The organism is Brevibacillus sp. FSL K6-2834, from assembly GCF_038592925.1.
GTDB lineage: Bacteria > Bacillota > Bacilli > Brevibacillales > Brevibacillaceae > Brevibacillus > Brevibacillus borstelensis.
On record NZ_CP151945.1, the window covers coordinates 5142844 to 5604216 of the forward strand.

General features: G+C 52.0%; 398 protein-coding genes, 2 pseudogenes and 5 riboswitches (2 of these 405 cut by a window edge). Of the genes and pseudogenes, 111 read left to right on the forward strand and 289 right to left on the reverse strand.

Going from position 1 to position 461373, the window contains the following annotated elements:
* A protein-coding gene (locus NST96_RS24960) for an MFS transporter (RefSeq protein ID WP_342404956.1) crosses the window boundary here: on the forward strand, positions 1-13 show its 3' portion. It extends 1289 nt beyond the left edge of the window; the window shows 13 of its 1302 coding nt (coding positions 1290-1302); the start codon falls outside the window, past its left edge; the stop codon is at positions 11-13.
* A gap of 112 nt (positions 14-125) precedes the next feature.
* Positions 126-1115, forward strand: coding sequence for an ornithine cyclodeaminase (locus NST96_RS24965; protein ID WP_024984143.1), 990 nt, complete (start codon positions 126-128; stop codon positions 1113-1115).
* 99 nt (positions 1116-1214) lie between these two features.
* Here NST96_RS24965 and NST96_RS24970 read toward each other — a convergent pair whose 3' ends face one another.
* Together NST96_RS24970 and NST96_RS24975 are read right to left on the reverse strand one after the other, a co-directional pair.
* On the reverse strand, positions 1215-1655 hold the full coding sequence (locus tag NST96_RS24970) for a hypothetical protein (protein ID WP_003388360.1): 441 nt from the start codon (positions 1653-1655) through the stop codon (positions 1215-1217).
* A 381-nt stretch (positions 1656-2036) separates the two neighbouring features.
* Positions 2037-2600 carry an AbrB/MazE/SpoVT family DNA-binding domain-containing protein gene (locus NST96_RS24975; protein WP_003388361.1) on the reverse strand — a complete coding sequence of 188 codons (564 nt, stop codon included), beginning with the start codon at positions 2598-2600 and terminating at the stop codon, positions 2037-2039.
* 484 nt (positions 2601-3084) lie between these two features.
* Here NST96_RS24975 and NST96_RS24980 point away from each other — a divergent pair, with 484 nt between their 5' ends.
* From NST96_RS24980 to NST96_RS24990, 3 genes are all read left to right on the forward strand, one after another.
* Positions 3085-5964, forward strand: a complete 2880-nt coding sequence (locus tag NST96_RS24980; protein WP_342404957.1) for a toxin Cry1Ac domain D-VI-related protein — start codon at positions 3085-3087, stop codon at positions 5962-5964.
* Between the two features lie 402 nt (positions 5965-6366).
* Positions 6367-7242, forward strand: a complete 876-nt coding sequence (locus NST96_RS24985) for a tyrosine-type recombinase/integrase (RefSeq protein WP_342404958.1) — start codon at positions 6367-6369, stop codon at positions 7240-7242.
* A 15-nt stretch (positions 7243-7257) separates the two neighbouring features.
* Positions 7258-7533, forward strand: a complete 276-nt coding sequence (locus tag NST96_RS24990; RefSeq protein WP_327986162.1) for a hypothetical protein — start codon at positions 7258-7260, stop codon at positions 7531-7533.
* A gap of 10 nt (positions 7534-7543) precedes the next feature.
* Here NST96_RS24990 and NST96_RS24995 read toward each other — a convergent pair whose 3' ends face one another.
* On the reverse strand, positions 7544-7897 hold the full coding sequence (locus tag NST96_RS24995; RefSeq protein ID WP_342404959.1) for a helix-turn-helix transcriptional regulator: 354 nt from the start codon (positions 7895-7897) through the stop codon (positions 7544-7546).
* 186 nt (positions 7898-8083) lie between these two features.
* Here NST96_RS24995 and NST96_RS25000 point away from each other — a divergent pair, with 186 nt between their 5' ends.
* The 4 genes and pseudogenes from NST96_RS25000 to NST96_RS25015 all read left to right on the forward strand — a co-directional run bounded on the left by NST96_RS25000 (position 8084) and on the right by NST96_RS25015 (position 10150).
* Positions 8084-8548, forward strand: a complete 465-nt coding sequence (locus tag NST96_RS25000) for a hypothetical protein (protein WP_172920584.1) — start codon at positions 8084-8086, stop codon at positions 8546-8548.
* Positions 8549-8619: 71 nt separating this feature from the next.
* Complete coding sequence (locus NST96_RS25005; protein ID WP_172920583.1) at positions 8620-9180, forward strand: hypothetical protein; 561 nt, start codon at positions 8620-8622, stop codon at positions 9178-9180.
* 111 nt (positions 9181-9291) lie between these two features.
* On the forward strand, positions 9292-9693 hold the full coding sequence (locus NST96_RS25010) for a hypothetical protein (RefSeq protein WP_172920582.1): 402 nt from the start codon (positions 9292-9294) through the stop codon (positions 9691-9693).
* Positions 9690-10150: pseudogene (locus NST96_RS25015) on the forward strand (JAB domain-containing protein). Before NST96_RS25010 ends, NST96_RS25015 begins: the two are co-directional and overlap by 4 nt.
* A gap of 98 nt (positions 10151-10248) precedes the next feature.
* Here NST96_RS25015 and istB (NST96_RS25020) read toward each other — a convergent pair.
* The gene (istB, locus tag NST96_RS25020; RefSeq protein ID WP_003386482.1) at positions 10249-11028 is read right to left on the reverse strand and encodes an IS21-like element helper ATPase IstB; all 780 of its coding nucleotides are present in this window, start codon (positions 11026-11028) and stop codon (positions 10249-10251) included.
* Positions 11025-12266 carry an IS21 family transposase gene (istA, locus tag NST96_RS25025; protein WP_311067719.1) on the reverse strand — a complete coding sequence of 414 codons (1242 nt, stop codon included), beginning with the start codon at positions 12264-12266 and terminating at the stop codon, positions 11025-11027. Before istA (NST96_RS25025) ends, istB (NST96_RS25020) begins: the two co-directional genes overlap by 4 nt.
* A gap of 89 nt (positions 12267-12355) precedes the next feature.
* Here istA (NST96_RS25025) and NST96_RS25030 point away from each other — a divergent pair, with 89 nt between their 5' ends.
* The 11 genes from NST96_RS25030 (at position 12356) to NST96_RS25080 (ending at position 24811) form a co-directional block, all read left to right on the forward strand.
* Positions 12356-12646, forward strand: coding sequence for a DUF960 family protein (locus tag NST96_RS25030; RefSeq protein WP_342406552.1), 291 nt, complete (start codon positions 12356-12358; stop codon positions 12644-12646).
* 460 nt (positions 12647-13106) lie between these two features.
* Positions 13107-13706 carry a hypothetical protein gene (locus tag NST96_RS25035; RefSeq protein ID WP_342404960.1) on the forward strand — a complete coding sequence of 200 codons (600 nt, stop codon included), beginning with the start codon at positions 13107-13109 and terminating at the stop codon, positions 13704-13706.
* 238 nt (positions 13707-13944) lie between these two features.
* Positions 13945-15432, forward strand: a complete 1488-nt coding sequence (istA, locus tag NST96_RS25040) for an IS21 family transposase (protein ID WP_227278712.1) — start codon at positions 13945-13947, stop codon at positions 15430-15432.
* Position 15433: 1 nt separating this feature from the next.
* A complete protein-coding gene (gene istB / locus NST96_RS25045; protein ID WP_171506466.1) occupies positions 15434-16159 on the forward strand; it encodes an IS21-like element helper ATPase IstB in 726 nt (241 codons plus the stop codon).
* An 83-nt stretch (positions 16160-16242) separates the two neighbouring features.
* The gene (locus NST96_RS25050) at positions 16243-16884 is read left to right on the forward strand and encodes a hypothetical protein (protein ID WP_172920166.1); all 642 of its coding nucleotides are present in this window, start codon (positions 16243-16245) and stop codon (positions 16882-16884) included.
* Between the two features lie 81 nt (positions 16885-16965).
* On the forward strand, positions 16966-17829 hold the full coding sequence (locus NST96_RS25055; protein ID WP_172920165.1) for a tyrosine-type recombinase/integrase: 864 nt from the start codon (positions 16966-16968) through the stop codon (positions 17827-17829).
* Between the two features lie 16 nt (positions 17830-17845).
* Complete coding sequence (locus NST96_RS25060; RefSeq protein ID WP_172920164.1) at positions 17846-18631, forward strand: hypothetical protein; 786 nt, start codon at positions 17846-17848, stop codon at positions 18629-18631.
* A 161-nt stretch (positions 18632-18792) separates the two neighbouring features.
* Positions 18793-20592: a DUF927 domain-containing protein gene (locus tag NST96_RS25065; protein WP_172920163.1), complete on the forward strand. Its 1800-nt coding sequence runs from the start codon at positions 18793-18795 to the stop codon at positions 20590-20592.
* 1328 nt (positions 20593-21920) lie between these two features.
* Complete coding sequence (locus tag NST96_RS25070; RefSeq protein WP_342404961.1) at positions 21921-22718, forward strand: Ig-like domain-containing protein; 798 nt, start codon at positions 21921-21923, stop codon at positions 22716-22718.
* A 345-nt stretch (positions 22719-23063) separates the two neighbouring features.
* Positions 23064-23927 carry a tyrosine-type recombinase/integrase gene (locus NST96_RS25075; RefSeq protein ID WP_251246992.1) on the forward strand — a complete coding sequence of 288 codons (864 nt, stop codon included), beginning with the start codon at positions 23064-23066 and terminating at the stop codon, positions 23925-23927.
* 71 nt (positions 23928-23998) lie between these two features.
* The gene (locus tag NST96_RS25080) at positions 23999-24811 is read left to right on the forward strand and encodes a hypothetical protein (protein WP_338463162.1); all 813 of its coding nucleotides are present in this window, start codon (positions 23999-24001) and stop codon (positions 24809-24811) included.
* Between the two features lie 103 nt (positions 24812-24914).
* On the opposite strand, the gene NST96_RS25085 is transcribed toward NST96_RS25080, so the two are convergent.
* Together NST96_RS25085 and NST96_RS25090 are read right to left on the reverse strand one after the other, a co-directional pair.
* On the reverse strand, positions 24915-26030 hold the full coding sequence (locus NST96_RS25085) for a GLUG motif-containing protein (protein ID WP_172920243.1): 1116 nt from the start codon (positions 26028-26030) through the stop codon (positions 24915-24917).
* Positions 26031-27403: 1373 nt separating this feature from the next.
* A complete protein-coding gene (locus NST96_RS25090; protein WP_342404962.1) occupies positions 27404-30253 on the reverse strand; it encodes an immunoglobulin-like domain-containing protein in 2850 nt (949 codons plus the stop codon).
* Between the two features lie 820 nt (positions 30254-31073).
* Here NST96_RS25090 and NST96_RS25095 point away from each other — a divergent pair.
* Positions 31074-31997 (forward strand): hypothetical protein, encoded by a 924-nt coding sequence (locus NST96_RS25095; protein WP_340701067.1) that lies wholly within the window; start codon positions 31074-31076, stop codon positions 31995-31997.
* Between the two features lie 492 nt (positions 31998-32489).
* On the opposite strand, the gene NST96_RS25100 is transcribed toward NST96_RS25095, so the two are convergent.
* From NST96_RS25100 to NST96_RS25150, 11 genes are all read right to left on the reverse strand, one after another.
* A complete protein-coding gene (locus NST96_RS25100) occupies positions 32490-34397 on the reverse strand; it encodes a DUF927 domain-containing protein (protein WP_340701066.1) in 1908 nt (635 codons plus the stop codon).
* A gap of 73 nt (positions 34398-34470) precedes the next feature.
* Positions 34471-34923, reverse strand: coding sequence for a hypothetical protein (locus NST96_RS25105; RefSeq protein ID WP_342404963.1), 453 nt, complete (start codon positions 34921-34923; stop codon positions 34471-34473).
* A gap of 106 nt (positions 34924-35029) precedes the next feature.
* A complete protein-coding gene (locus NST96_RS25110; RefSeq protein WP_342404964.1) occupies positions 35030-35818 on the reverse strand; it encodes a hypothetical protein in 789 nt (262 codons plus the stop codon).
* Positions 35819-35846: 28 nt separating this feature from the next.
* Positions 35847-36335 (reverse strand): hypothetical protein, encoded by a 489-nt coding sequence (locus NST96_RS25115; protein WP_342404965.1) that lies wholly within the window; start codon positions 36333-36335, stop codon positions 35847-35849.
* 33 nt (positions 36336-36368) lie between these two features.
* Positions 36369-37229, reverse strand: a complete 861-nt coding sequence (locus NST96_RS25120) for a tyrosine-type recombinase/integrase (RefSeq protein WP_342404966.1) — start codon at positions 37227-37229, stop codon at positions 36369-36371.
* 559 nt (positions 37230-37788) lie between these two features.
* Complete coding sequence (locus NST96_RS25125; protein ID WP_342404967.1) at positions 37789-38112, reverse strand: DUF960 family protein; 324 nt, start codon at positions 38110-38112, stop codon at positions 37789-37791.
* A gap of 1 nt (position 38113) precedes the next feature.
* Entirely contained in the window at positions 38114-38575 is a 462-nt protein-coding gene (locus NST96_RS25130; protein ID WP_342404968.1) for a JAB domain-containing protein, read from the reverse strand.
* Positions 38572-38976: a hypothetical protein gene (locus tag NST96_RS25135; protein WP_340701059.1), complete on the reverse strand. Its 405-nt coding sequence runs from the start codon at positions 38974-38976 to the stop codon at positions 38572-38574. Before NST96_RS25135 ends, NST96_RS25130 begins: the two co-directional genes overlap by 4 nt.
* A gap of 1 nt (position 38977) precedes the next feature.
* Positions 38978-39238 (reverse strand): hypothetical protein, encoded by a 261-nt coding sequence (locus tag NST96_RS25140; RefSeq protein ID WP_221842858.1) that lies wholly within the window; start codon positions 39236-39238, stop codon positions 38978-38980.
* 75 nt (positions 39239-39313) lie between these two features.
* Positions 39314-39472: a hypothetical protein gene (locus NST96_RS25145; RefSeq protein WP_170163341.1), complete on the reverse strand. Its 159-nt coding sequence runs from the start codon at positions 39470-39472 to the stop codon at positions 39314-39316.
* Between the two features lie 66 nt (positions 39473-39538).
* The gene (locus tag NST96_RS25150; protein WP_122902776.1) at positions 39539-39790 is read right to left on the reverse strand and encodes a hypothetical protein; all 252 of its coding nucleotides are present in this window, start codon (positions 39788-39790) and stop codon (positions 39539-39541) included.
* A gap of 162 nt (positions 39791-39952) precedes the next feature.
* Here NST96_RS25150 and NST96_RS25155 point away from each other — a divergent pair, with 162 nt between their 5' ends.
* Positions 39953-40294 carry a helix-turn-helix domain-containing protein gene (locus NST96_RS25155; RefSeq protein ID WP_340701058.1) on the forward strand — a complete coding sequence of 114 codons (342 nt, stop codon included), beginning with the start codon at positions 39953-39955 and terminating at the stop codon, positions 40292-40294.
* A 6-nt stretch (positions 40295-40300) separates the two neighbouring features.
* On the opposite strand, the gene NST96_RS25160 is transcribed toward NST96_RS25155, so the two are convergent.
* From NST96_RS25160 to NST96_RS25175, 4 genes are all read right to left on the reverse strand, one after another.
* Entirely contained in the window at positions 40301-41176 is an 876-nt protein-coding gene (locus NST96_RS25160; protein WP_122952868.1) for a tyrosine-type recombinase/integrase, read from the reverse strand.
* Positions 41177-41301: 125 nt separating this feature from the next.
* Positions 41302-41787, reverse strand: a complete 486-nt coding sequence (locus tag NST96_RS25165) for a hypothetical protein (RefSeq protein WP_340701057.1) — start codon at positions 41785-41787, stop codon at positions 41302-41304.
* Positions 41784-41936 carry a hypothetical protein gene (locus NST96_RS25170; RefSeq protein WP_340701056.1) on the reverse strand — a complete coding sequence of 51 codons (153 nt, stop codon included), beginning with the start codon at positions 41934-41936 and terminating at the stop codon, positions 41784-41786. Before NST96_RS25170 ends, NST96_RS25165 begins: the two co-directional genes overlap by 4 nt.
* A gap of 48 nt (positions 41937-41984) precedes the next feature.
* Positions 41985-42887 carry an Rpn family recombination-promoting nuclease/putative transposase gene (locus tag NST96_RS25175; RefSeq protein ID WP_238500665.1) on the reverse strand — a complete coding sequence of 301 codons (903 nt, stop codon included), beginning with the start codon at positions 42885-42887 and terminating at the stop codon, positions 41985-41987.
* A 400-nt stretch (positions 42888-43287) separates the two neighbouring features.
* Between NST96_RS25175 and istA (NST96_RS25180) the strand changes: the two genes are divergently transcribed.
* The 4 genes from istA (NST96_RS25180) to istB (NST96_RS25195) all read left to right on the forward strand — a co-directional run bounded on the left by istA (NST96_RS25180) (position 43288) and on the right by istB (NST96_RS25195) (position 47626).
* A complete protein-coding gene (gene istA, locus NST96_RS25180; protein ID WP_024982953.1) occupies positions 43288-44511 on the forward strand; it encodes an IS21 family transposase in 1224 nt (407 codons plus the stop codon).
* On the forward strand, positions 44508-45311 hold the full coding sequence (gene istB, locus NST96_RS25185; RefSeq protein WP_024982952.1) for an IS21-like element helper ATPase IstB: 804 nt from the start codon (positions 44508-44510) through the stop codon (positions 45309-45311). The genes istA (NST96_RS25180) and istB (NST96_RS25185) overlap by 4 nt, the downstream gene beginning before the upstream one ends.
* A 297-nt stretch (positions 45312-45608) precedes the next feature.
* Positions 45609-46850, forward strand: coding sequence for an IS21 family transposase (gene istA, locus NST96_RS25190; RefSeq protein WP_024985200.1), 1242 nt, complete (start codon positions 45609-45611; stop codon positions 46848-46850).
* Positions 46847-47626 carry an IS21-like element helper ATPase IstB gene (gene istB / locus NST96_RS25195; RefSeq protein ID WP_024985201.1) on the forward strand — a complete coding sequence of 260 codons (780 nt, stop codon included), beginning with the start codon at positions 46847-46849 and terminating at the stop codon, positions 47624-47626. Before istA (NST96_RS25190) ends, istB (NST96_RS25195) begins: the two co-directional genes overlap by 4 nt.
* Positions 47627-47680: 54 nt before the next feature.
* On the opposite strand, the gene NST96_RS25200 is transcribed toward istB (NST96_RS25195), so the two are convergent.
* The 4 genes from NST96_RS25200 to NST96_RS25215 form a co-directional block, all read right to left on the reverse strand.
* On the reverse strand, positions 47681-48286 hold the full coding sequence (locus tag NST96_RS25200) for a hypothetical protein (protein ID WP_342404969.1): 606 nt from the start codon (positions 48284-48286) through the stop codon (positions 47681-47683).
* Positions 48287-49161: 875 nt separating this feature from the next.
* Complete coding sequence (locus tag NST96_RS25205) at positions 49162-53604, reverse strand: sugar-binding domain protein (RefSeq protein WP_342404970.1); 4443 nt, start codon at positions 53602-53604, stop codon at positions 49162-49164.
* Between the two features lie 214 nt (positions 53605-53818).
* Positions 53819-57121, reverse strand: coding sequence for an S-layer homology domain-containing protein (locus NST96_RS25210; RefSeq protein ID WP_342404971.1), 3303 nt, complete (start codon positions 57119-57121; stop codon positions 53819-53821).
* Positions 57122-57466: 345 nt separating this feature from the next.
* A complete protein-coding gene (locus NST96_RS25215; RefSeq protein WP_340701053.1) occupies positions 57467-58816 on the reverse strand; it encodes a TolC family protein in 1350 nt (449 codons plus the stop codon).
* A 304-nt stretch (positions 58817-59120) separates the two neighbouring features.
* Here NST96_RS25215 and NST96_RS25220 point away from each other — a divergent pair, with 304 nt between their 5' ends.
* Entirely contained in the window at positions 59121-59777 is a 657-nt protein-coding gene (locus tag NST96_RS25220; protein ID WP_024983776.1) for a YigZ family protein, read from the forward strand.
* A 237-nt stretch (positions 59778-60014) separates the two neighbouring features.
* Positions 60015-60731 carry a hypothetical protein gene (locus tag NST96_RS25225; RefSeq protein ID WP_227278241.1) on the forward strand — a complete coding sequence of 239 codons (717 nt, stop codon included), beginning with the start codon at positions 60015-60017 and terminating at the stop codon, positions 60729-60731.
* Positions 60732-60780: 49 nt separating this feature from the next.
* Here NST96_RS25225 and NST96_RS25230 read toward each other — a convergent pair whose 3' ends face one another.
* From NST96_RS25230 to NST96_RS25420, 39 genes are all read right to left on the reverse strand, one after another.
* Positions 60781-64719 carry an S-layer homology domain-containing protein gene (locus tag NST96_RS25230; RefSeq protein WP_243015071.1) on the reverse strand — a complete coding sequence of 1313 codons (3939 nt, stop codon included), beginning with the start codon at positions 64717-64719 and terminating at the stop codon, positions 60781-60783.
* A gap of 189 nt (positions 64720-64908) precedes the next feature.
* Positions 64909-66027 carry an MraY family glycosyltransferase gene (locus tag NST96_RS25235; protein WP_003388375.1) on the reverse strand — a complete coding sequence of 373 codons (1119 nt, stop codon included), beginning with the start codon at positions 66025-66027 and terminating at the stop codon, positions 64909-64911.
* Between the two features lie 27 nt (positions 66028-66054).
* On the reverse strand, positions 66055-66792 hold the full coding sequence (locus NST96_RS25240) for a WecB/TagA/CpsF family glycosyltransferase (protein ID WP_227278239.1): 738 nt from the start codon (positions 66790-66792) through the stop codon (positions 66055-66057).
* 105 nt (positions 66793-66897) lie between these two features.
* Positions 66898-67350 (reverse strand): 3-hydroxyacyl-ACP dehydratase FabZ, encoded by a 453-nt coding sequence (gene fabZ / locus NST96_RS25245; protein ID WP_003388377.1) that lies wholly within the window; start codon positions 67348-67350, stop codon positions 66898-66900.
* A gap of 170 nt (positions 67351-67520) precedes the next feature.
* On the reverse strand, positions 67521-68045 hold the full coding sequence (locus NST96_RS25250; RefSeq protein ID WP_031932667.1) for a CDP-alcohol phosphatidyltransferase family protein: 525 nt from the start codon (positions 68043-68045) through the stop codon (positions 67521-67523).
* A gap of 150 nt (positions 68046-68195) precedes the next feature.
* Positions 68196-68444, reverse strand: coding sequence for a DNA-directed RNA polymerase subunit beta (locus NST96_RS25255; protein ID WP_003388379.1), 249 nt, complete (start codon positions 68442-68444; stop codon positions 68196-68198).
* 28 nt (positions 68445-68472) lie between these two features.
* Positions 68473-69288, reverse strand: coding sequence for a flagellar hook-basal body protein (locus NST96_RS25260; RefSeq protein WP_340701050.1), 816 nt, complete (start codon positions 69286-69288; stop codon positions 68473-68475).
* A gap of 17 nt (positions 69289-69305) precedes the next feature.
* Positions 69306-70229 carry a flagellar hook-basal body protein gene (locus NST96_RS25265; RefSeq protein WP_003388381.1) on the reverse strand — a complete coding sequence of 308 codons (924 nt, stop codon included), beginning with the start codon at positions 70227-70229 and terminating at the stop codon, positions 69306-69308.
* A gap of 6 nt (positions 70230-70235) precedes the next feature.
* Complete coding sequence (locus tag NST96_RS25270) at positions 70236-71252, reverse strand: rod shape-determining protein (RefSeq protein ID WP_003388382.1); 1017 nt, start codon at positions 71250-71252, stop codon at positions 70236-70238.
* A gap of 116 nt (positions 71253-71368) precedes the next feature.
* A complete protein-coding gene (spoIIID, locus tag NST96_RS25275) occupies positions 71369-71653 on the reverse strand; it encodes a sporulation transcriptional regulator SpoIIID (RefSeq protein ID WP_003388385.1) in 285 nt (94 codons plus the stop codon).
* Between the two features lie 270 nt (positions 71654-71923).
* Positions 71924-73222, reverse strand: a complete 1299-nt coding sequence (gene ltrA / locus NST96_RS25280) for a group II intron reverse transcriptase/maturase (protein WP_024985477.1) — start codon at positions 73220-73222, stop codon at positions 71924-71926.
* Between the two features lie 586 nt (positions 73223-73808).
* Entirely contained in the window at positions 73809-74540 is a 732-nt protein-coding gene (locus tag NST96_RS25285) for a M23 family metallopeptidase (protein WP_003388386.1), read from the reverse strand.
* Between the two features lie 108 nt (positions 74541-74648).
* Positions 74649-75653, reverse strand: a complete 1005-nt coding sequence (gene spoIID / locus NST96_RS25290) for a stage II sporulation protein D (RefSeq protein WP_024983773.1) — start codon at positions 75651-75653, stop codon at positions 74649-74651.
* Positions 75654-75794: 141 nt separating this feature from the next.
* On the reverse strand, positions 75795-77132 hold the full coding sequence (gene murA / locus NST96_RS25295; protein ID WP_003388389.1) for a UDP-N-acetylglucosamine 1-carboxyvinyltransferase: 1338 nt from the start codon (positions 77130-77132) through the stop codon (positions 75795-75797).
* A gap of 18 nt (positions 77133-77150) precedes the next feature.
* Positions 77151-77924 carry a YwmB family TATA-box binding protein gene (locus tag NST96_RS25300; protein WP_024983772.1) on the reverse strand — a complete coding sequence of 258 codons (774 nt, stop codon included), beginning with the start codon at positions 77922-77924 and terminating at the stop codon, positions 77151-77153.
* 98 nt (positions 77925-78022) lie between these two features.
* Complete coding sequence (locus tag NST96_RS25305) at positions 78023-78253, reverse strand: DUF1146 family protein (RefSeq protein ID WP_003388393.1); 231 nt, start codon at positions 78251-78253, stop codon at positions 78023-78025.
* Between the two features lie 377 nt (positions 78254-78630).
* A complete protein-coding gene (gene nuoN / locus NST96_RS25310) occupies positions 78631-80154 on the reverse strand; it encodes an NADH-quinone oxidoreductase subunit NuoN (protein WP_024983771.1) in 1524 nt (507 codons plus the stop codon).
* A 3-nt stretch (positions 80155-80157) separates the two neighbouring features.
* A complete protein-coding gene (locus NST96_RS25315) occupies positions 80158-81693 on the reverse strand; it encodes an NADH-quinone oxidoreductase subunit M (RefSeq protein ID WP_024983770.1) in 1536 nt (511 codons plus the stop codon).
* A complete protein-coding gene (gene nuoL, locus NST96_RS25320) occupies positions 81683-83605 on the reverse strand; it encodes an NADH-quinone oxidoreductase subunit L (protein WP_003388397.1) in 1923 nt (640 codons plus the stop codon). Before nuoL ends, NST96_RS25315 begins: the two co-directional genes overlap by 11 nt.
* Positions 83606-83632: 27 nt before the next feature.
* The gene (nuoK, locus tag NST96_RS25325) at positions 83633-83944 is read right to left on the reverse strand and encodes an NADH-quinone oxidoreductase subunit NuoK (RefSeq protein WP_003388398.1); all 312 of its coding nucleotides are present in this window, start codon (positions 83942-83944) and stop codon (positions 83633-83635) included.
* Positions 83941-84450 (reverse strand): NADH-quinone oxidoreductase subunit J, encoded by a 510-nt coding sequence (locus NST96_RS25330; RefSeq protein ID WP_003388399.1) that lies wholly within the window; start codon positions 84448-84450, stop codon positions 83941-83943. Before NST96_RS25330 ends, nuoK begins: the two co-directional genes overlap by 4 nt.
* Before the next feature lie 2 nt (positions 84451-84452).
* Entirely contained in the window at positions 84453-84866 is a 414-nt protein-coding gene (gene nuoI / locus NST96_RS25335) for an NADH-quinone oxidoreductase subunit NuoI (protein WP_003388400.1), read from the reverse strand.
* A gap of 45 nt (positions 84867-84911) precedes the next feature.
* Entirely contained in the window at positions 84912-85922 is a 1011-nt protein-coding gene (nuoH, locus tag NST96_RS25340) for an NADH-quinone oxidoreductase subunit NuoH (RefSeq protein WP_171506720.1), read from the reverse strand.
* Positions 85919-87067, reverse strand: a complete 1149-nt coding sequence (locus NST96_RS25345; RefSeq protein ID WP_003388402.1) for an NADH-quinone oxidoreductase subunit D — start codon at positions 87065-87067, stop codon at positions 85919-85921. Before NST96_RS25345 ends, nuoH begins: the two co-directional genes overlap by 4 nt.
* A gap of 3 nt (positions 87068-87070) precedes the next feature.
* Complete coding sequence (locus tag NST96_RS25350) at positions 87071-88177, reverse strand: NADH-quinone oxidoreductase subunit C (protein WP_122957951.1); 1107 nt, start codon at positions 88175-88177, stop codon at positions 87071-87073.
* Positions 88174-88692: an NADH-quinone oxidoreductase subunit B gene (locus tag NST96_RS25355; protein WP_003388404.1), complete on the reverse strand. Its 519-nt coding sequence runs from the start codon at positions 88690-88692 to the stop codon at positions 88174-88176. Before NST96_RS25355 ends, NST96_RS25350 begins: the two co-directional genes overlap by 4 nt.
* Entirely contained in the window at positions 88683-89054 is a 372-nt protein-coding gene (locus tag NST96_RS25360; RefSeq protein WP_003388405.1) for an NADH-quinone oxidoreductase subunit A, read from the reverse strand. The genes NST96_RS25355 and NST96_RS25360 overlap by 10 nt, the downstream gene beginning before the upstream one ends.
* Before the next feature lie 157 nt (positions 89055-89211).
* Entirely contained in the window at positions 89212-89955 is a 744-nt protein-coding gene (locus NST96_RS25365; RefSeq protein ID WP_003388406.1) for a DUF6042 family protein, read from the reverse strand.
* A gap of 238 nt (positions 89956-90193) precedes the next feature.
* Positions 90194-90595, reverse strand: a complete 402-nt coding sequence (locus NST96_RS25370) for a F0F1 ATP synthase subunit epsilon (RefSeq protein ID WP_024983766.1) — start codon at positions 90593-90595, stop codon at positions 90194-90196.
* A gap of 25 nt (positions 90596-90620) precedes the next feature.
* Positions 90621-92030: a F0F1 ATP synthase subunit beta gene (atpD, locus tag NST96_RS25375; protein WP_003388408.1), complete on the reverse strand. Its 1410-nt coding sequence runs from the start codon at positions 92028-92030 to the stop codon at positions 90621-90623.
* Positions 92031-92078: 48 nt separating this feature from the next.
* Complete coding sequence (gene atpG / locus NST96_RS25380; RefSeq protein WP_003388410.1) at positions 92079-92939, reverse strand: ATP synthase F1 subunit gamma; 861 nt, start codon at positions 92937-92939, stop codon at positions 92079-92081.
* Positions 92940-93013: 74 nt separating this feature from the next.
* Positions 93014-94525, reverse strand: a complete 1512-nt coding sequence (gene atpA, locus NST96_RS25385; protein WP_003388411.1) for a F0F1 ATP synthase subunit alpha — start codon at positions 94523-94525, stop codon at positions 93014-93016.
* Between the two features lie 105 nt (positions 94526-94630).
* A complete protein-coding gene (locus NST96_RS25390) occupies positions 94631-95158 on the reverse strand; it encodes a F0F1 ATP synthase subunit delta (RefSeq protein WP_003388412.1) in 528 nt (175 codons plus the stop codon).
* Entirely contained in the window at positions 95155-95658 is a 504-nt protein-coding gene (gene atpF / locus NST96_RS25395) for a F0F1 ATP synthase subunit B (protein WP_003388413.1), read from the reverse strand. Before atpF ends, NST96_RS25390 begins: the two co-directional genes overlap by 4 nt.
* A 185-nt stretch (positions 95659-95843) precedes the next feature.
* Complete coding sequence (gene atpE / locus NST96_RS25400; RefSeq protein WP_003388414.1) at positions 95844-96065, reverse strand: F0F1 ATP synthase subunit C; 222 nt, start codon at positions 96063-96065, stop codon at positions 95844-95846.
* Between the two features lie 49 nt (positions 96066-96114).
* Positions 96115-96936 carry a F0F1 ATP synthase subunit A gene (gene atpB, locus NST96_RS25405; protein WP_003388415.1) on the reverse strand — a complete coding sequence of 274 codons (822 nt, stop codon included), beginning with the start codon at positions 96934-96936 and terminating at the stop codon, positions 96115-96117.
* Positions 96937-97006: 70 nt separating this feature from the next.
* A complete protein-coding gene (locus NST96_RS25410; protein WP_003388416.1) occupies positions 97007-97375 on the reverse strand; it encodes an ATP synthase subunit I in 369 nt (122 codons plus the stop codon).
* Positions 97376-97386: 11 nt separating this feature from the next.
* Positions 97387-97596, reverse strand: a complete 210-nt coding sequence (locus NST96_RS25415; protein WP_003388417.1) for an AtpZ/AtpI family protein — start codon at positions 97594-97596, stop codon at positions 97387-97389.
* Positions 97597-97796: 200 nt separating this feature from the next.
* Positions 97797-98993: an acetyl-CoA C-acetyltransferase gene (locus tag NST96_RS25420; protein ID WP_243014426.1), complete on the reverse strand. Its 1197-nt coding sequence runs from the start codon at positions 98991-98993 to the stop codon at positions 97797-97799.
* A 270-nt stretch (positions 98994-99263) separates the two neighbouring features.
* On the opposite strand from NST96_RS25420, the gene NST96_RS25425 reads away from it, so the two are divergent.
* Positions 99264-99749: a PPC domain-containing protein gene (locus NST96_RS25425; protein WP_024983763.1), complete on the forward strand. Its 486-nt coding sequence runs from the start codon at positions 99264-99266 to the stop codon at positions 99747-99749.
* Between the two features lie 253 nt (positions 99750-100002).
* Here the strand turns inward: NST96_RS25425 and bioC are convergent, their stop codons facing one another.
* The 16 genes from bioC to NST96_RS25505 form a co-directional block, all read right to left on the reverse strand.
* The gene (gene bioC, locus NST96_RS25430; protein ID WP_031932674.1) at positions 100003-100812 is read right to left on the reverse strand and encodes a malonyl-ACP O-methyltransferase BioC; all 810 of its coding nucleotides are present in this window, start codon (positions 100810-100812) and stop codon (positions 100003-100005) included.
* On the reverse strand, positions 100802-101548 hold the full coding sequence (locus NST96_RS25435; RefSeq protein WP_031932675.1) for an alpha/beta hydrolase: 747 nt from the start codon (positions 101546-101548) through the stop codon (positions 100802-100804). The genes bioC and NST96_RS25435 overlap by 11 nt, the downstream gene beginning before the upstream one ends.
* The gene (gene bioF, locus NST96_RS25440; protein WP_003388424.1) at positions 101545-102831 is read right to left on the reverse strand and encodes an 8-amino-7-oxononanoate synthase; all 1287 of its coding nucleotides are present in this window, start codon (positions 102829-102831) and stop codon (positions 101545-101547) included. Before bioF ends, NST96_RS25435 begins: the two co-directional genes overlap by 4 nt.
* A gap of 13 nt (positions 102832-102844) precedes the next feature.
* Positions 102845-103843, reverse strand: coding sequence for a biotin synthase BioB (bioB, locus tag NST96_RS25445; protein ID WP_122957952.1), 999 nt, complete (start codon positions 103841-103843; stop codon positions 102845-102847).
* Between the two features lie 18 nt (positions 103844-103861).
* A complete protein-coding gene (gene bioD / locus NST96_RS25450; protein WP_342404974.1) occupies positions 103862-104602 on the reverse strand; it encodes a dethiobiotin synthase in 741 nt (246 codons plus the stop codon).
* Entirely contained in the window at positions 104599-105954 is a 1356-nt protein-coding gene (bioA, locus tag NST96_RS25455) for an adenosylmethionine--8-amino-7-oxononanoate transaminase (protein ID WP_342404975.1), read from the reverse strand. Before bioA ends, bioD begins: the two co-directional genes overlap by 4 nt.
* Before the next feature lie 180 nt (positions 105955-106134).
* Positions 106135-107400 (reverse strand): group II intron reverse transcriptase/maturase, encoded by a 1266-nt coding sequence (gene ltrA / locus NST96_RS25460; RefSeq protein WP_024985202.1) that lies wholly within the window; start codon positions 107398-107400, stop codon positions 106135-106137.
* A 602-nt stretch (positions 107401-108002) separates the two neighbouring features.
* Complete coding sequence (locus NST96_RS25465; RefSeq protein ID WP_338463154.1) at positions 108003-111164, reverse strand: phosphodiester glycosidase family protein; 3162 nt, start codon at positions 111162-111164, stop codon at positions 108003-108005.
* 218 nt (positions 111165-111382) lie between these two features.
* Positions 111383-112531, reverse strand: a complete 1149-nt coding sequence (gene wecB, locus NST96_RS25470) for a UDP-N-acetylglucosamine 2-epimerase (non-hydrolyzing) (RefSeq protein WP_003388429.1) — start codon at positions 112529-112531, stop codon at positions 111383-111385.
* 13 nt (positions 112532-112544) lie between these two features.
* Positions 112545-113174, reverse strand: coding sequence for a uracil phosphoribosyltransferase (upp, locus tag NST96_RS25475; protein WP_039070276.1), 630 nt, complete (start codon positions 113172-113174; stop codon positions 112545-112547).
* Between the two features lie 630 nt (positions 113175-113804).
* Positions 113805-115055 (reverse strand): serine hydroxymethyltransferase, encoded by a 1251-nt coding sequence (glyA, locus tag NST96_RS25480; RefSeq protein WP_003388432.1) that lies wholly within the window; start codon positions 115053-115055, stop codon positions 113805-113807.
* A gap of 87 nt (positions 115056-115142) precedes the next feature.
* Positions 115143-115712: a TIGR01440 family protein gene (locus NST96_RS25485; RefSeq protein WP_003388433.1), complete on the reverse strand. Its 570-nt coding sequence runs from the start codon at positions 115710-115712 to the stop codon at positions 115143-115145.
* 1 nt (position 115713) lies between these two features.
* The gene (rpiB, locus tag NST96_RS25490; protein ID WP_003388434.1) at positions 115714-116169 is read right to left on the reverse strand and encodes a ribose 5-phosphate isomerase B; all 456 of its coding nucleotides are present in this window, start codon (positions 116167-116169) and stop codon (positions 115714-115716) included.
* Between the two features lie 187 nt (positions 116170-116356).
* The gene (locus tag NST96_RS25495; protein ID WP_003388435.1) at positions 116357-116806 is read right to left on the reverse strand and encodes a low molecular weight protein arginine phosphatase; all 450 of its coding nucleotides are present in this window, start codon (positions 116804-116806) and stop codon (positions 116357-116359) included.
* A 108-nt stretch (positions 116807-116914) separates the two neighbouring features.
* Entirely contained in the window at positions 116915-117475 is a 561-nt protein-coding gene (locus NST96_RS25500; protein WP_003388436.1) for a manganese efflux pump MntP family protein, read from the reverse strand.
* A gap of 75 nt (positions 117476-117550) precedes the next feature.
* Positions 117551-118630 carry an L-threonylcarbamoyladenylate synthase gene (locus NST96_RS25505; RefSeq protein WP_327926444.1) on the reverse strand — a complete coding sequence of 360 codons (1080 nt, stop codon included), beginning with the start codon at positions 118628-118630 and terminating at the stop codon, positions 117551-117553.
* Positions 118631-118855: 225 nt separating this feature from the next.
* On the opposite strand from NST96_RS25505, the gene NST96_RS25510 reads away from it, so the two are divergent.
* Entirely contained in the window at positions 118856-119653 is a 798-nt protein-coding gene (locus NST96_RS25510) for a DUF3298 and DUF4163 domain-containing protein (protein WP_031932678.1), read from the forward strand.
* Positions 119654-119754: 101 nt separating this feature from the next.
* Here the strand turns inward: NST96_RS25510 and spoIIR are convergent, their stop codons facing one another.
* The 14 genes from spoIIR to NST96_RS25580 all read right to left on the reverse strand — a co-directional run bounded on the left by spoIIR (position 119755) and on the right by NST96_RS25580 (position 132757).
* Positions 119755-120624: a stage II sporulation protein R gene (gene spoIIR, locus NST96_RS25515; protein ID WP_340701046.1), complete on the reverse strand. Its 870-nt coding sequence runs from the start codon at positions 120622-120624 to the stop codon at positions 119755-119757.
* 259 nt (positions 120625-120883) lie between these two features.
* Positions 120884-121786, reverse strand: coding sequence for a peptide chain release factor N(5)-glutamine methyltransferase (gene prmC, locus NST96_RS25520; protein WP_031932680.1), 903 nt, complete (start codon positions 121784-121786; stop codon positions 120884-120886).
* Positions 121770-122846, reverse strand: a complete 1077-nt coding sequence (gene prfA / locus NST96_RS25525) for a peptide chain release factor 1 (RefSeq protein ID WP_003388441.1) — start codon at positions 122844-122846, stop codon at positions 121770-121772. Before prfA ends, prmC begins: the two co-directional genes overlap by 17 nt.
* Before the next feature lie 237 nt (positions 122847-123083).
* Positions 123084-123581: a YhcN/YlaJ family sporulation lipoprotein gene (locus tag NST96_RS25530; protein ID WP_003388443.1), complete on the reverse strand. Its 498-nt coding sequence runs from the start codon at positions 123579-123581 to the stop codon at positions 123084-123086.
* A gap of 85 nt (positions 123582-123666) precedes the next feature.
* Positions 123667-124239: a thymidine kinase gene (locus NST96_RS25535; RefSeq protein WP_024983749.1), complete on the reverse strand. Its 573-nt coding sequence runs from the start codon at positions 124237-124239 to the stop codon at positions 123667-123669.
* 178 nt (positions 124240-124417) lie between these two features.
* Entirely contained in the window at positions 124418-124618 is a 201-nt protein-coding gene (rpmE, locus tag NST96_RS25540) for a 50S ribosomal protein L31 (protein ID WP_003388445.1), read from the reverse strand.
* 105 nt (positions 124619-124723) lie between these two features.
* Positions 124724-125995, reverse strand: coding sequence for a radical SAM protein (locus NST96_RS25545; RefSeq protein ID WP_172920729.1), 1272 nt, complete (start codon positions 125993-125995; stop codon positions 124724-124726).
* Between the two features lie 70 nt (positions 125996-126065).
* A complete protein-coding gene (locus NST96_RS25550) occupies positions 126066-126962 on the reverse strand; it encodes a M23 family metallopeptidase (protein WP_003388447.1) in 897 nt (298 codons plus the stop codon).
* A 106-nt stretch (positions 126963-127068) separates the two neighbouring features.
* Positions 127069-128346 carry a transcription termination factor Rho gene (gene rho / locus NST96_RS25555; protein ID WP_024983748.1) on the reverse strand — a complete coding sequence of 426 codons (1278 nt, stop codon included), beginning with the start codon at positions 128344-128346 and terminating at the stop codon, positions 127069-127071.
* Between the two features lie 51 nt (positions 128347-128397).
* Complete coding sequence (gene glpX / locus NST96_RS25560) at positions 128398-129360, reverse strand: class II fructose-bisphosphatase (RefSeq protein ID WP_003388449.1); 963 nt, start codon at positions 129358-129360, stop codon at positions 128398-128400.
* 28 nt (positions 129361-129388) lie between these two features.
* Positions 129389-130672: a UDP-N-acetylglucosamine 1-carboxyvinyltransferase gene (locus tag NST96_RS25565; RefSeq protein ID WP_003388450.1), complete on the reverse strand. Its 1284-nt coding sequence runs from the start codon at positions 130670-130672 to the stop codon at positions 129389-129391.
* 94 nt (positions 130673-130766) lie between these two features.
* Positions 130767-131411: a fructose-6-phosphate aldolase gene (gene fsa / locus NST96_RS25570; protein ID WP_003388452.1), complete on the reverse strand. Its 645-nt coding sequence runs from the start codon at positions 131409-131411 to the stop codon at positions 130767-130769.
* 15 nt (positions 131412-131426) lie between these two features.
* Positions 131427-132281: a class II fructose-1,6-bisphosphate aldolase gene (gene fba, locus NST96_RS25575; protein ID WP_003388453.1), complete on the reverse strand. Its 855-nt coding sequence runs from the start codon at positions 132279-132281 to the stop codon at positions 131427-131429.
* A 101-nt stretch (positions 132282-132382) separates the two neighbouring features.
* Positions 132383-132757, reverse strand: a complete 375-nt coding sequence (locus NST96_RS25580) for a response regulator (protein ID WP_003388454.1) — start codon at positions 132755-132757, stop codon at positions 132383-132385.
* Positions 132758-132915: 158 nt separating this feature from the next.
* On the opposite strand from NST96_RS25580, the gene NST96_RS25585 reads away from it, so the two are divergent.
* On the forward strand, positions 132916-133713 hold the full coding sequence (locus tag NST96_RS25585) for a lipid II flippase Amj family protein (protein ID WP_031932681.1): 798 nt from the start codon (positions 132916-132918) through the stop codon (positions 133711-133713).
* A 140-nt stretch (positions 133714-133853) separates the two neighbouring features.
* On the opposite strand, the gene NST96_RS25590 is transcribed toward NST96_RS25585, so the two are convergent.
* The 17 genes from NST96_RS25590 to NST96_RS25670 form a co-directional block, all read right to left on the reverse strand.
* The gene (locus NST96_RS25590) at positions 133854-135455 is read right to left on the reverse strand and encodes a CTP synthase (RefSeq protein WP_031932682.1); all 1602 of its coding nucleotides are present in this window, start codon (positions 135453-135455) and stop codon (positions 133854-133856) included.
* A 214-nt stretch (positions 135456-135669) separates the two neighbouring features.
* Positions 135670-136224: a DNA-directed RNA polymerase subunit delta gene (gene rpoE, locus NST96_RS25595; protein WP_003388457.1), complete on the reverse strand. Its 555-nt coding sequence runs from the start codon at positions 136222-136224 to the stop codon at positions 135670-135672.
* Positions 136225-136554: 330 nt separating this feature from the next.
* Positions 136555-139806, reverse strand: coding sequence for a fused isobutyryl-CoA mutase/GTPase IcmF (gene icmF / locus NST96_RS25600; RefSeq protein WP_003388458.1), 3252 nt, complete (start codon positions 139804-139806; stop codon positions 136555-136557).
* A 56-nt stretch (positions 139807-139862) separates the two neighbouring features.
* Positions 139863-140492 carry a TetR/AcrR family transcriptional regulator gene (locus NST96_RS25605; RefSeq protein WP_003388459.1) on the reverse strand — a complete coding sequence of 210 codons (630 nt, stop codon included), beginning with the start codon at positions 140490-140492 and terminating at the stop codon, positions 139863-139865.
* A 158-nt stretch (positions 140493-140650) separates the two neighbouring features.
* The gene (gene meaB / locus NST96_RS25610) at positions 140651-141598 is read right to left on the reverse strand and encodes a methylmalonyl Co-A mutase-associated GTPase MeaB (protein WP_024983746.1); all 948 of its coding nucleotides are present in this window, start codon (positions 141596-141598) and stop codon (positions 140651-140653) included.
* Between the two features lie 33 nt (positions 141599-141631).
* Entirely contained in the window at positions 141632-142774 is a 1143-nt protein-coding gene (locus NST96_RS25615; RefSeq protein WP_003388464.1) for an acyl-CoA dehydrogenase, read from the reverse strand.
* 27 nt (positions 142775-142801) lie between these two features.
* Positions 142802-143944, reverse strand: coding sequence for an acyl-CoA dehydrogenase (locus tag NST96_RS25620; protein WP_172920732.1), 1143 nt, complete (start codon positions 143942-143944; stop codon positions 142802-142804).
* Between the two features lie 31 nt (positions 143945-143975).
* On the reverse strand, positions 143976-144827 hold the full coding sequence (locus tag NST96_RS25625) for a 3-hydroxybutyryl-CoA dehydrogenase (protein WP_243014412.1): 852 nt from the start codon (positions 144825-144827) through the stop codon (positions 143976-143978).
* A gap of 19 nt (positions 144828-144846) precedes the next feature.
* Complete coding sequence (locus tag NST96_RS25630; RefSeq protein WP_031932684.1) at positions 144847-146025, reverse strand: acetyl-CoA C-acetyltransferase; 1179 nt, start codon at positions 146023-146025, stop codon at positions 144847-144849.
* A 325-nt stretch (positions 146026-146350) separates the two neighbouring features.
* Positions 146351-147580 carry a hypothetical protein gene (locus NST96_RS25635; RefSeq protein WP_024983743.1) on the reverse strand — a complete coding sequence of 410 codons (1230 nt, stop codon included), beginning with the start codon at positions 147578-147580 and terminating at the stop codon, positions 146351-146353.
* Positions 147571-148116, reverse strand: a complete 546-nt coding sequence (locus NST96_RS25640) for a sigma-70 family RNA polymerase sigma factor (RefSeq protein WP_003388473.1) — start codon at positions 148114-148116, stop codon at positions 147571-147573. The genes NST96_RS25635 and NST96_RS25640 overlap by 10 nt, the downstream gene beginning before the upstream one ends.
* A gap of 122 nt (positions 148117-148238) precedes the next feature.
* Positions 148239-150311 carry a heterodisulfide reductase-related iron-sulfur binding cluster gene (locus NST96_RS25645; protein ID WP_342404991.1) on the reverse strand — a complete coding sequence of 691 codons (2073 nt, stop codon included), beginning with the start codon at positions 150309-150311 and terminating at the stop codon, positions 148239-148241.
* Positions 150312-150806: 495 nt separating this feature from the next.
* Positions 150807-152159 carry a lysine 2,3-aminomutase gene (gene ablA / locus NST96_RS25650; RefSeq protein ID WP_081924368.1) on the reverse strand — a complete coding sequence of 451 codons (1353 nt, stop codon included), beginning with the start codon at positions 152157-152159 and terminating at the stop codon, positions 150807-150809.
* Positions 152160-152429: 270 nt separating this feature from the next.
* Positions 152430-153875, reverse strand: a complete 1446-nt coding sequence (locus tag NST96_RS25655; protein ID WP_122957959.1) for a sigma 54-interacting transcriptional regulator — start codon at positions 153873-153875, stop codon at positions 152430-152432.
* A gap of 65 nt (positions 153876-153940) precedes the next feature.
* Positions 153941-154333, reverse strand: coding sequence for a hypothetical protein (locus NST96_RS25660; protein WP_003388477.1), 393 nt, complete (start codon positions 154331-154333; stop codon positions 153941-153943).
* A 105-nt stretch (positions 154334-154438) separates the two neighbouring features.
* Positions 154439-154855, reverse strand: coding sequence for a DUF1934 domain-containing protein (locus tag NST96_RS25665; protein WP_039071515.1), 417 nt, complete (start codon positions 154853-154855; stop codon positions 154439-154441).
* 45 nt (positions 154856-154900) lie between these two features.
* Complete coding sequence (locus NST96_RS25670) at positions 154901-156151, reverse strand: MFS transporter (protein WP_003388479.1); 1251 nt, start codon at positions 156149-156151, stop codon at positions 154901-154903.
* A gap of 372 nt (positions 156152-156523) precedes the next feature.
* Between NST96_RS25670 and NST96_RS25675 the strand changes: the two genes are divergently transcribed.
* Positions 156524-156667 carry a hypothetical protein gene (locus NST96_RS25675; RefSeq protein WP_279041660.1) on the forward strand — a complete coding sequence of 48 codons (144 nt, stop codon included), beginning with the start codon at positions 156524-156526 and terminating at the stop codon, positions 156665-156667.
* A 14-nt stretch (positions 156668-156681) separates the two neighbouring features.
* On the opposite strand, the gene speB is transcribed toward NST96_RS25675, so the two are convergent.
* Both speB and speE read right to left on the reverse strand, forming a co-directional pair.
* A complete protein-coding gene (gene speB, locus NST96_RS25680; RefSeq protein WP_039071513.1) occupies positions 156682-157554 on the reverse strand; it encodes an agmatinase in 873 nt (290 codons plus the stop codon).
* A gap of 18 nt (positions 157555-157572) precedes the next feature.
* On the reverse strand, positions 157573-158406 hold the full coding sequence (gene speE, locus NST96_RS25685; protein WP_003388481.1) for a polyamine aminopropyltransferase: 834 nt from the start codon (positions 158404-158406) through the stop codon (positions 157573-157575).
* A 303-nt stretch (positions 158407-158709) separates the two neighbouring features.
* On the opposite strand from speE, the gene NST96_RS25690 reads away from it, so the two are divergent.
* A complete protein-coding gene (locus tag NST96_RS25690) occupies positions 158710-160761 on the forward strand; it encodes a penicillin-binding protein 1A (RefSeq protein ID WP_003388482.1) in 2052 nt (683 codons plus the stop codon).
* A 76-nt stretch (positions 160762-160837) separates the two neighbouring features.
* On the opposite strand, the gene NST96_RS25695 is transcribed toward NST96_RS25690, so the two are convergent.
* Together NST96_RS25695 and NST96_RS25700 are read right to left on the reverse strand one after the other, a co-directional pair.
* Positions 160838-161116, reverse strand: coding sequence for a hypothetical protein (locus NST96_RS25695; RefSeq protein WP_003388483.1), 279 nt, complete (start codon positions 161114-161116; stop codon positions 160838-160840).
* Positions 161117-161364: 248 nt separating this feature from the next.
* Positions 161365-161862 carry a YwhD family protein gene (locus NST96_RS25700; RefSeq protein WP_003388484.1) on the reverse strand — a complete coding sequence of 166 codons (498 nt, stop codon included), beginning with the start codon at positions 161860-161862 and terminating at the stop codon, positions 161365-161367.
* A gap of 182 nt (positions 161863-162044) precedes the next feature.
* Between NST96_RS25700 and NST96_RS25705 the strand changes: the two genes are divergently transcribed.
* A complete protein-coding gene (locus tag NST96_RS25705; RefSeq protein WP_003388486.1) occupies positions 162045-162344 on the forward strand; it encodes a hypothetical protein in 300 nt (99 codons plus the stop codon).
* A 233-nt stretch (positions 162345-162577) separates the two neighbouring features.
* On the opposite strand, the gene NST96_RS25710 is transcribed toward NST96_RS25705, so the two are convergent.
* The 14 genes from NST96_RS25710 to mnmH form a co-directional block, all read right to left on the reverse strand.
* Positions 162578-162892, reverse strand: a complete 315-nt coding sequence (locus NST96_RS25710) for a hypothetical protein (RefSeq protein ID WP_031932691.1) — start codon at positions 162890-162892, stop codon at positions 162578-162580.
* Between the two features lie 33 nt (positions 162893-162925).
* Positions 162926-165568, reverse strand: coding sequence for a pre-peptidase C-terminal domain-containing protein (locus NST96_RS25715; RefSeq protein ID WP_251237536.1), 2643 nt, complete (start codon positions 165566-165568; stop codon positions 162926-162928).
* A 69-nt stretch (positions 165569-165637) separates the two neighbouring features.
* Complete coding sequence (locus NST96_RS25720; protein WP_342405005.1) at positions 165638-169651, reverse strand: ABC transporter permease; 4014 nt, start codon at positions 169649-169651, stop codon at positions 165638-165640.
* A gap of 4 nt (positions 169652-169655) precedes the next feature.
* Complete coding sequence (locus NST96_RS25725; RefSeq protein ID WP_003388493.1) at positions 169656-170549, reverse strand: S-layer homology domain-containing protein; 894 nt, start codon at positions 170547-170549, stop codon at positions 169656-169658.
* A 76-nt stretch (positions 170550-170625) separates the two neighbouring features.
* Positions 170626-171024, reverse strand: coding sequence for a thioredoxin family protein (locus NST96_RS25730; protein ID WP_003388494.1), 399 nt, complete (start codon positions 171022-171024; stop codon positions 170626-170628).
* Between the two features lie 238 nt (positions 171025-171262).
* Complete coding sequence (locus NST96_RS25735) at positions 171263-171787, reverse strand: hypothetical protein (protein WP_003388495.1); 525 nt, start codon at positions 171785-171787, stop codon at positions 171263-171265.
* Positions 171780-173075 carry an HD domain-containing protein gene (locus tag NST96_RS25740; RefSeq protein WP_003388496.1) on the reverse strand — a complete coding sequence of 432 codons (1296 nt, stop codon included), beginning with the start codon at positions 173073-173075 and terminating at the stop codon, positions 171780-171782. The genes NST96_RS25735 and NST96_RS25740 overlap by 8 nt, the downstream gene beginning before the upstream one ends.
* Before the next feature lie 583 nt (positions 173076-173658).
* Entirely contained in the window at positions 173659-176772 is a 3114-nt protein-coding gene (locus NST96_RS25745; RefSeq protein WP_342405010.1) for an efflux RND transporter permease subunit, read from the reverse strand.
* Positions 176769-178001, reverse strand: a complete 1233-nt coding sequence (locus NST96_RS25750; protein ID WP_251237532.1) for an efflux RND transporter periplasmic adaptor subunit — start codon at positions 177999-178001, stop codon at positions 176769-176771. Before NST96_RS25750 ends, NST96_RS25745 begins: the two co-directional genes overlap by 4 nt.
* A 78-nt stretch (positions 178002-178079) precedes the next feature.
* A complete protein-coding gene (locus NST96_RS25755) occupies positions 178080-178706 on the reverse strand; it encodes a TetR/AcrR family transcriptional regulator (RefSeq protein WP_003388499.1) in 627 nt (208 codons plus the stop codon).
* 239 nt (positions 178707-178945) lie between these two features.
* Positions 178946-179902 carry an RluA family pseudouridine synthase gene (locus NST96_RS25760; protein WP_243014085.1) on the reverse strand — a complete coding sequence of 319 codons (957 nt, stop codon included), beginning with the start codon at positions 179900-179902 and terminating at the stop codon, positions 178946-178948.
* A gap of 71 nt (positions 179903-179973) precedes the next feature.
* Complete coding sequence (locus NST96_RS25765) at positions 179974-180144, reverse strand: hypothetical protein (RefSeq protein WP_170208343.1); 171 nt, start codon at positions 180142-180144, stop codon at positions 179974-179976.
* Positions 180145-180449: 305 nt separating this feature from the next.
* Positions 180450-181562: an aminopeptidase gene (locus NST96_RS25770; protein ID WP_003388501.1), complete on the reverse strand. Its 1113-nt coding sequence runs from the start codon at positions 181560-181562 to the stop codon at positions 180450-180452.
* A gap of 38 nt (positions 181563-181600) precedes the next feature.
* Positions 181601-182668: a tRNA 2-selenouridine(34) synthase MnmH gene (gene mnmH, locus NST96_RS25775; protein WP_051567358.1), complete on the reverse strand. Its 1068-nt coding sequence runs from the start codon at positions 182666-182668 to the stop codon at positions 181601-181603.
* A gap of 88 nt (positions 182669-182756) precedes the next feature.
* On the opposite strand from mnmH, the gene selD reads away from it, so the two are divergent.
* The 4 genes from selD (at position 182757) to NST96_RS25795 (ending at position 187286) form a co-directional block, all read left to right on the forward strand.
* Positions 182757-183809 (forward strand): selenide, water dikinase SelD, encoded by a 1053-nt coding sequence (selD, locus tag NST96_RS25780; RefSeq protein WP_003388503.1) that lies wholly within the window; start codon positions 182757-182759, stop codon positions 183807-183809.
* 488 nt (positions 183810-184297) lie between these two features.
* On the forward strand, positions 184298-185566 hold the full coding sequence (locus tag NST96_RS25785; RefSeq protein ID WP_122957966.1) for an MFS transporter: 1269 nt from the start codon (positions 184298-184300) through the stop codon (positions 185564-185566).
* A 464-nt stretch (positions 185567-186030) separates the two neighbouring features.
* Entirely contained in the window at positions 186031-186672 is a 642-nt protein-coding gene (locus NST96_RS25790) for a hypothetical protein (protein ID WP_342405020.1), read from the forward strand.
* Positions 186673-186716: 44 nt separating this feature from the next.
* Entirely contained in the window at positions 186717-187286 is a 570-nt protein-coding gene (locus tag NST96_RS25795) for a hypothetical protein (RefSeq protein WP_024983728.1), read from the forward strand.
* A 57-nt stretch (positions 187287-187343) separates the two neighbouring features.
* Here NST96_RS25795 and NST96_RS25800 read toward each other — a convergent pair whose 3' ends face one another.
* The 4 genes from NST96_RS25800 to NST96_RS25815 all read right to left on the reverse strand — a co-directional run bounded on the left by NST96_RS25800 (position 187344) and on the right by NST96_RS25815 (position 194519).
* On the reverse strand, positions 187344-190352 hold the full coding sequence (locus NST96_RS25800) for a DUF4855 domain-containing protein (protein ID WP_327927113.1): 3009 nt from the start codon (positions 190350-190352) through the stop codon (positions 187344-187346).
* Positions 190353-190443: 91 nt separating this feature from the next.
* Complete coding sequence (locus tag NST96_RS25805; RefSeq protein WP_031932561.1) at positions 190444-191604, reverse strand: class I SAM-dependent RNA methyltransferase; 1161 nt, start codon at positions 191602-191604, stop codon at positions 190444-190446.
* Between the two features lie 210 nt (positions 191605-191814).
* Positions 191815-193110, reverse strand: a complete 1296-nt coding sequence (locus NST96_RS25810) for a (Fe-S)-binding protein (RefSeq protein WP_031932560.1) — start codon at positions 193108-193110, stop codon at positions 191815-191817.
* Positions 193107-194519, reverse strand: coding sequence for an FAD-linked oxidase C-terminal domain-containing protein (locus NST96_RS25815; protein ID WP_327927115.1), 1413 nt, complete (start codon positions 194517-194519; stop codon positions 193107-193109). Before NST96_RS25815 ends, NST96_RS25810 begins: the two co-directional genes overlap by 4 nt.
* A 463-nt stretch (positions 194520-194982) precedes the next feature.
* Here NST96_RS25815 and NST96_RS25820 point away from each other — a divergent pair, with 463 nt between their 5' ends.
* Complete coding sequence (locus tag NST96_RS25820; RefSeq protein ID WP_338463147.1) at positions 194983-195705, forward strand: FadR/GntR family transcriptional regulator; 723 nt, start codon at positions 194983-194985, stop codon at positions 195703-195705.
* Positions 195706-195787: 82 nt separating this feature from the next.
* Positions 195788-196597 (forward strand): bifunctional DNA-formamidopyrimidine glycosylase/DNA-(apurinic or apyrimidinic site) lyase, encoded by an 810-nt coding sequence (mutM, locus tag NST96_RS25825; RefSeq protein ID WP_035989650.1) that lies wholly within the window; start codon positions 195788-195790, stop codon positions 196595-196597.
* 9 nt (positions 196598-196606) lie between these two features.
* On the opposite strand, the gene NST96_RS25830 is transcribed toward mutM, so the two are convergent.
* Entirely contained in the window at positions 196607-197512 is a 906-nt protein-coding gene (locus NST96_RS25830) for a GNAT family N-acetyltransferase (protein WP_003388517.1), read from the reverse strand.
* 238 nt (positions 197513-197750) lie between these two features.
* Positions 197751-198146 (reverse strand): DUF1232 domain-containing protein, encoded by a 396-nt coding sequence (locus NST96_RS25835; protein WP_003388518.1) that lies wholly within the window; start codon positions 198144-198146, stop codon positions 197751-197753.
* 344 nt (positions 198147-198490) lie between these two features.
* Here NST96_RS25835 and NST96_RS25840 point away from each other — a divergent pair, with 344 nt between their 5' ends.
* Entirely contained in the window at positions 198491-199135 is a 645-nt protein-coding gene (locus NST96_RS25840) for a thiamine diphosphokinase (RefSeq protein WP_003388519.1), read from the forward strand.
* A gap of 938 nt (positions 199136-200073) precedes the next feature.
* Here NST96_RS25840 and NST96_RS25845 read toward each other — a convergent pair.
* Positions 200074-200781: a uracil-DNA glycosylase gene (locus NST96_RS25845; protein WP_342405026.1), complete on the reverse strand. Its 708-nt coding sequence runs from the start codon at positions 200779-200781 to the stop codon at positions 200074-200076.
* Between the two features lie 289 nt (positions 200782-201070).
* On the opposite strand from NST96_RS25845, the gene NST96_RS25850 reads away from it, so the two are divergent.
* The gene (locus NST96_RS25850) at positions 201071-201589 is read left to right on the forward strand and encodes a stalk domain-containing protein (RefSeq protein WP_003388522.1); all 519 of its coding nucleotides are present in this window, start codon (positions 201071-201073) and stop codon (positions 201587-201589) included.
* A 255-nt stretch (positions 201590-201844) separates the two neighbouring features.
* On the opposite strand, the gene NST96_RS25855 is transcribed toward NST96_RS25850, so the two are convergent.
* The 4 genes from NST96_RS25855 to NST96_RS25870 form a co-directional block, all read right to left on the reverse strand.
* Entirely contained in the window at positions 201845-203311 is a 1467-nt protein-coding gene (locus NST96_RS25855; RefSeq protein ID WP_003388523.1) for a sigma 54-interacting transcriptional regulator, read from the reverse strand.
* 33 nt (positions 203312-203344) lie between these two features.
* Positions 203345-204553: an aminotransferase class I/II-fold pyridoxal phosphate-dependent enzyme gene (locus tag NST96_RS25860; protein WP_031932553.1), complete on the reverse strand. Its 1209-nt coding sequence runs from the start codon at positions 204551-204553 to the stop codon at positions 203345-203347.
* Between the two features lie 687 nt (positions 204554-205240).
* A complete protein-coding gene (locus NST96_RS25865) occupies positions 205241-206959 on the reverse strand; it encodes a GMC family oxidoreductase (RefSeq protein WP_031932551.1) in 1719 nt (572 codons plus the stop codon).
* 14 nt (positions 206960-206973) lie between these two features.
* Positions 206974-207723: a gluconate 2-dehydrogenase subunit 3 family protein gene (locus NST96_RS25870; protein WP_341464307.1), complete on the reverse strand. Its 750-nt coding sequence runs from the start codon at positions 207721-207723 to the stop codon at positions 206974-206976.
* 149 nt (positions 207724-207872) lie between these two features.
* Between NST96_RS25870 and NST96_RS25875 the strand changes: the two genes are divergently transcribed.
* Complete coding sequence (locus tag NST96_RS25875; protein WP_024983719.1) at positions 207873-208580, forward strand: hypothetical protein; 708 nt, start codon at positions 207873-207875, stop codon at positions 208578-208580.
* A 175-nt stretch (positions 208581-208755) separates the two neighbouring features.
* Here the strand turns inward: NST96_RS25875 and NST96_RS25880 are convergent, their stop codons facing one another.
* From NST96_RS25880 to NST96_RS25905, 6 genes are all read right to left on the reverse strand, one after another.
* Positions 208756-209595, reverse strand: coding sequence for an alpha/beta hydrolase (locus tag NST96_RS25880; protein WP_243014095.1), 840 nt, complete (start codon positions 209593-209595; stop codon positions 208756-208758).
* Between the two features lie 56 nt (positions 209596-209651).
* Positions 209652-210440: an energy-coupling factor transporter transmembrane component T gene (locus NST96_RS25885; RefSeq protein WP_243014096.1), complete on the reverse strand. Its 789-nt coding sequence runs from the start codon at positions 210438-210440 to the stop codon at positions 209652-209654.
* Positions 210421-211257 carry an energy-coupling factor ABC transporter ATP-binding protein gene (locus NST96_RS25890; RefSeq protein ID WP_003388531.1) on the reverse strand — a complete coding sequence of 279 codons (837 nt, stop codon included), beginning with the start codon at positions 211255-211257 and terminating at the stop codon, positions 210421-210423. The genes NST96_RS25885 and NST96_RS25890 overlap by 20 nt, the downstream gene beginning before the upstream one ends.
* The gene (locus NST96_RS25895) at positions 211254-212099 is read right to left on the reverse strand and encodes an ABC transporter ATP-binding protein (protein ID WP_243014097.1); all 846 of its coding nucleotides are present in this window, start codon (positions 212097-212099) and stop codon (positions 211254-211256) included. The genes NST96_RS25890 and NST96_RS25895 overlap by 4 nt, the downstream gene beginning before the upstream one ends.
* A complete protein-coding gene (locus tag NST96_RS25900; RefSeq protein ID WP_024983717.1) occupies positions 212096-212701 on the reverse strand; it encodes a QueT transporter family protein in 606 nt (201 codons plus the stop codon). The genes NST96_RS25895 and NST96_RS25900 overlap by 4 nt, the downstream gene beginning before the upstream one ends.
* Before the next feature lie 776 nt (positions 212702-213477).
* Positions 213478-215145, reverse strand: coding sequence for a glutamine--tRNA ligase/YqeY domain fusion protein (locus NST96_RS25905; protein ID WP_342405039.1), 1668 nt, complete (start codon positions 215143-215145; stop codon positions 213478-213480).
* 317 nt (positions 215146-215462) lie between these two features.
* Here NST96_RS25905 and NST96_RS25910 point away from each other — a divergent pair, with 317 nt between their 5' ends.
* The 3 genes from NST96_RS25910 (at position 215463) to NST96_RS25920 (ending at position 220703) form a co-directional block, all read left to right on the forward strand.
* Positions 215463-216422 (forward strand): MBL fold metallo-hydrolase, encoded by a 960-nt coding sequence (locus tag NST96_RS25910; RefSeq protein ID WP_024983716.1) that lies wholly within the window; start codon positions 215463-215465, stop codon positions 216420-216422.
* Positions 216423-216636: 214 nt separating this feature from the next.
* A riboswitch (cyclic di-GMP riboswitch) is annotated at positions 216637-216724 on the forward strand.
* Between the two features lie 250 nt (positions 216725-216974).
* Positions 216975-218600 (forward strand): gamma-glutamyltransferase, encoded by a 1626-nt coding sequence (ggt, locus tag NST96_RS25915; protein ID WP_227277540.1) that lies wholly within the window; start codon positions 216975-216977, stop codon positions 218598-218600.
* Between the two features lie 108 nt (positions 218601-218708).
* Positions 218709-220703, forward strand: a complete 1995-nt coding sequence (locus tag NST96_RS25920; protein WP_003388538.1) for a methyl-accepting chemotaxis protein — start codon at positions 218709-218711, stop codon at positions 220701-220703.
* A 142-nt stretch (positions 220704-220845) separates the two neighbouring features.
* On the opposite strand, the gene NST96_RS25925 is transcribed toward NST96_RS25920, so the two are convergent.
* From NST96_RS25925 to NST96_RS26025, 21 genes are all read right to left on the reverse strand, one after another.
* On the reverse strand, positions 220846-222003 hold the full coding sequence (locus NST96_RS25925; RefSeq protein ID WP_342405042.1) for a GNAT family N-acetyltransferase: 1158 nt from the start codon (positions 222001-222003) through the stop codon (positions 220846-220848).
* Entirely contained in the window at positions 221993-223345 is a 1353-nt protein-coding gene (locus tag NST96_RS25930; protein ID WP_039071050.1) for a F390 synthetase-related protein, read from the reverse strand. The genes NST96_RS25925 and NST96_RS25930 overlap by 11 nt, the downstream gene beginning before the upstream one ends.
* On the reverse strand, positions 223336-224184 hold the full coding sequence (locus tag NST96_RS25935) for an MBL fold metallo-hydrolase (RefSeq protein ID WP_003388542.1): 849 nt from the start codon (positions 224182-224184) through the stop codon (positions 223336-223338). Before NST96_RS25935 ends, NST96_RS25930 begins: the two co-directional genes overlap by 10 nt.
* The gene (locus NST96_RS25940) at positions 224159-225178 is read right to left on the reverse strand and encodes an SDR family NAD(P)-dependent oxidoreductase (protein WP_342405045.1); all 1020 of its coding nucleotides are present in this window, start codon (positions 225176-225178) and stop codon (positions 224159-224161) included. Before NST96_RS25940 ends, NST96_RS25935 begins: the two co-directional genes overlap by 26 nt.
* Complete coding sequence (locus tag NST96_RS25945) at positions 225175-226452, reverse strand: hypothetical protein (RefSeq protein WP_003388545.1); 1278 nt, start codon at positions 226450-226452, stop codon at positions 225175-225177. The genes NST96_RS25940 and NST96_RS25945 overlap by 4 nt, the downstream gene beginning before the upstream one ends.
* A complete protein-coding gene (locus NST96_RS25950; RefSeq protein WP_003388546.1) occupies positions 226442-227437 on the reverse strand; it encodes a beta-ketoacyl-ACP synthase III in 996 nt (331 codons plus the stop codon). The genes NST96_RS25945 and NST96_RS25950 overlap by 11 nt, the downstream gene beginning before the upstream one ends.
* Before the next feature lie 310 nt (positions 227438-227747).
* Positions 227748-228467, reverse strand: a complete 720-nt coding sequence (locus NST96_RS25955; protein WP_003388548.1) for a glycerophosphodiester phosphodiesterase family protein — start codon at positions 228465-228467, stop codon at positions 227748-227750.
* Between the two features lie 76 nt (positions 228468-228543).
* Complete coding sequence (locus tag NST96_RS25960) at positions 228544-229845, reverse strand: ABC transporter substrate-binding protein (RefSeq protein ID WP_051567360.1); 1302 nt, start codon at positions 229843-229845, stop codon at positions 228544-228546.
* Between the two features lie 195 nt (positions 229846-230040).
* Positions 230041-230868, reverse strand: a complete 828-nt coding sequence (locus NST96_RS25965; RefSeq protein ID WP_003388550.1) for a carbohydrate ABC transporter permease — start codon at positions 230866-230868, stop codon at positions 230041-230043.
* 60 nt (positions 230869-230928) lie between these two features.
* The gene (locus NST96_RS25970) at positions 230929-231882 is read right to left on the reverse strand and encodes a sugar ABC transporter permease (protein WP_031932545.1); all 954 of its coding nucleotides are present in this window, start codon (positions 231880-231882) and stop codon (positions 230929-230931) included.
* Positions 231882-232949 (reverse strand): ABC transporter ATP-binding protein, encoded by a 1068-nt coding sequence (locus NST96_RS25975; RefSeq protein WP_003388553.1) that lies wholly within the window; start codon positions 232947-232949, stop codon positions 231882-231884. Before NST96_RS25975 ends, NST96_RS25970 begins: the two co-directional genes overlap by 1 nt.
* A gap of 3 nt (positions 232950-232952) precedes the next feature.
* A complete protein-coding gene (locus tag NST96_RS25980; protein ID WP_035979427.1) occupies positions 232953-233609 on the reverse strand; it encodes an HAD-IA family hydrolase in 657 nt (218 codons plus the stop codon).
* Positions 233587-234189: a glycerol-3-phosphate responsive antiterminator gene (locus tag NST96_RS25985; RefSeq protein WP_003388555.1), complete on the reverse strand. Its 603-nt coding sequence runs from the start codon at positions 234187-234189 to the stop codon at positions 233587-233589. Before NST96_RS25985 ends, NST96_RS25980 begins: the two co-directional genes overlap by 23 nt.
* 841 nt (positions 234190-235030) lie before the next feature.
* The gene (locus NST96_RS25990; protein ID WP_122957975.1) at positions 235031-235753 is read right to left on the reverse strand and encodes a nucleoside phosphorylase; all 723 of its coding nucleotides are present in this window, start codon (positions 235751-235753) and stop codon (positions 235031-235033) included.
* Position 235754: 1 nt separating this feature from the next.
* On the reverse strand, positions 235755-236417 hold the full coding sequence (locus NST96_RS25995; RefSeq protein ID WP_341074264.1) for a sulfite oxidase-like oxidoreductase: 663 nt from the start codon (positions 236415-236417) through the stop codon (positions 235755-235757).
* A gap of 58 nt (positions 236418-236475) precedes the next feature.
* The gene (locus NST96_RS26000) at positions 236476-237393 is read right to left on the reverse strand and encodes an ABC transporter permease (protein ID WP_003388558.1); all 918 of its coding nucleotides are present in this window, start codon (positions 237391-237393) and stop codon (positions 236476-236478) included.
* The gene (locus NST96_RS26005; protein ID WP_003388559.1) at positions 237380-238450 is read right to left on the reverse strand and encodes an ABC transporter permease; all 1071 of its coding nucleotides are present in this window, start codon (positions 238448-238450) and stop codon (positions 237380-237382) included. The genes NST96_RS26000 and NST96_RS26005 overlap by 14 nt, the downstream gene beginning before the upstream one ends.
* Positions 238425-239954: an ABC transporter ATP-binding protein gene (locus NST96_RS26010; protein WP_341074265.1), complete on the reverse strand. Its 1530-nt coding sequence runs from the start codon at positions 239952-239954 to the stop codon at positions 238425-238427. The genes NST96_RS26005 and NST96_RS26010 overlap by 26 nt, the downstream gene beginning before the upstream one ends.
* An 84-nt stretch (positions 239955-240038) precedes the next feature.
* Positions 240039-241070, reverse strand: coding sequence for a BMP family protein (locus NST96_RS26015; protein WP_003388561.1), 1032 nt, complete (start codon positions 241068-241070; stop codon positions 240039-240041).
* A gap of 205 nt (positions 241071-241275) precedes the next feature.
* Positions 241276-241390: riboswitch (SAM riboswitch) on the reverse strand.
* 89 nt (positions 241391-241479) lie between these two features.
* Entirely contained in the window at positions 241480-242952 is a 1473-nt protein-coding gene (locus NST96_RS26020; protein WP_003388562.1) for a methyl-accepting chemotaxis protein, read from the reverse strand.
* A gap of 289 nt (positions 242953-243241) precedes the next feature.
* Positions 243242-244690: an NAD(P)/FAD-dependent oxidoreductase gene (locus NST96_RS26025; protein ID WP_003388564.1), complete on the reverse strand. Its 1449-nt coding sequence runs from the start codon at positions 244688-244690 to the stop codon at positions 243242-243244.
* A 44-nt stretch (positions 244691-244734) separates the two neighbouring features.
* Positions 244735-244834, reverse strand: a riboswitch (purine riboswitch).
* A gap of 739 nt (positions 244835-245573) precedes the next feature.
* On the opposite strand from NST96_RS26025, the gene NST96_RS26030 reads away from it, so the two are divergent.
* The gene (locus NST96_RS26030; RefSeq protein WP_342406553.1) at positions 245574-246395 is read left to right on the forward strand and encodes a DUF6492 family protein; all 822 of its coding nucleotides are present in this window, start codon (positions 245574-245576) and stop codon (positions 246393-246395) included.
* Between the two features lie 75 nt (positions 246396-246470).
* Here NST96_RS26030 and NST96_RS26035 read toward each other — a convergent pair whose 3' ends face one another.
* The gene (locus tag NST96_RS26035; protein WP_003388566.1) at positions 246471-247898 is read right to left on the reverse strand and encodes an alanine/glycine:cation symporter family protein; all 1428 of its coding nucleotides are present in this window, start codon (positions 247896-247898) and stop codon (positions 246471-246473) included.
* Positions 247899-248093: 195 nt separating this feature from the next.
* Between NST96_RS26035 and NST96_RS26040 the strand changes: the two genes are divergently transcribed.
* From NST96_RS26040 to NST96_RS26050, 3 genes are all read left to right on the forward strand, one after another.
* Complete coding sequence (locus NST96_RS26040) at positions 248094-249281, forward strand: amino acid deaminase/aldolase (RefSeq protein ID WP_342405056.1); 1188 nt, start codon at positions 248094-248096, stop codon at positions 249279-249281.
* The gene (locus NST96_RS26045) at positions 249269-250597 is read left to right on the forward strand and encodes a D-arabinono-1,4-lactone oxidase (RefSeq protein WP_122957981.1); all 1329 of its coding nucleotides are present in this window, start codon (positions 249269-249271) and stop codon (positions 250595-250597) included. The genes NST96_RS26040 and NST96_RS26045 overlap by 13 nt, the downstream gene beginning before the upstream one ends.
* Positions 250598-250771: 174 nt before the next feature.
* Positions 250772-251155, forward strand: coding sequence for an OsmC family protein (locus NST96_RS26050; RefSeq protein ID WP_227277535.1), 384 nt, complete (start codon positions 250772-250774; stop codon positions 251153-251155).
* A 526-nt stretch (positions 251156-251681) separates the two neighbouring features.
* On the opposite strand, the gene NST96_RS26055 is transcribed toward NST96_RS26050, so the two are convergent.
* Complete coding sequence (locus NST96_RS26055; protein ID WP_024984483.1) at positions 251682-253028, reverse strand: nucleobase:cation symporter-2 family protein; 1347 nt, start codon at positions 253026-253028, stop codon at positions 251682-251684.
* A 220-nt stretch (positions 253029-253248) separates the two neighbouring features.
* Here NST96_RS26055 and NST96_RS26060 point away from each other — a divergent pair, with 220 nt between their 5' ends.
* Positions 253249-254223 carry an aromatic ring-hydroxylating dioxygenase subunit alpha gene (locus NST96_RS26060; protein ID WP_003388572.1) on the forward strand — a complete coding sequence of 325 codons (975 nt, stop codon included), beginning with the start codon at positions 253249-253251 and terminating at the stop codon, positions 254221-254223.
* A 174-nt stretch (positions 254224-254397) separates the two neighbouring features.
* Here NST96_RS26060 and NST96_RS26065 read toward each other — a convergent pair whose 3' ends face one another.
* From NST96_RS26065 to NST96_RS26100, 8 genes are all read right to left on the reverse strand, one after another.
* The gene (locus NST96_RS26065; protein ID WP_003388573.1) at positions 254398-254826 is read right to left on the reverse strand and encodes a hypothetical protein; all 429 of its coding nucleotides are present in this window, start codon (positions 254824-254826) and stop codon (positions 254398-254400) included.
* Between the two features lie 643 nt (positions 254827-255469).
* Positions 255470-256411 (reverse strand): aminopeptidase, encoded by a 942-nt coding sequence (locus NST96_RS26070; RefSeq protein WP_251247056.1) that lies wholly within the window; start codon positions 256409-256411, stop codon positions 255470-255472.
* A gap of 16 nt (positions 256412-256427) precedes the next feature.
* Positions 256428-257105 (reverse strand): AroM family protein, encoded by a 678-nt coding sequence (locus tag NST96_RS26075; RefSeq protein WP_342405062.1) that lies wholly within the window; start codon positions 257103-257105, stop codon positions 256428-256430.
* 56 nt (positions 257106-257161) lie between these two features.
* Positions 257162-258094 (reverse strand): DUF1177 domain-containing protein, encoded by a 933-nt coding sequence (locus NST96_RS26080; RefSeq protein WP_003388576.1) that lies wholly within the window; start codon positions 258092-258094, stop codon positions 257162-257164.
* A gap of 39 nt (positions 258095-258133) precedes the next feature.
* Positions 258134-259189 carry a DUF917 family protein gene (locus tag NST96_RS26085; protein ID WP_024984486.1) on the reverse strand — a complete coding sequence of 352 codons (1056 nt, stop codon included), beginning with the start codon at positions 259187-259189 and terminating at the stop codon, positions 258134-258136.
* A gap of 11 nt (positions 259190-259200) precedes the next feature.
* Positions 259201-260814, reverse strand: coding sequence for an OPT/YSL family transporter (locus NST96_RS26090; protein ID WP_031932534.1), 1614 nt, complete (start codon positions 260812-260814; stop codon positions 259201-259203).
* A 19-nt stretch (positions 260815-260833) separates the two neighbouring features.
* Positions 260834-261583 (reverse strand): IclR family transcriptional regulator, encoded by a 750-nt coding sequence (locus NST96_RS26095; protein ID WP_031932533.1) that lies wholly within the window; start codon positions 261581-261583, stop codon positions 260834-260836.
* A gap of 304 nt (positions 261584-261887) precedes the next feature.
* Complete coding sequence (locus NST96_RS26100; RefSeq protein ID WP_003388581.1) at positions 261888-263441, reverse strand: PucR family transcriptional regulator; 1554 nt, start codon at positions 263439-263441, stop codon at positions 261888-261890.
* 279 nt (positions 263442-263720) lie between these two features.
* On the opposite strand from NST96_RS26100, the gene NST96_RS26105 reads away from it, so the two are divergent.
* Positions 263721-265016, forward strand: coding sequence for a haloacid dehalogenase-like hydrolase (locus tag NST96_RS26105; protein ID WP_003388582.1), 1296 nt, complete (start codon positions 263721-263723; stop codon positions 265014-265016).
* Between the two features lie 479 nt (positions 265017-265495).
* Here the strand turns inward: NST96_RS26105 and mdh are convergent, their stop codons facing one another.
* The 16 genes from mdh to NST96_RS26185 all read right to left on the reverse strand — a co-directional run bounded on the left by mdh (position 265496) and on the right by NST96_RS26185 (position 279680).
* On the reverse strand, positions 265496-266434 hold the full coding sequence (gene mdh, locus NST96_RS26110; protein WP_003388584.1) for a malate dehydrogenase: 939 nt from the start codon (positions 266432-266434) through the stop codon (positions 265496-265498).
* A gap of 136 nt (positions 266435-266570) precedes the next feature.
* Entirely contained in the window at positions 266571-267584 is a 1014-nt protein-coding gene (gene eutC / locus NST96_RS26115) for an ethanolamine ammonia-lyase subunit EutC (protein WP_311067950.1), read from the reverse strand.
* Positions 267585-267603: 19 nt separating this feature from the next.
* Positions 267604-268965: an ethanolamine ammonia-lyase subunit EutB gene (locus tag NST96_RS26120; protein ID WP_003388586.1), complete on the reverse strand. Its 1362-nt coding sequence runs from the start codon at positions 268963-268965 to the stop codon at positions 267604-267606.
* Between the two features lie 2 nt (positions 268966-268967).
* Positions 268968-270440: an ethanolamine ammonia-lyase reactivating factor EutA gene (locus NST96_RS26125; protein ID WP_327955656.1), complete on the reverse strand. Its 1473-nt coding sequence runs from the start codon at positions 270438-270440 to the stop codon at positions 268968-268970.
* Positions 270441-270616: 176 nt separating this feature from the next.
* Positions 270617-271207 (reverse strand): response regulator, encoded by a 591-nt coding sequence (locus NST96_RS26130; RefSeq protein ID WP_024984491.1) that lies wholly within the window; start codon positions 271205-271207, stop codon positions 270617-270619.
* Positions 271179-272642 (reverse strand): sensor histidine kinase, encoded by a 1464-nt coding sequence (locus NST96_RS26135; protein WP_003388590.1) that lies wholly within the window; start codon positions 272640-272642, stop codon positions 271179-271181. Before NST96_RS26135 ends, NST96_RS26130 begins: the two co-directional genes overlap by 29 nt.
* An 87-nt stretch (positions 272643-272729) precedes the next feature.
* Positions 272730-273173: a EutP/PduV family microcompartment system protein gene (locus NST96_RS26140; protein WP_003388592.1), complete on the reverse strand. Its 444-nt coding sequence runs from the start codon at positions 273171-273173 to the stop codon at positions 272730-272732.
* Positions 273170-273511, reverse strand: coding sequence for a BMC domain-containing protein (locus tag NST96_RS26145; RefSeq protein WP_003388593.1), 342 nt, complete (start codon positions 273509-273511; stop codon positions 273170-273172). The genes NST96_RS26140 and NST96_RS26145 overlap by 4 nt, the downstream gene beginning before the upstream one ends.
* A gap of 3 nt (positions 273512-273514) precedes the next feature.
* Entirely contained in the window at positions 273515-273802 is a 288-nt protein-coding gene (locus tag NST96_RS26150; protein ID WP_003388594.1) for a EutN/CcmL family microcompartment protein, read from the reverse strand.
* A gap of 4 nt (positions 273803-273806) precedes the next feature.
* The gene (locus tag NST96_RS26155) at positions 273807-274625 is read right to left on the reverse strand and encodes a hypothetical protein (protein ID WP_031932529.1); all 819 of its coding nucleotides are present in this window, start codon (positions 274623-274625) and stop codon (positions 273807-273809) included.
* Positions 274626-274631: 6 nt separating this feature from the next.
* Entirely contained in the window at positions 274632-275411 is a 780-nt protein-coding gene (gene pduL, locus NST96_RS26160) for a phosphate propanoyltransferase (RefSeq protein WP_003388596.1), read from the reverse strand.
* A gap of 6 nt (positions 275412-275417) precedes the next feature.
* Positions 275418-275705 (reverse strand): ethanolamine utilization microcompartment protein EutM, encoded by a 288-nt coding sequence (gene eutM, locus NST96_RS26165; protein ID WP_003388597.1) that lies wholly within the window; start codon positions 275703-275705, stop codon positions 275418-275420.
* Between the two features lie 62 nt (positions 275706-275767).
* On the reverse strand, positions 275768-277261 hold the full coding sequence (locus tag NST96_RS26170; RefSeq protein ID WP_024984492.1) for an acetaldehyde dehydrogenase (acetylating): 1494 nt from the start codon (positions 277259-277261) through the stop codon (positions 275768-275770).
* Positions 277258-277776, reverse strand: coding sequence for a BMC domain-containing protein (locus NST96_RS26175; protein ID WP_003388599.1), 519 nt, complete (start codon positions 277774-277776; stop codon positions 277258-277260). Before NST96_RS26175 ends, NST96_RS26170 begins: the two co-directional genes overlap by 4 nt.
* A 16-nt stretch (positions 277777-277792) precedes the next feature.
* The gene (gene eutL / locus NST96_RS26180; protein ID WP_003388600.1) at positions 277793-278443 is read right to left on the reverse strand and encodes an ethanolamine utilization microcompartment protein EutL; all 651 of its coding nucleotides are present in this window, start codon (positions 278441-278443) and stop codon (positions 277793-277795) included.
* 331 nt (positions 278444-278774) lie between these two features.
* Positions 278775-279680, reverse strand: a complete 906-nt coding sequence (locus NST96_RS26185) for a LysR family transcriptional regulator (RefSeq protein WP_227278008.1) — start codon at positions 279678-279680, stop codon at positions 278775-278777.
* Between the two features lie 206 nt (positions 279681-279886).
* Here NST96_RS26185 and NST96_RS26190 point away from each other — a divergent pair, with 206 nt between their 5' ends.
* Positions 279887-280954: a putative sulfate exporter family transporter gene (locus NST96_RS26190; protein ID WP_039071561.1), complete on the forward strand. Its 1068-nt coding sequence runs from the start codon at positions 279887-279889 to the stop codon at positions 280952-280954.
* Between the two features lie 127 nt (positions 280955-281081).
* On the opposite strand, the gene NST96_RS26195 is transcribed toward NST96_RS26190, so the two are convergent.
* Complete coding sequence (locus tag NST96_RS26195; protein WP_341074287.1) at positions 281082-281414, reverse strand: PepSY domain-containing protein; 333 nt, start codon at positions 281412-281414, stop codon at positions 281082-281084.
* 97 nt (positions 281415-281511) lie between these two features.
* Complete coding sequence (locus NST96_RS26200; protein ID WP_341074290.1) at positions 281512-282558, reverse strand: Gfo/Idh/MocA family oxidoreductase; 1047 nt, start codon at positions 282556-282558, stop codon at positions 281512-281514.
* 111 nt (positions 282559-282669) lie between these two features.
* On the opposite strand from NST96_RS26200, the gene NST96_RS26205 reads away from it, so the two are divergent.
* Positions 282670-283368: an ABC transporter ATP-binding protein gene (locus NST96_RS26205; protein ID WP_003388609.1), complete on the forward strand. Its 699-nt coding sequence runs from the start codon at positions 282670-282672 to the stop codon at positions 283366-283368.
* A gap of 6 nt (positions 283369-283374) precedes the next feature.
* The gene (locus NST96_RS26210; RefSeq protein ID WP_342405076.1) at positions 283375-284601 is read left to right on the forward strand and encodes an ABC transporter permease; all 1227 of its coding nucleotides are present in this window, start codon (positions 283375-283377) and stop codon (positions 284599-284601) included.
* Here NST96_RS26210 and NST96_RS26215 read toward each other — a convergent pair.
* Positions 284573-285478, reverse strand: a complete 906-nt coding sequence (locus NST96_RS26215) for a LysR family transcriptional regulator (RefSeq protein ID WP_003388614.1) — start codon at positions 285476-285478, stop codon at positions 284573-284575. The two genes, NST96_RS26210 and NST96_RS26215, sit on opposite strands and share 29 nt — an antisense overlap.
* Positions 285479-285667: 189 nt before the next feature.
* Here NST96_RS26215 and NST96_RS26220 point away from each other — a divergent pair, with 189 nt between their 5' ends.
* Positions 285668-286945 carry a Glu/Leu/Phe/Val dehydrogenase gene (locus NST96_RS26220; protein WP_003388616.1) on the forward strand — a complete coding sequence of 426 codons (1278 nt, stop codon included), beginning with the start codon at positions 285668-285670 and terminating at the stop codon, positions 286943-286945.
* 104 nt (positions 286946-287049) lie between these two features.
* Here NST96_RS26220 and NST96_RS26225 read toward each other — a convergent pair whose 3' ends face one another.
* From NST96_RS26225 to NST96_RS26240, 4 genes are all read right to left on the reverse strand, one after another.
* A complete protein-coding gene (locus NST96_RS26225; RefSeq protein WP_342406554.1) occupies positions 287050-288495 on the reverse strand; it encodes a DEAD/DEAH box helicase in 1446 nt (481 codons plus the stop codon).
* Between the two features lie 174 nt (positions 288496-288669).
* Positions 288670-288870, reverse strand: coding sequence for a cold-shock protein CspD (cspD, locus tag NST96_RS26230; RefSeq protein ID WP_171505950.1), 201 nt, complete (start codon positions 288868-288870; stop codon positions 288670-288672).
* Positions 288871-289073: 203 nt separating this feature from the next.
* Positions 289074-289943 (reverse strand): transporter substrate-binding domain-containing protein, encoded by an 870-nt coding sequence (locus NST96_RS26235; RefSeq protein WP_024984496.1) that lies wholly within the window; start codon positions 289941-289943, stop codon positions 289074-289076.
* Between the two features lie 140 nt (positions 289944-290083).
* Entirely contained in the window at positions 290084-292057 is a 1974-nt protein-coding gene (locus NST96_RS26240; protein WP_003388623.1) for a methyl-accepting chemotaxis protein, read from the reverse strand.
* 99 nt (positions 292058-292156) lie between these two features.
* A riboswitch (cyclic di-GMP riboswitch) is annotated at positions 292157-292249 on the reverse strand.
* 211 nt (positions 292250-292460) lie between these two features.
* Between NST96_RS26240 and NST96_RS26245 the strand changes: the two genes are divergently transcribed.
* The 4 genes from NST96_RS26245 to NST96_RS26260 all read left to right on the forward strand — a co-directional run bounded on the left by NST96_RS26245 (position 292461) and on the right by NST96_RS26260 (position 296318).
* The gene (locus NST96_RS26245; protein WP_003388625.1) at positions 292461-292895 is read left to right on the forward strand and encodes a hypothetical protein; all 435 of its coding nucleotides are present in this window, start codon (positions 292461-292463) and stop codon (positions 292893-292895) included.
* On the forward strand, positions 292883-293179 hold the full coding sequence (locus tag NST96_RS26250) for a YxcD family protein (protein ID WP_003388627.1): 297 nt from the start codon (positions 292883-292885) through the stop codon (positions 293177-293179). The genes NST96_RS26245 and NST96_RS26250 overlap by 13 nt, the downstream gene beginning before the upstream one ends.
* 288 nt (positions 293180-293467) lie before the next feature.
* The gene (locus NST96_RS26255) at positions 293468-294160 is read left to right on the forward strand and encodes a response regulator transcription factor (RefSeq protein WP_122957994.1); all 693 of its coding nucleotides are present in this window, start codon (positions 293468-293470) and stop codon (positions 294158-294160) included.
* Complete coding sequence (locus tag NST96_RS26260; protein ID WP_327926043.1) at positions 294138-296318, forward strand: sensor histidine kinase; 2181 nt, start codon at positions 294138-294140, stop codon at positions 296316-296318. Before NST96_RS26255 ends, NST96_RS26260 begins: the two co-directional genes overlap by 23 nt.
* Positions 296319-296581: 263 nt before the next feature.
* Here the strand turns inward: NST96_RS26260 and NST96_RS26265 are convergent, their stop codons facing one another.
* From NST96_RS26265 to proV, 3 genes are read right to left on the reverse strand one after another with little or no spacing between them, the layout of a single operon-like run.
* Entirely contained in the window at positions 296582-297520 is a 939-nt protein-coding gene (locus NST96_RS26265) for a glycine betaine ABC transporter substrate-binding protein (protein ID WP_003388631.1), read from the reverse strand.
* 11 nt (positions 297521-297531) lie between these two features.
* Positions 297532-298371, reverse strand: a complete 840-nt coding sequence (locus NST96_RS26270; RefSeq protein WP_024984499.1) for a proline/glycine betaine ABC transporter permease — start codon at positions 298369-298371, stop codon at positions 297532-297534.
* A 1-nt stretch (position 298372) separates the two neighbouring features.
* Positions 298373-299773, reverse strand: a complete 1401-nt coding sequence (gene proV, locus NST96_RS26275) for a glycine betaine/L-proline ABC transporter ATP-binding protein ProV (RefSeq protein WP_003388633.1) — start codon at positions 299771-299773, stop codon at positions 298373-298375.
* Between the two features lie 251 nt (positions 299774-300024).
* Here proV and NST96_RS26280 point away from each other — a divergent pair, with 251 nt between their 5' ends.
* The 5 genes from NST96_RS26280 to lplT all read left to right on the forward strand — a co-directional run bounded on the left by NST96_RS26280 (position 300025) and on the right by lplT (position 306327).
* Entirely contained in the window at positions 300025-300573 is a 549-nt protein-coding gene (locus tag NST96_RS26280) for a hypothetical protein (protein ID WP_003388634.1), read from the forward strand.
* Positions 300574-300828: 255 nt separating this feature from the next.
* Positions 300829-302202: a HAMP domain-containing sensor histidine kinase gene (locus NST96_RS26285; RefSeq protein WP_024984501.1), complete on the forward strand. Its 1374-nt coding sequence runs from the start codon at positions 300829-300831 to the stop codon at positions 302200-302202.
* A gap of 30 nt (positions 302203-302232) precedes the next feature.
* Positions 302233-302874, forward strand: a complete 642-nt coding sequence (locus NST96_RS26290; RefSeq protein WP_341074298.1) for a response regulator transcription factor — start codon at positions 302233-302235, stop codon at positions 302872-302874.
* A 142-nt stretch (positions 302875-303016) separates the two neighbouring features.
* On the forward strand, positions 303017-305128 hold the full coding sequence (locus NST96_RS26295) for an AMP-binding protein (protein ID WP_003388637.1): 2112 nt from the start codon (positions 303017-303019) through the stop codon (positions 305126-305128).
* Positions 305128-306327: a lysophospholipid transporter LplT gene (gene lplT / locus NST96_RS26300; protein ID WP_122957995.1), complete on the forward strand. Its 1200-nt coding sequence runs from the start codon at positions 305128-305130 to the stop codon at positions 306325-306327. Before NST96_RS26295 ends, lplT begins: the two co-directional genes overlap by 1 nt.
* Before the next feature lie 259 nt (positions 306328-306586).
* Here lplT and NST96_RS26305 read toward each other — a convergent pair whose 3' ends face one another.
* The 7 genes from NST96_RS26305 to NST96_RS26335 are packed head-to-tail and all read right to left on the reverse strand — an operon-like array spanning position 306587 to position 320125.
* A complete protein-coding gene (locus NST96_RS26305) occupies positions 306587-309346 on the reverse strand; it encodes a hypothetical protein (RefSeq protein ID WP_342405085.1) in 2760 nt (919 codons plus the stop codon).
* A 2-nt stretch (positions 309347-309348) separates the two neighbouring features.
* Positions 309349-310611 (reverse strand): hypothetical protein, encoded by a 1263-nt coding sequence (locus tag NST96_RS26310; protein WP_122958304.1) that lies wholly within the window; start codon positions 310609-310611, stop codon positions 309349-309351.
* Between the two features lie 12 nt (positions 310612-310623).
* On the reverse strand, positions 310624-311259 hold the full coding sequence (locus NST96_RS26315) for a hypothetical protein (RefSeq protein WP_003388644.1): 636 nt from the start codon (positions 311257-311259) through the stop codon (positions 310624-310626).
* 22 nt (positions 311260-311281) lie between these two features.
* A complete protein-coding gene (locus NST96_RS26320) occupies positions 311282-312565 on the reverse strand; it encodes a vWA domain-containing protein (protein ID WP_003388645.1) in 1284 nt (427 codons plus the stop codon).
* Positions 312562-314919, reverse strand: a complete 2358-nt coding sequence (locus NST96_RS26325) for a hypothetical protein (RefSeq protein WP_342405089.1) — start codon at positions 314917-314919, stop codon at positions 312562-312564. The genes NST96_RS26320 and NST96_RS26325 overlap by 4 nt, the downstream gene beginning before the upstream one ends.
* Positions 314920-314938: 19 nt before the next feature.
* Positions 314939-318328, reverse strand: coding sequence for a tubulin-like doman-containing protein (locus tag NST96_RS26330; RefSeq protein ID WP_003388647.1), 3390 nt, complete (start codon positions 318326-318328; stop codon positions 314939-314941).
* A 12-nt stretch (positions 318329-318340) separates the two neighbouring features.
* Positions 318341-320125 carry a vWA domain-containing protein gene (locus NST96_RS26335; protein WP_342405091.1) on the reverse strand — a complete coding sequence of 595 codons (1785 nt, stop codon included), beginning with the start codon at positions 320123-320125 and terminating at the stop codon, positions 318341-318343.
* A 210-nt stretch (positions 320126-320335) separates the two neighbouring features.
* Between NST96_RS26335 and NST96_RS26340 the strand changes: the two genes are divergently transcribed.
* From NST96_RS26340 to NST96_RS26350, 3 genes are read left to right on the forward strand one after another with little or no spacing between them, the layout of a single operon-like run.
* The gene (locus NST96_RS26340) at positions 320336-320539 is read left to right on the forward strand and encodes a hypothetical protein (protein WP_003388649.1); all 204 of its coding nucleotides are present in this window, start codon (positions 320336-320338) and stop codon (positions 320537-320539) included.
* Positions 320481-321422: a hypothetical protein gene (locus NST96_RS26345; protein ID WP_039070746.1), complete on the forward strand. Its 942-nt coding sequence runs from the start codon at positions 320481-320483 to the stop codon at positions 321420-321422. Before NST96_RS26340 ends, NST96_RS26345 begins: the two co-directional genes overlap by 59 nt.
* 14 nt (positions 321423-321436) lie before the next feature.
* Positions 321437-323296 (forward strand): SH3 domain-containing protein, encoded by a 1860-nt coding sequence (locus NST96_RS26350; RefSeq protein ID WP_342405096.1) that lies wholly within the window; start codon positions 321437-321439, stop codon positions 323294-323296.
* A 430-nt stretch (positions 323297-323726) separates the two neighbouring features.
* Here the strand turns inward: NST96_RS26350 and recQ are convergent, their stop codons facing one another.
* The 4 genes from recQ to NST96_RS26370 form a co-directional block, all read right to left on the reverse strand.
* Entirely contained in the window at positions 323727-325517 is a 1791-nt protein-coding gene (gene recQ / locus NST96_RS26355) for a DNA helicase RecQ (protein WP_024983003.1), read from the reverse strand.
* 207 nt (positions 325518-325724) lie between these two features.
* Complete coding sequence (locus tag NST96_RS26360) at positions 325725-326405, reverse strand: MgtC/SapB family protein (protein WP_003388655.1); 681 nt, start codon at positions 326403-326405, stop codon at positions 325725-325727.
* Positions 326406-326610: 205 nt separating this feature from the next.
* A complete protein-coding gene (locus NST96_RS26365) occupies positions 326611-327963 on the reverse strand; it encodes an MATE family efflux transporter (protein ID WP_024983004.1) in 1353 nt (450 codons plus the stop codon).
* Between the two features lie 156 nt (positions 327964-328119).
* Complete coding sequence (locus NST96_RS26370) at positions 328120-329811, reverse strand: methyl-accepting chemotaxis protein (protein WP_243015016.1); 1692 nt, start codon at positions 329809-329811, stop codon at positions 328120-328122.
* A 454-nt stretch (positions 329812-330265) separates the two neighbouring features.
* On the opposite strand from NST96_RS26370, the gene NST96_RS26375 reads away from it, so the two are divergent.
* The gene (locus NST96_RS26375; RefSeq protein WP_003388658.1) at positions 330266-331636 is read left to right on the forward strand and encodes a helix-turn-helix transcriptional regulator; all 1371 of its coding nucleotides are present in this window, start codon (positions 330266-330268) and stop codon (positions 331634-331636) included.
* Positions 331637-331837: 201 nt separating this feature from the next.
* Here the strand turns inward: NST96_RS26375 and NST96_RS26380 are convergent, their stop codons facing one another.
* Together NST96_RS26380 and NST96_RS26385 are read right to left on the reverse strand one after the other, a co-directional pair.
* Positions 331838-333406, reverse strand: a complete 1569-nt coding sequence (locus NST96_RS26380) for an IS1182 family transposase (protein WP_172920515.1) — start codon at positions 333404-333406, stop codon at positions 331838-331840.
* A 129-nt stretch (positions 333407-333535) separates the two neighbouring features.
* Positions 333536-334981, reverse strand: a complete 1446-nt coding sequence (locus tag NST96_RS26385; RefSeq protein ID WP_024985259.1) for an IS1182 family transposase — start codon at positions 334979-334981, stop codon at positions 333536-333538.
* 352 nt (positions 334982-335333) lie between these two features.
* Here NST96_RS26385 and NST96_RS26390 point away from each other — a divergent pair, with 352 nt between their 5' ends.
* Positions 335334-335471: an aspartyl-phosphate phosphatase Spo0E family protein gene (locus NST96_RS26390; RefSeq protein ID WP_122958019.1), complete on the forward strand. Its 138-nt coding sequence runs from the start codon at positions 335334-335336 to the stop codon at positions 335469-335471.
* A gap of 212 nt (positions 335472-335683) precedes the next feature.
* Here NST96_RS26390 and NST96_RS26395 read toward each other — a convergent pair whose 3' ends face one another.
* The 7 genes from NST96_RS26395 to NST96_RS26425 all read right to left on the reverse strand — a co-directional run bounded on the left by NST96_RS26395 (position 335684) and on the right by NST96_RS26425 (position 343025).
* Complete coding sequence (locus NST96_RS26395; RefSeq protein ID WP_003388660.1) at positions 335684-337399, reverse strand: adenine deaminase C-terminal domain-containing protein; 1716 nt, start codon at positions 337397-337399, stop codon at positions 335684-335686.
* A 25-nt stretch (positions 337400-337424) separates the two neighbouring features.
* Complete coding sequence (locus tag NST96_RS26400; RefSeq protein ID WP_024983008.1) at positions 337425-338486, reverse strand: ABC transporter ATP-binding protein; 1062 nt, start codon at positions 338484-338486, stop codon at positions 337425-337427.
* A 15-nt stretch (positions 338487-338501) separates the two neighbouring features.
* Positions 338502-339290 (reverse strand): ABC transporter permease, encoded by a 789-nt coding sequence (locus NST96_RS26405; protein ID WP_003388662.1) that lies wholly within the window; start codon positions 339288-339290, stop codon positions 338502-338504.
* Positions 339291-339295: 5 nt separating this feature from the next.
* On the reverse strand, positions 339296-340117 hold the full coding sequence (locus NST96_RS26410) for an ABC transporter permease (RefSeq protein WP_122958016.1): 822 nt from the start codon (positions 340115-340117) through the stop codon (positions 339296-339298).
* A gap of 26 nt (positions 340118-340143) precedes the next feature.
* On the reverse strand, positions 340144-341076 hold the full coding sequence (locus tag NST96_RS26415) for a nucleoside hydrolase (protein ID WP_024983009.1): 933 nt from the start codon (positions 341074-341076) through the stop codon (positions 340144-340146).
* Positions 341077-341182: 106 nt separating this feature from the next.
* On the reverse strand, positions 341183-342265 hold the full coding sequence (locus NST96_RS26420) for an ABC transporter substrate-binding protein (protein WP_003388667.1): 1083 nt from the start codon (positions 342263-342265) through the stop codon (positions 341183-341185).
* A gap of 412 nt (positions 342266-342677) precedes the next feature.
* Positions 342678-343025 (reverse strand): hypothetical protein, encoded by a 348-nt coding sequence (locus NST96_RS26425; RefSeq protein WP_003388668.1) that lies wholly within the window; start codon positions 343023-343025, stop codon positions 342678-342680.
* A gap of 1400 nt (positions 343026-344425) precedes the next feature.
* On the opposite strand from NST96_RS26425, the gene NST96_RS26430 reads away from it, so the two are divergent.
* Positions 344426-345370 carry a YafY family protein gene (locus NST96_RS26430; protein ID WP_171506139.1) on the forward strand — a complete coding sequence of 315 codons (945 nt, stop codon included), beginning with the start codon at positions 344426-344428 and terminating at the stop codon, positions 345368-345370.
* A 76-nt stretch (positions 345371-345446) separates the two neighbouring features.
* Positions 345447-346025: a DinB family protein gene (locus tag NST96_RS26435; RefSeq protein WP_171506143.1), complete on the forward strand. Its 579-nt coding sequence runs from the start codon at positions 345447-345449 to the stop codon at positions 346023-346025.
* A 210-nt stretch (positions 346026-346235) separates the two neighbouring features.
* On the opposite strand, the gene NST96_RS26440 is transcribed toward NST96_RS26435, so the two are convergent.
* From NST96_RS26440 to NST96_RS26450, 3 genes are all read right to left on the reverse strand, one after another.
* Positions 346236-347222: a lipoate--protein ligase gene (locus NST96_RS26440; protein ID WP_003388672.1), complete on the reverse strand. Its 987-nt coding sequence runs from the start codon at positions 347220-347222 to the stop codon at positions 346236-346238.
* A gap of 216 nt (positions 347223-347438) precedes the next feature.
* Entirely contained in the window at positions 347439-347645 is a 207-nt protein-coding gene (locus NST96_RS26445) for a YwbE family protein (protein WP_024983014.1), read from the reverse strand.
* A 125-nt stretch (positions 347646-347770) separates the two neighbouring features.
* Entirely contained in the window at positions 347771-348382 is a 612-nt protein-coding gene (locus NST96_RS26450; RefSeq protein WP_024983015.1) for a class I SAM-dependent methyltransferase, read from the reverse strand.
* Positions 348383-348570: 188 nt separating this feature from the next.
* Between NST96_RS26450 and NST96_RS26455 the strand changes: the two genes are divergently transcribed.
* Positions 348571-349050: a CarD family transcriptional regulator gene (locus NST96_RS26455; RefSeq protein ID WP_003388675.1), complete on the forward strand. Its 480-nt coding sequence runs from the start codon at positions 348571-348573 to the stop codon at positions 349048-349050.
* A gap of 229 nt (positions 349051-349279) precedes the next feature.
* Here NST96_RS26455 and NST96_RS26460 read toward each other — a convergent pair whose 3' ends face one another.
* Together NST96_RS26460 and NST96_RS26465 are read right to left on the reverse strand one after the other, a co-directional pair.
* Positions 349280-350197 (reverse strand): hypothetical protein, encoded by a 918-nt coding sequence (locus NST96_RS26460; protein WP_003388676.1) that lies wholly within the window; start codon positions 350195-350197, stop codon positions 349280-349282.
* The gene (locus tag NST96_RS26465) at positions 350172-350756 is read right to left on the reverse strand and encodes an RNA polymerase sigma factor (protein WP_122958014.1); all 585 of its coding nucleotides are present in this window, start codon (positions 350754-350756) and stop codon (positions 350172-350174) included. The genes NST96_RS26460 and NST96_RS26465 overlap by 26 nt, the downstream gene beginning before the upstream one ends.
* Positions 350757-350934: 178 nt before the next feature.
* On the opposite strand from NST96_RS26465, the gene NST96_RS26470 reads away from it, so the two are divergent.
* The 5 genes from NST96_RS26470 to NST96_RS26490 all read left to right on the forward strand — a co-directional run bounded on the left by NST96_RS26470 (position 350935) and on the right by NST96_RS26490 (position 356597).
* A complete protein-coding gene (locus NST96_RS26470) occupies positions 350935-352560 on the forward strand; it encodes an AraC family transcriptional regulator (protein ID WP_342405102.1) in 1626 nt (541 codons plus the stop codon).
* 85 nt (positions 352561-352645) lie between these two features.
* A complete protein-coding gene (locus NST96_RS26475) occupies positions 352646-353665 on the forward strand; it encodes an ABC transporter substrate-binding protein (RefSeq protein WP_003388680.1) in 1020 nt (339 codons plus the stop codon).
* A 10-nt stretch (positions 353666-353675) separates the two neighbouring features.
* Positions 353676-354683 (forward strand): iron ABC transporter permease, encoded by a 1008-nt coding sequence (locus NST96_RS26480; protein ID WP_342405103.1) that lies wholly within the window; start codon positions 353676-353678, stop codon positions 354681-354683.
* The gene (locus NST96_RS26485) at positions 354676-355701 is read left to right on the forward strand and encodes an iron ABC transporter permease (RefSeq protein WP_342405104.1); all 1026 of its coding nucleotides are present in this window, start codon (positions 354676-354678) and stop codon (positions 355699-355701) included. Before NST96_RS26480 ends, NST96_RS26485 begins: the two co-directional genes overlap by 8 nt.
* 65 nt (positions 355702-355766) lie before the next feature.
* On the forward strand, positions 355767-356597 hold the full coding sequence (locus NST96_RS26490) for an alpha/beta hydrolase (RefSeq protein ID WP_031932497.1): 831 nt from the start codon (positions 355767-355769) through the stop codon (positions 356595-356597).
* A gap of 277 nt (positions 356598-356874) precedes the next feature.
* Here NST96_RS26490 and NST96_RS26495 read toward each other — a convergent pair whose 3' ends face one another.
* The 5 genes from NST96_RS26495 to NST96_RS26515 all read right to left on the reverse strand — a co-directional run bounded on the left by NST96_RS26495 (position 356875) and on the right by NST96_RS26515 (position 362884).
* Complete coding sequence (locus NST96_RS26495) at positions 356875-357666, reverse strand: ABC transporter permease (RefSeq protein WP_342405105.1); 792 nt, start codon at positions 357664-357666, stop codon at positions 356875-356877.
* A 5-nt stretch (positions 357667-357671) separates the two neighbouring features.
* Positions 357672-358445, reverse strand: a complete 774-nt coding sequence (locus NST96_RS26500) for an ABC transporter ATP-binding protein (protein ID WP_024983022.1) — start codon at positions 358443-358445, stop codon at positions 357672-357674.
* 4 nt (positions 358446-358449) lie between these two features.
* The gene (locus NST96_RS26505; RefSeq protein ID WP_003388687.1) at positions 358450-359511 is read right to left on the reverse strand and encodes an ABC transporter substrate-binding protein; all 1062 of its coding nucleotides are present in this window, start codon (positions 359509-359511) and stop codon (positions 358450-358452) included.
* 84 nt (positions 359512-359595) lie between these two features.
* Positions 359596-360183, reverse strand: coding sequence for a DinB family protein (locus NST96_RS26510; protein ID WP_327926726.1), 588 nt, complete (start codon positions 360181-360183; stop codon positions 359596-359598).
* Between the two features lie 133 nt (positions 360184-360316).
* Positions 360317-362884 carry a TPM domain-containing protein gene (locus NST96_RS26515; protein ID WP_342405106.1) on the reverse strand — a complete coding sequence of 856 codons (2568 nt, stop codon included), beginning with the start codon at positions 362882-362884 and terminating at the stop codon, positions 360317-360319.
* 198 nt (positions 362885-363082) lie between these two features.
* Here NST96_RS26515 and NST96_RS26520 point away from each other — a divergent pair, with 198 nt between their 5' ends.
* Positions 363083-363853, forward strand: coding sequence for an SDR family NAD(P)-dependent oxidoreductase (locus NST96_RS26520; RefSeq protein ID WP_003388690.1), 771 nt, complete (start codon positions 363083-363085; stop codon positions 363851-363853).
* 15 nt (positions 363854-363868) lie between these two features.
* Positions 363869-364858, forward strand: a complete 990-nt coding sequence (locus NST96_RS26525; protein ID WP_024983026.1) for a bile acid:sodium symporter family protein — start codon at positions 363869-363871, stop codon at positions 364856-364858.
* Positions 364859-364982: 124 nt separating this feature from the next.
* Here NST96_RS26525 and lpdA read toward each other — a convergent pair whose 3' ends face one another.
* The 8 genes from lpdA to NST96_RS26565 all read right to left on the reverse strand — a co-directional run bounded on the left by lpdA (position 364983) and on the right by NST96_RS26565 (position 374146).
* Positions 364983-366353: a dihydrolipoyl dehydrogenase gene (gene lpdA, locus NST96_RS26530; RefSeq protein ID WP_327969833.1), complete on the reverse strand. Its 1371-nt coding sequence runs from the start codon at positions 366351-366353 to the stop codon at positions 364983-364985.
* Between the two features lies 1 nt (position 366354).
* A complete protein-coding gene (locus NST96_RS26535) occupies positions 366355-367722 on the reverse strand; it encodes a dihydrolipoamide acetyltransferase family protein (protein WP_003388693.1) in 1368 nt (455 codons plus the stop codon).
* Between the two features lie 26 nt (positions 367723-367748).
* Positions 367749-368726 carry an alpha-ketoacid dehydrogenase subunit beta gene (locus NST96_RS26540; RefSeq protein WP_024983028.1) on the reverse strand — a complete coding sequence of 326 codons (978 nt, stop codon included), beginning with the start codon at positions 368724-368726 and terminating at the stop codon, positions 367749-367751.
* Entirely contained in the window at positions 368719-369714 is a 996-nt protein-coding gene (locus tag NST96_RS26545) for a thiamine pyrophosphate-dependent dehydrogenase E1 component subunit alpha (RefSeq protein WP_227277652.1), read from the reverse strand. Before NST96_RS26545 ends, NST96_RS26540 begins: the two co-directional genes overlap by 8 nt.
* A gap of 90 nt (positions 369715-369804) precedes the next feature.
* A complete protein-coding gene (locus NST96_RS26550) occupies positions 369805-371262 on the reverse strand; it encodes a PLP-dependent aminotransferase family protein (RefSeq protein WP_279041639.1) in 1458 nt (485 codons plus the stop codon).
* A 13-nt stretch (positions 371263-371275) separates the two neighbouring features.
* Entirely contained in the window at positions 371276-372562 is a 1287-nt protein-coding gene (locus NST96_RS26555; protein ID WP_003388699.1) for a TRAP transporter large permease, read from the reverse strand.
* Positions 372559-373038, reverse strand: coding sequence for a TRAP transporter small permease (locus NST96_RS26560; RefSeq protein WP_003388700.1), 480 nt, complete (start codon positions 373036-373038; stop codon positions 372559-372561). Before NST96_RS26560 ends, NST96_RS26555 begins: the two co-directional genes overlap by 4 nt.
* An 82-nt stretch (positions 373039-373120) precedes the next feature.
* A complete protein-coding gene (locus NST96_RS26565) occupies positions 373121-374146 on the reverse strand; it encodes a DctP family TRAP transporter solute-binding subunit (RefSeq protein WP_024983030.1) in 1026 nt (341 codons plus the stop codon).
* 324 nt (positions 374147-374470) lie between these two features.
* Between NST96_RS26565 and NST96_RS26570 the strand changes: the two genes are divergently transcribed.
* From NST96_RS26570 to NST96_RS26585, 4 genes are read left to right on the forward strand one after another with little or no spacing between them, the layout of a single operon-like run.
* The gene (locus NST96_RS26570) at positions 374471-375385 is read left to right on the forward strand and encodes a decaprenyl-phosphate phosphoribosyltransferase (protein WP_024983031.1); all 915 of its coding nucleotides are present in this window, start codon (positions 374471-374473) and stop codon (positions 375383-375385) included.
* 25 nt (positions 375386-375410) lie between these two features.
* Positions 375411-375767 (forward strand): SMR family transporter, encoded by a 357-nt coding sequence (locus NST96_RS26575; protein WP_024983032.1) that lies wholly within the window; start codon positions 375411-375413, stop codon positions 375765-375767.
* A 43-nt stretch (positions 375768-375810) separates the two neighbouring features.
* The gene (locus NST96_RS26580; protein WP_003388704.1) at positions 375811-376290 is read left to right on the forward strand and encodes a divergent PAP2 family protein; all 480 of its coding nucleotides are present in this window, start codon (positions 375811-375813) and stop codon (positions 376288-376290) included.
* Between the two features lie 22 nt (positions 376291-376312).
* The gene (locus NST96_RS26585; protein ID WP_081924353.1) at positions 376313-378004 is read left to right on the forward strand and encodes a hypothetical protein; all 1692 of its coding nucleotides are present in this window, start codon (positions 376313-376315) and stop codon (positions 378002-378004) included.
* Between the two features lie 142 nt (positions 378005-378146).
* Here NST96_RS26585 and NST96_RS26590 read toward each other — a convergent pair whose 3' ends face one another.
* The 9 genes from NST96_RS26590 to NST96_RS26630 all read right to left on the reverse strand — a co-directional run bounded on the left by NST96_RS26590 (position 378147) and on the right by NST96_RS26630 (position 388420).
* On the reverse strand, positions 378147-378890 hold the full coding sequence (locus NST96_RS26590) for an MBL fold metallo-hydrolase (protein ID WP_342405108.1): 744 nt from the start codon (positions 378888-378890) through the stop codon (positions 378147-378149).
* Between the two features lie 239 nt (positions 378891-379129).
* Entirely contained in the window at positions 379130-379684 is a 555-nt protein-coding gene (locus tag NST96_RS26595; RefSeq protein ID WP_024983034.1) for a glycerol-3-phosphate responsive antiterminator, read from the reverse strand.
* 43 nt (positions 379685-379727) lie between these two features.
* A complete protein-coding gene (locus NST96_RS26600) occupies positions 379728-380537 on the reverse strand; it encodes a sugar phosphate isomerase/epimerase family protein (RefSeq protein ID WP_251255364.1) in 810 nt (269 codons plus the stop codon).
* A 15-nt stretch (positions 380538-380552) separates the two neighbouring features.
* A complete protein-coding gene (locus NST96_RS26605; RefSeq protein ID WP_024983035.1) occupies positions 380553-381356 on the reverse strand; it encodes a carbohydrate ABC transporter permease in 804 nt (267 codons plus the stop codon).
* Positions 381357-381367: 11 nt separating this feature from the next.
* Positions 381368-382258 carry a sugar ABC transporter permease gene (locus tag NST96_RS26610; RefSeq protein WP_024983036.1) on the reverse strand — a complete coding sequence of 297 codons (891 nt, stop codon included), beginning with the start codon at positions 382256-382258 and terminating at the stop codon, positions 381368-381370.
* Between the two features lie 28 nt (positions 382259-382286).
* Complete coding sequence (locus NST96_RS26615) at positions 382287-383642, reverse strand: ABC transporter substrate-binding protein (RefSeq protein ID WP_003388712.1); 1356 nt, start codon at positions 383640-383642, stop codon at positions 382287-382289.
* Positions 383643-383669: 27 nt separating this feature from the next.
* On the reverse strand, positions 383670-384953 hold the full coding sequence (locus NST96_RS26620; protein ID WP_122958004.1) for an ABC transporter ATP-binding protein: 1284 nt from the start codon (positions 384951-384953) through the stop codon (positions 383670-383672).
* A 114-nt stretch (positions 384954-385067) separates the two neighbouring features.
* On the reverse strand, positions 385068-385880 hold the full coding sequence (locus NST96_RS26625; RefSeq protein WP_024983038.1) for an HAD-IIA family hydrolase: 813 nt from the start codon (positions 385878-385880) through the stop codon (positions 385068-385070).
* 341 nt (positions 385881-386221) lie between these two features.
* The gene (locus tag NST96_RS26630) at positions 386222-388420 is read right to left on the reverse strand and encodes a DNA topoisomerase III (protein ID WP_327956220.1); all 2199 of its coding nucleotides are present in this window, start codon (positions 388418-388420) and stop codon (positions 386222-386224) included.
* Positions 388421-388630: 210 nt separating this feature from the next.
* Between NST96_RS26630 and NST96_RS26635 the strand changes: the two genes are divergently transcribed.
* Positions 388631-389041, forward strand: coding sequence for a hypothetical protein (locus NST96_RS26635; protein WP_228006833.1), 411 nt, complete (start codon positions 388631-388633; stop codon positions 389039-389041).
* 109 nt (positions 389042-389150) lie between these two features.
* Here NST96_RS26635 and kduD read toward each other — a convergent pair whose 3' ends face one another.
* The 8 genes from kduD to NST96_RS26675 form a co-directional block, all read right to left on the reverse strand.
* Positions 389151-389915, reverse strand: coding sequence for a 2-dehydro-3-deoxy-D-gluconate 5-dehydrogenase KduD (kduD, locus tag NST96_RS26640; protein WP_243014930.1), 765 nt, complete (start codon positions 389913-389915; stop codon positions 389151-389153).
* A 31-nt stretch (positions 389916-389946) separates the two neighbouring features.
* Positions 389947-390654 (reverse strand): sulfite exporter TauE/SafE family protein, encoded by a 708-nt coding sequence (locus tag NST96_RS26645; protein WP_024983684.1) that lies wholly within the window; start codon positions 390652-390654, stop codon positions 389947-389949.
* A gap of 48 nt (positions 390655-390702) precedes the next feature.
* Entirely contained in the window at positions 390703-391221 is a 519-nt protein-coding gene (gene def / locus NST96_RS26650; protein ID WP_039070767.1) for a peptide deformylase, read from the reverse strand.
* Positions 391222-391223: 2 nt separating this feature from the next.
* Positions 391224-391466: a helix-turn-helix transcriptional regulator gene (locus NST96_RS26655; RefSeq protein ID WP_003388733.1), complete on the reverse strand. Its 243-nt coding sequence runs from the start codon at positions 391464-391466 to the stop codon at positions 391224-391226.
* Positions 391467-391664: 198 nt separating this feature from the next.
* Positions 391665-392492, reverse strand: a complete 828-nt coding sequence (locus NST96_RS26660) for an undecaprenyl-diphosphate phosphatase (protein WP_342405109.1) — start codon at positions 392490-392492, stop codon at positions 391665-391667.
* 249 nt (positions 392493-392741) lie between these two features.
* Positions 392742-393131 (reverse strand): BlaI/MecI/CopY family transcriptional regulator, encoded by a 390-nt coding sequence (locus tag NST96_RS26665; protein ID WP_003388735.1) that lies wholly within the window; start codon positions 393129-393131, stop codon positions 392742-392744.
* A 97-nt stretch (positions 393132-393228) separates the two neighbouring features.
* Positions 393229-395550 carry a M56 family metallopeptidase gene (locus NST96_RS26670; RefSeq protein ID WP_031932472.1) on the reverse strand — a complete coding sequence of 774 codons (2322 nt, stop codon included), beginning with the start codon at positions 395548-395550 and terminating at the stop codon, positions 393229-393231.
* A 207-nt stretch (positions 395551-395757) separates the two neighbouring features.
* A complete protein-coding gene (locus tag NST96_RS26675; RefSeq protein ID WP_039070768.1) occupies positions 395758-396762 on the reverse strand; it encodes an iron-siderophore ABC transporter substrate-binding protein in 1005 nt (334 codons plus the stop codon).
* Between the two features lie 178 nt (positions 396763-396940).
* Between NST96_RS26675 and NST96_RS26680 the strand changes: the two genes are divergently transcribed.
* The 8 genes from NST96_RS26680 (at position 396941) to NST96_RS26715 (ending at position 407182) form a co-directional block, all read left to right on the forward strand.
* On the forward strand, positions 396941-397903 hold the full coding sequence (locus NST96_RS26680; protein WP_081607767.1) for an iron ABC transporter permease: 963 nt from the start codon (positions 396941-396943) through the stop codon (positions 397901-397903).
* Positions 397900-398931, forward strand: a complete 1032-nt coding sequence (locus NST96_RS26685; protein ID WP_342405110.1) for an iron ABC transporter permease — start codon at positions 397900-397902, stop codon at positions 398929-398931. The genes NST96_RS26680 and NST96_RS26685 overlap by 4 nt, the downstream gene beginning before the upstream one ends.
* Before the next feature lie 329 nt (positions 398932-399260).
* A complete protein-coding gene (gene sbnA, locus NST96_RS26690) occupies positions 399261-400235 on the forward strand; it encodes a 2,3-diaminopropionate biosynthesis protein SbnA (RefSeq protein WP_003388741.1) in 975 nt (324 codons plus the stop codon).
* A 93-nt stretch (positions 400236-400328) separates the two neighbouring features.
* Complete coding sequence (sbnB, locus tag NST96_RS26695) at positions 400329-401327, forward strand: 2,3-diaminopropionate biosynthesis protein SbnB (RefSeq protein WP_031932471.1); 999 nt, start codon at positions 400329-400331, stop codon at positions 401325-401327.
* Positions 401328-401388: 61 nt separating this feature from the next.
* Complete coding sequence (locus tag NST96_RS26700; RefSeq protein WP_024983677.1) at positions 401389-403245, forward strand: IucA/IucC family protein; 1857 nt, start codon at positions 401389-401391, stop codon at positions 403243-403245.
* Between the two features lie 61 nt (positions 403246-403306).
* Entirely contained in the window at positions 403307-405145 is a 1839-nt protein-coding gene (locus tag NST96_RS26705; protein WP_342405111.1) for an IucA/IucC family protein, read from the forward strand.
* On the forward strand, positions 405142-406383 hold the full coding sequence (locus tag NST96_RS26710) for a type III PLP-dependent enzyme (RefSeq protein WP_342405112.1): 1242 nt from the start codon (positions 405142-405144) through the stop codon (positions 406381-406383). Before NST96_RS26705 ends, NST96_RS26710 begins: the two co-directional genes overlap by 4 nt.
* A gap of 34 nt (positions 406384-406417) precedes the next feature.
* Positions 406418-407182, forward strand: a complete 765-nt coding sequence (locus tag NST96_RS26715; protein WP_024983674.1) for a ParB N-terminal domain-containing protein — start codon at positions 406418-406420, stop codon at positions 407180-407182.
* 186 nt (positions 407183-407368) lie between these two features.
* On the opposite strand, the gene NST96_RS26720 is transcribed toward NST96_RS26715, so the two are convergent.
* From NST96_RS26720 to NST96_RS26745, 6 genes are all read right to left on the reverse strand, one after another.
* The gene (locus NST96_RS26720; RefSeq protein ID WP_024983673.1) at positions 407369-408673 is read right to left on the reverse strand and encodes a (Fe-S)-binding protein; all 1305 of its coding nucleotides are present in this window, start codon (positions 408671-408673) and stop codon (positions 407369-407371) included.
* Positions 408670-410064 (reverse strand): FAD-linked oxidase C-terminal domain-containing protein, encoded by a 1395-nt coding sequence (locus tag NST96_RS26725; protein WP_035979411.1) that lies wholly within the window; start codon positions 410062-410064, stop codon positions 408670-408672. The genes NST96_RS26720 and NST96_RS26725 overlap by 4 nt, the downstream gene beginning before the upstream one ends.
* Before the next feature lie 38 nt (positions 410065-410102).
* Complete coding sequence (locus tag NST96_RS26730) at positions 410103-410792, reverse strand: FadR/GntR family transcriptional regulator (RefSeq protein ID WP_003388750.1); 690 nt, start codon at positions 410790-410792, stop codon at positions 410103-410105.
* A gap of 259 nt (positions 410793-411051) precedes the next feature.
* Entirely contained in the window at positions 411052-412311 is a 1260-nt protein-coding gene (locus tag NST96_RS26735) for an MFS transporter (protein WP_003388751.1), read from the reverse strand.
* 26 nt (positions 412312-412337) lie between these two features.
* Positions 412338-413207 carry a DUF6282 family protein gene (locus NST96_RS26740; protein WP_003388752.1) on the reverse strand — a complete coding sequence of 290 codons (870 nt, stop codon included), beginning with the start codon at positions 413205-413207 and terminating at the stop codon, positions 412338-412340.
* A 20-nt stretch (positions 413208-413227) separates the two neighbouring features.
* A complete protein-coding gene (locus NST96_RS26745) occupies positions 413228-413878 on the reverse strand; it encodes an MBL fold metallo-hydrolase (RefSeq protein ID WP_170208390.1) in 651 nt (216 codons plus the stop codon).
* A 488-nt stretch (positions 413879-414366) separates the two neighbouring features.
* Here NST96_RS26745 and lhgO point away from each other — a divergent pair, with 488 nt between their 5' ends.
* On the forward strand, positions 414367-415563 hold the full coding sequence (gene lhgO, locus NST96_RS26750; RefSeq protein ID WP_031932465.1) for an L-2-hydroxyglutarate oxidase: 1197 nt from the start codon (positions 414367-414369) through the stop codon (positions 415561-415563).
* 147 nt (positions 415564-415710) lie between these two features.
* On the opposite strand, the gene NST96_RS26755 is transcribed toward lhgO, so the two are convergent.
* Positions 415711-418152 carry an EAL domain-containing protein gene (locus tag NST96_RS26755; RefSeq protein WP_339166890.1) on the reverse strand — a complete coding sequence of 814 codons (2442 nt, stop codon included), beginning with the start codon at positions 418150-418152 and terminating at the stop codon, positions 415711-415713.
* A gap of 519 nt (positions 418153-418671) precedes the next feature.
* A complete protein-coding gene (locus tag NST96_RS26760) occupies positions 418672-419592 on the reverse strand; it encodes a LysR family transcriptional regulator (RefSeq protein WP_003388756.1) in 921 nt (306 codons plus the stop codon).
* A gap of 110 nt (positions 419593-419702) precedes the next feature.
* On the opposite strand from NST96_RS26760, the gene NST96_RS26765 reads away from it, so the two are divergent.
* The 5 genes from NST96_RS26765 to glpT all read left to right on the forward strand — a co-directional run bounded on the left by NST96_RS26765 (position 419703) and on the right by glpT (position 425878).
* Positions 419703-420077 carry a CidA/LrgA family holin-like protein gene (locus NST96_RS26765; protein WP_024983668.1) on the forward strand — a complete coding sequence of 125 codons (375 nt, stop codon included), beginning with the start codon at positions 419703-419705 and terminating at the stop codon, positions 420075-420077.
* Positions 420074-420760, forward strand: a complete 687-nt coding sequence (locus NST96_RS26770; RefSeq protein WP_171506841.1) for a CidB/LrgB family autolysis modulator — start codon at positions 420074-420076, stop codon at positions 420758-420760. The genes NST96_RS26765 and NST96_RS26770 overlap by 4 nt, the downstream gene beginning before the upstream one ends.
* A gap of 592 nt (positions 420761-421352) precedes the next feature.
* Complete coding sequence (locus NST96_RS26775) at positions 421353-421547, forward strand: hypothetical protein (protein ID WP_307723565.1); 195 nt, start codon at positions 421353-421355, stop codon at positions 421545-421547.
* Positions 421548-421660: 113 nt separating this feature from the next.
* Entirely contained in the window at positions 421661-424222 is a 2562-nt protein-coding gene (locus NST96_RS26780) for an ATP-binding protein (protein WP_342405113.1), read from the forward strand.
* A gap of 291 nt (positions 424223-424513) precedes the next feature.
* A complete protein-coding gene (glpT, locus tag NST96_RS26785; RefSeq protein ID WP_003388760.1) occupies positions 424514-425878 on the forward strand; it encodes a glycerol-3-phosphate transporter in 1365 nt (454 codons plus the stop codon).
* Between the two features lie 196 nt (positions 425879-426074).
* Here glpT and NST96_RS26790 read toward each other — a convergent pair whose 3' ends face one another.
* On the reverse strand, positions 426075-427127 hold the full coding sequence (locus NST96_RS26790) for an NAD(P)/FAD-dependent oxidoreductase (RefSeq protein ID WP_003388762.1): 1053 nt from the start codon (positions 427125-427127) through the stop codon (positions 426075-426077).
* 190 nt (positions 427128-427317) lie between these two features.
* On the opposite strand from NST96_RS26790, the gene NST96_RS26795 reads away from it, so the two are divergent.
* The 4 genes from NST96_RS26795 to NST96_RS26810 all read left to right on the forward strand — a co-directional run bounded on the left by NST96_RS26795 (position 427318) and on the right by NST96_RS26810 (position 431158).
* Positions 427318-428109, forward strand: coding sequence for an ABC transporter ATP-binding protein (locus NST96_RS26795; protein ID WP_003388764.1), 792 nt, complete (start codon positions 427318-427320; stop codon positions 428107-428109).
* Between the two features lie 4 nt (positions 428110-428113).
* Complete coding sequence (locus tag NST96_RS26800) at positions 428114-429037, forward strand: iron-hydroxamate ABC transporter substrate-binding protein (protein ID WP_003388765.1); 924 nt, start codon at positions 428114-428116, stop codon at positions 429035-429037.
* Between the two features lie 106 nt (positions 429038-429143).
* On the forward strand, positions 429144-430154 hold the full coding sequence (locus NST96_RS26805) for an iron ABC transporter permease (protein WP_003388766.1): 1011 nt from the start codon (positions 429144-429146) through the stop codon (positions 430152-430154).
* Positions 430151-431158, forward strand: coding sequence for an iron ABC transporter permease (locus tag NST96_RS26810; RefSeq protein WP_251247329.1), 1008 nt, complete (start codon positions 430151-430153; stop codon positions 431156-431158). The genes NST96_RS26805 and NST96_RS26810 overlap by 4 nt, the downstream gene beginning before the upstream one ends.
* A gap of 162 nt (positions 431159-431320) precedes the next feature.
* Here the strand turns inward: NST96_RS26810 and NST96_RS26815 are convergent, their stop codons facing one another.
* From NST96_RS26815 to NST96_RS26825, 3 genes are read right to left on the reverse strand one after another with little or no spacing between them, the layout of a single operon-like run.
* On the reverse strand, positions 431321-431962 hold the full coding sequence (locus NST96_RS26815; RefSeq protein ID WP_251247328.1) for an SDR family oxidoreductase: 642 nt from the start codon (positions 431960-431962) through the stop codon (positions 431321-431323).
* Positions 431963-432010: 48 nt separating this feature from the next.
* Positions 432011-433660, reverse strand: a complete 1650-nt coding sequence (locus NST96_RS26820) for a DUF4179 domain-containing protein (protein ID WP_122958811.1) — start codon at positions 433658-433660, stop codon at positions 432011-432013.
* A complete protein-coding gene (locus NST96_RS26825; protein ID WP_024983663.1) occupies positions 433657-434214 on the reverse strand; it encodes a sigma-70 family RNA polymerase sigma factor in 558 nt (185 codons plus the stop codon). Before NST96_RS26825 ends, NST96_RS26820 begins: the two co-directional genes overlap by 4 nt.
* Before the next feature lie 182 nt (positions 434215-434396).
* On the opposite strand from NST96_RS26825, the gene NST96_RS26830 reads away from it, so the two are divergent.
* Positions 434397-435392 (forward strand): DUF4367 domain-containing protein, encoded by a 996-nt coding sequence (locus tag NST96_RS26830; RefSeq protein WP_227277640.1) that lies wholly within the window; start codon positions 434397-434399, stop codon positions 435390-435392.
* Between the two features lie 254 nt (positions 435393-435646).
* Here NST96_RS26830 and NST96_RS26835 read toward each other — a convergent pair whose 3' ends face one another.
* The 4 genes from NST96_RS26835 to NST96_RS26850 form a co-directional block, all read right to left on the reverse strand.
* Complete coding sequence (locus NST96_RS26835) at positions 435647-436387, reverse strand: amino acid ABC transporter ATP-binding protein (RefSeq protein ID WP_024983661.1); 741 nt, start codon at positions 436385-436387, stop codon at positions 435647-435649.
* 20 nt (positions 436388-436407) lie between these two features.
* On the reverse strand, positions 436408-437148 hold the full coding sequence (locus NST96_RS26840) for an amino acid ABC transporter permease (protein WP_171506847.1): 741 nt from the start codon (positions 437146-437148) through the stop codon (positions 436408-436410).
* An 85-nt stretch (positions 437149-437233) separates the two neighbouring features.
* Entirely contained in the window at positions 437234-438070 is an 837-nt protein-coding gene (locus tag NST96_RS26845) for a transporter substrate-binding domain-containing protein (protein ID WP_003388774.1), read from the reverse strand.
* Between the two features lie 113 nt (positions 438071-438183).
* Positions 438184-438369: riboswitch (Lysine riboswitch) on the reverse strand.
* A gap of 140 nt (positions 438370-438509) precedes the next feature.
* Positions 438510-438788, reverse strand: a complete 279-nt coding sequence (locus tag NST96_RS26850) for a hypothetical protein (RefSeq protein WP_152562218.1) — start codon at positions 438786-438788, stop codon at positions 438510-438512.
* A 471-nt stretch (positions 438789-439259) separates the two neighbouring features.
* Between NST96_RS26850 and NST96_RS26855 the strand changes: the two genes are divergently transcribed.
* Genes NST96_RS26855 through NST96_RS26865 form a run of 3 tightly spaced genes read left to right on the forward strand, consistent with a single transcriptional unit; the run spans position 439260 to position 442135 of the window.
* The gene (locus NST96_RS26855; protein WP_003388777.1) at positions 439260-440393 is read left to right on the forward strand and encodes a DUF418 domain-containing protein; all 1134 of its coding nucleotides are present in this window, start codon (positions 439260-439262) and stop codon (positions 440391-440393) included.
* A gap of 18 nt (positions 440394-440411) precedes the next feature.
* A complete protein-coding gene (locus NST96_RS26860; protein ID WP_003388778.1) occupies positions 440412-441533 on the forward strand; it encodes a sensor histidine kinase in 1122 nt (373 codons plus the stop codon).
* Complete coding sequence (locus NST96_RS26865) at positions 441530-442135, forward strand: response regulator transcription factor (protein WP_003388779.1); 606 nt, start codon at positions 441530-441532, stop codon at positions 442133-442135. Before NST96_RS26860 ends, NST96_RS26865 begins: the two co-directional genes overlap by 4 nt.
* 81 nt (positions 442136-442216) lie before the next feature.
* Here the strand turns inward: NST96_RS26865 and NST96_RS26870 are convergent.
* The 5 genes and pseudogenes from NST96_RS26870 to NST96_RS26890 form a co-directional block, all read right to left on the reverse strand.
* A pseudogene (locus NST96_RS26870) lies at positions 442217-442333 on the reverse strand (HTH domain-containing protein); the annotation flags it as partial.
* 192 nt (positions 442334-442525) lie between these two features.
* Positions 442526-443914 carry an amino acid permease gene (locus NST96_RS26875; RefSeq protein WP_039070591.1) on the reverse strand — a complete coding sequence of 463 codons (1389 nt, stop codon included), beginning with the start codon at positions 443912-443914 and terminating at the stop codon, positions 442526-442528.
* A 469-nt stretch (positions 443915-444383) separates the two neighbouring features.
* Positions 444384-446492, reverse strand: a complete 2109-nt coding sequence (locus NST96_RS26880) for a TerD family protein (protein ID WP_342405114.1) — start codon at positions 446490-446492, stop codon at positions 444384-444386.
* Between the two features lie 620 nt (positions 446493-447112).
* Complete coding sequence (locus tag NST96_RS26885) at positions 447113-447415, reverse strand: VOC family protein (RefSeq protein ID WP_243014807.1); 303 nt, start codon at positions 447413-447415, stop codon at positions 447113-447115.
* Positions 447412-447939, reverse strand: a complete 528-nt coding sequence (locus NST96_RS26890; protein WP_122958817.1) for a MarR family transcriptional regulator — start codon at positions 447937-447939, stop codon at positions 447412-447414. Before NST96_RS26890 ends, NST96_RS26885 begins: the two co-directional genes overlap by 4 nt.
* 159 nt (positions 447940-448098) lie before the next feature.
* Between NST96_RS26890 and NST96_RS26895 the strand changes: the two genes are divergently transcribed.
* The gene (locus NST96_RS26895) at positions 448099-448860 is read left to right on the forward strand and encodes an NADPH-dependent oxidoreductase (RefSeq protein ID WP_039070594.1); all 762 of its coding nucleotides are present in this window, start codon (positions 448099-448101) and stop codon (positions 448858-448860) included.
* Positions 448861-449186: 326 nt separating this feature from the next.
* A complete protein-coding gene (locus NST96_RS26900; protein ID WP_003388788.1) occupies positions 449187-449564 on the forward strand; it encodes a hypothetical protein in 378 nt (125 codons plus the stop codon).
* Positions 449565-450220: 656 nt separating this feature from the next.
* On the opposite strand, the gene NST96_RS26905 is transcribed toward NST96_RS26900, so the two are convergent.
* The 5 genes from NST96_RS26905 to NST96_RS26925 all read right to left on the reverse strand — a co-directional run bounded on the left by NST96_RS26905 (position 450221) and on the right by NST96_RS26925 (position 454850).
* Positions 450221-450616 (reverse strand): hypothetical protein, encoded by a 396-nt coding sequence (locus tag NST96_RS26905; protein WP_003388789.1) that lies wholly within the window; start codon positions 450614-450616, stop codon positions 450221-450223.
* A gap of 156 nt (positions 450617-450772) precedes the next feature.
* Positions 450773-451072 (reverse strand): aspartyl-phosphate phosphatase Spo0E family protein, encoded by a 300-nt coding sequence (locus tag NST96_RS26910; protein WP_003388790.1) that lies wholly within the window; start codon positions 451070-451072, stop codon positions 450773-450775.
* A 389-nt stretch (positions 451073-451461) separates the two neighbouring features.
* Positions 451462-452730, reverse strand: a complete 1269-nt coding sequence (locus tag NST96_RS26915; protein ID WP_342405115.1) for a helix-turn-helix transcriptional regulator — start codon at positions 452728-452730, stop codon at positions 451462-451464.
* Positions 452731-453034: 304 nt separating this feature from the next.
* Positions 453035-454480, reverse strand: a complete 1446-nt coding sequence (locus NST96_RS26920; RefSeq protein WP_024985259.1) for an IS1182 family transposase — start codon at positions 454478-454480, stop codon at positions 453035-453037.
* 151 nt (positions 454481-454631) lie between these two features.
* On the reverse strand, positions 454632-454850 hold the full coding sequence (locus NST96_RS26925; RefSeq protein ID WP_081787888.1) for a GNAT family N-acetyltransferase: 219 nt from the start codon (positions 454848-454850) through the stop codon (positions 454632-454634).
* A 237-nt stretch (positions 454851-455087) separates the two neighbouring features.
* Here NST96_RS26925 and istA (NST96_RS26930) point away from each other — a divergent pair, with 237 nt between their 5' ends.
* Together istA (NST96_RS26930) and istB (NST96_RS26935) are read left to right on the forward strand one after the other, a co-directional pair.
* The gene (gene istA, locus NST96_RS26930) at positions 455088-456311 is read left to right on the forward strand and encodes an IS21 family transposase (RefSeq protein ID WP_024982953.1); all 1224 of its coding nucleotides are present in this window, start codon (positions 455088-455090) and stop codon (positions 456309-456311) included.
* Complete coding sequence (gene istB / locus NST96_RS26935; protein WP_342405116.1) at positions 456308-457186, forward strand: IS21-like element helper ATPase IstB; 879 nt, start codon at positions 456308-456310, stop codon at positions 457184-457186. The genes istA (NST96_RS26930) and istB (NST96_RS26935) overlap by 4 nt, the downstream gene beginning before the upstream one ends.
* On the opposite strand, the gene istB (NST96_RS26940) is transcribed toward istB (NST96_RS26935), so the two are convergent.
* The 4 genes from istB (NST96_RS26940) to NST96_RS26955 form a co-directional block, all read right to left on the reverse strand.
* A complete protein-coding gene (istB, locus tag NST96_RS26940; protein WP_023555238.1) occupies positions 457131-457859 on the reverse strand; it encodes an IS21-like element helper ATPase IstB in 729 nt (242 codons plus the stop codon). The two genes, istB (NST96_RS26935) and istB (NST96_RS26940), sit on opposite strands and share 56 nt — an antisense overlap.
* Positions 457856-459361 carry an IS21 family transposase gene (gene istA / locus NST96_RS26945; RefSeq protein ID WP_023555239.1) on the reverse strand — a complete coding sequence of 502 codons (1506 nt, stop codon included), beginning with the start codon at positions 459359-459361 and terminating at the stop codon, positions 457856-457858. The genes istB (NST96_RS26940) and istA (NST96_RS26945) overlap by 4 nt, the downstream gene beginning before the upstream one ends.
* Positions 459362-459639: 278 nt before the next feature.
* Entirely contained in the window at positions 459640-461016 is a 1377-nt protein-coding gene (locus tag NST96_RS26950) for a TIGR02679 domain-containing protein (protein WP_024985532.1), read from the reverse strand.
* Positions 460997-461373, reverse strand: the 3' end of a protein-coding gene (locus NST96_RS26955) for a TIGR02680 family protein (protein WP_171506849.1). It continues 3889 nt past the right edge of the window; the window shows 377 of its 4266 coding nt (coding positions 3890-4266); its start codon lies off the right edge, out of view; it ends in the stop codon at positions 460997-460999. The genes NST96_RS26950 and NST96_RS26955 overlap by 20 nt, the downstream gene beginning before the upstream one ends.

Below are 461373 nucleotides of genomic sequence, written 5' to 3' on the forward strand. Positions count from 1 at the left end.
GGATAATCCGTAGAAAAATATAGCTGAAAAGCCACTGATTCGTGAGGACCGCACCGACACTTCTGAGCCCCGCTCTGCAGCCTCCCGGAGGTCCTCCCCTATTTCGCCAGGAAAGGATGATCCACATGCTCGTTTTGACCCAGAAGGATATTCGCCAGCTCTACACGATGCAGGATTGCTTGCGGGATGTCGAACAAGTATTCCGGGACAATGCCGCCGGCCTCGTCCACACCCCGGTGCGTACTGCCATTGACCATCCAAAGTACGGGGCGACCAGCCTGTACATGCCCTCCTACCTGGAAGCGGCTGATTACGTTGCGGTAAAGGTGATCAGTATTTTTCCGGAAAACCATGCGGCCGGGATCAAGGCGCTGCAGAGCGTCATCCTGTTGACCGAAGCCAAGACCGGCCAGCATGTCGCGATGATGGATGCCAGCTATTTGACCGTTCTGCGGACAGGCGCGAGCAGCGGCGTGGCAACCAAGTATCTGGCACGCGAGCAGGCAAAAAGCTGTGCTGTTCTCGGATGTGGTGCACAAGCTGTGGGGCAGATTCAGGCGGTCATGGAGGTGCGAGCTTTGGAGGAGGTCGTGCTGTACAACCGCACGATAGCACGAGCAGAAGAAATGGAAAAAATACTCCGGACCCTGTATCCGGACTGGACCGGGGAGATCCGCATCGTCGAAAATGCCGATCAAGCAGTGAAGAACGCGGACATCGTCATCTGCAGCACCAAGTCGGAGTCGCCCCTGTTCGACGGGGCCAGCCTGAAGCCAGGCGCCCACATCAATGCCATCGGCGCTTTTTTGCCGCATATGCGGGAAGTAGACCTCACCACCTTGCAAAGATGCAGCAAGATCGTCGTCGATACAATAGAAGGATCACATCATGAAGCAGGCGATTTGCTCATCCCCGTCAGCCGAGGCGAATGGAGCTTTGACCAGCTTCACGCCGAGCTGGGGGAAATCCTTTTGGGTCATAAGAAGGGGCGCGAGAATGAGGAAGAGATCACGTTGTACAAGTCGGTCGGCATCGCCTATCTGGATACGGCTGTGGCCAAGTCTGTGTACGAGCTGGCGAAGGATAAGGGAATGGGGACAGAGATTGTGTTGTAATTTTATTTTTGCTTGCAAAAAGGAAAGCGGAGTGAGCTGCTGCGTGCTCAACTCCGCTTTTACTTGTTGATTGGTAAATTTGCACTTAAAAAACCTGTGCTATGGAGTGTTTACCGTTATAGTGCCTGAAACCTTTCCTTGTCTACCATCTATTGTAATCAGGTAGGTCCCTACCGGGCATACATTCTCACTTGAAAAACTAAATGTTCCGTTACCTGTGAAAGTTCCGCTTCCCATTCTCGTTTGATAACCGTCTGGTTCCAGCTTTGCCAAACGGTAGTATACTTTGGCTTCTCTCGCCGAAGACGACTGCTGATTTACTGTAACATTGACGTAGCCTGGAGTGTTGACATATATGTAACCAGTCTCATCATATTCACCCGCTGCCACAGCAAATCGAAAGGTTTGTGTTGCCATTGCCTGCTGTTCTGTTTCAGTACTTGAAACCCCGGAAGTCTTTGTTGGTTCATTGTTGGCTAACGCATTTGAAGGCAAAAGCAAGGCAGCGGACAAAAGAGTAAACAAAGCCCATTTTTTCATAGTCACCAACTCCCAAATTTTGTATTTTTTCATTATATTATCATTACCTTATCTTTATGTAAATATTTGTATTTTTTACATTTTGAGACTACTATTCGCTTATATTCTTGAAAGCGAATCAAGCCTTACTTACCCAGACCGGCTTTTATATCTTAGTACAGTGTATAAATACCTTACGAGTCAGGTGAGCTGCTGTTTTTTACCCAACGATTCATAATTACGATGAGAGAGCCTTGAACAGCTTCGCTCCGAGCCTGGAAGACATTCTCTCCGGCCAGAAAGGAAAACACCTCGCCGGTCCCCTAAAAGTAAGTAAAAAATTGAAAGGCCCTTCTCTTCTCCACAGCGATGCGAAGAAAAGAAGGGCCTTGCTTACATTTATCAATAATCAAAGTCTACCGGAGAACTCTCTGTGGCACTCTCCCCGACGCAAGTCTTGCAAACGAGCTTGCCTTTGAAATAGAAGGTATCATTCATCAAGGTTCCGCAGAATACACAGCCCGGAGCATATTTCCGGAGAATGATCGTGTCGTTGTCCACAAAAATTTCCAAAGAGTCCATTACTTCGATATTCAGCACTCTCCTGAGTTCAATCGGCAAAACAATTCTCCCCAGGGAATCCAGCTCACGAACCACACCTGAGACCTTCCCGACCAATGGCTTTCCGCTTTCCTGCGTGACGCTTATCTCATGTCTTGCCGCCGTTTTCACCGACTGCAGCCTGTTTCTTTGGTAGTGTGTAGCGCACAACCCTTTGGCCACCTGCTTTTTGTCACAACCAGGCTCCTGGCAAATCCGTTCTTTTACAGTCTGTCTCTCCATACCCGGCTGTGCACTCATCACTGTTTTTTGCAGCAGCCTGTTTTTTTGGTAGTGCTTCATGCAAAAGCCTTTTGCGTAATAGTTATTGGTGCAGCCCTCGATCTGGCAGCGTCGATTGTTCATGATTTCGCCCCTCGCTTATACGTAATCGCATATTGTACAAAACCTGCTATTTATAATGGAACGGTTGAGTAGAAACCTGCGTGGCGTACAGTTTTTGAATGGAACCCATCACTTTTCCCTGATGACAACGGCTCTGCGAAAAACTTTTTCTCCGAACCATTCATCGGCAATCCCTCTCAAGATATGGTAACAGTTTCAGTTTATCACAGACAGGAAAGGATACAATCTGAATTTTGTAGAGAAAGGCAATGATTTATTGTTTGGCGCTGCGGTAAAAAAGTTCAACAATAAAAGCCTCCGCGATAGCAGCGGACTTAGAGCGTTCATGACTCCGCAAATGTATAGGGAATGAAGCTCTTACTTAGCAATCCAACACTTCCATATTGTAGGGATTTCCATTGCTTAGGTAAAAGATACAGCCATATTCCTTTTTTCTACAAATGGAAAGTCAGCGAGTAGCTGGAAACCACATGGAAAATAAAGGGTGGACCTAATTTCCAGACGATTCCAAATACTAGTAAAGGTTTGTGCTATTAACGCTAAGACTCTGGTTGTAGATTTTAACAAAGAGCTTACTGAAGAAGAAAAAGCAGCAGTCACCTATGAAGTTAAAAAAGGTGGAGCTGTTCAACTTTTCAAGCTCGATAGCTACGATGCTGACAAAGCTAAGCTCGTTAGAACTAGCGGTGCTGCCCTGGAAGCAGGCACTTACGAAATCACTGTAAAAGGCCTTAAAGATGGTGTTACTAACTCCGGTACCGTAACTGTTGAAGCTCAAAAGGCTACTACACTCGAAGTTACCGGTGAAGCTCTGACAGATGCTACTGCAAAAGCAAAAGTTGCGGTTGAGCTTAAAGACCAATATGGTGAAAAGCTTGCTCTTAGTGGTACTGACTTTACAGTAACTGCGTTCAACAAAACACAGAACGCCACTGTAAAAGTAGAATTTGATCCAACGGATAAATATTTCTACATTAACACTAAAACCAGTGCAGATGCTTTCAAAATGAACGACGAGGTTAACGTTGTTATCATGCACAACAAATCTGGTTTGAAAGCAACTAAGACACTGAAAGTTTCTGCTGCTGCTAACGTGTCTACCATTACGTTCGGTAACATCGAACTGCCAACTGGAAAATCCCTGTTGACTGAAGATCTTACCAACGTAAAAGTTCCATACACTGCTAAAGACCAGTACGGTAATGACATTCCGTTGAGCAAAGGTGATAATGGAAACGTTGAAGTAATTTCTTCTGATGCAACTGTAATTGCAGCTGCTGATGTAGACTTTATCTCAGAAAACAACGTTAAGAAGGTACAAGTAGCGAAGTTCCTTAAGGCTGGCAAAGCAACTATTACTCTTTTCAACAAGGTCACAGGTGATACTTCCTCTATTACATTTGATGTTCAGGAGAAAGCCGGTAGCATCTATGATGTTGAATTGGAAAAACCAGCAATTGACCTTCCTGAAACTGGTTCTGCAGTTGCTGTTGGTTTGAACGTAACAGACAAATATGGCACAAAAATTGAGCCGAAAAATTATGTGAATAATGTAGAGGAAGCATTTACTGTAAACTCCTCTAACACTTCCGTAGTTGTTCCTACCATCAATACAAATGCGAAAGATAAGAACTACGGTAAACTGATGCTCGAGCCTAAGGGTAAGAAGGGTCAAACTGCTACAATTACTGTAACTGTCAACGGTACAGGGGAAACTGCATCGCTTAGCGTAACAATCGGTGAGAAAGCTGTTCTTTCTATCATGGATGTATCTGCTGATAGCAAGCACAAAACCTCTCTCGTTAAAGGTGCTAAAACAACTGTTGTCTTTGCTGTTAAAGATCAATACGGTAATGTAACAGAAAAAGACAATGACGAATACACTATTGAGTACAAAGTGAAAGATTCCTCCACAAACATCACTTTGAGCGGCGCTAAAGTTGGAGAGTCCGCACCATCTGTTGATGTAACCGCTGCTAAAGTTGGTTCTGCTACACTTGTTGCTACCTTGAAAAAAGGTGAAGAAGTAGTTGCAACCAAAGAAGTAGCATTCACTGTTGTAGCTAACGACTCCACTAACCTGACTTATGAAGTTGCAGATGTTCCAAAACTCTACAAGGGCGGTGCCGCTAATAACGTATATGCAGAAAAGCTTTCTATTTCTGCTAAGGATGCTAGCGGAACAGTCTTTGCCATCCCAACAGAAGAAATCATTAATGTGACATCTTCCGATAAGGCAGTTGCGGATGTTGCTAAAACAGCTAATGGATGGGTTGTATTCGGTAATAAAGTGAAAGAGGAAGGTAAGGATTCTACAGTAACTTTGACTATCGTTTTGAATAGCGATAACGAAGTTAAGACAATTACTAAAGATGTTGTAGTTTCCTCAGAAGATTTGGCTGCAGCTACAGTTCGTTTCATGGATAAAGATCCTGATGGTAAGACTGACGAAGCTGTGACAGTAACCGAATTGCCAAAGGATGCTAAGGATGTTACGGCCTTCCCAGCTGAAAATCCATCTGATTTGGATGAGGTAGACCTTTTCGTAGTAGTACAAGATCAATTTGGTCGTTATGTCGAAGCAATTTCTGCCGATGAAGTATTAAAGGATGGCCCTGACTACCATGTAATTACCTTCACATCTAAAAACTCGGTAGGTATTGAAGATGTAAACAGTGATGATGATATCACAATTGCGAAAGGTGAAGTTGACTTTAAGACACTTGCTGACAACCTGATTATTGAAGAGGGAGCTTCTTTCCGTCTGGTTGGGACCACAGCAAATGGTAAAGTGGACTATGTAACTGTTCAACTCACTGGAAAAAAAGCATCTGATGATACATTAGCTTTGACTGATGCTACAAAAGCAGTAAAAGCACTGTTCGTTGATTACTCTAAGCAAGATGCACTTGCTAAAGATGTAGATCAGGCGAAAATTGACGCTGCCAAAGCTAAAGTTACAGCATTGAAGAATTCTGCCGATAAAGCTACATTGCTAAATGATATTAAAGCAGCACAAGATCTGCTGGACACTGCAGATGTAACTGCTGAGGTAGCTAAGTATGAAACTGCTGCAACCATTGCAAAAGCAGTTAAAGTTGGCGACGACGTAACAGCTACAGTTGTTGCTTTGAAAAAAGATGCAATTGCTAATGACGATGTAAAAGTAGAAGTAACTGCTGTTGCTGGTCAAAACGCCGCTGGTGAAGATCTCCTGAATTTGAAGGATGGTAAAGTCACTTTGGCTAAACAAGCAGCAAAAGGCGAAACTGACAAAGAAGCAACTGTAACTATTACCCTTACTAAAGGGAATGCTACCGAAGAAGTTACTGTAATTGTTACACTTGAAGAGCAAGATGTTTAGGATTCAGCGGGATTAGTGCTTGTCACTACCTGAAGAATGTCGAAAGGGTCTACCTCAAAAAGAGGTAGGCTCTTTCCTTTTGTAGGGAACTGACTACAAAACTTTCTGCTAGATCACTGCTTTTCCTTTCCTCTTACATTCTCACCAGCGACTTTCCCGCAACGCCAAGAAAACTATTCATTCTTCATTCACTGTAAACTATAAAAACTGTAGTCAGCCATTCCCTCACCACTCCCCCTTCGTCCCCCCTCTCATCAAAAATCGATTCAAACGCAAGTTCAGATATTTAATATTATTGTGACGGTATAAAGGAAGGAGGTTTGAACGAAGGCAATTCATAAAACATCCCTGTGTCCAATCGACGGATGCAGGGCCGTTTTTGTGTTTCAGGAGGTGTTTCAAATGGACGTGATTCAGCAGTTCGAAGAGTATCTTGTGGAGAATGGGATCGCGCCGAAAACGATCGAATCCTACGTGGGCGACGTCAGGGCGTTTTGTGCGTTCCTGAGTGAAATGGGAGTGGATCAGCCTACCGATCTCAAGCGCTTCTACGTCTCCAGCTACAAGAATCATCTAATGGAGCAAAAGTACGCGGTGGCAACCATCAACAAGAAGATCAACTCCCTGCAGGCGTTCAACCTGTTCCTGATCGATCGCAAGTTGACCACGGAGCAGGTCGTCACGCTGCGTAAAGACAGGATCAAGGTGGCAGCCGGAAGCGAGGGAGAAGTCGAGGTGTTCAGCGAGCAGGAAGTCAATCAGCTTCTGTTTTTCGTCCAGGACAGGACGAAGGTCACCTTGCGGAACCATCTCATCGTTTGGCTGCTTTTGTACACGGGCGTTCGGGTGAGCGAACTGTGCGGCATCCGGCTCGGTGACATCGACTACCTAACCAATACCCTGAGAGTGACGGGCAAAGGAGGGAGGTACCGAGAGATTCCGCTACGCCCCGATCTGGTTGATCTCATCAAGGAGTACGTCAGGACGGAACGGCAGCGGAGCAAGCATCGGGAGAGCCCGTTTCTTCTCGTCAGCCAGCGAGCGGAGAAGATGCACAAAGACGCGGTGAACACGATGCTGGAGGGCTTGGAAAAGCGCCTTGGCTTCCGCATCTACCCTCACAAGTTCCGGCACACGTTCTGCACGCGGCTGCTCCAGAAAAACGTGCCGCTGACGACGGTGAGCAAGCTGGCCGGACACGCGCACATACAGACGACCGCTCACTTCTACATCAATACCAGCAAAGAAGAAAAGGAGCGTGCGGTGAATCTACTGTAGAAAGGAGATACAAACGTGAATTCAGTACGGGAAGAATACGAAGCGTTGATTTTGCGGGAAGACGGCGTGGTTCGGAGCGTCCAAACATGCGAACGAGCCCTGTTCCTGCTGGTGGACGAATTGGTCTACAGGGAGAGCGAAAGCTCCTGCCTGGAGACAGCGGAGGCGATCTGCGAGGCGATCCGGCAGAAAGAAGAAGAATTGCGCAAGCAATGGCACCGGATCAGATGGGAAAAGGCGCGTCTGGCCAGCCAGTTCTCGGACAGACAAGCGAAAGCGGAGGTGAGATGACATTCATCGCTCACTTCCGCTTTTCTTCTTCCCAGCTAAAGACGGTTTTCATGAGTGCCAGCACCAGCGAATGGTCGGCAACGGGACGTTCAGACAGCAGCATGACGATCTTTCCGAGCTCCGTTTCGGGGCCGAGCGGATCGACGGAGTGGAACAGCTGCTCCAAAGGAATGCCGAGACTGCGGGCGATCTTGGAGAGACTTTCAATCGTCAGGTTCTTCTCTCCCCGCTCGATCTGGCCGACGTAGTTAGTGTGCAGGCCGGAAAGCTCGCCGAGCTGTTCCTGGCTCAGGCCCTTGTCCATACGAAGAGTGCGAATCCGTTCGCCCAATCTCTTCGCCAGTTGTTTGGTGTTCGCTTCCATTCAACCCCACCTCACCACAAGCGTACAGGAGGTAGTTTGGTAGTAACACACACTATAGATGTTAGTTGACTATCAGATAACACCCGTAAGATAATGTAGGAAGAATTTGCTTATTCCGACGATATCTTCTATGATTCGACAGTCATAAACGGAGTGTTGACCTAGTAGGAAAGGATGAAACAGACAATGAAATTTGGAAAGGCCATAACAAGTGGATTTAATAAGCTCCACGCCGTCTTGTCTGGAGTAGGATTGTTCATCGTTGCACTTTGGATGATATCTTACTGGTTGGGTTTTGATATTGAAAGTGCCATCGACAAAAAACTTAGGCCAGAAAACGTCTACATTGAATCGGTCAAAGGTGGCTCACTTCAGCAATACTCGCAAGAGCCATTAGGGAAAGTGCTCGATACCGTATTTACAGATACCAAATGGTCGTACTACGAGGCAGACGGAAAGCACTTTGTTCAATTTGACGGGTTGCACTACACGGCAGAGGGAAATAACGTGGCAAAAATTAAATTCGAGGTCAAAGAGGGTGACATCTTTGAGGTGTCTTCCATAGCAGTAGACGGTAGAGAATTCTTTGAATTTGAATACGTCCCATTCATGAATATCGTCTTCAATGAGTATCAGAGTATAGGCATATAGTACAGTCATTCAAAAACGCTACCTAGCGAAGATACTGATCAAAATATCAACTTATAAAAAAGGAGTGTACTATGCAAAAGATATTCAACGGTTTGTTGGGTTTGCTCGTTCTGTTAGCGTTTGGAATATACCAATTTGGAATCGTGGGAGTCGCCCAGCACTCCTACGAGGAAAAAGCCTTGTATGTCGCCAAATACAATAGTGAAACTCCCAACCCTGAGGATGAAGTCGATACCGCGTTTTGGTTAGCAGAACGTGACATCCGCTATCATCTGAGGGTAAACAAGGATACGTTTTTGGCGGAAGAGCTAAGCGCAACAGCTAATCTATCGTACAATTTGTCCTACATTTTGAATCTTCCAGCGAAACTGATTCACAATATTCGCTTTGACGTTCAACTCGCGAATGAAATAAATCGATCCACGCTGGGTACAATCACAATGGCTACGGCAATTCTGTTTGACGTTGTGTATGCCATTGTCGGCTTTGTCGGAGCATGGCTCATGCTGCTAGTAGGAACAGTAGTCGGACTAGTCCTCCATCCCATCAATACGTTTCTGGACATACCCGCTTGCATTTGGGGACTCCTGAAGACGGTTTTCTATGCCATCTATCATCTTTTTGCGTGGTAGTCATTTTTCGTTTTATTAGTTGTTGTCAATCATTACAAACCAATAAAATTCATGAAGGCATCTTTCCTGAACAGCTCAGGGAAGGTGCCTTTTGTTATGGAGGAGATAAACATGCGGACAATTAAGACGATACAGGACATACACATCCTGCGGGAAGCAAGTGTATTTTCAAACGGCTTTATGAACTTCCTGGAAGAAGAATTTCTTGGGCTGAAGGAAGCGTTTGACTTTGACGGTCTGGATGAAGCTTTCACTCTAGAGTACGGCTATTTGGTGATTTTGCAACGTGGAGACAACCTGCGAGACTTGAGTGTGGTCGGACTGAAATGGGCACAGAATGGATTGCTAGGCTGCATGCCAGAGTATATCGAAAGAAATGAAAGAGCAGGAGAGGTTTGGTACAAAGTAGTGGTCGTATTCTCCAATGATGACGGGATGATCTTCTATGTTCCTGAGGAAACCGTTGCGAATGACGATGAAATAAAGACGTGGTTAGAGGAGAATGTGGAATGAAAACAGCCAAAGAAGCAGCGAAACGGGTCAACATTGTCCGACTTCAAATGGTGCGGAGTCCAGTCTCCTTTACCCGCAACGGCGAATCAGAATGGCAAACGATGCTGTAGGACTGTTCCTGAAGTTTCTTCAAGAAACGGATCGGGAGCAGTTCCTTTTGCTTTGCCTCAACGCCAAGAACGAGCCAACAGCCATTCACACCGTTTCAGTAGGTTCTCTGGATGCAAGTATTGTCCACCCAAGGGACGTGTACAAAACTGCCATTCTTGCGAACAGTGCAGCAGTGATTGTTGCTCATAACCATCCCAGCGGTGATCCCACACCCAGCAATCAAGACCTGGAAGTAACAAAGAGGCTCCAAGAGGCTGGGGAGCTGCTGGGGATCGCTGTGCTGGATCACATCATCGTAGGTACGGAGGGTGCCTATGTTAGCTTGAGAGAAGGAGGGTACATGTAGGGATGGAAACACGGAAACCGTTTTGCTCAGATCGATACGTGTCAATATCGATTTAATTTTCCCCAAAACTATCGGTTGAAAATTCCCCATTTTTGTCGCTACTGGTTGTTTACTTCAGCAGGCTCCGGTCGAAAGAAACCTGCTTTTTTCTTTTCCTTAATGCGATAACTTTCCCCTTTGATATTGATCGTACTGGAATGGTGAAGCAGTCGGTCCAAAATCGCAGTGGCCAAAATGGTATCTCCGAAAATCTCTCCCCAGGCTCCGTACGATTTGTTTGAAGTCAAGATCAATGAACCTTTTTCATATCGTTCAGATACAATCTGAAAAAAGAAGTGAGCAGCAGTTTCGTCCATTTTGCGGTAACCAATTTCATCGATGATCAACAAGTCTGGTTTGGTGAGCGCCCGCATTTTTTGGGCAATCGTGCGATTGCCATGGGCCGTCTGAAGCGACTGTACCAGATCGTGGGCAGTGATAAAATAAACCGTATAGCGTTGCTTGATTGCTTCCAAACCAAGCGCTACGGCCAAATGAGTTTTACCGACACCGGGTGGCCCCAAGAAGATGAGGTTTTCCTGATGCTCAATAAAACCTAGAGTCGCCAAATCACGGATACGTCTTTCATCAATGGAAGGTTGGAAAGAGAAATCAAATTCGTCTAGTGTTTTTTTGAACGGAAGCCGTGCTAATCGAGTTCTTGTATGCAAAAATCGTTCGTATTTAGCCGCTAATTCCTCCTGCAGAAGCTTGTCCAAAAACTCCAAATACGATATGTTGTGTTTGGATGCTTCTTCGGCGTGATCGTGGAGGATCTCGGGGATGCGTATCCATCCAAAATGACGGGACGCTTCCAACAGGCGTTCTTGCAAGATCATTGCAGCGTCACCTCTTCTTCCGCCAGTTCTTCATACGCCGTAAGAGAGCGTTCCAACACTTCGGGTGTTGAATTCGCCATATAACGAGGTGTAGGTTGGGGAACCGGTTTGCTCGTAGATGTGCGAATTCCTTCGAAGTGTTTTTTTATGCTTACGGTCTGATGACGCCCCCACTGTTTGGAGTGTTCAGCGATTAGATGGCCATTGCAATAAAATCGCAAGACTCCATTTTTCTCATCTTGAATTTCTACTACTCGACCGATGTGCTCCCATGGAACAGAGTAACGATTGGCTTCAAAAGAAACATAAGCATCACTCATCACCTTCCGGTAATGCCGGTCCACAACAGCAAAAGGCACGTGGTTCAAAGGTTGGAGGTCTTCTACTTTCCATCGTTCATTCGGCATTTGATGGGTGGTTCCGTGAAGGCGACAATTTGCAACGGTGTCCAGCCAATAGCGTACTTGTTGATTGAGATCTTGTAGCCCGGTAAAAGTGCCGATGCGAGGCCAAAAGTTCTTTCTGAGATAACCCACCCCATTCTCCACTTTTCCCTTCGTTCGAGCCCGATAGGGCTTGCAGCTCAGCAGCTTGCACCCATAGTGGCTGGCAAAGCGGGCGAAACGCTCGTTCCAGATCACCCTACCATTGTCATCTCGACCAGAAACAACTGTTTTCATGTTGTCGTACAAACAACTTTGAGGGACACCCCCAAAGTACTGCCAAGCCCGAAGATGACATCCGATGAGAGTTTCCAGCTTTTCGTCCTCGGTAAATTCTACATACATCATGCGTGAATAACCCAGCACCATGACGAAAGCGTAAAGACGCTTTTGTTTTCCGTTGACATTTGCTCGAAAATGTCCCCAGTCTACTTGCGCTTGTTGTCCAGGTTTCGTTTCGTATCGTACGGTTACTTTTGAACGAAAGTGGGGACGCAGCGGCTTCATGAAGTCTCGTAAGATGGTGTCCTTTCCGGTATAGCCACGGGCTTTTATTTCTTCGAAGATGATGCGGGCATTTTGACAGCCCTCCGCCATACGAGTACGGATGAAATCCTTAAAAGGATCCAACTTGCTGGGACGTGGTTTGCGAGTAGGAAAGCTCTCTGGCGTATCTTTCAGGAGCCATTTTCGAATCGTTTTTCGATCCCGTCCCATCTCTTCAGCAATTTGGGTAATACTCATACCTTTCAGACGCATTTCTTTGATCACAAAAAACTCCCCATTTTTCACCATATTTACTCTCCTCCCGGAGAGTATGTCGGCTTTTTCTGGGGAATTTTAAACCGCTGATATTGGGGATTTTACAACCGATTTTGACATACGTGACACGTGGAGTCAATGAAGCTGTACCGTTTGAACTGCAGCTTCTCCTGTGGGGCATCCTTGAGAAAAGGCAGGAACGTGGAGAGCAGTTGGACTACCTACAAGTGTTCGAGCTTTCAGCAGAGTGGGTGGACGAAGAGCCAGTGCAGAAGATATTGAATCGGCAGGAGCAGCCATTCCATCAGGAAGTGTTTTACGTCAACCACATCGAGAATTTGGCCATTGGAGTAACCGTTTGGGGCATCGATTCGGGGGAGTACGCAACCATGCTCCTGCCGGAAGAATATTGAGAGGAGAGACAGAATGGGCCGATTAGTCATAGAGATTGCCATTGTCGTTTTGGCTGTTGTACTGAAATACAAGAAGTAAAAGAAAAGAGGAAAAGGCCAATGAATGCTTCACTAACGGACATAATATGGTTGATAGCCAGACTGTGGTTAGATGGAATGAGCAAAGAAGAGGCCATTGCCTACATTGCGGAAGAACAAGGGATAGATCATGAAGAGGTGCTTAGAATTCTGCTGTAAAAAGAAAGGATTAAAATTAGTTATGGAAATTGCGAAATAACGAGGAAACGAGAGAAAAAGGCTCGATTTTTGTTGGCGCTCGGGCGAATCGGCAGGGGTCGCTGCCGAATCCAAAAATGCTCCTCCAGAGACGGACTTTGATGGCTTCTAACTATTACTTTATACTAAATTCATCGGGGCCCTGAAATAACAAAAGTACTTAGTATAAAGGAGGAACAAGAAGATGTCATTCCAACTTATCAAAGGCTATCCAATTCACCCACAAGGACTTATCGTAGCTGAAGTAGCTAAGATTTGGATGGAGAAAAATTGCGAGGTGAAGATAAAGGAAAAAAAGAGAATTTCCGACCTTATATGGATTGAGTTTGCCACGGAGTTTAGTAAGATCACACAACGATACTTCCCCATTATGGAAGAGGACACAGAACTGGGGAAAGTAGTGAAAGCTATCACCGGAGGGTACATACCGGATCGTATTGACGATCCCGAAGAGTTTTTCGTCGGCAAAGAGGTTAAGATCGAAGTGAAACATAACAAGTCTCGGGACACGGGTCGTAAATTTGCCAATGTCGCTAGTGTCTACCCACTGGAAGAAGAGGATGACGAAAGCGATGATGATGACGACTTCTCTGATAAAAACACTGAATATTCCGATAAATATAGTGATGACGATGATCTTGATGTAGACGATCTTGAATTTAATGATCCTGATAGATTCGGCGATTCCGAGGAAGACGATGACTCAAATGACTACGATAATGACGACGATGACGTGGAGCCGGATGATGATGTAAACGATGAAGACCTTGACCTTGAGGATTAAGGAATACAGCATTGCTAGTTAGCGTGTAAATCACCAAACCTTGGAGATTCATGCTAGAACTAAGTCCAGTCAACCACTACTACTAGTAGATCATAGGGAGGTTGTTTATTGCACAATAGAAATGCCTAATATTGCAGCGTAAAAATGCTCAAAACAAATACAAAAAAGGCACTTGTCAGCATCAATAATTCCTCCTACCGTTAGGTTTGGGACAACTTAGCGAAGGAGAATGGAAAGGATGCTGAAAATGCCTCAACAACACTATATCAGGTTTTTACGCGAAGTAGAAGGATGCTCGGTAAACGAGATTGCAGGACGCGTAGGTGTTCACTGGCGGACTGCCAAAAAATATGCCGATAAAACCGATTGGAATGCCTCGATGACAAAACGAAAGGGCAGAAGTCCTGTCATGGGTCCATTTATGGAGATCGTCGATACCTGGTTAGAGGAGGACCGTTTGGTCCCCCGTAAGCAGCGACACACAGGTGTGCGCATTTTCCAACGTTTGCGCGATGAGCATCAGTTTACAGGTGGACAACGTACAGTATTGGCCTATGTGCAGAGACGAAAAAGTGAAATGGAACTGGACCGTGCCAAAACGTACGAACGGCTTGAACATCCACCGGGTGAGGCACAAGTGGACTTTACAACCATTGAGGTATGCCGAGATCATCGATTGGTCACATACAAACTGCTGGTAATGTCTTTTCCGTACAGCAATGCCGCTTTCGTCTATCCGACACCAGCGGAGAATCAGGAATGCTTTTTGGAGGCGATGAAGCTGTGCTTTGAACAAATGGGAGGTGTTCCTCAGCGAATCTGGTTTGACAATCTCTCCGCTGCCGTCGTTCATATCGAGAAGCAGGGCGAACGGCAATTAACGGATGGCTTCCAGCGATTCTGCGCTCACTACCGGTTTGAAGCTGTCTTTTGCAACCCATACAGTGGTCATGAGAAGGGGCACGTGGAGAACAAATGCGGGTACTCCAAGCGCAATTGGGCAGTGCCGATTCCCATCTATGAAAGCCATGAACAGTTAGTTGCCTACTTCGCCGAGCAAGCTAGCCGTGATCGTGGTCGTCAGCATTATGCCCTAAATCGTTGCATCGCAGATCTATGGGAGGATGATCGCCGTAAATTGCTTACCTTGCCGGAGCATGGATTTGAGGCTTTTCGCTTGGGTGCTGCAGTGGTGAATAAGTATGGAGAGATTCGGAAGGATGAATTGACGGTTCCGTTGCTGGGGATGGCAACGCCAGGCAGTGAGGTACTGATCCAAACGTTTTGGGATCGCCTTGTCATTCTAAACGGCCAACACCAGCTAATTCGGGAAGTACCCAGACCTTATACGGGACGAAATGTAGACATTCCGTGGTCACAAGTATGCGCTGGATGGCTGAAAAAACCACGTAGTGTAACGCACTCGCAGTTTCTCCGTATGCTACCGGAGATCTTGCAAGGGTATGTAACCGTGAAGGATCTAACAGAGCGAAAAGATCGTCTTCAGGCAATGTCGCACTGGTGTGATATTTACACCATCGAACAGATTCAAGAGGTAATTGCTCTACTAGGCCAAGACACACCGATTACGCGCATCACGGCCGTGCTAGGCGTAAAATATGGCAGTCGTGACCTCCCTGTCACGTGGGAGGAGACGTTGTCCCCTCCGGGAACTCGCGTAGAAGGTTCTCTCCAACGCTATGATCAACTTGTGGGGGTGAGCTGAGATGCCGACGGCATTGGGAGATTTGTGCCGACAACTCCGATTGGCGCATGTCGTGGACTACGTATCCGTTCAACAGAATGAGCAGATTCGTAGCATTGTGGAGCAAATCCTTGTTGCGGAACTGGACGGCCGCCGCCGTGCCAAGTTAGGTAAGCTTGTTCAGCAGGCGGGGTTCCCGCATATTAAGACTTTCGAGGGGTATGTGTATGACCATATCTCTTTCCCTAGTGGCAGTAGTCCGGAGCTGCTCCAGGAATTGGATTGGCTCGAACGCAAAGAAAATTTACTCTTAATGGGTGCCGTCGGCACAGGGAAAACCCATATGGCAACGGCACTGGGCGTGGAGGCTTGCCGCCGGGGCAAGGCGGTACAGTTCTACCGGGCTTCCGATTTTGTTTCTGTACTTCAGGAAAAATTTGTGGCGGGAACACTCAGCCGATTTCGCGAGAAATTGAAAAAGATAGATTTACTTATTCTCGATGAAGTCGGCTACGTGCCGTTCAGCCAAACCGGTTCTGAGTTATTGTTTAACGTGATTGCGGATTGCTATGAGCAACAGAGTGTGATCGTTACATCTAACCTGGAGTTTGGCCAATGGACATCGGTGTTTGGAGACACGAAGCTCACGTCGGCGCTCGTTGATCGTCTGGTACACCACGCTCATATCCTCTCATTCACAGGTGAGAGTTTCCGCTTCAAACAGGCAATGGATAGGATTCCTTTGTAGTTTCAAACGGCTGGCAAGTGCTTAGGCAATTTTGGCTGCAAAGCTGAGCATTTTCTACTTGCAAAACACAGGAGGTAAGTTCAATGTCACAATCTAACCAACCAATTGCGATTCATATTCACGTTCAGCAACAATCTGGAAAGGAAATGCCGGAGGTATTTGTTAGTCAAAATGTGTACGAGGATGTCGACATCATAAGTAACGGCAGTGAGTGGTATAACAAAAGCAATTGTTATACGGATGAGATGAGGAAGGAGGCGCTAGAATTCTTTAAGAATCATTTCTTTGCTCACGGAATGGAAGCTTGTTTCTCCGATTATAAAGGAATTGAGTTAGCTACACTTCCTAAGGATATGGCAGCACAATATATAAAGCAGATCGCAAGTGCATTAAACCAACTTCCGGTTCCACCGAATCATGTCCTAGAGTGTGAAGATATTGTCTTTGCAACATGGGATGTCCCCGCTGAAAGGAAATTCATTCCGTTTAGCATAGAAGAGTTTCGGCAAATGTGGAACAACTTCTTTGTTACACTTAGTGCCATTGAAATTAGTACTCCACGACATTGTGAAGAGCCGGAGTTATATGAGCTGGATATGTCTGAAGAAGAACAAGTTTTTTACTATTATCAAAATATCAAACCGATTCTTGTTTTTGACCGGATGTGCGGCCTACAACTTGGTGTGAACGAAAAAGGGAAATATAAAGAAAAATTAATCGGGTAAAGGATTTAGATAAAGGAATTATTCAGCCGGACTACATTCAATATTTGTGTAGTCCGGTACAAAAGTAAGGGAGGTTCCTTCATGCGATTTGTTGAAGCAACTGAACAGTTCATCAATCACTTATTAGCATCCGAACGTAGCCAGCAGACTATAAGCGGGTACGGGAAGGACCTGCGTATGTTTAATCAGTTCCTGACCCAAAAGTACAACTGCCAGCCGTATCTGGATGAAATCACGTCAGTAGACATAGAGAACTACTTGGTTTGGCTAAAGGAAGTGCGGAACAACGCTCCTGCAAGCCGTTCCAGGCATTTTCACACGTTGCGCTCGTTCTATGCTTATGCCTACCGAAAGGAGTGGGTGCAGCGTGACGTATCGCTTTCAGTGGAGGGAGTAAAAGTACCACAAAAGGAGCGAACCTTCCTGTCCGAGATTGAAATTAAACAGTTGTTGAAGGCGATCGACCATCCCTTGATTCGCCTAGTAGTAGAAACTATGTATCGAACGGGATTACGTATTTCCGAATGCTTGAATCTTACGATGGAGACAGTTGATATGGATAACAAGGTCATCCATGTCGTTGCTGGGAAAGGAAACAAAGACAGACTTGTTCCGATTTCATCCACCCTCCTGCCAATTCTTCAGAGATATGTCAGAGAGGAACGGGTCATCACTTCTTCTCCCTACTTCTTTGCCACAAAGAAGACAGGCAAAGTATCTCCAGCCTATGTCAATCATCATATCCACAAAGCGACGAAAGAACTCGGTTGGAAGAAGCATATATCGGCGCACATCTTACGTCATAGTTTTGCTAGCCAGTTGGTAAAAAAAGACGTCAATTTAGTACAGATTCAAAAGCTATTGGGCCACAGTTCATTAAAAGTCACCAGTGTCTACACCCACAGCAATCTCGAACAGCTAAGCGAAGCCGTAAACGAGTTATAAGGGAGGGGAAACATACATGGCTATTGTACAGGAGAACATGCCCATCTACGATGAGCGGGTCAAGGAAATCTTACAAGGGCTGACGGAAGGAAAAACTCGGGAGCAACTAGCTGAACAGTACGAATACAGCGACTATCGCTCATTAGACATGTACATGCGGCGACGTAACTTCACATGGGATCGGCAACGGCAGACATACGTCCCGTCCCATTCCCGATTAGACGGGCAAGATCTGGATTCGCTCGTCAGTACATCTTCTAAAGCAGCTCATGTCATCTCCCTCTTCAAGAAAGAGGGAGCGGATGCCAAAACTATCGCTAAACGGATGGGATTCGGGGATCACCGGGAGTTAGCAGGGTACATGAAAGGGAAAGGGTACGTTTGGTCGGCTGAAAAAAGTAACTACGTCAAGCAGATGGGCATCCAGCACGATTCGGAAGCATCGAGTGAAGGAAGCGACGAGGCCCATGAAAATCCTTTTCCATCCCCGAATGTCCCGATGATAGACCTTCCGGGAACGACTCGCTTTCTTCCGATCTTAGAAATACTAGAGCGAAATCGGGACAGGCTGATTGATATTCTTACACCAGCCTCTGTAACCGGAAACATTCCCCGCTACGTAATTCCAGGCGTGTTCGTCACCAAGTCAGTTCATATGACTAATACACTGGATCAACTTGTACGGGACTTTAGCAGGGAGAAGAACATGAGCCAGCGTGATATTTTCGTTGTGGCACTCGTAGAGTTTTTTCGTCGATACGGGTACGAGCGGGAAGTGGAAACACTCTTGGGTCAGCGGTAAGGCGATTGTCTTTGTGGCGAAACAGACGGTGCGGTCGGTGCAAAAAACCTTGAACCAAGTGGTGCCAAGGGTTGCTACCGCCCCGCTCACCGTCTCGCAGCCAAGGGTCAATTGTTGGGAGGGTCATTTTTTTTCAAGCAATGCAAAGGGGGAGAATTCAGGTGGCGAAAGAAGAGGGCAAGATTGGGAGAAAGAACGGGAGGTTGGTGTGCGTCAGCAATGGAAAAATGGTAGACCTGGGAGCAGCGATTGACGTAGACCAATACGTGACTAATTTGGATACAGGAGAAGTGACGCTTCAGCTATCATTTCTGGATAATGAAAAGCGCGTCCGTAGATCACTGAAACGAAACGAACTTACTAAAAGTGGGATGAACCAATTAACGCGATACGGTGCAGACTGTTGGCAAGAAGTGGCTGACGCATATGTGTCCAATTTACGGAAGCAGATCACCAAAAAGAAGCGGAGTTATGAGCATAGCAACGTCGGATGGGGAACATACGAGGATCAACCTATATTCAAGTTGCACAAGGGGATTGGCTTTCCATCTACATACGATGGGGTAAAGTATGATCTAAAACCGAAAGGCTCACTCGATGCGTGGTGCCAGATGGTGCGAGAAGAAGTGCTAGGGAATCCTTGGCTGGAGTTTGCACTTGCTGCTGGGTTCACAGCTCCACTACTTTCTATTCTCAAAGAGGAAGCACATATGGATTCCTTGTTTTTCAACTTTTTTGGTATAACCAGTACTGGAAAAACGCTCACCACCCGATTGGCCGTCAGTATTTTTGGCTTACCCGATACAGGGAGAAAAGGATTGCTGGTTACTTGGTACGGAACCGATCAAGGGATTTTGTATAATCTACATGGGAATTACGGTGTTCCCATTGTGATTGACGATACGTCCATGATGGAAGAAGGAAAAGATCTAACGCAATTCGCCTATACTGTCGTAGCAGGACTTGCGAAAATGGCACTCACGTCCCAGGGAACGAAGCGGGAGCAGGGTGACTGGATGACCACCATTTTCTCAAGTTCCGAGAAGTCTATATTTGGGGAGACCGATCAACGATCTGGGATTCGTGTTCGTTTTTTTGAAATCAATGAACCCTATCTGACACGATCAGCGGAAAACGCAGAGCGTATCGAGCAAGTGATCCTCAAAAACTATGGTCAAGCGGGACCGATTTATGCGGAACATTTGCTGAAGATTGGGAATGAAGAGATTCAGCGTCGCTGGAGAAAAAGTCGTCAGGACTTGTTGGCTCGATTGGAGGAGAAGGATAGCTTTTCAAAACGAATTGCCGGTAAACTAGCGATTGTGAAACTCGCAGGTGAGTTAGCAAATGAAGCCCTTGATTTGGGCCTAGACCTAAATGAGTTGACGGAAAGTTTGTTGCACATTGAACGAAAGTCGATGAGTGAGCGCAATAAGGGAGACGAAGCCTACCAGTTCATCATGGAGTACTTTGTCCGTAATCGGCACAAATTCTTTCGGGACAAAAGTGACTGGGATAAGGACAAGCCCATTGTCGGAAAATACGTAGAGAAAAATGGGCTCGTGACGCAAATCCAGATTCCTAAAGAAGAATTTGAAAAGCTGATGAAACAGGGAAAGTTTAATGTTGAGCAGGTCGTTTCCAAGTGGAAAGAGTCTGGTCGACTGATCCACGAAGCTGGAAAGAACACCCTGTCGCGTGTGTTCCAGCCAGGTGTCCCAAAGATGCCGCAGTACGTCTTCAAAGTAGAGACAAGCAAGAGAGATGAAATGCAAACCAATGCACCGGAGAAGTCTGCTGTCCGTAAGCAACCATCTGATAAAGGGGTACGATCGATAAAAAGCAAGGCTCCTCAAAGACAGGTGAAGCGTACCTCTACTCATAGCGGGTTTTCACTCCAAAAGGGGGCGATCCCCGAATGGATGATGGATACGGAACAAATTCTACTGGAAAGTGAGTAAATGGAGAAGGTCTACCGATGAGGTAGGCTTTTTTGTTTTAGAGGGGTGCCTAAAGCATAGTGAAGGTCATCCGATCCTTTCTTTGGGATCGAACCGGACAAATCAATCGGCGGTGCGATAAGCGGATCGGTAAGAATCGTTGAACCACATGGGATGGGGTCCAATCGCACCGACCGATCCGCCAATCAGGGAAGCGAACGCGCCCAATGCTCGCTGGTTCACAATGAAGCTACGCTAGCGGTTCGATAAGCGGGTCGGTGATAACCCTTGGGTCGCATAGGATGGGGTGAAATCGCACCGACCGCCCCGCTAATCAGGGAAAACGAACGCGCTCAATGTCTCGCAGAGAAACGGAACAGTGACTCCCCTTGTAGGTGCAGTGAGCGGGACAGAGCCAATCGATGAGGCACATGGTCTTTCGTGAAAATGCACCGATTGTACCAATAGCGCAGACGGGAAAGGGAGGGCAATCCTCTAACGCGATGGCTTACAACGCATAAAGAAGGATTCGATGACAATCATGGAGGAATCAAAGCTAACTGAAAGCAGGATGAGAAATCGTAATCTAACCATATCTCCCTTATAATCATAGGAGGAACGAAAGACGAAAGGTGGCTACTTGAGCCACCCAGACAAAAAAGAACAAAAACGAGGGGTGGAGAAAGAAGCTGCCTTTCGGAAAGAGTGGAATAAGGTTGTATAGTATTATTATGAATATATTTTATTATATTATGATTGTTATTATATTTATATATTATTTAATATACTTATAAATAAGATAATAACTAAAATATAAGAACAAACTCGTCTCCGCTCTCGTTCTTGTCCCTGAAAACGGCGGTGCGATCGGTGCGTTTTTGCGAAATCTTATGGGAGACATGGGTTCTCAGCGACCCGATTATTGCACCGGATTGGGAAATTCTGCGTTTTGAAAGGAAGTTTACCAAAACCCTTAGAAAACCAAAATAAAGATGTCCTACTTTCCAAAACATGTATACTTCCATTCTTTTGAGTTGAGTTTCTTCCATTATATATAGTTCAACAAATGATGTGACATGAGGGTTATAGAATTCAATGGGAGGCAAGGAGTTTGAAAATATGGCAGCGATAAAGCGGATGTCATTGACCTTGCAAATGCTAAGCTGGCTGTAGATAACAGCACTTTCGCACTTAAAGTTACCGACCTGGCATTTAAAGCAGGTACTGATACGCTTGTAATCAAGAACAAAGGCAATGCAGTAGTTGGCACTGTTTCTGTTCAAGTAGTAGATGTTGCTGGACAAGAGCCAGACAATTACAAACTGGTTCCAGCATCTTCTACCGAAGATTTGAAACTGGATATTTACCCAACGAAAGAAACAGTGGATCTTTCCATCGAGAAATATGTTGGCGATGTTAAAGTAGGAACCGTTGTTGAGGCAGAAGAAGGTTTCACCTTTGTTTCCGATAACGAAAAAGTTGCTACTGTAAATGCCAAAGGTGAGGTAACTGCAGTCGCTGCCGGTAAAGCAGTGATCTCCTACAAACAAGGCGGTATCACGGTAGCAACCGTTGAAGTAGAAGTAACAAACTCTACTCCACAAATCACTGATATCAAACTGAAAGAAGGCAAAACTCAGGTTGAGGTTGCAGGCGGAGTAGAAACAGCTGACGCTGCTACATTTACCGATCTGATTGATGAACTGCAATTTATCGGTGCAGACGGTAAAGAAATCGCTCTGTCTGTGAATAATTCCGATGAACTGACCGGTATTGAGTTTAAAACTATCGTTGATTCTGATGACTTGGTAGCAGTTTCCGACCTTGGTACTGTAGCGAAAGCTGCAACTAAAGCTGTTACTAAAGACACCAAAGCAACATTGGTTATTACTCTCGATGCGGCTTACGGCGGCAAAGAAGTAGTGCTTCCGATTCTGGTTACTGCAGCTGTTGAAGGCGGCACAGACACTGGCGCAGGTACTGACACTGGTGCAGGCACAGACACTGGCGCAGGCACAGACACTGGCGCAGGCACAGACACTGGCGCAGGCACAGACACTGGCGCAGGCACAGACACTGGCGCAGGCACAGACACTGGCGCAGGCACAGACACTGGTGCAGGCACAGACACTGGCGCAGGCGCGTAAATTATTAGTCAGGACGTCTGTCCATAAGAATTTTCAACTAAGAGTCTAACATCGAAAGGTGTTAGACTCTTTCTTTTTGTTTTCATTGAACAGAAATGATGACACAACTCTGGAATCATTCGTTACCGAGTTCAGACAGAAAATCACTATATGAAGAAAACCAGCAGCACAAACCATATGTTGAAAATACCCAAAGATGTAATCTTGTCTACACTGACTTCCCAATAATATTTGAACTGCAACCGTTTCCAAGTTATACGACCTATAAAACTGGTTAGAATGTTTGATATGACAATATGTCCATAAGATGAAGCATGTTTCGTTACTAAAGGTGGGCAGATAGCCATGCTACTCATAAATGCGATTCAATTGTTTATGCAATACTTGTCCTCTATAGATCGAAGCCATGAGACGATTACCGGCTACCGCAAGGACCTGATTTTTTTCACTCGCTTCCTTGAAGCCAAGTATAACGTCGAGCCCTACATTGATGAAATTACAGCAAACGATATAGAAGATTACCTCACCTACCTCAAAGAAAAACGAAATTATGCACCCGCCAGCAGGGGGCGCAACCTTCATACGCTGCGTTCTTTTTTTGCATACGCTTACAACAAAGAGCTGGTGAGCCGCAATGTAGCGCTTTCTGTGGAAAAAATTAAGGTGCAGCAAAAAGAAAGAACCTATCTGACGGAAGAAGAAGTCGAGCAACTAATTACAAAGATCGACCACCGTTTGATTCGCTTGGTGGTGATCGTCTTATACATGACGGGAATGCGAATATCCGAATGCCTGAATCTGACGGTCGACAACGTAGACTTGAAACATCGGGTAATCCATGTCGTCGCCGGGAAAGGGAACAAGGACCGACTCATACCCATTTCCAATAGACTGCTTCCCTTACTTGAGGATTACATTCGCAACCAACGCCCTGAAACCGAATCTCCGTTGTTTTTCTGCACCAAGAAAACGGGAAAGCTGTCCCCTGTCTACGTCAATCGAATCATATCGCAGGCAGTCAATGAGCTGGGCTGGAAAAAGAAGGTGACAGCTCACATCCTGCGCCACAGCTTCGCCAGTCGGCTGGTCAAAAAGGATGTGAATCTCGTGCAAATACAAAAGCTGCTGGGACACTCGTCTTTGAATGTGACGAGTATCTATACACATACCGATTTGGAGCAACTGAGCGAGGCAATCAATACCCTGTAAACAAGATAGAGAAACGATAAAGAAATGGGCATGGAAACATGCAAGGGAGTTTAATAGGGGTGTATAAAACAATGGATGTACAAGCAGATCAAAAGCCCATCTACGATGAACGTGCAAATGCCATACTCCGCGGTCTCGTGGAGGGGAAGACTAGGAATGAACTCGCAAAAGAACTAGGCTATAAAAACTACAAAACCCTCGATATTTACATGCGGCGCAAGAATTTCAAATGGGACCGGGATAAGCAAAACTACGTGCCGGCCTACAGTCGCGTGGACAAACAGGATATGGATCTGGCACTGCTTCGTTCGTCAAAAGTAGCCACGGTCATTTCCCTGTTCCAAAAAGAAGGAGCCGACGCCAAGACGATTGCCAAACGCCTAGGCTTCGCCGATCACCGTGAACTGGCCAATTACATGAGAGCGAAGGGCTACAGATGGTCGTCCGAGCAGGGGAATTACACGAGAGTATACGGACAGCTCCAGGAGGAGGCTGAGGGCCGTCCAGAGGCCGTAGAAGAGCTGCAGGATAGTCATGGAGGGGATGAGGCTGTAAACACATCTACGGCCCCCAGATTGAGCCGTGCGGACACAGTCCAATTGGAGCGCTATTTGCCCCTTCTGGAGATGCTGGAGCGAAACAAGGACCGGCTGATCGATCTGATCGTGCCGGGGGCAGAAAGCGGAAAGGTGCCGCGCTACGCAGTTCCAGGGATTTTCGTGACCAAATCCGTACACATGACCAATACGCTCGATTCACTTGTCCGGGAATACAGCAAGGAAAAGAACATCAGCCAGAGAGACATCTTCGCTGTAGCGCTGATCGAGTTCTTTCGCAGGTATGGATATGAGCGTGAAATAGAAACTTTGCTGGGAAGGACATAGCTTGGGGCTATGTCTTTTTGCTGTCTTGACGAGGGAAAAGAAAAAGGGCCAACGCTTGTAGCGGTCGACCCACTTTTATCGATTCATGGCAGTTTTCTGGTGTTTACTCCCATTGGAAAGACGGATACTCACCCATCTGCCACACGTCCGTAAAATCCCAGTCTGTAAACGATTCCTGCTCCTTCATTTGTTCAGATGCAAGCGGCGTTCCCTTGCCCGTGTCATTTTGTCCAGTCTGATCCTGATCGTAAAAAGAGTTGGTCACTGTGCCGCCGCTGTCCAGCTTGCCGACCAAGCCGCCAACTTCTTTGGCGTTGCTGTCTATGGTTCCGGCAGCATACGTTCTGGTAACCTCTTTATGATTGATTCCCACCAACCCTCCGATGACAACATCCTCTCTATACTTTCCTGCAGTGATATCGGAGCTAGCATACGCATCCGCTATCACTCCCTGATTTTCTCCCACCAATCCGCCTACAGCCATGGACTCAGTATCAATCGTTGCTTTTGCATAAGACTGTTCGATGGTTCCTTTGCTTCCATTTAGTCCGGCAAGGCCCCCAACATTATTCGATCCGCCCGTGACGTCCGTCAGTGCATACGACTGCCAAATCTCCCCGTAGTTTTCCCCGACCAGTCCGCCAAGGTGGGAAGCGTTACTTTCTACGCTGCCCTTGGCAAAGGATTGCTCAATGGTACCGGCGTTTGCACCCACAAGTCCTCCCGTTGAAACGAAGCCGTTAGTCGTTGTGTCTGCGGATGATCGGCTCAGGGTAGCCCCTGGCTCCATTCTTCCCACAAGCCCGCCTGTATACCAAGAGAAATGGTTGTCAATTCTTCCCGAACCGGAGCTGTCCGCAATCGAGCCGCGTTCCATATACCCAACCAATGTCCCGACGTTGTGGCTATCGGCTTTGATAGTTCCGGAAACGTGAGTATTTGTTATGGTTCCTCCAAGCATTTGTCCGACCAGGATGGCAACTCCGCTCTTAGTCGTACGAATGTCCGCATCTTTGAGGGTGAGGTCGCTGATTTCCGCTTTGCCCTCAATGGTTCCGAAGAGACCGAGGTTTTTCCCTTCAAAGATATACAAACCGCGGATGGTGTGCCCGTTTCCGTGAAACGTTCCGGTAAAAGGGGTCGTTTCGGTGCCGATCGGCGTCCAACCATTGCCTGTGTTGTAAGGAGCCTTGCTCAGATCGATGTCTGCATCCAACACGAAAGCGGAGTCAAGGTATTCTCTCACATGGTTCAAGTGATCGGCGGTTTTGACGACATAGGGGTCGTGGATTGTCCCCTCGCCGCTTGCAAACTTGGGATCGCTATGCTCGCCTTATATCCCCGTCGGATTGTTCTCCCCAAGGAAATTTCGAGTCGAGCCTACACCGTGCGGGCACCTTTCAGCGCACACGGCGTGCCATCAGCAGAGAGAAAAGAGGAATCACCAAAAAGGACTGTAAATACGGTTTGTATTTACAGTCCTCACGGGTACTGCGAGAAACTACAACGCCCATTGTACGTTCTCATATCCTCTTATCCGCTGACTGGGTCCCTTCGCTCCGGCCCATTTTCCCCTCCCCGCCTGTGTTGCCACTACGGGTACAGACGGCAAGCCATCATCACTACTACGAACCCGCCGCCATCTTATCAGCCTCGCCGGCGCTAACCCGCCTCTTCTGATAAGACTTCAAACGTTCCGCCTTGTCTATCCCTTCTTTTGCTGACCGTAGGTCTCCACTATACAATACGAGAAAAACAGGTTTAACAGCCCGAATTGTTCCTGTTTCGCCTGTGCGATCCCGCGCACACCGACTGTTGCCAAAACCCTAGCGCTTTTTACCTGACAACAGCTACCTCGTATTGGGTCCACATGGATTCGTCGCCTGACCATAGCCAGCTTTTAAGGAGCCCCGCAGTACTTGGCAATGAACAATGAAGAATGAAAAATGAAGAGTGAAAGGGATATGTTTCATTGTTCCTTATTCTTTATTCATTGTCTTTTTTACTTTGTACCATATTTGCTTCACGGATGTTTGCGTCGATACTGGTTCCTGATCGAATGATTTGCTTGGAAATTACGTATTCTTTTCGTTCATCCGCTAGGTATCGGTAGAGTTTTACGATCCGTATTGCAAACGCAAATGCTTTTTCGTCGACAACGCTTTTTTCAATGAATAGTTAACAAGGAATGATGAATAATTGCGGCTCTTCAAACCGTGATATTCTTCCCTGTTTCCCTTTCTTGAAATCTTACGATTTCATTTTTCATTTCATTATTCATTGTTCATTGCCTTTCCTTACGACTTCACCTGACTTCACGCCGTTGGTTGATTAGGGCCGCTGGCGTGCAGGAGGATTAGGCACGCGATAATGCAATGAATAAGGATTAGTGTATAATTGTTCATCATTCATTTTTCCTTGTTCATTGTCATTTTCCGGCTGTTATCGCGGATTGGGGTTGCACCAATCTATTTGACAAGACAGTTAGAGAAAAGCCCCCTGGACGTAGCAGGGTTGCTTTGTCTGGGGGCTTTCTCCACTTCTTTCACTCATCACTTAGGTGAGTTTATGAAGTAACGTTTCGTGATTTTATTAAGGGGTTTGTTCTTTTACAACAACAGTAAATTCTTTAGTTTCAGTTGCGGTACCCTTTTTAAGAGTAGCTGTCAATTTTACAGTTGCATCACCAGAGCCGTTAGCTGGACGAGTTACTTTACCTTCTGTACTTACAACGTCTTCTTTATCGGACGCCCAAGAAATAGTTACACCGTTTTCTCCTGTTGTTGGCAGTGTCAGATCGGAAGTAACAGCGCTTGTGTCTCCGAGATCCAGCGCATCTTTTGCAGCAGCTACTGCATCTGCGTCTGTAATTTCTCCTGGTGTTTTATCACCATTTACCAATTTATCAATCTCTGGAATTACATAGAGTGATCCTGTTCCATCCAGATCATAAGTCAATTCAACTTCAGATGGAGAGATGAGACGGTTGCCTGCTGCATCTTCCAAACGCTTATTAACGTTCAAGATATGCGGTTCACTAAATTTACCAATTATCTCATCGCTAGTATCTCCAAGGAATGTCTTCGGCAGAGTTATAGTAACTCGTGTTCCTTTCAAGCCACTATTTGTGTACTCAGCCTCTGTCGCAGTGATATTCACACCTTCTGGTAATGGCTTACCATTAATAGTGTAAATGGAAGAGCGATATGCATCGAGAGACATTTCTGTACCAAACTGGATTACAACAACATCTTCAGGTTTGATTACACCGTCTTTAAGAGCATCAATGTTGTCGATTGCTTCAGCCCAGATGATTTGAGCTTTACCTTTTTCTTGCTCCGTTGGGAGAATTGTAAGATCTTGCTTCAGTGTATCCGATGTATTTCCGATATCGTCGGAGATAGAACGGATGTATACTGTCCAATCACCTGCAGTCAGTTTATCAGGTTCAATTGGTTCAATTTCAAACTGGGTATCATCTTCAGACAAGCTGCCTTCAACTAATTTACCCAAAATGGTTGTTTTCTTGTCTTTGCTTACAAACTCAAACGTTGGTGTAGGTACCTTTTCCTGAGTTTGAGATTTTGTTGTGCCCTCAGTATTGGCTGCATCCCCATTAGCTAAAGCCATTTGGATAGGCTCACTCATAGTAATTGCAACTCTCTTTTGAGGAACATTTTTCTCAACTACTTGTTTAGCAGTGAATGTTGGCGCCGTATCATCCAGTTCCATTTCAATGACTTTTACTACATCCTGATCATATTTGGCACCAGTTCTCTTGCTCTCAATTTGATCCTTTTTGAGAGTCAGTCGTACTTTGTTATATCCAGGAGTGTAGTAGTTAATGTTGTTCTTTTCGGTATCGAGAATTACAGTCCAGTCATCTTGCAATTCGAAGTAGTAAACAGAGCCGTTCTTTTTATCCTTAGTCAGCATAACTGGGAACTGAAGGTTAACAACGTCGGTATTGTAAGCCACCCAAACAGGGTTTCCGTCTTTATCAAAACCATGTTGACGCTCAAAATTAAAGTTAGCCAGACTCAAGTCTCCGCCGCCAACTTTTTGTACTGGCTCGTCAAACTTAATCTTGAACTGCTCAGGAGATTGGAGAACGAAGTCAACGGAACCAGCTTCAGGTACAACAGGAGTGATAAATTCGAATTCCTGAGTAGTTGCAGTGTTTTGACCTGTTGTATCGGTTTTGCCCGCATAGTCGTGAATGTTATAAGCTTGAAGCAGGTTTTTTGCACCTTGCTGCTTATAGTAGTTCACGCCATTACCTTTTGTTTCTGTCAGTTTGATGGTTACAAAATGACGATTGTCAATTGCTTCTGTTGTAGCTGTAGGACGTACATAGGACTCAACATTACCGTCCTCATCCACAATGTTACCAACCTTAATAGAAACGATGTCTGCATCGGTCAAACGGTGTCCATTCAGCACCCAGTTCGATGGTTTTTCAGCAACAGCCGCACTCACTGGCTCGTTAAACTCTGCAACAAGAGTTTTATAATCTGGAGCGGTTACTTTTACAGCTTTAGGGGCATCGGAATCAACAAGGTTGAATGGATACTCACTCTTTTGCAGAAGACCTTTAATTCTCTCATCGTTAACCAAGATTGTAACTGCGGAGTTATCTTTTAGAGCTTCTTCCTCAGCTAGAACCAGTTTAATAGTCCTATCGTCAACTTTTACAATGTCCAAGACTTCTCTATCGACATCAGCATTACTAGTCAGGCCTTTGCCTCTTACGATAATTTTTGCTTCACCTTTACCGTAATCCCAGTCGGCATAAAGCTTGTTAAAATCAATTTTATCATTGAACTTCACATATACGTCGCTTGCACGATCAGACTCAGCGGAGGTGATAAATACCTTTTTATCAATATCACCGTTGCCATCTGCTGGTACATATTGGAGATTTACCGCGATGCGTTCCCCGATAAAGTCAGGATCTTCAGCCTGTGAAACGGTAGCAATAATTGTGTCGTTAACAACTATAGGTGAAGAGATAGAAGTAACTTGGACTTGCGCTACCCCTTTGTCAAAAGCCACTGCTTCTTTTGCAAACTTAGCACCTTTCAAGGATTGGAATTTAACTTCACCTTTAAAGTTTTCATCAACTACACCATCGCGCTTAACTGTAATTTTAATGATAGTATTGTCAGCGCCGTCAGCAATCAGTCTGTAATCTTCATCAGCTACATCTACAGACAGTTTCAATCCAGCAATTGTTGTATCAAAATCTTTGGTCGCTTGAGACTCTCCATGTTTAACTGTGAGAGTACCTTTTCCTTCAACTGCAGTTCCCAGTGTCAGCTTGTACTCACCTGGTACTGTGGTAGCGGCGATATTAGTTACAGCATATACTTTGCCGTTGCTGTCTGAAACAGCGAACGTACTTGGCAACGGAAGAGTTGCTGGAACATTAGCCAGTTTCACAATAACTTCAGTACCGTTAATAGCACAACCTTAAGCTGAATTATCTTATTTTTTACTATCACTAAACTCCATGTGTTTCAAGGAGTTTCAAAACCATGTAATACTATCTACAGGTAACCTATATATAATGGAAGAAACTCATTTCAACAAATAGGCTTTCTCTCTCTAATGGTAAAATGGAGGTCTACCCCTAGAAGTCCAGTAGAGCCCCTACAGTCGCACCCACAGGAGCGGTAGCCGGTGCAGTAAAACTCCATGTCGTACATGGATTCTCATGGAATCGCACCAATCGCACCGCCAATTGTACGGAAAAGATAATAACATCAAGCAAACTTGTTTATAATTTAATAATAATTTTAAATAATATTATAATTTATATTATTTTTTATGATTTTATTAAATAACGATAAATGAAAAATATATATAAGGGGCTTTGGATCTCTGAAAAGAAAGGTTCGTGAATGCCCGTTGTTTTTGTCTTGGGATATTCCTTTTTTCTCCTTGTGCCTGTCCTCTTTATTGTTCACTGGAAGGGCCTTTTTCGGGATTCCCGAACCTTTCTTTCCCTCGTTCCAATGCCTCCTAATATGAGCCTATCATTTGCAGATTTTGGTCCATGATGGGATGAGATGGTTTACGACTACTGTTGCGAACAGTGGAGTATCACCGATCCATCAAGAATTAATGAAAGCCAACGTACCCCTTACTCTTGCTGTGTATTTAATAATGTTTCCTCATTCAATACGCACTAGAAAGAATAGCTTGGTTGTGGAATAATATTCCTGGGGATAAAACCACCATCTCTACTCTGGAGGTAATTATGTATACGGTTGGATTCGTTTTTGCGATTGCTATACTTTTTCTTATGGCAAATTGGTTGAATAATGAGAGGAAAATCACAAAATTTGTTGAAAAGTGCTACCCTCCAGATATTTTTAGCAGAAAAGATATCAAACATAAAAGAACCCTCTTAAAAAGAATGAACAGAACTTTTACACTGCACTTCAATTTCATAAAACGCAAAGGAAAGGATTTCCTCCGCTGGAGTTCACCTTTCTTCACTCGCGCAGAAGGTTTCGAAGTCTACAAAGATCAAAATATTCATGATGCAGCATTGGCCAAAATCAAACAGCTTCTCCATATAAAATACAGTTTGAAAAAGGGAGTAAGTTTTTATAGTGATCGAATATCTAAATTAAGTTTTACACTAGCTTTGTTAGAAAGAGAGTCCGAATTATACGGCTACGAAGAATATTTTCCTTACATTTATCAGAAACGAATACATCACCTCCAGACATTATTAAAAATTGCTATTTCTGCAAAGAAGAACCTGGAGGATAAGATCGCCAAATGTGATGAATTTATACATACCCTTAGCTTAGAGAGAAAACCCACCTTTGTGGACTATATCATCGACTTTATTACAGCACCTATCTCGCGTGTGTTTAATATGATTGAGGGTTTCATTACAGGCGATATTAACAAGGTCTTAAAAAGTGGATCACTCCTTACGATAAGTTTAACTGGAGCGGGCCTTGTTGCAGATGCCCTCGATGTCCTTGATGCAATTGACCCATTTAACTCCTTAGACAGCATAGACTTCGTTCACGTTGATCCTCATGAAGTGAGTGGTTATTTTAGAGACGATGGGACTTACGTAGATCCGTATTGGCGTGATGGTGACCATAATCCGCTCACTACGTTAACAAAAGAAGAGGGAGGAGGATATTATAGACGAGTATAAGAATTCGTTTGTCGATTTGAACTCAACCTTCCCTTCGATGAAAGTGTTGCCACTGTCCGTATACTTCAAAAATGACGGTGCGTTTGGTGCAGTTCCACCCAACCCTTTGCCACCCAAGGGATTTTACCGCACCTCTCACCGCACCGACCAGAGCGTAGCAGGGACGCTTCGAGTCATTAAACTACCTAAGCTGGGGCCGTTTTGCACCTGTTACACCGTTTCGTTCCCATTATACCCTCAAACTGCGGTGCGTTCGGTGCAGTATCAGTTGAATGCTTACCACACAAGAGTTTTCACCGCACCAGCTAACGTACCAACAGGAGCGCTCACAGGGACGCTCGTATCCCTTCTGTCCCTTATGCTGAGACGACACTGCACCTATTGTACCTCTGCTTTTTTTGAACAAAAAAGAAAGCGATCAAAAGGGCTGTCACTCTTGCCTGGCTTCGGCACAGGATCAGCCCTATTGATCGCTTTCGTTCAATCGGTTTCCTACGCAATGTTTTCGTAGTCTTCTAGTTCTTCCTCCTCGAATTCAACGTCATCGTCAGGGTCGACCTCGTACTCCATCTCATCGTCGTACGTTTCCTCGTACAGTCCCTCTTCGCCAGCCACATCGTACAAGGCGTCCTCTTCGGAAACATCCTCTTCCGCTACCTCATCTTCGTACTCTGCCTCTTCACCGCCAGTCCCTGTATACTCCACATCCTCGTCTGCAAGGAAGGCGAGCATTTCGTCACCAAAGACTACCTCAAACGACTCGGGGGTATCTTCGTCTAGTTCCCTCACTTTGATGGCGTACAGGGGAACACGAGGCATCCCTTTTTCAAACACGCGGTTCACGTAGTTTTTTCCAACGTCGCAAACCAGGAGATCTTTTTGCTTCCAGCTTTCAATGATGGACTCCAGGTCGGTAAACTTGCCATCCGCCATGACCTTCGCAAAGTTCCCTTCCTTCGGGATGCGAATCTCCGTGACGGTATCCCCGTTCGTCAGGTACTTTCCGAGGCACTCCCCGCGCTGTACGATCCCTTTTTGGGCCCTGTCCTCGAAGAACTTGCTTTTATTCCGCATGAAGAATTCCATCAGGTAGCGGTAGGCCGTATCACCAACATCCCTGGATTCAACTGACTTCTTCTCGATGTGCAGGAGAGTTTTGGCCAGCTGTTCCAGGTCAAGTGCAAGACCTAACGCCGTTCGCACCAGCTTCCCTGTCAGCAGAACAATGGCAAATTTCCCCGCAATGCGTGCAGACAACCGATCCTTTTCCATGTATTTGAGCAGCAAGTCCTTTGCCAGCTGCCACTCTGCCACCAACTGGTCGACAGAATAATTTTCCATCAGGTACTCCACAAACTTGGGACCAGCATGGCCGTAGTTTTCCAGGACGCCACGTTCGATTCGTTCTGCATTCTCCGCCGAACTTGTCCAGTACGGTGCCACGACTTCAGTCAATCTTACACGCAGACCGGCTCGCTGATCGGTTCCATCAAACATGGACAGCTCTGAACTGGAGATGATGGTGGTATTCCACTCCCCGCGCTGACGGAGCGTTCCGTCCGCGTTGAGCGCTTGCTTTTCTTTTCCCACTACCAAGCGGTAGATGAGCGCCGTGTAGTCTTTATCTTTTTCCTGGAGCGAGGTGTCGTCGATCCCAATCGGAATCCCGAAGTTTCCTGTCAGGTTGGAAAGAATCCCCTGATCCGTTCCAAACCAAAGCTTGAGTAATCCATTATCACGTGAATCCGGCAACCCCCACGGACTTAGTCCGAGGCGTGTGGAAGTTGTTTTACCGGATGTAGTCTTCCCGACGAAGTTGAAGAACAGGGAATCGATGTGAACCTTCTTCCCGATGAGACTCACCAGTGGTGCAGTGAAGCCTACTACGAGGGCAAACTCCAACCACGGATTTCCCAGCACCTCGGCTTCAACAAGAGCAAACCACTTATCGTAGGAGCCTTTTGGCTCGATGTCGTGCTGGGAACCGACGTAGCTAGAATGCAAGCCGACTGCTTTATAATGTTTGAAGAACAGTTGGCCCTCGAACTCATCCCATCCTACCATCGAATGAACGTAGGTGCGCGGCATTGTTTCTACTTGCTCCCGCAGGTATTCGACGTAGTGTTCGACCACCTCTCCCCACGTATCGGCTCCGTAGCGGGTGAGCTTGACGAGCCCTGACTTGGTGAGATCACTGCGAAAAATCCGTCTTCTGATCGTTTTTCCGTTATCCTCAAATTCAAGGAAAATGGCGACTTCGTTGGTGTCGAGATTGGTTTGAAACGCCACCACACGAATGTCCCTGCCGATGGGCTGATCTCCTACGTACACCATGCCATCTCGTACGACAAATTTTGACTCTTGCGGCTCTTGCTTGCTTGTCATGCTTTGGTTGTTCATGTTCGTTCCTCCTCGTTTTTGGTTTGGGGAAAGGTCGCTACCCCTTTTCACACATGAGGTAGCGAGCCTCCTGTTATTCCGCAAAAAGCTGATCAATTTCCGCTTGACGTTGTTCTGCCTGCTCCAGTGCAGCTTGCTCTCGCACCTTCTGTTCGTCATCAATCGGATATACATCGGTTACGTTGACCCAGACTTTACCGTCGGGGGTGCGGTTATGCTCGATCTTCACCCGACAACGCATCCCTTTCAGCTGCTCCAGATCGACATCGTGTCCAACGTTCCCCAAAAGATTGATGACCACTTGCCCCAGTTTGCTGGTTTCGCTCAGGTACCAAATGTACTTCTGTTTCACGATATGACCATTGTCAAGTTCGTACGTGTTCTCAATGCGGTCAACGGTACGGCCCTGAGTGTACACGTTATACTCCGCAGTCACTTCTGTAATGGTGCCGTTGTAAATTCCCTCTGGGGTCAGCTGACGGAGATTTCCTCCATGTGCGGTATTCCATTTAGCAATGAGTGGCATTGTACATCTTCCTTTCTTTATTCATAGGTATTTCGGTTTCCAGGTACCGAGTTTTTGCCAAAAAAATTGGGTAGTGGGGAAGCCCCTCCCCCGTTCGGGGAAGGGATTATCTTCCCAGCAGTTGTTCCACTTCCCTCTCGTAGCCGTACCGACGGAAAAATTCGATTAACGCACACTCGAATATCTCCCGCTGGCTGATGTTCTTCTCCCGGCTGAAATCCCGCACCATCTGATCCAACAGGTTGGTCATGTGGACGGTCTTGGTGGTGAAGATGCCGGGAACGGCATACCGTGGGATTTGGCCCGTAGTGGAAGCCGGGACGAGCAGGTCAATGAGCCGATCCCGGTTTCGCTCCAGCATGTCAAGAAGCGGAAGGTATCGCTCCAGCCCTTCCCCTGTCAAACGTGGGGAAACAGGGCTCGCTCGTATCTCGTCTTCCTCGGTTGGCTTCTCGGGTAGCTCCTGTTTGCGGTCTGACTCTTCCGACAACTCGCCAGTGTACTTCACGTAGTTCTGCTTTTCGTTATCCCACACGTACCCTTTGCCTTTAATGTAGCTGGCCATCTCCCTGTGATCCGCAAAGCCGAGTCGTTTGGCTATCTCTTTGGCATCCGCTCCCTCTTTTGCAAACAGGGACAAAATCTGCCCCATCTTGGAGGAGGATGGAATAGCCTGATTCACCGCATCGTGGTACTGGGAATATGCGGGGACGTAGTTCTTTTTGCGCTCATCCCAGACAAAGTTTTTGCGGTTCATGACGGTGTGCATGGAGCGAGTATTGCTATACCCTAGCTTGGCAGCCACTTCGTCCCGGCTCATACCTTCGGTCAGCATTCGCAAGATTTCGTTGCTTCGTTCATCGTAGACCGGTTTCTTGTCAACGGGCATTGCCATTTCGTTCGCCTTCTTTCATCCTGATTTCTCAACCATGCCAGTCCCTTGAATTTTCGACGCTGATCCAGGTATACCAGTCGCTGGATTCAAGTTGCAGCAACAGACTCCGGAAAGATGTCGCTTGATGCAACCACTGCGGGTTGTCTTCTATGTCTCGAGAAAAGAACAGGATGTCACCTGCCTCGCAACTGAGCATCGCATCTGTTTTTTCTTCCAGGAACTCCTTCAGTTTTTGTTGGACGACAACCAACTGATTCCACGAAAATGGTTCATTTACACAAACCGGAAACGTGACCTCCACTTGAATGACGCCATCATCTACTTCTCTGGATACCACGCCTGGTATCGAGTGGAGCATCCCTGCAATTTCCCATCGAGCCCCCTCGTAAAATTCACCCCCGTCTTCCTCGTTCATGTCCTGAAATAGGACTTGGTGGTACCCATAAACATAGTACCGGAACCCGACATACTGTACTTTTTTAGATGGTGCGAGAACACGCTTGTTTGTTTGATTCATTGGAATTTCCTACCTTTCATTTGATGTTTTTCGCTACAACACACTGACCGCTTCTTTTAACTGGTTGGTGTTGGCGTGCGTGTACACACTGGTCACTTTGATCGAACTATGCCCGAGGAGCTTGGAAATGTTGACGATGTTCACATCCTTTTTCACCAGCTGACTGGCGAAACTGTGACGCAAAATGTGTGCAGTGACTGTCTTTTTCCAACCCAGTTTTGTGGTAGCGTCTGCCAGCACACTGTTGACATATACCGCTGAGAGCTTCCCGGTCTTCTCGGTCGCAAAAAACCGATCCGTGCCCTGTGGACGTTTCTTTTCGAGGTACGCCCGAAGTGGTGGAACAATCTTTTCTGAGAGGGGAACCACTCGGTCTTTGTTCCCTTTGCCGCCACGAACGTGAACCATCTGGCGCTCCAGGTCGACATCGTCTACCGTCAGGTTCAGGCACTCGGAGATGCGAAGTCCCGTGAAGTACAGGAACTTGACCACCAATCGAATGAGGTCGTGGTCAATGGCCTGCACTAGCTCATTGACTTCCTCTTCAGACAGGTACTGACGCTCTTTGTGCGGGAGTTTGATGTTCTCCAGCGACAGCGCGATGTTTCGAACGACCAGTTCCTTCTTGTAGCAGTAGTTGTAGAAGGAGCGCAGCGTGTACAGGTTTCGGCTGCGGCTGGCCGGAGCGTACCCCTTCTCTTCTTTCAGCCAGCTGAGGTACGCTTCCAGATCGGCCAACTGGATGTCCTCCAGGTACGGTGGGCAGTTGTAGCGCTCTTCCAGAAAGCGGTGAAGTTGTGTCAGGTCTTTCTGGTACCCTGATCTCGTTTCCTCGCTCCGGTCGATCGCCGAGAGGTACTGGTCGAACTGTTGGATGGCTTGTGACAGCAGCATCCGTTTTCACTCCTTTCATGTGAAGTTGTCAAAGAGCAGAGATGGCTTCTCCATAAAACAAAGTAAACCAATGTTTTTACTTTGTTTTATGGAGGTGTCGGGTACTCCCTTGCCTGTTTGGTGTCACAAGCAAGGGATGGAGGAGTACCTGACTTTCACCCGAATGACATTCTGCATTAACTTTTTATTCATCGTTTATGCATCGTGTCATCCGGTGTGTTTCGAATATATCCCATTAAAATCAATAGGTCAACACTAGAAAAATCACCATGATATGCACGAGTTGCATTTTTATGCATTTCAATCGGTTTTATATACGATGTTTTTGGTTTCACACCCAATCTCGAGTTTAAAACCTATGCATCCCTTTTTCCCTTGGAAAACGAGCATGAAAGGTTTATTTTCTCAATTAGACAAGATGATTCTCAATTAGATGTGAATGTTTGAACAATTTGTGACAAATCAAATTTTCATTTTTTGCTCTTCCCCAAAAGCAGAATTACTTCCGCAATCAAGACAACAATTTGAGCTATGGTTGCTGGCTTCACCTCATCACCTCCTAGTACTCGTTCGGGAACAACATGGTGCAGTACTCACCGGAGTCGATGACCCAAAGCGTGATTCCGTCTATCGGTTTGGAAACGTCCAGGTAGAACGTTTCCTCATGTGGTGGCTGCTCCTGACAGTTCCGTACAACCTGCAAGGGCTCTCCATCTACGTGTTCGACGGTTAACTCAAACAACTGGAGGAAGTCGAGGGTGTCCCCCCTTTGTTTTCGCTTGTCCAGGATGCTCCACAGGGCCAGTTGAATGTCCAGCGGCACTCGCTCGCTGACTCCTCTTGTCGCGTACTTGTCGGACGAAAATCTTTCGTTTGTTGTCATGTTACATCAGTCCCCCTTCTTTGAGGCTGGTGTAGGCTCCCTCGGTACCCACAATGACGTGATCCAGCAGAGTGATGCCTAGCAACTCTCCGGCCTCTTGCAGTTTCCTCGTCACCTGTATGTCCTCCTGGCTTGCTGTGGGATCTCCACTGGGATGGTTGTGTGCGACAATGACCGACGCGGCGTTGGAGAGGATGGCGACCTTGAACACTTCTCTTGGATGGACAATGCTTGCGTCCAGGGAGCCGATCGACACAGTGTGCAGCGCAGTCGGCTCGTTTTTGGTGTTCAGACAAAGCAAAAAGAACTGCTCCCGATCCGTTTCTTGCAGAAACGTCTGGAACAGTTCTACGACATCCCTTGCCATCCTAATGCGGCGCTGCGGGTACAGGAGGCTTGCTTCCCGTACCATTTTGACTCGGACGATGTTGACTCGTTTGGCGACTTCTTTGGATTGACTCATTCTACATGCTCCTCCAACCGGTTTTGGATTTCGTTGTCGTCAGAGATTGCTTTTGCCGGGACGTAGAAGGCCATCCCGTACTCGTTGGTGTAGATCACGACCACCTTGTACCAGCACTCACCGTTTCGTTCCACTTTCTCGACAAACTCCGGCAGGCTGCCGAGAAGTCCCCCGTCCTCTCTGCTTAGGCCGACCACGCTCAGATCCCGCAGGTTGTCTCCCTTCTCCAGCACAACCATGAAGCCGTAGTGATCCAGCGCAAACTCTTCGTCCAGACCGTCGAAGTCGAACGCTTCTTTCAGTCCCAAAAACTCTTCCTCCAGGTACGACAGAAAAGTTGGAGAAAACACTTTGGCTTCCTTTAAGCAGCGTACATCTGCCAAGGTTTTGATCGTTCTCATGCTACACGTCCCCTTTCCGTTTCATCTGGTGTGCGAGCAGTGCCTTTTGGATTTTGATGGTGAGCCATTCTCCCCTCAGTCGCTGTTCGACTTCGTGAATGATCTTGAGAATCTCGGTGTAGGTGTCTTGATTCTGTGCCTCTCCGGTGTGGTAGAGATTGTCCAGCAGCAGCGTGACACAATGTTCGCATGTCTGGATGCCGAACACGACTCTGTCTTCTTCCCCTACCAACTGCTCGTACTGTTCCGCTGGTGTCTGCATGTGTGCCCTCCTCGTTTACTGGCTACAAAATGAGAAAAGGCATCCCACCGTCCCTGTTACGGGCGGCAGAATGCCTTACTGACGCAAAAGATGGTTATTCTTTTCCTGTACCGTTGCAGGCCGGGCAGGTATGTACACCTGAGCCGCCGCACGCGTAACAATCGTCATCGGCGGCGTGTTTTCCAACTCCGCCGGTGCAATCGCAAAGAACTTTCTTCTTGCCTCCGCATTCACTGCAAAGCGCCATCTTTTTCACCCCCTTTCCGGTACGATCTTCTATCTCATCACCTGCAGGGGTACCTAAATTGAGGTGACATCCTGTTCCCTTGATTCGCGCGGCTTTCTTCGGAACAGGCGAAAGATTGCTCCAATCAAACGAAACGGCAATGTTACGACCCAGAACGCCACTTTGATGATGTTCCACAGAAGTTTGAACACCCCGAGCAGGAAGGAAAAGATGAGCTCCAGCCATCCCCTTACAATGAGCCAGGCAAAAGAGAGAAAGCCGAGTGCCAGTAGAATGATGATGCCGTAGAAAAGAATTGCGTCCATGTTTCTTGCCTCCGTTTTTGCTAGATTGGGTTACCACTACACACTATTGATTGGAAAACTTCATTAATTATTATCTTTTGGTGTTATCTTTCTGTCAATTCACATTTATAGCTTGTGTTCCCTTTTCTTTTCCTCCCGTAAGCTTGTCTTGAGGTGGTTTCCATGACCGAGTTGGTCAAGCGATTAGGCAATCGAATCCGCTTTCTCCGAAAAGAGAAGGGGATGAGCCAGGAGCAATTAGGCGAATTGTCCGGTTTACATACGAACTACGTGGGGCAAGTAGAGCGAGGGGAAAAGAACGTCACGGTGGAGAGCCTGGAGAAGATCTGCCGAGGTCTTAGCGTTTCGATGGAAGATCTGTTCCGTCACATTGACCCTTCCCCACAACCAGACGAGCTACGTCAACTAGTTGATCTCTTGACGGAGCGCTCCAAGCACGATCGCGCTTTGGCCCTGAAACTTTTGAAGGCCGTGTTCGAGTGGGAGCACGAGAAGTACCAGTAGCCAACATTAGAGGAGGTTGACCGCTAGCTCTTTTTCCTGCTTGCTGGTGTTGATGTAAAAAGATGCGGTTGTTTGGATGTGGGCATGGCCTGCGAGTTTGGAAACCGTTGTCAGCGGGACTCCCTTCTTTAGCAATCGGGAGCAGAACGTGTGCCGGAACTTATGCGGGTACATCTTGAAGCCGAGTTGCTTCTCTAGTCCTTCCAGCATGGTGTTGACCGCGTCCTTGTGCAGTTTGGGCGCACGCTGGCTGAGTAGCAGGTAGGGACTGTCCTTGTACTTGTTCTCCTGCCGTTCTGTCCGGACATACTCCCGGATGAGTTCCGCTAGGTCAGGCCGAAGCGGAATCTCACGGTACTTCCCTCCCTTGCCTGTGACCCTGAGCGTGTTGGTCAGGTAGTCGATGTCTGCCAACTGAATTCCGCACAGCTCGCTGACCCGTACTCCCGTGTAGAGCAGCATCCAAACAATGAGGTGGTTTCGCAGGCTGACCTTGCTCCTGTCCTGGACAAAGAAGAGGAGTTGGTTTACTTCCTGCTCGGTGAACACGTCCACTTCCCCTTCACTGCCAGTGGCCACCTTGACCCGATCCCGCTGCAGGGTGACGACCTGTTCCGTCAAGATGCCTTTTTCGATTAGGTAGAGGTTGTACGCCTGAAGTGAGTTGATCTTCTTGTTGATCGTCGCAACGGCGTACTTGTTTTCGACGAGATGGTTTTTGTAGCTGACCACGTAGAAGCGTTTCAGGTCAGTCTCGCTTTCCACGCCCATCTGCCGCAGGTACTCGCAGAATCCTCTCACGTCCCCCACGTAGGACTCTATCGTTTTCGGCGCAATGCCGTTTTCCAGAAGGTACTGCTCAAACTGCGTGATCTCGTCCACGTTTCCTTCCTCCCTTCCAAACACAACACAAAAAGGCCCTACATCCGCTCAGGGACGTAGGGCTGTGGGTTGCATCACTTTTTCGTTTTTGCTCGCGTACAAAGCGTTCTGCGCGGGATTTCGGGCTACTCTTTGCTGCCGTACCCGTAGTGTTTCATCAAGTACAGCCTGACCGCCGTGTTAACCAAGTTGCTGATCCGGTCGATCTCTCCCGACTCGTACAGCTGCTGTACCTTGTCGTACACGCCATTCTCCAGGTACGTTGTGACCCTTCTGTACCGTTTCTCGAACGGGGCTTGTCTTTTCGGGATTTTCATCGAAGACAGCTGCTGTGACGGTGGCTGTACAGTTTCCGCTTTGAAAGCTTTGTCTGTGCCTTCTGCCTTGTTTGTTTGCCGTGGTTTTACTCTCAACGGCTTGGCCTGTTGACCTTCCAGCGGTTTCGGTGCATGGTTCCCCCTTTCCTGGATTTTTTGTTCCGCTGCCTTGAGAGGTACTACATTTCCTCTCTCTGTGGAAGCTCCCTGCTGTTGGTTTTCGGCTGCTTGTGCGGCTTTTTTCGCTTCCTGCTGGGCAAGTACTCTAGCAAGGATTGATTTCGTGTCGTTCATCTCGTCCACTCCTGCTCTGATGTTTTGGTTTCGTCAACGCCTACGTATACGTGTGCGTTGATGTTGACGTCTATGTAATTGTTTTGAAAATGGTGGAGCGGACGGTAGTCGGATTTTCTGCCTCCTTTCGGACTGAGGACTCGTTTCATACAAAAGAGAAAACCCCTCGTCAGATCAGGACAAGGGGCAAGGTACGTTTAGTGAAGTTGCTTTTTCAGTTGTTCGATTTCTTCTGCCGACAATCCCGTTGCTTTTGCAATCACTTCCACAGACATGTCCATCGCTAACAGGTTTTTCGCTACTTCCATTGCTTTTTGACGTTCTCCTTCAGCCAAGCCTTCTTCTCTGGCCTTCTGCTGCCGAATCTCCGCTTCCCTTACAGCCGCCATCTCGTCCAGAATCGCCTTCCGACGAGACTCGTACTCGACCCACTTCTTCTCGTCACGGCTCAGGTCTTCCCATTCGTCAAACGCCCGTTTCATCACCGGATCTCGCATCGCTATCGCCTCCAATTCCTTGCGAATTTCTTCGTGATCGTCCGCCTCCAGCAGCAGCAACCATCTCTCCAGCTCATTGTCATGCGGATTGACCGCACGCTGTTCCCACTTGTCCATCAGCTTCGGGATCTCCATGAAGTGAATCTCCATCACATCTGTCAGCGGAAACTGCTCCTGATCCTCGTACAGGTGGAATGTGGTGTGGAACCGCTCAGTTTCCCGCAGAAAGCGAAAATTGAGGATGTTGATCGTGATCGTCTTCGCCAGTTCCGTGTACGGCATTCCTTTTTGCATTTGGGCCGAGTAGATGCGTGACCAGTAGTACAGGGTACGCTTCTCCATGTCGAACTTGTTCGCCAGCTGAATCTCGATGTTGACGTGCTCCCCCTGCTCTGTCTTGGCGTGGATATCCAGCACGGATGCCTTATCCTCGATATGTTCCCGATTGATTTCCGGATTGAGGATTTCCACCGAAGAGAGCCGCTTTTCCTTCGGCAATTGGAGCGCGGCATTCAGAAAGGCAAGGAGAATCGGTTCGTTTCCCTCTTTGCCAAACACCTGCTTGAACGCGAAGTCGATCTTCAAGTCCATTAGTTTGGTCACGTCATCACTCTCCCTTCTCCGTCCGTTGTCTGTACTACCATTATACCACTGGAATGCGTGTTCGACACTCCTACTGGAACCTCCTTTCTATCCGAGATCAAGGGAATAATATATGTTTGATTTTACGGTCATTACGGCTGGGATGGCGTGAAGAAAAAAGTGAGGGGAAAGGGAAAACGTGGGCGGGGAAGAGGGCTTCTGACTGCAGTTTTTATATTATGCAGGATGTTCAGTTATTTATATTGATATGATGTTATTTGAAAGTACGTAGTGGCAATCCCTCAGGAAGTGTCACCGCCGGGTTAAAATTGACCCAGGTTCGCCGGAATGAAAATGACCCACCCCTGTAGAATACCTCTCTCTGAAATTACCGACCAAAGTAGCTTCAGAGGGGAGACATATGCTAAGGAGTGGGACTGTGATCAGATTACACGAACTTCAAGTGAGCGGCAAGAGTATCCGCGAAATCACAAGGGAAACGGGTCATTCCCGTAATACCATACGAAAATACCTCCGCGCAGAAGGAATTCCGGAACCTCGTCCGCGTAAGAAGAGAGTCTCAAAACTCGATCCGTTCAAAGCCTTGCTGGATCTATACCTCGAAAAGGGAATTTTCAATTGTGAAGTGCTGCTGCGTCTCTTGAAAGAGCGAGGTTACACGGGGGGCATTACGATCATCAAGGACTATGTGAAGCCCCGTCGACCTCCAAAACAGGCACCTGCGGTGCAACGCTATGAGACAAAAGCCGGACACCAAGCCCAAGTGGACTGGAAGATTTGCGAGTACATCGATTTAAACGGTGAAGTGCGTAAAATCCCCGTTTTTACGATGGTGTTGGGTTACTCCCGAGCGATGTACATCGAATTTACAAAGCGCTGTGACATCCACAGTTTCTTACGCTGCTTGATGAACGGTTTGGAATACTTCGGCGGTGTTCCAAAGACCATGCTAACCGACCAAATGAAGACCGTTATTCTTGGCATGGGCGATGATCGAAAGCCGAGATGGCATCCGTTGTTTGAAGATTTTGCTGCGGCTATCGGCTTGATCCCCAAAGTTTGCCGCGTACGACGTCCCCAAACGAAAGGAAAGGTCGAGAGAAGCGTTCAGTTCATCGAGCAGAACTTCATGCCAGGGCGATCATTCACCGATCTTGGTGACCTAAATCGCCAAGCCAGACACTGGTGCGATGAGCAAAACCGTCGTATCCACGGTACAACTGGGGAAAGACCGATCGATCGCTTGGCACAAGAGAAGCTCGGTATGCTTCCGTCTCCGGAACGATGGGCAAAGTACCGGTTTGAACCGAGGAAAGTAAGCCGTGACGGATTTGTGAGCTACGACGGCGTTCGTTATGGCGTTCCATGGCGGTATAGCGGACGTGAAGTAAAGGTACGAGAGGTAAACAGATTCGTCGAAATATACTGCGAGAAGCAGCTCATCGCCCGGCACGAGAAGCAGTACCAATCCCGAAGGCTAGTGATGTGTGAGGACCAATACACGAATTTGAGTACAGCTCAGGGATATGCTTATCCAAAGCCGCAAGGCGTTCAGATTCCTGTACAAGACGTGGAAGTGCGTCCGTTGGACGTGTATGAACGTCTTGTGGAGGTGGGCGCATGATTGAGCTCGAACAAGCCCGCCAGCGTCTGGAGGAACTTGGTTTGGGTCAAGCCGCCCAATCGCTTGATGCCAAGCTGGAAGCTGCCAGCCGGAGCCAAAGCACGTATCTCTCTTTCCTCAATGATCTACTGGACGCTGAGATTCAGGATCGCCAGCGCCGAAATGTAGAGGTCCGCATGAAGCTGTCTCACCTCCCTTATCGGCGTACGCTCAACGAATTCGACTTCTCGTTTCAACCGGGGATTGATGAACGACTGATTCGTGAACTGGCTGCGCTGACGTTCGTTGGGAGGCAAGAAAACGTGTTGTTTCTCGGGCCTCCCGGCGTGGGGAAAACGCATTTAGCCGTTGCTATCGCTATGGAGGCCATTGGACAAGGATTGCCTGTGTATTTCGTCTCTCTCGCGCAGCTCGTGGGCGATTTACGAAAAGCTTATGAAGAGAATCGCCTGGACAAACGAATGAGGGTATATCTCAGGCCACGCATCCTCATCGTGGACGAGGTGGGCTACCTCCCCCTCGATCCGCTCGCTGCAAACCTGTTTTTTCAGTTGGTTTGTGCACGCTACGAGAAAGGAAGCATGATTCTGACTAGCAACAAGAGCTTTGGCGAATGGGGCGAACTCATGGGCGATCCCGTTCTTGCTACAGCTGTTCTCGACCGCTTATTGCATCACTCCCACGTCGTGAACATCCGGGGGAACAGCTACCGGCTCAAAGAAAAACTAAAAACCGGAATCTATTCGACACCAGGCGCACAGGTGGGTCAAAATTATACCGGCGCTCGTGGGTCAAATTAATTCCGGCGTTGACAGGAAGAGTTATGCAGCGAGTTTTCTTAGTGTTTTGCAGCTAGTCCAGGCAAAAGAAAGAGCCTGCCTCCTTTTCGAGGCAAGCTCTTTTTCTAACATCTTTGAACACAGCAGAAGTGTTTGCCCTATTAATGAACAACACCTGTCGCTTTGCTGGTTACATCACCAGACAAATCCTTCACTTGATTCGAAACAAAATGTGAACGGCACTGTTAAAATCCTCAATAACGGCACTTGAAAATTCCCCACTTTCGGCAGAAAATCTCTCCCTGGAGGAGAGAAAATATGCTTAAGAATGGGGAGTTTTACTTGATCAAAGACATGAGACAAAGAGGAATGAATATCACACAAATTGCTGATTCATTAGGGAGGGATCGAAAAACAATTCGTAAGTGGCTGAAAAAGGATGAGCCTTCGAAATACCAACGATCTGTTAAAAAAACAAGCATTCTCGATCCATTTAAACCCTATATCAAAGCGAGAATGGAAGAAGGCTGCTTCAATGCTGTCGTTTTGTTTGATGAGATCAAAGCCCAAGGTTATCCAGGGCAAATTCGGCTCCTTCGCTCATTCATGGAACCATTGCGCCCGGTTGTTAAGACCAAGGCAACGCTCCGTTATGAAACGGCACCCGGAAAGCAAGCGCAAGTAGACTGGGGACATTTTAAGGTAGAGTGGAATGGTGGATATAAACGGCTGTACGCCTTTGTCATGGTTTTGGGATACTCGAGAATGTTGTATGTGGAATTTACAGAGAATGAACGGCTTGATACCCTCATCGGCTGCCACTTGCGTGCCATGCAATACTTTGGCGGCAGACCGGAAACATGCTTGTATGACAATATGAAAACCGTCATTGTCGGTTACGACGATCAAGGGCATGTATTGTGGAATGAACGATTTTCCCAGTTTGCAAGCCATCACGGTCTTACGCTGCGACGCTGCGCTCCCTACCGTGCACGAACAAAAGGGAAAGTGGAAAATGGAGTAGGATATGTTCGCAAGAACTTTTGGCCTCGGGTGCAGACGTTTACCAGCCTTCGTGACTTGAATCAGCAAGTACGTCATTGGTTGGATACGGTGGCTAATGTACGGGTACACGGCACCACGCATGAAAAACCAGTAGATCGATGGAAACACGAACAGTTGAAGCCACTTAACCCGATCCCATTCGAAGAGGTAGAACGCCATACTCGAAGAGTATCGAATGATTCACTCGTTTCTTACGGAGGAAGCCGGTATTCAGTCCCCTATGTTTATGTAGGTCATACGGTAGAAGTACAAGATCTCCAGAATGGCCATATCCGGATCTATCAGGGCAACATGATCATCGCTGAACATCCTAAAGCTACTCGTACCAAGCAAGTCATAACCAATAAAAAACACTTCGAGGGGATTCAAAACCAAATTGGCGCGAAGGCTCCCCAACCTATGCCGCGTTTGGTTCCCAATCCAAGCCCCGAAGTGGTGGAACGTGATTTGTCTGTCTATGAGCAGTTTGCTGACGAGGAGGTAATCGTACAATGATACTCCAGGCCCGTTTAGAAGAAGCCTTTGTACAGATGGGATGGGTACGAATCCCGGAAATTATTCACCACCACGCAGAAGAAGCTGCTGCTCAGAATATATCGTATTTGGAGTTCTTGGACAAGCTTTTGCAAGAAGAAATCATGGCCAAGAGGGATCGGTTTATCCGCATGAAAACGCGATTGGCTCATTTACCCTACCATAAAACGTTGGAGCAATTCGATTTCAGTTTCCAGCCCTCCATTGATGAAAGACGGATTCGTGATTTGGCAACCCTCCGGTTTGTACAACAACAAGAGAATCTCATTTTACTTGGTCCGCCAGGGGTCGGCAAGACTCACTTGTCTGTTGCTTTGGCTCTCGAAGCTATCAAACAAGGGTTGACGGTTTACTTTACAACTGCTCATGATTTGGTTCAGACGCTCCAGATTGCTCATCAAAACAATAGCATCAAACAAAAAATGCGAGCATTTATAAAACCGAATGTACTCATCATTGATGAAATTGGATATCGCAAAATGGATGAAACCGCAGCTCACTTTTTCTTTCAAATTGTATCAGAACGTTATGAATCCGGCTCAATTATCCTTACTTCGAACAAATCCTATGGTTCGTGGGGAGAGATATTTGGGGATACAGTACTTGCTACAGCCATCCTTGATCGATTATTGCATCACTCCCACACGATCAACATTAAAGGGGAAAGTTATCGCATAAAGGAGAAGAAAAAAGCAGGTTTCTTTCGACCCGAGTCAACCGAAGATAAAACAGAATAAACGGAATTTTGGTCGCCACCCGCCCCCCTCAGAGGGGGCATCATTCAGACAAACCTATTGCCTATAATGGGGAAAATTCGAGTGCAGATAATGGGGAATTTTCATTTGCAGTTGACAAAAAGTCATTTCCAATTCGAAATAGCCTTGACCAAGAGCTCTCGGTTCAGTCTCAAGATATAATATTGGACGATTACGATTGGAGAGATCCCATCTTATGGACTTAACCTTGATCGTGTCTGTCGTATCATTTACAGGATAGTAAAAATCTACACGTGAATTTACAATCAGATCCACAATGTTGTTTATAGCTGTGGTCTCATCATCTAAAGGCTCGTCAAACGTAACTTCTAACTCTGTAAACCATTCATGCCCAGGATCGGTTATTGTTGCCTTAGCAGGTGTTGAGTTCGTAACTGTAACGATAAACGTCTGAGAAACGGTACCGCCCTTTTGATCATCTGCCGTCAGCGTTATATTTACGATCCCAGCAGCTACCGGTGTTATGGCCAGGTCTGTTCCCTGGATGTATACTGTTACGACAGATGAATCACCCGAAGCAGCTGTCAACTTAAGCTGATCAGCGTCATCATCACGAAAAGCGTGACTGGCGTCTATGGTGAATACTCCATTAACTACTGACGCAAGCTGAGCTGGGATCAAATCTTGAACGGTTGGTGCATGGTTGCTATTCTCGACTTATAACCTTCTATTTTAGAGGGCTTTCGATTCGAGCCTACACCGTGCAAGCGACTTTCATCGCACACGGCGTTCCATCAACGAATTAAGAAGGAACCATATAAAGAAAAAACAAAGAGGATTGCAGAAACAATCGCTCTGCAATCCTACTTTGTTGTTCTTCATTTGTAGACTTGAGAAACTACAATGCCCATTGTAAGTTCTCTTATCCTTCTTATCCGCTGACTGGGTTCCTTCGCTCCGGCCAGTTTTCTCCTCCCCGCCTGTGTTGCCACTACGGGTACAAACGGCAAGCCATCTACACTATTACGAACCCGCTGCCATCTTATCAGCCTCACTGGTGCTATCCCACCTCTTCTGATAAGACTTCAAACGTTCCACCTTGTCTATCCCTATTTTTGCTGACCGTAGGTCCCCACTATACAATCCGAGAAAAACAAGTTTAACAGCCTGAATTGTTCCTGCTTCGTCTGTACGATCTCGCGTACATCGACTGTTGCCAAACCCCTAGCGCTTATTTACCTGGCAACAGCTATCTCGTATTGGGTCACCATGGATTCGTCTCCTGACCATAGCCAGCTTTTAAGGAGCCCCGCCTTGCTTCTGGCAAGTACGACTTCACCTGACTTCACGAGAGCAGCTGGTATAGGACTGCTTCCGTGCAGGAGGATTAGGCACATGAGCTTATAGGCTGTTCTCATGGATTGGAATTTCGCCAATCTAATTCGACATGGTAGTTAGAGAGAAACCTCTTAGATTTTGAGCTGTTGCCTAGTCTAAGAGGTTTTCTCCACTTCTTTCACTCAGATGAGTTTATGAAGTAACGTTTCGTGATTTTTTTAAGGGGTTGCTTTCAGCTCAGCGATTTTGTCTTCAGCTGCTTTCAGATCCTCCAGCTTTGTTACCAAAGCTTTTTGAGCGTCTGTCAGAGCTTCGTATGCCGCACGAGCTGCTTTCACAGCATCTTCGTCAGTGAGTTTCAGATCAGCAACTGCTGGCAGTTCTGCAATTTTAGTGTCTACAGCTTTAGCTGCTTCTACGTCAGCTGCATTGCCTTTCAGCTCAGCGATTTTGTCTTCAGCTGCTTTCAGATCCTCCAGCTTTGTTACCAAAGCTTTTTGAGCGTCTGTCAGAGCTTCGTATGCCGCACGAGCTGCTTTCACAGCATCTTCGTCAGTGAGTTTCAGATCAGCAACTGCTGGCAGTTCTGCAATTTTAGTGTCTACAGCTTTAGCTGCTTCTACGTCAGCTGCATTGCCTTTCAGCTCAGCGATTTTGTCTTCAGCTGCTTTCAGATCCTCCAGCTTTGTTACCAAAGCTTTTTGAGCGTCTGTCAGAGCTTCGTATGCCGCACGAGCTGCTTTCACAGCATCTTCGTCAGTGAGTTTCAGATCAGCAACTGCTGGCAGTTCTGCAATTTTAGTGTCGACCGCTTGCGCTGCTTTGAGATCTTCAGCTGCATTGCCTTTCAGCTCAGCGATTTTGTCTTCAGCTGCTTTCAGATCCTCCAGCTTTGTTACCAAAGCTTTTTGAGCGTCTGTCAGAGCTTCGTATGCCGCACGAGCTGCTTTCACAGCATCTTCGTCAGTGAGTTTCAGATCAGCAACTGCTGGCAGTTCTGCAATTTTAGTGTCGACCGCTTGCGCTGCTTTGAGATCTTCAGCTGCATTGCCTTTCAGCTCAGCAATTTTATTCTCTGCTGCTGTCAGAACATCCAAATTTTTAACCAGTTTTTGTTGAGCTCCTGTCAAAGCGTTGTATGCATCACGTGCTGCTTTTACAGCTGCTTCGTCATCTACAGTAAGCTTATCAACTGCTGGCAATGCTTCAATCTTAGTGTCTACAGCTTGAGCTGCTTTGAGATCTTCAGCTGCTTGTTTATCATAAGCAGCACGAGCTTCCTTAACTGTCTGCTCTGCAAGTGTTACTTTTGCATCAAGAAGCTTCTTCTCGTTTGCATCAGCTACCAACAGCACTTTAGCTTTTGCAGTTTTCAGAGCATCTTCTGCAGCTGTTACTGTATCTTCAGTTGGATTATCTTTAGCAGTGTTAGCGGCTTGTTCAAGAGTATCAACTGCAGCTATAGCCTCTTTAAGTGCTTTTTCTGCATCAACTTGACCTTGCTTCAACTGGTCAATTTTCTCTTTAGCGGCTTTCAAAACGTGATAGTTGCTAACGAGTTTCTGTTCTTCAGTAGACAATTTATCATATTCGGTCAGTGCTTTGGTAACATCTGCTTCATCAGCCAAAGTCAGTTTGCTCAAAGCTGGAAGATTGTCGATCAATGCTACCACTTCAGTTGCTGCCAAGCCGGAGCCTTTTCCAACAGCTTTAAAGCTAATTTCGTACTCGCCAGATAGTTTAACCCCATTTACAGATTCAAGGCTCTTACCAAGCGTAATTACATGGCTAGCTGTTGAAGAAAGGGTGCCGTTAGGCAATTTGATAGTGACAATGTCAGGAAGTGTACCAACATCATCAGAGTCACTAGCCGTAATTACTGTGTCATCTGGAAGTTTCTTGCCATCAAGTAGGTAGTTCGACGGGTTAACTGCGTTCTTGGTTGTACCAGTTACTTGAACGTCAGAGGTGAAGTCGAGAATAATATAGTCTGCATCGCTTCCGTTCAGATAGCCGTAAGCTTTATCGTTGTTGTTATATACATCGCCGTTAGGCAACTTACCTTTTACCATAAAGACTTCTTGTGCTTGTTTAACTTCCACTTTGAAGTCATAGGTCAAGGATGCAGCTGTGTTGCCAACATCATCGGAAATCGAACGAACTACCAGAGTCCAGTTTTTATCGCCGCCGTCTTTAACAATTTGCTCCAGCTTAGGTTGATCGTCGTCCACATTAACAATTACTTTATTGTCGGACTTGTCTTTACCAGCATAGCCTTCAACTTTCCCTTTGATGGTTAATGCATTGCCATCCTTGTCTTTTCCTAAGAACTCAATGATAGGCATTGGAACAGTGTCACCTTGGATTTGAGAAGGCGTGTTTCCAGCATTATCATGGGATTTGTTAGAATCAGGTATTGGCAATTTAACAGGTTCACTCATGCTGACAATGAAGTGTTTAATGCTATCCAGTTCTCTTACTACTTCAAAGCCAGAGATTTCAGGGCTAGAAGTATCGGCATAGTTCATCTTGGAACCACTGTAATTTAAAGGAAGAGTAATGTCAGCATTCTTTTTGCCATTTGCAGGGTTCGTTACAGTTTCTTTGGCAATGACTAAACGATATTGGTCATTGTAGTAATTCTTTTTGGTTTTTGAAGTATCGTAAATCTTAGTCCAGTCTTGGTTAAGTTCAACAACAAATTGAGAAGCCAATCCAGCAGCTGCATCCTTAGCAGTGTCATAGACAGGGTCTATTGACAGCGTCGGTGTTTCACCATCCCAAACCAGTTCATCTACTGGTTTCCATTCATCAGCAGCCCCACCAGTACCTTTAACCAGCTTTTGGAGAGTCACTTTGGAAGCAGCATCCAAACCGGTCACTTTTTTGTTGAAAGTAACACGGTATTGCTCTGGAGATTCAACAGTTACAGTTGCCGTTGGAACGGAAGGATCAGCTTCTACTTTGAAATCCAAAGTTTGGTTAGTCGAGATATTCTTCTTATCGCTCAAACCTGCAAAATCCTTAATGCCATATAGCTGTACTGAGTGAACACCTGCTGACATGAAATCTTGGGTTGTAATGGTGATCAGATCTCTAGTGTCTTCAAGTGTTTCTTGGTTGAATTCACCATACTCAACAGGCTCTTCGATCTTGGTGAGACCACCATCGAGTTGTACACCCGAATAAATAACAGGCTCAGAGAATTTAACAACTACAGTTTTCAAGCCTTGAGCAATTGCGGAAGTCGCCTCTGGCTCACGTGCATCAGTCAAGATGAAATCATCTTGAGTCTTTTTCTCACCGTTGCTGCTAGGTTGAGTAAATTCAACAAAGACGGGCTTGTTGTCTTCAAGGATGTTTACATAAGTTTCTCCAACCTGTTCTTTTTTATCAAGAACCAATTCAAGAGCCTTGGAGTTGCCTTCTACAGGTTTGAATCCACGAACCTTTTTAGCAATAGGTTTGCCGTCGTTGTCTTTATCTTGATAAACAAGTACCTTAACGCCTTCTACTAGCACAGCATTACCTTCATCATCTACAACAAACTTTTGTGTTGTCTCATCAAACTTTACAAAATCAGCTACTGTTACATCTTTGTTGAAGTACATAGTAATACGGTCAGCCTGGTTGGATTCTGCATTTTCGAATACAGGCTTGTTATCACTCGGGTTATCTCCTATTTTTAACTTAAAGTATACATTTTTGGTTCCGACTACTTTACCAATCAAATCCTTGTAGTCACCGGACGCCTCAATAATTTGAGCATCGATTTTAGAAACAAGGTCTTTTTGGCTGAACTCGGAAGTCAGAGTTACAGTTGCAACCCCATCTTGAACAACTACACGATTGTTTGCCAAGCTACCATAAGTAGAGCTAAATGAAACAACGATGTTATCTGCATTCGTGTCCACTTCGCCTGTAATCTTGTCTTTCAATTTGGCTGTGATAACCATGTTGTCAGCACCATTAGCCCGGATTTCATCATTCGGTGCATCAGTAGTCAATTCAAGGTTATAAACATCAGTTACAGCAGGAGTTTTAAATTTCTTGCCTTCTAGAGTAACTGGTTTGCCATCAACGAGTACGTTAGAGGCTACAACTGTATACTCAGTTTCATATGCCATTCCAGAGACATCCAGAGTAACAGATTTTTTGTCTTCACTCAGTACTGCAGCATTAACTGTTGCACCAGCAATAGAGAAGTTTTCTTTGGATACGGAATCGACTGATTTGTTAAATTGAATTTTAACTGTTGTTTTCGTAATAGCACTTACGCTTTCAACAGTCAGATCTCCAGGAACTTCTGGCCATTCTTCTTTCTTCGGATCCCATTTTTCACCAGTTGCTACATTCACATATTCGTTATCTTCGAACATGCTCTTTGTAGCAGGCTTCAGGAGCTCCTTGTAGTTCTTATCGGAAAGCATAGCTTCCATGAAGTTTACCGCTTTACCGTCTTCATCAACAAAGACAGTTTTACTTGGGTTTTTCATAATATCTTTGGAAGCTTCTTTAAAGTTCTTAATAAGGAAATCTGTGCTGTAGATTTTGTCAACGTTACCACCGACGTAATAACCACTCGGTGCAGCCATGGCGGAAGCGGCCATGCTAGTCAACACAGCTGTTGAAAGAACAGAAAGTACCAGCTTTTTATTCACGTACTACCCCTCCAGATATTGATAGGTTTTTGTGTATTGAGAAACACTCATGTTGTATGTCTGGATGAGTGTGTTCCTCCATATCTAGATATGCAAGTGTGATATTCAGTGAATGACAGGGCAGAGGGACCTCCCTCTGCCCCAGGCCATTCCATGACAAACATTATGTTTGTACTTAGAAACCTGTTTGAACCTTTAAAATCAACAAGGTTTCTTATTCAATAGTACCAGTGTAAGTTGTATCTTCGTTGCCAGATTTGGAAGCTACGATTTTGTATTTCTTAGCGCCTTTTGGTCCTACCACATTTACGGTGAATTTGCCATTTTCAACTACTACTGGCTCTTCATTTGTATAGGTGTCATCTTCAGTTTCAATAGTTACTGTCACTTTTGCACCATTTACACCTTCACCGGAGATAGTGTACAGGTAGAATCCAGGCATTTTCTCTTCAGATTTAACCTTCAGAGAGTCTTTATCGAACAGTTTTTCAGCTGGTTCTCCACCATCGTCTGGTGTTTTTGCATCTTTCGCTTGTTTCAAGAACTCAGCGATGATCTTCTCAGAGTCTTCTTTACCGTGTTGACGTTTCAGATCATCTTTGTTACCTACGACGAATACGTAGTCATACGCAGTACCTTTGTCTTCTTCAGAGTCAATCAAGATGATCAGATCGCCATCGTTTACACTGTCGGTGACTTTAACGTCTGTAGCATCCACGTAAGCTGTTTTGGACTTAACAGTAAAGTGGTCTGTTTCGCCTTTTTTGTTAATATATTCGATTCTGTTGCTGGTCGCTTTTTTAACAACCGCTACATCCAGCTTGGTGATTTCAGCTTCTTCCAGCTGCTCATCGGTTGGCAGTCTGTAATCTTTATTGTTGAAGAGTCTTGCACCAGTAACGGTGTTGCCGTCAATGTCAAGATCGTCTGCCGCTTGGACTACTTTGATAACATCGTCGATAACAACTTCTCCGTCGCTGTTAAAACGATAAGCGATGACGTCACCATTAGAGATGCCTGCGTCGCGGAGATCGCGAGCGTCATCGTCCAGTTTGTAGGTTTTTTCAACTGCACCGGTGCCGTCCTCTTCTTTTGTGATGAGCTCGATAGTATCCTCGGTGCCTCTGCTCAATTGTTTAACCTGACCATAGAACATTTTGCTGGCCAGACCTTTACCTTTGACAACAAAGATTGCTTCTACTTCATCATCTTCAATAGAGTAGAATACCTTCAGATCTTTCTTCTCGGCAATATCTTTAAATTTAGCAACGCCCGGTTTTTTCAGCTCATATGGTTTTTCATCAAGATCAAGTTCACCAGTCATGTCAAAAATCGCGGTATCGCTGGTTACTTCGTACTTGTCAACCATTTCATCTTCTTTATCGGCAACGTTGAGCCAGCTAGTGCCTTCTTTTTCAATAAGCTTGGAATCCAGGACTTTTACCTTTTCTACCTCGCCCTTAGAGTCGAGAGACACTTCAAGCAGAGCAAGTTTGTCCTTCTCTTTGCTTGGTTGAAGGATATTTGAAACTTCTGCATTGGATTTGTCTTTCTTCTCAAAAGACTTACCGTCTGCATCGTAAATATCCTTTTTAGTCAGCTCAATATTATATGTCTTACCTTTTTGAGACATTACACTGAAGGTAATCTTGCTGCCTCTGGTTTCTGCTCCTGTAGTCACAATCGCTTTGAAACGACGGCTATCGAGACCATCCGTAGTCTCAATGTGACGAATACGTCCGGATGCATCCAGGTACAACTTTACAGTTTCACCAGTAAGACCGTCAATTTTATCCCAGTTGCTGGAGTCCAGCTCAGTAATATCTTTGTTTTGGTTGTCGGAGAAGGTTGCGCCGGTACGGAAACGGTACGTTTTGTCACCGATTACGATACGGTTGTCAGTCTCGCTACGCATAGTGATCTTGTCAACTTTACCTTCAACTACAGTGCTAGTAGCGAATACCAGCATTTTTTCTTTCTTACCGTCAGCATAGTAAACGCTGTATACGTCCATAGGCTTCAGGTCAGCCAGTTTGGCAGGCTTGTTGTCGCGGAATACGAGGAAATCCTTGCCTTCATCCAGATCTTCGAGCTTAGCGAAGGATCCGCCACCCAGGTTGGTGATTTTCTTCTTGTCTACATCGACTTTCTCGATTACTTTGGAACCGTATTTCTCGCCTTCTTTGGATTTGTTCAAAGTTTGGTCATCAATTACGTGGATGTAGCTGATGTCACCTTTGTCATCCAGTACCACTTTGGCGGAGAAAGAGTAGCCATCATTTGCTGCAATAATTTCCTTCAAACCTTTGGTAGCATCGCTGAAAGGCTTGAAGTTGTAAGTTACTTGGGTGTCTTTTGTAAAACGATAAGTTTTTCCGTTTCCATCAAGCTCGACTTCCACATCTTCGAGATCACTGTCTTTCTTGATGTTATCTGTTTTACCGTTTTTGATTTCAGTATCGTTGAAGTAGAAAGTGCTCAGACGATCCATGATTACTTCTTCGTCTTCGGAACCTTCCATCCATACGATGGTGTTTTCTTTATCGTCTTTGATCCACACTTGTACGTGTTGACCAGCGAACTCGTTCGGGTTGATGCTTTCGGCTACTTTGTAAGTAGTAGTTCCCAGTCCGGCGTTTTTACCGTTCAGGGTAACTTCGTTAGCTTTCAGAGTGCCCAGACCGATAACTGGTACGTTGGTTACCAGCGGCAGATCTTCGGAACCGTTCTTCTCGTCTTTCGCCCACTCCATGTCGCGAACTTTCACTTTCATGTAGCGAGTCAGAAGAGTTTCGTTGGTGATTTGGAAGTTGAAGTTAACTCCGTAATCTTGTTGCTCCATCAGTTTTACGCGGAGAGCGTTGTCGATCATTTTGAAGATGTCGCCGCGAGTTGCTGCGTTGTTAGGAGCAGTGATGCTTTTCGCGATGTTCAGCTCGGAAGCTTTCGCGATCATGTTGTTTGGCCATACGCCTTTAACAGATGGCTCATAGCCCAGAGCGCGGATCAGCATAGTTACTGCTTCTGCGTAAGTTACATCGTTTTTAGGTTTGAAGGATTTGTCCGGGAAACCTTTGATGATCTCTTGGCCGGATGCTACGTTTACGAAACCAGCAAACCAGTCAGAAGAGTTTACGTCAGTGAAAGTGGATTGGTATTGAGCAAATTTTGCACCTTGCTCCAGTCCACGGATACGAGTGATCAGGGTAGCGAACTCAGCGCGGTTGATTGTTTGATCAACTTTGAAATCGCCATCGCCATAACCTTGTACAACACCCAGTGCATTCAGTCGGTTTACAACCTTCTGAAGTTCAGCATCCATCTTAGGAGCTTCTGTTTGAGCTGCTTCTTCTGCGCCCACTACCATAGGAGCAACAGTCAGTGCGAGTGCACTAGCCAGTACGCTGTTAACAACCTTTTTCATAACCTTGGGTTCTCCTCCTCTAGTACAAACAAATTGTTCTTGGGGAATATTATTTAGTAATCTATCTTTCTTTTTTGAGCCCGAATCCTGCAAGCGCGTTTCACCTCCTTTCGCAGGATTGCTCCGCTTTTTTCAGTGTGAAAGTTCTAGTATATTCAGTATTGTGTAAATGCAACAATCCCTAGTGTATCACAGGTGCTAGAATTCGTGAATCTTTTTTACACAATTCCCCGTATTTCGTGTGACATCCTATTAAACGCCTCAGCTCGCAAAAAGTTGCGGTGCCTTCGAAAAAAAGTTTTAAAAAATTTTGTGGTCGTTTCTTCACTTCATTATGTATATGGTGACATCCGCCACAATTCGTATTATAGAGCAGGTTGGGCGGGCTGTCACCAATGAACCTTTTTCCAGTTCTTCGGTCAAGTTTACAGCTGCTGGCTATTTATTTACACCCAGCGCATTTTCGAAGTTTACTACCGCCAAATTGTAGTTGCGGATCGCCTCCAAATGCTGGTTTTCCTTTTCCGCCAGCTCTTCTTCGGCCTGGATTACTTCCAGCGTGGTAGCAAGACCGTTTTCAAAGCGGAGGTTCGTCAGACGGTAGCTTTCCGCTGCAGCCTCCATCGCTTTTTTCCTGAAATCGATCGCTACCCTGGCGGCATTCAGATTCAGGTAGGCTTCCGCTACCTCCGTCTTGATTTGTCGATTTTGTTCTTCGATAGCCAGCTTGGCTTTTTCCACATTGTTTTTAGCAATACGCCCATTATAGGTGGCTTGCATCGACCAATCCTCCAGAACGTTTACGGTTGTATTGGCCAGTTCCAGCTCACCTTCTTTTTGGACGATCTCATGCCGCTGTTTAAGCGCCTGCTCTTGAGCTTGCTGCAGGTTCATTGCAGGAGCCGCGATCTGTTTGTTTTCGGGTGTCAGTTTCCATTTTTTATTTACATCCACACCGATGATCTCGTTAAACTTCATGCCGTTGATTTCCAATGTGTTCTCTGCAGCCGCCAGAGCTGCCTGCGCACCTGCTACACCCATTTCGGCCTGAAGAATATCCGTCTTGGCCTTGGTCCCTACGTCGAATGCCGCCTTTGCTACTTTGAGCTGGGTTTGGGCACGATTCAGGCTTTGCTTTTTCAGTTCAAGATCTGCCTGCGCATGCAACAGATTGTAATAGGCCTGCTGAACACCCAATTTCACCTGATTCTCTGTCACCTTTACGGCCAACTGGTTCAATTTCTTTGTCAAATCTGCCTGTTTCGTTCCGATATACTTTTGTTTCGAAGCTTCCAGCGATCTGTCAAGAAGCCCTCTCATGTCTGCGGCAGAGTCATAGGCCAGGCTCTGGTTAATATCGGCTGTTTTGGCTTCGAGGCGAGCTGTCTGAATCTTGGAGTTCGTCTGCATCGCTTGTTCGATCGCTTTAGCCAGTGTCATTTGCTCTGTAGCAGGCGTTGAATCGGATGCATTTGTAGTACCTGTAGTGCCCGAAGGCGATGTATTTTTGGCGTCTGTTGCCTTTGCGTCTGCCGTACCGTTCGCAGCCGCTTTGTCTTCCGTTGCGGCGGTATCCGCTTTTGTTGCGTCTGTCTTGTTCGCATCTGCCTTGCTGTTGTCCGCAGTTGCTGCAGTCGTCGCTTTGTCATTCTGCTGACTTCCTTGTGTTTGCGAAGCAGGAGCTGCTGTTCCGCTTTCAGAAGCGACTGCACCTACACCGATCGAGGTCGCCATGACGGCCGCTATGGAAAGCGTCAGCCATTTCTTCGATGAATATGGAAAGTTCATTCTTTTCCACTCCTTTTTGCCTGGATTCATAATGTTTTCACTAGCAGGAAGCTTACAGTTTGTCCCACCAACACTATATCACACCGAATAATGTTTCGTACACGAAGAATCGCCAGTTTCCAAATCTTTCACCTTATCATTGCACCTTGCCATCTATATGCACCCCTCCCCCCGTTTATCACACCTGCCATCTCGTGTTACTACGTTTAAGTCGCCGAAAAATTTCATCTATATAGCGTGTTTGCCATCCACTATTCGAAAACCTTTGGCGGACATGCTATTCTTATCCTTGAGGTGAAAGAGCATGCTACAACAGTACAAAACGATTGCGGGATACGGGGAAGACGAGATTGTCATCGAGCGCTCCCGTTTTATCGGATATGCGCAGCGCGTCACCAGCGAAGAAGAAGCTGCGGCATTTATCGCTATGATTAAAAAGAAGCATTGGGATGCGACCCATAACTGTTCGGCTTTTGTCATCGGGGAGAACGATCAGATCCAGCGCTCCAGCGACGATGGAGAGCCGAGCGGAACGGCTGGCAAGCCTATTTTGGAATGCATCAAGAAAAATGGGGTAAAGGATACCGCCGTCGTCGTGACTCGTTATTTCGGCGGGATCAAGCTGGGTGCCGGCGGTCTGGTCCGCGCCTATACGGCAGGCACGGTGATCGCGCTGAAAGCGGCCGGAATCGTCGTCCATACGCTTCATCAGAAAATCTCCGTCAGTGTCGACTACACCTGGTGGGGCAAGGTCGAAAACGAGCTGCGGATCGGCCAGCAGCGAGTCGTCGGGACGGACTATACGGACAAGGTCACCGTGCATGTGTTGATTCCGGACGGTGAGCAGGACGATTTTGTAGCGCACTTGACGGATGTGACGAATGGCCAGGCGCATATTGTTCTCGGCGAAAAAGAGTATGTGGAAGTCCCTGTGGAGGCTGTCGGGTCGGAAGATGTTTAAGGTGCGGTTGGATTGGTTTGTTGCGGGTCAATCAGCTTGTCCGGGTTAACCGCTTAGATGTAAACCATCTGGATAGAAAGACTACAGACAGAGCTTTGACGTCATTTCACTTGATGGGCTGGGGCTGATTACAGTTTTGCTAAACTCATTTTACCTTGTTGCCCTCCTCTTTCTTCTATTAATATAGAGAGACAAGTGCAGGAACCCATACTATCCAAACAATCGGGGGGAATGACGGTGGGCAGGTCATTGGATGAGCTGTTTGACAAGCTGGAAGCACTCGGCGAGAGGATGGAGCATGGTTTTCAAGCGATTGATAGGCGATTTGAAGAAGTAGACAAGCGGTTTGAGCAGATCGATAGGCGATTTGAAGAAGTAGACAAGCGGTTTGAGCAGATCGATAGGCGGTTTGAAGAAGTAGACAAGCGGTTTGAGCAGATCGATAGGCGCTTTGATGACGTAGACAAGCGGTTTGAGCAGATCGATAGGCGGTTTGAAGAAGTAGACAAGCGGTTTGAGCAGATCGACAGGCGGTTTGATGATGTAGACAAGCGGTTTGAGCAGATCGACAGACGGTTTGATGATGTAGACAAGCGGTTTGAGCAGATCGACAGACGGTTTGATGATGTAGACAAGCGGTTTGAGCAGATCGACAGACGTTTTGAGCAGATGGACTTGCGGTTTGCGAATGTCGAGAAACGATTGGACCGACATGATGGCATGCTGGGAAGCCTTGAAGAGATGTATGCATCTCTGGTCCAAATGGTGGGACACAGCAACGCCCGGATGGACGAGATTCAGTCCGATCTGCTTGAGCTGAAGCGATTGTGGGAACAGACGGACAAATCGACCGCTTTTTTGGAACATAAGGTCTTTGAACATGAAAAACAGCTGTTTCTCCTGCGGGAGAGATTCGAATCATACATTCAGGAAAGACGAGATAAAGAAAGCTGAAGAGGATTTCGCCTCTTCAGCTTTTTGTGTTTGTTGCCGCTTTTATACGTTACTGCTTAGGCAGCTTCTTCAATTGCGTCATTACACGAACGGTGATAACGGCCATCTCTGCACGAGTCAGGTTGTTGGCCGGTTTAAAGCTGTATGTTGGTCTTTTGGCGGTCGGATCATCGGCCTCGCCATTCATCAGTTTTGCTTTTGCTACTGCCAGGACGGAAGCCGTGGCGTAGTGTCCGACGTCTTTTCCATCCGTAAACATTTTATTCAGAGCTTGCTTCGAAGCCTCCGGTGTACCGGTTTTCAGATTCAGCGCACGGGCAATCATCACCGCAGCTTCTTCACGGGTCAGCGGATCATCCGGTCTGAAGTATCCGGGCACCTTCCCGCGAATAATTCCTGCACGAGCTGCAGTTTCCACGTACTTATACTCGTAATCCCAGTGAACAGGTCGCGGACGGACATCGAGGAATGTCGGGTTTACCGGGTCGGTTTCATCACTGTCATAGTAAGGTCCGGCCTTGATCGGCAAATCCATCGCTTTTACGAGCATGGTCGCAAACTCTCCGCGAGTGATATCGCGATTTGCTCCAAAGGTGCTGTAGCTGTATGCCGGCATGATTCCTTTTGAGTAGAGTGTTTCCATCGCGTCACGGGCATATTCATGGAACACCACGTCGTCGAAGGACTCGCGGTTTTTCATGACCATGTAATAACCAAAGCCTCTAAACGGAACCGTAACGGTCTTCTTGCCGGTATTTACAACGCCCCCGATATTTTTCCACTCAAAGCCGTTGTGATAATAAACGGTGAGAATGTTGTTTGCCGCATTCACGATGGAAGAGTCGTATTGAATCGACAGCGTCCCTTCCCGGCTCGGGATGAGATTGTCATCATAGCGTCCTCTGAATTCTTCCCCATCGTCTTCATCATAGTACGGGTCTCGTCCACCTGGATTTTTCACGTCGCCAGCGTCAATGTAGTAAAGCGGGCTTGCGTAATTGAACTTCTCATCCAATTCCAGTCGGCTCTTCATCGAGCTGCCAGACAAGTTCACCTGGCCCGTGGTACGGTCGGCAATACCAAAATACAATGGTACATCGACAAAAATGTCTTCGGTTGGATTCTTGACTTCTTCTCCTGCACGGTGATTGCTTGGCGAAAGAAGTACGGTTCCTGCAGGGAACTTCAATTCCAGCCCCTTGTTAAATACCGAGAATGACACTTTCTTGCCGAGGACTTCGCGGTATTCTGCACCATCTACCGTCGAATTCGCATTAAAGATTTGAATCTGGTCGTTGTAGGTGGTATCTCCTACCTGAACCGTGAATTTGATCGTGTTCAACCCGTTTTTCAGCGGGACAGTCGCCGTAAAGACGTAATAAGTCTCCGGTATCGCTTTTGCGAAATCAGGGTCGAATCTAAAGTCGGGTTCAGTCCTGTTGCTCGTTTTCGCTTCGATTTTGCCAAACATGACCTTGTCCGCTTTTTCAGCGAAAACCTTGATCACGGCACTGTTGCTGTTTACAGTAATGTACTGGTCTGTCGACCTGGCTTTGACCGGACTCAAAACCTCCCAGTTGCTTGTTCTCTGGTTGATCTTGATGTTGTATCGTACGACTGTACCGCTTTCATCCTCTGCAACGATCGTGTATACCGTCGAGTTGTTTTTCCGCAGAGTCAGCGGCAACAACGCCAGGTACTTTTCCTGCTCTTCGAGTTTTTGATCGCCTGTTCCCTTTACCGCCTGCTGCACTTTATCGAGCATGCGATTGTACTTGGAGGAAGATAGCGACCCTTCGAAGCTCGTGCTGGATTTGTCGTCAATGTTGTAGCTGGAATCAAAGAAGTTTTGCAAACTGCTCGGAAGCTCGCCAATCGCATCATTGTATTCCTTGCTGGCAGGGTCTGGCGTCTTCCAGCTTCCGGAATCCTTTTCAAATTCCACAATCCGCTTGCCGTTTTTCTCCACATAGAGCTTGGAGGCATCTTTTACCTTAAAGGAGAATTTGCTCAAGAAAGCAGCACCGGTTTCGTATGTTCCGCCGGTAGAACCAGTCAGCTCATTTTCCTTCCCATTGAAGATTCCCCACAGCTTTACCTCTTCGATGGAGGGAGCCTTGGCCGTAATGTACAGGATATTGTAGGTAAATACGACAGGAGTAGCTCCCGGTTTTGCCGTTGGATTCAGTGTAATTTTCAGGGTGTTTGTACCCTTTTTCAATATGGAAGAACCGTTGACCGACTTCTTCAACTCTGAACTTGAAATGCTGAACTTGCCATTCGCGGCGTCGACACTCGAAAGGGCTAAGTCCTGTTCGTTCAGCTTCACAGTGAGATTATCCAGCTTGGAAGAATCGCTCGGGTTTGCTTTCAGATCAAAGTTGTACACGCGTCCGTGCAAAGTCGGTACATCGCTGTCGCTATTGATCTGGAAGCCATCATAGAAGCTGTTGTCTTGCGAACCGGTTTTGTAGGTAAGCTGTACGTAAGGGGCAATTTGCCACTTGATCGGATACATTACAGACGTGCCAGCTCCGCCTGTATAAACAATTTTTAGATTTCCCGTACCTGCGTCGGGATTTTTCAAGCTGATCGTTGCCACATATTTGTTTGCAACCGTGTTTCCTGATGCATCTTTAAAGGGATCTACCTTCAGGGCATAGTTGCTGCTGTCCAGTGCATTCTCGTTTAGGTAGAGTTGATACTTGCTGGAATCGCCAACAAATTCACCGGTTACGAGAAGCTCTGCAGGCACTCCCAGCAGAGTATTCGTCCTGGAAGTAGAGAGCGGCGCTCCCAAATAGCTGCCGGAGATAAACTGCGGCGCATCCTGCTCTACGGTCTTGATGGTGTACAGATACCGTTTTACCTCAAAGGAGCTCGGTGTTGTAGACGGATCTGTGTCTTCTTTGTACTTGTAAACAAGCCATACAGTGTATTTCTTTCCAGATGCCAATGCCGATTGGGGCACATTACCGCTGAGTTCGTATTGCGTAAAACCGTCATTGGACGCTTTTTTGTCTGTAATGGTAGCCGTATAGGAGGTTTCCGCCGAAGCCCCGTCTTCTTTGATGACAAAAGACATTGAATCAAATGGCTTGTTCGGATTCGCCGTATCGTATTGCAGCAAGGCGGAAGATTTCAGACTCAGGTTCGCTGAGCTTGCCGGATCGACTCTCACAATGTTGTTTCCGACCTCATCCTCTGTGTCCGGAGTCAGCCGTTCATTGTTGATGCTGAGATTATAGAGCAAATCGGCTTCACCGATCGACGTCGTGACAATCAGAAGCTTTCTCTCGATGGCGCCAACCGTTTTGTTTTGGTTCAACGCCGTGAAGCGAAGCGTGTTTTCACCAAACATGACAGGAATTTTCAGGCTGAAGAAGCCTGTGTTTTTGCTGACCGAACCGCGAACTTCCTCGCCCTTGGAGATATTCTCCACGACAACGGTATCCGCATTCAACGCCTTGCCGTTGAGATTGACAACCATCCGGTTCGAGGCAGGCAAAGAATAATAGGTGACTCCACTCGGATTGAGCTCGGTATCCTCAACAGATATTTCCTCAATGATCGGGGTGTCGTTATAGTTCACGTAAAACTGCAAATGATCCTTTTCCACACTGCCCACATTTTCGTAAAAGCTGATCTTGTTCAGACCTGGCTGCAACGAAATGTCATAGAACGTAAACTGGCTCCCCGACACGGTCGGTGTTATTTTTTCCATCCCGGGGACTTCGGTTCCATTCCCCAAAGTGATTTTGACCCGCAAATTCCGGCCGGATACGCCAGCTCCCACGGTACCACTGATGGTAATCTTTGAACTTCCATACGTATAAGCGTCCACAGGGCTTGTGCCCTTGCCGTTATACGCATCTTCCAGAATGACAGGTTTCTCAGTAGCAGCAGCAGCCATGGACGGGAGCACTCCACTGACTACAAGTAACAGTGCCAAACTTACAGCCAACCACTGCCGCATCGTAGCGAACATCTTCTGCAAAAGGTTTCACCTCTCCATATAGTCTGTATTTGGCCCTGCCAATTTTTGTGCAGGGGATGCCTTACTCGTCTTTACTGTTATCGGCAAAATCTTCTATCTGGTTAAGGATAAACTGCAAAAATGTGGAGAAAAAAAGCCCCTGCTGTCCACCAGCAGAGGCTTTGCGTACGTTATTCATTTCTAGTGACTGCGGCGCTGATCGGCGTTCTTCACCTTCAGCTTGCGATACGTATTGATCAGCGGACGGTGGCGGCGGCCGACGAGGCCGACGATCTCTGTCGCCATGTGGGTAGCGAAGAGCAGCAGCACCATCACGATGATGGTTGTCCATTTTGTCGTTTTTGTCAAAACGATCGCCATCGTCCCGAAGAAGATGCTGATCATGTAGATCGTCAGTACTGTCGCGCGGTGCGACAGTCCCATGTTCAACAGACAGTGGTGCAGATGGCCTTTATCCGGGCTGGAAATCGGCTTTTTGTTGACGATCCGCCGGACGATGGCGAAAAACGTGTCCCAAAGCGGAACGCCGAGCACCACGATGGGGATGATAAAGGAGACGAACAGCGCCTCTTTGAAGCCCATGATGGAGAGCGCCGCCAGGTTGAAGCCCAAAAACAGCGAGCCGGTGTCTCCCATGAAAATACGGGCCGGATGGAAATTGAAATAGAGAAAGCCGAGTATGGCTCCCAGCAGAACGAAGCAGTAAATCGCGATCGTGTCATAGTGAGCCGCCGCGCCGCTGCCGGACATAACCAGTGCCACGATGGCCATCGTAGCTGTCGCGATCGCCGATACCCCTGCGGACAGGCCGTCCAGGCCGTCGATCAGGTTGACGGCGTTGGTGACACCGACAATCCAGAAGATCGTGATCGGTACGCCGAGCCAGAGCAGCCAGCCGCTGGAGAAATCGATGCTGCCTTCATAAGGCAGGTTGACGACGCCTATTTTGAGGCCAAACGGAATGACGACGACTGCCGCTGCAAGCAGTTGGCCCATCAGCTTCCACTTGGGAGAGAGCTGGTATTTGTCATCCAGCATTCCTGTCGCCATCACGATCGTACCGCCGATGAAGATGCCGAGCATTTCTTTCATCGTAGTAAATGGAACAAATATGAAAAATGCAACAAAATATCCGAGATAAATCGCCAGACCACCCAGTCGCGGCATGATCCGCTTGTGAACCTTGCGCTGGTCCGGCGTGTCTGTCGCTCCGATGGATTCCGCCAGTTTTTTCACGTATGGTGTGGCTATAAATGATACTATCAGCGAAGTCAGTAATCCGAGGATTAGTGTAGACATCGACTGTTCTCCTCTCTACGGGTACGTTCAGGAGCGGCTTCCCCTTTTTTCCTTCAAGACTGTCCAGACAAACAGCGGAATAGCCAACTGTCTTCTCCAGCGCGACGGCTGGGCCAACAGTCGATACAGCCACTCCAGATGCAAGCGCTGCCACAGCTTTGGCGCTCTCTTTACTTTCCCGGCAATGACGTCAAGGCTGCCTCCGACTCCCATCGCGAGCGTAGCCTGAAGCTGATCGCGGTAGGCGGCGATCCATTCGTCCTGCCTGGGCGCTCCCATCGCCACGAACAGGAGATGGGGCTGTTTTTCGGCTATGTCTTGCACGACTCTTTGTTCTTCGTCTCGTTGAAAATAACCGTCTCGATACCCGACGACGCGCGCCCCCGGAAACCGCTCGGACAGCTTTTCCGCTGCCAGCCGGTTTACCTCCGGTGACGCTCCCAAAAGATATACTTTCCACTTTTCTCTGTCTGCCGCTGCCATCAATGCTTCCAGCAGCTCCACGCCCGTAACGCGCTCGCGAATCGGCTCTCCCGTCCACTTGGCCGCATAGACAATGCCGATCCCGTCCGGAACGACATAGGCTTGGTCCAATAGATTCAGAAAGGAGCGATTTTCCTTCGCCAGCATGACAATTTCCGGGTTGGCCGTGACGACGTGCGTCTGTTTTCCTTCCCGGATCCGGTCGACAAGATGTGCCACCGTCTCGTCAAAACCGCGTGTAGAAAACGACACACCCAATATGTTTGCGACCTGTTTGGTCAACGTTTTCACCTTCATTACGTGATAGACGCAGAGCGCCTAAGAAATGTTGCACATACATTAGCCATTCTACCCCAAATAGGCCTTACATACAAGATGGGCGATTTTCTAGTCCTTTTGTGCTGCCGACAGGGCAAAAAGAAGTCCGCCCTCAGCCACGACCTTGCCGTTTACCTTGGCTGTTCCGTGTCCCTTGCCGATCGAGCCGCGCACTCGCGTCAATTCGACCTCAAGTGTCAGGGTATCGCCCGGCTTGACCTGATCCTTGAAGCGAAATTCGTCGATTCCGGCAAAAAAGGCGATTTTGCCTCTGTTTTCCTCCATGCTCAGTACCGCGACGGCTCCTACCTGGGCCAGCGCTTCGACGATCAGCACACCTGGCATGACCGGGTAGCCCGGGAAATGACCTTGGAAAAACGGCTCGTTTACCGTAACGTTTTTTAACCCGACTGCCCGCTTCCCCGACTCCAGCTCGGTAACCTTGTCCACCAATAAAAAAGGATAGCGATGGGGGATAATCGATTGAATGTCTGTTACGTCCAAAGGCAATTGAAATTCCATAAACAACGCTCCATTTCCATTCTTTATATCACTCATGCCATGCATGAAGAACATACTCGAAACTGAGAATAAAGACAACCCCCTATCTTCCACATGGGGAGATCGGGGTTAAGATAGAGGGGCACTTCCTGCACATGCGGCGGAAGTGCTCTTTTCATCCCTGGTTTGTATTAGTACACGCGATTCATCAGACGAAACTTGACCAGGTAAATGGCGGCGGTCACAAACGAGAACAGGATAGCCGTCCATAAGATAAGCTCGCCGTACTGAAACCTGTACATGACCATCGGGAACGCGATGTAAAACAAGACCGTCGTTATTTTGCCAAACGCATTGGCTGGCACTGTCTTTTTCCCACGGAAGTGGAAAAAGGCCGATGCCACGATCATTCCGGCGTCGCGAGCAAAGAAAAACAGGGCGGCCCATACACTGATCCGCTCTGTTAAAAACAATGAAGCGATCACTGCCATCATCATCAGCTTGTCTGCAAGCGGGTCCATCATCGTTCCAAACGTCGTTACAAGCTTGTGCTTTCGCGCGATGTATCCATCTGCAATGTCAGTCACTCCCGCGAGAATCAAGATGCCGAGGGCAACCTCAATATGAAACGGGAACTCCCGAAAAAACACGTACAAATACAAAGGGATGAGAACGATGCGAAAAACGGTCAGCGCATTTGGAAGATTCACGGATATCCCTCCGGATCAAATCGTCACTCCCTTTTTACCACTGTTCCATTATACTCTTTGGACAAAGGGCACAACAAGTCCCCGGAAGAGAGCCGGGAAGGCTTGCAAGCGATCAAAAAAATACCCCACACCTCCTGCGGCTGGGGTCTGTATTTTCTACGTGCCAGAGAACATCAGATCATACATATGCTTATACGTGTTGATATCAAACACTTCTGACGCCGGCTTGTGTCCGACCATGCTGTAACCGATGACCAGGCCGATGATCAGCGAGAAAAACAGCAGAAATGGGACGATCAGCCACTTGGCCAGCTTTATTTGCCAAGCGCTGCCGACACGCTTCCTTTCTCTCTGTTCGGCTCCCTGGCCATCACGCGGGGAACGTTTCCCCTTTCCTTGATCCATTCGCGTATCCTCCGACATGCCAAGTGTATTAACGGGACCTGAGCGAATTGGCGATCCCCATCATTTGGTCGGTGATTCCAATCGCGCGGGAATTCAATTGATAGGCTCGCTGCACATTGATTAATTGGGACATTTCTTCCTGAACATTGACATTGGATGTTTCCAGTGCGCCTTGCTTGATCCGGCCGTCGGCAAACTGCATAAAGTCAGGTGCCTTCTGGTCGTCCAGCACAGGGGCCAGCAGCTGGTTGTCTCCTACCTGCTGCAGCTGGTCAGGGTTGTCCACTTTGTAAAGACGCATCTGCGCCACTTCATTTCCATCCAAAAACACGATGCCCTCAGGCGTAATGGTCAGCTCTCCGGGATTCTCAAAGCTGATGGGAAGCCCCGCTTCATCCACCAGGTACTCGCCTGTAGGAGTAGCCAGAGCATACCCGGGCAGCCCGGCCATTTGAGCAAATTGAAAAGCTCCGCTCCGAGTCAGACGGTATTCATCGTCCAGCTCCCCGTCTGCGTTGCGAAACGGACGAGAGACCAGAAAATAGCCGTCCCCTTCGATCATCAGATCGGTCGGTACATCCGTTTGCTTCATGTTCCCCGGGGACACGTCCATTTTTGTCAAGCCCAGCCTGGAACCGCTGCCGATGCGCAGACCGGGCGGAGAATTGCGCTGCCTGCTGTCGACTGCGGCCTGCTCGTTCATGGAGTCTGACAAAAGCTCGGAAAATGACGCAGTCCGCCGTTTGTATCCGACTGTATCGGCGTTGGCCAAATTGTTGGCAGTGTTATCCAATGCCTGCTGAACGCCGCGCAGAGCTGCCGTGGAGATGTTTAGTGATTGCATGCGCTCTTCCTCCTATCTTACCCGTTAACCCGTCCGATTTCATTGGCTGCTTTTTCCATCGTGCCATCCACTGTCGTAATGATGCGCTGGTTCGCCTCGTATGCCCGAAGAACCGTCATCATATCCGTCATCGTCTGGGCAGGATCGACATTGGAGCGTTCCAGCCAGCCTTGCTTCACGCCGTAAAAGCCCGTATTTTCCGGGTCATCGCCCACATTTGCCGGTTGTCCCTCGCCTGTGTAGCGGTAGACGTTGGTTCCTTCCCTCACCATTTGCTGTGGATTGGTCAGCACTTTTATGCCCAGGCTTTGATCGTTCAACGGCACCTGTTCGCCAGCATCATTTCGATAAAAGAGGGCTCCGTTGGCGGTAATCTCCAGCGTATGGCCCGCACTCTGATCAGGAAAGTCCGGATCGTTGACACGGATCGCCTGATTCTCATTATTCAGCACATAATAGCCGTCTGGCGTCACCAGATAGCCGTCTGCATTGACGCTCCAGTTGCCGTTGCGGGTGTATCGCAGCTGCTCAGGCTCTGCTGTATCCGTAGCGGGATCAGCCAGTCTCGCTACGCTGAAGAACAGGCGGCGCTCGTTGCCTTCTTCATCCGGCTGGATGTTGTCCATGAGCGCGACATCGTACGGATCGCGCGTCTCGGCGATATCCCCCTGGCGAAACACAGGAAGCGCCTCCGACATGTACACACCCGTATGCAGACGACCGATCGGGACTGCTTGTCCACCCATTTGCGGCATCCCCTGAATATCAGGTCCTTCCTGATCGCGGATGCGAGACAGGAGCTGCTCGGGGAAAGCGCGCATGACGCCCACGTCCTGCTTGTAGCCAGGCGTATTGATGTTAGCCAGATTGTTGGCCAGCGAATCCTGTTTTCTCTGCAAAGACAACATGCCCGATGCGGCTGTATACAAGCCTCTGATCACACGGCATTACCTCCCGAAAAACTTTTTCTTCCGATATGCCGGCACTTTGTCCAGATAGTCCAGCATCATGCCGGTTCCTTTGGCGACGCACATCATCGGATCTTCCGCTACGAGCACCGGTACTTTCAACTCGTCCGCCAGCAGCTGGTCGAATCCATGCAGAAGCGCGCCTCCTCCAGTCAGGAAAACTCCCTTATCAATAATATCGGCAGAAAGCTCCGGAGGTGTTCGTTCCAAAACAGATTTGGATGCTTGTACAATTGCGCTAACCGACTCAGCCAGGGCTTCCTGGACTTCGTGCGAGCGAATGGTAATGGTTTGAGGCAACCCGCTTACCATATCCCTGCCGCGAATATCCATTTCGTCCTGGCGTCCGCCGGAAACCGTACCGATTTGCATTTTGATATCTTCAGACGTACGTTCCCCGATCAGCAGCTTGTATTTCGTTTTTATGTATCTCATGATGGCCATGTCAAATTTGTCGCCCGCAACCTTAATGGAGGAAGATGTGACGATATCGCCCATGGACAGTACCGCTACATCCGTTGTACCTCCGCCGATATCCACTACCATGTTGCCGGATGGCTGGAAAATTTCCATGCCGGCTCCTACAGCGGCTACCTTCGGTTCTTCTTCGATAAATACCTCGCGTGCACCGCCGCTGCGCTCAGCCGCTTCACGAATGGCTTTTTGCTCTACCGATGTGATGTTCGTCGGACAGCAAATCAAGATGCGCGGACGGGCAAACATTTGCTTCCCGCCAATCTTAGCCAAAAAGTGCTTCAACATCGCTTCCGTGATATCAAAATCGGCAATAACCCCGTCACGCAACGGCCGGATCGCCACGATATTTCCTGGAGTACGTCCCACCATGCGGTGAGCCTCATTTCCTACGGCTAGCACTTTTTTCGTATGATTATCAATTGCCACGACAGAAGGTTCATCCAGGACGATGCCTTTGCCCTTTACAAAAACCAGGACATTGGCCGTACCCAGGTCGATTCCGATATCTTTGCCAAACATGAAAAGGTCCTCCCTGTACCAGTTACATATCTACCCCTTATCATAGGCTGTTAGACGTGAGAGGACAAGGAAATTCTTATGGACTTAGGAAATAATTGTTTATGAATTGCATATTTTTATACGCTTTCCTCCTGTTCTACCCGGACTTTCTTGCTCCTTCTCTTGTACTTGATCTTGGTTGCCTCTCCTCCACGCAGATGACGGATCGCCTTGTGGTACTCCAATATTTCCTTTACCTGGTTCGCCAACTCCGGATTTATCTCAGGCAGCCGCTCTGTCAGATCCTTGTGTACCGTGCTCTTGGAAACACCGAACTCTTTGGCGATCATGCGAACCGTATTTCGCGTTTCTACAATATACCGGCCGATCTTTATGGTTCGCTCCTTGATGTAATCGTGCACGCTACTCGCCTCCCTGTTTCAACATTGTCTGTTACAATATATGGGTGGGTGCGGACACATATTCTACGTTTCCAAGCCTGACAAGCCAGCACGACCACATCTTTTTTGGAGGGCGTGTACACATCGGCCTGTTTGTAGAGTAGAGAACTGAAACTTTCGGGCGACCGTATGGTCGCCTTGCTCATTTCAGCTCCCCCTCATCAAACCGTACGTGAGGTTTTCCCTCATACGGCTTTCCGATGTTCTTCTTTCTTTGGCATTCGGCTTACTTTATCCGGCTAATTTCAATAAACTACCCTGCGTGTTTTGTATGACCTTCAGCTTTCCGGCATGTTTATTCCGCTTGCTTCTTTTCTTGTTGCAGAAGATTGTAAGGCGTTCAATCACATACCAGTCTATCCGTCTTGCCCATCGTTTGGCGATGGGCGAGATGAAGTAGTAGTTCTTGAACCCCCTTAGCTTGCGATTTAGCCCTTTCACTAGCTCTTCTAGAGACAGAAACAGTTTGTTCCTTGGTGCAGTGTATTCCTTAATTTTACGTCTCATTTCCTTCATTGCTTTCTTAGCTGGTACATGAGACATAGCAAATACCTTGCTCCCCCCTTTGTTGAACACGGGGAATTTGCGATGGTGCAGCCCAAGAAAGTCAAACCCAGTGGAATTGTCCCAAATATTAACGAGTCTAGATTTCTCTTTACTGAGACTAAGCTCCAGCTTGTTTAGAATAGCCATCAGCACTTGAATGCTTTCCAATGCTTCTTGTTTGGTTCTGCACATGATAACGAAGTCATCCGCATAGCGGATAAGTGTGCCAAGATGGGAGAATTGATTTTCCCAAATGGTGTCCATGTAGTTTAGATAGATGTTTGAAAGAAGAGGCGAGATTACCCCTCCTTGCGGAGTTCCCAGTTCTGTTTCATGGAATTGATCATTTTCCATGACCCCAGCCTGCAGCCATTGTCGGATAAGTTTCAGAACACGTCTGTCGCTGATTCTCATTTCGACCAGTTTCATCAACTTCTCATGGTTGATGTTGTCGAAATACCCTTTAATGTCAACATCTACGACCCAATAACACCTCTTGCTTGCTTTGCGTATCTGTGCAATTGCCTGGTGAGCATTTCTTCCTGGCCGAAAGCCATAAGAACAGTCCCGAAAATCAGCTTCAAAGATCGGTTCAATGACTAGCTTAGTAGCCATTTGGACCACCCGATCCTTGATCGTCGGGATGCCGAGTGGACGTTTCTTGCCATCCGGTTTAGGGATGTAAGTTCGACGAACCGGATGTGGACGATACCGCTTTTCTTTTAAATCTAGATAGATCTCGTTAAGAAAACGGCTCTCCCCATACTCCTCCACAATCTGTGCGATGGATTGTCCGTCGATTCCTCCGCTCCCTTTATTTGCTTTTACTCTCCTCCAAGCTGTCGCTAGAATATCCGGGCGGTAGATTTTGTCATACAAGGCATGAAATCGCCGTTTTGAGTTTGCCTTGGCACAAAGATATAGGGTTGTCCAAAGTTGTCGAGCTTTTACATCGGTGTAGTTAGCAAGTTTACTTGCATTCACTCACTCTTACCTCCTTCGACCCGTGAACAAAGCAGGGCTCCTTCCCTCCATAAGGTTGTGTTGTCCTTATGTTCATCGGTACTATGAACCCCTCCGACTCCCTCTCTGCCATCCACCACTTCCCTTACGGTTATAGGTTTCCGTTTTACGCTCCTGACGGGGCGTGCAGAGTAGGGTCTCCCCAGTTCCGTTAACTACTTTCTCAACATACCGCTCCCCATACCCCGAGGGATTCATAGGTGCTGTATTCCAAGTTCTCCACACCGTCCTTGGCCTTCGCCCATATGAAACAAGCTCGGCTTCCCTTTGTCCACCTCTCGGTGGTCTTTCTTAACGAGGCTGCAGGATTCACTTTATGTTACGGCCTGCTGATTTGCTCGCACTCTTTCGAGTTACTTTGTCACAGGGCTTCAACCTTAGGATTTCTCCACCAGTTGCCTGTCAGCTACGAGGTGACTTGGCTCCTGCCTCGGTTGGACTTTCACCAACTAGCAATTAACAGCTTGCTGGGCACGCTTCATAAAAAAAAGCCTGCAGAGCGAACCTCTCTACAGGCTTGTCGGCATTTCTGAAATTCCTGGAATCGTTATTGATCCTGCATTTCCGATTGGAGCAGGTATTGCTCCGGATCGACAGACGCACCGTCAACGCGAACTTCGAAGTGAAGGTGAATACCGGCATCCTTTTCATACACGCTGCGCCCCGCTGTACCCAGCACCTGGCCTTGGGTTACTTCATCGCCAGGCTTGACATTCACTTTGTCCAGGCTTTGATACACGGTGACCATCTTGTCGGCATGCTCGATTTCCACCACGCGACCGACGAGCGGATCGTTTTCCACCTTGCTCACCTTGCCAGGCAGAGCGGCGGTTACATCAAAGCTCTTGCCGTCAGTCGACTTCAGGTCGATACCGGTGTGCGGCATAAACGTGTTGTCATACTTGACGAGAGCTTTTTGCTGTACATCCTTGGACGCTTGCTCGTCGAAGAAATTCATTCCCTTTTCGTACTGAACTCCTTTGGCTACAGGCCAAGCAAGCTGTTGAACGGTTCCAGATACCGGAACAGCGCTGTTTTCGTCAGCTTCAGACGGATCTTTGGCGCCTTCCTGCGGTGTCGTGATCGCAATGCCGCCCTCGGCTTGGCCGGGGAGATTGTCGGTCACGCCGCCGCTCTGATACCACATCACAAAAGCGAGAATAATTGCTGCGGTGCCGATGTAGATCGCCGGAAACGCCCATTTTTTGCCCAAAACGTTTTTCCAGGAGCTTGCCTTTTTGAATGGAATCGGTTGATTTTGATTTTTTTGATCTTCCATTGTATTCATCACCTCATCCCTCAGTATCGCCAGATTTTCGGCGGATAAACCTGAGAGAGAGGGGAAACTTGTAAATTTGCTGAAAACAGCCTTTTTTCTCTTTTGCCTTTATCCTTTCAGGATGAGGTCGCAATTTTCCAAGGCGATTCCCTGGTAAAAGTATTTGACGATCTGCTCGGCACTCTTCCCTGCCTTCGCCATTCCGTTGGCCCCCCACTGGCTCATCCCGACACCGTGGCCGTATCCTTTGGTCGTAATATGGACTTCATTGCCTCGCAGCTCCAGCGTAAAGGCGGAAGATTGGAGTCCGAGCTTCTCGCGGAATTCCCTGCCGCTGAACTCTTTTCCGCCAATGCTGATTTTGCCCACGCGATTGCCCGTCGTCCGCTCCACGATGCGATACCAGCTGCCATTGCCGGAGGCTTCCTTTGTCAGTTTGATTCCGAGACGCTGCTCCAGGTCCGCTGCGGCGATTTTGACGGTTTTTTCAAAGCTGGGCGATTGAATGTCCCAGGGGCTTGCCACGCTTTTCAAATAGGGGACCGGCTCTTCAAAATACTCGTTGGCATTTTCCGTAAACCCATTGCTGGTGGAGAAAAAGGTCGCGTCGATCGGCTTGCCTCCGTAGGTCAGAACGACCCCGGCCGTCGCCTGCACAGCCTGGCGGATGCGCGCGTTTTTCCACTCGAATTGGTCCCCCCAGTTCTGCTTGCGCTGCGCCTCGTCGAGAAAGACCTGATGCTTCACCGTATCGGTGACCTGTGCTCCCTTGGGAACGTCATCAAATTTCTTCGCATCGAGCCTGCGGATGATGTAGGTACGGGCTGCCATCGCCTGGGCCTTGAGCGCCTCCAGCTCGAACTCTGCCGGCATCTCCGCCGCCACTACGCCCTCGATGTACGTTTCCAACGGCATCGTTTCCACAGCCTGTTTGGCGGTCCGATATACCTTCACCTCAATCGCCGACTGATGAACAGCCGGGTTGTTCGGGGCAGAGACTTGCGGAAGCCCCTCGCTTCCGGGTGGAGAGGAAAAAAAGTAGACCAGCGCGGCAGGCAGCATCACGAGCAGTATCGGCAATCCGATGAACCACGCCACCAGGTAACGTTTCATGCGTCATATCCCCCCTCTTGTGCTGGACTATTTCAGTCTATGTCCAAGCCTCGGGAGGTAGAACGAGAGAATAAGAGAGATGGAAGAGTTTGCTGAAAATGAAAAAGACTTCCCCGCTTACAGGGAAGTCTCGGTATGTGTTTACGCAAAATTGGGAGAAAACTGGACTTTGATCGGTTCGGTTTTTACCTGTTCAACCGCTTCTGTCTCGACTTCTTTCGCTGGCGAAACACGCTCTACAAGAGCGCCCAGGCCGCGAAGCTTTTCCGTGAACTGGACATAGCCCCGGTCGATATGGTGAAGGCTGCTCACTTCTGTTTCGCCCTCGGCCACCAGGCCCGCCAATACGAGCGCAGCTCCTGCTCGCAAATCCGTCGCCGCCACTTTGCTTCCGGTCAGCTTGGCGCCGCCTTCCACGATCGCGCTGCGTCCCTCAATCTTGATATTGGCATTCATCCGGCGGAATTCTTCCACGTGCATAAAGCGATTTTCAAAAACGGTCTCGGTAACGATGCTGGTGCCTTCCGATGCCAATAGCAGCGCCATCATTTGCGACTGCATGTCCGTCGGGAAGCCGGGATACGGCAAGGTCTTGACGTCGACAGCCTTGAGACGGCCATTGCTTCTCACGCGAATGCCGTTCTCCTGCTCGTCCACTTCCACGCCCATTTCTCTCAGCTTGGCAGTAACGGACTTCAAATGATCACAGATTGCACCTTCGACAAAAACGTCCCCGCCTGTAATCGCGGCAGCTACCATGAAGGTACCCGCTTCGATCCGGTCCGGAATCACGCAGTGCGTGCAGCCTTTCAATCTCTCCACGCCTTCGATCCGAATGGAACCGGTACCCGCTCCGCGAACCTTGGCTCCCATCCCGTTGAGGAAGTTGGCCAAATCCACGATTTCCGGTTCTTCGGCTGCGTTTTCAATAACGGTGGTTCCCTCAGCCAAAGCAGCAGCCATCATAATGTTTTCGGTAGCGCCTACGCTGGCGATATCCAGGTAGATTTTCGCTCCCTGCAAACGTCCCTCGACACTGGCTTCGATAAACCCTTGTCCGATCTCAATCTTGGCTCCCATCGCTTCAAAGCCTTTGAGATGCTGATCGATCGGGCGGGTACCAATGGCGCACCCTCCCGGAAGTGCTACACGCGCCTTGCCTTCTCTGGCCAGGAGCGGTCCCATTACCAAAAAGGACGCTCGCATTTTACGAACCAGTTCGTAAGATGCTTCCACACTCGTCACACGAGAGGCGTTGATGGTCAGCACTTCTTTATCGTATGTAAGGGTGATACCCAATGTTTTCAGGAGATCGCATATGATCCTGACGTCTTCCAGAGCGGGTACGTCGTGAATGACGTTGGTTCCCTCTTCGGCCAGGATAGCTGCTGCAATAATAGGGAGTACGGCATTTTTGGCGCCGGAAACTTTCACATTCCCCGCCAAAGCCTTCCCACCGCGGACAATAATTTTATCCAATGTGTACCCCTCCGCGTGCTAATATTCCGCTGTGATAATCGGTGTACCTGCTGTAATCCACGTACCGTTCAAACTGTCCCGGTGAGTGGCGACCTGCAGATTCATCCGAGCTTGTCCGTTTAGTGATAAGAACGAATTCCACTCAGAAGTGTAACCAGATATGCTGACAACCGTCTCATCTTGTAAACGTTCCAATTCTTTTGCATGGAGGGCGTCAAATATCGACAAAATTTTCCCCTCCTGTTGATCAACACTCAGTTTAACATTGTACAATCCGCGAATACAAGTGCTAAATTGCGGAATGAAGCCGGCTTGCTTCAGGGCTTGTTCGTGCTTGTTCTGTATCAAATCAACATATGGTAGAGAATCGCGATTTCCTTTTATGGACAGTACTAGATATGTGTCGATACCATCTTTGTGAGGTACCCCGGTAACCTGATAATCGAGCTGAACCCCGTACAGATTGGCCGGGACCTGATAGGTAAACAGATGGGATGATTGCGTCCATTTTGCTTCGGATAGCGGCATGTCAAGCCGATCCGCCCATTTCGCAGCCAAATCCTTCATTTCTTCGGTGCCGGACAGTTTCCCCAAGGAAATGCGCGTACGCACCTCCACGCTTGCCACCCTGGCTCCCGAGCCTTCCAATACGTCGAACAATCGGGCAGATGCCCGCGTTTCCTGCTGCTCCTGATGTAGCTGCCTTTCGTTCTGCGCTTCTGCCGGCATCCACCACGCCGTACCCAGTGCAGCCAATCCTATCAAAACAAGCCAAACGTTCCGTTTCCCCATTTTTATCCCTCTCCCTTTTTACGCGCTTCTCTTTGTACTTCTCAGTTTGCACGTAAAACTGGTGGGATATACCAATCAATTCCTGTCGAATCCTGCGGTCAGGAAAAGATTTGCCCGAAGATCAAGGACCAGCCGAGATATTCCATGAGAAAGCTCGCCATCTGGTATCCGAGAAAGATGGACATGATGATTTGCAAGAGCTTTGCTTGCGGCCCTTGCGGATTTTTCAGAAAGAGGTCAAATCGAAAAGCCTGCAGGGCCCACCAGCTGACGCCGATCAGGGCGACTGAGACGATAATGCTTACAAAACCGTACATACCTTGCGACACGTTTGTTTCCTCCTTGCCTTTCCGTTCATCGATTTTTCACTGGGATCAAACCAAAGACCGCTTTATACGTGGCTGTAGCGAGAAGAAGCACGGTGCCGTTCCTAACCGAAACTGAGTAAGTCGGAACTGAGTAAACCGGAACCGAGTAGCCGTACCGAGTAACCGGAACAGAGTAGCCGGAACCGAGTAGCCGTACCGAGTAGCCGTACCGAGTAGCCGTACCGAGTAGCCGTACCGAGTAGCCGTACCGAGTAGCCGGAACCGAGCAAACCAGAACCGACCGCACCACTTGCCTCTGCTCGCCACGGCAACTGATATGTAAAAAGGGGGCGGCTCGCAAGCCGTCCCCTCTATTGTACCTGATCCCTGACCGCAATTCATTGAAAGTTCGGTGGCAGCATGTCGCCAAAATTAAACCCGTGATTGAGGTGCGTTTGGACATAATCAGTCACAAGCCCCGGGAATGCGCCGAACACCACTGTGGCCAGCGCCAAAATCAGGACCAGCGCCCCAATCGTTTTCGGTACGGACAAAGGAGCCTCTGTCGCTCCCGGGCGCATGTACATCTGCCGAATGATGCCAAAGTAGTAGTAATACGACACGACACTGGTCGCGATCATAATCGCTGCAAGAACATAGCTCTGCTGCGCGATCGCCCCCATAAAGATGTAGAACTTCCCGAAGAATCCGGCGGATACCGGAATGCCGGCAAGCGACAGCAGGAAGATGCTCATCGACACTGCCATCAGCGGCGAGCGGTGATAAAGTCCTGCAAAGCCCTTCAGATCATCGGTTTGTTGATCGCGAGCAACCACCATGATGACCGCAAAGGCACCAAAGCTGGCCAGCAGGTAGGCGAACAGGAAGAATGTCACTTCGCCGAAAAACAGGATGGTCGGCGGCGCAAACGCCACCAGCATATAGCCCGCCTGCGCAATTCCGGAGTAGGCCATCATCCGTTTTACATTGGTCTGACGCAGAGCCATCGTGTTCCCGATAATCATCGAAGCCCCCGCTATGATCGCCAGGTAAAGCGCTCCCTGATCGAAAAAGAAACGCGTATCGGTCTGGATGTTGAAGAAGCCGATCAGCAGCAAGCGGAAGACGAGAGCAAAGCCGGCAGCTTTGGAGACGACCGCCAGGAAGGCCGTGACCGGAGTCGCCGCCCCTTGGTACACGTCCGGTGCCCACATGTGGTTGGGTGCAGCAGAGATTTTGAAGGCAAGCCCTACAGCCAAAAAGGCGAATCCCGCATACACCATAAACTCATAGCCGGACATCGCCGCTTCGGACAGCCGTACGGAAATTTCATAAATGTTTGTCGTTCCGGTTAATCCGTATACATAGGACATCCCGAAGAGCGTCACCGCCGTGGAGATCGATCCCGAGACGATGTATTTAAACGCCGATTCATTGGACTGCAAGGAATGCTTGCGCAAGCCCACCAGAACGTACGAGGACATGGACAACAACTCCAAACCGACGAACATGGTGATCAGATCGGCAGAAGAAGCCATCACCATTGCGCCCAGAAGACCGGTCAGCAGCAAGTAGTAATACTCGCCGCCATGCCTGATTTCGTCCTGCTTCATATAAGAGAGAGAAAGCAGCACGGTAAAGGCGACTCCTCCGAGGAACAGCAGCTTGAACGCATTTCCGTAATCATCGATGCGAATCGTATCCGCCATGTATGCGTACGGTTCATCCAGTTTCCCTATGTTTACAAAGACGAAAACGGCAGCCAGCACCACTCCCGCCAGCGTCAGCCACCCGATGACGGATTTGCCCAAACGCTTTCCGGCAAACAGATCGAGCAGCGACAGGGCGGTCGCGAATCCTAGAATGATGAATTCGGGCAGAAGGTAGCTCCAGTCATACGAGAAAATATCTTTTACGTCCATGGATTACCCTCCTATTCCCGTAACGATTGGGACGATCGTTTTCAACGTTTGCTGCAGAGGATTTGCCAAAACGGCCGGATAGACGCCGATCAGGATAATAAATCCGAGCAGGACGACCAGCGGCACAACCTCCATAGGCTGGGCATCTGCCACACCTGCAAACCGCCCCGGAGTCGGTCCAAACGTCGTTTTCAAAACAGCCCTCAGCAGATAGACGGCTGTGAGTACGATGCCAAGCGTACCGATAGCCGCCAGGATCGGCATTTGCCCAAACAAGCCGAGGAAGGCGAAAAATTCGCTAATAAAGCCGGACATCCCCGGCAGTCCCAGAGAAGCCATCGCTCCCGCCAGCATGATTCCGCTGGCGAACGGCATGGATTTCGCAAGTCCGCCCAGCTCGTCGATCATCGAGGTCTTGGTTCTCTCCCAAATCATGCCGATCAGGAAGAACAGCAGCGCGGAAATAAAGCCGTGCGAGATCACCTGGAACATCGCCCCCTGGAAGCCGATCGTATTCATCGCGGCAAATCCAAGCAGGACAATTCCCATGTGGCTGATACTGGAGTATGCCATCACCATCTTCAGATCCTTTTGGACAAAGGCCAGCACGGCACCGTATAGAATGTTAATTATTCCGAGCACAGCCATCCACGTCGCGAACTGGTAGGCTTGTTCAGGGAAAAAGCCGATACCCATGCGCAAAAGTCCGTACGCACCCATTTTCAGCAAGATGCCGGAGTGGATCATGACGATCGCCGGCGGAGCCTGCACGTGGACCTTCAGCATCCAGGTATGGAACGGAAAGACCGGCAGCTTGATCGCAAAGGCGATAAAGATCGCCAAAAACAGGCCGAAGCGGAACTCCGGCGACATGGCCGCTGATGCCGGATTGCCTGATGAGGCGAGAATCTCGGCGATTTTATCCATGTTCATCGTGTTCAGATACATAAACAGCACGATAAAGGCGATCAGCATGACTGCCGAACCGATACCATTGTACAGCAAAAACTTGTTCGCAGCCTTTTCCCTCTCTCCGTAGCCCCAGATGCCGATCAGGAAGTACGTCGGTACCAGTGTCAGCTCGAAGAAGATGAAGAACAAAAACAGGTTTTGCGAAGCAAACACGCCAAACATTCCGATCAGCAGGAGATGGAACAGGATGAAGTACTCCTTCAGCCGCTTCTTTTGATTCCATGAGGCTACAGCGGCCAGAGTCGCTATGATCGCGGTGAGCACGATCAAAGGCATCGAAATTCCGTCCACGCCCAGCTCGTAGCCAAGGTCAAACGAGAAGATCGCGCCCGACTGCTGCAGTCCGACCGGAATCGAGATCCATTTCGCCGTCTCGGTGAATTGCAAGCCTGAAGATTCGTAGTTGAATGACGCAAACAGCATGAGTGACAAGGCCAGCGGCAAAAGTGTGCCCAGCACGCCAATTTTCTTGATCACGCCTCCTTGATGCCGGGGAACGAACGCCAGTATCAAGACAGCCAAAAGCGGTGAGAAGACGATCAATGTAAGCAGTATACTATTGGCCAATCCCAAGGACTCCACCTCCCTGCGCCGTCAAAGTGATGGCGACAATCAACAACAGCAAGCCAAACAGCACCATGGCCCCGTACGATTGCACCTGACCGTTTTGAGCACGTCCATGCAGTGCGCCGATGCCTCGGGCAATTTTCGCTATCAAAGAAACCAGGCCATCAACGATATACTTGTCGAACAGATTGAGCAGGTAGCCGAGCCAGCCGAGCGGAACAACCACTACATAATGATAGAACTCGTCTACGAAATACTTGCGATAGGACAGTTGGTACAGCCACGGCATCGCTTCCGGTATGGCATCGGAAGGAATAGCCCGCTTTCCGTACATCAGCCAGGCCAAGAGGATTCCCAGGATCGACACCCCGAGCGCCGCGATTTGCAGCCAGGCTGCCGCGTGGCCTTCTCCTGCGCCAAACACGTCCTCAATGATCGTGCCTACTTCTCCGCTCAAGAGCCAGTCGCCAAAGACCGGCGCATACGGCGTATTGATGAAGCCCGCAACAATGGCCAGAAGCGCCAGAATCAACAGCGGTCCGGTCATGACTCCCGGCGACTCATGCGCTTCATGCTTGCCCCGCGCTTCTCCGGCAAACGTCAGGAAGAACAGACGGAACATGTAGAACGCCGTAAAGAACGCAGCCAGTATCGCGATAAACAACAGATCGTAGCGATGCGCTTCGTAAACCGCGCCGAGTATCGCTTCTTTTGACCAGAATCCGGCAAACGGGAAAATTCCCGCAATCGCCAGACAACCAATCAAGAAGGTCAAGGCCGTGATCGGCATTTTCTTCCATAAGCCGCCCATTTCAAAGACATTCTGGGTATGTACGGCATGGATCACGCTGCCTGCCCCCAAAAAGAGCAGCGCTTTGAAAAAGGCATGTGTCATCAGATGGAATGTACCTGCCACGTAACCGGCTGCCCCGGCTACCCCCAGCGCCAGCATCATGTAGCCGAGCTGACTCACAGTGGAATAGGCAAGCACGCGCTTGATATCTTTTTGTGTCAAGCCGATGGATGCCGCAAAAATGGCGGTGAATCCACCGATATAGGCAACGACGTTCAACGCCGCATCCGAAGCGATAAACAGCGGGTACGTCGCTGCTACCAGATATACCCCGGCCGCTACCATTGTCGCCGCGTGGATCAACGCAGACACAGGTGTCGGACCTTCCATCGCGTCCGGAAGCCACGTGTGCAGCGGAAACTGACCCGATTTCCCGATCGCGCCGACAAAAATCAGGATAGCCGCCAACGTGATCATCCACGGCTCCAGTTTTCCGAGCGCAATGCTGTCAAAGATTTGTGACAGTTCAAAGCTGCCGGTCCACCAGAACAGCAGACAGATCCCGATGAAAAGACCCAAATCGCCGATGCGGGTGACGATGAACGCTTTTTTCGCCGCAGCTTTCGCTTCCGGCTTGAAATAGTAGTAACCGACAAGCAGGAACGAACATACTCCAACCAATTCCCAGAAAATGTATATTTGCAGAAGGTTGGGGGCAATCACCAGACCGAGCATGGAGAATGTAAAGAGCGCCAGGTACTGGTAGAACACCGGAAAACGCTCATCCCCGTGCATATAGCCTTTGGAGTAGATTTGTACGAGCAAGCTGACGAGGGTGACAATCAACAGCATCAACGCATTCAACTGGTTGATTTCAAACCCCATGGTAATGACAATATCCCCAACCTTCAGCCAATCGATCGAGAACTTGTAGTCAGTCGCTCCCTCCTGAAACCTCTGCCAGAAGGTCAGTACCGCCAATCCGAATGAAACGGCAGTAAAGAGAATTCCGACAGCAGCTGCTCCTTCTTTCAACTGACGGCCAAACGAGACGATCACGATGAAAGCAAGAAGCGGAAACAGAGGAATCAACCAAGCGTATTGCATAAGGGTATCCATCTTTGTCCTCCTTTTCGAATCCCTGTCCTAGCGTTTCATCGAATCCATCTCATCGACATTGACTGTTTCCTTGTTGCGGTACAAAGCTATCAGGATTGCCAGCGCGACCGCTACCTCAGCCGCGGCCACCGTCATGGTGAACAGACTGAAGATATGTCCCGTAACCGCCGGATACAGCCCGTATTTGGAAAAGGCAACCAGGTTGATATTGACCGCATTGAGCATCAATTCAATCGAAATCAGGACGACGACGGCATTCCTTTTGGTCAATGCACCGTACAAGCCTACGCAAAAAAGGATCAAGGCCACTAACAAATAGGAGGTAATGCTTACGCTCATTCCTTGTTCCCCTCCTTCTTCGCCATGATGATTGCGCCTACCAAAGCCACTAACAGAAGTACGGAAATCAGCTCGAACGGGATCACGTACCTTTTAAATACGTCTAAACCGATCTGCTTTACGTTGCTGACATCTGAAGCAGCCGTTTCCGGTGGTGCCGGCCATACGGAGCTCTGGATGCCCCAGAACATCAATCCGAACAACGCCGCCACAAAAATGAGGCTCAGCCAGTTTTTCCACGTGTTTCCCGTGCCCTCATCAGAAGCGTCGTGCTTGGTCAGCATGATCCCGAACAGCATGAGGATCGAGATCGCCCCGGAGTACACGAGAACCTGTGCCACCCCGACGAACTCTGCCCCCAGCAGGACGTACAATCCGGCGATGCTGATAAACGTAATCCCGAGCGAGATGACCATGTGCACGACGCGCGTAAAGCTGATCATGAACACGGCTCCGCCAATCGTCAGGAGGGACAGGACAAAAAAGGCAATAAACTCGCCAGTCATCGCTAGTTCTCCTCCCTGACATTGGTATTGTTGTCGTCGAGCCAGGTCAGGTTCTTGTACAATTCATCCCGGCTGTACGTTGCCAACTCGAAATTGTTCGTCATCACGATCGCTTCTGTCGGACAAACCTCTGTACACAGGTCGCACAAGATGCATATTTCAAAGTTGATATCGTAGGTGTCGATAATTTTCCCCTTTTTCTCCGGATCAGGATGGGGCTTGCCCGTCAATTGAATGCACTCTGTCGGGCAAATGCGCGCACACTGGTTGCAAACGATGCACTTCTCCGGCGAAAAATGCTGGATGCCGCGAAAGCGGGGCGGCATGGGAAAGGGCACATCCGGATAAAAGTGAGTCACCTTTTTCGCGGTCATTCTCTTAAATGTATACCCTAGGCCTTTGGCCAGTCCTAGCATGTGTGTCACCCCTCTTGGTCAAAATAGCAGTCATACCTGGCTTTTTTAGATCATGCCGCTTTGGTAGGAGATCACTACCGCGGTGATGAGAATATTCAACAGCGCCACCGGCAGGAGCACCTTCCAGGCAAACGACATCAGCTGGTCGACGCGGGGACGCGGCATCGTCGCACGCAGCCAGAACTGCAGGAAGACGTAGAGCAACAGCTTGACGGCAAACCAGACGATACCCGGAATAAAGCTGAGCGCCGGATGAATCGGCAGCCAGCCGCCGAAGAACAAGATCGTGACCATCGCACCCATACCGAACATATAGACGTACTCAGCCAGCATGAACATGGCGAAACGGAAACCGGAATACTCTACGTGGTAGCCCCCGACCAGCTCGGATTCGGCCTCCGGCAGGTCGAAAGGCGTACGGTTCAGCTCAGCCTGGGCCGCTACGAGGAATACGGCGAAGCCGAGAAACTGCGGAATGAAGTTCCACATATCCTGCTGGGCCAGAACGATCTCCCGCAGGTTCATGCTGCCCGTCATCAGGACAACCCCGACCACCGACATAACCAGCGGCACTTCATAGCTGATCATTTGCGCCGCGGAACGAAGTCCCCCGATCAAGGAATACTTGTTGTTGGAAGCCCAGCCCGCCGTAATCACGCCTAAAACGGTAATGCCCGACAGCGCGATGTAGTACAGGATCCCGATGCCGAGATCGGCAAACTGCAGGGTCTCTGTAAACGGCAAAACCGCCAGGACGGCAAAGGCAGGCGCGTACGCCAGTATCGGAGCAAGCGCATAAAGAGCCTTGTCAGCATGCTTGGGCCGCGTATCTTCCTTGATCAGCAGCTTCGCAACGTCTGCCACCGTCTGCAAGAGTCCCAAGGGCCCTACACGGTTCGGGCCGATCCTCGCCTGCATCCACCCGATTACTTTCCGTTCAAAATAGATCGCATATGTTACAAATCCCAACAAAATCACAAGCAACACTACAGCAGCGAGGAAAAACCAAAGTGCATTTCCCAGTGAAGGCGTCTGTTGCAACAGGTCTCGCATCAACAATCTACCTCCCCAAGCACGATGTCGATGCTGCCAAGGATTGCCACCATGTCGGAAATATTCTCTCCCTCAAGCAATTTCGGCAAAATTTGCAGATTGGTAAAGGAAGGGCGGCGGAATTTCAAGCGCCACGGCTTATCCTTTCCTTGGCTGGCAATGTAGCAGCCGATCTCGCCCCTTGGCGATTCGATCCGCACATACGTTTCCCCTGCAGGCGGACGAATGACGCGAGGGACTTTGCCCATTACTTCGCCTTCGCTTGGGAATTGGTCGAGTGCCTGCTCAAGAATACGCAAAGACTGCTCGATTTCGGCAAGCCTCAGATGATAACGGCTCATGCAATCCCCATCGGTCGAGACCGGTACGTCGAAATCAAACCGGTCGTAAATGCAGTACGGCTCATCCTTGCGTAGATCCCATTTGATTCCGGTCGAGCGGAGCATAACGCCGGAAAGCGAATAGTCAAGGGCTGTCTTTTGATCAAATTTGCCGATGCCCTTCAGGCGGTTAATAAAAATTTCGTTGCCTGTAACGAGTGCATGGTAATTGTTCAGTTCCTTCTTCATGTAGGCGACGAATTCCCGCACCTTGTCGATCCACCCTGGAGGAGCGTCCCATTTTACGCCGCCGATGCGCATGTAGTTAAAGGTCATCCGGGCGCCGCACAGCTCGTTGAACAGGTCAAGGATGGTTTCCCGATCCCGAAATGCATACAAGAACGGCGACATGGCACCAAGGTCGAGAAGATAAGTACCCCACCAGACCATGTGGCTTGCCACACGATTCAGCTCCATTGCGATCAGGCGCAAATACTGGGCTCTCTCCGGTATTTCCAGTCCCATCATCGTCTCCACAGCATGACAAATGACATAGTTGTTGGTCATGGCTGCGAGATAGTCCATTCGGTCTGTATAAGGAATAATTTGCGTATACGTAAGGTTTTCGGCCAGCTTCTCCGTACCCCTGTGCAGGTAACCCATCACCGGAATCGCTTCCTTGATGGTTTCCCCATCGATCTTGACTACCAGACGAAATACTCCGTGCGTACTCGGGTGCTGCGGGCCAATGTTGAGAAGCATCTCCTCTGTCCGAATACCGGTATCAGAAGAGATGGTTGAATTCGTAGTAAGAATGCCTTGGTTCATCTTCTACACCTCCTCGTCGTACTGCACGTAGTCCTTTCGAAGCGGATAACCGACCCAGTCATCCGGGAGCAAAATTCGACGCAAATCGGTATGTCCCGGGAAATGAATTCCCAAAAGGTCATAAGTTTCCCGTTCGTTCCAATCGGCGCCCTTCCATATGTCCACTACAGAAGCAACGGTTGGCTGCTCCCGATCGGTTTTTACCTTTACGGCAACGCTTTGTCTATTTTTGTAGGAATAAAAGTGATAGTACACTTCCATCCTGTCTTCGTAGTCCACACCGTGTAGATTGGACAGGTACTCAAAGCCCAATTCTTCGTCATCCCTCAGAAATTGAGCCACCTCGTGCCAGCGCTGGTTCTTGACGACCAGTGTCGGCACTTCTTTTGCCAATTCATTAATATAGGAGGATTCCAGTACCTCTGCACCAAACCTTTCGGAAATACGGGCCACGTATTTATCCAGAAAAGGCTGATTTTTCGACGGCTCTTTGGGAGCCACGGGGGCTGTCTCTGTATCTGCATCACCAGCTTTGGCAGCCTTGGCTTTCGCTGCCGCCGCAGCCGCTGCTTTTGCCTTGGCTGCTGCTGCTGCCTTCGCTTTGGCATCGTCTCCGCCAGCTTCGGCGGACTCACCACTCTGGCCAGCAGCTTCTCGCGCCGCTTTCGCTTTGGCTGCTGCTGCGGCTGCTGCCGCGGCCTTTGCCTTGGCTGCCGCTGCTGCTTTTGCCTTCGCATCCGCATCATCACCGCCGGCTCCGCTCTCAGCAGAACCTTCACGAGCCGCTTTTGCCTTCGCCGCTGCTGCTGCCGCTGCCGCCGCTTTGGCTGCTGCTTTTTCCTCCGGTGTCATTTCAGACACGGGCTTGCTCGGCGCTGCGGACTGGTCGAACGCTTTCGACTCGACCGCGGCTTGAGTGGGGTTATCTGGCTTAGCTCCAGCTTGGGAATCTCCAATCGGCTCCGCTCCAGCTTGGGCAGGTTCGGCTCCAGCTTGCTCGGCTGCCTGCTGTTCTTCTTTTGCTTTCCGCAAAGCTTCCGCCTTGGCTCTGGCTTCTGCTGCAGCCTTTGCTTTTTCTTCCGGCGTCGGTTTGCGTTTTTCTTCTGTCATTGATTCGTCACCTGCTTTCCAGTCTTAGCTTCGTAACGAATTTTTTCTTGAAGTTTGTTTATTCCGTAAATAAGAGCGGCGGGATTAGGTGGGCATCCAGGGATGTAGACATCTACGGGAACGATCTGATCAACACCTTTTACTACACTGTACGACTTGACGTAAGGTCCGCCGGCTGTAGCACAAGAACCCATCGCGATTACCCACTTCGGTTCTGGCATTTGATCGTAAAGTCTGCGGAGTAGGGGGGCCATTTTTTTCGTGACTGTTCCGGCAACGATCATGACATCGGATTGCCTGGGAGAGGCACGGAAAATGACGCCAAAACGGTCGAGGTCATAACGTGCGCCGCCTGTACCCATCATTTCAATGGCGCAACAGGCAAGACCAAACGTAAGCGGCCAAAGCGAATTGCTTCGTACCCACCCCTTTATCGTTTCCAGCGTCGTAAACATGACGTTGCGATTCAACTCTTCTTGCAATTCAGGCGCAATGCTCGTCAGATCTAGTTCCATTCCAGCACCTTCTTTCTCCATGCGTAAATCAGTCCAACCACCAGCAAGCAGATAAAGATCACCATCTCTACCAGGGCAAACAGTCCCAATTCCTTGTAGGCTACAGCCCATGGATAGAGAAAGAGTGTTTCCACATCAAAAATGACGAAGAGCAAGGCAAAGATATAATACTTGACGTTAAACCGTACCCAGCTGTCTCCGACTGGAATGTTACCGCTTTCATAGGTTGTCTGTTTTTCCGCTGTCGGCTTTTTCGGGCGCAGCATGGGTCCGATGATGCTGACTGTCGCCACAGGCAGCAACACCCCGAGGAACAAGAAAATCGCCACAATGACATAATTGTTGGTATAGATTTCACCCACTGACGTTCCCTCCGCTCTGTGAACATTAGAAAAAAATACCTTTATCATTATAGCAAATCGCCTACATGGTGTCTAACGAACTCATTCCATATGTACCAATAAAAGGAAAAACTTAGAGAATTTCTCCCTAAGTTTTCCATTCTGTGCATATTTTATTTTATTGAACGTTCGGAGAAAACTGCTGGCCGAGGAAGTCTTCATAGACGCGCTCCCAGACGATTGAGAACGTCATCGGCTCATCTTCCGGGATTTCCAGCATGTTCTCGATCGCCTCTTCCATGTAAGGAGTCAGCTTGATCAATACTTCTGCCAGCATCGAATCGTTGGTATTCAGCATTTCTTTCAGTTCCGCCTTGGTAAAGGTAAAGGACTCATCGTCACGCTCATGGAGCGTCATCACCAGACGGGCAAAGAACGGATGCACCAATGCTTCAAATCTTACATATCTCAATGCATACTGTTCTGCTTCAGTCAATTCGAATGTGTCCAGAGCGTCCGGGAATGGGTTGATCGGAATATCCCACACATCTCCTTTATCGATGAGCAGTCCCCATCTTTCAAAGAGAGCAATCGCTTCCTCGCGAGATTTCGGATACTCGTAGCCGGAGCGGACGATTACTTTTTTATGTCTTTCCAGCAGGCTCTTGTAGTTTTCAAAATCCTCTTTGGAGTTGAACATGTCTTCGGTCGGTTCGGCAAACAAGCCTTCCAAACCTTCAAAGCCATCTACGATCTCACGCATCTCTGCTTTGCTTTCTCCTTTGGTGACTGCATAGCACAGCGCTTGGAACAGCACATTCATTTCATGCGGAAGCACGTTGCTCCAGCCATGGCCCGCATACGCGCCAGGAATAGCAACGCCTTCGCTGCTGCTATCACGAACGTCTCTAACTGTTTGCATATGTTACACTCTCCTTTATCCCGATAGCCAATTCGCAATCCCAGTACCTAGTATCCCGCCGTCTTTGCTGCCGAGGCCGGGCATTAGGTTTATTATACACGGAATCAATAGGCGATTACCAACTCGAAAAAAAAATTGGGGGAAACTACCCCTGTTCCCTGAAAATGCTGGGGCCGCTCACTGTCCGTTCGATATACAACAAAGCCCCCGTCGCCAGAAGCGCGGGGACTTTTGTCATCTACTTATTTGTAACCTGAAGACGAGTGATTGCGCGTTGCAGTGCACGCTCAGCCCGACGCAAATCCAGGTCCGGATGTTTTTCGTTCAAACGCTGCTCGGCACGCTCTTTTGCTGCCTTGGCGCGGCTTGGATCGATATCCTCCGGTCTTTCTGCTGTCTCGGCCAAAATCGTCACCTTGTCGCCGCGTACTTCCATGAAGCCGCCGCTGACAGCCATCACGAGCTCCTTGTCGCCTTCGGTCTTGATCCGAACAGGTGCGATTTTCAGTGGAGTCACCATGGGCATGTGATTCGGCAAAATACCGAGATCCCCTTGTACGCCACGGGCAATGACCATGCTGGCTTCACCGCTGAACAAAACCCGTTCAGGAGTTACGACTTCTACTGTCATCTTACTCACTTACTGGTCTCCCCTTTCCAGGGTGTTACGCCATGGTCTTTGCACGTTCTACAACGTCTTCGATCGTACCAGCGTACAGGAATGCACCCTCAGGCAGGTGGTCGTGCTTGCCTTCGAGGATTTCCTTGAAGCTGCGAACGGTTTCCTTCAGCGGCACGTATTGGCCCGGGTTACCGGTAAACTGTTCGGCAACGTGGAACGATTGAGACAGGAAACGTTGGATGCGGCGAGCGCGTGCTACGATTTGCTTGTCTTCATCGCTCAGCTCGTCCATACCCAGGATCGCGATAATGTCTTGCAGTTCTTTGTAGCGTTGCAGGATTTTTTGAACGCCACGAGCCACATCGTAGTGCTCTTGACCAACGATGTCAGGAGACAGAGCGCGGGATGTGGAAGCGAGCGGGTCAACCGCAGGGAAGATACCCAGCTCGGCGATGGAACGCTCCAGGTTCGTCGTAGCGTCCAAGTGAGCAAACGTCGTAGCCGGTGCCGGGTCAGTGTAGTCGTCCGCCGGTACGTAGATCGCTTGAATGGATGTAACGGAACCTTTTTTCGTAGAGGTAATGCGCTCTTGCAGCTGACCCATCTCGGTAGCCAGGGTCGGCTGGTAACCTACCGCAGACGGCATACGTCCGAGCAAAGCGGATACCTCGGAACCTGCTTGGGTAAAGCGGAAGATGTTGTCGATGAACAGAAGCACGTCGCGGCCTTCTTCATCACGGAAGTATTCCGCCATGGTCAGACCTGTCAACGCTACGCGCAGACGCGCGCCAGGCGGTTCGTTCATTTGTCCGAATACCATCGCGGTTTTCGGCAGAACGCCAGCGTCTTTCATCTCATGGTACAAGTCGTTACCTTCGCGGGTACGCTCGCCAACGCCGGCGAATACGGAGATACCGCCGTGCTCTTGCGCGATGTTGTTGATCAGCTCTTGGATCGTAACGGTTTTACCTACACCGGCACCACCGAAGAGACCGATCTTACCACCCTTGATGTAAGGAGCGAGAAGGTCAATAACCTTGATACCTGTTTCCAGAATTTCAACTTCAGTCGCTTGCTCCACGAACTCGGGAGCTTTGCGGTGAATCGGGTCGCGGCGCTCTACTTGACCCAGTTCTTTCAAGTCGATCGGCTCGCCGAGTACGTTAAATACGCGGCCCAGAGTAACCTCACCGACTGGAACGGAGATAGGCGCTCCTGTGTCTACAGCTTCCATGCCGCGCACCAGACCATCTGTAGTGGACATCGCAACGGCACGAACCAGGTTGTCACCCAGGTGTGTAGCAACCTCGACAGTCAAATCGATGTCGCGCTCACCGGCGCTTTGTGCTTTATGTTGAATTTTGATCGCATTGTAAATGGCAGGCAAATGTCCGCGGTCGAACTCGATGTCAACGACCGGACCCATTACCTGAACCACGCGTCCTTTCGCCATCTTACTTCTTCCCTCCTGTGAAACTGAATTGGGAGTCAACTTTCGTCTTTACGCCTGTGCGTTGGCACCGGAGACGATCTCGGAGATCTCCTGCGTAATCGCTGCCTGACGGGCACGGTTGTAGATCAACGTGTAACGTCCAATCATGTCCGTCGCGTTATCTGTCGCATTGCCCATCGCTGTCATGCGGGAGCCTTCTTCGGAAGCCTTCGCCTCGAGCATGGCGCTGTAAACAAGCGTTTCAGCATATTTCGGTAACAGATCAGCCAGGACTTCTTCTGCATTCGGTTCGTACTCGTAATTCGTCGTACGCCCGTTGCTGCTCTCGGGAGCCTCAAGCGGCAAAACACGCTTGATCGTAGGCACCTGAGAGATCGCGCTCTGGAACTTGTTGTAGCACAAGTAGAGCTCGTCGATCTGCTCGTCCGCGAACAGCTGCACGGCTGCACTGGCGATCTTCTTGATATCAGCAAAGGCAGGGTTTTCTATGCCGGTTGCCTCGTCAATGACGGGGTAATTGCGCTTCGTGAAAAAATCACGGCCTTTACGTCCGATTACGAAAATGCCGTATTCGTCCTTGGACTTGTGCTTCTCGTTAATGGTCTGGATCACGGTACGGATCATGTTACCATTGTAACCGCCTGCGAGACCGCGGTCAGAGGTGATGACAATATAGCCGGTCTTTTTCACAGGGCGGGATTGCAGCATCGGATGCTTGGAACCGGTGGTGCCACCTGCGATGCTCGCAATCACTTCCTGAATCTTGTCGGCGTACGGACGGGCCGCTTCCGCCTTCTCCTGGTTGCGGCGAAGCTTTGCAGCCGCCACCATCTTCATCGCCTTTGTGATCTGACGGGTATTTTTCACGCTTTTAATACGGCGTCGAATCTCACGTATTCCTTTAGCCAATCGTTTTCACCACCTTGGGGACACATGCCGAACTTTTCGGCCCGGCATGCATCAGTTGTCTATTGGATTAACGTTTAGCGAGTTACCGAAAAGCCTTTTTTGAACTCTTCGATCGCTGCGTTGAATTCTTTTTCATCCGGAAGCTCTTTCGTCGTACGGATGTGCTCCAACAGCTCAGGCTTGTTGGACTCAAGATACGACATCAGTTCCTTCTCGAAGCGGCCTACAGCCTCTACCGGAATATCATCGAGGTAGCCTTTGGTTGCGGTGTAGATGATCGCAACCTGCTTCTCAACCGGAATCGGCTCGAATTGGCCTTGCTTCATTACTTCCATCAAACGCTCACCGCGAATCAGACGGGCTTGCGTCGCTTTGTCAAGGTCGGAACCGAACTGGGCAAACGCAGCCAGCTCGCGGTATTGAGCCAGCTCAAGCTTGAGCGGACCGGCAACCTTTTTCATCGCCTTGATTTGCGCCGAACCACCTACGCGGGATACGGACAGACCGGTGTTTACCGCTGGGCGTTGGCCGGCGTTGAACAAGTCTGTTTCAAGGAAGATCTGACCGTCAGTGATGGAAATCACGTTGGTCGGAATATATGCGGAAATGTCGCCCGCTTGGGTTTCGATAAACGGCAGGGCAGTCAGTGAACCTGCGCCCAGTTCATCGGACAATTTCGCTGCGCGCTCCAGCAGACGGGAGTGCAGGTAGAATACGTCACCAGGATACGCTTCGCGGCCTGGAGGACGACGGAGCAGGAGGGACATTTCGCGGTATGCAGCAGCCTGTTTGGACAGGTCATCGTATACGCACAGAACGTGTCCGCCTTTGTACATGAAGTACTCACCCAGCGTAACCCCAGCATAAGGAGCCAGGAACAGCATCGGAGCCGGATCGGACGCAGTCGCGGAAACGACGATTGTGTAGTCCAGAGCGCCGTGCTTGCGCAGGGTTTCTACGATGTTTGCAACGGTCGATTGCTTCTGACCGATCGCCACGTAGATACAAATCATGCCATTGCCTTTTTGGTTGATGATCGTGTCGAGCGCCACAGATGTTTTACCTGTTTGGCGGTCACCGATGATCAGCTCGCGCTGTCCGCGGCCGATTGGAATCATCGCGTCAATCGCTTTGATACCGGTTTGCAGCGGTTCATGAACAGATTTACGCGCCATAACGCCCGGAGCCGGACTTTCGATCGGGCGGAATTCGGTCGTATGGATTGGGCCGAGGCCGTCAATCGGCTGACCGAGCGGGTTTACTACGCGGCCCACCATTGCTTCACCTACAGGCACCTCCATGATGCGGCCTGTACGTTTTACTGTATCGCCTTCTTTAATGTCACGGAACGGACCAAGAATAACGACACCCACGTTATCTTCTTCCAAGTTGAGTACCATACCCATTACGCCGTTTTGGAACTCGAGGAGCTCCCCGGCCATTGCTTTTTCCAAACCGTGAACGCGTGCGATACCGTCACCAACCTGGATGACCGTTCCTACGTCCACAACTTCAATTTCAGATGTAAAATTAGCGATCCGCTCTTTAATGAGGGAGCTAATCTCTTCTGGTCTGATTGCACTCACTTAACATTCACCCCATTCGTCCAACATCTTAATAGAGGGTGTTTAAAGCTTATATGAATGCCTGGCCTTTCGGAAGTTGACCAGGATTCCCGCTTTAAACGGCATTTATGCTTGATGCGCGAAAAGTTCCAACTTCGTCTTAATGCTTCCGTCATACAAACGGTCGCCGATCTTGATCACAATTCCACCGAGGATGGACGGATCCACAACGGTTTGCACGCGCAGCTTCTTGTTCAGTCTTTGACCGAACTTCTCGGCCAGCTCCGCTTGCTCTTCGGCGCTCAATGGCTTGGCGCTGGTGACGATGGCGTCGGCAATGCCGCGCGCTTCGTTTGCCAGCTTCACGAAAGCCTGCTGGATCTGTGCCAGCTGCGCTTCCCGTCCGCTTTCAATCAGGACGGTCAGGAAATTGTGAGTCTCTTCGCTGATGTGACTTTTGAACAGGTCATCCACCAGCGTTTTCTTCGCTCCCGCCGCGATATGCGGGTGTAGCAGGATTTTGCTCAAATCGGCGTTTTGCTCAACCGCTTGCACGACTGCGCCAAGGTCAGCTTCCACCTGATCGATTTTCCCACGCTCGCTGGCCACTTCAAAAAGGGCGCGGGCGTAGCGCTTTCCTACTGCGCTGCTCATAGGCGATCTCCCACTTGAGCGAGGAATTTGTCAACGGTTGCTTTTTGCGCTGCTTCGTCCAGTTCTTTTTCAATGATCTTGGAAGCCAAGAGAACGGACAGACCTGTCATTTGATCGCGCAGCTCCGCTTTCGCTTTTTCTACTTCGCGAGCCAGTTCCTTGCTGGCATCAGCCTTCATGCGCTCAGTTGCAGCTTGCGCATCGGCAACCAGCTTCGCGCTTTCGTCCGCAGCTTGTTTCGTAGCGCGGTCGATAATTGCTTTTGCTTCTACACGAGCCTCGTCGAGGACGCGGCGTTGTTCGGCGAGAAGAGCTTCCGCTTCTTGGCGGCTCTTTTCAGCCGAGGAAATTTGGGATTCGATATGCTGACGGCGCTTTTCCATGATTCCTACGATAGGGCCCATGGCCAGTTTTCGAACAACCAGCAGCAACACCAAGAATACGATTACTTGGGTAAGCAAGTCTCCAAGGTTAAGGGAGACGGCACCAAAGTCGAGCATTTGTTTCACTCCTTCCTTACAAACAGGAGAATGTATATCTACGGATTAAAGCCGCTTCTTTCCTAGATAACCCGGCTGCGCCAGCTAAAAAGGCGGACGGAGCCACAAGCCACCAGGGCAAAAATAAGTTCTGATGACTAAAATAGAGGCGAAGGTCAAGCCCCCGCCCATCAAACCTATGCTTTTTACAGACGACCGAAGAGGATGAAACCGATCGCAACTGCGATAATCGGAACCGCCTCGACGAGACCGAGACCCAGGAACATGAGACCCATCAGGTTGCCGCGCGCTTCAGGCTGGCGAGCTACGCCGTCAATTGTACGGGAAATAACGAGAGAGTTACCAATTGCTGCACCAAGAGCAGCCAGACCAAATATGATACCGATTGCAAGAGCCAAACCTTCCATTGTAAAAAAACCTCCTTAGTGTGTGTAAAAGATAGAAATCTACAGTGAATTAATGTTGGTCATTCACTTGTTGTGAAATGTATACCATCGCCAACGTGGTGAAGATAAAGGCTTGGACAGAGCCGACAAAGACGGAGTAGCCCAGCCACAGGAACAACGGAATGCTTCCGAAGATTCCTACGCTCAACAGGAAGGCGATCAAAACCTCACCGGCAAAGATGTTACCGAATAGACGCAGAGGAAGCGTCAACGGCTTAATAATGAACTCTTCCAGAATGTGAATCGGGTTCAGGAATGTATGCTTGAGCCATCCGCCGAAACTCTTCTTCATCCCCAGGTAGTGCGCGTAGAGCAGCACCACAAACGCCAGCGCAAAGGTTACGCTCGGGGTAGCAGTCGGCGATTTCCACCAACCGATGACTACGCCGTGGCTGTGAGGATCGGTAGCGTTCAACTCTTCATTCAGCTTTTCCAGCTTCTGCTTCTTGGCTTCATCGTCGCTCGCCAGCGTCAGCGCATCGACTACCGTCTGGCTCATTTGTTGACCCGTATTCGGATCGTTGTGATGAGACGTATTCACGTTAAACACAAGGCCCAGCTGGTTGCTGATAAAGATGTAGAGGAACAGGGTCAAGGCTAGCGTAACAAAATGCGCTGCCTTTTTCGGCTCGATATAGCTTTTGGTGATGCCTGTGACGAAATCGACAATCCACTCCATCACGTTTTGCCCGCCTCTTGGAGCAGCGGTGGTCAGGTTGCGGGTCAGACCCACACACAGAAGCAGAACCACCAGGGAGCTTACCAAAATCGCAATGATGGTCGAGACATCAAAAACCATGCCCAACCACTCAAATCGCAGAGAATAATGCATGTATTTCACCCCTTTCTTCCGCGCGAGTCTATTACCAAGTCATGTACAGAGTAAAAAAATGCTGCAAAATCTATTTTAAGGAGCGGTAAACGAAAAAGAAGCCTAACACTTGAAAGAGGAAAAGGCCGATCAGCACGCCCGACAAAACAAACAGATGGGGGAAGCGGATCGTCAGAAATACGGCGAATCCAGCCAAGAGGAGGCGTTGCAGCATGCCTGTTCCTTTTGGACGGACGCTCGGGTCGACAGCCATCTGGCCGATGCGCCAAGTCTTGCTTACGAGCACGGTGCCGCCCAGTAGGCTGCACCCCATTCCAAGCAGGAGGCTCTGCAAAAACAGCCGATATGGAGGCAAAACGGCCCAGAGTATAGCAACCAGGGCCACACAGAAAAAAGCATAGCGAAAGGTTGCTCGCATAGCCGAAGTAAACGTTTGCATGTTCTATCTCCCTACAAATACCCGCGAACTATGCGGTAGACGCTATACACGCCAATTCCCAATCCGAGAAGGAGCCCAACCATCAAGAACCAAGGTTTGGTAGACAGAAGACTGTCAACGTATCTGCCCAGATAGACGCCGCCAATGACACAAACGGCCATGTCCGCACCTATCAGGCTCACTAGCGTGACGGCTCGCCACGGATTATCGATTTTCGGCACATAACCGTCCCCTTTCATACACAAGGAGAGGGCAGGTTGTCAAGTGCCCCTATGCCCTCATTCATATTAACGAAGATTTATTCCATTTGTCAACGTGCGATAGGTTCTGTACACAAAGCGTTCACATTTGAAAATGACGCGGTTTTTTTGCAAAAACAGCCCTTTCTCTCCGGCCGTCAAAACTGGAAAAACTATCTCTTCTACTGATTGATTTTTTCAACAACCGTGGCTACTCCTTGGCCGCCGCCGATGCACAGAGTCGCTAACCCATATTTTGCCCCTGAACGCTTGTTCAATTCATGTACAAGCGTCACCAGTATTCGGGCTCCGCTCGCGCCGATTGGATGGCCGAGAGCGATCGCTCCGCCGTTCACATTCAGCTTCTCACGCGGAATCCCGAGTTCTTTTCCGACTGCCAGCGATTGCACGGCAAACGCCTCATTGGCTTCGATCAAGTCCATTTGCGCAAGCGTCAGACCCGCTTTTTCCAGTACGCGGCGCGTCGCCGGAACCGGTCCGATGCCCATGATGCTCGGGTCGACACCTGCACTAGCATTGGCGACAATCCTGGCCAGCGGTATTACACCGAGCTCGCGTGCCTTTTCTCCCGACATGATCAAGAGAGCAGCCGCTCCGTCGTTGATGCCGGAAGCATTCCCTGCTGTAACCGTACCGTCCTTTTTAAACGCGGGGCGGAGCTTTCCGAGTGCTTCCGCTGTTACACCAGCCCGCGGGAATTCGTCGACGCTGAACATGATCGGTTCGCCTTTTTTCTGCGGAATCGGCACGGGAACAATTTCATCTTGAAAACGTCCTTCGCTTAGCGCACGCTGCGCTTTTTCCTGGCTCCAGGCGGCAAACTCGTCCTGTTCTTCTCTCGTCAGCCCATACTGCGTGCACAGATTTTCCGCTGTAATCCCCATGTGATAGTCATTGAACGCACACCAGAGACCGTCGCGGATCATGCTGTCGACCACCTTTTGATCGCCCATCCGGTAGCCGCCCCGCGCCCCTTCCAGCAGATATGGCGCCTGACTCATATTTTCCATGCCCCCGGCAAGCACGACCTCGGCATCCCCGGAGAGAATCGATTGCACCGCCAAGTGGACCGCTTTCAGCCCGGATCCGCACACCTTGTTGATTGTCATGGAAGGTACCTGCTGAGGCAGCCCAGCCCGGATCGCCGCCTGTCGGGCAGGATTTTGCCCAAGACCGGCCTGAAGCACATTGCCAAGTATCACTTCATCGACAGCTTCTTTGGCGACGCCAGCGCGTTCGAGTGCCGCTTCCAGCACAACGGCTCCCAACTGTGTAGTGCTTACCCCTGCCAGCGCTCCCTGAAAATTGCCGATAGCCGTCCGAACGGCGCTTGCAATTACGATTTCTCTTTGACTCACGAAAAATCACTCCTCGCAAAACTGGATGAAAGCATCTTCATACCATTCCATTTCTGATCGAAATATTCCTGCATTTTTGAACAATCTGCCTGGAAAGCTGTCCCCGCTCAAACTCCGAAGCTGCAAGAACCCGACAAGAATCTCTTGCTTGTGCTAGAGGTCTTAATGATTTTGAGAGACAACGGTCCATATTTTCAGTTTACAAATAAATTTAAATTTTGTATATTTTATCCATGGAATCGAATACCAATTTATGGAGGTACTCTATTTATGAAAAAATACTTGAACCTCTTCCTTGGACTTGCTCTCGTATTTACGTTTTCCAGCTCCGTTTCTGCAGCAGGAAAGCAGCAATCACCGCAGGTACATAAGCTTTCAGCAGCTCCTGCGGCAACGTATCCTTTTGAAAGCGAACCGAATAATACAAGACGCGAAGCAAACCCGATACTTGAAGATGGCATCAGAGGCACCATCAGTTCGGCCACAGATGAAGATTGGTTCTCGTTTGTCGCTCCGATCAACAACGAGGAACGGCTGCTGCTGTTGATTCCATACGGAAGCTACGACTATGATTTGTACGTTTATGAATTGGTAGGAAAAAATCTCGATCAAATCGCTTCGTCTACCCGCGCCGGAAATTCGGACGAGTCTCTCCGTTTCGATGCGGAAGAAGGAAAGACGTATTACATTCTCGTAAAATCGTACTCGGGCTATACGGATACCGATCCATATACGCTCTACTTCGACTTGAAATAAACGAGAGAGTTTTGCGAGACTTCGCGCTTGATCCGTTAGCAAAACCCGTCCTGATCCATTGCCAGGACGGGTTTTTTGTCGTCGTGATCGGCTCCCTGTGCAACATCGAATCCGAACAGGAAAATCAGCCGGATGCCGCATTTTGGTGCAGGAAACACTTGAATTCGGATCTGTCTTGGTTTTCACTTTATCTTGGATTCCGCTCTATGTTTAAACAAACGGTGAAGGCTGTTTCTTTCCAACAACGCAAGGGCTATGCCTTTTTGGCCCGTATAAAGACAAGCTCGTACGTAACCGGTACGCCTCTTTCATCCCCGTACAAGCGTTGGTACTCTGCCATCATCGCGGTCAATAATCGCCGCTGCCCCAATCCAGCGCCGCTGCTCTTTCCTCCCGCATTTGCCCCGATCGCTTTGACAGCCTGCAAAAAGCTGCGGACGTCGGGGTAGTAGAGCGTTCGCCTGGTCCGCTCAGACTCCACGGACGCAAACCCTGCCCCCAGACAAATATCCCGCCATTGTTCCGGGGTCAGATAGGAAAGACCATGCCGCTCTGGAGGCCGATCAAGCAGGCGGTAGGCGGAGTCAAAGGAGCGATGCAGCTCCTGAAAGGTTCCCGGCCCAAACGTAGAGAAGAACAGCTGCCCCCCGGGTCTTAAAAGCTTGTATAATCCCGCTGCCGTTCGGGCTGGCTGCTGGAGCCATTGGAAACAGGCGCTGGAGGCGGCCAAATCGTATGTCTCGGATCGCTCCTCCCATACCCATCGTTCCACATCAGCCAGCTCAAACCGTATGCGCGTATCTTCCCTGAAACGCTCGCGTGCCTGCTTTACCATCCCCGGCGCGATATCAAGCGCCACATACTCGCATAGGGGAAACTGCGCTCGCAAAAGCCGGGTCAGCCCGCCGGTGCCGCTCCCGATCTCGAGCAGGCTCTGCACCTGCCGGGTCCCGGAGAAAATTGACTTGGCCAGAATGGAAGCCATCTCCTGCTGGACGACGGCGTACTGATCATAAGTGGCTGCCTTTGCGCTGAAACGTTTGCTGACAAGTTCATTTGCCATACCTGCCCACCATCCTTTTGGCTTCTTCTATGATGATTTCCGGATACAGGAGCGGGATGGCGTGGCCGCCGCCCGGAACAGACACCAGCCGGGCAGAGGAAAGAGCGGATGCGGAAAGGGCGGATGCAGATAGGCCGGATGCGAGCTCCACTCCTGCCCGGTAGGGACAGATCCCATCCTCTGTTCCGTGAATCACCGTGACGGGACAGGCAATCTCCGGCAGCAGCGGACTGCAATCCTCCTTTTGCAGGTAGGATAGACCGGCAAGCAGTGTCGGCTGCGGCCATTTGTCAGCCAGTCTGACCCCGACATCCGCAATCCTCTCCCTTTCTGCCTGCGTGAACATCGAGTAGTGAAAGTCGCCGATTACCTGTTCCCGGTTTCGGGTCAGCTTTCGACTCATGAGCCGCAGATGGGTGTCCTGCCATCCGCTGCTCCCATCGCCACGGCTGCCGACAAACCTCGCTGCGGTGCCAATCGCAATCAAACCGTCCACCGCGGATTCTTGGGCAAGGCGAAGCCCAAGCATGCCGCCCATCGACCATCCGATCACGATGAGCGGCATGGAGCGCAACGGTGAAAGCTGCTCGCGGACAGCCGTGTAAAACTGCTCGGGGTGAACAATCCGCGAGTAATCCGGTCTTCTATGCTCACAATCATCCAAGGCGTCAACAATCGGCTCCCAAACCTCATCGGGCATGGCCCAGCCATTTATCCACAGCATGACGGCTTTCATCTGTACGCCTCCTGTTCCGCATAAGCCACCTCACGTATCTGTTCCAGCACTCCAGCAAGTTCGGTTTTGGCATGGGTGGCCATGAGCGAAAACCGAATCCGCGCTTCGCCCTCGGGGACAGTGGGAGGACGGATCGCAACCGCCGATATGCCCCTTTCCGCCAGAGCACGGCTGATGCGAAGCGCACGGTCGTTGCTGCCGATCAACCAGGGGACTATCGGCGAATCTCCCTCCATCACGGATAATCCCGCCTGGCGCAGCTGATCCCGAAACCACCTGCCAAGTCTCCGCAGCCTCTCTCTTCGCCAGCCTTCCTCCTGCACGATCTGCAGGGACGCCTGAACGGAAGCGACGACCATCGGCGGCAAGCCCGTCGAGTAAATCAGCGGCCTGGCCGTATTGACCAGATAGCGGATCAGCACTTCATCCGCACAAACGTACGCGCCGTAAACGCCAAACGCTTTGCTGAACGTCCCCATGATCACGTCTACCCGCCCGTGCAAGCCGTATTCATGGCAAAGACCTTCTCCGCGCTCTCCACGAACACCGCCGGAATGGGCTTCATCAACCAGCAGCAAGGCGTGATAGCGGTCCCGGAGCTCCACCAGCTCGCGCAGAGGAGCGCTGTCACCATCCATCGAAAAGACAGCGTCGGCGACGATCAGCATGCGCCTTTTGCTTCCGCTGTGCTTCTTTAGCAGGGATTCCAGATGATCCATGTCGTTGTGCCGGTACCTGTAATGGTCTGCTCTGCTGAGAATGATGCCATCCACGATGCTGGCATGGTTGAGCCGGTCGCTGAACACAGCATCGCCTCGTCCCACCAATGCTGAAATCACACCGAGATTGGCCATGTAGCCGTTGGCAAACACCAACGCGGCTTCCCGCCCCTTCCACCTCGCCAGCTCTTCCTCCAGCTCGCTGTAGCAGACGTGATTGCCGCTGACGAGACGGGAAGCAGTCGCTCCCGCTCCAAGCCGCATGGCAGCGTCGGCAGCTGCCTGAACAAGCCTCAGATCCCCTGACAGTCCCAAATAGTTGTTGGACGAAAGGTTGAACAGCTTCTCTCCCCTGATCGACAGCCACTTGTCTGCGTCGTTTTCAGCCAGGTCGAAAACAAAATCCTCGCGCTGATCAAACTCGTCACGCAGGCAAGGCATGCCGGAAGGTGCAAGCGGCGAACAATCGATCTTATCGTGTTTTTGCAGCTCTCTGTACAAGAAGCTTTCCTTTCGTTTCGTCAACTCCGCTTCCATCCACGAATATCCGCTGTCTGCCGTCAACTGGGTCACACTCCTACAGCGCACACTGCTCAATCTCAAAGCCAAGGTCCTCAATCATTTGATGATCAAGCGTTACCTCTTGCCCGGGCGTCGTCAAGTAATCCCCTACAAAAATGGAGTTGGCGGCATAAAGGGCCAGCGGCTGAAGCGTACGCAGATTTTTCTCCCTGCCTCCCGCGACGCGGATCTCCTTTGAAGGGCAAATGAAGCGGAACAGGGCCAGCACCTTCAAGGCCTTCATTGCCGGTGTCCGTCCGCGATTTTCCAACGGAGTGCCTGGGATGGCGTTGAGAAAATTAACGGGGATCGAATCTGCATCGATGCTCCTCAGGGCGACAGCCATTTCCACAATTTCTTCGTCCGTCTCTCCCATCCCGATGATCACTCCGGAACAAGGCGACAGCCCTGCCTGCTTGGCCGCCTCTACGGTTTCTACCCTCTGGTCGTAGGTGTGAGTGGACGTGATCTGACCGTAATTGGACCGGCTGGTGTTTACATTGTGGTTGTAGCGGTGGACGCCTGCCTCTTTCAGGCGGGCCGCTTGCTCCGGCTTGAGGATGCCCAGGCAGGCACATATTTTCAGCGGCATCGTCTCGCGGATCTCCCGTACTGCTTCGATCACCTGTTCCAGCTCGCGTTCCGTCGGTCCGCGGCCGGATGCCACGATGCAGTATGTGCCCGCTTGCCTGTTCTGCGCCTCACGAGCACCGGCTATCAGTGTTTCCTTGTCTAAAAAGGCGTACTTTTCAATCGGAGCATTGGACACGATGGACTGGGAGCAGTAACCGCAATCCTCCGGGCAAAGACCGCTTTTGGCATTGATGATCATGTTCAGCTTTACTTTTTTTCCATAGAAATGCTTGCGGACCTGAAAAGCCGCCTGCAGGATCGGCAGCGCCTCTTCATCGTCTGCTTGCAGAACGGAAAGCGCCTCCTCTTGTGTCAACAAATCTCCCTGCAGCGCTTTTTTGGCCAGTCGGCTCCAGTGCACCGTGTTCAGACTCACGCTCATGCTCTTTCTCTCCTCTTCTTATCGTGTGGAAATGGAAAACAGCTCTCGAATCTTTTCTGTATCGGCGTAAGCTCGTATCGCTTCTGTGACGGAGGTCTGCGAGATTTCCCCCTCCATCCAGGGGATTTGTCCCAGCACTTGCACTCCGGCGTACTCTTCGATCAAAGCGGCATTGCTCTCCATGCTTTTATCGCTGTCATTCGGGCGATAACCGTTCAGGATGACGCCTGCTACCCTGAGACCATGCTGACGGGCATAGGCCACAGAAAGAATCGTATGGTTAATCGTCCCTAGACCGGCCCTTGCCACAAGCAGTACCGGCATTCCCAGATAAGCCGCAAAATCGACGATCAGCTCTGTCTTTGTCAGCGGCACGGCGAGTCCGCCCGCCCCCTCCACAAGAAGAGCCTTGTATTTCTGTTTCAGCGGTTCTCCTGCTGCTGCGACCCGGGGCAATGAAAGCGCAACTCCCTCAGCCTCCGCAGCGAGCAGAGGAGCAAGCGGAGCGGAAAAAGAAAAGGGAGCAATCTCTTCTGGTGCATCACTGACACCCGAAATGGCGCGGAGCAGATAGGAGTCCCGCATTTCCTCGGTTTCTCCTCCTGACTGAACCGGCTTGTAAACCCCTATTTCAAGTCCGTCCGCTCGCAGGACGGCTGCCAGACCGGCGGTGATTATCGTTTTTCCGACACCCGTATCCGTTCCGGAAACAAAAAGTCCTGTCCATTTCACCGGCTTATCGGCTGCGACATCCCTCATCCTTCCGTCACCTCCCGGACCGAGGCCGCCAAAATGTCGACCATCGCGGCCAGGTCATCCTCTGTGCTGACCAGCGGCGGTATGAGCACGATCACGTTCCCGAGCGGTCTTGTCAGCAGCCCTCGTTCGCGGGCCGATTTCGTCACCCGCACACCGATGCGCTCATTCCAGTGGTAGCTTTCCTTTGTGTGTTTGTCGCGTACAAGCTCGATCCCGACCATGAATCCTTTTTGCCGGACCTCGCCTACGTGCGGGAATGCCGCCAGCGGCCTTAGCATTTCCCCCAGCTTCTCCGATTTTTGGGCTACCTCATCGACAAGCCTCCGCTGTTCCATCAGTCGCAAATTGGCCAGGGCGACTGCGCAGCCGAGCGGGTTCCCCGTGTAGGAATGCCCGTGGAAAAAGGTTTTCTGTTCTTCGTAATCCGCGTAAAAGGCTTGGTACACCCGCTCTGTGGTCATTGTGGCAGCGACAGGCAAATAACCGCCGGTAATGCCCTTGGCGATCGTCATAATATCCGGTACGATCCCTTCATGCTCGCAGGCGAACATTTTCCCCGTACGGCCAAATCCGGTCGCCACCTCGTCCGCGATGAGCAGCACATCGTACTTCTTCGCCAGTTCCGCCATTTTTTGAAGGCAGCCATCCGGCATCAAAATCATCCCGCTCGCTCCCTGGACGACCGGCTCGACGATCAGCGCTGCGATCTCGTCCGCTTTTTCTTCCAGGAGCTGCTCGAGACAGGCTATTGTCGTATCTGCTGCCGATTTTTCGCCCTCGTGGCGATACGGGTACGGATACGGAATCGTGTACGGGGAAAACAACAACGGTCGGTATACCTCGTGGTACAGCGGGATTGCCCCTACGCTGACTGCACCGATGGTATCCCCGTGATAAGCGTTTTTCATGGTGATAAAGGAGCGCTTGCCGGTTTTGCCGAGATTTTGCCAGTATTGAAACGCCATCTTGATCGCGATCTCCACTGCCGTAGCGCCGCTGTCGGAGTAAAACACCTTGGTCAAACCTGGAGGCGCGATCCGAACGAGCTGCTCAGCCAGCAGGATCGACGGGATGTTCGCCATCCCCAGCAAAGTGGAATGCGCGACCTGGTTCAGTTGGTCGACAATGGCCTGATTCAACTCCGGCACATTGTGTCCGTGGACGTTGAGCCAGACGGATGAAAACCCGTCGTAGTAGGCCTTTCCCTGGACATCGATCAGTTTGATGCCTTCTCCTCTGGCAATGATCACCGGGTCATCCGCTATGTAATCTTTCATTTGGGTGAACGGATTCCAGAGGTACTCCTTGTTTTTCCGCGCGAGCTCTTCGTAGCTGTACGGTGAAATAGACATGGAACAGCCCTCCTCCAAATTTATTTGTTAACCATTTAGTAAAATTAGTTAACAAATAAAGTATACCTGCCTCCTTTGTTTTCCTCAATAGACTGTTAGGAGCAGAAACAATCGAGTAGGAGGGGGCGACTAACCCCCGTCCTCTCACACCACCGTACGTACCGTTCGGTATACGGCGGTTCACCAAGCTTGACGAATTTGAGAATATCGTTGCACTAAGCTTTTCAGCCCTTGTTGTTGCCAGTAGGCAATGCCGAGGGCTTTGTGTATATGCGGAGACTTTGTGGTACGCCATGCACCCTTGCGGGTATTTGCAATTTCAATGGCTTTTACGTGAGATATGCCAAGAGAACGAAGTTCTCGATATCTGGTTCTCACGCGTTTCCACTGCATCCACAAACAAAGACGGAGCCTGCGCCTTGTCCATTCCTCAATGGATTGTAGAATGCCCTTCGCGTCTGCAAGGGCGAAATATCCAATCCAGCCCATGAGGTACTGATTTATTCTTTCAATCCGCTTCTCCATCGAGATGCTCCACACCGGATTCGTGATCGTGCGGATTTTCTCTTTTAGCTTGAGGAGGGATTTGGGGTGGATGCGAATCCTTGTCTGTTTTGCAAAGGTAAAACTAAAGCCCAAGAATTTTCGTTTCCATGGTCGGTCTATCGCGCTTTTCTCCTCATTTACTTTTAGCCTTAGTACCTTCTCCAAGTGGTTTTGAATACTCTTCTTTACTCGTTCCCCTGCCCGTTTTGTTTTCACGTAGATATTACAATCGTCTGCGTAGCGGCAGAAACGGTGGCCTCTCTTTTCGAGTTCCTTGTCCAAATCATCAAGTAGGATATTTGCCAAAAGTGGGCTTAACGGCCCACCTTGCGGTGTTCCTTCACTTGATGTTGTACAGACGCCATTTATCATGATCCCCGCATTCAAGTAGGAACGAATCAGTCTTAAAATTCTCTTGTCCTGAACTTTTCGAGCCACACGGCTCATTAGAATATCATGATTTACGCGATCAAAGAATTTCTCTAGATCGATGTCCACCACGAAACGATATCCTTCGGAGATATACGCTTGCGCTTTCCTTACTGCCATGTGAGCGCTACGTTTTGGACGGAACCCATAGCTAGATTCCGAGAAGGTGGGGTCGAAGATCGGCGTTAACACTTGGAGGATGGCCTGCTGAATAAAGCGGTCTACCACGGTGGGAATGCCTAATAACCTTACACCACCGTCAGGTTTCGGGATTTCGACTCTGCGAACAGGTGAAGGTCTATAGGTTCCCCTTTCCATCTTCTCGCGGATGGCTTGCCAGTGTTCACGTAGATAATCGCGTAGTTGTTCGGTTGAAACACCATCGACTCCACCGACACCTTTGTTTTCCTCCACTCGTTGGAGTGCCATCCGTAAGTTTTCCCGTGATAAGACTTTTTCCAGCAAATCCATAATGATGTTCCTTCCTTCGCACATGCGGACTCCGTGCTTGCTGTACGATACTCAGCCCTCTTTTGTACCCTCGGGGCTTCACCCCTGCTCTTCAAAAGTAGTTCCTTGACAGAATTCTGCTTCGACGTACCGTATCAAAAGACATGGATCGCATGCTGACTTGATGTTCGGCCCTTCCCCATTCAAGCGTCCTCTACTCGGGTACTATGGCCTCTGCTGACTTCTGCATGTTCAGCGTCTCCTTACGGAGACGGTTACCAACAGTTGAAGGCGTTTCATGCAGACCTCCCCAGGTAAGAACGATAACTTTCATCCCATGTACCTGCCCAAGTTTACTACTGTATCCCTTGGCTGTATGGGGCTTTGTCTTGTTTGGCAGACTCGCCCGGATACAACAGCCTCAAATTGGGTTCGTGTACCTCAGGTCGGGATTTTGCCGCCGGCTTCCTTCAGATTCGACCTCGCGGTCGACACCCTTGCCTTGAGCTAACGGTTGGTACAGCCAACCCCCGTTCGGGACTTTCACCCTATAGCTATCGCCCATGCTGGGCGCACCAAAAAACCGGCCTCTTCACTTTAAGAAGAAGCCGGTTTTACAGGTGCTACGATTTGTTCAATATCCGATACAGCGCGACGACAGTAACTGCCCGGGTCGCCGGTTTATTCGGTTCAAATTTGCTGCCCAGCGGGTCTATCAGTCCCTGGCCTACCGTGTTGTTGATCGACTGGGTCGCCCAGGATGGCCACGACTTTTTGTCCGACATCGCTTTGGCAGGAGTCGCCTTTTTCTTCAGTACACGGTCCAGAATAACGGCTGCCTCTGCCCGGGTCACAGGCTGATCCGGACGGAAGGTGTTGTCCGGGTAGCCTTTTACTAGCCCTTTGGCAATCGCTACTTGGACTGCTCCCTGGGCATAGGCCGGAACTTTGTCCTTGAAGCTCAGCTTGGGCGACGCTGGCAGCTCCCAGTTAAAGGTACGGGCCAAAAGCGTGACGTACTGGGCCCTGGTGAGGGCGACCTCGGGACCAAACGTCGTTTCCGTCAGCCCCTTTACGTACCCTTTTTCAGCCATCCAGGTGATTTCCTTCTTGGCTGCGTGTTTGGAAATGTCCGTAAAGGCTGCACTGCCGCCCGCACCATCCAGATAGTACGGAATGTAGGTACCGTAGTCATTTACCTCGTAGACCCACTGTCCCTGCGCATTTCTCGTACCGAGCAGCGGGTCAAACGTCTTGTTGATTTCGTTTACGTACAGGAGACCTACTCCTTTGCCGGCGATCCAGTTCTTCGGCGTCAAGGTCAATGTCAGCGGAGATGTGGTGATTCTGTCATCCTGACCGTCTTTGTACGTCTCCGGCTTGATCGTAAAGGAGTAGTCAGCCGGGACATAGCCTGGAAGCGGCTGCGGCACGATCGAATTTACTTTGATCGAAGCCATGTCCAGGAAAGGCGCTGTACGCTCAAACGAGTAGCCCAGATCGAGCTCTGCTCCCAGCGAGAGCGTTCCCGGCACCTCTGGAACGACGTTGGTTCCTTTCGGCGCTGTCCCTGCGGAGCCTGGCATAATGAGCGAGACTTCGTCAAAGTACAGCGTGCCTTTGTCTTGCTGGTGGCCGTCTTCCGGACGATCCACAACGTAGATGCTCTTCAACTGCAGCGGATAGGCCACGTTTGCCGGGAAGTAGCCTTTTACCTGCTTCCATCCGGTCCAGTCAATCTCTTGGGCCAGATCGACGTAGACAGGCTTGCCGTGGGCGTCAATTACTTCGGCCCGCAGCCAATGCTTGCTGTTGTCGCCGTTTACCCACAGGCCCAGACCGATCGGCTTGCCCGGGATCTGCTGCGGCTGGGCGGCGATCCGGCCGTAGGCAAAGCGCAACTGGCCTTGAGGCGCTCCGGTGAAGTTGTACGCCAGCTTGGCTGACTTGTGCGTCCGGAATACAGGATCGGATACTGCCGTAAACGAACCATGCGAACTCAGCGACTCAGGGATGGATGCGTGGTGCATGCCTGCCTGATTGTCAAAGGTGATCCACGGCTGTTCCAGCTGACCTACGGTAAACGGAACATTGGTCGCTACGCCATCGTATACGACGGTCAAGGTGCCGTTGCCCGTCTCTTCGCCTGCGATCAGCTGCAGCTGGTCGTTTACAGACGCTACCTGGGAATCCACGCTGGTCTGGACGCTGAGCGGCGTCGCCTGCACCAATTGACCTTTTTTCGTCTTGATTTTCACGTCGAGTGTGAGCGTTTGGCCCGGTGCGACAGAAATCGGGTTAGGCGACACGACTATCTGCTGCACTTCGCTTCCGGAGATTACGTGAACCTCTTTTTGCTGCGCGACGCTTCCCGATCTCGCCGTAAAGGCAATCTGCCCGGATTTCATCGGCGTGAACTTGTTGCCGGTAAACGAACCGGCATCTGGTTGGTTTGCCTGCCAGGAGATCATCGAAGGATCAATGGCGTATGGCTGGTAGTGAGTATCGTACGCTTTGGTTGTAAATTCTGCCGTTTGGCCAATCAGCATCTCGGCCGGGCCATTGATGACAAAGCCCTTCAATTCTCCCGGAGGAGCTGTATTGTAGACCGCCAGTCCCGTAGGCACTCGCCGCTCGGAACCTCCTGTCGTCTTGATTGCCAGGTTGGCTTGCGTATCGCCAAGCATCCGTACAGACATCGTGGTGGAGCCTCCACCGTCGAAGTTGACGGCCCGATATGAGCCAAGCTCGGCCATGATTTTGGCCAGCTCGTCCAAATAAACGCCATTGGTGCCGTCAATTGTCACCATCAACAACGTTTTTCCATCCTGTGTGATGCCGACAGCCGTCCGCGCATTCAGAGACACGATCGATTTGTCCGCCTGAAACGACGTAAGCGCCCTGCCCTGGTCAACCAGCAGGACGTTCCCGCCAACCGCCTGCGCCCAATCGTGGCTGTTCGGAGTAGTCTGATACTCGACATGAGCCGTCGATCCGACCGGGAAGTTCTGTTTCAGGAAATTGGCTGCTGTTCCATGCCCCCACAGCACATAGCCGTTGTAAGGGATGTAGAAGCCCGGTTGATTGATGCGTACTTCCTTCGCCACGTTGTCCACAAACAAGACCTCGACGACATCCTTGTAGCCGGGAATCGTACCCAGGCTTGTCTGGCCGAACGAAGGCGTGTACATGTTCAATTGGTTCATATGGCTCTTGCGATTGTCGCTGGGATTGTACTCTTCCTTGTTCACCCCTTGCAGCGGGAACGCATTGCCGTTTGGCGCCGTTACTTTGCCGGTAAACCCAAACTTTTCGATCAGAGCCGTTTTGTCACTGGTAATCCCGAGGCCGTACCAGTAAGACACCAGCCCCATTGACGACACCAGTTCTTTGTCTTTCATGACGATTCCGAATGGTGCGCCACGTTTGGACATGTTGAAAAAGTCTGCATTAATCGCGGCAACCGCTCCTGTTTCCCGGGCCATCTGGGTAACGGTTTGACGATCTGTCAGCTTTCCTTTCGTGCCATAGACCGGCTTTACCTCGACATAGGGGTTGGTCAAATCAACCTTGGTCACCATGACATTGATTTGTTTATCTGCAAAGGACTTCGTATATTTATGTAAGGTAGTACCTTCCCCAATGGTCGTTTGCCACATCAATTGCAGCATACTCGTCTCCGCCCGCGCCTGAGCCACATTGCTTGCCAGCGGCGCAAACGGAGCAAAAGCTCCCCAGGCCACAGCGGCAGCCGTGAGCAGCGACAAAACCTTCCGCGCTCTCATGTTGATAACTCCTCTCCCATTTCCTTCTCTGTGTCTGCTTATGTACACAACTATATAATAGACGCTGTGACAGGGGGGATAGTTTCGGTCTTCCATGCAGATTCCGCATTGGAAAAACGAACCAATGTAAACATTTTACATTGACATCGAAAAAGAGGCGCTGAAACCACGCGCCTCTTTGTTGTCCGTTCTCGTTGGGGTATGGAATTGGAATAGCGTTAGCGGCCGGGCGTAAACGGCTCGGGACGCTCCTGTCTCATGCCAAAGTGGTGAAGAATCGCCTCGACAATGCGGCGTGACGCTTCTCCGTCTCCATACGGGTTGGCTGCCTGCGCCATCTCATGGTAGGCGGCGGCATCGCGCAGCAGGTGATCAGCCATCCGGTACACCTGATCTTCGTCCGTTCCTGCCAGCTTCAGCGTTCCAGCAGCGATTCCTTCCGGCCGCTCCGTCGTGTCGCGCAGCACCAGCACTGGAACACCGAGAGATGGAGCTTCTTCCTGGACTCCCCCCGAATCCGTCAGGATCAGATGGGCACGGCGGGCGAAGTTGTGAAAATCAAAAGCATCCAGCGGCTCGATCAGATGAATGCGATCGTGACCGCCCAGCACCTCCTGCGCCACATCCTGGACAGCTGGGTTCAAGTGAACCGGATAGACGACAGCGATATCCTCATGCTCGTCGATCAGGCGTCTGACCGCACGGAAAATGCGGCGCATCGGCTCGCCCAGATTCTCGCGGCGGTGAGCGGTCATCAGCACCATCTTTTTCCCCTGCACCCGATCCAGTACCGGATGGGTGTAATCGTCCCGGACTGTCGTTTTCAGTGCGTCGATCGCCGTGTTTCCGGTAATGTAGATGGACTCCTCCGGCTTGTTTTCCCGGCGCAGGTTGTCTGCGGAGCCTTCCGTCGGCGAAAAATGGAGATCTGCCATGACGCCAGTCAGTTGGCGGTTCATCTCCTCAGGGAACGGGGAATACTTGTCCCACGTGCGAAGCCCCGCCTCCACATGTCCGATCGCCACCTGGTTGTAGAAGGCTGCCAGGCTGGCTACAAAGGTCGTGGTCGTATCGCCGTGAACGAGGACAATGTCTGGTTTTGTTTCCTTGATCACTTGGTCGAGCGCTTCAAGTGCCCGGGTCGTGATCTGCACAAGCGTCTGCCGGTCCTTCATGATGTTCAGGTCGATATCAGGCTGAATATGGAAAATCTCCAGCACCTGATCCAGCATTTGACGGTGCTGCGCTGTCACGCAAACAATCGGTTCGATGTGCTCTTCATGCTTGCTGAGCTCATGGACGAGCGGCGCCATTTTGATCGCTTCCGGCCGCGTCCCGAAGACAGTCATCACTTTTAGCTTCTTCATCGGATTCCCTCTCCTACTTTGTCCCAAACAGTCGGTCGCCGGCGTCGCCAAGACCCGGGATGATGTAGCCGTGATCGTTCAGGTACTCGTCAATAGCCGCTACGTAGATATCGACGTCAGGATGCTCGTCCTGGACCAGCTTGATGCCTTCCGGAGCAGCGATGAGGCACATCAGCTTCATGCTTTTCGCTCCGCGCTTTTTCAGGGCATCAATGGCCGCGGCAGCAGATCCGCCGGTCGCCAGCATCGGGTCGATTACGATCAGTTCACGCTCCGCGATATCGGTCGGCAGTTTTACATAGTACTCTACGGGCTGCAGTGTTTCCGGATCGCGGTAAAGACCCACGTGGCCTACCTTCGCAGCCGGGATCAGCTGCAGAATCCCGTCCACCATTCCCAGGCCTGCGCGGAGAATCGGGATCAGCCCCACTTTTTTTCCGGCAATTACGCGCGCTTGGCAGGTTGCCACCGGCGTTTCGATGGTTGTCTCCTCCAGAGGCATATCTCGGGTGATCTCGTAAGCCATCAGTGTGGCTACCTCGTCCACCAGCTCGCGGAACTCTTTGGTTCCCGTGTTTTTGTCGCGGATGAATGTTACCTTATGCTGGATCAGCGGATGATCTAACACGTATACGCGGCTCATGTATGTTCCTCCGTTTCCACTTGTCAATATATCCTTTCCATAATAGCGGAGGGAGGGGCGGACGTCAATTTGCGTAATCTTTCGTCATTAGGTGCTTTGGTTCGACACCATTTGGGAAAAGCAAAAAGTGAAAAGACCTTTGTTCGTGGCTTTGGTGGAGGAGATGAAAGCGGAGAAAACGCTCAGGGTTCGGTGGGACACTGCTTGGGGGTATGCGCTGTCCGGCCCTGCTCCAAAAGCGGAACGCGGCCAAAAGTCGTTGATTCTGGGGGTGTCTCAGAGGTTGGCCGCTAAAAGCGTGTTCCGCTTTTGGACCATGGCCTGGGAGGTGTCCCAAAGACCCTTCGCTTTTTTCTCCGCTTTCATCTCTACATCCGTTGGGGTGGATCGGTCTTTGGGCTTTTCGTTGGCAAGATCGAAGAGGTGGAGGATAGATCGGACGGATGTACCTTGGCCGTTGCTTCTGTGTGGGCCTCGTAGCTTTTGGATGATTGGAAGGTTTCTATAGACGAAAAAAGGCCCCGCTTATGCTTGCGAGGCCATTTTACTATGTTTGCTATTTGTAATTTGCTAATGATGTCGCTTGATGTACTTGCAGGTGTACCGACCTTATCTTTCCAGCCTTCCCGCTTATACAGTCAGACCTTCGTACATCGGGAAGCGTTGGCAGAGGGCGGAGACGCGTTGTCTTGCTTCTTCGTGCTTCGCCGCATCTTCCGGGTTTTTCAGGGTGAGTGCGATGATCGCTGCTACTTCCTTCATCGCTGCTTCGTCGAATCCGCGGCTGGTCACTGCCGGGGTACCCATGCGGACACCGCTGGTGACAAACGGGCTTTCCGGATCGTAAGGAATCGTATTTTTGTTGGTCGTGATATTGACTTCGTCAAGCAGATGCTCTGCGACTTTTCCAGTCAGACCGAGGTTGCGCACGTCTACGAGGACGAGGTGGTTGTCCGTTCCGCCGGAGACGAGCGTCAGTCCCTCTGCTTGCAGGGCTTCGGCAAAGGCGCGGGCGTTGTTTACGATTTGCTGGGCGTACGCTTTGAATTCAGGCTGGAGGGCTTCGCCAAATGAAACAGCCTTGGCCGCGATGACGTGCATCAACGGCCCGCCTTGCACGCCCGGGAATACGGACTTGTCGATAGCCTTGGCAAATTCCTCCTTGCACAGAATCAGACCGCCGCGAGGACCGCGCAGGGTCTTGTGCGTGGTCGAGGTAACGAAGTGCGCATGCGGCACCGGATTCGGATGCAGTCCAGCCGCCACAAGTCCGGCGATATGGGCCATATCCACCATGAAGTACGCACCGACCTCGTCGGCGATTTCACGGAATTTGGCAAAGTCAATCGTGCGCGGATACGCGCTGGCTCCTGCCACGATCAGCTTCGGCTTGTGCTCAAGCGCTTTGGCGCGCACATCATCGTAATTGATCAGATGGGATTGCTCGTCCACTCCGTATTCGACGAAATTGTAGAGAGACCCGGAGAAGTTGACCGGGCTGCCATGCGTCAAGTGCCCGCCGTGAGACAGGTTCATCCCCAGCACGGTATCGCCCGGCTTCAATATGGTGAAGTAGACAGCCATATTGGCTTGGGCGCCGGAGTGAGGCTGTACATTGGCGTGTTCGGCACCAAACAGTTCCTTGATGCGGTCGCGCGCGATGTTTTCCACGATGTCTACATATTCACAGCCACCGTAGTAACGACGGCCTGGATAGCCTTCAGCGTACTTGTTGGTCAATACCGTTCCCATCGCTTCCATGACGGCACGGCTGACGAAGTTTTCAGATGCGATCAGCTCGATTTTGTCCCGCTGTCTGCCCAGTTCCAGACCGACCGCTTCCGCTACTTGTGGGTCCTGTTTGCGCAAAAACTCTAGCATGGTTTTTTCTCCTCCTGGATCTTTGTTTTAGTTATGAAAAGGGGTTCCCGCAAAGGGGAACAGCCATAACTGGCGAAAATGCCACAGTCACATGCAGCTTTGATTGGACGAGGTGCGCTCATAGACGGCACGGGAACCGCCGATCAGCTTCGGACGGGTGCGCGCTGCCGTTACATGCGCCTCTCCGATCTGGCGAATGGTCGGCCGGACCGGTACCGCTACATGCTTCAGATGCATTCCGATCAGGGTATCTCCGATGTCGATGCCCGCGTGAGCCTTTATGTGCTCGACAACAACGGGAGCTGCCATCTGTTCAAAGGCGCAAGCTGCCATTGAGCCGCCCGCGCTGGGAACAGGCACGACAGAGACCTCCTCAAGCCCGCATTTCTCCATCGTCTCCCGCTCGACGACGAGAGCTCTGTTCAAATGTTCGCAACATTGGAAAGCCAGCGAAAATCCCCGTTCTTGCGCCGCAGCGGAAATTCCCCGGAACAGGGCCTCCGCCACCTCCCGGCTGCCCGCTTTGCCAATGTGTTTGCCGGCCACCTCGCTGGTGCTGCAGCCGATAACAAGCAGCATGCCCGGCCGAAGCTCGGCCAAGCCCGCTACCTCGGAAACGACTTCCCTGGCTTGCTGTTCGATGCGAAGCAGGTCCACCTTACTTCACTCCCGCATGTTTGGCTTCGATCTCGGTGATCTTCTCCACGCGGCGCTCGTGGCGGCCTCCTTGGAAATCGGTCTCCAGCCAAATCTTGACGATGTCAAGGGCAAGGCCGGGGCCGATAACCCGCTCACCCATTGCCAGCACGTTGGTGTTGTTGTGCTCCCTCGTCGCTCTCGCCGAAAATGTGTCATGGACAAGTGCGCAGCGGATGCCGGGAACCTTGTTGGCTGCGATCGACATCCCGATCCCTGTCCCGCACACCAAAATGCCTCGGTCAAATTCTCCTGCCGCTACCTTTTCCGCAACAGGAAGAGCATAGTCCGGGTAGTCGACCGAGTCTTCGCAAGAGCAGCCGAAATCGGCCACTTCCACGTTCATCGTCGCCAGCAGCTTCTTGATTTCCTCTTTTAATTTATATCCACCGTGGTCGGCACCAATCGCCACTTTCATCAGTATCCCTCGCTTACGCTTTTGCTATTTTTATTATAACTCAGATAACGCCCGGTAAAAAGTGAACATTTTTACTAAAAACAAAGATAATGTTCGTCCATTAGCAAGGTTTAGGTAAAAGTCTACCAAAAACTTGCGACAATTGCTATCGGATTGGATCCGGGCATCTTTTGTCTGGTCCAGCAATCTACTGCTGCCGGGACAAGTGAGCCCAAAGCTTGTCCAACAGGACCTGGATTTCACGGGCACATTTGCGGTATTCCTCGACCGTACCGCCGAACGGATCGGCAATATCGCCCCCGTCATTGGCGCCGACGTATTCTTTCAAAGTAAACACTTTTTGCTGCGCCTCAGGAAAGTAGCTGACAATCAGCGACTTGTGACTGTGGGCCATCGTCAGAATCAGGTCAGCCCAAAGGATCAGGTCACCGTTTATCCGCGTAGCCTGATGGTTGTGATCGATTCCGCACTCCGCCAATACTTGAACAGCCTGCTGAGAAGCCGGCTGCCCTTCGTATGCAGCCACGCCCGCAGACCTCACTTCCCAATCGCTGCCTGCCGCAAGTGTCCGAAACAACGCCTCTGCCATCGGACTGCGGCATGTATTTCCCGTGCATACAAACAAAATCCGTTTCATGCTTTCAACTCCTTCCTTGTGCGCTGCCTTTCGCCTCCCGGAATGGACAAAAGGGCAAAGCCGATCCGGGCTGCCCGCTTCAGGAGAAGCTGCCGGGCCATAGTCGCTTCACAGGATAAATTTCAACCCAAAACCAAGCAGGATAAGTCCTCCTAATACTTCGCTGTATTCCCCCAGCCATCCTCCCATACTCCGCCCGATCAGCAGTCCACAATAAGACATCGTTCCTCCCATTATGCCAAACAATGTGACTGCCAGAAACCGGTTGATCTCCATCAGTCCGAACGAAAACCCTACCGTCAATGCGTCCAGGCTGACGCTGAAGGCAAACAGAAGCAGCCCGAAGCCCTTCGTCCGCAGCATGCTTTTTTCGTCACCGTTGGCAAACCCGTTCCAAATCATATGTACGCCGATGCCCATCAGGACAGTTCCCCCGACGAAAACCGCTATATCCCCGATCATATCGGATAAGTAGCCGCCCACTGCGATCCCGACCAATGGCATAGCGATGTGGAACAAGCCGATCGTAACGCTCACTTTCAGTATCTCTCTCAGCCGAATGCCAATCATGCCCACGCCTACTCCGAGTGAAAAGGCATCCATACTCAAAGCAAGAGCAATCATGAGCAGAGTCAGAAACTGACCCCAGTGAAATAAGGCAAGGTCCACGTCGCTCCCCTCCTGTCTTCACTTTTATGCGGACAAGAGGGAGTTTAGACATGCTGATAAAAGCCAAACCTTTCGTTACACAGCCAAAATGCGTCCTCCCGCAGCTTTTTCCAGCCTGTTCATGACAGCCATGCCGATGCCTGAGCGCGGAAATGTCTCGCCGACGATAAATTGCACCTGTTCGTCGTCAAACTGCCGGAGAACACCGTACAAGTGCTGGGCTACCTGTTCAAGCTCCGAGCGCGAACCGACAGAAATGACCACATCTGCTACCTGCTGCTGCCGCCAGTAGGGGAGCGATTCCATTGTTGCCATCACGCCCGTCTTGCGCCCGTGCCGTTTTGCCTCGGCGAGCATGGCTCGCATCTGCTCGTACACCCGGGACTCCTCGCCATCGACGAGCCACATTTCCCCTTCTGGAGCGTAGTGCGTGTACTTCATCCCCGGCGAGCGCGGAGCTTCTGCCGCATCCGGCAGGAAGGCCGGATCGATCGCCACCTCTCCGATGACTTCCTCCAGTTGCTCGCGCGTAATTCCGCCCGGTCTGCAAATAAGCGGAGGCTCTACCGTTACATCAAGCACGGTCGACTCTACACCCACGCCAGTCGCTCCGCCGTCTACTACGCCGACGATCCTGCCTGCAAGGTCTGCCATGACATGCTCAGCTGTCGTAGGACTGGGTCTGCCCGAGCGATTGGCACTGGGAGCCGCCACAGGGACCCCCGCCTGTTTAATCAGCGCCAATGCCACGGGATGATCCGGCATACGCACGCCCACCGTATCAAGACCCGCCGTCACCAGCGAAGCCACTCTCTCTGTTTTTGGCAGGATCAAAGTCAATGGTCCCGGCCAAAACGCCTCAATCAGGGCAGCGCCTTTCTCCGGAAGAGACGATGCAATATCGTTAACCTGCTCTTTATCTGCAATGTGAACAATCAGTGGATTGTCGCTCGGTCTTCCTTTTGCCATGAATATTTTTTCCACAGCCTCGTCAGACAATGCATCGGCCCCCAAACCATATACGGTTTCCGTAGGAAAAGCCACGGTTTCTCCAACACGCAAAAATTGGGCTGCATCCACAATCTGTGTACAAGCTTGGAGATTTTCCACATTTTTATCCACAATCCATACCTTTGTTTTCCGTTTCAAAGCCATCTGTCAAATTCCTTTCCAATACGCATCTTCGTATACGATTTGTGCCTTAAGTATAGTGTTGGAAGCAAAAGTTTTCAACAGCCTGTGAATAACTTGTGAATAACTTGTGGCAGTCGGTGGAAAACAATCCTGTTACTTTTTTTTAACCTTCGCCCTTGTTTCCTTGTAGTATCATTTATCTATCAAATAACATCCATTGTTTTTCCGCGAAAGGATTGAGGAAGCATGAAAACCCCGTCCAAGTCCATTGTCACCAGCCTTGTTGGCGCAGCGTTCTTGCTCGCCGCTGTCAACGCCCCCGCTATGGCTGCCGCCACATCGGCAACAACGCCAGCCATAGCGGCGCCATCGGCTGCACCTGCACAAAAAGCTCAGGTACAGGGAGTCGTTTTCACTCCGAAAACGATTCAGGCCAAAACGGCCGAGTATGAAGCGAAGATTTCTATTCCTGTCATCAGCGGACTCAAAGACAAGGCGTTTGAAACCAAGCTCAATGCTGAACTGCAAAAACTTGCCCAGGACTCGCTCAAAGAAACGCAAGACATGGCCAAGGAAGATGCCGCCACCGCCAAAAAATACGGATACGAGCTTCGGCCCCATGCTCTGGACATCTCCTATGAAGTGCACATGAACGGCAAGCTCGTATCGTTCGCCGTTCAAACGTACCGCTACACAGGGGGCGCCCACGGGATAACAGATGTTGTCTATTACAACCTCGCCAATGTGGAAAAAGCGAAGAACCTCCAGCTTTCCGATCTTTTCCGCCCTGGATATGACTATCGCTATGTCCTGAGCCATTTGATTGCCCAACAAATCAAAGCAGACCCGGATTTGAGCGGGATCGCGGACGGATTCCCCGGCGTTTCCGAAAACCAGTCGTTTGCTTTCGAGAATGGCAAGCTTGTCATTCATTTCGGCCAATACGAAATCGGTCCCTATGCCATTGGAATGCCTGCTTTCACCATTCCTACCGGGAACGTCTTTAACCTGTATAATCCGGAGGTTGCCCAATTGTTGAAGTAAGGCTTGTTTGTATCGTGCAAACGGGATGAGTTATAAGCAAGGAAGAGCCCAGCCATTAAAAAAAGCCTGCTCCATAAGGAACAGGCAGGAGAGGGGCTTGGTTAGAAGAGGGAAGCCAGCTTGTCCCAGAGGTAAAAACGGACTTCCACTTTTGGCTGTACAGGGGCAGTCTCCTCGCTTTGGCCTGCGTCTTCCCGAGACTGCTCTTGTACAGAGACACTTCCTGAAAAGGCTTGTACAGATATGTCACCAGCATCCTGATGATCGTTGGTTTCGGCTGTGGCTCCCATCCAGCTTTCTTCCATGCGAGACAGGCGCCACTGCTGATGGGACGCGCGCTCTTCTTCCAGATCGTTCAGAGGAGCGTTTTCCCCGGTATTTTTCGATATAGGTTCCAAGTCGGCAGTCGGTGCTTTGGCATCGGCTGCTGTTTTCGTTGGGAGTGATTCACTTTCATTTTCAACTTGAGCGGACGCGATCGCGTCGCCGTTGGACATGTCGATAAAGCAGAGCGGCGGAAACAGTACGCACCACCAATTTTGTCCCTGTGCGTCGCCGATGCGGACGCGGAGCGCTTCGTAATCACCTGCGGGATAGACGTAGGAGCCGTACAGCTTCGTTGGAAACGGCACCCGTCCAAAATCAACTTCTGCTTTATACGAGAAGCCCCGTTCGCGCATGGTCTTATCGACAAGTGCCTGCAGCTCCGGCAATTTGCTGGCGACGACCGCCTTCGCTTCATCGTAGGAACGGATGTCTTTTACCCAGACGTTCATTTGATCGACAATGGCATCGCGGACTTCCCGCTTCAGCCACTGGTCTTGTATGGAATCGCTGTTGGCGATAATTCGCAGTCGGATAGACTCCTGAGGGATCGGTCCATTGTCGAGCACGTTGGCGGATGTAAGCTGTCCCTCCCAGCTCATCATCAGTGTCACAAAGCTAAACGCTACGAAAAAGAACCGTTTCATAGATACCCTTCTCCCTCTCATAACTGATTTCTCTTCTGTCTCTCTTTAGAAATCAGTATGGACAGGGAGGCTTGGGAATATACCTATCGATTTGAAAGATTCAGACGAAGATCTGCAGCTGCCTATTTTTGCATAGTTGTTCACGCCATCAACCAACCATATAATACCATATTTTGCAATTATAACAAAACAAAAAAACGGCTGCTTGAGCCGCTTTCTTTGATTTATCTTCGATTTCTTCTACCCCTCTGTTTCCTCTCTATTCCTTCCGACCCGTTCTGATCCCGATTACGACGCGGTCGATTCCAGCCAAATCAGCGACGATCTCTACCTGGTCAATCACCCCTGAAGCCTTCATCAGACTGGCGACATCACGGGCTTGATGTATTCCAACCTCAAACCCGACCAGAGCTGTCTGCTTCAAAAGGCTTGGCAGGGCATCGCAGAGACGGCGATAACAGTCCAGACCGTCGTCTCCCCCGTCAAGCGCGAGCCGAGGCTCATATGCCTTTACTTCATCATCCAGCTCATCTACATCGCGGCTTGGTATATAAGGCGGATTGGACACGAGAATGTCTACGCGCTCATGGGCCTCCAAAAGCGGCTGTACCAGGTCCCCTTGCAAAAAGCGGACCCTGGCTCCGAGCTGCTCTGCATTTTCACGGGCAATGGCCGTAGCATCGGGAGAAAGATCCACTGTGCTGACCTGCCAGTGAGGCCGTTCACAAGCAATGGTGACACAGATGGCTCCGCTGCCTGTGCCGATATCGACGACCTGCAGCGATTGATCGGCCGGCCATAGCTTCTCCGCCCGGCAAAGCAGCTGCTCCACGAGTATTTCCGTCTCGGGACGCGGAATCAAAACACCGGGACGGACGTGAAAGGGACGTCCGTAAAACTCCTGGGTTCCAAACATGTACTGAAGCGGCTCGCGGCGGCTCCGCCGTTCGCACAGGGCCGCAAGCTGGTCGCGCGCTGCCACCGGAATCGGTTCGCCCATCGAAATCAAAAATCTCGTCCGGTCCCAGCCCAGACAGTGCCGTACCAGCAGTTCCGCTTCAAACATAGGATCGGCTACTCCCTGTTTGCGCAAAAAGGAAGAAGCCCGCGAAAGGGCTTCTCGTATCGTCACGACATCGGACCAATCAAGCTGTGTGTGCATGGCTTTTCAACTGCTCCGTCTGTTCGTGCAGCATCAGGTTTTCAATCACTTCGTCGATCTCGCCCTCCAGGATCGCCTCGAGACGATGCAGAGTAAGGCCGATTCGGTGATCAGTCACGCGGCTTTGCGGAAAGTTGTACGTGCGAATCCGCTCACTCCGGTCACCCGTTCCCACAAGGCTTTTGCGTGTAGCATCCTGCTCCGCCATCTGCTGCTGCATGTGGTAATCGTACAGGCGGGCGCGCAGTACGCGCAGGGCTTTATCCTTGTTGGAATGCTGCGATTTTTCGTCCTGACAGGACACCACGATGCCTGTCGGGATATGCGTAACACGAACAGCGGACTTGGTCGTATTGACGCTCTGTCCACCCGCACCGCTGGAACAGAAAGTATCGATGCGTATATCTTTTTCGTTGATTTCCACTTCGACGTCTTCGGCTTCCGGCAGTACCAGCACCGTAGACGTAGACGTGTGAATCCGGCCGCCCGACTCGGTTGCCGGAATACGCTGCACGCGATGTGCACCGCTTTCAAATTTCAGCTTGCTATAGGCCCCACGGCCGCTGACAGAAAAGACAATTTCCTTGTAACCGCCGATGTCAGTCGGATTGGCTTCCAGAACTTCCACCTTGAAACCGTGCCGCTCTGCATAACGCGTGTACATGCGGAACAGATCGGACGCGAACAGCGCCGCTTCATCACCACCGGCAGCTCCGCGAATCTCCACGATAACGTTTTTATCGTCATTCGGATCTTTTGGCAGCAGCAGGATTTTCAACCGATCTTCCAGTTGTTCCTTGCGTTTGGCGAGTTCCGCGATTTCCATTTTCACCATTTCGCGCATCTCGTCATCCAGCTTTTCTTCCTGCATCGCCTTTGCGTCCTCATACTGAGATACTACCGATTTGTATTCACGATAAACGGTCACAGTCTCCTCCAGAGAAGACTGCTCCTTGGACAGTTCCCGCAGCCGTTTGGTGTCACTGATGACATCGGGGTCGCATAGTAGATTGGTTACCTCTTCATAACGCTCTTCAACCGCAGACAAGCGCTCGAACACTGTCATTCACCCCATTACGAAAAATTAAGTACTTGCTTTCACTAAAAATCCTATGAAGAAAGCTTCCTGTTTTGCACTGCAGTGCCATCGCCAGGAAGCGAAGCCTGCCAGTAAAAAAATATTGAAAGTAACAGAATAATTATAGGGGGAAACCCCGAAAAAGTCAAAGAAATACATGATCTGGCGGTGTTTTCCTGCTCATGAAAAACAGCCCGGACAAGCCGAGCCGTCAGATGGTTATCGGTGATACGCGTCGTTTGACGTGACGTGGAAATCATAGCGGGGTATTTTTTGCCGCAAGGCCGCGATGACTTCTTGTTCGATGGTGCGAGCCTGATTGGCCGTTACATTCGGGATCAAGTCCAACGTAACGTATGCGTTCCCGCCCACAAGGGTAACCCTTGCATCCTCCACACCGGATACCGATCTAGCCATCCTCTCCATGTTGTCCATGTCAACCTGGGTATTGCGAACGTTGGCGTGGCCGATGATCAGATTCGGGTTCTGGTTTCGTCCCATCAAGGGATCGCGATCCTCCATCGGCGGAGCCCCTCTGTCGATGATATCTCCGCTTCGGTCACTCTTGATCGTAGCGTGCTGTTGCGGGTCGTAGCTGTTGGCGCCATAGCTTTTTTCCTGCGGCATCGTCCGGCCGCAGCCGACCGCAGCCACAAGCAACAAAGCTGCAGCACCGAATGCAGCTGCCGCGCTTTTTCCATAGGGCAGGCGTCGCATAAAAAAGCCACCTCCTGTTTGTCATAGTGTGCGCAGCAGATGAAATCTCCATGCACAGACAACAGGAAAGCGGCCATACGCCAGCCTATTCCACCGGCGGGTGGTAGTAATGGCGACGGCAGACGCTGCTGTAGGTGTCGTTTCCGCCGATCTCGATCGTTTCGCCGGTATATACCGGTTTGCCGTTTTTGTATTTCAGAATGTGCGTCGCTTTTTTATTGCAGTAGACACAAACCGTTTTGATTTCCTCGATCTTGTCCGCTTCGCTCAATAATCCGGCGCTGCCTGGGAATAATTCGTTTTTAAAGTTCTTCAATAAGCCGTACACGATCACCGGTATATCCAGCTCATCGACGATCCGTACCAGCTGTTGAACGTGTTCCGCATGCAAGAACTGTCCTTCGTCCACAAGAACGCAATCAGGATAAGGCTCCTCGGCAGACACAACCGCATATATATCGGTGTCATCCCCGATCGAAATGGCTTCGCGGCTAATCCCCACCCGGGAGGCTACCTTCCCGACGCCGTAGCGGTCATCGATGGCGGGTGTGAAAACCAGAACTTTTTTTCCTGACTGTTCGTAATTATGGGCCACGGTCAATAACTGAATGGATTTGGAAGCGTTCATTGCTCCATAGCGAAAATATAGTTGCGCCACGTCTATTGTCTCCCTTTGCTTTTGTTAAACGTATTTATCTCGGGCACGGTCTGGGTCTCCCACAGCCTATACATCTATTGTATGGGTTCATTCCGGCAGACGGGAAGAGCATTTTTGGTGATCGGGGTAAAAAAACAAAACCAGGCAGATTGCTCTACCTGGTCGCTCCAATCTCCGATTAGGAAAGATTGTATTTGCGTTTGAAACGGTCCACACGGCCGCCAGCATCGACGAATTTTTGTTTACCAGTGAAGAACGGGTGGCAGTTGGAGCAGATCTCCACGCGCAGCGCTTGCTTCACGGAACCGGATTCGAATTCGTTACCGCATGCACATGTTACTTTCACTACATTGTAGTTAGGATGAATTCCTGGTTTCATCTCACATACACCTCTTTTCCGCCCTGAATCGTTTGCCGAAACAGAGTTATATAGAAAATACACATAGAAAATAGTAGCATGGCCAGCATCGAAAAGCAACTGAATTTACTTCTTATCCAGCCTTTTCCTCCGCTGCAAATCCTCCGGCGGAACATGTGTAAATGAACCGATGACGACGTCAGGCAATTCCTCCTGGTAAATTTCGATTGCCTGCTTCATGCCGAACACCTCTCCCTTGGCTGGCGGGATCATTGCCAGATAGCTCTCGGGATCGATATTCAGGTTGCGAAGCTGGATCAGCTTGATGCCTGTCCGGCGGATAAACTCGATCATCGCTTCCATTTCCTCTTCGCGGTCGAACACGCCTGGGAAGCACAAGTAGTTGATGGACGTGTACACACCTTTGGAAGCGGCGTACTCCGCCGAGCGGGCCACATTTTCCAGCGTGTAGTTGCGCGGACGATAATACGCGTTGTAATGCTCGTCAATCGCGCTGATGATGCTCACCCGCATCAGGTCAAGACCGGCATCGACGATCCCCTTGATGTGATCGGTCAGGCCCGCATTCGTGTTGATGTTGATAAAGCCCACATCTGTCTGTTCCCGCACCCGGCGCATCGCCGGAACGATGATGGACGCCATCGTGGAAGGCTCCCCTTCACAGCCTTGTCCAAAGCTGATAATGCTCTCCGGTGTCTGCAAATGATGCAGCATCACCTCGACCAGCTCGTCCTCTGTCGGCTTGAAGTTCATCCGCGTCTGCGGAGACGGAAAACCGCTGTCCTCAGGCTGCTCGGAGATACAGCCATAGCAGCCGGCATTGCACGTATACGAGACAGGCAGGCTTCCTTCCCAACGATGGAAGAAGTTGTTGGAAGCTGTCAGGCATTCGTATTCCAATGCACAGTGTGACAGGTGGTGGAGAATCCGGTTTTGCGGGAACATCTCCAACGTCTTCTCTACGCGCTGACGAAGCTCGTCCATCGGGAAATGCAGCGGGTTCCACTGGTGCGGATCATCGCTCTGACGGCCTGCTACCCAGAAACGATCGTCTTTCCATACAACTGCTGTATATCCAAACAGCGGAAACTTGCTATTTTTGTCGGTCTTCACGTAACCAGGCAGCAGCAGCCGTGTAAAGCCTTGAGGGATCAAGGCTCCTACCGACGTATAGCCGTCGAGCTTTACCATCTCGCCTGTGTCCGGGTCCATCCCGACCGGAACGGTATCGGGCAGGCTGACGAGTGTAGCTCCCTCTGGCAGCGGAATCAATTCTTCTTCCAATACTTCCGTCAATATATCTCCATTGCGAGCCACCGCGAGCAGCTCGGGGTGGTCGTATACATTGCCTTTTTCATCTGCGTACACTAAAAACATGGTACAATCGCCTCGCTTTTTTCGCTCAGCCCATTGTAACGCAACGATCAGACAATGTAAATGTGAACGGTTACCTGCTGAGGTAACGAAGCGGATTCATGGGGACGTTATCCTCTCTGACCTCAAAATGGAGATGGTAACCCGTCGAATCGCCGGTACGTCCCATGTAGCCGAGCATTTCTCCCCGCTCCACGTGCTGTCCCGGCTGCACGATGATTTTGCGCATATGGGCATAATACGTCTGCAAGCCTTCCCCGTGATCCAGAATGACGATGAAGCCGTAACCGCCCCGATTTCCACCCGCTTCCACCACAACGCCTTCTTTCGCAGCGTAGATCGGGGTCTGCCCTTCGCTCTGGTTCCACATGTCCAATCCTTTGTGCATCCTTCCCCACCGCGTACCAAAGCCGCTTGTCACAGTCGCTTCCTTCACCGGCCAATCCATAGCCCGCGAACGGTTGGCTTGGCGGCTGGCCGTCGTAACCGCATTACGCTTTCGCTGCCACTCTTTGGCAGTCAGCGAATTCATGTCAGAGATGGGGATATGAATGGTTTGACCTATGTAGAGGTTGTCCTCCATCAGCCGGAGCAGCGGGTTTCGCTCCAGCAGCATTTCTTTGCTTACACTGTAGCGTCTGGCGATGCTGTCCACCGTTTCCCCTCTCCTGACGGAGTGGGTAATCTCTTCTTTATTCAAAACCAGCTTCATGCCGATTCCCATCAGATTCGGCTTTACCATCCTGTTTAACTCCAACAGTTGTTTTAACGTCAATCCGTAGCGTTCGGCTATTTCCGACATCGTGTCCCCGTATTTTACGGTGTAGGTCATCACTTCACTTCTATTCGTCGAAGTCGGTTTGTCCAGGGAAGCAAAAGGGTTAAATGCTTCAAACAGGACCTGTTCGACTACGGCCTGTTTCACTTCGTCGCGACTCCCCCACCCTGCCGGCAGCTGCTCGTAATCCACTGACATTCCTCCTTCACGCCTGCGTTTCTGGCAGATTTGCCCTCAGTATCTGCACGAGCACTCTTTTATACGATATGCCTCGTCCGCATAAAAAATGACGGCGAGTCTAAGAACCCGCCGTCACTGTGCTTTGTTTTCCACGTGTCTGTTTCGTTTCGATGCTTTGCAAAAATTCTTCGTTTGTTTTGGAGTCTGCCAGTTTCCTCAAAAAGGACTCTACGTATTCCGAGGTTTCGTTCATGCTTTTGCGAATCGCCCACAGCTTTTCCAATTCTTCCTTGGAAAGGAGCAGCTCTTCGCGCCGGGTACCGGAGCGGCGAATATCGATCGCCGGGAAAATGCGGCGTTCGGACAGCTTTCGGTCCAGATGCAATTCCATATTGCCGGTTCCTTTGAATTCCTCGTAAATGACATCGTCCATGCGCGAACCCGTCTCTACCAGTGCAGTCGCCAAAATCGTCAGGCTGCCGCCTTCCTCGATGTTGCGGGCCGAGCCGAAGAACCGCTTCGGACGGTGGAACGCGGCGGGATCAATACCTCCCGAAAGCGTACGTCCGCTGGGCGGGATAACCAGGTTGTAGGCCCGTGCCAGACGGGTAATCGAATCGAGCAGGATGACGACATCTTTCTTATGCTCGACCAGCCGCTTGGCTCTTTCCAGCACGAGCTCCGCTACCTTGATATGGTTTTCGGGAACTTCGTCAAATGTGGAAGCGATTACTTCTCCCTGTACAGAACGCTGCATGTCGGTTACTTCCTCCGGGCGTTCATCGATCAAGAGAACAAACAGGTGGATGTCCGGCCGATTAGCAGTGATGCTGTTCGCGATTTCCTTGAGAAGTATGGTTTTGCCGGCCTTGGGGGGCGCTACAATCAAACCGCGCTGGCCGAGACCAACAGGGGCGATGAGATCCATCAGGCGGGCGGAAACGCGTTCTGGCGACGTTTCCAATACGAGTTTGTTTTGAGGATATAACGGTGTCAAGGCGGGGAAATGAAGTCGTTCGGCTGCCAATTCGGGGTCTTCTCCGTTTACAGCCTCTACTTGCAATAATCCGAAATAACGTTCATTTTCCTTGGGAGGTCGCACCTTACCAGATACCAAGTCTCCCATCCTCAGATCAAATCGGCGAATCTGCGACTGGGAGATGTAAATGTCCTCCGAGCTCGGGAGGTAGTTGATAGGGCGCAGGAATCCGTAGCCTTCCGGCAGGATTTCCAGCACCCCTTCCATAAACATCAGACCGTCTCTTTCGGCTCTGGCTCGAAGGATGGCGAAGATCAGCTCCTTCTTCTTCAGCTGGGAGTAATAAGGGATTTGATACTCCTTCGCGAGCTTGTAGAGATCGGTCAACTTCTTTTCTTCTAGTTCTGAAAGTAACATAATTCCACCACTCTTTATTTACTCTTCATCTATCTTCGTCTATTTGCTGCATTACAATACCAGACGAGGCTTGCGTTCCAAGCGGTGGGTTCCTTCGATGAAACGGATTGTTCCTGTCTTGGCTCGCATCACGACGGAATGAGTCGTAGCGCGCGTGCCCTGAATCCGAACGCCTTGCAGCAATTCACCGTCGGTAACGCCTGTGGCGGCAAAGATAGCATCGTCTCCTTTGACCAGATCATCCATGTGCAGCACTTGATAAGGATTGACCAATCCCATGCGTTTGCAGCGTTCCACTTCCTCTGCATTTTGCGGCAGCAGCTTGCCCTGGATCTCACCGCCCATACACTTGAGCGCTACAGCAGCCAGAACACCCTCAGGAGCTCCTCCAGAACCGAACAGGATGTCTACACCCGTATCCTCAAAAGCCGTGTTGATCGCTGCGGCTACGTCTCCGTCGGAAATCAGCCGGATGCGAGCACCTGCTTCGCGGATTTCATGAATAATCTTCTGGTGACGGTCCCGATCCAGCACGATCGCGACCAGGTCGCTGATGTCTTTGCCTTGCGCCTGGGCTACCGCCTTCAGGTTATCCTTGATGGGCGCGTTGATGTCGATCTTGCCCACCGCTTTCGGGCCAACGGCGATTTTCTCCATGTACATGTCAGGGGCGTGCAGCAGGTTGCCTTTGTCTGCAACGGCGATAACCGAGATAGCGCCCCACGTTCCCTTGGCAACGATATTGGTGCCCTCAAGCGGGTCTACGGCTACATCGACTGCCGGGGCGACTCCCTGGCCCAGCTTTTCACCGATATACAGCATCGGGGCTTCATCCATTTCGCCCTCGCCGATGACGACTGTCCCATCCATCGGTACGTTTTCAAATTCTTTGCGCATTGCGGTCGTGGCCGCATCGTCAGCCTCATCCTTTTTGCCGAGACCCATCCAACGCGCAGAGGCAAGTGCGGCTGCCTCCGTAACACGTACCAGTTCAAGCGTTAAACTACGTTCCATTCTGGAAGACTCCTCTCCTGGCAATGAGTTACTGCTGTTGACGTTCCTTTTCTCCCAAGCTAACCCGCCGAACATTCGCTCCCAGGCTTTGCAGCTTGCTGACAAGGTTTTCATACCCGCGGTCGATATGCTCTAAACCTTCCACCTCTGTCACGCCGTTCGTAGCCAAACCGGCGATGACTAAAGCCGCGCCTGCCCGCAGGTCGGAAGCAACTACCTTGGCGCCGTTCAATTGGCTGCCTCCCTCGATAATTGCCGAACGGCCCTCGATCTTCAGGTTGGCACCCATACGGCGCAGCTCGTCTACATGGCGGAAACGGGCGCTGTAAATGTTGTCGGTCACAATGCTGGACCCCGAAGCCAGAGTGAGCAGCGTCGTGATCGGCTGCTGCAAGTCCGTCGGAAAGCCTGGGTACGGACTCGTCTTTACATCAATGGATCGGTACTGCCCATTGCCGTTCACCTGAATACAGTCGTCCATTTCCAGCACGTCCACGCCGATCTCCCGCAGTTTGGCTGTGACAGACTCGAGATGCTTGGGAATCACATTTTCAAGCGTGACGCTGCCATTGGTCGCTGCTGCCGCTATCATATACGTTCCGGCTTCGATCCGGTCGGGAATGATCGTGTGGCGACAGCCGCGCAGGCGGTCTACCCCTTGGATCCGGATGAGATCGGTCCCGGCTCCCTTGATGTTGGCCCCCATATTGTTGAGCAGGGTAGCTACATCGACGATTTCCGGCTCGCGAGCCGCATTTTCGATAATCGTGACACCCTCTGCCTTGGAGGCTGCCAACATAATGTTGATAGTCGCCCCCACACTGACCAGGTCGAGGTAAATACGGGCGCCCTTCAATCTGCCATTCGGGGCTTGAATCGTCATTACACCATTTTTGTTCGTCACTTTGGCGCCGAGTGCTTCAAACCCTTTAATGTGCAGGTCGACTGGACGCGGCCCCAAGTCGCACCCTCCCGGCAAGCCGACGCGCGCTTCCCCGAACTTGGCCAGAAGCGCCCCCCACAAATAATAAGAAGCGCGCAATTTTTTTACGCGTCCATTGGGCATCAGCATCGACTTCATCGGGCGGCCGTCCACTTCCATCCAATCATCTTCGAACAACACATCGGCTCCCATTTCTCGCAGGAGTTCGTGATAGATTTCCACATCTTGAATATGCGGCAAATTCTCAATCACAACCGGCCCGTCTGCCAGCAGCGCAGCAGGAACCAGGGCAACGGCACTGTTTTTTGCCCCGCTGATGGTAACCGAGCCCTGAAGCGGGGTTCCCCCGTTGATGATCAGCTTTTCCATGTTTTGCTCTCCTCAGGCTTAATCGGGAAATGAGCACCTTCCCCAGCGGAAAAGGTGCTCTTATATTTATACGTACAATACGATCAGTTGGGACTTACTTTTGCATTTTTGCCCAGTCGGACAAGAACTTCTCCAAACCGCTGTCAGTCAACGGATGCGCAATCAACTGATGAAAGACCTTGTGGGGAATCGTCGCAAAATGGGCTCCGCGACGAGCGGCTTCCGTCACATGGACTGGATGGCGTACCGAAGCGGCGATAATTTCTGTCTCGATACCGTGAACAGAGAAAATTTCCGCAATATCTTCGATCAACTGCATGCCGTCATGGCCGATGTCATCCAGACGTCCCAGGAACGGAGATACATACGTCGCTCCGGCACGTGCTGCGAGCAGCGCTTGATTGGCCGAAAAGACCAATGTCACATTGGTGCGAATCTTCCGCTTGGCAAAATACTTGACTGCTTTCAGGCCTTCTGCCGTCATCGGAACCTTGACGACAATGTTTTTGGACAAAGAAGCAAGCTTTTCGCCTTCTTCGATCATGCCCTTGGCATCAGTGCTGATGACCTCTGCACTGATCGGACCGTCTACGATGTCGATAATCTCTTTTAAGGTCTCGATAAAATCGCGGCCTTCCTTGGCTACCAGAGAAGGGTTGGTCGTGACCCCCGCCACTACGCCCCACTCGTGAATCTCGCGGATTTCATCGACGTTTGCCGTATCAATCAAAAAGCGCATGATGGACCTCCTTGGTTACGCACGATTGCTGCTGCCGAACAGGCGCATTTTGCCTTTGACAACTTCCTTGATCGCCTCGCGAGCCGGACCGAGATATTTGCGCGGGTCGATCTCGTTCGGCTTGGCTGCCAGCACCTTGCGTACTGTTTCCGTGCATGCGACTTGACTTTCTGTATTTACGTTGATTTTTCCGACACCGAGAGAAATCGACTTGACGATCGCTTCGTCCGGAACACCGGAACCGCCGTGAAGAACGATCGGGGAACCGATGCTGTTTGCAACCTTCTCGATAATGTCGAAACGGATTTTCGGCTCGCCTTTGTACATGCCATGCGCTGTACCGACAGCAATAGCCAGGTAGTCTACTTTGGTTTCTTCCCAGAAACGGATCGCTTCTTCAGGATTTGCAAGAGTAGCGTCTTCTTCGTCAACAGACAGATCATCTTCTACTCCGCCAATGGTACCGAGCTCGCCTTCAACAGAGACGCCAACTGCGTGGGCAGCCTCCACAACCTGTTTCGTCAGGCGAATGTTGTCCTCGAACGAATGGTGAGATCCGTCGAACATCACGGAAGAAAAGCCGGCACGGATACATTTCATGACGATGTCAAAGTTGCTGCCGTGATCGAGGTGCAGCGCAACAGGAACGCCGGAGCGCTCTGCCGCTACCTTGGCAATCGCGACCGTGTAATCCAGGCCCATGTACTTGAGTGCGCCTTCAGACACGCCGAAAATGACCGGGGATTTCTCTTCCATAGCAGCTTCCGTAATCGCTTGCGTAAACTCCAGGTTATTGAGGTTGAACTGTCCGACAGCATATTTATGCTTCTTGACGTCTTCGGTAAAAGCGGTCATAGGTACTAGTGGCATATGATAATCCTCCTTAGCAGACTCTGTAACGTGGCTTATTATACCACAGACATCTGCTTGTTAACAGGTACGCTTGTCTTGATAGATATATCCAGGATTGCTCAACAGGCCAACTGCTGATGAACAGCGAGGCGAAGCTCGTCAATATCAAACGGCTTGGTGAAGTGTGTCAACGCCCCCAGCTGTGTCGCTTCTTTAATCATGTCCAGTTCGCCGTAGGCCGTCATCATGATAACCTTGATATCCTGATTGATTTTTTTGATGTGCTTCAAAATCTCGATGCCATCCATCCCGGGGATTTTCATATCCAGAATGACCAGATCCGGAGACTCTTTTTCGACGATTTCCAGAGCCATCTTCCCATTCGCAGCCTGGAATGTTTTATAGCCTTCCTTGCCAAGAACCTCGTACAGCAGGATTCGTATGCCGTACTGATCATCGACAACCAACACTTTTTTATCCCGTTTATCCTGCATGTTTCGTCCATCCCCCTGCTTATAAGGCCGTAAACTTTATAACCTTGATTCGCCTAAATTCAGGAAAATCCTGCTCCTGTCCTTGAAATTTTCCCGCATCCCCGTCTTCGAGTATAATAATTGGCAACCATTCGTATATGTGAGGAGACCCCACTGCCATGAACATGGTTTGGATTATTTGCCTGTTTACCTTCGTTATCCATACATCGGAGACGCTCTCCTACGCGCTGCGGTACGCTGGCATACAGACCGGGAGGCTCGCCGTAGCGCTCTCCCTGACCGGAATTATCGTCCTCGTCTCCCGCACCTCCAACATGATACAGGCTCCGTTCACCGGGGGACTGATCGACCATGCGTCTGCTGAAAATACGGATGTCCTTCCCTTTCTGCACATGATCATCGGTATGGCGTCACTGGGGACATTGGCGGCTATTCTGCTGTTTCCGACACTCGTGCAGCTCTCAAAACGGCTGATTGCCCACCTGGAGCTGACAGGCTCGCTTCCCCAGATGCTAAAGACGACTGTTTCCATCCATAGTATCCGTCAGGTCAAGCATCACATCCGCTTGCCGCGCCTGCCTGACCTCGCCCGCTTTCGGATCAAGGGCATCCCGTACAGGCTGCTGCTTTTAAATTGTATGGTTACCGGAATCTACACGACCGGCGTGCTAGCCACCCTTTACGCTTCGCTGCTTGTGCCCGAGTTCAAGGCGACAGTCTTGTCGGCATCCGGGACCATCAACGGCATCGCCACGATCATCCTGACCATTTTCATCGATCCGCAAGTGGGACTCTTGACAGACAAGGCGATGCAAGGGCAGAGCGAGATGACACATATCCGCGACATCTATTTGGGACTGATGATCTCGCGCTTTTTCGGCACGTTGCTGGCACAGCTTTTGCTCGTGCCCGCCGCATACTGGGTCGCCTGGATCGCTCCTCTGTTTCAGACGTAGAGGGAGGGCGAAAAGGTTCCACGCGCACTGTTTTTTGGAAAATTAATCCAGCTCCTGCACCTATCCGGGCAGACTGGTTTGGAGCATGCAAAAACGCACCAGCGGAGGCTAAATCCGCTCGTGCGTTTTTCTTTGGCTTACTATCGTTTATTGGTCAGAGATGCGTGTACAAAATCGCGGAACAACGGCTGTGGACGGTTCGGACGGGACGTGAACTCCGGATGGAATTGGGTCGCCAGGAACCATGGGTGGTCTTCCACTTCCACGATTTCTACCAGACGTCCGTCTGGAGTCGTACCGGAGAAGCGCATGCCCAGCTTAGCGAGCTGCTCGCGGTAGTCGTTGTTTACTTCATAGCGGTGGCGATGGCGCTCGTACACCATGGTGCTGTTGTAAGCACGCTCTGCCAGGCTTCCTTCGAGAACTTTTGTCGGTCCGCGGCCCAGACGCATGGTACCGCCTTTGTCCTCGATATTCTTTTGCTCAGGCAGCAGGTCGATGACGGGGTATTTCGTATCGGGGTTGATCTCGGAGCTGTTGGCTCCGTCCATGCCAGCTACATGGCGGGCAAATTCGATCACCGAGATTTGCATCCCCAGACAGATTCCCAGGAATGGGACCTTGTTCTCACGAGCGTAACGGGTAGCTGTAATTTTGCCTTCGATACCGCGATCCCCGAAACCGCCCGGTACGAGAATGCCGTCTACATCGCCCAGCAATTCGTGCACGTTTTCCGGAGTAACTTCTTCTGCGCTTACCCACTTGATCTTGATCGCCGAGTCATTGGCAAAACCGGCATGATGCAGAGCCTCGGCTACAGACAGGTAAGCATCCGGCAATTCGACGTATTTGCCGACAATGGCAATACGGGTTGTCTTGGACAGGTTTTTGATCTTGGCCACGAGTGCTTTCCACTCTGTCATGTCCGCTTCCTGGCAGGTGAGTCCGAGATGACGGCAGACATAGTCGTCAAGTCCCTGCGCTTGCAGCTGGAGCGGCACGTCATACAACGTTTCCGCATCTACGCACTCGATCACAGCGTTTTTGTCGATGTCGCAGAACAGTGCCAGCTTGTCCTTCATGTCCTGGGACAGAGGCTGTTCTGTACGGGTCACGATGACGTTTGGCTGAATGCCCAGGCTGCGCAGCTCTTTCACGCTGTGCTGGGTCGGTTTTGTTTTCATTTCGCCAGCGGCTTTGATATACGGGACCAGTGTCACGTGAATGTACATCACGTTTTCGCGTCCAATATCGCTCTTGATCTGGCGGATCGCTTCAAGGAACGGGAGACTCTCGATATCGCCGACGGTTCCGCCGATTTCGGTAATCACGACGTCAGCTCCGGTCTCTTGTCCCGAACGGAAAATGCGGTCCTTGATTTCGTTGGTAATGTGCGGAATAACCTGCACGGTTCCGCCCAAATAATCGCCCCGGCGCTCCTTCGCGATTACGGTCGAGTAAATTTTTCCGGTCGTTACGTTGGAGTTGGCGCTCAGGTTGATGTCGATAAAGCGCTCGTAGTGGCCCAAGTCCAGGTCCGTCTCTGCCCCGTCATCGGTCACAAATACCTCGCCGTGCTGATACGGGCTCATCGTACCCGGATCGACGTTGATGTATGGGTCACATTTTTGAATCGAAACCTTTAACCCTCTGTTTTTCAGGAGTCTGCCCAGAGAAGCCGCAGTAATCCCTTTTCCTAACGAGGATACGACCCCGCCTGTCACAAAAATGTACTTCGTCATCGTTTTACGTCCCCTCTTTCCCCTGTTTCCTGGATCAGTTGATATTGATGAATGCACGAATGAAGACGGCTCCCAAAAAAGAAAAAACAAAAGCGAGTCCTATCCCGAACGAATCGGGTAGGGGCACTTTTGTTTTGTAGTTTCCCATATAATATCCTTCTTCATGTGAAGCCCAAGGAGTATTTTATCTTGTCTTCCAAGCGTAAGTCAAGAATTATAAATCTTCATTTTCATCGTCGAATTCATCGACAGGATCTTCGTCTGCCAAATCGTCGTCTTCCTCTTCAAAAAGCTCTTCTTCCTCAAGCTCTTCATCTTCGTCGAGGTCGGGATCAAGCTCTTCTTCGAGATCGTCTCCATCTTCTTCCGTGAACTCGTCGTCTTCGAAGATCGCGATCTCGTCCTCTTCGTATTCCTCGACAAGCTCTTCCTCTGCCTCGTAATCGTCGAAGTCGTCGTCGAGGATAACCTTTTTCTTTTTGCCGCCTTCTTGTGTCTCTTCGACGGTATCCGTCGGGTACCAGCGCTTCAGTCCCCAGTTGTTGTCGCCCAGGCAGACAAAACGGCCGTCAATGTTCACTTCGGTATATACTTGAGCGATGATAGCCATTTTTTCTTCTTCGTTCATTCCGCGCAGCTCGGCCAATTGATCCATCAAATCGCGAAAATTGTGGGTTTGATTGGTTTCACGCAAAATTTCGTATGCGATATCGACCAAAGCCATTTCGTTTAGTTTTTCACGTTCCAGATGTGCAAGTATTTGACTCACCCAAGGCACGTCCTTTCATTTAGAAAACTTGGGCCACTGTCAAGCTTTCGTGAAGCCGACCGAGCCTTCATGATAACCGATGCTAACTGATAACCCACGGCCACAGTTAACCAACAATAAATTGGCTATGATACAGTATTCCTTATTTTAGACGAAAATGCAAGGGATTCAAACGCCGGTTTTGGGCAAATCTCCCGTTACGCTTCAAATCGTTGGGAAATGCCGGCAAAACCTGTTGGGGAATCCCGGAATAACCAGACGGAAAAGACGGGAAGCGGCTGCCGCCTCGGGAGGGACAACCGCTTCCGCTATGTGCGAGATCCTTTGTTTTTACATGTTGCGGCGGTACTGCCCGCCCACTTCGTACAAAGCGGCGCTGATCTGTCCGAGCGACGCCACCTTCACGGTCTCCATCAGCTCGGCGAAAATATTACCACCGTTCATCGCCACTTCCTGCAATTTTTTCAAGGCGGCGGGAGCGGCGTCGCGGTTGCGCTCCTGGAAGGCCCGCAGGTTTTGAATCTGCTGCTCCTTTTCTTCTTCTGTCGCACGGGCCAGCTCAATCTCGTAGTCTTCCTCGGAGGCATTCGGATTGAGGAAGGTATTGACCCCGATAATCGGCAGCTCCCCGCTGTGCTTTTTCATCTCGTAGTACATCGACTCATCCTGGATCTTGCCGCGCTGATATTGCGTTTCCATCGCGCCGAGCACGCCCCCGCGCGAATTCAGCCGCTCAAACTCCTGCAGCACTGCTTCTTCGACCAGGTCGGTCAGCTCTTCGATGATGAACGAGCCTTGCAGCGGATTCTCGTTTTTCGCCAGCCCCATTTCCTTGTTGATGATCATCTGGATCGCCATCGCGCGGCGGACGGAATTTTCCGTCGGCGTCGTGATCGCTTCGTCGTAGGCGTTTGTATGCAAGGAATTGCAGTTGTCGTAAATGGCGATCAAAGCCTGCAGGGTCGTGCGAATGTCGTTGAAGTCCATCTCCTGGGCGTGCAGGGAGCGGCCCGATGTCTGAATGTGGTACTTCAGCTTTTGGCTGCGCTCGTTGCCGCCGTAGCGGTTTTTCATCACCGTCGCCCAGATGCGGCGGGCAACCCGTCCGATCACCGTATATTCGGGATCGAGACCGTTCGAGAAGAAAAACGACAGGTTCGGCGCAAAATCGTCAATGTGCATGCCGCGGCTGAGGTAGTACTCCACATAGGTAAAGCCGTTCGCCAGGGTAAAGGCAAGCTGTGTGATCGGGTTGGCACCCGCTTCCGCGATATGGTAGCCGGAAATGGAGACCGAGTAGTAATTGCGCACCTTGTGGTCGATAAAGTACTGCTGGATATCGCCCATCATCCGCAGGGCGAACTCCGTGGAAAAGATGCACGTGTTCTGCCCTTGATCCTCTTTCAAAATGTCCGCCTGGACCGTCCCGCGCACAGTAGAGAGGGTGTATGCCTTGATCTGTTCATACTCCTCCGGCGTGGGCTGCCGCCCCTCGCGCTGGGCAAACTTCTCCACCTGCTGGTCGATCGCCGTGTTCATGAATTTGGCCAAAATCATCGGAGCCGGTCCGTTGATCGTCATCGACACAGACGTCGTCGGAGCACACAAGTCAAAGCCGGCATACAGCTTCTTCATGTCGTCCAGCGTACAGACGCTGACGCCGCTTGTGCCGATTTTCCCGTAAATGTCCGGCCGGTAATCGGGGTCTTCCCCGTACAGCGTCACCGAATCAAATGCCGTGCTGAGCCGTTTGGCCTCGTCGTTTTGCGAAAGGAAGTGGAAGCGGCGATTGGTCCGCTCCGGTGTTCCCTCGCCGGCAAACTGGCGCTTGGGATCCTCTCCTTCCCGTTTGAACGGAAACACGCCTGCCGTATACGGATACTCGCCGGGAACATTTTCCTTGAGCGACCATTTCAAAATTTCGCCCCAATCCTGAAAATCCGGCAGGCTCACTTTCGGTATGCGGGTGCCTGACAGCGATTCCGTAAACAGCTTGGTCACGATCTCCTTGTCACGCACTTTGGTGACGAACTGATCCTGTTTGTACATTTCCTTCAGCTTCGGCCATTTGTCGAGAATTTGCTTGCATTCGGGATGAAGCTTGCTTTCAAAATGGGCGATCTGTCTGTCCAGAACCTCAGACACCTGCCGCGCATCCTCGTCTCCCGAGGCGAGCAGCGTCTCCTTGGCCCCGTGGAGCTGATACAGCTTGCGGGCGATGGCCGACTGCTCCTCGGTGAACTTCCGATGGCCGCGCACCGTGTTGGCAATTTCCTGCAAGTAGTTGTTCCGATCTGCTGGAATCAGCGACGGCTTGTGGGTTTTGACCGGAGTCGGATCGAGCTCGGACACCTGCCAATCTGCGCCCGTCTTTTCCACGATCTTGTGCATCAGGGCCGCAAACAGCACATTGGTTCCCGGATCGTTGAACTGGCTGGCGATGGTCCCGTACACCGGGATTTTTTCATCCGGCAGTTCAAATAGCTGGTGGTTGCGGCGATATTGCTTCCGCACCTCCCGCAACGCATCCTCCGAGCCTTTCCGCTCAAATTTGTTGATCGCGATCAGATCGGCAAAGTCGAGCATGTCGATTTTCTCCAGCTGAGACGGCGCACCAAACTCGCTGGTCATGACGTACATGGAGACATCGCACACGTCGGTTACCTGTGCATCCCCTTGGCCGATCCCGCTCGTTTCCACGATGACGAGATCGAACCCTGCGCTGCGGACTACACGGATTGCGTCCTTTACTGCAGCAGAGAGCTCGGAGCCGGATTGCCTGGTCGCCAGGCTGCGCATGTAGACGCGCGGCGTGTTGTTGGCGTTCATGCGGATGCGGTCGCCGAGCAAGGCACCCCCTGTCTTTTGCTTGGAGGGGTCGACAGAGAGGATCGCTACCGTTTTGTCTGCGTACGTCCGCAGAAAACGGCGAACCAGCTCATCGGTCAGAGAGCTTTTGCCGGCGCCGCCCGTACCGGTTATCCCAAGGACCGGCACTACTCGCTCCGGCTCGGCGAGACGCTCCTCGACAGGCGCGAACAGCTCTGGGTCTTGCACAGCGTACTCCGCCAGCGAGATAAGGCGGGCGACAGCCTGATGATTTTGCCGCTGAAGCTCTTCCACTTCATTGGTAAGCTGTTTGACCGTCGGGAAATCGCATTCGCGGATCATCATATTGATCATTCCCTGAAGACCGAGTCTCCGCCCGTCGTCCGGAGAAAAAATCTTGCACACGCCGTACTCTTCCAGCTCCCGTATCTCGCGAGGGACGATAACGCCGCCCCCGCCGCCAAAGAGCCGGATGTGCCCGGCGCCGCGTTCTTTTAAAGAATCGACGATATATTTAAAAAATTCAACGTGGCCGCCTTGATAGGAGCTGATGGCAATTCCCTGCACATCCTCCTGGATCGCGGCGGTCACAATGTCATTCACGGATCGGTTATGTCCGAGGTGGATTACTTCCACCCCGGACGACTGCAAAATACGGCGCATGATATTGATCGATGCGTCGTGACCGTCATACAGGCTGGCTGCGGTGACAAAACGAACCTTGTTTTGCGGGCGATACACTTCCGTTTCCATCGATTTCACTCTCCCCGAAAAATCAAGTGACGCGCTCACCGAGCAGCTGCATAAGACTACTCGGAAACGCTGATCTCGCGCAGAAGCAATGCCGTCTGTTTGTCTGTGTACTCCTCCAGCGTATAGTGGCGCTTTAGCGCCCAGCGGCGGAATACCCACATCTCCCCGAGCACCATGATGTTGTCTGCCATCAGTTTGACGTGCTTTTCATCGATGCCGATGGAGCCGTCTGCAATGCCTTTGCGCAATATCTCTTCAAAAATTTGCGTGATTTCTTCCTCGCGCCTCAGCACATAGCGAAGCGTTTCTTTCGGCAATGACTTGGATTCTTGATAGATCAGCAGGACGCGGTCGCTCATCTGGTCCATTACGCGGAAAAAGCTGCGCAAGGCAAGCTTCAGGTTTTTCAGGCCCGTTCCGTTAAAGGTGATGGCTTCACGCAAGCGGCTCTCCACTTCACCGTGAATCGCGTCACATACCAGATACAGGACGTCTTCCTTTGATTCGATATATTCATACAGGGTGCCGATGCTAAATCCTGACGCCCGGGCAATTTCACGCGTCGTTGTTTTGTGGAACCCCTTGTTGATAAACAGATCGACGGCAGCCTCGATAATCTGTTCGCGCCGTTTCTCGATCAGCTTGGGGTCCTTCACTAGCGACGGTATGTTTTTCTTCTTCTCCACGACATATCCACCTTTCCAACCGACTGAGCGTTTGGTCAGACAACATTTGGAAAAAGAAAGACCAAACGCGCTCTCTATGTTGATATCCACGTTATTATACGCCTGGAGAGCGCGGAAAGCCAATCTTTCTTTTTCCTGTCCGCAAGGTCCTTGTCTTTTCAGGATTTTTGCCCCCACCATTGCAGGATGATGCGTTCGGCGGCGCTGTAAGGGTCCTCCGCGCGGGAAGCCACCCGCTCCAGCGCTTCTGCGTGCCGACCGCTCTGAATTCCGGCTTGCAGCCGTTGAAAGAGACGGTCCCGGACGATATCCAATACTTCTTCTTGCAGATGGCGGGAACGGCGGGCATCCGCCTCGCCGGACTCGTGCAGAAACTGCTGGTGGCGGTCTATTTGCTGCCACAAATCAGCCATCCCCTGCCCGCTGGTGGAAACCGTTTTGACGATCGGCGGACGCCAAGGGGCGTCGTGCTTGGCAAGGTCGAGCATCTGCTCCACTTCGATCTGCAGCTTTTCCGTCCCCGGCAAATCTGCCTTGTTAATGACAAACAAGTCTGCGATCTCCATGATGCCTGCTTTGAACGCCTGCACCGAGTCTCCTCCGCCGGGATTGAGCACCACCGCTGTCGTATCGGCGATGCTCATCACGTCCAGCTCGGATTGGCCTACGCCGACCGTTTCGATCAGGACCACATCACAGCCGTAGGCGTCCAGTACCCGGACAGCGTCCCGCGTATTGGCGGAAAGGCCGCCGAGACTGCCGCGTGTTCCCATGCTGCGGATGAACACCCCTTTGTCCAACGCGTGATTTTGCATCCGCACACGGTCGCCGAGCAGCGCCCCGCCGGTGAACGGACTGGTCGGATCGACCGCGACCACCCCGATCTTCATCTCCAGCGAACGCAAATAGCCGATCAGACAGTCAACCAGAGAGCTTTTGCCGGCCCCAGGCGAACCCGTAATGCCGATCAGCCTGGCCCTGCCCGTATGGGGAAAAAGCTCTTTTAAAATCTGGTTCCGCTCCGGATAGTCGTTTTCGATACAGGTAATGGCCCGGGCCGCCCCGCGCACATCTCCTGCGAGAATGCGTCTAGTGATTTCGTGCATGAAACGCCCTCATCTCACCCTATACTGTTCGCTCTACTCCTTCAGCAGATAGTTGCTGATCACGACGCGCTGAATTTCGTTGGTTCCCTCGTAGATTTGCGTGATTTTCGCATCGCGCATGAAGCGTTCCACCGGGTACTCGCGAGTGTAGCCGTAGCCGCCGAATACTTGAACAGCCTCGGTTGTCACTTCCATCGCGATATCGCCGGCGAATACCTTGGACATGGCCGATGCTTTTCCGTAAGGCAGACCTTGATCCTCCAGCCAGGCAGCCTGATAAGTCAGGAGGCGGGCCGCTTCGATCTTGGTCGCCATATCCGCCAGCTTGAACTGTATCGCCTGCAGCGCCGCGATCGGCTTGCCGAACTGGTTGCGCTCCTTGGCGTAGTCGCGGGCGTGGTCAAAGGCACCCTGCGCGATTCCAAGCGCCTGGGCAGCGATGCCATTGCGTCCCCCGTCCAGCGTCATCATCGCGATCTTGAAGCCTTGCCCCTCTTCACCCAGCCTGTTTTCCAGCGGTACACGCACATCTTCGAAATTGACCGCAAGCGTCGGCGAGGAACGAATTCCCAGCTTTTTCTCCTTCTTGCCCATCGTGAAGCCTTCCATACCTTTTTCGACGATAAAAGCGGTAATCCCTTTATGCTTGAGCTCCGGCTGGGTGACGGCAAAGACGATGTAGATTTCCGCTTCCCCGGCATTGGTGATAAAAATTTTGCTGCCGTTCAGCACGTAGTGATCGCCGTCGCGAACGGCAGTAGTCTTCATCCCTGCCGAGTCAGAGCCGGACCCAGGCTCAGTCAGACAGTACGCCCCCATCTTTTTGCCTTCGGCGAGCGGGCGCAAAAATCGCTGCTTTTGCTCCTCTGTGCCGAATTTATAGATGGGCCAGCTTGCCAGCGAGACATGTGCCGACAGCGTAACGCCGATAGAAGCGTCTACCCGAGACAGCTCTTCTACCGCAATCACATAGCTGAGGTAATCGGCACCTGCGCCTCCGTACTGCTCCGGCCACGGAATGCCTGTCAGTCCCAGCTCGGCCATTTGCTCGAATATCGCTCTGTCAAACCGCTCTTCCTCATCCCGCTCTGCTGCAGTGGGAGCTACCTGGGTCTCGGCAAAATCGCGGATCATCTTGCGCAGCATCTCTTGTTCTTCGGTCAATTGAAAATTCATCGCTTCCACTCCCTGCGTCTCATTGTCCTAATCGCACAGCAAATGCTTGCCGATCACGATGCGCTGAATCTCGTTGGTTCCCTCGTAAATTTGCGTTACCTTGGCGTCCCGGAACAGCCTTTCAACCGGGTACTCGCGCGTGTAGCCGTACCCGCCGAAAACCTGCACAGCCTCGGTCGCCAGCTTCACGGCAGTATCGGAGGCGAATTTTTTTGCCATCGACGCCTCCATGCCGCACGGAAGTCCTTTGCTTCGCAGATCGGCTGCCCGATAAACAAGCAGTCTCGCCGCTTCCGCCATCGTCGCCATATCGGCCAGCTTGAAGGCGATCGCCTGCTGTTCGATGATCGGCCGTCCGAACTGCTTCCGTTCCTTGGCGTACTGCGTTGCGTACGCAAAGGCGGCCTCCGCGATCCCCAAAGCTTGGGCGGCAATCCCGATCCGGCCGACATCCAGATTCGCCATCGCGATGGTGAAGCCGTCTCCTTCTTCGCCCAGCAAATTTTCTGCAGGCACCCGGGCGTTGTCAAAAATCAGCTCCGTTGTGCTGGAGCCGTGCAGCCCCATTTTCTTTTCTTTTTTCCCTACTGAAAAACCGGGTGTGTCCTTGTCGACGATAAAGGCGGAGATTCCTCGCGTCCCCATCGACGGGTCTGTAACGGCAAAGGCGATGTAGACATCGGCTTCCCCGCCGTTGGTGATAAACACCTTGTTTCCATTCAAAACGAATGCGTCTCCATCCCGGACAGCCGAGGTGCGAATGCGCCCGGCGTCCGACCCGGCATTCGGCTCAGTCAGGGCAAAAGCCCCGAGCATTTTGCCCGCTGCCAGTTGCGGCACGTATTTGCGTTTTTGTTCGTCGGTGCCAAAGTACAAGATCGGGTTGGTACAAACCGACGTATGCACGGACAGGATCACCCCGACTGTCGCGCTCACTTTGGAAATCTCATGAATCGCCAGAATATACGACTGAAAATCAGCACCTGCACCGCCCCATTCTTCCGGAATGGGAATGCCCATCAAGCCGATCTCCCCCATCTTTTTCACGATCTCGCGGGGGAACTGTTCTGTCTCTTCCATGACCGGGATGAACGGAGCGATTTGCCTCTGGGCAAAATCACGGACCATGCGACGCATCATGTCCTGCTCTTCATTGAGTCGAAAATCCATGTCAGTCCTACCTTTCCCTATATGAATCCTCTCAGTTGTACACGTAAAACCCCCGACCGGATTTTTTGCCCAGCCAGCCTGCTTTTACGTACTTGCGTAGCAGCGGGCAGGGGCGGTATTTCGAGTCGCCGAAGCCTTCGTACAGCACCTCCATGATGTAGAGGCAGGTGTCCAGCCCGATAAAATCAGCGAGGGTAAGCGGCCCCATCGGGTGGTTCATGCCCAGCTTCATCACTTCATCGACAGCCTCCGGCGTAGCCACACCCTCGTATACGCAATAGATCGCTTCATTGATCATCGGCATCAGTACGCGGTTGGAAACGAAGCCGGGAAAGTCGTTGACGCTGACAGGCACCTTGCCCATCTGTTTGGACAAATCCTCGGTAAGCTGGTACACCTCGTCCGCTGTCTGAAGTCCGCGAATAATCTCCACCAGCTTCATGACCGGTACCGGATTCATAAAGTGCATTCCAATCACTTTCTCGGGACGGCTGGTCACGGCCGCAAGTTCTGTGATCGGCAGCGAGGAGGTGTTGGAGGCGAGAACTGCATGTGCCGGGCATACCGCATCCAGCTTTTTGAAGATTTCCGCCTTCACAGCCATGTTTTCGGTTACCGCTTCTACCACGAAATCGGCCTTCTCGCCATCGGCCAGATCGGTAGAAAGGGTGATGCGGCTGAGAATGTCCGCTTTTTCTTGCTCGCTCATCCGTCCCTTTTCCACATTGCGGGACAGGTTTTTATGGATCGTCCCAAGGCCGCGGTCCACAAACTCCTGTTTTACGTCGCTCAGGATCACTTGAAAGCCGGCCTGCGCCGATACTTGCGCAATCCCGCTGCCCATCTGCCCTGCTCCCACGACCATGATCGTTTGTACGTTCATATCCGCTCCTCCGTTTCGGCTATTCTACTTTGATCAAAATGGCGTCACCCTGGGCTGCCCCGCTGCAGATCGCTGCGACGCCAAGTCCGCCGCCCCGCCGCTTCAGCTCGTGAGCCAGATGGAGAACAATCCTCGCGCCGCTGGCTCCGATCGGATGGCCAAGCGCGATGGCTCCCCCGTTCACGTTTACCCTTTCTTCATCCCAGCCGACGATTTTTCCGCTGGTCAACGTGACAGCGGCAAAAGCTTCATTTACTTCAAACAATTCAATCTCTTCCAGGCGGGTGCCCGTCTTCTCCAGCAGCTTCTGGATTGCCAGCCCCGGCGTGGTGGCAATGTAGGGGGCTTCTGCTCCTGCCTGCGCGTGTCCCAGAATCGTGGCAAGCGGCTTGACCCCCGCTTCCGCGGCTCTCTCCTCTGACATCAGCACCATCGCTGCCGCGCCGTCGTTGATTCCTGGCGCATTGCCCGCAGTGATGGTTCCGTCCTTTTTGTAAACAGGAGGCAGCTTCGCAAGGCCTTCCAAAGTCGTGTCGGGCCTCGGTGCCTCGTCACGGGTGACCAGGAGCGGCTCTCCCCTTCGCTGGGGAACAGCTACCGGCACGATTTCTTCGTCAAACAAGCCGGCATTCATCGCCTGCACAGCACGCTGCTGGCTGCGATATGCCCAGCGATCCTGCTCCTCGCGCGTAATGCCGTACTCTTCGGCAACATTGCTGCCGTGTATCGCCATCGGGACCTGATCGAACGGACAGGTAAGGCCGTCGTGCATCATCAGATCCTGCAGCGCGGCGTCGCCCATCCGCAGTCCGTATCTCGCTCCAGCCAGCGCGTAAGGGGCGTTGCTCATGCTTTCCATGCCGCCCGCCACGATAATCTGTCCGTCGCCTGCGCGGATAATCTGGTCGCCCATCGTAACGGCCCGCATGCCGGATGCGCACACCTTGTTGATCGTCTGGCTGGCTACGCTCCACGGTACACCCGCTTTGCGCGCCGCCTGCCGGGAAGGGATTTGCCCTGCGCCAGCCTGCACGACCATGCCCATGATCACTTCATCGACCTGCTCTGCGGATACGCCTGATCGCTGCAGCGCTTCCCTGATCACGATCGCACCCAGATCTACTGCCGATACATCCTTCAATGAACCGCCAAGCTTTCCAAACGGAGTACGGGCTCCACCTGCAATCACCGTTTTCATCATCCGGTTCCTCCCTGTATGGTGACATCCAGAAAACCAAACTGAACGAGCGGTCGCTCATTTCTCTTCTCTCTTCATTTTGCCCCCTTCTTTCCGAATAGTCAATGAATATACAGCAGAAAACCTCGATTTTCGTCGAGTCCAATTTGCGCCAAGCCGGAACGGACTGGAAAAGGCTGGCCAACGCTCAAAAAACAGGCCTGACCGTAAAGCTGGGCAGGCCTGTTGTCTGTATGGTCTGTATGGTCTGTCTAGTCGGTATGTTGCTATGTCGGCTTATTGCTAAATTGCTATGTCGCTTTTGTCAGTTTTGTCTATATAGCTGTTACTGAATCGGCATCCAGCTTACCTTCCAGACGCCTTCTTGATTTTTGACCAAGCGGAAAGGGAGTGCTTCCCTGCCGTCTGAAAACTGCATGTAGACGATCGCTTCTGCCAGATACTTGGACTTTTGTCCGGAAGGGCTTTCCGGTTTTTGCTCCTTTGTCTCGAAGCCGATCACATGCGCTCTCAGATCTGCCAGCCGTTTTTGCGTGTTCTCCGCTCCTGCCGGGTCGTTTTTGACATCCTCCAGAAACGCCTCCAAAGAAGGCTTTGCGGAGTCGTCGCCGCCATCAGCGTAGAACGCGTATTGTGTGAGGAGGTCCCCTTCTTCTTCCGCATGGAGGTACAGCTTGAGGATGTCTGCCGGCTTCAGCCCGTACAAGACCCCATCCTTCTTTGTCTCCACAAACCCGAAATACGCGTTTTTTAATGAATCGCCAAGGTCAAGGACAGAGGGGGATGGACGCTCATTCAAAATCTCCATGCCGACGGTTCCGTTTGGCCGCATCATGTAAAAATAAATGTCGTTTTTCTCTCCCTGTACGTACTGAATCGAGTACATATACAGTTTTTTCTCTTTCCACCCGATGAAAAGATTGAGTCCGACCTTTCTGGCTTTTAGTCCTGTTTCATCGACTACGTATTCCGGCTCTTCGGGAACATATCCCTCCTGCTTGAAGAAGCTGATGTTCCAAAATTCATCAGCGCCATTTTCCAAATCCCCATTGTCATCAACGACATTGTAGGGCGCCTGGATTCGCTTTTTTACCTCTTCCTGCGTCAGTCCAATGCGCAAAGCCTCTTTGATCTCCTGCACCTTGTTTTGAATCTCCTCGTCGCTGGGGCCGCTTAGCTGGTCAGTGCCCGGCGGCTGTCCAATTCCCGGGGAAGTACCCGGTGCAGGTGGTGTTGGCGCCGTTCCTGCGGGGAGAGAAGGTGGATCGGCAGGAACCGGATCCACTGGACCAGGCCCAGTCGTCACATGCCCGCCGGGAGCCGGGTTGGATGGTCCAAAGAGTGGGCCAGAAAATAGCAGGAGCGATGCTGCTGCCACTGCCGCAGCCCCAACCTTATACAGGGAGCGATGCCCGAACTTTCGCTCGGCCGTTTTCTGTCCGCCCCGCGCCTTGCCCAAAATACGCTCCTCCAGCTCGGCGGTATCGTCCATTTCTCGCAGAATCGCCTGGTCAGCCGTCTGTTTAAATTCCCGCAGACGTTTTTCTAGATCCATTCCAGTCCCTCCTTTTCCAACTGTTCTCTCAGCTTTTGGCGCGCCCGATGCAAACGGGTATGGATCGCTCCCGCAGAAATATCCAGGATGTCGGCCATTTCCTCAATCGACAGCTCTTCATAGTAGTGGAGCACAATGATTTGCCGATGGGTGGGCGGCAGGCTCATCACCAGTCTGGCAAAGCGAATGCGGCTGTCGCTTTGCAGCACGGCGGACTCCGTATCCCCGACCACCTCTACATCCACCTCTGCGCGGAAAAACAGATGGCGAAAAGACCAGGAGCGCAAATATTTTTTCGATTCATTGACAGCAATTTTGTATACCCACGTCTGCATCGAGCTTTCCTCGCGAAAGGAAGAGAGATTCTTGTACGCTTTGAGAAAGACCTCCTGGGTAATGTCTTCCGCCAGATTTCGGTCTTTGACGATTAAGTAAACCAGCCGCAATATCTTTTTTACATAGCCGCGAACCAAACTTTCAAAGACAGCTTCCTTTGTTTTTTCCAACCGAATGTTGGCCTGTTCCAGCTTTCTCACTCCCCTCTCCTTTATTGATCCGGCTGGCGATGATTTCTTACATCGAACATACAGGTTTTTGAAAAAAAATCTCCTTGGCCCCCGTTTGAAGGGACAAGGAGATTGCAGGCCTCGCCGATCCGCTAGATGGCATCCGCGAGAATTTCCGCGATGTCGCGTGTCTTTACTTGCTCTTCCAGCTCTTTCATTTTTACGCCGTCGTTCATCATCGTCAGGCAGTACGGACAAGCGCTGGCGATGGCTGTCGGTTTGACCTCGAGGGCCTGCTCGGTGCGGGCGACGTTTACCCGCGTTCCTTCGTGCTCCTCCATCCACATCAGGCCTCCGCCTGCTCCGCAGCACATGCTGTCGCAGCCGCTTCGCTTCATCTCTGCGATTTCGACGCCCGGGATGGCCTCCAGTATTTGGCGGGGCCTGTCGTAAATCTCGTTGTAGCGGCCCAGATAGCAGGAGTCGTGGTAGGTGATCCGCTCTTTCACTTCTTTTGTCGGCTTGAGGCGGCCTTCGCGCACCCATTCGGCGAGAAGCTCGGAATGGTGGTACACCTCGGCCTCCAGGCCAAATTCCGGGTATTCGTTTTTAAACGTATTGAACGCATGCGGGTCGCAGGTGACGACCTTTTTCACGCCGTACGCCTGGAACAGCGCGATGTTTTCCTGCGCCAGCTGCTGGAACAAAAATTCGTTTCCGATGCGGCGGGCCGTATCGCCGGAGTTTTTCTCCTCATTGCCGAGAATGGCAAATTTGACGCCTGCCTCATGCATCAGCTTGACGAACGCCTGGGAAATCTTTTGGCTGCGAATGTCAAAGGAGCCCATCGAGCCTACCCAGAACAGGTATTCAAATTCTTCCGTGTTTTGTACGGTAGGAACTTCATATTGCCCGTTCAAGCCTTCGATCCATTTCATCCGGTCCTTGCGGTTGATCCCCCATGGGTTGCCCTGCCGCTCGATGTTGTTCAAGGCGCGCTGGGCTTCCTGCGGCATGCTGCCCTCGGTCATGACCAGATAGCGCCGCATATCGATGATTTTATCTACGTGCTCGTTCATCACCGGGCACTGGTCCTCGCAGTTGCGGCAGGTGGTACAAGCCCACAGCTCCTGCTCGGTAATGACGTCGCCGATCAGGTTTTTGTCGTAGATCGAAGCTGCTGCCCCCTCCGAGGCTGCTGCCGCTTCGCCAGCCTGAAACGCCAGCTGGTTTGCTGTCGCATTGGCGAACGCGAAGCTCGGCATCCACGGTGTGCGGGAGGTTACAACTGCTCCTTTTTCCGTCAGGTGGTCGCGCATCTTGGTGATCAGATCCATCGGGGAGAGCATTTTACCCGTGCCGGAAGCGGGACACATATTGGTGCAGCGGCCGCACTCCACACAAGCGTACAAATCGATCAGCTGCGTCTGGGTAAAGTCTTCGATTTTGCCTACCCCGAATACTTCTTGCGTTTCGTCCTCAAAATCGATGCTCGACAGCTTGCCTGCCGGCCCCAGCTTTTTAAACCAGACGTTGACCGGAGCAAAAATCAAGTGGGCGTGCTTGGATTGCGGCACGTAAACGGCAAAGGCAAGCAGGATCAGCAGGTGCAGCCACCAGAATACGTAAAACAGTGCGGCAGCCGCTGTCTCCGAGATTCCCGCGAATATTGCCGCGATGGCGGACGAGATCGGAGCAAAGCCGGATGCTTCGTGACCGAGCCAAAGCTGCTCAAAGGCCAGCGACAGCAAAACGGTAGCCATCAAGGTAGAGATGAACAAAAGCACCAGGCCGGACTTGAAGCCGCGTTTCAAGCGCTTCAGTTTTTCGACGTAGCGGCGGTAGAAGGCGTAGCCGACTGCTGCCAGAATCAAAAACGCCGTGATCTCCTGCATCAGGCTGAAGTACTTGTGAGCGCTGCCAAACGGCAGCTCGAAGCCTTTGACCAGCCCCTTGACGATCAGCTCGATCGCCCCGAACTGCAGGATAATAAAGCCGTAAAACATGACGACATGCATTACGCCGCTCTTCTTGTCCTTGAGCAGCTTTTTGTGAAAGACGACGTTTTCCAGCATCAGGTTGATGCGTGCGCCAAAGTCGTCCTTTACATCCGGCTTTTTCCCCAGTTTGATGAAGAGATACCGGCTGTACACCACATGGCATGCGAGGTACAAACCGTATGCGAGCACCAGAAAAAACGCGATGAGATTGATTAGAGCCAGCACGGTTCTCAGCTCCCCCTTTTTCGTGTTCGACTGTTGTTTTCTATCTTATCAGAACTGACAGAAAAAATGAATGACCATTCACTCATTATTTTTTCTTTCCTGAAGCTTGTCCAGACTGAGCGTTCGTTCAGGATAGCGTATGCACTGATCTTAACACATATGCTGCTCTCTCGTCATCTCCCTTTCTCCGGACGAACCGTTCCAGATGATGGTCGTGGCAAAGAAAAATCGCCTTGGAGCAAGCGAGCTGGACGGCTTCGCTTTTCCAAGGCGGTCTTTTGTACAAGAGCGGGTCGGGATGCTTTTTTCCGCTCGGAGCTATGTTTCATCAGTGTCCTGCTTCCGTTTGCCGATACTGGTTTTATGATCGGAGCCTGTTTTAATCCTCCGACGCTTGCCTCTCAGCCCACGGGCTACTGCAATCTCTCGTAGTTTGTTTCTCTGTCACGGCCCGCTTGCAAACTCCCGACGTTTGTTTGGCCGTAGCGGCCCGCTTCAGTCCCCAGACGCCTGTTTCTCCGTCGTGGCCTGCTTTTTCTCGCGCTGCTCCTGCCGCACATCGGCCAACGACTTGACCTTGGTCGCCTTGATCCGCTTGTTGCGGGCGAGACCTGTCGGCTCCAGATTGTCGGCTTCGTCTTTCATCAGCGCTGCAATGCCGACCGCTTTTCCTTTGGCCGCCTTGCAGTATTCGCAGTTCTCCTCGTCGTGGGCGTGATACTTCTTCGGCTCCGGATAGGACGTGATCACACCCTCAAAGTTGCGCAGCACGACTTTGTCGGCCGACTGTGAAACGATGTAGTTCGGCATGACCGGAATTTTGCCGCCGCCGTGCGGAGCGTCCACGACAAAGGTCGGGACGGCATAACCGGATGTATGGCCGCGCAGATGCTCGATGATTTCGATCCCTTTGCTGACCGGCGCGCGGAAGTGGCCGATCCCCTCGGAGAGGTCGCACTGATAGATGTAGTACGGACGGACACGAATTTTCACCAGATCGTGCACGAGTTTTTTCATCGTGTTCGGACAGTCGTTGATTCCGGCCAGGATAACCGCCTGGTTGCCCAGCGGCACGCCTGCGTTCGCCAGCATTTCACAGGCCTGCTTGGCTTCCGGAGTAATCTCCTTGGGATGGTTGAAGTGCGTATTCAGCCAAACCGGATGGTATTTTTTCAGGATGTTGCACAGGTTTTCCGTGATGCGCTGCGGGAAAACGACCGGAGCCCGCGTACCGATGCGGATGATTTCCACATGCGGGATTGCCCGCAAATTGCTGATGATATATTCCAGAATGCGGTCATTGATCAGAAGGCCGTCTCCGCCGGAGAGCAGCACGTCCCGCACTTCTGGCGTATTGCGGATATAGTCGATACAGGCGTCGAGCTGCTTCTTGGGAACACCCATGCCGATCTGGCCGGAGAACCGGCGGCGTGTACAGTAGCGGCAGTACATGGAGCACTGGTTGGTTACGAGAAACAGCACCCGATCAGGGTAGCGGTGAGTCAGCCCCGGCACCGGCGAGTCGGTATCCTCGTGGAGCGGGTCTTCCATATCGTATTTCGTCCGGACCATCTCGGAGGACAGCGGAACGGACTGCATCCGTACCGGGTCCTTCGGATCGTCTGGGTCCATCAGCATGGCGTAATAAGGGGTGATGTTGAGCGGAATGGTCTGGTTGGAGATGCGAACCCCTTCTTCTTCCTCCGGTGTCAGGTTGATCACTTGCTTCAATTCGTCCACGGTGCGAATGGTGTGGGTCAACTGCCACATCCAGTCGTTCCATTGTTCTTCCGTAACATCCTTCCACAATTCAATCTGGCGCCAGTCGCGCTTGGTGGCTACCGTCATGTCTGTCATCCCCTCTCATCGCGTGTCGATAACACGTGTTTCGCTCGACAAGTACGAGATGCAACACTCGTGCCAACCAAATCAAAAGATTCGGAAAATATGAAATACGCCTTAGTTATTGAACCAGCGATCCCTTACAAAACCGGGCTTTGCTGGCAATGCAATGAGTCTTTTCTTTTTGTTCTCCCAAGAGCCTGGACGGGTCTGCCCTCGTCTTTTCAGTCAATCTTGATGATCTCAACTGCCGAAAATTCGGCGCTGGGACGTTTGCTATCGATTCGCCCCGGATCGTTGCGACAGTTTGTACTGCAGCGTTTGGCGCGGAATCCCGAGCAATTTTGCTGCCCTCAGAATGTTCCCCTCCGTCTCTCGCATCGCCTGCTCGATCATCTGCTCTTCCACATCGCGGAGCACCTCCGGCAGGGAAAGCTGGCCGGTTTTCGGGACTAAACCCATACCTCGGGAGCTTTTTTCTGCGGGGAATAGAGCGATCCCGGACATCCTGTCGAGCAGATGGAGCGGCAAGTGCTCCGCTTCGATCAGATCGCCCTCCACCATGTTCATCGCCGCTTCGATCACGTGCTCCAGCTCGCGTACATTCCCGGGCCAGTCATATCTGGAAAACAGCGCGGATACTTCATCGCTTATCCCCTGCACCCGCATCTGGAATTTCTGATTGTACTTTTCGAGAAAATGACGTACCAGAAGGAAAACGTCCTCTCTGCGGTCACGGAGCGGCGGCAGCTCAAATGAAACGACATTGATCCGGTAGTACAGGTCTGTCCGCATCGCTCCCTTGCTGACCAGCGCCAGTGGCGGCTCATTGACGGCGGCAATTACCCTCACATCCACCCGGGTCGAATGGCTGCTGCCGATCCTGCGTATTTCCCCGTCCTGCAGTACGCGCAACAGCTTCGCCTGCAAATCGAGCGGCATGCTGTTCAGCTCATCGAGAAACAAAGTTCCTCCATCTGCCAGCTCGAACAATCCGGGCCTGTCATCTGCTCCGGTAAAGCTGCCTTTCACAGTCCCAAAAAGAAGACTCTCCAGCAGGGTAGCCGGGAGCGCCGCACAGTTTTGGGCAATAAACGGCTGGCTGCTTCGCGCAGATGCCTGATGAATCGACTGGACAAACAGTTCCTTGCCTGTCCCTGTCTCGCCATAGATCAACACAGGAGACGAGGTTCTCGCTGCCCGCCTTGCCCGATCGATCAGCTGCATCATCCGATCATTGTCGGTCAAAATATCGGCAAAGTGAAAGGAGAGTCCGTCTCCGACGGCTTTCTGCCCCCGCTTTGCCTTTTTCGGCTTGCTGATTTTTGCCTGGAGATCCAGCAGCTTTTCCGAAAGCTCCTTGAGCTTCCCGATATCCTTGGCTACCTCCACCGCACCCACGAGCCGTTTGCCGACCCGGACCGGGAGCGTCGTATTGATCGTCTCCACTCTCACGCCCCGCCAGTTGGTGTACGCCTGAGGCTTGTTGAAAATCGGCTCGCCGTTTGCAATCACTGTCAGCAGTGTGCTGGAGTGCCGATCAAGCGACGGGAAAACCTCAAGCAGCGGCTTGCCCAATACCTCTTCTGGTGTAAGCCCGTCCAGCTTTGCGGCGACGTGGTTGTAAAAAATCGAGATGCCATTGGCATCGACGACGTGAATTCCTTCATCAATAGCTCCCAAAATGGCCTGCAGCATTTCCACCGTTTCCGACATTGGCATCCGCCCGCATACCTCCTTTTACACAAGCTGCCAAAAAATCATCACTATGCCGAATATTCAGCACTTTATCGTTGGCGTTCAATCTGAGCCGCGACGACAATCGTATAGAGAACATGCCCGACGATCCAGATGAGAAACGCGACAAATGACATCGGTGTGCCGCTAAGCAGACTGAAGGGCAGGTAGGCCACCGTAAAAGCTAGTGCCCAATACAGCAGAAATCGAACTGTTGCACGGCGATCGCGGGGGTAGAAATACGCCATGAAAAACACGACGACCACGCTGATCAGCAGGTGAATCAATAATTCGATGACGGATGGAAGCCCGGCCATTCCCGGCACATAGCTGACATCGATCAAGACGGCAAACGTGGATGTTCCAAACAGCCCATCGCACAAAGCCAGAAATGCTGCAAGAATCAGACCGGCGATCAAGCCGTTGACCAAGACAAAGGTCATTTTCTGTTCCCTCCTCTGCCGCAAGCTACCCCTATTGTACAGGAAGAAAGACCGCTCATGAAAGGGCGGTCTTCGTCATCAGCACGTGTCCGTCCGGTTTCTTGTTCATTGCCAGCTTATCTGCAGGGAAATTTCGTGGTCTCCCGCATATTGCTCGTTCAACCAGAGCTGGTAAGAGATTTGGATCACGGACGGTCGTTCATTTTCATCATTTCTTTTCATCTTGTACACATTGATTTCCATAGAGAAAATCCCGTGGGGACTGTGGTACGTCGTGCGGTCCGTTTCTCCCTTTTGAAACCGTTGCTTCGTCTGTATTGCCCCCTGCCGCAGGAGGGAGATGCTCTGCTGCGAAAATTTCCAGACGGTGTTGACCTCTCCGGCGCCCTCCATCTGTTCTTTATAGGTAAGATACCAGTCGCTTCCTTTTTGCGTGCAGCGACCAAGGTATTGATGGGTATCTTCTTGCCATTCATCGTACATTTTATGCCTGGATGTCAATTCAACATTTACTTCTTGCATGTTCAGACGGTCCTCGCTTTCCGGACAGCTATTTCCTCGTCCATTCTACGCCCCGCGCTCTTTTGTTGCAACCATCGATTCCTCCTGCGGCAGTCTGAGCAGGTAGGGCATGGATACGCCAACTCCAACTGCTGCCAGCAGCAATAGCCCAGCCAGGACGAGATAGCCGACGCCCGCTCCCGTACTGTCGACCATAAAGGTGAACAGCCCGATCAGGAGCAGACGCATCGCCATCCCGGCAGAGTTGAAAAAGCTCATCACTCTGCCCATCACCTGTTTCGGCACTACGTTCATATAAAGCGTCTGGCGGACCAGCCGCACCGAAGCATTGCACCAGCCGAAAAATACGGAAGCAGCTACAAACCCCCACCCCTGCGCGATTGCTACCATCGCTATCGTCGCTATCGCAAACAGCAGCGTGTTGCCCACCATGGCAGACAGCTGACCCGTTTTTTTGACGATGACGGAGACGAGGAAGCCTGCTCCTACAGCGCCTATCGCATACGTGACTTCACCCATCGAGAAAATATCCACTTCCGCCCTCAAGGACTGATTGACGTAGACAGGAGCCAGCAGGTTGCTGGCCATGACCGCTATGAACGGCATCATGGCAGAGAGTCCGAAGATGAGAAAGCCGCGCTTGGAGCGGATGTACTCCCAGCTTTGATACAGCTGGCCGGTCCAGGAGACGCTGCTGTTCTTTTTCGCCTCTGCTTCCAGAGTAAAAGTATAGGACATCGTCGACATCAGCAGGTAGGCGATCAAATATGTAAGTGCATTGATTAAAAGGACGATGTGAAGGCCGAACAGGTTTAGCAAAAACCCCGCAAAGGCGCCAGCCAGTACGGTCGCAGTCTGTCCTTCTACCTCCAGCAGGCTGTTGATGTCGTTGTAGTGCCTGGGGGAAAAGCTTTCCTGCACCAATGCGGCCTGTGCGGGATAGTGAATTTGATACATCAGGGTGGTCACCAGATAGACGGTGATCAGCATCCATTCCGCATAGGAACCGTAAAATCCCCAGATGGCGAGAATTCCCAGGACGGTAAAGCCGATGGCATGCTCTGCCAGCATCATCCTCTTTCGGGACAACCGGTCGATCAACGTGCCGATATACGGTCCGATAAAGAACATCAGCACAGCGGAAGTGAACATGGTCGTTCCTAACAGCTCGGCTGAGCCGGTGGACTCGACCAGGTACCAGGCGATACCGATCATGGTCATTCCTTGGCCGAATCCGGAAAACAGATTGGAGAAAAACAGCTTTTTGAATTCGCGGTTGCTGAATACCTCTTTCATGGCTGACAGCCCCTTTTTTCTTCGATCCTCTTTTTATCATAATAGCTAGAATATTCTATTTTGTAAATAAAAATGTTTATTATGTGCGCTGGTCTTGCTTAAAAACCCCTTTATTCCGGCTTTGGGGGAGGAGATGAAAGAGGAGAAAAACGCTACAGGTTCGGTGGGACACCTGCTGGGGGTTTGACTGGCCGACTCCATTCCAAAAGTGGAACCGCGTCCAAAAGCAGCTCTTTCAGGGAGCGTCTCAGAGTTGGACGCTAAAGGCGTGTTCCACTTTTGGAATGAAGTCTTGGATGGTGTCCCAAAGACCTTCGCGTTTTTCTCCTCTTTCATCTCTAGAGCTGCTTTCGTTTATAGGGGCTGGTTTTCATGAAGCCACAGGAGAAGGACCTTGGTTCCTTACGTTTTTATAATCAAATTAATATAATCGAAAACGCCTCCGGCAAAAAACCGAAGGCGTTTCTGGTTGACATCATGGATGAATCGCATCCATATGTTATCGCTTTGCTGTGATTCGCAGCAAAACTTTATTTGACGAAGCCCAAAATCAATTCGCGCAGGATTTTGGACGCGACGATTTGGGTCATTTCGCTGTGGTCGTAGACCGGTGCTACTTCGACCAGGTCGCAGCCGATGACGTTGGCTCCGTTTTTGGACATAAAGTGGATGGTGTCGAGCAGCTCGCGGGACGTAATGCCGCCCGCTTCTGTCGTTCCCGTTCCTGGCGCATGGGCAGGGTCCAGCACGTCGATGTCGATGGTCAGGTAGATCGGGCGGTTGCCGATGGTCGGCAGCACTTGCTTCACCGGTTCCAGGACATCGTATTTGTACAGGTGCATGTTTTCCTTGGCCCATTCGAATTCTTCCTTCATGCCGCTGCGGATGCCGAAGGAGTAGACGTTTTTCCCGCCGATGAGATCGCACGCCTTTTTGATCGGCGTAGAGTGGGAATACGGATAGCCCTCGTAGTGATCACGCAGGTCGGTATGGGCATCGAAGTGGAAAATGACCAGATCGGACTTGTACTTTTCGTAAACGGCTTGAAACACTGGCCAGGAGACCAGATGCTCGCCGCCGAGCCCGATCGGCATTTTGCCGTCTGCCAGCACTCTGCGGACAAACTCGCGAATCGCGTCGAGGCTTCCCTCGACATTGCCGAATGGCAGCGGAATATCGCCCGCATCAAAGTATTTTACGTCTTCCAGCAGCCTGTCCAGGTACGGGCTGTACTCTTCAAGGCCGATGGAGACCTCGCGAATGCGGCCTGGGCCAAAACGGGAGCCCGGACGGAAGCTCACTGTCCAGTCCATCGGCATGCCGTAGATGACTGCCTGGCTTTCCTCGTAGTTGGCGTGGCTGCGGATAAACACGTTGCCCGAGTATGCTTCGTCAAAACGCATGAATTCAGCCCTCCGTCCTTAGTCGCGAGTCAGCTCAGCCACGAAGTTAGGCAGCTTGAAAACAGCGTGGTGAATCTCCGCATTGTAGTATTTGGTGCCCAGATCCTTGATCTTGCTTGCGTCCACTTCCAGAGGATCATGCTGTTTGGAGCCGATCGTAAAGCTCCACAGACCGGATGGATAGGTCGGGATGCTGCACGTATACAGACGGGTCACAGGGAAAATGGAGCTGATATCTTTAAATACGCGCTTGATCAGGTCACGGTTGAACCATGGGGATTCTGTCTGAGCCACCATGATGCCGTCCGGTTTCAACGCGTCGTAAATGCCTTGATAAAAGCCTTTTTCAAACAAGCCTACTGCAGGGCCAACCGGTTCGGTCGAGTCGACCATGATGACGTCATATTCACCCTTGTGGTCGTGGATGTGCTTGATGCCGTCAATCACTTGCACGTCGACGCGCGGATTTCCGCTCAGTTCGCTTGCGATCTGCGGGAAGTACTTTTTGCTTGATTCAATAACACCGCCGTCGATTTCAGCCAACACGGCTTTTTCCACGGAAGGATGCTTGACGATTTCACGGATAGCTCCGCCGTCTCCTCCGCCTACGACCAGAACCTTCTTCGGGTTCGGGTGAGTATTGAGGGCCACGTGAGAGATCATCTCATGATAGACGAACTCATCCACGTCAGTAGTCATGACCATGCCGTCGAGCACCAGCATACGTCCGAATTGCTTGGTGTTAATAATGTCCAGCTGTTGAAAATCCGTTTTTTCGCTGTATAAGGTCTCGGTAATTTTTGTTGTAATACCGTGATTTTCCGTTTGTTTTTCGGTGTACCACAGTTCCATGTTCATGATTATGTACCCTCCTTTTAATAACCGCATTGGTTGAAAAAAGCGACCAAATCCGGGCCAGAGGCCGTTCTTGCCGTAATGGTCTACGACAGAAGCGAATGTTTCATAATTCGTATCTGCCAAGAAAATTATAGTAGCTGGCCCCCAAAATGCAAGATTTTTTTCAAAAACAATCATCCCCGGCAGGAAGCCAAGTTTATCCAGGTCCGTTTTTTCCCATACTAGATAGGAAAAACGATTCGTTTGTTTAGTATGCCCCGAAGAGCAAAATATTTTGGGAGGAAAGGACGAGATGTCATGGAAGTGATGCGGGAAGCTCCGCTGATCCGATACCTTCGCTTGGCAAAGAAATTCGTAAAATTTCTCATACTCAGCCTATTGTGCTGTTCGTTTGCTGCCCTGATGCTCATTCTGTACCTCCGCTCGCAGCCGCTGCCCGAGGTGTTCATCAATCAGACCACCACGATTTATGCGGAAAACGGCGAAGTCCTCGATACGCTGCATCGCGGGCAGAACCGGATCGTCGTACCGCTCAAGGAGATGGCGCCCTCGCTCGTCCAAGCGACAGTAGCCATCGAGGACCGCTCTTTTCACGATCATTACGGAATCGACTGGAAACGGTTGGCGCGCGCTGCCTATGTGGATGTCATCCATATGGAAAAGGTGCAGGGAGCCAGCACCATTACCCAGCAGCTGGCGCGAAATCTGTACCTGACGCTGGACAAGACCTGGGAGCGAAAAATCAAGGAAGCGCTCCTCGCCATCCAGCTTGAGCTCAATTACAGCAAGGACGAGATTCTGGAAATGTACATGAACCAGATATACTACGGCCATTCGGCTTACGGCGCCCAGGCGGCAGCCCAGACGTATTTTGGCAAAAACGCCAAGGACCTGACATTGGCCGAAAGCTCCATGCTGGCCGGAATTCCGAAAGGTCCATCCTACTACTCCCCTTATGTAGATTTTGAAAAGGCCAAATCCCGCCAAAAGTTGATTCTGCAAGCGATGCAGCGCTCTGGATACATTACGGCGGAGCAGGCAGAGAAAGCCTTTGCCGAACCGATCAAGCTGAAGGACCGGGCTCAGGAAAAAGCGGTTGAACAAGCCCCCTATTTTCTTGACTACCTGGCAAGTCTGGTCAAAAACAGATACGGGATTGATGAGGAAACCTTTATTCACGGGGGCTTGAAGATTTACACGACACTTGATCCGGCGATGCAAAAGAAAGCCGAGGAAATCATCGCCGCCACCTTGCCCAAGGACAACCCGGACTTGCAGGTCGCCCTGGTAGCCATGGACCCCAAAACCGGACACGTCAAAGCGATGGTCGGCGGGAGAGATTATCAAAAAAGCCAGTACAACCGGGTTCTTGGAAAACGTCAGCCAGGCTCTTCCTTCAAACCGATTCTGTATCTGGCTGCCCTGCAAAACGGGTATACGCCGCTGACGATGATGAAAAGCGAGCCGACCGTCTTTACGTACGACAAGGTCAAGCAGTATATCCCGCGCAACTTCGGAGAGCGCTACGCTCACGACTTTATCAGCATGAGGGAAGCGATCAAAACCTCTGACAATATTTACGCTGTCAAGACGATCGACCATTTGACGCCGCAAAAGGTGGTCGAGCAAGCGAAAAGCCTCGGAATATCCAGTCCGCTTCAAGCGGTTCCTTCCCTGGCACTGGGCACGTCACTGGTTTCGCCTTTTGAGCTGAATGCAGCATACGCTGCGTTTGCCAACAAGGGCGAGTATGTAAAGCCGATCGCGATCACGCGCATTGAGGACAGCCAAGGGAACATTCTCGTGGAAGAAAAAACGGAAAGAACCCGGGTCGCTGATCCTGTCGCATCCGCGCTGCTCACCAACATGATGCAAAGCGTGTTTGAACGGGGCGGCACCGGTTACCGCGTCGCCAACATACTCAACCGCCCGGTGGCGGGCAAGACCGGCTCGACCGATTATGACGCGTGGTTGAGCGGCTTTACCCCTCAGCTCGTCAGCACGGTCTGGGTAGGCTATGACCAAAATCGCAAGGTAGATGACGTAAAGGAAGGCTATCTTTCCAAAAAGATCTGGGCCGAATTCATGGAAAAAGCACTGCAGGATCAACCGCCTGCCTTGTTTGAAATGCCCGCTGGGGTCGTTTCGGTCTATATTGATTCCAAATCGGGGAAACTGGCCACGGAACACTGTCCCGACCCACAGCTTTATTACTTTGCCAAAGGGACGGAGCCGCAGGAGTTCTGTACAGATCACCTTCCGCCAAACGAATCCCCGACTCCGCTCTCGCCTCCCGATTCGCCTTCCTTCTGGCAGCGAATGGGCAGTTGGTGGAGCCCGTCACAGTGATAGGGGAAGCTGCCGGTTTTTCAAAAAAAAGGGCCACACCTCATGCAGAACATCTGCAAGGGTTTGGCCCTTTTTGCTACTGTAACGTTGGCCGGGCAGCTTCGCCCTCTCCGGCCGTCTGTTCGCCGCCACCGACCACGCCATTTCCGTCCGTAAACAGGTGGTCGTTGTAAATGGTGATCATTCCGGCTTTTTCTAATTGATCCAGCACCTCAAACAGACTCTCCCGTTTACCGGCTGGCAATCGACCGATAAAGGTATTGATCTGCTGCGGAGAAACATGCGAGCGAAAGTGGACGCCGCCATGTCGTACAAAGTGATCGTGTTCACCTTGTGTTCGGGTATGATCGGTCAACCGAAACGCCCCCTTGCTTCGACAATTTGGCCGTGCACAGTTAGTTTGTTTCGTATCCCTCGGGCGGATGCCCTGAAAATATTGTGTGAGCGCCTTCAAAAAAAGACAAACAGGGAAAGAGTGACGGCTCTCTCCCTGTTTGCTAACCTAGTGTAAATGTATACAGCTATGGAATTAAGTTTACCTGACTTCAATATTACTAACAATTGATTTCCTCATTTGTTCACATACCGTTCAAGATTTCCAACTCAGGCCAATCCTTCCTTTAACTCTGCGGAAGAATTGTTCCACATTTCTTCATTGTGCTCGATCAGCATCTTTTTCAATGCTGCTTTTTCTTTTTCGTTCAATTCAGAGACCATGATCCGCCGCTTCATGGAGTAGTCCATCCGATTGACGTGGTCCGCCAAAATCTTGTAGCCACGGCGCGCTTCCCGATCAATTTCCATATAGCATGCCGTTACGCCTGCATAATACGGACCTGCTTCATTGCGGTCTACCGTTACCCATACGACCCAGTAAGGCTTTCCGTTCGGAACCTCTTCCTTGTTCGTCGTCCATTTGATGCCTTTTTCAACGGAGCTTTTGGCATGAAGCGCTCCCATATCAATATAGGCTTCGTCCCCGTCGATAATCACAGACGATACGGCAGACAAGTCAAGGACGCCCTGACCATAACCGCCATGCACGTCAGTTTTGCCGCTGACGATCGTAAATCCGCCCTTTTTGCTATCAAAAATATCCATGCGTAACACCTCTTTGCTCACAGACTCTTGAGGATATTCTACCCCGAAACCACGCTGCACGCAATTTGTCCGCTTGCCCTGCTTTGACGGGCAGCACATTGCCAAAGATCATTTGCGTTCATACATCGGGCTCAGGAGGGGCACATTATGCTTATGCAACTGCATTGAAGGAGAATTACGCGATGACCGAAATGAACAATACGCAATCCCATGATCATCCAAGAGAACGCGATATCGAATTGAATAGACAACGCCAGCTGCAGGAGCCTTATCCTGCCGCAGCCAGAGCGGTAGACCAAATCGTTGCGGAAAAACGCGCTGAATCCCCACCTGGAGCCGGGCTCTCGAATGCTCCGGAAGAATTGGCGGGAATGGGCGACGGACTGGAAACGGATATCCCCTCCAATTACCAGGCCAGCTTTGGCCGATTGCCGAAGAGTCAATCCAGTTTCTCTGTAAAAAGAGACCCCGGGAGATTGTAGATTCAGCTTTGGAAAAGTCTCAAAATGAAACAGTCAGAAAGCGGAAGAGTACGAAAGCAGATTCGTACGAAAGTGGAACAGTACGAAAGTGGAACAGTACGAAAGTGGAACAGTACGAAAGCAAATCAGTACACGAAATCAATTCAGTACGAAAACAGTGGGCCGCCGTTTTACAGTAGGCGGCCATGCTACTTTTTAACAGGATCAATTGATCCCTTCCTGGATAATTCCTTTTACCCGCCTGTTTCTTTTTGGTTTTGGAAGGCTTTGACTGCTTTCTGGATTAGCCAAATAAGCAGTTGTACATTCCACGCGGTGTTGATGGCCAGAACAAGACTAAATTCCCAATCCAAAACAATCCACCCTTCCTTTGGACGGGCAAGCTCGTAGAACAAGAATGAAAGAGGCAAAGCTACGAAAATATTGATTAACGCTCTTGTTTTGAAAATGATCGTCGAAAAACCGCATATGGTTAATACTAATAACGGAATTCCGGTTGACCAGCCATAAATGATCGGACCTAAGACAAGGATAAAAAAGTAATCCAAATTTGCCCTCTCCTCCATTTTTAACGATTACTTTTATGTTTCACGCTTTAAAGCGTCTTCCTCATTTTTATCATCTTCTTCGTATTCCGCTTCCTCATTCACTTCTTCATCGTCAGAATTTTCATTCCCCTTTGATGAGTATGTGTCTATTAAAAAGGGAGAGACTTCCATGCCATTGCGCAATTGCAAACGGTCTTCGAACACCAACGGTTCCAAATCCAACACATGGATGACAACGATATTTCCGTGATACTCTACCTGAAGATTCTCCCAGTGTTCCTTTTTATCTGCTAAGATCGTCATTGTTTGTCCCGACTTTGTAAATGTAATCTCAGGAAACTCGCCATCCTCCCGCGAGATAATATAGTACAGATAATCCGGCTTCTGCGGTTTCTTTCTAAGGCCTGCCTGTATTTTTTCTACGCCTTTCAACAACTGGACAACTTGTTCAATTACCAGCGGGTCCTTGGGCAAAGCTGCATGGGCTGCCACTGCGTAAAACTTTTTAGCAATATCGCTTTGACCGTATTCGGCGCTTATATAGGGCACTGTTCCATCTCCTTCTCCACTATCATAAAAGGGCTTTAGAATATTTCTGCTTGTATTGTATTCGTAGCCAAGCAAAGTTTTTTGTCCGGTTCCAATAATGGAGTATTGCTGGACCCTCAATGTCCTCTTGTCCCATTTATTGTGTAGTGCCTCGGCCTGACGAACCAATGGGGTATAAGCAATCTTGACACGGCTGTCAGTCACCATGTCTTCATAGGTAAAGCTGTAAATCGGGTCTCTTTTTAAAACGATCGCCTTGTCAAAGTAAGTCGGTGATGGCAGCAGCTCGTAGACAGCGGGGGCATATTCTGCAATCACCCTCCCTGTTTCTTCGTGTAAAAAAGGCACTCCGAAGTTATACCCGAATTGGATGGCCTGATAAGCTCGAGGTGAGCCTAAAAAGGGGGTGCCCATATAAATGATTCGTTTTACCTTCGGCTGATAGGAAGCGTTTGATAGCAAGGTTTCTCTTGCCAACAGACCACCCATGCTATGGGCAACCAATTGAACCTGGCTTGCGCCTGACGCCTTTAGGGCCTCATCGATTTTTTCCTTCAGATATTTGGCATTGTCCTTGTTGCTGTAACGCCAATCATAGGGCATCGCAAACATGGTAATGTTTTTTCTGTATCCTTCTGATTCCAGACGTTTAACCATGCTGGCGTACTGCTCCGTCTCTTCCTTCACTTTATCAACTGGAAAGTAAGACAAATATTCAATCGCACGAAATCCCCCGTCTTCTTTCTCCGGGTAAACGGTAAATCCTTTGTTGAGGGACTCTACCTCGACACTGTTTTTCGCCACTGGCTTCAAGGGAAGATACATGCGATGGCGTGGATCGCGAATTCCAAAAACGATGTTATCCAGTGAAAGCCATGCTTCTAAGGTCAGCCTTTTTTCCTTTGCTTCCAGCCTTGATCCGCCAATCCCCGGAATCAAAATGACGGGGATCGTATTGCTGGTCACCTTCAAATGGTAGGAGTGATTCTTGAAGCCGGAGGTGCGGCTGGCAGCAACTTTCAGGTAGTATGTGCCGGGGTCTGCGTTAAACAAAATCTCCTCGTCCTTATTCTTCGGCCTGTCCGAAAACGCGATCTGCTTGTTGTTGCTGTCGAACAGGTACAGGTCCAAATCCATGCCCTCGGGAATATCCCAAAGCTTCGCTTCAATTGTTGAAGCCAGGTCTAAAGTAAGCTTGTAATAGTCAACATCACTTCGGTCATGGAGATTTGCAATGATTTCGCCATTATCAAGGGGATGTGCGTCTTTTATCGTGTTATTCGGCTCATACTCGTCCGGCTTGCCTTCCTCGCCAGTGTAAAAATCGCCCCGCAACAAGTAATAGCTCGAACGGTCAAACGTTCCATTATTCCCCATTATTTGAACATAGTACAATCGGTTTTTCTCAACTGCAATCTCCTCGACCTTTTGATCGGCCTGCCCTGGTTTGGTGGATCTCCCAATTTCCCTTTTCTCATCATCGAATACAAACAAGTGATAGTTCGCATTGGATGGCACCTGAGTCAATGAAAATGTTAGCGTCCCGTCTTTGGCAGGCTTGATCTTCCACGTATCAATATCGTCGCCAGTCGAAATTCTCCCGTGGGCATTTTTCCCCGCAAACATCCAGTCCGCTTTGGCAAACGTATCGTTCCGTTCCACCTCAAAGGTAGCTGGCACCCTGCGCAACGCGGATTCACTCGGTTTTTTCTTTCCTGCAAATCGGCGTTGGAAATCTTCATCCGCCTCCTCCAACTCTGCCTGTTCCAGCAGCTCCTCTCCGTCCGCATTTTCCCCGTCTAGGTTCGGCGGCGCTTCAGGCATATCAGCGGTCTCATCTACATCTGTCTCGTCTCTTACATCTGTCTCATTGCTTACATCCGTATCTCCCGGTACATCAGGTATTTGGGGCACCTCAGAGCCATCCTGATCCGGCTCCGATTCAACGCCATCCCCTGCTGTCTCCTGCGGCGGATGGTCCGCCTCGGCTTCTGCGACAGTCCCAGTGTCTTCATTCCAGCCAACGGGTTGACCCATCCTTTCTTTGGCTATACCGGCTGGAACAATACTGGAAAGCAAAACTGCAACCATGACCAACATGCTCGCGATCCTGATTCGCTTATTCACATAAAACCCCCCTAGCTTGTTCTTCTTCCACCGTAGGAAAAGACAGATAGGGGGTGCAAATATATTTGCCTATCGAGTTGTGTGATTGCGGATTCCCTGACGCTCCCAAGCATTTGCTGTCACGGCAAATGGCACACGATAATCGGTCAGTTCATGACCTTGGCCATTCTGTTTGTTCGGAAACGCGAATCCCTTTACGACACCAAAGCGGAACTGCACAGAGAAATGAACAGCGTAAGTGGAATCCTTTTTAAACCCTTTTTGCTTGTCTCCCATCAAGGGAGTATCGACCCCCATTTCCCGCACTCCCAATTTGGGAACGGCATAAGACGGCCCCTGCCACCAAATCGGTGTTGTCTTTTTCAGCGAAAGGGTCGATTGGAGCGTCGTGTTCCGGAGCCCCGTTTCGGAGATCCAGGATTGCGCCGCTGCAATGTCGGGATAGAGTGCGCTGACTGGGTGGCGATGGCGAGGTTCCAGCACGACATGGGTCAAAATTCGTTCGCCAGCGTAAAAGTCATCCGGCTTATTCGCCGGATAGCGGTCCCGCGCGGTGTACTCCTGCCACTCGCTTGTATGGCGGAGTACCCCTTTGGCATTTGGCTCAAATACCCCAAATTGACGCTCACTGCCTTTTACCGTTATGGTGTAGCGCCCCGACATGCTTTGATGCACGGTATTGGACTGGCAGGTCTCCTCTCCTTCTTCTCCGTCCTCCCCTGCGCTTTTGGCACAACGGTCGTACGAGAGGGCAAATTGCACATTGTAGTCCATCGTGATGACAAATCCGTTGATTTCGGCTTTGTATTTCATCGGGTTCAGAACCTGTCTCCAAGTCGTTTCTGTCGGCACAGTCGTACCGGTGTACAAGTAATCGCCGCCCATTGAGGAGCTGCTCACCTTCCATTCCTGAGGCGTCCCTGGACCCGATACTTTCAGATCGAGCTGCGCCGGGCTATACACCGCCAGGCTCTTTGCATCAGCAATGTACCCAGGGCTGACTGTTACACTTGCATTCTTGATTCCTTCCCCGCTGGCTGATTGCAGCAGCTGCGACTTGTATGTCTCGATATTCTGATTGATTTCCCGTTTTACTTGATCAAAGCCTTGATTAATCCTGGTTTGGTCAATGACGACGCGAATCTTCGCCGGCTCTCTCTCCCAGACCCCATCCACATTGACCTGCAGTCTCTGCAGTTGGCGGCCATCACTGTCATAGATGTCGAGTCCAATTTCACCGCCATCGAAGTCTCCTCCTCCAACCGGCGGATTCGGTATCTCCGGTTCTTTCGGCCCGTTGCCCCCGCCTTCATCACCTGTTACCTTTACGGGCCAAACTGCGCGGTTATCCGGCCAAATGGTCTCGTTATCAGGTTTGTCTTTATCCGGGTTGATATGGGCGATAAAATCCTCCGATTTTTGCGGATATTTGGTTGGAACGGTAATCTTCCGCACCTCTCCGGGTTTAAACTTGGCCACTTCCAGCATTGTTGCTTTGTCTGAGCTTTCCCAGCGGACGGCCAGCTTGGTATCGTGTTCCTGCTTGCCGTCATTCTTCACATCAAAGGTTATCGTCGCATCTGATCCGGCTGCTTGCGGATCAGCAGGGGTTATCTTGAAGCTGCTTTTTACGATGAGCAGGTTTTCTCCCTCGGGTTTTGGCGGCCCTTCCCCGATCTGTACAAAGAAAAAGCCATCACAATCCGCTGCTGTGCGATCCTCTGCATAAAATTCAACCTTGTACAATCCGGAAAGAGGAAAATAACCATCTGTGGCCGGGTCCATCGGAAAGATGATTTTTTGCTGGTATCTTGCATTCGTTGAATCGGAAAGCCATTTCCCATCGCGTTTTCGCTCCCAGGAACGTTTGTCTGGATCGAAATAATAGGTAACAAAGTCTATCTTTTCATCAGCAAAGAGTGTAAAGGAATGCCAGGGATCGGTCCATTGCTCCGGACTCATTTCCAGCGTCTCGCCGCGTTTAACCGGCTTGCTCCAAACAACGTCATCATCGCCGTATTTGCCGCCCGCTATCTTTGCTGTAAGAATGTAGCATCTTCTATCAGACAGAATCGGGAAGGTCATTTCTACGACACAATCTCTGTCACTTATGAAGACTAGTGTTACATCATCCCCGGCGTCAATCGTTTTCGGTAAGATCAACCGGAACCTTTCATTTGCTGCAAGCTTGCCAGACAGCGGTTTGTTCCTGTCCCCCTCTTTTATAAACCAAGAACCAGCGACATCGGCAGAAATATCCGTATGGGTATCGTACCCGTCCCCTGTAGCGGTCAGATTGGAGAAATAGAGATACTTCAAACCATTGTAGAGATTCTCTCCTGCCGGTGGATAATAGCTCGGAGGCTCACCATAAGCTTTAAATCCTATGCGTTTTTGTTCGTCGATCGTACAACTTGTATCCTTTACTTTGATTGTAATCGTCCACTCACATTCTGGGCGCTTTTCAAAGTCTGTTCGCTTTAGTTCCAAGGACAGCTTGTACGTTTTCCCGCGTTCCAGGGGAATGTCATAGCTTCTATCCGGACCTCGGTAAGGCAAGGAAACATGATCGGAGACATACGGACGCACGCGGCCATTGTCTCCCTCATCCAACGGGATTACCCTTTCTCGGCCATCAGGCATCGTAACATTCCACGTAGTATGAAACGGTTGCGCTTCACCGCCGCTATCTTTGTATGAAGCTACAAATTTCAGACTTTCTCCGGGCATAACTTCAATGACTCCACCCCTTGGAATGGCGTCTCCATTCACTTTGACGATGGGACAGCTATCGTACTTGTCGTTTGGAGAACCAGCATAAAACTGCTTGTCCCAGCATAGCGTACCGTCGTCGCTTACGTATTTCACTGTAAAGGAGCCTGATGAGGGAACGTACATGATCCCCACCTTCCTGTTGTTCCCGGAGCCTATTTGCATCGGGGTGCCGTTGTAGGAAAAGGTGCCGGGCTTTGATGCGGTGAAGACGACCCTTGCATCTCTTTCAATGCGTTCCGTATCTCCTCCGCTCGGTACACCCTGCCGTTCCGTATCGTTTTTCTCTCCTTCGATTCGTATTTCCATGGTCGTTTTTTTGCAACCGGTTGGTGGTGGATCGGGGTCTTTGCCCCCGCCATTGTCCTCACCGGGAGGCGGTGGTACCTCGCCAACAACAAAAGGTGCTGCATAAGCAACACCTTGTCCGTCTACCGCGGGAGCATTTTTTGTATTTCTTGCATGGGTATCTGTGAATAGGATTCGTGCTTCATAGTTTCCAGCTTTAGTGGGTACCCATGTTTTCTGTGGAAAGTTTACAGATTGGCCGCTGCCGTTTCCTTCCCCACTAATCGGATACTCTGTAATCGCCTCAGAGAATGCCTTTTCGGTCTGCCCTGTATCTAGATTGTAGATGTAATAGTTTAAGACTTTTAATCCGCGATTGTAGATACTGTAGTCTTTTCCTTGGGCAGTTATCGTAACAGTTTGTCCGACTTCATATTTTGTCTTGTCGGTTTTGATACTTCCATCGGGGCGCTGGGTTGTGGTGAAGCTGGTTACCCCGACGTAGACTCCTTTCTCATGGCTCTGGGCTGCACGGTAACTATAAGGATTTCCCCTTCCACCGGACATTTCTGCTACTTTAGAAAGGAGGTATCCAGTATACTCTCGTCCTCCCCCTTCAGTAATACTTCCACCATAAAGTCCATTGTTGCTAGTCATGAAGGAGGGATTGCCGTTAAAGAGTCTCGCCCAGTCTCGCGCTTCGTCTAAATCGACAATTGGATAGCCATTGTCCGCTTTTGTTGATGCTTTTGAATAGTTGGCTACTTTACCGTTTCCGCTTGTAGCTCCTGAAAATTGTACGTCAGCTATAGTAAGAGACATCTTTTCACGAAACCCGAAACCATCAATGTAGCTTTCCTCGGACCCTTTTATAGCATAATGCTTATCGATCCATCCAGGTATTCTATCATAAACATTTGGATTAAAAGTGGTTGCATCTACTACAGGTGTGAAAGGAAAAATGTTTAAAGCACATGCAAAGACTGTAAGAATTGCAATTGTCCTATCAACATTTTTTCTCATTTAATCACCTACTATTTTCACGCTCAAGAGTAGGTAACTTTCCATAAAGATAATTTGCTAAAGATTCTGCCTCTCCTTTAAACTTAACCAAGAACCTAACGTATTCCACTTGACTAGTGCTAAATGAAAATTTCCCGGAGTCTATAGTATCGGTCTTCCCATTCTTAAACCGTACGTAAAGACGAGTATCATAACCTTTGACTGTTGGTAAAGCGCCACGAATAGTTTCACCGGATATTTTTAACGAATTATGAAATTGTGTAGCTATTTTTTCTGCTTCCTGTATACCTTGGTATTCCCTATGTAAGGATTGGAGTGCGAATGCCTGCTCACCACGGCTTACAGTTCCAAAAGAATCATAAAGAGTTGTTGAAACACCGTTGGGAAATTTTCCAGGCTTCCCAGCGATCCAATTGGAGCCTACAGAATAAATAATGTTGTACTGCTGCTTCCACGGATACCTAGGAAACAAACTCTTCCAGGCATTAACCATCAATCTGCTAGCTTCCTCTCGATTCATAACTTTATTTGGATTGATCTCAACACCATCAAGAATTCCATCACGCTTTGCACGTTCATAGTAAACTTTCGCCCAATGATTTTCAGGTAATTCTTGTACAGGCTCACCCGAAGTCAACCCTTTAACATTTACCAGACCTGCAACCAAATCCGCCTGAGTAATTGGTTTGTCAGGCTGAAAACTCCCATCCGGAAAAAGCCACATCAATTTATTTTTCACAACATAATCAATCGCATCGCGATGTGGATGATTCTGATAATCACTTAACTTGGCCGGTACTTGGGCTGCATTGGTTACCGGCACAAGAGCGGATAATCCTGCACCAATTGTCAGGACCAAAACAATTACGCTTGAAAAAAGTTTATAGAATCGCTTCAAGACACATCCTCCTTTTTCGCCATCTTCCCACACCTTTCTACCTTCCAATTATGGTATAAGTTACCTGTATAAGCAATCAAGAAGAATATGCGTCCATCTGCTTCTGAATAAACCGGTCAAGCACTTCCCCGGAAACATCCCCCTCCAGCTTATCCACTACCTTCCCATCCTTCACAATAAACACCGTAGGCGTAACCTCCGCACCCAGCTTTTCCGCCTCATCCAGCTCTTTTGGATTATGGATGTCGAGCCTTTCTACCCGCCAGCCAGAAGAAATATCCTGCACAGCTTCATCGAATTTAGGGGCGAATGTGGTGCAATATCCGCAACTGTCGCTGTACACGTACACGACCCTCCCTTGCTCCGCTCCCATCGTGACAGACATGAGAGCTGCGGCGAACATGCACCCGAGCACAAAGGTTATCCCCCAAATCCAGCGCCAGTTCTTTCCTCGCTGCTTGTATCCTGTCTTCATGAGGGTTCCCTCCCGAACAAGCTTTATAGTGTGTGTTGCTAACACTGTAATGGCGATATGCGTTTGTCAAAGAACGGTGAGTCCATTATGCCGTTTTCTCCTGGGACAAAAAAAAAGCCGGTCATCTGACCGGCTGGTTGGCGAAAGGTACCGCAGCAGGCGCTAAAAACCCCGCTGCGCAAAACGTATTCATCATGGAAACAAGAAAGATGATTGCATTTTTTCCAACACAAAAAAACTATATCAACGGGGTATGACCAGCTTTCGTCAGCTCGCGGAGCTCTTCGATAAAAGCCAACCCCTTTTGAATCTCCTCTTCGGTATAGCGCTGTTTGCTCTTAAAGGTAAAAATCTTCGCTTTCATTTCTTCATAGGGAAGATGATTGAAGTAAAGGATGGTCGAGACCAGCTCAAGAAAACGGGAGTTCTCCTCGTTCATCCGCCGGATTGCTTGCTCGCCCAGTCCGAAATCGACTTCGTGAAAACGCAAAAAATCACGCCCGGTGTCATTCAGCGTATACCGGTACATGTGAATGGCCCCTTTGGTCTCCACCTGCTCGTCCAGAAGTCCCATGTTGCACAGCTCGTCCACGCGCAAGGTCAGCTCCTCCGAGTAAGGACCGTACATATGAAACTCGAACCGCTCATCGAAGTCCATATCCAGATGTTTCGCTATGTACACCATCTTTTGCAGCTTTTTGCGACCGCTCACTTCGCCCACGGTCTCGATTAAACGTATGATTTTGGCGTGACGCCTAAGCATCCTCCATCACTCCCAGACGATCTCGTATCTTTCCGGAGAGCTCCTCCGGCAATGCCATAACCTTGTCCATAGGAAAATACAGCTTGTAGTCAAACCGGCGTTTGCCGCTGATCGCCTGCACGATCTCCGACTTCTCCGACAGCTCGGTCAGCTCGCCTGAAGGCATTACCAGCATGATCGGAATCCGCTCTTCATCTTCGCCAGCACGGTAAAAATCATACGGAAGATCGGAGGTCGTGTCCACTTCCAAATAATAGGCCGGATCAATATCCGCAGACTGGAACAGCTCTTTCAAGTCTGCCAGCAAGCGGAAATCTCTTGGGTTATATTCGACGTATTTAAAGAGATTCCTGTCGAGAAAACGGGCGCATAAATCTTTCAGAACGGCATCATTTTCATTGCGCCAGAGCTGCATGTAAAAGAGAATGACCGACTCATCGAGGGACAAATAATCGGCAAGCTCTACTTGTTCATTTAGAAACGGCAGCAGGAGAGTCGGCTCCTGACGGAAGGGAAAGCCTTGCAGAAACAGCTCTTTCGCACGCTGAAAAATTTTGCGCAGAACCACTTCCGCACTGCGCGTCACCGGATGAAAATAAACCTGCCAGTACATCTGATAGCGGGACATGATGTAGTCTTCGACGGCGTGCATGCCGCTGTACTTAAAGACAATTCCGTCTTCGCCCGGACGCATGACGCGAAGAATCCGCTCGATCTCGAAATTGCCGTAATTCACGCCCGTGTAATACGCGTCGCGCAGCAAATAATCCATCCGGTCAGCGTCGATCTGGCTGGAAATCAGACTGACGATCAGCTTGTTGTCGTAAGTCTTGGCGATAACCTCAGCCACCCGTTTCGGAAAATCTTCACCCATGCGCTTCAGTATCCGGTTGATCTGGGTATCACCCTGCAGGATCGCCCTTGTCCAATCCTCATGATGATAGCGGAATACTTTTTCAAACGAATGGGAAAACGGCCCGTGCCCCACGTCGTGAAGCAGAGCAGCACAGAGACAAAGCAGCTTTTCTTCATAGGAAAGATGAATTCTCCCCTCGAACGTCTCCAGGATGCGGCGCATGATCTCATAGACGCCAAGCGAATGATTGAAGCGGCTGTGCTCACCGCCATGAAAGGTAAAAAAGCTCGTACCAAGCTGCCGGATGCGACGCAGACGCTGGAATTCCGCCGAATTGATCAAATCCCAGATCAGCTTGTCCCGTACATGTACATAGCTGTGCACCGGGTCTTTAAACACTTTTTCTTCGTCTAAAAGCTGGGGCTGTTTCAATCTGGTCACTCTCCCTTCCGGCTCGAAAAAATTCCTGGTTAAGTGGGCCAGTTCAAAAAGTCCGGGAAAACCAGGCCGTTTCAGTTCAAGGCACGGCAGACCCCAGCAGCGGAGCACAGGTGCGGCTGTGTATGCTGAGCCTGTATGTGCGGAGCGCAGGTGAAGCTGTATATGCAGATGCTATGTATACGCGGATGGGTGGACAACAGCTTTTTCGGACGTGCGCCTCTCCCGCATACGTCGCGGCATTACATGACAGTAGTCGGACCACATCATAAATTCGCAGCTTGCTTTTCCCGGACTTTTTGAACATCCTCTATCGGGATTATATCATATGCCTTGGGATGAAAATAACAGGCTTTGCCATTGCTATTTTCCCTTCGACATCCAGCGAGCTATGTACTTGTGTGCCTTCATTCGGGGAGGCTCGCGTTTGAAAGAGAAACGGACTTCTGTCCCTTAGGAGCAGAAGCCCGCCGCAAAGTGATAAAAGCATCTTTGCTGTATTCGGTACTTGTTTGTTTACGGTACTAGTGTATTCGGTGCCTGTTTGTATTCGATGCTTTTACGTATCGACACTTCGTTACCCTTCCAGCTCCGCCTCCGGCCCGTACAGATCAGGCCGCTTGGCTGCCAGTCTGGCTTTCCGCTTGGCCTTCCGTTCCGCCAGCACTGTGTAGAAAGACGGAACGACGATCAGCGTCAGCAGCGTGGAAAAGATCAATCCGAAGATGATGGTGACCGCCAGCGGACGGAACAGTACGTCCCCAAACAGCGCGAGCGGCGTCAGGCCCGCCACAGCCGTAAGCGAGGTCAGCAAAATCGGACGCAGACGCGCCTCTCCGGCCTGGATCACGGCCTGCTTCAGTTCCGCGCCTGCATGCCGCGCTTCTTCGATAAACTCGATCAGCACAATGCCGTTTCGCACCACGATCCCCGATAGCGAGATCGCCCCCATCATCGTCATGAAGCCGAGCGGCGTCTGCGTGACGAACAGCCCGATCAAGCTTCCGGCAAAGGCCAGGTACACCGTACTGAGAACCAGCACGGGAATGCTGAGCGAATAAAACTGCATCGCAATCAAAATCAGGATGAGGAAAAGGACGATGACCGACAGTTTCCCCATGTCGATAAAGATATCCGTCTGCTCCGAAGTCTCGCCGCCGATTTCCCAGCGATACCCCTCAGGGAATGAAATGGATTCGAGCAGCGGCTTGATTTCAGCCATGACCTCTGTCGCCGTACGGCCTCGCAGGTCGCTCGTAATCGTCACGGCACGCGAGAGATTCCGGTGCGGGATTTTTTGCGTGCTGAAAGTGGGCTTGACCTCTGCTAGCTGGGACAGCGGAATTTGCTCGCCTGCCGCATTGGTTACGGTCAGTCGCTGGAATAGGACGGTCGGATCGGCCGCTCCCTTTTGCATAAACAGCTTGATGTCAAGCAAATCCGTCCCCGTATCGAACTGGCTGACGGTGATGCCTTCGCTGGCGAGGCGGAGCGTCTGCGACAGTTCGTTGTAATTGACCAGCTTTTCCTTCATCAGCTCCCGGTTCACCACAAACTCCAGGGTGTACCGCTCGATTCCGAAATCGTCCTGAATGTCGTACGTGCCTTCCAGCTTGGCGATCCGGTCCTTGATATCCCCTGCTAACGAACGTAGCGTAGGAATGTCTTCCCCATATACCCGGATCACAACAGGCTTGCCGACCGGGGGACCTGCTTCCAGCTGCTTCGGCAAAATGCTCGCTTCCGGATAGAGCTTTTTAAACTCCTCGCGCCAAGGCTCCAGCATATCCTCAATCTTTGCCTTTGACTTGTCAAAGCGGACGACCAGTTGCCCAAGCGTGATGCCCTCGCCGATTTCGGTATCGCCGCTGAACATTTTGGGGGCGCTGCCGCCCGCGTAAGCGGCGACCGACTCGATCCCCGGCTGCTTTTGGATCCAGTCCGACACTCCCCGTACGACCCGGTCCGTCTCCTCCACACTGGTCCCGACCGGCAGACGGACGTTGACGAGAAATTGCGGCCGCTCGTCGTTGGGGAAAAGCTGGATCGGTGTCAGCGGGATCAATCCGTAGGCGCTGGTGCCGATCAAAACGCCGACCATGCCCGCGAGCACGGGCCGTTTTAAAATCCGCGGCATCAGCTTGCCCGCGTACCAGTTCGTCAATTGGAAAATTTGCTTGCCGAGCAGCCCCGGCGGCTTCCGGTACCCTTCGACTCCGCCTCTGCGGCGATGTTCGTACCACTGCCGGAATATCGGGATAATCGTCAGCGACATGAGCATCGAAGCGAGCATCGTCAAGGAAATAATCACAGGCACGGGCCGGATAAACTGTCCGACGTTTCCGCTCATGAACATCAGCGGACCGAAGGAAGCGATTGTCGCAAGCGTTGCCGTGACGATGGAGATGGACACCTCTTTTGCGCCTTTGACTGCTGCCGGGAGCGGTTTTTCGCCCAGCGTGGACAGCCTCCGCTCGATGTTGTCATTGACGACCACGGCATCATCCACGAGAATCCCCAGCACGATGATCAGCGAGACAATCGAAATCATATTCAGCGTGATGCCCATGGAAGGCAGGAACAACAACCCCGATGCAAGCGAGATCGGGATCGCCAGCGCTACCACAAAAGAAGTGATCAGGTTCAATCCCAGTGTACATACCAACAGTACAGCCAAAACGGCGATCAGCATCTCGCGTGAAAGATCCCCGAACAGCTCATCGACGCGTTCCTTTTGCGAGTAAATGGAATGCTTCTGCGCCCATGCGGGAAGCGACTTCTCCAGCGTTTTCACCATCTCGTCGACGCGCTTTTGCAGGGACGGTACGTCGCTGCCTGTCTCGGCGTTGATGCTGATCGATACAGACGGCTTGCCATTGAAGTAGGAATACGACTCGATCTGCTCTGTGGTGAGCATGGCGCTACCGACATCCTTCAGATAGATCGGGAAGCCCTGCTGCGTCCGCGAGACGATGACGTCGTTTAAAGCCTCCACATCCTGGCTTTCCGCCAGCTTGAGCTGGTACGTGCGGCTATCGGCCGTCAAGTCTCCAAGCGGAATCCGTTCGTTTTCCTTTTTGACCGCCATCAGCACCTGGCCCCAGGTCAGCCCGTACTGGCTCAGCCTTTGCGTATCCACCTGAATCTGGATCTCCTCGTCCGGCAAGCCTTTGATGGTCACGTCTGCCACATTGGGAATCGTGCGGAGCTGTTCTTTCCACGACTTCAGGGTGGACCTGAGGCTGTACAGCTCTTCGCGGGTGTCAGCGGTGATCGCGAGCGTCTGGACGAAGGTGCGGTTCAAGTCGTCATTGATGATCGGCTGTTTGGCATCCTCCGGCAAATCAGCCTCGGCATCCTTTACCTTTTTCCGTAATTCGTCCCACTTTTGCTTGGGATCGACATCACCGTCTGTTTCCACGATAATGCTCGACACGCCCAGACCGGAGACAGACGAGACGTATTTCAGGCCTTGAAGCTCGTTGATTTTTTCCTCCAGCTTCTTGGTGACCGTCTGCTCCACTTTCTCCGGCGAAGCACCCGGATAGATCGTGGTGACGGTGGCAAGATTGACAATGATGTCGGGCTGCTCCTGCTTGGGCAGTTGAAAAAAGCTGAGAGAACCGATCAGGACGACCATCGTAAAGAACAAAAGCGTGATTTTTCGTTTGCGGACGATGTATTCAATCACTGTGGTTGTCCTCCTGCCGCCTCGATCGGGTCGCCGTCAAACAACTGGTCTACTCCTTTGACGACGAGTCGATCCCCTTCCTTCAACCCGCTTGTGATCTCCAGTCTGTTGCTGTTGATCTCGCCGATCGTCACCGGGGTTTTCACCGCCCTCCCAGCGTTTTCGACAAAGACGTGAGCCTCGCCCTGCCCGCGGCTGATCACCGCTTCGACCGGCACGTACAGGCCTGCTTTTCCTTGCACCGTTTTGGTCGCCTTCACGACCTGACCGGCGAACCAGTCGTGCTTCTCGTTTTTCACTTGTACCTCGACACCGATGGTCCCCGTGCTTTGGTTCGCGGCCGGGTGAATTTTCACCACCTTGCCCTCCCGCTTTTGCCCGTAAAGCTCAAGCGTAATGGTCTCACCTTCCGTCCAGGCAAAAATCTCCCGGTCTGGAACCGGCAGCACGACCTTCAACGTATCGATCTGTCCGATCCGGTAGACGGGGCTTCCGACACCGACCAAGGAGCCCGCCGATCCGAGCTTGGCGATAATCGTGCCGTCGATCGGAGCGCGCAGCTGGGTTTTGGCCAGCGTGCTGGCAGCCAGTTCTTTGCCGATCACGGCCTGATGGTAGCTCGCCTGGCTCAGCGTCTTGTCCTCGGCGCGAGCGCCCTGCGTAACCAGCGACAAGGCTTGCTGGGCGTTTTGCAAATCCGTCAGGGCAACATTTACGCGATTTTGCGCAGTCTCGTACTCGCTCTGGGAGATGGCCTTTTCCCGGTACAGCGCCTCAATCCGTTTGAAGTCGTCCTCCGCCTGTTGATGGGCGATCGTCGCCTTTTCCACAACGAGTCGCGCCTGCTCGATCTCCTGCTCGCGCGCTCCCTTCGTTACCTTTTCCAGCGTGGCTCCCGTTTGCTGAACGGTGGCACTGGCGGAAGCGACCTGAAGCGAATAATCGCTGCCGTCCAGACGAGCCAGGATGTCACCCCTTTTGACAGTGTCACCTTCGTTTTTGGCAAGCTCGGTGATCCGTCCCGCCACCTCGAACGAGACGAGCGCTTCCTCCAGCGGCTGCAATGTGCCGGAAAGCTCGGTTACCTTCACCGCCTGCTCCTGTTTGACCACGGCAAGCTCTACTTGCTTGACTTCGGACACAGCTTCCGCTGCAGGCTCCTGACTGCTGCAGGCCGTCGTCGCCAATAGCCCGGCGATTGCGAGAAAAGACAGCCATTGTTTTCTCATGTGACCCTCCACTCCATTCCCCTATATGTCCGCTCATCTACGTGCTTTCATCATATACAACTGAAAACTGGCAAAATTTCATCGGCTGCCGATGCCGCGCAGCAGAATGTCTGCACTGCTTTCCGTCATTGTCGGTATATCGATCAAGCTGTCGCAGTCTACCTTCACCCAATGCCTTGCCAAAAAAGAGTGGAAGAATGCCGAGACAAACATGTGGGCTGCGGTCGCAAAGTCTCCTTTGGGAAGAAGTCCCGCCTCATGCATCTCCTGCAGCTTTTCGCTCAGCATCTCATCGGCGATCTGCGGCATGCGGCTGAGCAGGTTGAAAACCTCTGGGTGATTCTGCGATTCGATCAGACAGATGATGAGAACTTCCTTTCGCTCCACAAGCGCGTTGTAGTAGGCTTCGCCGTAGTGCATGAGCATCGCTTTGACGTCGTGGCCGCAGGCGTGAATCGCTTTTTCCAGCGCAGGGCGAATCTCGGTCATCTCCTCCAAAAGCTCGATGAGAATCCGCTCCTTGTTTTTGAAATGGCGGAAAATCGTCACTTCATTCACGCCGGCCAGCTCGGAGATTTTGCGAGTGGTTGCGCCCTTGTAGCCTTTCTGGGACATGAGCTGGCGGGCAGCAGCCAAAATCCGTTCCCTCGTTTCCTGTTCATCTCCTTTCCCGCTCTGGATTTTTTCGTGATCCGGCTTATCCATTTTGTTACCTCCGTATCATGCAAGCACTTGCTTTCACATGGCAATAATTAGCAAACCCATTATAACGGAGCTTTGCATGCATGTAAATACTTGCATGCGTTCCAAATGGGTTTTTGGACCCGGGCTTTTTTAGCGGAGCTGTAAGCCATACGTGAAACGTATAAATGCAGGGTCTCTTTCATTTCCTGTCAACATCAATGAAAAAAGCTGCTGACCGTATGGGTCAACAGCTCCAAAAACTAACGATTTGCCAGATTGTACTCCCTTTTTATCAATTCGTTCATGTCATCTGGTAGCGGCGCCTCGCAAGCGATCTCCTGCCCGGTAATCGGATGCGGAAAGGAAAGCTTGCTGGCATGGAGGGCCTGACGCCTGAGCAAGTCCCTTCTGCCGCCATACATGCCGTCTCCTGCAAGCGGATGCCCGATGTGGCGAAAATGAACGCGGATTTGATGCGTTCGCCCGGTCTCCAGCCATACCCGGACAAGACTGGTATCCGCAGAAGAGGCCTCCAGCTCGTAATGGGTGACAGCCTCCTCCCCCCGTTCCGTTACCTTGCGGCGGGTAGGATGGCGGGGGTCTCGCCCGATAGGAGCGCTAATTGTACCGTTCGCCTCCTCCAGACGCCCGCAGACGACAGCGAGGTATTCCCGATGCAAGCTCCCGTCGCGCAGCAATCGATCAGCGAGCTGATGCCCGTAGCTGGTCTTTCCCACCAAAATAGCTCCCGAGGTCTCCTTGTCAAGCCTATGTACCGGATGGACGCGGTCCGGCTCGCCCTTTTCCCGCAAATACTCGGCAAGGGCATGAACCAGTGTGCCTTGTTGATCTTGCTTGACGGGATGGACCATCATGCCTGCCGGCTTGTTTGCGACCAGCAGATGCTCATCCTCGTACAAAATCTCTACAGGTAAAGCCGCTTCAACCCTCTTCCCCTGCTTTCGCTGGGCTGCTTGCTGCGGTGAAGCATCCTGCCCGGGCTGATCTTGAACCCTGACCGCTACCTTGTCCCCTGCTTTTACCACCCTTTTTAGAAAAGGGGGCTTCCGGTTCAGGAGCACTCCCTTGCTCCTCGTTAGCCGTTGCAGCATTCTCCCCGAGACATGGAGTTTTTCCCGGACGATGCTCTCGACAGTAAGCCCTGCGTCCGCTTCTGCCACCTCATATTCCAGCCAGCCTTTTTTGCTCAAGCCCATCTCCTGCTTTCGTTCTCATTTCCTCCTATTGTATCGGAAGATGATGAGCAAGCGCCAGTTGACCGCTTTGTTCAAAAGCGGAGTACAACATCGCTTATGCACCGGTCAAAGTCGACGGCTGCTTTTGCCTGCCCCATTTCCAGGCATTGCGTGACATATCCTTCTTCTGCGTGGTACTCCCGACCAATGAGGTTTCCGTCAAAAAACATATGCAAACGATGTTTCCAAAGCAAGCGGGTCATGGTAAACACCTCTTTTTTAAACTTATTTGTATATTAAGTATATTTTAGAGGTGTTATTTTGTAAACATTTTTGTTTATAAAGTTACAAAAAGACTTTGCCGGGTCGTGACAGCCATTGGCCACTGCTTGAACCTGTAGAATCGATGCCCCATATGCAAAAAACAGAAAACCCCTTGCTTTCACAAGAGGTTTTAACCAAGCTTCTCGCCGAACAGCCACTTGGATGGCAGCATCCGGGAGGTTCCGTATTTGGCTTTGAAATTCATCAGAGAAATGGCCATGCGTTCATTTCTGCACCTGCCCGCTTACCCTTTCAAATTCTCCGGGTTTAATCCTTGCAGTTCAGGCAGTACAAACAATCCGTCTTTGCGAATCAGCACGTCATCAAACCAGATTTCACCGCCGCCGTACTCAGGGCGCTGAATGTTGACCATATCCCAATGCACCTGGCTGCGGTTGCCGTTGTCCGCGTTTTCATAGGCGCGGCCGGGAGTAAAGTGAAAGCTGCCAGCGATCTTTTCGTCAAACAGAATATCGTTCATCGGGTGGAGGATATATGGGTTTACCCCGATGGCAAACTCGCCGATATAACGCGCTCCCTCGTCACTGTCCAGGATTTCACCCAGCCGCTTGGTGTTATTGGCGGTTGCCTCTATGATTTTCCCGTTTTCAAAGGTCAGCTTGACGTTTTCAAAGCGGGTGCCCATATACGATGTCGCTGCGTTAAAGGAAATCGTTCCATTGACCGAATCACGCACAGGCGCCGTATATATCTCCCCGTCCGGGATATTGAACTCCCCTGCACAGATGATGCTTGGAATTCCCTTGATGGAAAACGTCAAATCTGTCCCCGGTCCGGTCAATCTCACCTTGTCTGTTCTCTCCATCCGCTCTTTGAGCGGCAGGAAAGCTTCGTGCATCTTTTGATAATTCACCGAACAGACGTCAAAGTAAAAGTCCTCAAATGCTTCCGTCGACATATTGGCGCTTTGGGCCATGGACGGGGTCGGGTAGTTGAGCAGTGTCCAGCGCACGTTGGAAACGATGTAATCATTGAGCGGCTGCACCACTTTATGATGGGCGCGGCGGCGATCTACGGGAACATCAGCGGACTCGCTGTCATTCGTCGGACCGTTGATCACAATGTAGGCCTGGATGTCTTTGAATTTGGGCTCATTCCATTTGAGCATGTACGACGCTCGTTCCTCATCCGTCCCCATCATCAGCTCCCGCTCGATAGACGGATCGATGATCTGGACAAACGGATACGCTCCCTTGGCATACGCCTGTTTAACCAATTCCTTTGCCAGCGGGTGCCCTTCTCCTCGAATTTCTATCAACAAGCATTCCTTCTCCTGCAAACGAACAGAGTGATTCAGCAGGTTTTCCGCCAGCTTGACTATGCGTGGGTCCAGCATCCCATCTCCTCCTGCACCATAGTTTGATAAAAATAACTTTACCGAACTGGCAGATATTTTTCAATTAGTGCCTGGATGCTTTTTCCTGCTGCTTCCAGATCGGCGGCATCTACGCACTCGTGGATTTCTGTTACGTAATCCCTTTGCTTGTTTTGGTACCTAGGATCGTAGTAATGGACCAGCAGCGACGCGATCGCCTGGCGATAATCACCGGCTTGCAGAGCCTCCGTCAACAGCTTTGCCTGCGCGGTAGGAATGCGGCGGGCGATTTTTAGATAGGCGTCTTTTATTTTTTCCGCAAAATCCGGTCTCCAGGAAAAGGGAGTCACGTATTCATCATAAAGACGCTGAACCCGCACCTCCAGAGGAGCCGTCAACAAAATGTGGACAGCTTGCTCCTTGGCTTGGAGCAAAAACGGCGGGAGCAGCGCATTGCCGATCCGCCGGCTTTCCGCTTCCATGACAAAGTACGGCGCATCCTTCAGCCTTCGCAGCGTTTCAAACAAACGCGCGTCAAACATCTTCTGATTCGCCGGCTTTCCTTTGCCGATGTGCCCAAATACCGATCCGCGATGGCCTGCCATTCGCTCCAGGTCGAGGACAGGCAAGCCGGATGCCTCCAAATGGCGCAGCAGCTCTGTTTTCCCGACTCCTGTCATGCCGTGCAAAAGGAAGACCGGCCGATTCAGCTCATACGGCTCTATGGTGCCAACCACATGCTTGCGGTACGCACGATAGCCTCCGATCAGTCGGCGGACCGGGACACCGGCAAACGTGGAGAAGGTCGCCATCGCCCTGCTGCGCATCCCGCCCCGCCAGCAAAAAATCACCGGCGGTTCCCCCGTCTCCTCTCCCCTTTGCCGGATGGCTTCCATCAGCGTCTCCATTTTGGGAGAGACAATTTGCATGCCGAGCCACTGAGCCGCTGCTTGTCCCTCACGCTTATAGGCAGTTCCGACCTGTGCGCGTTCACTATCACTAAACAATGGAATATTGACCGCTCCCGGGATCGTGTCGCGGGCAAATTCCCCGGGGGAACGGACATCGATCAGATTGGCGTATCCCCGATGCAGCATCTCTTCTACGGTTATATCTTGCAATGTCATGTCACCCTTGCTTCTGGTATCCTGAATGTATCAGCTTGTTTGTTTTTTCTATCTTATCATTATTCCTCGCTGGTCAGGAGGTCATAACATGTCTGGAACCATCAAGCTTACTGCTCTTACCCAAAAGGGAGGCTGCGGCTGCAAGATCAGCCCTGACGCCCTTTCGTCTGTACTCAAAAATCTGCCCAAGCCTGCAGAGCGCGATCCGCGTCTCTTGGTCGGCGTGGAGACTTCGGACGATGCCGGCGTCTACCAACTGACTGACGATTTGGCTATCGTACAGACGCTCGATTTTTTCACCCCGATCGTGGATGATCCGTACTGGTTCGGCCAGATCGCTGCTGCCAATGCGATCAGCGATGTTTTTGCCATGGGCGGAAAACCGTTGACGGTCATGAACATCGTCGGCTTTCCCATTCACAAGCTGGACCCTTCGATTCTGACGGACATCCTGCGCGGCGCCGCTGAAAAGGTCGCAGAGGCGGGTGCCGTGCTCGTCGGCGGCCACTCCATCGACGATCAGGAGCCAAAATTCGGTCTTGCGGTTACCGGTACCATCCACCCTTCCCGCGTGCTGACCAACGCCGGGGCCAAGCCGGGTGACGTGCTGATCCTGACCAAGCCGATCGGTGTGGGTATCCAAACGACCGCGATCAAGCGCGAAGCTCTTTCTCCGGAGAAGACAGAGCTGGTCATGGAAATCATGGCTAGGCTGAACAAGCGGGCCGCTGAATGCATGCACGATTTTCCCGTGCACGCCTGCACGGATGTGACCGGCTTTGGCCTCATGGGGCATGCGCTGGAAATGGCGGAAGGCAGCAAGGTCGGCATCCGCATCCGCCAGTCACAAGTGCCCGTCTTGCCTGGTACCCGCGAGCTGGCTGAACAGGGCATCGTCCCGGGCGGCAGCAAATCCAATTTCCGCTGGGTATCGGACCGCGTCCGTTTCCCGGAAGCATTGGACGAAACAGACCGGCTGATCCTCTGCGACGCCGTCACCTCCGGGGGATTGCTGATCAGCCTGCCTGCTGCTGATGGCGAGCGGCTGCTGCAAACCCTGCATGCAAATGGAGTAGAGTGGGCCCGGATCATCGCGGACGTCGTAGAGGACCATCCAGGTATGATCGAGGTTCACCCGTAGAACAAAAAAATTTTCTTGCATTTTTTCCCGACAGTGGAGTATTCTAGTCAACAAGAGTCAATCTGGCAAAAAATTTTTGAAAGACGGGAGTGTTGGTTCATGTTGCTTTCTGTAGTTTCTACGATTTAGATTGGGGACCTTGTCCAGGGGTCCTCACCCCTGACAAAACCCTATCTGAATGCAAGAAGCTGCAGGATGCCTGAACCCGCTTCCGTCTTTTCTGATATGGGACTTTCGGTTGTAGAATCGAGACCTTTCATTTGTCGATTCTGCGTACGGGATACGTGCCTCTGTTTTCGCGTACCCCAAGACCCCGTCCCAGTATCCCGACCCAGACGCAAAAAGCGCAAGCGGAAGAGGTTTTCACACTCCTCCGTTTGCGCTTTTTTTCATAATCCAAGCCGAACCAGGAGAGAATCAGCCCCTCACAAAGGCGGGGCACCTGCAGATGCGAAACGAGCTTCTTTGAGAGATTGGAGGAAATTTTCATGTATTGGCGTTCTTGGGACCTCAACCTGAAGGTCCGCCTGTTCGGCGAGTTGATTACGCATACGTTTTTCTGGATGTACTTTCCCTTTATGGCCCTATATTTCAGCGATGTTTTCGGCAAGGATGTAGCCGGACTGCTGCTGATGGTTCCTCCGCTGCTCGGCATCGTCGCCAATCTGGCCGGCGGGTATCTGGCAGACCGGATCGGCCGTAGAAAGACCATGCTGATCGCCATTTTTTCATCATCCGTCATGTTTGCACTGTTTGCATTTTCGTCATCTCCATGGATGACTTACGTGGCCTTTATCGGCATTGGGATGGCCGGCTCGATGTATTGGCCCGCCAGCTCTGCCATGGTGGCCGATCTGACAACGGAAGACGAGCGCCGCGTAGTCTTCGCCACCTTTTACACAGCAATGAACATCGGGGTTGTCGCCGGTCCCGTGCTCGGTTCCATCTTCTTTGTCCACTACCGCTTTGAACTGCTGCTCGCCTGTACCATCGTGGAATTTGTCTACGGGGTCTTGCTCTTCTTTTTGATCCGGGAGACGCTTCCTTCTCTCATCGGCAAGGCAGAGGCCGCGCCGGCCAAGCGTTTTTCGCTGAAAGAACAGTTCCGGAGCTATGCGGTCATTTTTACAGACAAACCGTTTGCCATCTACATTCTGGCCGGCATTCTGGTAGCCATCGCCTTCATGCAGCTGGACCTGTACATGGCGCTGTACGTAAAAGAGCACGTGCCCAGTCAGCCGCTGGTCTGGTGGGGAGATTGGTCCTTTTCTATCGGGGGGACATCCGCATTTGGCTGGCTGATGGGATTGAACGGTCTTTTGGTCGTGCTGTTTACCCTGCCTGTCACCCGCTGGTTTCAGCACTGGAGCGACCGGAACAGCCTGATCCTCTCCTCCGTCCTGTACGGCTTTGGCCTGTTCCTGATGGCTTTTACGAACAACATTTGGCTGTTGTTCGGCTGTATGTTCGTACTGACTCTGGGCGAATTGATCCGCACGCCGGTCGTGCAGAGCTTTATCAGCAAATATGCGCCTGAGGACGCCCGGGGTCAGTACATGGGAGCATCATCGCTGCAATTTTCCATCGGCCGGTTTATCGCGCCGCTCGCCATCGGTCTGTCCGAGTGGCTGTCGCCGCTCGGCGTCTTCTCGATTATCTTGGGTATTTCGCTGTTGAGTGCTTTGCTGTATGTGTATATGTTCCGGTTGATACCGGAGGGTGGTGGTATTGAAAGAACATCGGGGTATGGAGGGTAAAAGACGAGCAAAGCAAAGTAGGAATATAATAAGAGATGCCAGGCGTGTCCTGTAAGATGAGGCTACTAGATTAAAACAAGAGGGTTTGTCTTCCGAGGGAGTTAGTCCCTCTTGTTTCTACTTAACTATCTTACCTTGTAAATGGTATCCTTTCTACTTGTCCGAGACAAAGTTAACGACTTGTAATAAACAAATCAAGTAACAAAATGCTAATTGAAAATTATACAATAAATGGTTTATATTGTTGTTTATTACCAATATTATACAATTATAAAATATTTTTTGGAAAGGGTGTTTAGTTCTCTCTTGATGAATATAGTGAATCTGAAAATAAATATAATTTAAGCGATGTTACTTAAGAATATGTTAATTCTCATCCCCGTGAGTACAAAGAAAGAATTCGCAATCTAGACAAAGCAGTATGGAAAAAGGAATTAGTTGCTTTAGCAAAACAAGCAGATAGAATGGAAGAGGCCCAGAAAATAATTGATAGGGATAGAAAAAAAGGAAAACTTAAAGATCAATATGAAATAAAATTTGCTGATGGTACCATTTTTAGAGCTAGTTTTAACACATCTGAAACAGACCCTCAAAGATATAAAGAACTAACAAAAGATCTAGCAGCAGCTCAATTACTACCTCACATTGCTGGTCCGTGGAATTATTCGACATATATTGACACACATACAACTCCTGATAAGTCGGGAAACTATGTCACAGGTCCATCGTGGGAGTTTCAACAAGGTATTAGTTACTCTAGAGTAGCGATAGTCCATCACTTTTATTTAAACAATAACAATACCCCCGGAAATATATTAGATGATGCTGTAAGCACGAATACATCAGCAACTAGTGGTGCCGCAGCAGGTTACGGAGTTGTAGAAATTACAGAAGAGTCTGTAAAAAACCCTTTTACTTATGCCAAAGGGATCTCAAGTTACATTCAATCCTACCAACCAGCGACAGCAAGAGTATCTAAGGCATTTTCTGCTAGTTTTCTGGGATTATCCATTAACGCTGGAGCCTCGGCAAGCTGGAAGCAATACGCAATTAGTGAGGTTGAAGGACCCGGTATTATTTACATGTTTGCCGCTATGTATAAATAAAAGTAGGGGAAACCCCACTTTTATTTAAGGAGGAAACCAATTTAATGAAAACTAAATTATTTTATACTGTACTGTTATTTCTGCTTTTATTAGGATGTCAACCTAAAGAAATAAACACCAGTCCAGAAACGATTAGTTTTACAGATGAAGACCAAGCGCTAATTTCATTTGTTCATCAAAAGACAGACGAAAAAATAGGTTCGAAAGTTGAAGATTTCAAAGTTGTGAAGGTTTCATATATCGAACAATCTGGATTTGGACAATTTATTTTTAATAAGAATGAGGAACGATTTGAAGGTTCATTCTATGCTGAACATAACAAAAACAACTGGGAGATTGTTCATCTGGAAATAGCAAAGATGGATGTTAACTCGCCGTTTACAAAACTGCAAGTAGTAGGAGGCTTGCGAAATAAAGACACTAATTTCCAAATCATTTGCGGAGTAATTAATGACAGCAGGATCAAATCGGTTCAAATTACATACCCAAATAATGAATCTTCCATAATAATGATCGATAATTATAAATACTACTTTGATGTTAGACTCGGTGTTAAAACGTTTTCCACAATCGTAGCGTACGACGAAAACTACAATGAAATCAGCTCTTATTAAAACTTGCTAAAAGGTCTGCTTCCCTTCGGAGGCAGACCTTTTTCAGCGTTCACAAATCTACTTGTTCACCGGAATTTCTTCCGGCAGATAATACTCATCCTGCTCAAACTTTCCTCGCATCCACTTATACGTGTCATCATAGATAGCGCGGATCACAGGATCATCGCTGTTCGCGGCGATCAGCAGCGTTTTCGATCCAAAGTAATAGGCGTGAATATTATTTTTGTCCATTCCGGCTTTGCGCGCCGCAATCAACTGATTGTAGTACAGCTGGTAGAACTTCGGATCGCGGTACATCCGGTCGTCTCCTTCAATCTCAACGTCCATGCTGTACTTTTGCATCACTTCCACCGTTCCCTGGATGCGCTCCAGTGGAACCGGCTTGTCGGTGTAGTAGGTCGGCTGCAGGAACGCATTGTCAAAATACAGGGACTTCCACTCGCTGAGCCCTGGCGCCCCGAAATAAGGAATCCAGTAATATCGCAGCGAATCGTTGTGGACCATGCTGCCCATGTGGCGGATCAGGTCTCGTTCCTTTGGAGCGCCGTCTTCCACCAGCTCGTGGAACCAGTAGATGCCGTCGAGTCGCAGGTACTGGAAGCCAGCCTGATCCCAGCGCTTCTTCAGCTCTCCATAGTACCATTCCAATGCCTGCTTGCGGTTTTGGTACGCTTGCTCCTCGCCCACCTGCTTGGCGTTGAAGGAAAGCGACCCTTTTTTCGGATCGATCACGCCGAAGTCCGTTTGCGCCGAATTGGGGTACGGCAGCGCCAATACGACATTTTCTATCGTCGGCGATGCATACAGCGTTCCCCGCAAGCGGTTGAACTCCCGCATCGCGCTGTTCAGCGCGTCGAGCTGCTGGTTGGAGCGGTACAAATCATCCAAATACTGCTTCCACCTGTCCTTGGTGGCCGGCATGGTCTGGTACGGCAGGAAGAGGATCGTATCAAACATCTGATCCCGCATGTACCCGTCTGTGGTTCGGTAGCCGACCATCGGGAGGAATTCTTCCTTTGTCCAGGTTCCCCGTTCGCCGTGTTCACCGGTATAGGCGAGAAGCATGTTCTCGACTCGGCGAGGCAACGGTTTTACCGCCTGGGGATCGGTCTGGTTGGCAAATGGCAGCAGCACCGGCGGCGCTGCGCTTCCCTTGCCATCCCTGCCCCATACTTCGAGCTGTCTGGCGAAGGCAAACACCTTTACCGGGAAGGATACCCGTACATAGCGGGTCTCCACCTGCGGCAGCGTAACGGCCAGCGTCCGCTCAACTACAGCGTCCTCCGCCTGAGATACATCATGCTTTGCTTTTCCGGCAAAATACCATGCTTTCCCGTCAGGGGACACTTCCACGTCCATCCACTCCGGAATGGTGATTCCTGAGGTTCTTTGATGCTTGAGCGTGAGCGTTACTCTCTCCAGCTGTTTGGCTTCCGGCAGCACAACCGTCACCTTTCGGCCAAATTGGCGATTGTAGCCCGTCCATGTCTCGGAAGGCGTGACCAAGCCGCCGACTGGGCCGGGATATTGTTTTTCGACTTCCTGGAAGAATGCATCTGCCATTCCAAACGTTTTTACGGATGTGAAGCTCCCCGGGGCGAGATTGACCAGCTCGTCCTCCTCGGAAGGCTGATCGACATCGCTGTCGGTGTTTTCGCTATCATTATCGTTGTTTTCGGCATTTTTGCTTTCGGTATCTTTATTTCCAGTATCCATGCTGTCGGTTTCTTTGCTGCCTGTTTCTTTGCTTCCAGTATCCTCGCTTCCGGCAGCTTTGCTGTCGCTACCCTTGCTGCTGGCTTCCTGGCCGCTGCCCGGCTGCGAACCAACCGCTTCATTTTTTTTGCCGTTCTCCGCCTTTTGGGACTGGCTGTCTCCCGCAAGCTCGGATGCTGCCGTGTCGGTTGTACTAGCTTGTTCTTTCTTTTCCGAATCAGGCGTTCCCGTTTTCTCGGATGCCTGTCCATTTTTGGATTCCGCCTGCTTTTCATCCGCATCCGCTTTTTTCGCGGCGTTGCCAGATTCCTTGGCGTCAGCGGCTTGCTTTCCTTCCGCCGTTCCCTTTGCATCCTGTCCTTTTGCCTCGTCTTTCTTCGGCTCGACAGGCGCATTCGTTATTTCCACGGGAATCGTCACTTGTTTGAAACCGACGTTTACCGTCAGTGTGCCTTTCCCGGCAGAGGGACCGGCGACGAAGGTGCCGTCCGGCAAGATCGTACCGAGCTCCGGGTGGTCAAACGCGAAGACCGGGGTAAACGGCAGGGCTCCTCCGCTCGGGCGTGTGACCTCTACGCGCTCGCTGGTGCCAGCCATCACCGTCAGCTTTGTCTTGCTGACGGCAAAATCGACTTTCTCCGCCAGCTGATAACGGGCATTCCAGACGCGCTCCGCGATGACAGCAGCGTCTCCTCTCGTCACCTGTCCCTGTGGACGGAATGCGCCATTGGCTCCCTTCATCCAGCCTTGGGCGGTGACGGATGCTACCGCTTCCCTGGCATAGTCGGCGATTTCATCCTCGTCGTCGTACGCTTCCTTCCCCAGTATTTGCTTCGGACCGCTGCCCGCCTTCCAAAGCCTGTCTAAAATGACGGCCATCTCCTGCCGGGTCAGGGGATCTGCAGCCCCCAGCGTGCCATCGCTGCGTCCGTTCAGCACGCCAAGTTCCGTCAGGCCGTAAATGTACGGCGCATAAGGACTGTTCATCGACACATCCTCGTATTTCTCTTCTCTCGGCAGCTTGGGCTGTACCCCCATCACCTTTGCCAGCAAAACGAACACGTCTTGTCTGGAAATAGCCTCCTGCGGCAGGAACAGATTGTCCTTTTTCCCGCTGATCAGTTGAAGCGACGCCAAATGATTGACCGACTCGCGGGCATAGCTGTTCGTCAGATCGCTAAAGACAATCGCCTGTTCACCAGGCAAGCGCTCCGCCTCTGTCTTTTTGTCCGGCTCAGGGGCGGTGCCGGTCGGAACAGTCGGTCCCGTGGCGGCGGCTGCCGAGGTGGCCATCAATGAAAATGCCAGGAAAGCAGCCATTACCCTCCCTGCAGATCGTCTTACACCCATGTTTTCTCCTCCATTGCGCTTCTTTCTGCTTTGTGTTTGATTTGCTTACGTTACCCCACAAGAGACGTCCCGGTTCCTTTGAACAAACGAATCAATCCGCCGGGGTTTCTGATTTGTTCGGACGGGGCGGCCGCGGTCCAAAGAACTGGTAGTAGTCGACCTTGATATTTCCGTTGTACAGCTTCCGCTTCTTGCTCGCCTTGCGTCCAAAATGCTCCTCAAACTGCTCGTCCGAGGTCAGCATGTAGATGGACCATGTATCCAAGGTCCGCAGAGCCTCCGCCATCTCCCGATACAGGCGGGCGGCTTGCTTCCAGTCTCCGAGCCGTTCGCCGTACGGCGGGTTGCAGATCAGGTAGCCGTACTTTCGCTTGGTGCGGACATTGCGGACGTCCATCTGTTGAAAATGGATGTGCTCATCTACGGCTGCTTCGGCTGCATTCCGTCTCGCGACCCGCAAAATATCCTCGTCAATATCGGTTCCGATAATCTCCAGCGGCTGGTCGTATCTGGCCAGATCATGCGTCTCGGCCCGCGCTTCCCGCCATGCCGTCTTCGGTATCGTCGGCCAGCTTTCCGAAACGAATTCCCGGTTCATACCCGGCGCGATGTTTTGCCCGATCAAAGCCGCTTCGATCGGAATTGTCCCCGAGCCGCACATCGGGTCCATCAACGTCCGGTCCGGCTTCCAGCGTGACAGCAGAATCATCGCCGCCGCCATCGTCTCCTTCAAGGGAGCTGCGCCGATCAGGCTCCGGTAGCCGCGCTTGTGGAGCCCCGGCCCCGTCGTGTCAATCGTCAAGGTCGCGATGTCCTTCAAAAGTGCTACCTCGATTTTGTACAACGGCCCCTTTTCTTCAAACCAATCCTGCTTGTACGTCTTTTTCAGACTTTCCACGACTGCCTTTTTGACGATCGCCTGGCAGTCCGGTACGCTGAACAGCGTTGATTTTACCGATTTTCCTTCGACGGGGAATGTCGCATCTGCCGGTATCCAATCCGACCACGGAAGCGCTTTTGTCTGCTCAAACAGCTCGTCAAACGTCGTCGCCCGAAACTCCCCTATCTTTAGACGCACGCGATCCGCCGTTCGTAACCATAAATTTGTCCGGGGAATCGCGGAAATATCTGCCGTAAACTCAACTTTTCCATTTTCTACTCTGACATCCTGATAGCCCAGTGCCCTAACTTCATCGGCTACCACTGACTCCAGGCCAAATGTCGCCGTTGCGATCAATTCCACTTTTTGCATTCCATAATCTCCTGTCCGTGCGTAAATGGGAGGGTCTTTCCCCCTATACTATATTACCCGATTCTGCTGGTGTATTGGTAATCTTCTACAGGGGCAAACCAAAAAGTCCCGTCCAAACGGAAACGGGACTATGATCGTACGGTATGAAACGGCTCGCATTTGTCTGTTTCTTGGCAATTGGCGGCCTGCGGAGGAACCAATTGATCAGCCTTACAATGCCCGGGCCAGCAAATCCATGATGTGGACCGCTTCCATCTGCCCCTCCAGCCCTGCGCGCATGATGCCTTTTTTCATTTGCAGGAGACAGCCGGGATTGGATGTGACGATTACGCGGGCCTTTGTTTCCTTTACATGCTCCATCTTGCCGTCGAGAATTTGCATCGACATGTCGAAGTTGGTGATGTTGTAAATTCCCGCGGAGCCGCAGCAGCTGTCCGCACCGGTCATTTCAATCAGCTCGACGCCGGGGATGCTCCTCAGTAGCTGGCGCGGCTGGTTGCGAACGCCCTGTCCGTGAGCCAGGTGACAGGAATCCTGATAGGTGACACGGACGTTGAGCGGCTTGGAAAAGGTCAGCGGCGGCAGCTCGGCCAAAAGCTCGTTTGCGTCTCTCACCTTGGAGACAAACGCCATGGCCCGCTCCTTCCACTCGGGATCGTCGTGGAACCAGTGGTGGTACTCCTTCAACGCCGCGCCGCAGCCGCCTGCGTTGTTGACGACGAAGTCCACTCCGGCCCGCTCGAACGCTTCCATGTTGCGCTTGGCAAGCTCGACTGCCCCTTCCTTTTCTCCCGCATGAGCGTGCAGCGCCCCGCAGCATACCTGGTTTTCCACGAAAACGACCTCACAGCCCGCTTTTGTCAAAAGCCTTGCCGTCGCCTGATTCGTCTCGAAAAACATCACGTCCATGATGCAGCCCGTAAACATCCCGATCTTCAGGGCGGCCTTTCCTTCCGCTTTCATTACTTTTTCCCGCTGCTTGCGCTCCCTCGGGGAAGCGATTTTGTCGACCGCTTGCTGCATCTCTGCAAGCTCCCGCGGCAGAATGTTGATCAGCCCGGTCTTGTTGGCCATTGTTTGGAGTCCTGCGCTTTGAGCTGCCCATAGAGCCGTACCCAAGGCTTGCATCCGCTCCGGATAAGGAAATACCTTGTCGAACACGAGCTGGCGAAGAAAAGGCGGTGTGGCTTCGCTTTTTTTGTTGTCCTCGACTACTTCCCGCGCCGTTTCCACGAGACTGCCGTAAGGGACCCCCGCCGGACAAGCCGTCTCGCACGCACGGCAGCCAAGACAGGCGTACATGTTTTTCTCGAATTCCGGGTCTACGGAAAGCTGGCTGGTGGCAACGCCTTTCATGAGAGCGATGCGCCCGCGGGGGCTGTGCGATTCAAGGCCCGTTTCCCGGTAGGTCGGACAGGCCGGCAAGCAAAAACCGCAGTGCATGCAGTTCATGATCTCGTCCATGTTGAATTTCGACAGCAGCTCCTGACTGGTCGTCTTGCTCATCGTTTCACCACCACTCTGCGCCGGCCGCTGCTTGCGAACATTTTGCCGGGATTCATGATGTTGTTCGGGTCAAAAGCGGCTTTGATCCGCTTCATCAGCTCGATGCCGCCCGCACCTACTTTCAGGTCGAGGTAGTTCCTCTTGGCCATCCCTACGCCGTGCTCCCCGGTTATTGTTCCGCCCAGGCGAATCGCGGCGTGAAAAATTTCTTCAAACGCCTGCTCTACCCGGTGGATCTCTTCCTTGTCCCGCTCATCGGTCATGCAGGTGGGGTGCAAATTCCCGTCCCCTGCGTGACCGAACGTACAAATCTGCACCTGGTACTTTTCAGCGATTCGCTCCACTTCTTCGACCATCTCGGCCAAACGGGAGCGGGGCACTGTCGCGTCTTCGAGAATCGTGGTAGGACGCAGCCGGGAAAGCGCCGCCAAAGCTGAACGTCGGGCCGCCAGAAGCTTGGCTCCCTCCTCGGCTGTTTGCGCCAATTTGACTTCGGCCGCCCCCTGCTGCCTGGCGATCTCCGCGATCTGTTCCATATCCCGGACGACCAGCTCCTCCGGCCCGTCCTGCTCGATCAAGAGCATCGACTTCATCTCCAAAGGCAGGCCCAGCTTGGCAAAGTCATCGACGACCTTCATCGTGGACTGATCCAAAAACTCGATCGTCGCCGGAATAATCTTGGAGGCAATCACTGTTTCCACTGTCTTGGCTGCGTCGACGAGGTTGGTATAGTAGGCGACCAGCGTCCGCTTCGTCTCCGGCAGGGGAAGCAGCTTTACCGTAATCTCGGTAATGACGCCGAGTGTACCTTCGGAGCCGACCATCAGTCTCGTCATATCATAGCCGGCCACGTCCTTCATGTTTTTTCCGCCGCAGCGAAGCACTTCTCCGGACGGCAGGACGTATTCCAACCCCAGTATGTAGTCCTTGGTGACCCCGTATTTCAGTCCTCTCATCCCGCCTGCGCACTGGGCCATGTTTCCGCCGACAGTGGATATCCGCATACTCCCCGGATCGGGCGGATAAAACAGGCCCTCCGCTTCGACTGCCTGATGCAGGTCGGCAGTCACGACACCGGGTCCCAGCGTTGCCGTCAGGTTTTGCTTGTCGATTTCGTAAATGCGGTTGAACCGGTTCATATTCATGACGATGCCGCCCTCGACAGGGATTGTCCCCCCTGCAAGGTTCGTCCCCGAGCCGCGTGGTATGATCGGTATGCCGTGAACGTTTGCCAGCCTAAGCACAGCCGACACCTCTTCTACGCTGCCCGGCATCACCACCGCATCCGGCATGGCTTGGTGGATGGGCGTCGCGTCATAGGAATACGCGTACAGTTCATTCGGCGTGTCGAGCAAATATTTTTCTCCTACAATCGCTGACAGCTTTTTGCGAATTTCTGTATCCAGCATGTCTAATCCCCCGTTTTAGTGATCAGGTCATCTGATGACTTTTGTCAAATAGTAACGCTTGGCAAGTAGAAACACCAAGTCTCCAGCCGTTGTCCATCAGGCAGCGAACGCCGATACTGCCTGGCTTGCTTCTGAAAAACCCTTGCTACATACCAGTTTATCATATATACCTAAATATTGAATCTATTTTAAAGAATCACAAAGTCAATTTTTGATACTTTGCTCTCGTCTTCACTCATCTGATGACTATACGACTGAATATTCCCAAAATATAGTTTCGAGACAGCTTCCAGCATCCAGCCATGCTCTCCTCGAAAAAAGATGTGACGGAAGCAAACCAACTATACGCGGCTGTGATCTTTTTCCGCATCGACACTGTTTTACTAGACAAACCTGAGGCAGATGCTTCGGGGGTTCCCGTATAGTAAAATGATTTCAGCACAAGGTAAAGGGTGGAAGCACATTGCCAATTCAGCAAATATCCAACAAAAAGATATATGAAGCCGTCACCGACGAGCTAAAGCAAATGATAATGGAGGGGCAGGTAAAGCCCGGGGATAAACTGGATTCCGTGCAGGCTTTGGCGGAAAAATTCCAGGTCGGACGATCTGCGGTCAGAGAAGCATTGAGCGCCCTGCAGGCGATGGGCCTGGTGGATATAAAGCAAGGCGAGGGCACCTTTATCCGCAAGTTTGAAACGTCCAGCCTGACCGCTCCCCTCTCTACCATCCTGATGGGTTCCGAAGACATTCTGGAGCTATTGGAAGTCCGCAAAATCCTGGAGGTCGGGAGTGCCGGTCTGGCTGCGCGAAAATGGGAAGAAGACGACCTGGCTGCGCTCAAACAGGCATTGGATGACATGAGGGCAGGCACCGATTCGGAAGAGGCGAGCGAACAGGCCGACATCGACTTTCACCAGGCGATCGCGCGGGCCAGTCACAACCGGCTGTTGATCGACATGATGAAGACGATCTCCGGAGCCATGACGAAGAGCATGCGGAACACCCGCAAAATGTGGCTGTTTGGCGAGAGGGCGAGCACGGAAAGACTGTACGAGGAACACGTCTTGATCTACATGGCAATCCGCGAACGCGACGCCTTGATGGCGCAGCAGAGAATGCTCCACCATTTGCTGAAAGTCGAGGATGTGCTGCTAAACCGCCTGGAGCTTGGCAACGACGAGTAGCACGCAGACGCTCTGAGGCAGGACGCAGAAGACAGACGCTTTGAAACAGAACGGGGAAAACAGACTGGAGGGATATACGAAAATGCCGGAGCTGCCGGAAATGGAGACCTATCGCAGACTGCTGCAGGAGCGTTTAACCGGACAGGCGATTACAGATGTCAGCGTGCAGCGGGAGAAAACGATCAATATACCCGCAGCGGCCTTTGAAGAGCATGTGAAAGGCACTGCTTTTTCCACGGTCGAACGCAGAGGAAAGCACATCTTGTTCCGGCTGCAATCGGGCCGTGTTTTGTTGCTGCATCTCATGCTCGGCGGTTTTCTGTACTGGGGGACCGCGGAGGACAAGCTCGACCGGACTGCCCAGATGACGATCTCAGTGGGACGGCACGTTCTCTACTTTCACGGGCTGCGCCTCGGGTACTTGCATCTGCTGACGCAGGAAGAAGCGGAAAACCGGTTGGCGAAGCTCGGTCCCGAGCCGCTCGACCCCCTGTTTACCGCAGAGCAGTTTACCCGCTTGATACAGAAAAAGCGCGGCGTTCTGAAAGCCGCGCTGGTCGATCAGCATGTGCTTGCCGGCATTGGCAACTGTTATGCCGACGAGCTTTGTCATCACGCAGGGATCTTGCCGCTCCGCCGCATCCCTTCCCTCCAGCCGGAAGAGGAAAAACGGCTGTTTCACTCGCTGCAGGCTGTCCTCCACGATGCCTTGGAGCACGGCGGCTACATGGAAACGCCGTTTTTCCGCGGAGACGGTCTGACGGGCGGCTACAATGAACACTGCCGCGTCTATGATCGCGGAGGCGAGCCGTGCCCCCGTTGCGCTCATCCGATTACACAGGACGTATGGTCATCCCGCAAAGTGTTCTACTGCACAGGCTGTCAGCAATGAAAAAGCCAGTCAGCCTTTTCTCTCCATCTGACGGGTCATGAATACCTGCTCATTGCCTGATGGGGCAAATCCCGCTTCCTCCAGTACCCGAAGAACCGTTTCCTGTGAGGCCGGGAAATTAAAGGTTCCCCTACGGCACGTATAGTCAAGCGGCCCGTAGGCATGGGCGAGCGCAAAACGAACGATGTCCTCCGCATCCGCTCGGTCAGGGTGATAAGCACACTGACGCAAGGTGATCGCAGCCAGCTTTCCTTCCTCGTCGAAGGTCCGTTTGTACAAGGCGTAGCCAAGCGTCTCGCCCAGGGCATCCTCCACAAATACAGCCTCACCGTCGCGGAGGCTTTGCCACTGATTCTGCCAGGGAATGCTCGCCGGGGAAAAGGAAAGCGAAGCGGACTCCTGCGGAATTCCCCTGCGAATCCGGTACGGAAGCGAGGCCGGATCGCCGAACGGATGCGCGCTGGCAAACGCTTCATTATGCTGCCAGAACAAGAGCTTGTCAACCACTTCATAGCCGAGCTGCCGGTACAGCGAGATCGCCTTGTCGTTTTGACTGACTGCCTCCAAAGTGGCCACCTCCACCTCCGCTTCCCGGTACAGGGCAAGTGTGGCTTCCATCAAGCTTTTGCCCAAGCCCTGACGCCGGTACTCTGTCGCTACTCCGGTGCCGCCGTTCCAGGCCACCTTTTTTCCGCCAATCGTTCTCACACCGCTCGCCACAACCCCCACCGGCGCTCCGTCTGCAAAGGCAACGACGGAAAGGGAAGCAGCATACCCTTCGGTTCCCAGCCTTTGAATCATGTTTTCCACCGTCATATTGACAGGGAAAAAGTACCCCTCAAATCCTCTGTTCCAGGCCTCGGTAATTTCAGACAACGTACACTCCGGAAAACGCTTGATGGAAATCGTGGACACGGGTAATCACTCTCCGTCTTTTTTATAAAAAGCTCGACTTCACCCATCCTTCGGCGAGATTTGCATGGATGCAGGAAGCAAGGAGTGGAATGGTCTTGGTTCGACAAAAAAATTTTAATCAATAAATTCGCAAGATTCAATCGTTTTGTTTTGGTTTCGATCATCCTGGCCATATCGCTTCACTCGAAAAGAAAACCTCTTGTTTACGTGGCTGAAGAAGGAAGAAAGCTGTGTCAGCCTACTCTTCCTTCTTGCTGTTCAGCTTCTCATCGATCTCGGAAAGTTCGTCCAGCACTTCCGTCCCGAACCAATCCGTCAGCTTGCCGCGGGCCTTTCCTTTGACATCGTCGTCAATATAGACAGCGACCATGAGCAAGGCTCCGATCAGCGTTGTCAGGTCATCTCCATATCCCACGACCGGCGTAATATCCGGCACCACATCCAACGGAGTGATGAAGTAGCCCAACGCCCCTAATATGACCGTTTTCGCCCACGCAGGCGTTTTGGGATTTTGCAGGGCGTAATAGAGCAGCAGCGCTACGTAAACTACTTTTCCTCCCGCTTTTTTGGCGAACTTCTTCACTTTGTCCCAAAAGGATTCTTCCGTGTACACCTTCGTATAATTATCGGACATGCTCTCGCCTCCAATAGTCATCTATCTTGGATAGTAAAAGTATCGTAGTACGTTTCCGGCATAGAAAGCAAGCGGGAGGTAGTACCTGTATTGCTTGAGTGCTTGCAGTGTTTGCAGTGTTTGCAGTGTTTGCAGTGTTTGCATTGCCTGCATTGCCTGCATTGCCTGTATTGCCTGTATTGCCTGTATTGCCTGTATTGCTTACAGTAACTGCAATGTCTGCCCCTCCTGTCTCTTAACCGCACCTGCATGGTAAGATAAAGAAAGATGCTGTCAGGCTTGGCCGCTCAACAAATCAGCCTTTTCCTTTGACAGCCGCGAATCCACGTAAATGAGGGAACATCATGGAGAAATCGTCCAAAATCATACTGTTTGCAGGAGGAAATCTGGGCAGTTGGGCTTTGGAAGAAATAGACGAGGATGCCTTTTTGGTCGGAGTCGACCGAGGAGCGTTATTTTTGATACAAAACGAGAGACGTCCCCATCTGTCCATCGGGGACTTCGACTCGGTCACACCCGATGAGCGGGAGATCATCTGCCAAAACAGCGAGGAAATGCGTTCCTGCGACCCGGTCATGAAGGACTTGACTGATACGGAGATGGGCCTTCTCTGGGCGCTGGAGCAGCAGCCGGCTGAGATCGTTCTCGTCGGAGCGTTGGGCTCCCGGTTCGACCATACGCTTGCCAATGTTCACTTGCTGTCAAAAGGGCTGAAGGCTGGCGTGCCCTGCCGGATCGTGGACGAAAAAAACGAGATCATGCTCGTCACCGACCGAATCACCCTGCGGAAAAGCCGGTATTCCCACGTCTCCCTGCTGCCGCTCACAGAGACGGTCAGCGGAATCACCCTATCCGGCTTTCAGTACCCGCTGGACAAGGCGACTCTGCGGATGGGCGACACGCTGGGCATAAGCAACGTACTGGTTTCGGAAACCGGAACGGTTTCGATCGAGGCCGGTTGCCTGATTGTGATTCAGAGCATGGATTAGACAGTGAATCTCTCTGGCTGCGGGGAGAAGCTTTTTTTCTACTTTCAAAAAGCGGCTGCGGTGGAGAGAAGCCTGTTTCCACTCTCCGCTCCGGTCTTCGTCCCGCAAAGAAGCTGGGACTGTCCGCTCCGCAATGCTCCCGAGGGAATCGCAAAACGACGCGCAGCTGCGAAGTGTATTCATAGGTTGCGATTCTGCTTCCTCGGGATCATTGCGGAGCTGGGCCGGACTTCGCTAGTCGCTCCGACTGGAAACAGGCTTCTCTGGCGAGCGGGATTTGCTTCTCCCAGCTTTAAAGAGCATGTGGGATCGTTCAAAGGTGTCTAAGGTTCACCTGTCAGTAGGTTGGCTTCTAATTGACTACGGATTTCGAGCAAAAAGTCATGACCACAACTCTGGCTAAAAACCTCCGCAAGCATTTATCAGCAACTGACTTCATGTTGTTTAAGGCCCACGACAAGCCTGATCTCAGCAATCTGACGGATGTTCATTTATACGAGCTTCCTTGCAAACCAGCCTCTCTAAAAACAGTTCGGGCGTATGTCCGAACGGTTTTTTACGAGAAAACCAACAGATGTAGAGATGAAAAAGGAGAAAACCGCGAAGGTCTTTGGGACACCTCCCAGGCGGAATGGAAAAAGCAAAACACGCTTTTAGCGTCCAACTCTGAAACGCTCCATCGAGCAGTCTGCTTTTGGACGCGGTTTTGCTTTTGGAATGGAGCCGGCCAGTCCAGCCCCTTCGCAGTGTCCCACCGAACCTTGAGCTGTTTTCTCCTTTTTCATCTCCTCCACTAGAGCCGGTCCAACCACAAAAAAGAAAAGCGACTGCGTTTGAAGAGAAGCCTGTTACCGCTCCCCGCTCCGGCCTACGTCCTCCAGAGGAACGGTGCCTACCTGCATACTCACATCATTCATGGCTCGCTCATTTTCTAAAGCTTACGACCGAGCCGCAGTCGCCTCTTCCAGCTCCGCCTGCAAAGGAAGCTGCCAATCGATCTCCTGCATTCCCTGCGAACGCAAAAACTGGTTGGTCCGCGAAAAGGGGCGGCTGCCAAAGAATCCGCGATTGGACGAAAACGGGCTTGGATGCGGAGACGCAATGATGAAATGCTTGTTCGTATCAATAAATGACGCCTTTTCCTGCGCATGCCGTCCCCACAGAATAAACACCAGCGGCGTTTCCCGGTCGTTCAAAGCGGCGATCACCCGGTCCGTAAAAATTTCCCAGCCTTTGCCTTTATGAGAGTTGGGATTTCCTCCCCGTACCGTCAACACCGTGTTGAGCAGCAGCACGCCCTGCTTGGCCCAATTGACCAAATACCCGTGCTGCGGGATCGTACAGCCCAAGTCGCTTTGAAGCTCCTTGTAAATATTTTGCAAGGACGGCGGCGTCGCTACCCCCGGCTTGACAGAAAAACTGAGTCCATGTGCCTGACCAGGACCGTGATACGGGTCCTGGCCGAGGATGACGACCTTGGCTTCCCGATATGGTGTGAGGTGAAGCGCATTGAATATATCGTACATGTCAGGATAGATTGCCTGGCTCTGGTATTCTGTTTTCAAAAATTCACGAAGCTGGATGTAGTATGGCTTTTCAAACTCGTCCGCCAATATCTCAGCCCAATCGTTCCGCAAAATAGACATGCTAGACACCTGCCTTTTCTCAGTAAAGCTTTCCCTCTATCATACCTTCTTCTCATTTGCTAGAAAAGAGACCGGGAAATCATCCCGCCATCAGACGGGCCTTCTTTCCTTGCCTGCCCGGGAAAACCATCCCCCTGCTAGGACCAACGCAGAGGGAACAGAATGCCTTTTTCCCGGTTTCTGGGCGTTCGCTCCTATGACCCTTGCTTGATAGCTTGGTCCTATGTTTTTTGTCATAATATCCCTTGGAATTCATTCATAGAAATAGAGATGGGAAAGAGGGTTTTTCATGAAGTGGGATGTGAAGTCATTTGTTGGGGGAATTGTCGTGGGATCAGCACTGTTCTCCGGACTGGCCTTGGCGGCACCAGCGTACCCGGATTCAAGCGAGATCAACAAGACACCGTTCACCTATTATTTTGACGGAGTGCCAAAATCACCAGCGATGGACGTACAAGGAATATTGTACAAAAATTCAGTCTATGTACCCATCCGTTTTGTCGCGGAAAATCTCGGCAAGTCAGTCATTTACGACGGAAAAACCAAATCGATCTATCTCGGCAAGCTTCCTGCCGGGAAAATGTATTCCAAAATGGAAGCCGTCGAGCTGGTCAAAAAGAAATTCGCGGGCAGCCTGACACCGCAGCATATCGTCGAATACGATCATGACGACGAAAAAGGGCACTACGTCATCCAGATATACCAGACCGTAGTGAACAACTTCCAATCCGGCGACAGCTACACGAGCACGTATGGATGGTTTGTCGTCAATCCGAATACGGGTGAAATTCGTTCATTGCTTCAATAGCGACAGCATTCATTTTTACGTTTGGCCAAAGTCGCCTTCTGTCCGTTTATTTGGCGCTTGGCAGGCAAACCATGCAATGTCGCAGGAGTTTGTACCGGTCTTTTATTGACATAATCGACCATTCATGCAGAAAGCAGCGGCCCCAAAAGGGACGCTGCTTTTTTGCGACCCCAAGGCTGCTTTTCCCGGGGCTGGCGCTCGTAGAATAGGCCAAGACTGAGGTGACTGACAAGCATACACTCCGCCGAACCACAGTCAAATCAGCCTGTGCTTCTCCAGCTTTCGGTAAAGCGTGGACAGGCTGATTTGCAGCTCCTCCGCAATCCTCGTCTTGTCGCCCCCCCATTTGGGCGAGCGAAAATACTGCTGCAAAATATCTCGCTCATACATGGCTACCATATCCTCCAGGCTTCCGCTGGCCGCCTCGCCTCCCGTCTGTTCAGATACTGCCGGCAGCTCAAGCTGCGCCAGGTATTCCGGCAAGTCGCCAGCTCCGATCACCGTATCCTCGGCCATATTGACCATGTATTCGATCGCGTTCTCCAGTTGTCTGATGTTTCCCGGCCAATCATAGCCTTTCAACCGTTCCATCACGTCCAGATCGACCTCTATTCGACCTTTTTGCAGGAGGGCTCCATACTTGTTCAAAAAATGGTGAATGTAGAGCGGAATGTCCGCCCGCCGCTCCCGAAGAGGCTGCAGCCGAAGCGGAATGACGTTTAGCCGGTAGTACAAATCCTCCCGAAACGCACCTTCCCTCACCATGCTTTCCAAATCCCGATGTGTCGCCGCGATGACCCGCACGTCCACAGCGACAGGCTTGACGCTGCCTACGCGGTCCACCGTCCGCTCTTGCAGCACGCGAAGCAGCTTGGGCTGGAGCGAAAGCGGAATATCTCCGACCTCGTCAAGAAAAATCGTGCCCTTGTGCGCCAGCTCGAATTTCCCCGGCTTTCCCTCTCGTCTCGAACCGGTAAAAGCTCCTCCCTCGTAGCCAAACAGCTCGCTCTCCAGGAGGGTTTCCGGAATCGCCGCGCAGTTTACAGCTATAAATGGATGCGCAGCGCGGTTGCCTTCGCTGTGAATCGCACGCGCCAACAGCTCCTTGCCCGTCCCGCTTTCACCGCGAATCAGCACTGTAGAGAGGCTGTCTTTCACCTTTTTCGCTTTGCGGATGACCTCCTGCAAGCCGGTTTCCGCTCCGATCAGCTGGGCGAAATAGACGGCCTGGGCAGGGTCATAGGGCAATTCCTCCTGGATATTGCAGCCTTGTCTGCGCTCTTCCTCCAGCTCCAGCAGCTTGTGCACGATCAGAGCACTGGTATGGTGCAAAAACGTCATCAGCTTTTCCGAATGCTGCAGCATCTTCTCTTTTTGCTCGGGCAAAAAACCGATGAGGCCGATCACACCAACGGTCTTTTCCCGTTTGTGAACCGGAAACCCGATCGTCGCGAGCTCCCTGCACTGCAGCAGAAACTTGCAGTTCATGCACTGGGATTCGTTCTTCTTCATGTCGTAAATGATACCCGGCTGCCCGGTCTGCAAAATCATCCGAAAAAACGAACCTTCCGGGGCTGGCAAACCGATCAGGTCCCGGTAATCTCCGGTTCCGCTGACCCGGATGCCCTGTTCATCCAGAATAGTGACATCAAGCCCCAGCACCTCCGCAATATTATCCGCGTACCCCTGAATAAATGTGCGGATGCGAGAAAATTCCGTCATGCCCCGACCTCCCTGCCATTTCCCGGTCAAACGTTACACGCCGGCAGACACGTGATTCGCAAGCGGCCGAAGCGCCTGCTCCAGATCTTCGATAATGTCCGACACATCCTCCAGGCCCGTAGACAGCCGGATCAACCCTTCCGTAATATGAAAGGCTTCCCTCTCCTCTGGCGGTATGGAAAAATGCGTCATGGACGCTGGATGCTGAACCAGTGTTTCCGGATCTCCCAAGCTAAACGATATCATAGCCAGGCGCAGTCCGTTAATGAAAGATTTTGCTGCTTCGTATCCGCCCCTTACTTCAAACGAAACAATTCCGCCCATCCCGCTCATCTGCCTTTTCGCCAGCTCGTGCTGCGGATGCGAGGCAAGACCCGGATAATACACCCGTTCGATCGCCGGATGCGCCTCCAGATACCGGGCAATCGCCTCCGCGCTCTGGCAGTGCTGGCGAATCCGCAAGCCCAGCGTCTTGAGCCCGCGCAAAATCAAAAAGGCATCCCAGGCGTTCAAATTTTGGCCCAGATCACCCATGATATTTTTCCGAATAAACCGGATCACATCCTGTTTGCCAACGATGAAGCCAGCGATCACATCGCCATGGCCGTTTAGATACTTGGTCGCGCTGTGTACGACCACATCGGCCCCCAGTTCCAGAGGCTTTTGCAGGTACGGCGTCATGAACGTATTGTCGACAATGACCGTAAGTCCGTGCTCGTGGGCCAGTCGGGAAAGCTCCCGGAGATCCAGGACTGTCAGACATGGATTGGAAGGCGTCTCCAGATAAAGCACCCGCGTGTTCGGCTTGATCGCCTGTTTCACAGCAGCGAGCTTGGTACAATCGACAAAATCGACCTCAATCCCGTAGCGTGGAGCAAGCGAAGTCAAAAATTTATGGCTGCCGCCGTACACATCCTTGGTACATACGACGTGGTCACCCTGCTTCAAAAAAGCGAGCAAAGCCCCGGAGATCGCCGCCATGCCGCTGCTGACGCCCAAAGCCGCCTCGCCATTCTCCAACGCGGCGATCTTCATCTCCAAAGAAGCAATCGTAGGGTTGCCGTAGCGTCCATAGTACGTTCCCTCCCTCTCCCCGGATACAACCGCAGCCGCGGCATCCGCATCGGAAAACGCATAAGCCACCGCCGGTACAACTGCCGGAGCTACCGCCCCCGTCTTATCGCAAGGCTGATGCCCGGCATGAATCAACGCTGTATCCATCTTCCATTTTTTTGCGTCCATGATGCTTCTTCCTCTCACTGTTCGTTTGCCTTTTACTTTTGCAAGGATTGTGCCAATTCTGCAATTAACTTAAATACCGAAACTAAGCGTTCCAAAACCGCCTTATTTTCCTTACCAACACGGTGTTTTTCCCTATTGGAGAAAAAGGCCGGAAACCGACCCGCAAATTTCCCTAACAAATCTACACCCGTTTTTTCGCATTTTCGCTAAACGTTTTAGCAAAACTGACAATTAGTGTGGAGAATGGACTTTGAAAGTGAAGAATGAAGGCTCGGGTGTCTGACTGACTACTGCGTACTCGAGCGTTTGAGTGGGCGCTGCGACCAACCGATAAAACCTAAAAGCTGTAGAGATGAAAACGGAGAAAAACGCGAAGGTCTTTGGGACACCAACCCAGGCTCCATTCCAAAAGCGAAACACGCTTTCAGCGTCCAACCTCTGAGATACCCCCTGAAACCGCTGCTTTTGGACGCGGTTTCGCTTTTGGAATGGAGCCGGACAGTCAATCCCGAGCAAGTGTCCCACCGAACCTGTAGCGTTTTTCTCCGTTTTCATCTCCTTCACGAAAGTCCGGCCCAGGTACGCTAGAGTCCGCCCCAGATGCGTATCATCAAGAAAAAAGAAGGAAGCGCCCAAGACGCCCCCTTCTTCAAACAGCCAGGTCCCTCCATCGAAAGACCAAACCACCTACACAAGCAGCCCTCCGTTGCCTTTCGCGTACTTCGCAATCCCCTCTGCCGCCCGGTAAGCAAGCGCCCCCACAGTATCTGTCGGGTTGTAACCACTGTTGTGGGGGAAAGCCGACGCACCGACTACAAACAAATTCTCCACATCCCACATCTGCAAGTAGTTATTCACGGCAGAAGTGTCAGGCGAGGCACCCATGATAACTCCACCCGTATTGTGAGTGGACTGATACGGGGTAATGTCGTATGGGCCAAGCTCGCGCCTCACATCGATATGGGTCGCTCCCATTTCCTTTAAAATTTGTCCACACTTGTCCGCCGTGAAGGCAGCCAATTGACGGTCCTGCTCTTCAAAGTCAAAGGTAATGCGCATCAACGGATCGCCAAAGACGTCCCGATATGTCGGGTCAAGATCGAGGAAGTGGTGCCTGAAGGGCATGGACGCCCCCTGGGCTCCGACTCCGAGGGCCCTGTTGAAATACTTGAGCGAAGCTGCCTTATATTCCTTGCCCCAGTTCGGCGTACCTGAAGGAACCGGGTTGTTGGCGATCGGACGCTGTCCGGTCTGCGAAAGGCTGATGCTCGCTCCGTGCAGGAACTTCAGATCGGAGTGATCAAAGTTGTCCCCGTTGTAATCGTCCAGCGTCATGCCGAGAGAGCCTGCTCCTGCGTACAGGTTAAACTCCTTCTCTTCAAAGAAGCCTGTCGCTCCCCCGCGGATTACCTGATACGCATAGTTCTTCCCGATTACTCCTCTTCCGGTAGCCGGATCGTACGGACGGCCCAGCTTGGACAAGAGCAAAAGACGGGCGTTGTTGAACACGTAGCTGGTCAACACGACAATGTCCGCCGGCTGTTCGAATTCCTCTCCGGTCGTCACGTCTGTGTAGAGAACACCTGTCGCCTTGTTGCCGGTATGTAAAATTCTCCGTACATGGGAATGCGTCCGGATCTCAAACTTGCCCGTCTTTTTCGCCACAGGAATCACGGTTACGACCGGGTCGGCTTTGGCTCCGTACTCACAGCCAAACCGCTCGCAATATCCGCAATATTGGCAGGCGGCCCGCGATACTCCATCCGGGTTCGTATACTGCTGCGACAAGTTGGCCGAAGGCATCATGTAGGGGTGAAGCTTCAGCTTTTTAGCCGCTTCGGCAAACATTTTCATGGCCGGTGTCTGCTTCATCGGCGGTGTGGGGTATGGACTTGATCGTTTTCCGGCCAGCGGATTTTCCTCACCGGAGATCCCGCAGAGTTTTTCAAAACGGTCGTAGTACGGCTCCAACTGATCATAGGTGATGCCCCAATCCTGGATGGTCATGCCTTCGGGAATTTTCTTCTCGCCGTACCGCTCAATCGTCTTGCTGCGAATCTCGAAATCATACGGCAAAAAGCGGAAGGTCTGTCCATTCCAGTGGACACCGGCACCGCCCAATCCCGTCCCCAGCAAGAAGGAACCGTAGCTCCGCATCGGCAGCGCTCTGATCCTCGTATTGCTTCGGAAAGTAATCGTTTCCTTGGATAAATCCTGCATCAGCTCGTAGCGGAGAGCGTAGCGCAGCTCGTCGTGGACCATGAAATAGTCCTCCGTTTTTCGCTCTTTCCCTCGCTCCAAACCTACTACAGTCATGCCTTGCTTCGTCAATTCCGAGGCGATGATTCCTCCGCCCCAACCAACTCCGACAATCACGACATCTACCTTGGGCAGTCTTCTGGGCATGTCCGATCCCCCTCTTATCCGTGCTGATGGTCACGCAAGCTTTTTGGTTCCATTTTGACAAATTGGTCTTGCTCGATTACCTGGGTATAAGCCATCTGGTTCCCCGGGTAATTTTTCAGCCTCCAGCCGTCCATGTTTTTGTTGCCGCCGTAAAGCGGATCAGCGTAGACGCCCTCCATCGTGCTGGCACGCAGCATCTTGAAGAAGCCGCTGGCAGAGATGGTGGTCAACTTCACTTCGTCCGCTTCAAAGGCTTTTAATACAGCATCTTGCTGATCTGCCTCCAATTCGTAGAAACGCTTCCCGTATTTCGTTGTACTGTAGTTGTTCATTTCCTGAATCCCGATATCAAAAATTTCCCGCCTTCTGAGCCGGCCTTGATATCCTTGGGTAGCTTCACCGGGATAAAAAGGGCCTTGCATATAATCGCGGGCATTGAATCCCCAATCCCCTGCCAGTTGGTGGTCGATAAAATAAGCTGCACCAAGGGTTCTGGCTCCGGGGCCGTTCTCATCCTCAGGGAAAATCCTCTCTGTCGCCGCATCAACCACCCGGAATTGCTCCGGTGAAAAATACATCAGAGCCTGATTGAAGTCGGCCGGTGCAGGAGCTGCCGCAGGTGGGGGCGGGGCCTGTGTCCTGAGCAAGCTGCCCGCAACGCCGCCTACTACCAGACCGCCCAGAACCAAACCGGAGTTTTTCAAGAATTTCCTTCTTGAAACGGCTTGCTCTTGTCCTTCGTTTGTCTGTGCCAAAGCTACCACCTCCTGAATGTATATCTTTTATGTGTGCAATTCTTCGGCAAAATAACCATTTTCTCCAAAAAAATTTCCAACTGCGGACATCAATAAATAGGCAATAATCGGCAAATCATATCGGGTAGCTGGCAAACACTAATCTGGAGGGATTTTGGATGCGGATACGAAAAATGATCAGCGGGATCGGTGTCATTTGCCTTTTGACTGCGTGTACAAACCAGGCGACACCGAATCAAGGAGGGCAAAACCAAGGAGCAGCGAACCAGGGAGCGCAAACCCAGTCCATGCACCAGCAGGCAGCTCCCGGACACGACCACACGACTGTCATTCCCAGTGTTGACCGCGACAAGAAGCTGACCACCAATCAGTACGGAGCAACAAACAGCGGCATGGGGACAGCCACCTACAGCATGATGGGCAGCTCCGGCTTAAACGACGGCGGACCTTCGTCGAATCTGGAGGCTCGTCTGGCCGCTGCGGGAGTCAACGGAGTCAATGTTCTGGTCGTTCATGACTGCGTCTTCCTCGCTCCGGCAGACGGAAAAACCCTTTCCACCAACTCTATGGACGAGACACAAAACCACCTGCTAAGCCCCTATGAAGGAAGCTCCTACCGCGGACCTTCGCGGCCGACGGACAAAATCGGCACGATGGGCGCAAGCGCTCAAGCACAAACGCTGTCCAAAGCCAAGGATCAAATCGAACGCATTTACGGCGGGGGCGTAGAGATCCGGACTGTCACCAACCCGCAAGCGATAGCCGCCATGGATCGGATCAAGCAAGCGACAAGGCCGGGAAAAGAAAGCGCCAATATCGGGGATGACCTGGCTCTCCTGTTCCGCTCCGGTTCCAAACAGCCGTAAGGGCGGCTTGTGAAAGAAGCTCGGCTTCGTCAAGCTATCGGGGACGGCATCGCGCCCCAAGAACTCCAGCTTCGCTATGTGCTCCGGCGCGATCAGCCTTTATTGCTATGCGTTCCGGTCGTACACATGCAAAAGGGACAGGCTGATCTGGCAACCCAGTCAGCCTGTCCCTTTTCTAGTGGACAAACGATATGATTCTCTCCACCGTCTCTCGCGGGTGGGTAAGCATGAGCAAATGCTGTGCATGGGGAATTTTTTCGCATACAGCACGCGGAACCTTTTGTCTGTATTCGGCTGCTGCCCTCTGAAAAAAACGCTGCTGCTCCCCGTCGGACAGCGTCATCTCGTCTGCGAGCAGCAGCAATACCGGGCATTTCAGCGAGGCAAACAAGGCTTCCTTGTCAAATGCGGCATATGCCCGAAAGTAGCCGTCAAACGCTTCCCGCGGCAGCCTGTAGCCATAAGCGCCGTCTTCCTTTTGCTCCAGCTCGCTCTCCGGCAAGGACGACGGAATGCCGCCCTTTCCATAACGGGCGATATAGGACTCCCTCGCTGCAGCTATCGAAGGAAAGCGGGTTTCTGCCAGTCTGTCTACTGTGGACGCTCTGTCAAAGCCGGGCATCTCTCGCAGGCTATAGAAGCCGCCGTCCAGCAAAATCAAGTGTGTGACTCGTTCCGGGAAGGCTGCCGCAAACATTTGTGCCGGGACTGCCGAGAAAGAGGCGGCAACGATGGCCGCGTGTTCCACTTCCTCCGTATCCAGCAGGGTACGGATATCCTCAGCCAGCTGTTCAAATGTATAGGGCCCCTCTTTGACCGACTCTCCGTGTCCGCGCAGATCAACCGCAATCACCCGGCAACGCTTCGCCAGCTCCGGAAGGATGTGGTCAAATAATCGACTGGTGTTGCGAATCGCATGAAGCAGCAGAAGAGCAGGAGCCTCTGGTCTCCCTGCGACCGTATACGCCAGAACAAGTCCGTTTTTCACCAGCTGCTTTCTTTGTTGTCCGGCCATGATTCCCCCTACCTTCCGCAATGATTCAAACCCGGCACATCCGCATTTTGTGCAAATCAAATCCTCCCGGGTATCAACACGCCCAAATGTTCAGGATGAATGCGGGCGAAGTAAAGCAATACGGCAACGACAACAAAACCGCAAGCCAGTACGACGAGCTCTTTGGATTTCCATTTGGGCATTCGGTAAAAGCGATGCTGGCGATTTCTCATCCGGAACCCTTTCGCGTCCAGCGCATTGGCGATCAACTGCACGCGCTTGAGCGAGCTGAAAATGAGCGGAACCAGAACGAAGCCATACTTTCGCATCCTCTCCGGAATGCTTCCTTCACTGAGCTGCAGGCCCCGCACCATCTGGGCTTCCCGGATCGTGACAAGGTCATGCTTGACGAGAGGGATAAAACGAAAAATCAGCGAGAGCAAATAACTGACGGAAAATGGAACACCGATCCCCTTCAGTCCCATCGCCATTTCCCGGGGACTGGTTGAAAACAGGTAATACATCGACAGCAGAGCCACGTTTGCCAGCCTTAGTCCCATGCCTAATGCCCACAGGACACCTACGTCCGTCACTTGGATCGGATAATTGACCAAAGGGATCCTGCTGCTCCAATACGGATGGCCGATGCTGGTAAACGGCAGCCACGTGATCGCCGCAAACACGGCCCCGATTCCCCCGATCAACAGGTAGCCCTTCAACATCGATCGGCTCCACCCCAGCTTGGCGATCAACAAGGCATTGATCAACAAAACGACTGCGAGAAATCGCGGGTCTTGAAACAGAAACGGCAACGTCCCCAGCAAGATAAACGACAGCAGTACAAAACTAGGATGAGCGTGTTTCATGCAGCATTCTCTCCTCTGTCACCCGCACCTTAGCCTGCTCCAGTGTGAGCGGTACAGGCTCGCTCCAGCCTGCGGCAACGCCGAAACGATAAACTGCAGGGGCCTCCACCTGGGCTTTCATCAGCACTTCCTGTCGGGCAAAAACCTCTTGTGGCGTCCCGTCGCACAGCAGCCTCCCCTGATGCATGACCAGCACGCGCAAGGCGTATTCTGCCACCAGCTTCATGTCATGGGTCACGACGATGATCGTATGGCCGGCCTGGTGCAGCTTTCGCAACAGCGCCATGATATCCCGCACGCCGCGGTAGTCCAGCCCTGTCGTCGGCTCATCCAGCACGATCGCCTCCGGCTTCATCGCCAAAATAGAGGCCACCGCAATCTTTTGCCGGGTCCCTTTGCTCGAAAAATACGGCTCGGCTGAGCGCATCTGCTCAAGTCCCACAGCAGCCAGAGCTTCTGTGACGCGCTGTTCTATCTCAGTCTGCGGCAGCCCCAGGTTTTTCGGCCCGAAAGCGACTTCTTCGAAAATGGTTGATTGAAAAATCTGATGATCAGGATTTTGGTAGCAGTACGTCACGGTGCGAGACAGCTCAGCAACCGATTGTTCACGCGTATCTCTTCCTTTTACTGTGACTGTCCCGCTCGTCGGTTTGTACAGACCGTTGCAATGCTTGGCCAGCGTCGTTTTCCCGGAGCCATTTCCGCCGATAATGGCGATGAGTTCGCCTCGATCCACGTTCAGGGAAACATCCTTGAGCACCTGCTTGTCAGCTTCATAGCCAAATGAGACGTTCTCAAAACGGATCAAGCTGCTCATGTCTCATCCCTCCTGCCGCTTATGCGAGCTTCGCGGTACCACTCGGCCAACTCATCCACATGGAGCGGCACCCCGTCTTTGTTCGCGGTGATGACGCCTGTCCGGCACATCTGCAAATACAACTGTATGACATCGGGGACGAGAATTCCGTGCTTCTCAAGCTCCTCCACCTTGCCAAAAAACGGACGTACGGGCAAATCGAGTTCAATCCGCCCGTCCGCCAAGAGCAAAATGCGATCGCAAAATTGAGCCAATTCCTCTGTCGCGTGGGAAGAGACGACTATCGTGATTTCCTGCTCCCGCTTTAGCTGTGAAAGCAGTTGAAACACTTCCCTAGCTCCTTTTGGGTCCAGCTCGGAGGTAGGCTCATCCAAAAGCAAGATTCGGGGTTGATGGGCCAATGCCGAAGCGATGGCCACCCGTTGCTTCTCTCCTCCGGATAATTCAAAGGGAGAGCGGAGAGCAAAGCCTTCCAGACCGACCAGCTTGAGGACTTCACCAATCCGCTGCTCGATTTCCTCATCCGCTTGCCCGCTGTTTTCCAAACTAAAGGCGATCTCTTCCTCTACCGTAAGGCCGATAAACTGTGTCTCCGGGTCTTGAAAGACGATGCCCAACTCCCCGCTGACCCGGCGTTCGCCGGAAAACTGCCCGGAATAATTGCGCGGTACCAGCCCGGCCAAAGCCAAAAGAAGCGTTGTTTTGCCCGCGGCAGAGGGGCCGACGATTCCCACCACTTCGCCCGGATAGAGGGAAAGATTGATGTCGGATAGCGCATGCTTGGCGCTATCCTCGTACTGCCAACGAACGTTTTCCAAACGGAGCAGCGGCTGACCGGTCACGGACGAAGCCCGCCTTCTTCAATGGAAAGCAGTCCATTGCCGTGTGCTCGTCCCCGGTACAAGCCTGCCCGCTTCACAAACGGATACAGCAGCTTTAGCAGAACTGGCCCCAGTATTGCCGTCGATACTGCCTGATTCAAAAAGACGGTCGGAATAAACAAGGTTGCGATGGCCATCGGCGTAAAGCCAAGCGCCACATTGATCAAAATCGAGCAGGCCACCACTGCAGAGGCAATCAATACAACAAATATGTAATATTGCAAGATGCTGCGCCCTGTTTTCAAGGCCGGATGACTGACAGCCAAATAACCGATCAATCCTCCTAAAAAGTTGCCGATGAAGCCGACGATGACTGCATGCGGCGGTGTGCCTCCCGTCAGCAGATCGCTGGCCACGTTTCCAAATGCTAGACCCAGGCAGCCGGGAATGCCAAACAAAATGCCGAAAACAGGCTGCAGCGCATTCGCCGGTCGAAGCGGTACGGATGGAGCTAATTTGATGTTAGCGAGCATAATCAAGGCGACCGCGTACAAGGCCGCCGTGACGACGATCAGGACAAAGTCGACAGTCGTCCACTTTCGCCGAAAGAGAGACGTTCCCATCTCTAGTAACCTCCTTTATCTATGAAAACGGTTTACATGATCATGATGCTAGTTTACCCCTCCGCGCTGACTCTCGCAATGGCTTGAACAGGTTTATAGATGGACTTGGGTACAGCAAATCTTCTTTAATCTGCTAGGGCCATTTTGATAAGAACGTCAGATGGATACCGAGGGTAGCGATAGTAGTTTTTTAGAATGAGCGTTGTTCGGGCTTTGGGGGGAGGAGATGAAACAGGAGAAAAACGCTCCAGGTTCGGTGGGACACTTGCCGGGGGTAATCCTGGCCGGCTTCGTTCCAAAAGTGGAACCGCGTCCAAAAGCAGCCCGTTCGCAGAAGCCTCTCAGAGGTTGGACGCTAAAAGCGTGTTCCACTTTTGGAACGAAGCCTGGGTATGTGTCCCAAAGACCTTCGCGTTTTTCTCCTGTTTCATCTCTACAGCTTTTGTTTTCTCCCCGAGATACCCGAAAGAACCCGCGACGACAGAGAAGCATATTTCCAGGCGGAGCGACTAGCGGAGTCCAGCCCAGCGGAACAACGAAATCGCGGGAATCAGGAGCGTAACTCTGATTGGGCTTCGGAACGGCTGCTGCTTTTACGCTCCCCCGCGAATCGTTGTAGAGCGGACAGTCTCGGCTCCCTTGCGGACGCAGACCGGAGCGCAGCCTGGAAATATGCTTCTCTCACTGCAGCCACGTTCCTAATCCTATGTAGCCAATAAAAAAAGCTGTTGAACGCCTCAATGAGACTTCAACAGCTTTCTGCTTTGCATTCTCTGTTATCCCTGCTGCTTCGGCAGTTCAAACGAGCTCTTCAAGGAAACAATCCGGTTGAACACCAGCTTGTCTTCTGTCGTATATTTCGGGTCGACATTAAAGTATCCGTGACGGAAGAATTGGTATTTGTCGTGGGGCTTGGTCTCTTTCATGTTAGGCTCCACGTATCCGTTCACGATCTCCAAAGAGTTTGGATTGATATTGTCAAGGAACGTGGTTCCTTCCTCCTGATCATCCAAAATCAGCGGTTCATACAGGCGGAACTCCGCAGGGAGCGCATGCTTGGCGTCTACCCAGTGGATCGTTCCTTTTACTTTGCGACCGGTAAAGCCGCTGCCGCTCTTCGTTTCAGGGTCATACGTACAGTGGATTTCGACGACATTGCCTTGCTCATCCTTGATCACGTCCGTGCACTTGATGAAGTACGCGTGCTTGAGCCGTACTTCATTTCCCGGGAACAGGCGGAAATACTTGCTCGGCGGGTTCTCCATGAAGTCGTCCTGCTCAATGTAGATTTCGCGGGAGAATGGAATTTGTCTGGTTCCCATTTCCGGATTTTCCGGGTTGATCTCCGCATCCAGCAGCTCGACCTGGTCTTCCGGATAATTGGTGATGACCACTTTCAGCGGGCGCAGTACAGCCATCGTCCGCGGCGCTTTCAGCTTCAGGTCCTCGCGGATGAAGTGCTCCAGCATTTTTTCATCCACGGTGCTGTTGCTTCTGGCCACACCGATTTCCCGGGCAAATGTACGGATGGACTCAGGAGTAAAGCCGCGGCGGCGAAGTCCCGAAATGGTAGGCATGCGCGGATCATCCCATCCGTCTACTACCTGTTCGTCGACCAACTGTTTCAGCTTCCGTTTGCTCATTACCGTATTGGTCAGGTTCAACCGGGCAAATTCGTATTGTCTCGGCACGTTTTCCATTTCACATTCGCGGACAACCCAGTCGTACAGCGGGCGATGATCCTCGAACTCAAGCGAACAGAGAGAGTGGGTTACGCCCTCGATAGCGTCCTCCAGCGGGTGTGCATAATCATACATCGGGTAGATGCACCATTTGTCTCCCGTGTTGTGGTGGGTAGCATGCGAAATCCGGTACAAAATCGGGTCACGCAGGTTGATATTGGGGGAGCTCATGTCGATTTTGGCGCGCAACACCTTTTCGCCGTCCTTAAACTCGCCGTTGCGCATCCGCTGGAACAAATCCAGGTTTTCTTCCACCGACCGGTCGCGGTAAGGGCTGTTTGTACCCGGCTCCGTCAAGGTCCCTCTGGTTTGGCGGATTTCTTCCGGGGACAGATCACATACGTAAGCCAGTCCTTTTTTGATCAACAGAACGGCGCGATTGTACATTTCCTCAAAATAATCCGATGCAAAGAACAGTCCGTCCCACTCAAAGCCAAGCCATTGTACGTCTTCCTTGATCGCTTCTACGTACTCCGCGTCTTCTTTCACCGGGTTGGTGTCGTCAAAACGAAGATTGGCTCTGCCATTGAATTCCTTTGCCAGTTCAAAATTAAGGCAAATCGCTTTGGCATGTCCGATGTGCAAATACCCGTTTGGCTCCGGAGGAAAGCGGGTAACGATTTCCCCGACTCGGCCCTCTCGCAGGTCTTCCAGGACAATGTTGCGGATAAAGTTGGATGATGATGCCGATTTATTTTCCACAGAAATTCAACCTTTCCCTTCACCTTTACATTCCATAATACTGATTCCCCGGCGATAGTTCAACAAATTCGCCCGGCTTCTGATGTTGGGCCGATGCATCATCGTTATCAGTCACCCCTTGGCCAACCGGCTTGTAGCAAGAATCACCTTCTCTGGACCAGGCGCTTTTACAAACCGCCCTTCAGAGGGTTTTTACTATCATAAGCAGGAGAGCCCCCGTGGGTGTTCACACGATGTATATAAATTGAAGTTGTTTCCAAAAGATTCCCATTTTATCCTACAGGCAGAAACATATTTTATGATTGGGGTGATCTGTTGTGAGTGTGCTTGAAAAAATCAATACACAATCCTCCTTTTTTACATTGGCAGAAATTGCGGAAGGTGTTTTTGCCGCCGTTATCAAAGCAGGCACAGGAGCCATGGGCAATGCCGCCATCGTCGATCTGGGCGATCGGACGGTCGTTTTTGACACCATGTACACGCCCAAGGCAGGGCTTGCACTGCGAGAAGCAGCCGAGCAATTGCTTGGACGCCCTGTATCGTTGGTTATCAATTCCCATTTCCACTTTGACCATGTGGGCGGCAACCAAGTCTTTTCCGATGCCATTATCCTCTCCACAGAAACCACCAAAAATCTCATGCTCGAGCGTTGTACAAGCCTCGTCCAATTCGCAAAGCAGCACCCCGAATACCCTGACAAGGTTCGCCAATCTTTGGAAGCCGAATCAGATCCGGAAAAGCAAAAGGAGCTTCGCACCGACCTCGGAGACATTCTCGCCCTTGACGCTGCACTGCCTACGTTCTCCGCGACCCCTGCCTCCCTGACATTTTCTGATTCTGTCACGCTCCACGGCTCGAAGCGAACTGCCGTACTGACCGCCAAAGGAAACGGACACAGCACATGCGACTCTGTCCTGTACCTGCCCGAAGACCGCGTTCTTCTGGCCGGCGACCTGCTTTTTGTGCAAAATCATCCCAGTATGCAGACAGGAAATCTTTCCCACTGGGTCTCCGTTTTGAAGGCTTGGAAAGACCTGCCCATTTCGGCAGCAGTCGGCGGCCACGGCCCGGTCGGAGACCATCAAACTGTGGATAGCTGTCTTCACTATTTGGAAGCTTTGTGGGACCAAGCCAAGCATCTGGCCGAGAACGGCTCCACACCCGAAGCCATCGAAGCAATCCCCATACCCGAACCATATGCCTCCTGGAGCTATCCCAGCCTCTTTGCTCGCAACCTTCAACAGCTTAGCCAGCAGATCTTAGCCGTTTCGGAGTAAGAAAGAGAAACGGAAGACGGATATGCATCTGTTTGAAAAAAATAAATAAATTTTTCACTAAAGTACTAGTCCAATATTACCGAATATAGGTAATGGATAGATATTTTTTGCATCTATGGAATCAGATTCAATCTTACGAATCTTTTCCCATATGTACAATTTTTCATATGTACTAAGTTTCACAAATTGCGTTCACTATCTTATTTCACATTGATATCGATAATGGCAAACCCGGGGAAATCCGGCGACGCAAAGCTACAGGGGCTACCTCCAGCAAATGGACAAGCCAGCCAGCTGCCGAAGTATTGATGTAGGACCAAAGACCAATGATCCTATGTCATTGGTCTTTTTGTGTTGTTATGCAAAGGAGGTGATGCCAATCGATTTTGACCCGAACCGTTCAACCTTTCATGCTTCGACCGTACACAACAAGGAGGATGGAAAGTGAAAAAGTCAATCTGGAAGAAACTCTCTGTTTTAGCGCTGACCGCGACGATCGGTCTGTCCAGCTTCACAACTGCCGCAGTGGAGGCGGCAAATCGCCCCACAACAATGTCGCCAAACGGCATGGTTACGGCTCCTCACTACCTGGCTACAGCCGCAGCTCTCAAAACACTCGAGGAGGGCGGAAACGCAGTCGATGCCGCGATTGCCGCCGCGTCTACGCTCGCCGTTGTTTACCCGCACTACACGTCGATTGGCGGCGACAACTTCTGGCTGATCTACAATGCAAAGACGAAAGAAGTAAGAGCGCTGAACGGAAGCGGTCGAGCTGGTGAAAAGGCAACGATCGAATATTACAAAAAGAAAGGCTACGAAAAAATTCCTTCCCGCGGGTACGAGTCCGCCAACACGGTCCCTGGTGTCGTTTCCGGTTGGTGGGAAGCGTACAACTACGCACACAAGGAATTGGCTGGAGATAGCAAGCTGAAATGGGACAGACTGTTGGAGCCGGCGATTGGATATGCGGAAAAAGGCTATCCGGTCTCTCCCAACCAAGTGTACTGGACCAAATACGCGATCGATCCGACAGACAACGATCTGAAAAATCTGCAGCGCTTTGAAGGGTTCCGCAAGACCTACCTGAAAGCGAACGGCGAGCCGTACCAGGCCGGCGAAATCCTCAAGCAGGAGGATCTGGCGAAAACGTTGAAAGTGATCGCCAAAAAAGGCGCAGACGGTTTTTACAAAGGCGAGATCGCCGAAAAAATCGTAAAAGACATGCAGGCAAACGGCGGTTTGCTGACTCTGAAAGACTTTGAAAAGCACACGTCCACCTGGGCTGATCCGATCACCGTCGACTATCGCGGATACCAAGCCTACAACGTACCGCCCAACTCTCAAGGCATGGCCTCATTGTCGATTCTGAACATATTGAACAACATTGACCTGAAGAGCATGGGCGAAGGCACGCCGGATTACTACCACGCTATCGTGGAAGCGACGAAGCAAGCGTTTGCCGACCGCGACAAATGGCTGACAGACCCTGAGTTTGTTGACATTCCGGTAGACGAGCTGCTGTCCAAGCAGCACGGCAAAGACCTTGCTGCCCGGATTGACATGAAGCAGGCTGCCAAAACCGTAGAACCGCTCGATCCCAAGGGCGACACTACCTGGCTCGGTGTAGTCGACAAGTACGGCAATGCCGTTTCCATGATCCAGAGCCACTACTTCGATTGGGGCTCGGGCGTCGTCGCGAAGGACACTGGTGTTCTCTTGCAAAACCGTGGAAGCTACTTCTCTCTGGACCCGAATCATATCAACCACCTGGAGCCAGGCAAGCGCACCTTCCACACGATCAACCCGGCTATGCTCTTGAAAGACAACAAGCCTTACCTGCTGTACGGTACACAGGGCGGTGAGGGGCAGCCGCAGACACAAGCCGCTCTCGTCACGCGCATTATCGACTTCGGATTCACGGTTCAAGACGCGATTGAAGCACCGAGATGGCTGCATGGCCGCAACTGGGGCTCCTCCTCCAACAATCTGAAGGTAGAGAGCCGCATTCCGCAGGAAGTCCTCGACGAGCTGGTAAAACGCGGTCATCCGGTTGAGAAGCTGGAAGCCGCTTATACCGATGCGATGGGTCAATCCGGTGCCATTCTGATCGATCCGAAAAGCAACATCAAGTTTGGCGGTGCAGACCCGCGCGGCGAAGGGGCTGCCATGGGCTATTGATTTATAATACGTGCAGACTGCTGGGATTATCTCAGCAGTCTGCATTTCCAGCTTTATACTCTGTCCCTTCCGGATTCCCAGCATGAATTATGAAAGGATGCTGCAACGATGCGTCTGTTCAGCAAGCTTCGGAATAAAATCATTATCTGGTTTTTGCTTGTGGCCGTACTCCCCTTGATCGCCTGCTCTTATCTGGTACTGACCGAAAGCACCAGAATTTTGATCGACAAGCAAAAGGATTCCTTTGTTCATTTGACGGAGTCGACTGCAAACGCCATGGACCAATGGCTGGACAGGAGACTGTCGGAAGTAATGATTCTGGCACGATCCTCGGACATCCAATCCTTTGACAATGAAGCAAAGAACAAGTTCATTCGCAAATTTACGAACGAAATCAAAATCTTTGACGGAAATACATTTATTTCCCCGGACGGGAAGGTAACAGCGGACACGTTTGAAGGCAGCGTAGGGATCAACCTGGCGGAGCGTCCGTTCTTCAAACTCGGCATGGAGGGAAAAACCAGCTACTCTGACATGCTGATCGCAAAAACGACCGGAAATCGGTCGATTGTAGTCGCTTCTCCCGTTGTGAGCAATGCCGGAGAAAAACTCGGCGTACTGACCGGGCTTGTAAACGTGGATTCGTTCACCTCGACCTTTTTGGACAATGTACAACTGGGTGAAGGCGGTTACCCGATTTTGGTCGATAACCAAGGACTGATCCAGGTACACCCCAACCCCGACCTGATCGGCAAAACCATTGAGGAAGCAGCTCTCCCTGAAGGCTTGAGCAGCATTCTCAAAAATAACGCACCCGAATCGGGCTCCTTTACGTATCTGGACGGCGGTACCGAATACGTCGTTACGTACGCTTCTATCCCCAAGACTCATTACAGCCTGTTTTTCCACATCCCGATCGAGTCCATCACCTCTGAGGTAACAGCGCTGACACTGAATGTGATGTTGATTGTAGGTATCGTAGCAGCCATCGTCATTGCAGCCGCCTACTTTGTGTCTCGTCAAATCAGCCGTCCCATCGTTGAGGTTGCCGCCGTGGCCAGCCGAATTTCCGATGGCGATCTGGCGGTAGATCCGCTGGCCATCAGAAGCCGGGATGAAGTAGGGCAGCTCTCCGAGTCAGTCAACCATATGGTAGGCAATCTGAGGTCAATCATCGAACAGGTAAACACAGCAGCCGAAGAGCTCGCTTCCTCTGCAGAGGAGCTGTCGGCCAATGCCGAGGAGACCAGCAAGGCAACGGAACAGATCGCCTCTTCGATTCAGGAGGTGGCATACGGAGCGGAACAGCAGGTACAAAGCGTGGCGGAAAGTGTAGGAGCCATCAATGAAGTCTCAACGGGCATTCAGCAGATAGCCGTTAACGCACAAAATGCAGCTGACTCTGCCGTGACTGCTTCGGAAATTGCTGTCGGCGGCAACAAGGCGATCGACACGGTCATGAGCCAGATGCAGTTGATTCACAGCACAGTAAACGAGATCGCTGGCATCGTCAAACGCCTCGGAGACAGCTCACAGGAAATCGGACAGATCGTCCAGGTGATTACCGACATCGCCCAACAGACAAACCTGTTGTCGCTCAATGCTGCAATCGAGGCAGCAAGAGCGGGAGAGCAGGGAAGAGGCTTTGCCGTGGTCGCTGACGAGGTGCGGAAGCTGGCCGAGGAATCGGCGAAATCAGCCCAGCAGATTGAACAACTGATCACAACGATTCAGACCGAATCCCATACCGCCGTGCTTTCCATGGAAAAAGGAACGAAGGAAGTGGCACTCGGTATTGAAGTGGTTAACGAGGCTGGCAGCTCATTCGTTCAGATCAGCGAATCCGTCGCTCAGGTCGCCAGCAAGATTCAGGAAGTGCAGGCCTATTCCCAGCAAATGACGGCAAGCACGGAACAAGCCGTCTATTTGATCGAGCAAATATCCAAGGTGGCAGAAAACTCGGCAGACGGTACACAAAACGTTTCCGCCGCAACCGAAGAACAACTGGCTGCTGTCGAGCAGGTCTCTTCTTCTGCCGAATCACTCGCGAGGGTTGCCGAGAAGCTGCAGGACCAAGTCCGGAAGTTTACCCTGTATCGGTAACGCGGAACATCCGATTGTCCGGCATGCACGCTGTTCGTTTGTCTTTGGCAAATCCCTTGCCCGCAAAAAAAGAGCACGGTATCGATAGACATAAACCGATACCGTGCTGACTTGAATGGTTTCCAAGCTGTCTTTTTGTCCGTTACCACTTGTACTTTTTCGCCATGCCGATGACAGCGCGATCGAGGATCGCAGCCAAGGCTCTCCAGATCATCTGTCGCCGGTAAGGAAGATGCTTTATATACACTGCCGTATACTCCGCAGTACCCTCTGCCCCGCGATCCGCTTTGAACGCCCCGACTCCGGCGCTTTGATGAAGCAAGAGGCCCTTTTGTTCCGCCTCCGACACCAAAAGGCTGGAGAGCATCCGGTACAGCCCCAGTTTTTTGGGAAGATCGGTATCGTACCCGAACAGGGGAGTGGTCATCATGCCGTTTCGCTGAAAATAACCGAGAATCCCGTCCAATCTGCCTTCCTTTTCCAGACCAATCAAGGTCAGTATCTGCCTGTGCAGCGCCAGTCGGACAAAGGCCGGCGTCAATTGCGGATTCAGTTGGGAGTATTTGTCCAGGTAAAGCGCTTGGTAAAGTGCGGCGATCCTCTCTGCATGCTCCTCCCCAAGCTCCTCGTGCCGAAGGATGCGATAACCGCTTTTCTTCAGCATATCCCGGTCCCGCTTTAACGTATTGCGAACGCGCCAGCCCTTTTCATTAGCCTGTTTGGGGTCAAACAGGTACACATACCGACTCGGCACCATCACATATCCGCTCCGCTCCAGGCCGGTCCATGCCCCCGGACAGACGATTGGACTTACGGATCGAAAAGCCACGGCGTGGTCCGGAAACCTCCTGGTCAGGAAGCTGGTGATTTCCCGGACCTGTTCAGCCGTCAACGGGTGATACAGATTGGTGGACAGAAGCCAATTGTTCACGAACACAATCCGATTCACACGGCTAAGCTTCATCAGGGCACCTGCCCCGGACAACAACGGCCCGCCGAGAGAAGCTATCATGGAAGACGTGACCAGCTTCATTTCCTCGCGGGCATAGCTGATGTAGTGTGTATAGGGCGAGCATACGTATGAGTTGTCGTACTCCTCGTCATTGACAGTTACAGGCAGTACGAGATCATCGATGACAAGCGCCCCCATCCGCGTGCGGACATTAGACATGTACGCCGGGACAGAATCGAGAATCAGCGGCTCCAGATAGGCGCGGGCATACTCTCCGTCCTTCATCCTCTCCCAGGCAAGCTCTGCCAAATCCGTTTTCTCATACAGGCGGACGCGTTCAGCGTTCATCAGGTTGGAACATCCTTTCCACGCGCCGGAGCTTCCTTCCCCGCTCCGGTGGTTGATAAGGAGAAAAAACGATTTCGGGCCCTGCGTACCCCTGCCTCTCTATTTCCCGCTGCAGCTTCCGACGGACGTCCTCTTCCACATCCTCCCGCCGATATCCCGGCGAAATGACAAGCGAGACTTCTACGTGCTCGGGACTTTTTTGACGGACGATGTACTCCTCAATTCCCTGTGACGCAGTCATCACTGCCCGGCGGACAAAATCAGGGAAAAAGGGGCGGAGCCCCTCGCCTCTTTCAGCAGAACCATCAGCGCCTTTGGCAGATGGAAAATAGAAAATGTCATCTGCCCGTCCCTCGATCTGTTCGAGAGCCAAAAACACGGAGCCGCAGGGACAAGGGTCCTTCCGTTCCGTCAAGATGTCGTTCAAACGGTATCGGATCATCGGCTGCGTGTACCGGGAAAAGTCGGTAATAATCGGATGGAACCGGGTTTTTTCCTCGTCCAGATACTCCTTTTCCATTACCAGGATGTCCTCGTTTACATGCAGAGTGCCATGCGAGCAGGTCGCCGCCAGGAAGCCTTCCGTACATTGGTAGATCTGGTGGACGGGCCCGCCGAATGCCTCGCGGATCACCTCTTCATCGATCGGGTCCAGCACCTCCGCTACGGAGATAACCTTGCCTGGCCGGATATCAAGGGAGCCTTCCTGCTTGGCGACGGCCAGCAACCGAAGCATGGAGGGAGGCGCTACCAGTATCGTCGGCTGGTATTGCTGCAGATGGGCAATATGCGCTTCCAGCGAAAGAAGCAGGTCGAAAAAGGCGAATTGCAGCCGTTTCCGTTTTACCGATGTATACAAATTGCTGTTGGCCCGCAGAAAAAAGGCGACCCGCTGCTTCTCCCAGAGCGGCCCCGGCAATGCCTTCGCCAGTATGGCACCGGCCCATCTGACCCGCTCATCCGGCCCGACCAGGAAAATACCGCGGCTGCCGCTGGTTCCTGACGATAGCCCAACCGTAACCTCTCCGATTTTCGGGGTAAAATCCCGTGTCTCCTCGGCCTCCTCCGCAATCCGAAGCGCTTCGTCACGCTTGATTCCAGCCGTGTTCAGAAGATCAAAATGCTCCATCATCTCCCGCTTTTCAATCGGAGAGATCGTTTTCCAACCGTGCAAAGGATCGCTCCCGATTCGCTCGCGGTAAAAAGGCGAACGGGGCAAAACGTAGCGGAGCAGCTTCTGGACCTGCTTCTCCTGCCAGCAGGCAAGCTCCTGGCGGGTGTGAAACCGCTTGGCCAGCCGCCTGGTCTGGATGTACTGCCAGAGGGTACCGATCAGCTCCATGCAAATTCCCCCTTGCTCAGCTCATGTACTTCTGGACAATGCGTAGGCAGGATGTACAGCTCCGGCCAGCTCCGGTGAAGCTCATGGAGGCGCCTCAGATTCCGCAAATAGGAAGCAGCGTCCGCCTTGATCAGGTGTGCAACAGGATGTGGTGGCCGATGCTTCCGGTACGCCTCGCTGGACCAGGCCGCATCCGCGCAAAGAAAGATGTCGCGGTCCTGCGTGTCGCGCAGGAAAAGGCCGAACTGTCCTTTGGCGTGTCCGCTCAAATCGACTGCCAGCAGGCTTTTGTCTGCAAACGGATCGTACGCTTCCTCAAACGGATGGTACTCCCCGGACAAGCGTATCTTTGGACCATCGTCAATGAAAATGGCACGCTCCTCAAAGTCTTCCGGCATCAGCTCCGGCAAAAATCCCCTTCTGACGGCGGCGATTCCTTTAAGTCCCTTGACCTCCTCATAAGCCGAACGGAAACAGTACAGCCGGGCCCCCGGAAAATCGTGCAAGCCGGCAATATGATCCGCATGGAAATGCGAAATGAAGATGCCAGTGACCTGTTCCGGTCCAATCCCTTTGCTTGCCAGCTGTTCCTTCACACACTGGCTCCGCTCAGTAAAGACCGGAGTCGCTTTGGCGTAAAGAGAATAGGGAAAACGTGCGGCTGCTGTAAAAAAATGAGGGGCGTACCCGGTGTCAAACAACAGCAAGCCGTGGTCCGGATGATGCATGCACCCTGCCACAGCGTGAAACCGGATCGATTGGAATCGCCCTCCGCCAAGCGAGATGGCCTCCAACTGCCGGCAAAAGCCCGTATCAAGCAGGGTCAGTGTTACGTTCATGCTCTTGTCGCCACCAATTCGCAAAGATTTCGATTCCTTCTTGCAAGCCGACCCGCGGCTCGTACCCCAGCTCTTCCCGGGCTCGGGTAATATCCAGCGTCTGACTTTTCGCCAAGACACCCACCGTGTAACGAGTCAGCATCGGCTCTCTGTAGGCGAGCAGCGTGCGGGACAGCAGCTCCAGTACGGACGCAATGCCGTACGCTTGCCTATAGGAGACCTCCTTGCTATTAAGCGGCATGTCCAGCTTGGCAAAGACCGACTTCAGGACATCGATGAGCATGACCGGCTCTCCATTCGTGATGTTGTACACCTTTCCCAGCGTTTTTTCGGAAGAATCCATGCACAAAAGAAGCGCATCCACCACGTTGTCCACATACGTCAGGTCGATGACGGCCCGGCCTCCCTCAATAATGGGCACAAACCGATTTTTGTTGGCCCGGATCAGTCTGGGCAGGATTGCATTGTCCCCGGGTCCAAACAATGCCCTCGGGCGGATCGTAATCGTCGCCAGGCCATTTTCAAAGGCGTTGTCGACTTCCCGCTCGGCGAGGAACTTCGTCTCGGCATACTCATTGGCAAAGCGCTGCGGCAGCGGATCCGATTCCTTAATGCCCAGCCTGTCTTCAAAAGCGAAATACAAGCTCGGAGTCGAAACGTGTATCAATCGCTCTACATTGTGCTGCCGGCAGCCTTCGATCACATGGCGTGTGCCTTCCACATTGGCGGCGTACATATCGCGGTACCTTCCCCACGGTGAAGAAAACGCCGCCGCATGGATCACAATCTGCTTCCCGTAGCAGACGTCCCGAATGGCCTTTTGATCCGTGATGTCGGTGCAGACAAAGCGGATTCCTTCCTTTTGCAATGCCTCGCCCACCCGTTTGTTCCGGCCCAGCACCGTTACCTCTGCGCCCTGCTCATGAAGCCTTCGCGCCAGCTTCTGTCCCAAAAAACCGGTGCCGCCCGTCACCAGTACACGTCTGTTTTTCATTCGTCACCATTCCATTCAATATCGCTTGTGGAGCACTCGATCATGCTCATCCCGGTCTTTCTTTTCATATCTGCCAATATCCACAGTAAACGCAGCTGCTCAAAGGCGGGGAGGGGGTCGCTCCAGCGAAACACAACATCCCGCGACTTCAGGAACTCCCCCAGCCAGCGCCTTCCTTCTCTCCAACTGCGAAGGGAAGGCAGTCCGTAGAAGAGCATAGCCATCGACAACGCTGCCGATGCATTCGCGGAAGGCACAACTACAGGCTGTTTCTCCGCGTGCACCGGGAGAGTCGCTCGTTCCGGCTTTTCCAAAGCCTCGTTATTGTCGTTTCCGTCATGTTCCCCGCCAGCTCCGCGACCACCAAAAAACGCCTCTGCCGCCTCCCTTTTTCCCCTGAAGAGGTGGATACCGCTGGTCAGGCGCGGGTTGCATTCGATTGGGTACAGCTCCCCTGTGCGTGTCTCGATAAAATCAAAGGCGATCTGCCCGGTAAAACGGCGGAGCCCGACCATCTTTTCGACAAACGTTCGCACTCCGGGATGGTCCGCAAAGCTGAAAGAAATAGACGCCCCCTGCCCGGCCGTGAACGTCGTGGCATAATCGGCGTACAAGGCAAGGCGGCCTTCCCTGGCTACCGCATAGCTGCACAGCTGCCTGCCCGCGATGAACTCCTGCACGAGCCATGTTTCTCCCTCTCTTATAGCAGGGAGTTCGCTCGCTGTATACCAATCCTTTCTTGGCGAAGAGCGGCGCAAGATATGGACACGGGAAGAAAACCGGGAAAAAGCAGGCTTCAACACGACGCTTTTTCCCGGTTCGACATCTTGGAGAGCTTCCAGCAGCCCGGCAGCCGATATAACCGATCTCGTCTGCGGGACGGAAAAACCGGCTTGCTCCGCCAGCCTGACAAACGCTGCTTTATCATGCCAGATGCGCAGTTCTTCAAGGCTTTCCACAAACGGTTCCACATAATGACGGAGACGCTCTCTGCCCTTTGCGACGAAAAAAACTTCCTCGCATGTCGGGACGAGCAGGTCTGCTTTTTCCCTTTCTGCAATGCGGCAAAGCTCTTCGATATATTCTTTTTCCTGCTGTCGGGGAGGGGGCACGAGGTAAGAACGGGCAACCGCTCGGGATACCCGGCACAGGTGAGCGGGCAAGCTCTCCGCCACCACAACGCAGTGTCCCGCCTCGTCAAACAGCCGAGCCAGCTCCAAGGTAGCCGGTGCTCTTCCCCCTGTCAGCAGGATCGTCTTCCTCTCAGTATTCAAGCAAAACCCCTCCCAGGGACAGTCCTGCTGATGTTCCTAGCAGAAGCAGTAAGTCCCCGCGGGCCACTTTTTTCTCTTGGATGGCTTCGTGCAATGCCATAGGAATAGAGGCAGCGATCACATTTCCGTGATTTTCAATAATATTGATCATCTGGCCCGGCGCAAGCCCCAGCTTTTGTGCCATGATGCGCATCGCCATACCGCTGGCCTGATGAGGGACGACCGCCTTGATTTCGGAAAGGGAGATAGTCGTGTTGGACAACAACCTCTCGATAAAGCCCTCAAGAAGCTGGGAGGTCATCCGAAACAGCTTGCGTCCATCCATGTCAAACATAAAGTCGCTCTCATTTCCCTTCCCGTACTCGCTTGGATGGATCAAGGTCCCGCCGCCGCGAATCTCGGAGTAATGCGCTCCTTTGCTGTACGTCTCCATCCGGGAGCAGAGAATCCGGGAAGAAGAACCGTCCGGCGCAAGTCCGATGACAGCCGCCGCTGCCCCGTCTCCAAACAGGATACTGCTCTCCTTTTGCTCCCAGTTCAACCCTACTGAAGAAATTTCAGTAGAGACTATCAAAACCCGCTTATACACGCCAGCAGCCATCGCAGCCGACATCACATCCAGCGCTGTGACAAAACTGAGGCATGTGGAATTGATATCAAAGCACGGGACGCCGGAGTCCGACTCCCCCAGTTCCTCCTGGAGCAGCGCTGCCGTACAAGGAATTTCCTGCTGAGCCGTCCCGCTGGCGCAAACCAGACAGTCGATGTCAGCAAACGTAAGGCCTGCATTCTGAAGCGCTTGTGTAGCTGCCGCGGCCCCCATTTGCGTAGAAGTTTCATCTGTCACAAAATGCCGAACCCGCACTCCCGATTTCTTTTCCACCCATCCAGCCGGCAATCCCAGCTTTTGGTCCAACTGCTCTGCCGTCACTTGCCGCTTGGGCAAATATTTGCCTGTCCCCAGTATTCTAACCGGTCTCTCCATCATTCGTTTGTCTCCCCTTGATGCTGCCTCTTTTTTCATTCGCATCATCATTTTACCAGATGATTGCAAACCCTCCGAACAAAATTACACCGCCAAACGGCAAAGAAAGGGATGATGCGGCCTCGCTTTGCCTCTTGGAGCTTCCAGATGTATCCTTCTATGTATTTACGTTTCCGGGCAGCTTTTGTTTCATTCCCCCCAGACATACAGACGATTGCCCCAAACATGAAAACCGGAAGGGGCTCTCCCTTCCGGTCCATCCATATAGCCGCAGCCTTTTATAAGGTTCTTCTGAACTTTTTGCCTGTCCTTAGCAAACAGCCAACATTCGATCCGGGTGGTTGGTACAAATCTGCACACGTGGATAGTTCTTTACAATATGGCGAATTGTTTGGGGATCATCGACTGTCCAGGCGATTACCTCATAGCCCTGCTCAATCGCAGCCGCAGCGAGCTCTGGCGTCAGGTACGGATAGGCCATCGACAAAATATGGACTCCTGCTTCGCGAAGCTGCTCCAGCATCAGTACGGGATTTCCGAGGACGATCAGGCCGGTCTTCACTTCGGCATCGAGCTGGCGGACATGGCGGATCTCTTCATGGTCAAACGACGTCACGTACACGTCCCGCTTCATGTCATGCTTCTCCAGCAAAGCCAGTACACTTTCCGCCAAACCGGGGTACATGCCGGGCGCTGTCTTCAATTCAATATTCAGCGTGCATCGCCCCTTTACTGCTTGCAAAACCTCATCCAGCGACGGGATTCTCTCACCCGCGAACCGCGCGTCAAACCATCTGCCCGCATCGAGTGTCCGCAACTCCTCAAAGGTGTGGTCCCGAACGAGTCCGCTTCCGTTCGTCGTGCGCTCCAGCGTAAAGTCGTGGCAAAGTACAGGTACGCCATCCTTGGACAGTTGCACGTCAATCTCCATCGCCTTGATTGCCGGTTCTGCCAGCGCCAGGCGGATCGCTGTCATCGTGTTTTCCGGCGCTTTTCCGGACCAGCCGCGGTGTGCCATACAGACGTTCATCATGTTCCCTCCGTTTTTCCCGGTCGCTGCTTGCTCTCAGCCCAGGCCAAATTCCTTTTTCACGAAAATGCTGCGGTTACTTTTTCAACAGCTTCTGCCCTTTTTCCATCGCTTTGCCGATCGCCTCGTCCACGGACGCCTGCCCCAATACCGCACGCTGGATTTCGGTCATGATCACTTCCTGCAGCTCCTTGTAGCCTGGCACCATCGGGCGCGGCTTTGCGTACTCCAACTGCTTCACTGCCACCTGGAAGTTCGGCTCCTTCTCGTACGCTTTTTTCATTTCTTCCGACTCGACTGCTTCTTTTGTCACTGGCATGTACCCGGTTTCCAGCGACCACGGAATCGTTTGCTTCGTATCGGTCATCCACTCGATGAACTCCCAAGCGGCCTTTTTCTCCTCTTCGGAGGACTTCGCCAGCATCACCAGATTGGCTCCGCCCGTAGGAGCGCCGTAGCTCTTGTTGGCCGGCAGGAACGCGGCGCCCAGGTCGAATTTGGCTGCTTCCTTCAGTCCGCGCAAATCCCCGGTAGAGGTAAAGATCATGCCCACCTGCTGGTTGAGGAAGTCTTGCTTGGCTACATCCCATGCATTGTATTTTTCACCCGGAGGCGCCTTCATCACGCCTTCTTTCAACATGCTCGTCCAGAATTCGAGTGGTGCCACTCCGGCTTCTTCATTGATCAGCAGGCTTTTGCCGTCTTCACTCAAGATGTTGCCTCCGCTCTGGAACACCAGCGCTTCGTAGAACCAGATGTCGATCGGGGTGGAGAAGCCGTATGTTTTGGTCTTGTCACCCTCTTTTTTGGTCAGAGCCTTGGAGAATTCACGCAGCTCCTCCCAGCTTTTCGGACCGTTCGGATCGAGTCCGGCCGCCTTCAGCATGTCGCGGTTGAGGTACAACAGCGGAGTGGAGCGGTTGAATGGGATCGCGTACAGCTTGTCTTTCCAGTACGAGTTGCCCATCAGTCCGGGAATGTACTTCTCTTCGGCTCCGTTCGTGTAAGGCGTCAATTCCTGCAGCACTTTCGCGTCCGCAAACGCCCCGATGGAGCCTACCTCGACCATCGTCACGTCAGGCTGGTTTCCGGCAGACACAGAGGCCAGCACCTTGGCGTGGTTCTCATAGTAGCTGCCCTGGTAGGACGGCTTCACCACAATGTGCTTGTGGGATTCGTTGAATTGTTTTACCATGCTTTCGATCATTTCCCCGTTGCGGCCGCCGAGCGCGTACCAGAAGTCGATCTCGATTGGCTTGCCCGCATCTGCCGTCTGCTGCTGCGCTCCGGATGCCGCACCGCTCGTCCCGCTTGTCTGCTCTGTGGCCGCCTGCTGATTGCCGCCGCCACAGCCTGCCAGGATAGCCGTTATGCTCATTGCGCATGCCAGTAAAGATACACGAACTTTTTTCACCACAATTGCCTCCTTTAAAGTAAGGGGTTTTCCCCCTGTTTCCCGGATAGGTAGGGTTCCATGAAATGCTGTCCTGCCCTTTTGCCGAAATGGGCAAAGCTTCTGTCAAAGCAGGTTTTTTCTGGTCAAGGTTCCTTGTTCCCTTTTCATTGTCCCTTGTTACTTGGACTGATAGACAAACGCGCTGATGATGTGCCGCTGGGCGAAGAAGAAGATCGCCAGAATCGGGAGGACGAGAATCATATTTCCGGCCATAATCACATTCCACAGCTTGCCGCCCTCCGCCGCCTTCAGCATGGAGATCCCGATGGGAAGCGTCCGGACTTCATTGCTGTTGGTCATGATCAGCGGCCAGAAATAGTCGTTCCAGTGGTAAATGAAGCTGAACAGGCCAAAGGTAACGAGTACCGGCTTTGCCATCGGCACCATGATCGTCCACATGATTTTCCACTCGGATGCGTTGTCGAGCCGCGCCGCTTCGATCACTTCATCCGGCACCTGCATGAAGGACTGGCGCAGCAGGAAGATGCCGAAAGCGCTCGCCCCGTAGGGAAGGATCAACGCCCACAAAGTGTTCACCAATCCCCAGTGGCTCATCTCCACATAGACCGGCAGGAAAATGACCTGCGCCGGAATCATCAGCGCGATCAGCGTCAGCCCGAACAAGGCTTCTCTCCCGCGAAAGCGATAACGGGCAAACGCGTATGCGGCCGGTACCCCTGTCAAAAGCTGCAGCACCAGAATCCCGGCTGCCACGAGAAAGCTGTTCCAGACGTAGGTCAGGAATGGCCCGGAGCTCCAGGCAATTTCAAAGTTTTGAAACTGCCACGATTCCGGCCACCAGGTCGGCGGAAATTGGTATACCTCCGGCATCGTCTTGAAAGCCGTCAAGAACATCCAGAGAAACGGAAACACGAAGATCAGGCCCACAGCCGCAAGCAGCAGCCACTCCACCGTTTTCCACGCCGTCAAACCGGCTTGTCGCATGTTGTCTCCTCCTCTCTTCCACTATCTTCTCTGCTTTTCTTCGTTCATCACTTGCATTTTTTAGCGGTAGTGAACACGCTTTTCCATCACCCGGAAGTGCAGCAGCGTCAGCAGTCCAACGATACCAAGCAGGATGACAGAGGCTGCCGAGGCGATGCCGCCGTTGTAAAAGTCCATGCCTTGCTCGTAGATGTAGAAGACGAGCATATTGGTGCTGTTGACCGGTCCGCCCTGCGTCATGATGTAGATCGTATCAAACACCTGGAACGAGGAGATCGTATTGATCACCAGCAAAAAGAACAGCGTGGGCGAAAGCATCGGGATCGTGATGCGGGTCAGTGTCCGCCACCACGGCGAACGATCCAGGGAAGCCGCCTCGTATATGTCCCGGGGAATGCTTTGCAGCCCGGCGATAAAGACGAGCGTATTGTAGCCGACTCCTTTCCAGACGCTGACGATGATCAGTGAAAGCAAGGCGCTTTTTGTATCAGACAGCCAGGTGTAGCCGGGCAAGCCGATAAATTCCAGCAGCGCATTGAGCAGGCCGTATTGCGGGTCCATCAGCCACATCCAGAGCATCGCCACCGACACCAGCGAGATGATATGCGGGCTGAAGACCGCCGCTTGCACGAGCCCAAAAATCTTGGCTTTGCGGTTTAGCCAGAGCGCCAGGAAAAAGGCGATCCCGATTCCCAGTGCAACGGTACTAAGTGTATAGATGAGAGTCGTCCCCAGCACCTGGCGAAAATCCGCGTCCTCGAAAAGCGCAGTAAAGTTGGCCAGTCCCACCCACTCGATCTCGTCCAAATTCAGCAGAGACCAGTCGTGAAACGAGAGGTAGATCACATAGGCGATCGGAAAGAAGAAAAAGACGCCGAAGAAGGCCAATGCCGGTGTGACATACAAATAAGGACGGATCGTCTCAAACAGATTCAGCCTGGCTTTTGTCGCCTCCGTTCTCCCAAGAGCATGACCGGAAGCCGTCATTTCGTGTGCGGCCGCTGCCTTTCGCATCAGACCACCCCACCTGCCAGGATTTGCTGCCTGACACCGTTTTCTGCCCGTGCTATCCGCTTCCCGGTCGCGCGGTCAAACACGTAGATGCTCGAAAGCGGCACCGTTACGTGTACGGCCGATCCTGCATCCAGAAGAGATTCGGTGTCCGTCTTGACCACGACCCGTCCTTTGTCCGTCTCGACGTGATACAGCGTGTCCGATCCGAGAATCTCCCTGGAGACGATATGTCCGTGCATATCCATTGCGTCAGCGTGACCGACAGAGGAGACTCCTGCGTGGCGGAGCAGCGCTTTTTCCGGGCGAAACCCCCAGACCTGATCCTCGCGCTCTGCCGCCGGGACGATGTTCATAGCAGGAGAGCCGATAAACTGGGCAACGAACAGATTGTCCGGCTCCTGATACAGATCCATCGGCGCCGCCACCTGCATGATCTGCCCTTCGTTCATCACGACGATCTGGTCGCCCATCGTCATCGCTTCCACCTGATCGTGCGTTACGTAAATGAAGGTGCTGCCAAGCTGCTTGTGAAGGCTTGTCAGCTCTACCCGCATCTGGTTGCGCAGCTTGGCGTCGAGATTGGATAGCGGTTCGTCCATCAGGAAGACCTGCGGTTTTTTGACCATGGCCCTGGCCAGTGCGACCCGCTGACGCTGGCCGCCGGAGAGCTGCGAAGGCTTCCGCTTCAAATAAGGAGCCAGTCCCACGACCTCGGCGATTTCCTCTACCAGCACCTGGCATTCCTTCTTGGAATAGCCGCGGTTTCGCAGACCATACGAGATGTTGTCATAGACGCTCATCGTCGGATAGAGTGCGTAGTTTTGGAACACCATGGCGACGTCCCGTTTTCCCGGCGGCAGATCATTGACCGGCTGTTCCCCGATCAAAATCTCTCCGCCCGTCGCCTGCTCCAAGCCGGCGATCATCCGCAGCGTCGTCGACTTTCCGCATCCTGACGGCCCGACCAGTACGGTAAAGGAGCCATCCGGGATCACCAGATCAAGGCCCTTGACCACTTGCTGGCCGTTGAACTCCTTCGTCACCTGTTTCAACACCACTTTTGCCACCTGTCATTCCCCTCCCTGTGCCTTCACAGCCAGCATTTCCTCGGCAAAGCTGCGAAAATCCGCATATCGAAAGTCCGGAGAAACGTAGTTCCATTCCTCCGCACCGTACCATTCCAGCACCACTGATTTGACGCCCGCCCCTACAGCAGCCAGGACATCATACCGGCTGTCGCCAATCATCAGCGCCTGCTCCGGCTCCATTCCCAGCAAGGACAGCGCTTTTTCAATCGGCTCGGCGGACGGCTTGCCACGCGAAACATCGTCCACGCTGACAACAGCCTCGAACAGCTCGGATAAGCCCGCCAGCTCCAGCCCGGCAACCGCAAACTCGCGCTGTTTATTCGTCACGACAGCGAGACGGAAGCCCGCTTGTTTCAACCGTTCCAAATCTTCGCGAACATGGGGAAACAGCCGGACATGCTCTGCATGGTGAGCGCGGACATACGAGAAGTAGCTGTCCATCACTGCTTTGCGGTCGTACTCCTCCCCAACTGCGGCGGCCAGAAAATCATCAAAGGACTCTCCGAACCGCCCCACCAGATCTTTCCTCGTAAAAACGCCCGGGGCGAAGCGTTCCGCCGTGTGAGCTACCGCGTCAATGACCGCTTCTCTGCTGTCCAGCAAGGTACCGTCCAGATCAAACAACAGGCATGGATACATCGGCAAGACACTCCTTCCATAGTGAATAGCTGCCCACAGAAACGGCTGCGGCCCCGTATTGCAAGGCGGTCTCCATTTGTTCACGTTTACGGATCAGCCCACCCGCTATAATCGGCGTGCCCTTCAGCTCCTGCGCGTACTCCGCGATGAATTCCGGGAGCAGCGCCGGCATGAGCTCTACGGCATCAGGCTGTGTTTCCTTGACCGATAAAAGGCCGGACTTGAGCGCGTCGCTGTCTACCAGAAAAAGCCGCTGGATGGTCAAAAGCTTCTCTTTTTTCGCCAGCTTGATCAGCGTATTGCGCGTGGTCACGATCCCGTCCGGCTTGACGTAATGAGCGACAAACGCGACTCCTTCCCGGTCGTAGCTGATTCCCCCGATCCGCTCCAGATGGAGAAAGACCGGAACATCGTGACTTTTGAAAAAGTCGACATAGCGCTTGATGACACCGATGTTTCCCGTAGACAGGACCACCGCGCCTACCTTGGCTTCAGCCGCTTTTTCCAGATATTTGGGTTCTTTGACTGACGCGATCATTTTCTGCCGGGTCAGCCGCTCGAAAAATTCCGCCTGGTTCATCTCGGTTCTCCTCCTTTTGCAAAACAAAAAACCCCGCGACAAGACAATTGCCAAAGACTTTATGTGAAAGTGCTTGGTAATGAATGTCGGGGGTTTCTCCAGGGCTCCAACCGAACGATCTATTCACTTGTTAGTTAGAATGATACCGGGGTTTCGTTAAGAGAACGTGAATGCAGGGTTAATGTTGTGAAAGGAGTCTGTTAAGAAAAGTGGTAGGTCTGGCTTTGGGGGAGGAGATGAAACAGAAGAAAAAAGCTCCAGGCTCGGTGGGACACTGCGTGGGGGATTCACTGTCCGGCTCCATTTCAAAAGCGGGACCGCGTCCAAAAGCAGACTATACAAGGGGGGATCTCAGAGGTTGGACGCTAAATGCGTGTCCCGCTTTTGAAATGGAGCCTGGGATGTGTCCCAAAGGCCTTCGCTTTTTTCTTCTGTTTCATCTCTCAAGCTTTTGTTTTTTACGTTCTTTTTTGAGTGAATCTGAGAATAGATTCTCAGATTTTCACCTAAGACCAATAAAAAACATATAAATGAACCCCTCCTGCTAGAACAAACGATGGTACTACGCTATTTACACTCCAGGTGACTTCCAACAACGGCCGTTGATCCTTCAAGCTGTCAATAAAAAAGTGCATCCACATCGGATGCACGGGTGTTAAGGGTGGTCGGCTTATTAATCGTAGCCGTACTGTCCTTCCACAAAAAGAAGTAGATCACCCCTGAGTTTGGCAACCTGGTGATCTACTTCCCGCAGGTTTGAGCCGCTCCTGAAAAGAGGACGACTAATGTACTGCCGTCGGTATTGCAGCACCGACGGTCTTTTATTTCATTACCTAACTGCCTACTCGACCGCCACAATCGCATCCAGCGCGATCCGGGCCTCGGCTTCGATGGCTTTCCGGGTAAAGTCTGTGTGCGGGTCGTACGTCTCCAGCAGGTTGGCGTCAGCGTACCCGTCGATCGCCAGGATCGAGCCGGCCTTCATGCCGCGCAGCGAAGAGATGACAAACAGCGCGGTGTTCTCCATTTCGACGGCTAGCACGCCCGCCTTTTGATAGAGCTTGTGCGGGAAATCCACCACGCCGCTGTAAAACACATCAAGCGTCAGCGTGATGCCTTCGGCGACATGAAGACCGGTATTTTGCTTTTCTGCGGCTGTGACCAGGGCGTCTACCACACGACGATTGGCTACCGCAGGAAAGCCGGGAGGAACGAGCTGACTGGTCAGTCCGTCCTGGCGTACGGCTGCCGAGCTGATCACCAGACTGCCCGGCTCGACCTCCTTTTGATAAGAGCCGGCGGTGCCGACGCGGATGATCGTTTTCACCCCGCCCTTGGCCAGCTCCTCAAAGCAGACCGCCGCTCCCGGCGAGCCTACGCCGTGGCTGACGACCGCTACTTCTGTTCCGTTCCACTTCCCTTTGTAGCTGTGGTACTCGCGGTTTTCCGCGATCAGAGTGCTCTCTTCCAGCAGCTCGGCGATGCGGGCAGCCCGCTTCGGGTCTCCGCACACAATCGCTCGCTTTGGCAGTTGCTCCGGATCAATTTTCAGATTGGGCAGCATCTCAATCAAACTCCTTTTTCTCCCACTCGTCTTCCGGGATCGGCAGCACTTCGCCGGAGAACCGCTCTTCGCGGAACGGGTCTCCGTTCAGATGAAAGCCGTTCTGCTCCCAAAAGCCGGGCTTGTTTTCGTTGGTAAATTCGATTCCCCGCAGCCATTTCACGCTTTTCCAAAAATAGAGGTGAGGCACGATCATGCGCAGCGGCCATCCGTGCTTGTCCGTCAGCGGCTCCCCGTCGAAGGAATGGGCCAGCAGAACGTCATCCCGGTCCAGATCGGACAGAGCCAAATTGGCCGTATACCCGTGGTCGCCGTGCAGCATGACGTAATCGCTCTTCGGCACGATGCCCGCTGCTTTTAGAAAGTCGCGGAACCGGACTCCTTCAAAGCGGTTGTCAAACCGGGACCACCGGGTCACGCAATGAATGTCGCACGTCAGTACACTCTGCGGCATGGCCCGGATTTCCTCGTAGCCAAGCGTCACTTCCCGCTCCACTTCTCCAAACACCCGAAGCGTCCATGTTTGCAAATCGTAGACCGGGACCTCTCCCTCGTGCAGGATCGGAAATCTCTCCGTCAGCACCTGGCCCGGCGGCAGCCTTTTTGCCAGAGCAGGGTCTACAGCCGGCACCTTCATCCGTTTGATACGATCAGCCTTGTTCATCCGAACCTCTCCCCTTTATGTCGTAAATGAAAATGTTCATACTCCGCTTTATTATCAGCTATCGCGTGCTTTGCTGGCTGGAGCCGGCTGACGAAGCGCCCTTGTCCTTTAAAAAGAACATCGCCGCGATCGTCAGCACATACGGCAGCATGGCGGTAAACTGCGTCGGCAGCGAAAAGCCTTGCAGACGAATGCTCAGCGCGTCCATCAAGCCAAACAGGAAGCTGGACGCGAGGATGCCGAGCGGATGGGCTTGCCCCAGCATCATCGCCACCAGTGCGATAAAGCCGCGTCCGGCTGTCATGCCTTCCGTAAACATCGTCACCTGGCCGAGCGATAGCTGGGCTCCGGCCATCCCGCACAGCACGCCGCACATGACGATCGCCAGCACCTGCAGGCGAGTCGCTTTCAACCCAAGGCTGCGGGCCGCAGTCGCGTTCATGCCGACAGCCAGCACGCGAAAGCCGGTAACGGTCCTGGTAAAGAAAAAATGCAGCAGAACTGCGGCCAAAAAGGCGAAGTACACGAGCGGCGAATGCCCGGAAACGATGTCTACCAGCACTGGAATGTCTTTGATTAGCGGGATTTGCCACTGCGGCAGTCCGGCCATGTCCTTGTCGTAAAACGCGCCCTTTACGTCAAAAACGGCACGCAGGGCAAACGTGGTCAGCCCCAGCCCGAGAAAGTTGATCGCGACGCCGACGACGATCTCATTGGCCCGTAGACCGATCGTCATGTAGGCAAACAGCAGCGAGAACAGAACGGTTACGAGAGCTGCAAACAGCAGCGCCAGCAGCAGGCTCCCGGTAAAGTGATTGCCGACGATGGCGGAAAAGGCGCCAACCAGGATCAACCCCTCCAGACCGACGTTGAAAATGCCGACGCGCGAACAGAGCGCACCGCCCAGGGCTGCGAGCAAAATAGGCGTCACCATGCGGATGGTGGAACTGACGAGGGACCAATCAAACAGCTCCATGAGATTCCCTCCTCTTGTTGTTGCGATTTTTCCACCAGTCGTAACTGAATTTAGCTGATATAAACAAAATTAAAACAGCTTGAATCACACTGGCCAGTTCAAGCGGCACATCCGTATTCCGCTCCACTCCCATGGCACCTGTCTGCAGAGCCGCGAGCAGCAAGGAAGTAAACACAACGCCAATCGGGTGAGAGTTGGCCAGCAGGGTCGCCATCAGCCCGGTCCAGGCGAAATTCGGAAGCGTCAGGGCGCCTTCCACATACCGATAATGCGAGCCCAATACCTCGACAGTCCCGGCCAATCCGGCCAGTCCGCCGCTGAAAAACATGCCGGTCAGCATCACCCGAACTCTGTTCACTCCGCCATAGCGGGAAAAGAACGGGTTTTGCCCGAGCATTTTCACTTCGTACCCGAACGGAGTATAGCGAATGACGAAAAAGATCAGAAGAGCAGCAGCCAAGGCAAACAAAAAGCCTGCATGGACGCTCATCCCGGCGAACAGCTTTGGCAGCCAGACGCTTTTTTCCAGCATCGGGGTCTGGGCCATGGCAGCGGACCCGGTTTTGTCCTGGAACGGCTCGCTGACGAGATACCCTGCGAACAAAACGGCGACATAATTGAGCAGCAGCGAGGAAATCAGCAATTGAATCCGAAAGCGCGCCTCCAAATACCCGGCAAAAAGCGACCACAACCCTCCGGCAAGCACGCCCGTTACCAGAGCGGCCACCATTTTGACGAAGCCGGGCGCGGGCAGATAAAGGGCCACCAACGTCGCACTGATCGCTCCCGTTACCATCTGTCCCTCGGCCCCCAGATTGAATACCCCGGCGCGAAAAGCGAGCGACAGTCCCAGTCCGATCAGCATGATCGGCGTGGCCCGGGCCAGCGTGGAGGTCAGGAAGTAGAAGCTGCCAAAGGCTCCCTTCCACATCTCTTGATACGTACCGATAATCGATTCGCCCACGGCGGCAATGACCAGCGCACCTGTCAACAGGCCGATGATCACTGCCAGCAGCGGCTGAACCAATGACTTACATAGCTGCTTGACTGCTGCCATACACGCTTCCTCCCGCCATCAATACGCTGATTTTCTCCTCTGTCGCTTCCGAGCGTGTCAGCTCCCCGGCGATCCTCCCTTTGTACATCACCAAAATCCGGTCGGACAGCGCCAGTATTTCTGTCAATTCAGACGAGACGAGCAAAATGCCGTCTCCATTGTTCCGCTTTTCCAGCAGAGCCTGATGGATGTATTCCATCGCGCCGATGTCAACGCCGCGAGTAGGCTCGGCCGCGATCAACAGTGGTGTATTCTGTCCCAGCTCGCGGGCGACAATCAGCTTTTGCAGATTGCCTCCGGAGAGGTTTCCCGCCTGCTCTTTCAAATGAAGAGAGCCTGTCTTGATCGCAAACCGCTCGACCCACTCTTCCACGACACGGCGGAATTTGCTGCGCAAAACGACACCGCGACGCATGTACTCCGGCTTGCGCTGATAGCCCATCAGCGCGTTTTCCTCGACGCTTTCCAGCTTTGCTGTCCCCCACAGGTAGCGGTCTTCGGGAATGTGGGCCAATCCTGCCTCGCGAATCGCTGCCACCGACTGGCCAGTCACATCCTTTTCTCCGAGATAGACTTTCCCTTCCGAAACAGCCCGCAGGCCGGTCAATGCCTCCAAAAGCTCGGATTGCCCGTTGCCGGAAACCCCGGCGATCCCGACGATCTCCCCGTGGTGTACGGAAAACGTCACGTCGTCTACGAGCGTTTGTTTTTCCCGGACGCTCAGGCCCTGCACCCGCAAAAGCGGCTTTCCTTCCAGGCGGACCCGGTCACTGAGCTGCTGAAGCTCGCGGCCTACCATCATACGGGCGAGGTCGTCCGCATTGGTTTCGCTTCGGGAAACGGTTCCGGTCACGCGCCCCCCGCGCAGGACAGTGACCCGGTCTGCCACCTCCATGACCTCCTGAAGCTTGTGCGTAATCAAAATGACGCTTTTGCCGCTTTCGGCCAAATGGCGGATCGTCTGCAGCAGCTCCCTTACCTCCAGCGGCGTGAGCACCGCAGTCGGCTCGTCCAGCACGATAATATCTGCACCCTGGTAGAGCACCTTCAGGATTTCTACCCGCTGCTGCTCCCCTACGGAGCAGCTGGATACCTTGGCGTTCTCGTTGATCGGTATCCGGTATCGCTCACTGAGCGAGCGGACTGCACTCGCCGCTTCTTTTCGCTGAAACAGCCCTTTGCGCTGCGGTTCGTAGCCGATCACGATATTTTCCGCAACGGTAAAGTCGGGAAACAGCATGAAGTGCTGGTGAACCATGCCAATCCCGTGGCGGATCGCATCCTCCGGGCCGCGAAAGACGACGGGCTTGCCATTTACTGCGATCTCTCCGGCAGTGGGCTGCTCCATACCGTACAGCATGCGCATCAGCGTGGTTTTGCCCGCTCCGTTCTCGCCGACGATCGCATGGACCTCCCCCTCTTTCAACGTAAACGAAACGTTGTCATTGGCGGTAAAATCGCCGTAGCGCTTGGTCATGCCTCGCATTTCCAGTCGGTTCGCCACCTTTTTCCCCTCCCTCTTTTGTCTTCCCGGTAGAGCAGGAAACCGACTACGCTCATGTAGCCGGTTTCCGAATCAGCGCTCTTGCTATTGTTTCAGCGGGTCTGTCACGGTTCTCGTCCCCGCGACGATCTCATCCTTGATCGCCTTTACCTTGCTGACGACTTCTTCTCCAATGAACGGGTTCAACGGAGTCGGGCTGTCATGCGTAACATAGGTCACGCCGACGCCGTTCTCCTTCAGTCCGTAGGCGACGACACCCGGCTTCAAGCTGCCGTCCACAAATGCCTTCACCGTTTCATACACAGCGGAGTCCGTTCCTTTCAACTGGGACAGGACGATATGCTCAGGGTCGATGCTGGTCCGGTCAACGTCTTGTCCGGAGGTGTAGAAGCCTTTTTCCTTGGCTGCTTCAAACACGCCAAGATCTCCTACAGCCGCTGCGCCGTAAATAAAGTCCGCTCCTTTGGAAGCCTGCAGCAGCGCCAGCTCCTTCGCTTTTGCCGGGTCGCTGAAGCTGCCGACGTAGTTGATCTGCACTTCCGCGTTCGGGTTGGTCGCCTTGAGCCCTTCCTGAAACCCGACTGTCCATTTTTTCAGGATCGGAATGTCCATTGCTGCGACGATCCCTACCTTGTTGCTTTTGGTTGCCAAACCGGCAGCCGCTCCGACCAGGTATGCAGCCTCTTGCTCGCGGAACATGACACTGCGGACGTTGGGCAAATCGACTTGCGTATCGATGATGGCGAAGGTGCGGTCAGGATTTTCTGTCGCTACCTTTTTCAGCGCATCCTCGGCTTCAAAGGAAGACGTGATGATCAAATCGTATTGCTCGGCCACTGCCACGCGGATATTTTCCTCGATAGCCCCGTGGTCTGTGGATTCAATCGTCTTGACATCCACCCCGAATTCCTGGGCGGCTTTCTTCGCTCCATCGTCCATCTGCTGGAAGAACGGGTTAACCCCGATTTTCTCGGGCAGCACCAGCGCGATCCGCTTTTTCGCTGTTTCTTGTCCGCCTGTCTGGGCTTGTCCCTTGTCTTCGGGGGCGCTGCTGTTTGTCGAGCATCCGGCTGCCAGTACAGCGAATGTCGTTAAAGCCAGAAGCAATTTTTTCATGATGTCCTCTCTCCTATCAATATCCCGAACGATATTATTCGTTTTTATAACAAAATATCGTTGGTTTATGGCGTGTATAAAAAATCAATTTGAATAAAATACGAATATTATTATATTTAATTAAATTAACGTTCGTCAATAACCTCCTTTGTACAAAGAAAAAACTCTTCCCGGAGGAAGAGTTTGCGGTATATCGCCAACCTCTTCCTCATCTCTCAAAATCCAAATGGATTTTGTAGGAATTGGCACCTTTCTGTGCACGTGTGCACAGTGGTTGCCGGGCTTCATCGGGCCAGTCCCTCCGCCGCTCTTGATAAGGTAAGGTGAAACTATTTAATTGATATTGAATTCATTCTAGCAGATCAATTGAAAAATGCAATTCTTTTTTCTGCAATTTCAAACATTACGATTATCGCTGAAATGATTGCTGCAGCTTTGTCGACAAGGCGTTCAGCTCGCCGAGCTCCTCGGTAATCTCCCGCACCTTTTGATGCTGGTTCTCCGCCGTCGCAAACAATTCCTCCAGGTTGGCAACAGACTCCTCGGTGACCGCTGTAATCGTAGACATCTCGGCCGCCACTTCCCCGGAGCGCATTTTCACGCGATCCATGCTCGTCCGCACATGCTCTACGGCCTCGAGGAACGCTTCCATGCCTGCACGAACCGTCTCGATAGACGCCACTGTCTCTACCGCCAGCTCCTGCCCCTTTGCTACCGACACTTCGCCCGTGCTCATATGCTTCACCGCATTTTCACTTTCTTGATGCAGCGACTGCAAAATTCCGGCGATCTCCTGCGTAGCCGTCGCGCTTTGCTCAGCCAGCTTGCGCACCTCGTCCGCCACGACGGCGAAGCCCCGGCCGTGCTCACCCGCACGAGCCGATTCGATCGCGGCATTGAGCGCGAGCAGGTTCGTCTGTGTCGCGATCTGGTTGATCGTCTGGACGATTTCCTCGACCTTGTTGGCTTGCTTGTTCAGCTCGCGGATCGTCGAAGACGCCACATTGACCGCCTGAACGATTTGCTCCATTTGCTCGGAAAGCTCGCTCATCATGCTGATGCTTCCTGCCAAGCGGCGGCTGTTCTGATCCGCTTCCGCCTTCATGACGGCCGCTTGCTCGTTGACAGTCACAATTTCCTGGTCGATCGATTGCACTTCTTCCTCGATTTTGACAGTGGAATTGGCTTGGGATTCCATTCCGGTCGCCACTTCCTTGAAGGCGACCATCATCTCGTCCGTGTTGCGCCTTGTCGTCTCGGCATGCTCATGGACATGCACGGATGTGCGCTCCACCTGCTCTGTTACCATCTTGATATTCCGCAGCAGCTCTTCCAGGCGCTGCTCTTTGTCTTCGGCTTCCCGTCTCGCGCTGTCCGCTTTTGCAAGCGACGCTTGTCCAGCCAGACAGAGATAGGTGAGCCCCGCGATCATCAGCACGAAAGCGACAATGCGAAGCAGCAAATTGACTTCCGAAAAATGGCCGTCAAACAACTGGTAAGAACCGGTGTAAAATCCGATTAATGTCGCCGCAACCTGCATCGCCCCCGCCGATACAATCAGCTTCCAGTCCAGATAGGCTGCCAAAAAGCCCAGGACGATGAACGCGAGAAACGAGATTTCCTGAAACGGTGTATAGTGGTCAAATGCAATCGAGTAATAGAGAAGACCAATTCCGACCAGATACCGGATCAAGTAGCTGTCCTTGCGAATGAAGTACAACGGAGAAACGATCAGTGTTGCCAGCAAGCCTGCGGAGGTGACCTTCCAGAAGTTCACATCCATCTGATACGCGATCCAGCCTGCAACCCAGAGATGATTCCATAAAATAAAGATCATAAAGCCTTCTTTGTTCGTCAAGGTGTTGCGGACCAACTGAAACATATGTACCCCCTCTTGCCTGTCGTACTTGCGAAATGCTCTTGATGCCATTATAGACTGAGAAAAGTCCCAGCGACTACGAATAATGTAAGAATGTGTGAAAAAAGTTCCATCATTCGACTGGTTCTGAAGATGCACAACTGGTCGTTTTCGGCCTCGCATGCTGGCCAAACAATCTGCTGTCGAATTTCGTACCCATGCCCGCCACTCCCCTATATGCAATGCAAAAGCAGGTGCCCCGCTGTCTGCTTGAGACTTTGGAGCACCTGCTTTTTCCGATTTATAGACTATGCTACTGCAACGATTTTTTGATGATATTACGGGCGATCCATACGCCTGCAGCCCCGGCCTGTGCCAGTCCGCGCGTAATGCCCGCACCGTCGCCGCCGCAGTACAGCCCTTTGATTTCCGTCTCGAACTCCTCGGTCAGCTTTGGACGGGCAGAGTAAAATTTGGCCTCTACGCCATAGAACAGTGTGTGCTCGGAAGCGATTCCCGGTGTCACCTTGTCCAGCGCCTCGACCATTTCGATCAAGCTTTTCATCGTATTGTACGGCAGAACCAGGCCCAAATCGCCGGGAACGGCTTCCTTGAGCGTCGGCTCCAAAAACCCTTCGCGGATGCGGGACTCGGTAGAGCGGCGTCCGCGCAAAATGTCTCCGTATTTCTGGACGATGACGCCGCCATTGGAAAGATCGTTGGCGCGTTTGCAAATTTCGCGAGCGTATTCGTTCGGCTTGTCAAACGGCTCGGTAAATTTGTGCGAAACGAGCAGAGCAAAGTTTGTATTCTGGGAGCCCAGCGCAGGGTCCTTGTAAGAGTGGCCGTTTGCCGCCATGACGCCGCTGTGGTTTTCCACGACGACGTGACCGGACGGGTTGCTGCAGAAGGTGCGCACCCTCGTCCCGACCGATGTGTTGAAGATGAATTTTCCTTCGTACAGATGCTCATTGATCTCGCGCATCACCACGTCGGACGTCTCGACCCGCACGCCTACGTCTACCTGGTTGTTGTACATTTTCAGACGGCGCTTTTTCAAAATCCCCGTCAGCCAGGCGGAACCGTCACGGCCGGGCCCGATCATCACGTTGTCGCTCAAATATTCCTCGCCGTTTTTCAGCACCACGCCTCGAACGCGGTGACCGTCCGCTTCCTTGACCGTCAGGATATCTTCGACCTCGGTCTTGAACATCATGTCGATGCGCGTTTTCAAGTATTCATAAATCGACTTGAGAATCTCCAGGTTTTGCTCCGTGCCCAGGTGGCGCACCTCAGCTCTCAGGAGCTTCAGCCCTGCTGCATATCCGCGCTGCTCGATGCTTTTGATCGTTTCGGTCGTCGGATCGGTAATTGCTGTCGTCGCACCGTGCTCCAGGTTGATGGAGTCGACGTATTTAATCAGATCCAGCACCTGGGATGGAGCCAAATAATCGGTCATCCAGCCGCCGAATTCGGTGGTAATGTTGAATTTCCCGTCGCTGTACGCGCCGGCTCCGCCAAATCCGGCTGTGATCGAACAGGCCGGCAGACAGCCTGCGAAATCCTTCTTTCCTGCCGGGGGCGGGCAAAGCTTGATTTTCTCCTCCAAAATCGGGCAGCGGCGCGAGTAAATGTCATGGCCTTTATCAATCAACAGGACTTTTGCCTTCGGCGCTTTCAGTGTCAATTCATAGGCAGCGAAGATTCCTGCCGGTCCGGCACCTACCACAATCACGTCATATTTGTTGTTTATATTACTCATGTTCATATCCTCCTCGCAATAAAAAAACCCAACAAGCGAACGGGTATAGCGATACACCCATTCGTAGTTAGGAATTTACGGTTCCTTGTAGAGACCCTCAAACCTTATTTCTGAGGATATACGAATCTGTCGGATTTTTCGTTTTTGAAACTCGCAACAATTTGCATGATAACGCAGATAATGAATTATGTCAATCAATTGGATAATTTTTATTCGCCTTTTTATTGGTTTGGGCATAAAACCATCGAAAGATCAGTCGTCTGACAACCTAAATCCGAACATTAAAACCGAACATTCGTGATTTAACTGTGGGATTTTCGTACATCAGCAGCTTATTTCCTTCACCGGACAGCGTGCCAAGAATTCTCCAAAATAGGACCGGCTGCTCCGGACGCCTCGTACACGATCAACAGTCCTCGTGAAAGCCCTGCATGTTCTGGTATGTTAAATATCTTTTTTGTCCTTTTGATTTGCCTGAAGCAATTCAATAATCTGTTTGTTTTGTTTTACGAGTTCTTTTGAGTTCATTGCGATAGAGAGTAAACAAGCAAAACTCAGCATACTGAGGATAAATATACCTAAAATCACATGATCACCTTCCCCTTTTTCCCACAATTATACAAGACCACGCATCATTCATTACAATTTCTCTGATTTCGACGAGACAAAGTGAGGAGGGTTTCAGGGTTTTACATAATTTGAACAATACATACTTAACTCATTGACTCAAGAAGGCAGACAGACCCCCATTTTGCAGGTTTTCCATATCTGTCGTATTCACCCTAAGGAAAAAAATCATATCCTATCTGGAACGTTCGGACACACTAGCCGACCTGTTCAGACACATATGCTTGAAAGTGCTAAGCGAAAAGGAGTTGAGAAGTTGACACATTCAGCAAACAGGACCTTCAACAGCTCTATCAAAATTGATGTCCTGATCCCGGCTATCGAGAAAGACCTTGGCACTCTTCCCTATGTCATTGACAGTATCCGTACACAAGTAAAGCATCCGATCGGCAAGATCATGGTTGTATCGCCACCAAGCAAGCGAATCCAAGCCCTTTGCCGGCGTAAAAACTGCACCTTCATCAATGAAAAACGCGTCCTTCCGATTACAAAAAAAGACATTCGCTACCAAACCAAACGCACCAATCGCTCAGGCTGGCTGCTTCAACAATTGTTGAAGCTGGCGGGAGGAAACCTGTCCAAGCGAAGGTATTATCTTGTGATCGACGCCGACACCATTCTCATCCGCCCTCATGTCTTTCTCGTCAACGGGAAAACCGTTTTTTACTGCCGTAACTGGAGTCGTCCCGAGTATTTTCGCACCTATAAGAAATTGCTGGGGACCAAGCCAACCGCCTCGCGCTCTTTCGTTGCCCACTATATGCTGTTCGACAAATCGAAGCTCTCCCGACTGAAGTGGAAAATTGAGGCCAGGCATAAGACTAGGTGGTACTGGGCGATTATCAAGAAGACCAACAAACAAAGTTATGCCGGCTTCTCCGAGTTCGAAACCTACGGTAACTTCGTGAAAGCTCACTACCCCGGTCATCTGGTTGCAAGAAGTGCCCTTAACAAAAGCTGCTCCTCAACACCAGCATCACTTACTCGTGAGCAACTCTTCAGAATGGCCCAGAAATACAGGTCTATCTCCTTTCATAAACGCCGCTGGTATATCCGGAAGACCGGCTTGAGAAAATGAAGAGCCCGGTTTTTTATCAACAAAAAAAGAGCGGTCCCCTGTTTAAGGACCACTCTTCCATATCCGTTGCCAACGTTATGATACTGCTTTTTTCTCGCTCGCTTCCTCTGACCAGCACTCGACCTTCGGGAGGCCTGGGATGGAGCTTGCGTGAAATACCGGATTCTTGCCGGCTTTCTTTTGCTTTGTATAATCCTTCAGAGCGGCAAATGCGACTTTCCCCAGCACGGCGATTGCAAACAGGTTGAGGAGCGCCATCAAAGCCATGAAGAGATCGGCGAGATCCCAGACAATGCTGATTTTGGCTACCGATCCGAACATGACCATGCCCACTACCAGCAGGCGGTAAATCGTCAGCCACTTCTTGTCCGACTTGATAAACTCGATGTTGGTTTCCCCGTAGTAGTAGTTGCCTACCACCGAGCTGAAGGCAAACAAGAGGACGATCAAAGCGACAAACGAGCTTGCCCAGCCGCCTACATGCGAGCTGAGCGCGGCCTGGGTGAGGGCGATTCCGTCCAGTCCTTCTGTCGTATACATGCCGGAAAGCAGCACGATAAATGCAGTAGCACTGCAGACAAGCAGGGTATCGACGAAGACACCAAGCGCCTGAATGAGCCCTTGCTTCACAGGGTGCGTCACATCAGCTGTAGCTGCAGCGTTGGCTGCGCTCCCCATACCCGCTTCGTTGGAAAACAGTCCTCGCTTGATGCCCTGCATGATCGCAGCACCAAGACCGCCGCCGACCACCTGCTCCATGCCGAACGCCGACTTGACGATCAGGGCCAGCACGCCCGGAAGCTGTCCGATGTTGGTCACGACGACGAAGAGCGCAACGAGTACGTAGGCCCCAGCCATGAACGGCACGAGGAATTCAGCTACCTTCGCAACCCGTTTGACACCACCAAAAATGATAATACCAGTTACAACCGAAAGAATTACTCCCATCAGAGTACGGTTGACGCCATAGGCAGTCTGAAACGCCTGGGTGATCGTATTCGCCTGTACGGCGTTGAACACAAACCCGAAACAGAGCGTAATCAGGATGGCGAACAGCACACCCATCCAACGCTTTTTCAGCCCTTGCTCCATGTAGTAGGCAGGGCCGCCGCGAAAGCCGCTCGCATCCTTCACCTTATAGATCTGCGCCAGTGTGCTTTCCACGAACGCAGAAGCGGAACCGATCAGGGCGATCAGCCACATCCAGAAGACAGCCCCGGGTCCTCCCACAGAGATCGCCATGGCTACACCGGCCAAATTCCCTGTTCCGACCCGTGACGCGGTACTGATGCAAAAAGCCTGGAAGGAGGAAATGCTCTCTTTCTTCTTTCCTGCCCCTTTTGCTCCTTCGCCCAGGAGGCGGAACATTTCTCCTGCCATTCGAAATTGCACGAATTTTGTTTGAAAAGTAAAATAAATACCTAAAATAATGAGCACTGCAATGAGGATTTTCGACCACAGGAAATCATTGAAAATCCCAACAAGATTCTCTAAAAACGCCATCAATGCACGAGCACCCCCAGTTGTCTATATATCAACAAATTATACGTCAGTTAGTTTATCACAAAACGTTCAAAAAGAAGTGTGCCAAATTTTCTATTTTGTGCTTCCCTGGCAAAACACAAATATTTCATGAATAAACGGAATATTTGTACTATGATGAGTGTTAGCAGTGCATTGCGGGAAGGTGGCTGTTCCGTGCGCGATTACCGCTACTATCAAACGATATTTGCTGGAATCCCCAAGCCTTTTGCCTTTGTCGATCTGGATCTACTCGGGATCAATGCCCAGCAGATCCGCCTCCGCAGCCAGGGAAAAATGATTCGCATTGCCAGTAAATCGATTCGCAGCGTCGAGCTTTTGAAGCATTTGCTGGAGATGGATGACTGCTTTCGGGGAATCATGTGTTATTCGGCCCCGGAAGCTCTTCATCTGGCTAACCACGGTCTGGATGACCTGTTGCTGGGATACCCGATATGGGAGCCGGTTTGGCTGGAGAAGCTGGCTATAGCCGTCAGGGACGGACACGCCATCACATTCATGGTCGACTCGGTCGAGCATGCAGAACACCTGGAAAAGTTCGCTCGTCAGTTCAAGGTAAGACTGCCTGTATGTCTGGATGCCGACATGTCCACCGACTTTTTCGGACTCCACTTCGGTGTCTGGCGTTCTTCTGTGCGGTCCATCGAACAAGCCCTCTATGTCCTGCGCCGCATTGTCGCGTCCAATCACCTGGAGGCAGCAGGCTTGATGGGGTACGAAGCGCAGATAGCCGGGGTAGGCGACCGCGCGCCAGGAAGCATTTTCAAAAATATCGCCGTCCGTATGCTCAAGCATGTGTCTCGACGTGAAATTCGCGACCGCCGCGCCTTGCTCCTGGAAACCGTCCGACAGATGGGAATTTCCCTCCGCTTTTTTAACGGCGGCGGCACCGGAAGCCTTCATTGGACGGGAAAAGAAGACGCAATTACTGAAGTGACAGCCGGTTCCGGATTCTTTGCTCCCGGCCTTTTTGACCACTATATCGATTTTCGCTGCCAGCCGGCGGCCGGTTATGCAGTCGAGATCGTTCGCAAGCCTGCTGCTGGTATTTTTACCTGCGCTGGAGGTGGCTTCATCGCTTCGGGCTCAGCCGGGAGAGACAAACTCCCCAAGCCTTACCTGCCGAAAGGTGCTTCTCTGCTTCCAAACGAAGGGGCTGGCGAGGTACAGACACCGGTTCGCTACCGCGGAGGGGAGACTTTGCAGTTCGGCGATCCGATCTTTTTCCGCCACGCCAAAGCGGGCGAGCTGTGCGAACACTTCACCCGGCTCTACTGTGTGTCAGATGGACGTATCGTCAAAGAAGTGACGACTTACAGGGGGGATGGCTTATGCCAATCGTGAGCAAGTCCGGAAAGCTGTGGAGAAACTGGGCCGGCAATGTGCAGAGCCGGCCTGACCAGATCGTTTTTCCGGGAAGCATTGCCGATGTCGTCGCCATCGTGAAGCAATGTGCCGGGCAGGGGCTGCGCATCCGTGTAGTCGGTTCCGGCCACTCGTTTACAGGTCTGGTCCAGACCGATGAATGCCTGTTGTCTCTTGACCGTCTGCAAGGTCTGGCAAGCGTAGATGCCGAAAAAGGAGTCGCCGAGGTATGGGCAGGGACCAAGCTGAAAGCGCTCGGCGAACTGCTTCACTCCCACGGCCTCTCTCAAGAAAATCTGGGGGATATCAATGCCCAATCCATCGCTGGAGCAGTCAGTACAGGAACACACGGCACGGGCATCCGGTTTGGCAGCCTGTCCACGCAGGTTGTCGGCCTGACCATCGTAACTGCAGCAGGTGAGGTGGTGGATTGCTCGGCTGAGAGCCATCCTTCCTTGTTTCCCGCCCTGCAGGTATCGCTCGGTCTGCTCGGAGTGATCGTCAAGGTACGCCTTCGCGTCATCCCGAAGCTGCAGCTCCGATACGAGAGCATGCGGCTTCCCGTGGAAACATGTCTGGACCAACTGGACAAATGGACCGCAGAAAACCGTCATTTTGAATTTTTCCTGTTCCCCTACTCACAGCTCGTCCAGGCCAAACGCATGAATGAAACGGCTGACCCCCCTAGTCCATATCTGCGCTGGAATCATTTCAAACAACTCATTTTGGAAAACGGCTTTTTCTGGCTCCTCTCCGAGAGCTGCCGCCTATTCCCGCCCCTGTGCCCGTCCGCAAGTCAGCTATCCGCCAAAGCTGTGCCTTCCGTCTCGGGAACGGGTTTGAGCCACCGTCTCTTTGCCACCCCTCGTCTGGTGCGCTTCCACGAGATGGAGTACAGTGTACCCGCCGACCGGATGAAGGAAGTAATTGAGGAGATCCAGACAGCGATCGAGCGGCACCGTTTCGCCGTCCATTTTCCCATCGAGTGCCGTTATGTAAAAAAGGACGACATCTGGCTCAGTCCCGCCTACGAACGAGATTCAGCCTACATTGCCGTCCACATGTACAAAGGCATGCCTTACCAAGCCTACTTTTCTTGCGTCGAAGAAATTTTTTGGAAATACGGAGGCCGTCCTCACTGGGGAAAAATGCACAGGATGGACACCGCAGGATTGCACAAGGCTTTCCCTCGCTTGAAGGACTTTCTGGCTGTCAGAGAAGAGTGGGATCCGCAGGCCCGATTTGCCAATGACTATCTGTCGCATCTCCTGGGCATAGCATCCGGCTCTCCGTGACCGTCTATTACGCATGTTTCGGCCTATTGCTTTATTGCTTCTTTGTCCGCCATTGGGGCAAGGCCCCCGGTTCCATCAGTGACCTTTACTCCATTTGTACTTCTTCTGTTCATCCCGGACAGCTCTTTCTTTATAATGGGAGCAGACAAATCAAAGCGAGGAGGCTTCCCTTTCATGGAATTCACGGCCAAGGAACACGGTTTTGTAGCACATCTGTCTTATGGAGATCTTCACGTTTCCGGTGACGAACAGTACGGGTTTCGCCCGTTTCAATTGCTCGTTTCCTCCATTGCGGTCTGCAGCGCGGGCGTATTGCGGAAGGTGCTGGAAAAAATGAGGATGCCCTGCAGCGACATGAAAGTGACTGCGGACGTGGAGCGCAACGAGGACAAGGCAAACCGGGTGGAAAAAATCCATCTTCATTATGTCATCACGGGGGAGCAGCTTCAGGCGGACAAGGTGAAGAAAGCGATTGATCTGGCTAGGAAAAACTGCCCGATGGCGCAATCGGTCGAAGGCAGCATTGTGATTACGGAGACGTTTGAACTGGTTTCATGAGGTAAATCTCGAAGCTTCTTAATGAGGAGGTAGGACGGGCTTTAGTGGAGGAGATGAAACAGAAGAAAAAGGCTCAAGGCTCGGTGGGACACTGCGTGGGGGATTGACTGGCCGGCTCCATTCCAAAAGCGGGACCGCGTCCAAAAGTAGATTTTTCAGGAAGCATCTCAGAGTTGGACGCTAGAGGCGTGTCCCGCTTTTTCCACTCCGCCTGGGAGGTGTCCCAAAGGCCTTCGCCTTTTTCTTCTGTTTCATCTCTACAGCTTTGTCCTTTACTGTCTTTTGGCAGGTCAATCAGAGAAGAAGGCTTAAAAGAGTTCCTTCTTTGTTTCGTCCCCTTTCTTAGTTTCTTTGTTGTTCTTTGTTCGTTGTTCTCTGTACTCCTATCTTCACCCCTCGTTTTTCAAAACTTGTATCAAATTGAATTTCTGCTAATCAAATTTTCCTCCGCTACAAAATTAGGGTGCCCGCGTTTTTGGGGGCACCCTTTCACATATTTGCCTTTCTTTAAAGGCAAAGCGTTTTTTTATGATCTGCTCTCAGCCGGGACTCCTTGCTTGGCCCAGCTTTTTTTGTCCGGGATGACTTGGTTTAGGATCAAGGTTGCCAATGCGCCTACGGTAATGTTGGAGGACAGGATGTAATTGACGAAGTCAGGGGCGCCCTGGAGTGCGTCCTTTGGCAGCACTGTGACAGCGATGGTCAGCAAAATGGGCAGGCCGATGACCATCATGTTGCGCTCGTCGATGGTGATATGCTGAATGACTTTTAATCCGTTGGTCACAATCGCTACGCAGACGATGCCGAAAATGCCGTTGATTACGGGCTCGGGGATGCAGGTAATCGCTGCGGACAGCTTTGGCACCAGGCCCAGCGCGATGAGGATGATGCCTCCGGCCATGATTGCCATTCGGCTGGCTACTCCGGTTACCGCGAGCAGCCCGGCATTGGAGGAATACCCGGTCATCGGCGTTCCGCCAAACAACGCGCCTACAAAGCAGCCGAGACCTTCGCCCAAAGAAGCGCGGTTCAGCCTCTCTTCCGTCAGCTCCTTGCCCGTGACAGAGGAAACGACAAACCATGTACCCGTCGTTTCGATCATGATGATCAAATAAACGAACACCATGGTGAGAATCGCGCTGATGTCGAACACGGGGGCACCGTACGGGAAAAACTTGGGCAAAGAAAGCCAGGCGGCGCTTTTGACCGAGCTGAAGTCAACTCCTCCAAAGAACGCTGCCGTCACCGTTCCGACGAAGATCGCGATCAACACGGATACGAGGCGGAAAAACGTTCCTGCTTTCCCTGCCTTTTGTCCCAGCAGCATACAAGCGACCAATACTGCCGCCGAAACGGCTGCAATCAGGCTGTTTGTCCCGATGCTTCCCGGCGAATTGTAAATATTGGCCATCGCCGTAGGCATCAGTGCAATCCCGACGATGACAATGACCGTCCCGCCTACCAACGGGGGAATGAACCTGCGTACGGCTTTCGCAAACCACTTCAGCGGATAGCCGACAAAAGCCATCAGCAATGCGCCGGGGATGATGCTTCCGATCATCGCTGCCATACCCAGTTTGCTGCCGATCGCTGCCAAAGCGCCAATCGGAACGTAAGAGGGGCCCTGCACAACCGGCAGTCGAATTCCGAAGCCAGTCTGGATCAATGTGCCGATACCGGTAGCCAAAAAGCACATTTGAATAAAGAAGGACGTACTGGAAGTATCCAATGTCAAAAGTCCTGCAATGATAATCGGGGCAATGTACAAGTCCATGGCCAATACATGCTGCAAACCGAGCAAAAAAGCCTTTCCCACACTAATCTTGTCATCGACGCCCACGACAAGGCGAACGTCATCCCGCTGTTGTTCCACCCTTATGCCTCCCTATGTTTTCTCAGCTATTAACGAATGTTATACGCCAGATTATAGGATAATCGAATTGTTTTGTACACAAAAATCGAATGACTTTCTCCTAACTAAAAATATTGTTCGTGTTTTTGTTGACTCTCTTTATCTACAGGGGCTAAAATATGAAGAAAATGTCCGCAAATAAACGTTGCACGGAAGTTGAGAAGGAAGGGTGTCCCTGACAATGGTTCAAGATACTGTACTGAAAAATGACTGGATCGTCGCTTGCCGCTCCACCGATTTGCAGGATCAGCCGAAGCAGATCGTGATCATGGGCGAGCGAATCGTCCTATTTCGAAACGATGAAGGTGTTCATGCCTTCAAGGATTTGTGCATCCACCGCGGTGCGGCCCTTTCCCTCGGCTGTGTCCGGGACGGCAAGCTCGTCTGTCCTTATCACGGCTGGGAGTACGAGTCCACAGGGGCCTGCGTCAAGATTCCTCAGCTTCCCGAGGATCAAGCCATCCCCGGAAAAGCGCGTGCCCTGTCCTACGGCTGTACGGAGCGCTACGGCTTTATTTGGGTCAACCTGGGGAACAATCAGCCCGAGATGTTCCCGCTCCCGGAGTTTGGCGAGCCCGGTTTTCGCAACGTCATCTGGGGCCCCCAGAGCGTCCATGCAAAACCGCCGCGCGTCGTAGAGAATTTCCTCGATGTCGGGCATTTGGCTGTCGTTCATGAAGGCTACCTGGGCGTGGCCGAGCACAGGGAGATCGGCGATTACCGCGTTCACCGGACGGAAACATCCATCTACTCGGACGAGATCGCTGTCTTTCAGCCTGACCCGGACGGGAGCGGACAAGCCAAGCACGTCTACTACACATATGAAATTCTGCGTCCGCTGTCTGTAAAGTTTACGAAACGCGACCGGGAAACGGGTCATCTGATGTCCATTCTCCTGACAGTCGCACCGACGGAGGAAGGGAAAACAGTCGCCTACGGTGTCCTTTCTTTTAACTACGAGACTGGTACCACCGACGAGGAAATCGTCGAATTCCAAAACATGATTTTTGCCCAGGACAAGCCGATTGTGGAAAATCAAAAGCCGGAGGATTTGCCGCTCGATTTGCAGATGGAGCTGTCCCTGAAATGCGACCGGGTCAGTATCGCGTATCGGCAGTATTTGCAGGAGTTGGGCGTGACATTGGGGACTGCGTAGAAGCATACGCTCGAGATAGCTATAGAGGTTTGTGAGGTCGGCTAGATGGGGATCTGGCCGATCTTTTGTTTGCTGAAGTTCGGGCTTTAATGGCGGAGATGAAAAAAGGGGACTCTTCACGAAGTCCCATTTTATTTTGCAAAAAGTCATAATAAAAGCGTATCCCCATGGCCTTTAGTTCGTTTTATCAGTTGGCTTTTTTGCAACTGCACTTTCCTCTGTAACCTTGACGAATACACCCTCGCTTTTTTCAAATGCAATATGATCACTCGGATCAACGTTCTTGATCGTGAAAAGCTTAGTCCCTTTCTCCAGGTAATTAGAGGCAATAGTTGCTTGCGATGTTTGTTCGTCCCCTTCAAAATCGTATTTCTCTTCTACTGTTCCAATTTGTTCTCCGATATTTTCTTTCTCTACAAGTTCGACTTTGTTTTCATCGCTCTCAATTACATAAACACGGTTTTCAACTTTCACATAAGGGTATGGCCAGCTTGCGATTTCATTTGTTGTTTTTTGTGTATCTGTGGATAGGGAGTTGTTAGCACATGATGAAAGCAGTAAAACGGAAAGGATCAACTTGACTGTGAGCAGAATTCTTCTCATTCTGAGCCCTCCTTACTTCGTACGCTAAATGACTCAAACCATTGAAAATCATAGGTTCGGCGATCGCTAAGACATGACCACATACACGTTTGATGACCGCTAATGTAGCTGAGATGGGCTGAAAATCATCTCCTCTAATGCTAAGCGTACGTTTTTGTCAAAATGTTGGCGGTACCACTTACCTGTAAAAAAGTAGAATGCGGGTGATTTTATGATATCACCCACACCGCAATTGGTAAATATTTACTATTTAGTCCTCCAGGCTCGGTGGGACACTGCTTGGGGGCTTTACTGTCCAGCTGCCATTCCAAAAGCGGGACCCCGTCTAAAAATCGATGACTCGTGGAAAGCATCTCAGAGGTTGGACGCTAAAAGCGTGTCCCGCTTTTACCATTCCGCCTGGGAGGTGTCCAAAAGGCCTTCGCATTTTACTTCTGTTTCATCTCTACAGCTTTTGTGTTTGTCGAACTTTCTTAAGGTTTTTTAAAGAAGAAAGGTTGTTGCTGCCGAAAATCTTCCGTACAGAAGCGCTAACCCTCATTCGCAAAAAAGGATCGAGCAGCATTGCAACGCTGTTCGATCCTTTTTCCTCTCCACTACTGTTATCGTAATTTGACATACTGAAAATCGCTTCGATAGCCGCTTATACCAAAAGCTTGCCGTCCTTCATGATCAACTCATCGTCAGCGTACACATCCGGCGCTTTGACGACCAAATCGATATGAACCCCCGCTGCAATGGTTCCGCCGAAGGTGTTGTTGCTGCCAAAGGCGACGTGGATCGTGCCGTACACTTTTTCGTCCTCCAGCACCACGCCAGTGATCCGCGCTTTGTCATTCGTGCCGATCCCGAATTCGCCCAGCAAGCGACCGTCTCCGTCGCCAAGCGTTTTCAACAGCCGGTCAGCCTCGGCCCCCTCTGCCTCGACAATGCGCCCGTCTTTTACAGTCAGGAGCAGCGGACTGTCGATCTTGCCGATTCCGGCGATCGAGCCGTCTACGACGATCTGGCCCTCGGCTGTTCCTTCCACTGGGGCGATATATGCTTCGCCGGATGGCAGGTTGCCCGATTCACCCGGATTGACGTAAACGCCTGTGCTCGGTACGCCGTTGCGTCCGTTGATCGAGAAGGTCAACGCTTTTCCTTCCTTTTCGATGCGGATCGTGTTTGCCCTGGTCAACAGCTCGGTCACCTTTTCAGTCAATGCTTTTACCTGGGAGTAGTCGGCAGTGATCGCTCCCTCCAGGAACATGTCCTCGGTGATGGCAGGCATGGTGGCAAGCCGTGTGCCGTTTGCGGCTGCTTCCTTGCGCGCTTTGGTATGCGTCAGCGAATGCTGGGTCACGCAGACGACCACATGGGAGCGTTTCATCGCTTCGCTGATGGCTGCCGGCGGCTCCTGGCCGGATTTTTCGCGTTGATTCATGACGACGAACATCGCTTCGGCGCCGAGTTGACGGCCTGCTTCCCACAGCGCTTCGCCCAGCTCCCGCTTGGCGTCGTCGGCTACCACCAAAAAGGACTCCCCGGCTTTCAGTGCCATGCAATTGGTCAAAATTCCTTTACTGATTTCGATCAGCTTCATCTTTGTTCAACCCTTCCTAAATCATTTCAGACACCAGTTTCGCCATCATCGCATTGGACAGGATGACCGGCAATCCAGTCAAGTCGGAGACCAGCTCGCGGGCTTCCTCTGTGTATCCCATACAGTCCAGCAGTACGATGTCCGCCTTTTCCTTTAATTCCGCGCAAGCCTCCCGGAAGCTTACCACATCATTTTTATACGGCGATGCCGCGGCAAAGACGGGGAACAATCCGTGCGGATGATATTTGTCCTTCAGTGCTTCCTTTTGCTCCACGAGCGGTACGAGCACCCCGAGACGGCTTCCCTTGACCATCGCGGCCACCGTCGGAGGAATGACGTAATCCGGTTCGATCAGGAACGCTTTTTTGGCGGACAACCCCGGGAAAACACCTGTACACAGGAGTAGGATCGTCTGGATGCCGCTATTCTCCATATCCTCGATCTTCCGCTGCAGGATCGGCTGGATTTTCTCACGCGACATGACCGCCGCATCTCCGTTAACCATCCGGGACGTCAGCACGTATTCGCCCGGTCCGGGAGACAGGCGTTCTTCCACTTCTTGCTTCGTCATTCCGTCCAATACTCCTGCCTGGACGAGCTCGGCTCTTCCTGCGAGATACTTCTCTACGATTGGCGCGACATCCGGCCGTGGCGCTTGCCCGATCGTAATCATCCCAATGCGTTTCACGGTCATCCTCTCCTTCTTTTCGCGTGTGAAAAAAAGCAAGGGGAAAGCTCCCCTCGCCTTGCTTATTTGCCCAATGTTTGCAGCACTTTCATGGAGCCGTACAGCGATGTGATTCGGGCAAATTCATCGGTGTCGTAAAAACGGCAAGTACCATTGGTGTATTCTTTTGCCACCTCGACAGCGTATTTCACTGCGAGTGCGATGTCCACCTCGTGGCTGGCGCCGGTTCCGCAGCCTGGGACAGCGGACTGAGCCGTCACCGCCACCCCGACTACAGGGGCATCGGTCGCTACGCATGGCTGCAGGATGCTGTTGATATGGTAGAGATCGTTTCCGTATGGAGTAATGTCTTGCATCGTGATCGGGAAGGTAACCGGAAGCTGCCCGGTCGTCATTTCCATAATCCGCAGCAGGTCGTCGCTGATGCGCAGGATGTAGCCTTCTTTTACGGTTGCCGAGATCGCAATCCCTCTGTGATTGATCACTTTGTTTCCTTTGGTCGTGTCAATGGACAGGATCGCTTCCATCTCAGGTGTAACCTCATACTTGTTCATGGTCAAAATGTCGACTGGCGAATCCATGAAATCGACCGGCTCATGCGGACGGGTAGGTGCATTTGGGCAAATATGAGTGGTGATCACCACGTCGCCTTTCAGCACATCACCTTGTTTTTGCATTTCCGCCAGCTTTAGCGCACTCGCTACGGCTGCAATGGCACCATCGGCATCGGATACGAGACCGATACGGCTCGGGCGCGCGCCGATACCGCCAAGTCGTCCGATGATTCCAAAGGTTGGCGCCATCCCGCCCTTGGATTTCCCTTCCTTGCCGGGAATGACGATCTTCACGAAGTCCGTGCTGCCCTTTTGCCCGGTAACGGTCTCAACGGTTACTTGCACATCGGAATAATCGGCAAACAGGTTTTTGATCGTTTCTCCACTTACATAGGCACTGTCCATAGCTTCAAATACAGTAATGGTTTGTTTCAACGACATGAAAGATCCCTCCGTCTTGGTTGTTGGTGAGCGTTTTGTTTACAGGTAGGACACGATTTCTTTGCCGATCACGCCTTCAATCGGCTTGAGCAGCCCCTCATTGCGCATTGTAGTGCTCAGGATCAACTTTTCGGCAGGCACGTGAATCACCGCTACATGCTGCCCTTTTTCCATCGCCGCCGTGACAATCGGGCGTGCAGTCCGGGCATCCAAGGTCATGATCAGGTCGGGGAACGTCGCCAGGCGCTTGCCGTCTTGCTCCAGCGTCATGTACTCATTCCAGAACGTCATCTCCGTACTGCCAACGGTGACCCGGCCAACGTCAAAGCCGCCTGTTGTCTCCAGCGAGAACTCGCTCACTTCCCCTTCGATGACGACACGGCCGCCAAGTGCGGCGCATACCGCTTCAATCGCCGCTTCTCCTTTGCTCCCGAGAAGCGCCTCGCCTACCTTGATCGCCTGGGAGATGCCGCCGGGCGCGCCGTTTGCTCTGGCATACGCAACGGTTACCGGATTCCGGGCAACAGCCACCAGGCCGCCTGCTTCCACGGACACCTTTCTGATCATGGACGCCGCTTTTTCAATGGAAGAGGAAATGCTCATTTCCACATAACGGTCTCCCTTTCCGCCAGCAGCAGCCTGATGGGAAACGTAATCCGGCAGCTCATGCAGATTCAGCGACCCCATCGTTCCTGTCGGATGCGCCCGACCGTTGCAAGGCAAATCGACGATCGGAAGACCGGTGACTGCCGCCTGGAACCAGCCGTTTACGCTTGTCCCTGCTCCGTTTTCGTTCGTATGAATCCCTCTGAGCGGTGTTTTTACCTTCTCCGACAAAAGCTCCAGTGCCCGAACATAGTGGATCGGCTTGAGGAATTTATCCTTTGCTGCCGGAGCTCCGACCAGCGAAACGGTGACGAGCAAATCGTCGTCCGCCATTTCGTCGTCGGAAACCAGCACCGGTTGGCCTACCTCCAGAGCAAGCCGCCCGATTTGCAGCCCCTCCTCGATCCAGCCTCCACCACCTCCGCCGAGTACGGCTCCACCGTACACGGCTGCTTCCATCATGCGTTCGTTGAGCAGGATCTTCGTCATTGTACACCCTCCTATTTTTGACTGAATTTGAAAATGGAGCTAAAGAAGCTGTAGATCGCGTCACCGGCGATAAAGCCGGCTGCAAGAATGCTCATCGAGCTTTCTGCCTCTTTGCCTTTCAGCTTGAGCACGATGACACGGATCAGAATCCCGACCAGAACCGCCCAACCGGCACCCGGATTCAGGATAAGCAAACCTGTTGCAAACAAGACGCCAAGCTGACGGCTCGGACCGCCTATAAACTGCAGGATGGCGCCCGGAATGGCCCAGAGAAGCAGTTGTTTCGCGACTTCAGCGGACGCTCCCGCTTCGATCGTCTTCACATAGACGGCGTCCACTGGCGGGACAAGCCCACTGGCAAAGAAGCCTTTATAGGTGAACATGACCGTGATCAAAGCAACGCCGAATGCAATCATGCCCGTGATGTACTGCTGCTTGCGGCCGTGAAGTTCAAATTCCTTGTCCTGTCCGTTGCCGCGAAGAATATAGCCTGTCTTGAGGTCGTACCCCATATCGGCAAAGGCAGGACCGGTCGCTGCACTAAAGCCGACCAGCAGGGCAAGCGCTACCGGCGGAAACCCTGCCAGCAGCCCGATGATCAAGGTGATCAACGCCACCGCAAACGCCGGGAACCAACCGGAGTGCATCGCGGCAATCCCTACAATCAGCTCGTGCAAATAAGCGGCAAAAGCGGCGAAGATCAGAAAGCCGATAAACATGCCTGTCGACATTTCTGTCATCAGTCCACCCAAAATCGCGAGGACCAGAGAAATGATCAAATAGGCCACAAATCCGATTCCGAGTACACGTGTCGTCTGCTTGTCGCTGCGCGTGTACGTTTCCGCAGCTACTTCACTGCCATTTCCACTATCTGTCTTCTTGCGCTTCAAAATAATCATCGTGACCTGGATCAGCGCCACAACACCGGCACCGATCATGAAGCCGTGCGGGATGAACATCTGGTTTACATCCATTCCAAACATCGGTATCGAATACTGGCGAAGCAAGAGCCCGATCCCGAACATGGACAGCGCCCAAATGTTTCCGATGAAAGCAACACCAAACGCCGACATCGAAATGCCGAGCCAGGAGCCGAGCAAACCGCCCGCCGCACCGACACCGAGCAGAGCGGCACGTTTGCCCCCTTTGTCCCCGGCGATAATGGCTTCCGCAGTAGCTACACCTGCCGGCCATGTACCGGACGCAGGGAAGACGCGAGAGTCAAACAATTTATAAAGAAGAGCAGCATCGACAAACATCGCCAGAGCCGCACCGATCAGCATCGGCATGATCAATTCTGGTTTTCCCATCACAAACGGAATGCCGATCGGAATCAGCAAGCTGTTGGCCGCCCCGAATGTCGCGGAAGAAATCGAGGTTTGCACCAGATTTTGGCGATGGACCGACTTGTACTTGGAAAAGATGGTGATCGGCAGACGCGCGATCAGCATGGCGATAAGCGCACCGATAATGGCCGTATTTGGAGTAATTCCGAGCGAGGCCACCAGCTGCATCCCGATGACCGCCCCGATAACAGCGGTAACAATATTCAGAATCAACGCAAAAGGTTCAAAAATGGAAGGGTGTTTTTCCTTTTCACTCTTTCCGTTGTTTATGTTGTTCATGCAAGTCCCCTCCTTTGTGCTAGAAAATGCGTTGCAGTATGGCCTGTACTTCTTGCTGTGCAGTCCGCAGCTCCCTCAAGGCTTCCGGTACTTTTTGCTCCGGCATGCGATAGTCCGGCCCGGCAATGGTCAGCGATGCCACGACCTGCCTGTCCCCGGAAAACAGCGGCACCGCGATGCCAAACACCGTATCGGTGTATTCACCTACGGAGTAAGCCCATCCGTCTTCTCTGATCCGTGCCAGGTCCTGCAACAGCTTCTCCTTGTCATGAATCGTATGTTCTGTTCTTGGCCGCAGCCCCTTTTCGATGATGGCTGATTGGGTGCTGGCCGGCAAGTAAGCCATAATCACTTTGTTGGAGGCCCCAGCGTACAAAAGCGTCCTGCTGCCGATAGACATCGCGTACTTCACTTGCTGCCTGCTTTCGGCGATCTCCAGACAAATGCCCTCCAAGCCATCCAGCCAAGTCAAGAAAACGGATTCATTTGTTGCTTCGGCAACCCGTTTCATGACCGGGTAAATCAGCTCGGTTATGTCCAGATTGTCCTTGACAGTGGATGCGTACTCCAAAAAGCTAAACCCCAGTTCGTACTTCTTTGTTTTAGGTTCCTGTTTGACAAATCCGTATCGTTCAAACGTAGCCAGCATCCGATACACAACAGTGTGGCTAATATTCATTTCCTTGGCCAGTTCACGAACTCCCCATTGCGTTTTTTCCCGGGTAAAGTGTTTGAGTAAATCCAGAGCGTTATCCAGTGTTTTTAGCATGCTTGGCCACCTATCGTCTCAAGGTTTTCATAAAATGGAATGCAACCGTTTGCGGTCAGCACTTTGTTTTCCCAAGAGGAGAAAACGGTGACGACCTTTTTGTTTCTAATAGCGAACCACTGGTTCTCTCATAGTCCGAAAAAAAACGCAGGGAGCAAGATTGCTGACGTTCCGATCACTGAAGATTTTCCACCCCCGTTGTCAAACAATTTTTTATTATTGCGTTAATTGCAACTATAACAAAAATGGGTCTTTTCCCCCTATGGGAAACGACCCAAAAGAATGCGTTTATTTTTTGGCAGCCTCACAAATCCTCAGGATTCGCTGGCAAATCTCTCATTTTCCAAACCCTCATTACCAGATCGAGACGGAACCGCGTTTCCGCATCGTGCAAATCCACCCCCAAAATTTCCTGTATTCTCTCTAATCGATACAAGACAGAATTCCGGTGGATAAACATCTCTTCTCCTACCTTTTTCGTTTGTCCGCCTGTTCGCAAAAAGGAATCGAGCGTAGACAGCAGCTCGGTCCCGTATTCGGCGTCGTATTTGGCAAGCGGCTCGATAAACATGCCCGACAGAGCAGTCAGCGACGGATGGCCCGCTGCATCTTTGAGCAGGTCCTCGACCAAAATGTCCTCGAAGTGGATCACCGATTGTCCCGGACGGACAAGGCGGCCGATTCGCATGGCCCGTTTTGCTTCGCGGTAGCTGTAGCGAAGATCCTTCATGTGCTCGCGGATACAGCCGATGCCGCAAATCCAGCCGCCTCGCTCCTCCTTCCCGGCTCCCCAGCCGGCCAATTCCTGGAGATAGTGTACCGCTTCCTCTCGCTGTTTGGAAATCTCCTGCTTGTCGGTATAACAAATCACTGCAATTTGATCATTGATCAGGACGCCTTTTCTGGCATGTGGGTCGCCTTGATTCATTTCCTGCAAAAGCCGGAGCAAAGCTTCTTCCTTCCTGGGGTTCGCTTTCCCTGTTTCACTCGGCTTGAGAACCATCACGTACAGATGACCGCTATGCGATATTCCTACCTGCTTGGCCCGGTGGCGCAGCAATTCTTCCTCACCGGCTGTACCTGACAACAGCTCTATCAGAAACGACTCCTGTTCCCGCTCCCGCTGAATCTGCAGAGACTGCCGGATCGTAAATTCGATCGCCAGAACGGTAACGGCCTGATCCAGACACTGCTGCCCAAAGCGATCGTCTTCCTCGATTTTTTTTGTAATCGCCAGGTAGCCGACGACTCTGTTGCTGACCAGGATGCTCCGCTTTTCCGCGATAAGCTCTTTCGTAAAATGGACGGTGCTGCTTTCAACCTCTCCCTGCTGGTTCAGCACAGCTACGTCGCAATGAAGCAATTGCCCGACCATCACCACCAGCTCGGGCGTCCGCCTGTTCAGCACCAACTGCGTGAACTGCTGATTGACCTCCTGCATTCCTCTCATGACGACGACTTGGCGGTTTAAAATATTCTCCATGACCGAGTGCGTCAGGTCTATATAAGGAGTTTCCGCCGGGACATCAATCAAAGGGATGCGATACAAATCACTTTTTCGCAATGCTTCTTCCGGAATTTCCTGCAAAAACCGTTTGGTCTTGATCGCGACAGCCGCGCCTCCCACCCGGTGCATCTCTTCCAGCAGACGGCTCAGCCGGTACGGTTCGTTCCGCAGGGCATAACCGGTTGAAATAATCAGCTCGTTTGGCCGCAGCCAGCCGGTCAGATCGGGAATTTCCATGCTGTCCACATAATAGATTTCATTTTTCAGGCCTTCTATGCCCGCCATGATTTTTGCCCCTTGAAAAGCAGGCAGCTGCATCAACTGTTCTACGGTAAACGGATCTTTTGCCACACGCTTTTGCTCCCTTTTTACGCTCTTGCTATCATGATACCCTTTTTGGAGCACGATGAAAAAAGTCAAATGAGAATAAAGAATGCCATTGAAATCAAACAAATAATTATGTATTCTTTATAAAAGTCAATATTTTCAGACGATGATAGTCGTTTACCTGTGGAAGAATCCGTCCACGGGTAGGCGGCTTATTTTTTTGAGGAGGTGGAGAGACAAGGGAAACTGCCGTATTGCATTTCGTGACATTTGAGAACGTGAGCAGAGAGAGGATGAGGACGAATGTCGATCAAACACACAAAAAGCATGAAATGGGGCTTCTTTGCGCTGTTTCTCTGTTTGGCCCTGGTGAGCGTACAAGCCCCGGCGTGGGCCGCAAAGGAACCGCTCCAACAGCTGCAGGTGCTCGACAAGGGGAAATGGGCGCCGGGAACGTACCAGGCTGTGCAAGATTTAATTGATAAGCACGGGGTGAAAAGCCCTTCCTATAATCCGGCAAAAAAGCCTTACGCCGTGTTTGACTGGGACAACACCAGCATCATGCACGATACCGAAGAGGCTTTGTTTGTCTATCAAATCAATCATCTCGCATTTAAAATGACCCCGGAGGAGTTTGCCGGCGTCATCCGTACCGGTGTACCCGCAGGTCCTTTCTCCGACGATTACAAAAACGACGACGGCCAGCCGGTTACACTCGATGACATCGCCGCCGATCTGGCAGCGGACTATACCTTCCTCTACAATCAGTATAAAGGCATGAAGGGAACCAAATCCCTCGATGAGGTCAAAGCGACCGAGCAGTTTGCCGATTTTCGCGCCAAGCTCTATTTCCTCTATGAAGCGATCAATGGCACGCACGGCAGCAGTATCGGCTATCCGTGGGTCCTCTACCTGTTTGCCAACATGACAATCGACGAAGTGCATGCATTGGCCGAAGCGTCGAACGATGCCAGCCTTGGGATGGCGATCGAGAAAGTTTCGTGGACAAGTCCGAAAGCGCTTTCAGGAAAAGCGGGAGTGATCACGGTGTCGCATACGACCGGACTGCGTTTGACTTCTGAGGTCGCCAATTTGATGAACACCTTCCGCTCCAACGGAATCGATGTGTACGTCGTCTCCGCTTCTCTGGAAGAGGTCGTGCGGGTATTTGCCACCCTGCCCAAATACGGATACAACCTGCCTGCCGAAAACGTCATTGGCATGCGTCTGCAGGTAGAGAACGGGAAGATCAAGCCCGTGTACGAGAAAAACTATCCTTTCACCGTTCATCATGGGAAAACAGAAGTGATCGAATCGGTGCTGGTCAAAAAATACGGTCATGGTCCGATCTTTATCGCGGGTGACAGCATCGGGGACTATGAAATGATGACGGAGCTTGACAGCGTGAAGCTGGTGCTGGTCGTGAACCGGGTCAAGGGGGGAACGATTGGACAAGCTGCCGCCAAGGCTGCGTCGCAAATGGGCAAGAACAATCCGGCATTTGTTCTGCAGGGGCGGGATGAAAATACAGGCATGTGGATTCCTTCGGAGTCTACGGTCAAGCTGGGGAAAAAGGAAGCGCAACTGCTGGCGGATTAAGGCATTTCTGGAATGCGGGGCTATGCATGCATGCTATTGGCTGCATGCATGGTTCCCGCTTTTTTGTTTGTCTCGTTCGGAAGAACGTTATTTTGTTTGTTTCGGTTGGACGGGCTTTGGTGGAGGAGATGAAAAAGGAGAAAACGGCTGCAGGTTCGGTGGGACACTGCTTTTCAAAGCCCGTCGAAGCCGTTCTGCTCGCCAGAGAAGCCTGTTTCCATTCGGAGCGACTAGCGGAGTCCGGCCCAGCGGAGCGATGATCCCGAGGAAACAGAATCGCAACCTATGATTACGCTTCGGAGCTGCGCGCCGTTTTGCGATTCCCTCGGGATCATTGCGGAGCGGACAGTCCACTCTCCCTTGCAGGACGCAGACCGGAGCGCAGAATGGAAACAGGCTTCTCTCCACTGCAGCCGCTTTACGGGCAGACCGACTAACCATGCAGTCGCTTTAGAATCTCCAAGTCCAAGCCCTTCGCTTTAATTCAGCGCAGCCATCACATTGCGGACGGAAGCAACCGACTTGTCCAGTGCCGCTTTTTCATCGGCTGTCAGGTCAAGCTCGATGACTTTTTCAATGCCGTTGCCGCCGAGCAGGGTAGGCACGCCGAGATACAGGTCATGGTAGCCGTATTCGCCCTCTAGATATGCAATCGACGGGAGAATGCGCTTCTTGTCTTTCAAAATCGCCTCCGCCATTTGGACGATAGATGCAGCCGGAGCGTAGTAGGCCGAACCGTTGCCGAGCAGAGCGACGATCTCGCCGCCGCCTTTGCGGGTTCTTTCCACGATAGCTTCCAGACGGTCGGCCGGGATCAGCTTGTCGAGTGGAATGCCGCCAGCGTAGGAATAACGGAGCAGCGGAACCATATCGTCTCCGTGTCCGCCAAGCACGAATCCGCTGACGTCTTCTACGGACACGTTCAGCTCCATCGCCACGAAGGTGCGGAAGCGGGCGGTATCAAGGACGCCAGACTGGCCGATAACGCGGTTTTTCGGGAAACCGGATGTTTTGTAGAAGGTATAGGTCATCGCATCTACCGGGTTGGACAAAATGATCACGGTCGAATGCGGCGCGTGCTGCTTTACTTGTTCCGCTACAGAGCGCATGATGGCCGCATTGGTGTTGACCAGATCGTCACGGGACATGCCCGGTTTGCGGGCGATACCCGCTGTGACGATGACCAGATCCGCTCCGGCGATATCCTTGTAGTCGGAGGTTCCGGTAATCGCGGCATCAAAGCCTAGCACAGGGGAAGATTCCATCATATCCAGCGCTTTTCCCTTTGTCGGGTTTTCCAACTGAGGGATGTCGACCAATACGATATCACCGAGTTCCTTTTGCGCCAAAATAAACGCGGTCGTGGCCCCGGTAAAACCGCTGCCGATCACAGCGATTTTTTTCCTTTTGAATGTCATGTTGAATCCTCCTCCAATCCTGTTCATAGTTTAGAGTTGATCGTTAACGCCTTATAGTTTGTAGTTTGTTCGTTTATAGTTCACTGTTCTTTGTTCTTTGTTCTTTGTTCTTTGCTCGCTGTTCATCGTCCTTCGACTACAAGACCAGCTTCACGCCGCTCGCCTTCTGCTCCAGCATCTTGCTCAAAATCGTTCCGATATGAGCCCCCGCCTCTACAGGAGACGTACCCTGACGATGAATGTTGGAGATCACGGTGCGCTCGGACTCGACCATCCCTTTGCGCGGGCGATAGCACATGTAGGCGCTCATGGAGTTGGCCGTGACCAGTCCCGGACGTTCCCCGATCAGCATCACCAATACCTCTGGCTGCAAAATCTCCCCGATGTGGTCCATGCTGGCCACACGTCCCCCCTTTACAAAGAAAGGGGTTCCCCAGCTAAGGCCGTAGCTTTGCAGGGAATCGTAGAGGGACGGCAGCACATCTCGCAGGTTGGCGTCGACAGCGCTGGCGCTCAGGCCGTCAGAGACGACGATTTGCACCTGCGGCTTCTTCTGGCAGCGCTCCTCCAGCAGCCGTACGCCTTCGTCATTGATGATCCGCCCCATGTCGGGACGCTTCAAGTAGTTTTCCGTATTGTCGTATTTCGTCTCCACCGTAAACAAGGAAAACTCCTTGAGTGTCTCCTCGCTTACCTCTCCGTATACGGCATCCACCGCAGCGGCATGGTCGCGGCGCAGCTGGAGCATCGTCTTGGTCAACGGCCTGACGCCTGCTCTCCATACCCCGATCCGGGCCGGTGTGCTGGCCAGAAGCTCCTGCATGCCTTCCCTGTATTTCGGATTGGGCACATGAGAGACTCGTTCTGGCTCTGCTGACGCTTGGGGAGCAGCGCTTTCGCCGGAATTCGCTTGGGAAAAGCCTGTGGAAATTGCTGCTGAAGCGGACGCAGATCCCCCTGTTGCTGCTGGCTGATCTGCCGTTTGCAAGCTGCCTGCTTCCTGAGCCGCCGTTTGCTCTCCTGCCGCCGCAATCCCTGCATGACTTGCCCCCGAAGCTTGCGACTTCGCGCTGCCCGATCCCATCTCGCCCAGCTTCTTTTCCAATTGCTCAAGAACCTTGTCGACTAAAAAGTCTAGCTGTCGTTCCATCCGTCCTCACCTCCATTCCTTACATAAAAATCGTCGGATCGCCCGCAATCGGGGTCAGCTTGCCATTTTCCATGATGCCCATTTTTTCCAGCCACTTTTCAAATTCCGGGGCTGGCCGCAGACCGAGCACCTCGCGGAAAGCCGCGATATCGTGAAAGCTGGTCGACTGGTAGTTGAGCATGACGTCGTCGGCCATGGCCACGCCGATCACGAAGTTGACGCCGGCTGCCGCGAGCAGAATGCCGAGATTGTCCATGTCGTTCTGGTCTACCTTCATATGGTTCGTATAGCAGACGTCGCAGCCCATCGGCAAGCCGTGCAGTTTGCCCATGTAGTGGTCTTCCAGACCGGCGCGGATCACCTGCTTGCTGTCGTAGAGGTATTCCGGTCCGATGAAGCCAACGACCGTATTTACGATAAACGGATTGTACTTCCGGGCCAAACCGTAGCAGCGGGCCTCCATCGTCACCTGGTCGATGTCAAAATGCGCCTCCGAGGAGAGCTCCGAGCCCTGCCCGGTCTCGAAATACCAGAAGTTTGGACCTGTAGACGTGCCTTCTTTTCGCATCAGATCATCTGCTTCATCGAGCAAAGCGACGTCGATCCCGAAAGCCCGGTTGCCCTTTTCCGATCCGGCCAGGCTCTGGAACATCAGGTCGGCCGGAGCCCCCTGGCGGATCGCCCGCATTTGCGTCGTGACGTGAGCCAATACGCAGTTTTGTGTCGGGATGCTCCATTTGGTCATGACATCCTTGGTCATCTCCAGGATGTCCTTCACGCTGTCGGACGTATCGATAACCGGATTGATGCCGATCACTGCATCGCCGATCCCGTAGCTGAGACCCTCATACAAAGCGGCCTTGATTCCCTGCACGTTGTCGGAGGGATGGTTCGGCTGGACCCGGGCAGCAAGTACGCCTGGTTGACCAATGGCGATATTGCAGTGCGTGATATTTTTGATCTTGGCCGCAGCCGTGATCAGGTCCAGATTGGACATCAGCTTGGCGGTCGCGGCGATCATTTCGCTCGTCAGTCCGCGGCTGATCCGCTTGATTTCGCTGTCCCCCGTCTGATGGCTCAGGATATATTCGCGCAGTTCGGCAACGCTCCAGTTTTTAATTTCACTATAAATTTTTTCATTGATGCCTTCCTCAATCACCCGGGATACTTCGTCTTCCTCGGGCGGCAGCATCGGATTGTTGCGTATATCGGCCAACGTGAGATCAGCCAGCACCTGCTTGGCCGCCACCCGCTCCCGGGAGTCCTGGGCGGCGATTCCCGCCAGCTGGTCGCCCGATTTTTCCTCGTTTGCTTTTGCGAAAATCTCTTTTAAATTGCGAAACTGGTAGGTTTGCCCCAGAACAGTCGTCTTCGTATTCATTGTTACACCCCTTTTTGCGGCGCTTCATCAAATGCCAGCGTTTTGACGATGACCGGGATGATGCTTCCCGAGATCGGCTCTCCCAAGTCGATGTAATCCCCGTACTCGACCCGCACCTGATCGATGCAGATGATTTCCGGCTGGCCCTTGCACCTGAGCGCCAGCGCCTGGCCCAAGGCCTTGGCCATATCCGTCTCGCACACCACGATCATGGTCCGGCTCTCCGCGAATTTCTGCCTGTATTGCTGCGAAAGCTCTTCTGCGATCGTCTGCAGCAGGGAGTACGAGCAATACGTGATGCCGGAAATGGCAAGAGCAAACGGGCTTCCCGTCGTCTTTTCAAACAGGCGCAGAGCCAGGTCGTACACATCCGAAACTTCCCGGCGAAGCTGCTGCGGGTCGCCCAGATGCCCCTCGGTCAATTCCAGCTTGACGATCGGCACATTCCGGATCGGCAGCAGCTCCGCCTTGATATGCACCGTCGAACCGCTGATCTCCGTGCTTTGCATGCCTGCCCCGATGACCGTAGCCCGAACTGTTTGTTCCGGGTCGATCCACTGCATCGGATACGTCCCCGCTTCCCTCTCCTGCCGCAAGGCCCAGGCAAGCATCGGGCCGAAATCGCCGTATCGGCTGACATCGGAAATCGTCTCCGGTGTGGGGGCCGACATCAGCTGTCCGACTCCGCCAGAGATCGAGATCTCGTCGACTGACACGTTTTCCTTCAAAGGCTGGCCCAGCACAAGCAGACCGGAAACTTGTCGTTCCCGCCCGCTCAAATAGTCGAGCATGCCTCTGGCCATCTGTATGGAAAAGTCCTTGATCCGCTCGTACGTCAGCACTTCTCCGACGGTAATTGACAGGCCCTTGGCATTCAGCCACGCCTGGATGTTTGGAGAGACGTATTGCACCTCTCCTTGCGGGCCGAGACGCAGCAAGCGTCCGCCTACGTGAAACGTCACCGTCGCGATCGCCTTCCCCCGGTGAAAGCAAGCGGCATTCGCCGTGCCTCCCCCGATGTCGACGTTGACAATCGTTCCCTGGATGGCGACCGAACGCCTTTCCGCGCCCGAGCCTTTCCCCGCGAGCACGCCTTCCAGATCGGCCCCTGCCGTCGCCACCACGAAATCACCCGATCTTTCCGCGAGCAAGTGCAAGATATGCTGCGCGTTTTTCTTGCTGGCCGTTTCTCCGGTGATGATGACGGCACCCGACTTGATGTCGCCGAGGCTGATTTGTGCCTGCTCGTATTCCTTTTGCAAAATCGCTCCAATCGCGTCCGCGTCGATCTCGTCAAAGCCGTGCAGGGGAGTCGTGTGAACCTTGCTCGCATACAGCAACTGGCGTTCCACGATTTGATAACGCGGAAGGGAGAATGTACTCGACATCCTCCCGAGCCGCAGCCGGCTGACGATCATCTTCGTCGTGCTCGTCCCCACATCTATACCCACGCTTTGGATCCATTGTTCATCCATCATGAACCTCCTTGAAGCAGTGGCATTCCAAACAAAAACAAAAAGGCGCCTGAAAACCGCCGGATCGAATATGGAACCGGCCGATTGTCAAAGCGCCATTGCTTTTCTATTCATTTGCGGATATTTCTGGTGCAGAAGTTCGGAGATCGTACCGTCTCCATCCATCCCTGTTTCTTCTACACGGAAGCAGAATACACCTGTTCTCCTGCGAGAATTTCTTCCGCCAGCTTCACCAGGGGCATGCGCCGTTGCATGCTGACTTTCTGCATCCATTTGTAGGCGACATCCTCTTCCAAGGCGTGTTGGGTCATGATCAGCCCTTTTGCCTTCTCGATCTTCTTGCGGTCCTCCATCTTTTGCTGAATATCCTTGATGTCCTTTTTCAGAGAGACTACCTTTTCTTTCTGGCTCAAAGCGATCTCGACGGCAGGGATCAGGTCATCCTCTGACACCGGCTTTACCAAATAGGCGGTTACGCCAGCCTTGCGGGCATCCTGCACCAGCTCCCTCTGGCTGTACGCAGTAAGAAGAAGAATGGAACAATCAGAAAAGGAACGAATGATGTTGCTAGCCTTGATGCCGTTCATGACCGGCATTTTCACGTCCATAATGATCAAATCCGGCTTGTGGCGGTGAGCCTGGGCTACGGCCTCTTCGCCGTTTTTCGCTTCGGCCACCACAAGGTACCCTTCCGCCTCCAGCATCTCGCGCAAGTCCATGCGGATAATCGGTTCGTCATCAACCACCATAATTTTCGGCTGTGTCATCCTGTTCATCTCCCTTATGCAGCGGATAGAGGATCGTTACCTCTGTTCCATTGCCCGTGTTCCTGAAATGAATCGTTCCCTCCAGGTCTTCCTTGACCAGAGTGTCCACGATCTTCAACCCCAGATGCCCTTTTTTCAACAGTTGTTCTGTATCGCCCATGCCGACACCGTCATCGGTTACGGACAGGCTGACAAAATCGTCCTTGGGAACAAGCGAGACAGTGATGGTTCCTTCCTGCCGATCCCGAAAGCCGTGGATCATGCAGTTCTGTATCAGCTCCGTCACGATCAGGGCGAAGGAGGTCGCCTTGCTGGACGGCAAACATACGGATTCACCCGTAATCGTTACTTGTATACTCTGCTCTGAACGCCTCATGGAAGAGACGATTATTTTCGATATTTTGGTCAAAATGTCTTTGAAATCGATTTGCTCCAGCCCATCCTGGGCCAGATATTCATGAATGATGGCAATGCTGTTGATCCGGTTGATGCTCTCCCGGTATACTTTTTCAATTTCTTGCGATTGCGAGCGGCGCATTTGCAGCCGCAGCAGACTGGATATCGTCTGCAGGTTGTTTTTCACCCGATGGTGAATTTCTTTGATCACAGCCGATTTGATCATCAACTGCTTTTCTTTTTCGCGGATGTCGGATATGTCTCGCAGGAGTACAATCCCTCCCCTGTCGTCTGGCTTGCGGGCAACCGAAACCGCTTTCAGCAACAGAAAGGTTTTTCCTCGCGACAGCTCTTTCTGGATAAAGCCGCCGCTCCTGACGAAGCTTTCCGGAGAAAGCAGCCAGGAAAAGATGCGCTCGACGCTCTCCCCTTTTTCCGGCTGGGGATACCCGATGGAAGCCAGCAGCTCATGCGCCCGCCGGTTCGCGTAGGAAATATTTCCCTGGTAATCAAACAGGATCATCCCCTCGTGCAAAAGCGAGGAGATCGGCATCTCCGGTTCAGCAAACTGCATCAGCGTTTCGCTGAGATGCTCCGTAGTCTCTCTCAAAAGCTCGACGCTCCGCTCCTGCTCCACTTGCTCAGAGATATCCTGTTCGGTAATGAGCGTCCCGATCGTCTCTCCCTGGGCATTGCAGATCGGGGTGACGCTCTGTCTCATCACGACCTGCTCCTGGGAAACTCCTCGCGAGCCGATGACCGGTTTGCCAGTAGTCAGGCAGTACATCACAGCCGGCTCATTGATTGCGGTGGCCAATTGTCCGACGACCGATCCTTTGTACAGCGATTTGGCCGTACGGGGAGATGCTTCGGCCACTACCAGCGCGGAACTTCGATCTGCCGTCAAACAGTCGATAAACATGTCCGCTTGGTACAAGTCCGAGAAAATTTGCAGCTTGTCAGCCAAATCCTCCAAAACCCGAATATCCTCTTCGCGCAGCGTTGTTTGTGATTGGCAAAGCTCTCGTAAGGTTTGCATCTGATCCCTCTTTACCGTCCGATAATACCCATAATTCGATGAAATCAATTAAATTTTCTCACATAACAACTCGGACGAAAAGGAAAACTAGCGAGTTTCCAAGCTTTTCAAATGCTCCATCAGCTCGGGAATGCCTTCCTTCGTATAGGCGGAAGTGGGAAAAATGACGGCATTTCCGATGGATTGACGGAGAAACGCTTCCGCCCGGGCCACGTTGGCAGCGGGATGGTCGATTTTCGTGATGACGCCGATGCACGGCTGAGGAAAACCGGATGAAAAACCCGGCGGAAAGTAGTTTCGCTCACGCGTCGCGTCCTGTACCATCAGGATTGCTCCCGCTTCCAGAGACGTCGCCATCAGCGTCCGGTAGTACATCGGATTTTCGCTGTACTCACCAGGCGTGTCGATCAGCCAGTCGCGAAACTCCAATGCTTGCGTTTTCCTGGCAGGCTGCTCGTCGTTGAACAGCGCTTTGACCAGAGAAGACTTGCCCGCCTCGATCGCACCGATGATCATGACCCGCTTTTTCATGACTTCGTCACCAGCGCAGGGGTAAAGCGCAGTTTTTCGCTCAGTACGCGATTGACGGCGTCTACCGCCATTTCCACCGCAGAGACGTCGCCGACGACGATCAGCGAGCCGGTAAAGCGGTCGAGAAAGCCGAGCTCCACATTGGCTGCCTTGGTGGCGATGTCGGCCGCGATGATCGCGGTCTCCGTCGGAGTGAGGGTCAAAATGCCGATGGCACCCGCTTCGTTGATACCGAGCTTGGTGTACAGCATTTTGTCTGGATTGGCGATCACGTGGGCCAGCGTTACCTGTTTCCCCGGCACAAATTCCTGTATGACGCGCGAACGTTCCTGTTCCATACCCTATCCCTCCCCTTCGGTCGCTCCCGGCACCTCAAACGAATCGACGATGCCCACGATTGCGGCATCGATCGGTACGCTGTTGGAGCCAAACAGGATGCGGGCAGGCGTGCCTCTGGAGACAATCACCTGCTCGCCGATTCCTGCTCCGATCCGGTCTGCGGCAATCACGGTTTGGCCGTTTTCCCGCCCGTTCCAATCAACAGGCTGAACGACCATCAGCTTCAGATTTTCCATCCCGCTTTCTTTTTGGGTGGCCCATACGCTGCCGATCACTTTTCCCAAAAACATGCGATCACCCTTTTCCCAGATAGGAGACTGTTACCCCGCGTTCTCTCAGACTGTCGTAAGCCAGGGGAGAAACAATCGATCCCTGCTTGACGTACAGCGTGGTATTGCGGAGCTGCGGCTGCGAGCGAATCCAGTCAGCCGTCAGCAAGCGTCCCGAAAATACCGCTTCGGTCTCGTCCAACGCTGTCAGTACTGGCTGCCCCGGGGCCGCTTCCTCTTTTTTCTTTCCTGCGTTCAGCTTGGCGATGACTCTGTCGGCCAGCCGCTTTTGTTCGGCAAACTCCACACCGAGCTCCTTCATCTCCTGCACGTGGCGGTGAAACAGCTTTTCGTACGCAGGCGGCAATGTGAGCGTAGCCAGCGTACGGCGGTCCGCCCGCTTGATACCGGGAACATCGGAGCCGACCAGCACGAACTTGCCCGTCACCAGCGCCGAGAAAACCAGCTCGGCCTTGATCGTTCCCTTCAGACCGTTCGCCACGCGGGCGGCGTTGTCCAAATCAATTTCCGGAATGACAATCCCCGCGTATTCCTTGGGGACTTCAAGCGGGATCGGCGCGTATTCATCCGCCGTCAAAATCTTTCCGGCTCCGCCGCACTCGATCTTGTGCATGCCCAGCCAGCTTGACGTCTCGCCGTCCAGGAAGAGAATATCGTGGCAAATGCCGTGATTTTTCAACTGAATAAAATGATCCGCAAACGCTTCGTGCGCCTGGCTGTCGCAAAAGACGTACAGGACGCGCGGAGCTGGCGGCTTCTTCTCTTGGTTCATCGATTGCAGGATTTCCTTGGTGATGGATGCCACCATTTCCCTGATATCCATGGTGTATTACCTCCCTTGACGGGTGTAGAGCTGGCCGTTCTTGCCGATGACCTTGACCCGGTCGCCCGTTTTCAGGTTGGCTGCGTTGCCTTCGTCCAGATCGACGTGAAAATCAAGCGCAAAGCGCGGATTCACGCGAACCACCACATCCGGATAGATGATGGGACGCTCGCCGGTCGTCTCCAGAATCAGCGTGTCGCCATCCTGTACCTGATACTCCTGCGCCTCGGCTTCGGACATGTGCACATGCCGCTTGGCTACGATCACGCCTTTTTCCAGAATCCGCGAGCCCTTGGCCGTCACCAGCACCAGGCCGGGTGTCCCTTCGATGTCGCCTGACATCCTTACAGGTGCGTGAACGCCCAATTGAAAGCCATCCGTGCGGGAGATTTCCACCTGGGTCGCGCCACGGGCCGGTCCCAGGATGCGGACGCCGTGAATGGAGCCTTTGGGGCCGACGATCGTGACCGTTTCCTGGCAGGCAAACTGGCCAGGCTGCGACAGTTCGCGAAGAGGGGTCAGCTGATAACCGGGACCAAAGAGTGCCTCCACATCTTCCGGCGACAAATGCACGTGCCGGTTGGATACACCGACCGGGATATATCGTTCCGGCTGACTTTGGACGGCAGGCTGCAGATGTTCTTCAGACGATTTCACTTCAATCCCTCTTCCCTTTAAAAAATCGGCCGCTGCCGGGGTTAATTTGTCCCCTTTCTCCAGGAGAAAGGGGTTGGGAATACCGCTTTTATGCATAGCTCGCAAGGATGTTTCTGTAATGACCGCCATACGGCATTACCCTTCGAGCTTCGGCAGAATCAGTTCAATGTCGCCGTGCGGACGCGGGATGACGTGAACGGATACGAGTTCGCCTACTTTTTCTGCTGCTGCTGCGCCTGCGTCAGTGGATGCCTTTACTGCGCCTACATCGCCGCGGACCATAACGGTTACCAGACCGCCGCCGACATGCACCTTGCCGATGAGCTTCACGTTCGCTGCTTTTACCATTGCGTCTGCAGCTTCCACTGCACCTACCAGACCTTTTGTTTCCACCATGCCCAATGCTGCCATTTCTCCTGCCATTTTCTATTCCTCCTTGGATATTGTCTTTGGATTTATATGGATATTGATTTTGTTAACTTCGCTTATGCCTTTGCGGTCATTTCCGCCAGCACCGACTTGATGATGTCTTTGATCTCATCCCGGCTGAGGCCGACGTTGAGAGACGATACCGCCTCAAGAGCCGCTGCTTCCGTCGCGGCAGTTGCCGCTACTGGCTGGGACGGGGGCATCTCGCGGATGCCAAAGGCGACGCGCTTGACGTTGAGCAAATGCTGCGGCCCGATGTTGTCGGACGTGATGTTGTTCCCAAACGAACCGCATCCGAGCGTCAGCGACGGCTGGATTCCGGTCGTCGCGCCGATGCCGCCAAAGGTGGTGCCGGTATTGACCGCGATCCGCGATGCCGGCTGGGCGAGGCCAAATGCCGTGATGACGGCTTCATCTTGGGCGTGAATCCCCAGCGTATGGCCGAGTCCGCCCAAATCCAGCAGCTCCCGGCAGCGCTTCGCCCCTTCTTTCCAGTCCTGGACCGTATAAAATCCGAGGATCGGAGAGAGCTTTTCCACCGACAGCGGGAACGCCTTGCCCACCTGTGTTTCTTCTCCGATCAGCACGCGGGTGCCCGTCGGAATGGAGATTCCCGCCAGCTCTGCGATGGCTTGCGGGGAGCGGCCCACGACCTTGGCGTTGAGCGAGCCGTTGATCATAATGACAGCGGCCACTCTTTCTTTTTCCTGTTCATTGAGGAAATAGGCGCCTTCCCGCTGCAGTGCGGCAATGACCTGCCGCTTGATCGACTCGTCTACGACCAGTGCCTGCTCGGAGGCGCAGATCGTGCCGTAGTCAAACGTTTTGCTTTGTACGATATGCTTCGCTGCTGCAGCCACGTCTGCCGTGTGGTGAATGTAGACCGGCACGTTTCCCGGTCCGACGCCAAAGGCGGGCTTGCCCGAGCTGTAAGCCGCTTTTACCATCGCCGTTCCGCCTGTAGCCAGAATGACGTCAGTCAGCTTGTGCTTGATCAATTCATTCGTCGCCTGCAGAGTCGGTTTGGTAATGCAGTGGATCAGCCCTTCTGGGGCCCCTGCGCGTACAGCTGCCTCGGCCATCAGCCTTGCCGCTTCCAGCGTGCATTTTGCCGCAGACGGATGCGGGCTGAAGATGATCGCATTGCGCGCTTTGAGCGCGATCATCGACTTGAAGATCACCGTCGAGGTCGGGTTTGTGGAAGGAACGATTCCCGCTACAATCCCTACGGGCTGCGCTACCTCCCAGACCTTGTTCTCCTCGTCCTTGCGAATGATCCCTACCGTTTTGCGGTCCTTGATCGCTTCGTAGACGCGCTGTGCGGCAAACAGGTTTTTCATCCGTTTGTCCGGCACATTCCCAAAGCCGGTCTCCTCCACAGCCATCGCAGCCAATCGCTCAGCAGCTTCCTCGCCCGCCTTGGACATCGCCGCAACGATGGCATCCACCTGTTCCTGGCTGAAGCTCTCCAGCTTGGCCTGCGCTTCTTTGGCTTTGGCGAGGAAAGTCCTTACTTCCTGCACCGAGTACAAATCAGCATCCAGCATCATTTGTCTTCACCTCCATCTTTCCGCTTGGCTTCCAGATGGCGAATCAGGTCTTCTTTTTTCGCCGTGTTGATCTCTTGCTGGGAAAGCGGGAATTCCGCATACGAGCGGGCCAGCTTTCTCAGATCGTTGATCGACATGGCGTCAAGCTCTGCAGCTTCGGTATTGTCGACCGCCGCCTTTTCTGCAGCCGATTGCTCCTGGGCAGCAGCCTGCGGAGCGGATTCCTTTTGACTAAACATCTTTTTGATCATCTGGGGCACAGACTCGTCCGGGCGCGGTATGACGTGGGAATGCAGCAGGCGTCCAACCCGCTTTGCTGCGTCCGAACCCGCGTCGACTGCGGCCTGCACCGACGAGACATCGCCGATGACGTAGACGGTGACGATTCCGGCATCTGCTCCTTCATAAGTTACTACCTGGACATCTGCCGCTTTGGCCGCGGCATCTGCGGCAGCGACTAGTGCCGGAAAGCCCAGCGTCTCGATCATGCCGAGCGCATATGCATGAGCACGCATTTACGTTTCCTCCCGCTTATCGTTTTACTGGCGTTGCAGCGACACTTCGCACCGCTTCGGCAAATGCCTCTGCCGCAGCGCTGCACGCCGACTGGCTGCCGGTCAGGAGCGCTCCCCCGAAGTTGGTTTCTGTAGGCGGGCCAAAGAATTGCTTGAGCTCCACATCCGCCGCCTTGAGTGCGGCGTCGATGCCGTACATGGCTTCGAGGGGAGGGGCGATCAGATAGGCCAGCGGTTCGCCCTCGGGAATACCCGCCACCTGGGACAGATAGCTTCCTGTCCGCGATACGACGTGAGCGTAGTATGCGTGCGTTCCTTCCTCATTGAGCGAATAAAAGCAAGCCCCGTTCGCCATGAAAGCAATCGCCGCATCGAGGCCGCTTTCCACTTCGGAGGGAGTAGCGCCTCCGATCACTCCGATAAACTCACCCGACAACGGACCCGAGGCGTGGGCCGAACCCGCGTAAAACGAACGGGCATAGACCACTTCCACTGCCGCTTTCTTTGTCGCTTCATCAATGGCTGTGTAGCCTACATCATCGATCGTTGAGGTAAGCAGCCCCAAGCTTCGGATGTGGGGAGCCACATTCAGCTTCTCGGCCAGCCGGGGATCCACATTGGGGATCATCCGTACGGCCAGTGGCGTTGCTCTGATCGGTTTTTCCAATGCCAGTCACGCTCCTTTCCGGTAAAGGCACCAACCCTTTGCCAAAAAACGCAAAAAAGGTGCCGAAACACATGGGTGTAACCCTCGTGTTCTTGGCACCTTTGCCTTTGATTGTTCACTTGTCATAAAAAAGAAAGAAGTGGGGAAATTCTGTTTACTCCCCGTGTTTTCACTTTATTATAGCCCACCCGAAAATGCAAGCGTTTTCTTCCGTTTTTCCTGTGATTTCCGTACGTAACGGCTTTACAGACCGTTTGCCTTTTCAGAGAGCAGCGGTCTTTTTTTGCCCCAAAATAACGCCTTACTCATACCGCAGGAGAAGGAACACTGATCACTTCCGCTCCAGAGAATCGGGGAGCACATCATTTTTCCGCAGCAAATCGAGAAAAATATCGAGTGCTTTCGTCCGAAACGGATTCGCTTGCGTCACCAGGGAAAATTTCCGCATGATCGGCGTTTCAGATAGCTTTACGGTGCTCAGCGACCCCAAGGTAAGCTCTTTACGAATCGCCCAGGAGGAAAGCAAGCTGACGCCCATTCCCGCCTCTACCGATTCCTTGATGATCTGCGTGCTGCCAAATTCCATCAGGTTTGCCGGAGACAGACCGAGTCTGGCAAACATTTTTTCGGCGGCTTCCCTCGTCCCTGAGCCCTCTTCCCGCACGATCCACGTTTCTTCCTCCAGCTCCTCTACCGTCACCTTTACTTTTTTGGCCAGCCTGTGGCTGGACGAGACGATGATCTGCATTTCGTCGTCGGCAAACGGCTCAATGCTCAGCTTTTCATGCCGGCACTCTCCTTCCACGATGCCCGCATCGAGCTGTCGTCTGGCAATAAGATCGACAATCTCTTTTGTATTGTGGATTGTGATTGTCGGCTTGATTTTGGGATAGCGGTCGCGAAGACGGGCAACCACGTGGGGAAGCACATACTCGCCAAACGTATAGCTCGCACCGATGATCAAATTGCCGCTTGGCGTATTCATCAGATCGTCCACCAGATCGCGCATGCGCGTGTGAAGTCCGAGAATCTCCTTGGCATGGTGATACACGATCTCTCCCGCTTTGTTCAGGCGTACATATTTGTTGCTTCGCTCCAGCAAGCGAGTGCCGAATTCGCGTTCCAGCGCTTGAATATGCTGGCTGACTGCCGGCTGTGTCATGTGAAGCTGCTCGGCCGCGCGGGAAAAGCTTTCTTTTTCCGCCACTGTTACAAAAACAAGCAACTGCTGATCCATTCTGCCCCCATCCGTTTTCGTGTGTCTTGGCCCCATTATACTATTTTGCTTATCATCATTATCATAATGATTTATTTTTCTTATTCACCGGTTTGCCGTATGCTGGAGTTGGTTGTAAAACAGTTCGGAGGAAGCCTCTCTTTTGGAGAGTGCGGCACGAGGGTCATTGTCTTTTCCTTCTGCAAAAAAGTAACGGAGATGATGCAATGTCTACTCAATTGAAAAACAGCATGCCCACGGATGACGAAGCCGCTTTGGCAAAAGGCAGGCCCGGCGCGGCAAAAAAAGCGCCGGCAGCCTGGCTGTGGCTGGCGGGGGTGGGGTTTACCTTTATCGTGGCCCTGCTCGGATACGGCCTTGCACAGGTTCCCGGCTTTGACCGCGTGGGCCAACTGGCATGCGCGATCCTGATTGCGGTGGCTTACCGCCAAATCTGGGGATACCCCGAAGCGATCCGGCCCGGTATTCAATTTTCCGCCAAACGGCTGCTGCGTCTCGCCATCATTTTGTACGGACTGAAGCTGAATATCGATGTCGTCATGTCGGATGGCTTGGGGTTGCTCGTATACGATGCGGGCGTTATCGCATTTTCCATCTTCCTGACCCTGCTGATCGCCAAATGGCTGAAAGCGGACACCTCGTTGTCGCTCATGCTCGGAGTGGGTACCGGTGTATGCGGAGCGGCAGCCATTGCAGCGGTGTCCCCCATCATCAAGGCAAAGGACGAGGATACGGCGATCGGTGTAGGAATTATCGCACTCGTCGGTACCATTTTCGCTATCACCTACACCATCCTGAGGCCGATTCTGCCTTTGTCGCCAATCGAATACGGCACCTGGTCAGGGGTCAGCCTGCATGAAATCGCACACGTCGCACTCGCAGCGGCTCCAGCCGGACAGGACGGTCTGGCGATCGGGCTTTTGGCGAAGTTGGGCCGCGTTCTCCTGCTCGTTCCGCTCTGTTTCATCCTCATGTACTGGATGAAGCGGACAGGCAAAGCAGATGGAAACGCCAAGATCGAGTTTCCCTGGTTCCTGATTGGCTTTATCGCCATGAGTATCTTTGGCAGCTATGTACTGGGCAAGCAGATTCCCGTTTCCGACGGTTTCAGCAGCGGAATCGCCAGCCTCACTACTTTTGTTTTGACGATGGCCATGGTCGGCCTCGGCCTCAATGTCAACCTGCGCGATCTGCGGACCAAAGCATCCCGCCCGCTCATCGCCATGGCGATTACGTCCGTTTTGCTTTCCGTGTTGACGTTTGTACTCGTGTAGATGTGGATGTCGCCTAAAGGAGCATGGTGACTTGATGGCAATCAGCGGGCACGTCCTGGCGCAGCTTTAGAGCAAAAACGGAAAAGACGGCTTGCTGCGAACCCCTCGCCTAAGCCGTCTTTTTCGATCACACGTCTTCTCTTTCGACCTTGCGCACTTTCCCTGTCACCGCATCGATTTCCACTTCATACGGCTGATTTTGCTCGTTGATCACGATGACCTCATAGACGGGCACGCCATCTTCCGTTTCCAGCTCTACATGGACGACTCGTCCCTTTATCTGCTGCAATGCGATTGTCTTGGCCTGCTCTACGGTGATAAGCTGCCGCGCCGGAGACAGGTTGGCAGGCTGGTCCACACGACCGGAGTCATTCGCCGCGAAAGCTGGTTGGCCTGCCAAAGCAATCATGCAGCACAACCCCAACACGCCCAACATCCTTCTGGTCGTCGTCTTCTTCATGTTTCCTACCCCCTTTCCACGGCTTGTTACGCACATAGTTTGTCTCCGGCCCGCGCCTTTATTCCTCCAAATCCCTTTTCTTGCTTATCGTCCCAAATCACCGCATCCAGTCTATCCGCTGCACTTCCCCCGTCTCCAGCGACCGCTGGATCGCCGTCATGACCCGGAGAACCTGAACACTCTCCTCGGGAGTGACAACCTGGGGTCTTTCCCCGGTTTTGACACAGTCCACGAAGTACTGCAGCTGATTGACAAAGGGGTCACCCGGCTCGATTGCAACAGGCTGTCTGCTCCCCTCGCCATACCAGAAAAAATGGCTCTGTTTTTTCCCGGAAGCTCTGTCAGACGTATAGGAAAAGTCGAGCGTTCCCACTGGTCCATTCACCCTCATCGCGACGGAAAACGGGAAGTCCTTCCCCATCAGGTGCGAGCCTTCGACGACTGCCTTGCTTCCGCTTGCAAACACGAGATTGGTCACCACGTGATTCCAGGCTCCATTTTCGCTTTGCTTGCCGACAGCGTATACCGAAGCGACCGGCCCCAGCAGGTGGATCAAAAAGTCGATATCGTGCAGATGCAGGTCAAATAAAGCCCCGCCGCTCTTCGCCGGGTCCTGAAACCACGAACTCCAGTCAGGCGGCTGCGAAAGCCGCTGGGCATAGATCATCTCTGGCCGACCGAGCCGCCCCGCATCGATCCACTGCTTGATCGCGACGTACTCCGGCCAAAAGCGCAATACCTGCGCGACCATAAAGAGTACATTTGCCTGCCGGACCTCCTCCAGCATCCGTTCAGCCGCAGCGGGCGTGAGAGCGATCGGCTTTTCACACAGGACATGCTTGCCGGCCCGGGCAGCCTGTACGACATGCTGTTCATGCAAATCCGTAGGCAGGCAAATGTCGATGATGTCGATCTCCTCCTGCTCCAGCATAGCCTCCAGAGCAGGATAATACCGGCAGGCGTATTCTTCAGCCATCTGCTCCCCTCTTTCCCGATTGCGCCCCGCGATTGCCACCACCCGGGCGCTCCTGACTTGCCGGTAGGCGTTCAAATGCGTCTGGCCGATATTTCCGGCTCCGACCAGTCCTATCTTTACGATTCTGTCTTCCTTGTCCGAAATCTGTTCGGATTCAGAGGCTGCCATATGCAATCCCCTCCTTCTTTTGGCATTCTGCTTGTCCCCCGCATTCGTGATATGATAAAGAGGGCCTTATCCGTATATTGGAAAAAAGCACGGCCTTTGAGGTGAAACCAAATGCTTACATTGGAGAGAGTCACAGGGGGCTACTCGACGGGAAAGCCCGCCATTCACGATATTTCCTTTTCCGTCCAATCCGGTGAAATCGTCGGACTGATCGGCTTGAACGGAGCAGGGAAAAGCACCATTTTGAAGCACGTCCTCGGGTTTTTGCAGCCGTCTTCCGGGACGATCGCCTTCTCCACAGATCAGCCGCTGCTCGCCTATGTACCGGAAATGCCGGAATTGTACGAAGAGCTGACTCTGTGGGAGCATCTGCAGTTCATGGCAAAAGCGTACGGGCTAGAGGAACAGCAGTTTCAGGAACGGGCCAAACGGCTGCTGGAGCTATTCAGACTGGACAAAAGGGCGCATCATTTTCCCGGCTCCTTTTCCAAAGGCATGCGGCAAAAGGTGATGATCCTCTGCGCCTTTCTCGTAAAGCCGGATGTCCTTGTCGTGGATGAGCCGTTCGTCGGCCTGGACCCGCTTGCAACCGAGACACTGCTGAACCAGCTTACAGAAATCAAGCAGGAAGGGACGGCGATCTTGCTGTCGACACATGTGCTGAGCCTTGCGGAGACGTATGTGGACCGCTTCGTCATCGTCCACGGCGGGAATATGTCGCTTCACGGCACGCTTGAGCAGATGCGCCAGCAGGCGGGGCTGCCGGATGCTACGCTTGAACAGTTGTTTTTGGCTGCGGTGCGGGGGTGATGTGCCATGGCGTTTGATCCACTCTACGCGACAAGGCTGCAGGCCGCCTGGCAAACAGGGCAGAGGTACGCCAAGAGAGCAGTAGCCGGAAGCAACTCGCTCGGCCTGGTGGTGCTTTATTTTCTGGCCGCTTTCCTGTACATGAGGGTTGCCGAGTCCCTGACCGGCACCTTCTGGACCCAGTTGGCCGCCTGCCTGTTGACCGCTGTGTTTGTGGCTCCGTCCTCCGTTCGCACTTTTTTGCGAAAAGCCGATCTGGCCATGCTGGCGCCTTCTCCTTACCCGATGAAACACTATTTGCGGTCTGCGTTTGTCTACAGTCTGCTGGTGCAAGCTGCCGGCATGCTGCTTTTGGCCGCGATCGTCTATCCGGTGTATAAAAGGACAGCCTTGTCTCCGGGCTCATGGGCGCTGCTCGCCGGCAGCCTCATCCTGCTGAAAATGTGGTGCAGCGACCTGTACTGGCGGCACGTGCGACTGGAGCGCGATTCTTTTCTGCTCCTTGTCGCCAGATGGGGGATTGCCGCCCTGTTTCTGTACGGCTTCTGGACAAGCAATAGGGTGTACGCGGCCGCTGCGCTTGTGCTCATGGTGATCCTGACCGCCATGGCGATGAGCAAGGCCGCTCGATACCACCTGCCGTGGCTTTTCCTGATCGAAAAGGAAAACAAGCGTATCGACCTGTACTACACCATCCTGAATATGTTTATCGATGTCCCCCACAAGCAGAAAAAGGTGCGCCCCAGAACGTGGGCCATCCGCCTTTTTGATCGGTTGACCGGAGACAAGGGCGATGCGTATCTCTATGTGCTCGTCCGCCACGTCATTCGGACCGGAGAGACATTTGCGATTTATCTGCGTTTGGCATTCTTGACGCTCGCCCTGATCGCATGGGCAAAAGCGCCTCTTTTGCTGTACGCGCTTTGCCTGCTTGGCCTCGCTGCTGCCGGAAAACAGGTAACACAGCATATCCGCACCATCGTGCATCCTCCGTCCATCCGGCTTTTGCCGATCGCATCGGAAGAGCGGCAGCGGGCAGCTTTCCGGCTTTGCCTGGCCATGCTCGGGCTGATGACCGCCGGAATGACCGTCGTTATTTTGAGCAAGACGGCGCCGCTTTTGGACAAGCTCGCGCTGATTGCGATCTGCTGGATATGGACGTATTTGCTGACGGCGTATTTTTTCCGTCGCAAGAAAACGGCGGCTAACTATCAAATCCCTCTAAAACGCTGAAGAACTGCTTGAGAAAGTCACAGAACAATTTCTCCGTGGGCGGCAGCTCCCGGTCAGCCGGGATAATGACGCCCACGGTGCGGGTAACGGTCGGCTCCGTCACCGGGATCATGACGGTGCTGCGGGGCCGATTGTCTGTCAGCGTGATTTCAGGCAGCAGCGTGACCCCCAGTCCGGCCGCCACCAGCCCTTTGATCGCGTCAATGTCCTCCCCTTCAAACGAGATGGTCGGCCGAAAGCCGAGCTGACCGCACGCCTGTACGACCAGCTCTCGCAAAATGAACCCCTCCGGGAACAAGACGAACCCTTCCTCGCGAAGCTGACTGAGCTGCAGCCTAGCCTCCCCTGCCAATCGATGGTGGGAAGGAAGCAGCGCCACGATCTTCTCCAAAAACAGCGTATGGCCAATCACCTGCTTTTCATCCTTGGGAACCGGTCCAAGGAGAGCCAGATCGATTTCTCCCTTGATCACCGCATCGATCAATTGCCGGTACGATCCCTGGCGCAGGTGAAACTGCACATGCGGATGCTGTTCGCGAAAAGCGGAAATGACGGTGGGCAATGTGTAGGCCGCCAAGCTGCTGGGAAATCCGATGCGGATCGTCCCGCGCTCCGGGTCCAAAAATTCCTCGATCTCCCGTTTGGCTTTGTCAATCACCTTCATCGCCTGCTCCATATGCTCCAGAAACACTTTTCCGATCGGGGTCAGCCGTACGTTGCGTCCATCGCGGATAAACAGATTGACGCCCAATTCTGCCTCCAGATTGACGATCTGCCTGCTGACCGCCGATTGCGCGATATGGAGGGCATGGGAAGCTTCCGTCACATGCTCCCGTTTGGCTACCTCGATAAAATACTGAATCTGCCTCAGTTCCACCGTTCTCCCCCTCTCTATTTTTATTCATCTCATTTCGGCATTAATCTCATCTATATTCTATATTGTTTCGATTAATCCTTACAGATAAAATACTTTTGTATTCCGTTCATCTTTTTTTGAATTGTTCTGATTACTATTACTGCTCTATTTAAAATTATTTAAAAATAAAGAAAAAAGAGGGAGAGAACTATGGCGATTTTCCAGGAGGTTCAACAATCGGCGGGTGAAGTCCTCAATCCGTATGAAATTGTGCAGACCCAAATTGAAACTGCAGCATCCCTGCTCGGATTGGAGCGCGGCGTGGTAGAAATACTGAAAAAACCGAAACGGGTATTGTACGTTTCTTTCCCGGTCAAGCTCGACGACGGCAGTATCCGCGTATTCGAAGGCTTTCGCTCCCAACACAATGATGCGATCGGACCGACAAAAGGGGGCATCCGCTTTCACCCGGATGTGACCCTGGATGAGGTAAAGGCGCTGTCGATGTGGATGACGTTCAAATGCGGCGTCGTCAGCCTGCCCTACGGCGGCGGCAAAGGCGGTGTTATTTGCGATCCCCACGAGTTCAGCAAAGCGGAAATCGAACGGATCAGCCGCGGCTTTATGGAAGCGATCGCGGACATCGTCGGTCCGGAAAAAGACATCCCGGCCCCGGACGTTTATACGAACCCGCAAATTATGGGGTGGATGATGGATACGTACAGCCGGATCAAAGGTTCTTACAGCCCCGGCGTCATTACCGGCAAGCCCCTGATCATCGGCGGATCGAAAGGACGCAGTGAGGCCACCGCACGCGGCTGTGTATACACCATCGAAGAAGCGATGAAGGATATGGGCAAATCGCTGCAGGGAGCGACCGTCGCCATCCAGGGCTTTGGCAATGCAGGGCGCATCGCGGCTGACCTGCTGTCCGGGCTCGGCTGCAAGATCGTAGCTGTCAGCGACTCCAAAGGCGCTCTCTACGACCCGGCCGGGCTGGATCTGGCCCAGGTGGAGAAATTGAAGGATTCGTCCACCATTTTGGATTACGACGCCCGTTTCCACCTCCAGCAGCCAGAGGAGCTGTTGGAGCTGGATGTAGACATTTTGGTCCCCGCTGCGCTGGAAAACGTGATCACATTGAAAAATGCCCATAAAGTCAAAGCGCGCATCATCGCCGAAGCGGCCAACGGCCCGACTACGCCCGAAGCAGACAAAGTGCTGCACCAAAACGGCGTCTTGGTCATCCCCGACATTCTCGCCAATGCAGGCGGCGTGACCGTCTCGTACTTTGAGTGGGTGCAAAACCTGATGAATTACTACTGGAGCGAAGCCGAAGTAAACCAGAAGCTGCGCGACGTCATGACCCAGTCTTACTGGGCCGTTCGTTCAATCGCGCAGGAGTACAAAACGGATTTCCGCACAGCCGCTTACATGATCTCTCTCAAACGCATCGCAGAGGCGATGAGAGCAAGAGGCTGGGTGTAGAGCTCCTGCACATTCCGGATCAAATAATCAAAGCCGCCCGGCATCAGCGCTTGGCGGCTCTTTTTGTGGCCTAGAGTCGGCGCAGAGGTTGCTCTGGCGCTGCTCTAGTCTCTATTGCGGTCACGGTCGCGATCCCGATCCCAGTCTCTTCTGTTCCTGTTGTGTTGGGCCGGTCTTCCTTTTCCATGCCCCGCTCGCGAGAAGCCGCCTCCGCCTCCGCCGCTCCGCTTGGCTCCGGTACGAGGGCCTCTGCCTCTGGACTGATCCATCATTTTTCTCTTGCCTACGCGCAGAGGGGCTTCCTCTGTCAAACGGACAGGAGTGGTGTCGGGTTCCTTGGTAAGCAGCTTCAATGCAGCGGCTACCAACGTTACGGAATCGACCTCATCCAAAAGCTGCTCAGCCAGCGACTTGTACATGCTCAGCTCGCCGCTGCCTGTCGTCTCCATCAGTTTGTCCACTGTCAGACGCTGTTGTCCCTCGATCGCTTCGGCAAGCGTCGGAACAGGCTTTCTTTCCATCTTGCGGTTGGTAGCCTTCTCGATATAACGCAGGTGGTCTGTTTCTCTCGGAGTGACCAGCGTAATCGCCAAGCCTGTTTTACCCGCACGCCCGGTTCTGCCGATGCGGTGGACATAGCTCTCTGAATCCTGCGGAATGTCAAAGTTGTACACGTGGGTAACCCCGCTGATATCCAATCCGCGAGCGGCCACATCGGTAGCGACCAGCACTTCGATCGTGCCTTCCTTGAACTTGCGAAGCACGCTGTCGCGTTTTGCCTGATTCAAGTCGCCGTGGATGCCTTCCGCACCGTATCCGCGCTTGTTCAGAGCCTCTGCCAGCTCGTCTACGCGGCGTTTGGTCCGTCCGAAGATAATCGCCAGCTCAGGCGAATGGATGTCCAGGAGACGGCACAGAACATCAAATTTCTGCTTCTCCGGCACTTCCATATACTGCTGCTGGATATTGGGAACGGTCAATTCCTTCGCCTTGATCGAAATGGTAACAGGGTTTTTCATGAAATTGCGGGCAATTTCATGGATCGGGCGCGGCATCGTCGCCGAGAACAGCAAGGTTTGCCGCTCTTCCGGCATCTCTTGCAGAATCGCCTTGATGTCGTCGACAAAGCCCATGTTGAGCATTTCATCCGCTTCATCCAGTACGACCATTTCCACACCGTGCAGACGAATCGTCTTGCGGTTCATATGGTCCATGAACCGGCCCGGAGTAGCAACGATAATTTCAGGGCGCTTTTTCAATGCCCTGATCTGGCGCTGGATATCCTGTCCGCCGTAGATCGGCAGAGCAGTCACTTTTTTGTGCTGGGCAATCTTGTTCAGTTCTTCAGCTACCTGAACAGCCAGTTCCCGGGTGGGAGTGAGGACTACCGCCTGGATCTGTTCCTTTTCGCTATCCACTCTTTCCACGAGCGGGATGCCGAAAGCAGCGGTTTTCCCTGTACCGGTTTGTGCCTGCCCGATTAAATCCTGTCCCTGCAGGACGGTGGGGATCGTCTCCGCCTGAATCGGTGTCGCCTCTTCAAACCCCATGTCACTCAGGGCGCGGGCTACCAGATGATGGAGCCCAAAATCATAAAATGTTGCCAATGCGCGTCAATCTCCTTTGCTTAAATCTAAATGTCCTACCACTTAAAATGACCGAAAAAGAGGGCTGTATTCCTGTTGATGGAATAAGCCCTCTTTTCGCGTCTATATCAGAAGGATTTACAGTTTGTTTACGTTTGCAGCTTGTGGACCGCGATTGCCTTCCACGATGTCAAATTCAACATTTTGTCCTTCTTCCAGGCTTTTGAAACCATTTCCTTGGATCGCGGAGAAGTGAACGAATACGTCGTCACCATCTTCACGCTCAATGAAACCAAAGCCCTTTTCAGCATTAAACCATTTTACTTTTCCGATCACGATTGTGGCCTCCTCATGTAAACAATTGATAAAAAGCAAGAAAACCTCAAAACCGTTTCCGCTTGAAACCTCATGAGAGGCCGCAAAATCGTTCCCGGGTATTCATGTCTTTTTAACATAGATAATATCATACCATCATTTTCGTCAATTAGCAAACATCGCTGCGTGCCTACACGCAGCGATATTTCCACTATAGCAATATTTGGCTATTGGAGCCACTTTTTGTACAGCTCATCAAATTTGCCTTGCAGCTTCATTTCATCCATCCATACATCCAGATAGCTGGCAAAGATAAAATCTCCGCGGTGGATCATGTACGCTTTTTCGCTTTTGGTGAAAGGATTGTCAGTCAAAGCCGCATACAAGCGCGGGTCTGCCTTTTGGTAAACCATGGCTTCCAGCGTGTCCGTAATCATCACATCATAAGTGCCGTTGGCTACGAGGCCCGGAATGTCGAGGTTGTTTTCCACTACTGTCACCTTCGCGTTTGTCAGGTGCTCGCGAACAAATTTTTCGTTGGTTCCGCCTGGATTCACGCCAATGCGGACAGTCGGCTTGTTGATGTCTTCAACGGTTTTGTACTTGTCTTTATCCTCTTTGCGGATCAGCGGAGCCTTTCCGAATTGGATGTAGCCTTCGCTCATGTGGGCCTTTTTCTGTCTTTCGGTATTGCGAGTAACGCCGCCAACAGCGATATCGAATTTGTCAGCCAAAAGGTCATCCATCAATGTCGGCCAGGAGGTTTGGACGAAGCGGGCTTCTACGCCCAGACTTTTCGCAAACTCTTTCATGGCGTCGATATCGTAACCTTCAAACTCGCCAGTCTTCGGATTCAAATATGTGAAAGGTTTGTAGTCACCCGGTGTGCCGATGAGGATGTACCCCCGCTTAATGATCGCATCGAGGCGGGACTCAAACTTTTTATTTTCCTGTTTCAGATCGGTATTTTTCGCGTATACAGCATTTTGATTGGCCGCCGCGACAGAGCTCATCGCCGAAGCATTGCCGACTGTGCCTGTCGCAAGCAAAGCAGCGGCTACAGTACTTGCCATCATGAGTTTTTTCCAGTTTTTCATCTTCTTCTCCTCCAGATCCAATGCTTTTGTCTTTGTTTCTGCCTCAACACTTTCCAGATGTTTCCTGCTATCTCCCAGAGGCATCCCCCCTTTCGCAGGAGGCTTTTCCTACTGATATCCAAAATGGCCACAGCGTATGGCTACAGCGTAAATTTCCCAAGCCTCTTCTGCATTTCATCCACCACATCTTGCAGCTTGCCGACGGATTCGGCAATATCTTCAATCGTACGCAGTTGTTGATGTGTCGCTTCCGCCACATTTTTTGCATCCTCGGATGCATGGTTGGCGATGGCGTGCATTTCTGCCACCGATGCGCTTACCTCTTCCGAACCGGCCGACATTTCTTCCGAAGCGGCGGAGACTTCGAGGATGTGGTCTGCTACATTGCGCGATGCGCTCATGATGCGATCAAAAATGGCTCGCACTTCCTCGATCAGCTCAACACCGTCTTTCACGTTTTTATTCCCGGCATCCATCGCCTCGACTGCTTCCGCGGTATCCTGCTGGATTTCCTGGATCAGCTGAGCGATTTTCGCCGCCGATTCTTCAGACTGATGCGCCAGACTCTTCACTTCACCCGCTACAACCGCGAAGCCGCGGCCATGCTCGCCTGCCCGTGCCGCTTCAATCGATGCGTTCAAGGCGAGGAGATTGATCTGTGAGGTCAGCCCGCTGATCGTGTCAAGAATGCTTTCGATTTCCTGGGACCGCGCATGCAGTTTTTCGATGGCTGTCGACACCTTGGCAGTGCCCTCTCCGATACTCGTCATTTGCTGCACGGCGTGATCTACCACCGTAGCGCCCTGCTCCGCCTGTTTGGCCGCCTCCTGCGCAGATTCCGATACCCGCGAGGATGTCTCCGCAATCTTCACGATGCCGACGGCCATATCATTCATCGAAAGCGCGACTTCCTGCGCACTGCCAGCCTGCGCTGCGGCGCCGTCAGCAATTTGTTGAACAGAGCTGCTGATCCGGTTTACTGCCTGGGTCGCTTGATCTATCCCGGCAGATACTTCCTTCGTGAAGGAGAGCACCTCATCCGAAGACAGGGAGACACCCTGGATCAAGTCCTTCAAATGATTCACCGTTTGGTTGAAATCGCGGGACAACACGGCGATCTCGTCTTTTCCTTGCACGGTCACGCTATTGGTCAAGTCGCCCTTCGCCACCACCTGCACCACCTGGTTCAGACGCTGAATAGGCCGGACCATGCTGACTGCCACGGCATAAACGACGGCGATAGCGAGAACGATAGCGACGCCGGAGATGATCAACAGCTTCACCATCAATTCAGCGATAGGGGCATGCAGCTCTTCAGATGGAGCGGCAATAAATACCCCCCAGTGTTGGTCAGTAGACGCGTAGGATGCGAACATTTCCTTGCCATCCGCCTCGTACTGAACCGTTCCCTCTCCGCCGCTCTGGATCGCTTGGAAAGCCTCCTGCAGCTGCGGAATATCGGTAGTAGCCAGAGACTCCTTCAGGATCAACTCTTCATTTGGATTCCAGACATAGGTTCCTTTTTGACTGACGAGGAAAGCGTAGCCTGTCTGCCCAAAGGTTTCCTCGGAAACGGTTGTCTGAATTTCGTTGATCGGGATGGTAGACCCCATGTACCCGTACTGCTTGTTGTTTTTCATCAGCGGTACGATGATCGTCACGATATTGTTGCCGGTACGCTTGGAGACGACCGGCTCCGAGATGATCACTTTCCCTTCGCCTTTTCCCGCAGCCTGAAAGTGCTCCCTGTCGGAAACCTGTGTCACTTCGCCTTTGAAGTTGATGACACGGTTTCCGGTCAGGTCGTAGGAAAAGAAGAAGGTTTCAAACTCCGGGTGTTGCTTCTGGGCGTCCTGAATCAGCTTCAGGTCCTTTGCCTGATCGTTGTCTTCCGAGATCATTTTGGAAATCGTTTCGAGAATGATAATTTTGCTGTTAAAAAACGTTTCAATCTGTTCAGACAGATTTTTTGCGCTCAGCTCGGCTTCCTTGTCAAGGCTCGTTTCCAGAATACTCGAGGAGCTCCAGTAACTCGCAACAGATACAGAAATCAAACTGATAATTAGCAGGATGCTCATCACCACAATCAGTTTTTGCTTGAGACTGTTTCCCATGGATATGATCCCTCCCTATCCCCCTACACGCGACGACCTGCCTTCTTTTTTGGGCACAAAAAAAAGAAGACTGCCATTCCGACAGCTTCTTTGCTTCGGTCTGGCAACCCGGCTGTCGTAGCCGCATTTTTATGCAGCCTTAGACCCGTGGCTTTGCGTCCCCGCCTTTCAGTGGGTTTGCCTTTTTCAGAATTTTTAATTAGGTTAAAAATACTATAGCAAAATTATAATAACATACTCGCAGCCTATCGAGCGTAGTAAATGAGGACTATTTTACGAACGATAGAAAATCATACAATCTGTGACAAATCGCAATTTACTATCGATACCGGTTGAATAAGCCGACAAATAATCATAGACTTATATATAGACGGAAAATAAAAAGGAGATGACTTTTCCTATAATGAAAAAATTACTGATGTTGGTCATTGCGTTTGTCCTTGTACTGGCTCCAACTGGCTTTGTAACCGATCACGCCGATGCCAAAGGCTACAAATCCGGCAAAAAGTCTATCGCTCCTACAAAAACGACGCCGAACAAAGCGGATTCCAATGTAAATGCGACGACGAACAACAACACCACGAATTCCACAACACCGGTAAAAAATACATCTACTGCTGCACCGAGCAAAGGCGGTTTCATGAAAGGCCTGCTCGTCGGCGGTCTGGCAGGATTGCTGTTTGGCAGCCTGTTCAGCGATTTGGGCGTACTCGGCTCCATCCTCGGATTTATGATCAACATCCTCGCGGTCATCGTGTTGATCGCTGTGATCCGGAAGGTTTACTTGCTCTTTAAAAACCAGCGTAAAAAGCAGGAATGGGATACATGGAAACGATAAAAATTCTTGAGCAGGACATTATAAACGCCATTTGCATGCATGTGGCGAGCAAAAAGCAGATTCAGCCGCAAGAGGTTGCCGTCGAGCTGATGTGGGACGAGGACTACGGTTTTTCCGCTGAAGTGTACGCCAACGACCGCAAGCAGATCTTTATCAAAATCAACATTATTGAAGCGATCCGTTATTGGCTGCAGACGTACATGCACCGCGATCCTTATTCGGCCAGACTGGAACTCGTTCTAGACGAAGAAGAAGGCATTATCGCCTATGCGAGCTACGGCTGATAAAAACGCAGCACAATTCTGCACGATCATTGTTTGCCATAAAAAAGCATCATCGGAAAATTGCTGAGCTATGATCCGAATGCTGAGCTTTGACCCGCAAGCCGGACACTTTACCAGGTGCCCTGTCTTGCGGGTCATTGTTTTCTTTTTCGCCTATCATTTCTTTTCGTAAGAATTTTGTAAGGATTTTCAAAGCCCTTTTGTAAAAAGTACCCGGTATGATAGAAATATCTCCTCGGTTCGGGAAATGAACAGACACAAGAAAGATTCGTAAGGTGGGAAGCTGGCGTGTCCAAGTATAATGTGCTTGTCGTGGACGATGAAGCAGAAATCCGCGACGCGATCGAAATTTATCTCAAGAACGAAAACATCAAGGTATTCAAAGCGGAGAACGGACTTCAAGCTTTGGAAGTGTTAAACAGCGAGGATTTGCACCTCATTATCATGGATATTATGATGCCGCAGATGGACGGGATCAAAGCGACCTTTGCCATCCGGGAAAGCCGAAACATTCCGATCATCATGCTGTCGGCAAAATCGGAGGATACGGACAAAATCCTCGGGCTTAACGTCGGAGCGGACGACTATGTAACGAAGCCGTTTAACCCGATGGAGCTGGTAGCGCGGGTCAAATCGCAGCTGCGGCGCTATACCCATCTGGGGACGTATGTTGCGGGCGAAGACGAAATTCACGTCAGGGGGCTAGTCCTCAACACGACCTCCAAGACGGTTTTTGTCGATGACGAGGAGGTTCGCCTGACCCCTACGGAGTACAAAATCCTCGAGCTGCTGATGAAAAACAAGGGCCGTGTCTTCTCCATTGAAGAAATATACGAGCTGGTCTGGAAGGAACCGTACATGAACGCCGAAAATACGGTGGCTGTACATGTGAGAAGAATCAGGGAAAAGATCGAGATCAACCCGAAGGAACCGAAATATTTAAAGGTGGTATGGGGAATTGGATACAAAATCGAAAAATAAGCTGGGGCTGATTCTGGTTTCCCTGCTGTTCCTGTGTATGACCTCTCTTTCTTTCCTGGCGTCGGCGGACATCGCTTTGCGGACCGATTACCTTCAACAGGACCGCTACTACAAGACAAATGGCTTCCAGGAGGAGCTCAGCCAGTTTATCGACATGGTCAAAAGGCTTCATTTCAACTACCGGGGGTATCCCGACAAAACAGATATGGAGAAGCTCGGAGAAGATCAATACGAGCAGCTCAAGAGCGATTTCGCGAGCAGCTCTGCGGGGCAAATGGAAGAAATCAACCAGCATTACGCTTCACTGATCGCGGAAGCCGAGGCTTCCGGAAAAGCGGCGAATGTCCCCAAGCTGGAACAGGCAAGAGACCAGGAACTGCAAAAGATACGCCAGTCTCAGGAAGAATCGTTCCGGCAAGCGGTGAAGCAAGCCGTTGCCGCAAAGGACCAGGAATACAGGGATCTGGAGGACAGCATCGCTTTGCGGAGCGGGTCATTCCGCTACTACATCGTGAACAAGAACAGGGACGAGGTGTACACCAATGTACCGACCCCTCCTTCGGTGGAAGAACTGAAATCCAACTCTGTCTATTCCATCCGCTTTCCTAACAGCGACAACGAAACGGATAACAGCTTCCGTTGGATCAATCACTTTTTTCAAACCAATCACTGGGAAGGGATCATCTACGTCCCGAAAAATGTGGAAGGATACAGCCTGATCCACTCCAACGCGCAGTATTATGCGGCGATCCGCGAAAGGCTGTTCAAGGAATGCGCCCTGCTCGTCATCACCGCTGTAGCTGCGGTCGGACTGTTCCTGTATTTGCGCAAGCGCGCAGCCGAGCTCTCCTTTGTCGAAGGCTCGCTCTTCTTGCTGCGGCGCATTCCCGTTGACCTGCGAATCTTCGTGCTGTTCTTTGCCGTCTTCTGCGCGGTTGTGCTGGCCATCTCCGTCTCGTTTTTTTCGCTGCCTCTTCGTCCCGAGCAGCTCATTATCCTCGGGCTGGAATCGTTCGCCGCAGCCTACGTTACGCTCTGCTTGATAGAGGCCGCTCGGATGCTACGGGACCGAGAGCTGTGGCAGCGGCAATGGCAGAAAAGCTGGTTTGTCAAATACCGTGAACTGCTCACGGATGTATTGGCCAATCGAAACATCTTGGTCAAGCTCATCCTGATGGTTGGCCTGTCGCTTGCCTTTCCCGTGAGCGCATTGGTCGCTCTCATTTCCCTTGATCGTCGCGAAGAGCTCTTCCTGTTGGTTTCAGGAGCTTACTGCCTGTTTTACGTCACTATCGTGCTTCCGTACATTCTCAGGAGAATCAGCCTGATGAACAAAATCTTCCGCGGTGCCGAAGAGATGGCAGCCGGAAATCTGGACCACCAGATCATCGCGACAGGCAAAGGAAAAGGAAACCTGTCCCGCCTGGCCGACAACCTGAACAATATCAAGCAAGGCTTCAAGGAATCCGTCGAAGGCCAGATAAAAAGCGAACGGCTCAAGTCGGAGCTGATCACCAACGTCTCCCACGACTTGAAAACGCCGCTCACCTCTATCGTCAACTATGTCAATCTCTTAAAAGGGGAAAATCTGAAGCCTGAAGAGGTCGCAAGCTATATCGAGGTGCTGGACAGAAAGACCCAGCGGCTTAAGGTGCTGATCGACGATCTGTTCGAGGCGTCCAAGATGGCCAGCGGAGCGGTAGAGCTGCAGGTGGAGAACGTCAACGTGGCTTCGCTTTTGAATCAGGCCCTGGCGGAGTTCAGTGACAAGATCGAGGAGTCCTCGCTCACCTTCCGCGTGCAGGTCGAGCAGCAGCAGATGTTTGCCAAGCTGGATGGCAACAAAACGTGGAGAGTGCTGGAAAACCTGATCGTCAATGCGCTGAAGTATTCCATGCCGAATACGCGCGTGTACGTCTCCCTGTCCGAGCAAAACGCAGAAGTCATCCTCACCATGAAAAACGTCTCCGCCTACGAGATCGACTTCGATGCCGAAGAACTCTTCGAGAGGTTCAAACGGGGTGACAAATCACGGCATACCGAAGGCTCCGGCCTCGGTCTGGCGATTGCCAAAAGCATCGTAGAGCTCCAGAGAGGACGTCTCGAGATTGAGATCGACGGAGACTACTTCAAGGTCACGGTCGCGTTTCCGAAGTAACCCGGGTAGGTCGTGTTCCGTGTTCCTTAGCTTCCTCACCTCTGCAGCTTCCAGGTCTATAAATACAAAAAAGTACAGCCCTGCACCCGAATGAATCGGGAACAGGGCTGTCTTTCTTTTAGATACCTTGCTTGCATCTTTGTTTGCTTACTTACTCACTTACTTGCTCACTCTTACTTGCTTACCCGCTAACTTATTTGCTTTTTTGCTTATCCGCTTCCCTACTTGCTCGCTTACCTAGCCTTTTCTCACCGGATTTGTCCTTACTTCTTCAAATCCTCAATCGAGTCGATGTCCATATAAGCAGGAACGACGAGTCCAACCTTGGTTCCTTCCAGATTCGCGCCCAGGTCTTCGACGTCTTTACCCAGCTTTTCATAGTAATCGGCGTGAGTGGTCGGCAGCCATGCCGCTACCATTCCGTCCACATCGCCATTGGCTACGCCAGCCCACATCGGACCTGCTTCCACCTGGCTCAGCTCGACCTGGTACTTCAGCTTTTGTTCCAGAACGGTCTTGACGACATTCGTGCTGGCAATTTCCGAATCCCACGCTACATACGCCAGGGAAATCTTCTTGCCGTCCGCAGGCTGAATGCCCTCAACCCACTTGTTTACCTTTTCTTCGTTGTTTTTCACCCATTCGGCTGCTGCTTCCTCGGGCTTTTTCCCGTCTGCAATGTCCAGCATCACTTTTTCCATGTCCTCGGTCGTCCAATGGAAATTGTCGAGGAAAGCATACGCGCTTGGCTGATCCTCCTTCAACCCTTTACGCACAACCGTATGAATCTCTTCACCTGCTCCGAACACGCCTTTCGGGTCCTTCAAGTATTTCAGCTCATACTTGGAGAACTTCCAGTGCGGTGTCCAGCCTGTGATGATGATTGGCTTTTTGTCCTTGTACGCCTGTGTCAAAGCGGCGGTCATCGCGGCACCGGAGCCCTCGACCAGCTCCCAATCCTTCAGGTCGTATTCCTCGATGGCTTTTTCTGCCGCTTTCATAATGCCAGCACCCGGATCGATCCCGATGATTTTGTAGTCGACCTGGGCTCCGACACCGCCGGAACCGCCGGTTGAACCTTCTGCGGACTGGCCGCCCTGGCTATCTTTTGGCAGCTCCGCGGATGGCGCTCCCGAGCAGCCTGCCATCAGCAAGCTAATTCCCAATACGGCTGCGATTCCTGTGCTCCATCTCTTTTTCATGAAGACCCCTCCTAGGCGTTTTTCTTTTTCCCCATGCTTTGGGTGATCCTATCCAATAAAATGGCCATGATGACGATTGCCAGACCGGCTTCGAAGCCTGCACCGATCTTGATCTGGGTAACGGCGCGGTACACGTCCGCCCCGAGTCCTTTGGCACCAATCATCGACGCGATCACGACCATGGACAGCGCGAGCATGATGCTTTGGTTGATACCTGCCATAACGGTTGGTCTGGCAAGCGGCATCTGTACTTTCACCAGCTTTTGCCACGCCGTGGAGCCGAATGCATCCGAAGCCTCGATCAGCTCGGCTGGCACTTGTCTGATCCCCAGATTGGTCAGCCGGATCGTCGGCGGCATCGCAAAAATAACGGAGGCGATGACCCCGGGCACTTTGCCCAGACCAAAGAAGAAGATCGCCGGAATCAGGTAGACAAACGCCGGCATCGTTTGCATGAAATCCAGAACAGGCGTCACAACATTGCGGACGCTATCCGTTCGCGCACACCAAATCCCGACAGGAATACCGATAATGACAGAGATAAGACCAGCAGTCATAACCAATGCCAGGGTATCCATGGCGTGCTCCCAATACCCCAGATTTTCGATCAGAAGAAGTCCGATAAACGAGAACAGGGCGATTGGCCATTTTCCTGCACGATAAGCGAGCAGCACCAGGACGATGATCAAAAGCCACGACGGCAACCCCGAAAACAACAGGGCAAACAAATCGACAAGACCGCCGATCACTGTCGTAATCATGTCAAAGACGATGCCCAGATGATCATCCAAAAAATCAACCACATTTTCTATCCAACGGTCTACCGGCAACTTAGGAAAAAGCTCTCCCATCCTACTTCACCTGCCTTTCTTCCGCGAAAGCATGATCCTCATCCGTTTTCACGTCCGCGGCAGCCTGCTTGTTTTCGCTTTTGTTCACACCGATATTCACACGCGTATTCGCGCTTGCATTCAAGCTTGCAGGATTCATCGCATTCGTCCCTGCATTCTCACCGCTATTCGCACCTTCCATCGCAGCGGCAGTCTGATCGGCATGGGGAGTGCTGCCCACTTCCGGATTTACCTTCCCTGCCAGACCTCCCAACACGCTGCCCTTCACGACAACACCGAGCAGGCGGTTTTGTTCCCCGACTACTGCTACCGGAATGTCTGAAAAAGCGACCAGGTCAAACAGCTCGTGAAGCAATGTCTTTGGCGAGACCGTCGGAATCTCTTTTCGCATCACAGACTCCAACGTCAAGGACTCCTGCTTGGCCGTATTCACCGCATCGGCCGTCACTACGCCAAGCAGCGTTTTTTTGCGGTCCACCACATATAGGCTGGAGACGCCGCTGTCTCTCATAAGCTGCAGGGCGACCCGCGGCCCCTTGTCTAGCGTAATCGTTTGGGCCCGCTTCATCACGTGCTCGGCAGAAAGAACCTTGGAGCGGTCCACGTCTTCCACGAATTTCTCCACGTACTCATTGGCCGGATTGGTCAAAATTTCTTCCGGCGTTCCGATCTGAACGATCGCCCCGTCCTTCATCAGCGCGATCCGGTCCCCGATCTTCAGCGCCTCATCCAGATCGTGCGTAATAAAGATAATCGTCTTTTGCATCGTCGCCTGCAATTCCAGAAGCTCATCCTGCATGTCTTTGCGAATGAGCGGATCAAGCGCACTGAACGCTTCGTCCATCAACAGCACATCCGGATCGTTTGCCAGCGCTCTGGCGAGTCCCACCCGCTGCTGCATCCCGCCGCTCAACTGATCCGGGTAGCTGTCTTCCCAGCCGGCCAGCCCGACAAGCGACAGAGCTTCACGCGCTTTCGGCTCGCGCTCAGATTTTGGAATATTCTGTATTTCCAAACCGAACTCTACGTTCTCCAATACGGTCCGGTGGGGGAAAAGGGCAAACTTTTGAAAGACCATACCCAGTTTTTTTCTTCTGACCTCTTGCAGCTGCTGTTCGTTCATCTGCACGATATCCGCATGGTCAATCAGAACTTTTCCCTCTGTAGGCTCAATCAGCCGGTTCAACAGCCGCACCAGCGTCGACTTCCCGCTCCCGGACAATCCCATAATGACAAAGATTTCGCCCGCCTCTACTTCAAAGCTGGCCTGGTTGACCCCGACGGTCAGACCGGTTTCCTTCAAAATCTCCTGCTTGGTTTTACCCTGCTTTACAAGAGGAAGGGCGCGCTGCGGCTGACGCCCGAATACTTTCGTCAACTGCTCTACCTTGATTTTTGGCATAACGTCACCTCCGAATAAATTGTTCGCACGAATCTGACCCTCTTATTGTATCGGTCGGCCCTTTGTTTCCACAAATTTGGTAAGGGGCCATATTCGAGCGTAATCTTTGTTCAGAAAAAACTTTACGTACTTTTTGTTCCGTATTCTCAGTATATCTAGCATATACGGTAAGATTCGTTTATTTACTTTCGCAAACTTCATTAGTACAATCGTTAACAGGTAAATTGACCAGAGGAGCTGCTCTTTTCAAAATGGAAGACAAACATGAAGAAAAATTGAATAAGGCCCAGGAACGGGTCATCGAGACACTAGCCAAGAACATGGAGCTGTATGGGATTACGATGTCTACTGGTCTGTTGTATGGCACAATGCTGTTTCAGGATAAAGCCATGACCTTGGACGAGATGGGCGAAGCGCTCGGCATGAGCAAAACGAGCATGAGCACAGGTGTCCGCACCTTGATGGATTTGCAGATGGTGGACAAAATCTGGAAAAAAGGCACACGGAAGGATCACTACGAGGTCAATCTGGATTGGCACCAGACCTTTATTGATTTCTTCTCCTTGAAATGGAGAGCTGCTTCCGAGCAAAATGTGCATGCGATGAAAAAGTCCCGGCTGGAGCTCCAATCCCTGCTCCAGAACGAAGAGCTTTCCGAAGATTTAAAGGCGCGCGTGGAGAGAAGCATCACCCGCATAGACAACGCACTGGCTTACTACGACTGGCTTTCCCGGTTCATCGACACGATGGAGTCGCATGAGATTTTTGAGCTTGTTCCGAAAGATCCGGTAAAAAAATAGAGAAGCACGAAGCAAAGGAAAAGGCTCCTTTCTCTACTTATCATGTAGAAAAAGGGGCCTGTTTTTATTTGTCCATCAGAAAGCTTGAAGCGTTTTGCCGGCGCTTTTCCTTTTCTCTGTCAGCCATGCTTGTTTCCGCTTGATTTTGGACGGGGCGAAGCAAAAGTTTCCGCAAAAGAGAACCTTGCCAATAAGGCGCCTGCCGCTCCGGTACGGTATAATGGAATCTATACAAATGACAGGAGAAAAGCCGCCATGATGGTTCTCATCTTATTGGCCATATGGGCCTTCGGGGCCTTTGTCTTGTACACGGATCCGAAAAACACGTCTACACGCTGGGCCAGCGCCACCGCATTCGTCGGAGGATGCGGGTTCTTGTCCGCCGTATTCGACGAGACGCTCCTGCCGCTCGTAAAGGACTCGTTTCCGCTTTCCGCTGCCCTGTCCGCCGCGCTGCTCATGGCCAGCAGGGTCTCGTCCTTTATCTGTCAGGTGGGCTTGCCTTACGCGTTTCTCATGTTCGCCGTACACTCCGGAGATTTTCTGCGGCAAAAGACCAAGACCATTCTCCAGTATGCGGCTCTGCTCCCGCCCCTGATCATGCTGCTCATCACACCGATCTACCCGGTGCTGCAGTTTGACTACTGGCTGATGGTGGCATGGGTGATTCCGTATTTTATCGCCGCCAGTCTGATCCTCATCTTGCTGTACAAAAAGGAAAAAGACCCGCTCGTGAAACAGAGCAGGTTGTTTACCAATATTCTCGTCATTTTCCCGGTGCTTCTGGTGTTTATTACCATTTACGTGATGCGGACGCAAAACCACTATGAAGCCTGGAGGTACAACAGTCTGATCGTCGGAATTCAGTTTCTTCTGATTTTGGTGATCAGTGTCAAGTACGGCTTTCTCGGAGTCAAATGGCGCGTGGAAAAACGTCGTCTGGACAGCACACTCCGGGCGATGACGTCAGGGGCGCAAATCATTAACCACACCATCAAAAACGAAGTGGGAAAAATCTCGCTCTACACGGAACGGATGCAGGATTATGCGGAGAAAACCAACCAGCCTGCCCTGCAGGAAGATATACAAGTGATCAAGCAGTCCACTTCCCACCTGCTTGATATGGTCAATCGCATCCAAGGGCAGCTTCGGGACATTGCCCTGCGCGAGGAAACGATTCAGCCCGCCGCCTTGATCGAGCACGTCCTGCAAAATTTGCGCCCCCTCGCGGAACAACAGCAGGTGGATATCCGGACAGAGCTGGACGACCAGTGGCTGCTTCGCTGCGATCCTGTGCAGGTCCGCGAGATTTTGATCAACCTGACCATGAACGCCCTGGAGGCGATGAAGCAGGGCGGCACGCTAACGCTGCACCTGTTTTTATCCAAGAAACACCTCGTCATCGCCGTAGCCGACACCGGCGTAGGGATCGCCAAGGAAAACCTTCCGCATGTACTCGATCCCTTCTTCTCGACCAAGAAGACGGGGACAAACTTCGGGCTCGGGCTTTCCTACTGCTACAACGTGATGCAAAAACACCAGGGCACCCTGGAAATTTACAGCGTCAAGGACGAGGGAACAAATGTCTTCTTGTACTTCCCGCACCAGCGGGTGGAGTCAGTCGAATAAAGAAAGCACCTGTGAAAAGGAGGGAGACCCATGGAACAAATCCGCGTCTATATCGTGGAGGACGACCCTGTGTGGCGAAAGGGATTGATTGATTTCATCAGCAAGGAGGCCGATCTCTCCATCGTCGGCGAGGCCGCCGCCAAGAACGATGCGCTCGCCTGGTTTCAGGACGGCGAAGCCGACGTCGTGCTGATGGACATCAACCTGACCGAGAACAATCTCGACGGGATCGAAACCGCGCTGGCGCTGACGGAGATGGGCCGCGAGCTGGCCATCATCATGCTCACCTCGCTGACGGCAGAGGAGGTCATCGTCGAATCCTTCTCCGCCGCGGCGGTCGTCAATTACATCAGCAAGTCCAATTTCAAGGAAATACCCGGTGCGATCCGCGCCGCCTATCAGCGCCAGTCCGCCATCCATCCCACCGCCGCCGCCGCGCTTCGAAACGAATTCATGCGGCTGAAAAGCGGCGAGGACCAGAAGCTGCTGTCCCCGGCGGAAAAGGACATCCTGCAGCTCATCCACCAGGGCCAGACGCAATCCCAGATTGAGCAGACCCTGCACATCACCAAGCGCACGATCAAAAACCACATCAACCGCATCCTGAAAAAAATGGGCGTCAAAACGAGCAAGGAAGCGGCGGCCAAGGCCAAACAAAAAAAGCTGTTTTGAGCGGCTTTCCAGCTCCTCACAGCCTTATCCGGTAGTCTTATGACCAGGTACCAATGAAAGTTGGTACTTTTTTTACTTCTGGCGCCGCGTAGAATGAGAACTAACAAGACCGGTCCTTATCACAAGAAAAGGTGTGGTTCAGATGGTTCTCATTTATACCTTTATCAAATGGCTTCTGATGCTCTGGTTTCGCCCGCGTGTCCATGGCCTCGGCAAGCTGGATCTCTCCCAGCCGGGCATCATCATTCCCAATCACGTCTCTTTGTTGGATGCGGTGCTCCTGTCCTTCTGCCTTCCATCCAACACGACCTTTGTAGCCAATACAGAGATCGCAAAAAAGTTTTCACTTTTCCTGCGTTTCCGAAAACATATCACCGTTGACCCGATGAATCCTTATTCCATTCGCCATATGATCCGCGTCGTCAAAAACGGCGATTCGCTGGTCATCTTCCCGGAAGGCCGCATCACGACAACCGGCGGCTTGATGAAGATCTACAGCGGCGTAGGCTATCTGGCGATGCGAACCGGCGCTACCGTTTACCCGGTCATCATCCAGGGCCTCGAGCGCTCCGTATTCTCGTATCTGAAAGGCAAGCTGCGCATCGTCTGGTTCCCGAAGGTAGACATCACGGTCGGCACTCCATTTACGATGCATAAAAAGGAAAACGTCTCGATGCGGGAGCAAAAGGCAGCCGGAAGCGACCTGATCCTGCGCACGATGCAGCGCGAGCTGTTCCAGGCTCGGATGAAACAGAATGTAAACATGTTCAACGAAGCGCTGGAGGCTTCCAGGATTCACGGCAAAAAGCTCGTCATCGCCAAAGACATGACATCGTCCATCAACTACCGGACGCTTTTCATCGGCAGCTATCTGCTCGGCGACAAAATGCAGAACCTGTTGAAAGGCGAGCGGACGGTAGGTGTGCTCCTGCCGACATCCGTCGGGCATCTGGTTACACTGTTTGCCCTGTTCCGGATCGGCGTGACCCCGGCGATCCTGAATTTCTCGCTCGGCATCCGCTCGCTTCTGGATTGCTGCGAAACGGCCGGGATCAAAACAGTATTGACCTCCCGCGTGTTTATTGAAAAAGGAAAGCTGCAGCATCTGATTGACGGACTGGAAGGGCGCGTACACATCGTTTACCTGGAGGATGTCAAGGCGTCCGCTACGACAGGCAACAAGCTTTCCGCCCTGGTCTCCTACCTGACCGGCAAGCGGTCAAAGGCTGAGACAAACGAGCTGATCCTGTTTACCTCCGGCAGCGAAAGCAAGCCGAAGGGCGTCGTCCTGACGCATACCAACCTGTACGCCAACATCATGCAGGTAAAAAGCGTGATCGATCTGACGAACCAGGACAAGATTTTAAACGCGCTGCCGATGTTCCACAGCTTTGGCCTGACGGCGGGTTCGATGCTGCCAGTCATCGCGGGCATTCCGGCCTATCTGTATCCGAGTCCGCTTCATTACAAGGTCATCTCTGAGCTGTGCTACGACCAGAACATCACGCTCATGTTCGGGACATCGACATTCCTCGCCGGCTACGGCAAATATGCTCATCCGTACAACTTCTACTCGCTCCGCTATATTTTCGCCGGAGCGGAAAAGCTGAAGCCCGATGTACGGCAGATGTGGATGGACAAATTCGGGGTACGCATTTTCGAAGGCTACGGTGCGACAGAGACATCCCCGATCCTCTCGCTGAACACGCCGCTGGCCAACAAGCCGGGTACGGTCGGGCGTCTCTTGCCCGGCATGGAATACCAGCTAGAGCAGGTAGAAGGCATCACCCAAGGCGGCGAGCTGCTCGTCAAAGGCCCGAACGTCATGAAGGGCTACCTGATTCACGGCAAAGGGTTTATTCCCTGCGAGGAATGGTACCACACAGGCGACCTCGTGGAAGCCGATGCCGACGGATATTTGACCATTCAGTCGCGTCTGAAGCGCTTCGCCAAAATCGGCGGAGAGATGGTTTCGCTCAATCTCGTGGAGGAGCTGGCTGCCCAGTGCTTTGGCCATTCCGATTTTGCCACCGTCACGATCAGCGACGCTCGCAAAGGAGAGCGCATTCTCCTCTACACGACAGATGAAACGGCAAAGCTGGATCGGCTTCGGGCTTACCTGGCGGAGAAGCAATTCTCTCCCCTGCTGCTCCCGTCCTCCATCCGCTGGACCAAAGCGCTGCCCTTGCTTGGCAGCGGAAAAACGGACTACGTTACGCTGAAACAAATGGCTGAAAAAGGAGAACCCGCATGATGAAAAATCGAATGCGACCGCTGCAGGCCCTCTACTTTACCCAGTTCCTGTCTGCCTTTGCCGACAACATGATCCTGTTTGTCATCGCCAATTTGCTGCAGGACAACGGCTTTTCACCCGTGATGCTGGCGCTTGTTTCGATGGCCTTCTTTCTTCCTTATATCGCTTTGGCCCCGCTCGTGGGGCCTTTCGCCGACAAGCATCCGAAGTCGCTCGTGCTGGTGGTTGGCAATCTGATCAAGGTGCTGGGTGTCCTGATTCTTCTGGTTATTGACCAAAGCAGTATCCTGATGCTGATGCTCGCTTACTTTACCGTCGGGGTGGGGGCGGTCGTCTACTCTCCCGCCAAGTACGGCATCCTGCCGGAGCTGACGCAAAATGAAGACCAGCTCTTCCATGCCAACGCCCGCATCGAAGCGTATACGATCATCGCCATTTTGACCGGGATCGGGGGCGGCGGCGCGATTGCCGCCATGACCCCCACCCTCGTATCGTCCGCCATTTGTCTGGTTCTGTACGGCTTGTCCGTGTTGATGACGTTCAACATCCCGAGGATCAACGGAAACGCGATGATTCGCTACGGCACGGAAACCCGTTTGTTCTTTGCACACTTCCGGCAGCTGCTCAGAAAGCCGGAGACCGGATTCGCCATTGTCGGAACAGGCGCCTTTTGGATGAGCTCCTCGGTCCTTCGCGTAGCGGTTATCGCCTGGATTCCGATCGCGCTCGGGATCGATCCGAAAAGCTCTGCGGTCTCGCTGATTTTGGCAACGACATCCATCGGGATTATCGCCGGTGCGTTTCTCGCTCCCAAGCTGATTCCGCTGCAGCGGTTTTACCGCTCGATCATGTACGGCTTTCTGATGTTTGTGCTGATCCTGCTGTTCCCGCTGTTTCATATCACGGCGGTTGCCATCCTGTTTTTGCTCCTGGTTGGCTTTATGGGCGGCGTGTTTATCGTCCCGATGAACACCGTCCTGCAGGAGGAAGGAAAGAAGATGGTCGGTACGGGAAAAACGATTGCCATTCAGAACTTTGTCGAGAACGCGCTCATGCTGGTTGGATCGGGTATCTACTACGTCATCATCTATCTCGGCACAACCGTCAGCGGCGCGATCATTGCCCAGGGTCTTGTTCTGCTGGTGTTCCTGCTGTATCTGGCCGGGCAGACCAAACGGCTGGCGGCAACGCGGATGTAGGGCCGCCAGCGTGCATCCCTGTTTTACAAAAAAAAGAAAGCCGTGACTGTTCTGGTCACGGCTTTTGGCTTGCTGTTTATTTGGTTTTGCGATGACGTAGTGCTGCTTCCATTCGAGCTTGCACGTCAAAATGGGCAGCTTTGGTTTGTGTACGGTATGTTTGCTGGTGCGTCTTTTTGCGTATAATTTGCTGTACCGGCGGTTCGTGACGGATTGTTCGTACGTTTGTTTACCGCTATCCGGAGCCTGTAGGCAGTGCCTAAGGGGTCGACGGCGAGGACTGCCCGTCGCCTGTTTTTGGCGTCGAGCTTTTATTTGTACCGTTTTCCCCGGTGCCGGAGCTTCCGGCATTTGACTCATCCTTGGTAGTACCGGCACTTCCGGTTTTGCCAGTATCCCCGGGACTGTTCGTATTTTCGGTATTACCGGTATTTCCCGTGTTTTCAGCGTTTCCGCTATTTCCAGAATTTCCGGTACTTCCAGAATTTCCGGTGGTACTTCCACCATTTCCGGCATCCCCGGTATTTCCAGCATTCCCGGCATCTCCCGCTGGGGTACCATTTCCAGCAGGCAGCATCGGTCCGTAGATCCGAACAGGCGGATTTGCCTCACCGCTGCCCGGCACGGACACGCCTGTACCGGGGTTGCCGGTCCCGCTTCCAGATGCAGGGTGGCCTGCTTCTCCGGTGGCTGGCGTCGTTTGTTTTGACGTATAGAGCATAACACCGCCGACAGAGCCTCCGGCTACAAGCAGGGCCGTGCCGATGACCATGATGCCTGTATGCCGCCGGAAGAGGCGCACCAATCCATTCGAGCTCTCGTTTCGCACCTCGTCCAGCACCCTCCGAAAGTCGGCGTTTCGAACGGCGTACCATTTCTTCCGCCAAGCCTTGTCGCGCAGCCTTTGTCCCTTGTCTTCGAGGAAATACCGCTTTAGCGCCGCTCGGTAACCGGGCGCGAGGGCTTTCCCGTGGAAGAAGCTGCGTTCCGTAATCGTCCACTGGACAAACGGATACACGCTTTCTTCCCCGCCCTTTTCATGGACAAAGGAAAGCATTCTGTCATACGGCGTATCGTGGATCGACTGGGAGTCTGCCTGATAAAACGCAAGCCATACCATCGGAAAGCTCCGTTGGTCCAGCTTTTCCCCCAGGAGCCTTCTCAAGAGGCGCTGCTGTTTGTCGATCTCGTCCGGGTCAAAGGAGCGGAAAAACTCCTCGGGGGGCGGAATCACCTCGGCCTGCTCCAGCGCAGCCAGATTCATCAGCAGATCGTACGTTTCCCTGCTTTCCAGATCGAGCTCTCTGGCAAACGTTTGCGGCTTATCCTCCAACAGTTCGACGATCCCCTCAAAGTCTTCGCGGGACAGCGTCTCCAGGTTGACGTATTTCAACAGGCAGCGGTCGATCTCGTCCAGCGTTTCCCGGGCGTAGTCGCTGCTCTCCCGCGACTTCCGGAAAAATCGGTGGATCTGGGATGCTGCATCAGTTTTTTGCCCGCTTCCGCGAAACTGCGCGAGCAGCTTGTTGCGCGTCGCCTCCTTGAAGAACGGGTTTCGCAATGCCTCCGGCGCATGTTCAGCCCAGAAGCCGATTTCCTTCAATACGTCCTCGATGCGGAGCGCAGCCTCCAGCCGTTTGGCCAGATACTCCTCAAACAGCGGCTTCACGAATTGCTCATGCCGCAACGCCGTACTCATGACCAGCGAAAACATCTCCGGTTCGGCGGCCAGATGCTTGTACACCTCGCCTAAGTACTTCCCGGGCTGCATCAGCCTGCCTTTCAGCAGCACGTCCATGAGGTACAATACCATCTCTTTTTGCTTGCTGCGGGGCTCGACGACGCGGCCGGATTGGATGATCAGCCGCACGAGCTCGCCAGCAGGCAGCACGCGGGCCGCGACAGCCGCTTTTTCTTCGCGAAACAGGCCGACGAGCAGCTCTTGCAGCCGCTTTTTGTTTTTCAGTTGGCCATTCTCCACATAATTCAGGATGACCTGCCATACAGCTGCGCGGTTCTTTTCGTATACGGCCATTCTGCCCTTTTCGATCAGAAACAGCGGGCACAGCTCGTAATACGTAGCCAGCCGCAAGCCAGCTCCGCTCTCGTCGCCAGCCAGCACTTCTTCCGCGAACTGATAAAAATCCGCCAGCACACGCGGCTCATTCAGATACATCCAGGCAAAATCGAGATATTCGTGTTCCCCTTCCTGCAAATCGGCATTCCAGATGCGCTTGTTTGGCAGATCGAACAGAAATTCCTTGTCGATGTGGCCGGCTCCGGGGCGGATACTGCCTTTTTGCACAAACATGACATTGATGTGCTTCTTGCTTTGCGGCTCGTTGCTGTAGGTCAGAAAGCCGATGTGCCGGCGCATCTCGTAAGGCAGGCAGCCGTAGAGGATTTCCATCAGCTCCCTCGCGGATGCGGCTGCTGTTCCAACCTCGCCGTCCAGGCTGACAAACACCTTTTTCTTCGCCGAGAGCGACATCATGACGGCGTACAGCAATTGCTTGAAGGTCCGTTCATCTACGCCGAGCCGAGCCAGTGCCCGTTTCCTGTCTCCCGGATCGCCCTCCCGGTACGGGATGTCCTCAAGCGATGGCAAGTCCTTCCCCGCTGTCTCGTCATGCTTGCGGTCAAAGCCTTCGATTCCGAAGATTTTGCGGGGGCGCAGGCAAAATTCGTCCCGGCGAAGGGCCGGGATCACGTAGTTGTGGGAAAAAAACGTATTGCGCTGTCCGGTAAAATCGGCGCCGGCATACACGCTTTGACCGATCACCAGCTCCCCCGTCTCGGCCCGGAAGCAGATCAGCGCATCTGGGTACTCCCGCGGGTCCGCTTCTCTCTCCTGGAGCTCCCGCGGGGCGTCGTATACGCAGAACGGGTGGAGCGTCTTCTTGATAAACGAATTGTCCAGCCTCGGGGATTTGGCGACGGTATCGTACCCCTCGTTGGAGCGGAAAATGCCTTGGCGCCCGCGCGTGTAGTATTGCTGCTCGATCAAATGCCGCGTCACAATCACTCTCTCCCCTCGATGTAGTCCAGTTGGTGCAGGAGCCAGATAAACGGCTCATCTACCCGGACAGGCGTGACGACTCCGCTCACCTTCTGATTGACTGGATTGCTTCCCAGTGCGGATACGGCAAAAAAGGCGGTATTGGTGAAGTAGACATCCAGCGCGTCCTTGAACGGCCGATCCACTTTTTCGATGAACCGGCGAATCTCCCCGTTGATATTTTCAAACTCGGTCAGATTCAAATGCTTCTCATGAACATAGTTGCGGAACACATTGCTGTTGGATTTGATGTACTCCCCGTCCTCTTCCTTCAGGAGGTGCAGCATGTCGCTTTTGGTCAGCACGACTGCCGTCGGGATGTGCGTCTTGCTTTCCTGCTCGTACCCGATGAAGTTTTCAAACATGGTGATGACAACCTCGCGCGGCTCGTCGTACTTGGCGGTAAACTCTCCGGGCTCATCCCCTGCATTCAACTGGATTTTGTCGCGAATCTTCCGGATCTGCAGCGGGTCTACGAGGAACAGGATGCCCGAGGAATTTTTCACGTGGGCCGCATAAATCTCCAGATACTCCCGGTCGACCATGCCCTCGCCTGCGACGTCAAAAAAGACGAGAATCAGCGGTGCGCGCTCATTGTCCTTGAAGATGAACTGGAATATAAACGGCTCCTGCCGCTTCTCTTTTTGCGTTGAGTCAAGAAGCTGCCCGCGTTCGAACAACGGTGCCTCGTAGTTTTCCCGGAACTTCCGGCTGATTTGGGCATTCAGCGGCATGCAGGCGGCGTTAAAGTGATTGGCCGTCGTGTTTTGCAAGGTATGGATCAATGACGTCATGTAGACGGATTTGCCCACCTGGGAGGCACCCACGATGGAGATGATGTTGCTGGGGGCTTTGCCGGCCGTGATCGGCAGCTCGTTGTGGCATTTGGGGCAAAGCCTCCGCTTGGTGACGACACCGTACTTGTCCGTCAGGCCGACCAGCACGTTGTCGACGACGATCCGGTTTTCCTCGGGAATTGTCTCGGGGTGGATCACGGCCTCGATCTCCTCGATGTCGTCCAGGCCGAACTTGTTTCGATACTGGTTGAGGATCACGTCCTCCTGCAGGGCGTAGTCCTCGTCGTCCTCGCGGTGGTGAGCCGCGCGAAAGACCACCTCTTCCGGAGAATACTTGGAAAAGCAGTACGGGCAGACGATATCGTAAAACGGAAGCCTTTCCTTCTGGGGCGGCTTTTTGTCAAACATGTTTTTGAGAAACGTAAGCATCTCCGTTCCCTCCTATTCGGGAATCAGTTCGTAGAGTTCCCCGTATTTTTTTCCGTCGGTAAAAAACAGCCGGATGTAGTCGTTTTTTCCGATTTCGATCTCCGGCATCAGGTTCTCTCCGGGCTCCAGGTCGGAAATGAACGCGTACTGCGTCCCGTCTTCCTTGTTTGCCGGGTAGGAGCCTTCTTTTTTGACGTAGCAAAGCACGTCCCTGGAGATCGGCAGCTCGGAAAAAATCCGGATCTGAATCGATTGATACGGGCGAAACCAGCTCTTCCTGCGCTTTACGGAATAATAGATTTTCGCCTTTCCCGTGCTGACGCGGCCGATATGATCCTCCCCTGCGGGAATGAGCATGACCGGCTTGCCATCTCTCAGCTCGCAGGGGAAAATCCGATAGGCGTAGCGTCCGATTCCTTCGACTGGCTCCCGGTAGCCCCTGTTTGCCTTGTATTCCTCCCGGGTGTACAGCTTTACATCCCGTTGCGTGAGCAAAAAGGGATCGAACGGTTCATCCAGCCGCGATTTATGCACGTAGACACAGGGAACCGACTCTGGCCAATGCCAGTTGATGACGCATTCGCTCCCCTGCACCTGGCAGGAGACGGACTTGATCAGCCGGTTATCCGTTTCTTCCATTTGTATCATCAGGCATCATGCTCCCACTCTACTAGTCAAACCGCTTCAGGCCTGGCGTTTTCGCATCGAGGCTGCTATTTGGCGAATACCTCCGCCTCGAAAAGCTTCCCGCGTCAGAAAGCTGGCCGCTTACGGGCGCCGGAATGTTTATGGTGAACAGCGTCAATACGAGCGCCAGCAAAATATCCGCAACCAACCGCAGCACCGGACCAGGCAGGCCGGTGGAGGCAAAGCCCATTTCCAGCACCAGACCGGCCAAAAGTCCGGCGACCGCGCCGCCGATGGAAAAGCTTTTGGCGATGTGCTTGTTATCGAATATGAGTCCAAGTGCGAGCCCGAGCAGCGCGCCAGTCGCGGTCAACAGCAGAACCCGTTCTACCGCGTACAGGAGACGGCCGCTGTCGCTTCCGTTCCGCTCACCCATCAGGTTGCGGTCCTGCCTGTTCAGCTCGTAAATCTGGCCGAAAGCCGAAGTCAGCTGCTCGGCGTTTTGCACATCGGTATACGTACCGCCGGTCTCTGTCGCAATCTGTTTCAAAAGCCCGGTTCCGTCAGCGCTGACCGCACTCATCCCTACCGTATGGATGGGAATGTGCTGGTCGCGGAACGGAGGAAGCGTTTTGTCCGTATCTACTCTGCTAAACCCGTCCGACATCAGTACAACGGTGCTGTTGCCCGCTCCCGAAGCAGGGTCCCGGATCAAATTCAGCGCCGTTTCCAGAGCCGCGTCAATGTTGGTGCCGCCGCCTGGTCCATCGTGATTTTCAAGCTTGTCGATCACGCCTTGCCTAACCTTGCTGTCTCCGAGCGAAACCATCGGCTGCAGGACGCTGGCCTCGTCGTTAAAGCCGATGATGGCGACCTGCATATCGTTGTCCATCCGGTTTACGACATCGGCTGCCGCCTTGAAAAGCTGGCCGTCGGGGTCGGTCTCCCGCATGCTTCCCGAGGTGTCCAGCACCATGACGATGCTGTCCGCGCCGCTGGAGCGCTGGATGTTGGAGCCGTACAGCAGTTGGAACAGCAGACCGGCCACGCCCAGCATGATAAATGTTGCCGGTACGAGCATTTTCCAGGAAAAACCGGCATAGCGCTGCCTCCAGCCCGTACCGTTCACTCTGGGTGAAATCATTTCAGCAATCAGACAAAACAGTCCGACGAAGAATGCGAACTGTCCGATATACAGGCCCATCAGCAGCCATTGCGGCATCTCGCCGGACAGCTGGTGCAGAATGATTTCCCCCACACCAAACCCGATGAGACCGCCAATCGTACTGAGCAAGACCATCAGCATGCTGATTCTTTTTTGACTCATATGGATACCCCCTTTTCCCGGCGGTGAAAAACAAAGCCGTTCGCCACATAGGAGTCGTAATATTTCTTGTTGTTGCGGTAGTACATCAGGTCACCCAGTCCGAAGCCGCCCATCAGGTTCAGCTTTTCGATGCCGCTTGTGCCCGCTTCGTGTATACACCCCTGCTTGCAGGTCCGCAGTCCCTGACCCTTCTGCATCACGTATTGGATAAAGTCGCTGTCGATGTCCGCGAAAAAGTACTTTTCTTCGTAGCGGTGCTTTTGCGAAAAGTGGAAGACCTCTACATGCACCGATGCTCTCTCCTCCAGCGCGCGGTCGAGATCCTCGAACAGCTCTTCCTTGGTCAGAACGTCTCTGTTCTCGTAGGCAACCGCCACATTGGCCCGGGCCAACAGCTCGTCTTCGAACGCCAGGGCAAACAGCGGGCTGCTTAAAATCTCCTGGCGGCACAGCGCGGAGAGCCGTTCGATCAGAGCCGACGATTCCGTTTGTCCGCCGTTTAAGATGCTCGCCTTTTGTCCAAGATAGCGATCCTCCCAGTAAAACAAGGGCCCTTTCTTTGCTTCGAGAGAGCGGATCGCCTCCCGGACAAGTGTGCCGTAATACTGGTCGATGTTTTTCCCGAGGTAGTCGGTCGCTTCCTTGACGCTTTTTTGCGCGAGCTCGCGGAGCTGCTTCTGCAGTCTTTCGAGCTGTCCCCATTCCTCCGCAAGCTGGCGGTGCAGCTCTTCTGCCTGCTGCTCGCAGTCCCGCAGCAGCCGAAGCTCCATTTCCAGTCCGAGCATTTCGTACCGTTTTCCGTAGACGAGCGGCAGCAGGTGGCGGATGAAATTTCTGACCCGGTCTTTTTCCCTTGTGAAAAACCCGCCCTTTTTAAAATCCTGCTCCTCGACTCGCTGCCGGTACAAATCCTCCCATTCGGCTCTCGTTTCTTCCAGCAGGCGGGCCGTCTCCCTGATTCTTGCCAAAAGCTCGCCGCGAATGGTGGGGAGCATCTCGTTTCCCGAAGTGAGCTGACAGGCCGCATACGGGCCGCAGCGCGGATCTTCCGCGACGTTTTCCCAAAACAGTCTGGCGAATTTCTCCTTGATTTGCAGGCTCTCCAGCTGTTTGCGGGCACGCTGCTCAAAATGCGTCTCGAAAAACGCTTGGCTGCTCCCTTGAAACAAGGCATGCTCCGCTTCTCTGAGCGTCATGCTCCTAAGCTCGGCGTAGCTGACTCCCGTCGCCATCAGGCCCGTCATTTCGTCAAGCTTGCCGCCGTCCGGCAAAATCGACTGAACGCTGCGAAGGATGTGGCGGGGTGCCAGCTCCAGCCGTTCCATCAGCCCGGCCGGATCGGGCAGGGGAGACGTCTTCATTCTTTCCAGAAGGTCGTCGTACACGTGCGACAGCACCGTCAAGGCGATCGCATCCTTTGGCTGCTTGACCTTGGAAAAACCGGCCGTGGCAAAGGCTGTCTGCACGTTGTCCACGGTGATGCTGCGGGTAAACTGGTGCTTGTTGTAGCTCTCGTTGCCTTCGCCCAGCTCCGGCTCTGCTGGTTTGTTGTTCAAAAGCACGAGACGGCTGATGATTTCGTAGTTGTCCTTTTGGCCGTTCTCGGCAAACAGGCCCCGCTCATTTTTGTCGCTGAGCAAATAAATCAGCGAAAACAGCGGGCTTCCAGCGTGAGCCACCTCAAGGGTCACGTGATCCTCCGTCACCTGCAGCGATTCTTTGAACCGGTAATCGCTCCGCTGATAATTCGTCAGCTCCTCCAGAAAGCTGACCGAAAGCGATGCGGAAAATCCGAAATCGTCGCCGCTGCTCTTCTCCTGGATCAAGGCGTAGAGATCGATAGAGACGTATTTGAACACCTCGGACAAATAGCTTTTCATCAGCAGGACAAGCTCCGGCACCAGCACGTTGGCCGGGTCATCGGCCCGCGTCACGACCGCAATGTTTACGTGCTGGACGGATGGGCAATGCCCTCCCGCCTCGGCGAGATGAATGCTGACTTTCTTCATGACCTTGTTGATCTCGACGCGCAGCGGCTCCTGCTGGTAAAACTGGCTGTATATGTCGCTTCGCAAGGTTTGCCTGCCTGCGAGCGGCTCGGGCAGCCGGCAACCGTACACACGGGGTTCGGACAGCGTTTTGCCTGAGCTCGCGTGTAAATAGAGCGCCCCTGCGTGGTTTTTCCACTGCCGTTCATTCAAGGAATAAACAGCCTGGAGCGCTTCCAGGCTGTTATCCCCGATGAAGAGGAACAGCACGGGGTTTTGTATGCTTCGCTGTCCGTTTCCGCTATCCAGTTGTGTGTCGAGGTCCGAGGCGTACTGCGTTGCGAGCTGTTCGATCAAATCCCTCATGCTACCTCCTCATGTCCGGCTATTGCAGTGTTTTGCGCATGTCGTTTACTTTTGCCCACACTTTTTTGTAAAAATCGTAGAGCTCCTCGCCATTGACGTACTCATCCCGGTCGTATTCCAGATCGTTCTTCACTTCCTGGAAGGTGGCGGCGATCTCATCCAGCTTGCCGATCAGGGCCTGCGTATCCTCGGAGAGCGTCATGGCGTCGCTTCGCTTGCTCGCCTTCCGCTGCAGGCTGGTCAGGCGTTTCGGCTCCAGACTGCGGAGCTGCTCGTAGATCGCGTACTCCACGTGCTTGTTCACCTTCATCAGATTGACGAAAGGCTCCCACGCCTCTTCTTCCTCGTCCTTGTCGTAGACGTACAAGGCTCCCTTTTTGCAGATCGTGCTGGTGTACATCGCTTCGATGAACAGGTTGAGCAGCTCTTCTTCGCCCTGCATCGCGCTGACGATGCTCTCCAGCTCGCCGATTTTCCCCTCGATCTCTTCGTATTTGCGGACTTCCTCCTGCATCAGGCGGATCAATTCCGGGTAGCGGATGAAGTTTTCCTTCGCCATCTCTTCATTGGTGCTGCCGAAGATGTCTTTGGTGTACTCTTTCTCCAGTCCGTCCTTCATAAAGCCTTTCAGCTCGGCCAGGCAGCGCTTGATCTCGCCCGGGCTTGCCTTTTTGGCTTCCCCGTCCATTCCGCAGCCGGCGAGGAATGCTTTCAGCTCAAACGGCTTCGTGATGACGCACTCGTATCGGCTGCTTGTTTGGCTGCCCGTTCCCTTTTCGCGGATGCAGCCGTAGCGCACTGCATGGTCGAACAACTGCCGCACTCGCGCGTTGTACTCCCGCACGCGATTGTTGACGTAGACGTCTCCCCAGGATTTTTCCGGAATCGGGGACGGGAGGTAGGTCCAGTTGTTTTTCTCCGTCTGCACGAGGTGGCGGCCGATGCCCTCTTTTTCCAGAATGGTGCGCTCGTAGCTTTCCTCGTACACCTTCAGCGGCGTGTAGACAAACAGCGGAATCCCGTTCTTCGTGTTGAGCCAGAAAATCCGGTTTTTGACCTCGCTTTCCTTTACCGTAAAGCGGGAGCCGCTGATCGAGGTGTTCTGGTAGTTCTTGATCCCCTTCAGGATGCCCGGAGCCTTCACCGGCACCGACACGAAGCCCCAGGACGGGAAGTGCAGGTTGCCCAGATTGTTGCTCAGGTGGAACACCGGGATCGCCTCTTCATCCAGCTTGCCGGCAATCTTGCGCTCGACGATGCGGTCCAGCGTCTCGTCCTGGCCGTACTTGATCACGAGGAAGTCTTCCATCGACTTGGTGATCAGGTCGCCGAACTTCTCCGACAAAAACTCGCTGATCGCGCTGACGATGTCCAGCTCCTGCTCCTTCACCCACTGATCGGAGCGCTTCAAAAGCTCGCTGGTGAAGTCGCGGATCAAATCCTCCGCCTCTTTCTCCTCCATGATCTTGTTGATCACCTTGGCGATGTCGGGAACGCCGACAACATTCCAGTAGTACGTTTTGTTGCCGGTGCGGTCGACCTCTTCGCTGCCGTTGATCAGGATGTCGCCGTTCTTCTCGAAAATTTGGTTCAGCGTGTTGAGAATTTCCGTAAACACGTTGTAAATCCGGTTGTTCTCGTCGTTGAGCAGGCGGTACAGCTCTTCGTAGAACTCGATCATTTGCTCCAGCTTTTCCTGGTCGGCCAGAAGCTGGTATTCGTTGATCTTGGCTTCGATGTAGGCGTTCTTTTTCTTTTCCTTGGAGATAAAGGCGCTGCGGGCGTCGCCCAGCTTTTCGTTGGCGTTCTCTCGGGCGCCCTCGATCTCGCGCGGATAGCTTTCCAGATTTGCCTTCAGTGTCTCGATGTAGGACTGGATCATTTTCAAAAGGCAGTAGCCTTTGTCCGAATGGATCAGCCGGGATGCGTAAAACGGTCCCTGCTGCGGGTGCAGGAAGACGCGGGTGATCATTTCGCCAAAGGTGGCGGTCAGCTCTCCCGGAAGCTGCTTCTTGCTCTTGATGTACTCCTCGCGTGCTTTAGCCAGATAGCCCTGCTCCAGCTCGTGGTCGATGCTGACGACCTGCTGGCTGATCACGTTGCTGTAGCTCAGCCGTTCGCTGTTTTCATAGCCGGGCAGCGGTTCGGGCACGCGCTCCTCGAACTTGCGGGAAATGGAGTCGACGTCAATGCCCAGCTTGCGGGCAAACTTCTCGGCGTCCTCCTGAGTCGGAGCGACGGTAAACATGTTCTCCATTTTCTTGAACAGGCGGTACGCCAGATAGGTCGTCATCTCTTCGATCGGCAGCACAGCCGATGATGCGCCGATGACGTTGTACTGGTAGTTGGCCGCGTATGCTTTTGGCATCTGGTTGATATTGGTGCGAATGTTGCTGATATAGTCGTGAATGGCGAATTCCTCGCCAGACCGTTTTTCCTCGCTGGCCATGAAGTTGGTGATGTTCTCCGCCGTCACGTTCATGCAGTAGTCGTAGGCGTTTTCCAGCGCCTTGCCTTCCAGGTTGGTGGCGGAAATCAGATGGCACAGGTTAAACGGCGGCATTGGCGACTGGACGGTCAGCACATTGCCGTACTGCTGGCGGAAGCGCTCATTCCGCTCGTCCGCGTTCATCCAGTAATCCAGCTCTTTCAAGGCGGCGTAGCCGTTCTTCATGATGTAGTCGCGGGTGTGCGAGCTGAGGCTCTTGTTGGACAGGTTGACGTCCGGCGTGAACAGATAGCCGAGCGTGTTGACCTTGTCGACGCCCGCGCTGCCGAAGTCTCGCTCCATAATTCCGCGAACGATATAGGCGATGTCGAGGAAGCAGCCGCTGCCTGTTCCGCCGGAAATACCGGTCAAAAGAAAAACCATCAGCTTTTTGTTGGTGCCTTCGGACAGCATTTTGATCTTTTTCTCGATCGTCTGCACGACCTGCGTGATCTTGGTAAACAGAAGCAGGCGGCCAGCCTGACGGACGCCGGACGCGCCGCTGATCCCGTCGGTGATCGTCAGCTCGGGCGAGAGCCAGTCTGTGATGTACGGCTCCAGAATGCTCCTGTTTTGCAGGACGCCGCCGATCTCCGGATTGGACAGCAGGACGAATTCCGTAACCGGATCGAGACCGATGCCCTTGTATTTTTTGTTGCGGTCGTGCTCGTTTGTCTCAAACGCGATGAACTCGATGTTGTCCGGCTTTTCCTTCCGCTTCTTGGAAAGCGGGTCTACCGGCAGCTTGAAGCGGCGGTTTACCTGGTATTTCAGGCGGAGCAGCGCGTCGATCCCCGTCCCGCCGATCCCGATGACGAGCATCGGGTTGTCGATGGTATCGACACGAATCTTGTCGCTGACAATTCCTCCGCCAAGCGATACGTCCAACTGTTGGATATGTTCTCTCACTACTGCTTTCATCTTCGATCACTCCTACACGATGTAATCTACATAAACGGACTTGTTCACGCTTGTCAGTGATATTTTGATGCGGTCGTTCTTTTTCAGCTCTTTGCCCTTGCTGGCATCGAGGACGCGTCCTGCCTTCTCGATCCGGCAGCCGGAGCGGTTCTCAATCAGCAGCGTATCGTTTTTGCCCGGTAGGAAAACCACCTTCTCGGTCTCCTGGAACTCCGGTGCGAGCTGCAAGAGCTGGTGGAGCTTGACCTTTCCTTTAAATGCACTCAGTTTTTTGTACTGCGGGCTCGACTTCTCGCCCGTATCCTCATCGACAATCTCAATGGCGACCTGGCCCGTAAAGCCTTTGTTCGCCTTTTTCCAGGCAGACAGCAGATAGATCGCTCCGGCAGCCACGAGTATCAATCCGACAGCCCCCACGATCACCGCCGTCCACGGAAATGGGCTTGACTCCTCTGTATGTGAAGACGCTGGCGGCTGCGGACTCGTTGCTTTTCCTCCACCCTGCGACGCATCTACGGTAACCGGCTTCGTTTCCCGGTAAAAGCTGGTCTCCTCCGCCCTTACCTTGATCTCGTACCGGCTTGCGGCCGGGATGGTGTAGCTGCCTTCAAACCCGCTGCCGGTGTTCGTCAGATCGATCTCGCTGGTCTGCTTGCTGCTCATATCCTGGACGATCAGCTTGGCCTTCATTTTTTTGTAAAGCTCAGGGCTGACCGGCTGGCCGTTGGTCGACAGCGCCGCCTTGATCGGAATCACATCGCCCGCTTGGTACGTCTTGGACGGGAGCGGCTCCATCTCCAGCCCCACATCGTAGTTGAAGATCAGATTGATGTTGATTTTGTCCCGGTCGGCACCCTTTACTTGCAGCTTCCATTCCCCTTGGGCAGGCTGCACGAGCTTGAGCAGCGAATACGTGCGGGAGCGGGAGAGCAGGATGTCATTGGACGGAATCGTCAGCTCCCCTCCTGCGGGGTCGAAGAGCTTCAGCTCGACCGCTTTCCCGGACGTGATCGAGATGTTTGCCTCCAGCACGCTTCCATTCGGAATGGAAATAGGTACCTCCTGGAACTGTCCGTTGGAGGTGAAGTTTTGGACCGGAACGACTTTTACCTTCGCGTGTTTGGCAAAAATTTCGCTTAGTATTTGCGGCAGACTGTCTGCTGTGCTCGTTTCAAAAAACGCGCCGCCTGTCTCCGCGGAAATTTGCTGCAGCGGAGCACGGTTCAGCTTGCCGTCCGCATTCAGCCCGATCGTATAGATGGGATAGCCTTTGTCCTTTGCGGTCTTGACCGCCGCCGCCAGCTCCTGGTCGGATTTTTGCTGTGTACGGCTGCTGGCCTTGTTCAAATAGTTGTTGCCGTCGGCCAGCAGCACGATGATCGGAGAGTGGGCCTGGTCGTGCCCGTCCTCCAAAATTTTTACCGCTTCGCCCACTCCGACCGCGATATCGGTATACGCCCCTTTTTGCAGGCTGTCGATAAATGCCTTGATATCCTTTTTGTCCTGCTCGGAATTGACATTGACCAGCGCCTTTTCCCGCTCGATCTTGTCCGTGTAGGCAACGACCCCGATCTTGTTCCCCTGGGCCGAGGTCATATCCACGAACATTTTCATCGCTTCCAGGCTGACGCCGTTTTTGTCGCTTTCCGACATGGAGTTGCTGACGTCCACCACCAGCACGGCGTCCATTTTGTCTGTGCCCGCTTGCGCAAAGCCCGTGGTTCCTCCCGAGGTCACCAGTCCCAGCAGAAGCCACAGACACAGGATGTATCGAAAGAGTGCTGTTATACGTATCATCTGTTAGAACCTCCGCTTATGTAGATTTTTGTCGAATTCATAGACCGAACGAATTTGGAAGTATTGCAAATGAAGCAATATTATGACAAGATTACCACTATATTCTACACTAACTTGGATGAAAAAGAATCCTTCGGCCTATATAACGTTATACGGGCTACTTCATTTTTTGTTACATAACTCGACAAACCAAGTTGGGAGAATGATAGAATGCTTACCTATTATATCCTTGCCGTGATCCTGCTGGTTTTGGCAGCGCGATACGTCGTGCTCCTTTTGCACAAACGAAAAAACCTGTCTGAAGCGGAAGTCGACCAACATCTGCTTACCTTGTTGAATGACGAGAGGGAACCCTATGAAAAAAAAGCTGGGCGTCCAGTTCAGGAAAAGCCGGAAAACCACACACGCCTTTGAGCGCTTGAAGTACTGCAAGCACTGCGAATCGTACACCGTGCTGGAGCACGGGGAGTGCGATGTCTGCGGCAGAAAAAACAGCTTCCTTTCTCTGCGTCAGCTCTCGCACATCCTGAGCCGCCGCCATTTTCAGAAGCAGCTGCTGATCCTGGGCCTTCTGATCTGTCTGGCCATCCTGAGCGCAGACACGCTTTGGCAGCTCGCAGCCGCAGCCGTTGGCGGAGTCGTATCCCTGCTGTTGTATGCGCTTCTTCAGAAAAAATATTCCATTTACGAAAAAACAAACCATTTTATGAGGTTGATCAGCAAGGAACACGACAAAATCAAGAGCGGTCTGACCCGGAATCTGGTCGAAGTGAACGAGGACGTCGAAGCGGAGCGTTTCAAGGACGCCTACGAAAAGATCAGGGAGGTCGGCTGTCTGTTTCACTCCGATGCCGTCAAGGTGTGCAAAATCATGCTCCTCAATCGCTTCGTCCTGCGCAAGGACATGGAGCTGGAGCTGGAGACGCTGATTCCGTCTACGTATGACAGAGATTTCATCGAGTATCTCGGCGAGGTCCTCAAGGTGCAGCCGTGGCTGTTGAAGAAGTCCGTCATCGACTACGTCATCCGCTACAAGGGGAACATCTTCCTTGAAGAAAACGGCACGCGTGTGATCGGACAGGTGGCGGGCGCCGCGCTGCGGATGAAATCCTATGTCGTCATGTACCAGGATTTCATTTCCGAGTCGCTGGAGTACATCCCTCGGGAGCGCCTGCTGCGTCTGGCCAAGCTGCTCAAGGCGAATCCGGACGAGAATTGGGGCAGTCTGCGCGAAGCCGCCTCCAGCCTGATCGAAACGCGCTATTCATTTGATCCCGACTTTAAAGGTGTGCTGTGAAGGAGTTTGGTGGCATGTTTGTCTCTTCCTATCGAAAGTCGCTCTGGGTCCGCAATGCCCTCCTGGTTCTTTTCATCATCGCCGCGGTCGGGGTCGTCTGGAAAATCGGGTTCAGCCTGTACAAAGTCAGCCTGTATGAAAAGGCGCGGGGCTACTATGAGGAAAACAATCTGCTCCTCGCGGAAGAGACGTTCTCCAAAGCCAATGGCATCACCTCCATCCAGTACGGAGATGAAGCTTGGAGCCGGTCGTTGTCGGGACTGACCACGATCAGGCTGGAGCTGGAATCGCTTGCCCGTCAGGCAGATGCTGCCATAAAGGAACGGGATGACGCGCGGATGCTTGCGATATACGACGGTTACCATGGCATGAAAAGCAAATATGTGAAGCAGCAGGAGCCTCAGACTGTCTCCTTTTTCAAGGCAATATCCAACCGTCTTTCGCTGGAATCGAATATAAACAGCTACTTTTTGCAAGCCATGGAGCTGGCAAAGGGCGCACTGGAGAACAATCTAGTGCAGAAGCGTTACCGCAACGAGGAGTTTATCGCCTCGCTCGCCGCCATCCCCGACGAATACTACGGCGGTACGGACAAAAAAAAGCGGGAGTTGACCCGCTTGTTCCGCTCCTATGATGAAGCGAAGTTTGCTCATTTGACCGCTGCCGGCAGCTTTCCCGAAGTGACGGCAAGCGCGGCGAACAGCTTGCGTGCCTACAAGCAGGCAAGCATCCAGGCAGATTGGCTGGTCGCACTTCTGGAACGGTACGCAAAGGAGGAAATACGCTCGGCCATCCGTCAGGACGATTTGCCTGCCTTCATTGCGCTGGCCAAGGCATATCGAGAGATCCGGGACGTGCTTCCTTCCCGCTCCGAAGCCCTCGACCAGATCGACCGTTACATCAGCAGCAAGCTTCGTCAGGCGGAGCGGTATGTCGACGCTCGTCAATACGAGAAAGCGATCGAGCTGTATCGGGAGCTGAATGCGCTCGAAGACACCTCCACTCTGATCGCTGAGGCGGAAAGCCGCTGGGTGGACAATGAGCCCGTACGGCTCTTGAGGGAAAAATACCCGGACAAGGCCTATCGGTTCGTCATGTCTGGAGAAAGCCTCTGGGGTTCGCAGGTTTACGCAGTCGGACTCACTGAAGACGACGATCCGCAGCTTTACCTCGCGGCCAAAATGCCGGATGGGAATGTGCTGTATCTGGAGAAATCGGTTGGCTCGGGCGTTGCGCCATCCAAGCTGAGCCTGTCCGAAGCGCTTGGCGAAAAGGAAGCCCCGCTTATCTTTTTGGAGGCCCAAGGGAAGGAGCGCACCTACCTTTACACAGGGTTCGCCCCAGACTTGTTCAGCTCGCGACTTGCCAAAGTCTTTGAAATCGAAGGAGAAGGCTTTGCCGCAGAAAGCCCGGAGCTGATCATCGTTGACAACCCGACAGGCGAAGGGGAAGGCGAGATTGCCTTTTTCAAGCTGGAAGAAAAGGGCCTCGTGTACGAAGGCAAGAAGGATGATTACCTGTCGGAGACGGCGGAAGGCGAGGACAATGCATCGGGGGAAACCGGAGACGATGCTCAGGATGAGTCGCGGCAAGATACACCTCAAGATTCCCGGCACGACCCGCAAAATCAGGGCCGGGGAGACAGAACGCCGACGCCCGGCAAAACATCAGACGGCTCTCCGGCCGCCGAAGAAGCCCCGCCCGATATCGCAAATGCCGGAAATGCGATCAAGATGTACGCAGGTCCTGGCGAACAGTATGAGCAGGTCGGCCAGATTCCCGCGAACGGGTCGGTCACGATTCTCACGGAAGCGGATGGCTGGTACCAGGTGTCGTTTGAAGGGAAAAAAGGGTGGATCAACACGGTTCCTTAGGGACGCCTTCTTGCTTGGCATGGAAGAACGCAGAGATTATTCTGCGTTCTTTTTTTGCTCGGTCGCTTGGCTCCGGCCCTATCGGCATATTTCCCCTTATCGCTTGATCTGTCCCTCCATCCTTTAATTTATAGTGGTACCGGCTTCCCTGTTCTTTACAAAGTTTGCGTGCTCTTGCTCTGTCAAATATGGCTTAACTCGCTCTGCGATTAGTACTGGACACCCGGGGTTTTGGAAAAGCCGGAATGCCTGGAGGCGGTACGGTTTGCTCCGGCTCACTGCGCTAAAAAACAAAAAACTACCGTTTGCACGGCAGTTTTTTATCCTGTAATTGAAAGATCAGTATGAAACGATGTTTAACACTGTTTCTTACTGAAGTTTCATAGTCAAAATATCCTTATAGCCGTCAATCCCGCCTGTTGCGAATAAATTATTGCGAACCTACTCCCGCCTTTGCTTGCGCATAATCCTGCAGACAATCCAAAAAAGCCTGGCCGTACTTCTCAAACTTGGCCGCCCCAACCCCTTTCACGGTCAGCATCGTCTCTCTATCAGTCGGACAAAGCTGGCTCAGCTCCTTTAAGGTGCTGTCGTGGAAAATGACATACGGCGGCACGCCTTCCTTCTGCGAGATTTCTTTGCGAAGCTGTCGCAGGCGCTCGAACAGCTCGTCGTCCTCCTCACGCTTGACCGGACGGATGAGCACCTTTTGCCACACCTGCTCTTCCCCTCTGAGCACAGGCAGTGCCCTGTCGCCCAGGGCGAGGGTCGGGTACTTGCTTTCCGTCACGCGCAGGTAGCCCTCGGCGATAAACAGCTCGATCAGGTCGACGATCTGCTTTTCCGTGTAATCGCTCATCAGGCCGTAGGTCGGCAGCTTTTCAAAGCCGAATTGCAGCACCTTTTTGTTGCGGGAGCCCTTCAGTACCTGGGCGACGAGTGAAGCCCCGAAACGCTCGCGCATCCGCTTTACGCAGGAAAAGACCTTCTGGGCCTCCAGCGTGACGTCGGCCAGCTCAGCGTCATTGGTGCAGTTGCCGCATTTGCCGCACTCCGGCGCCGAGTGGTCGCCGAAGTACCTTACGATGTACTGCTGCAGGCAGCGCGGCGTCCGGCAGTAATCGATCATGGCGTACAGCTTTTTGTATTCGTGCTCTTTTCTCTCTTCCCCGAGCGGATTCTGCTCGATGAAGAACATCTGCGTCTGGATATCCTGCGAATGAAAGAGCAGGATGCATTCGCTCGGCTCTCCGTCCCGTCCGGCGCGGCCCGCCTCCTGGTAGTAGGCCTCCAGGTTTTTCGGCATGCTGTAGTGAATGACGTACCGGACATTGGACTTGTCGATGCCCATGCCAAATGCGTTGGTGGCGATCATGACCTTGGCGTCGTCGAAGAGAAACGCGTCCTGATTGCGGGCCCTTTCCGCCTCGGACAGACCGGCGTGGTACCTGGTGACGGAAAAACCCCGCCCATCGAGGAATTCATACAGCGCATCGACGTCTTTGCGCGTAGATGCGTAGACGATCCCGGATTGCTGCCGGTTTGCCTCCAGGTAATCGAGGATAAACCGGCGCCTGTCTTCCCCCTTTCGCACGGAAAGGTGGAGGTTGTCCCGGCCAAACCCGCTGATGTAGACGCGCTCATCCTGCAGCGTGAGCAGTCTTTTGATGTCCTCGGTGACCTCGGGCGTAGCCGTAGCCGTCAGGGCAGCGACTACAGGCCGGACGGGCAGCGCTTGGATGAAGCGGGAAATCGCGAGATAGCTCGGGCGAAAATCATGCCCCCATTGGGAGACGCAATGCGCCTCATCGACCGCTACCATGGAGATCGGCAGCTCGCTTGCAAGGGATAAAAAGCTCTCCGTTTCCAAACGCTCCGGGGCTACGTACAGCAGCCTGTACGTCCCTTCCCGGGCTTTTCTCATCCTGTCCCGCACCTCAGAGGAATCCAGCGTGCTGTTGATCTCCGCAGCCGCGATCCCCATGCTGACCAGCGCGTCCACCTGGTCCTTCATCAAAGAAATCAACGGGGAAATGACAATCGTGACTCCGTCAAACAAAAGGGCCGGCACCTGATAACAGATCGACTTTCCGCCCCCGGTCGGCATGATGCCCAAAGTGTCGTGGCCGGAAAGAAGACTCGCGACAATCGTTTTTTGTCCTTCGCGAAAGGCAGTGTATCCAAAATAGTTTTGCAAGACTTCTTCAGCTTGGTGCAACAAAGAGAATTCACCTTCTCTTCTGAGTTTTTATCCTGTTATTTCTATTAGTGTATAGAAAGTGTTTGAGACAAAACAAGAGAAGGTCGGAACTTCCAGAAAAAAAAGCACCGCATTGGGTGCTTAAAAATGTTCTGTTCGCTCCATCTCGTTTGGGGAGCCGCGCCGTTTTTAAAAGTCCACTTTTTTCTCTACTTCGTGCTTTCCACTTTACTCCCTGCTTTCCACTTCTACCGACACAATATGGTCGACTTCTTTCAGGGAGCGGTAAATATCTGTCGTGTACGTATCATCCTCGGCAGAAATCACCATTTCGAGCTTTTGGTGGCCCTGCTCCACATCCTTGACCTTTACCCGCTTCACACTCATGTTCATACGCTTGATTTGTTTGAAAATCGTATCGAGGTCTCCTTCCCCCTCAACGATGATCTTGACGGCCAGATCCCTTTGCCGCAACGTGCTCGGGCCTACCCATTTCAAGATGAGCGGAAACAGATTAATCGCCAAAATGATCAGGATCGTGGCCGAAACGGCTTCAAAGTAAAAGCCCGAGCCAACTGCGATCCCAAGGGCAGAGGCTGCCCATACCATGGACGCTGTCGTGAGGCCGGAGATCACATCGTTGCTTCTCCGCAGAATCACCCCCGCGCCCAAGAAACCGACCCCGCTGACGATTTGTGCAGCCAAGCGCATCGGGTCCATATTGGTGTGTCCGGGCAAGGAGAATCGGTGAACGGATTCGATCGACACAATCGTGATCAGACAACTGGCTACCGAGATAACCATGCTGGTTTTTACCCCCAGAGGCTTGTGCTTGAGCTGTCTGTCCACACCGATCAGCAGGCCTAAAAACATGGCGATGCCCAGTTTCACCAAAAAATCATAAGCCATCATCATTCTCCTCCTCTCTATGTCAATGTAAGGTTTTCTAACATGAAAAGCCTTGTAGAAAGTATAAACGTTTTTTCGTAAAAATTGGAGAAAAATTTCGGGACATCTTCCTTCCCTATTGTAAACGCGCCCCGGTTTCTTCATACAAAAAGCGGAACGCCTTGTAGAAGGCATCCCGCCGAAGCGAAAATCGGTATGAAGCTCGCTAGGTTCCTCTGATTTTCTGCTTCTGCAATGACAGGAGACGGCCAAACAGGAAGATCGCTCCCGCCGCCAGGCCTGTAATGAGTCCGATCCAGTATCCGAAGGCTCCCAGCGACGTCAGCTGGGCCAGCGCAAACCCGAGCGGCAGACCAATTACCCAATACGATACAAGGGCCACGATAAACGTCACCGTCACATCCTTGTACCCCCTGAGCACTCCCTGAATCGGTGCGGCTACCGCATCGGACAGCAAGAAGAGGATGGAATACATCAGGAAATGCTGGGCCAGCTCCAGAACGCTCGGGTCATTGGTGTAGAACCCTGCCACTTGTTCACTGAAGAAATAGAGGCCTACAGCGAACAGCGAGGCCATTCCCACGGCTGTAGTGATGCCCATGTAGCTGTACTGACGCGCATCCCGAAACCGCTCTGCCCCCACTTCAAAACCGACCACAATCGTCAGTGCCATGGAGATGCTGAGCGGCACCATATAAATGAAGGAGGCAAAGTTCATCGCTGCCTGGTGGGCGGCAATGGTGATCGTGCTGTATTCGCTCATCAAAAGCGTAACGGCGGCGAAAATGCTGACCTCGAAGAAGATAGAAAACCCGATCGGAACGCCGAGCTTGAGAAGCTCCTTCCAGGCAGCCATCGAGACGCGGTAAAACTTGCTGAACATGCCGTATTCCACAAACGGTTCTACCCGGTGCACCACGTACAGACTGATCAAGACGATGATCCAGTAAGTAATGGCCGAGGCCAATCCGGCACCGATACCGCCCAGCCGCGGAAAACCGAAGTAACCGAAAATCATGACGTAGTTGAGCGCGACGTTGATCGGCAGCGACATCAGTGTAATGACCATGGTCACTCTGGTCATGCCCAGTGCATCTATATAGCATCTGAGAACGGTATAGACAAACAAAGGAATAATGCCAAACGAGATTGCCACAAGATAGTAGTAGGCAATATGGCGAACTTCCGTCTCCAGACTCATCCCGTCCAGTATGGGACCGAGCAGCAGCGCGCCGAGTATGACGACCCCAATCGCGATGACAACAGACAAATACAGCGCCTGCATGACGGTAAACGGCACTTGATCCTTTCGCATCGCTCCCGCCATCTGCGCCACCATCGGCGTGACGGCCAGCAAAATTCCTGTCAGACCGGCCTGTACAGGCGTCCACAGGCTGGAGCCGATCGCAACCCCCGCGAGGTCAACCGGGCTTGCCTTTCCGGACATGACCGTATCAAAAAACGTCATGCTGAACAAAGCCAGCTGCGTAACCAGAATCGGCAGCAGCACTACGAAAAGCTGACGGAGTTTTTCCTGAAACGTATTCGTTTGTTGCATGGTTGTCTAACATCCTTGTAGTACAGATTTTTAAAACGTACTGACTGTTATTATAGAGACAGCTGTAAGGAATAGTAAAGAAAAGAAGTGCACGCCAGCTCCCGGCTGATAAAAAAGGTGCACCGCTTGGGGCACCTTTTATCATACATTTATTTTCTATAAAGCAAATTTTTGCATTGTCCTTTTCAGCTCATCGGCCAACTGATGCAAGGACGCCGTGGAAGCGGCAATCTCCTCATTTGTCGCCAATTGCTCCTGAGAGGAGCTGGCTACGCTTTGGGCTTGAGACGACGCTTCGACTGCCAGATTCAGCACTTCTTTTACGGCCTCGTCCACTTGCTCCGAGCTGGCGGAAAGCTGCTCCGCAGAGCTGGATACCTCGTGGATTTCTTCGTACACCTTTTGAATGGAGCGTTGGATGCGCTCAAAGGACTCTCCCGCGACATTGGCGACAAGTGTACCGTCTTCTACGACCCGGGCTACCTTTTGCATCTGCTGGACGGCTTGTTCCGTGCTGGCCTGAATGTTGCTGATCAGCATGGCGATCTGTTCCGCCGACTGCTTGGAGTCCTCGGCCAGCTTGCGTACCTCATCGGCTACAACCGCAAATCCTTTTCCATGCTCGCCTGCGCGGGCCGCCTCAATCGCTGCGTTCAGCGCCAACAGATTGGTCTGCGTCGAGATCGCCGTGATCACCTCGACGATTTGCCCGACTTCCTTGGACTGCTCACCCAGTTCTTTGACGATTTCTGCCGTCTGAGCCACACTCGAATTGATCAGCTTCATCTGGTTGACTACGTTCTCGACGGAGCTGCTGCCTTCGACGGCCTGCTCCGAAGCTTCTTGGGACGAGACCGATACGAAGTTGGACGACTCGGCAATCCGTCTGATCCCCTCCGCCATTTCGGAGATCGATTGGCTGCTCGTCTGCGCCCCGATCGCTTGACGCTCGGCACCGGTCGCCATCTCCTGCATGGCGCTCGCTACCTGGTTGGCCACTTGAGCGGTTTGCTCCGAGCTCATCAGCAAGTCATTGGAGGAGGAAGCGATTTTATCGCTGGAGTCACTGACAACGCTGATGACTTCCCGCAGGCTTTTCGCCATCTTCCCTACGGACTGGCTCAGTTGAGCAACCTCGTCTTTTCCGCTAATAGACAAATCCGGTACGCGAAGGTTGCCGGATGCGATGAGATCGGCTGTCTCCGTTACGACCGATAGAGGTTTTACCTTCCGATACAAATAGAGAATCGTTCCTATCGAGTTGAGTGCCATAATGACCACCAGGGCAATCGTTACCCACATGAACAAATACATTTGATTGGTCATGCTGTCCGCCAGATCCGTGGCCCATGCATCCAGCTCCTGCTGGAATTCCTCCAGCTTCTCGATGACCATTTGCTTCTTTTGTTTGTATTCTTCACCGAACGAAACCTTGAGTGCCAGCTCATACTCTCCGGCTTCTGTCAGCTGGAATATCCTTTTTTCAAGCCCGACCAAAACATCGGAGCTTTGCTTGGCTTGTTCTACCTTGTCCACCAGGTATTCCGGAACGTGCATTTCCGTCATTCGTTCGAGGACTCTTTCCCGAGTCTTGGCCTCGTTAACCTCCCGCCAGTAGTTATCATAATTTTCTTTATCGCGGGATTGGACGTAGTTCCTGAGTTCATTGGTCAAGTATTCGCTGGAGTCGAGCAATTCGTCACCGAGCTGCTTTGCTTCCATTTGCATTTCGACTGCCCGATCCTGTTTTTGAATCGATTCGGCCAGCATATACAGGCTGCCTATGGTCAGAACAGAAAACAACAGGAAAAAAACAATGGCCACCTTTATGGCTTTGGCTATCTTCACAGCGGTTTCACTCTCTCTTTCTGTAGTTGGTTCCGTATAGCTGCACTCCTATCTTTTGCTTCCACCTCTTCTTTCCCACTGATGGTTTACCCGTTTACTTACTCCTATTGGAAGGTAGAGCGAAAACATGACTTTCCCCTCAGCGAAACGATCGTCTTACTCCTGTTAAAAAATAGACCCAATTTATGAGTACGTAGACTTATCGCCTGATGGCAAGCCCTTCAATAATTCCAGAGCTTTTACCCTATTGAATTTTTTTCCATGTAAGTAAAAAGGCTTGCTTCACCAATATATACCAAAGTATCGCTTGCTGCCTAACACTTTTTTTGCAGCTTAAATTTTTACCTTTTTATGGGTAGTGTGTTAATATAAAGGATATTAGAAAATTGAGATTTTCCATACCGGAGCGAGGGGACCTAGTATCTGTCCATTGGGGAGTAGGGGGTATTTTCTCATGAGGCTGCAAGAGACATTGAAACGGTCGTTGCGGTCAGAAATCGAAAAAAACTTAAAGGAAAATGGCTATACACTAAGTAAATTCAGTGAATTGACCGGTATTAACCCTGGAAGTTTGAGCGAAATTTTAAACGGCAATCCGCCGCGTGCTTTAACGATATGCCATCTCGACAAGATGGCTGAAGCTTTTGGTTACCCTCCTGGATGGTTGTACGAATTGTATCCAGAAGAATGTTTGGGCGAAGGGAAAATTTCACGGCCGCGCTTGATTCCGTATCTGGTTCGTTGTGCGGAGATCGGCAGACAAGATTGTATCGATGCTGCCGTTTCCCGGCTGCTGGATAACCCTAAGAACATTTCGATTCTATTTACCGTAGCAGAGCAGCTATTTGAGAGTGGAAAACGGAGAGAATCCGTTCCTTTTTACGAGTTCGTCATCGATAACGAGAAGGACAGCTACTCAAATCAGTTTGTCATCAGCCAATATCGACTGTTCCGAGCGGTGGAAGGAACGAACTCTGAGGAAGATTTTAAAGCTGTCATTCGTTTTGAGCCTTATCGCAAGCGGCTAGCTGAAGATTACCAGTTGGATGCTCTCCTGCATTTAGCAAATGTATGTTACACCCTACGAAGGTGGAAAGATGTTGAGAAGTACGCTGACGAACTAAGGGAGCTGGCAATGATCGTCTATGAGGACGAGCTTCGCCGACGAAAAAACAACAGGCCCAGCGAATTGCCAAAAACGGAACGCCCTTTGATTGTTTACTATGGACAAGGTTTTCTGTTAAAAGCGGTAGCATTAAAAAATATGGGAAGGTACGAGGAATCGAAGCATTATACGAACGGCTATGCCGATTTGAGCTGGTTCGAGCTTCTTGATGAAGAAGCTGAAGCAGAGGTTGAAAAACTGCGATTATGGGCATTGGCTAATTCGTACACCTTGTCCATGAGTACAGGAAGTATAGAAGTGCTGCCCGATTATTTGGATTTCCTGTCTGAACATCCAAGTGAGGTGCTTCCTGGCCTGGTAACGATCATGAAATCTGCGAATGAGTTCGGCTTTCCCGTTGAATCTGTGTTGGAGCGGTTTTCAGAAGACATAAAACGTTTTGAAGAGTACCAAGATGCTGTTGATAAAATTCTCCATCTTCACTTTCTGTACCAATTAGTGGTATACTTGTTTAAAAAAGGCGATTACTCCACAGGCCTGGACGAAACCTTACGTTGCCTTGTTTTGTCCGATGCATCCAAAGACTTCGACTATTTCAAACGATGCATTGGGTTGTTTTGGACACATCTTCAGCACGCATCGGACAAGCAAAAGAAAACATTTCAAACCCTTGTAGACGAAAGGAGCAGGAAGGTATGAAGAGCTTTATTTTATCGGTATGTTTGGTATTGGGGTTAGGGATCGGCATCAATGGAGTATCTGGAGAAGTCACCATAAAAAAACCTCCAACAGTAATCCAATACGATCATGGGGTAGGAAAATAAAAGAGGGTGTCTCAAAAGTAAACTCTGGAACACCCCCATCAGCAAAAATTAGATGAGTTTGTAAGAAACCAAGGAGCTAAGCGGCCTGTTCTCGCTTAGCTCCTTGGTTTTTAGCGTCTACCGCTGCTTTCTTGAGCAGATTGTGGGCAAGGGAAAGCCACCCGACCTCCAGACTTACTTTTGGTAAGCCTCGAAGCAGGAACCTTTTAAAGCCTCGGTTGTTCTTCATATCGCCAAATACGGGCTCCGGCTCGATCATGCGTCTCACGGCCAGGGCATAGCCTTCTTCGCTGCGGAGTTTTTGCCTTGCTTGGTTCTTTAACCGCAAATACTTCATGCTGACTTTGATCTCACGATCTCCTTGGGCTTTCGTACACTGCGGCTTTAGCTGGCACCCCTCACAACCGGCACTTCGGTAATGTCGGTATTCGATTTCATACCCACTTTCCGTTTTCTCCCTACTCATCCGGCGGAAATGGAGCGTTTGACCCGCCGCACATGTCCACGTATCCTGTTCGCTGTTGTAGGTCCAGTTGTCCATCTTGCTGATGTCCTTTTGCCATGCCTTACTTTTTTCGTGGTGGTACGTGCTGTATTTGACGATGGCTTCGACTTCATTCTGCTCCAAGTAGTCATAATTCTCCTCACCGCCATAGCCCGCATCAGCAATGACGGTGTTTGGCAGCTTGCCGAACTGTGATTTTATTTTCTCCAGATGAGGGATGAGGCAGCGTGTATCAGTTGGCCGCTGGTGGACACTGTAGCCGAGAATGAATTGATTTTCGGTACCGATCTGAACGTTGTAACCCGGCTTGAGCTGGCCATTTCCCATGTGGTCCTCTTTCATCCTCATAAACGTAGCATCATGGTCCGTTTTGCTGTAGCTGTTTCGCTTGCCTAAAATCGATTCATGCGCCTCATACTTATGGAGGCGAGGAAGCAGATCCTTGCGGATTGTGCGAACTGCCTTCTTTAGTGGCTTGTCTTTCGGCGTCTGCTGCAGACGTTCTTCCAATTGTTTCACAGCATACTCTAGCTTTTCGCTGGTGATGGTAGAAGACTCGCCTAATTCACGAAGATCCTTGCCCTCGTGTGTTCTTTCATCATGCTTCTCGGCTTCCTCAATAGCGGCGAACAAGGTTTGGACTTTCTCCTGAAGCTTGGCTTTCTGCTTCACGACAGCCTTTCCCCAAACAAACGTATACCGATTGGCATTGGCTTCGATCTTGGTGCCGTCCACAAAGTAGTGCTCCAGCTGCACGTAGTTCTCCTCAACCAGAAATTGAAGCACCGCGGTAAAGACGGTCTCCAGAACGGTTTTCATGCGCTCTGAGCGAAAACGGTTGATGGTACGAAAGTCTGGGCGCTGCCTGCCTGCGATCCACATAAACATGATGTTTTCACGGACGGCCTTGGCAATTTGGCGAGAGGAATAGATACGCTGCGTGTAGGCGTAAATGATAATTTTGGTGAGCATCTTGGGGTGATAGCTGTCTCGTCCGCCACCGGGGTAAGCCGCATCGAAGATGGCGTCGTCGAGACGATTGACGGCGGCATTGACCACACGAACGAGGTGATTTTCGGGAATGTCTTCTTCTAAATCCATTGGTAAGCAGAGTTGATTCATGGTATATTGAATGTACAAAGAAACCGACTCCTTTTTGTAAATGGTGGGTGGTACTTCCATTTTAACAAAGAGCGGTTTCTTTTTGTTTACCTGAATGAAAAGAGGGCCGTCCCTCAGTCATTTATGATGACTTTTGGGACAGCCTCTTCAGGTTGCAGACAAACTCCCTCGCTGAACGAACAGCAGAGGGAGTTTGTTTAATAATTTGATGAAAATACCGAAGGTGTTTTGATCGTTCACCTTTTGGCGACCTGATTTCCATAGCCAGGTCGCCATTTTTTTCAAGTTCATGGCAGCGAAAACAAGCATCGCCTGCATCGTGACCTTCTCCAGTCCTCGTAAGGTCGTCCAACGCATGCCATGCTTTTCCTTCATATCAGCGAATACACGTTCAATCGTTTCTTTCCGTTTGCTATAGATTTGTTTGTTTTCCTCGGTATGCCGGAGGTGGTCTACCTCTTCGAGGTAATCAGCCCAGATGTGGCGACTCACTCTCTTTGTGTAGTCTTTACTTTCCGTGCATTGTTTCAAGAACGGACAACTTCGGCAAACTTGAGAATTTGATCGATAGATACGGTACCCATCCTTGTTTGTTGTCTCATATGTTAAGATTTGCTCGTTCGGGCAGATGTAGCAGTCGAAATATTCATCATACACATATTCGTGCTTTTTAAAAAAACCTTCTTTGGTGCGTGGTCTTGTGTAGGGCATAACGGGGCGAATCTGGTCATCAAGGAGTGTTTTACTGATGTAAGGCGTCTTGTATCCCGAGTCCACTGCCACAGCTTGAGGCTGTGCAAACGTCTTTCGCACTTGATTCAAAACATCCTCAAAAACCTGACTGTCATGCACATTGCCTGGCGTTACCTTGGCACCAAGCACAAATCCATTTCGATCACATGCTGTATGAAAACTATAAGCAAATACACGTTCCTTTTCCCCTTTTACAAACAATCCGCAATCCGGGTCAGTTGTGCTGACTTTCACCTCCTTCTTCGAAGTTTCTGTCTTTTTTTCAAGGGGCTTCTTTCCATGTGCAATACGATCCTGATTGATTTCTTCGTCCAGCAGCTCTTGATATTTCTTCGCTTGTTCTTCAACGATTTCTTTCACGTATTTATGCTTATTCGCACTGGCTTTTACATGCGTAGCATCAATGAAAAGCACATCAGGCTTCACGAATCCATGATGAACCGCCTCCTCCAATATTCGAAGGAAGATCGACTCGAAGAGTTGAGTATCCCGAAAACGGCGAACATAGTTCTTGCCTAGGGTCGTGAAATGGGGAATGGGCTGACTGAAATCATAGCCAATAAACCACCGATAGGCAACATTGGTTTCGATCTCTTTAATCGTTTGTCGCATGGAACGAATTCCAAAAATATATTGGATGAAAGCAATTTTAACTAAGACTACAGGGTCAACACTGGGTCTGCCATTGTCATGACAGTAAAGGCTTTCCACCAAGTCATAGATGAACGAAAAGTCGATTGCATTTTCAATTTTTCTTACGAGATGATCTTCTGGCACCAACTCATCTAGCGAGAATGCAGATATCTGATAACGCCCTTCGGCCTCTTGCTTATTAAGCATAATGCCACCTCTAAAAAATAACTTTTGAAAACGTAACATGTTCTATATTCAACAAAAAAGCCTGCAGACCCTGTTCCTTACGGAACTTTGTCTACAGGCTGAAGCATCCAAATCGGATGCTTTTTTCTTTTATACAATTTTTGTCAGTCCCTCATTTTTCGCATAACAGATTATATTTAAAATAATTGTTCTTACAAAAAAAGGGGGTATTGGTATAGCTGTAGCTGCAAGCAAGAGAGCGTACACAAGCAGTACATTTGAACCCCATTCAGATAAGTATATATTCAGGGTGATCGAGCCAAAAGAGAAGGGGTTCCAGGAAGAAGATAAAGAGTTAATAGAGGTCACAGAAATGCTGCGAAGGCAATTGGTCGAACTGGCTTGCGAAAAGGGATTTTCACATAGGGAAGTAATAGAGCTGAGCCAGCGCCTGGACAAGTATATTGTCCAGTTGCAAAGCAGAATGAATGTGAAGAAATCGATAAACTGAGATCGAGCAGCAGTATACACCTTCCTGTCGGAACCGGGCGCAATCTGAGCGCTGCCGGTTCTTTTTTTGTCCAAATCAAGGAACTGGAACGAGCTGGCCAGTTGTTTTATATAAAGAAGGAAAGCTGGTCATGAAAAAACGGCCCTGTCTTCTATACAGCGGCCGTTTTTTGTTATACCGTTTATATTCGTTCTCGTTCCGTATTGACAATCTTACTGGACCAGCAGCGGAACAACCTTGCCCTGGTTTACATCGATCAATCCGAGGTCCGTAAGCTTGAGGGCCGGACTGACCGGCAAGGAATGCGTGCTGATGGACATGATCGGGTTGTAGTGTCGATAGCCGAGCGACAGCATCGCTTTGCGCAGCTCCTCCACTTCTTTGGCCGTCTTCTCCAGCGGTTCCTCGGTCAAAATCCCGCCTACAGGCAAATGCAGATTGGCCAGCACCTCTCCGTTGTCGACCACACAGAAGCCGCCCTGGTTGCGGATGACTTGATTGGCTGCCATCACCATGTCTTGCGGATTGTGCCCAACTACGAGCAAATTGTGATTGTCGTGGGAGTAGGTAGTGGCCACAGCTCCCCGCTTGATGGTGTCGCCGCCGATCAGGCCGTAGCCCCGGTTGCCGTTCCTGCCGTAGCGCTCGAATACGGCGATCAGACCGTAGCCGCTCTCCTGCCAGCAGAGCTCTCCCCCGCGGATGTCGACCGGGGCGTGATGCTCCTCGGTGAAGGTGGAGCCGTCTTTTACCAGCATGACCCGGGCGGTGTATCGTCCATCGGCCGCATCCGCATCCATGCGCACCTTGAAGTCTTCCTCGGTGAGTGGCGAAAGCTGCACACTTTGATAAAAATGGGCCGGGAACTGATTGGGCACTACCTGCTGGCGATATGCTTCATTTTTGTCGTATACCTTTTTCCCATTCTTGTAGACCTCATCAATCGCCAGCTCGCGCAGATCGGACAGCAGCATGAAATCGGCTACCTTGTTTGGCGCAATGGCTCCGCGGTCGAGCAGCTTCATCCTTCTCGCCGGGGTAAACGTGGCGGCATAGATCGCCTTCTCCGGCTCCATCCCCATCTGGATCGCCTTTTTGACGATGTGGTTAAGATGTCCGCGATGGTAGAGCGAATCAGTCATCACATCGTCCGTGACGAAGCAAAACAGCTCGGATACGTCGTTTGTGACGAGGTAGCTCATTACTTCCTCCGTCATCGACTTTTCCTGAATCTCGATGAACATGCCCGCTGCCATTCTGGCCTCCATCCCCTCCAATGTCTGGTGGGTGTGATCGGAATCCACACCGGCGAAAATGACGCGGTGCAGGTCGAGATCGAGCAGCTTCGGACAGTGGCCTTCGATGACGAGATCCGGGTAATGGCTGCGGATATGCTCCAGGATGCGATTGGTCTTGCAATCCGGATCGGTGATCACGTCGACGTAGTTCATGATTTCGCCGAGGCAAATAATCCGCTCGGAACGAAGCAGCTCGTCGATGTCCTCGATCTCCACAGCCCCTCCGGTCGTCTCCATCGATGTCGCCGGCACCGAGCTGGGAATCGCGTAAAACATATCGACGATACAGTTCTGACTTGCCCGGATCATCTCCCGGATGCCAGAGATGCCAAACACATTGGCCATCTCATGCGGCTCGGGAACGATCGTCGTCACTCCGTTTTGAATCAGTCCAAACGAAAAGGTCTCCGGCGTCACCATCGTGCTCTCAATATGCAGATGGATATCGACCAAGCCGGGAATCATGTAGCGCCCTTTTGCGTCGATCACTTCCCTGGCTTCAAAGCTTTCCGCGCCGCGCTGCCCGATATAGAGAAACCGTCCGTCCAGAACGGCGACATTGCCTTTCGTGAACCGTTTGAAATAACTGTTGTATACGTTTGCCTGCAAGATGAGCAGATCAACCTGCATGGATACCCCTCCTGTCTGCTGACGATTAGTCGACCAAAACCAGCTTTTCTTTGGGAAACATCAGATAGACCGGCTGGCCTGCTTTATAAGGGGAATCCATTTCCTGATTGACCGTAAAATCGCCCAGGTCGGTCTCCACGACATACTGATAGCTTCTGCCCAAAAACGTGCTTACTTTCACCTTGCCCTTCAACACATTTCGTACCGAATCGGCCGGTTCTTCCGCGCTGACCACCAGGTCGTCCGGACGGATCGCCCCTTTTTTCCCGGAATGGTTGGCTGTACCCGGATTTTTGGCAGCCCGGAACGTATGGCTGCCTGCAGTCAAATGGATCTCCCCGTCCTGCTCCGTTCTTTCGCCAAAGTCGATGAAGTTGTTGAAGCCGATGAACCGGGCGACGAACTCCGTCCGCGGATACTTGAAAATAGTCGCCGGATCGTCAAGCTGTTCGATAATCCCCTTGTTCATGATCGCCACCTGGTCGGAGATGGAGAAGCACTCCTCCTGGTCATGGGACACATAAACCGTCGTAATGCCCAGCTCCTGCTGGATGCGGCGGATTTCCACCCGCATGTTTACCCGCAGATTGGCGTCCAGATTGCTCAGCGGCTCGTCAAACAGGAGCAGATCGGGCTGTATGACCAGTGCGCGGGCAATCGCCACACGCTGCCTTTGCCCCCCGGAAAGCTCCTTGGGGAAGCGCTTTTCAAAACCGTTCAGGCTGACAACATCGAGAATGTGGCGGACGCGCTGGTCGATTTCGGCTTGATTGACCTTTCGCAGCCGAAGTCCAAACGCGACATTGTCAAACACGGACAGGTGCGGAAACAGCGCGTAGCTCTGGAAGACAAAGCCGAAGTTGCGCTTGTTTACCGGCACACGGGTATAATCCTTGCCGTCGAACAGGAATCGTCCCGCTTTGGCCTCCAGGAACCCGGCGATCAGCCGCAGTGTCGTCGTTTTCCCGCAGCCGCTCGGACCAAGGAGTGAAATGAGCTGGCCCTTTTCGATATTCAAACTGAAATTGTCCAGGATGTTCTGATTTTCATAGGCGACCGATACGTTTTCCAGCGTGAGCAATGCCATGAATTGATGCCTCCATTATCGTTTGGTAAAGTAGGACAAACCCATGAGACGTTCAATGATGAACATGAAGATAGCCGTAATGATCATGAGCAATACCGAGATGGCGGCGATCGTCGGATCGAAGTAGTTCTCCACGTACGTCAGCATCTGGATCGGCAGTGTGCTGACCCCTGGCCCCGTCATGAACACGGAAATGTCGACATTGTTGAACGATTCGAGAAAAGCGATCAGGACCGCCGCGATAATCCCCGACCGAATGTTGGGGAGTACGACTTTGAAGAAGGTTTCCAGCCGTCCGGCCCCAAGACTGAGCGAGGCCTCTTCGATGGCAAAATCAAAGTTGGACAGGCTGGATGCGATAACCCGGATGATAAACGGGAGCATCAATACGGTGTGCCCGACCAAAAGGCCCGCGTAAATCGGCAGTTGGTACGTGATGATGACGTATTTGAGCATGGCAAATCCCATGACGATTCCCGGAATCAGAACGGGAGAGATGAAGACGCCGTTTAGAAGCGACTTCCCCTTGAACTGAAAGCGGCTCAGCGCATAAGCGGCCGGGATGCCCAAAGCCAGAGCCAGCAAATTTCCCGCCAGCGACACAATCATGGAGGTTTTAAATGTCTCCATGAACATTTCTACCTCAAAAATGTTTTCATACCATCTCAGCGAGAAACCCTGAGGCGGAAATTTCAACACCGTGCCGGGCTCGAATGAGGTAACCGAAATAATCAGCAACGGCCCGAGCAAAAAGAGAAAGATTAAAAACGTAAACAGGGCGAGCCCTCGATTTTTCTCCCGCATGCCTCTTACCCCTTCGGATTTAGTTTCGTAGCCAGTTTGTTCATCAGCCCGATCACGATAAAGGTGATTGCAATCATGATCGTGGCGATCACGGAGGCCATATGCCAGTCATTCAAGGTAATCGCGTTTTGATAAAGGAACGTCGAGATCACCCGCTGCTTCCCTCCGAGAAGCGCCGGTGTCGTGTAGGCGGTCAGGCTGCCCACAAAGACCAGAATGCTGCCGATGATCAAGCCCGGCACACTCAAAGGAACGATCACCTGGCGAAACGCCGTAAACTTGGATGCACCCAGGCTTTCTGCCGCTTTCAGCAGGTCTGGATCGATATTTTCCATGACCCCTACCAGTGTGATGATGATCAGCGGGAGAAACAGGTGAATCAGGCCGATCATCATGGCGCTCGGCGTATAGAGGATTTCCAGCGGCTTTTCGATCAGCCCCAGCGAAAGCAGCGAGCTGTTCAACAGCCCCTTTTTCCCAAGGATGATCATCCAACTGAACGAACGGACGACAGAGCTGGTCAGCAGCGGGAAGATCGCCAGCGCGAGCAGAACTCCCTTTTTCCGCGGTCCGAGCTTGGAGATATAGTAGGCTGCCGGGAAGCCCAGCAGAATGCATGCAATCGTCGTTACCACGCTTACCTGCAAGGTTGTCCACAAGATCTTCAGGAAGTACGGGTCGGCGAGAAAGTGCAGATAGCCCTCAAGCGTAAAGCTTCCTTCCTGGAAAAACGTAGACAGTACCGTCATTGCAATGGGAATGACCATAAACAGCGTTAAAAACAGCAGTCCAGGCAGCAGCAACAAATACAAACCCAGTTTTTTCATCACATGTACTCCTGTTCCTGATTTCGCTACGACTGCAGCGTGCGGATAAATAGGTCGAGAAACGCTTTGGAATCTACCTCAAGGCAAACGTCCATGTTCGGCGCTTTGGACAAGCGGTTTTGGAAATCGCATACTGTCTGGCCGTCGCACAGCTCGCTCCGGGTCTCCACGTCCACAAAAAGCTTCCGGGTCCCTACCAGGTCTTTTTGCAGCGCGACCCCGACTGCGAGCGGGTCGTGCAGGGCACATGCACGTACGCCATTCCTCTCAAAGTAGCGCTGCATGTAATCAGCCGTGCTTGTCTTCACGTATTGGCCGACAGGAGTGTCTCCAAGCTGGCGGATATGCTCCTCCGTCAACAACGCTTTGCGCGTCACGTCCAGACCGACGAGTGTGAGCCTTTGGAATCCGGCGTGAAAGACGATCTTGGCCGCTTCGGGGTCGACGTAGATGTTGTACTCCGCCGTCGGGGTAACGTTTCCGAAATCCTTGACCACGCCGCCCATCACAATCACTTCTTTTACATGGCGGACGATCTCCGGACATTTCCGCACCGCCAATGCGAGATTGGTCAGCGGCGCCGTCATGATCAAGGTGATTTCTCCGTCATGGCGCAGCACGTTCTCGATCAGGAAGTCAGGGGCAAAGCCGACTGCTGCTTGTGTCTTCACGGAAACGTCCTGCAGCGCTCCGCCAAGCCCGTCCTCTCCATGGACCCGGTGTTCAAAAAAGGTCGGTCTGAGTACAGGACGGTCTGCTCCACGGATCACCGGAATTTCCTTCTCCACGCCCAAAAACTCCAGTACCTTCAAGGTGTTCTCCGTCGCTTTTGCCAGCGACACATTTCCGTTCACCGTCGTGATCCCGAGAATATCGAAGCGTTTGCTTTTGACTGCCAGCATGATGCCCAGGGCATCGTCAATTCCGGTATCGACATCGAGGATGACTTTTTCTTTCACGGCAGGGTCCTCCTTTGGCATGTACAATTGCCAGCGTTTACTTGTCCTTTTGACAGAAAAACAAGGGCATATGTGTGTGATATACCCTTGTTTTCGTCTTAGCGATCTATTGGGCGATTTCCCGGTTCCAGCGGTCAATCCATGCTTTGGATTGCTCGTTTACGGCCTTCATGTCCAGCTTGCGCAGCTTGCCGATGACCTCTGCACCGTAGGTGACGCCTTTTGCTTCCTCGTCGGAAAGCTGTACGTTCGTATTTACAGGAGAATCGACTTTGGCTTTCGCCGATTTTTCCTGGACTTCCTTGCTCAGCTGCCAGTTGATGAACGCTTCGGCCAGCTCTTTGTTCTTGCTTCCCTTGACGACGTTCACGGTGTTCATGACCGCGTAGCCGCCTTCCTCAGGGGATACGAATTTTGCTTCCGGTACGGCAGCCTGGATGTCCTTGAAGTACATTTCCATGATCGGACCGATTGCGATTTCGCCTTGGCTAAACATGTTCACATATTCGGAAGTTTTGTCGTAGTATTTTACGACGCCCGGATTCACTTCTTTTACCTTGGCAAACGCCTTGTCTTCATCGAATGCTTCGCTGCCCGCTACAATTGAAGCAGCGTCCAGCAGCATTGGACCGGTGGTCGACGTGATGTTCGGCAGTGTCAGTTTGCCGGCCATCTCCGGATTCCACAGGTCTTTCCAGGATTTCACCTCGGTCTTGATGACGGTCGGATTATAGGCAATGCCAAATTGGCCGATGGTATAGGCTGGGCCGTAGTCCTCGCCCAGCGGCGCTTTGGCGATGTCGTAGATTTGGTCAATGTTCGGGATCTTGCTGCGGTCGATTTTTTCAAACAGACCGGCATCGATGCCCTGCTGAGCATAGTAGTCGGAGAGGTAGATGACGTCTACTTGCGAGCTGCCCTGGCGGATTTTATTGAGTCGTTCCGCATTGTTTCCGATTTCCACGACGATTTTTACGTTGTGTTCTTTTTCAAACGGCTCGTACACTTCTTTGCGGAAAAAGTCCTCGGAGAAGCCCCACGTAGAGATAACCAGCTTTTTCGGTTCGCCTTTGTTTGAACCGCCTGCTGCTCCGTTTTCCGCTTGTCCGTTTCCTCCGCCGCATCCGGCCAAAGCCGCGGACAACAGGGAAATGGTCAGAAAGCCACCAAACAGTTTCGTTTTCTTCATCGCTATATTCCTCCACCCATTGCGTTATTCACTAAAATCGAACATTAATATAATAACATCAAAATACGTTCGTTTTTTTAATTGTTTTTTAGTAAAAAAAAACAAAATAATGCTTATCATTGTCCTGTTTGCTAATCTTCAGTTGTGTTTGGGTTCGCTCGGCTGCGTTTTTCTACGTTTTGTTTTGCTTCATTTCGCTTGTTTATCTTGCGCTGCAGTCTCACCGCCTTGCCATTTGTATTTTTTTGCCAAATAGAAAAAGAAAAGTACCCTTGGTAGAAAACTTGCTTTCTAACAAGAGCACTTTTCTTTGTAAACAAAGAACAGTGACGCCCGTTTCAGCCACGCTCCGGTCATCTCTTAAGATAGATCAAAAGGGATAATCCGTTCACTGGCGGTTTCACGTATTCGATTATGGCGACTCCAACAAAATCACATTGGTGATCGCCCACAACGTCGGTGCATCATAATCCCGCAAGACTGCCTCAATGCGCAGACCCATCTCTTCCTCCAGCCGCTCGCGGAGTCTCTTTTTGTACAAAAGCGACATCCGGAAATCGACTTCCAGCTTGAGCGTTGGGGCTTCACCTTCCAACGCTGCTGAACGAGGCGACCTGCGATGCTTGGCTTGAAAGGTAATGATCTGCTTGTCAATCTCCACTCGCAAGAGCGTTGTGCCAAATCCGAATAATTCCTTGGAGATCTCGTTGTAGATATGGCTCAGCTTTTTTTTACTCTCATTCGAGTCCAGTAGGCTCATGATATCACCTGCTAGAGCGATGTTCAGGTATATTCATTGTCCTCATTATACATATGATCTTGTCTTCGGGCAAGTAAACATTCGTATTTTCGCACAAATAATAGACGATGCGAAACTTTATCATTCGGAATGGGGGATTTATTCTGAGGCTTTATCCTGGCTTTATCCTGGTGTGTACCTGCTTTATGAGGATAGCCGTTGCTGTCGTGAAAACCTGTATAAGCAACGGGACTGCAGGGAAAGAAGCATGTTCCCAGACTCACTTCGGCTCCGCCCTGCGAGGAAGCTAAACTGTCCGCTTCGCAAGCAATCGCGGGAAAGCGCAAAACGACGCGCAGCTTCGACGCTTATTCATAGGTTGCGCTTTGTTTCCCCGCGATTGCTTGCGAAGCTGGGCAGGGCTCCACAGGCGTTCGTCTGGGAACATGCTTCTTTGACGAGTAGGGGGTTTGCTTCGGGTTTTTGCTTGGGGAGTCTTAAGGGAGGTAACGGATTTTGTAGGAAACTCAGGATGAGAAGGGAGTCTGAAGTGTTCAAGGATGACGGCTTATCCGATGGTTGAGATATGATCTGATGGCGAAGAAGGTGGACGCTTGCATAATAAGAATAAGGTTGCAATTCTGATTCAGACTCGGAATTCATTTCTTATTCCTCTGTCCTTTATCCTTCCCTCTTTGATTTACCCGGAAAAAATGTCTGAACGAACCCCAAAGCTGTAGAGATGAAAAAGCAGAAAAACGCGAAGGTCTTTGGGACACCTCCCAGGCGAAACGGAGAAAGCGGAACACGCTTTCAGCGTCCAACTCTGTGGAGCTTCCCTGAGTCGCTGCTTTTGGACGCGGTTCCGCTTTTGGAGTGGAGCCGGACAGTGAATCCACCTAGCAGTGTCCCACCGAACCTTGAGCGTTTTTCTGCTTTTTCATCTCCTCCACCAAAGCCCGACCAACGTCTTTTCTAGGTAACCTCTCTGAAATCAGGTTCAGACTCATTTTCCGTTCCTTTTTCCGATTATCTTTTCCCCCTTTGGTTAACCGGAAAAAATGTCAAAACGAACCCCAAAGCTGTAGAGATGAAAAAGCAGAAAAACGCGAAGGTCTTTGGGACACCTCCCAGGCGGAGCGGAGAAAGCGGAACACGCTTTTAGCGTCCAACTCTGAGAAGCTCCCTGAGTCGCTGCTTTTGGACGCGGTTCCGCTTTTGGAGTGGAGCCGGACAGTGAATCCACCTAGCAGTGTCCCACCGAACCTTGAGCGTTTTTCTGCTTTTTCATCTCCTCCACCAAAGCCCGATCAGCGGCCTTTCGGGCTGTACCCATTGGAAAGAAAAAGAGCCCCAGTTGCCAGACGCCGACCAACCGATTACAGTGAAGGAAAATCACCTGCGGAGGGAAGCTGAACACGATGAACAAGACGGACCGCCTGCTCGCCATCGTACTCGAATTGCAGCGTAAAGGAACATTGCGTGCCGAAGATCTGGCAGCCATTTTCGAAACAAGCGTAAGAACCATCTACCGCGATGTCCAGGCGCTGTCAGAGGCTGGCGTTCCGATTGTCGGCGCTCCCGGGCAGGGATATTCCTTGATGGAGGGCTACTTTTTGCCGCCGCTTCATTTTTCGGCGGACGAAGCGGTAACCCTGCTGCTCGGACTCGACTTCGTCGAACAGCAGCTCGATCCGCTCTATCTCGCCAAAGCGAAAGCCTCGCGCAAAAAAATCGAAGCGATCCTGCCCCAAGCTGTACAGCGGGAAGTGGAGAAGACGCGATCCGGCATGAAACTGCTCACCGCCCAATCGGCAGCAGATGCCGATTCCCGGACGATGCTGCAATTGCTCCGTCAAGCAATACAAGAGGAAAGGAAAGTGCGGTTTCTCTATACGAAAAAGCTACCTGAAGCAGATGGAAATCGCCAAAACCTCCGTACCGTCGCTCCTTATGGCTTGGTATTCGTAAACGGCTCATGGGGACTGCTCGGGTACTGCGAGCTGCGGGCGGACATCCGCCGTTTTCTCGTAAAGCGAATGCGTGATCTTACCCTGTTGGATGAAAAAGCGGTGCGGCCTCCCGATTTCAATCTGCAGGACTATACCCCGGCAGATGACCGAACTATGACAATCACTGTCCGCATTGCGCATGACGTTTCCGACAAGGCAAGGGAATCGCGTTTCTATTATATAGACGCTATTCAGGACCATCCGGACGGCCTGCTCGTCACGCTCCGGGTCCGGCAGCCCGAGGAAGTGCTGCCATGGGTGCTCGGTTGGGGAAGCAAGGCGGTGGTCGTCGAGCCGGAATCGTTTCGGCTGCACGTGCGTAAAGAAATCGAAAACATGCTGAAACACTACTGACATACTGCTGTCAGGAGCGCTCTCGTATAGTAAGGAGAGTAGATCGAGAAAACGAGAGGAGCTGTCTGATATGCTTATGAATACGAAAGAGACGTTGAAAAAAATGGAGGAAATCACGGAGCTGTACGTGAGGGAACTGGACCGCTATGATATGGAGCAGCTCACCCGCAAACCAAGTGAAGACGAATGGTCGCTCGGACAAATGTATATGCATTTGATCCGCGCCGCCCTGTTCATGCAGCTTCGCCACGTGGATACCTTCAAAGCGCAGAGCGAGCAGATTGAAGCCGCAAACGGCGAAGCTGGCAGCGAGTCCTTGTCAGGCGGAGATACGCCAGGAGAAAAAACGGAAGCAGGGCAAGCGGTATTTGCCCAAGGCAGCCTCCCTCCTGTGCGCATTCGTGTCCCGGCCTCCCCGGAATATACGCCTCCGCAGCCGGAGAGCAAGGAGCAGCTTGCAGAAGGATTGCGCCAGGTTTTTAGCAAGATGCGCGAGCTGGAGCCGGTTTTGGCTGACATTTCTCCCGTCTTTACGGCTCCCCATCCAGCCTTTGGCCACTTGAATGCGACGGAGTGGTTCGCCATCGTAGAGATGCACTACCGCCACCACCTGCGGCAAAAAGAACGTCTGGATGCTCTGCTGATGCAGGTATGACCGACTGCTGCGAGAGACCGGCCGGAAGAAACTGAGGCACACGGTCCGAAGGCATGGGACCAACTCCAAGTGCCCAATAAGCAAAAAAGGCTCTTTCCTCGACACACGTTTCGCCGGGAAAGAGCCTTCCGCTTTTTTAAGACGTTCACTTGCTTCGAGTATGATACAGCACCCATGCGGCAGGACTCGGGCTATTGCCGCCCCTCCTCGCTACAGCACCATCTCCAGCCATTCCTCTTTGGTGACCGGCCCGAAATAATACGCGAGATCCAACGTATCCAGCACCTGCTCCAGTGCTTCCCGGTCATACCTTACACCCACCAGCTTGTCCGTAAACTCCGAAGTTTCGCCCAAGCCAAAGAAGTCTCCATAGACGGAGGCAGATTTGATCAATCCCTTTTCCACGTACAGACGGACATCGAAGGTCCCTGAGCCAAGCCGCTTCACCCGCTTGACGTTGAAAGCCGGCGACTTGCCGTAGTTCCAGTCCCAGTTCCGGTAGCGCTCCGCCGAGATCTGGTCGATGCGTTTCCAGTCTGCTTCAGTCAGTACATACTGCTGCACTTGTGATCCGGCAAAAATCGAGTTGAGAATGTGCTGCCGAAATTGTTCGATGCTCATCGGCTCACGCAAAAACTCGGAAATGTTGGCCACGCGGCTGCGAACCGATTTTACCCCTTTGGATTTGAACTTTTCCGGGTTCACATTCAAGGCTGAGGCTACATTTTCCATCTGGGAGTCAAACAGCAGGGTCCCGTGCGTAAACATGCGCCCTTTGGTGGAAAACTGGGCGTTGCCGGAAATTTTCCGCTCCCCTACCTGAATGTCGTTGCGTCCCGTCAGTTCAGCTTCGACGCCCAGCTCGTTCAGCGCTTTTACGACCGGCTCCGTGAACTTGCGGTAGTTGTGAAAGGAGTTCCCGTCGTCATTGGTGATAAAGCTGAAATTGAGATTGCCCAGATCGTGGTAGACAGCCCCTCCACCGGACAGGCGGCGGACGACGTGAATGCCGTTCTTGGCTACATAGTCGGCATTGATCTCTTCGGCCGTATTCTGGTTCTTGCCGATGATAATAGACGGTTCATTTATGTAGAAAAGCAGGTAGTCGTGATCGGCGGGGAGATATTTCAATGCGTATTCTTCGATGGCCAGATTGATCCTGGGGTCGGTTATGTTTTGATTGTCGATGAAAAGCATCAGGCTTGTCCTCCTGTCACTCTTTTGTCTTTTGCTTTTATTTCTGCCTCTGTCGAAGGCCGGGAAAACGGATGCACTCTCTTGTACTATAACCGATCCGGCCCTTTTTTCCTATGAGTCTGCTCTCTGTATGGCACACTCTCTGTCACTTCCAGGCAAAAAAAAAGAGAAGCGTCCGGCCTCTCTTTAAAACGAACGCCCCTCCGCGTCCGTTTGTCATTGTTTTTCAGAGGACACGATCGTCTTCACTCTGCCGACCTGCCCATCCTGCAAGCGAACCTTTATCCCGTGCGGGTGAGCCGGAGAATTGGTCAGAAGATCTTTGACGATCCCCCGCGTCGTCTTTCCGGTGCGTTGATCCTGTTTGAGAACGATCTCGACCTCAAGTCCCGGATATATGTTTTTTCGCTGCTGCCCCGCCAGGCTGGTTGGCAGCGGTTGATTCGCTTTGTCTGCCATTGTTCGCAAAACCTCCAGTTGTCTGTATCCTTCCTTGTCTTACAGCCTTCTTTTGAACCTGCTCTGTCGACAAGCTCAACCCAACATCCTCACTTCGTGCAAACCGCCACTCCGATAAAATAACGAACGCCGTTTCTCGGCTTCTCAAAGGTAACACCCCGCTGATAGTAGATGTCTACATCTGAGAAACGGACAAACAGCTCCTGGAACTCTTCCGGCGTCAGCTGATGGACATGAAAAGGCTCGCTGGTCGGCATGCCTCTCCCCCGTCCGAACGGACTGGACAAAACAAGCGTCCCGCCCGGCTTCAGCAGACGATAAAGCTGGTCCATGAACCGAACGTCATCCGCTACATGCTCAATCGTTTCGAAACTGAGGATCGTATCAAACATCCCGAGCTTTTCCGGCAGGTGCGGGTCAAGCGCATCGCCCTGCTGATAGACAACCTTTTGGTGATTGTACTCCCGATTGGCATACTCGACCGTTTCCGGATCAATATCCACCCCGACAATCTCGGTGACTTCGCGCTTTCGGTCCTTGGCCACCATATGACAGCCATATCCAGTGCCGCATGCCAAATCCAACACCCTTCCGCGGATGTACGGAGTGGCGAAATAATAGCGGGCGATGTGCTCCAGCAGCATGCCATTTGTCGGCTTTAGCAGCTTGGGGATAATCCTTTCTCCTGTCCATGAAAGCATACCCGTCACCCCTTCCTGCATGATTTTCTCCCATCTTACCGCATTCACAGGCAAATTCATAGAAACGGCTCGGAAAGCACCCAAAGTCATTATTGACATAAAATATTTTCATGTGGTAAGATTATTTATTTTTACCGAATATCAAATTTGTGTTATACTAGATGTATTACAAGATCGGGGGTGGGGTTATGTTTCACATTGGCGACAAGATTTTTTATCCGATCCACGGAGCCGGAGTGATCGAAGCCATTGTTGAGAAAGAATTTCTCGGCGAAAAACAGCCATACTTTGTTTTGGACATGTTGCTTCGAGAACTGCAAATCATGGTCCCGCTGCACAAGATGGACGATCTGAACATTCGCCCGATTGTAGAAGAGCATACACTGGAAGCTGCTTTTGTCGCCCTGAACGAGGGAGAGCCTGACTTGAGCGTCACCGCTGCCCAGAGACACCGCATCAATATGGAGAAGATCAAACGCGGGGATATTTACGAGGAGGCCGAAGTCATCCGCGATCTGACCTGGATCTCGAGAACAAAGGTGCTCGGCACAGGAGACAAGCTTATGCTCGATCAGGCACAGCAATTATTCATCAGCGAAGTAGAACTCGTCAAAGGGATTGCAACAGAAGAAGCATCCGCCCTATTGATGCAGGCCATTCATCGGTAATTTATCACTGGCTATAGCAATACCCTCCACTACCTCAACGAACCTGTGAGGCAGTTTTTTTATGCGATACGCAAACAGGGGCTCCCCTCGTCTTTTCAGACATGAGGGAAAGCCCCTTTTTTCTATGTTTTTTGATAGACCATGCAGTATTGTTCCAGATCGCTGTTTGGCCATTTGATGATGTCCACGATCGCGAACTGGTTTTGTAAAAATTTTGGGTCAGGAGAGATTATTTCACGAGCTTTTCCGCGATGGCGAGCAAGTCTTCCTTAGCAATGTCCGGGGAAGAAGTCGATACAAAGACCATCAATTTTTTATCTTCCTTGTAAAATTGAATGGACTTGTCAACCCTTACTACACTTCCGTTTTCTCCCTTGAGATTAGTCAGTTGGTAAAGGGCCTCCTGGCCGCCTACTTTTACATTTTCCACAGTATCGTCCGGGCCTGCTTCCGCGGCAGAATACTTGACTTTTTCAAAGTTCTCGATTCTTACCGTAACGTCACCTTTGCTATTGGAATAGGTACCTGCTATCAGCTGGAATGTCGGTTCCACCTTCAGTTCTTTTACGATGACATCCTTCTTTGTTTCCTCTGCCTCTTTATAAAAGTCTTCCTTGTTGTAGTCACGAATGACTTCGTGTTGAACCGAACCATCTTTAAACGTGAAACCGCCTGCCAATTCGGCCGGGAAAGTAAACTTGTCTCCCGCCTCCTTCTGTATTACTGCCCGGTCAGTCGAGGTAATCGGGATCTGGAAGAAGCTCACGATCTTATTCGGATTGTCCGGGACGATATAGACCGCAGCAGCATTGCCCGGTTTGACAGATTCACGGACTTCATTGAACAATTGGCTGTAGGTTTTATGCTGACCCTCTCCCGGTTCTGCTGTCGTGTGGGTGATCTGCGATACGACTTCGCCTTTTTCATTTTTCAACTCGTACACTTTTACCGCCCCATACGCTGTTGTCACACTGAATACCATACACGCCGCAATGATCAATCCCATTCTTTTTTTCACTCGAAATTCCTCCTTTTTATTTTGCCGCTCGCGCAAACGATCCAGCACCTGATCCTTGACATCAATCTGGGGAACTGGTGTATCCGTTATCAGCTGTTTGACTTCATCGAATGAGTCTGAACGCTTCACTCATTTCCCCACCTTTCTGCGAAATTAGTTGGTTTTTGCACTTTTTCATTGCCCGCTCGTATCGTTTTCTCAAGGTTGCCGGCTTTTCTTGGAAAAGAACAGATAACTCCTCATAGCCTTTTTCTTCGATTACCCGTAAAAGGATCAAATTTCGTTCCTCCGGGGATAGAGTCGATAACGCCCGATGGAGGGGAGCGCTCAACTGGCCCTGTTCCACCCGGGCTGCTCCTTCCTCTCGGTCATCCGCCGGCACCCGATTGTTCAAAAAGGGAACCAGGCGGTAAATCCGCTTTCGCTTGATCAAGTTAAGACAGTGATGATAGGCAATCTTGTAAACCCATGCGGAAAAGGAAACCACTTCCGTGTACTTTTCCAGGTTTTCATAGGCTTTAATGAAAACCTCCTGAACCGCGTCCTCCGCCTCCTGCCGATGCCCGAGCATGTGGTAGCAGTAGGTGAAAATAGGCTGCTGCAATTGCTCAATGACCATTCCGAACCCTTCAAGCGAACCGGAGGCCTTGATCTCCACGACAAGCCGCTCGATTTGCTCTTTATCCAAGAGCTTTTCACCCCCTTTTGCCCTTCTATAACAATCAACGATCGCACTTTGTGACCGTATCCGAAAAATTTTTTTCGTTTGCAAAAACTGTCTACTGGCAATTGACCATAAAAGTGCGTCTATGCTAACGTAAGGTAGTGATAATGATTATCATTATTGAAATTTGGAGGTTTCCAGCTTGGAATATACCCCTGACCATACACAATCTGTCCAAAACATTTTAAACGACCTGTGGCTGAAGCTGCAGAGCGCCGAACTGATTCGCGTCGGCAGGATGGAACAACAGCTCATCGAGTCGCATATTCTCTTCGTCTCCAAAGCCGGAGAGGGGCGTTTGATGATCGATTTTCACGATTACCGATTGCGCCCGGATGCGATTCATTTCGCTTATCCCGGTCAAACCATCGGGGTGTTTGCCGAGTCTGAAAAGGAAGTCGAGCTATATGCGGTCAGATTCGCGGTTTTGGAAGACACAAAGACCGCTAGTGTCTTCCCCTTGGCGGGCGAGGTGCCGGTTTACCCCGAGCCCAAGGCTTTGCTGCTGTGCGATCTGGTTACCGCTTGTTTTCGCAGCGACCAACCGTTGGAACATTTTCGCGGGCAATCGGCGTTTTTGGAGCTGATGTATGTGCTGCTGAAAAAGATCCGGCTTCTCCCCGAGCGGGACCCGCGAACAACGCTGGACAGCATCAAGACGTATATCGAAGCTCACTACCAGCAGAATCTGACGATTGAACAGTTGGCCCGCATGGCCGACATCAGTCCGAAGTACTTTGTCGACTTGTTTAAAAAGACGTACGGAAAAAGCTGCATTGACTACCTGACAGAGGTGAGGATCAACAACGCCAAACGGCTCATGCTGCAATCCGGTATTCGGCTTCGCGATCTTGCCCACCAGGTAGGCTATAGCGACGAGTTCTACTTTAGCCGAAAGTTCAAGAAAGTGGTAGGAGTTTCCCCTAGCATTTACATAAAAAACCGCCGCCGGAAAATCGTTGCCTATACTCCGTCCATTCTCGGACATTTGCTCGCGCTGCAGATCACGCCCTACGCCGCACCGCTTCACCCGAAATGGACGCATTACTATCATCGGCGGTATCGGGCGGAAATTCCGCTGCACCTGAGCGCCTATCGGTTCAACCGGGACTGGGAAGCAAATATGGAAATGCTTGTCCATGCCAAGCCGGATATCATCGTGTGCGACAAGGACAGCCTGCACACCAGGGAGCGGGAAGAGCTGGAGCAAATCGCGCAGGTCCTCTACATACCCGGAGCGGGGATGCACTGGCGGGATCAACTGAAGCTGACGGCCCAGTTGTTGGGGGCGGAGCATGAAGCCGACTGCTGGCTGCGCAGCTACGACCAAAAGACAAAGTCCGCCAGGGAGCGGCTACATCGGGAACTGAAGGATGACAAAGTGCTCGCCATGAGTATCTACAAAAAAAGCTTCTACGTATCTCCGGCTCGCGGGATGATGGATGTCCTCCGCCGCGATTTGATGCTGAACGTCATTCCCGGCCCGCGTCCTGACGAACACCGGCAAGCCATTTCCGTGGAGCAATTGGCCGATCTGGACCCCGATCATATTTTGGTCAACGTTTGCCAGGAGCCGGAATCGCTTGGGGAATGGCACCATTTGCAATCGTCCGCAGTTTGGCGGGATTTGAAGGCCGTCCGCAAGAACCGGGTGCATCTCATCTCCTCCGACCCGTGGCGAGAATACTCCGCCTATGCCTGCGACCGAATGGTGGACGACCTTTTGATGCGGCTGCATGGAGATCGTCCAAATGATTTCCGGATATAGTCCATGTTCCGTTCGCGGGAGCTGGTTTATACTCATTGTTGAGAATGATTATCAAACGCATTTCCTGGAGAGGAGAAAAGCAACGATGCTCAAAAAATATTGTGCGGTACTGTTCGTTTCCCTGATGGCAGCGGCGCTTGCGGCATGCGGAGCCGACAAGGCGGCGACAACGGCAAACGGTTCATCGACAAGCCCTGCCGTGGCCCAGGAAGCTGGCGGCAAGCCTGCTGCCAATCCGGCAAACGCTACCGCCGAATCAAGGACAATCCAATATCTCGGGAAAGACTACACGGTTCCGGCTGTCGCCGACCGGATTGTGATCACCGGATCGGTCGAGTCAATGGAGGATGCTCTCGTGCTTGGCGTGAAGCCGGTTGGGGCGATGACGACCGGAGGCAAGTTCGCTCCGATGTTCGCCGAGATTACCGAAGGAACCGTAGGGATCGGGGAGAAAACACAGCCGGATATCGAGGCGATCTTGAAGCTGAAGCCGGATGTGATTCTGGCCAGCACCAAATTCCCGGCAGAAACCATCGAGAAATTGAACAAAGTCGCTACTACCATTCCGGTCTCCCATATATCGACAGACTGGGAAGCCAATCTGAACCTCTTGGCAGAGCTTGCCGGAAAGCAAGACAAGGCCAAGCAGGTGCTGCAAACCTACAAGGAACAAGTGCAGGAGCTCAAGGAAAAAATCGGGCCGATCTTTAAAGACAAAAAGGTTTTGGCCATTCGCGTCCGGGCAGGCAGCACGTTTATTTATCCGGAATCCGTATTCTTCAACCCGTCCCTTTACGCCGACCTCGGTGCGGAAGCTCCTGCGGAGGTCAAGCAGGCGAAGGCACAGCATCTCATTTCCCTTGAAAAGCTGTCCGAGATGAATCCGGATTATCTGTTCGTCCAATTTGCCGAGAGCGAAAACAAAGACACCCCCCGGGTTTTCGAGGAGTTGCAAAACAACCCGATCTGGAAGAGCATCAACGCCGTTAAAAACGGCAATCTCTTCGTGAATATCGTAGACCCGGTTGCCCAGGGCGGCACAGCCTACAGCAAAGTGGCCTTCCTCAAGGCGGTAAAAGACAGTGGCATCCAGCAGACAAAGTGAGCAGAATACGATGCGTTCAAACAAGCTTGCATCTGCCCTGATCCTGGGGAGCTCGCCGGTTCTCATCGTCCTTGCGATCCTGCTGTCAGTCCTTTATGGGGCCAAGGAGATTGATGTGGATACGATTCGCGATGCGCTGTTCCATTTTGATCCGGGCAATGTCAATCACCAGATTATCATGCACTCCAGATTTCCGAGAGCAATCGGGGCCCTGTTGATCGGGGCCTTCCTGGCTATTTCAGGGGCGATCATGCAGGGGATTACACGAAATTATCTGGCGTCGCCTTCCATTATGGGGGTGACCGACGGTTCGGCTTTTGCCATCACGATCTGCATGGTGTTTATGCCCAACTCGTCCTCGATGGAGATGATTCTCTTTTCCTTTATAGGATCGGCCCTCAGCATCTTTCTTGTTTACACACTGTCCACCCTGCTGCCGGGGGGGCTCTCCCCGGTGCGCATGGCGATTCTGGGGACGATTATCGGCACGTTTTTGAGCAGCGTGGCTACCGCTGTGGCGACCTACTTTCAGGTGTCGCAAAGCATCAGCTTCTGGTACAACGCCCGGCTTCACCAGTTGGACCCGACGCTGGTCAAGCTGGCAGTCCCGTTTGCGGTGGTCGGCATACTGGCAGCGATCTGGCTCTCCAAGTCCATCTCGGTCCTGTCTCTCGGAGAGGAGATCGCCGTCAACCTCGGGCAAAAAACGACCGCTATCAAGTTTATGGCTACCGGAAGCGTGGTCATCCTGACCGGCATATCCGTAGCGCTGGCAGGAAAAATCGGCTTTGTGGGACTCATCGTTCCCCATATCGCCCGCTTTTTGGCCGGCGCCAACTACAGATGGATCATCCCGTGCTCCGGGGTGCTTGGCGGCATCTTTCTGGCGCTATGCGATGTGCTTAGCCGGTTTGTCAACTATCCGTACGAGATGCCGATTGGCGTGGTCACTTCCTTGCTTGGCGTCCCTTTCTTTCTCTATCTGATCCGGACAAGAGGGGGCGAAAAGCGTGCATAATGCTTCCAAAGGCCGTTACGCTGCCGTATTGGCCGCCGGGATCGGCGTGATTCTGGCCGCTGCTTATATCAGCCTGACGAACGGCTCTTTCGATATGACTGTGATGGATATTGTTCGGACGCTTTTGCGTATCGACCCGCAGCCGGAACATGATTTGGTCATCCTTGAGTTTCGTCTGCCGCGCATCGTCATCGCCGTGCTGGTCGGAATCGGGCTTGGCATTGCCGGAGCGGTCATTCAGGGAATTACGCGAAACGGCCTGGCAGATCCCGGCATTTTGGGAATCAATGCGGGGGCAAGCGCGGCCATGGTGATCTTTCTGTTTTTTTATCAGGGACAGGTAAAGGGAACCGGGTGGACGGCGATTTTGACCATGCCGCTGTTCGGATTGGCTGGCGGTCTTCTGGCGGCCCTCCTGATCTACCTTTTTGCCTGGAAAGACGGGCGGCTGGAGACGCAGCGCCTGCTTTTGACCGGGATTGCGATCGGTTCCGGGCTCGGTGCGCTCACCCTTTTTCTGACCTTGAAGATGAACGCGAGCGATTTTGAGATGGCCGTCGTCTGGAACTCGGGCAGCATTTACAACGCCAACTGGAAATATATCGCCTCCATCCTCCCGTGGCTTGTCTGTCTGATTCCCGTCATTGTCAGCAAGTCGGCCATCCTCGATGTGTTCAAATTGGACGAAGACATCGTCATCGGCATCGGTGTTTCGTCGGAAAAAGAAAAGGCAATGCTCATCCTGTGCAGCATCGGCATCGTGAGCGCCTGTGTTTCGGTGTCGGGTGGCATCGGTTTTATCGGACTGATGGCTCCCCACATCGCGAAGCGCCTGGTCGGTCATTTCCACCGGTACATGATTCCTGTTTGCGGACTGGTCGGAGCGGCGCTGGTGCTGGTCTCCGACACGATTGGCAAGCTCCTCTTTGCCCCGGCCGAATTGCCGGTCGGAATCGTCATTGCGATCATCGGTGTTCCCTATTTCATCTTTTTGCTTTCCAGAAAAAAAAGCCGTTGAGTCCGAAAAAAATACTGCGAGAGGAAGTAGATACAGTGGAGAGCCAGCAAAAGGAGCTTGAAGAAGTGAACGTGTGGGAAGGCGGAGGCGGGGTCTTTCTTCCCCAAACCGAACAGTACGCCATGCGCTCCAGCGTCAGCAGCCGGGAGTATCGCATTCTCATTTACAGGCCAAGCGAGGCTCCGCCACCCTCGGGGTATCCGGTGATCTATTTGCTCGACGCCAACGCCTTGTTCGCCACGATGGCGGAGGCCGTACGCATTCAGTCCCGCCGCTCCGAGAAGACGGGCGTTTTTCCGGCGGTTATTGTCGGGATCGGCTATCCTGAAGAAGCGCCGTTTCCGCCCGCCCGCTTTTATGATTTTACGATGCCAAGCCCCCTTGCCGAGCTGCCTCCTCGGCCCGATGGGACCGCATGGCCGGAGCATGGCGGCGCCGAAGCCTTTTTGACATTCATCGAGGAGGAGCTCAAGCCGAAGATTGAAAGCCGCTGCCCTGTCGATAAAAGCAGACAGGCCATCTTCGGGCACTCTCTTGGCGGTCTTTTTGTCCTGCAAGTCCTGTTCACCCGTCCGCAGGCCTTCCAGACTTATATCGCCGGCAGTCCGTCCATCCATTGGAACAAGGCCTTTCTGCTGGAAGCCGAGAAGCAGTTCTCTTCCCTTGCAAAGCAGCAGGCAGTCGGCGACATCGGCATCATGATCGCGGTAGGAGAGCTGGAGAAGGGCCACCAGAGCCGCATGAACGAGAATGCAAAGGAGCTTGCAGAGCGTCTTTCCGCCTTGGCAGACTGCGGGATTCGCACCGAGTACAAGGAGTATGAGGGAGAAGGCCATGTTTCGGTGCTGCCGGGCTTGATCAGCCGCGCCGTGCGGTTTGTATCCCGCCCTTTATAAATGGGGCCGCTTCATAAAAGGGAGCCACTTTTCTTTATAAGCATAACGCCGAAGCCAACTTACCTGGACAACACCGCTACAGCCAGTCCAGCTTCTGCTATACAGGTACAACCATTTGCAGCGGAAAAGGAAAAAGCTGACGTATGCAAACTAGCTTGCAAACGTCAGCTTTTGTTTTCCTCTCAAGCAGCATGGAGGCGGGGACTCACTTTCCTGACAGCCTGACTTACGCTTTTGCTTTGAGTCCGGCCCCTTCGCCAAAGCCGCATCCCTCACATTACTTCCACGGAATCAGCTTTCGCTCCAGCCACTGCAGCGTGCGGTTGAAAATCAGACCGAGCAGGGACAGGAACAGCACGCCCACCATCAGCTTGGTCGTTATCATCAAGTTTCCGTAGTGCAGCACCATGGAACCAATCCCCTGCTGGGCCGCGATCATTTCCGCAGACACCAACAGGAGCAGCGAGGTTCCGGCCGCCAGCTTCAGACCGGCAAAGATCATCGGGAGCGCCCCTGGCAGGATCACTTTTCGGATGACATTGAGATGGTTGGAGCCAAAGGTGACAGCGGCCTTGATCAAAATGGGATCGACCGTTTTCACGCCCGAATACGTATTGATCACGACCGGGAAGAACACCCCGAGCGCGATGATTGCGACCTTGGGCAACTCGCCAATCCCGAACCAGAGGATGATCAGCGGCAGCAGGGCAATTTTCGGAATCGGATAAATCGAATAAACGATAGGGGTCAAAATGGCATCGGCCCACCGGGAGAACCCGAGGATCAGGCCAATCGCGATTCCACAGATCGCTCCGATGGCGTATCCCGCTCCGATCCGGTACATACTGGTCAGCAGATTCTCGATCAGCTCGCCGTTCACGAGCATGTCCCATGCCGCTGTCAAAATAGCGGAGGGAGCAGGCAAAAAGAGCGGGGGTACGATGTTCATCCGGCAGACGATTTCCCACAGTGCCACCAGTCCGGCAATCCCCAGTGCGGCGGCATAGCCCGGAATTTTTTGCTCCAGAAAGGCGACGCGGTTGGTAATGACTTGTCTTTGCTCGTTCATCTTGCTCACCCCTCCTTCAGCGCTTCCTGGGCATCGTGTTTGATCAGCTGCCAGATTTGATCGGCGTATTGCTCGAACTGGCTGCGGTACTCTTCTTTGTCCCTTCCTATTTTCGGAAGGTCAATGCGAATAATCTCCTTGATCTGGCCCGGATGTCTGGACAGGACAATCACCCGGTCAGCCAGGTAAACGGCCTCTTGAATGTTGTGCGTTACATACAGCGTGCTCAGTCTGGTCCGGTCCCAGATCGTCAGCAGCTCCTCCTGCATGAGTGTGCGCGTCTGGGCATCCAGCGCGGAGAAAGGCTCGTCCATCAACAGCAGATCCGGCTCGACCGCAAGCGCTCTGGCGATCCCGGCCCGCTGCCTCATCCCGCCTGAGAGCTGTTTCGGGTACGCCCCTTCAAAGCCCTGCAAGCCGACCATGTCGATGTAGTGCTTGCCCTTTTCCTGCTGCTCCTGTTTGCTGGCGCCGCTCTCTTCCAGTCCGTAGATGACATTTTCATAGACCGTCCGCCACGGAAACAGGGCAATTTCCTGAAAGACAATGCCTAGTTTGGGCTTTTTCCCCTGGGTTCCTTCAAAATAGACCGTCCCGCTGCTGGGCGACATCAAGCCTCCGACGATGTTGAGCAGCGTGGACTTGCCGCAGCCGCTCGGTCCGACCAGCACGACGAACTCCTGCTCTTCAATGGAAAAATTGATGTTCGTAAGCGCGGTCACTTCTCGTTTTTTTGAATCAAGAAACGTCTTGCCGACATCTTCGATGACAATTCTCATGCGATCACTTCCCTAACTTTTGCAAAGCATCTTCCAATAGCTGCGTATTCACGATTTCGCTCGTATCGATCGCTTTGTCGATCAGCTTTTCCTTGGCATACCACTCTACCTGGGTCTTGATGTCGGACTCCAGCAGCTTGCCGTCGCGGTCAATGTAAGGCAATCCTTTTTTGATCATGTCCGGCTCTTGATCGGTGTACTTGGCGATGATTTGGACGACTTCATCGTAATGCTCGCCAGGGACGATCTGTCCGTCTTTCTTTGTGAGAACGGCATCGTAGTAGTAACGGGTCGCTTTTGCGTATGCCTTCAGGAAGCGTTCGGCCACATCCTTGTTCTCAGCCAGCTTCGGAGAGAAGAAGATGCCCGAAGTCTGGTACTCGATCTCGTCGCCTACCTGGGCGATTACCTTGCCGTAGCCCTCGTCTACAACGGTCGAGATATTCGGCTCGTTCAAAAGAACAGCATCCACTTGTTTGCTCTTGAGGGCTTCCATCAATCCTTTGATGCTGTTGAGCGGGACGAGCTCCACGTCGCCAAGCCCGAGGCCGTGCTTTTCGAGCATTCTGCCGGCCATGTAATGATAGGTCGATCCGGTCTGTGTGATGCCGATTTTCTTGCCCTTTAATTCTTCGATGCTTTTAAGTGGTGAATCGCCAGGTACTAATAAAGCAGAGGAGGAGTAGCCCTGCTGTTCCCTTCCTTTATCGGCCACAATTACCAGTTTTTGTCCGCCAGACACCATATTGTACAGGCTCGCCGTAATCCCGGTCGCTCCGACATCCACGCTTCCCGCAGCTGTCGCTACCGCGATCGGCTGAGCAGCTTCAAACCACTTTGCCTGCGCATCAATGTTTTCTTCTTTGAAAAAGCCTTTCTCAATCCCGATAAACAACGGTGCAGAGCTTGTCAGCTTGAGCATCCCGATTTGGACAGTAGCGGCTTCCGCCTTCTGCTGCCCGTTTGATCCTCCGGCTGCGCTTTCCCCTTCCTGCTTTCCACAGCCAGCGAGAGCCAGGGATAGAGTCAATAGAGTGCTTGCAACTAGCATTGCTGATTTCTTCACGTAACGCCCCTCCATGTCGTGATCTTTTGATCGTCGTAAAATTACCATTATATTTCGACAAAGTAACACAAAAAGTGACATAGATCAATGCTTCCAGCTCAATAAATGCTCATCGCCGTCCTGTAAAAGCTTGGTCATGTAGACAATTTGACCTGTATGATACGAATAATGGGCAGTCGTATGGTACAGGATTTCCAGCAAATGACGGGTGTACGAGGCGATTCCCGCGTCCGGCGGATAGACAATCGTCACTTCTCTTTCCATATCTTCTGGCGAGAGCGATTCCAGTATCGCCCGCGTCTGCTGGCGCACGCCTGTCAGCTGCGCCAAAAGCTCGTCCGGACTGACGCCGCCTTCCGCGAGAAATTCTGCCGATCTTTCCCGGATGAACGGCTTTTGGCCGATCCCGCTGACGATGTTTTGATATTCGTTTCCGGCCAGATGCAAACAGAGATTGCCGACGCTGTTGGTGCTCCCGCGCACTTTTTTCCACACCCGCTCCTCCGGCAATCGGTCCAATGCTTTCCTGATCCGTTCCAGCTCCGTGTCCAGGAGCTTTAGCGTTTGGCTGTAAAACCGGTGCATGTTGGCTTCTCCCCTCTTCCCTATGTATTTTGATTCATACTCCATAGGATACCACAGGTCTTCCGGGAACTGGCGCAATGTCGGCATCAAGCGCCTGACGCCCCCTTTTGCCTTTATGAAAATGGGCTTCGCGAAACTTTGTTGGCCAAAGAAAAAACGGCCGGAAGCCAGCCGTTTTTTCTCCCTGCGGTGCTGTATGGCAGTAGTCGGACCACATTGTCTACCATTGCGACGACCCGGAGGATCTCCCGCTGTTCGACGACCCGCCTCCCCAGCTCGAGCTTCCCGAAGAGCGTCCTCCTCCCGAGCCGCCGCCAAAACCTCCTCCGAAGCCGCCTCCAAATCCGCCAGAATTGTTTCGTCGGCGCTCCTCATCCAAAGCTCGCCGGTACTCCCGATCCATTTCGCTGAGGATCGTTTCTCCTCGGGAGATTTCCTGCATGGCCTCGGCAAAGGCCCCCTCCCTGATCGCCAGCTCCACCTGTTCTTTTAAGCGATCGTACTGGGAGGAATAGCGGGAAAGGCGGATTCTTCTGCCGTATCGATTGCGTCTGCTCGAATAGGCGTCCTCGAACCTCCGGAAAGCGCGCACCGTCTCTTCCTTTTTCTGCTTGACCAGCTCCACCCGGTGAGCAAGCTGATCGACAAGCATTTCAAATGAAGTCAGCGCCTCCTCGATCTGATAGACGTCGAGCAATTGACCGTTCATCAGGCTCTCCAGCCCGTTGATCTCCTTGTCTATCTCGGCGATCATCCTGGCAATCTCGGGAATTCTGACATAAAGCTGCTCAAAAGCAGACGCTGATTGATAGAAACGGCTTTGGAACTGCTGAAAACGGTCGCCTGCCGTCTGTACCCGCTCCTCCAGAGCCATGCGATAGCCAAGGCTCTGCTCCCGGACATTTTTTATCTGTGAAAGCAGGTGCTCTGACAGCTCGCTCCGTTCGTGGGCCAGCCTGTATTTTTGCACGCGCTCGTCAAGCGCCGACTTTATTTCGATCAAAAGCCGTTCAAGCTCTTCCTTGTCCCCCATGATTTGTCCGTAACGCTCTTCCTGCTCACGGAGATGAACTTCGGCAAAGCGTTCGCGCAGTCTCGCGAACTCCTGACTGTACGCGGAGTCATATTCCCGCAGTTCAGCGAGAAGCTGTTCCGTACTGCGCACTGTCGTCTTTGCCCTGTCCCGGTGCCGAATCATTTCTGCTACGACGTCGCTCGCCTGCTGCAAGTCATTCTCCAGGCCATCGACACATGCTTTTGCTTCCTTGCTGTCGCCTGCTTCAATCAGCGCTCCGAGGCGAGGCACTTCCGCTTCCGCCGCTTTCAAAATGGCAAAGGGGTCGGCATCGACAAGCAGCAGTTGTTCACGTCCTACCACTTGGCGAAGCTCCTCCTCCTTCGCTTTGATTCGGGCAGGAAGCTTTCTGTGCTTTTCGATCTGGGCTCTGATCTCATCGACAGCAGCCAGCAAGCCGTCAAACATCTGGTGGACCTCTTTCGCCGGTCCTTCGGCTTGCAAGTAATCAAATTCGTCCATGCTGTCCGCTTTGTTCAAAATGGCTTCCGCCTGCTCCAGCTGCTTCCTCATGACGGTCAAGGAGAAGGACGTTTCCCCGGCGAGCGCCTCGATGATTGCCGACGTCTCTTTTGCTCTGTCTTTGGCCTCCTCGACGAGACGCCTTACCTCGACGGACAGCCTTTCAATCTCTTTCAATCTTGCTTGATTTTGTTCAATCTTCGTGCAATACTCCTCCACTGTATCCAGAAGGTCCTGTATGGCCTGTTCCGTTTTGGCCCCGGAGAAAAAGGAAACCTTTTGTCCCGCCAACTGCTCCTGCAGCTGCTGCGATTCTTTATGCAGTTGGAGGGCGGCTTGTTCAAGCTGTGCAACCTGCTTTTTCGTTTCCCCCTCGATGAGGCCGACCTCCAGCTCGCGGAACAGCCCGGAGACGATCATCTGGTCGACGGCAGGCGTCGCTTTCGCATGGCTCTTTACAGCCCGGTCCAGCATTTTCTTTAGACGGGAGCGATAGACAAGCTGTCTGATCGTGAAAAACAGAGCCGCTCCGATGCATAGAAAGAGCAGAACCCAGACGATGGAGTTCTGGGAATGAGCCGATGTCGCCGATTTGGCCTGTGCAGGAGCCGAACCGGATGGAGCGGATGATGGCGGCGGAGTCGCAGCGTGCTTCGATGTTGCCGCATTGCCGGAGGGTGCCGTTGAAGCGCCTGAGGCCGCGGGCGATGCTGACGGTGCCGTCGTCGCATTTGCCGGAGACGATGCCGGGGTCGTCGCAGTGACTCCCGCATTCCCCGCAGACGCCGACTCGGAAATCTCATTGACGTAGTCGCTGACCGCAATCACTCCTGCAGCGACATTTCCCTCTCGCGCCAGCGGTACGAATTGCAGGTCGAGAATCCCCTTTACATCCCCCGCATCGCTTTGGGCGACTTGACTTGCCAGCTCCTTGTTTTCGAATACGAGATGCACGTGATTCGGATTCACCGTCACGACCAGCATCAGTTGATTTTTTCCGAGCTTCCAGCCGTCGTAGGCCTCGTTGGCCAAGCGCTCCCCTTCCGCCTCATCCAGCCCGCTGGCGGTAAGGAGCAGCAGCTCGTACTTTTTGTCCTTCGTACTCTCTTTGATCTGCTCGGCTTCATCGGATGAAAACAACCCGACGGGGTCGGTCACGACTCCATTCCGCTCCGGGAGAGCGGCCGCGGAGGCGATGGAGCCCGAGACAAGCCACAGGATCGCCAACATAAACAAACTGATTCTCTTCATTCTTTAATCCTTTCCTGATATGTCGTTCATTTCCAAATTATACAGTAACGAGAGCTGTCGCGCTTGCCCGGCTTGCTTTTCCATTTTTCTCCTCCGCAATCGAAAGGCCAATTGTGGAAGTGGCTCTAGACTCGCTCGTCGGCTGCAAGCAATACTGTGGGTATTGACGAGAGGAAGATCATGAAGGAGGCGATACCCATGTGTTCAGAAAAAAAGCTGGCGGTTATTACCGGTGCGGCTCAGGGACTTGGCTACGCGATTGCAGAGGACCTCGCTGCTTCTGGTCACCGCGTTGTTTTGCTGGACCGCAATCCGGATAAACTGCTTGCCGCCGTCGAAACGCTCCGCTCCAAAGGTCATACAGCAGATGGGAAACAAATCGATCTGGCGGAAACAGATGCGATCCAAGGCCTGCTCTCCCAGATCGTTCAGGAGCACGGGGCCTTCCACGTTTTGGTCAACAACGCTGGCGTCAATATCGTCAAGCCGATGGATCAGGTCACAAGCTCCGACTGGGACCTGGTGATGAATATCAACCTGAAGGCTGTCTTTTTCATGATACAAGCCGCCGCTCCATTCCTGCATGACGGCGGCTCCATCGTCAATATCGCCTCGGTTGCGGCAAACAGCCCGCGCCCGCTCTCCGCAGCCTACGCGGCTTCAAAAGCGGGGGTTTTGAGCGTGACAAAAACTGCATCGATTGTCCTTGCCCCAAGACGCATTCGCGTAAACGCCGTTTGTCCCGGTGCCATGGAAACAGAGCTGTTGGCGAAAATGGCTGACGACATGAGCGCTCTCTTTGGCCAAAGCAGCGAAAGGTCCCTGCAAAATTACATCGGTAACATCCCGCTCGGGCGAATCAGCTCCGCGCATGATGTAGCAAAAACCGTTTCATTCCTGGCATCCGACGCCGCTGCCTATATAACAGGCCAATCCGTAAACGTCTGCGGCGGGTGGACAGTTACATAGCCGGGAGGACCGCCTATGCTTCGCTTTTTCCAAGCCGCCGTCACCAAATTGTTGCCCTTGTGGATCGTCTGTTGTGCGCTTCTCGCCTACCACTTTCCCGGCCACTTTCTGTTCTTGAAAAATTGGACCGCCCCTGCGCTCGCTTTTATTTTGTTTAACATGGGACTTACCTTGTCGCAGGAGAGCTTGAGACGGGTCATTCGGCAGCCAAAGAACGCCTTGCTTGGCGTAGCCGGCAAATGGACGATCACGCTGGGCATTTCCATCGGGCTCGCGTTTCTGTTCTTCCGGGATCAGCCTGATCTCTTGGCGGGGACAATCCTCGCAGGGGCGGTGCCCAGCGGGACATCAGCCAATCTGTACACCTTTATGGCAGGAGGAACGCTCGCTTTGAGCATCATGATGTCCGCTGTGGATACGCTGGTGGGCCCCGTTTTGACCCCGCTGATCATGAAAGCGACGGTCGGCAGCGTTGTCCCCGTAGCTTTTCTGCCGCTGTTTTTGCAAATGGTGTACGTCGTCCTCCTGCCGATTTTGGCGGGCCTGGCGATCCAGTGGAAATGGGAGTCGCGGCTGGCCCCTGTCAAGAAAGTCATTCCCCTGCTCTCTGCTGCCGCCCTCATCGTTGTTGATCTCGCTGTCGTTTCTGGTGCGCAGACTATGCTTCAGGAGAATCTGGTCCTGCTCCCCTGGCTGTTTCTCTGCGTATTTCTGCAAATAACCGTTCCCATGGTGCTCGGGTACTGCTTTGGCGCCGGTTTCCGGATGCCGGAAGCGGATCGACGGTCCGTCGTCTATGAATTCGGGATTTGCAATACGGCCCTGGCTGCGCTTCTTGCCATGGAGCACATCAGCCCGATCGCTGCGGTCCCTGCTGTAGCGAATATGATCACCAATACGTCCCTCGGCGCTTTCATCGCCGTTTTGTGGGAACCGGCCCGCACCCGCTGGCAGCGATACAGATCGAGCTCAAGCTCTGCGGCACAACATCAGTCAACGCAGTAAGGCCCCTTTTGTCTGCGAGACAAGGGAGCCTTTTTTTGTCTGTTTAGGTTTCTGCAAACCAGCCTTTTCCCTGGCGTGTACGGCAGTGCCTCTTGGCAGGCATGCAAGCCGCAGCCTCCCTGGACTAGGAGAGGTGAATTGCTTGCCCCATGATGCTCATCGCGGCTTCCTGGATGCCTTCCGCGACCGTAGGATGCGGATGGATCGTTTTGACCAGCTCGTCGAGCGTAGCCTCGAGCGTCAGACCGAGCGACGCTTCCGCAATCATTTCGGTCGCGTGCGGAGCCAGCAGATGAATGCCGAGAAGCCGCCCGTACTTTCTGTCCGCTACCACCTTTAAAAACCCGTCCGTCTCTCCCCCAACCAGGGCTCTGCCGCTTGCCATCAGCGGAAAGACCCCTTCCTGAACGTCGAATCCCCTGTTTCTCGCCTCTTCTGCCGTTAGGCCTGCCATAGCCGCTTCCGGATGAGAGTAGACGCAGTGAGGGACGAGGTCGAAGTTGACTGGCTGTGTGGGGAAGCCCAGGGCATGTTCAGCCGCTACCCTGCCTTCTGCCATCGCGACATGCGCCAGCATGATCGGACTTGCGCAATCCCCGATGGCGTAGATGCCCGGCTGATTCGTCTGTTGATACGCATCTGCCTTTATTTTGCCGTTCACTACCCGAATCCCCGCCTTATCCAGCCCGAGCGGTTCCAGAACGGCTGCTCTGCCCACCGCCGCCAGCACCAGGTCGGCCTGTACCGATTTGCCTTCCGACAATTGCAGCTCCAGCCCTTCCGTTTCCTTCTTGATGATTTTTACGACCTTTTGGCCAAGGCAAAAGGCAATGCCTTGTCTTTCCAGCAGCTCTTTCAACTGCCGGGACAGTTGCGGGTCCATATTCGGCAGGATGCGCTCTGCCGCTTCGATGACATGCACATCCACGCCCAGCTCGGAAAAAGCGGTCGCAAATTCCACGCCGATGACCCCGCCTCCGATGATGGCAAGGCGTTTGGGCAGCTCGGCAACGGAGAGCAGCTCATCGCTTGTGACTACTCCCGGCAGGTCAATGCCTTCAATCGGCGGAACGACCGGACGGCTGCCTGTCGCCAGGATAATGGCATCCGCCTCCAGCAACAACTGCTCTTCTCCCGCAACAGCCACCCTTTTCTCTCCGGCAAGCGAAGCTGTCCCTTTTACGACCCTGATCTGCCCCTTCCGAAGGAACCCTTCTACGCCTTTTCGAAGCTGCATGACCGCTTTTTCTTTCCGCTCCAGAATGGACGGCCATGGAACTTCACCAGCTTTGTTCTCCGGGAACCACTGACTGCTTTTCGCCCATATGTGGGAGGACTCCAGCAGGCTTTTTGTCGGGATGCAGCCGACATTCAGGCAGGTGCCGCCGAGCTGTCCTTTTTCAATCAGGGTGACGTCCGCCCCCAGCTGGCCCGCGCGCAAAGCTGCCGTATATCCTCCCGGCCCTCCACCGATGACGATCAGCCTTTTTTTCATCCTACCGCCTCCCCTTTACAAGCAGCCGCAGCGGCTGCTGGATGTAGTCATGCACCGTCTGGAGGAACCCGGCTGCCTCCGCCCCGTCGAGTGCCCGATGGTCAAAAGAGAGGGACAGCGTCAGCATGGAACGTCGAGCGAGGTCATCACCGATCCATACGGGCTTTTCGACGATCCTGCCGATCCCCAATATCCCGGTTTCTGGCGGATTGATGATCGGCGTAAAACCGTCGACACCCATCATGCCGAGATTGCTGATCGTAAACGTGCCCCCGCGCATTTCATCGACCGTCAGGCGCTGCTCGCGGGCGCGCGTCGTCAGATTATGCAAGGCTTCCGCTATCTCGCCCAAATCTTGTTTGCACGCGTGAGGAATGACCGGAACGAGCAGCCCGTCTTCGACAGAGACAGCCACGCCGAGATGGACGTCCGGGTGGATAGTGATCGCCTGATTTTGGCACCAGGCGTTCAGACTGGGGTGCTTTTGCAGAGCCATGGCAACGATTTTGACCAGAAAATGGGTAACGGTCAGCTTGGTCCCCGTACTCGCCAAATCTGCGGAAAGAATGGCATGTGCGGCCAGCAGCGGAGTTACATCGACTTCCCTGGTGAGTGTAACGTGGGGGATCTGCTGCCAGCTTCGGGTCATCCGCTCCGCGATCACCTTGCGTGCGCCTGTCATCGGGCGGGTTGCGGCTGCCGACTCCGCTTCCCGTGGCGGATGCGTCCACTGACCTCCCGCTTGCTTCAGTTGTTCGGCAATCACGTCAGGCAGCATGATCCGCCCCCGCTGGTCGATCCTCTCCCAGGCCACACCTTGCTCCTCCGCATATTTTTTGGCTGCTGGCGAGATAGCCGGCTGCTTTGCCCCAGTATCCCCGACATCGCGGGAGACAACGATGCTTCTCGGGCCGGATGCACTGACTTGGCCTATATCGATTCCCTTCTCCCTGGCGAGCTTGCGAGCGAGCGGAGTCGCGAGGCGAAACCCCTCAGAAAGGGTGTGATCGCCTGATTCGAGACTCGAAGCATCGTTCGAATCACGGCTAACAGCATCGTTGGATTTGTGATGTGAACCCTCGCCTGCCCCCTGCTGACCGTCTGCTCCCAGCAACCCGCTAATATCCTCGGACTCTTCCGCCACGATCGCAAGCGCTGCCCCGACCTGTGCCGCTGCGCCTGCGGGCGTAAAAATATGGCGCAAAACCCCGGTTCCTGGTGCCGTCACTTCATTGGTGATCTTGTCTGTCTCCACCTCGAACAGCACTTCGCCGCTCTCGACACGCTCGCCTACAGCTTTGCACCAGACGGAAACGGTCCCCTCTGTCATCGTCAAACCGAACTTGGGCATGGTGATTACGAATGCCATGTTATTTCCCCCTTCCTTCAATTTGTTTACCAGCGTGCCCGCAGAACAGCTTCTACGATTGATTCCACTTGTGGAATCACCCGCTTTTCCAGAGGCGGGCTGAAAGGAATCGGGGTAAAGGCGGCACCTACGCGGATGATGGGGGCGTCCAGGTACTCGAGGATGTTTTCGCTGACCGAGGCGGCAATTTCTCCCCCGACACCGCCTGTTTTGACAGCCTCATGAGCTACGACAAGACGATGTGTCTTTTTGACAGACTCGTAGATCGTCTCCATGTCCATTGGAACAATCGTCCGCAGATCGATCACCTCCGCCTCGATTCCGTGCAGGCTGCCAAGCTGATCGGCGGCCTCCAGACATTTCCCCAGCATGGCCGAGTACGACACGATGGTCACGTCCTTCCCTTCGCGCACGACCGCCGCTTTGCCGATCGGGGTGAGGTAGTCGCCGTCCGGAACAGGTCCTTTTTTGCTGAACAAGTCTTTGTGTTCAAAATAGATCACCGGGTTTTGGTCGCGAATCGCCGCTTTCAGAAGCCCCTTGGCATCCGCGGGATTGGACGGAATGACGACCTTGAGGCCCGGAATATGCAAAAACCATGCTTCCAGCGATTGCGAGTGCTGCGCCGCCGCTGAGCGTGTCACGCCGTCAGGTGCCCGCAGCACGAGCGGCAGGGTCGCCTGGCCCCCGAACATGTAGCGTATTTTGGCCATCTGGTTGAGCACCTCGTCCATCGTCACCCCGATAAAATCGGCAAAGTGCATATCGACGACCGGCACAGCTCCCGCAAGAGCGGCGCCAATTCCCGCTCCCACCAGCGCAGTTTCCGAAATCGGCGTATCGCGTACACGCTCCAGGCCGAATTCCTTTGGCAAGCCCTTGAACTGCCCAAAAATGCCGCCCTGGCTTGCGATGTCTTCTCCCATGATGAAAACTCGCTCGTCCCGGCGCATTTCTTCCTGCATCGCTTCCAATGTTGCCTGAGAAAAGGATATGTTACGCATGGCTGGCCTCCTCCTCTACGTACAGATCATCAAATGCTTCCTCCGGATCAGGGTAAGGGCTCTCCTCGGCAAAGCGGATCGCCTCTTCGATTTCTTCCGCGACCCGCTGCTCGATTGCTTGGAGCTGCTCTTCGGTCAGAAGCTTTTCCGGGAGAACCCGCTCGAGGAATTTCTTGATCGGGTCGTTGCTCTCCATCTGGCTCATCACTTCTTCCCGCGTCCGGTACTGCTCCGGATCGCCTACGAAGTGGCCTTTGATCCGGTACGTTTTGCACTCGACAAGTGTAGGGCCCTCGCCTCGCCTGGCTCGTTCTACGGCTTCTACTGCGGCTTCATACACGGCAAAAACATCATTGCCATCCACCATCGCGCTCGGCATGGCATAGGACGACGCTCTTACGCAAATATCCGTGACGGCCGTCGCTTCGTGAATCGGCGTCGTCGATGCCCACTGGTTGTTTTCGCAGACAAATACGACGGGCAGCTTCCAGACGGCTGCCATATTCAGCCCCTCGTGAAAGGTACCCCGGTTGCTCGCCCCATCGCCGAAAAAGCAGACGGCTACCTCTGAGCCTTTGCGCAATTGGACTGCCAGCGCGGCTCCGACGGCCAAATTAAACCCGCCGCCCACGACGCCGTTTGCCCCGAGCATGCCAATGCCAAAGTCAGCAATATGCATCGATCCGCCCTTTCCCTTGCAGTAGCCTGTCTTGCGCCCGTACAATTCGGCCATGCACCGTTTTGCTTCGGCGCCTTTTGCCAAGGTGTGGCCGTGCCCCCGATGTGTGCTGGTAATGTAATCGGTGCGGTTCAAGGCGGAGCAAACGCCGACTCCGGTCGCTTCCTCGCCAATGTACAAGTGAACAAAACCCGGAATGTCCCCGGCTAAAAACTTCTCGTTGATCGCCTCTTCAAAGCGTCTGATCAAGAGCATGTGGTAATACCAATCCTGCAAGAGGTCCGTCGATATCGCTTTATTACCCACCAAAAAACACCCCTTCTGGTAAGATGTGAGAATTCCCACCATCAGCATAAGGGGTGTGCAAACGTTTTCATATAACCATTCCCGTGATTGGTCTTACTGATATTCGGAAATGGCCTCACGAATCATTTCGAATCCGGGTTTCAACAAGTCCAGCGAGGGCTGTGTATAGGCCAGGCGGAGATAATTTTCTCCCAAGCCCACGCCGCTCATCCAGTTCCCCGGCACAAACGATACGCCTTTGCGCAGGGCTGTCTGCAGCAGTCTCTCCGCCCGGACCTGGCTGGGGATCCTGCACCACAAAAAGACACCGCCCTCCGGCATGCTGCAGCGGATTTCAGGCATGTCCTTTACGATTTCCCTGATGAGGGACAGACGCGCGCTGTAGGCCTGACGGAGCCTGGCTGCGTGGACCGACAGGCGCCCTTCCGTCAAATAGGCATGAACGGCAATCTGCGTCAGGTTGTTGCTGTGCAGATCGATCCGCTGCTTGATCGTGGATAAATTGGAGATGATTCCCTCCGGGGCTACCAGGAGAGCTACCCGCAGGCTCGGAAACAAATACTTCGAGAACGACTGGAGGTGGATGACATAATTGTCCTGATCCAGCGCTTTGAGCGGCGGCACCGGTTTTTTGCCGAAATAAATCAAGCTGAACGGATCGTCCTCGACGATGGGAACCCTGTATTTTTTCGCGAGGACGAGCAGGTCCTTTCTCCGTTTCAGGGACATGGTCACGCCAGTCGGATTGTGAAACGTCGGGTTTACGTAAATAAACTTCACCGGAAACTGCATCAGGAGATTCTCCAGATTGTCAATGCGAATCCCTTCCTGATCCAGGGTGATGCGCAATATTTTGGCGCCGGTCGCCGTAAACGCGTCAGAGGCGGCGAGAAATCCGGGGTCCTCCATGATGACGTAATCGCCCGGAGCCAGGAACAGCCTGCTGATGAGATCCAGTCCTTGCATCGCTCCGGAGACGATCATGATCTCTTTCGGGTCGGCGTGAATGCCGCTCTCCTCCAGCCATTTGCAAGCGTCTATCCGCAGAGGCTCATAGCCCTGCGTCGGTGCGGGCAACTGGAGCAGGATCGGGTTTTTCCGCAAATGCTCGGCAAAGTATTGGCTCAGCTCGATTCCCGGGTGAACCTCGGGGGCCGTGCCGACACCCGCGAAATTGATCAGGCGCGGGTCTCGGCCAAAACGCATGATCTCTTCCATCGCATGATTGACATTCCCCGTCTGATAGGCGAAGTCGGCATGCCAGGTGACAACCTGCTCTGTCCGCTCCATCTGCGGTCCGCGCATGATATATGTGCCGCTCCCCTGCTGGCTGCGGACGATCCCTCTTGCTTTCATGTCTTCATTGGCAAGCGTGATCGTCATCCTGCTCACCTTCAACAGCTCAGCCATCCGCCGCTCGGAAGGCAGCCGCGTCCCGGGCTTCAACTTCCCTTCGTGCACCATTTGTTCTATCTGCCGCGAGATTTGCTTGTACAAGGGCTCTTTTTCCACCGCATCCAGAACAATTTGATCCCAATGGGTCGCTGACAAAAGAGATCACTCCTTATTTCATGTTCAACAGTTCAGGAAGCCACAGTGTAATAGACGGAATGTAAGTGATCACGAGCAACGCGAGTATGGATGCGACAATAAACGGAATAACCCCTTTCGATATCTCCTTCAACGAAATTTTCGCCAGTCCGCAAGCAACGTAAAGATCGAGGCCAACGGGCGGTGTGACCAGACCAATGGCGAGGTTCATCGTCATCATGACGCCAAAATGGACAGGGTCAATGTCCATCATGGTGAGAATCGGCAAAAAGATCGGCAAGAAAATATAAAATGCGGATATGGCATCCACAAACATCCCCGCGATCAGCAGGACCAGGTTGATCATCAGCAGCATCGTAATCGTGTTGGGGGCGATGCTCATCAAGGAATTGGCCAAATCCTCCGCAATCCCCTCAACCGTGATCAGCCAGGCAAAGGTGGAGGCCGAGGCGACGATAAGCATGATCATCGCTGTCGTTTTCGCAGATTCCACCAAGAGGCTTGGCAAATGTTTGATTTTGATTTCCTTGTAGATAAAAATTCCGACAAACAAACCGTAGAATACTGCCACAACGGCAGACTCTGTCGGCGTGAAAATCCCCGTGTAGATTCCCCCCAGGATGATCACAGGGGCCATCAAGCCCCACGAGGCATCCTTCAGAGCAGCCACAATGTCCCTGGCGCTCGCTTTCGGAAGCGTAGGGATCTTTTCTTTCCTGGCGATCATGTATCCCGTCAGCGCCAGTATGGCACCCATCAAGAGGCCGGGGACAATCCCCGCCATAAAGATTTTACCAATGGAAACCTCCGCGATTACACCGTAGATGATATAGGCGATGCTGGGCGGAATGATGATGCCGATGCCGCCTGCCGTCGCGAGAAGCCCTGCCGACATATCCTTGCGATAGCCTTGCTTGACCATAGCCGGTATGATAATCGCGCCCACGGCGGCCATCGTAGCGGGACCGGAACCGGAAATCGCCGCGAAGAAACACGCTGCCACGACTGACACGATGGCAAGCCCGCCCGTGAAATGGCCGGTAAGCGTCTGAGCTAGCTGGATTAGCCTTTTGGAGATGCCCGCCCTCTCCATGATCAGCCCGGCGAGGAAAAAGAACGGAATCGCGAGCAGCGTAAATTTGGTCAACGATGAATACAAGGTCGGCGGCAGCGACTGGATGGGCAGATCAAACAGCAGCAGCGTAATCGCGGTAGAGAGGCCGAGGGCTACGGCGATAGGCATGTTTAAAAACAGCAGCAGAAAGAAGGACCCGAATAGACAAATCGCTGTTGCGCTCATTGGTTTGCCTCCTCTCTTTTATGCCTTCGTATCTCCAGGACGTACCCTTCCCAGAAACGAAACATGCACAGCAGCGCACCGAGCGGCACCGACAGACCCATCAGCCACTCCGGCAGGCCCATGGCCGGCGTCTTCTGGTTGTACTGATACTGCTGCATGACCATTTCCCAACCGTACCAAAGCAGAATGACGAAAAACACCGTCGTCAAACAGCCGACAATCACGGTACAAACGATCCGGAAGCGGGCGGGAAGCTGATCGGTCAAAAGCGCAAAGCCGAGGTGCCCGTTTTCCCTGGCAAGCAAGGCCGCTCCGATAAAAATGATGAAAGCGAAGATGTTGGTGGTCAGTTCTTCCGTCATGGAAAGCGAGCTGTTGAAAAAATATCTCGATAATACGTTGACCATTGTCAAAACGCAGATGATGCCCATTAAGACTGCCAGAATCCACTCTTCCAGCCGAACCCAGAATTTCATGACGATCCCCCCGTAAAAAGCAATTGCCCTGCGATTGGGATGAAAAAGGGGGCTTTATCGCCCCTTTTTCCACCTGTCGTGTTTACTTGCGGAATGCATCCAAAAGATCCTTGCCGATGATGCCCTCATATTTGTCGATAACCGGTTGGACTTTTTCCTGGAATGCCTTGATCTGCTCAGGTGTCAGCTCGACGACTTCCATCCCTTTTTCCTTGAGCTGCGCCAGCACTTCTTCGTTCTCTTTGCGATTCAGCTCGATCTGGTATTTGGCGGCTTCTTGGGCCGTTTCTCTCAGCAGCTTTTGCGTGTCCGCGTCCAGACTGTCATACAGCTTTTTATTGACGCCAAAAACAATCGGATCGTACATGTAGTTCCATACAGTCAAGTACTTTTGCACCTCGTACAGTTTGGAGTTGAGAATGATCGGAAGCGGATTTTCCTGTCCGTCGATCACACCTTGCTGCAAGGAGGTAAACACCTCCGAGAAGTTCATAACCGTCGGATCTCCGCCAAACTCCTTATACGTAGCCACCATCGCTTCCATGGAAGGCGTTCTGATCTTCAGTCCGTTCAAGTCTTCCGGGGTGAGAATCGGCCTCTTGCTGTTTGTAATTTGACGGTAGCCGCTTTCCCCGAATGCGAGAGGCTCGATCCCTTTGCTGCGAACGAGCTCCATCAATTTTTGCCCGGCTTCTCCGTTCATCGCTTTGTCAGCCTGTTCGTAGCTTGGTATGAGCCAGGGAAGAGAAGGCGCGGCAAACTTCGGGTCGAGTACGTTGTAGATAATCGTAGAGTGGAGAGAAATGTCCGTCGACCCGTTTTGGACTGCCTCCAGACCTTTTGGCTGGTTGCCGTTGGAGAGAGATTCATTTGCATACATTTTCATTTTGATCCGGCCATTTGACTTTTGCTCGACGTCCTCCATCCACTTCTTCACCGCAACTCCCCAGGTGTCTTTCTCCGAGACCGTAATGCTCACTTTGAGCTTTAATTCCTGCGACGCGCCTGCCCCCTGGCCTTGAGAGCTTCCGTTCGATTGCTGGGAACCGCAGGCTGCCAGCGCTGCCGCCATCAATACAGAGAGTCCAAAACTTACGAGCCTTTTCATATGTCCTCCCCCGCGTTGTATACGCTTTCAATTTTTAATTTTTAGAATAGTGACAATTGTGTTAAGGGTATATATCCAATAATCAAATTGGCCTTATATTTTGGGCGTTATTTGTAAACATCCCTTTATTTGGATAGCGATTTTCCTTGCAATTCCTTGATTCCATATATCCACTTTCAAGATTTGCCCCTTGCCTTTATCTCCTTTTTTGTGAACTGGATTCGGAACGAAACAGCAAAAATCGATCAATTATGTTACTATTTGTTGGTAATTGTCGTCTTACCTTTGGTAACATGCTACATAGTAAATAGATTGGAGAGTCATATGGGATTGCCGAATTCTGTGAAAGTAAAAGCGCAAACAGCACCTGTCCAAAATGTTTTGGTTTTGTTGATTCGTCAGCTGCGGCCTCAGCAATGGACAAAAAACCTGCTTGTTTTTGCTGCCCTTTTGTTTTCTTTCCGCCGAGTGGATATGGATGTTGGCGGCAAAGCTATTCTCGCCTTTTTCCTTTTTTGCTTCGTATCCGGCTGTGTCTATATATTGAATGATTTTGTAGACATCAAAAACGACCGGAACCATCCCGAAAAGCGGTTCCGGCCCATGGCTTCGGGGGCATTAAACCCGTTTTTGGCACTGACTTTCGGTGCTTTGCTGCTGATTGTTTCCCTTTCTGTCGCCTTCTCTGTCAATACGCTCCTCGGTTTTGTGCTGCTGGTTTACTTTTTGCTGAACTGCGCGTATTCACTCAAGCTGAAGCATGTAGTCATTCTCGATGTGATGATTATCTCTGCCGGTTTTGTCCTCCGTGCGATCGGAGGCGGCCTCGCGATCGGAACCCCGCTGACCCCGTGGTTTTTGCTTTGCACCATGCTGCTGGCTCTCTTCTTGGCCATCAGCAAGCGGCGGCACGAGCTTCAACTGCTGCAAGCGGAAAAAGGTTCCCACCGGAAAGTACTGGAGTTCTACTCGACAGAATTGTTGAATCAATTCAATACGATCGTGACAACGGCAACGATCATCAGCTACTCGTTGTTCACCTTCACATCCGGGCGGACGATCCAGTTGATGTGGACGATTCCGTTCGTGATTTTTGGCATTTTCCGCTACCTCTATTTGATTGCGATGAGCGGCAAGGGAGGCAGTCCGGAAAAAGTGCTGCTGGAGGACAAGCCGATCCTGATCACGGTGCTCTTGTATGTGGTTACGGTGGCCGGCATCCTGTATTTTTTTGAATAACAGCACAGATAGGTGGATGAAGGGTATGCAGGCGCACGTCCTGATTTTTGTTTCGATCCTGCTCAGCGCATGCGGGCAGGTCGCCATGAAGCTGGGAGCCTCGTCTCTGGCGGGAAAGAGCGATCTGTTTTTGCTGAAAATCTTGCAGTACATCACCAACGTACCGATCGTCGTCGGACTTTCCCTGTACGGAATCTCCGCATTTGTCTGGATAGCGGCCATCGAAAGGGTACAGCTCTCCTACGCCTACCCTATGGCCGCCTTGGGCTATGTCCTCGTAGCGATCCTGTCGGTTTTTCTGTTTCAGGAGCCGATGTCTGCCACGCGGATGGCGGGCCTTGCGATCATCATCATCGGCGTCATTGTGCTGGCACAGTCCTGACACATCCCGCAGCTTGGCAGTTTATCTTATCGGAGGAATTCACATGTTGTACGCGTTGGCACCGTTTATCGGATGGCTCGTCTCGGGAACGGTCAAATTTTTTATCAACTACCTTCGCTTTGGGAAGGAAGCCCGGTCAAAAATAGGAAACGGCGGATTCCCCAGCACCCATACGACTGTGATGGTCACCAGCATTGCCCTGATCGGCCTGCGCGAAGGCTTTGACCATCCTGTATTCGGGCTGGGAGTTGCGGTTACGTTTATCGTCATCATTGACGCGATGGGATTGCGCAGGGCCGTCGGCAAGCATGCGGAAGCGCTGAACCGGATGGCGACAGCGCCGTACCAGTCGGTCTCTGCAGAGTCGAGTGTCACAGCGGATTCGCCTGCTTCCGTCGCAAAGCCGCTGCGCGAAAGCATGGGGCATACCAAAGGTGAGATTGTAGGAGGGATTGTTCTCGGCGTGCTGCTTGCGAAGCTTTTGCACGTGCTTTCACAAGCAAGCCCGAGTCTATTTGGCTAGGAATGGGAGAGAAAGAGAAAGTATGAACGAATCAACAAATATGAACAAGCTGGGGAACTATTCCTTTATTCTGGGGATTGCGTTGATCCTCTTTTTAGCCTTTATGCTGTTTTTCACTTCGGTCCTGTTGTTATGCGGAATACCGATTACCGGCATCAGCCTCTGGCTGTCCCTGGCTCTCGGCCTTCTTAGCATGTGGGGCATGACGCGCTCATTCTTTCCTGCCCGCACAGTGGCCGCGTTTCTCTCCACTCTCGCGGGGCTTGCGCTCGTTTTGGGAATCAGCTTGTATGTGAGCGCCCACACCTACGACCTGTCATGGGATGGGCAAACGTATCACCAGGAAGCGATTATCCTTCTGAAGGATGGATGGAATCCGGTCTATGAACAGCTGGAGGCGCCCACAGATGCAGAGCTTGCGAAGCTGCAGGGACGCGAGCTGCTGACGGTGTTCGAGCTGTGGATCAACCACTACAGCAAAGGCTCTTGGCTCCTCGATTCTCTGCTTTACAAAGTGACCGATCAGATTGAAGTGAGCAAGATCTTCAACTTCATCCTGCTGTTTGCGTCTTTTTTTCTGTCTGCAGCCGCCATGCTGACAGCTTTTCCAGCGAAGCCGAAAAGAGCGGTTATTCTCTCGCTCCTGTTGGCCTGCAATCCTGTGGTGGTAACGCAGCTGATCACCTTTTACATTGACGGACAGCTGGCATCGCTCATTTTGTGCATCTGTGCGCTCGGCTATCTTTTGTACAAACGGTATCACCCGTGGACGCTTGCCGGGCTTTGCTCGGCGCTCATTCTGCTCGGCGAGGTGAAATTTACCGCCCTTGTTTACGCCGTCCTGCTCGGCTGCGGGCTGCTGCTGCTCTTTTTCCTCTACGACAGCGAGAGGCGGTGGAAAAGTCTGCTTGCCGCATTCACGGCCAGCTTGCTCATCTGCGTGGCGCTCGTTGGCTACAATCCGTACGTAACGAATACGCTGACGAAGGGCCATCCGTTTTACCCGTTGGCTGGCGAAAATGCGGTCGACATCATGAAAACCAACAGCCCGCATGATTTTCTGGACAAAAACCGGTTTGAAAAGTTCTTTGTTTCTCTGTTTGCGACGACCGCCAACGTCGGAAACGACGGAGAAAGTCAGCTCAAATGGCCGTTTTCGGTCACGCCGTACGAGATAACGGCGTTCATCTCTCCCGATGTGCGGGTAGCCGGATTCGGTCCCATGTTCGGGGGAGCCGTGCTGCTCGGCTGCCTGGTCATTTTTGGCCTGCTGCTGCAAAAGAGACGGGCGCATCGGCCAGTTTTCCTCGTCATGGCTATCCTGCTGTTTACGGTTTTGATCAATCCGGAGTCGTGGTGGGCCCGGTATGTCCCCCAGCTTTGGATCATTCCCGTCCTGATTGCCGTGATGGGACTGGAAAGCGGAAAAGCGTGGATTCAAAATGGAAGCAGGCTTTTGCTCTGCGCTCTTATAGCAAACGCGTTTTTGGTCGGCTTCGGTCATTTTATCGGACAGAGCTATTCGCATCTGCTGCTCAAACAGCAGCTGCAGGCGATGAAGCAGAGCACTCAGCCAGTGCTGGTCGATTTCCGGCACTTCAATGCCAACCGCGTCCGGCTGCAGGAGGAGGGAATCCCGTTTGTTGAGACCAAAATCGACGAAAAGCAGGCGAAAGGTTTGTCTTCTTCCCGGACGCTGTACATTATTCCGTAAGTAATAAGGGAATCTCGAAACAAAAGCGCCTTCCTGTCATCAGGAGGCGCTTCGTTTGTTTAATTGGCTGCGATTTTCTATATTGTCGAGGTTTCTACCGGATCTTTGCTGTTAGGAAAGCCCGTTGTTCTTCCCCTGTCTGCTAGGCAGGGTCTCTCTGTGCAAGCTGCTCCAACTGCCCTTTCACATTTTGATCGCTGCGCCCGCCGTGGTAGCAAATGACCGACTCGATCTCATAATCGAGAAGCTTTGCAAGTGAGCGCCGGGCTTCTTCCATGTCCAGGGTTGTCCGGGCTACAGGACCTTGCAAAGTGCCGTTCACACAGATCAAGGCATCGCCTGCAACCAGCGTCTTGCTTTGGACGAGATAAAGGCTGATGTGCCCATCGGTATGCCCCGGTGTGTGAATGACGCGAATCCCGCCGCCATAGGGCAATTCGTCGCCGTCATCAAGAGTATGGTCCACCTTGGCCTTCGGCGGATTGCCAAAAAAGTCTATCGCCTTCTGGCGTTCTTCTTCCGGGAGCATCTCCAGCAAAGGAGCCATTGCTTCGGGACTCGTTTTTATGAGAGGCAGCGTCCCCTCGATGTAAGGCTGATCGAGCTTGTGTGCATACACTTTTGCTTGCTCCGCCTCAGCGATGATCTCGGGTACGCTGCCGATGTGGTCGAAATCCTGATGCGTCAGAATTACTGCTTTCAATATGGCAGGAGAAACACCCACCTCCAGCATGGCTGTGCGGATTCGCTCCCATGATCCGGGCATACCGGTATCGATCAGGACAGCTGCCTCGTCATCCCAGATCAGGGTCGGGTGCAATGCGGTACTGCCACCGACAGAATTCTCATGCAAATGAAGCATGTTTACACCAGTCTGTTTGCTCAAAAAAGATTCCCCCAATGTAAAAGTGGATGCAGGAGATTGTCAAAGTATGGATTCTCCTATAAGCTACACAATATTATGTATCACACTTTCAAAGTTGAGGTCAATTCCATAAATTATAATGATAACACAAATATTTATTTTTGTCAACAGATATTTTTCCGGTAATCATGCCAACATTCTCCGTTCATTCATCCACTTGAGATCCGTCAAGATTTGCATATTCGTTAGTCCTTTTGCAATCAATTCCACAGCTCCGACCTGCTGAGCGATACCGCATCCGCTCCGTGGGCAAGCGCTTCCTGCACCTGCTTCCGGGTCCAGATCAACCCGCCCAAAATAATCGGCTGGGAGAGCTGTTCTTTGATATACGGAATGATCGAAGGCGCGATGCCCGGCATGATTTCGATGGCATCGGGCTGGTTTTCCTGCACATTTCTGATCGTATTCTGCAAAGAGCTGGAGTCGATCAAGAAGACGCGCTGAATCGTCAAAAGCCCCTCCTTTTTCGCCACGCGGATCATCGGTCCTTTGGTTGTGACAATGCCTGCCGGGCGTATGTGCCGGGATAAAAAACGGCAGGATTCCTTGTCATTGGAAAGACCGTTCATCAGATCCGTGTGAACGAAAATCGGCTTGCCCGCTTGCGTGAAGGTCTCCGTCTCCTCCATCAGCCGGGTCAGCTTTGCGTACATCAGCAAAATGGCGCTGACCGGAGATGCCATCGCCGCTGCAAGCTGGTCCTGCTCCGTGGCGGCAATGACCGGATTTGCCTTCAGTAACGTCCTTATGTCCATCGGTATCCCCTCGCCTTCTGACATTGTTCCCTCGCAACCTCCCTCATCGCTGCTGGCTCAACCGCGAGATACTCAGCTCGGCATCCGCGACGCATGTCGTCTCAATGACCCAGCTGCCGGCAAACCCCTTTTCCTTGAGTAGAGACAATATCGCGGCAAAAGGAACCGTTCCTTCGCCTACAGCCAGATGATCGTCCTTGATCCCCCGGTTGTCGCTCAGGTGAAGGGCCTGCATATACGGAAAGACCTCCCGGAGACCATCCAGAGCGTAGCCTTTGCGGATCAGATGAGCGTGACCGATGTCGTAGACAATGCCCACCGATGGCGAAGCCACTTGTTTGCAGATGGCGATCAGATCGGAGACAGTCCAGCCGAGCACCTTGGGGTAGGGAGGCACGTTTTCCAGAAGAAGCCGTGTACGTGAACTCCCGATATGTGGCAGAAGCGGTTCGATAAACTGCGCGACCCGCTCCACTCCCCGCTCGCGCTCCGCCCCATCCAGGCGATCCTCTACCTCTCCGGCGTGCATCACCACATGCGTGCAATCCAAAAATGCAGCCACCTCCAGACAGCGCTTCATCGCATCTGACGTCTGCTCCCTCAGCCCGCCTGCTGCCGCCGGGTTGCATCCGTCGATAGGCGCGTGGATCGACCAGACGATCCCCTTTTCGCTGCCCAGCGCCCGCAGATCGTTCAGCTCGCCAGCCGACCACTCGAGAAGCTCCCTGTGTCCTGCTTCGCACATGATTTCGATCGACGTCCAGCCGCCGTCGGCAAGCCGCTGGATCGCTTCCCTGAGCGGCTGGTCAAACAGCGCGTACGTTGAGATGGCATAAGAAGCTTTTGCACTCATCGCTTTCCCCCCTCGTCATTTCACACCGGAATGGATGAAGCTGTTGATAAACTGCCGCTGAAACAGCAAAAAGGCAAGCAGCAGCGGGAAAATGACCATCACTGTGGCGGCGCTCACCTCGGCCCACTGCGCCCCTGTCTCGAACGACTGGGCAAAAATGGCGAGTCCGACGGTCAACGGACGGTTTTCCACCGAATTGGTGACGATGAGCGGCCACATGAAATTGTTCCAGTGGTAGCTGACCGACACCAGTCCAAACGCGATGTAGGTCGGCCGGGCCAGCGGAACGTACACCCGCCACAAAATCTGCCACCACGAGCAGCCCTCCATACGTGCGGCTTCCTCAAGCTCATGCGGGATCGTCTTGAATGTCTGCCGCAAGAGAAAAACGCCGAACGCCGAGGCGAAATACGGCATCATGATGCCCAGCTTCGTATCCAGCAAGGACAGGTCCCGCAGCACGTTGTAATTGGGAAAGATGAGGATGTCTGCCGGCACCATCAGTTGCACCAAAAACAGGATGAACAGCGCGTCCCGCCCCCAAAACCGGAGCTTCGCAAAGGCGTAGGCAGCCAGCGTGGCGGTCACGATTTGCACGGCGAGCACGCCCGTTACGATCAGAAATGTGTTGAGATAATACTGGGCAAAGGGAGCCGCATTCCATACCTTGATCACGTTATCCAGCGTGAAATCGGGACTGAGCGTCCAGGAGATCGCCAGCTCTCGCGGCCGGAATGCCGTCCAGAAGGCCCACACAAGCGGAAACAGCCAGAGGGCGGCCAGCCCGTACATCGCCACCCCCGTTATTTTGCGAAACATCTGACTCCCCCTCAGTTGTAATGAATCTTTTTATCCAGACCAAAAAATTGAATCGCGGCAACGAGCAGCAGGATGACCACCATGACGACTGTCAAAGCGGAAGCCATGCCCTGATCCCAGAAGGAAAACGCCGTCTCGTAAATGTAGTAAAGCAACAGGTTGCTGGCGTTGTCCGGACCGCCCTTGGTCATGATGACGAGATGGTCGACCAGCTTGAACGAGTTGGTAAACGCAATGATCAAGACGAACATCGTGGTGGGCATCAACAGCGGAAACGTCACTCGCCTGAACACCGTCCACGGCTTGGCTCCGTCCATCGAGGCGGATTCGTACAGTTCCTTGGAAATATTTTGCAAGCCGGCCAGATAAAAAATCATGAAGTAGCCCGCTTCCTTCCAGATCACCATGAAGATCATCGCAAACATGACGTTCGTCCGATCTCCCAGCCAGTTCATCCCGCCGTGGCCGAACCATTCCATGACATGGCTCAAAGCCCCGTACTCCGGCGTGTAAATGAACAGCCATATATTCGCGACGGCAATCATCGGGACGACCGTCGGATAAAAGTAGGCAGTGCGGACAAACCCTTTGCCGCGCAGCGCCTTGTTTGCAAACAAAGCCATCGCAAGTCCCAGGGCGATACTCGTCGGCACCGTCCCCAGAGCAAACCACAAGTTGTTGGTCAGCACCTTCCAGAACACGTCATCTTCCAGCATGATTCTGTAGTTGTCTCCCCCGTTAAAAAACGGCTCCGGGGAACCCAGATCCGCTTGGTAAAAGCTCAGGATAACCGTTTGAAGAACGGGATAAAAGGTAAACAGAACAAGGAAGATGAGGGAGGGAAGGAGCAGAAGCCAGGCGTAGATGTTGATCCTCCATTTTGCGCGATGTTCCAACCCCATTGTCGCTCCCCCAATTCATCTGCTGCTTTTATTTGTTGAACGGCGCGAGGATTTTGTCCGCTTCCTCCTGCGCTTTTTTCAATGCCGCGGCAGGCTCCGCCTGACCGGTAATCACGGCTTGCAGACTGTCGTTCAGCGCTTTGGTCACCTTCCCGTTGTTATGTGTAGACAGCTCGGCGTGTCCGTATGCCAACTGGTCGCGGGCGACTGCCGCCACCGGGAATGTTTTGACGTACTCTTTCATGCTCTCGGTTTCGTAGGCCGATTTGCGCGTGGCTACGTACCCTGTATCGATGCTCCATTGCGCGGCCCTCTCCGGCTCAGTCATGAAACGGATGAACTTCCACGCCGCTTCCTGCTTCTTCTCGTCGATGCCTTTGAACATATAGAAGTTTCCTCCGCCTGTCGGGCTGCCAAAGGTCTTTTTCGCGGGCAAAAACGCTACCCCAAAGTCAAACTTCGCGTTGTTTTTCACGTTCGTCAGGTTTCCGGTCGTATGGTACATCATCGCCGTCTTGCCCTCGAGAAAATCGGACGGCACCGTCGCCCACTCAATCACGCCCTCCGGCATGACCTGATGCTTTTTCGCCAAATCGACCCACAGTTGCAGCGCTTCGACGTTTTCCGGCGTATCGAAGAAGACCTTTTTCCCGTCTTCGGTCATCAGGTTTTTGCCGTTTTGCAGAGCAAAGGACTGGAACATCCAATACGGAAACCCGGATGTCGGGATTTCGACACCCCAGCGCCCGTCTTTTTTCAGCTTTGTCGCATACTCCACCAGCTCATCCCAGTTTTGCGGCGGCTTTTCCGGGTCAAGGCCGACTTCTTTGAACGCTTCCTTGTTGTAGTAAAGGACGATGGTGCTGCGCTGGAACGGGATGCTGTACGTCTTGCCGTCTACTTGCGAGTTGGCCATGAAGCCCGGATAAAAGTCGTTTACGTACTCGCTGCCGCCATCCTTGGCGATAAAATCGTCCAACGGAAGGATCGCGTCCATGTCCAGCATCGTGTACAGCTCCGTCGAGAGCATGACCGCAACGTCAGGCGGCGTCTTCCCTTGGACGGCGGCCTGGATTTTCGTCGTCGTATCCTGGTAGCTTCCGGTGTAGACCGGTTTCACGGCAATATCGGGATTCGCCTTGTTGAATTCCTCCGCCATGCCGTCGACGATCTTCGTCAGCGGACCGCCGACCGCTACCGGATAGAAGAAGGTAAGCTCTGTTTTTTCCCCGCTTGCCTTGCCCGCTCCCGATCCGGCCGCGGCTTCCGATCCTGCTCCTGCTCCAGCCTGACTGCCCGTCGCCGGGGCATTCCCGCTCGAGCAGCCCGTGATCAATGCCATGCTCATCAGTACGGAAAACAACCCTTTCACAACTGTACGCATCGGTTACTCTCTCCCTTTTCGCGTCTTTTAGATGGCGTTTATTTGCAAAACGTTTTGGTGGATGGTCTTTGACTCCGAAGCAGTCAGATTTTTGCCCGACTGCGGGTCAAACAGGCAAATTTGGCCCGGGTAGAACCCGACTCGGACCATTTCTCCCCTCCGGCAAGGCCATTGCCCGTTCCATTTGGCCTTCCAGCGGGCGCCTGCCAAAGCGAACTCGACGATCGTCTCCGAGCCGAGAATCTCGACAGCCTCCACCCTGACGGGCAAAGTGATGGCTCCGGCACTCGCATCCGAGCCTGCCGCCGGGCTTGCAACCGGATTTGCAGCCAGGCTTGCCAACTGGCTTATGCCCTGGACCGCCCGCTCCGCTTTGCCCTGACCGGCTCGCTCGCTCGCCGTATGGTCCGGGATGCCGACGGTCGGTTCCGCTGCGAAGGGCTGCAGCGCCTCGGGACGGATGCCCAAGACCACCGGAGCGCCCTCCCTGATCCCCTCGCGATAGCCAATCGGGAGAAATGCTTTTTCATTGCCTGTCCCGATCACCACGCCCTGGCAAGAACCGTCGCCTGCCCACGTTCCGTTCACCGTGTTCATCGGAGGGGAGCCGGTGAATTCGGCGACGAACAAATTGGCCGGCTGGTTGTACACGTCCAAAGGCCGGCCGATTTGCTGGACTTGCCCGTCGCGGAGCACCATCATCCGGTCCCCCATCGTCATTGCCTCCACCTGGTCGTGCGTAACGTAGATCATCGTGATCCCCAGCTCCTGCTGCAACTGGCGGATTTCCGTGCGCATGTGGCCCCGCAGCTTGGCATCGAGATTGGACAGCGGCTCGTCCATCAGGCAAATCGGATGCTGGCTGACGATCGCCCTCCCGAGCGCTACACGCTGGCGCTGCCCGCCGGACAGCTCGCGCGGCTTTCGCTGCAGCAACTGAGAGATCCCCAGCATTTCTGCTGCATGCGCAAGCCTTTTGGCCTGCTCCTGCTTGTCCACCTTGCGCACCTTCAGGCCGAACAAAATATTTTCTTTCACCGTCAAATGCGGGTACAAGGCGTAGTTTTGAAACACCATCGAGATGCTCCGGCCGCTCGGCGGGACGTGATTCATCTGTTTTCCCCCGATCAGCAGCTCCCCGGAGCTGATATCCTCCAATCCGGCAATCATGCGCAGTGTGGTCGACTTGCCGCATCCCGAGGGACCCACCAGGACGAAAAACTCGCCCGGCTCAATCAGGGCGCTCACCTCGTGGACGACCGTTTGCCGGTCAAACGTTTTGCAAATGCGCCGCAATTCTACTTCGGCCATGTCTCTCCCCCCTTATCTCTGCTCTTGTGCTCCATCGTTCTCTGCATGCCCCTCCCATCATAGCAATCGCTTGCGAAGGAATAATTTGGTTTGTGTAAAGGTCCTGTTAAGCCGTCATGAAACGGCTCCCGTTCCGGTTCCCGCAATCGAAAACAACTGCCCAATCGTCGGCAGGATGTAGTCCGGAACAATTTCTGGGGATTCAGCAGCGCATCTGTCCGTTACCCCCGTCAAGACGAGGGCCGTTTTCATGCCGCTTTTTCGTCCGAGGAGGATGTCCGTTTCCAGCCGGTCCCCTACCATCAGGCACCGTTCCGCTGACAGCCCTGCTTTCGCCAGCACCTTCTCGGCGTAAAAGGCGGAAGGCTTGCCGATCATCGCCCAGGCGCTCTTGCCGCTGGCGGTCTCAATTGCTTTTGCCAGCGCTCCTGTATCGGGAATGGAGCCGCCGGGAACGGGACAGACCGGGTCGGGATTGGTGACGATCAGCCGGGCGCCGCTGCTGACGGCTTCCATCGCGGCCTGCAGCTTCGCATATGTAAACGCGCGGTCCATGCCGACCAGTACATGCGTCGCCTCCGCTGGATTTTGCACCTGCTCAATTTGAAAGCCATCCACTTCCTCTTTCAGCGCAGACTCGCCGATGATCAGCACGCGCGGCCGGGCTTCCTGTTCTCTCAAGTACAGGCCTGCGGCATAGGCGGCCGTCATGATTTCCTCCAGCTCCGCGTCTACGCCCAGCTTGTGCAGGCGCACCTGACAGCCCTCCCGCGTCTGGACGGAGGTGTTGGTCAGAAACATCACTTTTTTGCCGCTTACGCGCAGCCCCGCGAGTGTCTCTGCCGCTCCGGGAAGCAGCCGGTCTCCGAGAAAGACCGTCCCATCCAGGTCAAAGAAATACGCATCAAACAACGTTGTGTCCAGCAAAGCCTCCCGCCTGCTCCTTTCCGTGACAGCATCGGCTGTACGCAAAATGCCCCCATGCAGCAATAGCACAGATAAACATCCCTGCAAAAGCCAGGTCTGTCTTTTCTCCACGCTATTCCTGTATGGGGGCTTTCTCCTCGTCTCAACCCGCGTACAGTCGGTATCAAATGATTGGTTGCAAGATGATCGTACCAACCGATTGTTAAGCTGGTGTTGAAGAATCGTCTCAGTTTTGTTAAGCCGCGTCAAAAAACAGAAAAAGTGGCCTCACAAATACATAAGGCCACTCCATTATCACCGATAGCAAACGATTACTGATCGCGATCGTTGCGAATGAATCATTAATTGTCCAGCTTCAGCTTGGCAAGCGCGTCTTTGAGTGCCGTATTCATCATGCCGTCGGCTTCCTTTTCCTGCTCCTTCAAAAACTTCGCTACCTCCCGCTTGGACACCTTGGTGTTCTTTTCCTTGCTCCGCCGCTCGTTAAAGGTCGACAGCTTCTCCCGGTGGCCGCAGACGCAGACGAACGTCTGGCCTTCTCCCTCGCCCCGCAGCTCCAGCCTTTTGTGGCATTGCGGGCATCTCGCATTCGTCACCTTGGCGATTGTTTTCCGGTGGCCGCATTCCCGGTCCTGACAGACGAGCATCTTGCCTTTTTTCCCGTTTACCTCCAGCATGAACTTTCCGCACTCCGGACATTTGCTGCGGGTCAGGTTGTCGTGGCGGAATTTCTTGTCGCTATTCTTGATTTCCTGAACGACGGTTTTGGCATAGCTCTTCATCTCGCCGATAAACGCTTGCTTGTTCAGCTTGCCTTTGGCGATCGACCCCAGCTTCAGCTCCCACTGGGCTGTCAGCGTCGGCGATTGCAAATCTTCCGGGACGAGCTCCAGCAACTGCTTTCCTTTCGAGGTGATATGGATGTGCTTGCCCCTTTTCTCAATCAGGAAGCTGTTGAACAGCTTTTCGATAATGTCGGCGCGCGTCGCGACCGTTCCGAGCCCGCCCGTCTCGCCGATGGTCTGGATCAGCTCTTTCTTTTCGTGCGCCATATATTTTGCCGGATTTTCCATCGCGGACAAGAGGCTCGCTTCGGTAAACGGCTCCGGCGGCTTCGTCTCCCCGGTTGTCTGCGTCGCTGAACTGATGCGCAGCCGGTCTCCCTTGGAGATGCTTGGCAGCAGTTGATCGGCTACACCTTCTTTTGACTCCTCTTCCTCGTAATCGTGATCGTACACTTCTTTCCAGCCGGAAGCCGTGACCCTTTTTCCTTTGGCTGTAAACAAATGAACGCCGATTTTCGCCTGGATCGTCGTCTGCTCGTACTCAAACGGCGGGAACAACACCGCCAGAAAGCGTTTTACCACCAGGTCAAAAATCTTTCGCTCCCTGTCGCTCAAGTCTCCCAAAAAGACCTTCTGCTCGGTCGGAATAATCGCATGGTGATCGGATACCTTGCTGTCATCGACAAAGGACTTGTTTGCCCTGATTCCGGACCGCAGCACCTTCGCAGCCAACTGGGCATACGGCTTGATTTGTACCGCTTTGATCCGGTCCGCCAGCGTCTCAACGATGTCAGAGGACAGGTAACGGGAATCGGTTCGCGGATAGGTCAGCACCTTGTGGTTTTCATACAGGCTCTGCATGATGGAAAGCGTCTCTTTGGCCGAATAGCCGAACAGCTTGTTGGCATCCCGCTGCAATTCGGTCAAGTCGTAGAGCTGCGGAGCATAGCTCTTTTTCAGCGTTTTCGCGACTTCGACGATTTCGGCCTCCTTCCCCTTGATGTCCTTCAGGATCTGATCGCTGGCATCCTTGGAAAAGGTTCTCGTTTCCTTTGTTTTCGGGTCCTGCCAAATCAGCCGCAGGTTGTTTTCAGCGACAGCGGCAATGCCGTAATAAGGCTTTGGCACAAACCGGCGAATTTCTTCCTCTCTTTTGGCAATGATGGCGAGCGTGGGCGTCTGTACCCGTCCGCAGGAAAGCTGGGCATTGTGCTTGCAGGTCAAAGCCCGCGTCGCGTTGATGCCTACTACCCAGTCCGCTTCCGCGCGGGCAGCCGCAGAGGCGTATAGATGCTCGAATTCCTTGCCGTCTTTTAACCGTTGGAAGCCCTCTTTGATCGCTTTATCGGTCACGGACGAAATCCAGAGGCGTTTGAGCGGCTTGTTTGTCCGGACCATTTCGATGATCCACCTGGCCACCAGCTCTCCCTCGCGGCCCGCGTCTGTGGCGATGACGATGTCTTTTACGTCTTTGCGGAGCATTTGCTGTTTCACCGCATGAAATTGCTTGCTGCTCTCCCTGATCACCACCAGCCGGAAGGAAGGCGGCAGGATCGGCAAGTCCTCGATCTTCCACGAACTGAACTGCTCGCCGTACGCTTCCGGATCAGCCAGGGTAACAAGATGGCCCAAGGCCCACGTTACGATATACTTGTCTCCCTCGAAAAAGCCGTTTCCTTTTTTATGGCAATGCAGCACTCTTGCTATATCCCGACCAACGGAAGGCTTTTCAGCCAGTACCAACGTTTTGCTCATTGATGACATCCTTTCTTGAGAAGTGAAGAGGGACCGGTGTTTGTTTGCCATGATGTTCTTTCCTCTTCAGAGAATCCTTCCCCCATCATAATCAATTCTCTGTCTCTTGAACAATGTTTGTGAGGGATCCATGTCCATTTTGCGCCCGCCAATGCTCGAAAGGCATTTTATTCCCCCCCTGAATAAAAGGGATTGTATCGCCTAAATCGAATGGCATACAACCTTTTCGGCAATCACAGCGGACCCGGACCGAAAGCCGATCACGCCTTTATCGCCGATCTGGCCCGCAGGATGGACAAGCTGCCCGGCGAACCCTTCATCGCGTTTGCTGCCGGAGGATTTGACTGGGCGGAATCGGGCAAGGTCGCTTCGGTAACAGAAGAACAGGCAGCAGAGCTGTCGCAGCTAAGCCAAGAGGCTCCCAGGCGCGACGCCGGCAGCGGAAGTCTCTACTTCCACTACACCGATGATAACAACGTAAAGCACACGGTCTGGTATGCCGACCATGTCACCCTGGCCCAGTGGATCGACGATGCGCGTCAGGCCGGATATGAGAAGATCGCCCTGTGGAAGCTCGGAGGCCTGGGGCAGGAAACGCTGAAGGAATTGAATCGCTATTAGGTATCAACCATTGCAAATCAGACTCTCCCATTGACCACAAAAAACCAGACGGCCTGCTGTTCGGGCCGTCTGGTTTTTTCATAGGGCAGAAATCGTTGCTTCTGTCGTTCTATCTGGCCATCCAGCCGCCATCGACAACCAGCACATGACCGTTGACATAGTCGGATGCTTTCGAAGCCAGGAACAAAGCCGCTCCGATCATATCGGCAGGCCTTCCCCACCGTCCTGCCGGAATCCGCTCCAAAATGGACTGCTGGCGTTTGTTGTCATTTCGAATGGCTTCGGTGTTGTTCGTCTCGATATAGCCCGGGGCAATCGCGTTCACCTGTACGCCATGCCCTGCCCATTCATTGGCAAGGGATTTGGTCAAACCGGCTACCGCGTGCTTGCTCGCCGTATACGCCGGAACAAATACGCCGCCCTGAAAGGAAAGCAGAGAAGCGATATTGATGATCTTGCCCGATCCCCGCTCGACCATCCCTCTGCCGATTTCCTGCGAGAGGATAAACACAGCGTTCAGATTCACATCGATGACACGCATCCATTCCTGTTCGTCGTAATCGACTGCCGGTTCACGGTAAATAATACCCGCGTTGTTGACCAGGATGTCGATGCTGTGTTTTTCCAGCACCGGCTTGATCTTTTCCCGAATCTGCGACACTTCGCCCAAATCAACCAAAACCGTTTCGCAGCTGCCGCCCGCCTCGTCGATCTTGGCTTTTGTTTCATCGAGATTGTCGCGATGGCCCAGCAGCAGCACATGCGCCCCCGCAGATGCCAGTCCTACCGAGATGGCTTGGCCGATCCCCGTCCGCGCCCCCGTCACCAGGGCTGTCTTTCCTTTTAACGAAAACAGATTCTGAATCATGTCCATACCGCTTCTCCCCTTCTATGACTCGATTTCCTCAGTGGCTCGCCGCAATACTGCTCAAGCCCTCCAGCAGCATATAAACCCCGGTGAACAGCAAGATGACATATGTAAAAATACGAAAGAGCTGCTGGTTAATCCTCTTGAACAAGATCTGGCCGAGAAATAGTCCCAGAAAAACGAGCGGCAGCGCATAACCGCTGGAAATCCAGATCGTGTCTGTCGTTCCGGCAAAGAGGATTTGGACGAGCAGGCTCATCGAATAGATGAACAAATAGAAGGCTAACGTCGTGCCCCTCAGTTTTTCTTTTTGCGTGTCTGTCCCGGAAAAGTATAAAAGCAGCGGCGGTCCAGGCATGCCTATGCTAGTGGTGAGGATCCCCGACAATCCTCCAACGGCGTAATCCCTCGCCTTGGTCTGGTCCATGCGAAGTTTTAGAATCAACAAGACGGTTAAAAGCAGGATGATGATGCCAATGCCAAGCTTCAGCATGCTGATGTCTGCCGTTAAAAAGACGGTGATCCCTATCGGCAGTCCGACCGCACTGCCGACCACAAATCTTTTTAGGATTCCTTTATCAATGTCCTTTTTTATCTTCGTGATAAGCGCGACGGAGATAACAAGCGACAAGAGCAGATTGATTTGAACCGCTTCTTTTGGCTCAAACAGAAGGAGCAGAAACGGTGTCGCCATAAGCGAAAAGCCAAAGCCTGTGCTCGTTTGCAGGACAGAGGCTACCAACATGATCGCAATAAACAGCAGTACCGTACCCGTGACAGTCTCACCTCCCCGCTACATTCCCTGATTGGTCAAGCGAATCACGTCCATGACAGCGACCTTCCGCTTGGTCGCCTCGTGGTACAGCCACTGGTCCCGGACATGGTCTACAAACAGGATTCCATCCAAGTGGTCCACTTCATGCTGGATACAGCGGGCAAGATACCCTTCGGCCTCAAGCGTGAATTCCTCTCCCTGCTTGTTCAGGCTCTTTACTTTTACTTGATTGGCCCTTTTCACATATCCCCAATAGCCGGGGAAGGATAAACAGGCTTCCGGTCCGAGCTGTTCTCCGCTCATGGAGACGATCTCGGGATTGATCAGTTCAATCAATCCATCGCCGCAGTCCATGACGACCACTCTTCGCAATATCCCGATCTGCGGCGCAGCCAGACCGGCTCGGCCGTCAGTGGCGTACAACGTTTCCACCATATCATCCAAAAGCTTGATCGTAGCGGGAGTAACGGAATCGACCGGCTTAGCCTTTTTCCGCAAAATCGGTTCTCCGAACGGCAAAATCTGTTTGCTGGCCATCGTTATGCGCCTTCTTTCTGTTTGGGTGGTGTATGTACCCATAAATCGCTTGGTGTGCATTCCAAAGCTGTGCACAATGCGTCAAGCGTGTCCGCTTTCATCTGTTTGGGTTGACCGGTCAGCAAGGCGCTGATGGAGGCAGCCGACAGACTGTACCCCGCTTTTTCTTTCAAAAGCCTCGCCAAAGCTGCGCCTGTCCAGATTCCTCTCTCCGCCATTACTTTGCGTAGCATCCATACAAGCATCTTGATCGCTCCTTATTGGAATATCCGTTATGAACCGGCAGTTAATAAATTAAGGTATTACCTAAATAATTAAGGTGTAACCTACTATATCACAAAGCAATGCTGAATCAAACCCTTTCGCTTTTTCACATAAAAAAACACGTCTCCATTCGGCAAGGAGACGTGTCAATCTGTACATGGCTGTTAAATCAAGCCGTCTTACAGGAACACAAAGTAAATCACAGCCGCGAGCACCAAGCGGTAAATCGCAAACGGAACCAGCTTGACGCGGTTGATCAGCTTCAGGAAGAAGCGGATCGAAATAAGCGCAAAGACAAACGCGCTGATAAACCCGACGATGAAAAAAGGAACGGCATCGAAGGTGATGTATTCCCATCTTTTCAAAAGCGACAGGAAGCTTGCTCCCGCCATGATCGGCACTGCCATGATAAACGTAAAATCGGCAGCCGCCCGGTGGCTCATCCCGAGAAGGACACCGCCAGAGATCGTGGACCCGGAGCGGGAAAAGCCCGGCCACAGCGACAAGCATTGGATCAGTCCGACCATCAGCGCCTGTTTATAGGTGATTTGGTCGACTGTCACTACTTTCGGTCGGCCCGGACGGAACCAGTCCGCCGCAATCATCAGCAGCGCACCGATGACGAGGCCGATGACGACCGTCTTTGTCGAGAACAGGTATTCATCGATGTAATCGTCAAAGAGAACGCCAAAAATCCCGGCTGGAATGAGACCGATCAGCACGGTCAAAAGATTCAGGCGCGGTCCGGTGGTGGACTGGCCCGGCATCTTTTTGAGCCCGAGCAGGTTCATGAAGCGGTCCCACATCAGAACGACGACTGCGAGGATCGACCCCAATTGGATCACGATTTTAAACGTATTGGCGACTTCCGGGGAATACAGTTCTTTGGTCTGGAACAAGAAATCGTCGACGATAATCATGTGGCCGGTAGAAGAGACCGGCGCAAACTCGGTAAGTCCCTCAACCAGTCCGAGGATCAGGGCGACAAACGCTTCCCATAAGCTCAATGGATTCACACTCCTACTAGATGAAAACTATTAGACCCTACTGCTCTGTATCTGGGGACATAATCGTTGCCTCGATGAATAACTCCTTTATTAAGGTACACGATTGCGGCTGTGAATCCAAGGATTATAGGAGAAAAGATAGCAAATTCCTATCAAAACGAATTGCAAAAAAGAAGCTGTCCTTGTGCGGTACAGCTTCTTTCTGGTTTGCTTGTGTACAAGAAAATAGCGAGGCTGCGATGGAAAAGGTTATGTCCTTTTGTTGGAATCCTGCTTCTCCAGCAAAATTTTCTGCAGCTGCTCAATCTCCTTTTCGGATAGATGGGCATCTTCCAGAAAGTTGCTCACCATGAGATGAGCTGCTCCGCCGAACACTCTTTTGAGAAAAGACTGGCTTTCGGCTCGGATACATTCTTTTTCCGATACCAAAGGGTAGTATTTGTAGCTTCTTCCTTCTTTCTCGAACCCGATGGCTTTTTTCTTCAATAGTCGATTTATAAATGTGCGGACTGTCTGATCGCTCCACTCGATCTCTTTCGGCAGCTGCAGAGTAATTTGGTCGGCCGTTATCGGGTTGTCCTTCCAGATTATCTTCATGATTTCCCACTCGGATTCCGATATTTTCGGCGTATTGGCCATATGGTCACCCTGCTTCCCTTTATAATTCCCATTTACACTCGTAAACAAAAGAATTTGTGAGTCATAATCGTACAGGCGTAAACGCAAGCTGTCAATGTTATTTGAAATTGACCAAATCGATGGGCTTTTCATTCATCAGGAATTGCAAAATCCTGTTCCGCTCGGGACTGTCATCGGCTGGGCCGTCATTCCAAAAGGTGACCTTCAAGCATACATCGTCTTCTTTCCAGAAGTAGACGACCAGCTCCGCCTCCCTCGCGCTGCTCAATGGTCCGTCTGTTTTATGGTTGACCGTCTTGAGCAGCTCTTTTCCCGCTATGCTGACCGGCTGCAGCTTCACTTCATTTTTTTCGCCGTCGATCCGCTCAAAAGCGACGGTACCGTTCTTCTTCATCGTTTCGTACATGCTGTTGTTTTTGATTTGCTGAAGCTTTACCCTTTTGACTCCCGCCTTGGTCTCATCCTTCGGTTTATAGAAAATGGTGAGATCCCTGTTCTTTTTGTCTGCCTCATTTTCTGGAAAACTGAAGTTCATCTTGTCGCCAATCCAGGCACGGTCGGCTTGAATCGCTCCCGGGAGCTCAAAGGGAAACTTGGGCACAAAGCCAATCGCTTCAGGCAGCCGCTTTACATCTCCTGTGTCGTAAATGCCTTCGTTCAACTGTTCTTCGCTGATAAATCGCTTGTACAGCTCCTCATCAGGATATTTCATCGAGCCGATGATGCTGATAATCTCGTCATCCTTGAACTTGAAGTTTGATCCGGAATTTGTGATCTCATACTGGACGCCTTGGTCCTGCCAAAAATAATGCCGCTGAAAGTCCTTTTCGTCCCCGTGCTGTATGGTGAATTTTACGATTTTCTGCCCGTTAACGTTGAAGGTCTCTTTCTTCTTCTCCAATTTTTCTTCGGTCTTTTTATCGCCATCCATAATCGTTATCGTTGTAAAGTCGTTTTGATCGAAATCGTCGGTCACGGCTTCCAGATCAGCCTCGGCAGGCTGTGCCTTTAACCGAAAGCTGCCGTGGTTGATGCCCTCGACAGTTTTGGCAAAGCGCAATGACGCCAAGCTTGTGCCTGCTTTTTCCTTCGGGGCAAAGTGGATGACTGTAAAACGGTACCCGTCAGGCAAGGCTGCCGGAACCTTAAATTTGAAGCCGGAAATCTTGACGACCTTTTCCAGACTGGCATAAGGCCGCTGAAAATCATAATCGAACAGAATTCGTTCCTTCTCAACCGACTCCGTGCTTGCGGACTGGCTCCCGGGAGTTTGAGGAGCGCTGGCGGGCACCGGGCCAGTCGAAGGCACCGGACTGCTGGCGTTGGTCAATGTGGCTGCCCCCAGCATCCCTACGCATAAAACGGCAGCGACAGACAGTTTATACGATCCCTTTTTAAACGACTTGATCATGTGAATCCTCCTCTTCATTTCCATTTGTTGATTGGGTCCGAAAAAATACAGCAGCTCAGACTGGCGGCCAGCGGGCGAAAAGCGCTTCAGGCATTCGATGATCGTCATCCCATATGGCACCGCCTCCGCTTCGCCGAGCACCTCCAGAACACAGGCGTCGCAGGCTAGCTCCCTGTCTGCTTTCATCCGCTTCATGCCAATCCACACCAGCGGATTCATCCAATGGATCGCCAGCGCCAAGCTCCCTATCGCATTCCACATGATGTCTTTTCTCTTGTGATGGGCCAGCTCGTGCAAAAGGATGTGGGCAAGCTGGGAAGCGCTCAGCTCCCTGGCCATTTCCTGAGGCAAATAGATCCACGGGCGGAAAAGTCCGGAGAGGTACGGGCTTTTCCCCTGTCGTCCGGTATAGACAGGAACAGGTTCCCTGATCCCCAGGCGCAGTCGGCAATCCTCTATGATTGACACGATTTGGGGATCTGTCAGCAGCTCCAGCCGTCTGCGCTGGCGACCCATTTTCACTGAAAATGCGGCCACATACAGAATCAGGGCCGCCGCTCCGGCCAGCCACGCGACAGCGGCTAGTCGCAAAGCGAGTGAATAGGATAAGCCCGCTTGTTCCGTCCCTTCATCTGCTTGACGGGCAGGGACGTTCGCTGGCTGCTGCGAGCCTTCCATAAGCGGCGGATGCATCTGAGTCTTTGGAAATGCAGCATAGTGGAGATTTTCAACCATCTCCGAAGGCAGCCGGTTCTCAGCCAGCGGTTCCAACACGACGGCCTGTTTGCTTGCCTTGCCCAGCTGCAAGAGGTGGAAAATGCTCACCGGACTGTCCGGAAAAACAGGGACTAGCAGCCTTAACAGCACCAGCAGCCACAAAGCATGCACAAGACGGGGACTCAGCCTGCGGCGCAGCAGTCTTTGCACAGCCAGCACCAGCAGCAGGACGACGCTCGCCGCTGCGGTAGCATCCAGGAACCAAAGAAAAGCGCGAATCAAAATATCCATGTTTTCCCCTCTCCGGCAATTTGGGTTTACCATTTACATTTGTAAAAGAAACTGACTGCCTTTGATATTACATTTGTAAATACAAACTGTCAATAGCTGGTTTCTGTGGAATTTTATTTTTTGCCCGTGGACGTTCTCAGAAAAAATAAAAGCCAGCATGCTCCGGTCGAACCCCGAAACACACTGGCTCCATTATTAATGCCCACTCTACTTGTCCAGATGCTTGATCACTTCATCCAGCATCAGGTTTCGCGACAAAATCCCCATCCCGCTCAGCCACGGGTCAGTCGATACCTCATACACATTCCCGGCCTGAACTGCCTTTAATGTCGCCCAAAGGGGATTTCCCTTCAGTTTGGTTGTCATGATGTTTTCCTGGTCGCGGCTGAACCAGAAAATGACGTCTCCGTCCATATCGGCGATTTGCTCCTCGGTTGCTTTCTTGGCAAAGTCTTTCTCCGACTGGGCCTTCGGGCGAGGAAATCCAAGCTCCTCGATAAATTTCCCGCTGTACGATTCCGACAGGTAAATGCGAACGTGGTCCGCATTCATCCGCAACACGGAAACTTCTGTTTTCCCGATCTTATCGCCCATCTTTGCTTGAAAGTCAGCCACCCGCTTTTCATAATCGGCTATCAGCTTTTCCGCTTCCTGTGCTTTCCCCACAGCCTCGGCATGCAGCTTCAGGTTTCCCTTCCAATCCAGCCCCATCGTCTCAACAAAAACAGTGGGGGCCATTTGCATCAGCTTGGAATGAATCGCTTCGTGCTGGTCTTTGGTTCCCAGAATCAAATCCGGCTTTAATGCCGCGATGGCCTCCAGATTCGGCTGGTCGATCGTTCCCACCTTTTCGATTCCGCTCGTTTTGTCGCCCAGATACGAGAAAAACGGTTTGTCGAGAGACACTGTGGCAGCGCCAACAGGTGTTACGCCGAGTGCCAGAAGATTATCCAGAGCGCCATTGTCCAGAACGACGATGCGCTTGGGTTCGGCCGGCACCTTTACTTCTCCCATCGCGTCCTTTACGGCATGCGCTTGCGTACCTTCCTGGCTTGGCGCATTCTCCTGGGGCGAGGTACTGGAGTTCGCAGCGTTGGACGCCGGTGCTCCCTGAGCGGATGGCGCAGCCGAATTGCCGCATCCAACCAGGAAAAGAGAGAGCGACAGTATCAGTAGAAAAAAGAAAAGGGCATGTCTTGACATGGAATACATTGACAGATTCCCCCTTGCTTTGTATATTTTTCATGAGAATGATAACTATTCTCACAATTACGAATCATATACTTGATAAATAAGGTTGTCAAGGATATTTGTGTAAATCACATCCGGATTGCGAGTGAACGTTGTGGGCAAATCGCGGAAACATCTCCGGCTGCTTGCCGGGCTGATCATGGGACTTGTTGCAGTCCTTCTCTTCATCGGGATCAGCATTTCATTTGGGATTGTGGACATCAGTATGCTGACGGTTGTCGAAGCATTCCTGGAATTTGACGGGTCCAGGGAACATCTGATCATTTCTACCACCCGTCTTCCCCGGGCGTTGATTGCCGCGGCGGTAGGAGCGTGCCTCGCCGTAGCGGGGGCTATGACACAGGCTCTGACCCGAAACCCATTGGCTGCTCCCGATCTGCTGGGCATCAATCACGGAGCCGCGCTGTTGGTTGTCCTGTCCCTGTTTCTCGTCGGCGGGCATAATCTCACCCTTTATGCATGGGCAGCCTTTCTCGGGGCGGGGGCGGTGTCCATCCTCGTCTTTCTGCTCGGTTCTGCCGGGCGCGGCGGCATGACTCCTCTGAAGCTGACGCTGGCCGGCGTCTCTGTCACGACCCTCTTGTCCGCGTCCACCCAATCGATCCTGATCTTTCACGAGCGCTCCCTTGACGAAATGCGCTTTTGGCTGGCAGGGTCGGTCGTAGGGCGGGATCTTGCGCTTCTCGTTCAGGTGCTTCCCTTTATGACAGCCGGGCTGTTGCTTGCCTTTTTCCTGAGCAGGGAAGTCGATACGCTGCAGCTCGGAGACGATGTAGCCAAAAGCCTGGGACAGCCAACGAAAATGGTGCGAACGCTCGCCTTCATTTCTGTGGTGCTGCTCTCTGGCAGCAGCGTGGCGGTGGCCGGTCCCATCGGATTTGTCGGGCTCGCTGTTCCGCATCTGGTCAGGTCCATCGTCGGCAAAGACCACCGCTGGATTTTTTCCTACTCGGCGGTAGCGGGAGCTGCGTTGCTGCTGCTTGCTGACGTGGCGGCGCGCTTCATTTTGGACAACCAGGAGCTGCCTGTCGGCGTGATGACAGCTATCATCGGGGCTCCATTCTTTATCTACCTGGCGCGGAGGAGGGTGCACAAGCTATGAGAGGGGAAATGATGAATAGGCGCCCGACAACGCTTTTTGCCCTGCTCATCCTGCTTGCCATCGCTTTTTTTATGGCCAATATAGGGGCGGGCGAATACGAGCTGTCTTTGTGGGAAGTGGTTCAGACGCTGTTCGGACTGGGGAGCGGGGAACATTCGTTTATCGTCAATACGCTGCGTCTTCCGCGTGCTTTGATTGCTTTTCTGGTAGGGGCGGGACTGGCTGTTTCGGGAGCGATTTTGCAAGGGATTACCTCCAATCCTCTCGCTTCTCCCGGCGTCATCGGACTGAATGCAGGGGCATCTCTCGCCGCTGTTCTCGTCATCGTCGCCCTGCCGGCGGTTCCGCTCGGCTTTTTGCCGCCTGCCGCCTTTGCAGGAGCGCTGCTCGCGGCGATTCTCACCTACTGGCTCGGCTGGAAGGAGGGGAGCTCGATGTACCGGATCATTTTGGTCGGAGTGGGCGTCTCCGCAATCGCGCAAGCCTTTATTACGATCATCATGATGTCGGGAAAGATCATGCTCGTGACGCAGGCCCTGATCTGGATGACGGGAAGCGTCTACGGCAGAGGCTGGGAGCACTTCTATGCCCTCCTTCCCTGGATGATCCTGTTTCTCCCGCTGGCGTTTCTGCTTTCCCGCCAACTGAACCTGCTGCAGCTCGGCGACGACGTCTCCAAAGGGCTCGGCAGCAAAATCGAGTGGGTGCGGGGCGGGCTGATTCTGGTCAGCGTCGCTTTGGCAGCAGCTTCCGTGGCGACCGCCGGAACCGTGTATTTTGTCGGCTTGATGGCTCCCCATATCGCCAGACGGTTGTTCGGTCCCTCCCATACGACGCTGCTTCCGGCCTCTGCACTGACCGGCGGGCTCCTTGTTCTTGCTTCCGATTTTGTAGGCCGGACGATCGCTGCTCCGGTAGAGCTTCCCTGCGGATTGATTACAGCGATGATCGGGGCCCCATATTTTATTTATCTGCTTCTGACGGAAAATAAAAAATCAGGAAAAAATGTAAGGAAAAGACATTATTGACAATGATTATCAATATCATCTAAAATGGGGTTGCCCACGGGAGAATTGGACGGGAAAGGAGGTGATTTTCTGATCGGTGAGGGTGAAGTGAAACTGTTTTCGCAAAAACACGAAAAGCCGTCAACCAGACAGACTTTGGCCGGTACAGCCTGGTCACGGCGTTCGTTTTCGCACCCCGTTTTTTGCTGGGCAAAGTAGGGCGCCTTTTCTGAATGTAGCAAAATCAAGCATGGATATAAACGCAAAGGGATCTTCCTATCAGGCAAATCCTCATTTTTTTGAACGACAATGATAATGATTATCATTTTTGTTTGAGGGAGGGCAACCGTATGCCTTTTGCAGGAACACGACCCACTATCGCATCCTCCATCGTCGATTGCGTCGGACACACTCCTCTCGTTCAGCTCAAACGGCTTTTTGCGCGTCCAGGGCTGAGCGTGCTGGCGAAGCTTGAGTTTATGAACCCGGGCGGCAGCATGAAGGACCGTCCCGCCCGCTACATCGTCGAACAGGGGCTGCGGGATGGGACGATTCGTCCCGGCACCCACATCATCGAGAGCACATCCGGCAACCTCGGCGTCGCGCTTGCAATGGTTGCCAGAGTCTACGGCTTATCGTTTACATGCGTCGTCGATCCGAAAATTACGAAGGCAAATCTCCAAATCCTGCACCAGCTCGGCGCAAATATTGACATGGTGGATCAGCCTGACGACCAGGGCGGATATTTGCAGACCCGTATCCGCAGAGTAAAGGAGCTGTTGACCATACTCCCCGACAGCTTCTGGATCAACCAGTACGCCAACGAGCTGAACTGGAAGGCCCATTATCACGGGACCGGCAGCGAGATCGTGGAACAACTGGACGGGCCGGTAGATTGCCTGTTTGCCGCCGTGAGCACGACAGGCAGCATCATGGGCAACGCCCGTCGCCTGCGGGAAGCTTTTCCGAGCATCAAAATCGTGGCAGTGGATGCAGTCGGCTCGGTCATCTTCGGTTCACCCTCCGCTCCCCGGGAACTGCCGGGCATCGGCTCCAGCCGCGTCCCCGAGCTGTTGAACCCGGACGAAATTGACGAGGTCGTGCACGTGAGCGATCGCGAATCCGTGCAGGGCTGCAGGGACCTGCTGTTCCACGAGGGGATCTTCGCCGGAGGTTCTTCCGGTTCGGTCATCGCCGCTGTTCGGAAGCTGCTTCCCTCCTTTCCTCCCTCCTATCGCATCGCCGTCATCCTGCCGGACAGAGGGGACCGTTACCTCGACACGGTTTACGATGACGATTGGGCATCCGGTTTGCCTTCGCTTTAAACACTACGCAAAACGAAAGAGGTGTGTCCCGTGATCCACGCAACCAATCAGCAAAACGCGCTCACGAACCATGCTGCTTCCCATGCTCCCTCCCTGCTTTATCTCAACAGGGAGGCCATCGCTTCACTGGGCGGGAACACGTCCGCCCTCTATGTCGAAGCCATCGCCGAGGTGCTCGCCAAGCACGCCCGCGGCCAATACGTCCAGCCGTTGAAGCCGTACCTGCGGACAGACGAAAAAGACGGCCATATCGCCGACCGGATTATTGCCATGCCTGCGCATGTCGGCGGGGAGGATTCCGTCTCCGGCATTAAATGGATCGGCAGCAAGCATGACAATCCGGAAAAAAGAGGGCTGGAGAGAGCGAGCGGTCTGATTATTTTGAACGATCCTGTCTCACGCTACCCGATCGCGGTGATGGAGGCGGGCATGATCAGCAGCATGAGAACGGCGGCGGTCACGGTCGTGGCTGCCCGCCACTTGGCCAAGCAAGGGTTTGCCACCGTATCGTGCATCGGCTGCGGACTCATCGCCAGACGGCAGCTCCAATCCCTGCTGGAACAATTCCCCCAGATTCAATCCGTCCATTTGTTCGACCTGCACGAAAAGGCGGCCCGGCAGCTCGCCCAGGATATGGCTGAAGCCTTCCCGGCTGTCGCTTTTGCCGTGGACCGATCAGCCGAGCAAGCGATTCGCCAGGGAGAAGTCGTCGTGACGTGCACCGTCGCGGACCAGCCCTACATTCCGTTTGAATGGCTGCAAAAAGGGGCCTTTGTCAGCAATGTCTCGATTATGGACTTGCATAAAGAAGTGTTTATCCGCGCCGACAAGGTGGTTGTCGACGACTGGGAGCAGTGCAACCGGGAGAAAAAAGTGATCAACCAGCTCGTGTTGGAAGGAAAATTCTCGCGCGAGCGGCTGCATGCGGAGCTGGGCGAAATCGTCATCGGCGAAAAATGCGGCCGGGAGACAGACGAAGAAATCATTATCCTCAACCCGATGGGCATGGCTGTCGAGGACATCGCCTGCGCCCAAAAAATGTATCAGAGGGCAGTGGAGCTCGGGGTCGGCCTTCCGCTTTCCTTGTATTGACGCTTTGCTTTCCGAGCAACCTTTTCGGAATTTTTGAAAACGAAAGGCAGGGGATCCGGCAATGAAACATGCAGAGGGTACCGTTCACCAAAAGCGGCCGCTGGAGGCAATGGAGGCACCGGAGCCATTGGAGCCGCTGGAGCCGCACAAGCCACTGGAGGCGCGGCTGGCCGAACATGCGGCAATCGAGCGGATTTTGAACGCCTATCTTCGCGAAAACGGCATTTTTGACCCGAGAGTCCAGCCTGATCAAAAACAGCTATCCATTCCGCTCACGGACGGGGCGATGTTTCGCCTTGACTTGCCCAACACCGGCGTTTCACTCGCAGGGGAGATGAGCTTTTGGTCCAGAGGGGGGCAACACGCGTATGGCACCTCTTTCTATCAAACAACGGGGTCTTCCTATCAAAAGGTGGAAGGCTGGCAGCTGATTCATTTTATCCTCGATGAGCTTTCCTGCCTGGAAAAGAACGAAGACATTCGCCTCCAAAAGAAAGGCGAACTGCTTCTGAACATCCAAAACAGCGTGCAAAAAACAGAAAGCTACCTTCGGCATTTCCTGCTCCAGCAAAAGACTCGGCATCCGTCCCACGGCTTTCTTCCGTCGGAACAATCGCTCTTTCGCGGCCATCCGTTTCACCCGACCCCGAAGAGCTCGGAAGGATTCGCCAAAGGGGAGCTGCACAGGTTCGCACCGGAGCTGGGGGCGTCATTTCAGCTGCACTATTTGGCTGTTTCCCCTGAGCTGATCGTGGAGGAGTGGATTCAAGCCCCTGAAGGGGACAGCCAGGAAGCTTGCATCCCGCAAGGTGTTCGGAAAGCGGCGGCATCAAAAGCGGAGAGGGGAAGAGAACATTACAAGCTGCTTCCTTGCCACCCGTGGCAGGCACACTACCTTTCCTCGCGCGAGCCATTCCGGAGCCTTTTTCTTGCGGGAAAAATCACCGATCTGGGGCCGCTGGGAGAGCGCACATATCCCACTTCGTCGGTGAGGACCGTCTGGGAGCCTGGACACTGCTGCCAATACAAGCTGCCGCTCCATGTGCGCATCACGAACTTTGTCAGAGTAAACACGCAGGAGCAAATCAAGCGGACGATGGATGCGGCGAAAATCGTCCGGCACGAACAGGAAGCCTTTTATACCGAGCGCTTGCAGGTATTGATGGAATACGGGTATCGGAGCATCTCCCTGCCGGATGTTCCCCCTCAGGAAAACGACCTGTTCATGCAGGAATGCGCCGTTGTCTTTCGGGAAAATCCGCCCGAGCTGATGGGCAAGGAAAGTCCTGCCTTCGTCGTCGGCTCCTTGATGGAAACGCCGCCCGGCGAGACCGAACCCGCTTTATTCCGTGCCATGCGGGACCACGAAGAGAGCCGTTTGCCCGATCTGGGCGATTGGTTCCGGCAGTACCTTGCGATCAGCATGCTGCCAATCCTCTCGCTTTTTGCGGAAATGGGAGTGAGTCTGGAAGCACACGCCCAAAATTCGCTGGTCAAGCTGGAGAACGGCTGGCCCGTCAAGCTGTACGTGCGCGATCTGGAGGGCATCAGCGTAGACCGGCAAGTCGCCATTGGCAAGGGCTGGGTCGGCGGACTGGTAGATGCGGACAGCCCGGTTCTCTATACGCGGGAGCAGGCGTGGCTCCGTTTGCAATACTACTTTTTTGTCAACCACCTCGGCTATGTCGTCCGTACCCTTGCCAAATACGGCGGGCAGGACGAGTCCGCGTTCTGGAGCATAGTCAGAAATACCCTGCTGGAGCAGCGCCAGCGCCTCTTGTCCAAGCGAATGGCAGACTGCATCGATGCTTTGCTGCATGACCAAACCTTGCCGGCAAAAGCCAATCTGGTCAGCATCTTTCAGCGGAGAGGCGAATCGCCGCTCTATGTCGACATTCCCAATCCGATACGCTGCTGAAGAGCGACAAACCGTACACGAACTGCCTTTACCACGAAGGGGTGAAACCATGGAGAACGTTATGAGCAAATCTTTTGATCCCGCTCTCCCGATGCAGGATTGGGAGGCCGCCTTGCGCAGTCCCGAATACGCCAAGGTACGCAGACGGATTTTCCGGCAGATCGTGGAATCCCTGATCTACGAAGAGCTGGTCGAGGAAAAATCGCTGGCGCTTCCTGACGGCGAGAGGGGATTCGTGCTGGAGGGCCGCACCCGGACAGGAAAACCGGTGCAATATCTTTGCCGCGGCCAAAGGAAGCTGAGCTACGCGAGGGTCCGTTTGACGGCCGCACCCATCATGAGAAGGGTAGACGGCAACGAGACGGAAGCCGTTTGCCTGGCAACCTTTCTCGAAGAAATCGGCCCGACCGCCAAAGAGGAGCCGAAGCAGTTGGAAGGCTTTCTCAAGGAAATCCGCCAAACGCTGCTTCATGACACGCACGCCAAGTTTCTGCAGACGAAGCGTCCGCCCGCTTCCCCGGCCCACAGCTATGCCGAGCTGGAAGGAGACATTCTGGACGGCCATCCGTACCACCCTTGCTACAAGTCAAGGATCGGCTTCAGCCCGGCGGACAATGCGGCCTATGGCCCCGACTTCAAGCCGTTGTTCAAGCTCTTCTGGGTAGCCGTGCACAAGCAGCGCGCCGTCGTCTCCTCCTCGGCGGGACTGGATGTTGAGGAATTTCTGAGAAGCGAGCTGGGAGAAGCTTTGTACCGCACGTTCGCCGAGCAAATCCGAAGCCGGGGATACGATCCAAAGGAGTACGCGCTCGTGCCTGTTCACCCGTGGCAGTGGGAGAGGAAAGTTGCGGACGCCTTTTTCGAGCAGATCGGCAGCGGACAGCTTCTTCTTTTGGGGGAGGGTACCGATGCTTACAGCCCCCAGCAGTCCATCCGCACACTGACCAACCGGACGTCTCCCGGGAAGGCGTACGTCAAGGTTTCGCTGGGCATCCAGAATACGTCGGCAAGCCGCATTCTCGGCCATCATCATGTGGAAAACGCCGCGATTGTCTCCGATTGGCTGGAGTCGATCCGCAAAAGCGATCCTTACTTGCGGGACGAACACCGTGTGGTCTTGCTGCAGGAGGTGCTGGGCGTCCACTTTTCCGATCCGGATCTGCCCGAAGCCGTTCAAAGGGAGATGTACGGTTCATTGGGCGCGATTTGGCGGGAAAATGTGTCCCTTTATCTGGACTCGGACGAAAGCGCCGTTCCCTTTACGGCGCTGTGCCACATCGGTGCGGACGGCATTCCTTTCATTAATGCATGGGTCCAGACATACGGCTTGCCTGCATGGCTGAAGCGCGTGCTGGAAGCCTCCATTCTCCCGCTCGTGCATTTCATGTATGCCCACGGCATCGCCCTGGAATCGCATGCCCAAAACATGGTGCTGCTCCACCGCAACGGAATGCCCACGCGGGTCGCTCTGCGCGATTTTCCCGGAGGCATCCGCTACTACACAGGGGAATTGGCCGATAAAGCGTCCCAGCCCCATCTGAAGGCTCCGCCTGCCTTCCATTCCAATATGATTTCGTCCATGGCCACCGAGCAGGCTTCCGAGGTCACCGACTTTTTGCACGATGCGTTTTTCCATATCAACCTGTCGGAGTTTGCCATGTTCCTGGAGGACCAGTATGGTTTTTCCGAGCACACCTTTTGGGCGATGGCTGCCGAGATTATTCTTGCTTACCAAAAGCAATTCCCTCAGCTTCGCGAACTGTTCGCCAAGCTCGATCTGTTCCAGGAGAACGTGCTGGTCGGGCAATTGACGATCCGCCGTTTATGCGGAGAAACCCTGTACCGGGAGCATGCGGTTCCCAATCCGCTGCACAGCGCCTTGAAGGAGCTGATGGTATGAATCTGCCGTATCCACCAGGTCCCCTGAACCAGTTAAATCAACTGGCTCGGATCATCGAGGAAAAAAAGCGCACCCAAGACCAGCCGATATGTGCCTATTTGTACGATCTGGAGGGACTTTCCCGGCATGCCGAGGAAGTGACACGCGCACTTCCTCCTTCCTGCCGGCTGTTTTACGCGATGAAGGCCAACTCCGACCCGGAGATTCTGAAAACGCTCAGCGGGCGTGTGCACGGCTTTGAGGTGGCTTCCCTCGGCGAAGTGATGAAGGCGCGGGCCGTAAGTGAACGGATCCCTGTCATCTTCGGCGGGCCAGGGAAGACGGATGAGGAAATCAGGGGAGCGATTGAGCAGCGGGTCACGCTCTTGCATGTGGAGAGCATGCACGAGCTGAAAAGAGTCGAACACATTGCCGCAGCCATGAACAGGACCGTCCCCATCCTCCTCCGCATCAATCTGAGCGGACCCTTCCCGCAAGCGACTCTCGCCATGGCAGGGACGCCGACGCAGTTTGGCATCGACGAATCGCTCGTCGGAGAAGCGATCCATCTGGCGTTGTCCTGCCCGCACATTTCGCTGGAGGGCTTCCATCTGCACTCGCTGTCCAACCAGCTCGACTGGCGCAGCCATCTGGCGCTGCTCGCCTATTATTTTGACAAGGTGGATGGCTGGTCCGGGCAATACGATATCAACATCTCTACGATCAACGTCGGGGGCGGGATCGGGATCAATTACGCTGACATCGGCAGCCAGTTTGGATGGAGCGAGTTTGCCGACGGCCTTTCCCGTCTCATCAGCGAGCGGAACAAAGAGGGGACCTCGATTCTGTTTGAATGCGGGAGGTTTTTGACAGCAGCCTGCGGCTACTATGCCGCGGAAGTGATCGACATCAAGAAAAACCACGGCAAGCATTTTGTCATCGTCAGGGGAGGGACGCACCATTTCCGTCTGCCGGTGTCCTGGCAGCACAACCATCCATTCGCCGTCGTGCCGCTGGACATCTGGAACTATCCGTTCGAGCGGAAGGAAATCAAGGACAGCGATGTGACCATCGTCGGCCAGCTTTGCACGCCGAAAGACGCATTTGCCAGGGATGTGCCCATCGACCGCATCCGTATCGGTGACGTGGTTCTCTTTTTGTACGCCGGGGCGTACGGGTGGGCGATTTCACACCACGATTTCCTCAGCCACCCTCATCCCGAGCATATGTATTTGACAAACACATCTGTTCTCACATAGCCATCCCGAGTGGCAAGGTAAAAAGGAGGCACTCATGTCAGAGGTTTTGCTGTCACTGCAATTGATCGAGCTGGACAAAATGTCGCTACACGAAGAGCATGAACCGTCGAGGCTTGAACGTGTCAGCCAGTCGATGCGGGAGGATGGGTTTTTGCGCCATCCGATCCTGGCGACGGAAATGAGAGACGGCCGCTATCTGGTGCTGGATGGAGCCCACCGCATCGGCGCTCTTCGGCTGCTGGGGTATTGCAAGGTGCCTGTACAGGTAGCGAGGCAGGACGATTTCTCCATCGAGGCGTGGCATCATCTCGTTCCTGCAGACGCGGGGGTACAGCAGCTTTTTGAGGACCCTTCCCTCCACTGGACGGCGGGGAGCGGAGCTGCTGCACAGCGACAAGGCTGGCTGGAGATCGTGGATGAGCACGGCAATGTGCGGGCCCTGGATTGCGGAGTTCGCCACGACTTTCTGGAGGCTTGGCACAAGGTCGTTTCCGCATACAACGCCCGCGGAGCGGTCAAACGGGTCCCTGCCAGAACCTGCCTTCTGCCGGACAGCGGGATGCTATTGATCAGATTCAAGCCGCTCTCGTACGCGGAGCTGGAACGCGTGATGGAAGCAGGGCGGGTGCTCCCGGCAGGGGTCACCCGCTTCCAGATCAACGGTCGCTTGCTGAACCTGAAAATCCCTCTTCACCTGCTGCACAGAGATTCCGACGTTTCGGAGTGGGAGAGGCTGCGGCATGTTTGGCGTCGCTCTCTGCGTTTATATACTGAACAAGTTTATTTATGTGAAATATAAATAACATGCCGCTACAGCCACAGACGACAAAATAGAAACGGATCATCAGGCGCTTGACGTCCTTGATGATCCGCTTTTTTCTGTCTGTCCCGAACAGTTGGTGCTTGTACCGGGCAGCGCTTTTCCGGGTAGTTTATGCTAGTACCGGCCGAACAGTTCATGCTTGCATGTATCACATGCTTGTACCTATAAGTTGATGCCGCACCTTTCGGCCAAATATTCCACCAGGTGGACGGCCCGCATCCGGTCGTTCAAGTTTTCCCGCTCGATGCCGAGCTTCATTTGCAAAAGGCAGCCCGGGTTTGTCGTGACAATCGTGGTGGTCTGCGTATCTTTGACGTGCTTCATTTTGTAGTCGAGGATTTCCATCGAGGCATCGTACTGCACGATGTTGTAGATCCCCGCCGAACCGCAGCACATATTGGCCTCTTTCATCTCGACCAGCTCCACGTTTGGCAGGCCTTTGATCAGCCCCAGCGGGTCTTCGGTCACTTTTTGGACGTTTGTCATATGACAAGAACGCTGGTACGTGACTCTCTCTGCCGGTCTCTCCTGTCCCTTGATCCCGCCGCACAGGGCGAGCACCTGGGAAATGTCTTTCGTTTTCCCGGCAAATTGGCGGGCCCGCTCAGCCCATTCCGGTTCGCCCGCGAGCAGGTGGTCGTATTCCACCATCATCGCGCCGCAGCCGCCGGCGTTGTTCACGATGAAATCGACTTCCGCCTGTTCAAAAGCGACAATATTTTGCTTCGCCAGCTTTCTGCTTTCGTCCAATTCCCCCGTGTGGGCATGCAGCGCGCCGCAGCACGTCTGCTTCTCGACTACGATCACATCGCAGCCGACCTCGGCCAGAAGCTGGACGGACAGATGATTGATCCTTCCGAACATGGCGTCCATGACGCAGCCGACAAAGAAGGCGACCGTGTATTTCTTTTCACCCTTGGCTCTCGTTACCGCAGGCAAGCTGGAGCGCTCGCCCGGCGATACCGGAGCCGGCATGATTTTTTCAAATTCACCCAGATGAGCAGGCAGCTTCTCCATCAGCCCGCTTTTTCTCGCGAGCTTTTGGACACCTGTTTTTTCATACAGCCACATGGCGTTGCCGATCAGCTTCATCGCCCTGCGGCTGGGGAAAACCTTTTTGAACAGCGTGTTTCTGAGCGCTTTTACCGGTACGGAAAACTTCTTGCGCCGCGTCACGGCTGCACGAGCCGATTCCAGGATCGCGCCGTATTCCACACCTGTCGGACAGACCGTTTCGCAGGCCCGGCAGCCGAGGCACAGATCCAGCGGCTCCTCCAGTACCGAAAGATCCTTGATTTTCCCCTCGCCGGCCATCTTGACCAGGTTGATCCGGCCGCGCGGGGAATGCGTTTCCTTGCCCATTGTCAAATAAGTCGGACAGGCGGGCAGACAGTAGCCGCACTGCACGCATTTGCTGGTTTTGTCGTAATTCAGTTCCGCACGCAATGCTGCAAGATTCTCACTCATTCGCTCAACACCAACTTTTGTCCGGGCTCCGGAAAAATCTTGCCGGGATTCATAATGTTATGAGGATCCCAGGCTTGCTTGATGCGCTTCATCATATCCAGGCCCGCGGCTCCCAATTCCATTTCCATAAACGGCGCCTTCATCGTTCCGATGCCATGCTCTCCGGACAGCGTGCCCCCTAGCTGCACAGCGGCTTCGAAAATTTCCGCAACGGCCTTTTCCACGCGGGCCATTTCTTCCTTGTCCGCTTTGTCCGCGATGATGTTCGGGTGGAGATTTCCGTCGCCCACGTGGCCGAATACAACGAGATGGATATTGTACTTCTCCTTGATCTCCTGCAGGCGTCGGCACATCTCGGGAATTTTGCTGCGCGGCACAGTGGCATCCTCGGAAATCTTCGTCGGCTTCACTCTGACGATGGCCGGAGAAACCAGCTTTCTCGCCTTCCAGACATCTTCCTTTTCCGCCTTTGTTTGCGGCACGCGCACTTCCCTCGCGCCAATTTGCTTGCATACCTGCGAGACCTGCTCGGCTTCATCTCGTACCGCCATCGGGTGGCCGTCCAGCTCGATCAGGATCAGTGCCTCCGCATCTGTCGGCAATCCTGACGGCTGATAGTTTTCCACTGCCACCATGGAGGCCTGATCCATCAGCTCCATTTTGGACGGCAGGATGCCTGAGGTGAGGATCTGGGAAATTGCTCTCCCCGCGTCAACGAGGCTGTCAAAGACCGCCATCACTGTTTCCGAAGCGGGAGGCTTCGGGATCAGCCGCAGGATTGCTTTTGTAATAATGCCAAGCGTGCCTTCCGAGCCGACGATCAGCTTGGTCAGGTCGTAACCGGTCACGTTTTTGACCGTTCTCCCGCCCGTGCGGATGATCTCGCCCTCCGGGGTGATGACTTCCAGGCCGATGACGTAATCTTTTGTCACGCCGTACTTCAAGCCGCGCGGTCCGCCTGAGTTCTCCGCCAGATTTCCGCCGATGGTAGACACATGGGAGCTGCTCGGGTCAGGCGGATACATGAGTCCCTTTGCCTCCGCCGCTTTGTGTATGTCGGCAGTCAGTACACCCGGAGAGACGACCGCGACCAAATCTTCTTCGTCGATTTCGAGCAAATCGTTCATGACCGATAAATCGATGACCATGCCTCCCTTGACCGGGAGAGGACCACCGCTCAAACTGGTCGATTGGCCGCGCGGATAAACAGGGATTTTCTCGCGGTTGGCGAATTTCACCAGCTCGGCTACTTCCTCGACGCTCTTCGTCTGAATGACTGCATCGGGAAGAAAGGTTCCAAACGAGGCGTCAAAGGAGTAGCTGAACCGGTCGCTTTCATCGGTAAGCACTCTGCCTGTTTTGACAATGTCAACAATCTGTTTGATTTGCATGTCCGTCATCGTCTCATTTTTCTCCTCTTGTTGTTGGACTAAGAGAACAGGTCCAGCTTTTTCTCCGCATTTTTGAGGTGAATGGCGCATTGGATTTTCGCCAGTTCCGGTTCCTCCATCTCAATGGCCGACAGGATGTTCAGGTGCTCCTGATAGACCGCTTTGCGCTTCTGTTTCAAGCCCAGGTTGGACTGAAGAGTGATCTGCAGGGCACGCTCGTAGAGAGAAGACAGGTTTTCCATCGCCTGGATCATGACCGGGTTATGCGTGGCCAAAAACATCGACCGGTGGAACTCCATATCCGCTTCCATGCCAATCTTGCTGTCGTCGGCCAATTCTGCCTCCAGCCACTGGAGCGCCTCTCTCATTCGTTCCAGTTGTTCAGGCGTTCGCCTCAGGGCAGCCAGATAGGCGGCCTCAGGCTCAAGAATCTTCCTCATCTCAAAAAGGTGTCTGATCAGCTCGGCATCGTCATTTTCAATCTGGATGTTGCTGAATATGCTGGAACCGTTTCGCTCTTCGACAAAGCTCCCGCCCCCCTGGCGAGAGTTGATGACACCGGCTGCCCGCAATACGCTGAGCGCTTCCCGGATCGGGATTCGGCTTACGCCAAACTGGGCAGCCAGCTCCATTTCCGTCGGCAATTTCGAACCTGGGGGATATTTGCCCGCCTCGATCAACTTTAACAACTCACGTGAAATGATTTGCGACAGTTTTTCTTTGGACATCGTACATCTCCGATTCTCATTTTGGTTTATTTGTAATACAAATTGTAAATTATTCAGATGGCAAAGTCAATTCCGGTCGACTCTTTACCATTGTTTTGCAGACAAACTGAGCAAAAGAAGGACAGGAAAAGGAGAGCACTTGTTCACTCTCGCAATAATTGTAATACAAATAACAAGGAAAAAGAAAAGTTCATGATGGACTCCTCATCCACAATGAACTTTTCTTGTCGACAATCGATTGTCTATGTGCAACTGTATGCTAATTTAATTGCTTGCCCATCGTTTCCGGCAAGAACAGCAGTACGAGGATTGCCGCCAGCGCAAACGAGATGGCCAGGAACCCGAATGCCGCACCGAGCCCCATGCCGGTTGCCATAAATCCGACTACAGTCGGTGCAGTTGCAGCGATTCCGCGTCCAAAGTTGTAACAGAACCCTTGTCCGGTCGCGCGAATCTCAGTCGGGAACAGCTCGGCCAGAACCGCTCCAAAGCCGCTGAAGTAGCCCGATCCAAAGAAGGCGACAAACGGACCGAGGATCAGCAGTCTGGTCGCGTCGCTGGACATGCCGTAAAACGGAACAAGCAGCGCCGCCAGCGCGAAGAACAGGATAAAGGTCTTTTTCCGTCCGATCTTGTCCGCCAAAAAGCCGAAGGAGACGTAACCCAACCAGGCACCTGCCTGCATGATGACAATCCAGGTCGTCGATTTCATAATATCCAGACCGGCCCCGCCTTGATCGACTGGCGTGCCGAGGTAGGACGGAATCCAGGTGAACAGGCCCCAGTAGCCAAATTGCGCGCAAACGCTCAATGCCGCACCGAGTATGGTCCAACGGAGTACCTTCCCGGAAAACAGCTCAACCAGCTTGGGCTTGCTTTTCTTTTTCTGCGTGGTGGCCTCCTGCTTCATTTTTTCCCAGATCTCAGGCTCTTTTGTGCCTTTGCGGATCCAAATGGCGACCAAAGCCGGAACAATTCCGAAGAAAAACACTCCGCGCCAGCCCCACAGCGGAATGACCAGACCGGCCACAATCGCAGCCAGCGCGTAACCAATTGCCCAAGCACTTTGTACGAGACCCATCGCTTTTCCGCGATGCTTTGCGTCCCAGGTTTCCGTAATCAGGGCTGCGCCCGCAACCCACTCTCCACCCATTCCGAGCCCGAGCAGCAAACGGAATACGGCCAATTGTGTAACCGTTTGCGAGAATCCACAGAGGAATGTAAACAATGAGTACACGATAATACTGATCATCAATGATTTCGTGCGGCCATACCGGTCAGCAACCATCCCGAACAATAGTCCGCCGAAGGCAGAACTGAGCAGGGTAAGCGTTGCCAAAAATCCGCCGGCCGTCTTGTCCATCTGCAACTCCTGCATCACTTGCACCAGAACCATGGAGTACAGCATTACATCCATCGCATCCAGAGCCCATCCGGACCCGGCAGCGATTAACGCCCGCCATTGGTTTTGCGTAACCTCTTTATACCATGGCTTGTTTGACAACTGTGCTTGCGCCATACTTTTTCAACCCCTTTTCTCTTGTCTTACGTAAGCCCGATTAATTCCGCCGGGTTGAAACAAGCCATTTGCTCAACCTCTTTCTCTGTCATGCCCTGTTCCAATAAGATTTGAATAAACTGGTTGTACCCTTCCGTCGGCACCGGATGGTTGGCCTGCCCGAAATCGGTTTGCAAAATGCACTTTTCAATGCCGATCTGGCGGATGCCCCGCACCAGCTCGTCCGGCTCGATCGACTTCCACAGCGGCATCAGCGTCAGCATCGACTTCTCGACGTACGCGCCCATTTTGACGAGTTCGATTTGCAGCGAAAGATCCATTTTGTTGATTTTCAAATCAGGATGGGCGACAAGCACCTTTTCCACCCCGCGCTTCGTCGCGACTTCCACGAGCTTCCGGGTTTCCAGCGGAGAGAGATGACCCGTTGCCAATACGGCTCCGGTGCCCTTGATCAAATCGATGATGTCATAGACGACGGGCAGCAGCTCGCCGTCCTCCGAAAGGATCGTGATCCCTTTCTGGGGCAGGAGGCGAATGGTCGATTTCTGTTCCTTGTAGTCGCTCTTTCCGCCGTAATGATCCAGATGATGCTTGGCTGAGCCGGTAGGCATCCAGATCAGCTTTGCCCCCTGCTGAATCGCCATGTCTACGGCGTAAGGATTGAGACCGCCGACGTACTCATTGAGCACCAGCGAGCCGTAGACCTCGATTCCTTCCACCACTTTGCTGACCAGCTTCGCTCTGGAAACGGTCGATTCTTCGTGCGCCTTGAGGACGATTGCCCGCATCCCCGCTTGCTTGGCTTGCTCCGCCAGCTCCAGATCATTTACCGAACGGGGAAAAATGCTGGGACTGGAGTGGACGTGTATATCAATGGCACCTTTTAGATCGTTCATTTCAACCACCTTCTGTCATTTCAGATTTTGAGCGAGAATGTCTCGTCCTTCCAAGGTACGATAATTTGTACAGCGCTTTCATGCAACGGGTTGACGACGATTCCCTGGCCGGTTCTCTCGATCTCCAGCAATCGATCATGGCCGGGGACGACAACATCTGCCCACTGGGCGATCGCCCGGATACTCTCTTTGCTTTTGGCGTCATCCCATGTCATCACTGCGTCGCCACTGGTCAGCTCCAGGATGTTTTTCACCGCGTCTGACACCAACGCCCACTTTCTCCCCTGGTATTCAGTCAGAATGGAAAACAAGCCCGGCGTATGCCCCGGTGTAAGCAGCCACGGAAGTCCTTCGACGACGCCGGACTCTCCGGACAGTAGCGACAGCTTCCCGGAATCGCGCAAAGCCGGAAACATCTCGCGAGGGACGGCGAGGTCCTTTGTCCCGTTCTCTTCTATATGTTTGACTTCCTCTTCGTGCAGGTAAAACGTAGCGTTCGGAAACAGCGGATAGTTGACAGCGTGATCAAAATGAAAGTGACTTAACAGGACCGTACCGACATCTTCGGGGCCAACCCCCAGCTCCTTCAGTTTGGCCAGCAGCGAATATCGCTCATGAAAGCCCACGGTGTCATACAAAATCGGCGCTTTTCCTTCTCGGCGAATCAACACGCAACTGCTCCATCCAAGAAAACCACGGCTTGATCTTCCCGGAAAGCCTTGATACAAGACGGTAATTTCCATGTTGGTTTCCTGCCTTTTCTGCGTCGCATTTTGTTTGCTGTATACGCCCTGCTCACGGGTTTGGATTCAAAGGGAGTCTCTTGTCCGCATGCTCAACCCGATTGCGCAAGCATTTGTTTCTCAACATTCTGTTTTTGCCAGAATGACCGATAAGTTGTTATAACAACTTGTACTACAAAAATACAAGCTTTTTTCATCACTCCCTTTTGTACAAAACCCGATTTGATACGTTATATATGGTGATATAAAGAATACAACACGATTATAAGTTTGTCTATATTCCAAATAATTTATTTCTTTTGAACTCATTTAGGTTGATTTGTATTACATGTGTATTATAATTGTAATACAACTTCTCATTCATGCTTGTACATTGCAGAGATATTCAGGAATGCTTAGCGGAGAAAGGTGATATCATGTATGACTATGTCATTATCGGGGGCGGTATCGTAGGTCTCTCTACCGGTTATGCGCTTGTCGAAAAGTACCCACAAGCCAAAATTGCCGTCGTCGAAAAGGAACGCACCCTTGCTTTTCACCAAACCGGCCATAATAGCGGAGTAATCCATTCCGGCATTTATTACAAGCCGGGCAGCCTGAAAGCAAAGCTTTCCAGGGAAGGCGGCGACTTGCTGCGCTCATTTTGCAACCAGCACGAAATTCCTTACGATATGTGCGGAAAAGTGATTGTGGCAACCGACCAGCATGAGCTGCCCCTGCTTGAGAATCTATATAAACGCGGTCTTGAAAACCAGCTCGACGTATCCATCATTGATGCGGATCAGCTTGCAGAGATCGAGCCCCATGCATATGGCCTCAAAGCCATCCGGGTCAAGGAAGCCGGAATCGTCAATTACAAGCGCGTCGCCGAGTCACTTGCCAAGGTCATCCAGGAAAAAGGCGGCGATATTCTTCTGGGGACAAAAGTCGAAAATATAAAGGAAAGCAGCTCCGGAGTCGAGATCGAATGCACCAACAAGACGATCCACGCCCGCTATCTGATCAATTGCGCCGGCCTCCATTGCGACCGCATCGCAGCGCTTCAAGGATTGAAAACCGATATGAAAATCGTCCCTTTCCGCGGCGAATACTACGAATTGAAACCGGAAAAGCACTATCTAGTGAAAAATTTGATCTATCCGGTTCCGAATCCGAACTTTCCCTTCCTCGGCGTCCACTTCACCCGGATGATGGATGGCCACGTGCACGCCGGGCCGAATGCGGTGCTGAGCTTTAAACGGGAAGGCTACCGCAAGACAGACTTTGATCTCAAGGATATAACCGAAGTCCTGACCTATCCCGCCTTTTGGAAAATTGCCTACAAGAACCTGGGCGAGGGCTGGAAGGAAATGGTCCGCTCATTCAGCAAAAAGGTGTTCGTCCAGAGCCTTCAGCGCTTGATACCGGAAGTTCGCGCCGAGGATCTGGTCGAGTCCCAGAATGGCGTCAGGGCCCAAGCGCTTACAAAGGACGGGAAATTGGTCGATGACTTCCTGATCGTCACCAATCAGCGCTCCACCCATATTTTGAATGCGCCCTCACCTGCGGCGACAGCCTCGATTGCGATTGGGCGCAACATCGGGGAGAGAATTCCGGAGCCGGCACAGATTTAACCGCATGCCTCTGACCGGGCTTTCAGATCACAGAAAGCGAGTCCAGTCACCATACAGAAAAATCCCGTCTCACTTTGCTGATGAGACGGGATTTCTTTTTGGCAGGCCTATGCGAACATCGATCCTGGCTGATTGCCAGCTTGTCCACTATTGATAGCTGGGCAAACGGTTGGGGACAAAAAACGTTTTTTCCACCTCACTGGCAGACAATGGGCTGCTGAAATAATACCCTTGAATTTCGTGGCAGTCATTTTCCGTGAGAATGTCGAGCTGATCCTTGGTTTCGATTCCTTCCGCGATCACATCCAGCTTCAGATGCTGTGCCATGGAAATGATCGTCGCGACGATTGCTTTGTCGTTGTGGTTTTCGGATATATCGGTGATGAAGGAACGGTCGATTTTCAATTTGTGGATCGGGAACTTTTTCAAATAGCTAAGCGAGCTGTAGCCCGTTCCAAAGTCGTCCAGACTGATCCTCGTCCCGATCTTGTTCAGCTCCTCCAGAATGCTGATCGATACGGCCGGGTCCATCATCATGCTCTCGGTAATTTCCAGCTCCAGGTATTGGGGCTCCAGCTTTGTTTCCTCGAGGATTTTGACGATGTACTCGACCAGGTTCGGCTGATGGAATTGATGAGAGGAGAGATTGACGGAGACAGGTATCAAAGGACCGCCTTCATCATGCCATTTTTTCATTTGCCGGCATGCTTCGCTCAGAACCCATGTACCGATTTCGTAAATCAAGCCGGTCTCCTCTGCGATTGGAATAAATACGCCGGGAGACAGCATCCCTCTGGTGGGATGATTCCATCTGACCAGCGCCTCCACTCCGATCATTCGGTTGCTTTGGGCATGGAATTGCGGCTGGTAGTACACGACCAGCTCGTTGCGTTCAATCGCTTTTCGAAGATCGCTCTCCAGGCCGATATTCTCCAGCAGTTGAACGTCGAGATCCGGCGAGTAAAATTGATGTCCGTTCTTGCCCTGCTTTTTCACCTTGTACATCGCCGTATCCGCTTTTTTCAGAAGCTCGACGGCATCCCTGCCATGAACCGGAAACAGTGCGGTTCCGATGCTTGCAGATATGTAGAAGTCGTTGTCTTTCAAATGGAAGGGCTTCTTCAGCGCTTCGATGATCCGTTCCGCCAGCTCTGCCGCTTCCTCGCCTTCCGGGCCGGTATTGCAGAGGATGATAAACTCATCTCCCCCCATGCGGGCAATCGTTGCTTCGAACCCCTCGGCGCTCTTGACGATTCTGTCGCTTACGCCCTGCAAAAAGATATCTCCATACGTATGTCCGAGTGAATCGTTGATCATTTTAAAACGGTCAATATCCAGAACCATCACGGCAAAGGTGGATGAGTCCCGATTGCTTTGCTCAATGGACTGATCCAAGCGCTCATTGAGCTTCCTCCGATTGGGCAAGCCCGTCAATTCATCGTGATAAGCCAAATGTTTGATTTTCTTTTTGGCTTTGCTTTCTTCCGTTATATCCTTTATGAAAATATGATTTCCGACTATTTTGCCATCTATCTCCACAGGGATATTCATTACGCTCAGCTCGACCAAATTACCGTTCGGTTGAACAAAAGAGGTCTCAAAGTCTTTGGGCAGCAGCCTGGATGATTGCTCATCCACTGCGTCTGTTTTCGTCTTATCTTTGGCGCTCATGTCCAACCCGATCGCAGAAAAGTGCTTGTTGAGGTAATCTTCTGCCTGAATGCCGATCATTTTGGGGACAGCAGGGTTCATATTAATGATGGTCCCGGCCTTATCCAGAGAAATAATGCCGTATTCGTTATTTTTATATAGCGAACGATACCAGCTTTCATTTTCCTGGATGACCAGGTCCTTTTGCGACAGCCGTTTGTTGATGAATACGCCTGCCAGTGTAATGCCCAATAGCAGGAAGGTAGCAAGGACAATGATGTAGGCAAGCGTTTCCGTTTCGATTTGCACCTCGACACCATACTGGTGCTCGCTCGCATGGAAATGGGCCGCAACCATGCCCGTATAGTGCATCCCCGCAATCGCCGCCCCCATAATGAGCGAGCTGCCGAGCTTGTACAAGTAGGCAAATCGGGATTGGTCCTTGCGGAAATAAAACAGGAGCCACAAGGCCGCAAACGAGGCCGTAGCGGCAATGACAACAGAAAGGATAACGAGCCCCTTGTCATAGGTAATGCCGATCATCATCGCTGCCATCCCGGTGTAGTGCATCCCGGATATGCCGCCGGCCATCAATACGCCGGCGATGGCAAGCTCCTTGACCTCCAGCTTGTTTCTCGATACGGTCAAAAGGGCAATGCCTGAGACAAAAATGGCGAAGAGAACAGATAGGATGACAAGCGAAAGGTCGTAGAGCACTTTGACGGGCAGGGCAAGGGCTAGCATCCCGACAAAATGCATGGACCAGATGCCCAGCCCCATCGACATGGCGCCAAAAACCAGCCAAAGCAATCTATGCTTCCCGCGGCTTACATTCACCCTTCCGGCCAGATCAAGCGCGGAATACGAGGCTGTGACCGCAATTAAATAGGAGAGGATAACCAAAAACGTGTCGTACGTCCCATGTATCTGATGATCCATAACTTCTCACCTGCTTTCTTTGTTCAGCTGACCATCAGGCAGAAAACCACTCTCGAGTATACGGATCGGACTCACACAATTAGACGCTTGCCGCCGCCCTTTGTAACATACCTGCGGAGGCAACCACTTGGTCGGTTGCCATTCCAATCTCTTCAGCCATTTGAAATGGCTAGCAGACCTTTTCTTTCCTCCAAAGACATGTATAAGGCTTGAAAATGGACAGGTTCCCATTTATTTTACCAACTCCTTTTCCCCGTTCAAAACGCTTTTCTGAAAAAGACGTTTTTTTCACTGATGACTGGTTGCGGACTTATCATACAACACCGTTCTGAAACTTTTATGAAAGTCACAGCAGAATGAAAAAGACCCCGACTGCTTTACAGACGAGGTTCGTGTATGTTCCCATCTTTTTCGCTGCTTTCGGACGTTTCCTCTCCCGGCAAACGTACCGGCGCTGCATGGCGCTTCTGAGCCCCCGGAACGGTTTCCCGCCAGACCTGTTCCCATGGAAAAGCCCGATCAGCCATGCTCGCGCGGGTGTTTGTTTTTGCCCCTCCACTCCTCGAAAAGATTCTGGGTAAACCGGATCCATTCCCGTGCGGCAAACGAAAGGTACCGATCCTTGCGCCAAATGATGACCAGGTGCCAGGGGATCACGGGCTGATCGAGAGGCAAAACCCGAATCCGCTCCTCATCAAGCTCGCGACAGATCGGTTCGGGGAGCAAAGCAATGCCGAAATTGGCCGCCACCATCTCGCTGATAAAATCCCACTGGGAGCTTTCATAGATGACCTTCGGTTGAAACCCCGCTTGTACGCACTCTGCCGTAATCCGGTCATGGAGGGCAAAATCCTCGCGAAAGAAAACGAAATCCTCTTCAGCCAGTTCGGATAACGACACCGCTTTTCTGTCGGCCAACCGATGAGAGGGATGGACGAGCAGCATCAGCTTCTCCTTTACAAGCGAAAAGGAATGAAACAGCTCCTCATTTGTCGGCGACAGCACGACTCCTATATCCAACACGCCGGTTTCCACATCCGCTTCCACTTTCTTTGCCCCGTCTTCCACGAGCTGAATCGTGATAGCGGGATAGTGCTCCCGGAACTTCCCCAGCACATTGGGGAAAAAGCTCGACCCGATCATCGGCGGCAATCCGATGCGAATGTGCCCCTTTTTCAGGTTCATCAAGTCCCCGAGTTCGGCTGACAGGTTTTGGAAGGAATGCACAATATCCTGCGCCTGAACGAACAGAATTTCCCCGGCATCCGTCAATTCCAACTGCTTGCCCAGGCGGTGAAACAGCACAACCCCCAGATCCTCCTCCAGGTTTTTGACCATTTTGCTGATGGTCGGCTGTGTGATGTACAGTGCCCGCGCTGCTTTCGTAAAGCTCTTGTATTGAGCCACCTTTAGAAAATATTGCAAATGGCGAATATCCATGTACGGTCTCCTCATTTATGCATAGATAAAATGAATGTCAGTCATTCTATCTATTCATTTTACCTATGCAAACAGATCATGTAAACTTTTCACAGAAAGGAGGGAGCGATGTGGCAACCCTGCTGAAAAGCGCGGGACAAGTGATTCTGCTTTGCGCATTTTCCCTGCTCCTGCACAAGCTGGTCGATTTCTTTCAACTGAAAATTCCGGCCAGCATTTTGGGCATTTTGATTGTCTTCATCCTTCTGCAAGCAAAATGGATTCGCCTGGACTGGATCGAAGCAGGCGCCCAATGGCTGCTGGCGGAGCTTTTGCTCTTCTTCATTCCCTCCGCTGTGGGCATCATGAAATACAAAAGCGTCTTGCTCAGTGACGGCGTCTACGTCACGTTGGTGATTGTCGTCAGCACCGTCATCGTCATGGCCAGCGCAGGACTGGTCGCGAAAAAAATTGGCGAGAAAAAGGAGAGGACTCCGCTGCCATGATTGCTTTTCTGAGTCTCATCCTCACCATCATCCTGTACTGGGGCGCAAAGCGGTGCTACCGCCTCAAGCCAAAGGTTTACCTGTCTCCACTGCTGACGGCACCGCTATTGATCGTCGCGTTACTAGTATGGACAGATACACCCTATGACTCTTATCAGACGGGGGCGAAATGGCTGAGCGACATGCTTGAGCCGGCTACGATCGCTTTTGCCGTCCCGCTGTACAAATATTTTCACATTCTGAAAAAACATGCGGCCGAGATCATCGTCAGCGTGCTGTCCGGTTCGGTTGCAGCGATTGTTTCTTCGCTGTTCATCGCCCGGCTGCTCCATCTCAACATGCAAATTGTCGACAGTCTCATTCCGCGCTCCGTCACCACCCCCATCGCGATGGGCGTATCGGCGAGCATCGGCGGAGTTCCGGCGATCACTGCGGTATTTGTGATCATGACGGGCCTTCTCGGGTCTGTTATCGGACCGATGGTCATCCGCTTGCTGCGGATCGAAAACGACATTGCCCGCGGCGTGCTTCTCGGCACAGCGGCCCATGGAGCCGGTACGTCCAAGGCGTTCGAGTTTAGCCCGATCACTGGCACGATTTCCAGCTTGTCGATGATTTTAGCAGCGCTGATGACGCTGGGCGTGGCCCCGTGGCTCGTGCCCGTTTTGGCCGGCGTATTTTGAACGACAAAAGCCGCTTCGATGTCGAAGCGGCTTTCTTGTTTTTCGTGCAGACCTTTAGATCTTCTTCACAAATTCCGATTTCAACTGCATCGCTCCAAAACCGAATCAAAAAAACCCCATCCTCGTAGATGTACGACGAGCTGCATTTCGGGCAATTCGGCAATGTCGACATGTTTCCTTGGTTTATAGCCCCCATTGTAACAAAAACGGCTTCAGGAATATAGCGCCAATCCCGTTTAACAAACCAAGAGGCAAAGCACGGTAGTCATGTGCCTGCTCCTTTCCTCAAGCCCCCTGGCAAGCATTTGGAAAAAGGGAAACATGTGAAGTAAAGCGAATCTATTGGCACATGATGCAAATTCTCAAAAAACCCATATTCAAATACGTTTTGACAACTCTCTTTTTTATCTCTGTCCTCCTAAGCCTGCGGTCGCTCTGGTCCGAAGTGTTTCGTACCGCAGAGCATCCCGATGCAGTACAAGGCGTGCTTGACATGCGCGGCTGGCCTTTCGAGGAATCTCCCACCATCGCGCTGAATGGGGAATGGGAGTTTTACCCCGGGGAACTTGTCTCGCATGAAGATATAGCACGGATGTCAACGAAGCGACCGCATTTTATCCAGGTTCCCGGAGATTGGCGAAGCGCTTTCCCGGCAGGTTCGGAATCGTCGTTTGGTTACGGGACTTACCGGCTCCGCATCCTGATCGATAAGCCTTTGGATCAGCCTTATGCCTTTTGGTTTCGCGATCTCGAGGCTCATCCGCCGTTGAAATCAACGGTAAGATAGGAGCTGCCATAGGCCAGCCTGCGGAGAAGGCGGAGGGGTATTGGCCAAGGAATGTCTCCTATACAGCTTCCTACACGTCAGAAGGAGAAAAAGAAATCGAGCTGCTTATTCGTGTGGCTAATTTTGACAACCCAATTGAAGGAGGTATCGCCAAATCCATCCGCTTTGGATCACAGGCGGCACTGGATACCGAACGCTGGTATTCCATCGGCTTTCAGCTTGTTACGTTCATCGTCTTGATCCTGCATAGCATGTACGCCTGCATCCTGTTCCTGTTCAATCCAAGACGGCAAAAGGCGTTCCTGGTTTTCTTCTTTCTGCTGGTAGCATCCTCTATTTCGGTTGTTTCGGATCACGACCAGTTGCTGCCGCTGGATTATGCCGGGGTGCTGAAAGCCAGACTTCTTTCCTATATGTGGATGTCCTTTTTCATCCTGCTGCTGGCCAGAATATTTTCCGGTCACGCAGGTTTCGCCAAACTGTTTCGGACGTATACCGCTATTCTCGTCCTGTATTCAACTGTTGTGCTGGCTGGGTCTCCAGCGCTCATTTACTATACGTTCGAAGCCAAAGTGTTCACCGTTCTTTATTTGTTTCCATTGATCTGGTTTATCTTTATCATCGCGAAAATGATCATCCAAAACCAGCAGGATGCTATTTTTCTGCAGCTCACCGCCACCAGCATCATATCGAGCGCTGTGTGGGGTGCGTTTAATTTTTATATGGAAATAACCAGCGTCTACTATCCCATCGATGTGTTCGCAGCCATTGTCGGATTCTCCGCTTACTGGTTTAAAAAGTACTTTCGCAACTCCGAGGAAAACATCAAGCTGAACGAACAGCTGACCAGAGCGGACAAAATGAAGGATCAGTTTTTGGCCAACACATCGCATGAGCTGAGGACACCGCTGCACGGAATCATGAATATCGCACGGAACATCGCAACCAAGCAGAAGCACGCGATGGACAACGAAGCCCTGGAGGATTTGGAGCTGCTGATCACAGTCAGCCGTCGAATGTCCCATCTGCTGGACGATCTGCTCGACATCGTACGGATTAAGGAAAACCGCATCTTGCTGCAAAAGGAGCCGTTGCCTGTTCAATCTGTTGTCTCCGGCGTGTTCGGGATGCTGAGATTTATGGCGGAAGGCAAGCCCGTTCAGCTAAAAATGGACATTGACGAGTCGATGCCCCCCGTTTTGGCGGATGAAAAGCGACTCGTTCAGATCTTGTTCAATTTGCTGCATAACGCGCTCAAATTTACCGAAGAAGGGACCATTTCCGTTTCAGCCAGGGTTCTGAATGGGCGTGCCGTTATTCACGTGTCCGACACGGGTGCGGGTATGGACGAAGAAACGCAGGCACGGGTTTTTCTGCCTTACGAGCAGGGAGCCCGCGGAAAAGGCGATAGCCGCGGAATCGGGCTCGGCCTCAGCATTTGCAAACAGCTGGTGGAGCTCCACGAGGGTGAATTCACGGTTCGCTCAGAGATCGGCAAAGGCTCCGTGTTCAGCTTCTCGCTCCCTTTGGCCGACTCGCAAAGTTTGCCCGCTGTGAAAAGCTCTCCTCCTCCCCGGACAGAAGCTTTTGAGGAAACCGCAGTCTCCCGTTTTTCTACGGAAGCTGCGCCCAACGAACGAACTTCCGAGCCGCTTGCCTTGCCGTCTTTCGGGGAGGAAAAAGCAAACATACTCATTGTCGATGACGATCCCGTCAATTTGAAGGTGCTCGCTGGCATCCTCTCAGCAGAGGCGTACCACGTCAGGTCGGCTACTTCGGCTCGCGAAGCGCTGGAAATCCTGTCTACGCAGCAGTGGGATTTGCTGGTCACGGATGTCATGATGCCGCAAATGTCCGGCTATGAATTGACACAAAAGGTACGGGAGCGCTTCACTGCCGCCGAGCTCCCCGTTTTGCTGCTGACGGCCCGCAGCGAGCCGGAAGACATCTATACCGGATTTATGTCTGGGGCCAATGATTACGTCACCAAGCCGGTCGACGCTCTGGAGCTCAAATACCGGATCTGGTCTCTTATCGCATTAAAGCAGTCCGTCAATGAACGGCTGCGGATGGAGGCTGCCTATTTGCAGGCCCAGATCCACCCGCATTTCCTGTTCAATACGCTGAATTCGATCATGGCGCTGAGCGACCTGGATATAGAGCGGATGCGCAAACTCGGAGAGGCCTTTACGTCCTACTTGCGGATCAGCTTTGACTTCCTCAGCACAGGAAAGCTAGTGGCGCTTTCTCATGAACTGGAGCTGGTGCATGCCTATCTCTACATCGAGAAAGAGCGGTTTGAAGAAAGGCTGTCCGTCCAGTGGGAAGTTGATCCCCACCTGGATTTGCTTCTTCCTCCCCTTTCGATTCAGCCACTGGTCGAAAATGCGGTCAGACATGGTGTCCTGAGACGGGCCAAGGGCGGGAACGTACTGATCCGGATTGTTCGCCAAACAGATTCTACGCTCATTGAGGTAAGAGATGACGGCGTCGGGATGGAGCAAGAAAAAATCCGCCACATTTTGGACCCGGTCCAAAATTCCAAAGGCGGCATCGGACTTTCCAACACGAATCGCCGGTTAACCCAATTGTATGGACAAGGACTCTCTATTCAAAGCAAGGCAGGCGAAGGCACCTCTGTGTCTTTCGTCATTCCGGATCGCAATCGCCAATGAAGGTGATCCGGAATGAGAAAAGAATGAGAAAAGAGATTCCTCTCAGCCATGGGGGTTGTAGGGAGAAAAACCCCCATGGTTTTCCAATGCAGAGACGAGGCGAAAACACGCAACACCTCATTGACAACGTTTACAACGAATAATAAAATACACGTAATGACAAGTTAACTATGATGGAGATTCGGAGACTCATACTTTTTGGCACTTTCAGTTATGAAAGGGCTTTTAAAGTATGAGTTTTTTGCTGTGCATGGTTTATCTTTGTTAAATTTTTTTAGAGGAGGAGAAAAAATGCTATCACTATTTCGGCCTGCGCCACCTATCGAAAGACTGCCTGACGAGAAAATTGATTCTGAGTATAAAAAGTACAGGCTGAAAGTTTTTCTGGGAATCTTCATCGGTTATGCAGCGTATTATCTTCTTCGCAAAAACTTCTCGCTTGCCATGCCGTATCTGACCGAGGAAGGGTTTTCAAAATCCGAGCTTGGCTTCGCCCTGTCAGCCATTTCGATCGCCTACGGGATCAGCAAATTTGTCATGGCTATCATATCGGACCGAAGCAACCCGCGAATGTTCCTGCCAGCCGGTTTGATTCTTTCTGCCATCATCAGTTTACTGATGGGATTCGTCCCTTTCTTCACTTCTTCTGTGACGATCATGTTTGTCATGCTGTTCCTGAACGGTTGGTTCCAGGGTATGGGATGGCCTCCATCCGGGCGTGTCCTTGTCCACTGGTTCAGCATTAGCGAACGCGGAAACAAGACGGCCATCTGGAACGTAGCCCACAACGTCGGCGGAGGGTTGATGGCGCCGATTGCTGTTGCGGGTGTGGCCCTGTTCGCCGGGCTTTCGGGAGGCTCCTCCTCCGGGTATGAAGGCGTGTTTATCCTGCCTGCTCTCGTAGCAGTTGTCATGGCTTTTGTCACGTATGCGCTGGTGCGCGATACTCCGCAGTCGGTAGGTCTGCCGCCGATCGAAGAATATCGCAATGACTATCCGACCAAAGAAAAGAAAACGTTTGAAACGGAATTGTCTACAAAGGAAATCCTGTTCAAATATGTACTGAATAATAAATGGGTCTGGGCAATCGCGATTGCCAACATTTTTGTCTACTTCGTACGTTACGGCGTTCTGGACTGGGCACCGACCTACTTGAGCGAGGAAAAAGGTTTTGACATGAGCAAGTCCAGCGTCGCCTACTTCCTGTACGAGTGGGCAGGCATCCCGGGAACGCTCTTGTGCGGCTGGATCTCCGACAAGCTGTTTAAAGGACGCCGGGGACCTGCAGGGTTTGTCTTCATGCTGGGCGTATTGATCGCTGTTCTTGTTTACTGGTTCAACCCGCCTGGACATTCCGTAATCGATATGATCTGCTTGATTGCAATCGGTTTCCTGATTTACGGTCCAGTCATGTTGATCGGTTTGCAAGCGCTTGATTTTGTTCCGAAAAAAGCTGCCGGAACCGCTGCCGGCCTTACGGGTCTGTTTGGTTACCTGGGCGGTACGGTTACAGCCAACGCCTTGATGGGTGTCATCGTTGACGCGTCCGGCTGGGATGCAGGGTTTATTTTGCTCACGGTTTCGTGCGCTTTGGCAGCTCTCGTATTTGCGCTTACATGGAATGTACGCGGACAAGAGGTTGTAAAAAATCAGTAAAAAACAAGCAATAACCAATAAATAAAAGGCTTCACTCCTTGAAGCAAGACGTCTTTTCAAAGCTCAAAGCCAGCATAGTCAAGGGCGCAGGGACAAATGAGCGCCCTTGACGCGATGGCAAAGAGAAACAGACGCTTCTCAGGGATGAAGCCTTTTTTATGTGCGGACGTACAGCCAGGCTGCGTATGTTTTCGTTTTACGATCTCATCATTTGTCTCACCAATTCACGATTGCGCTGTTTAAACACCTCATTGTGGGAGGAGACCATTGCGCTTTTGCCGGCATCCGGCTGGACAAATTGCTTTGCTTTGTTTACAGCGTTCGCAGCATCCTGGAAAGCCCCCGCGATCAAGTGCAGCTTCCCGTCGTAGTGCAAAATATCTCCGGCAGCGTAAAGTCCGGCTACCGAGGATTCGGAGTTGGCATTGCCGGAGACATAGAAGTCATCGACCAAGTCGATGTTCAGCGTGCTGTTTTTCAATAAGCCCGAATCTCGTTCATAGCCGTGATTGATAATGACTTCATCGACGGGCAAATACGAAACCTCTCCCGTTTCATGGTTCGTCAGCTCAACACTCTCGATTTCTTCGTGATTCGCCGATGCGACCAGCTTCGTAATCGACGTATGAAAAAAGCAGACAGCAGAGCTGTTCAAAAGCTGCGTGACCTGCGCTTCATGGCCCTTTAGCGCGTCCTTTCGGTACGTCAGGTACACTTTTTTCGCGATCGGCTCCAATTCGTTGGCCCAATCGATCGCAGAATTCCCTCCGCCGGAAATGATGACGGTCTTATCCCGGAAATACTTCAAAGACTTTACCGTGTAGTGCAAGTTGGCTACCTCAAATCTCTCGGCACCTTCGATCTCCAGCTTTTGCGGAGTCAATATCCCGCTTCCGACAGCGACGATCACTGTTTTTGAGTAGTGCTTTCGGCCAGAGGCCGCATGCAGGACAAAAATCCCTTCCTCGTCTCGGGTGATTGACTCTATTTTCTCGTTCAACACAACCTCCGGATGAAACGTCAATCCTTGCTTGACCAACTGCTCGATCAATTTCTCTCCGGTTATCGGAGTCAGCCCTCCCACGTCCCAAATCATTTTTTCCGGATAGACGTGAATTTTGCCGCCCAAATGCGGCTGGTATTCGATCAGCTTTGTTTTCATCTCCCGCAGCCCGCTGTAAAAAGTGGAGTAAAGCCCTGCCGGTCCCCCGCCTATCACTGTCACATCGAATAGTTCCTGACGCTCCATGTCCGATTCACTCCTTGACCAATAACATGCAATTGATTATCATTATCAACGAAGTATACACGCATTTCTTTGTTTTTACAATCCAGTGCAGCTATTGACAACAAAAAAGACGGATACTATATTATTTTTGGAAGCGATACTGATAATCATTATCACCTATTTCCATATTCCTGTAAACGGGGTGTGACACATGGTTCGGCTGTATACGGATAATGTAAGCATTGGCTACGGAGAGCGCTTGATTGTGAAAAACCTCAGCGTTCAGATTCCCGACAAAAAAATCACCACCATCATCGGTTCAAACGGCTGTGGAAAATCTACGCTGCTAAAAGCAATCACGCGCATTATTTCACATCAGTCCGGCGCAGTCATTCTGGACGGAGAAAGCATCGCCAAAGAAAACACCAAGCTGTTGGCGAAAAAAATGGCCATTCTTCCGCAAACGCCGGAGAGCGCCAGCGGACTTACGGTCGGCGAACTGGTCTCCTATGGCCGCTTTCCCTATCAAAAAGGCTTTGGGCGCTTGAGCAAAAGAGATTATGAAGTTATTGACTGGGCACTCGAGGTGACTGGAACAAAAGAGTTCAAGTTCCGTCCTGTCGACGCCTTGTCAGGCGGCCAGCGCCAAAGGGTGTGGATCGCCATGGCCCTCGCACAGGAAACGGAAATTATTTTTCTCGATGAGCCGACAACCTATCTGGATATGGCCCACCAGCTGGAGGTTCTGGAGCTGCTGCAGAGACTGAATGCGGAACAGGAGCGCACGATTGTGATGGTACTGCATGATTTGAACCAGGCCGCCCGCTTTGCCGACTTCATCATCGCCTTGAAGGACGGGGAAGTCGTGAAGGCGGGAGATTGCGAAGAAGTGATGACACCCGAGGTCCTTAAAAAAGTGTTTCGCATCGATGCGGAAATCGGGCGCGACCCGCGTACGAACAAACCGGTTTGCGTCACCTACAACCTGATCAAAGGAGATTAACGCGATGAAAAAGTTTTTGTTCCCCTTCTTTCTGCTGCTCTCCCTCATCGTCAGTGCCTGCAGCGGACAGCCGACTGAGCAAAAGGGAGCCGCATCCCCCGCGGAAACCGCTTCGGAAACGATTACCTACCAGTCGGAAAACGGGCCTGTTCAGGTGCCTGCCCACCCCCAGCGGGTGATCGTGCTGTCCAACTTCACCGGACACGTGCTGTCTCTTGGGGTGAACGTCGTAGGCACCGATTCATGGTCGTTAAAAAACCCTCGTTTTGCGGAAAAACTGAAAGACGCTCAAGAAGTGTCCGATGAGACGCTGGAAAAAATTATTGAGCTGCAGCCCGATCTGATCATTGGCCTGTCAAACGTCAATAACGTGGACAAACTGAACAAAATCGCGCCTACGGTTATCTACACGTACGGAAAGGTGGATTACCTGACGCAGTTCCTGGAGATCGGCAAGCTGTTGAACAAGGAAAAAGAGGCGCAAGCGTGGATCGATGACTTCAAGCAGCGGACCCAAAAGGTCGGAGCCGAGATCAGAGCGAAAATCGGTGAGGACAAAACCGTTTCCGTGCTTGAAAAATTCGACAAGCAGCTATATGTATACGGCAACAACTGGGGCCGCGGCACAGAGATTCTTTATCAGGAAATGAAGCTGAACATGCCCGAAAAGATCAAGGAAACAGCTCTCAAAAGCGGCTACTACGCGGTTTCATTGGAAGTTCTCCCCGAGTTCGTCGGCGATTACCTGATTCTCAGCAAGAACAAGGATACAGATAATTCATTCCAGGAGACCGAAACGTATAAAAACATTCCGGCGGTTAAAAACAATCGCGTTTTTGAAGCGCCTATGATGGAATTTTATTTTAACGATCCTCTAACACTGGAGTATCAACTGGAGTTCTTTACAAAAAGCTTTCTTGGCCGCTGATTGATCCTGCTTATCGTGCTGAAGGTTCCTATCAAGAGGGTTTTCCCTGATCGCCTGTCTCCTGTCAGGCCCCCTTTAATCCAAACAAAGAAAAGATGGTAGACAGATGACGAAAGAAAACCAACGCTCGATCCCATTTGGATACAAATTGATCGCGGGCTTGCTTTCATTTGCCGCCATGTTTGTGATCGCCATGGTATTCGGGGCCGCTGACACGACTATCGGCGACGTATGGCTGGCCATTGCTTCCGATGCGACTGGCGATACGCTCTCGATGATTCGGGAAATTCGTCTTCCGCGCGAGATTGGCGCCATTTTCGTCGGCTCTGCACTGGCGGTGGCCGGTGCCATCATGCAAGGGATGACGAAAAACCCGCTCGCTGACCCGGGTCTGCTCGGTTTGACGGCTGGCGCCAACGCGGCTCTGGCCGTCGCGATTGCCCTGCTCCCGTCCGCCAATTCCTTTCATCTGATGATCGCCTGCTTTATTGGCGCAGCGATCGGAGCGATACTGGTTTTCGGGATGGGTGCGATGAAAAAAGGCGGCTTTTCTCCACTGCGCATCGTCCTGGCCGGTGCTGCCGTGTCCGCGTTCCTGTACGCAGTCGCGGAAGGCGTCGGCATTTACTTTAAAATTTCCAAAGACGTTTCCATGTGGACCGCTGGCGGATTGATCGGCACGTCGTGGAGCCAGCTCGAAATCATTGTTCCGTTTATTGTACTCGGCATTCTTCTTGCGGTTTTCCTTTCCCGGCAGCTGACGATTCTCAGCCTGAGCGAAGAAGTGGCCGTCGGATTGGGTCAAAAGACGATGCAGATCAAGACGGTTCTGTTTGTTGTCATCATTCTGCTTACAGGCGCATCTGTGGCCCTGGTCGGAAACATGACCTTCATCGGACTGATGGTTCCCCATATCGTCCGGGCCATTGTAGGAACGGATTACCGCTTTATCATTCCGATGTCGGCGATAGCCGGGGGCTCATTCATGCTGTTTGCCGATATGCTCGGACGGACCATGAACGCCCCGTATGAAACGCCAGTGGCGGCTATCGTTGCGATGATGGGGCTTCCGTTTTTCCTGTTCGTCGTGCGCAAGGGAGGGAAAGCATTCTCATGATTCATCCCGCTTTGCTCCGAAAACAGCGCGTCGTGCTGTCTGTTCTGCTCGCTCTGATTATCGCGACCTTTGCCATCGCCATGGGTATCGGGTACTCCTCCCTGTCTTATGACCGGCTGATCCCGACGCTTCTCGGCCAAGGCACGTTCAAAGAGGAATTCGTGTTGTTTTCCATCCGTTTGCCCCGCATGATCGTCACCCTGCTTGCGGGGATGGCGCTCGCGTTGTCGGGCTCCATTTTGCAGGGCATCGCCCGAAATGACCTGGCCGATCCCGGAGTCATCGGCATCAACTCGGGAGCAGGCGTCGCCCTGGCCGTTTTCTTTTTGTTTTTCCCGGTGAAGGCCGGCACTTTTGTCTATTTGCTTCCGCTGGTCGCGTTTGCCGGGGCTATCGTCACGGCCTGCCTGATCTACCTGTTTTCCTACAGCAAAAAATCCGGTCTGCAGTCCGTGCGGCTCGTGCTGACCGGGGTTGGCTTTTCGATGGCATTGTCAGGCGTCATGATCGTGCTCATCTCATCTGCCGAACGCGAGAAGGTGGATTTTATCGCCAAATGGCTGGCGGGGAATATTTGGGGCTCGGACTGGCCTTTCATTTGGGCCATTCTCCCGTGGCTGGTGATCCTGGTTCCGTTTGCGTTCTACAAAAGCCAGCGACTGAATCTCCTCTCGTTAAACGAGCCTGTGGTGATCGGCGTCGGGCTGGAGATTGAAAAAGAACGTCTCGTGTTGCTGGTGACGGCTGTCGCGCTGGCTGCTGCGGCTGTTTCAATTACGGGAGGGATCGCGTTTATCGGACTGATGGCCCCCCACATCGCGAAGGCTCTCGTCGGCCCGAGACACCAACTGTCGCTCCCCATCGCGATTCTGATCGGCGGATGGCTGCTGTTATTCGCAGATACCATCGGGCACAATCTCGTGGACCCCGAAGGCATTCCGGCAGGGATCATGGTTGCTCTGATCGGAGCGCCGTACTTTATTTACCTGTTGCTGAGAAAATGACGCAAAACCGTTCAGTCAACCGTTTTGTTGCAACCAAAGGCTCATCCCCCTTACCTGAAAAATGGCGGATGAGCCTTTTCCTGCCCAACCTGTACCCCGTTCGTTTTCCTTGCCCAGGCAAGCAAACAGCCCGCACATACTCCCCTACTCCCGCCACGCGCTTTACAAGGAACCAACAGCCTCTTCAACAGGTGTTTCTCCCGACAGAAGTTCAAAGGTTTTACGGTATGTGTTTTCCGCATTGATGACTGCAACTATTACTTGGGCCACATCAGCACGGGGGATGCCGACCGTTCGATCTCCCGTTATCCGCTCGTCCGCTTGGATTTTCCCCGTTCCCGGAACGTCCAGCAGCCTGCCAGGCCGGATGATTGTATAGCTGAGCCTGGTTGATGCCAGCTTTTCATCGGCGTCTCCTTTTGCCTGATAGTAATGTCTCATCGATTCCGGCCCCTTTTCGGGCGTATCGGCGTTCATCGAGCTTACCATGATGAATCGGTCAATGCCTTTCCGCTCCGCCGCTTCAATCATTTTGATTGCTCCCAGGCGATCGACGAGCTCCGTTTTATCGCTGCCCGTATGCCCTCCCGAACCGGCTGTAAAGACAATAGCATCGACATTTTCCAGTGCATGGCTGAAATCTTCTTCTAGATCGGCGACGACCACTTCGCCACCCAACGCTTCCATTTCTTCCGTTTGATTTTTATCGCGAATCATCGCTACGGGATGGAAGCCTTTTTGGCCAAGCAAAGACACGACCTGCTTTCCTATTTTTCCGTGCGAACCTACCACTAACACATTCATATTGGATTCCCCCTTTGGGCGTATGCGGATTACTTTTGGCTATACCGATTATTGCCTGATCTGCCAAAGAAAATGTGCATTTTTATCAGGCAGCTTTATCTTCCACTCTCCACCGGGAAGCTGCCTTTCTACAAGGACAAGCGATAGCGTTACTTCTTTTGCCTCTTTGGGCACTTCTTTGACGATCAGGGTCGTCACCGTATGACTTCCCTTCTGATCCGAATAGCTTCTTGTTTTCTCTACATCAAACTCCGCTTTATACACGTTTCCCTCTTTATCCGTGACCAGCCATTCTGGAGGATCGTTGCCAATAGATTTCTGGATAGAATCAACCGTAATCCTGTAGGTAGAGAAGGCAGAGTCCGTTGCTTTTTCTTCCCGAACGTCTAGTACCTCGTAGTGATTCCCTTCGTATTCCCCTCCCCGTAAGCCTTCGCCATGAAGAGGAACAACCAGCGAGAAATCTGCCCTTTCGGTAATGAAGACGTCTTCCAAATGGAAAAACACGTCTTCTGCCGGTTCTTCAAACGGTGCGAAGTAATAGGTCATTTTGTTGCTGCCCGCTTGCTGCTCGTTTGAGCCGGGAAGTGTATAAATCAACCCCGACTCGAATTGATAATTGCTGTTTTGGCGGGAATCTGCGAGTATGTTGCCTTCTTTATCACGGATCGTAAATTCCGGGTGATGGGATGAGAGCAGTCGAGTGGCCACCTCTTCCCTTGCGCCCTTTGCTTTCAACTCTTCCACTTGCCGCACTATTTTCTCCCTTGCTTCCAAGGTCCACTCCGTCTCTACTTCCAATGCGGTCGCACTTGGCGCATATGTGATTTGTCCCAACTTGACGGTCATTCCCTTTGGGCTTGTGTACTGCTCTTCAACCTTCAGCTTTTTGGTTGCAGCAATACCTTTGCGCAAATCAACAGGAATCTCCATATTCAGATGGGTCTTATGCAGCTCCTTGGAACCGATGCCCTTAATCTCCAGATGGACTGTGACCTGCTCAGGGGGATTTTCGAGAGGAAACACCAGGTCTGCATACTTATCTGTCCTACGAAACAGCGGGCTTCGCCGGATTACCTTGTCATTTGCGTCCACAACATATACGTTGTTTGCTCCATAGGCAGGAAAAAACTGGTCCGGGAGTATCCGTCCTTGCGCATCCTCCAGGACATACGACAGCACAATCCTGGTGGGATCGGCTATGACTTCCTTTACCCGCAGCGTTATTCCGTTGTCCGACACCGCTTGATTCAGCTCGGTGGAGAAGCCTTGTTTTGCCGCTTGTCTCAAGCCTGCCTCGCCTGTGATGGTCTGGAAAAAGGAAGACAGAAAAGCAGCAAACGCAGGAGAAACCTGGGTACCGATCGCCATAACCAGCACAGCCGCCGCGACAACAGATGAGACTAGCAGTCCTCTCCTTTTGGCTGGCCCCCCGCCCTTCTTCAGCACTGGATCAGATTTTTCTACTTCTATTCCTTCGTCTTGGATTTGCTGCATCACCTCGTTTGCAAAATCGTCAGGGAGCATCTCCATCATCCATCCGTCCCGGATCAATTCAACCTCTTTACTCACCCTCGCATAGACAGCCTGGCATTTCCTGCAATGGCGCAAGTGAGCCTCCACCCGCAGAGTATCGGCCGCGTCTGTTTCCCGGTCTGCATAGGTGGGCAGAAGCGCTTGGCATTCCTCACATTTCATACGGACCACCCCTTTGGCGAGCAGCGCATGGTATTCGCTCGTAATTTTTGTTTGGCGCGATGCAGCTTTACCTGGATTGTACTGACGGGGATGCCAAGGATGTCGCTGATTTCCTGGTAAGAAAGGTCATTGCTATAGCGGAGAAGCAAGACAAGCCGATAGCTCTCTGGCAACGCGTCTAGCATTTCCCGCATTTCGGAAGCAAACTCCTTTTGAATATAGGCGCTTTCCGGCGTTTGTTCATTCGTCATCGAAAGCTGATCGATTTCATGAAAATCTACAGTCTGAAGCCTTTGACTTTTCTGCATATCAATGCAATGGTTGATCGCGATCCGACAGAGCCACGGGTAAAACTTTCTGTTCAGATCATAGCTGGCGAGCTTTTGAAACGCTTTTATAAAGCATTCCTGCGTCAGGTCTTTTGCCTCTTCTCTTGAGTGAACCATGCGGTACAGGACGTTGTATATTCTGTCTTTATATTTGGTAATGAGATGCGCATACGCCTGTTTGTTGCCGTCCAACACCTGAAGGACCCAGTTCCGATCTTCATCCATCGATGTTCCTCCTTTTCACGCTCCCTACCCAACCAATACTGAAAAACCAAACAAAAACTTACACCTTTTTTCCACAAATCGTCGAATGAGCCAATCAATCGTTTTTACTGTAAGATTCACAAGCGCAATTCAGTAATGAGGAGTGTATGCCAAATCATGTAAAAAACAGGAGGAATTCTGAAATGGAAAAGAAAACGAATCTCAAAAAACAAATTTCTGCGTATGCACTTGGAGCGATGTTGATCGTGTCGATTTCTCCGGCAAGTGCGGCGAGTGATGCAAAATCACCGCTCCCGCCATCTTCAGCACCATCCCTAAACCAAACGCAGTTGCCGAAACAACCTGCCTCTTCCAAAGCGGAAGACAAGGCTACCGTCATTTCCAGGCAAGCCGGATTCGAGCTGCACTTCCCCAGCTACACTCCGGGAGACAGGACGTCCGTTACTCTGATTTTCTCGGAAAAAACCAAACATGTCGCGAGTTCTTTTTTCAGTCAAACAGGATTGCCGTTCTATCTGGAAATGTGGAAAGGCGATATCGCCGCAGAAAGCAAAGGCTTGACCAGGATTGCAACCAAGAAGGGACCAGCTTACCAAGGAGCGCAAAAGGACGCGCACGGCGATGTACATGTGTTGATCTGGGAAGAGGAGAACGGAATCCTTTATCGTTTAACCAGCAAGCTTTCGCCCGAGGAATTGGTCAAAATCGCCGAGTCTGTGGAAAAAGGCAATAAAGTAAACGTCATTGAGGATTCGGACGAGGAGCAAGTACTGGTACATGAGCTAGATACCGCCAAAGCCTCGGAACTGTTTGGCGCGGCTGTCAAATTGCCTGCCTATCTACCCGGCAACGTGAAAAAAGAGTCCGTCAAAATTAGCGCCAACATCTACAAAGGCAGCTCGACCATCACGATTTACGATGGGGCAGCCGGAATAACAGGAAGCTACTTCTCTCTGGTGCACGAAAAGAGAGCTCTCTCGAAAGAGGATACTGCAGACATGAAGCCTATTCAACTGCTCCAGGGAACTGCCTTCGTCGGAACGGCACCTCTGTCAAGCTTTATGCATCCTGAATTAAAACAGCTCCCGGTATTGGTATGGGAAAAAGACGGCGTGGTGTATAGCCTGAAAGCGAACGCCCCCATTGATGAGTTAAAGAAGATGGCCGAGTCGCTGTAAACTTGCCTCCTGGTCTTGTGCGTAATCAATGTCCCCGGAGAATGGGCGCGATAAGTGTTTTCTTTACATGAACTTGCCAAATGTGATAACAAATACGAAAAGCCAGGCTCCCTCACCGGAGGAACCTGGCTTTTGGCGTAAAAACTGCCTTCACTGCGTTCTTTTTATAATGATGCGCGTGCAGGAGACGCTCACCGCTCAGCAACGTATCAGACACTCTGGAACGTATCAACATTCCGAAACGTATCAGACACTCAGGAGCTGCGCAACGTCCGCTTCAAGAATTCTCTCGTCCGCTCTTGAGTCGGATGGTTGAAAATTTGCTCGGGACTTCCTTCCTCTGCGATGACTCCCTTGTCCATAAAGACCACGCGATCGGAGACTTCCTTTGCGAACTCCATTTCATGCGTGACGATCAACATCGTCAGACCGGATTCGGCAAGCTGCTTCATCACCTTCAGCACCTCGCCCACCATTTCCGGGTCAAGCGCCGATGTCGGTTCATCGAACAGCATCACATCCGGCTCCATGGAAAGAGCCCGCGCAATGGCCACGCGCTGCTTTTGCCCGCCCGACAATTGATTCGGCCTGGCGTTCACATACTTGTCCATCCCGACAATTTTGAGATACTTCATCGCGACTTTTTCAGCTTCATCCTTGGATCGCTTTAACACCTTTACTTGCCCGACCACGCAATTGCTCAGCACATTGTGATTATTGAACAGGTTAAACTGCTGGAATACCATGCCCAGCTTTCGGCGGTAGGTGAAAATGTCGTGCTTCTCGTCTAAAATGTTTTCACCCTTATACATAATTTCCCCGCCGCTCGGCTTTTCCAATAGATTGATGCATCGAAGCAGCGTTGATTTGCCCGATCCGGAGGAACCGATAATCGTGACGACTTCTCCTTTTTTGACCGAAAAATCGATGTCCTTTAATACCTCGTGACTGCCAAAGTATTTGTTGACGTGTTTAATTTCTATGATGGCCTCCATATGCTCGCCTCCTTCCTCGATTATTTCTTGCCTTCTACCTGCACGGGATTCGCCATTACGGCGTAATTGTCCGGGCCTTCCAGCTTTCTTTCGAAATAGCGCAAAATTTTCGTGACGATCAGGGTCATGATGAAATACATCACACACGCAACAAAAAAGGACTCGAAATATCTGAAGTTATTCCCGGCAATCGATTTGGTCGTGAAATACAATTCGGTGACCGAAATGACATTGAGTACGGAAGTATCCTTGATATTGATGACAAACTGGTTCCCCGTTGCCGGCAGGATATTGCGAATCACTTGCGGCAGCACGACATTCATCATCGTTTGAACGTGATTCATCCCAATCGCATGGGCTGCTTCAAACTGTCCCTTGTCAATCGAAATAATCCCGCCGCGAACAATCTCGGCCATGTACGCTCCCGTATTAATCGACACGACGAAGACGGCGGCCAGAATCCGGTCCATATCAACCCCGAATGCCAAGGCGGAACCGTAGTAGATGACCATCGCCTGCACAATCATCGGTGTTCCCCGGAAAAATTCGATATACGTAGCTAGAATGGCATTGACTGCTTTCAAAATCGCCCTTTTGGCTCCCCGCTCCGGAACGGGGATCGTCCGGATAAGCCCGATCAATAGGCCAATGATGGCTCCCAAAATCGTTCCGAGCAAAGCGATGAATAGGGTCATTCCCGCTCCGCGAAGGAACATGGGCCAGTTTTCGGAAATGATTTTTACAATCCACTCGAAGCTCATCGTTCTCCTCCGTTCATGCAGGGAAGCTCCCCTGCCCTATGCGCATAAAACCGACTGCATGGAGATGCAGCCGGTTCGCAAGCGATTATTGTGCTGCTGGTTGATTTTTGATGGCTGTATCCATGATCCTGGTACGCTCTTCCTCCGAAATGCCGGATAAAATCTCATTGATTTTTTTCGTCCATTCACTGTCTTTTTTCACGCCGACAGCGATGGCCGTATCATCTTCCGAGGTCGTAAATCCATCCGTAAACTCGACCATGGCAAAGTTCGGGTTGGCCGTGGAGGCACTGACGGCTTCCGGACGCTCAGAGACGTAACCGTCAATCATTCCGGATTCAAGCGCTACGCGCATCGCCGGGAAGTTGTCCATCGCAGGCTCCTGAACGACGCCCTCGATTTGATTGATCACGGAATAGTGGAATGTATTCAATTGGGCAGTCACTTTTGCCCCTTTGAAATCCTGGATCGAAGTAGCGTTCTCGTATTTTCCGCCTTTTTTCACGACCATGACCAAATTGGATTTATAGTAGTTGTCCGAGAAATCGATCGTTTGTTTGCGCTCTGCAGTTGGAGACATCCCTGCAATGATCGCATCGATTTTGCCGGAGGTTAATGCAGGAACAAGGCCATCCCACTCCGTTTTCACGATGACCAATTTTTTGCCCAGGCCATCCGCAATCTTTTTCGCAATTTCTACATCGTATCCGCCTGCGTACTCCGCATTGCCGTCGATTTTCACAGCACCGTTGGAATCGTCCATTTGGGTCCAGTTGAACGGAGCGTATCCCGCTTCCATCCCTACCTTGAATGTTCCCTCATCGGTTGAGGCAGATTGCGAGCTGCCTCCGCCTGTCCCACATCCTGCGAGCAAAAGTACAGCGGATAGAAACATAGCTATGAATGATGACTGTTTTTTCATGGTTCATTTTCTCCTTTGGCTTCTGGTTTTTTGGCTGAAAAAATGCAAAAAGCGACCTGAGATAGACTCAGGTCGCACTACAAACATAGTTGCCCAAATACCTCTCTTTTCCCAGATGAGATAGCACAACTCAATAAATCGGGTCATTTATTGAGACAGTCCTGCAGCTCTTAACTGCAGACCCAGCAATGCAATACCGAGAAATATTGCAAGCTTCGGCGACATTTCCTTCTCCCTGGCATCAACGCTTTCTCGAACTCCGCCAAGGACTGTTAAATATCGCAACCTCTACCTCACTGTTTTAAGTGAGGTCCATATTCAATTATGTTTTTGAGTTTACAATGTTATGTTAATTCTGTCAACCTGGGTCTTTTCTCCAAATGATGCTGGCAGACTATTTTTTGCGTTCCTGTATGCGCAAAAAGACTTATTCCTCTCATCAATGTATGGGGGCGAGGCTCTCCATGAATGTTTTCCGCTCTTCTTCGTTGCTGTTTGACTGCAGATGATAATAGCGAAGCTCGTTGTATTTCGTCTGACTGTCCAAGTCTTGTTTCGGCAGAAATACTGCTTCCCACACACCTTGTTTGTTTAACGAATTATCCATATCGACCACATAATTGCCGACTATCTCAAACCGATCATCGGATTTCTGACTGTTGCCTTTATTTGCGTACCACTCGATCATCGGATGGTAGTCGTATGTTGATTTCTTCATTTGCAGAAGTTCAATGTACGTATCGCTGTTTACGTACGAGATTAAGAGAGACCCTTCATTTAGATCCAAGAGCGTTTTTTGTTCAGTATAACCATCCGGCAGAGACTCCGGTAAGAATACTTGAAAGCTCAGTTTTTTTATTTTATCAATGCTTACAGTAGAGCTCGCACAAGCAGCCAGCAGGAAACAGACGACGAACGGTACCAATCTCCTTATAAACATAGCATCACCCGTATTTTATCATTTGTTACTTACCATAGCGGGGACTCCCATCCTCTTCCTGTCCCTTGGAAAACAGCCTTGAGCCAATTCCACCAGCTGAGGCCGACCAGCAAACGGCTTGATTTGATTGCTTGTTACAAACTTTATGACACGAGTCATAAACATCTCTTTACAGGTGTGAATGTTCCCTCGCTCTTTTCATGGCTACACTAAGACTACATGAAATTCATACGCAAAAGGGTGAGGGATATGGAACAACGCAAAGAAAGAATCCGTCTTCTTGATATTCTGCGAGGCTTTGCAATCCTCGGGACGTTAGGGACAAACATATGGATTTTCGCCCATTTGGGGGATCTTACCTACCTTACGACATATGATTATTCTGGGTGGTGGGCAAAAGACGATCTCATCAGGATGATCGTGTTATTTCTCGTCAACGGGAAGCTGCTGGGATTGTTGACAATCATGTTTGGAGTAGGACTTGAGCTAAAATATCAGCAAGCCATTCGCAAAGGGAACGCTTGGCCTGGAATCTATATTTGGGTATCCTCGCTATTATTCCTGGAAGGCTTGCTGCATTTTACCCTGGTCATGGAGTATGACATCTTAATGAGCTATGGCATAACTGCAATGATCGTCGCCTACATCGTCAAAGGCGGCGACCGCTTGATATCCATAACGATGAAAGTGCTTGGAAGCCTGCATGCAACTGCCATCCTGGGGATCCTGGTGATTAGTCTGATTGATGCCAATATGACACTGCGCGGTTCTGACGAAGTCATCGCTCTTTATAGAGACGGCTCTTGGCTGCAGCAAGTCCATTATCGCCTGTCTCATTTCGTCCCGCTTAGATTGGAAGCGATCTTCACGATTCCCATGAATGTCTTTTTATTTTTGCTTGGTGTTCGCTTCATGCGTGCGGGGGTCTTTTCTCAAGATGAGAACGGCAAAAAACAGCGCGACAAGCTTTTCAAACTGGGAATGTTTATCGGCTTGCCTTTAAACCTGTTGATTTTTATCCCTGGAGGCGTTTTTGATCTCCCTGTTCGCTATTTATTCGCGCCCCTTCTTTCCGTAGGGTATTTGGCGATTATTGGAAGAATGATACAATATACGAAGTTGAATTGGCTTTGGGGCCTTCTTGAAAATGCCGGAAAAATGTCTTTAAGCTGCTATGTCATGCAAAATATCATTTGTTCCATTCTTTTCTACGGTTGGGGTTTTGCTCTTGGCGGAAAGCTGGATTCCGTGACAATTATCGTAGTTTGGATCGGAATATCCGTATTCCAAATACTGTTTGCAACGGCATGGCTTCAAGGTTTCAGGTTTGGACCTATGGAAACGCTCCGTAGACGTGCAATAGGGATTTTCGATACGAGATAACCGCTCTGGAGGCTATCAATGATAAGGAAGCTCTACCCGAGAGAACAAATCAAAAACTATCTGCTCTTAGATGTCATATCGGTTGTGTTTTTGTTTTATTATGTTCTACGTTCGAATTCAACGCTTGGTCTCTCGGGAAGCTTCATTCTTCTGCTGGCATTCCTCGTTTCATTTTACATGGGGCTTTGGTATCGGAATCTATACCTTTTGGCGGCCGTTCTCACCGGCTTTGTTACGCTTGCTCTGCTCGGTATGTATGTCGGTCCGAATCTCCTGTTTTATGGGTTCATCTTTGCTGATCTTCTGGGAAGATCAAAGTCCAAATGGCATATTGGTGTAGGGATTGCAGCCATCGCCCTCATGTTTATGGCTGTTTTCTGGAAGAGAACGGGCAACCTTCTCGATGAGAATTCGATCCTTCTCCCGTTTATGATTATTCAAATGTTTTTTCCGATTGTGATTTATATCAAAGAAAAAGCGAAGACCCTGCAAGGTGAGTTGGATGCCGCAAATAAACAGCTCGGAAAATTTATCCAACAGGAGGAAAGGCAGCGTATCGCGAGAGATCTGCATGATACACTGGGGCAAACCCTGACCATGATCAAATTGAAAAGCGAGCTGGCTACAAAATGGATAGACAAAGATCCCTCGCAGGCCAAGGAAGAGCTGAAGGATATCCTGGCCACATCGAGAATCGCTTTGAAACAAGTCAGAGAACTGGTCTCTGATATGAAATTCACCTCTCTGGCAAATGAAATAGAGCATTCCCGAGAGCTGCTGCACACAGCGGGTATCGAATTTGAAGTCGTGGAAAAGGGGAAGCCTCCGCTGTTATCCAGTGTGGAGGAGACGATGGTCGCTCTCTCTATCCGCGAAGCCATGACGAATATCGTCAAGCACAGCCGGGCCAAGCGGTGTACGCTACAATTGGAAACCATGGACAATCATTATTGGGTAACGATTACCGATGACGGAGTCGGGCTTGTAAACCAAAAAAGCGGAAATGGAATTCAGTCGATGAACGAGCGGATGCAAGCTCTTCACGGAACCTTCATCGTAACTGATTCGCCTACGGGCGGAACCGTTGTTTCCATGAAGCTTCCGCTCCGTCGGCAAGGAAAGGAGGACCCTGCGCTATGATTCGCGTCGTCATTGCAGAAGATCAACAAATGCTTCGCGGCGCCTTCGCCTCTTTGTTAAAATTTGAAACCGATATTGAGGTGCTGGCAGAAGCTTCGGATGGGAAGCAAGCCTGGGAGGCAATACAAAAGCACCAGCCTGACGTGTGCGTGCTTGACATCGAAATGCCTCTTATCAGCGGTCTTGAGTTGGCCGAGCTGATAAGAAGAGCCAACCTGCCCTGTAAAATCATGATTGTCACGACCTTTGCCCGTCCCGGCTATTTAAAGAAAGCGATCGATGCCCAGGTGGATGGCTACTTGCTAAAAGATGAACCGATTGATTTTCTGATTGAATCCATCCGCAAAGTGATGAAGGGAGAACGCGTGGTCAGCACGGATTTGGCGGCAACACTCTTTATGAAAGAGGAAAATCCGTTAAGCGAACGGGAAATCGAAATGCTGCGCCTGACCAAAATAGGAATGACGACAGATGACATCAGCAAGGCCCTGTACTTAACAAAAGGAACCGTGCGAAACTATTTATCTTCGGCGATACAAAAGCTGGAAGCCGAATCGAGACAGCAGGCCGTGCAAATTGCCGATGAGAAAGGGTGGCTTTAAATCCCTATACCGAGAACTTAAGCGCCTTGTTGATCAGAAACAAGTACTCCCGCAGTTCTTTTTCCATGCTGAAATGGGACAAATATCTCTGTAAATGGTTCGCAACGATACCTCAAAATGCTCTGCAAGCTCTTTGCCTGTAACCGTCCCTTTTTTGGAGATGATCAGGACCATGGAAAGTAATCGATCTACCCGCATTGTTATGTATCACGTTGGTTGCCAACGCTTCCTCCCTTGTTTTTGTGCGGCCTGCGCGCTTGTTTGGAAAGCTTTTGAGAATACTTTTTCGCCAAAAGCACCGCTTCTGCCTTCGATTGAGAAAATAAAATCGGGACATCGCTTACCAATGTCCCGATTATCGTGATTATTCTATTTTTGCCCGATACTCTATCAGTTCGTGTGTTCATCATCCGTGTCCGCAGCCAATGGAGCGGCCTTGCTGACGCCAAAAGCGTAATAGCTGATCACGACAATACCCAGGAAAACAATACCCGCAATCAGGGAGACCCGTGTTTCATCGTTAATCCACATGCCGATCAGTACCATGATCAAAAATGCGATCGTCGCGTAGTTTGTCACCGGAGCAAACGGCATTTTGAATGGATGGTTGGCCATTTCCGCTCCTTTTGCTTTTCTGAAACGGATTTGACTGATCAGGATGACAAACCATGGAACCATACCGGGAAGCACGCTTGCGCTGTACACATACACAAACAGATTTTCCGGCGCAATGTAGCTCAGAACAACGCCTACGAACAAGCCGACCAGAACGCCGATCGTTCCGAGCAAAGGCACGCCGTTGCCGGACAGCTTCGTAAATATTTTGGGAGCCTGTCCGTTTACACCGAGCGTATACAGCATGCGTCCCGCACTGTAAATGCCGCTGTTGCAGCCAGACATCGCAGCCGTAATGACGACGAAGTTAATAAGCCCCGCCGCAGCCGTAATCCCCACTTTCGCAAAGGTTGCCACGAACGGACTGCCGATCGCGTCCAATTGATCCCACGGGTAAACGGTTACAATAACAAAGATCGCGCCAATATAGAAGATCAAAATGCGCCAAATGATAGTTTGAATCGCGCTCGTCAACGTTTTGCGCGGGTCCTTGGCTTCCCCTGCTGTAATCCCGATGAGCTCGACACCCTGATAGGCCCCGATCACCAACGAGAGCGCAAAGAAAAAGCCTGTCCAACCGCCAGTAAAGAAGCCACCGTGCTCCCACAGGTTCGATAATCCGATCGCGTCTCCTCCGTTGCCGATACCAAAGAAAATCAAGCCAAACCCGGCAACGATCATCAAGACGATGGTGACGATTTTGATCATCGCAAACCAAAACTCGAATTCGCCAAATGATTTCACCGAGAACAAGTTCGCTGCACCGAGAATCACCATCGCGATCAAACCCGGTATCCAGGCGGGCAAATCCGGGAACCAGTACTTCATATACGTCCCGACCGCGATAATCTCCGACATCCCGACAATGACCCACTGGAACCAGTTGCTCCAAGCCGTCAAATATCCGGCCAAGGGATGGATGTACTTGTGGCCAAAGGTCGCAAACGAACCTGTGCTTGGCTCCAGATACAGCATTTCTCCCATCGCACGCATGATGAAAAAGATGAAAATCCCAACAATTGCATACGCAAGCATAACGGACGGACCAGTCCATTTGATCGTGCTTGCCGACCCCATAAACAAACCGACACCAATTGTCCCGCCCAAAGCGATCATCTGGATGTGACGCGCTTGCAGGCCCCTGTTCAATTCTTTGTTTGCCACTCCGGTTCTCTTCCTTTCTGCTGCCTCTGGCTGAATTCTCGGGAAAGCTCTCGATACCCTGGGTCCGATCCGCAGTGAAGAGGCGGGTATCCGTGTTTGTACATATAGTTTGTACGTAATAGAAAGAAACCGTTCTACTTCATGATTGTGCATTTTTTACTCAGCATTCCCAATAGTAAGAAAACTGGAACATCTATTCCCCTTGGGTTCGTTGCTGAATTGCTTTTATTGTAATATGTTTTTTTGGTGAACACAATTATATTCGGTGGAAAAACATTTGGTAAATCAATGTGTCTCGTGTAAATATAAAGTAAAAAATATGTTATTGATCAATCGTTTTTTGATTGAAGCTAACAAAAGTCAGCCTAGTCATACGCTTACGTTTATCCTTTGAGACTGTACAGCCCCATGAAAAAAAGAGCAGCACAATGCTGCTCCTCTCAACCCGAGATAGGCATAAAACTCTCACTCAAACAAGAAACCCAGCCATAATCTGCTCAATATCAAACGGAGTTACTCCGTTTTCCACGGAAAAAATCGCATCTGCCAGCTCCGGAGTATTCACTTGCTCCCCTCTTGCCTGGGCATGGAGCGTAAATAAATCGTACAGGTCTGGCTTCCGCAATGCAGTCATGGCTTTCCCCATCAAGACCATCCCTTTTTGGTTCCCCTCTACGTTGTTGTAGTAGCCGGGATTGCTCGTCAGCGCCAAGTCGGCCCAGATGATTGTGCGTTCCACCAGATCGAAAATGACGGGGATCGCAATCTGCGTATCGGCTGCGACATCGATTTTATTTTCCACCGTCGCTGGCTCGAAGATCTCGCCAGACCCCGGTTTCTTTCTCATCATCCAGCCCACGAAACACTCCGGCAAGTCGCAATAAGGCTGATCGGTAAAAGAATGAAGCGCAGCCACAATATAACGACCGCCATAATCGACAATGGACGGAATATGCAGATCAATGAACTCGCACGCTCCCTGGGGAGCTGCCACGATATCACCGCTGTGCACGGCCCGATACTTGGAGGATCGGAGATTGGTATAGGAAATATGCTCGACATACTCCCAGTTTCGATCATACATGACAGCGGACAAATCAATATCTACACGATCCGTAGGCTTGCCGTCAACCATGCCCTCCTTCCACCAGTTGAAGAAACGAATCGTATCCCCCTCTGGCATCGGCAAACGGCTTCCCCGGACAATCGTACGCAAGGCTTTGCTTGCCGATCTTTGGGAGAACGGGACATGGTACCACTTCAAGCGTTCATCGATATACGTCTTCCCGAGCGGAGCCAGCGCCGAAAACCGCTGGATGAGCACCTGATCGCACAACTGCACGATGTCTTGGCATACCGCTGCATCTATCTCGGGGAGAGCATTGGGGATCGCAAACGCTTTGGCCACAATTCCTTTTGGGAAAAAGATTCGCAGATCGTGAGGCTCATGGCGATGTGCAAAATGAGACTTCACTTGCAAGAGCACAGGCGTCGATACTTGGCTCGCGACCTCGCCGAATGCCAGCACTACATACTGCGTCTCATCGGTTGATCTTAGCAACTGATCCAATCTTCTTGCAAACTCGCCCGGACGCTGCATCAATAGATCGATCAGTGACCACACATCACGAGATTGGAAGGCCAGTTCAACGCTTGCGTTGAAGGTCGCAAATGACTTGTTATTGCGCAAAATATCGAAGGCTTCCTGACATCGCGGAAACTGATGCTTGTATTCCGATGGATGCAGGATTTCGCCCAATCGAATCCAGCGCTGTTTATATCTCAGCATATCCTCTGTTATCGGGTGGCATTGTTCCAGCAAGCCAAGCAGCAGCCGTCTCTCTGAGCGCTTGAATTTGCGGAAACGCGCAGCCTCGGCGAGACTGACATCGCCTTGTGACCAGGCTACAGCCAGACGAAGGACATCTGTTGCGGTCTTTATGTAACGCCCGATAAGCTTTATATCTGCCTTGTCATGCTTTAATAGGGAACCGACCACGAATCCGACATTCTCCTTGAACGGAATTTCCGAAGGGAGAATCTCATCCAAGTCAGCCGAATCCGCCCACCCGATCGCCGCATCGATGTCTTCTCTGTCTGTCTCGGAGATCGACACCTTGGCTTGAATCAGCCGGCGGATCATGGCATGAAACTCCGCTTTGGTTCCAAAATCGATCACTTTCAGGTTTCCTTTATTCAATAAAGGCTGTATGTGCACCGTCTCGTACTCAGGCAAATCCAGAGTCAGATAGTGATAGATGGCATTCAGGTAAAGCTCGGCATCGTGATACTCCATCACTTGCATCGGGAAGCCCGGGTACATCGGCTTGTACTCCACGTGAGCGCCAACCAGCAGCTTTAGATCGACTACCAATTGATGATAGAACGCTTCGAACTGCTCTTTGGACAAGCTACGAACGGTGTACATGAATTGAGGCGAGAACGTAAACCCGAGATGTTCGATATTTTTCATGGCCGTAGCCAAATAAGCTTCCGAAAGTCGGGGAGACCCTTGCACCGCGTTTTCCGTGTTCACAATCAGTTTGTTTGCTCGCCGCAAATAGATGGTATTGATCATCGCAAAGACTCCAGGCAATTTTATATCCGTACTCCGTGTTAGAGAATGAAGGATAAGGTGGATATGAAAGCCCGGATGCCTCCTCTCCTGATGATCCTTCAGGAAAGCTGCGACCCTACTTTTCCAATTTTGTCATAGAAGGAAGGATCGCAATAGCCTGAAGGCCAAAGGCCGAGGTCAAAGCGCGAAGCCCGGTGACATCGAACCCTTGATGGATTCATCATCGCAGACTTCTGGAGGTGCGAACAGGGTGAATGTATTACGACACCTCCATTATCCCAACTACTTGTTATTCATCCTGCTGTGGACACGAAAAGTTACCGTTGCCCCTGTACCTACCGCACTTTTAAACAGAAGCCCCGTCCCGGAGTGACCGTTTTCATCGCCGATCTGTATATATCAATCCAACCCCTGACCTGCCATCTGCTTTTCTGTCCAATATTCGTTGCAAGAAAACGTCGTCCATTCCGACTCCATCGTCTTCAACCGACTGCTGCGTTTCATGGACAGAAATCGGAATCATAATCTTTCTCCCGCGAGCGCGCTTCATAGCCATGCCTCGTAACGGCCAGTTGAAAAGGCCATCCTTGCGGGACGGCCTTTTCATCACGGGATATACATTACCCCTCGTATGCTTGCTCTAATGATCTCATATCGATTTTCGCTTTCGTTTGAAGTAATGCCTTCATCACTCCTTCTGATCTTTCCGGATCGGGGCTGCATATCATTTCGGTTAAATTGCTTGGGACAATTTGCCACGATACTCCGAACTTGTGTTTCAACCACCCGCACACCTGCGCCTTCTCGTCTCCACCCTCGGAGAGCTTGTCCCAGAAGTAATCCAATTCTTCTTGATGATCACAATGGACAATAAAAGATATAGCCTCTGTGAATTTGAATTGCGGACCGCCAAGCAGCGTCAAGAATTTGACTCTCGTGCTTGTTCTTCGTCAAGCTGAAGAAAAGAGTGGGACGTCAGCTTGTTCATGAAATCCCTGATGAACTCCAGTTGTTCCCTTGTATACCCGGCCATAAAGTGGGCCGCAGCGGCCTGGATGCGTTCTTCCAGCCGCTCATGTAGCTTATAGATCGTCTCTCCCTGCGGTGTAAGCGTAAAATACAGTTCCTTTTTATTGCCCGGAATAGTCTCGAACGCGATCAAGCCGAGCACCTTAAGACGTTTCGTTAGTTTAGAAACGGTTCCCTTAGGAATGCCGAATTGGCTAGACAGCGTGCTTCCATTCGTCCGGCCGAGCTTGCCGATTCCATCCAACACATGAAGCATCATAAACGTCATCTCGCTCAATATGGCCTGTACTTGCTCATCCGAGGTTTGCGCCAACATCCAAGCCTTTTCCTCATCGTCCTCTTCCTGTATTTTTTTTGCAAATCGTGTAAATACCTCAAACACTTCCCGGAGCAACCGTTCATCGTGAGGCTGATTCATGTTCCCTTTGTTCCTTTCCTTTTCACCGTAGCATTGTCCTCAGTATAACAAATTAAATCAAGATTCGTAAATAATGTTTCCTGGAAACAATATTGACACCCGAAATCCCTTCTGTTATATTGTTTCCAGGAAACAAAAGTGAATAAGGAGTGCCTTGCCATGAATAAAACCTTTAATGAAGTGCTGGCAGCTATTATGAGTCATCGCTCGATCCGCAAATTCAAAAACGAAAAGCTGACACCATCCCAGATCGAAACTATCGTTCGGGCCGCCCAGATGGCCTCGTCATCCAGATTCATGCAAGCCTACTCGATTATCGGGCTTACCGATTCCGCCCTGAAGCGGGAGTTAAGCGAAATCACAAAGACGCCGTATATTGAGGAGAACGGACACCTGTTCATTTTCTGCGCGGATTTAAAACGACTCACGGTTATGGGTACCGAGCAAGAGAAGCAGGATATGCGAATGATGCTGGAAAGCTCTGTTTTTTATCAAATCGCTGTCACCGACACAGCGCTCGCCGCTCAGAACGCCGTACTGGCTGCAGAATCTTTAGGGCTTGGCGCCGTTATTATAGGATCAGTCTCCAAAGATATTCGGCGGCTTGACCAGATGCTTGCACTGCCGGAATATGTCGTCCCGCTCTTCGGCATCGCTGTCGGCGTACCCGACCAGCAGCCTGAGATTAAGCCCCGCCTTCCGCTAGAAGCCGTTTACTTCGAAAATAGGTACCCATCCGAAAGCGATTTGAAGGAACGAATCGAAGCGTACGATCATGACATGAGACACTACTACCAAACCCGTAGCGAGAATAACCGCGACGCCGGCTGGTCGCGAAGTCACATCGACCTGCTCAAATTGCAATTGCCGCTCAGCGGCATGACGGAGTATTTGCATGGCAAGGGTTTAAATGTAACCTGAAGAGATATAGCATGGGTACTGTGGATATAGCATGGGTATTGTGGGGGGAATATTTTGCCCTACTGATGGTACGGCTCTCCGTGCTGCCTGTAACGGCAAGTTTTCTCCGTTATGACCTTGACTTTCTTTGACTAATTCCTGCTGCACTTTCCAAGACCAGCAAGGCTTTTCAACCGCCCTTGACCTGCACTGTGTCGCCCTTTCGATGCGCTGCAGTCATAACAAAAAAACTTCCCTGTCGGAAGGTCGCCTTGTGTTATGATCGAGATATCGGACCGATTCGGTCATTCGGGTTCCGCCTATACCTTGATTCGGGAGGCCGGAAGATGAACGTCATGCTGTGGATATTCGGTTCGCTCGCCGCAGTCGCAATTCTATTCGTGGCGGCGGCGGGAACTTACGCGGTGCTCAAGGGAAGAAGCAACGAATTCGACACCAGGCGGGACGAGAACGGCAACGTGATCCTGCTCGATACGCCCAGGATGCGCATCTTTGCCGCCTCCTCGTACGACCAGACGATCGAGATGGAGAAGCGGGGACACGTGAACTCCGACGGCATGAGCTGGAACGACCGCTGGCTGGGTACGATTCGCTCGATCCGGAAAAATACCGAGAACCCGGAGTGGTACGTCCAATATATCATCGAGCAGCGGCGCAAGGCGGGGCTCCCCGAGCTCGAAGGGGTCGACGAAGCCTGGCCGTGAGGCGGTTTGCGGGCTATGCCCGGACCCACGTTCCTTTCCTACTGCGAAGCGTCGGATGGTAAACTGCCGATAAGTGACGTAGCGTAATCAAGCTTGAGTTTGACCCGACTGTCCAAAAGCATTTTTTGAACTGGCCCCTTCCGCCAAGACGGCGGAGGGGGACTTTCGCTTTCCGCAAGCGAAAGTCCCCCTCCAGGTACCGCATCGTTCGGTGGACCCCAAAACGCTTGCAGAAACCCGTTTGCGCCGACTTTTCAGCCGTGCGTGGCCCTTCCCAAACCCATGCCCGGCAATGCGCTTTTCCAAGACCGCTGCGAGATTTTCCGAAAAAACTTGCCGTCACTTATGATACGGTTCTGCGCGCCCAATCCGAAACGCCCGATAAACGAGCTGGTGCGGTGGTACAATATCCAAAAATTACCCGAACAGTGATAATCCATGGGACTCCCCCGGATGGGAGACAAGCACAACATCATATTCTTGGATCTGGAATTCATCAATTATCAATGTTCCTCCAGTTAACTCAACTGGAACCACTTGGATTCAGGCGTATGTAAAAGCGGATATCTATTACGACGGCTCTTTTCAAAAGACTATAAATACAAGAACTGAACCAACAGGATTTTAAAAAGTGAGGGTAGAATCTCCTCACTTTCTTATTTAGTTTTTCCTAGAACCAGTTCTTCATGGAAACTTCCCCAATAAATATTTACCGTAATTTCTTCGTCTGGGACTTGAGTGAGATCACCCCCTGATCCACCACTTATAAACGTAATTGATTGATCTTTTCTAAGTCTAGCTCCGGCTACCTCTCCGCCACCAAAGGTAGTTTTAAAAGAAAAATTTATGGGAGTATCGGGTGCATTAGCATCTTTAAATGTCAAAGTCAGTTCTTGATCAAGTTGTTGTCGGTCTCCTGTAATCTTAAGATTCCCTTTCCAGTGGTCACTTTCCCCATTGAAAGTCAAGCTACTATTTTGAGTGGCATAAACCCAAATAGTCATAAAGACCACCGCTAACCCAAAAATGAGTAATACTGATTTCTTGGTCACTTTAATCCCCTCCCCCTTACCTTAGTTTTATTAGTAAGTATCACAATTTTATTCAGCTTTTTACTTTCGTGATTTTTCACCAATTATCTGTTTTTGATATTTTTTCCGTAATATCACAAAACGTGCAAATCCATCTACAATCCCTTTACCCCTGCCTTAGCCTTCCTCTGTAGTAATGTTTGACCGTTTATGTCTATCTGATTGAATAGCGTAAATGTAACCGTCCAAACGCTGACTCAGCTCTACCACAACTTCATCCGTAAAGCTTCCCTTCTCCTGCACCAGTCGAACAAGTTCGCGCCGTAAATCTTCTATCGTCTGGTACAAGTCTCTTTCCTCTACGAAACACAAAGGGTTGCAATGTATAGAAACGATATATGTTGTCGCTCGTGGTGAAGGCGTTCCTTTTGCTTGGCAGCATAGAGGAACGTCCTTTTTACGTTCAACAGCTCCCATGTTGTCAACCTCCTTCGAGTCGCCAGAATATGTTGTACACCAAGCAATCCGGTTATCTGGATCATCTCCAACTGTAGTTTACAAGAAGGGGCAAGAAAACCTTGGAAAAAAATGCCTTTGACCCACCCGTTTCTCTTTGAAAATAAAAAGGAACGCCCTTGAAAAGAGCGTTCCTTTTGAACCGAGTTTTGATCATATAGATCATTAAAGTAGGAATCATGACTGGTTTATTATCCCTGTGGATTGTCAGTGTATACAACAACAGGTTTGTCTTTTCCGACATTCTTTCCGGCATCAATAGAACCGATAAAAAAGGCGCAGGCAATTACCAATGTGACCGAGGAAAAAATATGGAAGAATTTCTTCATTTTACATCCCTTCCTTTTTCTTCAATTTATATTTACTATATTATATACCTCATTAAGCCTTTTCAGAAGTCCCAAATGTTCTTTACCGAACTCACAGTGATGCTTATTGATTTCTACCGCGCAAGACAAGATTTTGTCGCGATCATTTATTTTCCCAAAGTACATAATACTTTGCAAATAGGCCTCCATCCCCTCATCAAACAAACCACGCGAGACCAGAAAGGAACCCTTATAGCGAAAAAATTTGCCTAGCTCTGAAAATGTGTATGTATTCTGAAAATCAAACGCAAAATGTTTCTCCTCGGTGTCGATGATCTGTTGAATCGAGTCTGTATCGTTTATGCCTAGCAATGCCTCTAGCAGCTGATTCACCCGATGGATCCGATTGTTCTTGGTTGCCTCTGTTACACACTCGCGCAATAACGGTATAGCCTCGTTGTAGTACCCTTTTTTTGATAAAATGATAGCCCGGAGGTATTTGGAACGTACCTTGATAAATTCATAGCCCAAGCTCTCATACTGTTGAATATGCTCTTCCATCTCATCATATCGGCCTAAATGAAAGTAAGAGTTGCATATAGCCAGAGCGACCCGCTCTTTCACCTCATTGTTTGTTGGATCCTCGGCATGTCCCGTTTTTCCGTACGCAATACATTCCTCGTATTTTTCCATATCGTGGGCATCATACGCCATCAGATAGTAGAGCGTGATCTTCTCTTCCTGGCTTAAAAAGTCTGTGTAGTATAGAACCTCTTTTCCAAGACGATAAGCTTCCTCCAGTTGACTGACCTCTGTCCGATCAATGCGGTATTTTTGATATAAAGCCTTCGCTGTATAAGGTTGAATACCGCGCAGCCTGCAATACTGTACGATATTGTTGAAAAGCAGGCATTTCACATCTGTATCCTCAACTGAAAGTGCAGTATGGTACAGCTCTTCGACGATCTCCTCGCTTTTCGCTTGGGGGCATTCCAGCAAACGAACGGTTGCTTTCTCGATGAGGTTTGCGTTTACTAAATGAATCGCTTCCGACAATAATTCACGCAAAACGGACAACCGATTCTCCGTCATGATGCAAGTTTCGATTACTTCTTCGCGTGGAGCGTTTAGCGCTTTGAATATAGGTATAATTGTTTTTAACTCGGGTCTCTTTGTGTCGCCGTTTTCAATCTTTCTGATGATGCTTTTTTCAATGCCTGTTAGCTTTGACAACTCCCCCCAAGATAAGTCGCCCCTGTATTTCTTTATGAGGTCGCCTATCGTTGTATATGTTCCAATCGTTGAACTCAAAATAAATCGCCCCCGGAAAAACTATCCTATATTTTACAAATTTTACAATGACGAACTGGGTAATTCAAGTTTTCTTTGATCGATAAAAGTTTCTTTTGGTGTTTCGACAGGTTAGTCGCTGTAACTTTCCTCGCAGGTACCGCCATTTTTTCCCTCCTAGCAGGAACATAGGTATTATTTATTACACTCTGGGACTCAAGTGCTAGTAATGGAAACAATTCAAAAAACCGTTGCGGTTATTTGTAGTAGGGCTCACCGTGTTGTCTGTTACGAAAAGTTTTGAGGCCATCCTTTTGGGATGGCCTCAGGTTGCAGACAAACTCCCTCGCTGAACGAACAGCAGAGGGAGTTTGTTTAATAATTTGATGAAAATACCGAAGGTGTTTTGATCGTTCACCTTTTGGCGACCTGATTTCCATAGCCAGGTCGCCATTTTTTTCAAGTTCATGGCAGCGAAAACAAGCATCGCCTGCATCGTGACCTTCTCCAGTCCTCGTAAGGTCGTCCAACGCATGCCATGCTTTTCCTTCATATCAGCGAATACACGTTCAATCGTTTCTTTCCGTTTGCTATAGATTTGTTTGTTTTCCTCGGTATGCCGGAGGTGGTCTACCTCTTCGAGGTAATCAGCCCAGATGTGGCGACTCACTCTCTTTGTGTAGTCTTTACTTTCCGTGCATTGTTTCAAGAACGGACAACTTCGGCAAACTTGAGAATTTGATCGATAGATACGGTACCCATCCTTGTTTGTTGTCTCATATGTTAAGATTTGCTCGTTCGGGCAGATGTAGCAGTCGAAATATTCATCATACACATATTCGTGCTTTTTAAAAAAACCTTCTTTGGTGCGTGGTCTTGTGTAGGGCATAACGGGGCGAATCTGGTCATCAAGGAGTGTTTTACTGATGTAAGGCGTCTTGTATCCCGAGTCCACTGCCACAGCTTGAGGCTGTGCAAACGTCTTTCGCACTTGATTCAAAACATCCTCAAAAACCTGACTGTCATGCACATTGCCTGGCGTTACCTTGGCACCAAGCACAAATCCATTTCGATCACATGCTGTATGAAAACTATAAGCAAATACACGTTCCTTTTCCCCTTTTACAAACAATCCGCAATCCGGGTCAGTTGTGCTGACTTTCACCTCCTTCTTCGAAGTTTCTGTCTTTTTTTCAAGGGGCTTCTTTCCATGTGCAATACGATCCTGATTGATTTCTTCGTCCAGCAGCTCTTGATATTTCTTCGCTTGTTCTTCAACGATTTCTTTCACGTATTTATGCTTATTCGCACTGGCTTTTACATGCGTAGCATCAATGAAAAGCACATCAGGCTTCACGAATCCATGATGAACCGCCTCCTCCAATATTCGAAGGAAGATCGACTCGAAGAGTTGAGTATCCCGAAAACGGCGAACATAGTTCTTGCCTAGGGTCGTGAAATGGGGAATGGGCTGACTGAAATCATAGCCAATAAACCACCGATAGGCAACATTGGTTTCGATCTCTTTAATCGTTTGTCGCATGGAACGAATTCCAAAAATATATTGGATGAAAGCAATTTTAACTAAGACTACAGGGTCAACACTGGGTCTGCCATTGTCATGACAGTAAAGGCTTTCCACCAAGTCATAGATGAACGAAAAGTCGATTGCATTTTCAATTTTTCTTACGAGATGATCTTCTGGCACCAACTCATCTAGCGAGAATGCAGATATCTGATAACGCCCTTCGGCCTCTTGCTTATTAAGCATAATGCCACCTCTAAAAAATAACTTTTGAAAACGTAACATGTTCTATATTCAACAAAAAAGCCTGCAGACCCTGTTCCTTACGGAACTTTGTCTACAGGCTGAGGCCATCCTTTTGGGATGGCCTTTTTGTAGAGTACTCTTTTTGCAGATCTTAATATATTGAGATATCCGTTCCATAAAAGTGAAGTTGAAGGCGTTTTGCAACAGACTGCGACGAGTAATTTTCCCATGATGTACTATATAAAGGGATTCTTTGAGACTGGCGTATAGCGTTAGCCCAGGAAGATGCCAATCGAATTGCATATCCTTTTCCTCGATAGTCCTCCAATGTCTCCACCCCGACCTCCGCTGCTTTCCTGTGTATTCTCATCGTAATCCCAAATAAACACCCAGTTTTTCTTTTACAATATCTATAAGCTCTGCAGGAATGAGTACAATCTCATATCTAACCTGATCCGTACGCTTCGAAGATTTATTCAGTGGATTCATCCGGAATTGTCACCGCCGGGTTAAAATTGACCCAGGTTCGCCGGAATGAAAATGACCCACCCCTGTAGAATACCTCTCTCTGAAATTACCGACCAAAGTAGCTTCAGAGGGGAGACATATGCTAAGGAGTGGGACTGTGATCAGATTACACGAACTTCAAGTGAGCGGCAAGAGTATCCGCGAAATCACAAGGGAAACGGGTCATTCCCGTAATACCATACGAAAATACCTCCGCGCAGAAGGAATTCCGGAACCTCGTCCGCGTAAGAAGAGAGTCTCAAAACTCGATCCGTTCAAAGCCTTGCTGGATCTATACCTCGAAAAGGGAATTTTCAATTGTGAAGTGCTGCTGCGTCTCTTGAAAGAGCGAGGTTACACGGGGGGCATTACGATCATCAAGGACTATGTGAAGCCCCGTCGACCTCCAAAACAGGCACCTGCGGTGCAACGCTATGAGACAAAAGCCGGACACCAAGCCCAAGTGGACTGGAAGATTTGCGAGTACATCGATTTAAACGGTGAAGTGCGTAAAATCCCCGTTTTTACGATGGTGTTGGGTTACTCCCGAGCGATGTACATCGAATTTACAAAGCGCTGTGACATCCACAGTTTCTTACGCTGCTTGATGAACGGTTTGGAATACTTCGGCGGTGTTCCAAAGACCATGCTAACCGACCAAATGAAGACCGTTATTCTTGGCATGGGCGATGATCGAAAGCCGAGATGGCATCCGTTGTTTGAAGATTTTGCTGCGGCTATCGGCTTGATCCCCAAAGTTTGCCGCGTACGACGTCCCCAAACGAAAGGAAAGGTCGAGAGAAGCGTTCAGTTCATCGAGCAGAACTTCATGCCAGGGCGATCATTCACCGATCTTGGTGACCTAAATCGCCAAGCCAGACACTGGTGCGATGAGCAAAACCGTCGTATCCACGGTACAACTGGGGAAAGACCGATCGATCGCTTGGCACAAGAGAAGCTCGGTATGCTTCCGTCTCCGGAACGATGGGCAAAGTACCGGTTTGAACCGAGGAAAGTAAGCCGTGACGGATTTGTGAGCTACGACGGCGTTCGTTATGGCGTTCCATGGCGGTATAGCGGACGTGAAGTAAAGGTACGAGAGGTAAACAGATTCGTCGAAATATACTGCGAGAAGCAGCTCATCGCCCGGCACGAGAAGCAGTACCAATCCCGAAGGCTAGTGATGTGTGAGGACCAATACACGAATTTGAGTACAGCTCAGGGATATGCTTATCCAAAGCCGCAAGGCGTTCAGATTCCTGTACAAGACGTGGAAGTGCGTCCGTTGGACGTGTATGAACGTCTTGTGGAGGTGGGCGCATGATTGAGCTCGAACAAGCCCGCCAGCGTCTGGAGGAACTTGGTTTGGGTCAAGCCGCCCAATCGCTTGATGCCAAGCTGGAAGCTGCCAGCCGGAGCCAAAGCACGTATCTCTCTTTCCTCAATGATCTACTGGACGCTGAGATTCAGGATCGCCAGCGCCGAAATGTAGAGGTCCGCATGAAGCTGTCTCACCTCCCTTATCGGCGTACGCTCAACGAATTCGACTTCTCGTTTCAACCGGGGATTGATGAACGACTGATTCGTGAACTGGCTGCGCTGACGTTCGTTGGGAGGCAAGAAAACGTGTTGTTTCTCGGGCCTCCCGGCGTGGGGAAAACGCATTTAGCCGTTGCTATCGCTATGGAGGCCATTGGACAAGGATTGCCTGTGTATTTCGTCTCTCTCGCGCAGCTCGTGGGCGATTTACGAAAAGCTTATGAAGAGAATCGCCTGGACAAACGAATGAGGGTATATCTCAGGCCACGCATCCTCATCGTGGACGAGGTGGGCTACCTCCCCCTCGATCCGCTCGCTGCAAACCTGTTTTTTCAGTTGGTTTGTGCACGCTACGAGAAAGGAAGCATGATTCTGACTAGCAACAAGAGCTTTGGCGAATGGGGCGAACTCATGGGCGATCCCGTTCTTGCTACAGCTGTTCTCGACCGCTTATTGCATCACTCCCACGTCGTGAACATCCGGGGGAACAGCTACCGGCTCAAAGAAAAACTAAAAACCGGAATCTATTGTATTTTGCAACTCAAAAATGCAGAGTTTGGCGGCCAATTTATGCAGAACACTGCCAACATCAATACAAAAGAATTTAGGAAGACTTCATGCTGGATAGAGCATGGCGCAGTCGGTAGCTTTCTCCGGTAAACGCCAGAATATGGGCGTGGTGGACGAGGCGATCCACAAGGGCTGCCGTCAATCGCGTATCTCCAAACACCGTATTCCACTGCCCAAACTCCAAATTCGACGTCACAATCACACTGTTTCTCTCATAGCAGGCCGAGATAACATGAAACAACAGCTCAGCCCCCGTTTGGTGAAAGGGAACAAACCCAACCTCGTCCAAAATCAACAACTCACAGTCTGCCAGTTCTTTTTGAAACCGCATCAGTGCCCCATTCGCGTGTTTTTCCTGCAAGAGCGCAACCAGATCGGGAACACGGAAGAATCGAACGGCATATCCCCTTCGGCACGCCTCTACGCCAAGCGCTGTTGCCAGATGGGTCTTCCCCGTGCCCACTTTTCCCAGCATCAGCACATTTTCCTTGCGCTCCAAAAAACGTAGGTCGATCAATCCCTCCTTTGTACATGTTTCCGGTAAGGTGACTGCCTCAAAAGCGTAATCTTCCAGTGTCTTCAGTTGGGGAAACGCGGCTTTCTTTATCAGTCGCTTCAGCTTTGTCTCCTCCCGCCGTTGAATCTCCATCCGCAAGACTCCCAGCAAGAAGCTCTCCCGATCTTCAAACGGCACCTGTTCATAGGTTTCCATCACATGCGCCAAATGCAAAGTTTTGCACACCTTTGCCAGCTCTTCTCTCATTCCACCCTCACCCCCAGGATCCGGTCGTACTCATCCAGTATGGGTATCTGCCCGTGAAGGGCAGGGGGTGTATGCGACTCTGAAAACGGTTCCGGGCGGAAAACAGGGTGTTTTATCGCGTAAAGGGCATGCTCCAAGGCAACAGCCAGATGCTCTTGCTGATGCGACAATTCTCCCAGTACTTGCCCGATTTCCTTCAACGTATAGGTGTCGAGCAATCGATGGAGCAGGCGAATTCGTGCTTTTCGTGCATTCATGTCTTCCACCGTCAAAAACGTTTGGAGCGCCTGAGGCATCATATTGGTAAAGGAAGAATACATCACCGCCCGCGGGCGTTTTTCATATCTCTTCAATACCGCCTTCCAATCTACTGGAATGACTTTCTCCGTATAGGGACGAGGCAATGTCACAATCGGGGTGTATGTCCCGTCTGCCGTTAACACCTCCAGCACATCCCACTTGACTTTCACCAAAACCGGCTGCATGGCCCGACACTGCGGCAACGGGAAGAGAGCCGCGTCAAACGACAGCTCAGCGTATTTGTTCAGGTGGCACGTCTCCAGCCGGAAAATCTCCAGCGGTGTCGTCGGCAGCGTCAGCAGCTTGCATTTTTCTTGCTTCCACAACTCGGCAATGGTTTGCTTTTTCACATAGTGAGGGCGCTGCATATCCGCACGGGCAGCTTCCGCCAAATACGTCTCCAGTTGTTCCGGCGTATCGATAACCGGTGGCGGAACACACCAGTTCCGGCGTCCATACCCCACTTTGTTTTCCACATGGCCTTTCTCATGGCCGCTGTATGGATTGCAAAACAGGGGCTCAAAGCGGTAATGGGCGCAGAAACGCCGAAACGCTTCCGTACACTCTCGTTTTCCGCCTTGCTGGATGGACACAACAGCAGCGGACAAGTTGTCAAACCAAATCTTGCGAGGAACCCCTCCCATTTGCTGAAATAGCCGCCCTAAGGCCTCCAGAAAGCATTCCGTGTTTTCTTTCGGAACCGGGAACACAAAGGCGGCATTGCTGTACGGAAACGACAGGGTCAATACTTTCCGCTCCACCAGTTCTCCCGACTTGACCACGTACACCGTCCCAAAGTCAGCCTGGGCTTCCCCGCCTGGATGCTCCAAACGCTCAAAATGTTCGGCTCGTTCGGCTGCCATGGCTTTCTTCCGTTTGGAGACATATTCGGATACCGTTCGCTGCCCGCCAGGGAAGCCGTACTCATCCCGTAACCGCTGAAACATGCGGACGGCTGTATGGCGTTGCTTGCGTGGAAGACGCTCATCATCCTCCAGCCATGTGTCAATAATCTCTAAGTACGGTCCCAACACCGGATGGCGGCCTTTTCGCTTGCATACCGGTTCATTCCAATCGTCGCGATCCGCATATTTCTTGGCGGTTCGCCAATTCACCTGGACACGTTCCGCAATTTCCTGAATCGAACACCCTTCGACTTCCCGCAAAAATCGGATATACTGTTGTTGTGGCACTTTCAACATTCCTCTCACTCCCTCAGATTCTAGCCAAATCCAAGGGTAGATTTTGTAGGGGGATGTTGGCAAGTGCCTTTTTCATGGCCTCAGAATTGCGGTGGAACTCTGCAGTTTTCCGCCGCAATTCTCTGCACTTTTATCCTGCCATAAACAATCTATTCGACACCAGGCGCACAGGTGGGTCAAAATTATACCGGCGCTCGTGGGTCAAATTAATTCCGGCGTTGACAGAATTACCTCTTACTGATCTTCTTATTAGCCACCTTAGCATATTTTGAAGCCTTTCAAACGGATATTGGTATCAACGCTGATTTTATATCGTTATAAAGTTGATCCACTAGTGATTCCTGATATACCGGGGTTCGCTGTTGAAGAGCTGTTTTAACGGTCTGGACAAATGGGGTGGGAAATCCTTGGTTTTCCACTTCAACAATCAGCTTGTGAAGATTGTTCCACCTCCACTCCTCGATATGAATATCTTGGGTCACGGAAGCGTAGTCCTCCGGGGTGTATCGCCAGAATAGTATGTTCCCTGTTCCATAGCGACGCCATAACCGTACGGCCATCTGAAAGCCTTCAGGATCGAAATCTCCTGAATAATGCAATTGACAACCTGCAGATACCAGTCGATCACATAAAGCAAGAACCGCCAGGGAGAACTGCCCGGAAGAACAGACCAAAGGAGGTAATGGTCTCTCTTTAAATTCATGTTCCCATTGATCCAATAATGATGAGAATACTGAGGGATTCTCCACTATCCACACATGTTTGGGCGATTCTTCCTGCAAATATGGCTCAAAATCCGTACATCTAACAACTGTGCGAAGAGGAAGGCTAACTACTTCTTTTTTGCTCCCCACTTTACTGCTTCCCCAATCATTTTTACCACGGATCCCGCTAACCACAACCTGTGAAGACAGATCATCCCGCAATATACGATGATCGTACAGAATTTGCATGGTATCCTCTGAATTGGTTGGAGCGTTTTTCCCTCTTATGTAACAAAGGGCATAGAGCAACAATCTTCCCAATGGTGAATTCATGTCAAAAGCATGCGGATTTCCTGTCATATGAGTAGACAGAACGGGCAGGCGTATATATGCTGTCGGCTCCATGCGATCAAGATAGTACATCGCCTTTACTACTAACAGCAACCATCGCTTGATATCTTGGGGAGACGTATTCCACCATTGCCGAACTGCCATCGCGCCTACTCCTTCGTGTTGGGACAACCCCTGTATCCACTCTTTCGCTAAGGGATGGTTGTAAGCACTTGTTTCAACTAATACTTCCTCCCAGAATTTATTCCAAACCTGGAGATTCTGGAGTTGTTCCTCTTTTTTACTGATCAGAGACTCGCCGAAATACCCCTCCAAAATATCCAGCAGTGGCACTTCAGAAAACTTAGTTTTCGTTAATCCCTGTTCTATATCTGTTACACGGATGATTTCATTAGTACCGGTATCTAATGGACGATTCAGCAAGCCTGTCAGTGCCTCTGCTTCTGCCGGGGTCATGCTCCGTATCGATACTTTCCCACCAAGGTAACCCAAACTTCTATATTTTCGCTTTAGTTCCCGAAAAAGTCGATCATAACCTTGGGATTGTGAACGAAAATAGGCCACCGCTTGCTGCAGCAGTTTATGGTCTGTCATCATCATCCGTATTCTCCTCTTCCAAGCTAACTGCCACCTCAGTCTGGCTCCAGTCCTCCCATTCTTCATTCAATACATACAAGGTGCTGCCATCCCACAGGTATCGGGCTACGGATACAAAAGCGGCATTTTTGGGCCGTATCAATTCGCAGATAGCCAGACGAGAGACCGTGTCATAATCTCCCCAAAGCGCTTGCGAGTTCATGATATAATTAAAACCTAGTTGTTCAACCAGCATAAACATGTCACGTATGTTGTTTTCGTCCACTCCGGCAAATGCTTCGTCAAGTGAAATGACCCTGGGTGCCTGCGGGTCAGCTTCCATATATCGGGAATAGGCAGCCGAAAAGAGCGGGATATACA

What these genes read in the sequence shown, in the direction of transcription:
- NST96_RS24965 (WP_024984143.1), top strand. Translation starts at nt 126, where the DNA reads ATGCTCGTTTTGACCCAGAAGGATATTCGCCAGCTCTACACGATGCAG.
- NST96_RS24970 (WP_003388360.1), bottom strand. Translation starts at nt 1,655, where the DNA reads ATGAAAAAATGGGCTTTGTTTACTCTTTTGTCCGCTGCCTTGCTTTTG.
- NST96_RS24975 (WP_003388361.1), bottom strand. Translation starts at nt 2,600, where the DNA reads ATGAACAATCGACGCTGCCAGATCGAGGGCTGCACCAATAACTATTAC.
- NST96_RS24985 (WP_342404958.1), top strand. Translation starts at nt 6,367, where the DNA reads ATGGACGTGATTCAGCAGTTCGAAGAGTATCTTGTGGAGAATGGGATC.
- NST96_RS24995 (WP_342404959.1), bottom strand. Translation starts at nt 7,897, where the DNA reads ATGGAAGCGAACACCAAACAACTGGCGAAGAGATTGGGCGAACGGATT.
- NST96_RS25000 (WP_172920584.1), top strand. Translation starts at nt 8,084, where the DNA reads ATGAAATTTGGAAAGGCCATAACAAGTGGATTTAATAAGCTCCACGCC.
- NST96_RS25005 (WP_172920583.1), top strand. Translation starts at nt 8,620, where the DNA reads ATGCAAAAGATATTCAACGGTTTGTTGGGTTTGCTCGTTCTGTTAGCG.
- NST96_RS25010 (WP_172920582.1), top strand. Translation starts at nt 9,292, where the DNA reads ATGCGGACAATTAAGACGATACAGGACATACACATCCTGCGGGAAGCA.
- istB (WP_003386482.1), bottom strand. Translation starts at nt 11,028, where the DNA reads ATGATCTTGCAAGAACGCCTGTTGGAAGCGTCCCGTCATTTTGGATGG.
- istA (WP_311067719.1), bottom strand. Translation starts at nt 12,266, where the DNA reads ATGGTGAAAAATGGGGAGTTTTTTGTGATCAAAGAAATGCGTCTGAAA.
- NST96_RS25035 (WP_342404960.1), top strand. Translation starts at nt 13,107, where the DNA reads ATGTCATTCCAACTTATCAAAGGCTATCCAATTCACCCACAAGGACTT.
- istA (WP_227278712.1), top strand. Translation starts at nt 13,945, where the DNA reads ATGCTGAAAATGCCTCAACAACACTATATCAGGTTTTTACGCGAAGTA.
- istB (WP_171506466.1), top strand. Translation starts at nt 15,434, where the DNA reads ATGCCGACGGCATTGGGAGATTTGTGCCGACAACTCCGATTGGCGCAT.
- NST96_RS25050 (WP_172920166.1), top strand. Translation starts at nt 16,243, where the DNA reads ATGTCACAATCTAACCAACCAATTGCGATTCATATTCACGTTCAGCAA.
- NST96_RS25055 (WP_172920165.1), top strand. Translation starts at nt 16,966, where the DNA reads ATGCGATTTGTTGAAGCAACTGAACAGTTCATCAATCACTTATTAGCA.
- NST96_RS25060 (WP_172920164.1), top strand. Translation starts at nt 17,846, where the DNA reads ATGGCTATTGTACAGGAGAACATGCCCATCTACGATGAGCGGGTCAAG.
- NST96_RS25075 (WP_251246992.1), top strand. Translation starts at nt 23,064, where the DNA reads ATGCTACTCATAAATGCGATTCAATTGTTTATGCAATACTTGTCCTCT.
- NST96_RS25080 (WP_338463162.1), top strand. Translation starts at nt 23,999, where the DNA reads ATGGATGTACAAGCAGATCAAAAGCCCATCTACGATGAACGTGCAAAT.
- NST96_RS25095 (WP_340701067.1), top strand. Translation starts at nt 31,074, where the DNA reads ATGTATACGGTTGGATTCGTTTTTGCGATTGCTATACTTTTTCTTATG.
- NST96_RS25100 (WP_340701066.1), bottom strand. Translation starts at nt 34,397, where the DNA reads ATGAACAACCAAAGCATGACAAGCAAGCAAGAGCCGCAAGAGTCAAAA.
- NST96_RS25105 (WP_342404963.1), bottom strand. Translation starts at nt 34,923, where the DNA reads ATGCCACTCATTGCTAAATGGAATACCGCACATGGAGGAAATCTCCGT.
- NST96_RS25110 (WP_342404964.1), bottom strand. Translation starts at nt 35,818, where the DNA reads ATGGCAATGCCCGTTGACAAGAAACCGGTCTACGATGAACGAAGCAAC.
- NST96_RS25115 (WP_342404965.1), bottom strand. Translation starts at nt 36,335, where the DNA reads ATGAATCAAACAAACAAGCGTGTTCTCGCACCATCTAAAAAAGTACAG.
- NST96_RS25120 (WP_342404966.1), bottom strand. Translation starts at nt 37,229, where the DNA reads ATGCTGCTGTCACAAGCCATCCAACAGTTCGACCAGTACCTCTCGGCG.
- NST96_RS25125 (WP_342404967.1), bottom strand. Translation starts at nt 38,112, where the DNA reads ATGACAACAAACGAAAGATTTTCGTCCGACAAGTACGCGACAAGAGGA.
- NST96_RS25130 (WP_342404968.1), bottom strand. Translation starts at nt 38,575, where the DNA reads ATGAGTCAATCCAAAGAAGTCGCCAAACGAGTCAACATCGTCCGAGTC.
- NST96_RS25135 (WP_340701059.1), bottom strand. Translation starts at nt 38,976, where the DNA reads ATGAGAACGATCAAAACCTTGGCAGATGTACGCTGCTTAAAGGAAGCC.
- NST96_RS25140 (WP_221842858.1), bottom strand. Translation starts at nt 39,238, where the DNA reads ATGCAGACACCAGCGGAACAGTACGAGCAGTTGGTAGGGGAAGAAGAC.
- NST96_RS25150 (WP_122902776.1), bottom strand. Translation starts at nt 39,790, where the DNA reads ATGGACGCAATTCTTTTCTACGGCATCATCATTCTACTGGCACTCGGC.
- NST96_RS25155 (WP_340701058.1), top strand. Translation starts at nt 39,953, where the DNA reads ATGACCGAGTTGGTCAAGCGATTAGGCAATCGAATCCGCTTTCTCCGA.
- NST96_RS25165 (WP_340701057.1), bottom strand. Translation starts at nt 41,787, where the DNA reads ATGAACGACACGAAATCAATCCTTGCTAGAGTACTTGCCCAGCAGGAA.
- NST96_RS25170 (WP_340701056.1), bottom strand. Translation starts at nt 41,936, where the DNA reads ATGAAACGAGTCCTCAGTCCGAAAGGAGGCAGAAAATCCGACTACCGT.
- istA (WP_024982953.1), top strand. Translation starts at nt 43,288, where the DNA reads ATGCTAAGGAGTGGGACTGTGATCAGATTACACGAACTTCAAGTGAGC.
- istB (WP_024982952.1), top strand. Translation starts at nt 44,508, where the DNA reads ATGATTGAGCTCGAACAAGCCCGCCAGCGTCTGGAGGAACTTGGTTTG.
- istA (WP_024985200.1), top strand. Translation starts at nt 45,609, where the DNA reads ATGCTTAAGAATGGGGAGTTTTACTTGATCAAAGACATGAGACAAAGA.
- istB (WP_024985201.1), top strand. Translation starts at nt 46,847, where the DNA reads ATGATACTCCAGGCCCGTTTAGAAGAAGCCTTTGTACAGATGGGATGG.
- NST96_RS25215 (WP_340701053.1), bottom strand. Translation starts at nt 58,816, where the DNA reads ATGAACTTTCCATATTCATCGAAGAAATGGCTGACGCTTTCCATAGCG.
- NST96_RS25220 (WP_024983776.1), top strand. Translation starts at nt 59,121, where the DNA reads ATGCTACAACAGTACAAAACGATTGCGGGATACGGGGAAGACGAGATT.
- NST96_RS25230 (WP_243015071.1), bottom strand. Translation starts at nt 64,719, where the DNA reads ATGTTCGCTACGATGCGGCAGTGGTTGGCTGTAAGTTTGGCACTGTTA.
- NST96_RS25235 (WP_003388375.1), bottom strand. Translation starts at nt 66,027, where the DNA reads ATGTCTACACTAATCCTCGGATTACTGACTTCGCTGATAGTATCATTT.
- fabZ (WP_003388377.1), bottom strand. Translation starts at nt 67,350, where the DNA reads ATGGAATTTCAATTGCCTTTGGACGTAACAGACATTCAATCGATTATC.
- NST96_RS25255 (WP_003388379.1), bottom strand. Translation starts at nt 68,444, where the DNA reads ATGGATCAAGGAAAGGGGAAACGTTCCCCGCGTGATGGCCAGGGAGCC.
- NST96_RS25260 (WP_340701050.1), bottom strand. Translation starts at nt 69,288, where the DNA reads ATGCAATCACTAAACATCTCCACGGCAGCTCTGCGCGGCGTTCAGCAG.
- NST96_RS25270 (WP_003388382.1), bottom strand. Translation starts at nt 71,252, where the DNA reads ATGTTTGGCAAAGATATCGGAATCGACCTGGGTACGGCCAATGTCCTG.
- NST96_RS25285 (WP_003388386.1), bottom strand. Translation starts at nt 74,540, where the DNA reads ATGGAAGATCAAAAAAATCAAAATCAACCGATTCCATTCAAAAAGGCA.
- spoIID (WP_024983773.1), bottom strand. Translation starts at nt 75,653, where the DNA reads ATGAAACGTTACCTGGTGGCGTGGTTCATCGGATTGCCGATACTGCTC.
- NST96_RS25300 (WP_024983772.1), bottom strand. Translation starts at nt 77,924, where the DNA reads ATGGGGAAACGGAACGTTTGGCTTGTTTTGATAGGATTGGCTGCACTG.
- nuoN (WP_024983771.1), bottom strand. Translation starts at nt 80,154, where the DNA reads ATGGACGTAAAAGATATTTTCTCGTATGACTGGAGCTACCTTCTGCCC.
- nuoL (WP_003388397.1), bottom strand. Translation starts at nt 83,605, where the DNA reads ATGGATACCCTTATGCAATACGCTTGGTTGATTCCTCTGTTTCCGCTT.
- nuoK (WP_003388398.1), bottom strand. Translation starts at nt 83,944, where the DNA reads ATGAGCGTAAGCATTACCTCCTATTTGTTAGTGGCCTTGATCCTTTTT.
- NST96_RS25330 (WP_003388399.1), bottom strand. Translation starts at nt 84,450, where the DNA reads ATGACTGGCGAGTTTATTGCCTTTTTTGTCCTGTCCCTCCTGACGATT.
- nuoI (WP_003388400.1), bottom strand. Translation starts at nt 84,866, where the DNA reads ATGCTAGGACTGGCCAAAGGCCTAGGGTATACATTTAAGAGAATGACC.
- NST96_RS25345 (WP_003388402.1), bottom strand. Translation starts at nt 87,067, where the DNA reads ATGAACCAAGGCATTCTTACTACGAATTCAACCATCTCTTCTGATACC.
- NST96_RS25350 (WP_122957951.1), bottom strand. Translation starts at nt 88,177, where the DNA reads ATGACAGAAGAAAAACGCAAACCGACGCCGGAAGAAAAAGCAAAGGCT.
- NST96_RS25355 (WP_003388404.1), bottom strand. Translation starts at nt 88,692, where the DNA reads ATGGAACTAGATCTGACGAGCATTGCGCCTGAATTGCAAGAAGAGTTG.
- NST96_RS25365 (WP_003388406.1), bottom strand. Translation starts at nt 89,955, where the DNA reads ATGCAAACAGTTAGAGACGTTCGTGATAGCAGCAGCGAAGGCGTTGCT.
- atpD (WP_003388408.1), bottom strand. Translation starts at nt 92,030, where the DNA reads ATGGCGAAAGGACGCGTGGTTCAGGTAATGGGTCCGGTCGTTGACATC.
- NST96_RS25390 (WP_003388412.1), bottom strand. Translation starts at nt 95,158, where the DNA reads ATGAGCAGCGCAGTAGGAAAGCGCTACGCCCGCGCCCTTTTTGAAGTG.
- atpF (WP_003388413.1), bottom strand. Translation starts at nt 95,658, where the DNA reads ATGCTCGACTTTGGTGCCGTCTCCCTTAACCTTGGAGACTTGCTTACC.
- atpE (WP_003388414.1), bottom strand. Translation starts at nt 96,065, where the DNA reads ATGGAAGGTTTGGCTCTTGCAATCGGTATCATATTTGGTCTGGCTGCT.
- atpB (WP_003388415.1), bottom strand. Translation starts at nt 96,936, where the DNA reads ATGCATTATTCTCTGCGATTTGAGTGGTTGGGCATGGTTTTTGATGTC.
- NST96_RS25410 (WP_003388416.1), bottom strand. Translation starts at nt 97,375, where the DNA reads ATGCAAACGTTTACTTCGGCTATGCGAGCAACCTTTCGCTATGCTTTT.
- NST96_RS25425 (WP_024983763.1), top strand. Translation starts at nt 99,264, where the DNA reads ATGAAAAAATACTTGAACCTCTTCCTTGGACTTGCTCTCGTATTTACG.
- bioC (WP_031932674.1), bottom strand. Translation starts at nt 100,812, where the DNA reads ATGGCAAATGAACTTGTCAGCAAACGTTTCAGCGCAAAGGCAGCCACT.
- NST96_RS25435 (WP_031932675.1), bottom strand. Translation starts at nt 101,548, where the DNA reads ATGAAAGCCGTCATGCTGTGGATAAATGGCTGGGCCATGCCCGATGAG.
- bioB (WP_122957952.1), bottom strand. Translation starts at nt 103,843, where the DNA reads ATGAGCGTGAGTCTGAACACGGTGCACTGGAGCCGACTGGCCAAAAAA.
- bioD (WP_342404974.1), bottom strand. Translation starts at nt 104,602, where the DNA reads ATGAGGGATGTCGCAGCCGATAAGCCGGTGAAATGGACAGGACTTTTT.
- bioA (WP_342404975.1), bottom strand. Translation starts at nt 105,954, where the DNA reads ATGTCTATTTCACCGTACAGCTACGAAGAGCTCGCGCGGAAAAACAAG.
- ltrA (WP_024985202.1), bottom strand. Translation starts at nt 107,400, where the DNA reads ATGGATTTGCTGGAAAAAGTCTTATCACGGGAAAACTTACGGATGGCA.
- NST96_RS25465 (WP_338463154.1), bottom strand. Translation starts at nt 111,164, where the DNA reads ATGAGAGCGCGGAAGGTTTTGTCGCTGCTCACGGCTGCCGCTGTGGCC.
- wecB (WP_003388429.1), bottom strand. Translation starts at nt 112,531, where the DNA reads ATGAAGAAGCTAAAAGTGATGACTGTCTTCGGGACGCGGCCGGAAGCG.
- upp (WP_039070276.1), bottom strand. Translation starts at nt 113,174, where the DNA reads ATGAGCCGCGTATACGTGTTAGATCATCCGCTGATCCAGCATAAGGTA.
- glyA (WP_003388432.1), bottom strand. Translation starts at nt 115,055, where the DNA reads ATGCTAGAGTTTTTGCGCAAACAGGACCCACAAGTAGCGGAAGCGGTC.
- rpiB (WP_003388434.1), bottom strand. Translation starts at nt 116,169, where the DNA reads ATGAAAGTGGCGATTGGTGCCGACCACGGTGGATATAAATTAAAAGAG.
- NST96_RS25495 (WP_003388435.1), bottom strand. Translation starts at nt 116,806, where the DNA reads ATGAAACGGATTTTGTTTGTATGCACGGGAAATACATGCCGCAGTCCG.
- NST96_RS25505 (WP_327926444.1), bottom strand. Translation starts at nt 118,630, where the DNA reads ATGGCTTTGAAACGGAAAACAAAGGTATGGATTGTGGATAAAAATGTG.
- NST96_RS25510 (WP_031932678.1), top strand. Translation starts at nt 118,856, where the DNA reads ATGAAAACCCCGTCCAAGTCCATTGTCACCAGCCTTGTTGGCGCAGCG.
- spoIIR (WP_340701046.1), bottom strand. Translation starts at nt 120,624, where the DNA reads ATGAAACGGTTCTTTTTCGTAGCGTTTAGCTTTGTGACACTGATGATG.
- prmC (WP_031932680.1), bottom strand. Translation starts at nt 121,786, where the DNA reads ATGCACACACAGCTTGATTGGTCCGATGTCGTGACGATACGAGAAGCC.
- NST96_RS25530 (WP_003388443.1), bottom strand. Translation starts at nt 123,581, where the DNA reads ATGCGACGCCTGCCCTATGGAAAAAGCGCGGCAGCTGCATTCGGTGCT.
- rpmE (WP_003388445.1), bottom strand. Translation starts at nt 124,618, where the DNA reads ATGAAACCAGGAATTCATCCTAACTACAATGTAGTGAAAGTAACATGT.
- NST96_RS25545 (WP_172920729.1), bottom strand. Translation starts at nt 125,995, where the DNA reads ATGTTTTTAGTGTACGCAGATGAAAAAGGCAATGTATACGACCACCCC.
- rho (WP_024983748.1), bottom strand. Translation starts at nt 128,346, where the DNA reads ATGTTACTTTCAGAACTAGAAGAAAAGAAGTTGACCGATCTCTACAAG.
- glpX (WP_003388449.1), bottom strand. Translation starts at nt 129,360, where the DNA reads ATGGAACGTAGTTTAACGCTTGAACTGGTACGTGTTACGGAGGCAGCC.
- NST96_RS25565 (WP_003388450.1), bottom strand. Translation starts at nt 130,672, where the DNA reads ATGGAAAAGCTGATCATCAACGGGGGAACCCCGCTTCAGGGCTCGGTT.
- fsa (WP_003388452.1), bottom strand. Translation starts at nt 131,411, where the DNA reads ATGCGCTTTTTGATTGATACGGCAAACGTCGATGAAATCCGCGAGATT.
- fba (WP_003388453.1), bottom strand. Translation starts at nt 132,281, where the DNA reads ATGCCACTAGTACCTATGACCGCTTTTACCGAAGACGTCAAGAAGCAT.
- NST96_RS25580 (WP_003388454.1), bottom strand. Translation starts at nt 132,757, where the DNA reads ATGCAGGATAAACGGGATAAAAAAGTGTTGGTTGTCGATGATCAGTAC.
- NST96_RS25585 (WP_031932681.1), top strand. Translation starts at nt 132,916, where the DNA reads ATGAACATGGTTTGGATTATTTGCCTGTTTACCTTCGTTATCCATACA.
- NST96_RS25590 (WP_031932682.1), bottom strand. Translation starts at nt 135,455, where the DNA reads ATGACGAAGTACATTTTTGTGACAGGCGGGGTCGTATCCTCGTTAGGA.
- icmF (WP_003388458.1), bottom strand. Translation starts at nt 139,806, where the DNA reads ATGGAAACGGAAGTGTATCGCCCGCAAAACAAGGTTCGTTTTGTCACC.
- meaB (WP_024983746.1), bottom strand. Translation starts at nt 141,598, where the DNA reads ATGCACGAAATCACTAGACGCATTCTCGCAGGAGATGTGCGCGGGGCG.
- NST96_RS25615 (WP_003388464.1), bottom strand. Translation starts at nt 142,774, where the DNA reads ATGAATTTTCAATTGACCGAAGAACAAGAGATGCTGCGCAAGATGATC.
- NST96_RS25620 (WP_172920732.1), bottom strand. Translation starts at nt 143,944, where the DNA reads ATGGATTTTCGACTCAATGAAGAGCAGGACATGATGCGTCGCATGGTC.
- NST96_RS25625 (WP_243014412.1), bottom strand. Translation starts at nt 144,827, where the DNA reads ATGAACGTACAAACGATCATGGTCGTGGGAGCAGGGCAGATGGGCAGC.
- NST96_RS25630 (WP_031932684.1), bottom strand. Translation starts at nt 146,025, where the DNA reads ATGAAAACGGTGATTGCAGGTGGAGCCCGTACTCCGTTTGGAAAGCTT.
- NST96_RS25635 (WP_024983743.1), bottom strand. Translation starts at nt 147,580, where the DNA reads ATGGATCTAGAAAAACGTCTGCGGGAATTTAAACAGACGGCTGACCAG.
- ablA (WP_081924368.1), bottom strand. Translation starts at nt 152,159, where the DNA reads ATGACGGTAGCCACCAAGCGCGACTGGCGCCAGATTGAATTGTGGAAG.
- NST96_RS25655 (WP_122957959.1), bottom strand. Translation starts at nt 153,875, where the DNA reads ATGCCAATGTCGGAAACGGTGGAAATGCTGCAGGCCATTTTGGGAGCT.
- NST96_RS25660 (WP_003388477.1), bottom strand. Translation starts at nt 154,333, where the DNA reads ATGACCTTTGTCTTGGTCAACGGCTTGATCGCCGGTCTGATTCTTGCA.
- NST96_RS25665 (WP_039071515.1), bottom strand. Translation starts at nt 154,855, where the DNA reads ATGCAAGAAGTAAATGTTGAATTGACATCCAGGCATAAAATGTACGAT.
- NST96_RS25670 (WP_003388479.1), bottom strand. Translation starts at nt 156,151, where the DNA reads ATGAAAGAGGTATTCAGCAACCGCGAATTCAAAAAGCTGTTTTTCTCC.
- NST96_RS25675 (WP_279041660.1), top strand. Translation starts at nt 156,524, where the DNA reads ATGAAGCCACAGGAGAAGGACCTTGGTTCCTTACGTTTTTATAATCAA.
- speB (WP_039071513.1), bottom strand. Translation starts at nt 157,554, where the DNA reads ATGCGTTTTGACGAAGCATACTCGGGCAACGTGTTTATCCGCAGCCAC.
- speE (WP_003388481.1), bottom strand. Translation starts at nt 158,406, where the DNA reads ATGGAACTGTGGTACACCGAAAAACAAACGGAAAATCACGGTATTACA.
- NST96_RS25690 (WP_003388482.1), top strand. Translation starts at nt 158,710, where the DNA reads ATGGAAGTGATGCGGGAAGCTCCGCTGATCCGATACCTTCGCTTGGCA.
- NST96_RS25700 (WP_003388484.1), bottom strand. Translation starts at nt 161,862, where the DNA reads ATGGATATTTTTGATAGCAAAAAGGGCGGATTTACGATCGTCAGCGGC.
- NST96_RS25705 (WP_003388486.1), top strand. Translation starts at nt 162,045, where the DNA reads ATGACCGAAATGAACAATACGCAATCCCATGATCATCCAAGAGAACGC.
- NST96_RS25720 (WP_342405005.1), bottom strand. Translation starts at nt 169,651, where the DNA reads ATGAGAAAAAATGTTGATAGGACAATTGCAATTCTTACAGTCTTTGCA.
- NST96_RS25730 (WP_003388494.1), bottom strand. Translation starts at nt 171,024, where the DNA reads ATGAAGACAGGATACAAGCAGCGAGGAAAGAACTGGCGCTGGATTTGG.
- NST96_RS25735 (WP_003388495.1), bottom strand. Translation starts at nt 171,787, where the DNA reads ATGCTTAGGCGTCACGCCAAAATCATACGTTTAATCGAGACCGTGGGC.
- NST96_RS25750 (WP_251237532.1), bottom strand. Translation starts at nt 178,001, where the DNA reads ATGAGAAAACAATGGCTGTCTTTTCTCGCAATCGCCGGGCTATTGGCG.
- NST96_RS25755 (WP_003388499.1), bottom strand. Translation starts at nt 178,706, where the DNA reads ATGGATAAGCCGGATCACGAAAAAATCCAGAGCGGGAAAGGAGATGAA.
- NST96_RS25760 (WP_243014085.1), bottom strand. Translation starts at nt 179,902, where the DNA reads ATGGGCTTGAGCAAAAAAGGCTGGCTGGAATATGAGGTGGCAGAAGCG.
- NST96_RS25765 (WP_170208343.1), bottom strand. Translation starts at nt 180,144, where the DNA reads ATGACCCGCTTGCTTTGGAAACATCGTTTGCATATGTTTTTTGACGGA.
- NST96_RS25770 (WP_003388501.1), bottom strand. Translation starts at nt 181,562, where the DNA reads ATGCTGGACCCACGCATAGTCAAGCTGGCGGAAAACCTGCTGAATCAC.
- mnmH (WP_051567358.1), bottom strand. Translation starts at nt 182,668, where the DNA reads ATGACATTGCAAGATATAACCGTAGAAGAGATGCTGCATCGGGGATAC.
- selD (WP_003388503.1), top strand. Translation starts at nt 182,757, where the DNA reads ATGTCTGGAACCATCAAGCTTACTGCTCTTACCCAAAAGGGAGGCTGC.
- NST96_RS25785 (WP_122957966.1), top strand. Translation starts at nt 184,298, where the DNA reads ATGTATTGGCGTTCTTGGGACCTCAACCTGAAGGTCCGCCTGTTCGGC.
- NST96_RS25790 (WP_342405020.1), top strand. Translation starts at nt 186,031, where the DNA reads ATGGAAGAGGCCCAGAAAATAATTGATAGGGATAGAAAAAAAGGAAAA.
- NST96_RS25795 (WP_024983728.1), top strand. Translation starts at nt 186,717, where the DNA reads ATGAAAACTAAATTATTTTATACTGTACTGTTATTTCTGCTTTTATTA.
- NST96_RS25800 (WP_327927113.1), bottom strand. Translation starts at nt 190,352, where the DNA reads ATGGGTGTAAGACGATCTGCAGGGAGGGTAATGGCTGCTTTCCTGGCA.
- NST96_RS25805 (WP_031932561.1), bottom strand. Translation starts at nt 191,604, where the DNA reads ATGCAAAAAGTGGAATTGATCGCAACGGCGACATTTGGCCTGGAGTCA.
- NST96_RS25810 (WP_031932560.1), bottom strand. Translation starts at nt 193,110, where the DNA reads ATGAGCAAGACGACCAGTCAGGAGCTGCTGTCGAAATTCAACATGGAC.
- NST96_RS25815 (WP_327927115.1), bottom strand. Translation starts at nt 194,519, where the DNA reads ATGCTGGATACAGAAATTCGCAAAAAGCTGTCAGCGATTGTAGGAGAA.
- mutM (WP_035989650.1), top strand. Translation starts at nt 195,788, where the DNA reads ATGCCGGAGCTGCCGGAAATGGAGACCTATCGCAGACTGCTGCAGGAG.
- NST96_RS25835 (WP_003388518.1), bottom strand. Translation starts at nt 198,146, where the DNA reads ATGTCCGATAATTATACGAAGGTGTACACGGAAGAATCCTTTTGGGAC.
- NST96_RS25840 (WP_003388519.1), top strand. Translation starts at nt 198,491, where the DNA reads ATGGAGAAATCGTCCAAAATCATACTGTTTGCAGGAGGAAATCTGGGC.
- NST96_RS25845 (WP_342405026.1), bottom strand. Translation starts at nt 200,781, where the DNA reads ATGTCTATTTTGCGGAACGATTGGGCTGAGATATTGGCGGACGAGTTT.
- NST96_RS25850 (WP_003388522.1), top strand. Translation starts at nt 201,071, where the DNA reads ATGAAGTGGGATGTGAAGTCATTTGTTGGGGGAATTGTCGTGGGATCA.
- NST96_RS25855 (WP_003388523.1), bottom strand. Translation starts at nt 203,311, where the DNA reads ATGACGGAATTTTCTCGCATCCGCACATTTATTCAGGGGTACGCGGAT.
- NST96_RS25860 (WP_031932553.1), bottom strand. Translation starts at nt 204,553, where the DNA reads ATGGACGCAAAAAAATGGAAGATGGATACAGCGTTGATTCATGCCGGG.
- NST96_RS25865 (WP_031932551.1), bottom strand. Translation starts at nt 206,959, where the DNA reads ATGCCCAGAAGACTGCCCAAGGTAGATGTCGTGATTGTCGGAGTTGGT.
- NST96_RS25875 (WP_024983719.1), top strand. Translation starts at nt 207,873, where the DNA reads ATGCGGATACGAAAAATGATCAGCGGGATCGGTGTCATTTGCCTTTTG.
- NST96_RS25880 (WP_243014095.1), bottom strand. Translation starts at nt 209,595, where the DNA reads ATGGCCGGACAACAAAGAAAGCAGCTGGTGAAAAACGGACTTGTTCTG.
- NST96_RS25885 (WP_243014096.1), bottom strand. Translation starts at nt 210,440, where the DNA reads ATGAAACACGCTCATCCTAGTTTTGTACTGCTGTCGTTTATCTTGCTG.
- NST96_RS25890 (WP_003388531.1), bottom strand. Translation starts at nt 211,257, where the DNA reads ATGAGCAGCTTGATCCGTTTTGAGAACGTCTCATTTGGCTATGAAGCT.
- NST96_RS25900 (WP_024983717.1), bottom strand. Translation starts at nt 212,701, where the DNA reads ATGGGAACGTCTCTCTTTCGGCGAAAGTGGACGACTGTCGACTTTGTC.
- ggt (WP_227277540.1), top strand. Translation starts at nt 216,975, where the DNA reads ATGTCGCCAAACGGCATGGTTACGGCTCCTCACTACCTGGCTACAGCC.
- NST96_RS25920 (WP_003388538.1), top strand. Translation starts at nt 218,709, where the DNA reads ATGCGTCTGTTCAGCAAGCTTCGGAATAAAATCATTATCTGGTTTTTG.
- NST96_RS25925 (WP_342405042.1), bottom strand. Translation starts at nt 222,003, where the DNA reads ATGAACGCTGAACGCGTCCGCCTGTATGAGAAAACGGATTTGGCAGAG.
- NST96_RS25930 (WP_039071050.1), bottom strand. Translation starts at nt 223,345, where the DNA reads ATGGAGCTGATCGGTACCCTCTGGCAGTACATCCAGACCAGGCGGCTG.
- NST96_RS25935 (WP_003388542.1), bottom strand. Translation starts at nt 224,184, where the DNA reads ATGAACGTAACACTGACCCTGCTTGATACGGGCTTTTGCCGGCAGTTG.
- NST96_RS25940 (WP_342405045.1), bottom strand. Translation starts at nt 225,178, where the DNA reads ATGAAAAACAGACGTGTACTGGTGACGGGCGGCACCGGTTTTTTGGGA.
- NST96_RS25950 (WP_003388546.1), bottom strand. Translation starts at nt 227,437, where the DNA reads ATGGAGAGACCGGTTAGAATACTGGGGACAGGCAAATATTTGCCCAAG.
- NST96_RS25955 (WP_003388548.1), bottom strand. Translation starts at nt 228,467, where the DNA reads ATGAACGTCTGTATGGCACACCGCGGCTGGTCCGGAAAAGCGCCGGAA.
- NST96_RS25960 (WP_051567360.1), bottom strand. Translation starts at nt 229,845, where the DNA reads ATGAGCATAACGGCTATCCTGGCAGGCTGTGGCGGCGGCAATCAGCAG.
- NST96_RS25965 (WP_003388550.1), bottom strand. Translation starts at nt 230,868, where the DNA reads ATGCGACAAGCCGGTTTGACGGCGTGGAAAACGGTGGAGTGGCTGCTG.
- NST96_RS25970 (WP_031932545.1), bottom strand. Translation starts at nt 231,882, where the DNA reads ATGCGAAAGGCAGCGGCCGCACACGAAATGACGGCTTCCGGTCATGCT.
- NST96_RS25980 (WP_035979427.1), bottom strand. Translation starts at nt 233,609, where the DNA reads ATGTATCCATGCCTGTTGTTTGATCTGGACGGTACCTTGCTGGACAGC.
- NST96_RS25985 (WP_003388555.1), bottom strand. Translation starts at nt 234,189, where the DNA reads ATGAACCAGGCGGAATTTTTCGAGCGGCTGACCCGGCAGAAAATGATC.
- NST96_RS25990 (WP_122957975.1), bottom strand. Translation starts at nt 235,753, where the DNA reads ATGCTGCCCAATCTGAAAATTGATCCGGAGCAACTGCCAAAGCGAGCG.
- NST96_RS25995 (WP_341074264.1), bottom strand. Translation starts at nt 236,417, where the DNA reads ATGAACAAGGCTGATCGTATCAAACGGATGAAGGTGCCGGCTGTAGAC.
- NST96_RS26000 (WP_003388558.1), bottom strand. Translation starts at nt 237,393, where the DNA reads ATGGAGCTGTTTGATTGGTCCCTCGTCAGTTCCACCATCCGCATGGTG.
- NST96_RS26005 (WP_003388559.1), bottom strand. Translation starts at nt 238,450, where the DNA reads ATGGCAGCAGTCAAGCAGCTATGTAAGTCATTGGTTCAGCCGCTGCTG.
- NST96_RS26015 (WP_003388561.1), bottom strand. Translation starts at nt 241,070, where the DNA reads ATGAAAAAATTGCTTCTGGCTTTAACGACATTCGCTGTACTGGCAGCC.
- NST96_RS26020 (WP_003388562.1), bottom strand. Translation starts at nt 242,952, where the DNA reads ATGTTTCAGTTGGTCCGCAACACCTTGACGAACAAAGAAGGCTTTATG.
- NST96_RS26025 (WP_003388564.1), bottom strand. Translation starts at nt 244,690, where the DNA reads ATGAGTAATATAAACAACAAATATGACGTGATTGTGGTAGGTGCCGGA.
- NST96_RS26035 (WP_003388566.1), bottom strand. Translation starts at nt 247,898, where the DNA reads ATGGCGTTTTTAGAGAATCTTGTTGGGATTTTCAATGATTTCCTGTGG.
- NST96_RS26045 (WP_122957981.1), top strand. Translation starts at nt 249,269, where the DNA reads ATGCCAATCGTGAGCAAGTCCGGAAAGCTGTGGAGAAACTGGGCCGGC.
- NST96_RS26050 (WP_227277535.1), top strand. Translation starts at nt 250,772, where the DNA reads ATGGAATTCACGGCCAAGGAACACGGTTTTGTAGCACATCTGTCTTAT.
- NST96_RS26060 (WP_003388572.1), top strand. Translation starts at nt 253,249, where the DNA reads ATGGTTCAAGATACTGTACTGAAAAATGACTGGATCGTCGCTTGCCGC.
- NST96_RS26065 (WP_003388573.1), bottom strand. Translation starts at nt 254,826, where the DNA reads ATGAGAAGAATTCTGCTCACAGTCAAGTTGATCCTTTCCGTTTTACTG.
- NST96_RS26070 (WP_251247056.1), bottom strand. Translation starts at nt 256,411, where the DNA reads ATGAAGCTGATCGAAATCAGTAAAGGAATTTTGACCAATTGCATGGCA.
- NST96_RS26075 (WP_342405062.1), bottom strand. Translation starts at nt 257,105, where the DNA reads ATGACCGTGAAACGCATTGGGATGATTACGATCGGGCAAGCGCCACGG.
- NST96_RS26080 (WP_003388576.1), bottom strand. Translation starts at nt 258,094, where the DNA reads ATGTCGTTGAAACAAACCATTACTGTATTTGAAGCTATGGACAGTGCC.
- NST96_RS26085 (WP_024984486.1), bottom strand. Translation starts at nt 259,189, where the DNA reads ATGACGAAGATCCTGCTCAACGAACGCATGATGGAAGCAGCCGTGTAC.
- NST96_RS26090 (WP_031932534.1), bottom strand. Translation starts at nt 260,814, where the DNA reads ATGAACAACATAAACAACGGAAAGAGTGAAAAGGAAAAACACCCTTCC.
- NST96_RS26095 (WP_031932533.1), bottom strand. Translation starts at nt 261,583, where the DNA reads ATGCTAAAAACACTGGATAACGCTCTGGATTTACTCAAACACTTTACC.
- NST96_RS26105 (WP_003388582.1), top strand. Translation starts at nt 263,721, where the DNA reads ATGTCGATCAAACACACAAAAAGCATGAAATGGGGCTTCTTTGCGCTG.
- mdh (WP_003388584.1), bottom strand. Translation starts at nt 266,434, where the DNA reads ATGACATTCAAAAGGAAAAAAATCGCTGTGATCGGCAGCGGTTTTACC.
- eutC (WP_311067950.1), bottom strand. Translation starts at nt 267,584, where the DNA reads ATGGAACGACAGCTAGACTTTTTAGTCGACAAGGTTCTTGAGCAATTG.
- NST96_RS26120 (WP_003388586.1), bottom strand. Translation starts at nt 268,965, where the DNA reads ATGAATACGAAGACGACTGTTCTGGGGCAAACCTACCAGTTTCGCAAT.
- NST96_RS26125 (WP_327955656.1), bottom strand. Translation starts at nt 270,440, where the DNA reads ATGGATGAACAATGGATCCAAAGCGTGGGTATAGATGTGGGGACGAGC.
- NST96_RS26130 (WP_024984491.1), bottom strand. Translation starts at nt 271,207, where the DNA reads ATGACACAGCCGAAAATTATGGTGGTTGATGACGAACCGATTATCCGC.
- NST96_RS26135 (WP_003388590.1), bottom strand. Translation starts at nt 272,642, where the DNA reads ATGCAAACCTTACGAGAGCTTTGCCAATCACAAACAACGCTGCGCGAA.
- NST96_RS26140 (WP_003388592.1), bottom strand. Translation starts at nt 273,173, where the DNA reads ATGAAAAAGCGGGTCATGATCATCGGTGCGATCGAGGCGGGCAAGTCT.
- NST96_RS26145 (WP_003388593.1), bottom strand. Translation starts at nt 273,511, where the DNA reads ATGGAACAGGAACGTTCGCGCGTCATACAGGAATTTGTGCCGGGGAAA.
- NST96_RS26150 (WP_003388594.1), bottom strand. Translation starts at nt 273,802, where the DNA reads ATGTTTTTGGGAAAAGTGATCGGCAGCGTATGGGCCACCCAAAAAGAA.
- NST96_RS26155 (WP_031932529.1), bottom strand. Translation starts at nt 274,625, where the DNA reads ATGGATATCAGGGAAATGGTGGCATCCATCACCAAGGAAATCCTGCAA.
- pduL (WP_003388596.1), bottom strand. Translation starts at nt 275,411, where the DNA reads ATGGCGGTCATTACAGAAACATCCTTGCGAGCTATGCATAAAAGCGGT.
- eutM (WP_003388597.1), bottom strand. Translation starts at nt 275,705, where the DNA reads ATGGCAGGAGAAATGGCAGCATTGGGCATGGTGGAAACAAAAGGTCTG.
- NST96_RS26170 (WP_024984492.1), bottom strand. Translation starts at nt 277,261, where the DNA reads ATGATGCTGGATGCTGATTTGTACTCGGTGCAGGAAGTAAGGACTTTC.
- NST96_RS26175 (WP_003388599.1), bottom strand. Translation starts at nt 277,776, where the DNA reads ATGCGTGCTCATGCATATGCGCTCGGCATGATCGAGACGCTGGGCTTT.
- NST96_RS26185 (WP_227278008.1), bottom strand. Translation starts at nt 279,680, where the DNA reads ATGGATCAGCAGTTGCTTGTTTTTGTAACAGTGGCGGAAAAAGAAAGC.
- NST96_RS26190 (WP_039071561.1), top strand. Translation starts at nt 279,887, where the DNA reads ATGTCTACTCAATTGAAAAACAGCATGCCCACGGATGACGAAGCCGCT.
- NST96_RS26195 (WP_341074287.1), bottom strand. Translation starts at nt 281,414, where the DNA reads ATGAAGAAGACGACGACCAGAAGGATGTTGGGCGTGTTGGGGTTGTGC.
- NST96_RS26200 (WP_341074290.1), bottom strand. Translation starts at nt 282,558, where the DNA reads ATGGCAGCCTCTGAATCCGAACAGATTTCGGACAAGGAAGACAGAATC.
- NST96_RS26205 (WP_003388609.1), top strand. Translation starts at nt 282,670, where the DNA reads ATGCTTACATTGGAGAGAGTCACAGGGGGCTACTCGACGGGAAAGCCC.
- NST96_RS26210 (WP_342405076.1), top strand. Translation starts at nt 283,375, where the DNA reads ATGGCGTTTGATCCACTCTACGCGACAAGGCTGCAGGCCGCCTGGCAA.
- NST96_RS26220 (WP_003388616.1), top strand. Translation starts at nt 285,668, where the DNA reads ATGGCGATTTTCCAGGAGGTTCAACAATCGGCGGGTGAAGTCCTCAAT.
- NST96_RS26225 (WP_342406554.1), bottom strand. Translation starts at nt 288,495, where the DNA reads ATGGGGTTTGAAGAGGCGACACCGATTCAGGCGGAGACGATCCCCACC.
- NST96_RS26235 (WP_024984496.1), bottom strand. Translation starts at nt 289,943, where the DNA reads ATGAAAAACTGGAAAAAACTCATGATGGCAAGTACTGTAGCCGCTGCT.
- NST96_RS26240 (WP_003388623.1), bottom strand. Translation starts at nt 292,057, where the DNA reads ATGGGAAACAGTCTCAAGCAAAAACTGATTGTGGTGATGAGCATCCTG.
- NST96_RS26245 (WP_003388625.1), top strand. Translation starts at nt 292,461, where the DNA reads ATGAAAAAATTACTGATGTTGGTCATTGCGTTTGTCCTTGTACTGGCT.
- NST96_RS26250 (WP_003388627.1), top strand. Translation starts at nt 292,883, where the DNA reads ATGGAAACGATAAAAATTCTTGAGCAGGACATTATAAACGCCATTTGC.
- NST96_RS26265 (WP_003388631.1), bottom strand. Translation starts at nt 297,520, where the DNA reads ATGAAAAAGAGATGGAGCACAGGAATCGCAGCCGTATTGGGAATTAGC.
- NST96_RS26270 (WP_024984499.1), bottom strand. Translation starts at nt 298,371, where the DNA reads ATGGGAGAGCTTTTTCCTAAGTTGCCGGTAGACCGTTGGATAGAAAAT.
- proV (WP_003388633.1), bottom strand. Translation starts at nt 299,773, where the DNA reads ATGCCAAAAATCAAGGTAGAGCAGTTGACGAAAGTATTCGGGCGTCAG.
- NST96_RS26280 (WP_003388634.1), top strand. Translation starts at nt 300,025, where the DNA reads ATGGAAGACAAACATGAAGAAAAATTGAATAAGGCCCAGGAACGGGTC.
- NST96_RS26285 (WP_024984501.1), top strand. Translation starts at nt 300,829, where the DNA reads ATGATGGTTCTCATCTTATTGGCCATATGGGCCTTCGGGGCCTTTGTC.
- NST96_RS26290 (WP_341074298.1), top strand. Translation starts at nt 302,233, where the DNA reads ATGGAACAAATCCGCGTCTATATCGTGGAGGACGACCCTGTGTGGCGA.
- NST96_RS26295 (WP_003388637.1), top strand. Translation starts at nt 303,017, where the DNA reads ATGGTTCTCATTTATACCTTTATCAAATGGCTTCTGATGCTCTGGTTT.
- lplT (WP_122957995.1), top strand. Translation starts at nt 305,128, where the DNA reads ATGAAAAATCGAATGCGACCGCTGCAGGCCCTCTACTTTACCCAGTTC.
- NST96_RS26310 (WP_122958304.1), bottom strand. Translation starts at nt 310,611, where the DNA reads ATGCTTACGTTTCTCAAAAACATGTTTGACAAAAAGCCGCCCCAGAAG.
- NST96_RS26315 (WP_003388644.1), bottom strand. Translation starts at nt 311,259, where the DNA reads ATGATACAAATGGAAGAAACGGATAACCGGCTGATCAAGTCCGTCTCC.
- NST96_RS26320 (WP_003388645.1), bottom strand. Translation starts at nt 312,565, where the DNA reads ATGAGTCAAAAAAGAATCAGCATGCTGATGGTCTTGCTCAGTACGATT.
- NST96_RS26325 (WP_342405089.1), bottom strand. Translation starts at nt 314,919, where the DNA reads ATGAGGGATTTGATCGAACAGCTCGCAACGCAGTACGCCTCGGACCTC.
- NST96_RS26330 (WP_003388647.1), bottom strand. Translation starts at nt 318,328, where the DNA reads ATGAAAGCAGTAGTGAGAGAACATATCCAACAGTTGGACGTATCGCTT.
- NST96_RS26335 (WP_342405091.1), bottom strand. Translation starts at nt 320,125, where the DNA reads ATGATACGTATAACAGCACTCTTTCGATACATCCTGTGTCTGTGGCTT.
- NST96_RS26340 (WP_003388649.1), top strand. Translation starts at nt 320,336, where the DNA reads ATGCTTACCTATTATATCCTTGCCGTGATCCTGCTGGTTTTGGCAGCG.
- NST96_RS26345 (WP_039070746.1), top strand. Translation starts at nt 320,481, where the DNA reads ATGAAAAAAAAGCTGGGCGTCCAGTTCAGGAAAAGCCGGAAAACCACA.
- NST96_RS26350 (WP_342405096.1), top strand. Translation starts at nt 321,437, where the DNA reads ATGTTTGTCTCTTCCTATCGAAAGTCGCTCTGGGTCCGCAATGCCCTC.
- NST96_RS26360 (WP_003388655.1), bottom strand. Translation starts at nt 326,405, where the DNA reads ATGGCTTATGATTTTTTGGTGAAACTGGGCATCGCCATGTTTTTAGGC.
- NST96_RS26365 (WP_024983004.1), bottom strand. Translation starts at nt 327,963, where the DNA reads ATGCAACAAACGAATACGTTTCAGGAAAAACTCCGTCAGCTTTTCGTA.
- NST96_RS26375 (WP_003388658.1), top strand. Translation starts at nt 330,266, where the DNA reads ATGAGGCTGCAAGAGACATTGAAACGGTCGTTGCGGTCAGAAATCGAA.
- NST96_RS26385 (WP_024985259.1), bottom strand. Translation starts at nt 334,981, where the DNA reads ATGCTTAATAAGCAAGAGGCCGAAGGGCGTTATCAGATATCTGCATTC.
- NST96_RS26390 (WP_122958019.1), top strand. Translation starts at nt 335,334, where the DNA reads ATGCTGCGAAGGCAATTGGTCGAACTGGCTTGCGAAAAGGGATTTTCA.
- NST96_RS26395 (WP_003388660.1), bottom strand. Translation starts at nt 337,399, where the DNA reads ATGCAGGTTGATCTGCTCATCTTGCAGGCAAACGTATACAACAGTTAT.
- NST96_RS26400 (WP_024983008.1), bottom strand. Translation starts at nt 338,486, where the DNA reads ATGGCATTGCTCACGCTGGAAAACGTATCGGTCGCCTATGAAAATCAG.
- NST96_RS26405 (WP_003388662.1), bottom strand. Translation starts at nt 339,290, where the DNA reads ATGCGGGAGAAAAATCGAGGGCTCGCCCTGTTTACGTTTTTAATCTTT.
- NST96_RS26410 (WP_122958016.1), bottom strand. Translation starts at nt 340,117, where the DNA reads ATGAAAAAACTGGGTTTGTATTTGTTGCTGCTGCCTGGACTGCTGTTT.
- NST96_RS26420 (WP_003388667.1), bottom strand. Translation starts at nt 342,265, where the DNA reads ATGAAGAAAACGAAACTGTTTGGTGGCTTTCTGACCATTTCCCTGTTG.
- NST96_RS26425 (WP_003388668.1), bottom strand. Translation starts at nt 343,025, where the DNA reads ATGAGCCTACTGGACTCGAATGAGAGTAAAAAAAAGCTGAGCCATATC.
- NST96_RS26430 (WP_171506139.1), top strand. Translation starts at nt 344,426, where the DNA reads ATGAACAAGACGGACCGCCTGCTCGCCATCGTACTCGAATTGCAGCGT.
- NST96_RS26435 (WP_171506143.1), top strand. Translation starts at nt 345,447, where the DNA reads ATGAATACGAAAGAGACGTTGAAAAAAATGGAGGAAATCACGGAGCTG.
- NST96_RS26440 (WP_003388672.1), bottom strand. Translation starts at nt 347,222, where the DNA reads ATGCTTTTCATCGACAATCAAAACATAACCGACCCCAGGATCAATCTG.
- NST96_RS26450 (WP_024983015.1), bottom strand. Translation starts at nt 348,382, where the DNA reads ATGCTTTCATGGACAGGAGAAAGGATTATCCCCAAGCTGCTAAAGCCG.
- NST96_RS26455 (WP_003388675.1), top strand. Translation starts at nt 348,571, where the DNA reads ATGTTTCACATTGGCGACAAGATTTTTTATCCGATCCACGGAGCCGGA.
- NST96_RS26475 (WP_003388680.1), top strand. Translation starts at nt 352,646, where the DNA reads ATGCTCAAAAAATATTGTGCGGTACTGTTCGTTTCCCTGATGGCAGCG.
- NST96_RS26480 (WP_342405103.1), top strand. Translation starts at nt 353,676, where the DNA reads ATGCGTTCAAACAAGCTTGCATCTGCCCTGATCCTGGGGAGCTCGCCG.
- NST96_RS26495 (WP_342405105.1), bottom strand. Translation starts at nt 357,666, where the DNA reads ATGAACGAGCAAAGACAAGTCATTACCAACCGCGTCGCCTTTCTGGAG.
- NST96_RS26500 (WP_024983022.1), bottom strand. Translation starts at nt 358,445, where the DNA reads ATGAGAATTGTCATCGAAGATGTCGGCAAGACGTTTCTTGATTCAAAA.
- NST96_RS26510 (WP_327926726.1), bottom strand. Translation starts at nt 360,183, where the DNA reads ATGCCGACATTGCGCCAGTTCCCGGAAGACCTGTGGTATCCTATGGAG.
- NST96_RS26515 (WP_342405106.1), bottom strand. Translation starts at nt 362,884, where the DNA reads ATGAAGAGAATCAGTTTGTTTATGTTGGCGATCCTGTGGCTTGTCTCG.
- NST96_RS26520 (WP_003388690.1), top strand. Translation starts at nt 363,083, where the DNA reads ATGTGTTCAGAAAAAAAGCTGGCGGTTATTACCGGTGCGGCTCAGGGA.
- NST96_RS26525 (WP_024983026.1), top strand. Translation starts at nt 363,869, where the DNA reads ATGCTTCGCTTTTTCCAAGCCGCCGTCACCAAATTGTTGCCCTTGTGG.
- lpdA (WP_327969833.1), bottom strand. Translation starts at nt 366,353, where the DNA reads ATGAAAAAAAGGCTGATCGTCATCGGTGGAGGGCCGGGAGGATATACG.
- NST96_RS26535 (WP_003388693.1), bottom strand. Translation starts at nt 367,722, where the DNA reads ATGGCATTCGTAATCACCATGCCCAAGTTCGGTTTGACGATGACAGAG.
- NST96_RS26540 (WP_024983028.1), bottom strand. Translation starts at nt 368,726, where the DNA reads ATGCGTAACATATCCTTTTCTCAGGCAACATTGGAAGCGATGCAGGAA.
- NST96_RS26555 (WP_003388699.1), bottom strand. Translation starts at nt 372,562, where the DNA reads ATGAGCGCAACAGCGATTTGTCTATTCGGGTCCTTCTTTCTGCTGCTG.
- NST96_RS26560 (WP_003388700.1), bottom strand. Translation starts at nt 373,038, where the DNA reads ATGAAATTCTGGGTTCGGCTGGAAGAGTGGATTCTGGCAGTCTTAATG.
- NST96_RS26565 (WP_024983030.1), bottom strand. Translation starts at nt 374,146, where the DNA reads ATGAAAAGGCTCGTAAGTTTTGGACTCTCTGTATTGATGGCGGCAGCG.
- NST96_RS26570 (WP_024983031.1), top strand. Translation starts at nt 374,471, where the DNA reads ATGGGATTGCCGAATTCTGTGAAAGTAAAAGCGCAAACAGCACCTGTC.
- NST96_RS26575 (WP_024983032.1), top strand. Translation starts at nt 375,411, where the DNA reads ATGCAGGCGCACGTCCTGATTTTTGTTTCGATCCTGCTCAGCGCATGC.
- NST96_RS26580 (WP_003388704.1), top strand. Translation starts at nt 375,811, where the DNA reads ATGTTGTACGCGTTGGCACCGTTTATCGGATGGCTCGTCTCGGGAACG.
- NST96_RS26585 (WP_081924353.1), top strand. Translation starts at nt 376,313, where the DNA reads ATGAACGAATCAACAAATATGAACAAGCTGGGGAACTATTCCTTTATT.
- NST96_RS26595 (WP_024983034.1), bottom strand. Translation starts at nt 379,684, where the DNA reads ATGGACATAAGGACGTTACTGAAGGCAAATCCGGTCATTGCCGCCACG.
- NST96_RS26600 (WP_251255364.1), bottom strand. Translation starts at nt 380,537, where the DNA reads ATGAGTGCAAAAGCTTCTTATGCCATCTCAACGTACGCGCTGTTTGAC.
- NST96_RS26605 (WP_024983035.1), bottom strand. Translation starts at nt 381,356, where the DNA reads ATGTTTCGCAAAATAACGGGGGTGGCGATGTACGGGCTGGCCGCCCTC.
- NST96_RS26610 (WP_024983036.1), bottom strand. Translation starts at nt 382,258, where the DNA reads ATGGGGTTGGAACATCGCGCAAAATGGAGGATCAACATCTACGCCTGG.
- NST96_RS26615 (WP_003388712.1), bottom strand. Translation starts at nt 383,642, where the DNA reads ATGCGTACAGTTGTGAAAGGGTTGTTTTCCGTACTGATGAGCATGGCA.
- NST96_RS26620 (WP_122958004.1), bottom strand. Translation starts at nt 384,953, where the DNA reads ATGGCCGAAGTAGAATTGCGGCGCATTTGCAAAACGTTTGACCGGCAA.
- NST96_RS26630 (WP_327956220.1), bottom strand. Translation starts at nt 388,420, where the DNA reads ATGAGCAAAACGTTGGTACTGGCTGAAAAGCCTTCCGTTGGTCGGGAT.
- NST96_RS26635 (WP_228006833.1), top strand. Translation starts at nt 388,631, where the DNA reads ATGGCATACAACCTTTTCGGCAATCACAGCGGACCCGGACCGAAAGCC.
- kduD (WP_243014930.1), bottom strand. Translation starts at nt 389,915, where the DNA reads ATGGACATGATTCAGAATCTGTTTTCGTTAAAAGGAAAGACAGCCCTG.
- NST96_RS26645 (WP_024983684.1), bottom strand. Translation starts at nt 390,654, where the DNA reads ATGTTGGTAGCCTCTGTCCTGCAAACGAGCACAGGCTTTGGCTTTTCG.
- def (WP_039070767.1), bottom strand. Translation starts at nt 391,221, where the DNA reads ATGGCCAGCAAACAGATTTTGCCGTTCGGAGAACCGATTTTGCGGAAA.
- NST96_RS26655 (WP_003388733.1), bottom strand. Translation starts at nt 391,466, where the DNA reads ATGCTTGTATGGATGCTACGCAAAGTAATGGCGGAGAGAGGAATCTGG.
- NST96_RS26665 (WP_003388735.1), bottom strand. Translation starts at nt 393,131, where the DNA reads ATGGCCAATACGCCGAAAATATCGGAATCCGAGTGGGAAATCATGAAG.
- NST96_RS26670 (WP_031932472.1), bottom strand. Translation starts at nt 395,550, where the DNA reads ATGGATATTTTGATTCGCGCTTTTCTTTGGTTCCTGGATGCTACCGCA.
- NST96_RS26675 (WP_039070768.1), bottom strand. Translation starts at nt 396,762, where the DNA reads ATGTATTCCATGTCAAGACATGCCCTTTTCTTTTTTCTACTGATACTG.
- NST96_RS26680 (WP_081607767.1), top strand. Translation starts at nt 396,941, where the DNA reads ATGGGACTTGTTGCAGTCCTTCTCTTCATCGGGATCAGCATTTCATTT.
- NST96_RS26685 (WP_342405110.1), top strand. Translation starts at nt 397,900, where the DNA reads ATGAGAGGGGAAATGATGAATAGGCGCCCGACAACGCTTTTTGCCCTG.
- sbnA (WP_003388741.1), top strand. Translation starts at nt 399,261, where the DNA reads ATGCCTTTTGCAGGAACACGACCCACTATCGCATCCTCCATCGTCGAT.
- NST96_RS26700 (WP_024983677.1), top strand. Translation starts at nt 401,389, where the DNA reads ATGAAACATGCAGAGGGTACCGTTCACCAAAAGCGGCCGCTGGAGGCA.
- NST96_RS26705 (WP_342405111.1), top strand. Translation starts at nt 403,307, where the DNA reads ATGAGCAAATCTTTTGATCCCGCTCTCCCGATGCAGGATTGGGAGGCC.
- NST96_RS26710 (WP_342405112.1), top strand. Translation starts at nt 405,142, where the DNA reads ATGAATCTGCCGTATCCACCAGGTCCCCTGAACCAGTTAAATCAACTG.
- NST96_RS26715 (WP_024983674.1), top strand. Translation starts at nt 406,418, where the DNA reads ATGTCAGAGGTTTTGCTGTCACTGCAATTGATCGAGCTGGACAAAATG.
- NST96_RS26720 (WP_024983673.1), bottom strand. Translation starts at nt 408,673, where the DNA reads ATGAGTGAGAATCTTGCAGCATTGCGTGCGGAACTGAATTACGACAAA.
- NST96_RS26725 (WP_035979411.1), bottom strand. Translation starts at nt 410,064, where the DNA reads ATGCAAATCAAACAGATTGTTGACATTGTCAAAACAGGCAGAGTGCTT.
- NST96_RS26730 (WP_003388750.1), bottom strand. Translation starts at nt 410,792, where the DNA reads ATGTCCAAAGAAAAACTGTCGCAAATCATTTCACGTGAGTTGTTAAAG.
- NST96_RS26735 (WP_003388751.1), bottom strand. Translation starts at nt 412,311, where the DNA reads ATGGCGCAAGCACAGTTGTCAAACAAGCCATGGTATAAAGAGGTTACG.
- NST96_RS26740 (WP_003388752.1), bottom strand. Translation starts at nt 413,207, where the DNA reads ATGAACGATCTAAAAGGTGCCATTGATATACACGTCCACTCCAGTCCC.
- lhgO (WP_031932465.1), top strand. Translation starts at nt 414,367, where the DNA reads ATGTATGACTATGTCATTATCGGGGGCGGTATCGTAGGTCTCTCTACC.
- NST96_RS26755 (WP_339166890.1), bottom strand. Translation starts at nt 418,152, where the DNA reads ATGGATCATCAGATACATGGGACGTACGACACGTTTTTGGTTATCCTC.
- NST96_RS26760 (WP_003388756.1), bottom strand. Translation starts at nt 419,592, where the DNA reads ATGGATATTCGCCATTTGCAATATTTTCTAAAGGTGGCTCAATACAAG.
- NST96_RS26770 (WP_171506841.1), top strand. Translation starts at nt 420,074, where the DNA reads ATGATTGCTTTTCTGAGTCTCATCCTCACCATCATCCTGTACTGGGGC.
- NST96_RS26775 (WP_307723565.1), top strand. Translation starts at nt 421,353, where the DNA reads ATGTCAACGAAGCGACCGCATTTTATCCAGGTTCCCGGAGATTGGCGA.
- glpT (WP_003388760.1), top strand. Translation starts at nt 424,514, where the DNA reads ATGCTATCACTATTTCGGCCTGCGCCACCTATCGAAAGACTGCCTGAC.
- NST96_RS26790 (WP_003388762.1), bottom strand. Translation starts at nt 427,127, where the DNA reads ATGGAGCGTCAGGAACTATTCGATGTGACAGTGATAGGCGGGGGACCG.
- NST96_RS26795 (WP_003388764.1), top strand. Translation starts at nt 427,318, where the DNA reads ATGGTTCGGCTGTATACGGATAATGTAAGCATTGGCTACGGAGAGCGC.
- NST96_RS26800 (WP_003388765.1), top strand. Translation starts at nt 428,114, where the DNA reads ATGAAAAAGTTTTTGTTCCCCTTCTTTCTGCTGCTCTCCCTCATCGTC.
- NST96_RS26805 (WP_003388766.1), top strand. Translation starts at nt 429,144, where the DNA reads ATGACGAAAGAAAACCAACGCTCGATCCCATTTGGATACAAATTGATC.
- NST96_RS26810 (WP_251247329.1), top strand. Translation starts at nt 430,151, where the DNA reads ATGATTCATCCCGCTTTGCTCCGAAAACAGCGCGTCGTGCTGTCTGTT.
- NST96_RS26815 (WP_251247328.1), bottom strand. Translation starts at nt 431,962, where the DNA reads ATGAATGTGTTAGTGGTAGGTTCGCACGGAAAAATAGGAAAGCAGGTC.
- NST96_RS26820 (WP_122958811.1), bottom strand. Translation starts at nt 433,660, where the DNA reads ATGAAATGTGAGGAATGCCAAGCGCTTCTGCCCACCTATGCAGACCGG.
- NST96_RS26825 (WP_024983663.1), bottom strand. Translation starts at nt 434,214, where the DNA reads ATGGATGAAGATCGGAACTGGGTCCTTCAGGTGTTGGACGGCAACAAA.
- NST96_RS26830 (WP_227277640.1), top strand. Translation starts at nt 434,397, where the DNA reads ATGGAAAAGAAAACGAATCTCAAAAAACAAATTTCTGCGTATGCACTT.
- NST96_RS26835 (WP_024983661.1), bottom strand. Translation starts at nt 436,387, where the DNA reads ATGGAGGCCATCATAGAAATTAAACACGTCAACAAATACTTTGGCAGT.
- NST96_RS26840 (WP_171506847.1), bottom strand. Translation starts at nt 437,148, where the DNA reads ATGAGCTTCGAGTGGATTGTAAAAATCATTTCCGAAAACTGGCCCATG.
- NST96_RS26845 (WP_003388774.1), bottom strand. Translation starts at nt 438,070, where the DNA reads ATGAAAAAACAGTCATCATTCATAGCTATGTTTCTATCCGCTGTACTT.
- NST96_RS26850 (WP_152562218.1), bottom strand. Translation starts at nt 438,788, where the DNA reads ATGAAGAAATCAACATACGACTACCATCCGATGATCGAGTGGTACGCA.
- NST96_RS26855 (WP_003388777.1), top strand. Translation starts at nt 439,260, where the DNA reads ATGGAACAACGCAAAGAAAGAATCCGTCTTCTTGATATTCTGCGAGGC.
- NST96_RS26860 (WP_003388778.1), top strand. Translation starts at nt 440,412, where the DNA reads ATGATAAGGAAGCTCTACCCGAGAGAACAAATCAAAAACTATCTGCTC.
- NST96_RS26865 (WP_003388779.1), top strand. Translation starts at nt 441,530, where the DNA reads ATGATTCGCGTCGTCATTGCAGAAGATCAACAAATGCTTCGCGGCGCC.
- NST96_RS26880 (WP_342405114.1), bottom strand. Translation starts at nt 446,492, where the DNA reads ATGATCAATACCATCTATTTGCGGCGAGCAAACAAACTGATTGTGAAC.
- NST96_RS26890 (WP_122958817.1), bottom strand. Translation starts at nt 447,939, where the DNA reads ATGAATCAGCCTCACGATGAACGGTTGCTCCGGGAAGTGTTTGAGGTA.
- NST96_RS26895 (WP_039070594.1), top strand. Translation starts at nt 448,099, where the DNA reads ATGAATAAAACCTTTAATGAAGTGCTGGCAGCTATTATGAGTCATCGC.
- NST96_RS26900 (WP_003388788.1), top strand. Translation starts at nt 449,187, where the DNA reads ATGAACGTCATGCTGTGGATATTCGGTTCGCTCGCCGCAGTCGCAATT.
- NST96_RS26910 (WP_003388790.1), bottom strand. Translation starts at nt 451,072, where the DNA reads ATGGGAGCTGTTGAACGTAAAAAGGACGTTCCTCTATGCTGCCAAGCA.
- NST96_RS26920 (WP_024985259.1), bottom strand. Translation starts at nt 454,480, where the DNA reads ATGCTTAATAAGCAAGAGGCCGAAGGGCGTTATCAGATATCTGCATTC.
- NST96_RS26925 (WP_081787888.1), bottom strand. Translation starts at nt 454,850, where the DNA reads ATGAGAATACACAGGAAAGCAGCGGAGGTCGGGGTGGAGACATTGGAG.
- istA (WP_024982953.1), top strand. Translation starts at nt 455,088, where the DNA reads ATGCTAAGGAGTGGGACTGTGATCAGATTACACGAACTTCAAGTGAGC.
- istB (WP_342405116.1), top strand. Translation starts at nt 456,308, where the DNA reads ATGATTGAGCTCGAACAAGCCCGCCAGCGTCTGGAGGAACTTGGTTTG.
- istB (WP_023555238.1), bottom strand. Translation starts at nt 457,859, where the DNA reads ATGAGAGAAGAGCTGGCAAAGGTGTGCAAAACTTTGCATTTGGCGCAT.
- istA (WP_023555239.1), bottom strand. Translation starts at nt 459,361, where the DNA reads ATGTTGAAAGTGCCACAACAACAGTATATCCGATTTTTGCGGGAAGTC.
- NST96_RS26950 (WP_024985532.1), bottom strand. Translation starts at nt 461,016, where the DNA reads ATGATGATGACAGACCATAAACTGCTGCAGCAAGCGGTGGCCTATTTT.